The sequence below is a fragment of the Rhodococcus sp. IEGM 1381 genome (assembly GCF_030056795.1).
GTDB lineage: Bacteria > Actinomycetota > Actinomycetes > Mycobacteriales > Mycobacteriaceae > Rhodococcoides.
On record NZ_JASHKQ010000001.1, the window covers coordinates 1 to 461,373 of the forward strand.

The following is a 461,373-nucleotide window of genomic DNA, read 5'->3' on the forward strand; positions in this document are numbered from 1 at the left end:
ATTGCAAACATCCCTAATGATCAGGCACGTTGCAACCACCGCTCGAATCCGCCCGACCCCTGCTACGAAGTTCCGTTCACGTGCGGCGAAGCCGCTCTACATACGTCGCCGACCGGTCAGGGCACGCCCCAGCGTGAGTTCGTCGGCGAACTCGAGGTCTCCGCCCATCGGTAGGCCCGAGGCCAGACGGGTGATGGCGAGGCCGGGAAAGTCTCGCATCATGCGGACCAGATAGGTGGCGGTTGCTTCGCCCTCGGTGTTGGGGTCGGTGGCGATGATGACCTCGGTGACGTCGACACCATCGTCCTGAGTTCCCACGCGGGTCAACAACTCTCGGATGCGGAGCTGATCGGGGCCCACTCCGTTGAGTGGGTCGAGCGCTCCGCCGAGCACGTGGTAGCGACCCTTGAATTCTCGCGTACGTTCCACGGCCTGAACATCTTTGGGTTCTTCGACGACGCAGATCATCGATCTGTCTCGACGCGAATCCGCGCAGATTCGGCACAGTTCCTTGTCCGAGACCGTGCCGCAGACGATGCAGAACTGCACGCCGTCACGGATACGCTGCAGCGCGCGCATGAGCCGATCCACCTCGGGAGGTTCGACGCCCAAGAGGTGAAAAGCTATGCGCTGAGCGCTCTTCGGACCGACCCCGGGAAACTTGCCGAGTTCGTCGATCAGATCCTGTACCGGACCTTCGTACACTCTTCTGGCCTAGAAGCCGGGTAGTCCGAGCGAGCCGCCACCGAGACCACCGGCGAGGGGTCCGAGCTTTTCGCTCGCCACGTTCTGCGCCGCTTTCGACGCATCAGCGATCGCACCGATCACCAGGTCCTGCAACGTTTCGATGTCGTCCGGGTCGACGACCTTGGGGTCGATGGTCAGTCCGACCACCTCACCGGTCCCCTTGACGGTAGCGACGACGAGTCCACCGCCCGCCTGGCCGGTCACTTCGGTTTCCGCGATCTCGGCCTGGGCGGCCATCAGTTGCTGCTGCATCTGCTGGGCCTGCTGCAGGATCGATGCCATGTCGGGCTGCTCACCGGGTTGCACTGTGCCGTCCTCTCGCGTGGGTCGAAGCGAACAACAGCGTAGTCGCACGGTGCTGAGCGACGCTCAGCCGCACGACCCGATGCTGCGCCCCGCTGAGGATCCGTCAGTTCTGACCACCCGTAGCCTGTGGGGCATGACGCTGCCTGCGATTCCCTCCCCTCGCAAGCGTCGGGTAACTCCCGAGACCATGGCCGGGGCGGGCATTGCGCTGACTCTGCCCAAGGTGACGGTGAAGTCGGTGGCCGAGAGCCTGGGCGTCTCGATCGTCGCGATCTACAACAACATCGACGATCTATGTGCGCTCAAAGCCCTGGTGGCGGAGGAGATTCTGCGGCGGTGGTCGCCGCCGCTTCCCGGTGACGACGAACCGATGGACGACGCTCTGCTGACACTCGCCTCCGCGATGCGCGAGCTGGTTCACTCCAACCCGGGCATCGCGGAGTATCTGATCGGTCTGACTCCCAGTTCCATCGACGCGATTCGGATGGCCGACGTCGTGCAGACGCGCTACCGACGGCGCTACGACCTCACCCCCAAGCAGGCGACGTGGGCCGTCATCACCGTCGTCGAGCACGCGATTGCATTGGCAGAGATCGTCTACAACGATGCCCGACGCGATCGTGAGTACGACGACGCGATCGCCGCCCGCACCGACCTCGACACCCTGCCCGGGGCCTACGACACAATCGACCGCGGACCCGACGGGATGTTTCTGTGGTCGATGCGCACGGTGGTGGTCGGAACCCTGACGTTGATCGCAGCCCCGGATTTCGAGCAGGCTTAGGGCAGGAGTGGAGCCTGCGGAACGACCCAACTAGATCAACTCGCGACGCAGGTTTTCCAGCGTCGCGGCCTGGATCTTCTTCAGGCCGAGCGGCGCGAAGGTCTTCTCGAAGAACCCGCCGATTCCGCCCGCGCCCTTCCATTCCGTCGTCGTGGTGACCGCGGTACCGCCGCCGTCCGGGGCTACCGACCAGGTGGTGACCATGGTGGAGTTGGCGTCCCGTTCGGTGATGGTCGATCCGGCGACCGAGACCGTCGCGGCGACGTTGCGCACTCGCTTCTCGGTGGCCTGCAGGGTCCACTTCGCCACCGTTCCGTCTCCCTGACCACCCTGGACCACCTCGTAGTCACGGTATTGCTGGGGCAGGATGCGGGGGCGCACCGTCTCGTAGTCGGCGAGGGCGGCAAGCACCCGATCCGGTGTGGTTGCAATGGAGACGGAACTGGATGCACTGACCTGAGCCACGGAACGTTCTCCTTCGATAGCGAACGGGATGTGTAGTCATCCTGCCTCGCCGAGCGGTCACGTCCGGCATCGCGTCGAACAGCATGTGGCGTGCCTCACAAAGAAAATTCACGCCGGGCAAAACACATGCATGATGCAACCATTTTGTCTGAATTATGACGATTCATCGCCCTGTTTCGGCAACAGTTGCGTGAAGTTTCACTGCTCGGACGGCAACGCCGGTGGATACCAGGCGGTACGAGATATAGCGTCTATACGTGGCTTCAGTAGATGCTCTTCTCGGACGACGGCCAGAACCGAGGGAGAGCGGTTACGCAGCGCACCGGTCGGGTGTCGAGCAGTTGCTTCGCAGCTATCGAGCGATCCCCGCCGATGCGACGGTGCGTCTGGCGAAGAAGACGTCCAACCTGTTTCGGGCCAGGACGACATCGAACACCCTAGGACTCGACGTGTCCGGCCTGGGCAAAGTCATCACCGTCGATCCCGCCGCAGGCACCGCCGACGTCGCGGGCATGTGCACCTACGAGGATCTCGTCGACGCGACGCTTCCCTACGGTCTCGCCCCCCTCGTCGTCCCGCAGCTCAAAACGATCACCCTCGGCGGAGCCGTCACCGGCCTCGGCATCGAGTCGACGTCGTTTCGCAGCGGACTCCCGCACGAGTCGGTCCTCGAGATCGACGTCCTCACCGGCAGCGGCGAGATCGTCACCGCAACGCCCGAGGGCGAACACGCGGATCTCTACTGGGGCTTCCCCAATTCCTACGGGACCCTCGGCTACTCGACTCGGCTGAAGATCCAGCTCCAGCCCGTGCTGCCGTATGTCGCGTTGCGCCACTTACGATTCCACGACCTTCAGACCCTTCAGTCCACGATGGACACCATCGTCACCCACCGCGAATACGACGGCATCGAGGTCCAATACCTCGACGGCGTGGTCTTCAGCGCCGACGAAAGTTACCTCACGCTCGGCCTTCAGACCGACCAACCCGGTCCGGTCAGCGATTACACCGGTGCGGACATCTTCTACCGCTCGATCCAGCACGATTCGGACACACCGAAGATCGACCGGCTGACCATTCACGACTACCTGTGGCGCTGGGACACCGACTGGTTCTGGTGCTCTCGCGCATTCGGAACACAGAACCCGACGATTCGACGCTTCTGGCCGCGCAAGTATCGCCGCAGCAGCTTCTACTGGAAGCTGATCGGCCTCGACCGTAAGTACGACATCGCTGATCGACTCGAGAAGCGCAAGGGAAATCCGCCACGCGAACGCGTCGTGCAGGATGTCGAAGTTCCGATCGAACACACCGCAGGCTTCGTGGCATGGTTCCTCGACAACATCCCCATCGAGCCATTGTGGTTGTGCCCGTTGCGTCTTCGCGAGCCAGCGGCACCCGGGGCAAATCCGGCACGGCCGTGGCCGCTGTACCCGCTCGAGCCCAAGCGCACGTACGTCAACATCGGCTTCTGGTCGTCGGTACCGATCGTCGCCGGCGAACCCGAGGGTGCCGCGAACCGCGCCATCGAGAAGAAAGTCACCGACTTCGACGGGCATAAATCGCTGTACTCGGACGCTTACTACACCGAGGATGAATTCGCCGTACTGTACGGCGGCGACAGATACATCGAGCTGAAAAAGAAATATGATCCCGAAACCCGATTGTTGGATTTGTACTCGAAGGCGGTGCAACGCAAATGACGACGTTCAAGGACTCGAGTAGTCGAACGGTGAACAGCAGCCAGAAGCTCAAGATCTCGGAGATTCTGGAACTGATCTCCGACGGCAACATCCCACTGCGTTTCACCGCATACGACGGCAGTACCGCCGGACCCGAGGACGCAAAGATCGGCCTCAATCTCAAGAGCCAACGCGGAACCACTTATCTCGCAACCGCTCCCGGCGATCTCGGCATAGCGCGCGCCTACGTCTCGGGTGACCTCGAAGCCACCGGCGTCCATCCGGGCGACCCGTACGAGTTGATCGCGCTGATGGGCGACGAGATGCACTTCCGTCGACCTTCGGCGATGACGCTGACATCGATCGCCCGTTCGCTGGGATGGGATGTGTTGCGGCCCATCGCTCCCCCGCCCCAGGAAGCGATTCCGCGGTGGCGTCGCATCGCAGAAGGTCTGCGCCACTCCAAGACTCGCGATGCAGAAGCGATCCACCACCACTACGACGTGTCCAACGCCTTCTACGAGATGGTGCTCGGACCCTCGATGACGTACACGTGTGCGGCGTTCGAGGCCGTCGATCAGTCCCTGGAAGGTGCGCAGGAGAACAAGTATCGGCTGGTGTTCGACAAGCTCGGCCTGAGGCCGGGCGATCGTCTGCTCGACATCGGCTGCGGCTGGGGTTCCATGGTGCGCTACGCAGCCCGCCGCGGCGTCCAGGTGATCGGCGTGACGCTCTCCCAGGAGCAGGCCGCGTGGGCACAGAAGGCCATCGCCGAGGAGGGCCTCTCCGACCTCGCCGAGGTGCGCTTCTCCGATTACCGCGACGTACCCGAGACCAACTTCGACGCCATCTCGTCGATCGGGCTGACCGAGCACATCGGGGTGCACAACTACCCGTCGTACTTCTCGTTCATCCAGTCCAAGCTGAGGGACGGCGGTCGACTGCTCAACCACTCGATCACCCGGCCCGACAATCGCTCTCACGCCAAAGCGGGCAGCTTCATCGACCGCTATGTCTTCCCCGACGGGGAGCTCACCGGCTCCGGACGCATCATCACCGAAATCCAGGACGTCGGCCTCGAGGTCCGCCACGAGGAGAACCTGCGCGAGCACTACGCGCTGACCCTCGCCGGATGGTGCCAGAATCTCGTCGACAACTGGGACGCGTGTGTCGCCGAAGCCGGCGAGGGAACAGCCCGCGTGTGGGGCCTGTACATGGCCGGTTCCCGCTTGGGATTCGAGCGCAATGTGGTTCAGCTGCACCAGGTTCTGGCCGTCAAGCTCGGACCGAAGGGACAGGCGAACGTGCCACTGCGGCCTTGGTGGAACGGCTGACCGATGTGACTATCGGCCCGTCGCGCGCAGAATGACTCGAGCCGTCTCGACGGGCTGATCCCAGTGCGGAAAGTGTCCGCACTTGTCGAACCAGTGCAGGGTGGCGTCGGGGAATCGCTCCAACGCCACCTTTGCCTGGCTGGGCGTCGTCACCTTGTCCTGACGACCCCAACCGATGAGTAGCGACCCTTGCAACGACCCCTTCGGTGCACCGAGTTGCTTCGGCCCGTGGATCAAGGCCTTGCGTGCGGCGTCCAGTGACGGTGAAGTCTTGGCCGAGAAGCCCTTCAGCTCCCGTTCGACCAATCCACTCGGCAGTTTCCACGGCGCAGCCGAGAACTGCGCCAGCGCAGCCGTTCTCGTCACCGGATTGCCGGCCAGGAAGGGAACGAGCGGCTGCACGTTCTTCATCAGGGCCAGCGACGCGGTGATCGTGGCCCCGAAGATCTTCACCTGACGGTCGTTCCAGAACCCGCCGGGATCGAGTGCCACCATCGAGCCTCGGTGACCACGGCGGCCGAGCTCGACGACCATGCGTGCGCCCATCGAGCTGCCGACGAGATCGGCGTCGGACAGTCCCTCGTTGTCGAGGTACGTACGCAGCGCGTCCCTCAGGGTCGCGATCGAGACCTCGGGCAGCGGCGGAGTCTGCCCGAATCCGGGCAGGTCCAGGGCGATGACCTCTCGGTACGCGGCGAGAGCGGGGACGATCGGGTCCCAGTTACGATGCGAGGATCCGAGCCCGTGCACGAGGACAAGCGGCTTACCGCGTCCGGTTCTGACGTTGTACATACCCCGGCATGTACCCCGAGCCCGTCGAACTACACCTTCGGGCTGTAGTGCGTCGGATTCGAGCGACGCGCGACAGGTGGGAGATTACGAGCCGGCGTGTGCACCAGCGGTGATGTCGCCGAAGTTCGGCCGAGAGCGCGATCCCACCCGGCCCGGCCACGCGGGTGCAGTCGACGACGCGGAGGCACCAGCCCGAACGCCAGGTTCACCGCCCTCCCGAACAGCGCGAACCGCTGATCGTCCCGCGCAGACCAGCGAAAGCCGATGAGTTCGCGCACCGGCTCGTCGTAGAGCCCGACGGTGATCCAGACCATCAACGCGGCCACCGGACGCCGCAGCACCACCCAGACTCGATCCGGCAGCCAGGCCGCGTACGGCGGTGGTCCCAGTTTCGACAGATCCAGTACCCCGCGGGCGGCCATGTTGTCTTCCAACACGTGTGTGCACATGTGCTTCCAGTACTTCTCAAACTCGGGCCAGGTCGCGGGCACCGGACGCATGCTCATGCCGTAGAGGCGATACCACTGCACGTGCTCGTCGAACAGTTGCACTTTCTGTTCCTCGGTCAGCCCGCCCATGAAGTGGTCGGCGGTGAGCACCGTGCCCATGAAGAAGGTGGCGTGCGCCCAGTAGAACGTGTCGGGATCGAGGGCGTGGTACTTGCGGCCCTTGGCGTCGATTCCCTTGATGTTCGTGTGATATCCGCGGACCTGTCGCGCGGTCTCCTCGGCCCGATCGCCGTCGAACACCACCCCGCCGATGGGATACAGCGATCGGTACAGGCGCTGCCAGCGCTCGTCGAAGAACGTCGAATGCTGCTCCACACCGGCACCGAGGCCGGGGTGCATGTTCTGCATCGATCCTGCCCAGACGCCCTGCAACATCCCTCGCCAGTCGCCGAAGTACTTCCAGGTGAGCGAATCAGGACCGAGCGGGACCGGACGATCACTCTGACTACGCATGTTGTCAGACTAGGGTTGACAACATGCGTAGTCAACAGTTGGAGGAGCGTAGATCCAAGCGGTACGACGCATTGCTCGCCGCGGGGGTCGAGCTTCTCGGCTCGCCGGACGGTCCGGCGGTCAACGTGCGCGCCGTCTGCCGAACCGCCGGACTGACCGAGCGATACTTCTACGAGAGCTTCACCGACCGGGACACCTTCGTCCGGGCGGTGTACGCGTGGGTGGGATCGCGAGCGCAGACCGCTTTGCTCGACGCCGTCACGGCGGCGGCCACCCCCGAGGACACCATCGCCGCGCCGGTCCGAGCATTTGTCGAACTCATCATCGACGAACCGCGAACGGGGCGGGTGCTGCTGATCGCGCCGTTGTCGGAACCGGCGCTGAGCCGACGCGGTCTCGATCTGCTGCCCGGTTTCGTCGAGTTGGTGCAGTCGCAACTTCCCGACACCGAAGACCGACAGCTGATCGCCGTGGGAACCGTCGGGGCCCTGACCGCCCTGTTCATCGGCTACCTCGACGGCACCGTCACCGTCACCCGCGAAGCCCTCGTGGCGCACTGCATTCGGCTGATTTCCGATGCCTCCGTGCGAGGATGACACCACCTCTAACCGAAGGAGCTCTTTCATGTCCGATCTCGACCAGTCGTTCGCCGATGCGCAGGTAGACGTCAAGAAGCTCACGTCCAAGCCGAGCAACGACGATCTGCTGAGCCTGTACTCGCTCTACAAGCAGGGTTCGATCGGTGATGCGTCGGGTAAACGGCCCGGACGACTGGACATGGTGAACCGCGCGAAGTTCGATGCCTGGGCGAAGCTCGAAGGTACGAGCCAGGATTCGGCCAAGCAGCAGTACGTGGATCTGGTGACCAAGCTCCTCGCCGGCTGAGCCTACGGCTATGGTCGAGTGCGGGGGTAACGCAACGAAGGGACCCGCATGAGACGCACCGACAGCGACGTCGACGAGGCCGAGCTCGACATCGAGAAGCCGAAGACCCACGCGGCAGGGCCCGTCGCCGTCGCAGTGTCGATGAAGCGTGCGCTCGGGCACATGGGCCCCAAGCGCACCGCTCAGACGCTGCTCAAGCTCAACCAGGCCGAGGGTTTCGACTGCATGAGCTGCGCGTGGCCCGATCCCGATCCGGGCCATCGCCACGCGGCGGAATTCTGCGAGAACGGTGCGAAGGCCGTTTCCGAGGAAGCGACGACAACGCGGGCGACCCCGGAGTTCTTTGCGCAGTACAGCATTGCCGAGCTGGACTCCCACACCGAGCATTGGCTCGGCCAGCAAGGCCGGATCACGCACCCGATGATCAAGCTGCCCGGCGGCAGCCATTACGAGCCCATCGAATGGGACGACGCGTTCCGTTTGATCGGTGACGAGTTGAAGAGCCTGGCCAGTCCGGACGAGGCCATCTTCTACACCTCGGGTCGCGCCTCCAACGAGTCCGCGTTCACGTACCAGTTGTTCGCTCGGTCGTTCGGCACCAACAACATGCCCGACTGCTCCAACATGTGTCACGAGTCGACGTCCATCGCTCTGCAGGAATCCATCGGCATCGGCAAGGCCAGCGTCACGCTCGACGACGTCCACACTGCCGAACTGATCATCCTGGCCGGCCAGAATCCCGGCACCAATCACCCGCGCATGCTCTCGGCCCTCGAGATGGCCAAGCAGAACGGCGCAAAGATTCTGTCCATCAACCCACTTCGCGAAGCCGGTCTGCTCAACTTCAAGAACCCACAGACCCCGCGCGGCATGATCGGACCGGGAACGGATCTGTCGGATCTGCACCTGCCGATCAAAATCAACGGCGACCTCGCTCTCTTCCAGGCCATCGGCTCGCTGCTGGTGAAGTGGGATGCACTAGATCACGAGTTCCTCGACCAGTACACCGTCGGCTTCGACGCGTGGAAGGCGCACGTCGCGGAGGTCGACTGGAATCTCGTCACCGAGGTCACCGGACTGACGGTCGCTCAGATCACCGAGGCCGCCGAGATGCTGCGCGACTCCAAGGCCACCGTCTTCTGCTGGGCCATGGGCTTGACGCAGCACCGCAATGCCGTCGCGACAATCAAGGAAGTCACCAATCTCGCGCTCGCACAAGGCAACATCGGCAGGGCCGGCGCCGGCCTGCTGCCCGTGCGTGGCCACTCGAACGTGCAGGGCGACCGGACGATGGGCATCTGGGAGCGCCCGCCGGTGGCCTTCCTCGACGCCATGGCCGCGGAATTCGATTTCGAGCCGCCGCGCGAGAACGGCCTGGACACCGTCGATTCCATTCGGGCCATGCGCGACGGCAAAGCGCATTTCTTCCTCGGACTCGGCGGCAACTTCGTCCAGGCGACGCCGGACAGCGACGTGACGTTCCAGGCGCTGCGCAACATGCGGATGACGGTGCAGATCTCCACGAAGATCAACCGATCCCATCTCGTCTGCGGCGAGACGTCCCTGATTCTGCCGACCCTGGGACGCACCGAAAAAGACGTGCAAGCCAGTGGTGAGCAATGGATCTCGGTCGAGGATTCCACCTGCTCGGTGCACTCTTCTCGCGGGCCGCTCGAGCCGGCCAGCGAGTTCCTTCGTTCCGAGGTCGCGATCGTCAGCGGCATCGCCGAGGCGACACTCGGAGACCGATACGGGCTCGATTGGAAGGGTTTCCGCGACGACTACCGCAACATCCGCAAGCACATCTCTCGCGTCGTCGCCGGATGCGAGGGCTACGAGGTCAATGTTCGACGCCCCGGCGGCTTCGTCCTTCCGCACCCGCCGCGCGATAGCCGGACGTTCGAAACCAAGAGCGGCCGAGGCGAGTTCGCCGTCTCACCGATCGACGTGCTGCACGTTCCAACGGGCCATCTGATTCTGCAGACGCTGCGCAGCCACGATCAGTTCAACACCACCATCTACGGCCTCAGCGATCGGTACCGCGGTATCGAGAACGGCCGACGCGTCATTTTCGTTCACCGAGAAGACATTTCGGCGCTCGGCTACCGCAACGGCGACATGGTCGACCTCGTCACCAAGTGGGACGACGACGACGTGGAACGATGCGCACCGTCGTTCCGCATCGTCGAGTACGACACCCCGCGCGGGTCGGCCGCCGCGTACTACCCCGAGACCAATCCGCTGATCCCGCTGGATTCGACTGCGCTGCACAGCAACACCCCCACTTCGAAGTCGGTGATCATCTCGATGGTTCCGGCAGGAACGGGTATGCAGGGCACGGCGAACGGTCATCAGGACAACGAGGGATCGGACGAGGGCCACAAGTCGCACCCGCAGCCGCATCACCTGAGCTGACGGGTTCCGGAAGTGGGTCGTTCTAGCGAATGTCCCACTTCCGGAATTGACGGCGCATCACGTCGCTCGCCGCCTCGGCGTCGCGTCGCACGAAAGCCGCAATCAATTCTTCATGACTTCGCACCGCGTCCGCACCCCAGTTTTCGTTGGTTGCGTACAGCCGCGGCGTGTACCTGACTGCGCCGAGCAGGAACCACGCCAGTTTCATTCCGCCTGCGACCTTGTTGACGCATTTGTGGAACTCGAACTCGTAGTACTCCACCGATTCGGTATCGGCACCGGCGACGGCGTTGCGTAGACCTTCGTTGAGCGCGGTCAGTAATTCCAGGTGCTCGCTGGTGATGACGCTCGCCGCACGGCCGGCGAGTGTGCCCGCGATGGTGCCCTGCAGCCAAAAGATGTCGTCGACGTCCTGCGGCGACAATTCGTTCACTCGGTAGCCGCGGTGCGGCACCTGTTCCACCAGTCCCTCACCGCGCAATGCGACGAGCGCCTCCCGGACGGGAGTAGCGCTGACACCGAGCTCGGCCGCCGCCTCGTCGATCCGCACGAAGGAGCCGGGTTGCAGCACTCCCGTGACGATCTGTTGGCGAATGCTCCCGGCCACATCCTCGGACAACTGCGGCCGACGCGGAATCGAACGCTTCGACGACGCAGTGCGGTTGAGATCGAGGCTCATGAATTCGCTCCTGCTCCTGAGCGGCCGGGCGGCGGGGGTTGTAGCAACCGAGGGTGACGCATAGTGTGGCCTGGACAACATTGAATCACATCAAATATATGTGATGCGATCTGCTGGAGGACTGAAGCCGTGACGGACCAGATCGAACGAACGACCGTAAGCACCTTCGAAAGCCTCGACCCCCGAACAGGTGTCGCCCTCGCGACGTATCCGATTGCAGACGCCACCGAGGTCGAGGCAGTCGTCGCGCGCGCCCGGTCGGCCGCGCGCTGGTGGGACACTCAGGGCTTCGCCGGACGCAAGCGCTGGCTTTTGGAATTCAAGTCCGCCATCGCCCGCGACGCCGCGAGCCTCGCTGCCGTCATCGCCGCCGAAACGGGCAAGCCCGACGAGGACTCGTTGCTCGAGGTCATGTTGGGCGTCGAACACATCGATTGGGCGGCGCGCAATGCCGAGAAGACACTTCGGCAGCGCAAGGTCGGATCGGGCCTGCTCGCGGTCAACCAAAAGGCGTACGTGGGCTACCGCCCGTTCGGCGTCGTCGGGGTCATCGGACCGTGGAACTATCCGCTCTACACCCCGATGGGTTCGATCGCGTATGCACTCGCCGCCGGCAACACCGTCGTGTTCAAGCCCAGCGAACTCACTCCCGGCGTCGGAGTGTGGTTGGCCGAGAAGTGGGCTTCCCTTGCCGCTGCGCACCCCGTTTTCCAGACCGTGACCGGCGACGGTTCCACCGGCACCGCCCTGGTCGAATCCGGCGTCGACAAGATTGCGTTCACCGGATCCACCGCCACCGCCAAGAAGGTCATGGCCACGTGCGCGAAGTCGTTGACACCCCTGATCGCCGAATGCGGTGGCAAGGACGCGATGCTCATCGACTCGGACGCCGACATCGCTGCCGCGGTGGAATTCGCGACGTTCGGAGCCATGGGCAATGCGGGCCAGACCTGTGCGGGCGTCGAGCGCATCTACGTCGCGGCCCCGGTGTACGACCGGTTCGTCGCCGAATTCACCACCGCCGTCCGGGCATTGAAGCCCGGCGGAACGAAGACGTCGTCCTACGGTCCGATGACGCTGGGCAAGCAGAGCGAGATCGTGCGAGGCCAGATCGAGGACGCGTTGGCCAGGGGCGGCAAAGCCGTTGTCGGCGGACTCGAGTCGCTGCACGGGCCGTACATCGACCCGGTGATCCTGACCGATGTGCCCGAGGATTCGACTGCGATCACCGAGGAAACCTTCGGCCCGACCGTCGTGGTCAACAGGGTGCGCGATCTCGACGAGGCCATCGAGCGCGCCAATGCGTCGAAGTACGGACTGGGCACGTCGGTGTTCACCCAGGACGAGGCAGTGGGTCGACGCGCCGCCGAGAAGCTCGATTGCGGTGTCGTGACGGTCAATTCGGTTCTCGGGTTCGCCGGGGTTCCGGCGCTGCCGTTCGGCGGCACGGGCGATTCGGGATTCGGCCGAATCCATGGGGCCGACGGTCTGCGAGAGTTCAGCACCGTCAAGTCGATGACGGTGCAGAGCTTTGCAGCTCCGGTGAACCTATTGACGATGAAGCGCAAGGCACGAAACATGAAGCTCTCCGTTCTGGCACTGAAGCTTCGGCACGGACGGGGCTGACCCATGGAGATCACGCCGAAGCGGGGGCGCTTCGGCTGGCTCGCCCGCATCGAGGAACTCGACCCGGTGCGGGATTGCCAGACGATTCACCGCATCACCGCCGGGTACGAGTTCCCGTGGGACTACCAGCGCGCACTCGAATTCGCGTTGTTCCGTACCTATTGTGTGCCGACGATTTCCGCGTTGCTCGCCGAGACGGGTGAGTTCGAGAAGCGTCCACAGAAGCGGTACGACGACACCGCATTGCTGATGGCCGAGATGCTCGAGCACGGGTACGACTCCGAGCGGGGCCGCGAATCGCTTCGGGTGGTCAATCGGATGCACGCGCAGTACGACATCTCCAACGACGACATGCTGTATGTGCTGACGACGTTCATCTACGAGCCGATCGAGTGGATCGACACCTACGGCTGGCGTCGCCTGCATCCCAAGGAGCGGCTCGCGACCTTCCATTTCTACAGCGAAGTGGGTAAACGCATGGGAATCAAGGACATTCCCGAGTCGTACACCGAGTTCGCACAGTTCAAGCTCGATTACGAGGAACGCACGTTCCGGTTCAGCGAGGACAATCGACGCATCGGCACCTACACCCTCGATCTCTATTGCTCGTGGTTTCCCGCCGCACTCACGCCCGCGGTGAAGCAGGGAGTGTTCGCGCTGCTGGACGACCGGATGGCCCATGCTTTCGGATTCCCGGCGGGTTCGACGACCGTTGAACGAGTCGCCGTGCGGGCTCTGCGTGCCAGGGCCCGGGTAGAGCGGTTCTTCCCCAAGCGGACTCGGTCGCGGGTCACCGCCGATGCGACCAACAAGACTTATCCGGGATACCCCGTCGGCTATCAGCCGAGCGATCTGGGCACCCTGGCCTCACCTCGAGTTCGCAGTTGTGCGGGAAGAGCGCCGGCAATCTCGGTGTAACTGCGAACTCGACGAGTCAGAGTCCGTCCACCCACCTACCGAACGCATCGCGAAACTCCGACGAGAGCGGCAGCGGTGCAAGAGCGGTGTTCGGATCCGCGGGTAGCGGGCCGAGCTCGCCCAACATGTGCGAGCTGTTGGCGAAGTGCGCGAAGGCGAGGTCGGTGTGCCCCAAGGCCACTCGGACGTTCTCGACCTGGCCGCAGGAGACGTTGAGGTCCTTGTCCGAGCAGGTCAGGAACGAGGAGTACGAGTCCGGGAGTGCGGCAGCCAGATTCGCTGGGTCTGTCGCATCGGCTTCGCGCAGGAAGGTGGCGCTCTGCCGCAATCCCAGACCGTCGACGATCGGGTCGGGCTCGGCGGACAACGCCCGCCCCGCGCGAATATCGGCGACGGCCTGGGCGAAGCGATCCCGGGACGAGGAGGCCTGCTCCTCGGTGAACTGGCCCGTTGCCACGGCTTCGCCGATGTTGCGATCGATCTGAGCGGTCAGCAGGTCCAGGTAGCGGATCGATAACGGCTCGAGCAGGCCGACGTGGGCGAACGCCCCACTGTCGGCATCGGCCAGACGCAGTGCCGTCAGCGCACCCTCGCTGTGCCCGATCACCGTCGTGCGATCCGCCCCGACACCCGTCCGGTGCTGCAGGAATGCCAGTGCGTCCGCAGCATTGTCGACCTGCGCGTCGAAACCGGGAGGGTTGTTGGGATCCACACCGGCCAGTCCGGTACTGCCGCTACCGAGCTTGTCGAATCGCAGGCTCGCAATGCCGCGTCGGGACAGCTCGTCGGCAACGTATGCGGTGGTGTTCAGCTGCAGATCACCCGAGTTTCCGTCGCGATCGGTCGGCCCACTGCCCGGCAGTACCAATGCGACGCCGCGGGTTTCGCCGACGGGCATGCGAAGGCTGCCGTAGAAGGTGATGCCACCGGACTCGAAGCTCACTTCGGAGTCGAGTGCGTCGTCCGGCGACCACGGGACGTTGATCGGAGCAGCGGCCGCGGTACCCGCGCCGACGAGAAGGAGCATCGACGCGGCCAGTGCGGCGAGCAGTCGTCCGGTGTGCAGCATGCAGCCAGGGTAACAATCCGACCGCCCGTTCGGATACTGCACGACCACCGATGCACGGTCGCCGATTGCGCAACGCGAGAGGCAAGGTTCTCGAGGTCTCCCTCAGGAAGTCTTACGCCCCGGCAACGGTCTGACGACCCGATACGAGGCGTCGAACACCCGCTTTTGCGGGGTCCGGATGGGCCGAAGTGCTGGTCGGGGCACACCGCGAATCGGATAGGACGTAGCCTGGCTGGGAAGGTTCGGTGGCTCGACCGTGAATGACATCCGTGTTGTTCGGTTAGATTGGAAGAGCCACCAGGCACGATGCAAGAGGGTCGAGACCTGTCAACGAGCGACGGGTCACCACAATCGAGGAGAACAGGCCATGGCTTTACCAGTATTGACACCGGAACAGCGCACCGCGGCGCTGGCCAAGGCGGCCGAGGCACGCACTGCGCGGTCGAAGCTGCTCGCATCCGTCAAGTCCGGCGAACTCAGCGTCGCTGACGTTCTCGCCAAGGCGGAGAACGACGAGATCGTCAAGAAGACCAAGGTGTCCGCCCTGATCAAGGCCCTGCCGGGTGTTGGATCCGTGCGCGCCGCACAGCTGCTCGAGCAGCTGTCCATCGCCGATACCCGCCGTATCGGTGGCCTCGGTGCCAACCAGCGCGAAGCACTGCTGGCTGCCGTCGCATCCTGATTCGCAACTTGCGATAACGCGTTACCTGCAGGGCTAGCATTTCGACCATGAACGTCGAAGTGACCCTGCTGCCGGGAATCGGGGTGCGGAAAGATTTCGCCCTCGCTTCCGGGCGCCGCATAGGCGTCATCACCCGCAAGGACGGCGCGAACGAGTTGATCGTCTCGCGCAAGGACGACCCCGATGCGACGCAGGCATCGATCACGCTGAGCAATGAGGAAGCGGCGGCCCTGGGCAATCTGCTCGGGTCGCCGCAACTCATCGCTCAGCTCGGGGAAGAGCATCGCGACCTTCCCGGAATCAACACTCGCCAACTTCCCATTCGCGCGAATTCACGGTTCGTCAGCCGCACACTCGGCGACACCACCATGCGCACCAAAACCGGGGTATCGGTCGTCGCTGTCATGCGCGCCGGCCAGGTACAGCCCTCCCCCACCCCAGACTTCACGCTGGCCGCTGGTGACCTGCTGGTCGCCGTCGGTACTGCGGAGGGACTGGACGCAGCAGCCAAGTTACTCGGCAATGCCTGAGATCAGTCGGGGCTGAGCAGTGGCCGAGAGCGCCCTTGCCCTCACCGAGCTGGGCGCAGTGTTCTTCGTTCTCGGACTTCTCGCTCGTCTTGCGGGGCGAATCGGTGTCTCCCCCATCCCGTTCTATCTGCTCGGCGGTCTCGCATTCGGCAACGGCGGCATAATTGACCTCGGCGGCATCGGCGAGTTCAGTGAGATCGCCAGCGAAATCGGCGTCATCCTGTTGCTGCTTCTGCTCGGACTCGAATATACCGCCGCCGAACTCGTCACCGGGCTCCGTCGATCCTGGATGGCCGGGCTGGTGGACATCGCACTGAACTTCGCCCCTGGTGCAGTGGTCGCGTTGCTCCTCGGCTGGGGCGGAGTCGGAGCGCTCGTGATGGGCGGCGTCACCTACATCTCGTCGTCGGGCATCATCGCCAAAGTGCTCACCGATCTGGGCCGACTCGGAAACCGCGAAACTCCCGTCGTGCTGTCCATCCTGGTGTTCGAGGACCTGGCGATGGCCATCTACCTGCCGATCCTCACCGCAGTACTGAGCGGAGTGAGCTTCCTCGGCGGTCTGGAAGCCCTCGGAATCTCACTGTTGGTCATCACCTTCGTGCTCGTGGTCGCGCTGCGCTACGGCAGATTCGTCTCCGCCATCGTCGACAGTCCCGACCGCGAGGTCGTCCTGCTCAAAGTCCTCGGGTCGGCTCTGCTGGTCGCAGGCATCGCGTCGGAACTGCAGGTCTCCGCAGCTGTCGGTGCATTCCTGCTCGGCATCGCGATCTCCGGGTCGACGGCCGACAACGCCACCCGCATTCTCGAACCACTCCGCGACCTGTTCGCGGCGATGTTCTTCGTGGTGTTCGGGCTCGGCACCGACCCGGCAACCATTCCACCGGTACTGGGCTGGGCGGTCGTGCTCGCGGTCACGACGACAGCCACGAAGGTCGCGACCGGCTGGTGGGCGGCGGGGCGTCAGGGAATCGGGAGACCGGGCCGACTACGCGCGGGTGCGGCGCTGGTGGCGCGCGGAGAATTCTCCATCGTCATCGCCGGGCTCGCCGTGGCCGCAGGCGCGGTGGAGGGTGAACTGGCGGCTCTGGCGACGGCGTACGTGCTGCTGATGGCCATCCTGGGACCGATCGCCGCCCGCGTGGTGGAACCGGTCGCGAAGGTCCTGCTTCGCACCAAGCCCGCGGTGTGATTGGCTTTTCGACATGGCAGAGAAGCGGACGGCTCTGAGGCGACGGCCGCAGTTGTCCGAGGAGGTGGCCAGCCACGTCCGGCACCGAGTGATGTCCGGCGAAGTGAGCCCGGGAGACTTCATTCGACTCGACGAGACCGCCGCCGAACTCGGGGTGAGCGTCACCCCGGTTCGCGAAGCCCTACTGACGTTGCGGGGTGAGGGCATAGTCGAACTGGTTCCGCATCGGGGGTACGTGGTGTCGCCGCTGACACCGAACGACATCGTCGACATCTTCTGGTTGCAGGGACGGATCGCCGTCGAACTGGTGCGCCGGGCGGCACCGAAGATCACCGAGACCGAACTGGACCAGCTCGCGGAACTCACCGCAGCGCTGTCGACTGCCGTCGAGAACGGCCGGGCCGAGGACGTCGAGAACATCGAATTCGAGTTCCATCGTGTGCTGAACCGACTGGCCGACTCGGCCAAGCTGGCATGGTTTCTCAACAACGCCACCCGCTACACCCCCACCCGCCTGTACGCGACCGACCGCGAGTGGGGACGGGCAGCAGTGCGCAACCACGAGGAGCTCATCGAGGCTCTGGTTCGAAACGACATCGACGCCGCCTGCGAATTGATGAAGCAACAATTCACAGACGGCGCCGAGAGGTTGATCGCGCATCGCGGGTGAGCGCTACGCGCAGTGGTGTGATTAGGTGCCACCCACGGCGCTCAACCACACCACTGCCTTGGCACTACCGCAGCGACGCGGGAACCTGGAAGCGATCGCCGTACTTCTTGGCCAATTCGTCTGCACGAGTGACGAATCCGGCCTGTCCACCCGGGTAGCCGACGACGTACTGGTGCACGCCGCCCGTCCAAGCCGGGAAGCCGATGCCGAAGATCGAGCCGATGTTGGCGTCGGCGGTGGTGTTCAGGACACCCTCGTCGAAGCACTTCTGCGTCTCGATGGCCTCGATGAACAGCATGCGCTCCTTGAGGTCCTCGAACGGAATGTCCGCCGAACCCGACTTGAACGCGTCACGCAATCCGGGCCACAGGCCGGCGCGCTTGCCGTCGGAGTACTCGTAGAAGCCCGCGCCCTTGGCCTTCGACGGACGCTCGAACTCGTCGACCATCTTGTCGATGACCTCACCGGCCGGGTCCTCGGGCGGAGTTCCGCCTGCGGCCTTGACGGCATCGTAGGTTTCCTTGCGGATCTTCTGCATCAGGTTGAGCGTGAGCTCGTCCGAAAGCTGCAGTGGCGCAGCCGGGTAACCGGCCTGCAGACCGGCCTGCTCGATGGTCGACGGCTCGACGCCCTCGCCCAGCATCGCGATGGCCTCGTTGATGAACGTGCCGATGACGCGCGAGGTGAAGAAGCCGCGACTGTCGTTGACGACGATCGGGGTCTTCTTGATGATCTGCACCAGGTCGAATGCCTTGGCCAAGGCCGCATCCGACGTCTTCTCGCCGCGGATGATCTCCACCAGCGGCATCTTGTCGACGGGTGAGAAGAAGTGGATTCCGATGAAGTCTTCCTGACGCTTGATGCCCTGAGCCAAGCTCGTGATGGGCAGCGTCGAGGTGTTGGATCCGAGGAGCGCCGTCGGATCGACGAGATCCTCGATCTCCTGGAACACCTTCTGCTTCAACTCTTCCGACTCGAAGACGGCCTCGATGACGAGGTCAGCGCCTTCGACGTCCTTGGCATCGGCCGTCGGATGGATGCGTGCGAGCAGCGCGTCCGACTTCTCCTGGGTGGTCTTGCCACGCGAAAGTGCCTTGGCCTCGATGGCCTCGGAGTACGCCTTGCCCTTTTGTGCCGATTCGAGGGCAACGTCCTTGAGCACCACGTCGATTCCGGCCTTGGCGCACACGTAGGCAATGCCTGCACCCATCATGCCTGCGCCGAGGACCGCGACCTTGGTGAAGGTGGTCTTCTCGATGCCGTCGGGGCGAGACTTGCCGGCGTTGATGGCCTGCAGGTCGAAGAAGAACGCCTGAATCATGTTCTTGGACACCAGTCCGGTGACCAGTTCGGTGAAGTACCGCGACTCGATGGTGGACGCATTGTCGAAATCGACCTGTGCACCCTCGACGGCCGCGGCGAGAATGGCTCGCGGAGCCGGCATCGGTGCGCCCTTGATCTGCTTACGCAGGTTGGACGGGAACGCAGGCAGGATTTGAGCGAGCTTCGGATTCGACGGCGTACCGCCGGGAATCTTGTAGCCCTTGACGTCCCACGGTGCGACGCCACCCTCGGGGTTGGCCTTGATCCACGCCTTGGCGGAGGGCACCAATTCCTCGATGCTGCCGACCAATTCGTGAATCAGACCGATCTCGAGGGCCTTGTCCGGACGGAACCGGGTGCCCTGCGCGAGGACGGACATGAAGGCGGTCTGGATGCCGAGCAGTCGCGTCACACGAGTGACACCGCCGCCACCGGGGAGCAGTCCGAGCGAAACCTCGGGCAGACCGATCTGCACACCGGAGACGTTCGCCGCGATGCGGTGATGCGTCGCCAGTGCGATTTCGAGTCCGCCGCCGAGCGCCGCACCGTTGATGGCGGACACGACCGGCTTGCCGAGCTTCTCGATGCGCCGCAGCTGTCCCTTGACTTCCTGGACCTCGTCGAACACCCGCTGAGCGTCCTCGGGCTGGGCGGAGATGAGGGTGTGCAGATCGCCGCCGGCGAAGAACGTCTTCTTGGCGGAAGTGATCACGACGCCGGTGATGGACTCGACCTCGGCTTCGAGGCGGTCGACGGTGGCACCCATCGAGTCCTTGTACAGCTGGTTCATCGTGTTGGCGCCCTGGTTGGGGTCGTCCATCGTCAGAACGACGATACCGTCGGCGTCCTGGTCCCACTGGATCATGTTGTCAGACATCGTTATTCCTCAGACTCGCTCGATGATGGTTGCGACGCCCATGCCGCCGCCGATGCACAGGGTGATCAAGGCGTATCGGCCGCCGCGGCGCTCGAGCTCGTCGAGCACGGTGCCGGTGATCATCGCTCCGGTAGCGCCCAGCGGGTGGCCCATGGCGATGGCACCGCCGTTGACGTTGAGCTTCTCGTTCGGGATCTTCAGATCCTTCTGGAAACGCAGCACGACGGAAGCGAACGCCTCGTTGAGCTCGAACAGATCGATGTCGTCGACGGTCAGGCCCGCGGTCGCGAGGGCCTTCTTCGACGCCGGGGTCGGCCCGGTCAGCATGATGGTCGTATCGGCACCACTGGTCGCGGTCGCGACGACGCGTGCTCGCGGCACCATGTTCAGATCCTTGCCGGCCTGTTCGCTGCCGACGAGGACGAGAGCTGCGCCGTCGACGATGCCCGAGCTGTTACCGCCGGTGTGGACGTGCTCGATCTTCTCGATCCAGTGGTACTTCTGCAGCGCGACGTCGTCGAACCCGCCCATGGCCGCGATGCCGGTGAACGCCGGATTCAGCTTGCCGAGCGATTCGACGGTGCTGCCCGGACGCATGTGCTCGTCCTGATCGAGGATCAGCAGACCGTTCTGGTCGGTCACCGGAACGACGGACTTCGCGAAGTAGCCACCCGACCATGCTGCCGCGGCGCGCTCCTGAGACTGAGCGGCATACGCGTCGACGTCCTCGCGGCTGAAGCCCTCGATCGTCGCGATGAGGTCGGCACCGATGCCCTGCGGGGCGAAGTAGGTGTCGTAGTTGGTGGCGGGGTCCAAGGCCCACGCGCCGCCGTCACTGCCCATCGGTACACGCGACATCGACTCGACGCCGCCGGCGACGACCAGTTCGTCCCAGCCCGAGCGAACCTTCTGCGCAGCAAGGTTCACTGCTTCGAGACCTGACGCGCAGAAGCGGTTGAGCTGGAAGCCGCCGACGGTGTCGGGCATCTTCGCAGCGAGCACTGCCGCGCGCGCGATATCGCCACCCTGATCCCCGACGGGTGAGACCACTCCGAGGATGAGATCGGAGATTCGGTTCTCGTCCATGTCGGGGAAACGTCGACGGAGCTCGTCGATCAGGCCGGTCACCAGGGAAATCGGCTTCACCGAATGCAGGGAGCCGTTCTTTCCCTTGCCTCGGGGAGTCCTGATGGCCTCGTAAATGAATGCCTCTGTAGTCACAGCGCGCAGTTCCTTCCAGATACTCGATCTTCTCGCGGTCGCCGTCGCGGCCGACCGCATCGGTGCGAGGCCATGGAAGACCTCAGCTCATGCCACATTAGGGCCGCGAGAAGATCCGGCGTAAGGACCGAAACGAGCGTTGTGCATGACCCGACGCTCCGGTTCAGGTTTGAAAGACCTGTACGTGGGACACTCCAAAAGACCAGATCTACCGAACGTGGAAGAAGACCGACCATGGAAACCGACAACGAATTGACCGTGGGTTCGCGCGTCAAGGTACACATTCACACCCCCGGCACCGACGAGAACGCCGGGCGGGACGCCTACGAAACGGGTGCCATCGTCGAGGATTTCGGCGTACAGGCAGCCGACACCACATCGCGACAGTGGGCAGTGGCCAGGCGCTGGGCCGTGGCACTGGACAGCGGGCGACTGGTATTCGCCGACAACGACGAGCTCACAATCGGCTGACGTCAGATCTCTTTGAGCGGTACTGCTCCCAGTTCACTGACCAACAGTTCCATCGCCACCGTTTCCGGGTCACGGCGAATCGTCGGGTCCGCAGGCTCGGCCGCAGCCTTGAGCAGCTCTTCTTCGTCCTCCGGCGTCTCCGGTGGCGGTGGGCCTACCGGCTCCGGCTCGTCGGGATAATCCGGTGCCTCGGGTATCGGTATGTCGGCGTCGCCGGTCGATCCATCGCCCGCTGATCCGAAACCGTCCGACGTGGGACGGGAAGCCCCTGCCTGGCTCGGCCTCGAGAACTTCGGCAGCGACGCGGGTTTCGCTGCCGGATCATCTTTTTTTGCTGATGACTGTTCCGGTGGGGCCGCCGCCCCGACCAGACACACCACCGACCACTCCACCCCGAACACATCACGCAGGGCGTCGCGAATGACGTCGGCGTTGCGCGGTTCCTCGAGCCGTTTGGCCAGCGGTGCCGAATCGTGGCCGAGTGTGATGGTGCCGTTCTCGACGGTGCGCACCGAAGCGCCGGAGAGCATCACCTCGACGGTCCTGCTCCGGTCTCGCACCTTGGTGCGCACCTCGGACCACACCGCGCGCACCGCAGCCGCGTCGGGCTCGTTCGATGCAGCAGCAGGGGCCGCCGCAGGTTCCGGTTCCGACTCGAAGACGGCTTCCGGCTCGGGGCCGTAGTCGTCCTCCGGCTCCGGGGGAAAATCCTCGTGCGGCACGGAGGCAGCTGGACTGTCGTTCTGCTGCGCTGCAACGGAATCCGACGGCGTCGCCGAGGGCGCCGACTCCGGCTCCGCCGCAGGATTGGGTGTCGAATCAGGCTCGGGTGCTGCTGCCGGTTCGGGTGCTGCTGCCGGCTCGGGTTCCGCGACGGGCTCGGGGGTCGGAGCAGGCTCGGGTGTCGCGACAGGTTCCGGAGCGGGAGCGGCAGGCACCGGTTCCACAACGGGCTCGGGTGCCGCAACAGGGGTGGAGGTGGGAGCCGCCGGCGCCGGTGTCGGTGCCGACACGGGTGTCGGTGCCGAAACGGGTGTCGGTGCCGACACGGGTGTCGCTTCGGCAGCCGGAGGCCGTTGGGACGGTCGCTGGAACTTGCTCGCTGGGGCCGAACTCGGCGGGGTGACACTCGACGGTGCCGAGTTCGACTGCCCCGAAACGAACGCGGACGGCTCCTCGGCGGCGTGCACCTGCGGTCGGGTCGGATCCGCAGCTGCCTGCGCGACGGCTGCCTGCTCCCCTGCCGGGAGGGTGACATCGAGTCGACGTTCCACACGTTCGAGTCGTTGCAGCACAGCCGATTCCGCGTCGGAGGCCGAGGGCAGCAGCATCCGGGCGCACATCACTTCGAGTAGCAGACGCGGCGCTGTGGCACCGCGCATCTCACCGAGGCCCGAGTGCACGATCTCGGCGTAGCGAGTGAGCGTCGCCGAGCCGAGCAGATCTGCCTCGTCACGGAGTCGTTCGAGGACGTCGCCCGGCACGTCGACCAGCCCGCGCTCACCGGCGTCGGGCACGGCTTTCATCAGGATCAGATCTCGCATGCGATCGAGGAGGTCGATGGCGAAGCGACGTGGGTCGTGGCCCGCGTCCATCACCTTGTCGACGGTGCCGAACAGTGCGCCACCGTCTCCGGCGGCCAACGCGTCGACGGCCTCGTCGATGAGTGCAACATCGGTGACGCCGAGCAGCGAGAGTGCCCGCGGGTACGTGACGCCCTCGGGTCCGGCTCCGGCCAGCAGCTGATCCATGACGCTGAGCGAGTCACGGGGCGAGCCGCCGCCTGCGCGGATGACCAACGGATAGACCGCATCCTCGACCGGGACCTGTTCCTGGCCGCAGATCTTCTCCAGCAGAACGCGCATCGTCGACGGCGCGAGCAGCCGGAAGGGGTAATGGTGGGTACGCGAGCGGATGGTGGGGAGCACCTTCTCGGGCTCGGTGGTCGCGAAGATGAAGACCAGATGCTCCGGCGGTTCCTCGACGACCTTGAGCAGCGCGTTGAAGCCCGCCGGGGTCACCATGTGCGCCTCGTCGATGATGAAGATGACGTAGCGCGATTCGGCCGGGGCGTACACGGCTTTGTCGCGCAGATCTCGGGCATCGTCGACGCCACCGTGGCTGGCGGCGTCCATCTCGACGACGTCGAAGTTGCCGGGGCCACCGGGTGCGAGTGCAACGCAGGAGTTGCACACTCCGCACGGCGTCGACGTCGGCCCTTCCGCGCAGTTCAGCGATCGGGCAAGAATGCGCGCCGAGGAGGTCTTGCCGCAGCCACGCGGGCCGGAGAAGAGGTAGGCGTGGTTGATTCTGTTGGAATCGAGCGCCACACTGATCGGCTCGGTGACGTGCTCCTGACCGACGACTTCGGCGAACGTCGCAGGACGGTACTTCCGGTAGAGGGCCACGCCCGAAAGGGTACCGGCGACCACGGACACACTTGCATCGCGCGTCACCGTGGGCCGGTGGAGACCGCTCTGATGTTCATGATTGCGAAGCTCTCCCTGGTACCGGTGGAATCCGAGAGCGCGAAGAGCCAGTTGCCGTCCTGCAGGGCATCCGAGATCGCGTGCCGCACGATGGCACCCTTGGAGTTCTGGTAGTCGATGGAGACGCGTGTGCCACGAGCTGCGGCGTCGGTCAACACATCGAGCTCCCTCGGCAGCAATCGGCTGTGATGTTGCAGCGACGCTCGCACCCGGGCCTGGTCGACGCGGCCCGAGTCGCCGGTGCGCAACAGCCGTGCCAGCTCATGCGGATCGTGTCGATTCGGTGCAGAGTGGACGGCCTGATGCGTCGTCCGTTCGGTCGCCGCGCGCACCCGAGGTGCGCTGTCGAGTTCGAGCTTCCCGGTATCGGAGTGCCGCACCGGGAAGTATCCGTGCCTGCGAAGCACGGCGATCGTGTCGATCGGTGTCGCCGAACTGATCAGGACCGTAGGCGCGAGCCGATGGAACTCGAGCACCGCCAGGGCCTGGTCTTCCTCGATGGTGGTGAGCAGCACGACGTCCTCGGAGACGATGGCGCAGGGAATCCTGCGCACGGCGAGCGCGCCGAAAGTGCGCCAACAATCCTTGATCGTGTACGCCAGCGCTTGGGGGACGTCGCCCGCAGCCATCCTGGTCAAGGCCTCGATCAGCTCGTCACCGGTGCCGCCGGTGTCGAAGAAGCTGCGGATGGTCGCCGGAGTGAACCGCCAGACCGACGCCACTTCCCTCGATTCCGGCTGTGCGGCCGCGCCTAGTATCGACGCCACCTCTGTGCTCGGTGGTCCGGTGACCACTGCCGTCGAATCGGGCAGCAACCGCACCGAGAACGGCACCCGGTCGGCCATGTCCTGCAGTTGCTCGGTCAGAGCCGAGGCGATCTGGCGGCGATCGCCGTCCCGGCCGGCGGGAAACTCCGTGAGGATGCTGCACAGATCGGTCGGTGCGCCGCCGGCCAGTACCCCGAGTCGAGTGGCCTCGGTCCAGAGCGCGCGCAGATGACCTGCCCCGGCACTCGTCGAGACGACAGGGATGTGCCAGTCGAGGTAGCAGGCGAATTCGTCCGGACCGGGCAGCACGGTCGTCTGGGCGTCGGGGCCAGCGTGTCGCAGAAGAGCCGACAGTGCCGTCGCGCGGAGGTCTGCCGCCGCAGGATCGTCGAGCATCTTCTTGAGCACCGGCACGGTCTTCTGCGAGGCTCGCGGCACCCGGTGAGTGGGCGTGAACGGCGAACACCACCAGGCGGCCAGCAGCGCGGCCGCCTGCTCGGCTCGCACGCTGGTCGACCACGTTTCGTACGCCGAGGTCAATGCGATGCCGGTCTTCCCTCGTTCGGCGATCAATCCGGCCTCGCGCGCCAGCATCAGCATCAGCGCGGTGTCGTGCTCGTCGGCAAATCCCAGGCGCGTCGTCAGCGAACGAAGCTCTTTGGCGCTGACACCACCGGTCTTCATCATCGCCATGCCGTCGGTGTCGACGGCCGTCAGCAGCGCCTGCGTGTGCTCGCAGAGCTTTAGCAGCGCAATGGAACGCGTGCGCCGCATGTCGTCCTGCGAGAGCACGCTCGCAGCAAAACTAGGCGGAGCGAGTTCGATGGGCAGGCGCCACCCCTCCCCTCGCAGCGCGATGCTCACCTCCAGCGGCATCTCGACGCGATGCCCGTCCAGTCGATACAGCAGCCCCCGTTCGAAAGCGGCGGCACCTGCGGTCGGCGGCACATCGAAGATCAGCGACACCGGATGGCCATCTACGAAGCGAGACAACATCTCTCGCATCTCGACCGGGCCGTCGTCGTACAGGGCGCGGATTCGTTCCGGGGTCATTGCGGCTGCGACGGCGTCCGCGCGTGCACCCCGGTCGAGCGAAGGGTCGACGCCTTCTCGGGTCAGCACGGCAAACCGATCCTGTTCGACGGCGCAGCGCAGGAACAACTTTCGCTGCCGCAGAGCCAGTCCGAACGGATGCGAGAACACCCCGGACAGATCGACGGGACGGTATTCGACGGTGTCCGAGCCCGGGGCGGTGTGGGGCCGAATCAGACCGTAGGACATCAGTTCGGCCAGCGCGGCCTCGATGTGCGGTGCCTGGTTCGCCGTCCCCTCGCCGGTCCAATGACCGACCTCGGCTCTACTGAGATCGCCCATGAGGGCGAACAATTCGAGCAGATCCAGTGCACCGCGGTCGAGCTTTCTAGGCAGGGCCGCCACCCGCCACGGCGAGCCGAGCAACTGCGCGAGCAATCCGAACGAGCGCGGCGGGGGGTCGGTTGCCACATCCGGTCGACGGCGCAGCAGGCCGGTCAGCTCGTCGTCGTCGAGCGAGGCCAGCCACCCCTCGTACGTCCCGATACTCTCGGTCATTTCTTCCCCCCGGTGAAAGTTCTGCCGAAGGTACCGCCGGGCACCGACAGACTTATTTGTTCTTGGCTGCTGCTTTCGCCGCCTTCTTGAACTCGCGCACCTCGAGCAGCGATTTCTCGTCCACGACGTCGGCGATGGATCGACGCGCATCCTCGTCGCCGTAGGCGCCGGCAGCCTGTCGCCACCCGTCGGGTGTCACGCCCATCTGCTTGCCGAGCAGCGCGAGGAAGATGCGCGCCTTCTGATCGCCGTATCCGGGGAGCGCTTTGAGACGCTTCAGCACCTCGGCACCGTCGGGGTTCTCGCGGGTCCAGATCTCCTGCGGCTTCCCGTCGTAGTTCTCGACCAGAAACCCTGCGAGCCCCTGGATGCGCTTGGCCATCGAACCCGGGAACCGATGCACGGCCGGGGTCTGCGCACACAGTGCAGCGAATTCGTCCGGATCGGCGTCGGCAACGGTGTCGACTTTCAGATCACCGAGACGGTCGACGAGCTTCTTCGGGCCGGCGAACGCCGATTCCATCGGTACCTGCTGATCGAGCAACATGCCGATCAACAGCGCGAACGGATCCTCGGCGAGCAGTGCATCGGCCTCCGGATCGCCGACGAGGTGCAGAGTGCGAGACATGGCCACGATCCTGCCATGCACCGGCAACTGCGGATGACGATCGGCCCCAGGGAGACGGTGCGTGGGACTATCGGTTCGGCCGTGAACGGATGGGCGGGTCAAAGGCCATCGAACACTGCGCTGGTACCGGTTCTTCGATGATGAAAGGCTCGGCTCATGACTACGAACGAGATTTCGCAAAGCCAATTCGATTGGGCCGATGAGGATGACCGCTTCGACCTGGGCCTGTGTTTCACGCTCGTGCGCTCGACGGATCCCGAGGCTGTGCTCGCTCTGTTCGCGTCGGTGAATCCCACGAAATCTCGGAAGCCGGCCGACATGGATGTCGACGACTGGTCCGATTCCCTCCCCGACAGTGACATGGCAAGACGCTATGCCGGCGTGGCGGGCGATTGGGTCTGGGTCCTCGAAGAGTTCACCATCTCGGGCTTACTGTCCCCTGTTCCGGAGAAATTGTCCGACGCATTCGGCACCAGCATCACCGTGCAGTGGGATGTGAATGCGCTCTCCACCTTCGTATATGCGGTCGACGGCGTGATCGAGCGGCAGTTCGAGCTCGGCCGCGAAGCCGACCCCACCGACCGATCTGCTCCCGACGGATACCTCGACGAGGAGGACGGAATCGACTGGGAGCAATGGATGTCCGGTGGTCTCTGCCTGCAGGCGCGGCTTGCCGGAGTGGTAGCGCTGACAGCTGATCCGACCGATCCCGCCATCGTCGAAACATGCAGCGAAGGGTGAGCTGAACCGCGCACCAGAGGTCAGTCGGCTCTTCCTCGGGCAGCTCCACGGATTCGCACCCAGGAATATCGACGGGGTATTCGACAGGCTCACTGAGATAGCCCGATCCTGACTGCCCCATCGGTTGGTGGGTAAGTCCTGCGGCAACGACACCGTCGGTCCGCACACCACCACGCCGCACAGAGATTCGCACGGCCGCAGCCTAATGCGGCTCCGACTCGACCCGATCAGGTGATGGACACCAGTTGAGTGATGTCGTCGAAGGGCAACGGGCCGTCGACGACAGCTCCGACGACGGCGCTGTTGAGGATGATCGATCCGCCGTGGTTGTCCAGGAATGCGGTATCGGCGGCGTCCCGTCCGGTGGCGATACGGACCAAAGTCGATCGCGGCGCGAGGCAGGTCGCGTCCACCACTCGCCATTGGCCTTCGACGAATGCTTCTGCGACCGCGTGGAAGTCCATCGGATCGCAGCCCGGCGCGTACACCGCTACCAGGCGAGCGGGGACGTTGACCGCACGAAGCAAGGCCACCACGAGGTGGGTGTAATCGCGGCACACTCCGGCACCGGCGAGGAGAGTGTCCACCGCGCCGTCGATGGGGTCGCTGCTGCCCGGGACGTAGCTCAGCCGAGCCCCGACCCAGGACGAGACCTCGGCCAGCAACTTCTCAGACGGTGGGTAGGAGCCGAATTCGGTTGCTGCGAAGCCGAAGAACTTGTCCGCTTCGGCGTAGCGGCTCGGTCGCAGGTACAGCGAGAGATCGTAATCGGAAACCGGAGCGGGCTCGGTGTTGCCGTAGATGGTTGCCGAGTACGACGCCTCGAGCTTCCCGACTCCGGCGTACAGCTTGTGAATGCGGGTTCCGTGGGCACCGCTGATCTCCTGCGCTTCGACCGGTTGACCGTCGAGTGTGAACGAGAGCGCTTCCCACACTTCGGTTCCTGGATGCGGTGCGATCGCGATCTGGAACTCGAGGGTGCTGGCCTCGGTCACGTCGACATCGAGGTACGCGGAGACATCACGTTTCATCGTGCCGATCCTGCCATCTCCGAGCCGTTCGCGCAGATCATGACTCGTCCGTGAGACGTTCGCCCGTCACGAGGAATATGACCCTCTTGGCAACCTCGACCGTATGGTCGGAGTAGCGCTCGTAGAAACGACCGAGCAACGTGATGTCCACTGCGGCAGGCACGCCGTGCGGCCAGTCGGGTGCGGAGGTCAGCATGAACAGGCTGCGATGCAGTGCGTCCATTTCCTCATCCTGGATCCGCAGGTCGGCGGCGAGATCGGCGTCCCTGGTTTCGAGCACGCGTTGCGTCGTCTCGGCCTGCGCGACGGCAACTCGACCCATCTCTGCGAACACGCCCTCGACCTCCGGCGGCAGCACGTGCGCGGGATGGCGACGTCGGGCAAGTTCGGCGATGTGCACCGCGAGGCCGCCCATCCGCTGTAGATCGGCGACGATGTTGATTCCCGAGACGACGCGTCGCAGATCATGCGCAACCGGTGCCTGCAGGGCCAGGAAGCCGAATGCTCCGTGCTCCCATTCGACGGCGAGGATGTCGATCTCTTCGCGGTATTCGATGGTCTGCTCGGCCAGGACGATGTCGGCCGTCAGCAGGGCCCGGGTGGCGTCGACCATTGCTTTCTCAGCAATTCTCGACATTTCGGACAGGTCCGACGCCAATGTATCGAGAGTCTCGGTATATACGTCCCGCATGAAATTTCCAACCCCTACCGCTGTTGCCCTCGACGCGGGGCCCGTAGGAACTACCCCCAAGCGCATCCTTCTACACTCGCGCCGTTGTGTGGCAGCCTTCGGAACATGAACACTGTGAAGTCGGTCATGCTCTTCGGCGCCGCCGCCCTGTTCGAGATCGGCGGAGCATGGCTGGTGTGGCAGGGAATTCGCGAGCATCGGGGATGGCTGTGGGCCGGAGCCGGGGTGATCGCCCTCGGCGCCTACGGATTTGTCGCAACCTTGCAACCCGACGCCAACTTCGGCCGCATCCTCGCCGCGTACGGCGGTGTGTTCGTGGCGGGATCACTGCTTTGGGCGATGGTGCTCGACGGCTTTCGGCCCGATCGCTGGGACATCACCGGCGCGTCGATCGCATTGATCGGCGTCGCGGTGATCATGTACGGCCCGCGCTGACTCGCGCGGACCGTACTTCAGCAGATCAGCAGTTCGACGGTGCAGGCACTCCGTAGAACCGATCCTTGATCCAATTCTGCGCCTCGCCGAGACCCAAGATGTCTGGAATCAAGTGTCCTGCACCGGATCCCGGCACGATTGCCGGAACCTGCGCGGAACTCAGCTGCACGGTGGCACCTGTGCCGCACCAGTCACCGGCCAGACCGACGGCCTGTCCGTGGGGAACGATGTCGTCGGACGTACCGGACTGAATCAGCACCGGAGCGTTCGGCGTACGCTCGCCGATCTTGTTCTTGGCCAGGATCTCTTGAGCGACGGGCAACCTGTCCAGCACCACCGACAGCGGCTCACCGGTCTTGGTGTACTCGTTGGTGCGGTGCAGCCCGACGTTCAGAATCGTTTCTCCGACACACTGATTCGCGACCAAATTCAGCATGGCCTTGCCAGCGTCGTTGATGTTCTCGTCGACGATCGGCCGCAGACCGGGGTCGGAGTTCAACAGACCGTTGAGGGTGTAGCCGATCACGCCGGTCAGAATGGTGCCGTCGACCTGCTCGAGGGTCTGCTTCAAATCTGCCGGAGGCGCACCCGCGTAGGTGCCGACGAGGTTCATTTCGGGTGCGTAATCATCGGCGAGTTCCGCTGCGGCAGCGGCTGCGCCACCGCCCTGTGAGTAGCCGTAGGCAGCGACCGGACCGTCCCCGGAAATCTTGGTGCCCTGCAGTTTCTGGGCCGCGCGGGCCGCGTCGAGCACCGCGTGAGCTTCCGAGGCGCGGTTGACGTAGGTGTGGGCACCGGGCGTTCCGAGTCCCTCGTAGTCGGTGATGACAACGCCGTAACCCTGGGACAGCAGCGAATACGCCGCGAGCACCTCGTACTCGACCATGAATCCGAGCGGCGGGGTGTAGGTGATGAGGTTGTTGAGCATCTTCGAGGGCGCGCACTGATCACCCTGGCCCTGAGTTCCCGGAGCGAGCACCACCAGCGGACGCGGGCCCGGACCCGTCCATTCCGCGGCTGGATCGATGTAGGTACCGGTGACGGCATTGGCAGCGTCGTTGGAGTCGGTGCTGCGGTACATGATTCGAGTGGCGGCACCGGGCAGCGGGCCGCCGATTCCGGGTACCGACAGAGCGAGATGCGAAGGCTCCGAACGGATGACGTCACCCGGCGAGCCTGCGGGCAGCGGGCTCGGTGGAACGTAGAAATCGGATTCGACCGTGGAACCCGTGGACGGAGCTGCCGATACCGCCGGTGCCGTCACCCCGATGAGTACTGCTGCTACCGCCACTGCCGAACCGAACACGCGCGTACGACGCACCTTGTGAGACCCCCAAAGTCGATCACTTGTATTCAAGTGAGCACTACCCCGTGTAGCACTTATCGTGACGCACCCTACGTGATCCGTCACACAACGCATAGGTCTACTTCGGATTCCTCACCATCAGCGTCGACGACGATGCATCGCGGCTTTGGCCACGTCGACTTCTTCGGTGGTGAACGGGCGCCCCGGCAGTGTCGATCGAGGGACGCCGTCACCGCGAAGTCCGTCGAGCAACACGGTGAAGTAACGACGCCAGTTGGAGGCGTCGACGGCGGTCGAGAACTCGACACTTGCGCCGATCATGCCGAGCACCGGATAGAAGTCGTTGACGGCGACGTCGGGACGCAGCTGCCCGGACGCCAGCGCACGGTCGACGATCTGCTCGAAGAACGGATCGATGCGCGAGCGAACCTGAGCAATCCCGCGGCAGCCCTCGTCCGAGCCGAGTACTACGTCGCCGAGACCGCGATCGGCGGACATCCCCTCGCACACCTCGGCCAGGAATTTCACCAGACCCTCCCATGGATCCTGAGCCTCCAGCGCCCGCTGGGCGGTCGCGAGCATGTCCTCGAGGCGTTGCTCGAAGACACCGTCGATCAACTCTTCCTTGCACGAGAAGCGGCGATAAACGGTGCCGACACCTACCTTGGCATGCACGGCGACGTCGTCGAGGGTGATGTCGATTCCGCGGGAGGCGAAGAGTTCGCGGGCCGCGTCGACGATGCGTCGTCGATTGCGTTCGGCATCCGCCCGGAGGGGCTTCGATGCCGCTGTGTCCGCTCTCACACTCATTCGATGTCCGTTTCACCCGATAAGCGGAGGACATTCCTCCGCTTAGCTGTTACCTTGGCCTACAACCGGAGGGTACACCTCCGCATAGTCGAACCGAGGACACTATGACCACCCTTTCATCGGAGAACGTGGGCGACGCCACGTCGACCACAACGCCGGTCGACGAACGTGCGCATCGGAATCGTTGGCTGATTCTCGCGACGCTCGGACTGGCTCAGCTCATGGTCGTGCTCGACGCGACCATCGTGAACATTGCACTCCCCGCCGCCCAGCTCGACCTGGGCTTCGACAACGCCGACCGCTCCTGGGTCGTCACCGCGTACGCACTCGCGTTCGGCAGCCTGTTGCTGCTCGGAGGCCGCCTCAGCGACCTATTCGGACGACGCAACACCTTCCTCATCGGACTCGTCGGCTTCGCGCTGATGTCGGCGGTGGGCGGCGCAGCCGTCAACTTCGGCATGCTCGTTGCTGCACGCGCCGGTCAAGGCCTGTTCGGTGCACTACTGGCCCCCGCGGCTCTGTCACTGTTGGCCACCACCTTCACCGACACCAAGGAACGTGCCAAGGCATTCGGCATCTTCGGTGCCATCGCCGGCGGCGGCGGCGCACTCGGCCTGCTGCTCGGCGGCATGCTCACCGAATGGGCCAACTGGCGCTGGAGCCTGTACGTCAACCTGATCTTCGCCGCGCTCGCATTCGTCGGCGGCTTCCTGTTCCTGGCCAAGCACAAGGTCGACGTCCGACCCAAGCTCGACATCCCCGGCACGATCGCCGTCTCGGCCGCGCTGTTCTCGATCGTCTACGGTTTCGCCCACGCGGAGTCCGACGGGTGGAGCAATCCCGTCACCCTCGGATTCCTCGCTGCAGGTGTCGTACTGCTCGCGGTGTTCGTGACCATCCAGATGCGCGTCGAGCACCCGCTGCTGCCGTTGCGGATCGTCTTGAACCGCACCCGTGCGGGATCGTTCCTCGCTGTCTTCGTCACCGGCGCAGGCATGTTCGCGGTGTTCCTGTTCCTGACGTACTACCTGCAGAACACGCTGAAGTACACACCGATCACCACCGGGTTCGCGTTCATGCCGATGATCGCGTCGCTGATTCTCACGGCGACACTGTCCACGGCGTTGATCCTCCCCCGCTTCGGACCCCGCATCCTGATGACGACCGGCCTGATCGTGGCCTCCGTCGGAATGGGACTGCTGACGCAGATCGACATCGACAGCAGCTACGTCACGCACATCCTGCCCGGTCTGGTCATCATGGGCCTCGGACTCGGAGCCACCATGGCACCGGCCATGCAGGGCGCGATTTCGGGAGTCGACGCGGACGACTCCGGCGTCGCGTCGGCCACGGTGAACACGATGCAGCAGGTGGGCGGCTCGATCGGTACGGCGTTGCTGAGCACCGTGGCCGCCAATGCTGCCACCAGCTACGTCAGCTCCAACATCGCGACGGCGACCGATGCGGCTCTGCTGCAGGCCAATGCCGAGATCGCCAGCTACACCACCACGTTCTGGTGGGCGTCGGGAATCTTCCTGCTCGGCGCAGTGCTGTCGGCCACGCTTCTGAAGAAGGGACCGTTGCCCTCGGCTCCCGAAGGTGCGGTTGTCGTCGGGCACTGAGAGCGGCTGCGCCGCAGGTGAGCGGAACTTCGTGGCGGGCTACGAAGTTCCGCTCACAAGGGTTCAGCCTTCGAGCAGTTTCTCCGTCGCGGCCAGCAGCACACAGGTCGCGACACCGTCCATCGACTTCTCCAGCTCACCGAGCGAGGGGAAGCTCGGGGCGAGGCGAATGTTCTTGTCTTCCGGATCTTTTCCATAAGGGAAGGCCGAGCCGGCGGCCGTCAGAGCAATTCCGGCGTCCTTGGCCAACGCGATCGACCGCGCGGCCGTGCCCTCGAGCACGTCGAGACTGATGAAGTAACCGCCCTTGGGTTCGGTCCAGGACGCGATCTTCGACGCACCGAGCCGATCTTCGAGGATCTGCTGCACCAGAGCGAACTTCGGAGCCAGGATCTCGCGATGCTTGGCCATGTGGGCCCGCACCCCCTCAGCGTCACCGAAGAAACGCAGATGCCGAAGCTGGTTCAGCTTGTCCGGGCCGATGCTCTTCTTGCCGAGGTGCTTCTGATACCAGGCGAGGTTCTCCTCGGAGCTGCCGAAGAAGCTGACGCCCGCACCGGCGAACGTGACCTTCGACGTCGAGGCGAACACGAACGCACGATTGGGGAAACCTGCCTCGGCCGCCATGCCGATGACGTCGTAGGACGGCGCGAACTCCTCGGTCAGCGGGTGCACCGCATAGGCGTTGTCCCAGAACAGACGGAAGTCGGGTGCTGCAGCGGGCATGGTGGCCAGCGCGCGAACGACTTCTTCGGAGTAGACGGCACCGGTGGGATTGGAGTAGTTCGGCACCACCCACATGCCCTTGATCTGAGGATCCGACGCCACAAGCGTGGCGATCTCGTGCACGTCCGGGCCGTCGGGCCCCATCGGAACCGGGATCATCTCGATGCCGAAGCTCTCGGTGATCGCAAAGTGCCGGTCGTACCCGGGAGCCGGGCAGAGGAATTTGATGTTCGGCTCGGCCGACCAGGCGCGGGGCGAATCGGGCAGACCGTGCAGCAGGGCCCAGACAACCAAATCCTGCATGATCTCGAGGCTGGCGTTATTACCGGCCACCAGGTTCTTCACCGGGATGCCGAGCAGTTCACCGAAGATGGCACGCAATTCCGGCAGACCCGCGAGGCCGCCGTAGTTGCGGCAGTCGGTGCCGTTGCCATCCTTGAAATCCGCGCCGGGAAGCGTCAGCAGGTCCGCAGCGAGATCGAGCTGCTCGGGTGACGGCTTACCGCGAGTGAGATCCAGCTTCAGATCCTCGGCCTTGAGCTGCGTGTACTTCGCGCTCTGCCGCTCGTGCTCGGAGGCGAGCTCCTCATGGTTCATCAGACCCAACTGGGTTTGCGCTGGCATGCGGAGCGGCCTCTCGGTGACGGGTTCCCCGGACAGTGTCGATGTCACTGAATAAAGGGGACCCCGCGCACCCGGCAGAGCCCATTGACCCTTGCTGCCTTCCGGCCCTGGGGGAGTTCACAGGATGCGCGCCGCGCGGGATCCGTTAGGAAGTGTAGCCGTCCCGACGATGAGGTCGCATCAGGGCCCTTGTGCAGCCGTTTGGGAGATAGCCGGGGTTACCCGGTATGCTTCCGAACGGAGGATTCGCCTAGTGGCCTATGGCGCTCGCCTGGAACGCGGGTTGGGTTAACGCCCTCAGGGGTTCAAATCCCCTATCCTCCGCCAGAGAAGCCCCTGTGACTCGGTCACAGGGGCTTCTTGCTGTTCGAGGGTGTTGCCATTCGCCCGCTGGCCCGATCGCGTTTTCTTCAGCCGGTCCGCGCGCCCGCCCCGTTCGCGTCAATGGACCCTTGCACTGGTCAGACGTATGCAAAGGTCCATTCACTCGGCTGCCGGGTCTGCGTCAATGGACCGTTGCACTGCCCAGACGTGTGCAGTGGACCATTGACGCGGACGGGCGGCACCGAACCTAACGAGCCGACCAACCACCGTCCATCGTGTACGACGCTCCGGTGACCATGCCCGCGTTCTCGGAGGTCAACCACCCCACCAGTGAAGCGACTTCGGCGGGTTCGACGAGTCGCTTGATGGCGGCCTCGGTCAGCAGCACCTTTTCGAGTACTTCGTCTTCGGGGATGCCGTGTGCGACGGCTTGGTCGGCGATCTGTTTTTCCACCAACGGCGTTCGTACGTATCCCGGGTTGACGCAGTTGCTCGTCACTCCGTGGGCGGCGCCTTCGAGGGCCGTCACTTTCGACAGTCCCTCGAGTGCATGCTTGGCGGTGACGTAGGCGACCTTGAACTCCGACGCCCGCAGTCCGTGCACCGACGACAGGTTGATCACGCGACCGAAGCCGCGAGAGTACATGTGCGGCAATGCAGCTCGGATGAGCAGGAACGGGGCCTCGACCATCAGCGTCTGGATTCTGCGGAACGCGCCGGGATCGAAGTCGACGATCGGTGCGACGGTTTGGATACCCGCATTGTTGACGAGGATGTCGACGTCCACGCGAAGATCGTCCAGAGCGGTGGTGTCGAGCAGATCCACCGACCACACCTCACCGCCGATCTCCGACGCCAATTCCTTTGCGGCAACGTCGTTCACATCGGCGACGGTGACGCGTGCACCGCGGCCGGCGAGCTCGCGTGCACACGCGGCCCCGATGCCGGACGCTCCCCCGGTGATGAGGGCGGAGCGTCCGGTCAGGTCCGTCACCGCTGTGAATTCTGATCGAGCAGACCGACCTTCGCCAACTCGGCCTCGGTGGCCAGGTTCTTGGCGTCGGCGATGTCGATGCTTTCGAGCGCCAACCCCTTCGTCTCCCGAGCGACGACGACGGCAACCACGGTGATGGCGCAGGCCACGGCCAGGTACACCGCAATCGGGACGGACGAGCCGTAGATGTCGAGCAGCTTGACCGCGATGATCGGGGCCAGCGAACCGGCGACGATCGAGGTGACCTGGTAGCCAAGGGACACACCGGAGTACCGCATCCGCGTCGGGAACATCTCGGCCATGATGGCCGGCTGAGTGGCGTACATGAAAGCGTGGAACACCAGGCCGATGATGATGGCGAGCAGGATCACCACGTTGTGGCCGCTGTTCATCATCGGGAACGCGAAGAAGCCCCAGGTGGCCGCGGTGAGCGCACCGGCGAAGTACACCGGACGACGACCGATGCGGTCGGCGAGCCTGCCCACCAACGGAATTGTGCAGAAGTGGATCGCGTGGGCGATCAGCATCCACCACAGGATCGTGGTGGTGTCGGTGCCCACCTCGACCTTGAGGTACGTGATGGAGAAGGTGACGACGAGGTAGTACATGACGTTCTCACCGAAGCGCAGTCCCATCGCGGTGAAAACTCCACGCGGGTAACGCTTGACGACCTCGAAGACGCCATACGATGCGGCCTTGATGACCTCGGCCTGCTTGTGTGCCTCGAGGAAGATCGGGGCGTCGGAGACCTTGGTGCGGATGTAGTAGCCGACGAAAACGATGACGGCGGAGAGCCAGAACGCGACGCGCCAGCCCCAGCTGAGGAAGGCTTCGTCGGACAGGGTGGTCGTCAGGACCAGCAGCGCGACGGTGGCGAGCAGATTACCTGCGGGAACGCCGGCCTGTGGCCAGCTGGCCCAGAATCCGCGAGACTTGTTCGGGCTGTGTTCTGCCACAAGGAGAACCGCGCCTCCCCATTCGCCGCCGACGGCGAAGCCTTGAATGAAGCGCAGCGTCACCAGCAATGCCGGTGCCCAGTAGCCGATCGCCTCGAACGTCGGCAGGCAGCCCATGAGGAACGTGGCTCCGCCGACGAGGACGAGGCTGAACTGCAGCAACTTCTTTCGGCCGTACTTGTCGCCGTAGTGGCCGAATACGATGCCGCCCAACGGCCGGGCGACGAAGCCGACGGCGTAGGTGACGAAGGCCGCGAGGATCGCGTCGAGCTCACTGGTTCCGGCAGCGAAGAAGATCTTGCTGAACACCAGCGTTGCGGCGGTGCCATAGAGGAAGAATTCGTACCACTCGACGATGGTGCCTGCCATCGATGCTCCGACGACCTTCTTCAGGCCTGCGGGCGTGGCGTCGGGATCCGGTTCGGGTCGTTCGGTCAGCGGCTGATCGACGCTCATGTTTTCTCCTGTGTTGCTCGGCACTGCGTGCTCATATCTGTGACAGACCACACATGTAGCGGGGTTGCTCTGAGTATTGGTGCAGATCCATAACCACGCAAGAGCCATGAACGCAGGTGGGATCTGCAAAACTGCACACATGACACGCGGTGGTGCGAAGATCCCCAGTGCAGACGACCTGCTGGTGCTGCTCGCCGTCAGTCGGACCGGCCGCTACAGCTCCGCGGCCGACGACCTGGGCATCAACCACACGACCATTTCCCGACGCATCGCCGCACTCGAGGACACGCTCGGCGGCCGCGTCCTCACCCGTGGTGCCGGCGGCTGGGAGCTGACGCAACTGGGCCGCGGGGCGCTCGCCGCCGCCGAGGCCGTCGAGGATGCGCTGCGCACCCTCGTCTCGACCGATGCAGGCGCGCTGGAAGGCGTCGTCCGCATTTCGGCGACCGACGGATTCAGTGCCTACATCGCCGCCCCGGCCGCGGCGCGGGTGCAGCGCGCTCATCCGCGGGTGTCCGTTGAGATCGTCGCGGTCACCAGACGCGCGTCGCAGCAACGATCGGGACTGGACATCGAGATCGTCGTCGGGCAACCGCAGGTGCATCGCGCGGAGGCCATCCGGCTCGGGGACTATCTACTCGGTCTCTACGCCTCCGAGGCATATCTGAAGGAACACGGAACGCCGCAGGTGCCGGCCGACCTCTCTGCACACCCGTTCATCTATTTCATCGACTCGATGCTGCACGTCGACGATCTCGATCTGGCCCCCAACTTCACCCCCACGATGCGCGAATCGGTCACCTCCACCAACGTGTTCGTTCACGTCGAAGCAACCCGCGCATCGGCAGGAATCGGACTGCTGCCGTGCTTCATGGCCGACCGTCACCCCGACCTCCAACGAATCCTGCCCGACGCGATCGCGGTGAAACTGACCTACTGGCTCGTCACCCGCACCGAAACACTGCGACGACCGGAGGTCTCAGCAGTGGTCGACGCGATCCGCGCGGTCGTCACCGAGCAGCGCTCGGCTCTGTTGGGAGAGAGCTGACTGAAGGCCGCGTCATATTTGTGTCATGACTGAATTCCCAGGCGTAAAGGATCCGTAAGGATCGTCTTCGGGCCAGTTTCGACGGCGTAAACATATCGGTGACCGGAGGCTTAATGGGCCTCCGACCAGCGCTGACGATGCGTTGGACCGCACTATGTCGAAGAGGCTTGAACGTTCATGGCTGATTTGGGTTATCTCCTCGTCACGGCCGCGGGATTCGGTGTTTGTGCACTGATCCTGCGGGCGTTGGCGACCACTGCCACTACGAAGGCGAAGGCGAAGGCGAAATGACGCTCGACGGAACCATCAACGTCGTACTCGTGGTGATCGCCGCCGCGGTGGTCATCTATCTGTTCGTCGCTCTGCTCGACCCGGAGAGGTTCTGAGAACATGACTGCAGCTCTGGCAGCATCGCTCCAGATCCTCGTGGTCGTCGTCGTTCTGGCGATCGCGTACGTACCCCTCGGTGACTACATGGCGAAAGTCTTTGCCACCGAACATGATGTCGACACAAGAACAGAGAGCCTCGGTGCCGCAGGGAGTACAGCCACCCTGCAGCGCACCCGCGGCGGCACGACCGTGTGGGCAGATCTTCGCGTCGAAAAGCTGATCTACCGCCTCTGCCGAATCGACCCACGCTCCCAGCAGACCTGGGTCGGATACGCGCTCTCGCTACTCGGCTTCTCCGCTGCGAGCGTCCTCTTTCTCTATGTGCTGCAACGCGTTCAGGGTGTGCTCCCGCTGAACGGAGGACTGTCGGGAGTGAGCCCGTCGGTGGCGTTCAACACCGCGATCTCCTTCGTCTCCAACACCAACTGGCAGTCGTACACACCCGAGACGACGATGTCGAACCTGACGCAGCCCTTGGGCTTGGCGGTGCAGAACTTCGTTTCTGCCGCAGTCGGACTCGCTGTCGCCATCGCCGTCGTACGAGGTTTCGTACGTGTGCGGACCGGCGGTGAGATCGGCAACTTCTGGGTCGACCTGGTCCGCGGAATCCTCCGTATCCTGCTACCACTGTCGTTCGTCATCGCACTGATTCTGCTGACGCAGGGCGTAATTCAATCCTTCAGCACAGGTTTCGCCTCGACGGGGCTCGACGGGTCGTCGGTCTCGAATGCATTGGCTCCTGTCGCATCGCAGGAAGCGATCAAGGAACTGGGCACCAACGGTGGCGGAATCCTCGGCGCCAACTCCGCGCACCCGTTCGAGAACCCGACCCCCCTGACCAACGTCGTGCAGATCATCTCGATCCTGCTCATCCCGGTAGCCCTGACCCGCACGTTCGGCACCATGGTCGGTGACCGTCGTCAGGGCCTGACTCTGCTCGCGGTCATGACGGCCCTGTTCGCAGCGCTCCTCACGGTCACTGCCGTTGCAGAATCCGGTGCGCGCGGCGCCGCAGCGCAGGCAGCAGGTTCGATGATGGAGGGCAAGGAAGTTCGGTTCGGCATCCCCGGATCGAGCCTCTTCGCCGTCGCGACAACGGGAACTTCCACCGGCGCAGTCAATTCCGCGCACGACAGCATGTCCCCGCTCGGCGGAGGAGCCGTCCTGCTCAACATGCTCTTCGGCGAAATCGCTCCCGGTGGTGTCGGAACCGGTCTGTACGGACTGCTCGTGCTCGCGATCATTGCGGTGTTCGTGGGTGGACTCCTCGTCGGCCGTACGCCCGAGTACCTCGGCAAGAAGATCGGGCAGCGCCAGATCACCCTCGCCGCACTGTCGGTACTGGTGATGCCTGCCTTGGTTCTGATCGGCACCTCGATCACCGTGATCCTGTCCTCCACCACCGGCTTCCAGGGCAATTCGGGTGACCCGGGTACGCCAGGATCGATACACGGATTCACCGAGGTCCTCTACGCCTACGCCTCCGCCTCGAACAACAACGGCAGCGCGTTCGGCGGGTTGACCGTCACCAGCGACTGGTTCCAGACCTCCCTGGGCATCGCGATGCTGCTCGGACGCTTCCTGCCGATCATCTTCGTACTGGCACTGGCCGGTTCGCTCGCCACCTCCAAGCGCACCGCTCCGAACCCGGGCACTCTTCCCACGACCGGACCGCTGTTCACCGGACTGGTACTCGGAACCGCCGTTCTCGTTGCGGCACTGACATTCTTCCCGGCCCTGGCTTTGGGCCCGATCGCAGAGGCACTGCAATGACCGTCACCTCATCCAGGCTCGTAGACGACGAAACCGACGTCGACGACTCCCCCACCCCGGTCCGATCCGGTTACTTCAGCCCCCGGCAGATGTGGACGTCCCTGCCGTCCGCGTTCGCCAAACTCGACCCACGGCATCTTGCCCGCAACCCGGTCATGTTCGTCGTGCTCATCGGCTCCGTCGTCACCACCGTGCTCGCGGTCCTCGATCCTTCGGTGTTCTCCTGGCTCGTAGCGGCGTGGCTGTGGTTCACGTTGCTGTTCGCCAACCTTGCCGAGTCCGTGGCCGAGGGCCGTGGCAAGGCCCAGGCCGCGAGCCTGCGTGCGGTCAAGCGAGACACGGTCGCGCGCCGTCGGACATCGAACGGGACGATCGAAGAGGTTCCCGGTACCGAATTGAAGGTCGGTGACGAGGTCGTCGTCTCCGCCGGCGAGATCATTCCGGGAGACGGCGATGTCATCGAAGGCATTGCCAGCGTGGACGAGTCGGCCATCACCGGCGAATCTGCGCCGGTCGTCCGCGAATCGGGCGGTGACCGGTCAGCGGTGACCGGCGGCACCGGAGTGCTCTCCGACGAGATCGTCGTACGGATCACCGCCGCTCAGGGCGAGACCTTCGTCGACCGAATGATTGCCCTCGTCGAGGGTGCATCGCGCCAGAAGACCCCGAACGAGATCGCGCTGAACATCCTGTTGGCTTCGCTGACGATCATCTTCATGCTGGCCGTCGTCGCGATCGGACCAATGGGGGCGTACGGCGGCGAGGAACAAGACCCGATCAAACTGATCGCGCTGCTGGTATGTCTGATTCCGACGACTATCGGAGCGTTGTTGTCCGCCATCGGAATTGCCGGTATGGACCGACTGGTTCAGCGAAACGTTCTGGCGATGTCGGGCCGCGCCGTCGAGGCAGCGGGCGACATCGACACGCTCTTGATGGACAAGACCGGCACGATCACATTCGGCAACCGTCGCGCCACCGGGCTTCATCCCGCACCCGGCACGACGGCAGGCGAACTCGCCGCAGCAGCACGGTTGTCCTCACTCGCCGACGGCACACCCGAAGGCCGCAGCATCGTCGATCTGTGCGGAGTCGAATACTCGTTGCCCCTGCACGCCACGGACACCGAAAAGACCGGCGAGTTCATCGCCTTCACCGCCCAAACCCGCATGAGCGGAATCGATCTCGACGGCACCCAGGTCCGCAAGGGTGCCTCCGATTCGGTGCTGGCATGGGTCCGCGCCAACGGCGGTCCCTCGATCGCCCTGGAGATCGACGACATCTCGAACAGCATCGCCGAAATGGGCGGCACACCGCTGGTGGTCGCTACTACGCCCCAGGGCGGTCCCGCACGCGCACTGGGTGTCATCGAACTCTCCGACGTCGTCAAACCCCACATCGCGGAGCGATTCGCTCAATTGCGAGCCATGGGAATCAGGACCGTCATGGTCACCGGCGATAACCCGCGGACCGCGAAAGCCATTGCGGCCGAGGCAGGTGTCGACGACTTCCTCGCCGAGGCCACACCCGAGGACAAGCTTGCGTTGATCCGCAAGGAGCAGGAAGGCGGCCGACTGGTCGCGATGACGGGCGACGGCACCAACGACGCCCCCGCTCTGGCGCAGGCCGATGTCGGTGTCGCAATGAACACCGGTACGTCGGCCGCAAAAGAGGCCGGCAACATGGTGGATCTCGATTCCGATCCGACCAAGTTGATCGAGGTCGTCGAGATCGGCAAGCAGTTGTTGATCACCCGCGGAGCGTTGACGACGTTCTCGCTCGCCAACGACCTCGCGAAGTACTTCGCGATTCTGCCGGCGATGTTCAGCGTCGTCTACCCACAACTCGACGGCCTCAACATCATGCGGCTCGCCACTCCCGAATCGGCGATCCTGTCCGCGGTCATCTTCAACGCTCTTGTGATCATCGGGCTGATTCCGCTGGCGCTCAAAGGTGTTCGCTACGTCCCGTCGAGCGCTTCGACACTGCTGCGCCGCAATCTGCTGCTCTACGGAGTGGGCGGCGTCATCACCCCGTTCATCGGGATCTGGCTCATCGACCTCGTCGTTCGTTTCATCCCAGGGATAGGCTGACATGCGTTTCGTACAAAGATTTCTCGGTCAGATCGTGGCAGGACTGTCGGTGCTGCTCGCGCTCACGGTAATCCTCGGTATCGGGTATCCAGCGGCGGTATGGGCGGTGAGCCGCATCGGATCCAGCTCTGCCGAGGGGTCGCCGCTGCGTGACGCGAACGGGTGCGTCGTCGGTAGCAGTCTGATCGGGGTCGACCCGCAGGTCGAAGAGGGAGCGCCGGATCCGTTCTTCCACAACCGAGTTACCGGTTCCATCTCCGACGAGGATGCCTTTGCCGCGAGCGACCCGGCCGCGTCACTGCCGACCAACCAGGGCCCCAGTAGCGAAGCATTGGCGGCATTCATCGAGGAACGTCGTGCAGTCATCGCCGAGCGTGAAGGCGTCGACCCGGCCGCTGTGCCGGTGGACGCGGTCACCGGATCCGGCTCGGGTATCGATCCCGATATCAGCCCCGCCTACGCGGCGATTCAGATCCAACGCGTCGCGCAGGTCAACAACATGAGCGTCGACGCGGTGACGGCTCTGGTGGCCGAACACACCGACGGCAGGCAGCTCGGGTTCCTCGGCAACGAGACAGTGAACGTGCCGGAGCTCAATGTTGCTCTGGGACTGACGGCACCTGGGTGCGGAACGAGCTGAACCTCGACGGTCCAGGGCAGCAGGTAGACGACATGGGAAAAAAGACCGGCAAGCGGGGGTCCGGCGGACTCGATCGCGGTGAACTGCGCATCTATCTCGGGGCCGCGCCGGGGGTAGGTAAGACCTTCGCGATGCTCGGTGAAGCGCACCGCAGGCAAGAACGTGGATGCGATGTGGTCGCGGGCGTGGTGGAAACCCACGGCCGCGCCCGCACCGCCGCGTTACTGGACGGCATCGAACTGGTTCCTCCGCGGATAGTCCACTACCGCGGATCGATCGCTCAGGAACTCGATGTCGCAGCGATCATCGAGCGCGACCCTTCGCTGGTGCTCGTCGACGAACTCGCCCACACCAACACCCCGGGTAGCGCCCACGAGAAGCGCTGGCAGGACGTCGAGGAATTGCTGGCAGCGGGAATCGATGTGGTCTCGACCCTGAACGTGCAGCATCTGGAGAGTCTCAACGATGTCGTCGAGCAGATCACCGGTGTGCCGCAACGAGAAACCGTCCCCGATTCGGTGGTACGGGCAGCGGAACAGATCGAATTGGTCGACGTGGCTCCAGAAGCGCTGCGCCGCAGACTCTCCCACGGAAACATCTATGCAGCCGAGAAGGTCGACGCAGCACTGAGCAACTACTTCCGTCAAGGCAATCTGACTGCCCTGCGCGAACTGTCGTTGTTGTGGATTGCCGATCAGGTCGACGCTGCGTTGGCGAAATACCGCAGTACACATGACATCACCGACACGTGGGAAGCACGTGAGCGTGTTGTCGTCTCGGTGACCGGCGGACCGGAGTCCGAGACCCTGTTGCGTCGCGCAAGCCGGATCGCCTCGCGGTCCAGCGCGGAACTGATGGTGCTGCACGTGATCCGCGGTGACGGCCTCACCGGCGTCTCGGCACCGCAGATGGGAAAAGTCCGCGTACTCGCAGCGAGTCTCGGCGCAAGTATGCACAGTGTCGTCGGTGACGATGTGCCGACCACACTGCTCGACTTCGCACGGGGGGCCAACGCAACCCAGCTCGTCATCGGAACCTCGCGGCGGTCTCGTTGGGCGCGAATACTGGACGAGGGCATCGGCGCTGCGGTCATTCAGAACTCGGGCAAGATCGATGTGCACATGGTCACCCACAACCAGGTCAGTCGAGGTTTTCGGCTCGGTCGGCTGATTCCGCCCAACCCGAAGCACCGACGAATTCTGTCCTGGGTTGGCGCCGTGGTCGTACCCGTTGTCTCGGCCCTGGCGATGCTGCTGGTGGATCCGTATCTCGATCTCGGCGGCGAGAGCGCTCTGTTCTTCATGGTCGTACTCGCCGTTGCGCTCCTGGGCGGCGTTGCGCCCGCGGCACTGTCGGCGTTGATCGCAGGATTGTTGCTCAATTACTTCTTCGCCGACCCGCGGTACAGCTTCACCATCGCCGAACCCGACAATTTCGTCACCACCGTGGTGCTGCTCATCATGGCAGTGGCAGTGGCATTTCTCGTCGACGCGGCCGCCCGACGCACCCGCGAAGCTCGGCGAGCGTCTCAGGAAGCCGAGCTCCTGACCCTGTTCGCCGGAACGGTGCTGCGCGGCGGCGACATTCGAACGCTGTTGGAGCGAGTCCGCGAGACGTACTCCCAACGCGCGGTCTCGATCATCAGAGGTGCTGGTGTGATCGTCGAATCTGTCGGTGATTCTCCACCGGCTGTGCCCGATGACGCCGACACCGCGATCGACACCCCCGACGGTTCCTTCACACTGCTCCTGTCCGGCACCAAGACCGGTGCGCACGATCGACGTGTGCTCAGCGCCGTAGCCAACCAAGCCAGGGGCCTGATCAGGCAGACCGAACTCGCCCAGGAAGCCAGCGCCGCAGCAGGACTGAAGGAAGCCGACCGTCTTCGGCGGGCGCTGCTGTCTGCGGTCAGCCACGACCTGCGAACACCGCTCGCCGCGGTCAAGGCTGCGGCGTCGAGTCTGCGTGCGACCGATGTCGAGTTCTCCGCCGAGGACACCGCTGAGCTGTTGGCGACCATCGAGGAATCGACCGACCAGCTGACGGGTCTGGTGGGCAACCTGCTCGATTCATCGCGATTAGCGGCGGGGGTCATTCAGCCGAGCCGGTCCATCGTGTACGTCGAGGACGCTGTGGACGCAGCGCTCGTCGGAACGCACACTGGTCGCGAGCTCGTCATCGTCGATGTGGACGACGTCGCTGTCTCCGCCGACGCGGGTCTGCTCGAGCGCGTGCTGGCGAATCTGATCGACAATGGGCTGCGACACGCACCAGGATCGCCGGTGCGGGTCGGGGCCGCCTACATCGGCGACCGAGCGGTGATCACCGTTGCCGACAGCGGCCCTGGGATCGCTCCCGGAAGCGAAGAGGCTGTGTTCGAGTCCTTCCAACGATCGGGCGACCGCGACAACTCCACGGGCGTCGGGCTCGGACTCTCCGTTGTGCGTGGGTTCGTCGAAGCCATGGGAGGCTCGGTGACGGTGTCCGATACCGCAGGCGGCGGGGTGACCATGACCGTCGAATTGGACCGAGCGGAATCGACTGCCAGAGGCGACTTCTCCGAGCAGACCCATGGGTGAATCCCGTTCCGCGATCAAGGTTCTGGTTGTCGACGACGAACCGCAGATCGTGCGCGCACTGCGCATCAACCTCACCGCCCGCGGTTACAACGTCGTCACCGCGTCCACGGGTACGGGCGCGCTACGCGCCATTACGTCCGAGCACCCCGATGTCGTAATCCTCGATCTCGGACTGCCCGATATCGGCGGCCTGGACGTGCTCGCCGGCTTGCGAGGATGGAGCGAGATTCCGGTGATCGTGCTGTCCGCGCGCACCGACAGCGGCGACAAGATCGAAGCCCTCGACGCCGGTGCCGACGACTACATCACCAAACCGTTCGGGATCGACGAATTCCTGGCCCGGCTACGCGTCGCCGTTCGCAGACGAGCCATCAGGACGTCCCCCACGGACCCGCTGGTGACCACCTCGTCTTTCACCGTCGATCTGGCCTCCAAGAGGGTGACCAGGGACGGCGAGATCGTGCATCTGACGCGTACCGAATGGGGAGTCCTCGAGATGCTGGCCCGCAATGCAGGCAAGCTGGTGGGGCAGAAAGAACTACTCAGAACGGTGTGGGGCCCAGGGCACGATCACGGCTCCAACTATCTGAGGATCTACATGTCTCAACTTCGACGCAAGCTCGAAGTCGACCCGGGCAAGCCTCGGCATCTCATCACCGAGACCGGAATGGGGTATCGACTCGTGGAATGAACCGAACACGAGAAGGCATCTCGGGGAGCAGATCCAGATGGTGGGCTTGTCCGTCGGACAGTGTCAGGACGCTCGGGCAGTCGCCGGGACCGTCGGCGATCGCGAGTACATCACCGACCCGAACATCTGCCGGGAGCGACACTTCGGAGTCGATGACGCACCGGCGCAGAGGATCACTGCCGTCCGCGAGTACGAACAATTCCTCGACACCGAGGCTGTGGCGGTTGGCGATGACCGCCGCGGCCGGACCGGCCGGGGCGCAACCGGTTCCACCGTCGACTACCACGACGGCTCGTCGCGAATCCGTCCGGTCGATCGACCGGACACGGCACACCGTGACCATGGACGCGTCTGTGATCGACTCCCCGGTCTCGACGGCAAGCTGCGGACGCGGAAAGCGATGCCGAATGCAACCCTCGTCGACGGCGTCTTCGACGACGTCGGACAGGAGCGCAGTATCGAGTCCCGTCGGAGAATCGATCCGTAGATGCAGTCGATTACCGAGCACACCATGATCTCGGTAGGCCTGAGCCATCACCCCGAGCGACTCGACAATCCGTGCGAACACCCCGTCGAGAGTGGACGCGCTGCATTCGACACCGTCGAATATTGTTGCAGGGCAGTCGACAACCTGAGCGATGACATTCTCCGCGTATTCACGATTGCCATCGGTGCTTACCAGAGTCGACTGTGCGAGGGTTAAGGCACGGTCCGCATCCGAAATCCGGTGAAGACCTGCGGCGACGACGATTCGGCCCACTCGCTCACCCGCCGGAAGTGACAGAAAGTGATCTGCAGCCTGCGCGCTCTGCGCACGGCCGACGATGTGGGAGGGATCGACACCGAGCTGCCGGGCGGACGACAACCCTGCCATCGAGTCGACGACCAACGTCAAGTGCTGCTCCCCTATCCAGCGCGCGACAACCGGGGCCAGCACACTGCCTGGCCTGTAGAGCATTTCGGCTGTGAACGACTCGAGCGCGATGCGATTGCACCTACCGCGCAGGCTGGTTTCGTCGATCACGCACACCGGCGTCGAGTAACGATCGGCGATGTCGTCGAGGAACATACCTGCCACCGTCACTCGACCGTGTCGATAGTGCGTCGTACTCGGCCACACGGCATGATCCAACCGCGGCGACAGAGCGCCTCTGAGCGACGGCAGATAATCCAACAAAGTCATCGAACACATCTCCTCGTCGATACCCGACCGAGTGCGGGCCTCCAGTCGATCATCGTCCCGAATCGAGGCGAACAACCCTGCCTTGACGGAAAATTGACGCTGCAGACGAGGACCTTGACGCCGCGGTAACAGATGCGCCTCGACCATCTGCACCCCGTAAGAATCTCCGTACGTCGCGTCAAAACTCCGTCAACGAACCGCCCGAGTGGTTCACGCGGGCGTATATCTGAGTGCATGACACTCTCGCTCGAAGCTCCCGATTACCTCGAAGTTCCCGATTACACAGCACAACTGCACAATTCGATTCACCTCATGCGTCGGGTCATCCCAGGGGTCGGTTTCGGTGTCCGTGCGGCCGAGCTCGGCGACCAGGCTCTCGCAGCCTGGGTACGGAACTCCGGTGTCACCGTCCTCGCGCACGATGACGACGAGCTCGATCGTGTGCAGCTCAGCGGGATTCGACCGAACCAAATAGTGTTTCGATGCGGAGCCAGCACCGACGGTATCCGCAGTGCCGTGCACCGCGGGGTGTTCCGCTTCGTCGTCGGTAAAGTGCCGCAGATCGCTCGATTGACAGAGTGCGCGCAACGAACGAAATATGTCTACCTCGACAGCGACGCGCCGGCAGCACTCTGCGATCACCGAGTGCAGGTGGTCGGCCGCCACAGCGACGTCAGCAACTCCGGCGACGCGGACGAGTGGGCCTCGGCGGCCGACAGACTGCTGCGCCGAGCATCCGAGTCCACGACGTGCGGATCGCCGGTGCACCGGATCATTCTGAGCGGAGGATCGACCGAGGAGTGGATGAACTGCTCCGCCCCGTACCTGACGTCCGTCGTGCGCGCTGTGGACGCTGCACTTCGTGAGGGGTGCACCCGATGGAATCTGCCACGGCCTGCCGTCTCGGTGATACCGGCGCAGGCGGCGGCCCACTGACTCTCCGGGAGGTGGCGTATACCGTCGAGTGGACAGAACTTCCGTCCCGAGAAGGAGCGTCCACTCGATGGCCGATATCGATTTCTATTTCGATCCGGTGTGCCCGTTCGCCTGGATGACCAGCAAGTGGGTCCGCAAGGTCCAAGCCCAGCGCGACTACACCGTCGACTGGCGGTTCATCTCGCTGCGCCTGCTCAATTCGCACATCGACTACGACGCGCACTTTCCACCCGAGTACGAGGCCGGCCACACCGCGGGTCTGCGACTGTTGCGGGCCGCTGCCGCTATTCGTCGTGAGCACGGGTCGGCCGCGATCGGGCCGCTGTACGAGGCCCTCGGAACGCGCATCTTCGACACCGAGGTGGTGCCCGACGACGCTGCGAGCCACGGCTATCGCGGCACCGCGGAATTCCTCGGGCCGATCCTCGAAGAACTCGGGCTGCCCACCCATCACACTGCAGCACTCGATGATTCGTCACTCGACGACGAGATCCGGGCCGAAACCGATCATGCACTGTCGCTGACCGGCAAGGACGTCGGCACACCTATCATCGCCTTCGAGCCACCGGACGGCGTCGCGTTCTTCGGGCCGGTGATCAGCAGACTACCCAGCGACGAAGAGGCAGTAGAGCTGTGGGACAACGTGATCGGTCTCGCTCGATTCTCCGGCTTCGCCGAGATGAAGCGCAGCCTGCGTGAGCTCCCCCAGCTGAAGGCGCTGGGCGTTCAGGAGGACGAGGCGGGCGTGCAACAGGACTGGCACGCAGGTAGCCGACGACAGAAGAAGTGATGTGCCGGCCGGATCAGCCGCCTCGCACGTCGTCCATGTTGCCAACGTCCGGGGTTCCGGCGTCGAGGCCGTAACGCAGGTAGACGGTGCCCTTCCCGCCGACGGCCGGTGGCACGAGCAGCGTCAGGTTACTGGGCACGGTGCCGTCGGCAAACACTCTCTTCCCGACTCCGAGAACGATGGGATGCACCCATAGATCGAGTCGATCGAAGAGCTTCTCGCGCAACAGAGTCTGAACCAGATCGAGACTTCCGACGACCTTGATGTTGTCGTGTCTGTCTCGGATCTCACGCATCGCATCCACCAGATTCGGTCCGAGTTGGGTCGAACCGTCCCACCGCAGATCGGGTGTGCCACGCGAGGCCACGTATTTCGGGATCGTGTTGAACAACGTTGCAAACGAACCGTCTTGGTTCGGCCAGTACGCAGCGAAGATGTCGTAGGTGCGCCGTCCGAGCAGGAGCGCATCAGTGCCCTCGTATGCGGCGGCAACTTGCGCCCCGGAGACCTCGTCGAGCAGAGGAGCTTGCCAGCCACCGTAGGGAAAATTCTCGGGATCTTCCTCGGGGCTTCCGGGTGATTGTGCGACGAGATCTAGGGTGGCGAACAGTTCCAACGTGATGAGGCCCATGATGTCTCCTGGTTCGGTGGGGTCTTCTTCGGGAAAAACCTTGTTCAGCCCAATACTTTTCGCAGAGTCTCAGCAAATTCTGTCGGCTTTCCGGTCTGACCGAATTCGCCGCCGAGGAAGCCCGAGTGGCCGCCGGGAAATACGATCGGCTCTGATCCGAGGAGCGCCGCAGTCGAATGCGCTGCGCGAGCTGCGATGTGACCGTCCTCGGAACCGCCGGATTCTTCCCCTACTCCGATCACCACGGTGGTGGGTGCTGCGCGCAACGCATCGACGTCCGGTGCGAAGTCGACGCCTCCCCCGCGCATGTTGGACATCAGGGCGTCGTCGCGGGTTCCGTCGTCCTCGGCTGGGAGGCCGAACTGCGCCGGGTCCGGTGCCGGGCGAGCGAAGAACGCGTCGTCGATAGGCCCTGCGTGCATCAGCAGTGACATGAACTCGGCCATCGCCGGGCCGCGGCCGTGAGCGTCGTACGTGGTCACCATGTTCGCGCACACTGACGCAATGTTCTCGCGGTCCGGCAAAGTGCCTCCGGCGGGTGGTTCGTGGGCAACCAACGTCCGAACATCGGACGGGTATCTGCTGACGAGTACCAGCGCATTGACCGCACCCCCGCTCGAGGCGAACACATCGACAGGGCCATGACCGACGGCGGTGAGCACTGCATGCAGGTCGTCGGCATGTTCGCCGAAGGTGACCGCGGCGGTCGCGTCGTCTCGTCGACTACGTCCGACATTTCTCGGGTCGTACGTGACGACCACGCGGTCGCGGAAGTGCGATGCCAACGTCCCGAACCCGCTCGCATCCATCGGTGAGCCGATGAGCACCAAGGGCGTGACCCCGGGCTCGAGCTCGCCGATCACGTCGTAGGTCAGGGTCGCACCGGGCACGGAAACTGTCTCTGTCGTCATGCTCGTGTGACCTCGATCCGAGCGAAAACTCACCGGACGGTGCCGCCTAGTCGTAGAGAACCGCAGTGCCCGTCTGTCTCAACTTCTCGAGACCGTCTCGGAAACGCTGCAGGTATTCGGGCGAATGTCCGACCCAGTCGGTCGTCTCCTCGACGATGCGTACCGGTTCTGCGCTGCGATAGGAGCGCGTCGGGTTGCCGGGAAACTTCTTGTCCGTCACGTTCGGGTCGTCCTCCACACTGCCGGTCGGCTGCACGATGTAGACCCGCGGATTTCCCTCGCCGACGGCCATCTCCGCCGCGAGCACGGCACCGTCCAGCACCTTGGTCATGTAGATGTAGTTCGAGATGTGCTCGGGACGGTAATTCGAGCGATAGCCGGGGACCAAGAAGTCACCGGCCTCCAGATCGGCCTTGGTGCCATGAAAGTAGGAACCGGATTCGTGCACCCGAAATCGCTCCGGTGTATCGGCCATGTCTGCCATAGAAACTCCTCCGTGTCGGTAGCCGGAAGAGTGTGCATGCTCGACGGGGTCTTGCCGCAAGCCCCCACCCCGGCGATACACTGACGGTAAGCGGGCGAGCGCAGGATCATGCGTTGCTGAACGCGCCGATCAGCGCGGTGGCCACCTCGTCGAGGTACGCCGAATCCACCTCGACTCCACGCACGGCAAAGCGCCAATAGACAGTTCCTGCAAGAAGATCGAGCGCCAGCTCGAGATTGAACCCGGCCGCCATCTCCCGGCGGTCGATCGCTCGCTCGAACACTCTGATCGCACGCTCACGTCGTGGAATTCCGATCAGCTCCATGTGCAACTGTGCAAGCCTCGGAGTCCGTGCCGATTCTGCGACGAGATCAGGAAAAATCCGGGCGAATCTCGGATCCCCTATCCACTCCATCAGGTTGTCGAGCGTCGCGCGCAGGTCTCCGTACAGCGAGCCGGTGTCGGGAATCCGAGAAATGTCGACGCTGAACTCGGACAACACCGACACCACCATGTCAACTTTGGACGGCCAACGTCGGTACAGCGCACTCTTACCGACGCCCGCGCGCTTGGCGACGCCTTCCATCGACAGTCGCCCGAACCCGAGTTCGGCGAATTCATCGAGCACCGCTTCCGTGATCGCACGGGTCACATCCGGCTGAAACACCGCGGCACCCGTCGCCTTCCGTGGACTCATACGACCAACTCTAACAAATGGACGATACGGTACCGTCCAGTGTACCTTTGGATGAGACGCAACCGTATCGTCCACTGGAGGAGACCCATGAAGCCCACCGACGTCGTCCACACTGCGTTGCAGCACTTGCGGGCGCACGACATGAGTGCGTTCGCCGACCTGTGGGCGGTCGACGGCGTCATCGTCTTTCCTTTTGCAGCAGCGGGATACCCGCGCCGCGTGGAAGGTCGCGCCGCAATTCACGAATACATGCGTGGATATCCCGAAATTCTCGACATACGGAACATCACGTCGCCGACGATCCATGAAACCGCCGACGCGGAGGTAGTCGTGGTCGAGTTCGAGGCTGCCGGCGTCGTTCCTGCGACAGGTAAGCCGTACGAACTCGCATACATCGCTGTCATCACCGTGCGCGACGGCGCAATCACCACGTACAAGGACTATTGGAGTCCACTCGCCGCCGCGGAAGCCCTCGGTTCGGTCGACGACGTCACAGCGGCCTTCGCGGGTGACCGCGCATGAGCGACGTCCTGGTTCTCGGCTCGACGGGAACGACCGGAAGCCGGGTTACTCAGCTTCTCCACGAACGAGGGGCGCAGTATCGAGCGGCGTCTCGTACACCCACGTCCGCAGACCAGATCGAATTCGACTGGCTCGACCACGGTACCCATGCAGCTGCATTGGACGGCGTCCGAGCGGTCTATCTCGTTGCGCCTGTCGGTGTGGCCGATCCACTACCTCTCGTTCGACAATTCCTGAAACAGGCTCTGCAACAGGGTGTTCGACGCGTCGTCGCGCTGAGTTCGTCCGCACTCGATCGTGGTGCGCCCGGACTCGGCAAGATTCACGACGCGGTGGCGACCGATATACCCGAATGGGCAGTCCTTCGACCGAGCTGGTTCATGCAGAACTTCCGCGGCAGCAGCGCTCTCGCGGCAGGAGTCAGTGCGGGCGAGACCGTATCCGCAACCGGGGACGGGCGGATCGCCTTCGTCGATGCGGGCGACATCGCCGCCGTCGCCGTGCACGCACTGCTGGACGAGCAGTCGCACGACACCGACCACATCATCACTGGACCCGAGGCGCTCAGTTACTCCGACGCGGCGCGAATCATCGCCACCCACAGCGGAAAACCTCTGCGCCACAAATCGATCTCCGTCGACGAGTTGGCACAGCTACACATCGACGGCGGCCTCCCTCCCGAGTACGCGCCGATCCTGGCGGCCCTGGATGCGGCCATCGCAACGGGCTCCGAGGATCGCGTCACCGACGTCGTCGCACGCATCACCGGGAGAGCCCCGCGTAGCTTCGAGCACTTCGTCGCCGAAACGTTCCCACCCTTCGGCCGCAGCCCGGGTCGTCGGCCATGAGCACGGTCCGAGCTGTAGCGCAGCCTGCGTCAGCTACCCAGCTGAACGCAACGCAGGCGAGCGACGTTCATGAATTAGGCTCTGCGGGGCGGTAGCCGACAGTCCCGACGCGAACCTGGATATGGCCGCCGCGGACAGCGCGAGTCGACAGATCCCGCAGCAGTGGAGCCATTGCCGTCCACGGATGAGCCTCGATATCCGCCCCTCCGAGTCGGCAGGCAAGCTTCGCCAACGGGGTCCACACCGCCGCCCGTCCGACGGGCCGCTGCATGTCGACGACGGCCACGACGCCGCCCGTTCGCGTAGCCGAGATCATCGCGTCGAGAGCCGCCTGCCACGGCGTCATCAGCGAGAGCGCGTAGGTACTCAGGGCCGCATCGAACGGTGCGTGCTCGCCCAGATCCGCGAGAGTCAGCGTGGTGGCGTCGGCGGCGGCGAGGGTGACGTTGTCCCAGCCGGCCCGGTCAGCTCGCCGTCGGGCCTGTTCGAGCATCTGCGGGCTGGCGTCGATTCCGGTGATCGAGCCGGTGGGTCCGATCATCCGCTGCAGGCCGGCGAAGTTCAGGCCCGTGCCGCAGCCGAGGTCCAGAACATGGCTGCCCGCAGGCAGATTCAGTAGCTCGAACGCCGCCTCTCGACCGGCGCGATACACCGGCCATTCGAAGGAGATCACGTCGTACAGGCGCGCCGAGAGGGTGTACGGCGTCGGTCGTCTCATCTCGGTCTCTCCAAGGCGCGGGCATAGTGGGAGGTATGGGAATTCGTCGTTCGTCTTCCAGTGTGCCCGACAACCGTGCCGACGTGGTCGTGGTGGGCGGCGGCACCGCAGGCATCGTGGCAGCGAAGACCGCGGCCAGCTTCGGCATTCGCGTCGTGTTGATCGAGCGGGACCGCACCGGCGGCGACTGCCTGTGGACGGGATGCGTGCCGTCGAAAGCGCTGCTCGCGGCGGCTTCGGTGGCACAGACGGTTCGATCCGCGTCCCGGTTCGGCATCGTCACCCAGCCACCGAGCGTGGATTTCGCGCTCGTGATGCAGCATGTACACAGTGCGATCGCCGAGATCGCGCCGATCGATTCACCGGAGGCCCTGACCGAGGCCGGGGTCCATGTGATCCACGGCGACGCAGTCTTCTCCGGTCCGAACACCGTTTCCGTCGGTACGCGGACGCTCTGTTTCGGCCAGGCGATCGTGACCGCCGGAGCCCATCCGACGGTGCCGGCGATCGACGGCATCGAGCACGTGGACTACTTGACCAGCGACACCGTGTGGGATCTGAAGGACTTGCCGCAGCGACTGCTGATCGTCGGTGCCGGGTCGGCGGGTTGTGAAATGGCGCAGGCATTTTCGCGTCTCGGGTCGGATGTGACTCTGGTCGGGCGGTCGGCCACGATCCTGCCGCGCGAGGATGAAACGGCGACCTCGATTCTGACGCAGGCACTGACAGACGAGGGTGTGCGCGTCCTGACCTCCACCGCCGTCGTGCGCATCGAGGACGGCACGGCCGTGACCGACACGGGCGTAGACATCGCATTCGATCGGGTGCTCGTCGCCACCGGGCGGACTCCGCGTACCGCGTCCCTCTGCTTGGACACGGCCGGTGTGGAATTGGACGACAACGTGTTCGTTCAAGTCGACGAGCATCTGCGGACCACCAATCCCCGCATCTGGGCGGCCGGAGATCTCACCGGACATCCGCAGTTCACGCACACCGCCGGTGTGCACGGCAGTCTGGCCGCGAGCAACGCGGCACTCGGTCTGAACCGAAAGGTGAGTATGACGGGAACGCCACGGGTGACGTTCACCGATCCCGAGATCGCCTCGGCCGGAATCGATATGCGGACCGCGAGGGAGCGCGGTTTGCGGCTGCAGATGCTCGAGCACCATCACGTCGATCGTGCCGTCACCGAGGGGGCAACAAACGGATCGACGACGCTCGTGCTCGACGCCAAGCGGCGCATCGTCGGAGCCTGCGTGGTGGGACCGCGGGCCGGCGAGACGATCGGGGAGCTGATCATCGCCATCGAGCAGGGCCTGCGTACCCGAGATCTCGCCGGAGCCACGCATCCGTATCCGACGTACAACGACGGGCCATGGAACGCGGCGATAGCGGACGTGAAGTCGCAGTTGGGTTCTCCGGTGATTTCTCGAGCAACCGCCGCACTGGCGAAGGTGCGCGGTGCGTGGATCAGGAGAGCGCGCGATACCCGGCGATGATCCGTTGGGTGGAGCTCACCGCGACCACCGCCGCCCAGACCACCGCGATCTGCCATGAGATACCGGGCAGCAGCAGCCACAGACTGTGTACTGCAATGGTTTCGGCTCCCTCGGCCAGTCCTCCGAGGAAGGACAGCGAGCGGCCGTCGTCGATGGTGCGGCCGTTGCGTTCGGCGATGGAGGAGAACGCCAGAAACGCGGTGCCGTTGATGTAGTACGCCAACAGCACCAGCAGAAACGGCCACCACGGGGCGTCGTACGCGGCCGAGGCACCCACCGCGACGCCCACCACGGTGGTGCCGTACACCACGAAATCGGCGGTGATGTCGAAGAATCCGCCTGCCCCAGCGGTTGTCGACCGCCTGCGCGCCAGCGGCCCGTCCAGGCCGTCGGCGATGCGGGAGACGATCCACAACGCCAACGCGAGCAGCCAGAACTGCAGGCCGGCGGCCAGTGCGCTACCGAGGCCGAGCACCAGTCCAGCGGCGGTGATCCGGTCCGGGGTGATCGCGGGGCGGTCGAGGGCGCGAGCACAGCGATCGAGTGGAGCTTCGAGGTGGCGGCGCAGATAGCTGTCGATCATTCGGCAGCTCCGGTCAATCCGAGACGTCGCGCCAACAGAGCCGAGCCGGCCGCGATCGCCAGGACGGCGAGCAGTGCGATGGCGAAAGGCCACGACAGCGGAGACGTTCCGTACGCCCCGAGCGCGGTGTAGGCGACGGTCGCGGGCACGATGCCGATCATGGTGCCCACCACATAGTCACGTTGCCCCACGGCACTGACTCCGGCCGCGTAGTTGACCAAGGAGAACGGCAGCGGCACCAGACGCACGAGCAGTACCGACAGCAATCCGCGTCGTCCGAGCATGGCGTCGAGCCGGCGGAGCCTGTCCCATTCCGTTCGGGCCACCTGGCCGCGTCCCAGCGCCCGCGCTCCCCAATACCCGAGATAGGCCCCCATCGTGGCGGCGAACACCACGACGGTCGCGCCCACCGCCAATCCGAACAGCAGTCCCGACGCGATGGTCAACGTGCTGGCGGGGAACGGGGTGGCAGACAGGACGGCATAGAGCACGACGAACAGCGCGATGCCCCACGGCCCGGCCGACGCCACTCGGTCACGGATGAACGCCGGGTCGGGTAGGTCGACGGTACCGAGCACGATCACCACAGCGATGACGACCACGGCAGCCGCGAGCAATTTCAGGGTGGTGCCTCGGCGACTACGCGTCGGGCGGTCCTGCGTCACGGTGTGTGCCTCTCGTCCGGCGGTCAGGATCCATTGTGCACAAGTTCGTCCCCGAGTTCCCTGGGCGGGCGATCCGCACTCCGCCATTCGGCAGCAGCGCTTCGAGTGATGTGCAGTCGTCGGTCCCGTGGGGTGGGACAGCTCCTCGCAGCTCTCCGTTACATCTGGATGACCCAGATGTAGGCTCGAGCATTCGATTCTGGGACGGAAGTCGTTACGGCACTGAGAAACCCGTGTCCCGTCACCCGAGACGCGCAATACGTGAGAGCAGCCTGCGAATCCGGAAGGTATTCCGTCGGCGTCTGCTTGAATTCGTAGCTGTTTCTGGGCTCACACAACGTCAGCCCCGAAGCCCGTCGGAGCTCCTCGGCCCGTGCAGCCGAACTCGACTCGACTATCAAATACGCCGAAGAATCAGGAAACGAGCTGAACACCTCGGAGTACAAGATCGTGTCGTCATCTGTCAGGTCCAAACCGAGGTTCACTGCCATCGACGCAGCGGCCTGACGCTCCGACCGCTCGGATATCGAACGATAGAGCGGTGGAACGCAAAGCCCGAGAGCCACAACCACGACGACGACTGCCGCGAGGCTCCACATCCGCCGCGGACGTCCACGAAGCCAGGTCATAGCGATGATCCGATCACGGGGGCCGGACGGGCACTGACCGCACGATGGGTTGTCGCCGTGACGGCCACGTTCCAGTGCGAAAAGTAGCCATCATCTGCTGCTCGACAGCGCTTCGGTGAGTTCGGTCGTCCTGCCAGAGGGTGAAGAGGTCGCCAGCGGACGAGATCGTGCGGATACCAGGAAGCGTGGGATCGTTCGACGGCTCGTTGATGGGCCAGTTCTTCAACCAATTGGCGGCAAGTACCGGGTGCAGCAATCCGTCCACCGTCCGCGAACTGACCACGCGTGTGAGGACGTTGATCGCCGCCTGCCAGCGGTTGATCGACGGCAATCCCAGCGGCAGGAGCATGTCCCAGCGGCCTTGTTCCCGGGACTCTCGCGTGACGGTGCCTGCGACGTCGATCATGTGCCGACCGACTCTGTCGTCGAGTTCTCGCTCCCACACGGCGCGTTCCCGCTCGATCGCACTACGGAACACCTCCAACTCGACCAGTCCTGATCGGGGTCCGGCTTCTCCGAGCGGGTACGCACACAGGTCGATAAGCAGGTTGTCGCGCAGATCCCGCGCCACCGACCGATGCGCCGGCCGGGACTGGAGCTGTTGGGCCTCCGCTACCGTGACCACACCCGCGAGCAGGAACCAATCGATCTCTCTGGGTTCTCTGAGCATCACCGAAGCAGTCTCTCACCGAATCGGACAACGACCGGAAGCCCAACGCGAGGAACAACGCCATCCGCTCCGGGCTCCCGTCGTCGGCGGATGCCCTCTTCGACCGATTACGGTGGTGAACGCAGCGTCTTACGTCTGTTCCCGTGAACCAGGAGGCCGTCCGTTGAAGTTTCGCTCCTTACGGCGCGCAGTAACGATTGCGGCGAGCGCGGGGCTGCTGCTCACCTCCTGTGCTGCGCCGGATTCGGAAGCACCGATTGCCGAGGCGCAGTCCTGGAGCGAGATCCAACAGCAGGCGCAGGGGCAGACCGTCTCGCTGTGGATGTACGGCGGCGACGAGCAGGGCAATGCGTATGTCGACGACGTGCTCACACCTGCTGCCGCCGCGGAAGGCGTCACTCTGAGACGTGTGCCGGTCGAATCGACCACCGATGCCGTCAACCGCATCCTGTCCGAGCGACAGGCCGGGGTCACCGACGGCGAAGTGGACCTGGTGTGGGTCAACGGCGCGAACTTCGGCACCGGTAAGCAGGCCGGCGCGTGGCTGTGCGGCTGGACGCAGAATCTGCCGAACAGGGAATTGACCGATCCCGAGGATCCGCTGTTGCTCGACGACTTCGGCACCCCGGTCGAGAACTGCGAATCCCCCTGGTTCAAAGCACAATTCACGTTGGTCTACAACGCGGCGGCGATCCCGAACCCGCCGACCACCTTCGAGGGCGTCCTCGACTGGGCGAAGGCAAACCCCGGCCGCTTCACCTACCCCGCTCCCCCGGACTTCACCGGCTCGGTGTTCGTGCGTGAGGCGTTGATCAATGCCTCCGGCGGCGTCGACGAGGTTCCCGCGCAGTTCGATCAGGACTCCTACGACCGACTCGCCCCGGCATTGTTCGATCAGTTGAACGAACTCGCCCCATCACTGTGGCGCGAGGGAACGACGTATCCGCAGTCTTCCTCCGAGCTCGACGCCCTCTACGCCGGCGGTCAGGTCGACATGACCATGACGTACGGCCCCGCGACCCTCCCGAAACTCGTCGCCGACGGCACCTTCCGGCCGGAGACCCGCGTCCTGACTCTGGACGAGGGAACCGTCGGGAATGCGAGTTTCCTTGCCATTCCGTCGACGTCGGGGAAGTCGGCCGCGGCACAGGTGGTTGCCAATCTCGCGCTGTCGCCAGAGCAACAACTCGCGACGTCGACGCCGGACGTGTGGGGTCAGTTCACCGTGCTCGATCTCGACAAGGTGCCTGCCGATGTTCGGGCGCGATTCGACGGTCTGGCACCGTCGGATGTCGTCCCCTCCTACGACGAGCTGTCGGCCAATGCTCACCCCGAGCTCTCGGCCGACTGGGTGTCGCCACTCGACGAGGGTTGGCGACGAAGCGTGCTCGCCGGGCAGTGAGCGCGTCCACGAAGAGCTTTCGCGGCACTGCGGCGGTGCTCCCCGCCGTCGTCTTGGTCGTTCTGGTCGTCGGCGGCGGTCTGGGAACCGTGGTGCTGCAGAGCCTGGGTCTGATGCCATTGGTCGGAACCCCCGAATTGTCGGTCGACGCATACTCCGCGCTGGGCGGTGACCTGTGGCGCTCGGTAATGCTGACACTGTCGATTGCCATCGTCTCGACGGCGTTGGCCACGGTGATCGGGCTTGCCGCGGCGCTGACGGCCTTGTCTGGTGGACGCGCCGCGCTGGTCGCTGCAGGCTTGACGGTCACGGTGCCGCACCTGATCGGGGCCGCGGCGATGGCATTGCTATTGGCAGATTCAGGGATGCTGCCTCGTATTCTCGGCATGACCGACGGTGGCTGGCCGGAGTTGGTGGGTGGACGGTGGTGGATCGCCGTCGTCGCCGAATATGCCTGGAAGGAATCGGCTTTCGTGGCCGTCGTGGTGGCGGGAACACTCGCCACCCGAGTAGCCGCTTTCGACGAGACGGCCGCCACCCTGGGCGCAGGCCGGTGGGCTCGGCTGCGACTGGTCACGCTGCCGTTGGCTCGGCCCGCGCTGATCGCCTCGGCGGCCATCGCGTTCGCCTACACCGTCGGATCGTACGAGGTGGCCCGCATTCTGGGTCGACCGTATCCGGAGCCGTTGTCGGTGATGGCAATTCGTCTGTTCACCTCGATCGATCTCGAGACGCGACCACAGGCAGCAGCTGCCGCGACGATCGCCACCGCTCTGACGGTGGTCGTGGCCGCGGCGGCACTGCACTATCTGCGCAGATCGGCAGCGTGGAAATGAACAAGGTGGAAGTGAACAAGGTCCTTCCTGCCGTCGGCAGGTCCGTTCTGGTCCTGTGGTTCCTACTGCCGCTGATTCCGGTTGTCTTGTGGGCCCTCAGCAATCGCTGGTCGTTTCCCGGTTCGGTTCCCCAGGAATGGGGATTCGACGGCGTCCGCAGCGCCCTCGACGCCGGGGGTGCCGATGCGTTCGTGCGATCGACCATACTCGCTCTCGCCGTCGCCGCCATCGCAACACCATTGGGCGCGTTGGCCGCTCGCGCACTGGTGAACGGTACTGTGCGCTTCCCCGCTTTCGTAGCTGCGGTCCTCTTCGCTCCGCTGGCCCTGCCCCCGTTTGCCGTGGCCTTGGGGCTCGATGTCCTGGTGCTGCGCTCACGCATTCCGAGCACGGTGGCGGTGATCGCATTGCTGACCGTTGCGGCCATTCCATATACGACGTATCTGATGCGAGTGGCATTCGGCGCGTACGACATCGGCTACGAGCAAGAAGCGCGAACGCTCGGCGCGTCGAGTGCCATGGTTCTGCGGCGGATTCGCATTCCGCTGTTGGCTCCGGCGTTGGCGGGTGCGGCGTTGCTCGCGTTCCTCGTGGCGTGGAGCGACTATGTGATCACCCTGCTGATCGGTGGAGGCAGACTGGTCACCGTGCCCATTCTCGTCGCCTCGTTCGCTGCCGGGACCGGTAACGATTCGGTGGTGGCTGCATTGTCGGTCGCCGCCGTCGTACCGCCGTTGTTACTGGTGCTCATGCTGGCCCGGTTGCGTCGTAGGAGTGCCCGATGAGCGTCGAACTGTCCGTACACGGACTCACGAAAGTCCATGCCGGTCAATTGGTTGCGGCACTCGACTCACTGGGTCTCACCGTGCCGCCGGGGTCGTGCACGGCGATTCTCGGGCCGTCGGGCTCGGGCAAGAGCACTGCACTGCGGCTCATTGCCGGCCTCGATTCACCCACCGCCGGCACGGTGCGCATCGACGGCCGCGAGGTGAACGGTGTTGCGGCCGAGAACCGCGGGGTCGGGATGGTGTTCCAGCGTCCGATGTTGTTCCCGCACATGTCGGTACTCGACAACATTGGCTTCGCCTACCGCGCTGCCGGGGAGAGTCGCAAGCGGTCGCGCGAACGTGCCCGGGAGTACCTCGACCTGGTCCATCTCGGTGACATCGGGGGCCGAGCAGTGTCCGAAGTGTCGGGCGGGCAGGCGCAACGCGTGGCGTTGGCGCGCTCGCTTGCTGGTTCCCCGCGAGTGTTGTTGCTGGACGAGCCCTTCAGCGCCCTGGACCCGGTGTTGCGCACCGAGATGCACGATCTGGTGCGCGAATTGCGAGCCTCACTGGATCAGACTCTGCTGCTCGTCACCCACGACCAGCAGGAAGCGGCGGTGCTGGCCGATTCGGTGGCGGTGCTCATCGACGGCCGATTAGAGCATCACTCCGATATCGCGACGGCGTACACGCGACCGAGCACGCTGGCAGTGTCGCGACTGATGGGTGGGATGAACGAAATCGAGGGTCGGTGGGATGGGGTTGGGGTTCATCGCTCCGAGCTCGGGGAGCTGGAGGTCGAGGGGGTCACTGGAATTGCGGCGGGGCCAGCGGTGTTGCTGCTGCGACATGAGCTGATCAGTCTGAATGACAACGGGATTCGTGGGGTTGTGTCTGGTTTGCGGCCGACCGGATTTCGCAGCATCGCCGATGTCACCGTGGGATCGACAGTTCTGAAGGTGGAGCTGGCGGCGGGATCTGCGGTGCGGGTCGGGGACGCCGTGGGGTTTGAGATTCCGGATGGGGCGAGGTTTGTTGTCACGGGTTGAGGATGTGACTGTTCACAGTTCTCGCGCTCCGGGATCCGGCTGTAGTGCCCACATCACCCAACCTATTCAAACTGCAAATACCGCACCGTCAAGAGATCTTGACGCGAGTACTCGGTCGTCGACGCGGGTCTGGTTCGCGCCGCGAGGCCGTGAAGTCGATTGTTTGACGCTCAGGCGACGACCGTTCCACCGACCATGCCGGCGTCGCGTCGAACTTGAACCTTCTCACCAACGGTGCGCCCGGATTTCGTGTCAAGTCGAGTATCAGTCATGAGGTATCGAAACAGATCACTCACCCACGCGAGGTGTGTAAAGGAACTGAGAGGAATCCGTTGCCTACGCGACAGATCCGCTGCGTAACACCGAACGTTCCGACGTGACTGGCAGATCGTTCGGGGCTTCCCACTGTCCTCCGGCGGGAGAGGAGCGCGATCGCGGCGCACAGCAGTATTGACCAGCTCAGGCCACGCCCCCCGCCCGCGTCGAGGCAGTCATGCACACCGTGGTGCTCTTCAGGCACCTCGCAGCAATCTCACCGCCGACCCGGCCCCTATTCTCCTCCACTAACTTCCGAGCCCCCCGTGGGACCCGGACCCGAACCGACACCATGTGGATTGGAGTCCAGCGTCGTGTGGATCCAGTTGTGTCACCTTGTGTCATCGAGTCCCAGCCTGGGACCACCGTGAATCCATCTGTTCGACGACGTACTGCGGTGGATGAACTATTTCGATACGCATTGAGCCCGATCAAATCGCTCTTGATGGTGGGCAACCAGCACGCCCTATCGCATAGCCTCGTCCGTGACCCAATCAGCGATCAGCTGATTCGTTTTCGTGGTGAAGTGAACGCTTCCCGCGAACACGTAGCTCTGGTCAGCGCCTGAAGACACGAGCGTGGTGGAATCGCAATAGTCTTGGTCAACCTCCCGGCATGCGTCTTCGTTCACGCCGTGTTGGAAGCCATATCGGTCTTGATTATCGATAAGATTGTCGATGAACGCTCCGGTGTCCATCACCGACACACCCGTTAAGTTCTCCACCCGACTGGTGAGTTGCTTGTTGTAAGCATCGGTCAGAGTCCGAATATAAGTGCGAGCAGCTGCGGTCTTGAACCACGGTGCCTGATCGAGGTCGTACAGTTCGAATACCATGAGGTGTTTCGCGCCGTTGGCGATGATGGTCTCTGCTGTATCTGCAGCGTCGTCTGCTGCCGCTTCCACTCGGGTGATCTCCAGCCGCATCTGGTCTGAGTCTGGATCCTCGTCGGCTCGCAGTTGTTCGGCGAGTGGACTTTTGGACGGATCGTAATGGTAAGCGACGTCGTTGGTGCCGACGAACAAGGTCACCAGTTGATCGGGTGCGAATGACTTCCGTTGCGCTAGATAGTGATCGACCTGGACTGCGGTGGACCATGGCGCACCTTCGGGGTTGTTCGACACTGATGAGTACGGGGCGTTGGCCCGAGCTCCACCTTGCGCGTAGTTCAGGCCGCCGGGGCCCTCGAGCGGAGGAATTCCTTGGTAGACGGTGTCGATGTCATCGACATGAACGTTTGGACCCGTTGGCTGGCCGAGCCGCTCGGAAACGATCTGCGCCCAGCTGAGTCCAGGATTGGTCGTGAATCTGAATCCGTAGGTGCCGGCATCTGTCAGGCTGTCACCGAAGAACACTGCTTCACGAACCGTGGTCTGATCGCTGGCAGCGGTGGGTGCACTCTCGGTCGGTTTCGTGGTCCCACTGCATGCCGTGGCGGCAAACATCGCGGTAGCTATGAGCACAATGGATTTGAGCTTGATGGTCATTGTTGTTCCGATCTCTTGTGTCTGTGCGATCGCACCTCGGGTGCCGAACATCGAGATGCCTCTCTCCAGCGGTGCAGTTCGTTGTCGGTGCGCTGTGAAATTGGGCGAAGCGGTGGGGATGGCCTCTTCGTGTGGTGGCTACGTAACTGACCCAAATGCTGAGAACGCGGCCTTGTCTGCGAGGTGGATTGTGTTCGTCGAATAGTCGACAACTGCTACGGAGGCTGCACTCTCACCGCATTTTCGATGTGTACGGTCCAGTCGCATTCCTCGACGTGTACGGACCGTGTCAGTGCTCTGACTTCACAGACTCCGAGCATCGATCCTGCCTAGGGATGCGCGAATTCTTCGTTTGCCTCGCGTCGGCTGCTGAAGCGTGCATCAACGATCGGTCGCCTGTACGCGTGATGTCTGCGGCGGCGTCTGAGATTGGGGCGCGTTCACATCAGTGTCTGAGTTCGGCTGTGGCGATTTGCAAGTCGGTACCGGCAGAGTTGCTGCAGTTGTTCGAACAGTCTCTCCTCGAATCGTTCCGGTTCTTTGCCGAGGAGGGTGGACAACCGCTCGAAGTATGTCACCGGTGTGATACCGAAAGTGACGAAGATTTCTTCGTCGGGACCGCCACCGAAGTCGACCCAACGCCGTGCAAATCTCTCAATTGTGTCGTTCTGGTCCCGTTTGTCCATTCGCCTGTTCCCTTTCGTAGAGGGGAGGGCTGAGACCCGGTATGGATCTCAGCCCTCTGTCGACGTGGTTTCGTGCTCAGTGAGTTGCGGCGACGATGCTAGGAGCGACTCTCAACGCATTGGCTGCGATGGTCAGTGCCGGGTTGAGTGCGGCGGATGACGGGAAGAACGAGCCATCCACCATCCACAGGTTCTCGACATCGTGGCTGCGGCAGTTCGCGTCGAGGACGCTCCTCGATGGGTCATGGCCGGCAACTGCGGTGCCGCACATGTGGGAGTTGGTCTCGATTCCCATGCGTTGCGTGAGCACGATCGGGTAGCCGGCTTTGCGCACCGCTTTGGTCACGCGTTCGACGAGTTCGCGGTGTGGTTCGACGTTGTTCGGTCGCCAGTTGACGAAGATCTTGTCGCCCGAAACAGTTACCTGACTGTCCAGTCGTGGAAGATCTTCGGTGGTCAAATAGATGTCGAGGCTGCGTTGCGTGGCCATCTCGAGTGCCCACATGGGTGCCCATGATCGTGCACTCTTGATCATGGCTCCCTGCAGCTTACCGAGCATCTGCAGGTTTCCGAGCGGGTATTCGTTGTCGGGACCTGCGGCGTACCAGTCGTTGAGACCGAGGGTCTTCTGCCATGCTGTCGTGTTCTTACGGCGGGGATCGATCCCGATGAAAAACGTGCTGTTGTGCACCATGTAGTTCCGGCCCAAGAGCCCGGACGAGTTGCCCAGTCCGTCCGGATGCTGGTCTGTCGCCGACCGAAGCAACAGCGCGGCGGAGTTGACTGCCCCTGCCGACACGACGAATTGCTTGGCTTCGATGCGAATCGCCCGGCCGTGCAAGTCCGCCTCGGCGGCGACGATCGTTCTGCCGTCGGTGGATGTGAGCAACCGAGTGATCTTCGCTTCGATCAGCAGGCGGACATTCTTCGCTTCCAACGCCGGCCGGAGGACTCGATTCTCGGCCTCACTCTTGACATCGGATTCGGATGGAGTGCCATCGGAGGCGGTAGATGCTCGACGCTGTGCCTCGGTATCGAGATTCATTCCGTTCGGGGTGTGAAAAGGGTGCAGTCCCTGCTTCTTCAGCGAATCGGCGAATCTCTCGATCGTCGGCTCGTGCTCCAACGGTGGATGCGGGTACGGCTCCGAGTGCACCGGTTCCGTCGGATCTTCATCGGTAGTTCCGTGTACCTGGAACAGCTTCTCCGCTTGTACGTAGAACGGCTCGAGATCGTCGTAAGTGAACGGCCACGCCGGTGACGTGCCGTCATGATGGATGATCTCGCCGAAATCCTGACGGCGGAACCGCGGCAGGCTTGCACCGTAGAACTTGGTGTTGCCTCCGACCCAGTAATAGGTACCGGGGTGGAACGGCTCACCGGTGCGTGCATCGAACCACGGTTCCGCTGTTTTGTAGCGACCGTGAATGTGCATCTCTTCCGGCATCGAGTTCTCGGGTTCGCGCGGGAGGAACTTGCCGCGCTCGACGACGAGAACGTCGAGTCCCGATTCGCGAAGCGCGTAGGCCAGCGTCGATCCGCCCATCCCTGAACCGACAACGACGACATCGGCAGTGACCGTGTCGATTCCGGATGCGTCGACTACCGCACCGTCACGCAGCGGCGCATACCGGTCGATCGGTCGTGATGTGAGTGTCATGCTTTGCTTCACCTCTTCGATATGAAAATGAGCGGTTCGGGACTGTGCGGTTCTTCGATCAGAGGTGCTGTTCTTTCGCCCGGAATTCCTGGTATTCGCCCTGACGCTCGTCGTCGATGTAGGACGGGATCGGGAAGTCCCACCAGCCCGGGACCCACGGACCGGCTGCGTCGCGGTCGGTGGGTATTTCGATCAGTGCCGGAGCATTACTGTCGAACGCTTTCTGGTAGGTCGCTTCCAGATCGGCAGGACTTTCGACCTTGAACGATTCGAGCCCGAATGCCTGTCCGAGAGCTTTGAAGTCGGGGCTGTACGGCGTGCCATCTGGACGGTTGAACTCGGTGCCGATGTGGCGGCTGGTCTGCTTTCGCTGGCCACCGCGGATGGACATGAACCCGGAGTTGTCCTGCACGACGAACACGACCGGGATCTCGTGTGTCACGCAGATGCCGATTTCCTGTGCAGTCATCAGGAAGTCGCCGTCCCCGAGTACACAGGCGACCTGCCGGTCGGGAGCTGCGAGCTTGGCACCCATTGCGGCCGGAACTGCCCAGCCCATGGACGAGAAACCGCCCGAGGTCAGGTGCGTACGCGGCTGGTAGACGGGGAACGTCTGCTTGACGGCCCCCTGGGTGTTGCCCGATCCGGCGATGATGATTCCATCGCGGTCCATGACGTTGCGGAGTGCACCGAGGGGGCGCTGCGAGGTGAACGGGTAGCGATCGGAATCGCGACGCCCTGCGAGCTTGGCTTCCCATTCCTCTTTGAGCGATGCGAGCTCGGCGAGGTACTCACTGCGATCGGGCCGCGCAGACGGCAGCGAGGCGACGATACCGGCTACCGCGGGCTTGGCGTCGGCGACGATGCCGACCTCGGCCGGGTAGTTCTTGCCGATCTCGTGCGGATCGATGTCGATATGTACGAGCTTGGCCGGCGGGATCGAAAAGGTCACGCCCTGTGCGTAACTCGACGACGACCAGTCGGTGAAGCGACACCCGATCGAGATGACCACGTCGGCCTTGGAGGCAATTGCGTTGCCGACGATGGTTCCGGTCTGACCGACGCTGCCGGCGAACAGTTCGTGATCCTCGGGGAAGGCACCCTTGCCGTTCCAGGTCGTGACCACCGGGATGGACCAGTTCTCGGCGAGTGCAAGAACGTCGTCGAAGGCGTTCGAGGTGATCGCACCGCCACCGACGACGATGACGGGCCGGCGGGATTCGTTCAGAACCGATACGGCCTGCTCGATGGCCCGTGGGTCGGGGTGTGACACTCCCACCGGCAGTCGACGTTTCAGGTCGTGCAGCGAGACCTCGGCGGACTCGGCCTGTACGTCCATCGGGACTTCGATGTGGGCAGGACCGGGCCGTCCCGTGAGCATGGTGCTGAACGCGCGGTGCATGATGAACGGCAGTTCTTCGACACGGGTCGCGACCCAACTCCGCTTCGAGACGGCGTCGGTGACCTGTGGGAAGCCGTTGTCGGTGTGGCGATCGAGTTCCTGGAGCAGTCCGTGGCCGCGCATGTGGGTCGGCGGGCCGCCGGTGATGCACAGCAGGCTCGTGGAGTCGGCGTATGCCGTGGCCAGGCCCAGGATGGTGTTTGCTGCGCCTGCACCGATGGAGGTCACTGCCGCCATCGGCTTACCGGACGCACGGTAGTAGCCGTCGGCGAGGTGGACTGCGCTCTGCTCGTGGAAGACCTGGACGAACGGGATTTCGGAGCCCTTTTCGAGGAAGGCGTCGGTCAGCGACCAGATGCCGTGCCCGGGAATGCCGGCAACGTGTTCGACTCCGTACTGCTTGAGGACCTGAGCGACCACTTGGCCGCCTGTGAGTTTGGGCATCGACTTTCCTTTTCTTCGATGGCGAGCTACTTGAATATCGGCTTCGGGTCAGTGCGCGGAACGAGCGGCGTACTGGAGGCCTTGCTTGGTGAGAAGACGCACGTTCGGGTCCTGCAGGTTGCCGGGGTCGTGTCCGACCGAGTGGTAGAACACCCGGCCCTGTCCCCAATTGCGAACCCAGGCAACGGGACTGCGGTGTCCTTCGAGCCACGGTAGGTGTTCCCCGCTGAACGTCGTCTCGGCAAGCACGTGGTTGTTCGGGTTGACGTGCATGTAGTACTGCTCCGAGGCAACCTCGAAGTTCTCCACTCCTGCTGTAACCGGGTGCTCGCGATCGGTGATCGTCACCGTGTACGGCTGCGGATATGCCTCACCGGCGGGATGCTCGATGAAGTCGCCGCCAAGGAGAAAGTGGTATTTGAGACTCGCTCGGAAAGCGGCCGCCGCACCGTGCCAGGCCGCAATTCCAGTGCCCGACTCGACCGCCTTCAACAGGCTGTTCTCCTGAGCATCGCTGAGGTCCTCGGTAGTGAGCGCGTTGTTCCAACCGAGAACGATCAGGTCGTATCCGGTGAGATCCCCGTCGAGCTTGAAGATGTCCTGCGTCTCTTCGACGTCATAATCGAGTTCGTCGAACACACCCCGCGCCCACTCGGCGATCTCGTACGGGTAGTGGCCGGGCCATCCTCCGTAGAGGTACAGAACCTTGGTCATCGTGAGGCCTTCCGTGTGTCGTTGGCAGTGCTGAACTAGCGAGAGGTCAAAGTCTCGACAGCGGTTTCTTCGCGGCGCAGGTATTTGGGCGCGGTCTTCATCAGGGCGGGTCCGAACAACGCAACCAGCACGAGCAGAACCGCCGGTAGTACGGGTACGAAACCGATACCGAACTTGTCGACGATGACGGTGATCGCGGCCGGTCCGACAAGCATTCCGCCGTAGCCCAGGGCGTTCACCAAGCCGATGTTGCGTCCGGCATTGGCCGGGTCACGTCGACCCGCGGCGGACAGCATCAGCGGTGCCATGCATGCCAGCCCCAGCCCCAGCATCGCAAAGCCAACCAGCGCGACGGTTGTGTTGCCGGCCAGCATCGCCGTCAGCGCGCCTGCCGAGCCGAGGACACCGCTACCTGCCAGTACGGTTCGTGATCCCACGGCCTCGGCCAGACGGTCGCCGAACAAACGACCGACGAACTGCGAACCCGAATACACCGTTACGGCGGTGGCTGCCATCGCTGCGGTCGTATCTATGTGGCGACGAAAGAATTCCTGGCCCCAGTCGATGACGGCACCCTCCGAAAGCTGTGATCCCAAAAGTAGGACTCCGAAACCGACCATGATGGCGAGAGTTGCTGTCGTCTTGGGGCTGCCGCTGTGCTCGCTGTTGTTCGATGGCTGTTGTTCGGCTTCCGGGGGTAGCAATTCGTCCTGGCCGAGCATCCACTTTCCGAACGCGGCGCCGAGAACGGACATCACCACACCCGTCGAGATGTACAGCACCGCTGGGTTATCGATGTAGTGCCTGGCGAACGCACTTCCGACTAGGCCGAGCAGGAAGCCGCCGGCCGGGTAGGCGGCGTGGAACGCGGACATGATCGGCCGGCCGTAGTACCGCTCGACCTGGACGCCGTGGGCGTTGACTGCCGTGTCTCCGGCCCCACGCAGCAAACCTACGAGTACGCCGAAGATCATTGCTACGGCCAGTCCGTCGAGAAAGGCAAGCGGGATGTAGATCAGGGGGTACAAGACGAGCGTGAACGTGGTGGTCACTCGGGGGCCGTAGCGGTCGATGAAGGGGCCGATTGCAAAGCACCCGACAGTTGCGCCGATACCGATTGACAGAGCCAGCAGCCCGAAGTTGCTATCGCCGCCTTCCCCGCCCCAACCGAGATGCTCGCGCAGTGGTGACGTGGACGTCGACCAGACGAGAATCATTGCACCGAGCTGGAAGAATCCGAAAAACGTTGCCAACCGTGCTTTTCGCAGTCGGGTGAGCCGAAACCGGGATGCTGGTTGTGATTGTTCGACAGTCATGGTGGTCCTTCGACAGGCCCCGCGGGGCGGTTCGTGGGCACTGGGCGGAGTGTGGCGATCCGGCGACAATCGCACGGGCCGATTCCGCTCATATGCTGCAGGTCACGTTACGAAGCTATTGACGCAACCAACAGAAACAGACTGTGCATGATTTCGAGAATTAATACACGCCATGGGCAAGTTCGGTGAACGCCACGTGACGGAGAGCCGGTGTTGCCTGCTCCGCTTCAGAGCATTTCGCTCACGGTCCGAAACGCGAGGCCGGGTCGCTGCCGAGTAGGTCCAGACCTTTGACTGCGAGGAGCAGGCGCTGCCGGGTGGCTGGTTCGTCCAGCGATCGCCCGAGCTGCGATGAGATGCGTTCGAGTCGGTTGTAGAGGGTGCGACGCTGAACGAACAGCGCGGCAGCGGCGTCGCTCTTGCGACCATCGCTGTCGAGGAAGGCACGTAACGTCGGCATGAGTTTGTTCGCGGCAGATGCGTCGAACGCAAGGATCGGGCCCAGCTCGTCGCGAACGAAATTCGCCAGTTCCGGGCCTTGCCCCAGGGCGACCAGGATTCGCTCGACGCCGAGTTCGTCGAAACGGAGTACGGGGCGGTTCGATAGTGACCTGGCCACCGTCGCTGCGCTCTGCGCTTGTGTGACCGCTACCGATACATTTTCCACCGGAACAGCTCTGCTGATTCCTCCGCCTGCCTGCGTGTGCGTCATCAGAGCGCGAACTTCGGAGCTGCCGAGCGCATGCTCGGGTAGGACGATGAGCGAGTAGTCGCCGAGATGAGCCGAGATATACGGAAGGCCCGGCCGCTCGCCGGGATGTTGACCGTCGTGGTTGAGCACCAGAACGACGACATTGCCGATCGACAGTTTGTACCCGACTTGCCGGGCGCGATCAGCGAATTCGGCGCCGGTGAGATCGCCGAGCATGAGGCGGGTGATCAGCGCAGTGCTGCGTTGATCATCCCGAGCTTCTTTGGTTCGGTCGGTCAACAGTGAGACGGCGACCGTCGTCGCAGCTCGGTCTGCTGCGAACCGGTCGAGCTCGGTCGCTGTCCGATCTCCGTTGAACAGCAAGTGAATCCAGCCCCATGGCTGACCACGCATGGAGACCGTCCGGCGAAGGCAGAGATCGTCGTCGTCATGATGTAACTCGCGCGAGTGCAGTTCCCAGGAGTCCACCATGTGGTTGACGCCCTGAGATTTTCCCAGGTACGCCACCACTTGATGCACGATGTTCTCGAGCACGACCGATGCCCCCGTCACCCGAGCCAACTCACGCACTATGGCCAGATGGTCCGCACCCTGAAGAAGAAGCTCCGAGAACTCGGCCTCGATCTCGCGTTCGCGAGTAAGCGTGTGAACACGGATCTGGGTGAGGACCTCGTGCACTTTTGCCGATACCTGGGCAAAGGCGATCTCACGGGAGAGGGCGACGAGCGGGAGATCGAATTTTGCGGCTTCGTCGATCGCGGCGAGCGGAACGGACTCGAAAATCCTTCCAGATTCTTCGACGACCAGAGCTGCGGCACCGGCCGTAGCAATGTCTCGAATATATTGCCGCTGTGACTCGTCCGTCTCGCCGAGACCGGTGCCGGCAGTCAGCAGAAGTTCACCTCCGGACAAGTATCGAGCGATGTCGGTCAGTTCGGAGGCATGTACCCACCGCACCTCTCGGGAGAGGTGCCCCGCCCCCGTCAGAACGCGCACACCTGCACCGTCGAACGGCTCCAGGTCCAGCACGGAAGCCACGGTCAATATCATGGCTCGACCCTAGGGCATCTGCGTCCGGGCTGGAGTCGACGTGAAGGGCGGAGCACCCGCAGCGACACGCTACGACGTTGCCGTCGCCGGTAACGGCGGTATTCCATGGACGAGATTGGCCGGAGACAACACCGCAGTGAGCTGTTCCTCGGTGAGAAGGTCGTTCGCAAGAACGAGCTCTGTCACAGTCTTGCCGCTGGCCAATGCCTGCGCCGCAATGTCTGTCGCCGCCCGGTAGCCGATATAGGGGTTGAGAGCGGTCACGACGCCGATAGAAGCCTCGACCATCGCTCGCATTCTGTCGACGTCGGCTTCGATTCCGTCGATGCACTTCGAGGCAAGCACACGGCACGCACGGTCGAGCAGTTCGATGGACTCGAACAAGCAATGCGCGATCACTGGTTCGAAAGCGTTGAGCTGCAGCTGTCCACCCTCAGCGGCCATCGTCACCGTCAAGTCGTTACCGATGACCCGGAAGGCGACCTGGTTGACCATCTCCGGGATGACAGGATTGACTTTTCCGGGCATGATCGACGACCCGGCCTGCACACTCGGGAGCTTGATCTCGCCGAATCCTGCTCGCGGTCCTGAAGACAGCAACCTCAGGTCGTTGCAAATTTTGGACATCTTGACGGCGGTGCGCTTGAGGACTCCGGACAACTGGACGAAGACACCGACATCTTGGGTCGCTTCGACCAGATTGGATGCGGTCACCACGTCGAATCCGGTGATCTGCCTCAGGTGTGCGGTGACGGCCTCGGCGTACATCGGATGCGCGTTGAGTCCGGTTCCGATGGCGGTACCGCCGAGATTGATCTCCGAAATCAGCAGCGCAGACTCCGCCAGGCGGTCGATGTCCTCACCGAGCATCGAACTCCAGGCGCCGAACTCCTGGCCCAACGTCATCGGCACGGCGTCCTGTAACTGCGTGCGTCCGACCTTGAGCACGGTCGAGAACTCGTCCGACTTGACCGCGAGAGATTCGACGAGCTCAGTCAACCCTCCGCGAAGGCCCGCCATTGCGGCCTGCAAGCCCACCTTGATCGCCGTCGGGTACACGTCGTTGGTGCTCTGGCCGAGGTTGACGTGATCGATCGGCGACAGACGATCGTAGCGACCGCGCGGGAGATCGAGTAGTTCCAGTGCGCGATTCGCGATGACCTCGTTGGCGTTCATGTTCGTCGAAGTTCCTGCCCCGCCTTGAAGGACATCGACGACGAAATGGTCGTGAAACTTGCCGTCTCTAATCTCCGTGCAGGCCGAGTCGATCGCGCGTGCGATGTCATCGGGCATCAACGCCAGCTCGTGGTTCGCCCTGGCGGCAGCCTGCTTCACTGCCGCCAGCGCGTGTATCAGTTCCGGATGCACCGAGATCGGAATCCCGGTGATCGGAAAGTTTTCGATCGCACGCACGGTATGCACGCCGTAGAGAACATCGTCGGCCACGTCGCGATCGCCCAGTAGGTCGTGTTCGACTCGACTGATCATTCGGCAGCTGTGCGAACAGGCAGTGTCGCCCAATCGAGCGTGCCCCCACCGAATTTGGCTGCGCGGAGGTCGCCACTTCTGGCATGTCCCTCGAACTTCTCCAACCGGGACAGGCGAGCTGCGATTTCACCGATTTGTGCGCTGGCTGCAGGGTCGCGCACTTCCTGGTACGTGAGGGTCTTGAGAAATTTCCCGACCCACAGCCCGCCGGTGTAGCGTGCCGCCCCGAGCGTGGGCAGCACGTGGTTCGTTCCGATCACTTTGTCTCCGTAGGGAACACAGGTTCCTTCACCAAGAAAAAGTGCGCCGTAGTTGCGCATCGCGTCGAGAGCGCGCCGGGGTTCTTCGGTCAAGATCTGTACGTGCTCGGAGGCGAACCTGTCCGCGAGTGCGTACGCGTCCTCGATGGTGTCGGTGATATGCACCTGCCCGTGGTCGCGCCATGCGGGGCCGGCGATCGCGTTGGTCTGTAAGCCCGGAAGAAGATCCTCGATGTGCTCGAGCGCTGCTCTGCCGACCGATTCCGAGTTGGTGATCAATATGCAGGGCGAGTCCGGACCGTGCTCGGCCTGACTGAGTAGGTCGACGGCGATCGTGAACGGATCGGCCGAGTCGTCCGCGACGATCAGGGTTTCTGTCGGCCCGGCGAACAGATCGATGCCGACTTCGCCGAACAGCTGGCGCTTCGCCTCCGCCACATATGCGTTTCCGGGGCCGGTGAGAATGTCGACTGCATCGATCGTTTCGGTACCGAGGGCGAGCGCTGCCACAGCTTGCACTCCGCCGAGAACGTAGATCTCGTCAGCTCCGGCCAAATGCATGGCAGCAACACTGACTGGAGGCGGCGTGCCGTCGTTCGGTGGAGTAGTGGCGGCGACTCTCTCGACACCGGCGACCTTGGCCGTCAACACGGTCATGTGAGCCGATGCGGTCAGCGGGTAACGTCCACCGGGGACGTACGCGCCCGATGCGCTCACCGGGACATTGCGCTGCCCGAGGAAGACTCCGGGGATCGTCTCGACCTCGAAGTCCTGGATCGAATCACGCTGGTGGCGAGCGAAACCGCCGATCTGCTTCTGTGCGAACCGGATGTCGTCGAGAACCGTCTCCGGTACCGACGAGACGATATTTCTGATCTCGTCCTCGGACAGACGGAACGACGCTGGTCCCCATTTGTCGAACTTCTCGGAGTATCGGCTCACCGCATCGTCACCGTTGGCGCGGATGTCGGCGATAACTCCGGCAACGATGTCGACAACGGCCGGGTTGCTGGTGCGGCCGGCGGGTTCCCCCGTTGCAGCTTTCATGACTAACGACATCGACAGGCTCCTTCTTCGTAACTCTCCGACCCGGACCACTTGGAACCTCGGTGCGGAGTCGAGACGGGCCGGGCACCGGGGCTCTTGATCCGGAAGTGCAACCATCGTGTCAACTGAGCGATAGGGACCACAGATACAGAATGGGAACAGTCACCGCCTTATCCGCGACAGAACGTGTAGTTTTTGAGGTGCGGGTGATCTGAGGGGCGTCTGTAACCGCCGACATGCCGGAATCGACAGTCCGTTGTGGGGTGCGCACTCACCGAGGTGAGGAGTCGACAACGATGTCGGCATGAATCCACGGTCGGTCCAGGGCGAGGAAACGCTCCTCGGCGGTCAGCCACGAGCTGACGAACTCCGAGTCCTCCGGCTTGCCCGAGCTACTCCCGCGCGTGTTCAGACGCCGACGTGCGGTATCGGTATCGACCTCCACCCAGATACTGATGTCGATCAGATCAGCGAGTTCGGCGCGCGCAGTGCCCACGCCCTCGAGCAGCACCATCGAGGTGCCGGCCGGAACATCGATGGTGCCCGGCCGGTTGTGTTCGGCCCACGCGCTCGGTCGCCACGAGACCGGAGCCCCGAATTGGTGCAGCGGTTCGAGCAGGTTCGTTCTGGCCAGCTGTGCCCAGTCGAAGAACGACTGATTCCAGGCGATGTCGTCGGACGCGACGACGGCCACGTTTCGAGACAGGGCGGCCATGGTGGCGGCCAGGGTCGATTTGCCGGAACCGCTGCGTCCGTCGATGGCCACCAGGGCGGGGCGATTGCGAACGTGTGCGGTCAGGCGGCGCAGTACTTCGACAAGCAGGTGAGGTTGCTCTGCTTGTCGGTGGACTCGTTTCGGAATGTGTGTCCGGTTCTTCTCACTGTCTCCTGTCGACACCTTCAAGCCCCTCGCAGTCAGCTCGGACGTCGCCGAGTCGCCAGGGCACGAACCCTGGCGGCTGAGGCCGAGACAGTGCCTGCGAAGGCCTCGTCGACTGCCACTTCGGCTTCCAGACGCTCGGCGACCTGAGTCATCTCCTCGGGCCCGGACACCAACAGTAGGTCCACCCCGGCTCGGACCGCGGCGAGCGCTGTCTCCGGCACGGATCTACCCATCCTTGTGCCCGGTGCACCGAGATCGTCACCGATGATCACACCGTCGAACCCGAGCTCGGTGCGCAGCAGCGCGATCACCGCCCTGGACGTCGTGGCCGGCTCTGTGGCGTCTATGTCGAGAACCGGTACCGGACCCACCATCACCGCCGCAGTTCCTGCCGCGATGCAGTCGCGAAACGGTTCCAACGAGTCCGTCGTCCATTCGCCTTTCGGTACTTCGGCAAGGTCGAGGGCAGGATCGGCGGTGACGACGGGAAACCCTGGAAAATGCTTTACCGCTGTTGCAATCCCGGCTCGACGAGCCCCGGACACGAATGCCGCAGCGAGGGAACCGATCCGGTCGTAGTCGGCTGTCAGTGTTCGCCCGTTCAGCCACGGATTGTGTCCACTGAGCCGATCGAGGACCGGCGCGAGAAGCATTCCGACACCCAGTCGGTCGGCCTCCGTCGACATCTGGAAACTCTTGCGCTCGAATGTCGCCACGTCGTCACCGGGTGCGATGTCGAGCGCGGGCACCAGCGCGTGCAACCGTCGAATTCCCCACGGTTCCTGATCGACTGCAATGAGAACGTCACTCTCGCCCGCTGCGGCGCGGATGCTTCTGATCGTGTTCTTCAGACCGGTCCGGGTTTCGCTGCTGCGGCGTTCCTCGGACATGGTTCTGGCGACGTACTCCGAGCGGGACTCCCCCAGAATGACGGCCTGCACGCCAGAAGCTATGCCGTCACACAACCACTGCGGGGCATCGACGGAGTCGACGACGGGAAAGAGCAACGCGTAGACGTCTCGGGACGAGCCATTCATGGTGATCTCCATCTTCGGTGTGATCGACCGAGTTCGAGCCACGGTCGTTCGGGATCCGGGGTCGGTCGTTAGTGTGTGTCCGTGAACCAGCGGTGCGCAGTGCGGACGACATCGTCCTTGGCTCTCTGGCGCTGTGTGTCCGAGTCCTCGACGCGGTGGGACAGTTCACCCAGGGTGCGCGCGAGCGTCAAGTCTGCCGTCACCACTTCCGTACTCATTCCGAACGCTTCCGACAGGAGCGCGTACACCGGCGGGACGGCGTGATCACCATTCGGATTGGCCGTGCCGCAGCCGTATTCGTCACCGCGGCTCGACACGATCAACGCGGGCCGACCCGAGAGTGGACGGGTGATCCGGTCGTCGACAGGTGTTGTCACTCCGAGTACGTGCACGTAGTCGATCCACGCCTTCAACGTCGACGGTACCGACCAGTTGTACATGGGCACTGCCACCACCACCGCGTCGGCGGCGATCAACTCCTCGAGGAGTTCGTTCTGCAGCGCTACGACTTCAGGCTGCAATTGTGTTGTCGTATCGCGCATTTCTGGTGCCCAATGAAACGCGGGATGCGGCAGATGCGGTAGCTGGAGGGCATGGAGATCGCGGTATACCACCGCGAACGCTCCCTCACGTGCCCTCCACGACGACATAAACGCCTCGGTGAGCTCGCGTGAGACCGATGCTGCGGGATCTGCAGAAGAATCCAGAACCAGTACTGTCTTCACTTCATACCTCCAGCTCGAAAATGATTGTTCAGCAATGAAACCGATCGATCAAGAACACTTCCTGACGGTGAAATCGCCCAGGATTCGAGATCGAGTGATACGTTTCACTCAGCAAGTGAATCGTATCACTGGCACTCGGTTTTCACTCCGAGTCTCAGCAGGCGGCAGGTTCCGACACCAGTCGCCGCCCCCCCCCCCAACCCCCCCCAACCCTCGACTTCAGGAGCATTCATGGGACAGCTCGACGGAAAAGTAGCCTTCATCACCGGGCTTGCGCGCGGCCAGGGCAGGTCGCACGCGCAGACCCTCGCCCGCGAGGGGGCCGACATCATCGGCCTCGATCTCTGCAGCAAACCCTCGACCACCGCATACGACGGGTCCACCGACGATGACCTGCGCACCACCATCGGACTGATCGAGGAGGCCGGGCGTCGAGTACACGCCGAGATCGCGGACGTTCGAGACGCCCAGCGGGTGCAAGACGTGTTCGACCGCGGACTGGAAAAGTTCGGGCGGATCGACATCGTCCTACCCAACGCCGGAATTTGCTCCGGCAACAAGACATGGCTGATCGACCCCGAAGACTGGGCCGAGATGATCGACATCAATCTCAACGGTGTCTTCCACACCATCCGCGCTGCGGTTCCCACTCTGATCGAACAAGGGGATGGTGGCTGTGTCGTGTTCACCGGGTCCACCGAAGCACTCAAGGGTGCCGAGAACATTTCCTCCTACAGCGCCTCGAAGCATGGTGCGACCGGCCTGATGACCTCCCTGGCCCGAGAATTGGGGCAGTACGGGATCCGAGTCAACTCCGTCAACCCCACTTGCGTCGACACCCACATGATCAACAACGACTTCGTCTACGGCCTGTTTCGGCCGGATCTCGACAAGCCCACCCGAAGTGATGTCGAGGAGGCATTCACGGGGACACACATCCTTCCCGTGCCCTGGATCGAACCCAAGGATGTCAGCAACGCGATTCTGTATCTGGTGACCGAGCCGGGTCGGTACATCACCGCCACGGCATTGCCGATCGATGCGGGATTCATCGTCAAATCCTGAACTCCGACGTGTCTCGTTACTACTCGCCCAACGGACGTGGCGCGAGTAGTAGCGGGCCTCGGGGAGAATAGGGTAAGCGAGAGGCCGACATCTTGAAGGTGGAGGCGGCGGGCAACAGTCGAAAGCCGGGGGTCGTCATCGTCACCATGAGGGATGTGGCATCCGCCGCGGAGGTATCGCAGGCGGCGGTGTCGTACGCGTTCAGCTCATCCCCCAAAGTGTCACCGGCACAGCGAGATCGCATCCTCGACGTGGCGGCATCGCTTGGATATCGCGGCCCGCAGAGTGCAGCCAGTTCGCTTCGGCGTGGGCGAGTGGGGGTTGTCGGAGTGGTGGTCGCGGACGCACTTTCTTCGGCGCTCGACGACCCCTCCACGACGTCGCTGATGAAGGGGATTGTCGAAGTCGGTGAGCTGGCAGATGTCGCACTGACTCTGCTCTCCACCAACCGCAGCGAAACGAACAGATCATCCGGGGCGTCGGCAGCGCTTCGCGGCTTGGTCGACGGGGTCATACTTCACGACATACCGAACACCGACCCCATCGTTGCCGAGCTACTTCGACACGACATCCCGACGGTGGCAATCGACTCACCCGATATCGCAGGCATACCACTGGTGACCATCGACCATCGAGAGGCCGCACGAGAACAAATGCGTCACATCGTCGACCTTGGCCACCGACACATAGGCGTCGTCACGGACCGACTGTCTCCCCACCCGGGCACCGCACCATTTTCTCGATCTGACCTCGACAGCGCCTCCGACTCGTACATCAAGCAGCGATTGTCCGGATACTTCGACGTTGTCGGCGACACCCCAGGGGGTCACATGATCGTCGTCGAGGCCTTCGGAATAGATCGGGCCAACGGTATGGCCGCGACCGATCGGCTCCTTGCCCTGACGCGCCCCACTGCTATTGCCGCAACCTCCGACGTACACGCGGCAGCAGCGCTCGCTGCACTCCGTAATCGGCATATCGCCAGCCCAGGAGACATCTCGGTCATCGGCTTCGATGATGCACCGATCGCGGAAATGCTGGGTCTGACGACAATCCGGCAACCACTGGTCGACAAAGGTAAAACAGCCGCCAAGATGCTGCTCGACCGAATCGACGGCCAACGGAAGCGGCGAGTCACCAAGCGCACTCAATTAGTAGTTCGCTCGACCACGGGCCGCGTCAAGGAGTACTGAGCAGTAGGCGATCACGTGGTCGCTCGAACTTTCGAGACCGTTTGCACGCCGCCGGGTGTCGACGTCACCGGATCCATGCTCTGACTCTCCACTTGGCCGCGATCGACCGAGATTCAGAACAGTACTCGAGCTGTGCAGATTTCGTCAATTTGCGACACATAACGTGCATTGCTGTCCGTTGCTCGGCGCTGAAGTATTGGCGCTTTGGTGCAAAAGAAGGGGGCAACTTCCGCATGACAATGACCAGCACTCGTCCCTCTACTGCGACTCTGGGGCTGGCAGCCCTCGCGGTGGGGACTTTCGCCATCGGAACGAGCGAGTTCGTTGTGATGGGAATGCTCTCGCTGCTGTCGTCGTCGCTGAATGTAACTGTGTCTGCGGCAGGAGGAGTGATAACAGCGTATGCCCTGGGCGTCGCAGTCGGCGCGCCGTCGATGATCGTCTTGCTGAATCGAGTACCCCGACCTCGTGCACTTCTCATCCTTTTGTCGCTTTTTGTGGCTTCGCATCTCGCCGCGGCCGTCGCACCATCGTTCGAGTGGCTTCTGGTAGTCCGCTTCGTCGGCGGGTTGCCGCACGGTGCGTTTTTCGGACTTGCCGCAGTCGTCGGAACTTCGCTCGTAGATCCGTCTCGCCACGGTAGAGCGATCGCTGTGATCTTGGCCGGTCTGACCATCGCGAACGTGGTGGGGGTGCCGGCTGGTACGTGGCTGGCGCAAGTGCTGGGGTGGCGTTCGGCATTCGTTGCGATAGCAGTACTGGGTGCGATTGCGTTTGCTGCGGTTCGATTTGCGATTCCCGATGAGTTGGAGCTCGCGCGGCCATCGCTTCGCCAGGAGTTCCAGGGGTTACTCAACCGGCACAGCATGCTCACGGTTGCTACGGTCGCCATTGGGTTCGCGGGCTTGTTCACGGCGTACGCGTACATCGACCCTCTGATGGTGGAGCAAGCCGGTCTAGACAGCAAATACCTTCCTTGGGTCCTGGCCTTCGTCGGAGTCGGTTTCACACTGGGAACGTCTCTAGGCGGGTGGGCGGCAGACCGTAACGTCAAGGTGACGTTGATAGGGGGGCTTGTCGTATTCGGTTTGTTTCTAGCCCTGCTGCCGTCGGTCGCGAACAGCATAATCGGTATGGCACTTGCACTGTTTTTCGTCGGTGCGGCGGCGTTCGTTGCTGAACTTGCTATTCAGAAGCGCCTGATCGATCAAGCACCGCTTGCCCCGACCGTGGCGTCGGCAACCAGCCAATCGGCGTTCAATATCGCCAATGCACTCGGTGCTTCGGCCGGCTCCGTCGTAATTTCGTCTGGCTGGTCGATATCGATGCTGGGACCAGTGGGCGCTGCCTTTGTCCTTACAGGGGTGATCGTCGCTGCGTATTCCTTGTATATCGAACGTCAGGGAATCGCGAATAAGCATTGATCGAAATAAATTGGACATACCGACCAGATCGAAGGACACTTCAATGACGAAATCCAACAATCACGTGGGCCTGATGATACCGCGGGATCTGCCCATAGAGCTCTTCGTGGACTTCATCCACAAGGCGGAAGAAAATGGATTCGATCAACTGTGGTTAGCCGAAGACTGTTTCTACCGGGGTGGGTTTGCCCAGGCCGCAACAGTCTTGGCTAAAACCACATCCCTCACGGTCGGTATCGGAATACTTCCTGCTGCTCTGAGGAACCCCGTCGCCGTGGCACTGGAGACCTCGTTCCTGGCCGAGTTGTATCCAGGCCGAATCACCTTGGGTCTCGGCCACGGCATGCAGGGCTGGATGGAACAAGCCGGTGTGTGGCCCGAGAGTCCGCTTCAACTGCTGCGCGAGCAACTGTCCACCGTCCGGGCAATTCTCGCCAGTGACGGACCTACGGACTTCGCAGGTCGCCACGTGAAGCTGGCCGATGTCGTCCTGGAGAACCGGCTCGACTCGATTCCGATGGTCTTGGCTGGGGTCCGCGGACCGAAGTCGCTAGCCCTGTCGGGGCAGTTCGCAGACGGCACGATTCTCGCCGAGCCAGCGACCGAAGAGTATATTCAATCTGCGATCCGAGACATCGGGGCTACAACCCCACATCACATCGTGGCGTACAACGTCGCAGCTGTGGATTCCGACATCCAGACTGCACGCGAAAGAGTCCGGTGGTCGTTGAAAAACATCGCACGGCCTGAATCTCGTGCGCATATCCGACACCTGGCAATACATGATGAGATTTTGGAGCTCAAGGATCGGTGTGCGACGGAGTCCGACTTCGTGCGCGCGTTGCCGAATGAGTGGATCGATAAACTGGCAGTCGTCGGTACCGCGGAGGTGGTCGCGGCACGCATCAGCCGTTTGCACGACGCGTATGCGAACACCGTTGTTCTTGTGCCACCGTCCGGGCATCCCTATCTGGACTCTGTCGATGATCTCGGGCGTGCTCGCCGACTTGTCGCTGCAGACGGGCTAGACCACTCCTGACGGAAGACCCGTGGACGAGGAAGTAAGGGCAACAGTGGTATCGGAGATCACCGATCAGGACGCAACGGCACTTGTCGCTTTGATTCGTGCGGGGGACGTATCGCCTGTCGAGGTTGTGCGAGCACATCTCGACAGGATCGAAGCCAAGGATCCCGGTGTCAACGCAATCGTGACGCTTTCAGCTGATGCACTCGACCTGGCCAAGATCGCTGAGGACGCGGTCAGAACCGGTGAAGCAATCGGACCCCTTCACGGAGTGCCGTTTACCGTGAAGGACTCGATGGACACTGTCGGTTTGCTAACTCAGCGTGGCTCGCCGATCTTTCGCGGACGTATTCCCGACGTGGACGCCGTAGTGGTGAGCCGTATGAAGCGTGCGGGCGGAATTGTGCTTGTGAAGACGAACCTTCCGGAGTTCTCCTATGCGACAGAGACAAACAACCTTTTGTCCGGGCGCACCAACAACCCGTGGGACCTCGGCCGCACCCCCGGGGGTTCCAGTGGAGGCGAGTCGGCTGCCATCGCCGCTGGCATGTCCCCGATCGGCCTTGGTAGCGACGTTGCGATCTCGCTCCGAGGGCCCGCTGCGCACACTGGCATCGTGGCTCTCAAAGCGACACACGGACGCATTCCGATGACCGGGCTCTGGCCACGAGTGCCTCGACGATTTTGGCACGTAGGTCCCATGGCCCGCACGGTCCGTGATGTCGCTTCTGCATATCGGATTCTGGCCGGGCCAGATAGCGCTGATGGCTTTGCAGTGACCACCGCGGACCTGGGTCTCGGTGTCGGGGGTGGTGATGGCCGGCAGTCTCTGCGTGTCGGGTGGGTAGCATCGCCTGGTTTCGGTTGTATCGATCCCGACGTGCAGGCAACCGTTGAAGCGGCCGCTGTCGCCCTCGCCACTGCAGGAGCGCAGGTCCGGCATATCAACATTCCTGTGCTCGAACGTGTGGATCCGATCGAGCTGTTTTTCCGATTACAGGCGATGGAAATCAAACCGGCGTTTCATGCGGCTGCGGACGGGCACGAGTCGGACATTTACAGGTACGTACGGGGTGTGTACAACACACCTGACACAACCATGAGTGAGTTCATCAATGCTGAGCAGCAGGTCGAGAGCCTCCGCGACGGTTTCGCGGAGCTCTTTCGAGCGTGCGATCTGCTTCTCTGCCCTGTCACGCCTGTCCCTGCGCACGTCCACAATGCCAAGGAATTCGATATCCGAGGGAAGAAGGTCCCAGCCAGTCACATCATGCAGGCCACCGTCCCGTTCAACATCACGGGTTTGCCGGCTCTATCGATGCGATTCGGTACCAGTCGCGATGGATTGCCCGTCGGTGTCCAGCTAGTTGCCCCCTGGCTCTCGGAGTCAACCATCTTGCGTGCAGCGACGATATTGGAAGACCTTAGCCCAACCCGCAACATGCATCCCGTTCTCTGAGCGACAGGACCCCGGCCGGAACAAAAATGGTCGTCAGGGTGTCTCGAAACCGTCGACGAACCACCATCGGACACGAACGCCCTGACACGATATTCCGCACTCAGGGTCGGGACCCACGAGGAGCTGAAATGCCCACGCCCATATCGGCTGATCCCCGAGGTCGACTTCGCTCGGCGATGCCCATCCTGCGGCGACCGCTGCCAAGCAGAAGTCGCGCAGCGGGTGGTGACACCCGCCGACAGCATGACCAGCGTCTATGCAGCATGCATGTCGTGCCAGTGGGAGGGATATGCGGACAGGACCATTCGGTAGGGTCCGACCAATTACACGTATGAACGACAATTCACTCAGAGCAACGCGCAACTGCCAGCCTTCATCGTCTCACAACGGCGCGGCACGAAGGAGTGACCCACCCGTAACAGCAGAATCGGACCTTCCGTAGGCAATGCTGGACCGCGCGCTTCGGTGAGTTCCCAAAGGGTGGAGCAGCGCTTATACGTTCTCGGCAAGATCAGCACCTCTGGGCAATCTCGTGTGTGCTCGCCCGGCGCGCGTCGACACCGAAGCAGTAGTACGCGAATTGCAGCCCAGGCAAGACGCGGTCCGTACAACGACGGGCTGGACTGGGCCGCCCTTTCCTGTCGACCCGGCGAAGCGAAGGGGAGCCGGGGTATGGATGCGGCTGGGTTTGCCGATGACTCGCCCCATTCGTCGAGGGTGAAAGTGCGTCGAATTCCTCGGGCCGAGGTGCGTCACAGTCGAGATAATATCCACCAGGGACACTGCAGGACAACGAATCCGGGCCCAGCATCGTCAGACGCGGGGCCCGGTCCGGCACTATGGCCGAGAGCGTGGGATCAGTTCGCTGCGATAGCGTCGATTTCGATGGTGGAGTCGTTGAAGAGCGCGGCAACGCCGATCAACGTGCTTGCCGGAATATTGCGGGTGTCGATGATTTCATCACGGACTCGCCGGTACGTCTGTAGCTTCTCTTTGTCCAGTCCGGCGACGTAAATGTTCACTCGAACAAGGTCGGAGAAGGTGGCGAGCGTCCAACATTGAACGCCCCTGTGCCTGAGTGTGCTGACCGCGCGGCGGGCGAATTGACCGTTCTACGTCGGCGACCCCTGCACGTGGCGATGACTTCAGCCCAGCAGCCACCACAGTGTCGAGAGATGCATCGACTCGATCGGCGCGCCCGGCAATGAGGTGTTCGTGCGTAACGGAATTGAAATAAACGGGCCTTCGGGCCTGCAGACGCCATCGACCGCGGGCTCGTAGCGCATCGACGTTGGCCCGTTTGCAGAAACCTCAGCAATTCCAATTTCACGTCAGCGTTCGCCCTCCGAGCCCGCCGAATACTCGTATACGAGCTCGCGAAGCCGGAAACCGTCGAAGCTGTCCCCGTGACGAATGGACCAGCTCGACGTCCAGAGTGAGCAGTCGCCGCACGCTCATTGCGTAGTCACGGAGGTTGCTCCCAATCAGCCGCGCGAAGATCGCGGATGGGTCGTAAATGACACTGCCGGTCAGCAGGATTCGGTTCACCTCGTCGAGCAGGCCGATACTCCCCGCCGTGTGGCCAGGAAGGTGCGGCACCACAGTTACCGCACCTGGGGTTAGCGCGCCGCAGCACCTTCGAGCGCACGTACGATCAGGCGCGGTCGATGAATTCGGCTGCGCCGACGACGAGAACAGTTGCTGCGTGCAGCGTCAACGAGCTTCCAGTGAAGGCCTTACCGCGGCAGCAACCTATGGCCGAACCAGCGTGCCCACCGCCGCAGATGCCGGCATCGAGTTAGGTTGTCGTCATGATGTCGCGACGGGACGGTCTGTCTGCCGCTGCCGCGGCGGCGGGATCCGTCACCGGATGTTGGGCGGTGTTGGCCACGCCGCCGACCGATCTGCTGGTGGCCGAGCGCGACTCCTCCGTCTCGTCGGCTTTTCTGAACCCTGCGTGGGCGGGCGTTGTTGCGATCCTGGCGGCGCTCGCGGTGATCGGTGTTGCCGCGTGGTTCCCACGGCGAGGTGTCGTAGGCGTCACCGGCCTTCTCGGTTCCGCAGTTCTCGTATCGCCTGCCGTGGTCGATGTCTCGACCGCGCTGTCGGTGTCGGTGACCGGACTCGGTGCCGGTCTCCTGCTCGCCGCGTCGGCGCTGCTGGCGCGACAACAGCGCGGGATTTTCGTCGCGCTCGTTCTCGGCGCTGTAGCCGGCTACCGGTTCGTCGAGTGGGCAGCACAACGACCCACGGATGAATTTCGATGGTCGGTCGGCCTACCGGGAGACCCGTTCTACCCTGAACCGGTCGTGCCGGTGATCGTTCTGGTGGTGTGTGCGGTGCTGTTCGCCAGCGTGATCACGGTGACGCTCAGTGACGTCGAACAGCACGAACGGTCGTGGGGTATCGCGGCAGCGGCCTTGGCGGTGTGGGTCGCCTACTCCTTCCTCGGCGACTACACCGCGTCCGTCGGTCACTGGGCCGTCGCCGCCGGTCTCACAGTCGTCGTGATCGCCTGTGCCGCAGTTGTTTGCGGCCGCGATGGGGCGTTCGTGTGCGCCGGACTCGCTGTGGGGGCCACATCCGTCGGCTCGATGGCGTGGAATGCATGGTGGCTCGTTCCACTCGCAGCGCTCGGCCTCGCGGCAGGCGCCGTGTGCGCGTGGCGTGCGCCGTCAGTACCCGTGGGTTGCACAGTGCTGGCCGTAATATGCGCGTCCACCCTGGTGCCCTACTCGACATTCTCGACGATCACATATGCGGTGGTTCTTCCTGTTGCCATCGCCTACACGCTGCTCTCCTGCGCACCGACGAATCCCGCGGTCACCGCAGCGGGACTGCTACTTCCGACGATGCTGTGTGTGTTCAGCCTGTCCGCACCTCCCGCGCAGCCGTACACGTTCGGGTGGACATCGGCCACACCCGGCGACGAAGTGTCGGTATCCGACTTCGACCCCGGCGTGGTCGGCGCGTTCGCAGTCGCAGTCGCGGTCGCAACGTGCGCCGCCGTGCTCACCGCAGGTATCGCGGTTGTGTGTTCGAGGCGTGGCACGGCAACTGGTGGTCGCACCGCATCGTGAAGGGGGGCAAGCCCAGTACATCGAGCGACCTCTGATCGAACAGGCAACCGATACGACCATTGTCGAGATTCAGGACTGGATTCAGAGTCATCTCGCCGACGATCTCACATTGGATCGACTGGCCGAGCGGGCGCGGATGAGCCGCCGAAGCTTCATCCGACACTTCAAGATGTCGACCGGTACCAGCCCTGCCCGGTGGATTACGGACCGGAGCATTCACGAAAGCAGGACCTTGCTCGAATCCACCGATTTGGTCGATCGACGCCGTTGCGGCAGCCCGTGGCTTCGGCAGCGCCGTCACCTTTCGGCAGCGGTTCGCCTCCGCATTTGGAACGAGTCCCTCGCAATACCGACGACGGTTCGCCGGGTGACGTAGAAGGCGGTGCGACGTTCCAGACGGTCGACTCGATCACGTCGCACCGCACCATGTCAGGCCTTGCCCCAGAACGCGTCCTCCGCAGCACTGTTCGACGAAAACAGATGGACCGCAACGATTTTGCCACCGGCGACGCCGATCAGGTCGAGCCCGTCCGTGTTAATGGAACCGGATCACGAAGGGTTCGGCACCGGCGTTGGAGTACTTGCAACACGCCCGGGTACAGGGCACAGCGAGCACACGTTCTTCGCTCTCGACTCGTGCTCCCGTCGTGGGAGACCATCGGGGACCTGCCGGTGAGGTGTCGTTCGAGGCTCGTGGGATCTGGGCAATCCCATCGATTCCGGGGTGCTACTTCCCCCTGACTTATTGCCGCGCGAGGTAGGCGCTCGGCGCCGTACCGAAGCGGTCACGAAACGCGCGCCGAAAGGTGGATTCGTCACCGAACCCAGCGAGCACGCACGCGTCTTGCGTTGAAGCTCCGTCGACCAAAGACTGCGCCGCACGCTCCGCTCTGCACCGGCGGAGGTAGCGGGCCGGAGAGTCCCCATGCTCGGCGAAAAGGTTCTGCAACAGACGAATTGAGATGTTGTGCGTGTGCGCCGCCGAGGTCGGCGTGACGTGGGGGTCACATGAATGAAATGCCATGTAGTTCGAGATTCGCTTGAACAACGCGGTTCGGCCGGGGTCGGGAAGGGCGACGTCCTGGCCTGTGTATCGAACGGCGGACATCGAGACGTCGGGTCGGATGGAAGCATCGTCGATCGCGACGATCATCATCTTTACTCCGTCGAGTTCGACAGCACGCGTTGACCATTCGATGGCGAAAGTCGATCCATTTCGGCGGATGAGCCATTCCACGGCACCCTTGTCGCGAGGGCTGCCGTGATCGCAAGGACGCAGAAGCGGACACTTCGATTCGTCGTAGACCGTTCCGTCGATGTGTGAATGGTGGAACGTGCCGTGGCTGTTATGTCCCAGAACATCGTCGTCGGATCGATATCCGAGTGTCTTGAGTGCGGCAGGGTTGATCGCGTCGATGGTGCCCTGCGACCCGACGAGCCAGGTTGGTCGATCGATCGCCGCAATTACCCTGCGCACCACGCCCAGCTCTGGCAACACCCTCGGTCCTCTCTTTGGAACTGCCCGCTTTCTGGCCAATGTAGAGACTGCGTGTTACGTCAGCGGTTCCGTCTCATGCCCGCATTGTTTCGAGGTCGAGGTTCGGGCAGTTTGCGCACAGCTCCGTGCGCGTATCTCCTTCTCCGGGATCGAGATGGGTGATGGAATTGGAGGACCATGTTTTCGCCGTCGAAAGGGCCCGATATGTACAACACAGCTATGCAGAGTGCCGACCTCAATGCGGCCACGCCCGAGGTTCACGGTGCAATCAGCAAGCGCAGCGCAGAGCTCGATGGCGTAACTGTCACACAGGTGACGTTTGGCCCGGGGGCGAAATGGTCCAAGGATCTCAAGGACTACGCCGGGACCGATCTGTGTGAGCTCCCCCATGTGGCACTGGTGCTAGAAGGCACTGTGGCAGTCGAGATGACCGATGGCTCGTACGAGGAATTTTCCGAGGGGAACGTCATGCTCCTCCCTCCCGGGCACGACGCCTGGTCCGTCGGAGACAAGGCGTGCACGTTTGTCGAGTTCTCGCGTGGTAACGACTACTACGCCAGCGAGCCGGCCACGTGAACCCACCCTCGCTCCTGCCACCGCTGATCACCACCGTCCGTCTGGCCAAGAAGAAGCAGCAGTTGTCCTGGCAAGACATCGCCGACGCCTTGGGCAAACCGGCGCCGTGGACGGTATCGGCCCTTTACGGGCAACACCCACTCGACGACAGTCAAGTTTCGATTGTCTGCAATCTGTTGCAGTTGCCCGCTGAGTCCCTGAACGAGCTCACGTTGGCGCCGTATCGATGCTCGCTGAATATCGCGAACGACCCGACGGTGTATCGCTTCCACGAGGCGCTGGAGGTCTATGGTCCTGCACTCAAGGAATTGATCGCAGAGCAGTTTGGCGACGGCATCATGAGTGCTATCAACTTCACCGTCGACATCGAGCGGCGACCACACGAGGATGGAGATCGTATCGTCGTGACGTTCGACGGTAAGTTCCTCGATTACCGCTGGACCGTCTAGCTTTCGACTCGATGGGCGGGCGCACGGAAGCACCGTGCGCCCGTCTTGATCGGTAGGGCGCAGGACACAAGATGGGTGGTTCCCCGCGCCGATCTGACGCCGTCCTTTTGAGAAGAAAGCAGTTGGTCCCGGCCGAGACGTGTAGGGAGCGAACCGCTTCCAAAACTCAGCCGCGTTCGGCGGCAGCCTTGATTTTGGCCAACGTCTCTTTCATGCCTGCTTCGAGTTCGAGCTCGAAGTTGTCGTTACCGCCGAACGCCTTGTCCACCAGGAATGCCGAAAGGCCGGTGGTCTCACCGTCCGTGGCCACGCGGCGTTCGGTCAGCGTCACGCCGTCAGTGGACGGGGTGATCTCGAACCCCCACACCGTGTGATTCTCTGTGATCCGATAGGCGATCTCGCGATTGGGCTCGAAGGTTACGACTTTGCCGGTGGTGGGCCACACCAGCAGTCCGCGCTTGTTGATGTTGATCATCTTCGAGCCTGCGCGGACTGCTCCGCCGCGGATGATGACTTTGCGACACTGCGGGCTCCATTCGCCCATGCGGGTGAGGTCGGAGATGATCGACCACACCTCGTCGGGTCTCGCGTTGATGTCGGTGGATGCTTCGATCAGTGGTGTTGCCATTGCAAATCTCCTCGGGTGGGTGCGGTGTTGTGGTGGTTGAGAGCCGGCGACGTGCTCGCCCTGGACGGTTGCAGCATGGGTCGGGTCAGCGTGTCGCGGTCGCCCGATCGATTGGGACAGGAGTGGCACGCTGAATGTCTTGGTGCGCGTCGTTCACTCAGGTCGGTCGCAGACCTATTGTCGACGATCTGCCTAAGGCGCCCGCGATGTCGTCGAGTAGATCCTCGACGTCTTCGAGCCCCACGGAGATGCGCACCACGCCGTCTGTAATTCCCACTGCCGCTCGCCTTTCCGGGCCCAGGCTGCGGTGGGTGGTGGTAGCGGGATGCGTCGTCATCGACTTGGCGTCGCCGAGGTTGTTCGAGATGTCGATGATGCGCAGATTGTCGAGGAACTCGAACGCGCGTGCCTTGCCGCCCTCGACTTCGAACGTGACGACGGTGCCGCCGCCGCTCATCTGCGAGACCGCGAGGTCGTGCTGCGGATGTGACTGTAGATACGGGTATTTGACCCACTGCACACCGGACTGCGCCTCGAGAAACTCTGCCACTGCCAGTGCCGAGTCGTTCATGTGCCGCACGCGTAGCGGCATGGTCTCGAGGCCCTTGAGCAGGGTCCATGCGTTGAAGGGGCTGAGTGTAGGACCGGTGTGGCGCATCAGCGTTTGCACCGGGCCGTCGATGAACTCCTTGGACCCAAGGATCGCTCCCCCGAGTACACGACCTTGTCCATCCATATGTTTGGTTCCCGAGTACACCACGACGTCGGCACCGAGGTCGAAGCTGCGCTGCAGAACGGACGTCGCGAAGACATTGTCCATCAACACCTTTGAACCTGCGGCGTGCGCCAGCTCGGTCACACTCCGCACGTCGACGATGGACTGCATCGGGTTCGACGGTGTTTCGAAGAACGCGGCGGTAGTGGGCACGGACAGTGCCTGCTCCCATTGGTCGAGGTCGTGGCCGTCTACGAAGACGGTTTCGATTCCCCAGCGCGGCAGGATCTCGTTGCACACGACGAAGCACGATCCGAACAGGCTGCGCGACGCGACGAGTCGATCGCCGGACTTCAGCAACGCACCGAGCGCGGTGAAGACCGCGGACATCCCGCTGGACGTGGAGAAGGCGGCTTCTGCCCCATCGAGTAACCGCAGTCGTTCCTCGAACATTGCCACCGTGGGGTTGCCGAAGCGGGAGTACACGAAGTAGTCGATGTCGCCGGCGAACGCCTGCTCCGCGATCTCGGCGCTCTCGTAGACGAAACCCGAAGTGAGATACAGGGCCTCAGCGTTCTCCTCGAAAGCCGACCGGTTCACACCACCGCGGACAGCACGTGTGGACTGGCCGACCCCGGCGGGCAGGGGTTTGGAGAAACCGCCGCCAGTGGGATTCATTCGAGCCGCCAGGGAGATTCGGCGGAGCGAGAGCGGGAAACAACCGGATCCTCGTCGATGATCGACCAGACCTCCTCGGGCCTCGCTCTGATGTCGGTGGATGTTTCGGTCGGTGGTGGTGCCATTGCAGATCTCCTCGGATGGGGTGCGGTGTTTGCGGTGGGTTCGCGGTGCCGCCGCTCAGACGGTCAGTCGGGTGAGCAATACCGTTTGGCTCGACCGTCCCACCGACCCGGCCTCGTCGAAGAGGTCTGCGGCGGTGTAGCCGAACCCGCGCTTGCCGCGGACGAGTTGGGCGTCGACGCCGAACCAGTGGCCGGTCGGCGCACGGTGCAGGTGGATGGTGGTGTCGGTGTTCATCCATGTCCACTGGCGGGGCGAGAGGGTGCTGCCGAGTCCGTTGGCGATGTCGACCACGCAGGCGAATCGGGACAGCGGTGACGCGGTCTCACCCTCGACGAGATCGATTCGCGAGCGAAGCCACGTCAGGTTCGGCTGCGAAGATGCCGCGTCGGCACGGTGAAAACCGACCGAGGCGATGAATCCGGTTGTCGCCCAACCCATTGCGATCCAGTCCGGTAGTGCCCCACCGGCCATGTCGTCGGTGGGGACTTCGAACACCTCGGACGGTGTGACGAGCTCAGCGGTGTCCGTCGACGCGAGCAACCAGGCGGTCGCCCGTGCTGCGGTGCGGAATCGGCCGTCCGGCCCGAGTACGTCGAGCTCGGCCTGTATCTGCGAGATCTGCCGCCCGGGACGGATCACAATCGCGCGGGTCCGGTTCTGCGATAATCCGATCGCGCCGAGAATGTCGACGGTCACCCGAGAGATCGACATCCCTGGGGCCTGCGCCAGTCCCTCCAGGGCGCGGACGAGGAGCGCCGACGGGGGACCGCCGTGTTGCATGGTGTCGGTCCACACGCTCATCGTCGAATGGGTCGGGGTGAAGTGCTCGTATCCGTCGGTGACACCGAGCGGCAGGTAGTACGCCGCGTCGGAGGGCTCGGTCGAGCTCACGAGACGGGGTGATTCGCGGCGGGCAGGTTGATAGGAGCGTCCGAGCGATGTGAGCTGCTCATATCAGGCCGGAGGCCGATAGAGGGTTCCACTCGGACGTGCGCATGAGCTCATGCATCTGGCGCCGGCGGACACCGCTGTTACTACCTTCGATCACCGGGTATGCGAGTGCGTCTTCGAGGTAGCCCATGAGTGGCATCTGCGGGTTGTAGGACTCCACGCCGACTATCTTGATCAGATCGGTGATGACGTCCACCGCGGTCTCGGACCCGAAGATCTTTGCGTGCAGGGCCAGCTCCAACGCCGATGGATGTCGTGAGGCCGCGGCGTCGAGTGCTCGCCACGCGAGGAGACGGGTGGCTTCGATTTTGCCCTTGCAGTCGGTGAGTACGTCGGCGACGGCCTGGTGGTCGATGATCGGAACCGCCCCGCCCCGCTTCTCGCGGACGGCGAAGGCGTACGCGGCGGCAAACGCTTGGCGCATTGCTGCGACGGAGAAGGACGCGATGGATGCGCCGCTGGCGAGGAATGCATTGCGTGTCAGATCCGCGCCCTGCCCTTGTTCGCCGATCAGATTTCCCAGCGGAACGCGGACGTTGTCGAATTTCACTCGCGAGGTCAGGCATCCTTTCAACCCAGGAAGGTCGAGGTGTTCGAGGACGCTGAACCCGGTCGACAGGTGTTCGCGTTCGACGACGATGATCGATAGCCCTGTGATGTCCGGGCCGGCATCGTCCCAGCCGCCGAGGTGGGATGCCCACATCTTCTCGCCGTTCAGTACCCAGTGGTCGCCGTCGATCACGGCGGTGGTTCGTGTTCCCTCGGCTGTTGTCGCGGCGTCGAAATTCGCGCTACCACCGGGTTCGCTGTATGCCATTGCCGCAACCGGGCTTCCGGTATCGGCGAGGAACGGGGCAACGAACCGCTTGATCTGTTCCGGCGTGCCTGCCTCGATTACTGGGGCCAAGGCAAGCGTCGGACCTGCGAGACTGATGGTGAAGTCGGGGCTTGCGCAGGCGAATTCTTCGATGAAGATCGCTGTGTCGACACCATTGGTGGCCGAACCACCGAACGGCGCAGGAATGAGACCTTTCAGAAAGCCGGCTGCGACCGCCTTCTCGAATACCGGTCGCGCCAGCAATGCTCGCTCGAACGGGTCGGTGGCCTTCTTCACCGACTCTGCCAGCGGGTACAGGTGGTCGTCGGCGAACTGCCTGGCCGTGTCGCGCAGTTTCTGTTGTTCTGGGGACAACTCGAAAAACATGGTGGGGTTCCCTTGTTCGGGCCGGTTCGGCAGGTGCATGCGAGATCACTTACACATGGTTGTGCTTTGTATCGCCGGGGGATGGTGGGCAGACACCGGCCACGGCTCTTGTGCGAAGCCCCTCAGTACGAAGCCCTTCAGTGGGGATCCAGTGGGACGCCTCACCCCTCCAGCCTCGCGAGAATCGGCGTTCGACACGCGACGGAGTTGGCTCGCGCAAGGGCGAGGCGCGAGAGGCTGCTCCATCGACCGTCGCTGGTACCACCGGTCAGTGTCCGCCGGAAAGGTGCCTTGCCAGTCGCCTGCCCAACGCCATGCAGGTGATCGTGGGTGGCAGTCCCCATGGCTCGGGTATCACCGAAGCATCGCAGGCATACAGACCATCGATCGAGGTCTCGAGATTTGCGTTCACGGATTCGCCGAGCCTGACTGAGCCTCCCGGGTGTGCGGCGGAGATGCCTCCCCGGAAGGTCTCGGTGGCCCCGGCTTCACGAAGGATTCCCTCTGCGATTCCGCATCCGATTTCGAGTCGTTCCACGTCAGCTGCGGTGAGCTTTTTGGTGATGTCGTGTGCGCCGATCGACCCCTCGAGATCGTCCCTGATCTTCACCATGATCTGGAGAGTCGATTCGGGTGGATATCGTGATGGGTCAACTCCTGCGCCGGCAGCGAGCATCGCGAGGTTCTCGGGCGGAGTGCACAGATCCGTCAGCATGAACCCCTCATCGTCGAAGTGGGTTCCTGCCGACATGGGAATGTCAGGCGGGGCTGCTAAGCCCGGCACGACGCCGGAGACGATCACCAATGGGTCGTGGAAGAACGCCTCGCCTGCGCCGCGTACGCCACTGGCCTGAAGGATTCTTGCGGTCCCGATACCGCCGGCCGAGACGACGACGGTATCGGCATGCGCGACTTCTGTGCCGGAGCCCGCGTCGTAGACGACGCCTGTCGCGCGTCCATCTCGGTACTCGACCGCCGATACGAACGCCCCCGTTCTCAGCTCTGCTCCCAGGGCGACGGCCTCGTCGACCCACATCCGGGCGTTCCACTTCGCTTCATACGATGGTGCCGAGTAAAAGCCCATCGGCACGCTGGACTCGCAGCGGTCCTGGTAGATGAGCTTTTCCAGGGGACGCCAGTCGAGTCCGAGCCCCCGCGCGGCGGTCTGGATCTGCGTTGCTTTCGGGCCGATGAGGTCCGCTTGAAGCTCAGCCACTGGGAGCTCTCGGCGAACCGCTGCGACGTCCGATCGCAGATCGACCCCGTACCGATCGAAGAGGTCGAACGGAGGATTGGTCGCAGTTCCGTAGTAGTAGATCGAGCTACCGCCCACTGTCACGCCACGGAGGAGCATCACACCATCGACCGCGAACGCGCCTCGGCCCGGAGACATCAGCTGCTCCATCGTCTGCTCGAGCGTCCCTGTCACGGGCGCGTGATCTCCCCATTCGAGGATCAGTACCCGCTGACCGGCGGATGCGAGGTCTCGAGCGACGGTGGCGCCGGCGGGGCCCGTGCCGACAACGATGGCATCGAACTGCGTGGCACTCACTGCTGAGCCCCCACGCTCGAAGAAGCGATCACCCATTCTTCGGTGACTTCACTGCCCGCGGCTCGAAACAGTTTGCCGACTGGACAGAATTTGTTGACCAGCTTCTTGAGCTCGTCGATCTGCGCGGCGTCAGCATCGCTGAGTGCGCTGTAACGCAGATGCACCGACCGGAACGGCATCTCGACTTCCTCCTGGAGGTTCATTCCTCGGGGGTCGAGTTGTGCGACCACGTTCACTTCGACGAGGTCCACCGTGATCCCCAGCGCGTGCTTGGCGACGGCCTTCATCGTGATGCCCGAACAACCGGCGAGCGCCCCCAAGCTGGCCTCGACGGGATTCACACCGAGGTTTCCCCCTCCCACCGACGTGGGCTCATCAAGGAGATAGGAGTGCTCCCCTGTGGACACGGTCATGGCCAGAGGACCCGCAGTTGCGGCTCCGATGGTGACTTTCGCTGTGGGCATCACAAACTCCTCGTCGATTGACCGGCTGCGCTGCGTATTAGCGGCCGAGATCAACTGCCAGTGTGCGATACATCGGTGATCACCGGAAGTAAGCAGATGCGGCATACGTGATCGATATATACGATCACTAGATGGAGATCAGGCAGATCGAGGCGGTACTCGCCATCGCGGAAAACGGCAGCTTCCGAAAGGCCGCGCGCCAGCTCTATCTCGGACAGCCGACACTGTCGCACCACGTGCGCAGTCTCGAGGTCGAACTCGGCGTGGCACTCTTCGAGCGGTCTGCAACGGGCACCACCCTCACTCGTGCCGGCCAGCAACTGACACCGAGGTTCACGCGAATGCTCGCCACGATCGAACAACTCGGCCAGGACGCCGCGGAACTTGCGGCCGGTGGAGCCGGACGCGTACGAGTCGCTGCCGTGAGCGCGGCAATCGCACCCGCAGTGATCCCTGCGCTTCAACAGCTGCAGTCGACTCACCCACGACTGGGAATCACCCTCACCGAGCTCCTGCCGTCTGCGATCGAGGAAGCCGTACGCAGCGGTGTCGCCGACATCGGCGTCGTCGCCCGATCCGGCACCGCCACTCCTGTCGAGGAACACGAGGTGCTACAGACGGGCACGATCGGGCTCATCGTCTCGAGCGGCAGCACACTCGCCGCCGTCAGGTCGATCACACGGGATCAGCTCGTCGACGAGCAAGTGATCCTCCTTCCGCATGGCCACCTTCTCCGGAAGCTCGCAGACGGATACTTCTCGGACGGCATGCTGCGTAACGCCTATGAGGTGAGCCACCATTCGACCGTGGAGCACCTCGTCAGTGCCGGGCTCGGAATTGCTCTGGGTCCTTACCGAACACCGCGGCGTAACGATCCGACCGTCTACAGGCCAATTGCCGATGCCCAACTCGACTGGACCCTACTCATGACCACGCACCACACACCGAGCGCAGTTGCAGCAGTCGTTGCTTCAGCGATAAGCCAAAGCTTTCGGGATCTGACCGCTGCAGCGCAGGGTTGAGCCAAGCGTCAGGGCGACTGACCGGATACCGAACGTAGCCCCGTTGCAACGCTTCACACGTGGCGACTCGGTCAACCGGACCGGCATGGCGTCGCCGTCCGTCTGCTCGCTGACGTCGCCGCCCTCATCGATCTCGTGGACCGTCGCACCCGGGAGTGCCAGAGAATCGGTGACTGTGTTGGGAGCGATTCAGTCGTTCGCTCACTTCAGACGTCCACCGAACGCCTTGTCTCGTCCGCGGGACCGCATTCATTTGCCCCACCGTGGAGCAATTCCATGGCTGCAGCTTCCGCACTTGCGGATCTCACGGTGGCGCTCACGAGCTGGAGGCCCGACAGTGCGAGGTCAGCCCGGGCTGTCCTCCTGTCGGCCCAGGCTCCGAGCATACGGCGCTCCGGCCGAATCATTTCGCGCACAACAGAACCGCACACGGCGAGACTTGAACGGCCGACGTTGCAAGAACCCAAGCAGGGCAGGTTCAACCGATGCGTCCCCACTACGCGTGCACGGCCGCATCGCCAGTCGCCGCACCGTCCCCTGAAAATCGGGGCCGGTTTCAGGCACCGAACAAGAGATACAGCCCGAGGAATGTGTACAGCACCATGACAATCATCAGCGCCAATTCCCCCAACAGCGCATGCCGCTTCGGAATCAGCCGCAGTGCTGCGTCGTGGGCCAGCGTCACACCGACGACATGCCCGATTACCACGCTCAAGACGGTGATAGTCGCGACGACGGAGGGGTGGGACGACAGCGCGTAATTCACCGAGGCGTCCGCGACGCCGAGTGGGTTCCACCCACGATCGAACGGATCGAACAACGTGAAGATACTTTGCTGACCCTTCTCCACCAGATATGTCAGGTAATGGGCGAAGAAGTAGCCGACGACGACGGGGATCAGCGAATGCGCGAGAAGGCCCGGCAACTGTGCGCGTCGAGCCTTGCTCACCCCACCGGTTGCGCGAGCTGCGAGCTGGAAGAACCCACCCACGACAGCGACGCACATCAGGATCCCGAGCGTTCGTGCCACGACCGGATCACCGGCATCGCGCACGAAGTTCTTCCACGTCGGCGTCTGCGCCAACGAGTCGAAGGCCGTCGAGCCCAACAGCATCGCCAGGACCGTAACGGTTCCTCGCTGGACGGGCAGTGTCGCGGCACCGTCGAGCGGGTTGCGCACCACCACCCGACGCGTCTCGGGATCGCGTGCAAACACCGACAGGCGCGCGACGGTGTCGCTGAAAATCTCGAACGGGTCGGCCCGTGCGAACCATTCCTCACCGAACACCACCGCGCCGACCAGCATAACCACGACGTACAGCAGGCACCACACCTGCACGGCAGCGACGGAACCCGGGTCGCTCGCCGCCAGTTCCAGCCACACGAAAGCGAACAATCCTAGAACTGCGGGAAGCACACCCACGCCCTGCGGCAGCGGCCGGTGAGCACGGACCGGAAGCATCCGATACACAGCCCGGACCGGGGACACGATGCGCCAGACGGGTCCGAAAATCAGCGACGCAGGAACCAGACCCACCCACACAAGGACGTAGAACACCCCGAGCAGCGCGTTCGACGAATCCTGCGGTCCGATCACGGACGCGATGCCCACCCACACCGACAAGGCCACCGACACCGCGCCGACGGCCCCGCGGAATACCGGCGCATCGACGACGCGCTCCAGCGGTGTCGTCGTCCCGTACCGCCGGGGGTTCAGTCGCGGTGTTTTCCACGCCAACAACAGGATTGCGAACGATGCTGCCAGCGCCCACGCGCCACCGATGAGCGCATAGGTGACCGGAATGGGGAGATCGGACGAGCCGCCGAGGCCGTGCGCGAAAAGCGTCTCGCTCACGGACGAACGAGAACCGTGGCGACGGTGACCTCGGCCTCGTGCAACTCGACGTCGACAGAACCGGGTACGTCGACCGTGAAGCGGAACTCCTGGCCGTCACCCACCGCGACCGGGAAGCTGTGCTCGGGAACGGAATGCACGTGGATCTCGTCGACGGCATCGCTGTTCACCGTCACCACGATCTCCTGACCGACCTTCCCCTCGGCGCGCTGATCGACCGGCGTCACCCCACCGCCGGCGATCGTGACGTCGAGAGTTGTCGGGACGATCCGCGGTAGGCCTGACGCTGACGCCGAGGAGATCGGCGCTGACGAGACCTGCTGGACCGCCCTCTCCGTCTCGGTCACCGGTTCCGACTGCGAGCACCCCGCCAATGCCACGGCCGCCAACCAGACGACCACTACGCGCTTCACGCCGTGTCCTCCCTCTCGTTCGCATCCTTCAGTTCGTTCTCGGCGTTCTCGGCCCGCTCGGCCCGCCGGTCGCGGACAACGATGACGATCACCACGAGGGCGATCACAAACGCGGGGATGACGGCTGGAAGTGCCAGCACGACGGAGTGATCCGCCAGATAGATCACATTCGGGGCCGGTGTCATACGCGACTGCGCTCCTTGCTGCCCTTCGTCGCGGTGTTGCCCGGGGTGGCGAGGCTGACGCGCGCGGCACCCCAGGACAGTGACCAGATCAACGCGAGCGAGCAGGCCAGCACGACGAGGCATGCGACCGTGAAGAGCCATGCGGGGTGATCGAAGCTGCGCTCACGCTGGAGCAACTTGGTCTCGTACTGCAGCTCGCGTGTGAACTGCGACGTGGCCGGCACCTCCTCGGCTCCGATGCCCTGGTCGGCAGCCATGAAGACGGGTGCGCCTGCCATGGTGCGGCCGTCCTGCACGCGCAGGAACGTCTTCCATGTTCCGTCGACGGGCACCGAGCGCGTCGAACGGTACTCGCCGGGACCGGTCCGCTCAAGGTTGTCGACCACCAATCCGTGCAGCGAATCGCCTGCTCCCTGCCACGCCAGGATGGACACCCATTCGGGGTCGTCGGAGACCAGATCACTCGGGTCGATGCGCACGGTCGCGGTAACCATGCGGAAACCGTCGACGCGCGGTGCGTCGGCGAGCGAGACCGAAGCGGACGCTCCCTGCGGGACGTCGATCATCAGGCCGTTGGCGACGCTGCCGCCGAGCACCAGCACCATGGCCACGACGATGGAGCGTCGGACAGCCTGGCGCGGAATGCCGTCGCCGCTCAGTGCCTGAGCGAAAAGGCCGGCCGTCAGGCCGACGACGAGCCCGGCAGGGATAGTGGTGGTCAGGGCCTCCACCCACATGCTGCGCGGCCACGGGTACAGGAACACTGCGTCGACCCACAGTGACTCGAGGTAGAGGCCCACGGTGCCCACCGCAATGCCGGCGACTGCGCCGAACAGGATGCGGTGCTTGACCAGTCCGGTCAGCCCCAAGACCTCCACCACGACGGCCATGCCGAGGTAGAGAGCGAACACACTGTGCGGCTCGCCGAGGACGGGTCCGACGAGAAGTGCCGTGATCTCGCGGATGACAGCGGCGAACGCGACGGCGAAGATCGCGGAGCCGCGGCCGACCATCAGCCGGGCGGCGACGAGGGCGAACGCACCGGCGGCGGTCATCAGGAGCGGCTGGAACACCAAGCGGAACTGCTCGACGCCGAAGTCGTACTCGATCTGGAACACCGACAGACCGATGACCAGGCCACCGAACGCGGAGCTGCGCAGGAACCACGTGACGATCGACCGCTTGCGGGAGTCGACCGCCTGCGCGGGGTCCGGGCGGGTGCCGCCGTCGGGCTCGCCCGCGGTTTCCGCTGTGGTGACGGCGGACGCAGACATAGACACGCGACCCTCGTGCTCGAGCAGCAGAACACCGACGAGCGAGAGTCCCGCGCCGCCGATGAGCATCAGGTGGGTCGGTCCCCACAGTGTGACGTCCTGGCCGAACATGCGGTGCCAGATGTCGTCCAGTGGGAATCCGATGAGCGCGTACAGGCCGGCACCGGCGATGAGGAGTCCGCCGGTGGGGGCGTACCAGGTTCGGGTGATCTTGACCGCTGCTGGACCCGGCTTCTCGTCGCGCGGCAGGATGATGGCCAGCGCGCCGGTGATGAACAGGAAGAACAGTCCGACCAGGATGAAGTAGTGCGCCGGGTTGGCCAGCGGGCCCTCGTCGCGACCCCGCCCGATGTGCAGGCTGACATCCCAGATGAAGCCGAAGAACGCGGTGAGAATCGTCGAAATGAACAGGACGAGCGGTAGGGCGACCCAGCCGGGACGGTGTAGCTTCTCGCCCGCAAAATCCGCGAGCCGCTGCAGCCAGGTGATGCGTCTGGTCCGATGCATCACAGCGAGATACAGAAGGAAGAGGGAAATGACGCCTGCTGCCGCGGTCATGCCGAAGACCTGATCGAGCGCAGCGCCGCCACCGGCTTGCGCCTGAACGATCATGTGACCCGAAGTTACACCTACAGTGCTCATCGTTGGGATTATGTCCCTAAATGGACGTGAATACCAGAAAACATACAAACAGCAGTTCGTGGACAGGGTGGGGCGGATGCCTCAGTACAACCATGCGTGCGTCGGTCTTTACCTCATCGTTTCGGGTGGGCGGTGTGCATTCGGCCGCCGACGGGTCCGATCCGTTCGATGAGCAAGAACTCGGTGGCGTGGCGCGCAAGATCATCGACTGTCCGGGATGCGCAGCACCACCGCCCGATGGGCGGTGGCTCCTCATCAGCGGGTGGGAACGCGGGGCACGTTGGCCGCCGCCGCATCCACCGCCGCCTTCTGGTGCGGGAGCAATCCATGGCCGAGATCGATCCCGTTGTAGAGCTGGAAAGGATCCATGACGTCTGTGGGGATCTCGGACAGTTCCTCGAGGACTGCGAGACCGTAGAACGGCACGGTCCACCGCGAGTACCCACCTTCGTGCAGGAAGACGATCTTTCCTCCGCACAATTCATCGGCCAGCGCCATGAGCTTGCGCGTCAATCGCCGGTAATCCGCCGATGTCAACATCATTCGTCCCATTGGATCCATGTGGCCCGCGTCGCACAGGGCCTCTACCAGCAGTTATGGGCAATTTCTGGGGAAAAGTACACATAGTCGTTCGAGGGGCTACTGTTGCCTGGTCCGCGGGGGCGTCGGCATCATGCACTTCACCCGGACGAGAGGCACAGTCGCATATGTTCGACAAGAAATTCATCACCAAGGCCATCAGTAGCAGCTCAGAAAACGGTCTCGATCGCAGACGTTTCATGAGGGCAGCCGGTCTCACCGGTTTAGGCGCAGGGGCGGCAATGACTGTGGGCTCAGGCGTCGCATCTGCCTTCCCCTTCGGCTCCTCGGATGGCCCGCTGATCCCCGGAATGCCCGGCCAAGGCCCCTCCGATGCAGCGATCCTGAACTTCGCGCTCAACCTCGAGTACCTGGAAGCGGAGTTCTATCAACGGGCGGTGACCGGAAAGGGTCTACCGGACACTCTCGTGGGCGGCACCGGAACTCCCGGGCCCGTCACCGGAGGTCGGCAGGTGACGTTCGACAGTAAGTTGATCAAGGCGTATGCCGAGGAAATCGCGTTCGACGAACTCAATCACGTGGCGTTCCTGCGCGGAGCACTCGGAAACGCGGCAGTGGCGCGGCCGGCGATCGACCTCGACGCCAGCTTCAACGCGGCAGCCAAGGCAGCAGGACTGATCGGTGAGGGCGAGACCTTCGACGTCTACGCGAACGAGCAGAATTTCTTACTCGGCGCGTTCATCTTCGAGGACGTCGGCGTCACCGCGTACAAGGGCGCGGCACCGTTGGTGTCGAACAAGACGTATCTCGAAGCCGCCGCAGGCATTCTGGCAGCCGAGGCGTACCACGCGGGCATCATCCGTACGAGTTTGTTCTCTCTGGGCCTCGAGGCCCCCGCAAACGCCATCTCCGACGCAAGAGACAGCCTCGATGGGCCGGACGATCTGGATCAGGGAATCACTCTCAACGGTGCAGCCAATCTGGTTCCGTTGGACGCCAACGGAATCGCGTATTCACGCTCACCCGGCCAGGTGCTCAATATCGTGTACCTGAACCCGGCTCCGGTCACGTCCGGTGGATTCTTCCCCGCAGGCGTCAACGGCGAGCTCAACACCAGCGGCGGATAGCCGGAGGTTTCGCTTGGGTGGTGTCGCATGGCTCGACACCACCTGAGTACACCTCAGCTACAGCAACCAGTTGTTTTCGAGCCCGACACGAGCAGCGGAAGCAGCTTTCGCAGTTCCTCATTCTCCCCCGGATCCAACACCGAGTGCTGTACACAGGCCGGGACGAGTTCACCGGTTTCCGGGTGTGCCATCGAGTAGGTACACGCGGCCAGTCTCTCCTGCGTTTCGAGCAGCACCGGATCCGATGCGGTCTCACCGGACTGCATCATCTTCCAAGCGGGAGAAACGTCTTCCGCATCCATGAACCGATGAACGACGAACGTCATCGGACGAACCCGGCGGCGAGCGAACGCTACCGACAGCTCCCGGATGCCACCACATCGACGCACAGCGCTATGTGCCCACCGCACCGCCACCACAACACCGCGCGGATATCCAGCGAACACGCGCAGCACTTTGAGGAACAGCACCACCGGAGGAGTTCCGCCGAAGTTCACTCCGCCCAAGTGCCTGAAGAACTGTTCCCGGGCATCGACCTCGGCCGGGCGCGTCACGTCGAGGAACGGATGCCACCTCCGACCGACCATGAATCCCAAAGCTGTTCTGTTGCAACGAGGATCACCGAACTGAATCGCATGATGCGAAATCGGTTGCTGCATAGCGAGTTCGATCCGATCCCAAACCGTGCCGATATCGACATCCCGGTAGCCACCGGACCACCGCCGCGCGTCCCCGACGAATGCGGCGGGCTGAAACGACACCATCGAGTAGCCGCCCATCGCGACTACATTCTCGACGACGTCGGCCACTTCGTCGATGTTGTCCGGAGTGACGGTCATGTTGTGGGCCAGATACGAGCTCACCCCGTGCTCGCTCTTCAAGCGCGCGAACATCTCGGCGAACCGTCGGCGATACGGATGCAGCTCGGCCTCGGACGTCGGCCGCGGAATTCCGCGTCGGCCGCGCATCAGTTTGTCGAAATGCACTGCGTACGAGACACGTCCGAAGCGGGGACGGCCATCCTCACCGACGACAACGGCCTGTAGGTACTCGTAGTCGAAGTCACCGTGCGTGAACGACATCGGCTCGCGGCCGTACTCGCGCATGATCGTGAGTGCAGCCGCGTGAACGTCGGGAGCGAGCAGACTCACCTCTCCGCCGATCAGTTGCGCGTGCGCCCGCGGTCCGCGACGGGCGGCAAGGTGTCTCATCTGCGCCGCCACCTCACGCAGGGTGTGCTCGCCATCGATGCGAACCTTGTTGGCGTCCGCGCTGTGATAGCAGGGACTGCACGTCAGGTTGCATTTCGGGAAGACCCCGTGGGTGCCCTCGCATCCCACCGCGTGGCGGCCCAGTGTCTGCGACGGCGTCCGCACGCCGGCGGGCAATGCCGCCCACCGTTCGTCCAGCGCCGCGCGCGTTCGAGGATCCACCGGACGGGTGCTCGTCTCGACGCGCCGCAGTACTTCGCGAATCTTCGTCCAGCTCACTCGGGCCTCCCGTCGCCTCCACGGTACGCATCCGGTCACCGACCCGGCCGGCACCGAGCTCGCCGGCAGGAGTCCACTCGCGATGCAGAGAATGTCGATACGGTCGGGTGAGCCTCGTCGTTGCCCGAGGAAAAGAGAACCACCACAAGGAGCTCAGTTCGTGACCGATCCCGACAACCCGAACGAGTCGCCTGCGCTACGTCGACCACGTGTGATCATCTTCGACGTCAACGAAACGCTGTCCGACATGTCGCCACTGTCGGAGCGCTTCACCGACGTGGGAGCCCCCGCCGAACTCGCGTCGCTGTGGTTCGCGAGTGTCCTGCGTGACGGCTTTGCACTCACCGCGGCCGACGCGGCGCGGCCCTTCGCGGACGTCGCATCCGGGCTACTTGCAGTGATGCTGCCGCGTGAGGCCTTGAATCGAGAGATCGGCGACGCCGTCGAGCACATCATGGGCGGTTTCATGGGCCTGGACGTGCATCCCGACGTCGCGGACGGCATCAAAGCGCTTGCTGCCCTCGATATTCGGCTGATCACCCTGAGCAACGGTGCGGTCGGCGTCGCCCAAAAGCTGCTCGACGGCGCAGGAGTACTCGGGCAGATCGAGATGCTCCTGTCCGTCGAGGCCGCCGGGGCGTGGAAGCCCGCCGCACAGTCGTACCGATACGCGCTCGATCGGTGCGGCGTCGAACCCCACGAAGCCATGCTCGTCGCCGTCCACCCCTGGGACATCGACGGTGCCCACCGTGCCGGTCTGTCCACGGCATGGATCAACCGAACCGGCACCACCTACCCGCAGCACTTCACCGCACCGGACCTCGAGGCGACCTCACTGCTCCACCTCGAGAAGCTACTGCAGCACGCGACCTAGAGTTGTTCCCATGCCCGCCGGACGCTTCGCCCCCAGTCCCTCGGGCGATTTGCATCTCGGCAATCTACGAACTGCACTCCTGGCCTGGCTTTTCGCCCGCTCCACCGAACGACGGTTCGTCATGCGCGTCGAGGATCTCGATCGCGTGAAAACCGGATCCGAGCAGCGCCAACTCGAGGACCTCGCCGCCATCGGTATCGACTGGGACGGGCCGATCATGCGGCAATCCGAGCGTCGGGAAATCTACGACGCCACGATTCGCACGCTCACCGCAGCCGGGATGACGTACGAATGTTTCTGCACGCGTCGGGAAATCCTCCAGGCCGCATCCGCCCCACATGCTCCCGACAGCGCGTATCCCGGCACCTGCAGAAATCTGACCGCTGACGAGAAAGCGGCGAAGGACCGCCCACCGGCCATTCGATTGCGTTCACAGGTAACCGAATTCACCATCGTCGACCAGCTGCACGGCCTGTTTCGAGGCCAGGTCGACGACTTCGTCCTTCGCCGATCCGACGGTGTACCCGCCTACAACCTCGCCGTCGTCGTCGACGATGGCGCGCAAGGCGTCGACCAGATCGTGCGCGGCGACGACCTTCTCACCTCCGCCCCGCGGCAGGGCTACCTCGCTCAACTCCTGGGCCTGACCCCCGCGACGTACGTCCACGTGCCCCTCGCTCTGAACGTCGAAGGTAAGCGGCTGGCCAAACGGGACGGCGCGGTGACGCTGCGCGAACGACCCGATGCGTGGGCGCTCATCACCACTTCCCTCGGTGTGCCGAACGTAAAGAACGCCGAGGAACTGCTGGAGCGGTGGAAGCCGACGCAGGTGCCACGCGAACCGTGGGTGTTCGACCCCTCAAAAATCTGACCGTCCTATCGATCGAGATCACGTTGCAACGCGACGGGACCCAACTCGGGATCAATCGGACGTGCAGTGACCGCGACAACTCTTCCCGAGGGAGAAGGACGCAATGACCTCAGGCGGTTACGACCCCGACAAGGATCCACAGAACCCCGGTGGTTATCCCCCGCCGCAGGGCGGCTACCCACCCCCTGCGCAGGGCAACTACCCACCCCCCCCGGCAACTACCCACCCCCTGCGCAGGGCAATTACCCACCCCCCGGCAACTACCCGCCTCCTCCCGGCGACTATCCCCAGCAAGGCGGCTACCCACCTCCCCCACAGGGCAACTACCCGCCGCCTCCGTCGTTCGGTAACTCACCGATGCCGACGCAGCTGTCCGTGGGAACGGCCATCGGCTACGGCTTCGAGAAGTTCAAGCAGAACGCACTCGTCTGGATCGGCATAGTCCTGATCGCCGCGATCATCCAGGGCGTACTGAACTTCGTTCTGAGCTCCGACAGCATCGTCCTCAGTCTGGTCTTCAGCATCATCGTCGGAGTCGTCGCGCTCCTCATTCAAGCGGCACTCGTCCGCGGTGCTCTGCACGAGGTGGACGGGATCAAGCCCGCGTTCGGGTCCTTTTTCCAGTTCGGCAATGTTGCCGCCGTCGTCATCGCCGGAATCCTCGTCGGCATTGCAACCAGCATCGGCTTCGTCCTGCTGATCATCCCCGGCATCGTCATCACGTTCTTCACGTGGTGGACCTTCCAGTTCGTCATCGACCGCGGCGACGAACCCATCCCCGCCATCAAGGCCAGCGCGCAGGCGATCGCGTCCAACGGTGGGACGATCTTCGTGCTCGCGCTCGCCCTGTTCGGCCTCAATGTCGTCGGGTTCTTGCTCATCGGCATCGGCCTGCTGGTGACCATTCCGATCACGATCATCGCCGGTACCTACGCCTACCGCGTCACGGTGCGTGGCCACGTCGCCTGACCTGTAATCCGCCTCGATGGGCGCGCATCCCTCACCCGGGGATTCGCGCCCATCGTCGTCTCGGTGCTTGGATTCACAGGTGACTACTACCGAACACACCGCCGCCAACGGCGGCACCGAGTCTGGGCAGGCCACGTTCGCTCACATCAGCAAGGGCTACTACGCCCCCATCGTCGCGCTCTTCGTGGCGACGCTGCTGATCTCGAACGTGGCCGCCAGCAAAGGTGTCGCCTTCTTCGCCTCGTCCGACGTCATGCTCGGACCGTTCCAAATCCTGCCGATCAATACCGACGGCGCATTCTTTCTGTTCCCCCTCGCCTACATCCTCGGGGACGTGCTCAGCGAGGTCTACGGCTTCAAAGCCACGCGCCGCGCGATCTATCTCGGTTTCGGCTCCCTGCTGCTCACCTCCGTGTGCTTCTGGATCGCCATCGAACTTCCCGCCGCCTCGTTCTACGAGAACCAGGCCGCGCTCGAAAGCGTCGTCGGCGTCGTTCCCCGACTGGTCCTCGCCGGCCTCGCCGGCTACACCGTCGGGCAGCTCCTCAACTCCGTCGTGCTGGTCAAGATCAAGGAACGCACCAAGGAAAAGCACCTGTGGGCGCGACTGATCGGGTCGACCATAGTGGGCGAATTCTTCGACACCCTGATCTTCTGCTCCATAGCCGCCGGCGTCATCGGCATCAGCACGTGGACCGACTTCATCAACTACGTCATCGTCGGATTCCTGTGGAAGACACTGGCCGAGATCATCGTCATGCCGATCACGTACCGCGTCATCTCGTACATCAAGAAGCGCGAGCCGTCGTACCAGGATGGCTAGGACGCGACCCATTCCATACTGAGGTCGAAGTAACGCTCCCGGGCCGTCTCGAACGTGGCGACGGCCCGGGTGCCCGGCCAGTCGTTCGGCGTCATGGACGGCGGAAGACCAGGGTCGATGTAGGGAATGACGCGCCATTCGTCGAGCAACGGAACGAACGTGACAAACGCGTCGCGGGAATTCCGAGCCGGGGACCCGCCGTCGAAGGCGTCGAGAAATGCCCGATGACGATCGGCGATGCCGGCCAGATCCCACCACAGCGCCGCACTGTCACGCAGCGTGGCGGGAGTCGCGATCTCGGACGCGACGAACGTCGTGACGTACTTCGACAATTCCAACGCGTCGACGATGGCACCGGCCTCGTCCGCGAGGTATTCGGGTGCGATCCACAGACCAGGTGAGACTGTGCCGCAGCCTATTCCGGTGAGCCGACGCCGAAGTTGGTGTCGCGCTGCACGTTGCGTCTCGGGGATGGTGAACGAGATCAACCGAAACGGATCGCCATCGGCCATCCGCCGGAAACCGAAGATCCGGCCGTCCCCGCGCGCGAACATCGCGTCGGCCTGCTCGGTGATGCGATAGCCGGTGCGACCCGCACGATTACCGGATTCGACGACGCCCTTCTTCTTCAACCTGGCCACCGCAATGCGCGTGCTCTCCGGTGGCACCCCGAGCGCGTCCATCCACACGACAAAATCGGCGATGGCGAACCACCCTCCGAGCGGTCGAACGTAGGCCCCGAGCACTGTGCGCACGAGTGAGGTGGCGCTGCCCGGACGAGAGTCGAAGTCGTCGAGGATGGCCCCGGCGGTGCTAGGTGCGGAGTTCGTCACGGATCGCCACGATTCCCAGATACACCTCTCGGTACGAGGTGCTCAGTGGGCTCAATCCCAGGCGAATACCCTGAGGCGCGCGGTAATCCGGGATGACACCCTGCTCCCACAGACGAGCGGTGATCGCCTTGAACTCGGGATGGTCGATGGTGACGTGACCGCCGCGTCGATTCGGATCCTCCGGCGAGGCGATCTCGACCCCGAGCGGAACCAGCATCTCTCGGACGAGCTCGAGGGCGTATTCGGTCAGTGCAACGGACTTCGCACGTATCGCGTCCATCCCCACCTCGGCAATCATCTCGATGGTGTCCTGCATCGCGATCATGCCGAACACCGACGGCGTACCGCTGATGACGCGTCGAATACCCTGTGCCGGAACGTAACCCTGCGCCATCTCGAACGGATCGGCCCGGCCCATCCACCCCCAGATCGGTTGGACGAAATCGTCCAGAAGATCACCCCGCACATACGCGAAGGCCGGCGATCCCGGGCCTCCGTTGAGGTACTTGTAGGTGCACCCGACGGCCAGATCCACTCCCCAGGAATCGAATTCCATCGGCACCGACCCGACGGAGTGACACACATCCAGCAGCATCAGCGCGCCGGCCGCGTGCGCGATACGCGTCGCCTCGGCCACGTCGACGAGGAAGCCAGATCGGTAGGCGACGTGGGTGATCACCACCAAGGCGGTGTTCTCCCCCACCACCTCGGCGAGTTGTTCCGGTTCGATACCACCGCGGCGGTCCGTCTCGATCCATCGCAGAGTCATATTCGATTCGGCCGCAATGCCTTCGAGCAAGTATCGGTCGGTCGGAAAGTTGTCACGGTCGATGACGATCTCGGTGCGGCCAGGCCGCATGGCGATCGCTGCCCGTGCCAGCTTGTACAGCAGTACCGTCGTCGAATCGCCGATAGTGGTCTGGCCGGCCGCTGCCCCCAGGGTGGCGTCGGCCAGGGCGTCGCCGATGGTGACGGGGAGGTCGAACCACTGCTCGTCCCAGCCGCGGATGAGGCGTCCGCCCCAGGCCTGCGTCATGAAGGTGTTGATCCGTTCGACGCTCGCCTTGGTGGGCCGGCCCAGCGAGTTGCCGTCGAGATACGCGGTGATCGACGGGTCGTCACTACCGAGGAACTTGTCGCGATAGCTGCGGAGCGGGTCCTTGTTGTCGAGTTCGAGTGCACGTTCCATCATCGTCCGATTTCCGTTCTCACAGCGAGTAATTCGGGGAAGAAGGTGAGTTCGAGTGCCTTCTGCAGGAATCCGACGCCGCTCGACCCTCCGGTTCCGCTCTTCATTCCGATGGTTCGCAACACCGTGCGCATGTGGCGGAAGCGCCAGAGCTGGAAGTTCTCCTCCAAGTCAACGAGCTCCTCGAATGCCTCGTACACCGCCCAATGTTCGGTGTGGTTCTCGTAGACGAACTTGATCAGCGGCATCAAGTCCTCGTTGAACGTGTATGCCGTCGTGACGTCACGGTCGAGGGCCGATGCCGGTACGTCGTACCCCTGCCGCGCCAGAGACTGCCAGAAGGCGTCGTACAGGCTCGGCTCGTGCAGCAGGGTCGAAAGCAGCTCATGCGCAGCCGGATCCGACTCGAAGACCTTCAGCATGCCCGCATTCTTGTTTCCGAGTACGAACTCCACCGCCCGGTACTGGTACGACTGGAACCCCGACGAGTTGCCGAGGAAGTCGCGGAACTGCGAGTACTCCGTCGGGGTGAGTGTGGCCAGCACCGACCACTGCTCGGTCAGCGTCTTCTGAATGTGCTTGACCCGGGCCACGCATTTGAGCGCGGTGCCGATGTCGTCGGCATCGAGGGCCGCCCGCGCGGCCAGCGTCTCGTGCAGCACCAGCTTGAGCCACAGCTCGGTGGTCTGGTGCTGGATGATGAACAGCAGTTCGTCGCGATGCTCCGGGGTGCTCACCGGCTTTTGGGCGCTTAGCAACGTGTCGAGGTCCAGGTACGAGCCGTAGCTCATGCGGTCACTGAAGTCGGTGACGACAGTCTTCTCTATCGAGCGAGTATTCGCTTCGACGCTCATGGATCGTCCTCGAGGTGGTGGGCTGGTGCGGCCAGCGTATTACATAAATGTGCCGACCGCTAGATATCCGTAAGCTATCGAATGCCGCGGATCCGCACTGCGCCGATCAGTGCAGCGATACTGACCAGGGACACCGCGAGGATGTAGTAGCCCGGGGACACCGCTTGTCCTGTCGCGGCAACCAGAGCGGCCGCGATGGTCGGGGTGAATCCACCGAAGATCGCCGTGGTGACGTTGTATCCGAACGACAGTCCGGTGGCCCGCGAATGGACCGGGAACGCGTCGGACATCACCGACGGCAGCGCGCCGAAGTAGAGCGCCTTCAACAAACCCAGAATCGTCATGACGAGAGCGAGCGTGAGGAACGACGGCACCGCGATGAGCCACATGAACAGCGGAACGACGCTCACGCCGATCGCAATTGCCGACGGCAACATGATCTTGATGCGACCGACCTTGTCGGACAGCTGACCGACGAACGGCGTCACCACGGTCAGGATCACACCGGTGATCATCAGTGCGACGAACGAGAGCGAGTTGTTCAGTCCCAGTTGCTTGATGCCGAAGGTCGGCAGGTATTGCAGAATGAAGTTGAGCGCGGTGGACACCACCAGCACACCGCCGGCAATGAGGATGCCTCCCCATTGGTTCTTGAACAGATCGCGCACAGGCGATGTCGGCACGTCCGACGTGGCGACGACAGCCGGTGATTCGTCGACGTGCCGGCGAATGAACCATCCGACCGGGCCCACCATGAGCCCGAAGATGAAGGGGACGCGCCAGCCCCAATCGACCATGCTGGCCTCGGACAACACCGCGGTCAGTCCAGCTGCGAACGAGGCCGCCATCAGCGTTGCCAACCCCTGACTGGCGAACTGGAAGCTGCCGAAGAATCCGCGGCGCTTGCCGTTCTGTTCGACGAGAAATGATGTGGCCGCGCCGAATTCGCCGCCTGCAGCGAATCCCTGGATCAGGCGCGCCACGATGATTCCGATGGGGGCGAGGATGCCGATGTCGTCGTAGTTGGGCATGAAGGCAATCAACGCGGTTCCGAGCACCATCAGGCGAATGCTCATCACCAGGGCCTTCTTTCGCCCTTTCCGATCTGCGTAGGACCCGAGGATCAGTCCGCCGAGGGGGCGAATCAGATACGAGACTCCGAAGACTGCGAACGTCTGAACCAGTTGCACGCCGGGGTCGGCCGACGGAAAGAAGTTCTGTCCGATGTAGATGGCGAACAGCGCATAGATGGCGATGTCGAACCATTCGAGCGCGTTGCCGATGGTGGCGGCCGCGATGGCACGGACCGGATTCTTCACGGACACAACGGCTTCATCCGCGCCGTCGTCGCGATCGGGGGTTCGATGGACGTGTGCAGTGGACATGTCGGATTCTCCGGTGATGTTCAGGAGCGCGAGGCGCTGGCGGATTCGAGCGGTGCGTCATGACCACCGGCGACATTGCCGATGTCGTAAAACAGGCCGGCAGCCATCGCGAGACCTTCACGAGCGATGGAAGCGAGCATGTGCTCGTCGGGCGCGTGCTGACGGCATCCCGGGTAGGAGTGCGGCATCCAGACCGTCGGAATGCCGAGAGTGGCGGTGAACACGTGATTGGGCAGGGACCCACCGATGTTCGGCAGCACGGTCACCGGAGAACCGACGGTGCGCTCGACCGACTCCGCGACCGTGCGGACCCAGCCATCGTTCGGATTCGTTCGGCTCGCGGGAAACGAGATGCCGAGTTCGACGGCGACCATCGAGTAGCCGTGCGCATCGAGGTGGCGTCGTAGCCGCGCGTCGAGATCGTCGAGGTCGGTACCGACGACGTACCGCAGTTGCAGCCGTGCTCGCGCCTGGCCGGGGATCGCATTGACCGGTTCGACGATGTTGCCTGCGCTCATGGCGATCACTTCGAGGGTGTTCCACCCGAAAACCCGCTCGGCGGGCGACAATTCGGTGGCCGACCAACCGGAGTCGACAACCGGATCGCCCGGAGTGCGGCCGACCTCGACGCCTCGCAGGGCCTCGAGGATGGCCCCCGGAATCTGCTCTGGCACCAGGCTGTCCAACAGAATGCGGCCGTGGCCGTCGACGAGCGTCCCGATGGCACCGGCCAAGGTGGTCGCCGGGTTGCGGAGCAGTCCACCCCAGTTGCCCGAGTGGTAGCCGCGCTCACGCAGGTCGACGACAAGGTCGAAGTCCACTCCCCCGCGGGCACCGAGAAACAGTGTCGGCGTCTGGGCATCGAGACGTGGTCCGTCCGACGCGATCAGCACGTCGGCGGTGAGTTTTTCGCGGTGGTCGGAAACGAATTGTTCGAGTCCGGGCGATCCGATCTCCTCCCCCGTCTCGAACAGGAGGGTCAGATTGAACCCCAACGAGCCACGGGCGTCGAGGACGGTTCTGAGTGCGGCGAGGTTCACCAGATGCTGGCCCTTGTTGTCGGCGGTTCCTCGGCCGTAGAGCCGACCGTCCCGTTCGACGAGACTCCACGGCGACAAACCGTCCGACCAGTCCTCGGCCATGCCCAGAACCACATCGGCGTGGCCGTAACAGAGCACGGTCGGCAGATCGGGGCTCTCGTGACGGGTGGCGATCAGAAAGGGACCACCGTCCGCGGCCGGGTTGGAGTGTGTCTCGACCGCACAGCCGAGCGCCTCGAGCCGCGGCAGGAGAAGATCCTGCAGATATGCCGACAACGCAACCCGTCCGGCCGCCGACTGGCTCTCCGAGGGAACGGACACGAGCTCGGACAGTTCGCGGTAGAACTCACCCGAATCGTAGAAGTCCTGGGCCTTCGCGATCACATGCTCGCGTTTCATCGAATCTCCCTCGCCGTCGGCCCGGTGTTCGCCTGACAGTAGCGAGCCCGATACCGTCTACACCATTGCCGATTGATGCTCCCTGCGTTGCCTCACAAGCAACGCTCGGACCGACAGAGGCTCGGTGACGATCACGTGTCACCGCTGTGACCGCGCTGTAAAAGAAGGAGCGATCTCGTTGCATTTGATGCCCTCTGCGCTCACGTACTTCTGCGAAGTAGCGAGAACGGGGTCCGTCACCGAGGCGGCCGCGGCGCAACACTTGGCTCCGTCAGCGGTCAGTAGGCAGATCGCCAAGCTCGAACGCGACGTCGGAGTGCCGCTCTTCGCACGCCATGCCCGTGGAATGACGCTCACCGAAGCGGGCCATCGCCTCCTCGCCCACGCACGCCGACACGAAGTGGAGTCGTCGACCCTCATAGCCGAAATACGCAGCGCCGACGCCACCGAGCACGGCACCGTCACCGTTGCCTGCACCGAGGGATTCTCGCAGTCCGTGGTTCCACGGGCCATGGCGTCGGTCCACCGGACTCACCCCTCCGTCACGTTCACCTTGGACGTGGTGGGGCGAGAGGAGGCGAGCCGACGGGTGGTGGACGCCCGAGCAGACGTCGCGATCACCTTCTCGCTCGGTCGCCGCACCGACGTGACGGTCGAGCACTCCATCACGGTGCCCATCTGCGCCGTCGTCGCGCCCGGCCACCCCCTGACCGACCGAGACAGTGTCGATCTGACCGACATCTGCAACTTTCCCCTTGCGCTGTCGACCACCGGTTCGAGTCAACGCGAACTGTTCGACGCCGGCGTGCGACTGGAAGGACTGTCGCCGCACGTGGGCCTGCAGTGCGAGCGGCTGGCTCCGATCCTGGAGTTCGCACGATCGAGCGATGGCGTCGCACTCGTCAGTGACCTCGGCGGCGATCGCAAATCGGGCCTGACCTACATCCCGCTCTTACATCCGGTGTTCGCCCAACGTCGGGCCGAGATTCACACCATGCAGGGCCGACCGCCGTCACCACGCACGGTTGCCTTGATCGACGCGCTGACCGACATTCTCGAGGCCGCGAAATAGTGGAGGAACCTCGAACTGGCCTATCCTCGAAGTACCCGACTCGAGTGAGGAATCGCAGTGCGTAGAGCGTCCGGACAGTTGGAGGAGTCGATCCTCGAGTTGCTCGGCGAGCACACGGAATTGTCGGTGGCCCAGGCGCGTGAGCATCTCGGCTCGGATCTCGCTCACACGACGGTCATGACTGCACTGGTGCGGTTGCACGGCAAAGGCCTCGTCGATCGAGAGCGGCGAGGGCGTTCCTTCGTCTATACCCTCAACGCCCCGGTCGACGAGATCCCCGCACTTCGGGCCGCGATGCGGATGCGCACCGAACTCGGCGCGAGAGCCGAGCGTGCGGATGTGCTGGCGAGCTTCGTGGCCGCACTCGACCCCGAGGACGAGGCGACGCTGCGAGAACTGTTGGCCAAGTCGGACGCAGCGCAGCATCGATGACTCTGCTCCTGGTCGTGGCCGTGCTGCCGTGGGTGCTGTCGCTGCTGCTGGGATTCGGAGCCGACCACATCGACCGTCGACTCAACCCGTCGACCGCTGTCGTTCTGCTCCCCATCTTGTCGATGGTCACCGCATTTGCAGTCGCCGCGTCCCTGGCCGCGGTTGCCGCGGTACTACTGGCGTCAGGTGAGCTCGTCTGGCTATCGGTGGGAATCATCATCTCCGCGTGGATGTTCTGGCGCGTGGTCGAGGTCGCCCGCCATGTTCGGCGCGTTGTGGTCAGCACGTCCATCGCATCCGAATTCGGTGACGAGGCGCGGGCGACAGGCGGCATCGTCGTGGTCGACTCCGATGTGCCCGACGCCTTCGCCGTTCCCTCGGGCGGAGGTGCCGTCGTGATCACCACAGGTCTGGCGGAAGCGCTGTCGGACAACGAGTTACATGCGGTGATCGAACACGAGCGCTCACCTGCGGCACCGTCACAGCGTGTGGATCCAGATGTGCGAGATCGCAGCCCTGATCGATCCTATTCTCGGGCCGTTGACCGCCACGGTACGGCACGCGGCGGAGCGTCAAGCAGACGAGAGCGCGGCGGCGCTCGGCCGTCGAGATGCATTGTCTGCCATCGCCAGAACCGCTCTGCTTCGGGCCCACCTCGACCATGGAACCCGCACTCTCGCCAGTACCGGCGGCGACGTCGTGCGCCGCGTGCAGGCACTGAGCGAACCACCACGGCACCGTCCCGACCGCGGGATTCTCGCCGCCGGACTGGTCCTTGTCCTCGCGTTCACCGTCATCTCGGTGGCGTTGTTCGACGTCGTCCAAGATGTGGTGGCGCCCGAAACCGGAGAAGTCGCCACCTCGATTTTCCGCTGATCTCAAATACCCGCGACGCCCGCCAGTTGGCCGATCGCATAGGTGACGGCCATCGCGATCGCACCACCGATCACGATTCGAGTCACCGCCGGGCGACTCGGTGCTCCACCGAGGCGTGCGCTGATAGTTCCGGTCAACGCCAGAGCCAGCAGCACCACGACGAATGTGACCGGAATACGTTGCGAAGCAGGCAGAAGCAGGATAGAAAGCAACGGCAAGAGCGCACCACTGATGAACGACACCGCCGACGACGCGGCCGCCTGCCACGGATTGGTCAGCGCATCGGGGTCGATTCCCAATTCGACGTCCACATGTGCAGCGAACGGATCGTGTTCGGTGAGTTCGCGAGCGACGGTCTGCGCAGTGTCGGCCGACAGGCCCTTGGCCTCGTACATCGCCGCAAGCTCGGCCAGTTCCTGCTCAGGCTGCTCGTCGAGTTCTCGACGTTCCTTGATCAACAGCGAACGCTCGGCGTCACGCTGTGTGCTCACCGAGACGTACTCCCCGAGTGCCATCGATACCGCTCCCGCGACAAGGCCGGCAACGCCCGCGGTCAGCAGCGATCCACGATCGGTGGTGGCGGCCGCGACACCGACGACCAGACCGGCGGTGGATACGATGCCGTCGTTCGCCCCCAACACCCCGGCCCGCAGCCAGTTCAGCCGACCGGACAGATCTCCGTGCGGTTCGTGCTCGTGCAGGCTGGGCTCAGGCTCACTCATCGACGGCCGTTGCGGATACGTCGTCCCACGCGGCGCGAGCGCCGGACTCTCCGATTCTGTACACCTGGACGATTGTGGTCGCTCCGATCACTACTGCCAACACCACCACCGCAATGGACTGCCAACGGACGGGCGCGTTGCCCCGACGCTCACGCAGATGCAGGAACACCAGTGCCGCGGCGACGACGACCAGACCGACGGAGAAGTAGATCATCCAGTCGCCGATCTCGGTGTGTTGTTCGACGGCTGCAGTCTTGGGTACGCGCTTCTCGAGCCACTCCCCCGCGTCGGTCGTCAGCGGAGTCAACACCAGTGTGAACACCGCCAAGGCTGCGATGAGCCACACGAGCCTGCTGCGTACACCGGTCGAGATGCTGGCCGCAATGGCGAGCAGCGCGGTCAACGGAGCCAGCACCACGATGAAGTGAACGAGCAGAATATGGGCCGGTAGACCGTTGAAGGTGGACATGCGTTCTCCCGCTGGCTTCGAAGTCGCGTGCACCTCACGCACCGAACATGCTACACACCATGTAGTAGTTGTGCCGACGGTTCGACAGCAGTCAGATCTCGCCACGGCGAGCTGAGTTCTGCGACCATCGCATGCATGATGTACTCGAGTTGTCGCCCCAGGGCGACAACGGTATTCGGGTCGAGTAATGCTGTGGGATAGACGATATCGACCGCAGTCTCGGTAGCCTTACCTTCGCCGTCTCGATGTTCGGTGACGTGGAAGTGAAGGTCGCATTTGGCGATGTCGATCGGCCGCGGCGTGATGTCGAAGCGAACGTCCCCGACGTCGACGGTCGCGGCGCTGAAGACGTCCAGCGACAGCGCCACCTGAAAGATCGGATGCCGCCCATCCGTCGAGTCAGCAGCGAGATCGGCGACGACATCCTCGAACGGAACGGAGGCATGGTCGAAGGCCAGTAGTTCGCTCGCACGGGCCGACTGCACGACGTCCTCGACGGTCATGGCCGCGGCGATGTTCGTCCGGATGGCGACGGTGTTGGTGAAGGTTCCGACGAGTTGCTCGAGTCTCGGGTCGTCCCGACCGGCAACCGGGGTTCCGATGACGATGTCGGTGGATTCCGTCGTCTGGGCGAGCAGAATCAACAGTGCTGCACGCAGCACGGTGAATCGTCCTGTCCCGCAACGCTGTGCCAGATCAGTCATTCTCTCGGTGGTGTCTGTGTCGAACCGAAGCGACATGCGAGCGCCGGAGAAGTCCCAGTCCTGCGTACGAGTGCGGTCCAACGGCAAGCCCCTCGAGCTGGGTATGTCCGCCAATTCCGTGCGCCAGAAGTCGAGATCGGCCGATACGTCGCGGCCGGCGGCCCACACGCTGTAATCGGCGTATTGCAAGGGTAATTCGGGCCACGACGGTGCGGTGTCGGCAATCCTGGCGTGATACGCCACTACGAAATCCGACGCCAACAGCCCCAGCGACCAACCGTCCGCTGCACTGTGGTGGACGGCGCACGCGAGCACGTGGTGATCGGGCGCTACTGCGAACAGTCGAGCTCGGATCGGGAATTCGGTGCGCACGTCGAAGGGATGCTCGAGCGTCTGCACCACCGCGGCGTCATCGAAGTCGACAATGTCGAGGTTCGATACCGCACTCGCCGAATCCGGCTCGACGACCTGCACCGGCACCCCATCGACATCCGGGTACCGGGTCCGCAACGTGCTGTGTCGATCGATCAGATCGATCATCGCCTGCGAGGCTGCTGCTGAGTGGAACGCACCGGAAATCGTGACTGTGAACGGCAGGTTGTTCAGCGGAAGCCGTGCGCTTCGATCGATGTGGCGTTGCTGCGGCGCGAGGGGAACTACGACCCCGTCCGCCATACCGCGTTCGGGCCGCGAATTCTTCTCCCGCCCAACAAGAAGACGGTCGTCGATACATGCAGCCAAGGACTGCACAGACGGCGCACCGGCCAGGTCTCGCACCCCGATGCCCACCGATGCCTCGGCCCGCACCGATGCGACGACTATGGTCGCCGCCAGCGAGTCACCACCGAGATCGAAGAACGAAGCGGCGCAATCGATGCCGTCCCTTCCGAGCACGCGCGCGAACGCTGCCGCCACCATCTCCTCGGTGGCACCGGCCGGCTCGGTACGAGCGCCGGTCGTCGACGCGGTCGGGCTCGGAACAGGAAGCGCTCTACGATCGATTTTCCGGTTGATCGTCAGCGGAATCTCGTCGAGAATCGAGAGGGTCGCCGGCACCATGTGAGGAGGCAGTCGTTCCGCGAGATCCCGGCGGATGCGCTCGGTGTCGAGTGTGTGTTCGCTGCTCGCGGCAACGACGTACCCGTCGATACGCAGATCCCCAGTCCGACTGCGACGCAATGCCGATGATGCTGCCGCGACATCCGGATGCGCCCGCAATGCCGCGTCCACCTCACCCAGTTCGACGCGATTTCCCCGGATCTTGATTTGATCGTCGGTGCGGCCGATGAACTCGAGTGTGCCGTCGCTGCGTAGACGCGCCCGATCTCCGCTACGGAACATCCGACTCCCGCTGCTGCCGAACGGGTTCGCGACGAAGCGCGCCGCTGTATCCGCGGTGCGACCGAGATATCCCCGCGCGACGCCGGATGTCTCGATGTAGATTTCGCCCACTGCACCCGACGGAACGGGCCGCAGAGTGCGATCGAGAAGGTGAATCACCGCCCCCACCATGGCTCGACCGATTCCGTCCGCCCTGCCCGGGTTCAGTGGCTCGGTCATCGTGACACTGCAGGTCGTCTCCGTGGGGCCGTAGGCGTTGAGCAGTCGTCGACCCACCGACCAGCGGTCCACCGTATCCTGCGCCGCCGCCTCACCACCGATGATGATCGTCCGTACGTCCGTCAGTGCCGCGGGATCCAACGTCGCCAGAGCCGAGGGTGTGATCAGGAGATGTGTAATTGCCTGCTGAGCAATCAGATCCGACAGTTCAGCGCCCGCGTAACTACCTGCCGGCGCGATCACCACTGCTGCGCCTGCGGTTGCTGCGGCGAGTACTTCGACGATGGCGGTGTCGAATCCGGGCGAGGCGAGGTGACACACTCGTGACTCGACGTCGAGGTGGTAACTGCTCCTGATCTGTTGCACCAGAGCGGCGATGCCACCGTGTGTGACGACAACGCCTTTGGGAGTGCCGGTGGAGCCGGAGGTGTAGATGACGTACGCGGCTCGGTGCGGTGCCGTCGGCGCGGCTTCATCGTCCGGGCCGCCCTCCGCGAGAACGTCATCGAGGTTCAGCCACTCCACCTCACCGAACTCGCCGCCGCCCGTGCACAGGCCCAGCACCGCCCCGCTGTCACGCACCACGAACTGCGCTCTCTCGCGGGGGTGATTCGGGTCGACCGGAACGTACACCGCACCCACTCGTGCGATTGCCCAGAACGCGACGACCCCCTCGACGGATCGGCCGATGCGAACAGCGACCCGGTCCTCTGTGCCGATTCCGTGGGCACGCAATGTGGATGCAAGTGCGTCGACCCTCGCGGACAGCTCTGCGTAGGTCACCGACACATCAGCATCCTGGATCGCAATTCTGTTGCCGCGCTGCATGATTGCCGTCGAGAACACCTCATTCAACGCTCCACGCTCGACCACGGTCGCTCCCACCGACGCGGGTGTCGTTCGAGGCTCGTCCGGCAGGAACAGCTCGAGATCTGCCACGGCCGTATCACCACAATCGGATTCGGCGAAGCGGTCGAGAAAGTGCAGGAACCGTTCGTGGTGGCGGGCGAGGTCACTCGGCGTGTACTCGGCAGGGTTGGCCTCGAAGTCGATGCGCGGACGAGCTCCGCCTCGACCGGGATAGATGTTGACGGCAAGATCCGACACCGGGCCTGTGGTCAGAATGTTGATCTCGCCGTCGAAGTCCCCGACGGCCACGGCGTTCGCGAACATCATCACGTTGATCGTCGGACCGAAACGCCCCGCGTGCAGGGCATTCCCGCTCGTGGACACCGGCGGCCTGCTGCGCTGGTGTCGGAGAACGGCACCGATCGCCACCTCGGCCGACTTGACCACGTTGTTCACCGTCGCCGATCCGACGCCCGGCAGCCGTAGCGGCACCACATGCGACAACGAGGACCCGGCCCGGCGCAGCATCGCTGTCGGCCTCGCCGAGACCGGCAACGACAGATCCACGTCATCGGTGTCGTTCATACGCGCCATATACGCAGCGAACGCCGCGATTACCACGGTCGACGTGGCATGACCTCGAACGGTCGGAGAAAGCGACCGATCCTCCCCGACGACGATCGGCACCGACGCAGGCTGGGTGGTCGGGCCTAAAGGCGCGGCGTAAGCCAGGTCAGCGGACTCCCAGTGCAACCGATCGCGCCGCGCACGGGCAGATGCGTGGTAGCGCTGGCCCTCGGCGAGCAGTGTTGCAGGAGTCGTCGGATCGATCCGTGGTGGCTCGACTCCGTCCTGCACCGCGGCGTACAGAGCCGCCGCACGCTCGAGCACTTTCATCGAGGCATAACCGTCGAGCGCGATGTGGTGCGCTCTGGTGTACCAGAACACGCGATCGTCCCCGACGCGGAGGACGCGCAGTCGCACCAGCTGGCCGTACAGCGATAACGGCGTTCGACAGTCGTCGTTCATCCACTGTCGGGCCGCGTGTGCCGGACGGTCGTGTTCACGGAAGTCAAGAATCTCCACCGCCTCGGTCTCCGCGTCCTCGAATCGCTGCATCGGAGTGCCGTCGACCTCTGAAATCCGCATGGTCGACGACGAGAACTCGCGATGCGCTCTGCTGCCGCAGGCGGCCAAGGCGTCGACATCGACGGCACCGACGATGTCGACGTAATACGCAATGGTGAAGGGCACGTCGGGCATGAACTGCTGGGCCAGCCAGATGTCGGCCTGGGACGAACTCACAGGTATGGCGTCGTCGAACATAGTGGTCCCCCCACGGCAATCCAGTTACTACACACTCGGTAGTACCAGAGTACTCGCCGGTCCGGTGAGGTGCCGTCGCGAACGTCGTGCACCGCTGTGGGGCCGCGAAACGCACGGATTGCCCTAAGGTGGCACCCGTGCCGCAGAGCAACCACTATCACCATTTGATGTTCGGTCCTGCTGCGATTGCGCGGCAGAAGGTCGACGGCAGCTACACCGCCTACGGCTCACAGACCGAACGACCCGACGACGGCCCGACGCCTCTCGACACTCGCGAGAAGGCCATGATTCGCGCGGTGGATCAGTTCCAGATCGCCACCGTCGCCGAGACCGGCTGGCCCTACATTCAGTATCGAAGCGGCCCGAAGGGGTTCCTGCAGGTGCTCGACGACCGGACGTTGGGGTTCGCCGATTTCGCCGGCAACCATCAGTACGTCACGGCGGCCAATCTCGATCACGACGATCGCGTCGCCGTGTTCTTGGTCAATTACCCACTGCGCCAACGCCTCAAGCTTTACGGCCGGGCACGGACCGTCGGGGCCGCAGATGATCCCCAACTTCTCGAGCGTCTGAAGAACCTGGGCGACCGGACAATCGGGGCAACCTGCGAACGCAGCGTCGTCATCGACGTCGAGGCATTCGACTGGAACTGCACCCGCAGCATCATCCCCCGCTACGACGCGGCCTACCTCGCGGACCTGTCCGAGGTCTACCAGCGCAAAGCTGCAGAGCGGGAAAAGGAACTGCTACAGCGGATTTCGGAGCTCGAAGAGCAGCTCACGCAATCTTCGGCGCATAGAAACGACCCAGAAACTCCGTCTTGAATTCTGCGAAGCGCCCCTGCTCGATCGAGGCTCGGATGTCGTCCACCAGTTTGACCGTGAAGCGCTCGTTGTGGATGGTGCACAGCGTCGACGCGAGCATTTCCTTGGCCTTGAACAGGTGATGGATATAGGCCCTCGTGTAGTGCGCGCAGGTGTAGCAGTCGCAGTTCTCGTCGATCGGGGTGAAGTCGCGTCGATGCTTGGCGGTGTTGATGTTGAAGCGGCCCGTCGGCACGTAGATCGCCGCATTGCGTGCCACGCGTGATGGATTGACGCAATCGAAGGTATCGGCACCGTTCTCGATGGCGGTGAAGAAATCGTCCGGTTCACTGATCCCGAGCATGTGACGCGGCTTGTGTTCGGGCAGTTCCTCGTTCACCCACCGGGTGATGGTGCCGAGGTTCTGCTTCTCGAGCGCACCACCGATCCCGTAGCCGTCGAAGCCGCGGCCCGTTTCGCCGGTGATCGTCTCGAGATCGTGTGCGGCCTTACGTCGTAGATCCTCGTACTGCGCGCCCTGCACCACCCCGAACAGGGCCTGGTACGGCTTGTCGGCGCGCGCTACCGTGAGCCGTTCGTGTTCGAGGACGCATCGCTTTGCCCATGACTGGGTGCGGTCGACCGACATCTCCTGATAGCCGCGGGTATTCATCAGCGTGGTCAGCTCGTCGAACGCGAACATGATGTCGGCTCCGAGCCTGTGCTGAATCTGCATCGACACCTCGGGGGTGAAGCGATGCTTGGAGCCGTCGAGATGGGATTTGAACGTCACCCCGTCGTCGTCGACGTGGGCGAGGCGCTCCTTGCCCTCGGCGATGACGTCGTCGGACTGCACGCGCGTGGCGTCCATCGAGATGACCTTCTTGAACCCCACGCCGAGCGACATCACCTGGAATCCGCCGCTGTCGGTGAACGTCGGACCGTCCCAGTTCATGAACTTGCCCAGGCCACCCGCCTCGTCGACGATGTCCGAGCCCGGCTGCAGATACAGGTGATAGGCATTGGCGAGCACCGCCTGCGCGCCGAGTTCCTTCATCGCCTCCGGCAGCACCGCTTTGACGGTCGCCTTGGTGCCCACCGCGATGAACGCGGGGGTAGCGATGTCACCGTGCGGGGTGTGGATGGTGCCGGTGCGCCCGAGCGCCCCGTCGAGCCGGGTGCCGATATCGAAGCCGAAACTGGAGAAACTCACCGCGTCAGTATGCGGCTTCGCCGCTTGTGAGCGGAAATTCGTAGCCTGCTACGAATTTTCGTGCACCTGCGGCGAAGCAGTTCCAGCCGCATTCAGGCGGAAATACGCACCCCTGGCGTCGAGGAGTTCCTCGTGATTACCCTGCTCGACGATGCTGCCGTTCTCCATCACCACGATCGTGTCCGCGTCACGGATGGTCGAGAGGCGATGCGCAATAACAAAACTGGTGCGATCGCTGCGCAGTTTCGCGGTGGCCTTCTGAACCAGCAGCTCGGTTCGGGTGTCGACGGAGCTCGTGGCCTCGTCGAGGATGAGGATCAACGGCTTGGCCAGGAAGGCGCGGGCGATGGTGATGAGCTGCTTCTCACCGGCGCTGACGTTGTTGCCCTCCTCGTCGATGATCGTGTCGTAGCCGTCGGGCAGAGAGTGCACGAATCGGTCCACGTAGCTCACCCGCGCGGCCTCGAGGATTTCCTCTTCACTGGCACTCGGGTCGCCGTAGGCGATGTTGTCGCGAATGGTTCCGCCGAACAACCAGGTGTCCTGCAGCACCATGCCGGTGCGAGCGCGCAGTTCTTCGCGGGTCATCTTTCTGGTGTCGACGCCGTCGAGAGTGATGCGGCCCGAGTCGATCTCGTAGAACCGCATGATGAGGTTGACCAATGTGGTCTTTCCCGCACCGGTGGGACCGACGATCGCGACCAGGTGACCGGGATCGGCGACCAGCGAGAGGTTTTCGATCAGCGGGCGGTCGGCCGAGTAGCCGAAGGAGACGTTCTCGAATTCGACGCGTCCCCGTCGCTCGATGGGCCGCACCGCATCGGCCGGATCTGCGTCCTCTTCCTCGGCGTCGAGCACCTCGAAGATGCGCTCGGCGGAGGCGACACCGGACTGGATGAGGTTCACCATCGAACCGACCTGAGTGAGCGGCTGAGTGAACTGACGCGAGTACTGGATGAAGGCCTGCACTTCACCGAGACTGAGCGTGCCCGACGCCACCCGTAGCCCACCGACGACGGCGATGACCACGTAGTTGATGTTTCCGAGGAACATGATGACGGGCATGATCATGCCGGAGATGAACTGGGCTCGGAAGCTGGACTGGAAGAGCTTTTCGTTGCGATCGCCGAACTCGCGCTCCACCTCTTCCTGCCGACCGAAGGCCTTGACGATCTCGTGGCCGGTGTAGGTCTCCTCGATCTGGGCGTTCAGCTTTCCGGTGTGCTTCCACTGCGCGACGAAGTGTGGCTGCGAACGCTTGGCGATGACCGCGGTCACCGCGAATGACGCCGGAATGGTCAGCACCGCAACGAGAGCCAGCAGTGGCGAGATCCAGATCATCACACCGAGGATGCCGAGCACGGTGAGAATGCCGGTGATCAACTGACTGAGCGTCTGCTGCAAGCTCGTCGAGACGTTGTCGATGTCGTTGGTGACGCGGCTGAGCGTCTCACCGCGGGCATTGTTGTCGAAGTACTTCAGCGGCAGCCGATGGACCTTGGCCTCGACGCTGCCGCGCAGCAACAGGATTCGACGCTGTAGTGCGATGTTGAGGATGTAGCCCTGCGCCCAGGCCAGTAGCGACGAGAGCACATACAGAACCAGGACCCACATCAGGACGGTTCCGACCGCACCGAAATCGATACCTGCTCCAGGGGTGACATCCGTCCCGGACAGCAGGTCGGCGACGGAGTCGTTCCCCTCCGCCCGCAGCTGCTCGATCGCTTGGTCTTTCGTCTGACCCGGATCCAGCTCGCGGCCGACGACGCCGTTGAAGATCAGGTCGGTCGCGTGGCCGAGCACGGTCGGCGCGGCAACGGTGAGCACGGTGCTGGCGATACCGAAGGCCAACATCACCGACAGGAGCACCCTCTCGGGAGCGAGCAGGCCGACCAATCGCTTCAACGAACCCTTGAAATTGCGGGCCTTGGTCCCCGGCACCACAGCCTTCGCGACGGGTACGTCGTCCTTCTCTTCCGTCTTCTCCGCCTGCGCGGTCACAGTGCACCGGCCACGGCGCGCTGCGAATCGACGATCTCGGCGTAGGTGGGGCAATCGGCCATCAATTGATCGTGGGTACCCACACCTACCGGCTTTCCGTCGTCGAGTACGAGTATCTGATCGGCGTCGATGATGGTCGAAACGCGTTGAGCAACAACGATCATGCACGCATCTCGCGTCACCGGCCTCAGTGCCGCGCGCAGATTGGCATCGGTCGTGAGATCGAGCGCGGAGAACGAGTCGTCGAACAGGTAGATGCTCGGTTTGCGCACCAGCGCACGAGCGATCGCCAGACGTTGACGCTGACCACCGGAGACGGTGGTACCACCCTGCGCGACGGGCGTTTCCAATCCCTCGGGCATAGCGCGAACGAAGTCGGCACCCTGGGCGATCTCGAGTGCCTCCCACAGTTCGGCGTCGGTCGCGTCGGATTTGCCGTATCGCAGATTGCTGGCGATGGTGCCCGAGAACAGGTACGGCTTCTGTGGGATCAGGCCGATCTCGGAGCGCAACAGAGCAAGATCGAGTTCGCGGATGTCGACTCCCCCGACGCGTACCTCGCCGCCGGTAACGTCGATGAGTCGCGGAATCAGGTTGACGAGGGTGGACTTTCCCGAACCGGTACCGCCGATGATCGCGGTGACCTTGCCCGCCTCGGCCCTCAGGTTCACCCCGCACAGCACCGGATATTCGGCACCGGGGAAGGAGAATTCGGCGTTCACGAGCTCGACCGTCCCCGGCGAGGATGCGAACATCTTGGGCTCGTCCGGCAACACGACCGACGATTCGGTGGCGAGTACCTCGCTGATGCGATCGGCGCACACCGATGCGCGGGGCACCATCATGGCGATGAACGAGGCCATCATCACCGACATGAGAATGAGCATGATGTAGCTCAGAAGAGCTGTGAGAGAGCCGATCTGCATGGTGCCCTGATCGATGGCATGGCCACCGAACCAGATGACGGCGACGCTGGTGACGTTGCTGATGAGCATGACCGTCGGGAACATCAAGGCCATCAGCCGCCCGACGCGTAATGCGGTTTCGGTCAGTGCGGTGTTGGCCGCTCCGAACCGGTCGATCTCGAAGTCCTCCCGGACGAACGCCCGCACCACGCGAATTCCGGTGATCTGTTCACGCAGAACACGATTGACGGCGTCGATTCGCTTCTGCATCGAGCGAAAGGCCGGCACCATCTTGATGATGATCAGGCCCATGGAGATCGCCAGCCCCGGTACCGCGATCAACAGGATCCAGGACAGGCCGAGGTCCTCGCGCAGCGACATGACGATGCCACCGACGCACATGATCGGCGCCATCACCACGATGGTGAACCCCATGACGATCACCAACTGGACCTGCTGAACGTCGTTGGTGTTGCGGGTGATCAACGACGGCGCACCGAACTGGCCGACCTCACGAGCCGAGAACGTGCCGACGCGGTGCAGTATCGCACCGCGAAGGTCACGTCCGACGCCCATGGCCGCGCGAGCACCGATGAACACCGCGGCCACCGAGCTGATGATCTGTACTGCCGAGACCAGCAGCATCAGTCCGCCGGCGGAGAGGATGTAACCGGTGTCGCCGGTGGTGACGCCCTTGTCGATGATGTCGGCATTGAGGCTGGGCAGGTACAGCGCCGCCAGTGTGGCGACGAGTTGCAGCAGAACCAACGCGACTATCGGCATCTTGTACGGCGCCAGATAGGTGCGCAGCAGGGGAATCAGCATGATGGCCGAAGATTACTCGTACACATGGATGACATTCTCTCCGTTTTTCGAGTGTTGCGGGCAATCTTCGGCCGACCGGTCAGGACCTAAGCGGGTACAGATTCCTTCTCCGGAGCCGTCTTCAACTTGGCACCTTCGATGTCGACGTTGGGCAGGATCTTGTCCAGCCACTTCGGCAGCCACCAGGCCTTGTCGCCCAGTAGTGCCATCACCGACGGAATCAGCACCATGCGCACCACGAACGCGTCGAAGAACACGGCCGCAGCGAGCGCGAAGCCGATGGACTTGATGAACGAGTCCGGCTCGGCGATGAACGCGGCGAACACCGAGATCATGATGACTGCAGCCGAGGTGACCACGCGTGCGCCGTATTTGAATCCGTTGACGACGGCATCCTTGGCAGCGGCTCCGTGGACGAACTCCTCACGCATACGCGAGACGAGGAACACCTGGTAATCCATCGCGAGACCGAACACCACACCGATGAGGAAGATCGGCATGAAGCTGACGATCGGCTGCGGGTTGGAGATCAGGCCGAGCCCGCCCTCTTGGAAGATGAACACCGTCGCTCCGAAGGTGGCAAGCACGCTGAGCAGGAACCCGACTGTCGCGGTGAGCGGCACCAGAATCGAGCGGAACACCAGCATCAGCAGCACGAACGCCAGTCCGACAACCACAGCCAGGTACGGAATCAGCGCGCTCTGCAACCGCTCCGAGATATCGATCCCGATCGCGGTCTCGCCGGTCACCCCGTAGGTGACGCCCTCGGCCTGCTGCAATCCACTTTCGGCGTCGCGAAGGTTGGTCACCAGAGCCTTGGTCTGGTCACTGTTCGGTGTACTCGACGGCGTCACCAGTATCTGAGCCGTGTCACCCGCCGGGTTGACGGCGACGATCTGAGCATTCGTGACATCGGGTTGACCGGTGATCGTGTCGACCACCTTGCCGAAGGACGCGGTGCGATCGGCTTCTGCGACGCCGGACGCATCGGCGATGACGAGCAGCGGACCGTTACGTCCCGGCCCGAAGGCGTTTTCGGTGACGTCGTATGCCTGACGGGCAGGCGTGGACGGGTCCGAGGTTGCGATCGACGGGAGTGCGAGAGACAACCCAGTGGTCGGCCCTGCGATGACGCCGAGGAGCACGATGCCTCCGACGAGTCCGAGGATCGGCTTCTTGACCAGGAATCGAGCCCACCGGAGTCCGTTGGTCGGGGTGGCCTTCGGGTCCTCGGGGTCGGTGGTGTTGACGAACTTCAGCTTGCCCGCGAAGGCCTTGCCCTTGTAGACGCCGAGCATGGCGGGCAGGAACGTCAACGCGATCAAGACGGCGACCAGCACCGCGAAGCCTGCGGCCAGACCCATCTGGGACAGGAACGGGATGCCCACCACGCGGAGCGCGACGAGGGCGATGAGCACCGTCGCACCGGCGAAAACGACGGCCGAGCCAGCGGTTCCCACCGACCGTCCGACGGCTTCTTCGCGGTCGTCGGTGAGCGTGAGCTCGTGCCGGTATCTGGCCAGGATGAACAGGGAGTAGTCGATCGCGACCGCGAGGCCGATCATGATGGCAAGAACCGGAGTGAACGACGTCAGATCCGCGAACCCCGTTGCGGTTGTTATCGCGAGGCTCGAGATGCCGATGCCCACGATTGCGGTGATCAGCGGAAGGCTGGCCGCGGCGGCCGAGCCGAACATGATGAGCAGAACGACCGCTGCGACGGCCAGACCGACGAGCTCGGCGGTGCCTCCCGGTGCCGCGTTCTCCTGGGCGACGCTACCGCCGAGCAGAACGTTCAATCCCGCGTCGCGGGCCGGCTGCGCGGCGGCGTCGAGATCACTGCGAATCTGGTCGGTGACGTCGGCCAGATCGAGGTCGATCGGCGCGGTGACGGTACCGACGTTGCCGTCGGGGCTCAGCGGCGAGGTGGCCGCCGCATCGGCCGCTATCTGGTCGGCTGGAGTGCCCGCCTCGGTGGCTGCCTCGGTGTACTGCTCGATGACCGACTGATTGGCCGCGACCGGATTGGCTAGTGCGGGCGCACCTTCCGCCGTCTTGGCCGCATCGATCTTCTCGATCTCGGCGATGGTGGCGTCGATCGCCGAGGTGTACTGCGGGGTGTCGAGAGACTGGCCGTCCGGCGCCTGGAAGACGTACTCGGCATTGACCGCTTGCAGTGGGTCCTCGGCTCCGCCGAACCGCTCCTTCTGCAGATCGAGTGCGGCCTGGGCCGGCGTGCCGGGAATCGAGAAGGAATTGGCGGTCGGACCTGAGAGCGTTGCCGCGCCCACACCGGCGAGAATCAGAATCGCCAGCCACAGTCCGAGGACGATGCCCTTGCGTCGGTACGCGAATCTTCCGATTCGGTAGAGATAGGTGGCCACTGTCAAGCTCCTCGGTTGTGTTCGGACGAGTCGGGGTGGGGATGCGGTTCGGGAGTGGAGCCTGCGGAATGACCGTTGGGTTCGGGCAGTCCAGCGCGAAGTTGGTCGAAGGCGTCTTCGATGAGGGCCTTGGGTGTCGACGCACCTGCGGGGTCGGTGATCCAAATGTTCAGTGCGGATGTCACGGCACCACCGACGGCCATTTGCAGCAGGTTCGGGTACAGGTCGGTGTCGATATCCGTTCCGGTTCGCTCGGCGATGGCCTCGCCGAGTTTGCGGGTCAGCGAGTGGTGCATTTCGAGCTTGCGGGCCATCAATGCGGGGTTGGCCTCGATGAGGCGGGCCGCAGCGAAGGTATCCTCCAGGTCCCTGCCGGGATCTGCGACAAGGTTGATTGCTATGTGCCGCAATGAGTCCCAGATCGGCTCCGTCGACGGCCGCGCACGCAGCAGTTCGAACCATTCGAGGGCCGAGACCTCGATGTGGTGCAGAACCGCTTCTTCTTTGTTGGAGAAGTAGTTGTGGAACGTGCGGGTGGAGACTCCCGCCTCGTGCGCGATGGCGTCGGCGGTGACCGCGTCGAAGCCATGCAGCTTTCCCAGACGCACGGCCGCCAGACCGAGAGCGTCGCGGGTAGCGGCCTTCTTCAGATCACGAAGGCCCGTCGGAGAAGTCACGATTACCAACGTACGGAACTTGCACGGTTCTGCAAGTTTGCAGAGACGTGCAATTTTGTCGATCCTGCCACACCTGACCGTCGGTGTGACTCAGATCATCGACGAGCCCATGCCGTCGGCTCGCTGACCAGCTCTTTCACGAATCCCGGCAGATCGTCCTCGACGATATCCGCGAGCGACACCGCTTCGAGCACCGCGCGCAGATTGACCCGCACCGCCAGCCAGACCCGGGTGAGCGGCTCGGCCGGGCCGGCGTACTCCGCATCCTCGGGCCGTTGACCACGCACCGACGCCAGCGGCCCCTCGACGGCCCTGATCACGTCGGCAACAGAAATGTCCGACGCCTCCCGCGCCAACCAGTAGCCGCCGTCGGGCCCCCGCCGGCTGCAGACGAGGTCCGCGCGACGCAAATCCGAGAGCACCGACTCGAGAAACTTGTGCGGAATTCCTTGCGCGGCGGCGAGCGCCTCGGCTTTTGCGGGGCCCTGCCCGCCGACCGCTGCCAGTTCGATGAGCGTCCGCACTGCGTAGTCCGCCCTCGCCGTGATGTGCACCGTCAATTCCTATCATTTCGGTAGGAAATTAGCGAGCAGTCGGCCATGTCCATCGCATGTCAGGAACCTTCCGGTACCACCACGACCACCTCGTTGCGACGCAGTGGCGCCAAGGTCCAGGGCGGATCGTAGAACCAGGTCATCGGCTCACCCAGCATCTCGATGTCGTGTGCGCGCAGCGCTGCGGTCAACGCCGCCAGTTGCGGTTCGACGTCGTCCCGGCCGCGCCCACCGCTGAAACGCAGTACAGCCACCGTCTCTGCCGGAACCGACGTCAACGTCACGCGATCGTCGTCGGGCTTCGGCAGCGTGTCCATCGTCCACTTCGACGGCATGAAGAACCGGACGACCCAGCCGTCGCTGCCGGGCGTGCTCGACACCGGGGCCGTCATCGCGATCTTCTGCGAGCCTTTCGGCGACTGACTGACGGGAGCGGTCATCGCAACCTTCTGCTTGCCCCGGTTTCCACCGAAAATGTACCGGGCCAGGCGACGGAAACCCTCCTGACGTGCCTCTTCTTCATCTGCGTCGACGGTGGTCTGCGCCGCGATGCGTGGTTCGTAACGACGGATCTCCACCGCATCGGTCAGTCGTCGGCTCGTGTGCGGCGGCTCCTCGGTGCCGACCCGAATTCCGACGACACCCAACGCGGCCTCGCCCACCTGTCCGATCGTGGACGTGATTTTCTTCAACAAAGCCCCACTCCGCTCTCTCGGCCGATAGGTGCGCACATCCCACGGTACGAGCCGTGGGAAACCTGGACCGGCAGCGTTACACTTCCTCCGTTACTGTCACGCAATGGAGGTTCGATGGGCGAGTGGATCGGTTCGGCGTGGAATGCACTGCCGGAACCGCTGCGCGATCCCGTCGCGCTGGCCATCCCCGCGTTCGCGCTGCTACTGACGATCGAATGGATCGCGGCCGCGAAGCTCGAAGACGGTGAACGCGGCGGTTACTCCGGCAAGGACGCGCGGGCCAGCCTGAGCATGGGCTTGGTGTCCATCGCGACCACCACGGCGTGGAAGGCGCTGGCATTGGTCGGCTACACGGCCATCTACGTCTACGTCGCGCCGTGGCACCTTCCCGCAGACGCCTGGTACACGTGGGCGATTCTGATCCTGGGCGTCGACCTGCTGTTCTACGGCTACCACCGCATCGCGCATCGAACTCGACTCATCTGGGCGACGCATCAGGCACACCATTCGAGCGAGTACTTCAACTTCGCCGCGGCGCTACGACAGAAGTGGAACAACAGCGGCGAGGTCGTGATGTGGCTGCCGCTCCCCCTGTTGGGCATGCCGCCGTGGATGGTGTTCGTCGGATTCTCGATCAACCTCGTCTATCAGTTCTGGGTGCACACCGAGCGCATCGACCGGCTGCCGCGCCCGTTCGAGTTCGTCTTCAACACGCCTTCGCATCACCGCGTCCATCACGGCCGCGATCCGCAGTACCTCGACAAGAACTACGGCGGGATCTTGATCATCTGGGATCGACTGTTCGGAAGTTACGCCGAGGAGGTCGAGCGGCCGAACTACGGATTGACCAAGCCTGTCGAGACGTTCAACATCTGGACCCTCCAGACACACGAATACCGCAACATCGCACGGGATGTTGCGGCATCGCGGTCGTGGAAGGAACGCGTCGGATACCTCGTGGGACCGCCGGGATGGACGCCGCAGGCCCCACGAGAACGAGCTACTGCCGGCTCAGATTGATCAGGAAGTCGACGGTGCCCGAATCCTCGACGGTGACGAAACCGAGCGACGGCGGTTCGATTCCGTAATCGGCCCATGTGGTCGGAATGGCACCCGATGCGATGAGCGTGTCACCGGATTGCAATACCTGCATCTCCACCGAGATGGGACGCGTCTGGTCCTTGAGCGTCAATGTGCCTTCGGCCGTGACGGTTTCAGTGGTTCCGTCCTTGGGGAGGCCGGCCAGATCGATCGGCGAGTCGATCGTGAACGTCGCCGTCGGGTACGTCGCGGTGTCGAAGATGTTGCCGCGGAACTGGTTGTCTCGGCGATCACTGTCGGTGGTGATCGAATTCGTCTGCACCACAACCTCACCGGTGGTCAAGGAGTTGTCGGCGATGGTGACCGAGCCGCTGACCTCGGACGTCGACCCGACAACGGTCACGTCGGAGCCGTTGAGTACCTCGTCGACGGTGTAGCCCGCCGCGGTGGTGTTCGACGCGTCACCTGGGGTGACCGTCCATGTTCCGTTCAGATCCTCGGTCGTCGCGGCCTGCGCGCCCGAGGTGTCGACGGACGCCGCCGGGGCGGCGTCTTCTTGGAACGACGCGTAGATCTTGGGCCCGAAATACAGTCCGAGCGCCACGAGTACAACGACAACCACGCCTACGATCCACCATTTCTTGGTCATGACAGCCGATGATAGTTGCAGCTTCAAGCCGATGGGAGGTGAGAGAGCTGGCAAGTACCTGAGAGTTTTGTCCGTTTACCCCGTGCGCACGTGTCGGTACCGACAGGCACAATGGAACCCATGGATCCGGTGGACGCACTTCGAGAGATCGGGTACTGGCTCGAGCGCTCACGCTCGGACACCCACCGCGTCAAGGCGTACCGTCGAGCCGCCGATGTCGTCGAATCACTCGGTGCTGCAGAACGATCCGAGCACGAGAAGGCCGACAGCTGGTCCTCACTGGCCGGTATCGGAGCCAAGACCTCGCTGATCATTCGTCAGGCTCTGACGCAGGACGTTCCGGACTATCTGGCCGAGCAACGAAACGCTGCCGAACCCATCGGAAACAACGACCTCCGCGCCGCGCTCAAGGGTGATCTGCACACCCATTCCAACTGGTCCGACGGCGGTAGCCCCATCGAGGAGATGATGCGCACCGCTGCACGGCTCGGCCACGAGTACTGCGCGCTGACCGATCACTCCCCGCGCCTGAAGGTAGCGAACGGCCTCACCGCCGAGCGTCTGCGCGCCCAACTCGACATCATCGCCGAACTCAACGAACGGCTCGCACCGTTCCGCATCCTCACCGGAATAGAGGTCGACATCCTCGACGACGGGTCACTCGACCAGGACGAAGGCCTGCTCGCCGAACTGGACGTGGTGGTCGCGAGCGTGCATTCCAATCTGCGCGCCGATTCTGTGGCGATGACAAAGCGCATGGTCACCGCCATCGCGAACCCACACGTCGATGTCTTGGGCCACTGCACCGGACGGCTCGTCGAGGGCGGTCGCGGCACCAGGCCCGAATCGACGTTCGACGCACCCGTGGTCTTCGAGGGCTGCCGCCAATTCGGCACAGCAGTGGAGATCAACGCCCGACCCGAACGACAGGATCCACCCGAGCGCCTCATAGACATCGCCCTCGAACGCGAGTGCCTCTTCTCCATCGACACCGATGCGCACGCACCCGGCCAGCTCGACTGGCAGGGGTACGGCTGTATCCGCGCCGAGGCCCGCGGTGTGCCCGCGGAGCGAGTGATCAACACCTGGCCGCTGGACGGACTGCTCGATTGGACGGCTCGGCGCGCGTGAACCGTCGTCACTTCCTCTCCGGCCTGCTCGCTGTGACGCTGGTCGGCTGCAGCTCCACCGACACCGACTCCTCACCGAGTACGGCCGAGACGTATTCGGCTGCGCTGCAACCGGTCTCAGGCCCTACCGGCAACCCTGTCCGATTGAAGTACGGATACGAGCCGGACAACATCGGCGATCTCTACCTCCCCGACAACGACGCCGGCTCACTCCCGGTGGTGGTGATGATTCACGGCGGCGGGTGGCAGGAAGACCTCGACCTGTCGTACTTCCAGCAGATGTCGACGGCCATCGCCGATGAGGGCATCGCCGTCTGGAACGTCGAATATCGGCGTGGGCCCAACAACTGGGCCAACACTCTCTCCGATGTCGACGACGCCACCGAGGCACTTGCAACCGTCGTACAGGACGCGGCCGGCGGGAGGCTCGATCTCGATCGCGTCCACATCGCCGGACACTCGGCCGGCGGGCAGCTGGCCGCCTGGGTGGCCGCTCGACACCTGATGCCGGTCGATGCGCCGGGAGCAGAACCGAGAATCAAGCCGCGTAGCGCCACCATCATGGCCGGCGTGTTCGACATGAAGCGGGCGGCCACACTCGGAAACGACAAGTTCGTGCCGGTCTTCCTCGGCGGCATGCCGAACGAGGTACCCGGCCGCTACAAGATCGCATCGCCCATCGAATATCTCCCCCTCGATGTCCCGCTGACTGCGCTGCACGGTGATGCCGATCAGACGGTGTCGGTCAATCAGAGCCGCGTGTACGTCGATGCAGCGACCAAGGCGGGCAGCACCGACACCGAACTCGTCGTACTGCCCGGAGCCGGACACGGCGCGTTTCTCGACCCGAAGAACCGCGCCTGGTCGACGGCATTGAGCACCATCACCGGACGTGCGCAGACCCTGCTCTGAGCCGTAGGTGGTACACAGTTGCGATGAACGGAAAAATCGCGACCGGATTGCTCGGGCTGATCGTGGCCGTCTCGGTGGCCGGATGTAGCAACGACACGTCGAGCGAGGCCGCGTCGAGCACTCCGGCCGCTGCCAGCACGACGACGTCTGTCACCTCGACCACGGTGCCTGCCACCACCACGGTCGAGGCACCAGCGCCCGCCCCTGCCGACACTCCGGTTCCCGAAGCTCCGCCTGCCGCTGAACCCGAAGCCCCTACCTCGGGCGTCACCGGCGAAGCGCTGTACCAGCAGACCTGCACCCAATTTCTGCCGTCCATCGACGCACTCGAACAAACCGGAATCTCCGATCGCGCCAAGTCGGTCGAGGGTCTGCGCACCGAAATGACCACCGCGCCGAGTTGGAACACCGTGCCGCCGAGCGATCAGGAACAAATTCTGCGTGGACTCGACGCCGCCGGTACGGGGCAATGCTGAGCGTCTGAGTCGCTGCGTCGATTCGCCGGAGCCAAGTGCGCTCACTGTCCACTAACTTCCGCCTATGACGGGATTCCGCCTCGCGAGGCAAAATGTGGACACTGAGTGCACCCCGACCAGCGCAGCCCCACCCAGCACAAAAAACTCCCCACCCGACGGATCGGGTGGGGAGTTTTGGCGGTGGCGCAGGGATTTGAACCGCGTTGGGCAAGGACAAGATGCGCGTCGTGCCGGGCCTGCTGTCGAAGGGGATGTCGGTGGCCGGTCAGTACAGCCCGCGGTTCGGGACCGCTCCTATCGTGGGAGTTTCTACAAGAAGCTGGGCGGATCGTAGGTCTGGCGTCGCGTCGCGAGAAGTCGCAGCAGGAATCCAGGTACTCCCGCGGCGGTGATGTCGTCGGGGTACCGCCGCAGCACCGCTGCTGCGGACCTCAGCCGTGGGGCACCGGTGGTGACATTGCGGCTTGTCGAGTCGATGCCGTAGATCTCGGCGAAGAAACTCCGCCATGCGCCCCGAAGGATCCAGTTCGACGTTCACACGCGCGGATCGGCCGGGCACGCCCTCGTACCCGTGGACGACGCCCGCCGGTACCCGTGCCGACTCACCGGCCGTGAGTATGCGTCTGCGCGTGCCAACGCGAATCCGAATGACGCCGTCGATGACGGTGAACCGCTCGGCGGAGTGCGGGTGCACGTGCGCGGGCGGGGCGTGGTGAACCGGCTCGATCGCCAGTTCGGCTCGCAGCAACGGCGCGGCGTCGAACACCGTCAGGGTTTCCCCCGCCGCCACATTGCGGTGCACCCTCATGACGCCTGCCCTAGAAACCACTCGACCGTCGCGGCCGCAGCCTCGGGCAAGGGGGTCGACGTGAACGATCCGACCTCACGGCGGAAGCGACCGTCGTCGACGACGAACGGGGCGTCGAATTGATAACGCGTGCTGCGTAATTCGCGCAGTATTGGATGACCCAAGGCGAGCAACCGATGCAACCACGGCGGTAGGGCGGACATCCTCGCGCGGTCGTTCCCAGCTGCCCGAGCGAACGCGTCGGCCAACTCCCGTTGAGTGTGGGGCGGGCCGACCGGAAGATGGTAAGCGCGGCCCACCGGACCGTCTGCGAGCATCGCCAGTGCGCGGCCGACGTCCGGCAAGTAGCTCCAACTGTGGGGTATATCCGTCGCCCCGACCACGCGGACGACCGCTCCGGCGATCGCGGCCGGCACCATCTGCTCGCCGGCCGCACTGGTTGTGCCGCGCGGACCGAAGTAGTCACTGGCTCTACCGATCACGACGTCGAGGCGTCCATCGGCATGCCTGTCTTCCAGATCGTTCGCCATCGCCGTCCGGACACGACCCTTCGCGTCGGTCGCGGCAGCCGGCAGGTCCTCGGTCAGTGGCTTCGACACCGGCCCGTAGCCGTACAGGTTGTCGACGAACACCAACCGTTTCCCCTCCGAAGCGTCGGCCACCGCAGAGGTCAGTGACGGGAACTCCTGCACCCAGCGGTGGTAACTGGGTGCGGCGGCGTGCACCACGACGTCGGCCCCGTCGACTGCAGCACGAAGCCTGGCCGGGTCGCGCAGATCCGCGATGAAGGGCTCGACACCGTCCGGTAGCTCTACCGCAATCCGAGTGACGGCGCGGACCGATCGGCCTTGCGCCAGCAAGGCGTCGACCACATGCGACCCGATTCCCCCGGCCGCCCCCAACACGACGACGGTCATCGCGCATCGACTAGGGCGGGTGCCTGGCGGAGCAGTGCCACTCCGACGACACCGAGCCAGCAGAACCACGCCGCGTACGCGGTGAATCCCACCGTGCCGGCAACGCCGTCGGCCAAGGCCGGGTAGAACGGCCCGACGAGGAATGACAGGACCCACGCGGCGGTCAACACCAGACCTGCCACCGCCGTCACCGCGCTGACGACCCGCGCCCGGACGAGTAGCACAGCGATGCCGACCGCCCACAGCGCCTGAAACGACCAGCCGAGGTACTCGCCGAGCGCGCCGCCGGCGTAGCTATTGAGCAGGTCGTAGGACACCTCGGTCGCCGTGCGAACCTCGGGCGACGTGGCCGGGTCGAGCCAAGTGGCGGCGAGGCCGGGAACCGTCAGAGGCCAGCGAATCCAGCCCAGCGTCTGGGTGAGTCCGGCCAAGATGCCGAACACGGCAACGGTTAGCGGCCACAGCCGCGGCCCCTCACCCGATGCCCGGCTCACAAAGTGTTGGTGAAGTCCGATCGCGATCGGAACCAACGCCACGGACAGAATCGTTTGCAGCAGGAACCCGGCAACCACCGGGCCCTTCGCGGCAGCGAACGCCGGGAGCACGACAGCGGCCGGCTCATCGAGCACGGCGGGCCAGCCGAAGGCTGCGCCCAGAACCATCACCGCGACGAAATTCAGGGCGGTGAACGCAATCAGTAGGGCGGCGGTGGAGCGTCGATCAGTCATTGGAGCTTCCTCTCTGTAGTGAGAGCATCTGCTCTCTCGATAGAATCGTAGAGGACTCAGCGGGTCGAGACAAGAGCAACCGCTCTCGAATATGACATGATGTTCCAATGCCGCTCAAGCCGCGCCAGCGGGCACGCCAGATTGCCGTCGAGGACATCAAACAGATCGCCAGCCGACAGATCCTCGAGGGCGGCGCGGGCGCGCTGTCGCTACGGGAGATTGCCAAGGAGATGGGGCTGGTCAGCAGTGCGATCTACCGGTACGTCCCTTCGCGGGACGCTCTGCTCACCGACCTCATCTCCGACGCCTACAACCGGCTGGGCTCGGCGGCCGAGGCGGCGGATGCCGAGCTGCCCCGCGACGACCTGAGCGGCCGATGGCGTGCGTTGGCCGGGTCGTTACGGGACTGGGCGCGAGCGCATCCTGCCGACTACGGGCTGGTCTACGGCCCACCGCTGACCGGATACTTGGCCCCGCCGCAGACCTACGCCCCGGCCCAGCGATGGCTGGAGATCATGATCGACGTGCTCGCGCGGGCTGCATCCGACGCGCCCGACCCGATCGATCCGACGCTCTGCGCCCAACTCGACGTCCTACGCGAGAGACGAAGCCCGAGCAGCTCGATCGGGGCCATCGCGGCGGGTCTCGCAGCGTGGACGCAACTGCACGGGTTGGTCGCCATGGAAATTCACGGCCAGATCGCGTTCGTACTGCCCGATGATGGGGGCCATCTCTTCGGTCACTGCGTCGAGAAGCAGATACGAGAGCTTGGTTTGCTGAGCGCGGAGTAACCGGCGCAGGCGCCATCGGCGCAGTCATCTTCTGGTACGCGGACTCCCGGTCGATCGTTTGACCGACCGTACTTGGCAATCAGTGACGAGGCAGGGGTCAGGGGCGGAAGCGGGCGGAAGATCTCGCGCACAAAAAACTCCCCACCCGACGGATCGGGTGGGGAGTTCTTGGCGGTGGCGGAGGGATTTGAACCCTCGGAGGGGGTGAACCCTCACACGCTTTCGAGGCGTGCTCCTTAGGCCGCTCGGACACGCCACCGCAGAAGACTGTACCGGAATGCGGCCCTGAGGCTAAATCGCCTGCTCAGCGGATAAATCTAGTGTCCGGTGAGCTTGTCCTTGATGTTCGATGCCGCGTCCTTGACCTTTTCGACGCCGTCCTTGACTGCTGCCGAAGTCTGATCGCCCTTGCCCTCTGCTTCGAGGTCCTTGTCTCCGGTGGCCGAACCTGCGGCTTCTTTCGCCTTGCCGCCGAGGTCTTCGGTCTTGTTCGAGATCTTGTCGCCGAGTCCCATGAGTGTCTCCTTCACAAGTTCGGAGCGCAGCGTTGCGCTCTGTCCTCCACCCTCCACAATCTTGGACATCGGGGCCACCATGTGACGAGATCGTTATCTCTGGTGGGCGAAGAAACGAGTCAGCACTTCGGCGCATTCGGCTTCCAACACCCCGCCGCGAACCTGTGGCCTATGAGTGAGTCGACGATCCCGCACGACGTCCCACAGCGAGCCGACGGCTCCGGTTTTGGGTTCCCACGCGCCGAACACCACAGCTCCGACCCGGGCCAGCACCAGTGCCCCCGCGCACATCGTGCAGGGTTCCAACGTGACGGCCAGGGTGCAGCCTTCGAGTCGCCAACCGTCACCGTGCACCGCCGCTGCTCGACGCAATGCGATCACTTCCGCGTGTCCGGTCGGGTCGCCCGACGCCTCCCGCGCGTTGCAGGCCCGGGCGATCTCACGTCCCGACGCGTCGAACACAACTGCTCCGACGGGTACATCGGCGTCCGACGCCTCGGCCGCGGCCGAGAGCGCTGCGCGGATCATGTCCGCGTCGGACACCACCATCGGTCAGCGCCGCAGCTTGTTCACCGCTGCGGCGAACTCGTCCTCGAAGCCCAGGCGTTCGGCGATGGATTGCAGTTGCTCGTCGGGGTAGTCGTCGGTCTCGGCGACGATGATGCCCAGCACGGCCTCGGGTAGTCCAAGGTCGGCGAGCAGGGCGAGGTCGCCTTCTTCGTAGGGTTCGATGTCATCGAGTTCGTCGGGGTCCACGTCGGGGATCTCGATATTCAACGCATCGAGAACGTCCGCGGCGATTTCGTAGTCCACTGCGGCGACCGCGTCGGACAGCAGCAGGCGCGTGCCGTTCGGTGCCGGACGCAGGATCACGAAGAATTCCTCGTCCACGTCGAGCAGCCCGAACACTGCACCCGAGCTGCGAAGTTCACGCAGTTCGGTCTCTGCCGCCGACAGGCTGGTCAGTGCATCGTCGGACAGCGGTGTCACAGTCCACTTGCCGTCCTCTCGGACAACTGCAACGCCGAATCCCTCGAGGTCGTCGTACTCCGATGCGGATGCACGATTGTCTTTCGCGCGCTGTGCGGCCATGCGCGCAACGGTAGTCCGGTAGGGGTCGGTATTCGAAGTCCACCTCCCGCCTACGGCACCCACCTGTGCCAATCTGATCGGGTGACTTCTTCCTCGGTGTGCGTTCTCGGCCTCGGACTGATCGGCGGGTCGATTCTGCGCGCCGCACAGGGTGCCGGCCGTCAGGCGTGGGGGTGGAACCGATCGGCAGACGCGATCGCCGGTGCTACAGCCGACGGATACGACGTCGGTACCGACCTGATAGCTGCTTTGACCAGGGCATCCAGAGAAGATGCGCTGATCGTCATCGCCGTTCCGATGCCCGCTGTCGATTCCATTCTGGCCGCCGTTGCCGAGCACGCACCTTCAGCTCCGCTCACCGATGTGGTCAGCGTCAAGGCCGAGGTCGCTGCCGCTGTGATTGCCCGCGGACTGCAGGCGCGCTATGTCGGCGGGCATCCGATGGCGGGCACCAATCATTCGGGCTGGTCTGCCACCGACCCGACTCTGTTCGCCGACGCGGTGTGGGTGGTGTCCACGGACCCCGGGGTCGACGCCGACGTGTGGGTCCGCGTGGCCCGGCTCGCCCTGGACTGCGGTTCGGTGGTGGTTCCGGCGGAGAGCGTCGAGCACGATCGCGCCGTTGCCCGAATCTCTCACCTGCCGCATCTGCTGGCCGAGGCGCTGGCGATAGTGGGAGCGGCCGGCGGGCCGTTGGCATTGGGCCTGGCTGCGGGCTCGTTCCGCGACGGGACGCGGGTGGCGTCGTCGTCGCCGACTCTCGTCCGGGCGATGACCGAGGGCAACGCTGCCGCTCTGCGAACCGCGCTCGACGAGGCGCTGCATGCGCTCACCGCAGCGCACGAAGAACTGGACAAGAACTCGACGAAAACACTGGTCGACGCCGGAAACGCAGCACGGCTACAGTACGAGCAGCATCAGCGCTTCGAGATCACCGACATCACTCCGGGCGAGCCGGGGTGGCGCGAAAGACTGCAGGACGCGGGTCGACGCGGCGGCGTCGTGCGTCAGATCCGTTCGGCCAGTCCCGGGTAATCGAGAACGAATCCTTCGGCATCGACCGTGACGGACGACGTCGACACCGGAGAGATGACGTGGATGCCCTCGGAACCACTGCTGTAGGTCAGCGTTGCCTCTTGAATGCTGAGGTCGAGGAGATTGACGTACACCGTCGGCACTTCGAGGTCCTGGACCTGGGTGTGCAGACCGAATCGACGGATCGGCAAGGTGTTGAAGAACGGGCTGAGGACCATATCGACGTCGAGCGCGCCACCGTAGGTCGAGCGCTGATGACTGGCGCTGTTCTCCACCATCCAGTAGCCCTCGTCGTCTCGGCTCACGGACGCCTGCCGATCACCGGAGGCCAGCGAGGTGCGCACCGAGAGCCGCTTGGTGACGCCGTATTCGTCGGTCACCAGGTCGTAGGAGGCGCTGAAGGCGGGATGATCGGCGCACGCGGCACCGATGATGCGTCCAGCAGCCTTGATTCGGTTGCCGGAGAGCTGAACGCGCACGGACTCCATGCGGGGAACATCATGCGCTCGCCACGTCAGGATCGAGGGCCAGGCTTTCGCGTCGGTGGAGTCGGACGCGGGGACGGAGGCATGCTCGGCACCCGATGCTTGAGTGATCACCCATCTACGGTAGGCGACGAAGCCGGCCAAAGAACAAGCGGACGCAACTTTTACTTTTCACTCCAGGTCATTCCGCAGGCTCCACTCCCGCAGATTACTAAGGTGATCCCCGTGACGACAGAGAACGCAGGCGGCGGGCAGTTCGATTTCGCACATTCCGAACAGGCCGCGAAGAGTCGACAGGACAAGGCGACGGCACTGGCGCGCTACGTCTGGGATCGCGGTATCACTGGTTCCGAACTCCTCGACCTCACCGACGCCGTCCGCCGAAAACTTGCCCGCGCCGCCGACCTACACCCACCGAGCACGATGGAAACGTGGACCATCGTTGCCGAGCTGCTCGACCGCAAATCCGAATGGGCAGCCGAACACCCCGGTCACGACGGGGCAACGCCCCGGCACACCGACGAAAAGATCATGTGGGTCAAGCCGCCCATCACGCCTTGGACCTGATCAGCCGGTCACCAGGCCGATCTCACTGGCGATAGATCTCGACGTGCGCACCGGTAACCACACCGAGGGTCGACGTCGGCTGACCCCAGCTCGAACCGCAATTGCCCGACGCCTGACCTGTCGGCACGAAGTATCGGCTCGACGAGGTGTAGGGACCGACCGCCGGGATCGGAAAGCGATTGGGGACGAAGTGAAAACCCCAGCACTCGGTGATGAGTACATACTCTCTACCCGGAGGAGCACCGGTGTCATGACAGGACGCCGACGCGCCGAAGGCATCGTGGGCGATAGTGCAATCCTGAGTGTCAGCATGGGAAACGCCTGCGCCGATGATTGCTGTAAAGGCCAGACCTGAGACGACGACGGTGGCAACTCGTGTTGCCGCGACAAATGTTCTTCTCATACAGGTCATTTCGCCGGAGAGCCGCGCGGCGTTACGGAAATCAGACCAGTGAGTCTTCCCATGCCTCGTGCAGGTGCGCAAAGCGTCCCTGCCCCGCGATGAGGTCCTCGGGGGTGCCGTCCTCGACGATGTGACCGTCGGCCATGACGAGGACGCGATCGGCGATGGCCACCGTCGACAGGCGGTGCGCGATGATCAACGCCGTCCGTCCCTGCAGGATGGTCTCGAGAGCACGCTGCACCAGCCGCTCGCTCGGGATATCCAGACTCGATGTCGCCTCGTCGAGCACGATCACCGACGGCGCGGCGAGGAACACCCGCGCGAAGGCCACCAATTGCCGTTGACCCGAGGACAATCGGCCACCGCGCTTGCGTACGTCGGTATCGATGCCGTCGGGCAGCGACGCGATGAACTCCGTCAATCCGACGGCGTCCGCCGCAGCCCGGACCTCGGCATCGGTCGCCGTCGGGCGTCCGAGACGGATGTTGTCCGCCACCGAACCGGAGAACAGGAACGACTCCTGCGTCACCATGACGACGTTGCGGCGTAGGTCCTCGTCGCTGATCTCACGCATGTCGATGCCGTCGAGTCGCACGGCTCCGGCCGTCGGATCGTAGAAGCGCGCCAACAGCTTGGCCAGTGTCGACTTTCCGGCTCCGGTGGCCCCGACCATCGCGACCACCTGCCCTGCAGGCACGTGCAGCGAGAACTCGGGCAGCACGACGCGCTCGGATCCGTAGGAGAAGTGCACGTCGTCGAACGTGATGTCGCCCTTCACCGTTCCGATCTTCACCGGATTCTTCGGTGCGATCACCGACGGTTCCTCCTCGAGCACACCGGAGATCTTCTCCAGCGCAGCAGCAGCGGACTGGTAGGCGTTGAACACCATTGCCAGCTCGTCGAGCGGCCCGTAGAACCGTCGTAGGTACAGCACGTAGGCGGCAAGCACGCCGATGTCCATGTGGCCGTTGATCACTCGCCAGCTGCCGAACACCAGGATGATCGCGAGCGTGACGTTGCCGATCCAGCGCACGATGCCGGTGTAGCTCGCCATGCCGCGCAACGCCGCGGTAGTGGCGTCCCGATACTCCGAATCCTCGGTGCTCAGAATGGCGTCGTTGCGACCCTCACGCCGGAACACCTGTACCGCGCGGATACCGCCCATCGACTCCACGAAGTGGACCACGACGCGCGCGATCGCCACCCGTGTTCGACGGTATCCCTGACGTTGACGCCGCTGCGACCACCGAGTGACGAGAACAAGCGGAACGAAGCCGGCCAACACGATCATCGCCATCGGCACGTCGAGATACACCAGGATGATCGCGATCGACACCATCGACAGGATGGCCGTCAGTGCATCGTTGAGCGCACTTTCGAGCAGCGTCTGCAGAGACTCGACATCGCTGGTCAGTCGCGAGATCAACCGTCCCGAGGTGTATTTCTCGTGGAACGACAGGCTCAGCTTCTGTGCATGATCGAACACCCGGCCGCGGAGGTCGTACAGGATGTTCTGACTGAGCCGTCCCGAGACGGTGAGAAACGCATAGGTGGTGAACATTCCGAGCAGACCGAAGCCGGTGTAGCCGCCGACCGCCCACAGCAATGGACCCCAATTACCCTGCCCCGCAGCGCCGACGCCGTTGTCCAATGCATAGGCGATGAACAGTGGGCCCGCCACGTAGGTGATGTTGTCGACCAGGATGATCAGGAACGACAGCAGGGCCTGCTTCTTGTACGGGCGCACCAGCGATGCGAGTAGGCGACGAGAACGACCGGCCAGCACCAGATTTCCGGTGGCGTCGACCTCGGATTCCTCCCCGCCGACGCCCCGCCAGTCCTCGGTGCTGCTCTGATCACTCATGGACCGACCCCATCACCTCGCGGTACCGCGGCGACGACGCCAACAGTCCCTCGTGCGTTCCCTGCTCCACAATTCTTCCGTTCTCGAGATAGAGCACGCGGTCGGCCAACGCAGCGGTCGACGGCCGGTGTGCCACCAGCACTGTCGTCGAATGCGCCAACACGCGCCGCAGCTCCTTCTGTACTTTCGCTTCGGTGTCCACGTCGAGCGCAGACAGGGGGTCGTCGAGCACCAGCACCCGTGGCTTGCCCAGCACCGCACGCGCCAGCGCGAGCCGCTGCCGCTGTCCGCCGGACAGGCTCATGCCCTGCTCGCCGATGCGAGTGGCCAAACCCCACGGCAGCTGCTCGACGAAATCCGTTGCGTGCGCGATCTCCAACGCTTCGGCAATCTCGGCATCGGACGCCCCGGGAGAACCGAGTGCGATGTTCTCGCGCGCACTGGCCGAGAACAGCACCGGATCCTCGAAGGCCACCGACACGATGGAACGCAGGTCCGACAACCGCATCGAGGCCACGTCGATACCGTCGATCGTGATGGACCCCTCGGTGACGTCGAACAGCCGAGGAACCAGGTTGGTCAGTGCAGTCTTTCCGCTGCCGGTGTTACCGACGAGCGCGACGGTCTCCCCCGGCTCGATGACGAAACTGACATCCTCGAGCAGCGGCGAGGACGCGTCGGGAAAGGTGAATCCCACGCGGTCGAATTGCACTCGGCCACGGATTCTTTCGGGCAGTTCGACGGGATTGTCCGGATCGGTGACGGTTTCGGGAGTGTCCATGATTTCCCAGTACCGATCCGCTGCCGTACGTGCATTGTTCAGCTCGGCCAACAGGTAGCCGAACGACTCGATCGGCCACAACAGGAAGGTGACGATGGCGATGGCAGCGACGAGCGTGCCGACCGTCATCGTGCCCTGCACGATCGAGTACGTTCCCACGGCCAGAATCGCGCCGATGGTGATCGGTTGCAGCCCGACGATGACGGCCCAGATGATCGCGAGGTAGCGCACCTTCTTCAGCTCGGTCCCGCGCAGAGTGCGAGCCTGCCGAAGAAACTGCTTGCCCAGGTGCGCACTTCGACCGAAGGCCTTCAGGACGCGAATGCCTTGAATGGACTCCTCGACCGTCGTCGTGACATCGCCCGCCTGATCCTGAGCATCACGCGCTACGACGCGGTACAGCGTCTCGAACTTGGTGCAGGCGATCACCAGCGGCACCGACGTCACCAACATGATCAGCCCCAATTGCCAGGACTGGACCAGCAATACGCCGATACCCACAACGAGCGTGACGGCGTTGATGATGATGAACGGGCCGATGAACGCCATGAACCGGCGCAGTGAACCGAGATCGGCGATGGCGCGCGAGAGCAGCTGACCCGATTCCCAACTTTCGTGCGCCGCGACCGAGAGCCGCTGCAATTTGTCGAATACTGTTGCACGAGCCGTGATCTCGAATTGACTCGACGGCCTGGACACCAGGTAGCGCCGCACCCAGATTCCGGCCGCGTCAATGGTGCCCAACAGCAGGATCAGCGCTGCGGGCCACCACACCGCCGAGAAATTCCGGTCGGTGATCGGGCCGTCGATGACACGCTGTATCACCAGAGGAATGACCAGACCGGTCAGAGTCGCGATGAGCGAGACCACGATCGAGCCGATGTAGAACCACTTGTACGGGGCCAGAAACGGCGCGAAACGCTGCAGCGAGCTGGGTGCCTTCGCCGTGTCCGGGTATGGCTGATCCAGGGTTCGGGTTTCGGGATCGAGCACACCCGTAGACACAGTTCTTCTCCTTATTGCCGTGCTCGAATGATTTCATTGCACAGGCTCAGTTTCCAACCGATTTTTCGGCCCTCGCATTCCAGTGTGAAACCTCGAGCAAGGTCGAGGTCAAGTGCAACCGCGCTCGAGTACCGTAGGACCGTCGGGCGAGAGAAGGGCATACGTGAGCGCACGGTCGATGGTCGGGTTGTTCGCGGGAATCGGCGGGCTCGAGCTGGGGCTGGCCGAGGCGGGCTGGTCGACGCAGTTGCTGTGCGAGGTCGATCCCGGAGCCCAAGCCGTACTCACCGCCCGCATGCCCGATGTCCCCCTGCACAGCGATATCACCACACTGCGCAGCCTGCCCGCCGACACCGAACTGGTAGCAGCGGGCTTTCCGTGCCAGGACCTCTCCCAGGCAGGACGCACCGCGGGCATCACCGGTGCCCGATCCGGCCTGGTCGACGAAGTGTTCCGGCTGGTCACGCGGCGGCGCGGCCCGCGCTGGCTGCTGATCGAGAACGTGCCGTTCATGCTGCAACTCGGCCGCGGGGCCGCCATGCGGCACATCACCGACGCACTCGAGGACCTCGGTTACATGTGGGCCTACCGCGTCGTCGACGCCCGAGCGTTCGGATTGCCGCAGCGTCGGCAGCGAGTGGTGATGCTGGCCTCGCGCACCGACGATCCGCGCGAGGTCCTGTTCTCCCAGGATGCCGGCCCGTTGCCCGACGGCGATCCGAGCACCCAGCCGTGCGGGTTCTACTGGACCGAGGGAATCCGCGGACTGGGCTGGGCCGTCAACGCGGTCCCGACACTCAAGGGCGGGTCCTCGCTCGGCATCGCCAGTCCCCCGGCTGTGCGGTTGCGGTCCGGGGAAATCGTCACGCCCGGCATCATCGGGGCCGAACGTCTGCAGGGCTTCGATCCGGACTGGACGCTGCCTGCCGTCCAGCATCCCGGCGTCCGGAGTGGGCATCGCTGGAAGCTCGTCGGCAATGCCGTCAGTGTGCGGATGGCGTCATGGGCCGCGCAAGCCCTGGACGACCCGAAGCCGTACGACGCCTCGCATGATGTAGCTGTTCTGCCGGGCCAGGCCTGGCCGACGGCAGCATGGGGACGCGACCGGACGACGTTCAAGGTGACGATCTCGACCATGCCGGTACACGAGCCGTACGAGGACCTGGCCGGCTTTCTGGACGACTCGAAGCTGCTCTCTGCACGCGCGACCGCCGGATTTCTTAAGCGGGCCCGGGCCGGCAGCCTCCGTTTCGCTCCGGGATTCCTCGACGATCTCGACGCCCACCTCGAGCGCATGGGCGGATACGCCGAGCGGGTTTCGGTGTGAAAGCCGAACGCCCCGTCACCGACGCCAAGACCAGTGCTCGGCTGAGCAAGCAACGGCGCCGCGACACCAAACCCGAGGTAGCCCTACGGCAAGCACTGCACCGCCGAGGTCTGCGGTATTTCGTCGATCGTGCTCCGCTGAAGGGCATGCGGCGTCGAGCAGATCTGGTGTTTCCCAGGCGCAAGGTCGCGGTTTACGTCGACGGCTGCTTCTGGCACAGCTGCCCGGTTCACGCCACCAAGCCCCGCAACAACGCGCAGTGGTGGGCCGACAAATTGGCAGCCAACGTCGCCCGCGATCGCGACACCGACAGGCGATTGATCGACGAGGGCTGGCGCGTCGTACGAATCTGGGAACACGAGGACCCCGCCATCGCCGCCGACCGAGTCGAAGACGAACTACTAGGAGACTGAAACCCTTTCGAGCCCCCGCGCGTCCAACCCCATGATCGGTCGGTTCGAGTTCGGGGGAAAACAGTGCGCAGAAATTGGTTGCTCGCGGCGGTGGCGCTGACGATGTCGGTCTCGACGAGCGGATGCGCGGTGGTGTTGCTCGGCAGCGCGTTCCCCGCAGGCAGTTCGTCGCCCACCGGCAGTTTTTCGCCACAGGACACGTACGGATTCGAGATGTCGGAGGCCGACCGGTATCTGGCCGACACGGCAGAATTCGTACGCAGTCTCGATCCGTGTGGCTTTCTCACCGAGGACGATCTCGCTGCCCTCGGCACCGTGGTGCAGCTTCGCCCCGATGGCGAGTTGAGCACGTGCTCGGCCGGCCTGAACCCTGGGGGATCGAGCGCCACCGACTCCGTCTCGATCGATCTGAACGGATATCAACCGACGTCCGACGACCCGGACTACGAGCAGATCACCATCGGTGACGAACAGGTGTATCTCGACAACTCGTCGCAAGGGTCGTGCCGCATCGGCTTTCCGCTTCGCGACGAGTTCGACGGCACCACCCCGGGGGCCATGGACGGTTTCCTCACCGAATCCGGGCGCGGCTTCGCCACGATCGACGTCTATCGCGCCGACGCGGACGCGTGCTCTGCAGCAAAATCTATTACCGAGACCGCACTCGGTCTGTTGGACGATCCACCGCTGCGCGCCGATTCCAAGTACAACCTCCCGCTTGCCTCGAAAGATTTATGCGCCGTCTTGGAACACTTGCCCGAAACCTGGACGGTGGATCGCTGGAACCCTCCCTCCGACCCGTACCGTTGCCACTTCATGGCGTCCTCGGCAACATTCGAGGACAACCTCATGATGCTCGACGTCACGCTCGCCTACGTCGATACCGATCTGCGTTCGACGGACCGCACGACCGTCGAGCAGGGCGGCTACACCGTCGAAACACGAGGTTCCGATTCGGCATGCTTCGCGGACATCGTGTTGGGCAACCCCGTGCTCGGCATGCCCGAAAACGAGGACACTGCCGCGCGCTATGCCCGTACGGTTCCCACACTGTCCGTCTTGACCGATAGCTGCGAGTCCGCGGTCGCACTGGCCGTGGCAGCTGCCGATGTACTGACTGGCTAGCCTTGGTTCGTGCGTTCGAGAACTGAAGGCGTGGATATTCGCCGCGTCGTAGTGGCGGTCTGCTTGATCCTCGCCGGACTGCTGTACTCCGCGTGGGTGGCCGAATTCTTCCTGGACACCGGTCTCGACCCAACCACATCGTTCCTCAGCGAACTCGATGCCCGCGATCAGCCGTACCGCGAATTCTTCTCCACCGCAGACGTCGTCACGGGGTCACTGATGATCTTCGCTGCGGTCCTCGGCTTCCTCTCCACTGCGCGTCGACGGCTCGTCGTCACCGGCTGGGTGGCGTCGGGCATTTTCGGTATCGCAACCATCGCCGACGCGAAACTTCCGCTCGAGTGTGTGGCCGCCGACGATCCGAGCTGTCCGATCGAGCCCAGCGGATTGTTCCCGCAACTCCATCACCTGCACGCACTCACCAGCACCATCGCGGTGTTCGCGATCTTCACGGTCATGATCGCGTTCACGCTCGCTGCATTCCGTTATGCGGCCTATCCCCTGCTTCGGACGCTTGGTGTCGCGGTGCTGACGGTCACGACCCTGGCAACGGCGTGGCTGTTGATCGCCGACAATCTTTCCGGCGACCACGGCCTCGGTGTTGCCCAGCGGGTTCAGGTGGGCGGCATGTCGGCGTATCTGGTGGTGCTGGGGTGTGCGCTTAAACTCGGCGCATGTCTTTCACCGCGACCGAACTGAACGGGTCCAAGGTAGAGCAGTACCAGCAGCTCGCCGAGCAGGCCAAGGGCCTCGTATACGAAGAGTCGAACCTGATCGCCAACGCCGCCAATCTCTCCGCATTGGTCTATCACGCTCTGCCGGAGGTCAATTGGGTCGGCTTCTACCTGTTCGACGGCACCGAACTCGTCGTCGGTCCCTTTCAAGGTCAGCCCGCTTGTGTCCGCATCGCTCTGAGCAAAGGCGTCTGCGGCGCTGCCGCGACCACCCGCGAGACGCAGCGAGTAGCCGACGTTCATGCCTTCCCCGGCCACATCGCGTGTGATGCGAACACTCGCTCCGAGGTCGTCGTACCGCTGTACCAGGGCGAGACACTGATCGGTGTGTTCGACTTGGACAGCCCCGTCCCGAACCGCTTCGACGCCGACGATCAGGCCGGCCTCGAAGCGATCGCGGAGGTCTTTCTCAGTTCGCTGAGCTAGCTGCTGCCTCGAAGAACCAGGCGATGACGAGCGCACCGGGATCTACGACGCCTCGCGCGGCCTCACCGACATAGCTGGCGCGGCCGCGGTTGGCGGTGATGTCCTTGGTCGATTCGGCTCCGGTCTTCGCGGCGTCGGCTGCATTCTGCAGGGTGCCGCCGTCCTTTTCGAGCGCCTCGACGGCGGGGGCGATGGCGTCGACCATCGTCTTGTCGCCCACCCGTGCGCCACCGAGCTCGGTGATGCTGTCCAGTCCTGCCCGGGCGGCCTGCCCGATTGCCGCGAGATCCGGCTCCGATTCCAGCATCGTCCGGTAGAACTGCCGAAACCAGATACCGAACAGCGCGCCGGACGTACCGCCGGAGTGGCCCAGGTAGGCCTCGCTCACGGCCTCGAATACCGTTGCCGCCGAGTAGGATTCCTTAACCGCGTCCAAATCGAGTTGTTCGAGTGCGGCCACCATGTTGGTTCCGAAGTCGCCGTCGCCTGCCTTGCGGTCCAGCTCGGTCAAGGCCGGCTCCTCGTCGAGCACACGCTGCGCCCACGACCCGATCCACTTCGAAACGAATGCCGACTTCTCACCGGTGTCGGACGGTGAGAACGTCGGCCCGAATGCGCCGCGTTCGGCCACCGGCTTAGCGCCTCGACTCTGAGCGTTGGGCCAACCGGGCGCGTCCGTGGGGGCGTCCCACAACTCGAGCATCTCGTCGTCCGCACGAACGAGGGTGATCGAGGCTCCGCCCATGTTCAACGCAGTGACGAAGCTGCCGACGAGCGAGCGGGAGATCTCGATCCCTTTGCCGTGCAGGTACTCCGAGAGTTCACCGAACAGCAGATGCAGCTCCAGCGGGTGCGTTGCCCCGAGCCCGTTGACGATCGCGATCACCGACTCACCCGAGCTCAAACCGAGCGAGCCCACGATGGGCTCGGTCAGCTTCTCCACGATCTCCTGAGCAGGCAGCCGGGGCACGCGGTCGGTGCCGCGCTCTCCGTGGATACCGATGCCGAGTTCGATTTCCTCCTTGGGCAATTCGAACGACGGTTCGTCCGCTCCAGGCAATGTGGGCGGGTTCAGCGCGACCGCCATACTGCGCGCGTTCTCCGCTGTTCGACGCCCCAGTGCAACGACCGCCTGCAGGCTGTCGCCGCGTTCCGCCGCTGCACCGCATACCTTTTCGACGGCGATGGTCGCAGCTGTTCCGCGGCGACCCGGGCCGTCCTCGCTCTCACTGGCGACGTCGTCGTCGACGAGAATCACGTCGGCGACGATGCCGTCCTCCTGCAACAATTCTCTGGCGATCTTGAAGTTCATCACGTCGCCGGTGTAGTTCTTCACGATGTGCACCACGCCACCGCCGGAGTCCACGGCCTTGGACGCCTCGTGCACCTGAAGGGCATTCGGTGAGGTGAAGACCAAACCGGGGCACGCACCGGTGAGCATGCCGCGACCGATGAATCCGGCATGCATCGGCTCGTGGCCCGATCCCCCACCGGACAGGAGGGCAACCTGACCGTCGGAGATGCGATAACGACGGGTGAGAAATCCGGGATCGGAGTGCCAGGTGACGTCGTCGGTGGCGGCGACGAAGCCGCGGAGGGCGTCGGCAACGAATGTTCGAGGGGAGTTGGAGAACATGACTCCACCCTAACCACCTGCGCCGCGTCCCTTCCTCGGTTCTGCGGGACCGATACAGTCGGGGCATGACTACCGTGACCTGGACGCTCGACTCATCGGACGGTGGGCAGTTGGCCGTTCGGACGGATGTCACCGGACGGGCAGCCAAGATGGGCCATCGCCTCACGATTGCGGTGACCTCCTGGACCGCGACAGTCGAGTGGTCGGGGGACGCACCCACCGCGATCACCCTCGTCGCCGAGGTGAGTTCACTCGATGTGGTCCATGCCGAGGGCGGACTGACACCGTGGCTCGGGCCCGAGAAGATCGTGGCGAAAGCCAACGCGCTCAAGAGCTTCGACGCCGACCGATATCCATCGATTCGATTTCGTTCAGAGGAGATCACCGCCGGCGACTCCGGATTCAGGCTGGCAGGCACGTTGGAGATTCACGGTGTGTCCAGGAAGATCACCGTGGACGTGAACGTCACCGACCTCGGCGATCGATGGCACATCGTGTCCGAAAGTATTGTGCGTCAATCGGATTACAAGATCACTCCGTATTCGCAGATGTTCGGAGCCATGAAGGTGGTGGACGAGGTGACCGTGACGTTCGACGCCGAGTATCGCAAGCCCTGAGCCTTTCCCATTCGCCTGTCATAGTGGACACTACGGCGATGAGTCGAAATCGATGGATGATCGGATCGTGCGTATCGGCCCTGTTGCTGACCGTTGCCCTGACCGCGGGCTGCAGCAGCCCAGCGACTTCGTCCCCTGATGGACCTCCCGGAGTGAACGTCAATGGCGTGGGAGAAGTCCAAGGTGCACCGGACACGTTGACGACCCAGATCGGCGTTCAGGCCACAGCCGAGGACGTCACCGCAGCCATCGAACAGGCCAATTCTGCCGTCGGTGACGTCACGGACGCAGTGATTGCGGCCGGCGTCACCCGCGAGGACATCCAGACTCAACAGGTGTCGATCGATCCGCAGTACTCGGGCGCATTGCCGGGCGGCACCTCGAACATCTCCGGATATCAGGCCACCAACACCTTGCAGGTCACGGTTCGCGACCTGTCGAAGGCGTCGGCAGTCCTGGGCGAAGCCACATCGGCCGGCGGAAACGCGACCCGAATCTCCGGGGTCTCCTTCAGGATCGACGACGATTCCGAGCTGATCGCCGATGCTCGGTCCAGGGCATTCGCCGACGCACGCGATCGCGCCGAGCAGTACGCGACGCTCGCAGGCGGCGAACTCGGTGACGTTCTGTCGATCACCGAGTCGATCACCGGCCAGGAGCAGGCGAGAACCTTCGGCGATTCCGCGAGTTCGGCAGACATGGCGGTGCCCATCGAACCGGGACAGCAGACCGTCAGCGTGTCCGTTTCGGTGAAGTGGGCGTTGAACTAAGACCCGGCGGGCGGTGGCAGGCGATAGTTCACCGGGGTGGCCGAGAAGTCCAGAGGATTACGGACGCCGTCGGCCACTGAACCCGGCACCTGGACCCGCGGCTCGAGCCCGAGTGATTCCGCGAACGCAAAGGCCTCGTCGATGGAATTGACCGGCCCAGCGGGAACGTTGCGGGCCATCAGTTCTCGATACCATTCGTCCGCGGTCCGCGTCTGCAATGCCGAGTTCACGATGTCCACCAACTGATCTCGATGTTCGACGCGCGCCGAGTTGGACGAGAAGCGTTCGTCCGCAGCTAATTCCGGGATTCCCAGCACGTCCGTCAGCTCCGAGAACTGCCGGTCGTTGCCCACTGCCAACGCGAGCGGACGGTCGGCGGTCTCGAACACCTCGTACGGCACCAACGAGGGATGCTTGTTGCCCATCGGGACGGGCACGACCCCTGCCCCGAGGTAGGCCGCCGACTGATTGCTCAGTGCGGACAGTACCGACGCCATCAGCGAGGTGTGCACCTGCTGACCCTCACCGGTCTGCGATCGATGATGCAGTGCCGCAAGGATTCCGCTGAGTGCATGCAGGCCGGTGACGATATCGACCATCGCCACTCCCACTTTCGTGGGCGTCGACGCATCGGGGCCGGTGACGCTCATGAGCCCGCCGACGGCTTGGACCACCAGATCGTACCCAGGGAGCGCAGCTCCTCCGCCGGTGCCGAAGCCAGAGATCGAGCAGTAGATCAGGCCCGGGTTCGATTGCGACACAGCTGAATAACCCAGCCCGAGGCGATCCATCGTTCCGGCGCGGAAGTTCTCGATCACGATATCCGCGCCCGAGACGATCTCGCGCGCCTCGGCTACGCCGCTCTCGGACTGCAGGTCGATGAACCTCGACGTCTTGTTGCGATTCACCGAGTTGAAATAGGTTGCCGTACCGGCGGAGTCGTACGGGGGACCCCAGGATCGGGTGTCGTCGCCGGTTCCGGGTCGCTCGATCTTGATCACGTCTGCGCCCATGTCGCCGAGCATCATTGTCGCGTACGGTCCGGCGAGCACTCGGGAGAAGTCCGCGACGACGAGCCCCGCGAGTGGACCGGTGGCAGGTGTCATCGGTCCACTGTATGACCCAGCGCCTAGGCGACCGCGAAGGACCGCTTCGCCAACCCGAACTGGAAGCCGGTGATCGCCGTGGTCACCGGAGCTTCCGGGTTCTCGGCAGCACCGAGAGTGACGAACAGCGGGGTGAAATGTTCGACGGTGGGATGTGCGTACGGCATTCCCGGTGCGGCGTTGCGGAAGTCCGCCAGTGTTCCGACGTCACCGCGCGCCAACGCGTCGGCCGCCCAGAGATCGAAGTCCTCGGACCACGTCGGGACAGTGTTGGTGCTGAAGTTCTCCCGCGAGAGGAACGGCAACCCGTGCGTCATGAATCCGGATCCGATGACCAGAACACCCTCGGCCCGCAGCTCTTTGAGCGCTCCGCCGATGCCCATCAGCCGATCGGGTGCATGGGTCGGCAGGCTCAATTGCAGAACGGGAACATCGGCGTAGGGGTACATGACCTTCAGCGGAACCCAGGCACCGTGATCGAGGCCGCGAGAAGTGTGCCGGTGCAGGTTCTCCGACGCGGGGATCGCCGCGGCGACGCGCGCGGCCAACACCTCGGCGTCGGGCGTCCGGTATTCCATCGAGAAGTAACGCTGAGCGAAACCGCCGAAGTCGTAGACCAGCGGGGTCGCGGCCGCCGACGCAGACAGACTCAGCGGGGCCTCTTCCCAGTGCGCGCTGACGATGAGGATCGCCTTCGGCTTGGGCATCGACTGCGACCAGGTGAACAGCTGGTCCATCCAGAGTGCGTCGTCGAACACCGGGGGCGCGCCATGGCTGATGTACAGGGCGGGCATCGGCCCGTCGTTCGGGGTCCACATCTGCTGTGACCGGCTCGCGGGTGCGGTATCGGCGAGAAACGCATCGAACGCTGCTCCCGCGATCGGCGGGTTTACGACAGATGTCATGAGGGGTCCTTCGAGTGCTTAGTTGAACCTTCAACCTAGCACTGGATTCCATTTTGCACAAGGCACCTCACACGCCCCTCACCACCTACAGTGACCAGGTGCCCAAGGTGACCCTGTCGCAGTACCCCACGCCCCTGGAACCAGCTCCCCGGCTGGCTGCGGCTCTGGGGCTCGGTCCGAACGATCTGTGGATCAAACGCGACGACCTTCTCGGGCCGGGCGGCGGCGGAAACAAGGTGCGCAAGCTCGAATGGCTCTGCGGGGCGGCGATCGAGGCCGGGGCCACCGCACTCGTCACCAGCGGCGCGGCCCAGAGCAACCACGCCCGGCTCACCGCGGCCGCAGGTGCACGACTCGGCCTCGACGTCGTACTGGTCCTGGCCGGCGCACCCCAGGCCAACGAGAACGGAAACATCGTGCTCGACGGCCTGTTCGGGGCACAGATCGTCTGGGCGGGCACCGACTCGCTGGACGAACGAGCCGCCGAGACCGCCGCCGAACTGGGCGAGGGGGCATCGCTGATCCCATTCGGCGGTACCTCGCTGGACAGTGTCGAGGGCTACGTCTCGTGCGCCGACGAGGTCCTGGCCGAAATCCCCGCAGTGCACACGATCGTCACAGCGGTCGGATCAGGAGGAACGATGGCGGGGCTCGTCCGACGCCTCGGTGCCGAACGCGTCCTCGGCGTCGACTGCGGCGCCGTCTCGGATCCGGTGGATCGTGTACTCCATTTCGCCAATCGGCCGATCGATCGGGAGCAGTTGAGATTCCGGCACGATCTCGTCGGCGAGGGGTATGCGGTGCTGTCGGATTCAGTCGCCGAAGCAATGACGTTGGTCGCCCGCACCGAGGGGCTCGTGCTCGACCCTGTCTATTCCGGGCGCGCTGCTGCCGGACTCGTTGCTGCCGTGAGGGATTCGATGATCTAGGCAGGTGAGCGAACAGTCCTGTTGCACTCCGGCGGCCTACCAGGACTGTTCGGCCACCGCGGCGCAGTCGAATTGGGCCTACGCCAGGCCGGTTACCCGACGGAAACTCGAACTCCAGACTGAGGTTCACACGGCTACTCCACAACGACGCGGCCACCACCGGGCAGGTTGGGAGTGTCCGTGACTTCCCCTGCCTCGATCACCGTCGCAGTTGCCTCGACCGGCCCCGACCCGACGCTGACGCCGTGCTGAAAGAACAAGAACGCCTGCACGGGCCTGAGCTCCGTGGTGGGCGCGGCCGACGCGATACCCGCCGACCCCAGCGTCAGGGCTCCTGCAACCAACGGTGCCGCCACGAGGCGAGTGATTACTTTTCTCGAAAACACGATGCTCCCCATTCCGTTGAATTCGTCCGATGTCCGAGAACATCGCGCAACGGACCAGGTGGTGTGCAAACCCCTCGGGCCCTAGGCTCGGCGATATGCCTGGTGCTGTCTATCGCGCACCGATGCCGGACGGCGTCGAGCGTGCCCTCACCTACGGACTCTGCGGAATGTCGGCCGACGACGAACGATCGCTACGACGGGTCGAGCGCTTCGAGCAGGTTCCGGACGGCTCTTTCGTCTGGACGCGAACCGCGCGTGGCGAGTACTTCCTCGGCCGAATCTCCGGTCCACTGCGGGAAGATCACAGCGCCGACGCGGTGGCGTCGAACATGATGTTCGTACGGGACTGCGAGTGGACCGGCGAACCCGTTCCCGTGCACGAGGTGCCCGCCGCCACGCTCCGCACGTTTGCCCGCGGCGGGCGAAACTTTCAGCAGACACACGACCCGCAGGTCGCCGCGGAGTCGACTAGCGTGTGGCGAACGCGAGGTCGCTGACCTGGGGATCGATCTGCACAACCGAGTAGCCCTGGATCTCGAACTTGTTCTCGCCCTCGGGCGGTCCGAGCACGGCGCGAACTATCAGGGTGGCGACAGCGGCGACGAGTGCGATCGCGACCACCACCGCCGCGACGATCAGCAGGGTGCGGGGTCCGCCGAACAGGTTCTTCGAGCTCATGGGTCCATCATGGCCCACTCGGAACAGAGAACGAGCCGCGCGGTGGACTTCGACGCAGTAATTCGACCGCCTGGTTCTTGACTAGAGTTGGCCCGGATGCTCGCCCGCGCCCGACGAGTCGACCAGCAGCGAACGGGAGAACGTGCCGTACTACCATTCCGATCTCGACTCCGACGAGGTCATGTTCCAAGTCGACGGTGACAACGAGGCCCGCACCGGTATCGGCCTGGGACCGAACCGATGATCCCTCAGTTCTTCCGTCGACTGTGCGACGACGCCGCCGTCTTCCCACCTGGCAACGCGCCGCTCGATGTCGCTGTGCAGCAACATCTCGAGTACCGAGCCAGTACGTTCGCTGATCTGGTCGGTCTGCTCGTCGTACCCATCGATCGAGTGACCGAGCTCGAATTGGGCACTCGGATGCAGGTGTCGTTGACTGCTCCGCACGGTCCCGGCACTGTCGAGGCCGGCCTCCGCGCGGCCGACCGTACGGCCGGAGTGACGGTCGTGGCCATCGAAGTGGAAGTTCCCGACGGCACCGACATCGACGCACTGCGCGCCATCACCCAGGACATCGACATCTATGTCGAGATTCCCCGGGACTCTCGACGCGACCATGTCTTCGACGCCGTGGACGAGCGCGGGTACCGCGCGCTGTTCAGGACCGGCGGCGTCACCGCCGACATGCATCCGAGCGAGCACGAACTGGCGTCGGAGATATACGAGGCTGCCAAACGAGAGATTCACTTCAAGGCTATCGCCGGACTGCACCACGCGGCCCGAAACACCGACCTTCACAACGGTTTCGAGCAACACGGCTTTCTCAACGTGATACTTGCGGCCGAGGCCGCGCACAGCGGGGCTCGGGTCGGCGAGCTCGAAAAGATACTGGCGATCCGGGACGAGGAGGTCCTCGCCGGGATTGTGGCCGGTGTCGAAGGTGAACGCGCCTTCGCCTCGTTCGGAACGTCCAGTATCCGTGAGCCGCTCGACGACCTCGTTCGCCTGGGACTCGTGCCACCTCAGTGACGAAGAAGCGCGGTCGATAACTCACATCGCCATCTCCACCGATTCACGGCACAGTGCGGACAGCGATCATCACCACCTACCTCCCCGCTACGCACGCATGGCGTCACTGCAGCGTCAGGAAGGCTGCCCCAGCCGGTTGATTCCGCTCAGATCCCGAGCGACCCCGCCAGCGTCGGCCAACTCTTGGGCAGCTGGTCCACCCAGTACGGCCACGAGTGGGTTCCGGTCTCGGTGAAGTCGAATGTCGCCGGGATGTTCAACTGACCGAGTCGGTCCGCAAGTCGGTGGGTGCAGTAGTTCGCGCCCACCTCGATGAGGCCGCCGACCACTACGACATCCAATGCTGCTGCACTGTCGAAACTTTCGTGGGGTCCCGGCGCTCCGGTTCCCACCGACACGTACACGTCCGTGCCGCGCAGACTCTCTGCATTGACGACCGAATCGTGCTCCGCCCAAGCAGGATCGAGAGGTCCGCCCCACATGTTGTCGGCATTTCCACCGAAGGCTCCGACGATCGCCCGAATGCTCGCCTGGCCCAACGGCTCCGAGGACGCGAAGCACCCACTGTACGACGCCACCCCGGAGTAGACATCCGGGTTACGTGCGGCCAGCATCATGGCCGACTGCGCGCCCATCGACAGTCCCGCAATTGCGTTGCGTCCGTTGCCGTCCAGCGCCGCGTCGATCAGGGGTGGCAGTTCCTCGGTGAGGAACGTTTCCCATTGATATCGGCCGAGTTTCGGATCGTCGCGCTGCCAGTCGGTGTAGAAGCTGCCGGGGCCGGCGAGCGGCAGCACGACGTTGACGTTCTTGTCTGCGAAGAACTCGGCTGCGCCACCTTTGCGCAGCCACATGCTGTTGTGCGGATCCTCTTCACCGATACCGCTGAGCATGTACAGCGTCGGCCTCGGCCCAGTGTTCACCGCCGGAGTCAACACCTGCACCTCGACGATTGCGCCCATGGCGGGCGATTCCACACTCAGCGTCCGCAGGGTGTCGGACGCGATCGCGGTGTCGACGATGCGCGCAGCAGAGTCGACCGGATCGGCGGCAGCCACGCCGATCGAGGACAACGACATCGCCGCGACGACGACGAACGGGGTGAAGACGCGTCGACGACGCATGGCGATCCTCCGGAAAATCTCGAGGGAAACAGCGAATCGACACGGAGCATCGCACAAGTTCGGACGGGATAGAACGTCGAACGCGAAGTCCATCGAATTCACAGACCGGGACCCTGCCGATGCATCCAGATTAAATCAGTCTCCCTGTTTTGCAGCACTTTTCGGGCGCAGCACTCGATTTCGAGCAAACAGTTAGTGCACGAACCATTCGTGCACTAACTGATCTGCTAACCTGGTCGTCGTGACCACCACCGACGACCCACTCGCACTCGATCGGCAAGTCTGCTTCGCGCTCGCCGTCGCCAACCGTGCTGTGCTGTCGGTGTATCGGCCACTGCTCGAGCCGATGGGGCTGACACATCCGCAGTATCTGGTGATGCTGGCACTGTGGGGCGAGTCGCCGATGTCGGTCAAAGCCATCGGATCAGCGTTGCAGCTCGACTCGCCCACGCTCTCGCCGCTCCTCAAGCGTCTGGAATCGATGGGGCTACTGTCCCGCAAGCGAAGCCCGGAGGACGAACGCGTCCTGCTGGTCGCGCTCACCCCGGCTGGGACCGCACTGAGAACGAGGGCCGAGAAGATCCCGCCCGCCGTCGTGGAGAAGCTCGGCGCGTCACTGGCCGAACTCGACGATCTTCGACGGGTCCTCACCCGTGTCAACGACGCGGCCATCGCAGCAGGAGCACTGTCATGAACACGAACCGCAACCGTCCGTCCTTCGGTCAGTGGCTGGGCTACGCCGTCCTCGCCCGCAAACTACCCGATTCCCTGCAGGATTGGGTTCGATGCGACCTCGTCGGGCCGGGTGCGACGCCGCGTCACATCCTGCGGTCGATGATTCCGTTCCTGCCCATCTTCGTCGGGTTCTTCGTCCTCTTCCCCGGAGCGATCTGGCTACGCGCCTCGATGGTGCTGCTCAGTTTGCTGCTCGCGCTGTTCTACACCGCCGCCTACATGGACCAGAACCGCGCCCGTCGCCTCGAAATCCACGGGCTACCAGCTGATTTGAAGAGTGTCAAGAAGATGGCCGAAATGCAACGCGAGCGCGAGAACTATCGCCGCAATCACTGACCCTCGCGGCTGAGCCCAGCGGTGAAGTCGTCGGCAATCATAATTGCCAGGTCGCGGGTTTTGCGGTTCGAGTTCTGCGACAGCTCGGTCAGTTGGGTGAAGGCAGCGTCAGCGTCGATTCGGTACACCGACATCAGGATTCCCACGGCACGGCCGATTGCTGCGCGGGTGTCGAGGGCGCTGCGTAGTGTCGCGGCCTGGTTGTCGCTTTCTTCGAGCAATTGCTCACGCATACGGGACAGTTCGAGGTGCACCCGAATTCGAGCGACCAGCTCGCGGTCGTGGAACGGTTTGACGATGTAGTCGTCGGCACCGCGCCCGAGGCCGTCGAGCACGAAGTCGGTTCCCGCTCGTGCAGTCACCAGGATCACCGGTACTCGCTGCAGCGCGTCATCGCGGCGGATGTCGTCCACCAGGTCCAGTCCGCTGCGTCCGGGCAGCATGACGTCGGTGAGCACCAGTCCCGGTGTCGTCGAGCGCGCACGATCGAGCGCGGTCTCGACATCACCTGCGGTCGTGATGGTCCAGCCTTCGTGGGTGAGCAGCCGGACGAGATAGTTGCGCATGTCGATGTTGTCTTCGACGAGCAGTATGTCTGCGCGGTCGGTGGTGACCGTTGCCGGTTCTTGCGGTGCGAAGATCGCGGACACCGAATCCACAACCGGGATCGGTCTCTCGACGCCCACGGTGGACTCGACGGGCAGTCGAGGTACGACCACGGTGAAGGTACTGCCCACGCCCACCTGGCTGTCGACGTCGATCCGTCCGTCCAGGACCGTGACCAGATCCGACACGAGCGCGAGTCCGATCCCGGACCCTTCGATGCTGTGAGCACCGGACCGTTCGACCCGGTGGAACCGATCGAATATTCGGGGCAGATCGTCTTCGGGAATGCCGAGGCCGGTGTCTGCGACGACCAACCGAATCGCGTCCGCGCCGGTGACGAGGCGGACGGAGATGCGGCCGGCCGGGGTGTATTTGACGGCGTTCGCGACCAGGTTGAAGACGACCTTCGCCCACATCTCGCCGTCGGTGAGAACGACCACGTCCTCGGCCGCGTCGACAACGAGCTCCAGGCCCTGATCCGACACGACCGCCGCGAACATCGACGCGCAGTCCCATATCACCGCAGCCAAGTCGGTGGGCTCGAGGCGAGCGCGCAGCTGACCGGCGTCGGCACTGACCGCGTCGAGCAGGTCGTCGACGAGACGTCGAAGCCGAGTCGACGCGCGATGGACGACGTCGAGCGAGTCGCGGTCGACGTCGGTCAGCGTCGACGTGGTGCTCTCGCGCACGGAGTCCAGCGGGCCGGCGAGCAGGGTGAGCGGAGTTCGAAACTCGTGGCCTACGTTTTCGAGCAGTCGAGTCTTGGCCTCGTCGGCCTCGGCCAGCGCCGCAACGCGACGCCGCTCCATCTCGAAAGCATGCGAGGCGGTCAATGCCGTGGACACTCGCTCGGCCACTGCGACGAGGAACGAGGTGGCGGAATCGTCGCGGGCCCGAAATACATCGACTCCGACCAGCAAAGCACCGATGGGTCGAGCATGTCCGGCCAGCGTCAGCGGAACGATCACCGCATTCGTGACCGTTCCGTCCACGTCGACGGTCGCGCGGGTGACCCGACCGTCCGAGACCTCGACAACGTCGGCGAGGTCCCAGGTAGCGGCCTCGCAGCCGAGGGCGCCTGCGGTCGCGATGTGCTCGAGTTCCCCGTCGTCGGCAAGATCGCGTCGCAGGTACGCCGCCACCAACGGAAATTCACGTGCTTCGTTGCCCAGCGCATCGATTGCCGCGCGGCAGATGCCGACCGGGCCACCGGTATCGTCGCCGGTCAGCGATCCGAGGGCGAGGAGCGCGTGCATGCGGCGCTCGCCGAGCACCTGCATCGTCACCTCCGTCGTGGCAACGAACACACCCAGCACCGTGCCGCCCGGTCCGAAGATCGGGCTGTACGAGAAGGTCCAGTACGTCTCCTCGGGGTAGCCGTACCGCTCCATGACGAACAGCTGGCGAACACCGTGCACTGGCTCGCGGCCGTCCACCACCTGCGCACACAGCCCCCCGACGTAGTCCCACATCTCGGACCAGCTTTCGCTGGCCCGCTGACCTGCAGCCCGCGGAAACTTGTCGCCGAGAAAGTTCGTGTAGGAGTGGTTGAAGATCTGCACCAGGTGCGGACCCCACCAGATCAGCATCGGGATTGTCGACGGCAGGACGGTGCGCACGGCCGTCACCAGCTCGTCCGGCCAACTCTCCACCGGTCCCACGTCGGTGGACGCCCAATCCAGCTCGCGAAATCTGGCGTCGGTGGGGTTGTCGCCCGGAAATAGTTCGTCCAACCGGGCCGAACCATCGTCGGGTCGTGCGGAGTTCATCGCCTCGTCCTTCTCGACCAGCGTTCCGCGGGAGTTCGGCGGTCGCATTCTCGGCATCGACAGTAGCCGAGCGCCCGGTACGCAGGCGTTTCGCTCATCCCCCGTGGGGGTACTGGGGCGAGCATGCCCTCCTCATCAAGTCTCCCGTACCCCCTGGGCGTCTCGCGTCTGTCGAACGACGGTGCCAACCTTGCCGTCTACTCCGAAACAGCGGACTCGGTGTCCGTGGTCGTACTGAACGACGACGGGACAGAACGCAGCACGACACCGTTGACGCTTCGCACCGGTCATGTCTTCCACGATCTCGTGCCCGACGTCACGCCGGGAGCCCGCTACGGTCTCCGAGTCGACGGCCCATGGGACCCGGCATCAGGATTGCGGCACAATGCGGCGAAGTTGCTACTCGATCCGTATGCCACCGCCATCACCGGCCAGGTCGACTGGAACGAGTCGGTCTTCTCGCATCTACACGACGAGCCGGAGACCCGCAACGACGAGGACTCGGCTCCGTTCATGCCGTATTCCGTTGCGGTGCAGTCGAATTTCGATTGGTCCGGCGACGAGTCGCCGCGCACACCACTGGACAAGACGGTCGTCTACGAGGTGCATGTCAAGGGATTCACCGCCACCAATCCTGATGTACCCGAGGACATTCGGGGGACGTACGCCGGACTGGCGCACCCCGCCGCTATTGCTCATCTGAAGCGCATCGGGGTCACGGCAGTGGAGCTGCTGCCGATCCACCAGTTCGTCCAGGATTCGCATCTCCTGGAAGAGGGTCGACGCAATTACTGGGGATACAACTCCATCGGCTTCTTCGCCCCGCACAACGAATACAGCAGCAGCGGCGACACCGGCGGCCAGGTGGACGAGTTCAAGGCACTGGTCAAAGCCATGCACGACAACGACATCGAGGTCATTCTCGACGTCGTCTACAACCACACCGCCGAGGGCAACCACCTCGGACCGACCCTCTCGCTCAAGGGGATCGACAACGGCTCGCACTACCGACTGGTCGACGACGACCGAAGCGCGTACTACGACATCACCGGCACCGGCAACAGCCTCAACGTCGGCCACCCCGCCGCCCTGGCGCTGATCCTGGACTCGCTGCGGTACTGGGTGACGGAAATGCACGTCGACGGCTTCCGGTTCGACCTCGCGAGCACACTGACCCGTCAGGACTCGGACCTCGACGTGCACAGCGCTTTCCTGAGCATCGTGCATCAGGATCCGACGCTCGCTCCGGTCAAACTCATCGCCGAGCCGTGGGACACCCAGGGCTACCAGGTGGGCGGCTTCCCGGCTCGGTGGTCGGAGTGGAACGGCAAGTTCCGCGACGACGTTCGAGACTTCTGGCGCGGCGAGAGCGGCGCACTCCCGGCACTGGCGCAACGCGTCACCGGCAGCCCCGATGTCTACGAAAGCACCCGGCGCCCCACGTTGGCGAGCGTCAACTTCATCACCGCCCACGACGGTTTCACGCTGGCGGACCTGAACTCCTACGACGACAAGCACAACGAGGAAAACGGCGAAGACAGTCAGGACGGCGAATCCGACAATCGCTCGTGGGGTTGCGGCGCCGAGGGACCGACCGACGACGAGGGCGTCAATGCACTGCGCGCCCGCCAGCAGCGCAATCACCTGGCGACGCTGTTGCTCTCGGCCGGAGTACCGATGATCCTCGGCGGCGACGAGCTGGGCAGGACGCAGAACGGCAACAACAATGCCTACTGCCAGGACAACGAGGTCTCCTGGTTCGATTGGAGCGCAGCCGATCAGGAGCTCATCGACTTCACGACCCATCTGATTGCGCTTCGTGACGAGCACCCGGCACTACGCCCCACATGGTTCCGACACGACAGTGATTCGGAGGAAGAGGGAGCCGGGCCGGACACCGTCGACTTCTACCGCGCCGACGGCGAGAAGCTCTCCGACGAGGATTGGTCCGACGGCAATGCGCACAGCATCCTGGTGCTCATGCGCGCCGGCGAGGGCGATGCGTCGTTCGCGTGGATGGTCAATGCCTCACCCGGAACCGTCGACTTCACGTTGCCGAAGGGCACATGGACACAGTCGATTTCGAGTGATCCCGATCAGGCATACGAGGCGGGCGGTCCGTCGATCCTGATTCGTGAGCACTCGTTCACGTTGCTGCAGGGCTGACCGGTCCATCGGTCGAGAACCTTTTGCCACTCCTCCGATTCGGAGCGTCCGGCCCACGCGATGTAGCCGTCGGGCCGGACGAGGATGGCCGGGCCGTCATCGCTCCGGTGAGCAATATCCGTTCTTGGGCAGTCTTTCTCACCGATCAGAAGAAAGTCGTGCGCACGCAGCTCGTCGGTGACCGTGCCCTGGGCCAACGGGATTCGTACCGCGCGGGTCCCCACCAGGGCGTGCTCACCGCGCTTGTGCACATACGAGATCCCTACCCCCGAGAACATTCCCGCGATCTTGCCCACCGCGCGCTTGTTGCGGAGCATTCGAGCGGACACCACGTTACGTAGTGCCTGTGCGATCATCGAGCGCAGCAACAACATTCGGATGGTTACGCCACTACTGCGCAGCACCAGCTTTCCTACCGGATGCCGTTCGTCGTGGTAGGTGTCGAGGATCTTCTCGTCGGCACCGCCGAGGACGGCGGCAAGCTTCCAGCCGAGGTTCATCGCGTCCTGGATTCCGGTGTTCATGCCTTGCCCTCCTGCAGGCGAATGCACGTGTGCCGCATCGCCTGCCAGAAGCACCCGACCCACCCGGTAGCGTCGAACCTGCCGTTCGTCGCAGGAGAAGCGCGAACTCCATCGCACGTCGGTCCAGCCGTAGTCGGTTCCGACCGCGCGCCGCAGCACCTCACGAAGCCGAGACACGTCGAGCGGTGCATTCTCGTCCGCGTCGTCGGTGCCGTCCCATGCGATCACACGGAACCATCCGTCGCCGAAGGGAGCGACGAAGGCGAAGCAGTCCTTGCCTGCGTCGACGTTGATCAGACCGTTGGGCGGGTCGGTCAGCCGCACGTCCGCGAGCATGATCGACCGCAACAATTCCTTGCCGGGGAAGTCGAGTCCCATCGACGCGCGGACGACACTGTGCACCCCGTCGGTTCCGGCTACATACGACGCCGTCCATTCCTGCGCGCTGCCGTCGGCCGCGCTCCCACTCACCACGACTCCGTCTGCGTCCTGCTCGACACCGGTGACAGTCACCCCACGCAGAATCCGCGCACCGGATGCCCGCGCGTACTCCTCGAGTCGCCGGTCCACGTTGCACTGCGGTGTGATCAGCAGATACGGAAACTGCGACGGTAGTACTCCGAGGTCAAGGGACAGCCCGTTCCAGAGTTTCAATCCCGACGCATGCACTCCGGTGGTGAGCAGGTCCTCAGCCAGACCACGACTGTCGAGAACCTCCAGCGTGCGGGCATGCACTCCGAAAGCCCGCGACAGCGGTGACGGTGCATCGTGCTTCTCGAGCACGGTCACCGTCCGGCCGGCACGCGCGAGTTCCCCGGCCAGCATGCAGCCCGCGGGACCTGCACCGACGACGATCACGTCCGAATGGTTCATGACGGGCTCCCACTGTGAGTCAAGCTTGGTCAACGCTTGTTGACTTCTGACGATAGACCCACCGACAGCCGTGGTCAACGGCCGTTGACTTAGGCTGTCCAGATGGCCGAACGACAACCTCGATCCGCAGCCGCAACTCGAGCACGCATTCTCGACGCCGCCCGCGCTCAATTCGCTACCGACGGCTACGACCGCACCACCATGCGATCCGTCGCCGGCACTGCGGGCGTCGACGCAGCCATGGTCGTGCGGTACTTCGGGACCAAGGAGGCACTGTTCGTCGAAGCCGCCACGTTCGTGGTCGACATTCCGGACCTCAGCGGTGTTGCGTCCGAAGATCTCGCAGAAGTGTTGATGACCAGATTCTTTCAGATCTGGGAGGAGGACGGTACCTTCCTCGCCCTGCTCCGAGCCGCCGCCACCAACGCCGCAGCCGCAGCGGCGATGCAACAGGTGTTCGCGACCCAGGTTGCGCCCGCCCTGGCCGCCGTCACGGTCGACCGGCATGCGGAACGCGCTGCGCTCGTCGGAACCCAGGTACTCGGCCTGGCATTCGCTCGCTACATCCTTCAGGTTCCGCCACTGGCGGGGATGAGCCAGGAGCAGTTGGTTCGGTGGGTAGGGCCGACGCTGCGGCGCTACCTCACCGAACCACTCGACTGACTGCTCAGCTCACCCCGGCACGCACGTCCGGTGCCCCGAGTCGGGCTGCATCGGCAGTGTCGTCATCAGGCTGCTGCTGCGAATCCCGTTCTGCCAGAACACGAAGCCGATAGTGCTCGATCTCCTCGGCAACGTGCTGGTCGTCCCATCCCAGGATAGGTGCCACCAGCCGGGCCACCTCGTCGGCGGCCGCTTCACCACGATCGGGAACCTCGATGGAGATGCGGGTACGACGCGTCAGAATATCTTCGAGGTGCCGCGCGCCTTCATGACTCGCGGCATAGACGGCCTCGGCTTTCAGGTACTCCGGTGCACTCTCGAGAGGTTTGCCGAGCTCGGGATCGGCGTCGATGAGATCCAACAACTCACCCATCAGAGTGCCGTACCGACCCAGCAGATGCTCGACGCGTGAGACGCGCATCCCCGTGCGTTCGGCCGTGAGAGCACGGGAGTTGAACGCCCCGAGGTAACCGTCGGCACCGACGAGGGGAATGTCCTCGGTGACGCACTTCGGTACCGTCCGCTCGAGCCCGTGCACCGCGGCATCGACTGCATCCTTGGCCATCACGCGGTAGGTGGTGTACTTGCCACCCGCGATGACGGTCAGTCCGCGGACTGGGCTCGACACCGCATGCTCCCGGGAAAGGGTGCTGGTGGAATCGGATTCGCCGAACAACAACGGACGCAGACCTGCGTAGACCCCGACGACGTCGGTCCGGTCCAGCGGATCGGCCAGCAGCTTGTTCACATGTCCGAGGATGTAGTCGATGTCGCTCTGGCTCGCGGCCGGGTGAGCCAGATCGAGCTTCCAGTCGGTATCGGTGGTACCGATGATCCAGTGACTGCCCCACGGGATGACGAACAGCAGGCTCTTCTCGGTACGCGTGATGATTCCGGTGGCACTGTTGATGCGATTGCGTGGCACCACCAGGTGCACACCCTTGGACGCGCGAACCTGGAATTGTCCACGCCCACCGACCATCTGCTGAATCTCGTCGGTCCAGACACCCGCAGCATTGATGACCTGCTTGGCCCGCACCTCGAAGGAGCGGCCCGTTTCGAGGTCGCTCGCCACGACGCCGACAACCTTGTCGTCCTCTCTGAGGAACCCCGTGACGCGAGTGCTGTTGGCGCACAATGCACCATAGGCTGCCGCGGTGCGAGCGAGCATCATCGTGTGCCGTGCGTCGTCGACCTGACCCTCGTAGAACTTCACCGACCCGCGAATAGCCGAGCGCTTGCCGGACGGGAAGGACTCGAGAGTCTTCTTCTTGCCGAGATGCTTGTGGTGGCTCGGAACACCGCGTCCGGCACCCATGACGTCGTACACGCCGATGCCGAGCCCTACGTACGGACGGTCGATCACCTTCTCCAGCGGATAGATGAACGGCACCGGACGAGCGAGGTGCGGGCACAGCTTGTTCAGTACCAGCGAACGCTCCTTCAGCGCCTCGAACACCAACGCGAAGTTGAACTGTTCGAGATAGCGAAGACCGCCGTGGAAGAGCTTGCTGGAGCGGCTTGACGTACCGGCCGCGTAGTCACGCGCTTCGAGCAGGCCCACCTTCAACCCGCGGGTCACTGCGTCCAACGCTGTTCCCGCGCCGACGACGCCGCCGCCGATCACCAGGATGTCGAGCTCTTCCGACTCCATCCTCGCCAGCGCATCCGTGCGCGACTGCGGACTCAAAGCCGTTGTGGTGGAACTCATTCTTCATCAACCCAATCGAGAGTACGTGTTACTGCCTTCTTCCAGCCGGCGTACAACTTCGCCCGCTGGTCTTCGTCCATGGACGGGGTCCATGTCTTGTCCTCGGCCCAGTTCTGGCGAATATCGTCTTCGCTCTCCCAATAGCCTACGGCCAGCCCGGCGGCGTAAGCCGCTCCGAGAGCAGTGGTTTCGGCCACGACGGGCCGCACCACATCGACGTTAAGGATGTCGGACTGGAACTGCATCAGCAGCTCGTTGACGACCATTCCGCCGTCGACCTTGAGTACTTCGAGATCGACACCGGAGTCGGCGTTCATCGCCTCGATCACCTCACGCGTCTGATATGCGGTGGCTTCGAGGACGGCACGGGCCAGGTGGCCCTTGTTGACGAACCGCGTCAATCCCACGATGGCACCGCGGGCATCCGAGCGCCAGTGCGGAGCGAAGAGTCCGGAGAACGCGGGCACGAAGTACGCGCCGCCGTTGTCGTCCACCGAACGTGCGTCGGTCTCGATGTCCGCGGCGGAGGAGATCATTCCCAGGTTGTCGCGCAGCCACTGCACGAGCGAGCCCGTCACGGCGATGGAACCTTCGAGCGCGTACACCGTCGGCTGGTCGCCGATCTTGTAGCAGACCGTGGTCAGCAGGCCGTTCTTGCTCATGACCTTTTCGGTGCCGGTGTTGAGCAGCACGAAATTGCCTGTGCCGTAGGTGTTCTTGGCCTCACCTGGAGACAGGCAGGCCTGTCCGAAGGTGGCTGCCTGCTGATCGCCCAGGATGCCGGAGATCGGCACTCCACTGAACGGTCCGCGCTCACGACCGGTGCCGTACACCTCGGAGCTCGAGCGGATCTCGGGCATCATCGACATCGGGATGTCCATGTCGGCGCAAATGCTCTCGTCCCACTGCAGGGTGTCCAGGTCCATCAGCAGGGTGCGCGAGGCATTGGTCGGATCGGTGTAGTGCAACCCGCCGTCGACACCGCCGGTCATGTTCCACAGCACCCAGGTGTCCATGTTGCCGAAACACAGTTCTCCCGCTTCGGCTTTCGCCCGAGCACCGTCGACGTTGTCGAGGATCCACTTGATCTTCGGGCCGGAGAAGTAGGTGGCCAAGGGCAGTCCGGTCTTGGCGGTGTACTTGTTGGCGTCGCCGCCGCCCAGCGCCGTGGCGATGCGATCGGTACGGGTGTCCTGCCAGACGATGGCGTTGTAGATGGGCTTGCCCGTCTCGCGTTCCCACACGAGCGCCGTCTCACGCTGGTTGGTGATACCGACTGCGGCGATGTCCTCGCGCGTCAGGTCCGCTGCGGCCATGGCACCGGCCGCGACGGCGCGCACGTTGTCCCAGATCTCCGACGCGTCGTGCTCGACCCAGCCGGCCTGAGGAAAGATCTGCTTGTGTTCCTTCTGATCGACGGCGACGACGGTGCCCGCGTGATCGAAGATCATGCAGCGTGAAGACGTGGTTCCCTGATCGATCGCGGCGACGTACTTTCCTGCGAACTCGCTCATGGCTTTTCTCCTGTGGTCTGGGTGTCGGCTGGGAGTCGAGATGCTGTCTCGGGCGTCGAGCCCTCTTGTTTACGTAGGTTCTTCCCGATGAGCAGGTCGTACAGGAGTACTCCTATCGGTCCGCCTACGAGAGGTCCGACAATCGGGACCCAGAAGTAGAGGCCGCCGTATTGGTCTCGCCATGCTCCACCGTATCCGGTGATGTACGACGCCAGGCGAGGTCCGAAATCTCGGGCCGGATTGATCGCGTAGCCGGCATTGGTCGCCCAGGCGAAGCCGATGGCGACGACGATGAGGCCCACGATCAGCGGTGCCATATTGGCCATCGGTGCGGTTCCCATCGAATCGGTCACGGCCACAATGAGGAACAGCAGGATCGCAGTGCCGATGATCTGGTCGATCAGGGCCGAGGACACGCTGACCGGCAGAGTTCCGTTACCGGGAAGCGTGGAGAAGATGGTCTGGGTCGCCGTGGTGTGCCCTGGGTCCACCGCGTTGATCATGTCGTTGTAGTTCCAGCGCACCAGCAGCGCGGCCACGAAGGCACCTGCGGTCTGCGCGAGAATGTACGGGGCAACCATCTTCCAGCTGAATCCACGGAAGAGTGCGAACGTGATCGTGACCGCGGGGTTGAGGTGCGCGCCGGTTATGCGACCCGCGACGTAGATGCCGAACATCACGCCCAGCCCCCATGCCCAGGCAATCGAATCGTGGTCACCGAGACTTCCCGATTCACCCCCCGACACGACCTGCGCGACGACGCCGACGCCGAACAGAATGAGAATCATGGTTCCGGCGAACTCGGCAGCCATGTGCGCCGGCAGTCCCCATTCCGGTTCCTTACGAGCCATTGTGTAGCCTCCGCAAAGTTGGTGATGCACGCCACATTGCGTGCTGTTTGCCACGCTAGACGTCCTGCACTGCGTTGCACAGCTGATGCACATACGTGCAATTCGGTCGTACACTGGTGCCGGTGACGGACCCCGACATCACTCCCGAATCCGACCTGCGGACCGGCCACGCCACCCAGGCCGCCCGGCTGTATTACTTCCAGGACATGACGATGGCGGCGATCGGCCGTGAGCTGGGTGTCTCTCGTTCGACAGTCTCACGGCTGATCACCTTCGCGCGGGCGTCGGGACTGGTGGAAATCAAGATCTCGACACCGCTCGGGCAGGCACCGCGGATCGAGCGGGCGTTCGCCGATCTGTACGACATCCGTGCACACGTCGTCCCCGTCTCGGAGACGGTGGACGAATTGCAGCGCCTCGATCGTGTCGCCACGTTCGCCGGTCGACTGCTGACATCGTTCTTCGAGTCCGACATGGTGATGGGCGTTGCCTGGGGAACCACCGTCAGCGCCGTCAGCCGCAAGCTGGCACCCAAGAGAACCCACAACTCGACCGTCGTACAGCTCAACGGGGCAGCAAACACCCGCACCACCGGAGTCTCCTACGCAACCGACATCATCAAAACCTTCGCCGACGCCTACGGCGCTGTGGCACAGGGTTTTCCGGTTCCGGCATTCTTCGATTACCCCGAGACCCGCCGACACCTGTGGCGTGAACGCAGCATCAAGCGAGTACTCGAGCTGCAGGATCGGATGAACCTGGCCGTGTTCAGCATCGGCGTCATGAGCGGAGCCGTGCCGAGCCACGTGTACAGCGCCGGCTACCTCGAACCCGAGGACGGTGCCGAACTCCGACGTGACGGCGTCGTCGGCGACATCGCCACCGTGTTCCTACGCTCCGACGGCAGTTACGACCGCATAGCGTTGAACGACAGGTCCAGCGGGCCGAGCCTCGACCGACTCAAAGCCGTTCCGCGCCGGGTCGCGATCGTGGCCGGGGAATCCAAACTCGACGCTCTCACAGCGGCCCTGCGCGGTGGTCTGATCACCGATCTGGTGATCGACGACATCAGCGCCGCGAACCTGGTATTGCGCTCACGAATCTGAGGTCCTTCCAGCCGGATCGGAGAACCGATCACCCCTGCTGTCGGGTGCGCGCATCTGATCCGACCTGAATACGGGCACGCACTCGACAACACGGGCGCGCCCCGAACTGTGATCCACGCCTCACCTCCAAGCGCTCTGATAGGTGCATCTCGAATTGAGTCTCGGATCAGTAAGTGTGACGCGATGTACCACTAAAGTTCGCGGCATGGTTGACGCTCTCGATCCGTGCTTCCCGTGACCGGCACCCCCTTGCCGATGCAGAACCGGCTTCTCGGAATTGCACTCGTGGTCCTCATCGTCGTGTTCGTCGGGTGGAGCGTCACGTCGTACAACAAGACGTTCGAGGACGTCGTGACCGTCTCCCTGGAGACCGACAGCGTCGGCAACGCCCTCCCCCGCAATGCCGACGTCAAGGTGCGCGGCATGATCGTCGGCGAGGTCCGATCGGCGACGACAACCGATGGCGTCGTGACTTCCGAGTTGGCGATCCAGCCGGACATGGCCGAGATGATTCCGTCGAACGCCACCGCGCGGCTTCTCCCCAAGACACTGTTCGGCGAGCGGTACGTGTCGCTGATACTCCCGGACGGCGCACCGGCCTCGCCGATCGGTGAGGGCACTGTCCTCGAGCAAGATCGCAGCGGCAATGCCATCGAGGTGGGGCAGCTGCTCGACGGCCTGTTGCCGTTGCTCCAAGCCGTGCCGCCGCAGGACCTGTCGAACACTCTCGGTGCGTTGGCGCAGGGTCTGAGCGGTCGCGGCGAGGAACTCGGTCTCACCATCGACCGCCTGCAGAACATCTTCGCCGGGCTCAACACCGAACTTCCCGCGATCCAGCAGGATCTGCGCGGTCTCGCAGACTTCTCACAGACTTACTCCGATGCGGCCCCCGAGTTGATCAACGCGCTGGACAATCTGCGGACCACCGGCAACACCGTCGTCGAGAAGCGCCCGGCCCTCGAGACGCTCTACTCCTCGGTCACCTCGGCCGCGGGCACCACCGCAGATTTCCTCGACGCCAACTCCGCCGACGTCATCGGACTGGCCGCGAATTCGCGCGAGGCGCTCGAGGTGTTCGCCGAATTCTCGCCTGCTCTCGGCTGCACCGTCTCACAGTTCGCCGAGGGTGCCAGGCGCGGCAAGGTCCTGCTCGGCGACGGTGACGAGTATCCCGGCATCAACGTTTCGATGCCGCTGGTCAATCCGAAGGGGCGCTACCTGCCCAACCAGGACGAACCGAGACTGTTCGAGCAAAACCGAGGCCCGAGCTGCTACTCGTCCCTCGATCGCTATGCCGGCGAGTACTTCCCCCAGTATCCGGGCGGTTCACCCAACGACGGCTCGTACCAGGTGCCGACGAGGAACCCCGGCGAGCAGAACATTCCCGTCCTCCCAGCACCACAACTCTCCCCCGTGCCCGCCTCCTATGCAGGCTCGGTCACCGAGCAGCAGACCTTGGCGGTCATCTACGGCGGAGCCACAGGAATCGAGCCCGATGCTGTGCCGTCCTGGACGACGACGGTCGGAGCTCCCGCACTCAGAGGAACGCAGGTCACCTTCCAGTAGTCCCTACTGATTGAATGGTGCGCAACCCCGTCGACGAGCGCGGCGGGTAACGATTCAGGAGTACATATGTCTGCCGATACGAACGCCGGGTTCTCGATTCAATCCAGCAACGATGGCCGAGTAGCCGTCGTTGCGGTGTCCGGCGAACTCGATATCACCACCGCACCGGCTCTCGCCACCGCCATCCAAGGGCAGATCGAGTCCACGCCCTCGGCCTTGATCATCGATCTGTCCGCCGTCTCGTTCCTGGCCTCGGCCGCGATGACCGTGCTGGCAACGACGCAGCAAGATCACGGAGACACAGTGGCATTCTCGGTCGTCGCCGACGGACCGACCACCAGCCGTCCGATCAAACTGATGGGCCTGGACCAGGAATTCGCACTGCATGCCGACCTAGCGTCAGCGCGCGCTGCTCTCGACTGACGAGACTCCCAATGCCATGACCGCCGCGTCGTCGACCAGACCGTCGCCGAAGCTGTCGAGCAGTTTCCGCAAATGGTCGATCAGAACGGCCGGCGCTGCGGGAGCATGCTCGGACGCGAAATCCAGCAGTGCGCCGTCGTCGTCGTAACGACCTGTGTCCACCCGGGCCTCGGTGAGGCCGTCTGTGTAGAGCATCAGGGTGTCGCCGGGATCCAGCGTCACTGTGGCCGATACGAAGCGCGCGTTGCGGAGAATTCCCACCAGCTGGCCGCCGGTCATGAGTACGTAGTGCGCGCTGCCATCGGCCCGAATCACCAACGGCGGCGGATGGCCGCCACTGGCCATGCACACCTCGAATCCCTCGGCGCAGCGGCTGAGAACACCGAACACCGCCGTACAGAACTGCGCGTTGCTCTCGCGAAATTCTTGACGCAGAACCGAATCCAGGTTGTGCAGCACTGCCACCGGATCGTGGTCGTATACCGCAGCTGCGCGCAACGTGTACCGCGTCAGCGATGTGACGGCTGCGGCCGACGCGCCTTTTCCGCACACGTCGCCGAGGAAGAATCCCCACCGGTCGTCCGAGAGCGGAAACAGATCGTAGAAATCGCCGCCCACCTCGTCGCTCGACGCCGCATGGTAGTGAGCAGCTGCGGTCATTCCCGACGGCGGTAGCAGACTCGGCGGCAACAGCGACCGCTGCAGTGTTTTCGCGAGTAGTTCTGCCCGCGTGCGGGATTCGAGCAGTTCCCGCTCGTAGGTGCGTCGATCCCTGGCATCGAGCGCAGTGATACGGATCAGCACCGGCGTGCCGGACTCGTCGGTCTTGACGTTCGCGGTCATGAACACCGGTAGCCGACGACGATCCGACGTCACGAAATCCAACGCGATGCCGTCGAGCTGGCCGTACATCCGCAGAATGGGGCCGAAGTGCGTCTCGTAGTGAATGCGTCCACCAGCGGTGAGCAGCTCGGTGAAATCCATGCCGATCAACGCGTCGACGTCGAAACCGAGCCAACCCGCCAGCGTCGCGTTGAGTCTCGCGATCCGCATGTCGGGATAGACCGACAGGTAACCGCACGGCGCGTTCTCGTAGAGATCCTCTATGTCGAGTTCGTTGATCACGACGATCTCACGAAAGTCGCAATCGCCTCGGCGGTCTGCTCGGGTTCGGTGACGTGCGGGCAGTGGCCGCTCGCGTCGAGAGTCTTCAGGGTGCTGCCGGCAATGTGTTCGTGGACGTACCTGCCGACCTGAGGCGGGGCCAGCGAATCCCTGGCGCAGTCGACGATCATCGTGGGCAGGTTCACGCCTGCCAGATCAGCGCGATTGTCGGACAGGAAGGTGGTCCGGGCGAACACCCGTGCACACGCCGGGTCTGTTCGGCAGAAGCTCGCGGTCCACATGTTCTCCAGATCCGGCCGATCCGGTGCGTTCACCACGATCGGCGCCATCGCCGCGGACCAACCCAGATAGTTGCTGTCCAACGATTCGAGCAATTCATCGATGTCCTCGCGGCTGAACCCGCCACGGTAGTCACCATCGTCGATATAGCGCGGTGACGGCGTCAGGAGAAAGAGCTTGGAAAACCGCTCGGGAGCCGCCTGAACCGCAAGAACACCCATCATCGACGCCACCGAGTGACCGACGAACGTGACGTTGCGGAGGTCGAGTTCTTCGACGATCTCGACGATGTCCTGGGCGTAGGCGTCCAACGGCACGTACTTTTCAGCATCCCAGGCGGCCGAGTCCGACGCTCCTGACCCGACGTGATCGAAGAGCACGACACAAAAGTGTGCCGCCAGGATGTCGGTCACCGAACGCCACAGCGTCTGGTCGCAGCCGAACCCGTGAGCCAGCATCACCACGGGACCGTCGGCAGCCCCGACGACCCTGACGTTGTTCCTGGTTCGTGCGTTCACCCGCACAGTCTGTCATCTGTCGCCGACAGCGGGGAGTGAGACTGCTCCGACCGGGTATCGCATGTACCTACAGAAACGAGATTCATCATGCGAGTACTGGTCACCGGCGCAACCGGATACATCGGGTCTCGGCTGATCCCCGTGCTCCTCGAGCAGGGCCACGAGGTCCACGCAGCCATGCGTGACCCCGCGAAGAAGTCGCGCTTCGCATGGGGTGCCCAGGTCACCGCCGTACATTTCGACCTCGACGAGCACGAGACCTTCGACACCGCGACGGCAAATGTCGACGCCGTCGTCTACCTGGTGCACTCGATGGACGAGGGAGACTTCGTCGAGAAAGATCGCCACGCGGCACAGTCCATGGCCGCCGCAGCCGAACGCAACGGCCTGCAGCGGATCGTCTACCTCTCCGGTCTCATCCCCGACGACGACTCACCGTTGTCGGATCATCTGCGCTCACGACTACAGGTCGAGGAAACGTTCCTCGACAGCTCCGTCGACGCAACCGTGCTGCGCGCGGCCATCATCCTCGGCTCCGGATCGACGTCCTTCGAGTTGGTTCGACGCATGACCGAGCGACTGCCGCTCACTCCGATACCGACGTGGATGCGTAGGCAGGTGCAGCCCATCGCCGTCGTCGATGTGGTTGCCATCATCGCTCGCGCCCTCGGCGACACCGCCCGTCCCGGTTCCTTCGACATCGGGGGCACCGAAACGATGAGCTACCCGGAACTGCTGCAGGCGTACGGCAGCGTCGCCGGTCTGCGCCGCGCCCAGATTCCGGTCCCGCTGCTGCCGACCGGATTGGTGGGCCGCGCCGTCGCGATCATCACCGGTATGCCTCCGGGTACGGTGATCTCGTTGGTGGACAGCCTCACTCACGACATGGTGGTACGTCGGGGCAACGCCGCTACGGAGGTGTTCGCCGAACCCGATACGACGCCGATGAGCGTCCGAGAAGCCTTGCAGCGTTCCATCACAGTGGTAGCCGACGAGGGTACCGACGCCCACGCCGATCCCCAGGCGGCCGCCGACACCGATCCCGAGTGGGCCGGTGGCGTCGTCGACATCGTCGATGGGCAGGTGCGGCAACGGCCGTCGGGAATTTTGGGCAAGGCCCAATTGGGAGCGACTCGCTAGTCGAGGGCTTCGTAACGATGCGCCCAGGGTGCTGCACGTTCGATTTGCCCAGCAAGTTGGACGAGCAGCCCTTCTCCACCCAGAGGTGCGGTGAAGTGCGCGCCCATCGGGAGACCGTCCGGTGTCCAGTGCACGGGAAGCGAGAGCGCCGGACGTCCGGTGACGTTCGCCAACTGGGTGTACGGAATCCACGAGATGTTGTCGTCGATCATCTGATCGACGACTCCGGTGTACTTGAGGATCCCGGCGGTCTTGCTGCGCAACAACAACTCCGACGCCAATTGCAGCGGCTTCGCGAGCTCGAATGCGCCGATCTTCGGAGGTAGTTCCGCGAGAGTAGGTGTGAGCAGGAGATCGTAGGTCTCGAAGTACGTCGCCAGCGCACGAACGTGGACATGGCGGCCTTCCACCGCCTCCAGGTAGTCGACACCGCTGGCGGATCTGCCCAGCGCGGCCATGATTCGGGTATCACGCTCGAATGTGTCGTCGCCGCAACCGGTTCTGCGCTTGACTTCGTCCATCTCCCAGGCCAGGTAGGTAAACCAGGCCAGCAGAAATTCGCGATTGAGGCTCGTGTCGTCGTACGGCGAGGTGCCCAGAAGTTCGACGGTGTGGCCGAGGTCGGTCAAGATCGTCGCCGCCTGTTCCATCGCGGCAACAGCCTGCGCGTCCGGTGCTGGATTCACCGACGTGACCGAATACATGCCGATACGTAAAGGCTTGGGGTCCTTGTGCGTTCGAGACAGAAACGTGCCGTCCGGACGCGCAGGCAAATAACCGGACGTCGCCTCGCCGCCCGCCAGCACGTCGAGCATCGCTGCGGTGTCTCGTACCGACCGCGACACGACGCCCTGTACCGCGGCCCCGTGCATCGGCTCGCCAAACGTGGGGCCCGACGGTACTAGTCCGCGTCCCGGCTTGAGCCCGACGAGCCCACAGCACGACGCCGGAATCCGGATCGACCCGCCACCGTCGTTCGCTCCCGCTACCGGGACGATTCCGGCCGCGACCGCCGCGGCGGATCCACCCGACGAACCACCGGGAGTTCGGCTGTGGTCCCACGGATTTCGGGCCGGACCGAACACCGTCGGCTCGGTGATCCCCTTCGCGCCGAATTCTGGAGTGTTGGTCTTTCCGAAGATGACGAGGCCGGCATCGAGCCAGCGCTGCACCACTGTCGCGTGCTCGGGCATCGGCAGGTCCGTCAACGCACGCGATCCACTCGATGTGGGCAGCCCGGCATAATCCTGCGAGAGATCCTTGATCAGGAACGGCACTCCGGCGAACGGGCCTGCCAATGTCCCGGACGCCCGTCGCTCGGCTTCCTCACGCATCGGACGAACGATCGCGTTGAGAGCCGGGTTCACCGACTTCGCGTGTGTCGATGCGCAATCGAGTAGTTCACGGGGCGTGACCTCGCCGTTGGCCACCAATTCTGCCAGGCCCAGCCCGTCGTACTTCCGATACTCGTCGGTGCGCATACCGGCCACAGTATCCGAGAACACCTGCGCCGCGACTGCGAATTCAGTGTCGAGAGTTCGAACCCGGGAGTGGTCGCAGCGCTCCCATCACGAGCAGCGAACATGCGAGAAGACCCGCGACGACGAGCAACGCGTGGAGCACATCACCATGACCGCCGAGGAAACCGATCAGGGGCGGGCCACCCAGGAAGGCGAAGTACCCGATGGAGGCCACCACACTCACGCGCGCGGCCGCGGCTGCCGGTTCGTCGGCCGCCGCGCTCATTGCGACAGGGAAACCGAGCGACACGCCCGATCCCCACAGGAATGCGCCCAGAAAAGCCAGCGGCACAACAGGACTGAGCACGAACAGCAGCACTCCGACCACCGAGACGCCTGCCAAGCCTCGGAGTACCACGACTCGGCCGTAGCGATCGAGTAGTCCGTTACCGAACCACCGCACAGCGGTCATGGCGACCAGAAACGTGGTGAACGCGAGGGTTCCAGCCACGGCCGACGCGTCGTATCCGTCGATCAATGCGATGTTGAGCCAATCATTTCCGCTGCCCTCGGCAAACGCGAACGACAAGGCAACGACGCCGATCAGCAGGGTGCGCGGCTCCTTCCACCGAGCAAGGGCGTGCGGCCGCGTGGTACCAGGGGTCAGCTGTTCGGGTTCGGCATCGGATTCGTTCAGGAACTGGCGCACTCCCCAGGGAATGGTGCCGGCGATCAAGGCTGCGACCGTCAGCAGATGCACCGTGACCGAGATGTTCAGCGCCACCATCGCAGTGCCGATCAGCGCTCCCACCACAGTGCCGGCGCTGAAACCCGCGTGGAATCGCGGCATGATCGAGCGCCCGAGCCGACGTTCGGCCACCGCACCGTGGACGTTCATGGCGACATCCCATGCACCGTTCGCGAATCCGAGCACGAACAGTCCGATGAGCAACGGCACTACACCCACGAGATAGCCGGTGGCGATGATCGTAAGACCGACCGCGAGAACGAGAGACATCACGGTAACCGTGAGTCGAGACCCGAAGCGGTTGATGATGATTCCGGACATCGGCAGCGCGAGGAGGGATCCGACTGCGATGGCGAGCAACACGATTCCGAGTTGAGATGAGGTGAGTTCGAGGCGATCGCGCACCTGTGGGATCCGAGAAGCCCAACTGGCGAAGGCGAAGCCGGCACCGATGAACGCGATATAGGTCGCCCGCACCGCCACGGCCGTGCGCGCCGAGGCGGCGTCGATGTCAGACACTGTGAATTACCCTGTTCTCTCGCTGTTCTTCAAGGGTAACGAACGACAGGGTCGATGCCGCGGTGGCCGCCGAACTCGAAGTTATGGATGGATTCCGGGCAGATTCCGTCCATAACTTCGAGTTCGGCAGCGAAGTGTGTCAGAGCCCGATCGGCAGTCCGGCATAGTTCTCCGCCAGTCCCATGGCACTCGCCCTGACCGTGACCGTGACCGTGACCGTGACCGAGTCTGGTGCCCAACACGTCCCAGATTCGGTCGTCGGACCACGCATCGATCTCCGCGAGCACGCCGAGCCAGGAATACGGATACACCCGCTCCCAGGTGTTCCGGACGGCGTCGGGCATCGCAGCGCGACGCGGCCGCGAAAGTGACGTAGGGTTCGTCGGATTCGACGTCGTGCAAGGCCGTGTCGGAGAGGTCGTAGTAGATCTGCTTGCCGGCCTTCTCGCGTGCCGCCGCGAGATCCTTCGTTACCTCCGTTTGCCCGTACACCCACACAGTTTCGACAGCCGCCTACCGACGACGTAGCGGCCGTCCTCGGCGCGGACCAACGCACCCCACTCCACCAGTTCAAGAACCAGTCGATGCGCTGTAGCGATGGGCAGCTCTGCACCGTCGGCCAGTTCGGTCAACGTCAGCGCAGAGGCCTTCTCGTCGAACACGCCGACCAGGGCCAGCAGTCGCGCGGCCACAGAGACACCGGGATCCCGAGCGTTTCCTGCCACCGGAACGACGATAGTGTCCCCACAGGAGAGAGGGTGAGACCACGCCGATGAACGACGACGACACCGCCGCGTTCGAGCTGGCACGCCCGCGGCTGTTCGGGATCGCCTATCGCATGCTGGGTTGCGCCGCCGAGGCCGAGGATGTAGTGCAGGACGTGTGGCTGAAGTGGCACGCCACCGACCGGACAGCCGTCCGCAATTCGCTCGCTTTTCTCACCACCGTCACCACGCGCTCGGCCATCAACGTCACGCAGTCGGCGCGGGTACGGCGAGAGTCGTACATCGGCCCGTGGTTGCCCGAGCCGATCGATACCCGAGCGGATCCGGCGATGGGTGCAGCCAGTGATGCCGCCGTCGAGCTGGCTGTTCTGGTTGTCCTGGAACGACTTCCGGCGCGCGAGCGGGCCGCGTACGTTCTACGGGAGGCATTCGACTACCCATACGGCCAGATCGCCGACATAGTCGAGACAACCGAAACCAACGCGCGGCAACTGGTGACGCGTGCCCGCAGACATCTGGCCGATGCACGTCCGACACCTGTCGACTCCGACCACCATCATCGACTTCTCGACGCCTTCCTCGCTGCAGCCAAGGAGGGCGACCTGGCTGCTCTGGAGAAGATTCTAGCGCAGGACGTGGTCAGCCTTTCCGACGGCGGCGGCAAGGTCAACGCCGCTGCTCGCATCCCGGTCGCCGGACGCTCCCGCGTCGCGACATTCATCGCAGCGTTCTCTTCGCATTTCTGGACGGGTGCGACGACAACGTTCGCCGAGGTCAACGGCCGTGCAGCCGTCCTGATCACACGGGATGCGGCACTGTCGACGCTGCTGACGATCGATGCCTTCGAGGACGGAATCGGGACCGTCCTGCGGGTGATGAATCCGGAGAAGCTGAACGCGCTGTCGCGCTAGGTGTCACAGATCGGAACGCTGTCCTGTCAACACTCTGACCGGCGGCCGACAGAGGCGACCGGTTTGCTCCGTAGGTGCCCACCCTGCGGCGAAGAGAGGCTTCTCGTGAAGATCGTTGTCATCGGCGGAACCGGCCTCATCGGCTCCAAGGTCGTGGAGACTCTGACCGACCACGGCCACGAGGCGATTGCCGCGTCACCCAACTCAGGTGTGGACACACTGACCGGTGAAGGCCTGGCCGACGTCCTCGTCGGTGCCGACGTCGTGGTCGACGTGTCGAATTCACCGTCGTTCGAGGATGCGGCGGTGCTGGACTTCTTCATCCGTGCCACCACCAACATTCTCGCAGCCGAAGCGAGTGCGAGCGTGCAGCACCACGTCGCACTGTCGGTGGTCGGCACCGACCGACTTCCCGCCAGCGGTTACATGCGCGCAAAGGTGTCTCAGGAGAACTTGATTCGCGCATCGTCGATTCCGTACACCCTCGTGCACGCAACGCAGTTCTTCGAGTTCTTCTCCGCCATCGCACAGGGCGCAACGACGGGAGACGAAGTCCGGTTGAGCCCAGCCCTCGTCCAACCGATAGCAGCACAAGACGTATCGGCTGTAGTCGCTCGCGTCGCGATCGAGCCACCACGAAACGGAATGCTCGAAATCGGTGGCCCGGAAGCGTTCGGGCTCAACGAGTTCGTCGAACGCGGGCTGAAGGCGCGCGGCGACAGCAGAAGTGTCGTCCCAGATGAGCAGGCTCCGTACTTCGGCGCGCTGCTGCACGGCAGCGAGCTGGTACCCGGCGAGGGCGCGGAGCTCTCGAGTACCACCTTTGCCGCCTGGTTGGAGTCCTGATTCTCGCCGAACTCGAAGTTATGGATGGATTCCGGGCAGATTCCGTCCATAACTTCGAGTTCGGCGGCTGTCAGACTGTGGCGGCTCGGTCGACAGCTAGCTCGAGTCGAACACGTGCCCTGTCCCGATCGCTCAGCCGTCGATCGCCGAGGACCGTCAAACCCGCGGTCACCACGGCAATGACGACAAGGCTCAGCCGCTCGGTGGTCCCAGACCAGATCGCGATTCCGGCGACGGTGTGTCCGACCAAGGCACCGCCTACTACCGCGAGGGTGTGCCGCTGCGTCCATACCGTCGACTGTGCGCAATAGCGCAGTGCCGCAACCGCAACCGCTAGGACGGCCACAGCAGCCGTCATGGGGATCAGCACCTGTGCGCCATGGGTATGGGCCGGCTGCGACGATCCAAAGGTTCGGAAGGTCAGCCACATCACGGCGAGAGCGGTGGCGCAGGAGCCCAAATAGAACCACGGAAGTGCAACGAGCGGACGGTGCCACGATCGAGAAGCCCGTTTCGGAAGAATTCTCAGCGCAACGAACCCCAGGATCGATATGGCGACACCACAGCCCACTACGAAACCGATCGGGGCCTGATACCCGGGGTCCTGCGAGGGCGGCACGGTGAAGCGCAGTGCTGCAACACTTGCCACTACGGCCGAGGCGATCACCGCAGTCCCCCGAACACCGAGGTATGGGCGGCCGCGATGTTCGGGGAAGACCAATTCGGCCAAGACGATGGGCACCGCGACCGTGAAGACAGCGTGATACAGCACATTGGCTTCCCAGTACGTGACGTTGACTCCGAGGAATCGAACGCCCCAGTCTGCCGCCCCGTAGAGGTGCGGACTGGTGAGGGCTTGCAATCCGATTCCGTCTTCGGCGATCTCGAAAGCGATGCCGAGTAGCAGCACACTCGGCCACCCGCGTCCGGACCGAACGACCAGCTCGCGGATCAGCAGAACGCCGCACCCGTAGAACGGGGTCCACAGAACGATCAACCACGCCAACGTGATCGGGGTGGAACCGAAAGCCAGTTCGGCGACCACCGGGGTCGCTACAGCCAATAACAGCGCGGCCTTGGGATGCCCGGTTGCAACTTTTTTCTTGTAGCCGAACAGTTCCCGCACACTGGGGCGAATAGAGACGAAGAACGTCGCGACAACGGCGACCGCCTGCACCAGGTACAGCACGCACAACCACGTCGGATAGTCTCCGCCGACCGTGAGCCATCCGACCGAAAGCAGTTGAAGCACAGCAATGATCAACACACGGCGATAGCTTCGTCGTCGACCGGACCTCAAGCGTCGCACCAACAGTGGGAACAGCACAGCAATACCTGCAGCGGGCCCGGGGCGCGACCACAGCGTTGTCGAGAGGGTGTCGCGCATCGCGGCATAGCCGGCACCGGTCGGGTTCACACCGGCGAGCTGATAGGACAGGATCCGATCGTGAAAGATCCACGTGCACACCGCGGCGATCAGCCCGATCGCCATGTTGACGAACATGATTCGGACGAGTCGGTCGAGGGCAGGTGAGCTGCCTCTCGGTATGGTGTTCTCCGGGCGTTCGGGCATCGAGGATCAGCCTTTCGTGGCACGGCGGAAGGTCGCCACCAGTTCGTCGGCATAGTGCTCCAGGTCCAGGTCCGGATGCGTCCGCAGCAGAAAGGCGATGCCGTCGAGTGAGCGCTGAATGGTGGCGGCCATGATCGACGTATCGAACTCGGTGAACTCGCCGGCGTTCTGACCATCGGTCAGAATCTGCTGGATCGGCGACATCGCGGCCGACTCCTCGGCGGGTCCGTAGGAGGCCCACCCGCCTTCCGGGTGATGCTCGAGAAAGATGCTCATCAGCGCCTGCATGGACGATCCGTGTGCAGAGTTCAGAGCCACCGTAGCTCTGATGGCGCTCTCCAGAGCGTCGCCGGCCGAGTCGAACGGGCCTGCCGACCTACCGGACATGAAGCTTCGGACGGTCGCCAAGACACTGTCGACCACTGCCTCGATGAGCTCGTCGCGACCGGCGAAGTGGTAGGAGATGGTCCTCGTCGACTTGATCCCTGCGCGTAAGGCTATGGCGTGGAACGTGGCTGCGCGATACCCCTCGGAGGCGATCACCTCGATGGTGGCGGAGACGATCTGTTCGCGTCGCGCCCGGTTGGTGACCGTCTGCTGCTCCGATGGTACTTGCATGAGTAATAAAGTACTCGTGCAAGTACATATGTCAATGCATCTCTTGCACTCGGGTTGCGTCACCGCCGCTGATCGACTTCTCCGATCGCAGTCCGGCACGCTCGAGAATTTCGTCCCAGTGGATCTCGGCCTCGGCCTCACCCATGCCGGTGGCCGCGATTCGCTCGTAGTCGTCGCCTAACTACTCCTCGCGGTGGTCACCGCTGACCAGCAATGGCACGATGCTGCGGTGCGCGAAAACGAGCAAGTCGTCGTACGTCTCGAGGGCAGCGCCGGCAGCAGGCGTCAACAGAATCGAATGCACGACGCGGACAACAACTTCCGGGGCATCGGGTATTGCGAAGCGCTCCAAGTCCACTTCTCCTCGAGCGATATGCGCGGCCGCGTCTATCGCGGACGCGAGCAAAGTCGACGCATTGGTCGTCAACTGTTCGAGCACCAACGCACTCTCGGAATCGAACATCTTGAGCAGAATGGGGTTGGTTCGCACCGAATCGATTGTCGTCGCGAATCCGTGCGCGGCTCGATCCGCCCGTGACGACTGTTCGGCAGCCGCTGCCGCCACCGCAACGAACAGCCTCGTCGATTCACGCGCCATGACCGCCCGCACTAGCTCGTCCTTGGAGCCGTCGCAGGACTGGAATCGTTCTCGGGCTCGGTGTTCCATTCCGCGAACTGGGACCAAGACTATTGCGTGAAGGGTCGACGCCTCGCCATCATCGGCACCGGTGCATCGGCGGTGCAGTTCGTCCCGCGTCTGGCCCCCGAGGCCGGGCATCTCACGTTGTTCCAGCGGACACCGACATGGATTCTTCCGCATCCAGACAGGCCCATCTCCGAATCCGGCAGATCCGTGTTCGAGAAGTTCCCACCGGCTCAGCGCGCCATGCGTCGCATTTTCGATTTGTTCCAGGAAGCATTGCTGCCGGGATTGATTCGGCACCGTTCTCTGTTGGCCCCACTGACCGCACTCGGGCGCGCGCACCTGCGTCGTCAGGTGAAGGATCCGATTCTTCGCGAGAAGCTCACGCCCTCCTATGCATTCGGTTGCAAACGGCCGACCTTCTCCAATAAGTTCTACCCCGCTCTGTGCCGGGAGAACGTCACTGTCGAGACCACTGGCATCGACGCGATCGTGCCCGAGGGAATCGTCACGACCGACGGAACGGTGCACGAGGTAGATGCGATCGTTCTCGGAACCGGCTTCACCGTCGCCGGCCACTCGGGCTTTCGACGCATCGTCGGGCGAGGCGGAACGTCGTTGGCGGACACATGGAAGGGCGGCGAGATGTCGTCCTATCGCGGGACCACGGTGCACGGTTTTCCGAACTTCTTCATGCTGCTCGGACCCAATTCGGTGGTGTACACCTCGCAGGTCGTCACCATCGAAGCACAGGTGAACTACATCCTGGCGGCCCTGCACGCCATGGACTCTCAAGCGATTTGGGTACTCGAAGTGAGTAAGCGAGCGCAGACCGAATTCGCCGATCACACCGACGCGCAACTGGCAGGGTCGGTGTGGAACTCGGGCGGATGCAGCAGCTACTACCTGAGCCCCTCGGGCCGAAACGTCACCTACTGGCCGGGTTCGGTCCGCAACTTTTCTCGGCGGATGTCGACCATCGAACTCGGTCACTATCACTGCCGAAGTGCGGCTGTCGACGCCACGAAGGAGTCTGTATGAACAACCGTATGGACCTCACCGACAAGGTCGCATTGGTGACGGGTGGGGCACGCGGCATCGGAGCTGCGACCGTGGCGGCACTGCTGTCCGCGGGAGTCCGAGTAGCGTTGGTGGATCGAGACTTTCCACCCGGGACGGCCGGTTCCGAGCGTGCACTCCAGCTCACCGGCGACGTCACCGATCCGGCAGCGATGGTGGACTGCGTCGCGGCAACGATCGAAAAGTTCGGACGCCTCGACATCGTGATCGCCAATGCCGGAATCACGCCGCCGCCTGCCACCATCAGGACCATCGACCGTGCGGTCTTCGACTCGGTGCTGGCCGTGAACTTCGGCGGCGTCCTCAACATCGTGCGGGCCGCTGCCGACGAGATCGTGGCGAGCGGCGGCCACATACTGCTCGTATCGTCCTGTGCTGCATTCACTCCCGGCATGGGCGGGTCTGCATACATGGCGAGCAAGGCTGCCGTGGAACAGCTGGGACGCGCTCTGCGTATCGAATTCGCTGCCGTCGGCGCGTCCGCCGGTCTCGCGTACTTCGGAGTGGTGGACACCGACCTGGCGCGTCACACCCTCGACGACGACCCGATCGGTCAGCGAATCGGCGGTTTGCTTCCGTGGCCACTCAGCCGATGCATTACATCTCGGCGCGCCGCGGAGTTGCTCGTGCGCGCGGCCCGCACCCGTCGGGCGCGACTCATCGCCCCTGCTGTGTGGACGCCGTACTTCTGGTTCCGCGGAATACTCAACCCGATTCTGGAACGTCGGCTCGTCCGCGACCGCCCAGATGATCCGTGATCTGGAATCGACTTGCGCACACTGACATTCGTTCGATAGTGCGCTATTCGGTCTCGTCCCCCACGCTCGGGACATCACTCATCGGCGGCAGCGGGCGCGAGCACAGGTCCTGAGCGTCGCCGTCGGACACTCCCAGCGCGAGCAGCACGGTGTACGCCATCCGGTCCACGGCCTCGGAGTCGTCACGGTCGGGTTGCTCGAGCAGTAGCTGGCCAAGACCGAGCAGAGCACCTGCCACCAAAGCCAGGGACAGCTGTATGTCCTCGACTCGGAAATACCCTGCATCGATTCCGGCCACGATGTCTCTCGCCGCACGTGGACCCAGGCCGTGCTGCGACGTGATCAACTCGGGACCGGAGTGGATGAGTACCCGGCTCAGTTCCGGTTGCAGCCGAAAGATTCGGCCGGAAATTCGGAACGATCGAGTGAATGCCTCGGCGGGATCTGCCTCGGCGTCGGTCAACGAGTCCAGGTAGCGTCCCAGCTGTTCCAAAGCACCGTCGACCGCCGACTGGAACAGCTGCTCGCGGCTGACGAAGTGGTTGTAGAAGGAACCCATCCCCACGTCGGCTGCCTGGGTGATCTCCGCGATCGGAGCATTCAGCTCGCCCCGAGCGATGAAGCCTTGCGCCGCCGCAATCAGCGCGCCACGGGTGCGCGCCTTCCGCCGCTCGAGGCGATTCTGGGTCTCCACCATGTTCCCTACCTCTGTCTACGCTGATCTACCCGCTGACCCTTCCTCACCGTTGACGAATTTGTCAACACTCTTGACTGACCCTGTAGTCATAGGTGACGATAGTGTCAACAACGAGGGAGGGCTGATGGGACACGACGTCGACGGCCACAAGAACATGCATGTGGATCAGGGCGCGCTACCAGGCGAACACCCGGGGAAAGCCGCCGACCCGATCATCAAGGTGCGCGACATCGCCTGGCTCGAGTTCCGCAAACCCGATCTCGCCAAGGCCGAGGCGTTCGCCGTGGCGTTCGGATTCACCGTCTCACTGCGCACGTCCGAGGAGATTCACCTCCGCGGCACCCACATCGGCTCACCGTGCGTGATCATCCGACGCGGTAAGCGGACGCGTTTCGTCGGTGCAGCGTTTGCTGCCGCCCAGGATGCCGACGTCGTGCGGCTCGCCGAGGCCACTGGGCAGCGCGTCCACCGACTGCCCGACACCCTTGGCGGTATCGCCGTCACTCTGACCGATCCGGGCCGCCAGCCCGTTCAGGTCGTCTCGGGATACACCGAACACCCGGAGCTTCCGGGCCAGGACGCACACACCTACAACTTCGGCGATCCCCGCAACCGGGTGAACGCCACTCAGCGTCCACCGCATCAGCCGGCACGAGTACAACGACTCGGGCATGTGGTGCTGCAGCGAGTGGACTACCTGGAGAACCTGAACTGGTATCTGCATCACCTGGGACTGATCGTCAGCGATTTCCTCTACTACGACGGCCAACGCGACCGAGGCCCGGTGATGAGCTTCATCCGCTGCGATCGCGGCGGCATCCCGTCCGATCACCACACCCTGGCCATGACTCTCGGCCCGTCGGATCGATACGTGCACTCGGCGTATCAGGTGACCGACATCGACGCCATCGCCGCCGGTGGCGAATTCCTCACCGAGCGTGGGTACAAGCATTCCTGGGGGATCGGCAGACACATCCAGGGCAGCCAGATCTTCGACTACTGGCGTGATCCCGACGGTTTCCTGGTGGAGCATTTCAGCGACGGCGACATGTTCGACAGTTCGCTCGAACCCGGCTGGGCACCGATGACGGCGTCGGGCCTCGCACAGTGGGGCCCGCCCGCGTCCAAGGACTTTCTCGGAATCGCCCCGAGCAAAGCGTCTCTGCACGAACTGAAATCGATCCTCTCCTCGCTACGCAACGACAACGAATTCGACACCGAACGCCTTCGCGGCCTTATGAAAGTGGCTTCCTCATGAGCATCGCTGTACTTCGCACCGCCGACGCCTGGTGGGTCGAGATCCCGAACGGAGCGTCGCGCATCGACACTTCGGCAACCACCACTGCCGAGCTTCTCGCCGATCGCGCGGCCGTGGACGCAGCGCGCGCCGGCACCGATGTCGTTGCGGTGGAGACACTGTCGCTACTCTCCCCGGTCACAGCGCCGTGCCGCGTGATGGCGAACATGACCAATTTCGTCTCGCACGTCAAGGATTCGGGCATGAACCCCGAGACGGTGCCGCTGACGTTCTTCCGGAAGACCTCGGGTTCCATCAGCGGCCCCACCGACGACGTCGTCAAGCCGCCGCACGTGAAGCTTCTCGACTACGAAATCGAGATCGGTCTGGTGTTCGGCAAGACTCTGACCGTCGGCACCAAGATCGATGCCACCAATGTGGCCGAGTACGTTGCCGGACTCGTACTCACCAACGACGTCTCGGCGCGTGACGTGCAGCTGCCGAAAACCCAGTTCTACGAGGGCAAGTCGTATCCTACGTTCACGCCGGTAGGTCCACGATTGGTACTGCTCGAGCAGGGCGAGTTCGATCGATTCGGCGAGCTGGCCATGACGCTTCGAGTCAACGGCACTGTCCGACAGAATAGTACGGTCGCAGACATGATCTTCCGGCCGGTCGAATCGCTGGCAGCGTTGAGCAAGTTCCAGCGCATCGATCCCGGCGACCTGCTGCTCACCGGCACGCCCGGCGGTACCGCCCTCAAGGCCCCCGCCAAGCCGATCGAGATGATCGGGGCTCTGATTCCGCCGTCGGTCAAATGGAAGGTCTTCTTCAAGAAGCAGGCCAAGAATCCCGACTTCCTGCAGGACGGCGACGTCCTCGAACTGACGAGCTCGACTCCCGACGGAGCCCTGGATCTGGGGGTTCAGCGCACCCGGGTCTCCTACCGATGAGCGAACACGAGCCCGACGGCGCGCACCATCGGGTGGTGATCGTCGGCGCTGGGCCGACGGGGATGACCGCCGCGCTCCAGCTGGCCCGGTACGGCGTACCCACGCTCGTCCTCGACCGCTGGGCAGATGTCTATCCCCAGCCGCGCGCGGTCCACCTCGATGACGAGGTGTACCGCATTCTCGGCGACCTGGGACTGGGCGAGGACTTTGCAGCCATATCCCGTCCCGGACGCGGATTGCGGTTGTGCACCAGGGACATCAAGACCCTTGCCGAGTTCGAGCGCGATCCGGATGCTCGACCACACGGCTATCCGCAGGCCAACATGTTCGATCAACCCGAACTCGAGCGTCTGATGCGTTCTCACATCGCTCGCTACGACGGCATTGCGATGCGCGGCGGATGCGAGATCACCGATGTGCAGAATCTGAAAGACAGCGTCCGGGTTTCGTACACGTCCACCGAGGACGGAACGCCGCATTGGGTGACCGCCGACTACGTTCTCGGGTGCGACGGCGCCAACAGTATGGTGCGCAGGTCCATCGGCTCGAAGATGGAGGATCTCGGTTTCGAGCAGCGCTGGCTGGTCGTCGATATCGAGACCGATGTCGACCTCGATCAGTGGGACGGTGTGCACCAGGTGTGCGATTCCCAGAGATCGGCGACGTACATGCGCATCGGAACCACGCGCTACCGCTGGGAGTTCCAGATGCTCGATGGCGAAACCCTCGATGAGTTCACCGACCTCTCGGCCATCCACCCACTGATCGCACCGTGGTTCGTTGCGGCGGAGATCCCGGAGATGAAGCTGATTCGCAGTGCCGAGTACACCTTCAAGGCACAGATTGCCGATCGGTGGCGTGATCGGCGGGTCTTCGTCCTGGGCGACGCCGCTCATCTGACGCCGCCGTTCATCGGTCAGGGAATGGGAGCAGGCGTGCGCGACGCCCGCAACCTGGTGTGGAAGTTGGTCGGCGCACTCGACGGACACGTGCTCCAGTCCGCGCTGGACAGCTACGAGATCGAACGAAAGACGCACGCCAAGGCCATGATCAGGCTGGCCGTGATGATGGGGCGGGCCATGACCGGCGGGAGCAAGCTCACCGGCGTAATGCGGGCCAACATCGCGCCCGTCCTCGGACATCTTCCGATCATCGGCGACAAGGTCACCGCGAGCACCACGCCCTCGCTCGTCGGGTCGCACTACGTCCTGCGGTCGCCGATGCAGCCTCGCTCACTCGCCGGACAACTCTGCCCGAACAGCCTGTTGGACAATGGGATGCGGCTCGATGATTGCGCACCGGGGCAGTTCCTGTTTCTGGCGTCGACACCCCTGACCGTCGAGCAGCGACGCGAAGTCCAGCGGCGCGGTGCCGCAGTGGTGGAGGTGGCGGCCTCCTCCGAGCTCGGCCTGTGGCTGCGACGCGGCCGGGCGGTGGCGGCGATCGTGCGACCGGACCGCACCGTCATGGCGTCGGGCAAGTCGGTACCGGCCTTGCACACCCGAGTTCCGAGCACGACGCTCCGGCGCGCCGACCGACCGACACCGCCGGCTCCAGTCACTGCCCCGAAGACCAGAAGCATTGCAACCAAGAGGCGTAGATGAATACTGCAATTGTCACCGGAGCGACGTCCGGAATCGGCGAGGCCATCGCCGAGACTCTCATCGCTCGCGGCTTTCGCGTCATCGGGACGAGCCGCAACAGCTCGGCCGTGGTCGACCCCATTCCGGGCGTCGACTACCGCGATCTCGATCTGACGGATCCGGCATCGATTCGCGCATTCGTGAACGGTATCGGCGACACACCGATCGATGTGCTGATCAACAATGCCGGCGAAAGCCAGTGCGGACCGATCGAAGAACTCCCCATCGAGGCGATCACCCGGCTGTTCCAGCTCAACGTCTTCGGCGCGATCGAGCTGACCCAGGCCGTACTACCGGCGATGCGCGAGCGTGGACGCGGCAGAATAATCAACATCGGGTCGATGCTCGCCAGTTTTCCCCTGGCCTACCGTTCTTCGTACGCCGCGACCAAGGCTGCGATCAAGGGGTTCGCCACGGCGGCGCGGTTCGAGCTCGAGCCGTACGGAATCGACATCACAACAGTCGAACCCGGCTCGATTGCCACCGGACTCTCGGCGCGTCGCACCAAGTACTGCGGACCTCACTCACCGTATCTACGCGATTTCACCACGGTGATCGCACGGCTCGACGGCAAAGAGGCACAGGGCATTTCGGCCGAGACGGTCGCGAAAACTGTGCTGAGGGCGGTCGAGGACAAGAAGACCCTCCCGATCTACGCCGTCGGCAGCAATGCGCCCGCAGTATTTCTCGCCCAACGATTGCTGCCGCGCACCGTGCTCGAAAAGTTCACGGCCCGGGCATACGGCCTGCCCAGCAAGCGAGCGGTGAACTAGCGAAACAACTGTGCGACAAACGGAATCGTGTCGGCCTGAGATCGTACGAGCGCTCCGCTGTGGTCGGCGTCGTACGTCCGAAACGTCACCGGCTGGGCGTTCGCGGTGAGTCTGGCGACGTAGGCGGCGGTGGTCGGGAACGGGACATCGGTATCGCGCAGACCGTGGCCCATGAAGAACGGCTTGTCGAAACCTGCCTCGGGCATGGCCATGTAGTCGTCGAGCACTGCGGTGAATCCCGGCAGGCTGGTCAGCGGCGCGGTGAAGAAATCGCCGATCTTCACGCCGTCGAGTTGCTCCTCGAGATCGGCCACACACGCCGTCTCGGCCAGAGCCGCGTACTGCTTTCCGGCGGGGGTGAGGATACCGTCCAAGCCCAGCTCGGGGTGCGAATAGCGAAGAGCAGCAACGATGTACGCGACGTACGCGGTCAGACCTGCCGGCAGTGCAACCGGCGGCATACCCGGTCCACCGATCGAGACGAGCTTCTCGATGTACGCGGGGGTTCCGGTGCCGACTGCGCCCCGGTAGTCGAGATCCGGTCCACCGAATTCGGTGGCGTACCGAGCGGTGTAGATCGCTGCGCCGCCGCCCTGCGATTGACCGACCGCCACCCAGGATTTCGAGAGCTCACCCGAGTAGTTGCGGCCCGCCTTGACCATGTCGACAACGTTGTGTGCAGTGGTCCGCCCGTCCAGATATGCCTGCAGACCAGGCGTTCCGAGGCCTGCGTAATCACTGGCTACAACGGCGTATCCCTGCGCGATCCAGTTCGCGAGGTACGGCAGATCTCGTTCCGCCAACGCAGGTCCCGCGACGGACGGTGCGCACGAGTCACCGAGTCCGGACGTGCCGTGGGCCCACGAGATCACCGGCCAGCCGCCATCGGGGGCAGTGCCCTGCGGGAGGAAGACGGTGCCGGTGCTGAGCGCCTTCTCGCCGAACGTGTCGGTGGTGACGTAGGTGAGCACTTCGGCGGAGGACGAACCGGGAATCCAGAAGTCCTGTGGCAGCTCACGACTGGAGACGACGGAGCCGATGTCCTGAGTGATCGTCGGTGCTGCGTAAGCCGGGGACGCGAGCAGTGTCGAACTCGCCATGCTGCAGGCGAGCGCTACGACGACTGCGAGGCCACCGATCCGACGACGAGCAATCACTGGGTCTCCGTTGCATTCGAGTGTGCGAGCGCGCCACCGCGTTCGTCGATGCGCGCCACCTTGTAATACACGACCGCGCCGATCCAGACAACGAAGAACGTGCCGACGACGAGTTGGCCGGCGAGGTTGAGGTCGATGACGGCCAGTGCGTCCCACAGTCCACCGGTCAGCTCGAACTGCTCGGCAAGCAGGGTCAGCAGCTGCACCGTCCCGATCACCAGGGCTACGAAGACCGAGAGGCCCGTCATCGTCATGTTGTAGTAGATCTTGCGGACCGGGGTGACGAACGCCCAGCCGTACGCCTTGGACATGAAGATGCCGTCGATCGTGTCCATCGTGGTCATACCCGCGGCGAACAGGACCGGCAGCGCGATGATCGCCATCGGTGGGAGTCCGCCGGCGATAGCGGTCGTGCCGGCGATGGCGAGCAGGCCGACCTGAGTGGCGGTATCGAAACCGAGACCGAACAACAGCCCGAGCGGGTACATCTGCCACGAGTGGTTGATCATCTTGTCGTAGCGGCCCCGGAACAGTCGATTCATCAAGCCCCGCTTGGCCAGCAGCTCGTCGAGCCCGGCCTCGGTGAACTCACCGCGTTTCGCGCGCTGCCAGACTCCGACGATTCCAGCGAGGACCGCGATGTTCAGCGCGGCGATGAGATAGAGGAAAGTTCCGGACACCAACGTGCCGATGATGCCGCCGACCCCGGCGAAGGCATCCTGGAATGCCGTCGCCTGCGAGGCGACGAAGGCAATCGCGGCGACGAACACGAAGACGACGGTCGAGTGCCCGAGCGAGAAGAACAGCCCGACGGCCAACGGCCGCTTGCCCTTCTGCAGTAGAAAGCGGGTGGTGTCGTCGATGGCGGCAATGTGATCGGCGTCGAACGCGTGCCGCAGACCGAGGGTGTACGCCAGCACGCCCGCTCCGGCGTAGACGAGGGTGCCGTCGGCACCGGTCAGGCCGTGAATACTCGGAATGGAGTCGTAGTGGGTGAACAGCCCCCACCCGATCACATGCAGGGCGGCAATGAAGCCGGCCATCGCCAGCAGCCGAGGAACCTCGTCGAGAGTGAATCGACTCTGCCGTCTGCCGAGTTCGACACGCGATAGCTCAATCGTCATGTCGATCATTGTCTCCGATAACGACGATTTGCTCTTCCCTACAGCGCGCAGGTGACCTCAGCGCCCACTATTTCGGTCCGCAGGCGGGATCGCGATCGGTGAAGCGAATTGTGGGCGCTGAGGTCAGTGCGACACCCCCAGGGCCCCCAGCGTCATTGCCCGCAGTACCGGACGAGCATTTCGTGACGGACTGCGTCCCGCGCTGTAGGGCGTCGAGTTGATCAGGCCGAAGACCGCGTGCGCTGTGGTGCGCGCATCGGCCTCGTTCAACTCCGGGTCGACGGCACACAGCACCTCGACCCACAGTTCCACGTATTCGCGCTGCATTCGGCGCACCTTGCGACGCGCTCCCTCGGGCAGGCTTTGCAGGTCACGATCCTGAATGCGAATGAATGCGGGTGTCTCGAAAGCGAAATCGAGGTGGAAATCGACCAAGGCCGACACTGTGCCCGCGGCGACGGCCTCTCGGCCGACCACCTCGCGCCCGCCGTCGAGCAGATACTCCGAGATTCCGACCATCAATTCGACGAGCACCGCCTCCTTGTTCGGAAAATGGCGATAGACGGCCGGACCACTGATTCCGACTGCCGCACCCAGATCCTCGAGCCGCACGGAGGTGAACCCGCGATCGGCGAACAGCGATGCCGCGGCGTCGAGCAATTGCTGCCGACGCTCGGCCTTGCGTTGCTCGCGCACGGTCGTCGGCTTTTCCAACTCCTGCACCCCCTCGACCCTGGACACTCAGTTAATCGTAGTTTACTATCATGTCAGTTATCAACCATTAACTGAACTCCTGCGACACCGACGTCCGACCCCTAAGGCGTGCACCTCATGGCGATCGATACCGCTGCCAACCGCGCAGATCACGAGCTTCTCACCAGCGAACTCGCCGAACGGCTCGCCGCCGCAGCCCTCGGCGGCAACGAGAAGTCCCGGCAGCGGCACATCGCCCGCGGCAAGCTGCTCCCCCGCGACCGCGTCGACGAGCTGCTGGACCCGGGCAGCCCCTTCCTCGAAATCGCCCCACTGGCCGCCAACGGTCTGTACGACGACGAATGCCCCGGTGCCGGTGTCATCGCCGGCATCGGCCGCGTCTCCGGACGCGAGTGCGTGATCATCGCCAACGACGCCACCGTCAAGGGCGGCACCTACTACCCGATGACGGTCAAGAAGCATCTGCGCGCTCAGGAAATCGCGCTGCAGAACACCCTCCCGTGCATCTACCTCGTCGACTCCGGCGGCGCATTCCTGCCGCGCCAGGACGAGGTGTTTCCCGATCGCGACCACTTCGGCCGCATCTTCTTCAATCAGGCGACCATGAGCGCCAAAGGAATTGCACAAATTGCCGCCGTCATGGGCTCCTGCACCGCGGGCGGTGCCTACGTGCCTGCGATGAGCGACGAAGCGATCATCGTCAAGAACCAGGGCACGATCTTCCTCGGCGGCCCGCCACTGGTGAAGGCCGCGACCGGCGAGGTCGTCACGGCCGAAGAACTCGGCGGTGGTGATCTGCACTCGAAGATCTCTGGCGTCACCGACCATCTGGCCGACGACGATCGAGACGCACTGCGACGCGTGCGCCGCATCGTCTCCACCCTCGGGCCCCGCACCCCACGGCCATGGGACGTCGTCACCACCCGCGAGCCCGTCGCCGATCAGAGCGAGATCTACGACGTCGTCCCCACCGATCCTCGCACCCCGTACGACGTGCGTGAAGTGATCACCCGGGTGGTCGATGCAGGCGAATTCGACGAGTTCAAGGCCGAATACGGCAAGACGCTCGTCACCGGATTCGCCCACCTCCACGGCCATCCCGTGGGGATTATCGCCAACAACGGCGTCCTGTTCGCCGAATCTGCCATGAAGGGCGCACATTTCATCGAGCTGTGCGACAAGCGCAGTATCCCGCTGGTCTTCCTGCAGAACATCACTGGCTTCATGGTCGGCCGCGACTACGAGGCAGGCGGCATCGCCAAGCACGGCGCGAAGATGGTGACGGCCGTGGCCTGCGCCCGCGTCCCGAAGATCACCGTCGTCATCGGCGGCTCCTACGGCGCGGGCAATTACTCCATGTGCGGCAGAGCATATTCGCCCCGCTTCCTGTTCATGTGGCCGAACGCGCGTATCTCGGTGATGGGCGGTGAGCAGGCCGCATCGGTGCTCGCCACGGTGCGCAGCGACCAGCTCGATGCAGCGGGCAAGCCCTGGGGCGACGAAGACCAGGAAGCGTTCAAAGCTCCGATCCGGGATCAGTACGAGAGTCAGGGCAACCCCTACTACTCGACGGCCCGGCTCTGGGACGACGGCATCATCGACCCGGCCGATACCAGGCAGGTTCTCGGACTGGCTCTCTCGGCGTGCGCGAATGCGCCACTCGAGCCGGTCTCCTACGGCGTTTTCAGGATGTGAGAGACACATGACCACGATAGACACCATTCTGATCGCCAACCGAGGCGAGATCGCCGTCCGAGTGGCACGCACGCTGCGTCGCATGGGGATTCGCACCGTCGCCGTCTACAGCGATGCGGACGCCGACGCCCGGCACGTCCGCGAAGCCGATACCGCAGTACGACTCGGCCCCGCCAGCGCTCGCGAGAGCTACCTCGACATCGACAAGGTGATCGCTGCCGCGAAAGCCACCGGCGCGCAGGGAATTCATCCGGGATACGGCTTCCTGTCCGAGAACTCGGAGTTCGCAACGGCCTGTGCCGCTGCCGGAATCGCCTTCCTCGGGCCGCCGGCCAAGGCCATCGAAGTGATGGGCGACAAGATCGCCGCCAAGGCCGCCGTCAGCGCCTTCGGCGTCCCCGTCGTACCCGGAATTTCCCGACCGGGCCTGACTGACGAGGACCTCATCGCCGGCGCACCCGACGTCGGATTCCCCGTCCTGGTCAAGCCGTCCGCAGGTGGCGGTGGCAAGGGTATGCGTCTGGTCGAACGCGCTGAGGACCTCCCCGCGGCTTTGATCAGCGCTCGCCGTGAAGCGGCCTCCTCGTTCGGTGACGACACCCTCTTCCTCGAACGATTCGTGTTGCGGCCGCGGCACATCGAGGTGCAGATCCTCGCCGACGGACACGGCAACGTCATCCATCTCGGCGAGCGGGAATGCAGCCTGCAGCGGCGGCATCAGAAGGTCATCGAAGAGGCACCGTCACCGCTACTCGACGAACAGACCCGGGCGCGTATCGGCGAGGCCGCCTGCAACACCGCTCGCAGCGTCGACTACTCCGGTGCCGGCACAGTGGAATTCATCGTCTCGGCCGACAGCCCGGACGAGTTCTTCTTCATGGAGATGAACACCCGCCTGCAGGTCGAGCACCCGGTCACTGAGATGGTCACCGGACTCGACCTCGTCGAATGGCAGGTCCGGGTAGCTGCCGGTGAAGCGCTCACTCTGAGCCAGAACGACATTCAGCTGACCGGCCACGCTATCGAGGCCCGCGTCTACGCCGAGGATCCCGGCCGTGGATTCCTCCCCACCGGCGGCACCGTCGTCGGATTGCGAGAACCAACCGGCCCAGGCATCCGCGTCGACTCCGGCCTCGCCGTCGGAACCGAGGTGGGCAGCAACTACGACCCGATGCTCTCGAAGGTCGTCGCGTACGGCCCCGACCGCAGCACGGCGCTACGTAGCTTGGATCGGGCGCTCGCCGACACCGCCGTGCTCGGAGTCGTCACGAACATCGAGTTCGCGCGATTCCTGCTCGCCGACAACGACGTCCGAGCCGGCAACCTCGACACCGGGCTTCTCGACCGCCGAGTCGAGGATTTCGTCGCCGCAGAGGCAAGCGACGAGGCGCTGATCGCCGCGGCAGCCATCGCCTGGCTCGATGTGTGGCAGGCGGCAGGCCAGGACATCTGGGGTACGCCGTCGGGATGGCGAGTGGGAGCGCACGCTCCGTTTCACTGCCGTCTGGCATCCGGAGGGCGCACAGCTCACGTGTCCATCAACGGGACCCTCGATGCGGCGACGGTCGTAGTCGACGACGGAATGCCGCGCACCCTGCGCGCAGTGGCCACCGAAAATTCCGTGGATGTGGTGCTCGATGATCGACGCGAGACGATGACGTTCGCCCGAAGCGGTTCGGCCACCTGGGTTTCCAATCCTCGTGGCACCTGGCGTGTCGATCGGATTGCCGAGCCCAGTGTGCGCGAGAACGAAGCGCACTCCGGGGACGCCGAGATCCTCTCACCGATGCCGGGTTCGATCATCGCGATCGGAACCACCACCGGCAGTGCTGTCACCGCAGGCTCGGCCATCGTCGTCGTCGAGGCGATGAAGATGGAACACACTCTCACTACCCCGATCGACGGCACCGTCGAACTCACTGTTGCAGTGGGGGACCAGGTCCGCGTAGACCAGATCCTCGCCCGAATCGTTCCCACCGACCCCGAACAGGACCAGCCATGACCGATCATCTGTCTTCGTCGAATCTGCCCGACGAGTACCAGCAACTGGTGAAGTCCGTTGCCGACTTCACTCGAACGGTCGTCACGCCGGTCTCGGCGAAGCATGATGCCGAGCACTCGTTCCCGTACGAGGTCGTCGCCGGGATGGCCGAGATGGGCCTGTTCGGTCTGCCGTTCCCCGAGGAGTACGGCGGTATGGGCGGCGACTACTTCGCCCTGTGCCTGGCACTCGAAGAGCTCGGCAAGGTCGATCAGAGCGTCGCGATGACGCTCGAAGCCGGCGTCTCGCTCGGTGCCATGCCGGTGTATCGCTTCGGCAACGACGCCCAGAAGGAGCAGTGGCTACCCAAGCTCACCGCGGGTGAAGCCTTGGCCGCGTTCGGCCTCACCGAGCCCGGTGCCGGTAGTGACGCGGGCGGCACCAAGACCACCGCCAAGCGTGACGGCGGCGACTGGATCATCAACGGCAGCAAGCAGTTCATCACCAACTCCGGCACCGACATCACCGAACTCGTCACCGTCACCGCGGTGACCGGCGTCGACGAGACAACCGGACGCAAGCAGATCTCCTCGATCCTCGTCCCCACCGACACCCCCGGGTTCGTGGCCGAGGCTCCGTACAACAAGGTCGGCTGGAACGCGTCGGACACGCACCCGCTCAGCTTCACCGATGTGCGAGTGCCCCAGGAGAATCTGCTCGGCCAGGAAGGCCGCGGGTACGCGAACTTCCTGCACATCCTCGACGAAGGCCGCATTGCGATCGCCGCGGTATCGGTCGGAGCCGCGCAGGGCTGCGTCGACGAGAGCGTCAAGTACGCCAAGGAACGTGAAGCGTTCGGTCAACCTATCGGCCGCAACCAGGCGATCTCGTTCAAGATCGCTCGTATGGAGGCCCGCGCCCACACCGCGCGGACGGCGTACTACGACGCAGCGGCATTGATGTTGGCGGGCAAGCCGTTCAAGAAGGCAGCGTCCATCGCCAAGCTTGTCGCCTCCGAGGCTGCCATGGACAACGCGCGCGATGCCACGCAGATCCACGGCGGCTACGGTTTCATGAACGAGTACGTCGTCGCCCGTCACTACCGCGACAGCAAGATCCTCGAAATCGGCGAGGGTACAACCGAGGTTCAGCTGATGCTGATCGCCCGGAGCCTGGGACTGTGAGCGACAAGCGCATTCGGCAACGCGGCCTGTGGTTCGAGGAGATGGAGCTCGGCACCGTCTACGAACACCGTCCGGGACGGACCATCACCGAGGCCGACAACACGCTGTTCACCACGCAGACGATGAACACCCAAGCATTACACCTCGACGCAGCCTACAGCGAGACAACACCTTTCGGCCAGCGACTGGTGAACTCGATGTTCACGGTCTCGACCCTGGTCGGGTTGTCGGTGACGCAGTTGACCCAGGGCACCATCGTCGCCAATCTCGGCTTCTCCGAGGTCTCCTTTCCCAAGCCGCTGTTCCACGGCGACACGCTGTACGCGGAGACGGTGATCTCGGACAAGCGCGAGTCGAAGTCTCGCCCCGGCGAAGGCATCGTGACGTTCACCCACACCGGTCGAAATCAGCACGGGGACGTCGTCGCCATCGCGGTCCGCAAGACGCTGGTACGTATGCAACCTTCGGAGGACCCTTCGTGACCTGGGTTTCGACGGGGCCGGCATGGCTGTTCTGCCCGGCAGATCGGCCCGAGCGATACGAAAAGGCCGCAGCCCGAGCAGATGTGGTCATCCTCGATCTCGAAGACGCTGTCGGTTCCGCGGACAAGGCCGGAGCTCGCGAGTCCGTGGTGTCGACCGTTCTGGACCCATCGCGCACCATCGTCCGCATCAATGCGCACGGCACCGACGATCAGGCCGCGGATCTCCAGGCGTTGAAGCAGACCGAGTACACGACCGTCATGCTGCCCAAATGTGAATCGTCCGAACACATTTTCGCTCTGGCTCCGCTGAACGTCGTCGCGTTGATCGAATCTCCACTCGGTGCAATGACGGTGTTCGACGCACTCGCTGCCGACAACGCCATCGGTGCCATGTGGGGTGCCGAGGATCTGGTGGCCTCCATGGGTGGCAACTCGAGCAGGCTTTCCAACGGCCAGTATCGTGCTGTGGCGCAGCATGTTCGGTCGCAGACGCTACTGGCCGCGAAGGCGCGCGGGGTGTTCGCGCTCGATTCGGTGTTCCTCGATATCCCCGATCTCGACGGGGTCCGCGTGGAGGCCGACGACGCCGTGGCCGTCGGCTTCGACGGCAAGGTGGCCATTCACCCGAGCCACATCCCCGTCATTCGCCAGGCCTATGCGCCCACTGCCAAGGAAATCGACTGGGCCACCGCCGTACTCGACGCCGTCTCACACAATCGCGGCGTCTTCACCTTCCGTGGCCAGATGGTCGATGCCCCGGTGCTCGCGCATGCTCGACGCATCATCGCGCGTAGGCCGCCGAACTGAACACGGACTTCGGTTAGGCACGTGTACTGACCCACAGCATCACTACTGTGTAGCTCACCTCCAGCAGGGCTACCCCTATCGACAGCTCCATCGAAGACGTCGTGTAGGTCCGGCTCTGGACAGTGGCACCGTTCAAGTGATGCATCGAATGTATCGATCCCATCGCAGACAGGTGCACCGCCGACATCACGGTCGCCATCGTGGCGGATCGGGCCCACGCCCGCGGAGTGGGTCTGTGCACCAGGTGCCACCCGCACCACGCGCATCCTATGGCCAGGAGCGCGACGGCCACCTGCTGAACGGGGGTGAATGCACCGATCGACAAATATGAAGTGCCAGAACGACTACAGAGATTGCGAGGGCAATCGCACCGCGCACGCTGACCGGTTGCTCCGGACGCCGCCAGGACCCGACGGGCGCCCCGACCGCGTACGTCATTCGCGGTGACGCCCCATCTCTGCGTACAGGCGCGGTGAGCTCGACCGCAATCGGGTCGAGGCCATCACGCCGAGCACAGCGAAGACCAACAGAAGACTCGGCAGGATCCAGACCAACGCACCGCCGGATGCGATGAGAAGGCCGAAATTCGCAACCGCGTACGCCAGGATCGCGGTCAATGCCAACCCAGCGACGAGTGGAGCAACGAAGGTGCGCAGTATATTTCGATCCAGTTCTCGATTCTTGGCAAAGAAGGCGACGATCGCGAATGAGCACAGCGCCATCAGTGAGATCACGCCGAGAGTGCCGAGATTGGTCAGCCAGGTGAACATAGCGAGCACTGGGTCCTGAGAAGTGCTCGCGAACAGTGCGACGACGACGAGCGCAAGTGCCGACTGCAAGTGTTGTGCTGCAACGGTACCCGCATTTCCTACGTTTGTAGTAAATACTGGGCGTACTGTGTTGCCCGCATATTTCTGCTGGGTAAAACGCTGTGTAAATCTGGGGCAGGTAGGACGCGCGGAGGTGTCCGCGATTGAATGGACAGCACTGGAGGTGGTGCACGGATGCCCAAAAAAGTCGACCACGACGAGCGCCGGAGAGAAATTGTCGGCGCGGTGTGGCGGGTGCTGGCCGATCGCGGACTGTCGGCGCTGAGCATGCGCGCGATCGCCGATGAGGCCGGCTACGCCAACGGAGTGCTCGCCTACTATTTCGCGAACAAGAACGAGGTCCTACAGGTCGCGTACGAGCACGTCTACCACGCCACCAACGAGCGCGTCGACGCCGCGGCAGGCGATGCCCGCGGAGTCGATGCACTGCGCATTCTGTGCCGCGAGATCCTCCCGCTCACGGAGGAAAGCCTCCTGGAGGCCCGAATCGCCACGAGCTTGTGGCAGCGAGCGATGTACGACCCCGTGATAGGTCGAATCAACATCGACGCTTGGGCGGACTGGCGGATACGGATCACGGACTGTCTCCAGCAAGCCCTCGACGACGGACACATCCGCGAGACCGATGTCGTCGTGGCCGCGGACCGAGTGCTGTCCATGCTCATGGGCGTGCAAGTCATGGCCGTCCTCGATCCGGAGGCCATGACGTCCTCGCACCAGATGGGCATGCTCGAAGATTCCATCGGTGATCTCCTGCCGAAGTGAGGTGAACGATTCGCCGGGGTGGGTCGGCTGATTCCCACCCACCCCGGCGGATCGACGATTGCCGATTCATCCGAACGGCGATGGTGTGAGCGTGTACTTGGTCTGCAGGTATTCGTGGATTCCTTCGGCTCCGCCCTCGCGGCCGAGACCGGACATCTTCCATCCACCGAACGGTGCAGCCGCATTGGACACGACTCCGACGTTGAGACCCATCATTCCCGTGTGCAGACGCTCGATCATTCGTTGGCCGCGGGCGAAGTCCTCGGTGTAGACGTAGGACACCAATCCGTACTCGGTGTCGTTCGCACGCGCCACCGCCTCGTCCTCCGAGGCGAAGCTCGAGATGGCGAGAACGGGCCCGAATATCTCCTCGCGCATGATGTCGCTGCCGGGTTCCACATCGGTCAACACAGTCGGAGCGTAGAAGGTGCCCGCGCGCTCCACAGCGATTCCGCCCGTGGCGACGGTCGCGCCGCGCTGTACTGCATCGCGGACCAACTCGCCGGCTTTCCGAACGCCTCCTGCATCGATGAGAGGGCCGATCGTGACGCCGTCCTCGGTGCCGCGTCCGATCGTGAAGCTTTCGACCTTCTCGGTGACCCGACGGGTGAACTCCTGCACTACGGACTCGTGCACGATGAATCGATTGGCTGCCGTGCACGCCTGACCGATATTGCGAAATTTGGCGGCGATTGCGCCGTCGACCGCTTTGTCGAGATCGGCGTCGCCGAACACGACGAACGGAGCATTTCCGCCCAGCTCCATCGATGTCCGCAGCACCCCGGTTGCGGCCTGACGCATCAAGTTCTGACCTACCGGCGTCGAGCCGGTGAAGGAGAGCTTGCGCAGTCGTGGGTCGGCGATGATCGGCTCCGACAATGCCGACGACGAGGACGTGGTGACCACGTTGACCACACCATCGGGAAGTCCGGCTTGCCGGAGAACCTCGACGAGCAGCAACGTCGTCAAAGGAGTCAGCGCAGCCGGCTTCACCACGACTGTGCAACCCGCGGCCAGGGCGGGCGCGATCTTTCGAGTGGCCATGGCCAACGGGAAGTTCCACGGCGTGATCAGAAAGCACGGCCCGACCGGATGCTGGGTGACGTACATCCGGCCGGTGTTCTCCGGATTCGGGCCGTACCGTCCTTGAACGCGGTTGGTCTCCTCACTGAACCAACGCAGAAATTCACCTCCGTACGCCACCTCTCCCCTGGCTTCGGCAAGGGGCTTACCCATCTCGATAGTCATGAGCAGCGCAAAATCCTCCCGCCGCTCCTGCAACAGATCGAACGCCCGACGTAGAATCTCGGCGCGTCGACGGGCAGGAGTGTCCGCCCACGACGCGGCTGCTGCGACGGCAGCGTCCAGGGCCGCCATGCCGTCCTCCGGAGTAGCATCGGCGATCTCGCGGATGACCTCACCGGTTGCCGGATCATGCACGCGGAGAGTGGTATTCGATTCCGACGGGCGCCACTTGCCGGCGATAAACAAGCCATTGGGGACCGAGGCCAATAGTTCGTTCTCGATATCGGTCATACCAGTTCCTTTGCGACGGTTGCGTTCTGCGCCAGCATGTTCTCACCGAAGAAAGCGGCCAGTTCGGCGGTGGCATCGAGTGGGAGTATCTGCGCTACGTACTGGTCCGGCCTGACCACTACAATTGCCCCGTTTCGGTCTATTCCGCGCTCCTCGAATATGTCGACGACCGGATCCACGGCGTAGACCTTCTCGTAATCGACGAGCCCGAACGGACCTCCCACGGGAAGAAAGATCGACTGCACTGCGCCGAGATCGACCGCAGTGTGGACCTGCTGATAGACGACTTTGATGTCGAAACGACTGTCGATGTCGGCCCCGATCGGGGTGTAACGGACAACCGGCGATTCCGGTGCCGTCGACAACCAGTGCGCCAACGCGTCCAGCGTCCGACTGGATGAATGGATACCCGCAGCAACAGAGTCGGCGAAAACGTATATCCGCCAACGCCCATCGGCGCGGTGGTGGTGACCCAGATGCACCGGATTGGCGTCGCACACACGCACGACCGGTACCGACTTGAACCGCTTTCCGACCGAAAAGCCCGTGGCCAGATGTTGATTCGCGGTATCGCCGACGATCATCGAGCGGTCGTACTCGGTCATGAATCCGGCCGGGAACTCAGCTGTCTTGACGTAGAACTCTTCGAGTTCCGAAGGGTTTTCGAAGTCCTCGGGCCGCTTCGCCATCATCGTCGACCATTCCTTGTCGAAGTCGATCAGGTTCTGTGCGATGACCTGCCGCTCCGCGTTGTACGTCGAGAGCAGACGCTCCGGGCTGCGCCCTTCGAGTACGTGGCCGAGCTTCCAGGCAAGGTTGAATCCGTCCTGCATGGATACGTTCATGCCCTGCCCGGCCTTGGCGCTGTGCGTATGACATGCGTCTCCGGTGATGAACACGTGTGGCGTTCGGGTACCCACCTGCTCTGCCGGTACGTCGTCGAACCGGTCCGTGACACGATGGCCTACCTCGTAAACACTGTGCCACGCAACATCTTTTACATCGAGCGTATACGGATGCATGATCTCGTTCGCCTGAGCGATGATGTCCTCGATACTCGTATTACGCACACTGCGGTTGTCGTTCTCGGCGACCTCACCGAGATCGACGTACATGCGGAACAGGTGCCCTCCCTCGCGTGGGATGTGCAGGATGCTGCCACCGGAACCGGACTGGATCGCACACTTGGTCCTGATGTCGGGGAAATCTGTGACGGCAAGGACGTCCATGACTCCCCAGGCATGAAATGCTTTGTTCCCCAATGGAGTGCACCCGATGGTGTCGCGTACGGCGCTGCGCGCACCATCGGACCCCACGACATATTTGGCGCGCACGGTACGCAGGCGACCCGCCGAATCGCCGCCGTTCTGCTTCAGGGTCACAGTGACCGGATATTCTCCGTCGCCAACCTCAAGAGTGCAGAACTCGTATCCGAAATCCGGCTTCATTCGCGTAGGAGCATTGGCCATGACCTCGGCGAAGTAGTCGAGAACCCGGGCTTGGTTGACGATCAGATGCGGAAACTCGCTGATCCCGGTTGCATCGTCGGGCGTTCGCGCGGCACGCACGATCTTGCTCGGGTCGTTCGGATCCGGCTTCCAGAACGCCATTTCGGTGATGCGGTATGCCTCGGCGGTGATTCGGTCCGCAAACCCGAAGGCCTGGAACGTCTCGACGCTGCGCGCCTGAATGCCGTCCGCCTGCCCGATGGCAAGTCGGCCCGTCCGCTTCTCGACGATTCGTGTTGTCACCGTGGGAAATTGCGAGAGCTGTGCGGCGGTGATCATCCCGGCAGGTCCGGTACCGACGATGAGTACATCGACCTCGTCGGGAAGATCGTCGGGTCGGTTGACTCCGGTTCCCGCAGCAGTCGCGATCCGCGGGTCACCCGAGACATAACCGTGGTGGTGAAATTGCATTGTCAGACCTTCGCCAATCTTCTGATAGGGCTTACCGATTGTTCGCTTTCGTGATCCGGTCCCAGAGGAATTCCGCTGCGGTCGCGCAGCAGGAGCGTGGCCACCAGACTTAACAGGACCATGATCACGAGATATACGGTGACGGCGGTTGTCGTTCCGGTTGCACGCACGAGGGCTGCAGCGATGGTCGGAGCGAAGGCTCCGCCGATGATGGCTCCGATCGCATAGGAAATCGACACTCCCGAGAATCGAACCGACGCAGGGAACAACTCCGCATACAGCGCCGCCTGCGGACCGTAGGTGAATCCGAGGCCGACTGTGGTGAACACCAGACCCAGCAACAAAATCCAGACGCTACCGGTGTTCACCAGAGTGAACAGTGGAATCAGCGCAGCAAGTAGCAGAATCCAGCCGATCACATACGTGGACCGACGGCCGATGCGATCGCTCACCCAGGCGCCTACCCAGGTGAAGATCAGCCAACTCAGCGCCGATCCCGCTACCGCCCACAGCACCGGACCGCGATCGAGGCCCACCGGGCCGGCGGGGTTGGTCGCGTAGTTCTGGATGTAGCCACCGGTGGTCATGTACCCCACCGCACTGTTGCCCGCGAACACCAGCGCCGCAACGATGACCAGCCTCCAATGATTGCGGAAGAGCTCGACGATGGGTGTTTTCGTCTGCTCCTTGCGCTGGGCGATCTCGAGGAAGACCGGGCTCTCCTCGACGCGTCGACGAATGTAATGCCCGATCAGAATCAGTACGACGGAAAACAGGAACGGCACTCGCCAACCCCACTGCTCGAAGGCCTCACCGGGAGCGATGATCGTCATCAGCGCCATCACGCCGGAAGCGAGCAACAGACCCAACGGAACTCCTACCTGCGGGGAGGCCCCGTAGACGCCACGCTTGTGGTCGGGGGCATGTTCGACGGCCATCAGAACCGCGCCGCCCCACTCACCACCGGCTGAAATGCCCTGCAGGATACGAAGAACGATGAGCAGGATTGGTGCGGAGACACCGATTGCGCTGTACGTCGGCAGCAGTCCGACCAAGCTGGTCGCGACACCCATCATCACCAGCGTGACCATCAGCACGACTCGGCGGCCGTAGCGGTCTCCATAGTGCCCGGCCAGGAATGCACCGAGTGGACGGAATAGAAAGCTGATGCCGACCGTCAGAAACGACAGGATCGTCGCGACTCCGTTGCCTGCTGGTCCGAAGAACAGGTTGCCGAATACGAGGCCGGCCGCGGCTGCGTAGATGAAGAAGTCGTACCACTCGACAGTTGTTCCCACCACGGCTGCGAAAACAACGCGTCGACGTTCGCGCTCGGTGATGGGGCTGCCGTGGTCCAACGGTTGCCGGGGCGGGTTGATCATGGCTACTCCTCGATTGAGTGTGCGCACGTGTCAGGGGACACGGTGGGAGGTCATTGCGACTTAGATCACTCATCGTATACGATCTGAGATATGATGCAAGAGTCGCTATCGAGGAGGACCATGACGACGCACAGCCACTCTGCAGCCGAACAAACCACACCGGGCGCGCTGTCCAGACCCGGCAAAATCGTTGCGGTACACCTGAGTTACGCCTCACGCGCAGATCAGCGTGGGCGTCGACCGGAGAACCCCTCGTACTTCTTCAAGCCGTCGAGTTCCGTGGGATCCACCGGTGGAACGATAGAAAAGCCCTTGGGTACGGAGCTACTGGCTTTCGAGGGCGAGATTGCGTTGGTGATCGGAACGGCTGCACGCACGGTGTCGATCGACGCGGCCTGGAGTCATATCGCGGGGGTCACCGCGGCCAACGACTTCGGACTGTACGACCTCCGCGCACCCGACAAAGGGTCCAACGTCAGGTCGAAGGGCCGTGACGGGTACACACCGCTCGGCCCCGGCGTCATCGACGCCACCTCGGTCAGCCCCACCGAGCTTCGATTGCGCACTTGGGTCAACGGCGAGCTCGTCCAGGACGACACCACCGCAGATCTCATCTTTTCCCTCCCTCGGCTCGTTGCAGACCTGTCTCAGCACTTCACGTTGGAACCGGGCGACATCATTCTCACCGGTACCCCTGCGGGCTCCTCTGTGGTCTCCACCGGCGACGTCGTGGAGGTCGAAGTCGATGCCCCCGGAGGCCATACGTCCGGCCGGCTCGTCACGACAGTCGTTGCGGGCACCACCGAATTCGACAGCACTCTCGGATCCACCCCTTCGGTGGACGATGCCCAGCGCGCCGACGCGTGGGGTTCACCCGAAGCTGCGGGGCTGAAGTCGGCGGCACGCCCTGGCCTGGCTACAGAGTTGCGCGAGAAGCTCACTCGCGTACCGGTTGCGGGCCTGTCCGCACAGCTACGCAAGCGCGGTCTGAACAACGTGTCGATCGATGGAGTTCACGCTCTGACGCCGGGCACGAAGATCGTCGGCGTGGCCCGCACGCTGCGGTTCGTGCCCAACCGCGAGGACCTGTTCGTCTCACACGGCGGCGGCTACAACGCACAGAAGCAAGCGTTCGACGCGGTGTCCGACGGTGAGATCATCGTGATCGAGGCTCGCGGAGAGCTCGGCTCGGGAACACTCGGCGACATCCTCGCGCTGCGCGCACAGTCGCGCGGTGCAGCCGGCGTCGTTACCGACGGTGGAGTACGCGATCGTGATGCAGTTGCAGATATCGGCTTGCCGGTATTCGCGGCGACGGCCCACCCCGCAGTTCTGGGCCGACGCCACGTGCCCTGGGACCACGACCTGACCATCGGCTGCGGTGGCGCAACGGTCCAACCCGGCGACATCATCGTCGGTGACGGCGACGGCGTCATCGTGATTCCCCCGGCACTGGCTGCCGAAGTCGCCGACGCCGCCCTCGCCCAGGAGGAACAAGACGCATGGGTGGCCGATCAGGTCGCTGCCGGGCATGCACTCGACGGACTGTTTCCGCCCAATGAAGAGTGGAAGCAGAAGTACGAGACCTGGCGGCAGAACCAAGGAGCGCAACAGTGACCCAGAGCAAATCGCAGATTGCGTATCACTACGTCAAAGAGCGGATCTCACTCCAGGAGTACACACCGGGCTACCGGTTGGTACTCGGCTCCATAGCCAAGGAACTCGAGATGAGCGTCGTGCCCGTCCGCGAAGCGATCAGGCAGCTCGAAGCCGAGGGCATGGTGACGTTCGAGCGCAATGTCGGTGCGCATGTCGCGATGGTCGATGACACCCAATACCGCTACAGCATGCAAAGTTTGAGCATTCTGGAAGGCGCAGCCACCGCGTTGGCTGCGCGACGACTCTCCGAGGACGACCTACGCCGGGCCCGATCGGTGAACGATCGGATGATCGAGTCCTTGCAACATTTCGACCCCAAGCAGTTCACTTTGCTCAATCAGGAGTTTCACAAGATCTTGTACGCGAAGTGCGTCAATCCCCGAATGTTGACGCTCGTCGAAGCCGAATGGGGACGTCTCGGTCATCTGCGAGCGTCGACCTTCGCGTTCGTTCCTGGCCGGGCCAACGAATCGGTCAACGAACACGAGAACATCGTCCGTCTCATAGAGATCGGGGCCCCGCTGGGAGAGATCGAGAAGGCCGCCCGCCGACATCGATCCGCAACCCTGGACGCCTACCTGATCCACGAGCACCCCGACGAGACACTCGGCCTTCCTGCCTACTGACTACGACACCTGGAGAATCCATGACCAATACCGTTGCCGCACAATCACAACACCACGTCCCCGCCGACCTGCCCGAGAAAATTCAGCACTACATCGGAGGTAAATTCGTCGACTCTATCGACGGCGCCACCTTCGAGGTATCGGATCCCGTCTCGAACGAGACATACGTTCGGGCCGCGGCAGGCAAGAAAGCCGACATCGACCACGCCGTGAACGCCGCAGCCCAGGCATTCGAGCAAGGTCCATGGCCGCGCATGCTGCCACGGGAACGTTCTCGGGTCCTGCACCGCATAGCCGACATCGTCGAGTCACACGACGCTCGCCTCGCCGAATTGGAATCGTTCGATTCCGGTCTGCCCATCACCCAGGCCCTCGGCCAAGCACGCCGTGCCGCCGAGAACTTCCGCTTCTTCGCAGACCTGATCGTGGCGCAATCCGACGATACCTACAAGGTGCCCGGCAGGCAGATCAACTACGTCAACCGAACACCTATCGGCGTCGCAGGACTGATCACGCCGTGGAACACCCCCTTCATGCTCGAGTCCTGGAAACTCGGTCCTGCCTTGGCAACCGGCAACACCGTCGTACTCAAGCCGGCCGAATTCACCCCGCTGTCCGCATCGCTGTGGGCCGGTATCTTCGAGGAAGCCGGACTGCCCGAGGGTGTGTTCAACCTCGTCAACGGACTCGGCGAAGAGGCCGGCGACGCGTTGGTCAAGCATCCCGACGTCCCACTGATCTCCTTCACCGGCGAATCGAGCACCGGACAGTTGATCTTCGCCAACGCAGCGCCGCACCTGAAGGGGCTGTCGATGGAACTCGGCGGCAAGAGCCCAGCAGTGGTGTTCGCCGACGCCGATCTCGACGCAGCCATCGATGCCACGATTTTCGGGGTCTTCTCCCTCAACGGTGAGCGCTGCACCGCAGGCAGTCGCATTCTCGTCGAGCGACCGATCTACGACGAGTTCATCGAACGCTATGCAGCACAGGCGAAGCGCGTCCGCGTCGGCTACCCCCACGACCCCTCGACCGAGGTCGGCGCACTGGTGCACACCGAGCACTACGACAAGGTCATGAGCTACATCGAGATCGGCAAGACCGAGGCCAGGCTCGTCGCCGGCGGTGGCCGCGCCGACGGCTTCGAGGTGGGCAACTTCGTCACACCGACCGTGTTCGCCGACGTGAAGCCCGACGCACGCATCTTCCAGGAGGAGATATTCGGACCGGTCGTCGCGATCACCCCGTTCGACAGCGACTCGGAGGCATTGGAATTGGCGAACGGTGTTCGCTACGGACTCGCTGCGTACATCTGGACCAACGATCTCAAGCGGGCCCACAACTTCTCACAATCGGTCCAGGCCGGCATGGTCTGGTTGAACTCCAACAATGTTCGCGATCTGCGTACGCCGTTCGGAGGAGTCAAGGCGTCCGGGCTCGGCCATGAGGGTGGCTACCGCTCCATCGACTTCTACACCCAGCAGCAAGCAGTGCACATCACTCTGGGGGAAGTTCACAACCCGACCTTCGGCAAAGCCGACTCCCAGCAGCACTGACTCAGCTCTCACCCACCAAGGACCACTACCGACATGACAATCACGCCCAACTCACCGGAGCCTGTTGTGACACAGACCAATCCGATTTGTCCGAAAAACGCTCTCGACACTCCCGCAGCCACTCCCCCGGACGTGCTCCGGTGCGCGTACATGGAACTCGTCGTCACCGACCTCGATCGTTCACGCAAGTTCTATGTGGACGTACTCGACCTCGTGGTCACAGAAGAAAGCGAGGATGCCGTCTACCTCCGCTCCTTCGAGGAGTTCATCCACCACAACCTGGTGCTACGCGAGGGACCGGTGGCCGGCGTTGCCGCATTTTCCTACCGCGTTCGCAGCCCGGAGGATCTCGACAGAGCGGTAGCTTTCTACACAGAGCTCGGATGCCGCGTCGAGCGTCGCGCAGACGGCTTCACCAAGGGCATCGGCGACTCCGTTCGAGTGGAAGACCCACTGGGCTTTCCGTACGAGTTCTTCCACGAGGTCGAACATGTCGAGCGCCTGGCCTGGCACTATCACCTGTACACCCCTGGCGCTCTGGTACGTCTCGACCACTTCAACCAGGTGACCCCGGACGTCCCACGCGCGGTCGCCTACATGGAGGATCTCGGGTTCCGCGTCACCGAAGACATTCAGGACGAGGCCGGCACGACGTACGCCGCGTGGATGCGTCGTAAGTCGACAGTCCACGACACTGCCATGACGGGCGGGGATGGGCCTCGAATGCACCACGTGGCCTTCGCAACTCACGAAAAGCACAACATCATCGCGATCTGCGACAAGCTCGGATCCCTGCGTATGTCCGATCACATCGAACGCGGCCCCGGCCGCCACGGGGTCTCGAACGCGTTCTACCTGTACCTGCGCGATCCCGACGGCCACCGAATCGAGATCTACACCCAGGACTACTACACCGGCGATCCCGACAACCCCGTCGTCACGTGGGACGTGCACGACAACCAGCGCCGAGACTGGTGGGGCACACCGGTCGTGCCGAGTTGGTACACCGATGCATCCATCGTCCTCGACCTCGACGGCAATCCCCGGCCGGTCATCGCGCGCACAGACGACTCCGAGATGGCGGTGACGATCGGAGCCGACGGGTTCTCGTACACCCGCAAGGAGGACACCGACGCGATGACGACGCGGAAGCAAGGCGAGTACAAACTCGGAAACCAGCTCTGAACCGGACCGAACACTCACAGGGACAGGATATTCGATGCTTCCAGCGCAGACTATCGCTGACATCGCCGATGAACTCGCCGCAGCCGAACGCACACGTTCGATGGTGCCGCGACTGACCGCGCGGTACCCCGAGATGACCGTCGAAGACTCGTATGCGGTGCAGAACGAGTGGCATCGACGGGGCATCGAAGCCGGGCGCAAGCATGTCGGACGCAAGATCGGCTTGACGAGCAAGGTGATGCAGGTTGCGACTGGCATCACCGAACCCGATTACGGTGCGATCTTCGACGATCAGGTGTACGAGAACGGATCGGTCATCGAGCACGATCGCTTCTCCAACGTGCGCATCGAAGTCGAGCTCGCATTCGTTCTGGGACAGGCGATAGACGGTCCATCGGCAACCATCTTCGACGTGCTGAAGGCAACCGACTACGTATTGCCGGCGCTGGAGATTCTCAGCTCCCGCATCGAAATGCCGGGCCGCACGATCGTCGACACCATCAGCGACAACGCCGCACTGGGCGCAATAGTGTACGGCGGCAACCCCGTTGCGCCATCCAGTGTGGACCTGCGATGGATCTCCGCGCTGCTGTATCGCAACGAGACGATCGAAGAATCCGGAGTAGCAGCGGCGGTGCTCAACCATCCCGCGACCGGGGTGGCGTGGTTGGCGAACAAGCTCGCCCAACACGGAGACCGTCTCGAAGCCGGCGAAATAGTGCTGGCCGGCTCGTTCACGCGGCCGATGTGGGTATACAAGGGCGACAGCGTCCTCGCGGACTACGGACCGATGGGAACCATCACATGTCGATTCTCCTGAAACCGACTTTCCGAGAAGCTATTCGGTCGGCGACCCGGACACTCTACGGTGGCTGGATCACGACCGGATCACCCGTAGCTGCGGAGATCATGGCCGGTTCTGGACTGGACTGGGTCCTGATCGACATGGAGCATGCACCCAACGGCCTCGAATCGGTTCTGGCACAGCTCTATGCGGTGTCTGCCTACGATGTCACCCCGGTGGTCCGGGTTCCGTTCGGCGACGGCGTGATCATCAAACAGGTGCTCGATCTCGGCGTCCAGAACATTCTCGTACCGATGATCTCGACGGCAGATCAGGCCGGTCGGGTGACCGAGGCCGCACAGTATCCACCGCTGGGCCGGCGCGGAGTCGGAAGTGCGCTTGCTCGCTCGGCGCGGTGGAACAGAGTCGAGAACTACCTCGACGATGCCGCCCGACATGTCTCTGTTTTCGTTCAGATCGAAAGCGTCGAGGCGGTGGACAATGCACGATCGATCGCCCAGACGGAAGGGGTCGACGGCATCTTCGTCGGACCGAGCGATCTCGCTGCATCCATGGGGCTACTTGGTCGGCAGAGCCACCCCGATGTGGTTGCGGCCGTGAAGGAAACCTTCGCACAGGTCGCACAATGCGAAAAGCCCTTCGGCGTCAATGCATTCGACCCGGTCCAGGCCGACGACTACGTTCGCAGCGGTGCCGAGTTCGCCCTGGTCGGTGCGGACGCAGCGCTGCTTGCACGCGGTTCCGAAGAACTCGCACAACGTTTCATCACCTCTCCCGGCCAGCCAGCACCCGACAGCTATTGAGCCCCGGAGTCCATGTCCCCGAGCCTGAGGATCGATCATGACTATCACCTACGCCACTCTTCTCTCCGAGATCACGACACCCGACGGTCGCGATATTTTCGACCCCGCAACCGGTGAACTCGTCGGAAAGGCACCGTTCCGCTCCGTGGAGGTGCTCGACGCAGCTGTCGCCCGAGCCAAAGCGGCGCAGCCGTCCTGGGCCGCGCGCACCGATGAGGAGCGGCAATCGTTGCTCGTCCGGGCGGCCGACGCGATCGACGCTGCCACCGAACCCCTCGCGGAGCTGCTTTCTCGCGAACAGGGCAAGCCGCTCAACGGCCCCAATGCTCGCTTCGAGGTCGGCGCCTGCGCAAACTGGCTTCGGGCCACTGCGGCAACCGATCTCCCGGGCCGGACCTTGATCGACGATGGCGAGACACATGCCGAGATCCACTACCGTCCGTTGGGCGTCGTGGGCGCGATCGGGCCGTGGAATTGGCCGATGATGATCTCGATCTGGCAGATCGCGCCCTCGCTGAGGATGGGCAACACCGTTGTGGTGAAGCCCTCGGAGTACACGCCGCTGAGCGTTCTCGCCCTCGCACACGTTCTGGGAACGGTGCTGCCGGATGATGTCGTCAATGTCGTTGCCGGAGAGGGTGATCTTGGCGCTCGCCTGTCGAGCCATCCCGATATCGCAAAGTTGATGTTCACCGGGTCCACCCGTACCGGTCAGGCGATCATCAAGAGCTCGGCCGAGACCGTCAAGCGTTTGACCCTGGAGTTGGGCGGCAACGACGCCGGCATCGTGCTCGCCGACGTGGACCCGAAAGCCATTGCGCAGGATCTATTCTGGGGCGCATTTATCAACACCGGGCAGACGTGCGCAGCGCTCAAGCGGTTGTACGTGCACGCGGATGTCTACGAGGACGTCTGCCGGGAACTTGTCGAGGTTGCGAAGACGACCCCGATGGGTCGTGGTCTGGACGAGGACAACGTACTCGGGCCGCTGCAGAACAAGGCTCAGTTCGACATTGTTGCGGGGCTGGTGGCCGAGGCCAAGAGTTCCGGCGCAACGATTCTCACCGGAGGTACACCCGAAGCCGACGCTCCGGGATATTTCTACCCGACGACGCTGGTGTCGGACATCGACAACTCCAACCCATTGGTGACCCAGGAGCAGTTCGGGCCTGCGCTTCCGATCGTTCGCTTCGAGACGGTGGACGAGGCCGTCGACATGGCCAACGGCATCGACGTCGGACTCGGTGCCTCGGTGTGGAGCGCCGATCTCGATACGGCGCGCACCGTCGCGGCACGCATCCAAGCCGGCACCGTGTGGATCAATTCACACGGCGGAGTGCACCCGATGATCCCCTTCGGCGGAGTCAAGAAGTCCGGATACGGACTCGAATTCGGAATTGAGGGCCTCGCGGCCGTGTCGGCACCTCAGGTCATCAACGGCTGAAGCGCACAACGTTTCGCCTCCTCCATCCCTTCGAAAGGAACAGCCATGCCCATCACCACCCGCACCTCTGTCATTCGCCAGGCTCCTGGAAAGTACGAAACGATCGAGGTGGAACTGGACGACCCACGCCAGAACGAGGTGACGGTCAAACTGGTCGCTGCCGGCCTGTGCCATTCGGACGATCACAACGCCACCGGCGATGTCCCTGTCGGTGTCTATCCCTACGCAGGCGGGCACGAGGGCTCGGGAATCATCGAAGCCGTCGGACCCGATACCCCGGGATTCGAGGTCGGCGATCACATCGTCTTCTCCTTCCTCCCCGCGTGTGGCCGGTGTGAGTTCTGTGCTCGCGGATTGTCCAATCTGTGCGATCTCGGCGCGTCACTGCTGACAGGTGCGCGCGCCGAGGACCCCACGAGCTTCCGGATGCACCACAACGGCGAGCCGGTGGGGCAACAGTGCGGCATTTCGACGTTCAGCGAGTACACGACGGCATCGGTCTCCTCGGTGGTGAAGGTGGACAAGTCCCTGCCGCTCAAACCAGCCGCGTTGCTCAGTTGCGGGGTACCGACCGGCTGGGGTTCAGCAGTCAATTCCGCTGCCGTACGACCGGGTGACACGGTCATCGTCATGGGCATCGGCGGAATCGGTGCCAACGCGGTGCAAGGTGCAGTACACGCCGGTGCGACGAATGTGATTGCGGTCGATCCGGTTCCGTTCAAGCTGAAGAAGGCGCGAGAATTCGGTGCCACGGATACCTTCGAGACCATCGAAGATGCAACCGAATTCGCGCGCTCGCTGACCAACGGTCAAGGTGCTGATGCCACGATCATCACCATCGGAATCATCAACGGTGATCACGTCGCGCAGGCACTCGATTCCATTCGCAAGGCCGGCACCGTCGTACTCACCGGCCTCGGCGACATCACCCAGGCCGGTGCCCCGATTCTTCTCGGCGACCTCACCTTGATGCAGAAGCGACTGCAGGGATCGCTGTTCGGGGAGGCAAATCCGAGACGCGATATCCCCAACCTCGCGCGAATGTACCAGCGCGGTCAGCTCAAGCTCGACGAGCTCATCACCAAGGAGTACACACTCGACCAGGTGGCCGAGGCGTACGAGGACATGCATGCGGGAAGGAACATTCGCGGCATCATCGTTTTCGACTGATGTGATCGACAGGTCGAACTGATCACGAGTCGGGCAACGGTGCGTCGGCCGAGTCGATCTTCTGTTCGCGCAATGCTTCCCAAAATACGGTCGGAACTTTCTCGGTCCACGCAGCGATGTCCTCGGCGGTGCGGCTGGGTCGCGTTGCGCCGGGGATCACTGCTGCCACGGCCGAGTGATCGAGAAGCGTGTAACGGCCGGCGAGCAGGAAGGCGTCGGGCTGCGGCTCGTCGAGATCGAGTGTCATCTCGAGCGGTTCGACGCGGTTCGACGCGGTTCGACGCGGTTGACGCCGATGCCCCACCCATCGATGACGCCTTCGTCGCGCAGTGGTGCGAGCACGCGGAACGCGCCGGTGCGCGCGCTCTCGTACACGTGCACCCACTCGTAACCGTAGAAGTCCTGGCCGTGTCGTGTACCCATACGATGTCGAGTCGGTCGGTCGTCGATCGATCGAGACTGTCGTCGATGGACCGCATCGTGGCGTCGGCGCTGAGGTGCCCTGGTCCCACGCCGCGCCCGCTGCCTCTGCGGCTTCGTCGGGGATGGCACGGAACATGTTTCCGAGCGGTGCGCGGTACCGAAACCGAGGGCGGAGGGCAGTTAGTGGGAGATCGTCATCAGGTGCGTCCCATCTTGTGAGCCCGAGCGGGTAAAAATAGTTGTAGACGCCGATTATTTGCAAGCGCGGTATGGTGGTTGGTCACGAGTACAGGTATCGAGAGGCACGACACATGAGCGCACACGACCCCGCCCTGACTGCCCTTGCGCAGAATTGGCTTGCGCTTGCGGTTTTGCACGGACGCATCGAAAGCCGCATCGAGCGTGCGCTGCAGACCAACCACAACCTCAGCGCGCGCGAGTATTGGCTGCTCGACGTCCTTGGCAGGCAGCACGACGGGGTCGGCGGCCACCTCCAGATGAAGCAGGTGGCCGACGCCGTCGTGCTGAGCCAGAGCGCGACGACTCGCCTGGTCACTCGACTCGAGGATCGGGGGCTGCTCACGCGGTACTTGTGCCCCACCGATCGCCGAGGTATCTACACCGACGTCAGCGAAGAAGGCCTGACCCTGCTCGAGGCCGCGCGGCCGACCAACGATGCGGCGTTGCGCGAGGCTCTCGACGAAGCATCCGACGAGCCGGATCTCGTTCCATTGGTCGACGCCGTACGACGCGCCGAGGGCTGATTCACTCCACCTGTTCCACGGCCGCTCTGGTCGCGTCGGCCACCAAGGGGTTCATCGCCGGCGAGTCTTCCACCCCCGACGTCGTCGCACTGAGCACGACCAGCAGGATCCTCTGCCCGTCCGGTCCGAACAGCAGTCCGGCATCGTTGGAGACGCCGTAGCTTCCGGTGCCGGTCTTGTCGGCCGAAGTCCATTGCGGCGCAATGCCCGCCCGGAACCGGGCGGTGGACGTCGCGGTGTCGCCCATCCACTCGAGCAGTTGCTTGCGCGAGGCCTCGGTCAGAACATCGCCGTCGAGCAGGGTTCGGTAGCCGGCAGCCAACGAGTTGGGTGTCGTGGTGTCTCGTGGATCACCCGGGATTGCCGTGTTCAATTCCGGCTCGGTGCGATCGAGGCGAAATTCGGTGTCACCGAGTGATCGCGCGAAGTCGGTGAGCGACGCGGTCCCGCCTGCCTCGCGAATCAGCAGATTGCCGGATGTGTTGTCGCTCTTGGTCAGTGCGGCCGCTGCCAAGTCTGCGATCGTGACAACCGACCCTGCGTCCCAATCGACCGCCGATTCGGGCACCTTGTCCTCGGCGGTGATCGTTCTGGTGTCGGTGAGCTGTAACGTGCCGGCATCGACGGCAGCGAGTACGGCACCGACGGCATACACCTTGAAGGTGGAGCAGAACGCGAAACGTTCGTCGCCGCGGTAGCTCCGAGTGGAACCGGTCGCGAGATCGAGCACGCTGACGCCGAGCCGCGCAGTGTCCCTGGCCTCGAGTTCGAGATATACCTTTTCGGCACTGGACTCTTCGCTCGCGGACTGAGACACACTCGTGTCGGGCTGCGGTGGTTCGGCGGTGGCCGTCGAGGAACAGGCAACTCCGGCGGTCAGCGCCGCCGCTGCGATCACGGTGATCAATCGGGTGGATGTCGAGGTACGCATGGGGTCATGCGATCACACCCGCTCGCCTCCGAGCCAAGTCCCGAGGCACTGCAGCGTCATTCCTCTTCGGTATCGCGGCAGGTCGACGTGTTTCAATAGGTCGGTGGATCTTGTTCGCCATCTCGAGTATTTCGTCGCCGTCGCCGAGGAACGCCACTTCGGCCGCGCAGCGGCCACTCTGGGCGTGACGCAGCCACCCGTGTCTCGGGCGATCAAGGCCTTGGAGAAGCACCTCGGTCTCGTACTCGTGGAGCGGACACCCGACGGTGCCGCCATCACCGAACATGGGGCTGCGCTGCTGCCACGGGCTCGCTTGATCGTCGACGACGCACGCCGATTGACCACCACGGCAGAGTCACTCACCGCGTCCAAGACGGTCCGCATCGGCCTCATCCCCCAACTGGACGATGCTTTGGCCGCCCGCATCGCCGCGTCCGTCGGAGTCCAAGTGCGGGTGGAGACCGGCGGAGCAGTGTCCTTGCTGGACCGTGTGCGATCACACGAACTCGACGTTGCAGTGATCGATCACCCGGTGGTACTCGATCGATTGGTGGCCGGACCAGTCATCGCGTTACCCCGGCGGGTCAGCGTTCCTGTCGGTCACAGGTCGGCCCGAGCAGAGCGGCCGCGACTGACCATGTTGTCCGACCTCGCCCTCGCCACCACGCCGCGGGCTGCGAATCCACCTGCACACGACCTGCTGCTCGATGCGTTTCGCCGCCACGCCCTCGATCCAGAGGTGTTCTTTGCGAACACCTTTCGCGCCGTCACGATCAGCGTTGCGTCAGGTCGATGTTTCGGGCTCGTACCTGCCACGAGTCCGGTACTGCCAGGCACCGATCATCTCGATCTCTCTTCCGACGACGTTGCTCTGCGAGTGCGTATCGTGCGCCGCAACGAGGAGGAAGAGTCTCTGGTGAATCTCATCGATCGAATCCTGTTGCAGGCCGACAAGTGAATACGATCGACGAACAGCTGCGCGCCGTATTCGCCGACGCAGGCTGTCGCGGTTGGGCACGCGCCGAACGGATCGACGGCACCGGCACGGTCGTCGACTACGAGGGAGACGACGCCGTCGTCGCCGCGTCGGTGTGGAAGATGGTTCTGCTCGTTGCCGCGGCGCGCGAATTCGACGAGGGATCCTTGACTGCAACAGATTCGGTGCGGCTCGTTCCGGGGCAGTGCAGTCCCGGGCCGACGGGCATCGCAAGCTACGCGGATCCGGTGACCATGAGTTGGCGAGACATCGCTCGATCGATGATCACAGTCTCCGACAATGCCGCTGCCGACGCACTTCTCGGCGCAGTGGGGCTCGATGCACTCGCCCGGGTGATTGACGATCTCGGGCTCGAACACACGCGCATCGTAGGTGGCACGAAACAACTGGGTGATCAGATCGTCCGGGATACCGGCCGGTTGAACGCGGACGAAGCAGTGGGCTTACTGGCCAGCAACTACACAGTGGTCGACAGCTCGGGCTTCGATCCGGCGTACACCTCGTGCACCACCCCCCGTGACAGCAACACCGTTCTGCGCTCGATCTGGCTGGGCACCGCGGCATCGCCGGCGCAGTGCCGGTATATGAAAGAGGTTCTGTCTCAGCAAGTATGGCCGCACAGAATCCGTAGCGGAATCCCGTACCCGGATGTGCAGGTCGCGGGCAAGACCGGCACCATCGGCCCCATTCGCAACGAGGTTGCCGTGGTGTCGTTTCCAGGCGAGAAGCCCGTCGCAGTGTCGGTGTTCACCAGGGCAGCGCGGATGGACCTGTACCTCCCGCTGGTCGATCAGGCCATCGGCCATGCGGCCAGGATCGCAGTGACGGCGGTACGTCAGGCACCGCACTCGGGAACGCCATGACCGGATCGGCACCACGTGTTCACCCCAGGAGCGTCGCCCAGATCGTAGGTCATCAACACACGGGTGTCGTTGTACCCGATACTCGGCGAGGCCTCGAATCGTTTGCCCTCGTACAGCGTTCCGCCCAGTCCGTCACCGGCCAGGAACGTGCGTTCCAGCAGCGTGACGACCACGCCGTCTTCCTTGTCGTCACCGATCGGCGTGTAGGTGGCCGTCCAGGTTTCGACGTCGCAGCAACTCGCTCCGGTGGTGAACGTGCTGCTCGCCGGGTCAGGATCCAGATGAAGAATGCTTGCGTGCCGCTGCCAATCCCCCATGATCGTCGACACGAGGTCATCACCATCGGGGGTCGATGCGGGAGGAATCTCCGGCTGCACCGGATCCTGAACGGGCGGCTCGACCGCTATGGGCTGAGCAGAGGGCTGAACAACGGTCGGCGGCGGAACCGACGCGTCGATAGGTCCTGACCCATCGCTGGCATCCGGTTCATCGGCCACCGGACTCTCCCATGGCGTGTTCTCCACCGGAGCCGCTGGTTGGGCACCGACCCCCTGGGTGGACGTCGTAACTGCCTGCGGCGCGGGCCCAGCATCATGGTCGCCGCATGCCGTCAGGGCGGCGATGGCCACCACCGTCAACAGGGCGGATCCGATCGAAGAACGCACTCTCATGACGACTCCCCACTCGCGACGAACATCGTGCCCGGTCTATCGCCTCGGGCTCGACTCCGTTACTTGCGCTAAGCAGATCACGCTTAGGTAACAGTGTTCTTCAGCGCCGTCTCGCGCTGTCAGCATCCGGCAAGACTTCACGGCACTGACATCTGCCGCACGCGTTCATAGTTCGAGCAGCAGTGCCCGGTGATCGGATACTTCCGGTTGCTGTACTACTTCGAAGTGCCGCACAGCGTCCAACCGAGAGACCAAGAAGTAGCTGGCACTGCGAATCGGCTTACCGTAAAGCGACGTTCGAGTATCGGATTCGCCCACCAGGTCGATCATTCCGTGCCGACCCAACAGCTGGAAGGTGGCACTCGTCGGCAGCAGGTTCAAGTCGCCGCACAGCGCCACGATGTCGCTCGTCGAGTGCATCTGTTCGACGATGGCCGACAGTCGACGAGCTTGATCTGCACGAGCGGGAGTGTCGTGCTTACCCGCCGGATCACGGAGCCCGTGAAGCTGGACAACCGATACGGTTCGATTGCTCGACGGGTCTCGCACAGTAACGGTGAGCGCCGCCCGAGGACGGTCCTCGACAGTCCAATCGACGTGGTTCACGAACTCCGAATGAACGAAACGCGCATCGAGACCCACAATCGGGAAGTCGTCGCGCACCCACGTCGCGATACCGAAGTCCTGACGCCACCGCGTTCCGTCGAGATCGGTGACCGGCCCGGCGTCGTGGGCTATGAAATGCGATCTGTGTCCCTTCAGCACCGATGAGATGTCGTCGAACAGATTCAACCGCTGCGGCAACGTACGTTCCCCATCCGAAAAGGTCGCCCAGCCCGACCCGCCCGGAGTGCGCGTCACCTCCTGGACACAGAGAACGTCTGCATCGACTCCCCTGACCCATGGGATCAGGACGTCATGTTCGGCACCGCCCCAGGCGTTGATCGATATCACCTTCACCGCGCGAGCGTATCGGCCACTCAACACCTGCGCCACTGAATATCATTCCTGTGCATACAGATTCACGAGCGGGTTGCGAGCCCAACGTCGTGTACAGAGCAAACGATCGAGGCCATAGTGGTCGCCGGCGTCAGTACACCCCGGCAATGTACGCGATCTCGACCGCACTGAGAGGTGCCGCCGAGCGTGCTGCGACTACAACAGTTCCCTGATGGCGTTCTCGAACCCGGTGACGTGTTCGAGGGTCAGTTCGGCAGCCGTGTCGGCGTCACCGTCGATGATGGCCTGCAGCAACGCGACATGCTCACGAACATGGCCGGCGACGTTCGGTAGTCGGTCGAGGAACAGGCACCAGATGCGGGTGGCGTGGGCGTCGAGACTGACCAGGATGTCCTCGAGGTGCGGATTTCCCGAGGCCCGGTAGATCTCCCGATGCACCGCAACATCTTTCCGCAGCACCTCGCGCGAATCGTCGGTGTCGTCGATGCTCGCGATCGAGGACGCGAGCTCTGCCAGCCGATCGCGCGACGCACGCGTGGCCGTACGCGCCGCACGCGCCGAGGCTGCAGGCTCGAGCTGCTTACGAATCTCGGAGATGTTGGCCAGGTCGGTCATGTCGACGGCGGTCGCGAAGGTTCCGCGGCGGGGGTACGCAACAACGAGTCGCTCGCGTTCGAGTCGTTTGAGACCCTCACGGATCGGCGTACGTCCCAACCCCAACTGCTCGGCCAGGCGATCGTCGTTGATGGGTTCGCCCGGACGAATTTCCAGCATGATCAGCTGCTCACGCACTATTTCGTACGCTCGATCGGCGTTGGTACCGGTGGACTGCACTGCATCGATCACCGGTGGAATTCCGATTGTCATCTGCTCTGCTCACTCCCGGTCGATGCCCCGCCCTTGACGGCCCTGCTTCGTGATCTTACTCTATTGGCATCTTGATATATCAGTTCTAGATCATTGATCTCCCAGAAGGGTGGTCACCTTGACGCAGAACTACGCGCCCGACCTGACGGAAGGCTACCGATGACCGCACCCACACCGGGCGCACATCTGCCCGATCACCCGGACTTCCTGTGGCGCAACCCCGAACCGAAGAAGTCGTACGACGTCGTGATCATCGGCGGCGGCGGGCACGGCCTGGCCACCGCGCACTATCTCGCCAAAAACCACGGCATCACCAATGTCGCTGTGCTGGAGAAGGGTTGGCTCGCCGGGGGAAACATGGCGCGCAACACCACCCTGATCCGCTCCAACTATCTGTGGGACGAGAGCGCGCGCATCTACGAGCACTCACTGAAACTGTGGGAGGGACTCGCCGACGATCTCGACTACCCCATCCTGTTCAGCCAGCGCGGCGTCCTCAACCTCGCGCACAGCCTGCAGGACGTGCGAGACAGCGTGCGACGCGTCGAGGCCAACCGACTCAACGGCATCGACGCGCAGTGGGTCGACCCCGACGAGGTCAAGAAGCTGTGCCCGATCGTCAACATCTCCAGCGACATTCGCTATCCGGTACTCGGCGCGACATACCAACCGCGCGCCGGCATCGCCAAGCACGACTACGTCGCCTGGGGATTTGCCCGACGCGCCGACGCGGCCGGTATCGACATCATCCAGAACTGTGAGGTCACCGGTTTCACCACCGACGGCAACCGCGTCACCGGGGTGAAGACGACGCGCGGCGACATCGCCACCGGCCAGGTCGCTCTCTGCGCGGCCGGTCACACCTCGACGTTGACGGACATGCTCGGCATCAAGACTCCCTTGCAGAGTCACCCACTGCAGGCCCTGGTCTCGGAGCTGCTCGAGCCGGTCCACCCCACGGTGGTCATGTCGAATGCCGTGCACGTCTATGTCTCCCAGGCACACAAGGGCGAACTGGTGATGGGCGCAGGCGTCGACTCCTACAACGGTTACGGCCAGCGCGGGGCGTTCCACATCATCGAACGACAGATGGCAGCTGCGGTCGAGTTGTTCCCCATCTTCGCCCGCGCGCATCTGCTGCGCACCTGGGCCGGCATCGTGGACGTGTGTCCCGACGCCTCACCCATCGTCGGGCGCACGCCGTTCGACAACGTGTTCCTCAATTGTGGCTGGGGCACAGGTGGATTCAAGGCCACCCCCGGTGCCGGTTGGTGCCTGGCCGACACCATCGCCAACGACGAGGTGCACGAGTACATCGCACCGTTCAGTCTGGACCGATTCGTCACCGGCGCGCTGGTGGACGAGCACGGCGCAGCGGGCGTTGCTCACTAGGCTCGCCGCCCCGGCACACGCAGCACCCGAACGAGAAATCCTGGAGTGGCAATGCAATTGATCGAATGCCCGTGGTGCGGGAGTCGAGAAGAAACCGAGTTCCACTACGGCGGCCAGGCGCACATCGCCTACCCCGAGAATCCCTCCGCCCTCACCGACGAACAGTGGGCGCACTTCGTGTTCTTCCGCGACAACCCCAAAGGGCTCTTTGCAGAACGGTGGAGCCACAGCGCGGGCTGCAGGCGGTGGTTCAACGCCGTCCGGGACACAGCCACCTACCGAATCCACAGTGTCTATCGCCTCGACGACCCGAAGCCGGTGAACCCATGACCGCATTCCGCACCGCATCCGGCGGCCGCATCGACCGCACGAGCACCTTCGACTTCACGTTCGGCGGCTCGGCTCTGCAGGGACATCCCGGCGACACCCTGGCATCTGCGTTGCTCGCCAACGGCATTCATCAGGTCACCACCAGCATCAAGCTCGGCAGGCCCCGTGGATTCACCGCAGCATGGGCCGAGGACACCGGCGGACTCGTACAGATCGAGGAGCCGTTCCCCGAGCCCATGCTGCTCGCCACCACGATCGAGCTGTACGACGGTCTGGTCGCCCGCGGCATCCCCGGACAAGGGCGTCTCCCCGAGATCTCCGACTCCGCCAAGTACGACGCCATGCACGCCCACGCCGATCTGTTGGTCGTCGGTGCCGGCCCGGCCGGTCTGACGGCCGCCCTGGTCGCTGCACGCAGTAGCGCACGGGTCGTCATCGTCGACGATCAGAGCGAGTTCGGTGGTTCGCTGCTCGGCTCCGATGACGTCATCGACGGCCGGCCCGCACTGGACTGGGTAGTCGACGCGGTGACCGAGTTGTCGACCTTCCCCGACGTGACATTGCTGCGCCGCACCACCGCGTTCGGATCCTACGATGACGGCTTCGTCCTCGCGCTCGAGCGTCGCACCGATCACCTGGGACTGGAAGCACCTGCCGCACTGAGCCGTCAGCGCGTCTGGCGCATTCGCTCCCGCCACGTCCTGGTGGCCACCGGCGCCCACGAACGTCCGGTCGTCTTCACCGACAACGACCGCCCCGGAATCATGCTGGCGCACAGCGCACGTACGTTCTTGCATCGCTACGGCGTCACGGTGGGCACCGAGGCCGTCGTTTTCACCACCAACGACAGCGCATACAAGGCAGCCGTCGATCTGCACGACGCAGGGGTCCGCATCGCGAGCATCGTCGACGCCCGCGACAGTGCGCCCGAGTACTGGCTCGGCCTGTGCCGCGAGCGCGGCATCGAGGTACGCCCCGGGAGCGTCGTGTCCGGCACCCGCGGCGACACCCGCGTCACCCATGCACTGGTGACCGGCGCCGACGGTGCCACCGACACGGTGGGCTGCGACGTACTGCTCGTCAGTGGTGGCTGGAACCCCGCGGTGCACCTGTTCAGCCAGGCCCGCGGAAAACTGCGCTACGACGGCGAACTCGGCGCATTCGTGCCCGCGGACGACGTCGAGGGCATCAGTGTCGCCGGATCGTCATCGGGGGTCTTCGATCTGGCCGAATGCCTACGCGACGGCACCTCGGCCGCGGCAGGCGCGCTGAACCGGCTCGGCTTCGATGTGCCCGAAACCCCGCTTCCTGTAGTCGATTCCGTGCCCAGCAGCGAGTCGCTGGTGCTGTGGCGGGTGCGCGACGACGCGGGTGCCGACAGCCAGTTCGTCGACGTACAGCGCGACGCGACCGTGGCCGATCTGGTCCGCGCAGTCGGTGCCGGCATGTCGTCGATGGAACACATCAAGCGCTACACCACGATCGGTACCGCGCACGATCAGGGCAAGACCTCCGGTGTGGTGTCCTCGGGCATCGTGGCGGAACTGCTCGACAAGCCGGTGGAGAACCTGGGCACCACCACGTTCCGACCGCCATACACACCGGTGGCATTCGCGGCGTTGGCCGGACGCAATCGCGGCATGGCGTTCGACCCGGAACGGGTTACCGCAGTGCATGATTGGAACGTCGAGCGCGGCGCGATCTTCGAGGACGTCGGACAGTGGAAGCGGCCACGCTACTACCCACTTCCCGGCGAGGAGATGCACGACGCCGTGCTACGCGAGTGTGCGGCCGTGCGTTCGAGCGTCGGCATGCTCGACGGTTCGACGCTCGGCAAGATAGACGTACAGGGCCCCGATGCGGGCGTGGTGCTGGACATGTTCTACACGAACATGATGAGCACGTTGAAGGTCGGCATGGTTCGGTACGGCGTGATGTGCGGTGCCGACGGCATGGTGATCGACGACGGCACCGTGATGCGCCTGGCGAACAACCGATTCCAGGTGTTCACCACCACCGGCGGGGCAGCAGGGATGCTCGACTGGATGGAGGAGTGGCTGCAGACCGAGTGGCCGCACCTGGCGGTTCGGCTGACGTCGGTGACCGAGCAGTGGGCCACGTTCCCCGTCGTCGGACCGCGATCTCGCGATCTCGTCGGCGAGATCTTTCCCGAACTCGACGTGTCCAACGAGGCGTTCCCGTTCATGGCCTGGCGAGATGCCGCGGTCGACGGTGTGCCGGTACGTGTGGCGCGAATCAGCTTCTCCGGTGAACTCGCCTTCGAGGTGAACATCGATTCCTGGCACGCCCACGCACTGTGGTCGCGGCTGATCGACGCGGGCGAGAAGTACCACATCACCCCGTACGGCACCGAAACCATGCACGTGCTTCGGGCGGAGAAGGGCTACCCGATCGTCGGCCAGGACACTGACGGCACCGTCACCCCGCAGGACCTCGGCATGAGCTGGGCGGTGTCGAAGAAGAAGCTCGACTTCATCGGAAAGCGCTCGTTCGACCGCGCCGAGAACCGAAACCCGTTGCGCAAGCAATTCGTCGGCCTACTGCCGGTCGACCGCGAAACCGTCCTCCCGGAGGGGTCACAGATCATCGAGCACTCCGACAGCGGTGTTCTACCCGAACTTCCGGTGCCGATGCTAGGTCACGTCACGTCGAGTTACGCCAGCGCAGAATTGGGCCGCCCGTTCGGATTGGCCCTGCTCGAAGCCGGACGTGACCGACTCGGCGACATCCTGCACGTCCCGGTGGGCGACACCCTGATCGCCGTCGAAGTCACCGGCTCCGTACTCGTCGACCCGGAAGGTAACCGCCGTGATGGCTGACCGACTCGCTGCCAGAAGCCCACTCGCAGAGACTCTTCTGCCGGACTCACCTGCTGTCCGCATCGTGGAGGAGCCGTTCCTCGCCGCAGTCGACCTGTGGGTCGATCCGAACGGGCCGGGCGGTGCCGCGGCCTCGGCAGAGCTCGGCACCGAGCTCCCCGGCCCCGGCCGCGTGGCCGAGGGGACGAACACCACCTCGATCTGGTTGGGACCCGAGGAGTGGCTGGTGATCGGAGCCGGGGTCGATCCGGTCGAACTCGAACACCGTCTCGGCTCGGCCGTTCGCGCGCACCGTGGCGCGGCAACCGACGTGTCCGGTCAGCGAACCAGTTTGCGGCTGAGCGGTTCTCGGGCCCGAGATGTATTGGCGAAGGGATGCTCGATCGATCTGCACCCACGTGCCTTCCCGGCAGGGTCGACGGCGCAGACGATGCTGGCGATGGCAGGGATGATCCTCATTGCCCGCGACGACACCGGAACGGACTTTTCCATCCTCGTGCGCTCGTCGTTCGCACGCTATCTCGCAGCCTGGCTGACCGACGCGGCCGAGGAATACACCGACGGCGGCTGAATCCGACCGCTGGACACCCGGTGCCGGTGGACGTCGTGGAGTGGCCGGATCGGAACCTCACACGCCTTTTCGAGGGTGCGCGCCCGTTCTAGGAGGCTGGAACCAGCGCGCACTCTGCAGAAAGGGTGTGAGGTCCTCTCTTTTCAGCTGAAGATGACCGTCCGGTGTCCGTGCAGCAGAACGCGATTCTCGCAGTGCCAGCGGACCGCCCGCGAGAGTGCGAGTGCCTCGGCGTCCTGTCCGACGGTGGCCAGACGAAACGGGTCGTGAGTGTGATCGATGCGAATGACCTGCTGCTCGATGATCGGACCCTCGTCCAGATCGGGAGTGACGTAGTGCGCCGTCGCACCGACCTGTTTGACGCCCCGGTCGAAGGCCTGGTGGTACGGCTTCGCGCCCTTGAAGCCGGGCAGGAAGGAGTGGTGAATGTTGATTGCTTTGCCGTGCAGTGCTCGACACGTCTTGTCGGAGAGCACCTGCATATAGCGCGCCAGCACCACCAGATCCACCTCGTACTCGGCGACAAGGTCCAGCAGACGCTGTTCGGCCTCGGCCTTGGTACCCGGAGTGACGGGAACATGGACGAACGGCAGCCCGGCCGCCTCGGCCATCGGCCTCAGCACCTCGTGATTGCTGACCACGGCCACCAGTTCCCCACCGAGATTCTGTGAGCGCCAACGGAAGATCAGGTCGTTGAGGCAGTGCCCCATCTTGGACACCATGACGAGCACCCGCGGCTGACTGCACCCGTTGAATGTGTACGACATCGCGAATCGGTCGGCCAACTCACGGAAGCTCTCGGTCAACTGCTCGATGTCTGTGGTACCACTGGCCACGAAAGACGTACGAAGAAAGAACGAGCCGTCCATCGAGTCGTCGAACTGTTGATGTTCGGCGATGTCGCAGTCGTTGTCGAAGAGGAACGCACTGACGGCCCGGACGATGCCCGGCCGCCGGCCGCAGCTGAGCGTGAGGGTGAAGTTCTCGGTCATCGAATCTCCTGATACTGGTGGGTCGTCAGCTGCGGATCTTGGCCATCTCGGGGTCGACGAGAGGCTCGGCCACGACCGTGGCGGATACGAGCCGATCGAAGTATCGAATCTGTACTGCTGCGCCGGTTTCTGCACTACTGGCGGGCACCCAGGCGTAGGCGATCGGCGCACCCACGGTATGTCCGAACGAGGCGCTGGTGACGTAGCCGGCAGGTTCGCCGTCCACCAGGACCGGCTCGTGTCCGAGTACAACCGACGATCCGTCGTCGATCTGCAGGCAGACAAGCTTCCTCGAAACGGTGTCGTCGGACATCTCGAGGACGGCGTCTCGGCCCCGGAATTCGCCCTTCTGCGGGCGCACTGCGAAGCCGAGGCCGGCCTCGTATGGGTTGTGTTCGGTGGTCATGTCCGAGCCCCACGAGCGGTAGCCCTTCTCCATCCGCAGGCTGTTGAACGCGGCGCGTCCACCGGCGATGATGCCGAACTCGGAACCGCTCTGCCACAACATGTCCCAGAGTCGCTGACCGTAGTCGGCGGTGGTGTACAGCTCCCACCCGAGCTCGCCCACGTACGACAGCCGCATCGCGGTGACGGGCACTCCTCCGATCCGAACCTGCTTGCAGCGGAAGTATTTGAAGTTCTCGTTCGAAAAGTCGTCCTGGGTCAGCTTCTCGACGACCTCTCGGGCGTGCGGGCCCCACAGACCGATGCAGCACGTGGAGCCGGTGATGTCGTCGACGGTGACGCTGCCGTCGCTGGGCGCTTCGCGGCGCAGGTAGTCGAAGTCGAGATTGCCGTTGGCACCGACCTGGAATTCGTCGGCCGACAACCGCGCAACGGTGAGATCGCTTCGGATGCCGCCCTTCTCGTCCAGAGCGAGTGTGTACGTGACGGCCCCGATGGACTTGTCCATCTTTCCGGTCGTCAGCCCTTCCAGGAAGGTGAGGGCTCCCGAGCCCCGCACACGCAGCCGCTTCAGTGGAGTCATGTCGTACATGGCGACGGACGTGCGGGTCTTCCACGCCTCGGCCGCAGCGATGGTCGAATGGAACATCGAGGCCCACTCGTCACGCTTCGGCGGCTGCCATTCAGTGGGAAGCTGTTGCACCAGATCGGCATTGGCCTCGTACCAGTGCGGGCGTTCCCACCCGACGCCTTCGAGGAACACGGCACCGAGTTGGTGCTGCCGCGCATTGAAAGGGCTGACCCGAACATCACGCGGGGACAACCGCGGTTGCGAGGGATGCAGGACGTCGTAGATCTCGACGAAGTTCTGCTGCGAGGTTTCGCTGACGTATGCCGGATCGAGCTGGAAATCCTCGAATCGGTTGACGTCGCACCCGTGCAATTCGACCTCGGATCGGCCGTCGACCAACAGCTGGGCGATGGCCCTGCCGACTCCGGCCGAGTGGGTGACCCACACGGCCTCGGCGATCCAGAAGCCCTTGACGTCCGGGGATTCCCCGAGCAATGGTCCGCCGTCCGGGGTGAACGAGAAGACTCCGTTGAAGCCGTGGTCGATCTTGGCAGTCTCGAGGCATGGCAGCAGCAGCTTGGACTGCTCCCACGATGGCGCGAAATCCTCCTGCGTGAAATCGAGCATGGACGGCATTGCCTCGTCGGACACACCGTCGCCGCCGGGCAGGGATTTGGTGTCGACGGGCATCGGGCGGTGGGCGTAGGAGCCGATGCCGAGGCGGTCGACGTGCTCGCGGAAGTACAGGTCCTGATCCTGGTGCCGGAGGATAGGGAGGCCGGCCTCGGCCACTTCGGTGTTGCGTCCCACCAGTTCCGGGATCTGGTCGGTCTTGGCGTACTGGTGCGCCAGAGGCAGCAGCGGCACTTTCATGCCTACCAGCTCGCCCACGTCCGCGCCCCAGAAGCCGGCGCAAGAGACCACGATGTCGGCCTCGATCACGCCCTGGTCGGTCGCCACACCGGTTACTCGTCCACCCGTCTGTTCGATTCCGACTACCTTCGTGGAACCACGGAAGACGGCTCCACGCGATTCTGCGCGGCGGGTGAGGGCCACGACAGCGCGGGACGCCTTCGCGAGACCGTCGGTCTCGACGTACAGACCGCCGAGAACACGCGAACGATCGAGCAGCGGATGCAGTTTGGCGCATTCGGACGGGTCGATGACCGATCCTTCGATGCCCCAGGACGTGGCCCACCCCTGTTTGCGATGCAGATCGGCCAGCCGCTCCTCGGTGGTCGCCACTTCGAGGCCACCGAGCTGGTTGAAGCACCACTGCCCGTCCACTTCGAGGCCCATGAACTTCTCGACCGTATACCGGGCGAGTTCGGTCATGGTCTTGGATGCATTGGTCTGAAACACCAAACCCGGTGCGTGCGAGGTGGATCCACCCGTGAGAGGTAGCGGCCCCTGATCGAGGACGGTGACGCGATCCCAACCGCGCGCGGTGAGCTCGTCGGCCACGTTGGTACCGACGATGCCGGCACCGATGATGACAACTCTCGGTGAACCCATGGTGGTCCTTCCGTATCGGGGTGGAGAGATCGAGCTCGACCGAGACGACGAACGGCCTGCACGACAACTAACCATAGATTGATATATCAACAGTATGGTCTCGGTTGGGCATGGTCAACCCGCAACGGCGACCTCGACTCCGTGCGCGGGGGTTCTCCGTCCCCTGCCCGCGTCGCCTACCGGAGCGACCTCACACTGAGCGACAGTTCGTTGTACGTGCTTATCACCTGTTCAGCGTGCACCAGGTGCGGTGTGTCCGAATCTCGTTACATCGTGTTTCGCAGGGGTGAAAACTGCCGTCTCCTATTGACACGCTCTCGTGGCGATGTCCACACTGTTGTTGCGGTGAGTAGAACGTGTTCCGCATGGCAATACAGAAGGGATCCGAATGCTCGAGGTGTGTCCCTTGGCCGACCTCCCCGGCGGCGAAGCCGTGCGCGTCGGCACCACCCCTCCGGTGGCGGTGTTCCACACCGAGGACGGCCAGCTCTTCGCGATCGACGACACCTGTACGCATCAGGACGCGTCGCTCGCCGATGGGTGGCTGGAGGGATGCGCGGTCGAATGTCCGCTGCACGCGTCCACGTTCGACCTGCGCACCGGTGCCGTCGACGCTCCCCCCGCGAAGTTGCCGGTTCGTACGCACACCGTCGTCGTCGACAACGGGGTGATCTACATCGAGCTGAGTACCGCAACCCCCAATCTTCCGCCCGACGTTCGTGGCCGTTTGGCCGCCGAGAGGCATTCGTGAAAAGCGTGACCATCGTCGGGGCCTCCCTGGCGGGCCTGTGCTCGGCGCGCGCCTTGCGGGCGGCCGGGTTCGACGGCTCGGTCACCGTCGTCGGTGCCGAGAACCACCGACCCTACGATCGCCCACCGCTGTCGAAGGAATACCTGGCCGGCGATGTCGACGCGAGCACCCTCGCGCTCGAACCCGAGGACGAGAACCTCGATGCCACCTGGATTCTCGGCCGTACGGCCACCGCACTCGACGGCTCGCGTCGCACCGTCACCCTCGACAACGGTGCCGAACTCACGTCCGACGGCGTCATCCTGGCCACCGGCTCGCGCGCGCGATCGCTTCGCGGCACCGACCATCTCTCCGGTGTGCACGTTCTACGAACTATCGACGATGCCGATCGGCTGCGTGCAGAACTCGCGCCGGGCGCGCGTCTGGTCGTCATCGGCGCAGGCTTCATAGGAGCCGAAGTAGCCTCCACCGCAAGGAAACTGGGACTCGACGTCACCGTCGTCGAAGCCGCACCGTCGCCGCTCACCGGGCCTCTCGGTGCACGATTGGGCAGTGCCGTGGGCAATCTGCACCGCGACAACGGCACCACACTGATCTGCGGGATCGCCGTCGACGGGCTGAGCGGCACCGACGGAGTGACGGGCGTACGACTCGCCGATGGACGACTCCTCGAAGCCGACGTCGTGGTCGTCGGCATCGGCGGAATCCCCAACATCGACTGGCTCCGTACCAGCGGGCTGGCACTCGGTAACGGGATACTGTGCGACGGCGGCGGCGCGACCGCCCTGCCGGGGGTGGTGGCAGTCGGCGACTGCGCCGCATGGCTCGATCCGAGCGGTACCCATCGGCGCGTCGAACATTGGGCCGGCGCGGCCGAAAGACCCACCGTCGCAGTAGCCACATTGCTCGCCGGCAGCTACGGCGGCCAGCACGTCAAGCCCCCGTACTTCTGGTCCGACCAGTACGGGTCTCGCATTCAGTTCGCTGGAACGGCAGGACCGGACAGCGAATGCACGATCGAGGAGGGTTCACCCGAACTCGGCAGCTTCCTCGCCGTGTATCGATCCGACGGACTTCCGGTCGGCGTACTCGGTGTCAATCAGGTTCGGTTGTTCACCCGCTGGCGTCGACAACTCTCGGCTCCGGCTCGAGCGGTCTGACATCCACCACAGACTCCAAGAGCCGACCGTCGTAATCACCATCCCAGTTGACGTCTCGTCACCGATCCGCCAAGATCGGCCACGTACGGAGGACCGAAGTGACCACCATCCCCGACACCACGCCGCCCGCAACTTCTCTTCCCCTGCCCGAGAGTCTGATCTCCACCCTCCCCGGTCGCTACTACACCGATCCGGCCATCTTCGAGCTCGAGCAGGAGAAGATTTTCGAGGAGCTGTGGATCTGCGCGGTCCGTGCTGCGGATCTGGACAAGCCCGGTGCCTTCCGTACCGTGCAGATCGGCCGCGAAAGCGTCATCGTCACGCGTACGCGCACCGGCGCGATCAAGGCCTACCTCAATGTCTGTGCGCACCGCGGTGCGCGAATCTGTATGGAGGACAAGGGCGAGGTCAAGCGATCGTTCCAGTGTCCGTACCACGCCTGGACGTACGACCTCGACGGAAAGCTCATCGCTGCACCGAATCTCACCAAGATGCCCGATATCGACCGGGTTCGCTACGGCCTGTCGTCGGTGTCCGTCGAGGAGTGGCTCGGCTACGTCTGGGTCAACCTCAGCGACAACCCGGCGTCTTTCGATACGACTGTGGTGCAGGACATCCGCGACCGACTCGGTGACGTCGAGTCGATCGATCGCTACAAGATCGAAGATCTGGGCCTGGGCCGGCGCGTGAGCTACAACGTCAATGCCAACTGGAAGCTCATCATCGAGAACTTCATGGAGTGCTACCACTGCGCCACCATCCACCCGGAGCTCACCGAGGTGCTTCCGGAATTCGCCGACGGCTATGCCGCCCAGTACTACGTGGGTCACGGAGCCGAATTCGGGGAGTCGGTCAAGGGATTCACGCTCGACGGTTCCGAGGGACACGACTCGATTCCTGGCATCGCGCCCGAACAGGACAGGCGCTACTACGCCATCACCGTCAGGCCGCAGGTGTTCGTCAACCTCGTCCCTGATCACGTGATCATCCATCGGATGTATCCGCTCGCCGCCGATCGCACTCTGGTGGAATGCGATTGGCTGTACCTGCCCGGCGTCGTTGCCTCGGGACGGGATCTGCAGAAATCGGTAGAACTGTTCCATCGAGTGAACCTGCAGGACTTCGAGGCGTGCGAACGATGCCAGCCCGCCATGAGCTCCCGCAAGTACCGCGACGGCGGAGTCCTCGTCGGCAGCGAGCACCACATCGGCGTCTTCCACGAATGGCTGAAGAACCGCATCGAGGGCTGATCGAGGTCGAGGTCTCGATAGGATCGACAACTATGAGTGTCGAGGTCGTATCGTCTGGCCCTCCCGAATCTTCGGGGGTACCCGTCGATCCGGGGGCGACCATGGCGGACATCGCCTATGCGGCGATTCGCGACAAACTGGTGATGTTGACGATCAAGCCTGGCGACGCCGTCGTCGAATCGGCCTTGTCCGCCGAACTCGGAGTCGGTCGCACCCCGGTCCGCGAGGCGCTCAAGAGGCTCGAGTACGAGCGACTTGTCGTTTCACACGCCCGGCGAGGCACCTTTGCAACCTCTGTCGACGTCGCCGATCTGGGCGACATCTCCGAGATTCGCCGACGGCTCGAGCCGCTGGCGGCAGCGAAGGCCGCCGTCGCCGCCTCTGCGACGCAACGTCAGCTTCTCTTGGGGATGGCCGACCGCACCGACAAGTTCGAGGCTGCGCCGCCGAGCCGATACGACCTGATCGAGTGGGACGCGGAGGTGCATCGCACGGTGTACCGGCTCACATCGAACCCCATTCTCGAAGATGCATTGATTCGGTACAACAATCTCGCCACCCGCATCTTCTGGTTGTTGCTCGATCGACTGCCCCCGCTGGCCGATCACGTGGGTACTCACGCCGCAATGCTTCGGGCGATCGCGGCCGGGGACGCCGAGGACGCGGCAGCGATCGCCCGAGCCCATGTGACCGAGTTCGACGAGGCCGTTCGAGCCGTCATCTAGTCCCCCCTCGAGTGCTGCAGTCCGCGGGGGGACACCGCTGGTGACAAGCTGTTACGTATAGTCACGGGAGTGGCCAGCGACGATTCGACCCGTGCCCCGGAGGGTGGCGTCCAATCCGTCGACCGCGCATTTCGGGTGCTCGAGGTCGTGGCGCGGCTCGGGGAGGCGGGTGTCAGCGCCATCGCCACCGAGATCGGTGTGCACAAGTCCACTGTGTCGAGGCTGCTGGCGTCGCTGGAAGAACACGACATGGTGATGCAAACACACAATCGCGGCAAGTATCGGCTCAGCCTCGGGGTTCTCCGGCTTGCCGCCGCCGTGCCCGAGCGCTTGGAGATCACCGAATACGGCCACGCCGTGTGCGAACGCCTCGCCGGAAAGCTCGGGGAGACAGTGAATATCGCTGTGCTGCGGGCTGATACAGCCGTGCACCTGGATCAGGCTCGCGGTCCCAGTTCGGTCGGAACCCACAACTGGATCGGGGAACAGACTCCCCTGCACGCCACCGCAAGCGGCAAGGTACTGCTCGCCGCGCTGGATGCCGACACCCGTAGGAACCTCGTCGATTCGCTCGACCTGCGCCGCTACACCGAGCACACACTCACCACCAAGGCCGGTCTGACGGCCGAACTCGAGGCCGCGGTGTCCCTCGGGTACGCAGTCGTCGTCGAAGAATACGAGACCGGACTCAATGCCATCGCTGCTCCGGTTCTCGACTACACCGGCAAGACGACTGCGGCACTGAGCGTCTCCGGTCCGGTATATCGCTTCGACGAAACCCGCATGCGGGCCATCGTCCCGGATGTGTTGGCCGCGACAGCCGAGATCAGCGAGAACATGGGCTACCGCGAATCGTTCATTCCCTCCGCCTGATCGCGATCTGCTCGATGGTGCGGCCGGTCACCGATACGGGAGGCTCGTCAGGTGCGAAGTACGACGACGAGGCCGTGTTCGGAGGCAGTGTGAATCGGATACCCGTTGTCGGGCTGCGTCGGGTCGAGGTGCGCGTTCGGGTATGCACGCAAGAAAGCTGCGACGAACGTAGCGACCATCGACGTAGCGAACGATCTTCCCGGACACGACCTCGGTCCCTTACCGAACGGCAGCACCGACGGTGCGGTGTCCTCGGCCGAATGTGTCAGCAGCCGAGCAGGATCGAACGTCGGCCCACCGAGCGCATGTATGGCATGGATGTTAGGCATTATCAACGTGTTTCGATGAAGCCGTATCTCTCGGTCGCCGACGCTCAGGTCGAAGTCCTCGATGACCCGACCGTTGAAGACCGACCCAGGGGTATCGACGCGCATCGCCTCCATCACACATGCGCGGACAACCGCAGACGCATCCACAGCGTCGGAATCGACCGCAGCGATGCGCGCCTTCCAACTCGTGTTCACTGGAGCCAGAACATGTTTCAGCGTCGCGAGAATGGAGGTACGAGTGGTGTCCACCGCCGCGACGAACGATGTCGCGGTGTCGTCACGGATGATGCCCGGGGAGAATCCGGAGGCCCGGTGCAGAAGTTCCAGGCGGCCGGCAATCGTAGAGTCCGGCGACCGATTCGACATCCGCGACATGTGCTGCCGCAGTGCGCGTGTATTCAACCGCATCAGGCGCTGCTCACGCGTGAATGCGATGTGCTGGAGCCTCGGCTCCACCCTCATCGCGTAGGTATTCGCGAACTTACGCAACCGCAGAAAGTTCTCGTAGAGTGCCTCGGCGAACGGGAGGCTGCGCGTCTGTCCGTCCCGGTCGACGTACCGCACCGGCGTCGAAGCGGCTTCACCCCACATCGCGTCGGCGACGGCCTCCCGAACGCAGACCGTGACGAGTGGACGCAGGTCGAGACCGGCCAAATCATCGACTGCAGGCAGATGGCGGTCCATTGCACGCTGAGTTGCCTCCAGCGCGGACGTCGAACCGGTCGCCACCACGAGGTTTCTCTTGCGCTCCTTGAAGTCGGCTCGCCTTCCCGAGGCAAAAGTGATGGCATCGGGGCTCAGCTGGCCGAACGAATGGCGAGCGGCAGTGTCGCGATCGATGCGAACGCCTGCGACCTTGGGATTGACTATCACGTCGATCGCCCGACGGGACACCGCATACAACTGCACGCGACTGCCACGCCACGTCCCGATGAAATCCGACTCGCCGTCGCCGATGAAGAGATGATCTCGCGCCAGTTTGAGGTCGAAAGCTCCGGACACCGTGCGTTCGGACGACAGCGGTAGGAGCCCACCCATGAAGTGGATACCCTGCTCTTCGTAGCTGGAGCGCATCGCGAACACCGATCTCATGTCATCACGGCTCCTCGAGATTCCTCTGTGCGCCCACTGCTCACGCAAGCGTAATCCCACTTCGGATCACGCAAGGTAATTACACATACTGTGCTTCAGGACCACCGGAATCACGGCGCTGAATCTGGACCATCCCCGACGGATCGTGTCTGCTCGGAGTCACCGTGTACGACATCGGCTTCTGGTGGGTCATGTCGACGACTGTTGCCCTGTGCATTCTGCACGAACTTCTGTGGGCCCTGTTGAACCGCACCACGTCTCCCGAGAGCTGACACAAAAAGCCCCGAACCGCATTGCTGCAGTTCGGGGCTCCATCTCGTGCGGCCTTAGGTGACCTTGTCTTTCTTGCGTCGAGGTGGCGGAGTAAGAATCATCGGATCGTTGCTGAGGTCCCGGTACAGCGAGACGCACAGACCGATCATGACGACCACGAAAGGTGCTGCGGCGATGATGGTCATCGTTTGCAGCCCGTTGAGTGCGTCGGAACCGCCGGTCCACAGGATGATCGCCGCGGTTGCGCCCGTCAGCGTGCCCCAGAACACGACGACCCACTTGCTCGGCTCGAGCGTTCCGCGCTGCGACAGTGATCCCATCACCATCGACGCCGCATCCGCACCGGAGACGAAGAAGATGCCGACGAGCACCATGACGAGAACGGTCGAAATGCCGAACAGGGGCAGGTTTTCGAGCATTCCGAACAGCTGTGACTCAGTGCTGTCGCGGGTCGCGAGGTCGATTCCGTCCTGCTGTTCACCGATACCGGCACCGCCGAAGATTGCGAACCACACCAACGACACCGCACTCGGGATCAGGATGACACCGACGATGAATTCACGGATGGTGCGGCCACGGCTGATGCGCGCCAGGAACATTCCGACGAACGGGGTCCAGGAGATCCACCACGCCCAGTAGAAGATGGTCCAGGACGAGAGCCACGAGGCCGTCTCGGGATCCGAGTTCGCTGCGGACCGGGCGGACATGTCGAACAGTTGAGACGCGTAGTCGCCGATACTGGTCGGAATAATGTTGAGGATGAACACCGTCGGGCCGACGACGAACACGAAGATGGCGAGGACCAGCGCAAGCACCATGTTGGTGTTGGAGAGCCACTGGATGCCTTTGGAGACACCGGAGACCGCCGACGCAACGAACGCCAGCGTCAACAACGCGACGATGGCGACGAGCAACAGGGTGCCGCTCTCACCGATCCAGCCGACCACCTCGAAGCCGGAACCGATCTGCAGCGCACCGAGTCCCAGTGATGCCGCAGTTCCGAACAGCGTCGCAAAGATGGCCAAGATGTCGATGACCTTGCCGATCGGGCCCTCGGCGCGGCGACCTATCAAGGGAATGAACGCGGAGCTGATGAGCTGCTTGCGCCCACGGCGGTACGTGCCGTAGGCGATTGCCAGGCCCATCACCGCGTAGATGGACCACGGATGCAGGCTCCAGTGGAACATGGTGGTGGCCATCGCTGTTCCGACACCACCGTCCGTTCCCGGAGGCGGTGTGACGAAGTGTGTCAGTGGCTCGGAGACGCCGTAGAACATCAGGCCGATGCCCATCCCGGCACTGAACATCATGGCGATCCAGCTGACGGTTTTGAATTCCGGCTTCTCGCCGTCTGCTCCGAGCGGGATACGTCCGAACTTGGATACGGCCAGGTACAGCGAGAAGATCACGAAACCGGTGGCGGCGAGGATGAAGAGCCAGCCGAGGTTGGTCACGAGCCAGTTCAGCGTCGACGACGTGACGGACTCGAGGTTGTCGGGTTTCGCCAGTCCCCACGCGATGATGGCAACCACGACCGCGGCTGCGACACCGAAAACTACTCTGTCGAGTCGAGGTGGGCGGACAGACGACGTCCCGCTTTGCCCGGCGTCGACCTCGTGACGGTCGGGGTCGGGTGAATCGACCGGTATGTGCGTTCGGGAAGTCATAGACATCTTAGATAACGCCGTATTTGCCCTGTTGGCAACTCCAACCCCTGGCCCCGCCTCGGATACGACCTGGAATTCGAGCCGGACCGTCGACCGAAGTCTTCGCTGTTCCGACCCCTGACCTCACCGGATCGACTCCACACCATCAACGGGCCACCGTGACTCCACACAGACCCCTGATCTGCGGTTTCGCGGCTCGCGAAGGCACAGCAATTCGGGTGGAATCACGCAGAACGACGCCGCAGCATCGATCGGTTCGGGTGGCCTCGATCGTGAGGAGCGCTGAGGTTCACAACAGCGCGGCTTTGGGTTGCGTTTCACTTCCGGCCGCACACGTCGGTCCGACCGCGCATGTTGCATCACTGCCACCGCCCGGCTATAGGTCACTACTATGAAGTCGTCGTCGGCTTCCCGCGAAAACAAGCCGGAACAGTGCTGGTGCACTCGATAGGAGATGTGATGATGCGCAAGTCCGCTCCTCAGTCGATGTTTCGCGACGGGGCTGGAAGCCTGGCGTTGGTGGCAGGCATCGTGGCGGTCATTTGCGCATTCGTGCCGTTCGTCGGAGACTTCGTGACCATCCCGACCGGACTCGTCGCCGTGATCAGTGGCTGGATCGGTCTCGGCCGCGCGGTCGATGGCGACGCGTCCAACGGTCGTGAAGCTGTGATCGGTGCGGCGCTCGGGGGTGCCGGGTTGTTCATCGTGTTTCTGACATTCGCGGCCTCGTCCATGTGATCGAACGACCATCGGTGCCGGCGCTGACTTCAGTAAGTCCAGCGAAGGCCGAGTGTCATCGCGAGGTCGGTCACTTGCCGGGCCAACGGTCCGCGGTATACGACTTCGCCGTCCCGCGCGTCGCCAGAATTCAATGTGCAACGAAAAAGCCCCGAACCGCATCTCTGCAGTTCGGGGCTTCTTTTCCTGTGCGCCCGAAGGGATTCGAACCCCTAACCTCCTGGTAGTAACTCACACGGTTTCGCGGACCGGTTTGGATCCGTGTACACCCCCCTGAGCTGCCGATTCAGGAGTTAAAGTGTCCGCCCAAGTTCAGGTGGGACCATCCGAACCGAGATCAAAGTGTTGAGTAAGTGTTGAGCGAGTTCCGGGGTCGAGCGTCTTCCGAAGTCTGACGGAGTCCATCGACGTCGGCCCGGTAGACAAAGACCGTTGTCACCTGGGCTGGGCGGTTCCGACTGGTCGCTGCAGCGACGAGCACGCAGGTCCGACCATGGAGCAGGTGACTGCAAAGATCAACACCTTTGTCGACGTGCGAACACGAAGTCCTCTGGCACGCCCGACGTAAACGTCAGTTTCCGCACCTGGCCTCGTAGGCTCGGCCGACCCTGATCCAGCTGTGACATGTGGCGGCGAAGACCGGGGGCAGTTTCGTTTCACAACGGTCGGCAGCTGTCGATGGGCCGACCGGTCAACGCTGCCCCGGTTGTACCGCCCACGACGATAGGCAGTGATTCCCCTGCCTTCGGCTAGTCAGACATTCGGAAGTGCGCTTTTACGTGCGCATCGTTGCCGGGGCACCGCGCCCGGCCGTCCATCCGCACAACGTCAGCGGGATCATCACCGCGAGAAGCACGACGAGCGGTGTGGTCCACGAACCGGTGGCGCCGTGTATCGCGCCCGCGGTGATCGGCCCCAGAGCCGCAACGAGGTAGCCGATCGATTGGGCCATGGTCGACAGGCTCGTCGCCGTCGACGTGTCCGGGGCCCGAAGGTTGATCAGTGTCAGGGCCAGCGAAAGCTGGCCTCCCTGCCCGAGTCCGAGCAGGATCGCCCACACCACCGCCAGACCCACTCCCCCGCCGAGAACGCCGATCAATCCCGCGACGGACAACGCGACGACGGCCACCGCGAGCCCACGTTGTCGACGGAACCGAGCTGCGACCACGGGGACGGTGAGCGCTGTGGCGATACTCGAAACCGATAGCACAGTCAGCAACAAACCAGCACTTTCCGCTGTCTGGCCGCGGTCTCGGTAGATCGTGGGGAGCCACGCGATCATCGAATAGGCCAACAGAGATTGCAGTCCCATGAAACCGGTGACCGCCCATGCCGTCGGCGACCGCAGCACGCCGCCCTCCCACCCAGGAGCGGAAGGCCGTGGCGTGGAAGGGCGGGCCGTGGAAGGCGGAGCCGTGACCGCCGCCTCGTGGTCGGCGCCGCGGTGATACCGCCACGCCACCAACGCCATCGCCGCGACCGCGAACACGGACGGGACCGCCCAGGCCACGAGTGTTATTCGCCAGCTGTGGAACACGGACGTGTCGAGCGGGATCGTCACACCGGACGCAATGCCCGCACTTGCACTGACCAGTGCCGTGAACAACCCCGTCATCACTCCGAGCCGGTGCGGGAAGAGCAGGCGAATCAGAATTGGGCCGAGAACGTTCGCCACCGCGATACCCACCCCGGCCAGCAGCGTCCCGAACACGAGGACCGGCCATCCCGCAACGCCCCGCAGAGCCGTACCAACGAGCACCAGCATCAGGCACCCCGTCAACACTGCAGGAACGGACCATCTGCGGACCGCACGAGTCGCGGCGACAGCGAACACGCCGAGGCACACGACCGGACCGGTGGTCAGCAGCGCGGCAGATCCGGCGCCGAGGCCATACGCACCACGGATCTCGACGATCATCGCCGACGCGCTACCGAAGACCAGACGAAGATTCAGGCCCAGCAACACGATCGCCACCACCGCGGCTCCCACACCCACGACCGACAAGGGTGTTCTCGCTTGTACTGCCGGGGGTTCACCGAGCGGTCGTTGCGCGTCGATATCGGTCACTTCTACTCCGTCCCTGATCGCCACCGGATCCATGTTCGGGCCGGCGACGTTCGTATCGTTCGTGGGCACACCGAATAGCTTGTCCCGAAACGACCATCGCAGTAGGCCGGAAAGAAAACAACCCCATGGGCAATATTGATGACCCATGGGGCAAACTCCCGGATTCTTCTTGGGTAAAGTTCGTGCCATGTCCGCCCACCCCACCGACGAGAACTGGATCGGACGCCGGATCGCGAGCCTTCGACGCGAACGAGGCTGGACCCTCGCAGTCGTGGGTCAGAGGGTCGGCTTGTCGACCACGCAGCTCTCTCGGATCGAGTCGGGTGGTCGACAGTCATCGGTGGGCACACTCATCGAGCTCGCGCGCGTGTTTGAGATGTCGTTGAGTGAACTCGTTGCCCAAGAGCCGGCTCAGACGTTTCATCTGGTGCGCGCCGGAGATCACGCGCCCTACGACTCCGCCAACGGTGCGATGACGCCCCTGTCCGGACACTATCCGGGAATCAGTGCAGTCCTGTTGACCATCCAGCCGTCCTCGGACGCCCCCACCGCTCACCACTCCGGAGAAGAATGGCTCTACATTCTCCACGGCTCGGTCGAGGTGAGCATCGGGAATGAGCGCGTCCACCTCGAATCGGGTGATGCCCTGCACTTCCCATCGGCGCACGCCCATTCCGTCCGCGGACTCGGTGACGGACCCACACGTGCCCTGCTCGTGTCCACCGCCTCAAATCTGCAAGAGGCAAGTACTCACCTACCGCCCGCAAACCCGGACGCTTCGCGTTCCTGACAGAGCCCATCGCCACGTCGATCGCGGTTCGCCGAAAATCGGCGAGGAGATTCGAAGCTAGTCCGCCGACCTCGGATCAGCGCTCAGCGATCAGCGCCGAGTCGGTCCGTGTCGGGAATCCCAGTGGAGTGGTGATCCCTCTCGGTTTCGAGTTCGGCGTCGACCGCTTTCGGTGTTGGCAGGAATGCAACGGCGACCACGCCGAGCACCATCAGCGCTGCTGCGGCGAGTACGGCGACTCGGTCACCGCCTGCGGCATCGGCGATGTGGGTTCCGGACGCGGCCGAGATGGCCACGAGCACGGCGAGTCCGATGGCGTTGCCGATGTTGAGCGCCGTGGACGCCAGCCCGTTGGAGACACCTTGCTGGTCCGGTGCGACGCCGGTCGCTGCGACAATCCACATCGCGGTCCACACGATTCCCTGTCCGAACCCGGAGATGACCAGCCCGGGAACGATGGCCCAGTAGGACGCGCCCTGGGAGAAGCCGAGCGCGAGAACGATCGTTCCGGGTAGGCCGATGGCGAAGCCGATCAGGAGTGTTGCGCGCCCTCCGGCGCGGTTGACGAGGCGCTCGCCGACCTGGGTGCCCGTCGCGATGGCAATGGACGGCACGAGGAATGCTAAACCTGTTTGCAGGGCGGAGAATTGGTGCACGTTCTGTAGCAGCACGGTGAGGAAGTACGGCAGTGCGCCGAAGGTGCCCATGTAGACGAAGGTGACGAGCACGCCGACGGCGACGTTGCGGTTGCCGAGCAGTTTCGGTGGCATCAGCGGATCCGCCGTGCGGTTCTCGATGACGACGAATGCGACAGCCGAGGCGACCGCGACGAGCAACGCTGCCACGATGGTTGCCGAGCCCCACCCGTCCGACGGCCCTTGAACGAGGGCGTAGACGAATAGTGTGGCTGCGATGGTCACCGTGAGAGCGCCGGGGAGGTCGAACTTGCGGCGCTCTGTTGAGGGAATGTCTTTGGGTAGGAGGATGAACGCGGCAACGGCGGCGACGCCGGCGAGGAGCACGTTGACGTAGAACACCGCCGGCCATCCGAAGGCTTGGGTCAGGACACCACCGAGGAGAGCCCCCAAGGTGAGGCCGCTGGCGCCGGCGCCGCCCCAGATGGCCAAGGCGCGGTTGCGAACCGGTCCTTCGGCGAACAGGTTTCCGATCAGGGCGAGGGTCGACGGGAGCAGCAGTGCGCCGCCGATACCTTGGACCGCTCGTGCGCCGACGAGCAGGATCGGTTCCGTCGCAAGGCCTCCCACCAAGGAGGAGACGGCGTAGATGGCGAGTGCGGTGATGAAGATGCGGCGGCGCCCGAGTAGGTCGGCGGCGCGGCCACCGAAGAGGAGGAACCCGCCCGCGAACACGGTGTAGGCGCTCACGACCCACTGCTGTGTTTGTCCGTCGAAGCCCAGTGAGGCGCCGATGTCGGGCAGTGCGACGTACACGATGTTGATGTCGAGCGAGAAGATCAGTTGCGCGAACGCGAGCAAGGCCAGGGACCAGCCCAGACGGCGCGTTGGTGTCGGTGCACTCATGGAACCTCCTACTAATTAGGGGACGTTTGTACGTCAACAGTAGTCCTATTTGAGTGGACGGCAACCTGTGGCCGGGGCGGATCAGCTGGGTCAGGCCGAGAGGAACGGCGGCAGTGCGTCGAGGTAGTCGCCGATAGAGGCTCGGAGCGATGGGTCTTCTGCCATGGCCTGTGTCACGGAGGTGAGAAATCCGGGGAACCGCGCGTCGAGGTCGTCGGTGCGCAGCGAGAGTAGGTTCTCGCGGCCGGACGGCTCTTGGAAGATCACCCCGGCGTCGCGCAATACCCGCCAGTGATGGGTCAGGGTCGACTTCGACACCCCGGAGACGATGGAACCGCATCGGTGCTGATCACCGTCGGTGAGAGCGGCGACGATCGCCAGGCGCACCGGGTGTCCGAGGGCGCTCAGGACCTCTTCGAGCTGAATCTGGTCTCGATTCGGCAGCAACATACTCTCGACTCTACTGGCCTACGATACTCGAACAGTAGTTCTATGCGCAGGCTCATGGACAGTGGGTGTTGAACGCGTTGACGCCACGAATACGGTTGCGGCGCATGGGTGGGGGCTGACCATCGAGTTAGAGCGGGCGGGGGAACACGGGCGTTACTGTGTCGGCGGACCGACACTTCGCCATCCATTGTCTGCCGGTCCGCCCGGTGGCACGAGACGAGGAGCTCAGATGATCACATGCGTTGTGGAGTACACAGTCGATGCCGAACAGATTACCGAGTTCGAACGATTCGCTCGCGCGTGGATTGCCCTGGTGAACACCCACGACGGAACCCATCACGGATACTTCCTCCCCAGCGAGGGTGCCAGCGATCGCGCGCTGGCGCTGTTCTCGTTCCCCTCCCTCGCCGACTACGAGACGTACCGGAAGCTGTTCGACTCCGATCCAGAGTTCCTTGCCGCGAACGCAATTCGCGATGAATCGAAGTGCGTCCTGCGATACGAGCGGACGTTCATGCGACCCATTCTCTCGGCGGACAGCGAGCACAACTGAGCCCTTCACTGCTGGCGCCGTAGTTTCCGTACCGTGAGCCGTTTGGTATTGGGTAAGGATCTGACGGGCGGAGCGGCAATCAGGCTCGGTTCACGCATCTCGTCCGCGCTATCGCTCGTCACCCCGTGCCCGACTGTAGCGGTCGACGTACTTCTGCCCTGGTCTGCTCGGCGATGGATGCCGTCAATTCGTCTGTCGCACAACGAGCGACTTTGTCATCGGCTGCGGCAGACAAAGCCAAGCCGGACGTGTCAAACTCGCACCATGCAGATCCTCAGGCCCGACGGCGCACCCAGCTGGCGAGCAGCGACGTCCGACCCACTCGGGCTTGCCGTCCTGCTCTACATCCGCGACAAGCTAGTTATTCAGCACACCGCCGCACCGGTGCTCCCGCCCGTCTATCCGACCGTTCAGGACAAAGATTCGACCCCCGCCGGCAGTCGACTGACCGAACAATGGAACCAACGGTGGGCAGAAGCCACCGGCCCCGGAGGAAATGCCGACCTCGGGATGGAATCGCCGACCTCGCCGTTCTTCGACAGCACGCCCGAACTGCGCGCCGCCTACGAACAGCACCTCGAACCCGCAGCACGATGGTTCGCACCTTTGGGGCGCGAACGCGCTGAGCAATTTATGGACGAGCGCGCGCAAGGGCTGCACGATCCAGTGAGCGAGATCGTCCGCGACTGGCAACACATGTCAGGCCGCGAACCCGCACCGTTCACACTGACACTCCATTTCGCACCCGTCGAGGGTCACGGCACCTGGCGGACCGGCGATTTCAAGTACATCGTGGCCCAGAACCTTCCGCGCAATCGAGGAACATTCATCGAGTGGCTCCGACCGATCATCGCCAGCGCCGCGTCCGGTCAGCTTGACTAGACAACTACAGAAGCTGAACGACGCCGTTGGTTTGAACCCGATTGCACAAATCCATGCGACGCAACTGCTTCTGCAACTTCACTTGTGGAATCCGGCGACCGAACACAACTACGAGCGGTAAACCCGTCCAGAACGACAGATATTGGGGGGGTGCAGTTTTCGCACCTGAAATCGCAAGTTCGGCGGACCCTGATCCAGTTGGCATGCGATAGCGAGAACCGGGTAGCGGGGTTCCCAGGTGCGCCAAGATCCGTCCGTGACGTTGACGCACCCTCTCGCGCACGGGCAGACTCGGTTCATGGATTTGTCGACGTACATCGTGCACGAAAGATCCGAAGTCATCGGTACAGGCGTCGTCACCATCGACGCATCCGGCGCCGCCCACCTCGCACCGAACACACCGTTCCCGGACCCGCGAAATGTGTCACGAAAGGTCCCCTTGCGCTACAGCGTCTTCGGCCAGGACTGGGACGGGGTGTGGGTCACGCTTACCGGACGCTGGGTAGACGGAGGTGTCGATGTCTCATCGGTGGACAGAATCGTCAGACCCACATTTCCGAGCAAAACGACCGTCCGTGTCATGAACCCGAACGGCAAGGGGTGGACACTCGCCGACGAGGTTGCTGCCACGGAACACAGCGACTTTCATTCGACGGATGATTCGATTTTCGGTTCAGGTTCTCAGCGCGAGGACGACGGCAGTGATACTCTGACCATCGATTGTTTGTATATCGACAGCTCCTTCGCAGAATGGCTCGGCCGCACCCACCCCGGTGACATCGAGGTCCGGAGCACGCTCGTCCCGCACTGAACTCTCTGACACCGGAACTGAGGTTCTCGACCGACGACTCTGACAACTGGAGGCGCGCCGATGTCGGAGGCGACGCATCAGTTTCCGCACCAATCGCTTTGCGGGCGCGGCGTTGCAGGACAGTACCCGCAGTAATGTGTCGGGTGCTTGTCTAGCCGTCGCAGCACTGGCGGGTGCCCGAACGTTACGGTCCTGCGAGTTTGATCAGTCTGTTCACTGCATCGGCGATCAGAGTCGGGTCGAGGGCCAGCGACGCCTCCCCGAAAGAGCATTCGATCGAGCAATGCGCTGGGTTGGGACTCGTACGGATTCGCAGACCCAACCTGGGCCCACCTTCGTCGACGAGTTGCCGATGCGCGTGCAGGGCCGCGGCTGGTCCGATGGGCAGATGAAGGTGGAACATCGCCGTATGTGGCGGGTTCGGTCGGACCGTGGCCGGCGTGCGTTCCGTGATCGCGGCGGCGACGGCCTGCGCGTGCGCCATGTACGCAGGCATCGCAGACGCCGCCCGTTCCATTCCGTCGAGAGCGAGCAGTGCGAGAGGCCACGCTTCGTCGATGGTCCCGCCCAGGCGGTGCCTCCACCTGCGGGCACCAGCGATGAAGTTTTCGTCGCCGACCAAGACCGCTCCTCTCGGCGCTTCGAGGTCCTTATAGAGCGAGACGTACACCGAATCGAAACCGGCGCAGATCTCGTCGAGAGGCCGGTCGTAGAAGGGCGGGGTCTGCCACACCCTCGCCCCGTCGAGATGCGTGGCAACACCCGCCGCGCCGGCCGTCGCGAGTTGGGTCTGCAAATCGGTCCATGAGGGCAGTTCCCCGCCGAGTTCACGTTGCGGCAGCTCCCACATCACCGCGGCCACATCCGCGCCGATGCCGGCGCGCAGGTTGTCGGCGGTCATCAGCTCGTTCCGGTCGCCCACCAGCCGTGCGTGCATCTCGTGCAGCACCGCATAGTTCTCGTCCTCCCACAAAGACAGATGATTAGTGGGGTGCCCGACGAATGCTCGCCCGCCCTCGGCCTGGTCCGCGTGCACGCGCAACGCGATCTGCTGAGCCATCTTGCCTGTCGGCATGAACAGCGCTGCTTGCTTTCCCAGCGTCACGCAGACACTTTCCTCCAACAGTGTCGTGGCCGCACGTGGATCGGTAGCCACCTCGGGATGTCGCTCCACAGCCTGGGACAACCGAACAAGTTCGGCCCGCGGTGTACGTCGGTCGGTTTCGTGAACGGACAGGATCGGCGTTCCCGTCACTGATGTAGCGTCCATGAGCAGTGAGAGTAGGGAGGTTCCGTGGACACGTTCAACAGTGACGTTCTCGAACGGATCGCCGTAGCAGTGGACCTCGCGAACGCCCACGCCGCCGGGTCCCTATCTGGTGGCGTGCACGCCCGTCCCGAGTGGATCTTCGAGACCCACCACTACGCAACCCCCGAGAACGCCGACGATTGGACCAGCGTCGCGCAACTGGCGGAGCAACTCGACAATCTGCTGCGCCGGGTCGCCGCCGGTGATCACGACACGGTCATCGAACTGGTCAACAACTACCTTGCCGAGTCGAGTGTCACCCCGTACATCGAGAACGGTCCAAACGGCTACGTACTTCACTTTCACACGCGCGCAACATCATTCGCGGACGGCTGGGCTGGAGGAATTTACACCGCCCTGGCAGTGGCCTACAGCACAGGTCAGGCATCCCGCATCGGTCGTTGCGCCAGTCGCTCGTGCGAACGACTGTTCCTCGACCGCGGGCGGAATCAGCAGCGACGGTTTTGCAGCCTTCAGTGCCAGAACCGCGAGAAGTCGGCGGCTTACCGACGCGTACGGACCCGCGCCTGAGTCGTTCGATAGAAAACGTTGTCGCTCAACAGTTTCCGCACCCGCGTGAGTGCGCGCCTACAACCTCGGCCAGGTCGTGGCCTCAGCAGAGAAAGGTTCAGCCGAGGCATCTAAGAACCAACGGGGGCATCTCGGGTCACGCTGCGCTCGTTCGTGTCGTCGGCTTCCAGTGCAAGAAGCGACAGGGCCCGTTCGCCAATGTCGTCGATCGGTGAGTGCGTGAGCAGTCGTTGCCCGGTGGAATCCGCTGCGTGGAGCACCTCGAAGGACACATCGAACCGACCCGCGATCGGGTGGTCGAGTTCCTTGAACCCATCCGTACACCGCCGCACGGTGTGTTCTGCCCATATCCTCGCGAAATCGTCACTGCGGACGCACATCTCACCGACCGGCAATTCCTGAATGAGTGCACTGCCGGCCAGTTTCCGCACCTCTTCCGGCCGCTCGTATCGACCGTCGTGGTTACCGGTGATGTTGGTGCTGAACTTCGAAATTTTTGGCCTTCCTGTTACGACCGTGACGCAACCAGAAGCGCAGCGCCACAACAGCAGGCGATAGTAACGAACGCCGTGAGCAGTCCGACGTGGTCAGCCAGAAATCCCACCACCGGCGGCCCACCGAGGTACGCGCTGTACCCGACGGCGCTCACACGCGCGGTAGCGACAGCAGCACCCCCGCTGGTGCGGTCGGCGGCGTCGGTGATCGCGAGAGGAAACAACGGACCCAACACCAACCCCGCGACACCGAGAGCTACCACCACCGGCCACGGACCGCTCTGCGCCACAAACCCCGCCGCGACGGCAGCCGTCAACACCACCGCCGAACACCGCACGGTCACAACCGACCCCAACCGATCGACGACCACGTCACCGAACGACCGCGAGAGGAACATCGCAGAACTGAACACGACCACCGCCACCGCGCCGACAGTGGCGCCGCCGCCGAAATCGCGGGCCACCACCAGAGCCGACCAGTCAGTTACCATCCCCTCCGCCAACAGCGCAGCCACAGCAATCACGCCCACCGACACCGGTATGGCCAGCCACCGCGCCCACCTGTTCTCGGTGGAACCATTCACGACTTTGCCGATCATCGGCCCGGTCGGGCCCTCGGAGTCGACGGCGTCAGTGGGTAGGAACACCGATGACGCAACGACGAGCACGACGAGACCGAGAGACATCGTCGAGAAGTGCTCGACCACGGTGACGCCGAGGTACGAGGCGAGCGCACCGGACGCGGCGCCGACGAGAACGCCCAGGCTGTACCCACCGTGCAGACGCGAGAGAACCCGCCGCCCCACAGCGTCCTGATACCTGATGGCGGCGGTGTTCATCGCGACGTCCAGACACCCGCTGGCAGCGCCGAGCCCGGCCAACACGACCCCGAGCCACCACCCGTTGGGCGCCACCCCGATCCCAGGCAAGGCAGCAGCGAACACGAATGCGGCCACCGCGCAACAGGTTCGAGCAGATACATGCTCCAACAACCGTGCGGTGCCGAACAGTGCCGGTACCGAGCCGGCGGCGATGCCGAGAAGGGCCCACCCCAGCTGGCCATCGGTGAGCACGAGCTCGGACTTCACCTGCGGAATGCGCGGCGCCCAACTCGCCAGGACGGCGCCGTTGACGAAGAACACGATCCACAGGGCAATCGTCGATCGACGAACAGAATTCACAGAACTGGACACGACGGCCTCACGGTCGCCCTATCGATGACGGGTGCCTACACCCCCGGACGGTCAGGAGCGCTACGGCGACGAACTGTGACCTTCGAAGAACATCACGCCGACCGAGGCACGTCAAGCGCCGGACAACTCGTGCGGACCGCCGCGAAGCAGTTTCCGCACCGTCAAGACATATTGACATCTACAGGCAATTACGCCGATGGTCGGTGCAGTCCTGGACATTGCAAAGCTCCCGCGTCTGGCGAATTTAAGCCATCTCTTGGGTGTGCGGGATTCTCTGAACGCGGGCCGTACGTTGTTTCAGCCACCATGACGTTGTACAGATCGATCAAGGGGTTCTCGGCTCGGCCCGTAAAGTCGTACCTGCTTCTGCTTTCCTTTCAGGTCGATCTCTGGGCGCTCTGACCAGTAGTCGTCCGGTTCATGGAGTAGTCGGAACGTCGCCTCGGTGATCAGGACATCGTCGCCAGTCGTTTTTGTTGCTGACTCGACGCGCGACGCAGTGTTGACGGTGTCACCGATAACGGTGAAGTCGAGTCGTCCCCCGCCTCCTATGGTTCCTGCAACAACTGGACCCGAATTGATGCCGACACCGACGCGAAGTTTCTCACCGTAATTTGACTCCACGAGAGCGACTATTTCCAGCGCCGCGGCGACTGCGCATTCTGCGTGATCGTTGACCCGCTCGGGAGCACCGAACACCGCTAACAGTCCGTCGCCGATGAACTTGTTGGCGTGCCCTCGGTGGCGAAGGAGAACTGGCACGACATGGCCGTACAGATCGTTGAGTCGGGCGACGACTTGTTGAGGTGTGGCATCTTCGGCGTACGAGGTGAAGTTGCGAACGTCCATGAAAAGTACCGTCAGGTTTATCTCTTCGCCCGATAGGTTAAGACCTTCGTTTATTACCCGTTCGGCGAGTGACGGGTCGACGTACACCCCCAGGGCTTCATGAAGCTGCTCTCGTTCCGAGAGACCACGCGTCATTCTGTTGAACCCGGCTTGAAGGAACCCCGCTTCGGTGGCGTCGTCGACAGGCACGCGCGCCGAAAAGTCCCCGTCTTCCACTCTGGCGAGTGCATCGCGCAGCGCCCGAAGAGGTGCCGAAACAGTGGCCCCTGCGAGCGCTACCGAGGCCAGGCCGACCGAAAGACCGGTCAGAGCCAAGAACAACACTGCCACCAGGATACGGCCGGTATCAACGCCGCTGATAAGAGCGGCCGCCGACAGAACGACAATCCCAGCAAGGGGGATGCCCGTCGTGAGAACCCACGCCAACACCAGCCTGCTACGTACACCGGGGTAATCGCGGCGAGTCGGCAGGCTGCCGGCCAATGTCAGGGCGGCTATGGGTCTGAGCGCTTTTTCGACCAGAACGTATTGAAGTGAGCACGCAGTCAACGCACCCAGCACTATGACAATGCCGCCTCCCACCGCGGCGAACGCATTCTCGGAAGAATTGAGGGCTGTGAAGAAGGCTGCGCCTCCCGCCCAAATCCAGAAAGCATCCGTAGCCCAGCGCCGCGGATAGCTCAACACCGACAGGCGGTCGGCGTCGGTTGGTGGCTTCACGGCGATCACCCAACGTTCGATCGGCGCAATTGCGCGTCGGTAGAGAAAATGCCCGAGCGGCAGGGCGAACAGGAGATACAGTGCAAACGCAGGAAGAGTGCGGGTTGTGATCGAGTTCAGTTCGGCTGTCGCAATGCTGGGCGCAAGCCACAGCATCGAGATGGTGACGACCGTGGCTCCGAAACCGTTGGCCAGGTAGCCAATCCGAACCAGTTGGCGGCGCGAGCGTTTGACGAAGTCGTAGTCCACTGCCTGCACCGCCCAATCGTCGCACGGTGCAGTGTTGAACGAAGGAATGTAGCTGTGATGGCGCCGTCGAAAACGTCGCTTGTCGTAAGACCCGAAGATCAGGGGGCGACTCCGCGGCTGATCAGATCCAGCGTCTGCTGATAGATGAATTTCCAGTGCGCCTGGCCGCCAGGAGGCCCGCTGCCGTCGAGTTCGAGGCTCACCGCGCCGTGAACGCAGGCCCAGATCTGCAGGGTGAGGTCGAACGGCTCACCCGACCGAATGGTCCCCGCCGCCTGGCCATAACGAATGATTTCGGTGAGGGAACCGAGCGCAGCGGCAGCGATATCGCCCTCCGGCTTGCTCACACCAGAAAACATCACCCGGTAAAGCATGGGTGAGCGCAGCGCGAAGGCACGATAGGCCACTCCCGCTCGTTGGAGTCGAATGTGAGGGTCGGTGTCGACGACGCCACCGATGTCGGCTTGGAGCTGGGTGAAACCCTCTGTCACCAATGCGGTCATCAACCCGGTTTTGCTCTCGAAATGGTTGTAGACGCCCATGGGGGCAACGCCGGCCTCGGTGGCCACAGCCCGCACAGTCAGGCCCTTTTCGCCACTTCCGTCGAGAACTTTCAGAGCCGCCGCCAGCAGCAGCCCACGCACATTGCCGGCGGGCGTCCGCGTCACTGCCATGTTCGCGATTCTCCCATGAACCGAAAACCCCCCTTGACATCTGTTGAGTACATTGTTCTTCTTATAGAACAACGTTCTACATATTAAGAACATCATGTCAATCTCCATCTGGGTGAGCTACTTACTCGACCAAGGGGACAACCGATGAACGATTCAGAGCACGCTGCCCCGCCGACGCGAGCGGCGAATGCCAGAAGCTGGTGGGCCCTGGTGGCGCTGTGTGGTGCGGTGCTGCTGGTGATGGTCGACAACACAATCGTCAATGTCGCATTACCGACCATCAGTCGCGATCTCGGTGCGAGCAACTCTGGACTGCAGTGGGTCGTGGACGCGTACACCCTGACGTTCGCCGGCTTGCTGCTCACTGCCGGTCACTTCGCAGACCGCTTCGGGCGACGCAGGTTGCTGGTAATCGGTGTCGTCGGCTTCGCCGGTGTCTCGGTGTTGGCGGCGGAATCATCCACCCTCGCGCAATTGATTGCCACCCGTGCGGGCCTGGGACTCTTTGCCGCCATGGTCTTTCCGGCGACCCTGGCAATCTTGATCGGGCTCTTTCCTGATCTGAAGGAACGGGCGATCGCTGTCGGCATCTGGGCGGGTACGTCCGGCATCGCGGTTGCTATCGGCCCGGTGCTCGGCGGCTGGCTTCTCGAGCATTACTCGTGGTCGGCGGTGTTCTGGATTAACCTTCCCATTGCCGCTGCCGTCCTCGCAGGTATCGCCGCGGTGGTGCCCAGCGGCGGCATGGCGCAGCCCGGGCCGTTCGACCTTGCCGGTGCGGTGACGTCGATCGCGGGTGTCGCACTGCTGGTCTACACCTTGATCGAAGGCCCGAACCACGGCTGGGGTTCGCTGCAGACCATTGCCGGGTTCATCGGCGCGGCAACGATTCTCGCGCTGTTCGTACTCCGAGAGCTCCGTACGGGCCACCCAATCCTGAACGTCCGATTGTTCACGAACCGCGCATTCTCGGTGGCGTCGGGTCTGATCGCGGTTGCGTTCTTCAGCCTGTTTGGTTTCATCTTCCTGATCACCCAGTATTTCCAGGCGGTGAAGGGCTACGGGCCGCTGGAAGCGGGCTTGCACACGCTCCCGTTCGCAGTGGTGATGGCCGTGTCCTCGCCGTTGGCGATGATGCTCGCGCGGGTTCTCGGACCCGGCCGGGTGGCAGCACTCGGATCGGCAATCATGGCCTCGGGTTTCGCTCTGGTGCTGCTCGCAGACCGGGACGCCTCGTACTGGGGGCTGATTGTTTGGTCGATGAGTCTGATGGCGATGGGACTCGCCTTCGTGCAAGGTCCGGCCACCAACATCATCATGAACTCCCTGTCGCCACAACAGACCGGTGCCGGCTCGGCGGTCAACGACGTGACCAGAGAACTCGGCGGCACCTTGGGCGTGGCGGTGCTCGGATCGGTGCTCTCGTCGGTTTACACCACCCAGCTCGGCAACCAACTGGACGGCAGTGGCCTGCCGGTCGAGGCTGTCGAAGCATCGAAGGCCTCCGTGATGGCCGGAGTCCAGGTGGCAAATGCGATTCCGGGGCCCGGCGGCGCTCAGTTTCTGGCCACCATCCAGGATGCTTTTGTCGCCGGACTACACAGCTCCGTCATCGTGGCAGTGGTCGCGGCAGGTCTGGTCGCACCGGTCGCCTGGTTCACTCTGCGAGGCAAGCAACTCGGGGACTCGGTCGTCGCGGAGCCCGGGCCTGAGGACGTCCTGGCCAAAGCCTGACAAGGGGACCCCATGTGTGAACGCGAGTAGATCTACCTTCGGCCCTTACAAGCCGGATGCTGTTGTAGAACTGTGTTCCAGAGCAGCGTCGTTGCTTCCACGTTGACCCCACAGGTCGACCATGACGAAAGGGGCAACCAATGCCTACCCTTCCTTGGACAGCGGGGCCGGCCGCGCCGGAGTTGACCGACAGTGAATCGGTAGTCATGGCCTCGCGCTTCGAGTTGACCACATTCCGCCAGGTGCCGGCGTTTTTTGTTGCAGCTCTACGCGTGTACCGGCAGGTGCGGCGAGCTGACGGCGCAATAGGTGTCACCTTGACCGCCCACCCACTACGCCGCGAATTCTTTACGCTGAGCTCCTGGCGAGACCGCGCCGCCATCGACGCGATGGTCCGCACCGAACCACACCTGTCGGTCATGAACGGATTCCGCGACTACACCGCCGACGCCTCGTTCGTGTTCTGGACCATTACTGCCACCTCGCGGCCCACCTGGAAAGAGGCCCACCAACGGCTCGCCGATCAATCGGAGTAGGAAGGCGCAGGCCGTACGCGTCGTGAACACCTCATCACGACTCCCGAGGCGGTGATCGCAGCGGGCGCGCCCGCGTCGCGGGCAGAGCTCGGTGGACTGGTGTCGGTTATCGATCGCCTGTTACCGCACCGTCAAGATATCTTGACGATGGCCGGTCGAGCCGTCCAAAGAAGCTGGCCGGCTTCCTCCGTCGATTCTTGATATTGGTCGGTCACTGGCGTCGAAAGATGGGGAACTGGTCGAGAATTTGAGCGGCTCGCGTTGGGCAATTGGAGCACCGCCTCCGATACGAACGTGGGAGACCCCGCGCCGGGAGCCTGGCACGTCAATGTCTGCGTTACCCTCGACCGTTCGATTGGGCGCCGCGGATGCGGTCCCAGGCTCGTTGCAACCAGGTAGTTGGGGCCGACGGAGTCGGCAATTGGGAGTGCGCTGCTCTATCGCGGGCGGTGGCGGACTGAGTGGCCTTCGCCGAGATGGGCCGCAACCAGGCGATACTGTTGTTGTGGACGTAGTAATGAGATCGGCACGCTAGCTGTCCATTGCCGATCGATGGACGCAGCGAGACGGTGCCGTCGAAGGTGATGGACCAATCTTTAGGTCCAAATGGGGTGACGACCTTGTTCTCGCACCCACATGCGCAGAGGTGGACTGCTGTCTCGTACTGCATTGAGATGTAAAGGCTGCCCGGTTCCGGGTTCGCTGGGATGGAGTCGAGGAAGATAGGGCTCAAGGTTCGAGATTTCATGCCGCATCCTCGGCGTGTGAGTTCACGACGGACCCAGTGCTGTCCTGGTGGTCACTGTTGCCGTAACGGTGATGTAGGTCGCCACCGTCGACGACGTACACCGAGTGGCGTTCATCCTCGACGTCGGCATAAAAGCCAAGGAGTTTTTTGTACCGGAGGACGGCCAGGTTCGCGGCGAGGGCATTGAGTTCGTCGACTTGAAGATTGGTGTCGTACTCCGCGTCCTCGCCTACGAAATACGAGATGAGGCCGTCTTTCGCGATGTGGTTGCTGCGGCCGGGGGTAGAGGTGGTGATGCGGAGCTGACCGTTTATGCCGTTGGCGTCTTTGCTCAGGCCGACGCCGGTGTCGATGAAGGGAATGTTGTTGACAGTGAGAGTCTCTACGATGGTCCTCTTGTCCGGACCGGTGTCCATGGCGAGGAACACGAAACTGGCGTTGAGAAGCTCGTGAATATTCTCGGCAGTTACGTAGACGGGGTGCGGGATAACGCCGCGTCGCATCACCGAGTACATCGCGGTGTAATAGTCGACTTTCATCGTGCTGGAGGCGACATCCTCGAAGCTGGCGGCACCGGGAGCGCGGAATGCGTTGTGGCTACGGAAAAAGTCGCCGTCGTAGAGGTGGATTGCGAGGGCTGGCGTCTTGGCGAGGGCATCGAGGATGTGTGCACCGGTGCCACCGAGACCGATGATAACTACCTTGTCGACCGCGAGTCGGTTGTTCAGCTCTGTAATGCCCGCACGGCTGGAAAAGGTGTCGACGTACTTGAAGACTCCGTCGTCCTCGTCAGTCTGTAATGGCTTGAAGGAGTACGGGTTTGCGGCTGGATCCACAGCCTCAGCAGGCCCGGCGATCATGGCGGCATAGTATGTGACTTTTCCGTAGAAGTCTGGATACCCACCGTCGGGCTTTTGCGAGAACCCGCAGCTGGCAGTTAGTTCCGGAGTAGCGGACCACTTTTCGACGCCTTCGTTGACTAGCCCGTCTATGGCATGGCCGTTCTTGTCGTGCGGGACGCCACCGACAAAGCACATGACGTGGGTGCTGGGCGCGGTGGTGCTGTTGCCCGCCAGGTCCAGAGGACAGAGGAGAGAACCCCAGTGGACTTGAGCGGCAGCGTCGACGTAAGGCACGTCGTCCACGACGAGGAAACCGTTGATTATGCGAACGGCAAAGCCATCCTGTACGAGTCGGGCCAGGTCAGTACTACTACGAACGAGTTGTGAGGCGAACATTGAATGTCGTGCCCTTCTTCTTGACTGTCACGGACTCGCCTGCCACCAAGGTGCCGTTTGCTTTGCCTCCATGGGACGGGTCGGCATGCCGGTAGGTAACGGTGAACATGGCCGCTGCGTCATGGCCGGGGTAGGCGAGTTCGCCTAGCTCTTCGTAAGAGACAGTCTTGTCGCGCAGTTGAGTTTCGGTGCCGTTGATGACTACCTCAACGTCCTTGTCCTTCTTTTTGCTCAACTCTTCGGTGCTAGCGGTCATGACGGGCTCCTTCATTCGTAAGTAGGGCAGGAATGATGCTCTGGTAAAATCGTACCATGCTCATCACCCTTAGGGTGATGAGCCAATGTTCGGAGTCAAATTCGGCGCGTTGAGGCGCGCCAGGACCTGCCGCGCCCGTAATGTGAGCGGCGCAGCCATCCACTAGTCCCATCATCCGATGGGTGATGGAGAATAGACGCGTGGACCGGGAGTTTTTGGACGAGGATCTTCGCCGCCTCGCGACCGATCCGGGTTTTCGGCCGGCGGGCTGGGATGACCGGGAGGTTCGGGAATTTCATCGCCTCGTGCAATGCGCTCGGGCCGCTCATCATGAAGATGAACTGCGAAACATGCGTGTGCTGAGGATCGAAACGCATAGCAGCGATGACCCCGGTCGGGCGCAGGCGACGTTGAGTTCAGGTCGCGTTATCGATTTCAACTTCAAGAACTCTGGAAGCCACGGAACTGTGGTCTTCGGCGTCCTCTTATCTGCAGAGATGGAACCCCAGCGATGAGCAACACGTCACATGATCCTCTACCCATCGATCAGACGCCTGTTGGTGAACTCTTGGGTGAGGAACTTGAGGCCCGCAACTGGTCTCAAGCTGATTTCGCTGCGATAATCGGTCGCCCCACTCAGTTCGTGTCCGAAATCGTGACTGGCAAGAAGGAGATTACCAGGGAGTCGGCCGCTCAGATCGGAGCCGCGCTCTCCCATTCGGCTGAATACTGGCTAAAATTGCAGGACCAGTACCTTCTCGCCGAGCAGGCCAAAAGCTCCGTGACACAAAACAAACTCAGCGAGGTCCGCCGCCGCGCGCGACTAAATAAACTTGCACCCATACAACTCCTGCGCAAGCGAAAAATCCTCACCGGATCGTCTTTGGATGAGCTGGAAGCTGAGATAATGGAGCTATTCGACTTAGATTCGATCGAAGGCCGGCCGCAGTTTGTGGGAGCAGCTGCAGCGAAGCGCTCCAACCATGGCGACGACATGAGCATGCTCCAGCAAGCCTGGGTCGCCTGTGTTCGCAAACAAGCCAGGAAGCGTCCTCCGACTGGGATGTACTCACCGGAGGGGCTCGTCAGAGTCGCAGAATCCCTTTCGCGGTCTGTACATAGGGCTGAGGACTTTGCAAAGCTGCCTGATCAATTCAGCGATGTTGGCGTCAGGCTCGTATACGTCGAATCATTACCGGGCGCGAAGATCGACGGATGTGCAATGTTCGTTGACGGCCACCCAGTCATTGGTTTGTCAGGACGTGGTAAACGGCTCGATAAAGTTCTATTCACATTGCTCCACGAGATCGCTCACATCCTTCGGGGACATGTGGATGCCGACCGACTCATTGTCGAAGATCTCGACGACGGACATACACAGGAGTCAGTACGCGAGATTGAGGTGAACGACGACGCCGTCGATTGGATCTTCCCAACCGGATACCCGTCGGTTCCTGCACGAATAAGCGCTCCTTGGGTTGATCAAACGGCATCCGAACTCGGCCTTTCACGCATTGTTCTTATTGGTCAATTACAAAAACGAGGGCGCTTGGATTGGCGGACGACACTGGCAAAGAATGCACCGTCGGTGAGCGAGGTCCTTCCGCTCTGGACTTAGAGCGCAAATTCCGTGGGGTCTACATTTGGCCCCGACCCTGTGGCGAGTCACGTGCTACCCCAACCTCCCTTTTCCCTTGTTAGAGACCTATGTCGACGACTGCGTTGCCGAGGAGCGGAGCGTGTTCGCGGCGGTACACCTCGACGGAGTCGAGGCTGGCGTGTCCGGTCTGCCGGGCGATGGCGGAGCCGTCGGCCCCGTTGCGAGCGCCTTGGGTGACGAAGCCGGCTCGCAGTGAGTGTCCGCCTAGCTTGGTGACGGCAGTGGGGTCGTAGCCTGCGTGTTCTGCGCGGCGGCGGATGGTCTGGTGGATCGCGGCTCCGGACAGTGCCGTTGAGCCAAGGTTGCCGTTCTTGGCCACCGCGCGAAGCAGTGGTGCGCGGGCGGCGGTGCGGGGTACTCCCCCGCGGCACACGTGCTCGGTGAACGCTTCAGGCTTTCGGAGTAGGCGGATGACGGATGACCTGCCGCCAGCGTCGAACGCAGCCACGACCTGGATCCATCGGACGTACGCGCAGGGCGGGCAGGTCTGATGGGAGTCGTTGTACGGCAGCGCCTTCACCGCTCCCCTGCCCTCTTGGTCGGTCTTCGACTTCCGCAGCCGGACATGAAGTCCGTCGTGACGATGCACGGTGACGTCTCCGCACACCATCTCTGACAACTCACTTCGTCGGTAGGCACCAGCGAATCCAAGCAGAAGGATGGCCGAGTCGCGGCGTTCCAAGACGTCGTCGGCCCAGCCTCGGCACCGGTCTCGGGCGGTTTTTACAAGCAGCTTGATGTCCTCGACGAGGAGGGGATCGCGTGGAGTACGGGCCGGTCCCCCGCAGTTGCGTACTCGCGCCGGATGCCGGACAGGGTGGCAGTGACGAGTTCGTGCGCTGACGGCGAAAGGTAGCCGCTAGTTCGGTGCTGGTGGTTGATCGCGGCGATCCATGTGCCGAAGGTGGCGGCCGCGTAAGCCCGCTCCCCTGTTTCGGTGCGGGTGTCGGCGGCGTCGACGAGGTAGGCGGCAACAGTGACCGGGTGCGCCGGCAACGTCACGTGACCATTCGACTCGCACCAGTTGGTGAAGCGTCTCCACGCCGCGGCGTAGGTCTTGCGGGTTCCCTCGGACCGGGAGGAGTGCACTGCGCTCGCGATCCGCTTCGCGACGGCGGGTGGGATCTCCGGCTCGACCGCGACCGACCTGCCAGCCTCGGCAGTGCCCGCAACGGTGGTCACGGCAGGTGTTCGGCCTGATCGGAAGTCCATATCGGCAGCGTAGCGCAGGTCACCGACACGCCTGCAGCGCAAAACTGTGCTGAACTGGTGTTTCGCCATAGACGGTGCGGAAAATGGAATTAACCGCGGCGACATCTCAGCGACGATTTCAGTCGCTGTTCGACGCCCACGTCGCTACGGAATGCGGTTGTCGACACTTACGTTCCGAAGTTGGAAACCCACACAGAGTTCGCTGGGAACGTACGAACGCCTCTGGACAGTCGAATCCGGTTGTGGAGGCGAAGCGCACCCACACGGGGTAATCCGTCGATCGGCCACCGACGTTCACACAAGTCCACATCACTCAACACTTTCGACGCAGTGCAGATCGTTTGTGTTGAGTTGGAGACACATCCAACACATTCAAAGAGCCCCTGGGCTACGAATATTCGCAGCTCAGGGGCTCTCTTCTGTGCGCCCGAAGGGATTCGAACCCCTAACCTCCTGATCCGTAGTCAGGTGCTCTATCCGTTGAGCTACGGGCGCATGTTCAGTTGTCGTACTGGTGGAACTGAACAGTAGTTGTCCTACTGTCCGTGGCGGAGGCGAGAGGATTTGAACCTCCGGTCCCGGTGAAAGGACAAGTCATTAGCAGTGACTCCCATTCGGCCGCTCTGGCACGCCTCCTAGGCTGCCGGCCCTCTCGGACCGCCGAGGAAAGAGATTACCCACAGCGGAGGCCAGAAGGCAAAACGGCTGGTCTACGCCTCTGGTTCGCACGGCGTTCGCGTAAAAGATGCTTGTTGCTCGTCAACGCAAGAAGCTGTCGAACCAATCGAAGATTCGAGTCTGCGCGTCGACCAGAGCGGCCTCGGCCGGGTCGATGTGGTCGCTGCTGCCCGGTTGCTCCTTGGGATGGTCGGCCCGATGCTGCACACCCGAATAGCTGACGATGTTCGTGGCCACTGAGGCGCGCGTGGCAGCGTCGCGAAGGGCTTCGATGTGATCCGGTGGGGTGTGCGGGTCGTCCTCGCCGTAGAGACCGAGCCAGGGTGCCTGCAGCTTGGGTGCAGCCTCGACCAACGCGACCGCGTCGGAGTTGAGCGGTTCGACGATGCCCGCTGCGGCAACACTGACCGCCGCTCCGACCGGACGGCTGGTTGCCACGATCAGCGCTGCCGTTCCTGCATCGTCGAATCCGATGACCCCGACACAATCGGGATAGACCCCACGCTGAACCAGCCAGTCGGAGGTCGCGTCGAAGTCTGCGAAGAGGTCGTCGCCGAAGACTTCCTTGTCGTCACCGTGACCTCGGTGAAAGAGGTTCGGGGCGACGGCGAGCCAGCCTTCCATCGCCAGTGCGCGGAGCAGGTCGAGCAGAGATTGCGGAATTTCTCGAGCCTCGTGCAGCACGACGATTCCGCCGCGCGGTGTGCCCTCCGGCTCGATGGCCGTCAGAGGCACCTTCTCTCGTGGCGGAGATTCGTGCGCGGACGTATCCACCTCGTCGTCCGCGCCGACTGTGGGCGGGGTGGCGGACCGAAGGACTGCGACGTCGCTGAAGATTCCCGACATACTTATCGAAGATAGGACGATCGGTCCGGTCGTGCACAGCAATAACACGGACGCGTAGAAGTCAACCCCGAACCTGAGCGCATAATGGCAACCGTGACCGCGCACATCCGCCCCGACCTCGACGCAATCCCCGCTTACATTCCCGGCCGTAGCTTTCCGGGGGCAATCAAGCTGGCGAGCAACGAGACAACGCAGGGCCCGCTGCCCAGCGTGCATGCCGCTATTTCCGAGGCCGTCGGTGGCGTCAACCGCTACCCCGACATCCGGGCGACGGCACTCGTCGAATCCTTGGCAAAGAAGCTCGGAGTTGCGACCGAAAATGTAGCCGCAGGTAACGGTTCGGTTGCACTGTGCCAAGAGGTCGTTCAGATCACGTGTGGCCCCGGCGACGAGGTGCTGTTCGCATGGCGCGCGTTCGAGGCGTACCCGATCATCACGCGTGTTGCCGGTGCGACGCCCGTGCAGGTTCCACTGACCGCAGACCACGTGCACGATCTCGACGCGATGCTCGCAGCCATCACCGACCGCACCCGTCTGATCTTCGTGTGCAACCCCAACAACCCGACCGGAACCGTCGTCCGGCGCGCCGAGCTCGAGGCGTTCCTGGACGCGGTGCCGTCGAACATCCTCGTCGTACTCGACGAGGCCTACTTCGAATACACCCGTCCCGCCGCTGACGGCGATCACGTCGACGGCGTCGAACTCGCGCGTGGACGGCGCAACGTGATCGTGCTGCGTACCTTCTCGAAGGCGTACGGTCTCGCCGGCTTGCGGGTGGGCTACGCGGTAGCCGACCCGGACGTGATCACCGCGTTGTCGAAGGTGCGCATCGCCTTCGCGGTCAGCACGATCGCGCAGCAGGCAGCGCTGTCGTCGCTCGAGGCCTCGGCGGAACTACTGGCCCGCACCGACGCCCTCATCGTCGAACGCGACCGTGTGCGCGACGCTCTCGTCGCGGGCGGTTTCGACGTGGGTACGTCTCAGTCCAACTTCGTGTGGCTGCCGTTGGCCGAGAGGTCCGGTGAATTCGCTTCTGCTGCAGCCGAACAGGGCCTGCTGCTGCGCGCCTATGGAAACGACGGCGTGCGGGTCACCATCGGCGACCCGCACGAGAACGACGCTTTCCTGAAGTTCGCCCTACAGACCTAGCGCGCGTTCGAGCGTCGGCCAGGATTCACGCAGGTCGTCCTGCCAGTACGGCCAGCCGTGAATTCCGTAGGGGCGATAGACGGTTGTCGCAGGAATGTCCAACGCGCGCAGTCTCGTATCGAACACTGTCGTGCAATACAGCGCGGCGGCCTCGAGCGGCCCGCCCATGAGCGCACTCTCCGGTCCGCTACCGCCGGGACCGAGTTCGTACGGGCCGGGCAACCCGGTACCGACGGAGATGTAGACGTCTTTGCCGCGGAGGGCCTCGGCGTTGGCGGACGGGTCGTGCTGCACCCACAGAGGATCGGTGTTCTCGCCCCACATGTTGGACGCGTTTCCGCCGTTGGTCGCGACGGTAGCGCGTACCGCATCCTTGAAGTTGGTCTGCGAATTGTCGTAGCAACCACTCAGGCCGGCGACGCCGTTGTAGAGCTTGGGATGACGCGTGATCAGATCCATCGCGGCCTGCGCGCCCATCGAGACACCCGCGATCGCGTTGGTGCCGTTACCGGAGAAGCGCGCATCGATCAGCGGCGGCAGTTCCGATGTCAGGAACGTCTCCCACTTGTTCACACCGAGCACTGGATCCGGAACACTCCAGTCGGTGTAGTAGCTGCTCGACCCACCGACCGGGAGCACGACATTGACCTGCTTGTCCGCGAAGAAATCGACGATGTCGGTCTTCTGCGTCCAGGTGCTTTCCTTGTAATCGGATTCTTTGCCTGCACTCACACCGTCGAGCATGTAGAGCGTCGGGCGGGACACGGCCTGCGCGGCAGGAAGGAGAACCTGGACCTGGATGGCGCGGCCCATGGAGGGCGAGTCGACCCACACCGCAGCGCGGCGGTCGGTCAACATGTCGACACGATCGATTCGCGCCGACGCCAGAGGTTGAGACTGAGCTTCGATGCCGGGAATTGCGCCGCCACCATCGGAACTGCCGGTACCGGGTAGCGGCTGCGCCCCGGCGAGACCCGACCCCAGCAGGGAAACTGCCAGCGCAGTTCCCGCTACTGCCAACACACGACGGTGCATCTGATCTGCCATCCTCCCCAGGCGCACCCTCACGGGCGCAACACAAACAACATCCGTTACACAAGGTACCCACGAATGCGCAGACACGCCGAAGCCTGTGGGTCCGCTCACAGTAGCCGCGAAACGACACGTACAAAAGTCTGCGTGATCCTTTGTTACATGTACCGAAGATGTAACGGTCTACCTGGTCCGATGTACCGAATCTCGCCGGGGTTCGGAGGGCACTCGATGTGACATTCGGTGGACTTTTCGGGGGTCGATGTCACATCGAGTGGACTTCCTTGTCGTCGACTCAGCCGCGGCCGGTCTCGCCCTGCAACTTGTCGATCATCTCCGACGCCTGAGCCTTGTTCAGATCGTCGGGAACTTCCTGCCCGGCTTCCTGAGCGAGGGTGCTCAAGTAGCTCTTCTGCGGCCCTGTCATCGGCTCGTCGCCGGTGACCCAATCATCGGGATCCTTCTCGGGGTTCTGGTTGACCTGCTCGTTTTCGCTCATACGTTCGTAAATACGCCGAATCGGCGGATTCCAAACACGCACAAGAGGCCGGGCCTCGGGTAAACGTCAGGCGTAGATCATGCGAATGACTTGATTGACAGTTCAATAATCGACCGGCAATGATCCAGATCACACCCCCCTCGATTGGAACCCCATGAAGACGAAGAACCTGCTGGTCAAGATCGGCATCTCCAGCGTCATTGCAGCGGCCGCCGTGGTCGCCGCCCCTGTTGTCGCCTCTGCCGACCCGATCACCGATTTCCTGTGCGGAGCCGGCTCGGCTCAGTTCTGCATCCTGCCGCCGCCTTCCGCCTTCGCACCCCCTCCTCCACCGCAGGGCGCACCCGCGCCGCAGCAGCAGGGCGCGCCCGCCCCCGCACCTCGGCCCAGCGGATTCCAGTACAAGAACTGCGACGCCGCACGTGACGCCGGTGCCGCTCCCGTCTACCGAGACGAGTACGGCTACGGCCCCCACCTCGACCGCGACAACGATGGCATCGGCTGCGAGTAGCGAATTCGAACTTATGCGGGCAGATCATCGTGAAATGCCTGCATAAGTGCAATCTCGGCGGGCGGATACGCTCACTCGGTGAGACGACGCCAGCAACCTCCCCTGGCGAAGCGACACGGCCTGGACCCCGCGCGCATCCGCATGCCCGAGGACGGCACATGGCGCACCGTCCGTGACTTCCTGACAGCGACCGAGCTACGAATTCCTCCACACCGGATCGACGCGATGTTCGACGCCGGCGAGATCGTCGACATGGCCGGTCCCATCTCATCCGACGCGCCGTACGTGGCCGGCGAGGCCGTCTGGTTCCACCGCGACCTTCCGACGGAAACCGTTGTGCCGTTCGATATCTCGATCGTGCACCGCGACGACGCGCTGCTGGTGATCGACAAGCCGCACTTTCTGCCGACCATCCCCCGCGGCGGACACATCCTGCAGACCGCGCTGGTGCGATTGCGTCTCGAACTCGATCTGCCGCAACTGGTGCCCGCTCACCGACTCGACCGCGTCACCGCGGGTCTGGTCTTGTTCGTCGTCGATCCAACACTTCGTGGCGCGTATCAGACGTTGTTCCAGGATCGAAAGGTTCACAAGGAGTACGAGGCGATCGCTTCGCATGACCCCACGCTGACCCTGCCCACCATCGTCCGCAGTCGAATCGTCTCGAAGACAGGACAATTCACCGCTCACGAGGTGCCCGGAGAACCCAACGCGCACACCACCGTCGATCTCCTGGACCACCGCGACGGACTCGGCCGCTATCGGCTGACACCGTTGACCGGCCGCACCCATCAACTGCGACTCCACATGAATTCACTCGGCGTGCCGATCCTCGGTGACGACCTCTACCCGACGGCTACCAACCGGGCCGTCGACGATTTCACCGATCCACTCCAATTACTCGCCAGTGCAATCGAATTCATCGACCCGATCTCGAAATCGACACGACGCTTCGAGACCGGATTGAGCCTGGAACGTTGGGAGTCGGATGTCGGGCCGTGACTTCCGACTCCGCTCCACTAGTCGGAATTTCGGTCACGCTCGGACTGCACGAGCTCCTTCGTGCGCACCAAGCGCAGCGCGGTGACCAACACGACGCCCCCCATGATGTTGAACAGCACCGTATATCCGAACCATTCGATCCAGGCCACATAGCTCACGTCGGCACCCGCGTGGATGGCCCCGAAGATCAGCAGGGAATCGAGAATAGAGTGGAACAACTGCAATCCGGCCAGAAGGAAACCAGCCGCCATCGCGGCGATGATCCGTGCGACGTCGGATGTTGTTCCCTGCTGCATGCGGGTCAGCAGCGTCATCGTGCTGCCACCGAGAACAGCCAGGCAGATCGACTGAAGATTCAGTGGCGCGTCGACGAAATGATGCGCGGACTCGGACAACACCTCGAGCCATTGCGGAAACGCGTGCGCGATCAACCACATCACGAACCAGCCGCCCAGCAAGTTCGCCAGTAGCGTCCCCACCCACAGCCTCGCCAGCTGCAACGGTGTTCCGTTGCGGGCCACCACCGCTGCAATCGGCATCAGGAAGTCCTCGGTGAACAACTCACCGTGGGCTAGATAAATAGCCACCAATCCGATGCCGAACGCCAGGCCCGCCAACAGATGACTGTCGGTCTCGTCCAATACTGCGAGATACGCCATCACACCCAGAGCAACTTCGAGCCCGCCGAAGAATCCGGTGATCAGCACGGTGCGCACGGTACGGTGCAATCGCTCGCCACCTTCGGAGACGACAGCGTCGAAACTCTCCTCGAGTTCCTCTTCCAGAGGTCCCTCGTTGTCGCCGTCGTTGCGCCGCGCTTCTTCGCTCATCTGCAGGTAGTACCCACAAAAGCGGTATCGATACCAGCCCGTCGGCAATCCTGTGTCAGACCTCTTACCGGCCCGACGAGTGCTTATGGACGATCGGCGCTGACGAAGACCGCGCCTGCCAGATTTCGATCGAGTAGGACTCGACAGGTTCGTCGCCGTCCACAACCAAGTCGTAGTTCGAGCTTCTTCCGGTGGCACTCACCCGAACCCGATGCAGCGCCGGCCCACGAGGAGTCAGGCCTTCGCGGCCTCCGGGGATCCAGTTCTTGAACTCCATACCCGCCGACAGGCGAATGCCGCCGGCCCTGGTCACGAGGTCGCCCTCGTCGATGTCTTCCCACGAGTGCAGATCCAGCCCAGGTTCACCTTCGAGCATTCGCAGCTCGACGCTCACGAAGCCACCTGAAATCCCTGTGCTGATCAGCGCTCCCCCGTCACCGATGTACACAAAGCCCGGGACACCCTCAGGAGGCCAGATCAAGTCCAGGGATACTTGCTGAGCCAATTGCATCTGGCCGTCCGAGACTCGAACTGTCTCACTATGTCTCACCGATCGATTGTCCCATCCATCGGCTGCACGCGAGGGTTGTGGCGCATCCCCGGGGAAAGCGACATGGATGCCACGCACCGACCAGGGCAGACGAAACCGGCCCACCCTTGCGGGTGGGCCGGAGTTCGAGAACGAACATGTGGCGGAAGCGGAGGGATTTGAACCCCCGGACGCTTTTACACGTCTCTCGCTTTCAAGGCGAGTGCATTGGGCCGCTCTGCCACGCTTCCGTGTGCGATCTTAAACGGCTGGGCGGCCCGAGTCCCAATCGCCCCTCATCGTCGCGATGCGGCGGCCGAGGTGTCCATCGCAGCGTCGACCTTTTCGAAGATGTCGCCGAGCACTTCGAGTTCCTCTAGAGAAAGCAGATCGACGAGATGTCGGCGCACACTGCGCACATGAGTGGGTGCCGCCTCCGCCAATCGTCGACGGCCTTCCTCGGTGATCACCGCGAGCACACCTCGGCCGTCGTCGACGCAGGTGCTGCGAGTGACCATGTCCTGAACTTCCATTCGCCTGATCTGATGCGTCAGGCGACTTCTCGAAGACAGGACGCCGTCGGCCAGCTCGCTCATTCGAATGGAGCCGTCGACCGATTCGGACAACATCACCAGAATGCGGTACTCCGCCATCGACAGATCGTGGCCATCCTGCAGATCCTTGTTCAATACCCCCATCAATCGTTGCCCGCCGTCGACATAGGCGCGCCATGCTCTCATTTCCGCAGTGTCGAGCCACTGCGGGTCCCCCCCGGAACCAATGGCTAGTTCGGCCGTCACCCGTGACATCCTAGGCAAGAAATCTACCGACGAGTAGCTTGCCGTGGTTGAATGTTCGATTCGAGTCCGAGACCTATGGTCGAGTTATGACAGATCCCAACATCGAACCGCCGTACGTAGCCGCAGCCGACAGATACGAGTCCATGCACTTCCGGCAAGTGGGGTCACGCGGGCCGAAGCTCCCGGCGATCTCGCTGGGACTGTGGCACAACTTCGGCGACGACGTTCCACTGATGAACCAGCGCGCGATCCTGCGTCGCGCCTTCGATCTGGGGATCACGCACTTCGATCTGGCCAACAATTACGGCCCGCCCTACGGCAGCGCGGAGAAGAATTTCGGCCGCATCTTCTCGGAGGATTTCGCCGGCTATCGCGACGAGCTGATCATTTCGAGCAAAGCGGGCTGGGACATGTGGCCAGGCCCGTACGGGTTCGGTGGTTCCAGGAAGTACTTGCTCTCTTCGCTGGACCAATCGTTGACGCGCATGCGCCTGGACCACGTCGACATCTTCTACAGCCACCGACCCGACCACGACACCCCGATCGAGGAAACTGCTGGCGCGCTGATCAGCGCCGTTCAGCAGGGCAAGGCCCTGTACGCGGGCATCAGCTCCTACAAGCCCGAGGGGACGCAGAAAATAGCGGACCTGCTCGCCGACGCGGGTGTTCCCCTACTGATTCACCAGCCCAGCTACTCGATGGTCAATCGCTGGATCGAGCCCGAACTACTGGGCACACTCGACGCTATCGGCGCAGGCGTCATTGCGTTCTCTCCTTTGGCCCAGGGCATGCTCACCGATAGGTACCTCGACGGTATTCCTGCGGATTCGAGAGCAGCACAAGGTAAGTCGTTGAACCCGGACTGGCTGACCGACGACCACATCGGACACCTTCGGGCATTGAACGACATCGCCGACGCCCGCGGCCAATCCCTCGCACAACTCGCGCTGAGCTGGGCCCTGCGCGACCCTCGGGTGACGTCGGTCCTGATCGGCGCATCGAGCGTCGAACAGCTGGAGAACAACGTGGCGGCGCTGGACAACCTCGACTTCACCGACGACGAGCTCGCCCAGATCGACCAGCACGCCGAGGACTTCGGGATCAACCTCTGGGACCTGTAGGAGTGCTTGCGGCAGTGGTGCGGGCGAGTTCCCCCTGGGGCACTCAACCGCGCCACTGCTCATCTGGGTCGTTCCGTAGGCTCCACTCCTGCCGCCGGAGGCGCACTATGGAGACATGCGTGCCATCACACTGAAAGAATTCGGCGACCCCGACGTCATGGAATGGACCGAGGTTCCAGGTCCACGTCCGAGCCGCGGGCAGGTGATCGTCGATGTCTCGGCCACTGCGATCAACCGCGCCGATCTGATGCAGCGGCAGGGTTCCTACCCACCGCCGCCGGGTGCCAGCGACATCCTCGGCCTCGAATGCTCGGGCATCATCTCCGAACTGGGCGCAGGCGTCAGCGGTTGGAACGTGGGCGACCGAGTCTGCGCACTGCTGGCCGGCGGGGGCTATGCGGAGCAGGTCGCCGTGCCCGCCACTCAGCTGTTTCCGATTCCGCAGGGGCTCGATCTGCATGTGGCGGCGGCACTTCCGGAAGTCGCATCCACAGTGTGGTCCAACCTGGTGATGGACGCGCACATGCGCTCGGGCCAGGTATTGCTCATCCACGGCGGCGGTAGCGGAATCGGTACGCACGCAATCCAAGTGGCCAAGCAGATGGGCGTCACCGTCGCGGTCACCGCCGGCTCGAAGTACAAGCTGGACATGTGCGCCGATCTCGGAGCCGACATCCTCATCGACTATAAGAGCCAAGACTTCGCCACCGAGATTCGTTCACAGACAAAGGATCACGGAGCAGACCTGATCCTGGACAACATGGGCGCGAAGTACCTCGACCGAAATCTCGACGCCCTGGCCATGGACGGCACCGTCGTCACCATCGGGATGCAGGGCGGGGTGAAGGGAGAGCTGAACTTCGGCAAACTCCTCGCCAAACGCGGATCGGTTCACGCAGCCGGGTTGCGCGGACGCCCCGAAACCGGACCGTCGAGCAAGGCAAACATCGTCGCGGACATGACGGAGCACCTGTGGCCGCTGATCTCCGAGGGACGCGTCACCGCCGTCGTACACGCCGAAATTCCGATAACCGAAGCGGCGCAGGGACATCGAATGCTCGACGAGGCCGAGACCATCGGCAAAGTGATCCTGCGAGTCCAATAAATGTGCGTCTGAGGTCGTGCACGGAACTTCGTAGTGGGCGACGAAGTTTCGTGCACGTGCGGCGAAGCCGCTCAAAGCGCGAGCGAAGCGAGCGCTTTGACGAGCTGATCGATTTCGTAGCGGGTGGTGTACGTGGCCAGACCGATGGAGACGGCACCACCCTCGTCGTTGACTCCGAGTGCGTCGAGCAGACGACTGCCGCCGTGGACTCCGCTGACACTGCCGATTCCTGCCTGCGCGAGTTGCTCGGACACCTTCACCGCAGGCACACCCTCGACCGTGAAACTCACGGTGGGGACACGCGTTGGTGCATTGCCCAGCACCATGACGTGATCGAGCGAATCAAGTGCCTTCATCAAGTAGTCGAAGAGCCCGTCGTGGTAGTGCTGCAACGATCCGATCGAGAGCTCGAGACGCTCACGACGGGTTCCTGTGGCGGCGTCGTCGAGATTGGCCAGGTAGTCGATGGAGGCCACCACACCGGCCAACAACGCGTACTGGTGACTGCTGACCTCGAGCCGCTCGGGCCCCTTGGCCGACGGGTTGAGCGACATCGACGGAAGTTGTTCCAGCAGCGTCGGATCGCGGAAGATCAGCGCGCCGACGGACGGGCCACCCCACGCCGCAGCATCGATCGCAACGACGTCGGCTCCGAGTTCCTTGATGTCGACGTGCGCGTAGGGAGCAGCTCCGGCTGCATCGACGACGATCAGTCCGCCCACCTCGTGCACCAGATCTGCTGCAACCCTGACATCGGGTGCGCTCCCGACGATCGGCGACGCCGCAGTGACCGCGACGAGCCTGGTGGTGGAGGTGATGAGGTCGTCGAACTGCCACGTGGGCAGCTCACAGGTATCGATTTCGACTTCGGCCCATTTGACGTGGGCGCCGGTTCGGCTGGCCACCCGCAGCCACGGCGCAACATTCGCTTCCTCGTCCAAACGCGAGAGCACCAGCCCGGTTCCCAGACCGAGCCGTGAGCTCATCGACTCGGCGAGCCACGACAGCAGAGTCGCGCGGTCCGGTCCGATGACGACCCCGGACGGATACGCACCCACCAGATCAGCAATCGCCACACGCGCGGATTCGAGTAGACCTGCACTCCGCTTGGCTGCGGTATTTCCGGCCGAGTGGTTGGATGCGCTGTGCCGAAACGCCGTGGACACCGAGGTGGACACACGATCCGGAATCAACATCCCCAGCTGAGGGTCCAGATGAATCCACCCGTCGCCGAGGGAGGGAATGGACCCTCTTACCCGCGCGACGTCGTACCCCATGTCGGACACTCTAAGCGCCGACCGGTGAAGCATGTGTTCCACGTCCCGTATCGCCAGGGAACGGTTGCCCACTTCGCACGCTCGACCCCTCCCTGCTTTCACATTTTTCCGACGAGCCCCTGTTGTTTCTCGACGAACTACTGTTCCCGACGACCGAACCAGGATAATCGCCCCGGACGATCGCGCAACGACGAGCGACGCGTAAAGATGGATACATGACCCAATCCGAGTCGAACAGTGCGCCCGATGACCACGTCGTTGTGATCGGCCCCAATGGAGAACCGCTCGCCCTGAGCCGCGAGGAAGCGACGGCCGCGGCAGCCCGCGCCGCCGGATCGTCGGCGAACGAGGATTCGAACGACGGGTCGGGCCTGTCGGAGATGGTCGAGCAGCCCGCGAAGGTGATGCGCATCGGCACGATGATCAAGCAACTGCTCGAGGAAGTGCGCGCCGCTCCTCTCGACGACGCCAGCCAGACGCGTCTCAAGGAAATCCACAAGTCGTCGATCCACGAACTCGAACAGGGACTCGCCCCGGAACTGCGCGACGAGCTCGAGCGTCTGGTGCTGCCCTTCGGCGACGACGTCATCCCCACCGACGCGGAACTGCGGATCGCGCAGGCGCAGCTCGTCGGCTGGCTCGAAGGACTGTTCCATGGCATCCAGACGGCACTGTTTGCGCAGCAGATGGCCGCCCGAGCCCAACTGGAACAGATGCGGCAGGGCGCGTTGCCTCCTGGTGTGATGCCCGCACCGGGTGCCGGCCACGGCGGCAGCGGTACCGGCCAGTATCTCTGAGCAGGCGCGAGTGGAGCCCGCGGAATGAGCCAGGGCGTTTCGACGGGTAGTGTCGACCGTCGTGTCGGCACCAGCGAAGGATCCCGAGAGCGAGGCAGGAGAACAGATGCCTGCTCCGGTTTCGGACTCACAGACTTATCGGCGCGCGTTCGGCGATCTGCGAACCGGTTTCAATCAGCGCGAACTGTGGCTGCATCTCGGCTGGCAGGACATCAAGCAGCGTTATCGACGGTCGGTGATAGGTCCGTTCTGGATCACCATCGCCACCGGCGTGCAGGCCATCGCCATGGGTCTGCTGTATTCGGTTCTGCTGGACATCGACCTGCGCTCGTTCCTGCCGCACGTCACCGTCGGACTGATCGTCTGGAACCTCATCAGTGCCGCGATCCTCGAAGGCGGAGACGTCTTCGTCGCGAACGAGGGCCTGATCAAGCAGCTGCCCAGTGCGCTCAGCGTGCACGTCTATCGGCTGGTGTGGCGTCAACTGCTGCTGCTCGGCCACAACCTGCTGATCTACGTGATCATCATCGCGATCTTCTGGCCGCCCGGCGGGCTGCACTGGACTGTGGTCTTCGCGATCCCGGCGCTGGTGCTGATTCTGCTGAACGCCGTGTGGGTGTCCATTCTGTTCGGCATCATCGCCACCCGCTACCGCGACATCGCCCCGATCCTCGGCAGCTTCGTCACGCTGATGTTCTTCATGACACCGATCGTGTGGACCACATCGGGACTCGAGTCGATGGGCGGTGAGGCCGCGAACCGCGCCAAGCTCGTCGAGATCAACCCGCTGTTCCACTACCTCGACATCATCCGGGCCCCCCTGATCGGCGAAGATCAGCAGGCGTACCACTGGTACATCGTGCTCGGCTTTACCGTCGTCGGCTGGGCGTTGGCCATTCTCGCTCTCAAGAAGTACCGGGCCCGCGTGCCCTACTGGGTTTAGGGGTCAGCAGTTGTCCATCAGCATCAGTACCCATGACGCATGCGTCGACTTTCCGATCTTCGACGCCAAGACGCGATCGTTGAAGAAGGCGTTCCTCGGTAAAGCCGGTGGTGCCATCGACCGAAACTCCTCCGACGTCGTCGTCGTCGAAGCACTCAAGAACATCACCATGAACCTGAAGGACGGCGATCGCGTCGGACTGGTGGGTCACAACGGCGCGGGCAAATCGACGCTGCTGCGTCTGCTCTCGGGCATCTACGAGCCGACGCGAGGCAGCGCCACCATCCGCGGCCGCGTCGCGCCGGTGTTCGATCTGGGCGTCGGCATGGACCCGGAGATCTCCGGCTACGAGAACATCATCATTCGTGGCCTGTTCCTCGGCCAGACGCGCAAGCAGATGCTCGCGAAGATGGACGAGATCGCCGACTTCACCGAACTCGGCGACTACCTCGACATGCCGCTGCGCACCTACTCGACGGGTATGCGGGTGCGGGTCGCGATGGGCGTAGTCACCAGCATCGACCCGGAGATTCTTCTGCTCGACGAGGGCATCGGAGCCGTCGACGCGGATTTCATGAAGAAGGCTCGGCTTCGACTGCAGGAGTTGGTGAAGCGATCGGGCATCCTGGTGTTCGCCAGCCACTCCAACGAATTCCTGGCTCAGCTGTGCGATACCGCGATGTGGATCGATCACGGACAAGTTCGACAGCAAGGCGGCATCGAGGACGTGGTGCGGGCCTACGAGGGCAACGACGCGGGCGATCACGTCGCGCAGATCTTGAAGGAAATCGAGCGGGAAGACGCAGGAGTGGAGCCTGCGGAACGACCAGAGGACACAGCCGGTGCCTGATCGGATCATCGGGGTCATCGTCACGCACAAGCGTCGTGAATTGCTGGCTCTGTCATTGGACGTGATCAGTGCGCAAACGCGTCCGCTCGATCATCTGGTCGTCGTCGACAATGCCGACGAGCCCACAGTGCGGGAGTTGGTCGAGTCGACGGCCCTGCCGACGACGTACCTCGGCTCGCAGCACAACCTCGGCGGCGCGGGCGGGTTTGCCCTCGGCATTCTGTACGCGCTCTCGCTCGGTGCGGATTGGGTGTTTCTCGCCGACGACGACGGCCGCCCCGAGGGCCCGAAGGTACTCGAGACGCTGTACGACTGCGCCCTCACCCACGGCCTCGACGAGGTCTCCCCCGTCGTGTGCGACATCGAGGATCCGGATCGGCTGGCGTTTCCGCTGCGACGCGGCACCTCGTGGCGTCGGCTTCGGTCGGAGTTGATCGACCCGGATAATCCCGACGACGATCTGCTGGAAGGCATTGCGTCGCTGTTCAATGGAGCCCTGTTCAAAGCGTCGACGATCGATGCGGTGGGCGTGCCCGATCTACGCCTGTTCGTTCGCGGCGACGAGGTGGAAGTGCATCGTCGGCTGCAACGCTCGGGCCTGAAGTTCGGCACGTGCCTCACTGCCGCCTACGTCCACCCCAACGGGGCCGAGGAGTTCAAGCCGATCCTCGGTGGACGGATGCACACGCAGTACCCGGAGGACGCGACCAAGCGCTACTTCACGTACCGCAATCGCGGCTACCTGATGTCGCAGCCCGCCATGCGAAAGCTGTTGCCGCAAGAGTGGATTCGGTTCACCTGGTTCTTCCTGATCACCACCCGCAACCCGAAGGGACTGGCCGAGTGGTTCCGGCTGCGCGGGCTGGGGCGTCGGGAACACTTCCGTAGGCCCTAGCCCCGGCAAACATCGATACAGCGCAGTCCGGCAAGGGGTGCGCGGACCCGCGTAATACCGCTACCGTGTGCCCATGACGGAACCTCGGAAGCTCGCGGATCGCATCAAGTCGTCGGCACGGGAGAAGCTGCAGCGGGCAATCGGCGAGGTTTTGGAGCAGCAGACGGCGCAGCTGGCCGAGCAGACGAGTGACCAGCAGGCGAAATTGCTCGACGTCCTCGAACGTCAACGTCGTGAGATCGACGACCTGCACGCATTCATCCGCGGTCTCGAGATGCGCATGCGCCGCGACATTCCCTATGCCTCCGACGTCGAAGCTGCCGCGCAGAGCGCCGAGTTCGCCGAAGAGATGATGCCGCAAGCACCGACCTTCCTGCGGCCGCACGCGACGCTGCGATTCGCGCTCAGCGAGGTCTCCATCCGCGGCATGGCACTCGAGTTCGGCGTTGCCAGCGGCACGACCCTCGAGATCATCGCCGAGGAGTTGGCACCGCGCAAAGACATCACCGCCGTCGCCGGATTCGATGTGTTCTCGGGCTTACCCGAGACGTGGCGTACCGGTTTTCCGAAGGGATTGTTCGAGCAGGAGAGCATTCCCGAAGTGCCGGGGGCGCAGATAGTCCCCGGATTGTTCGAGGATTCTCTGCCGGGCTTCCTGAAGGGCCACCGCGAGAAGCTGGCCTTCCTGCACCTAGATGCCGACCTGTACTCCTCGACGGTCACCGTGCTGGATCTGGTGGCCGATCGACTCGCAGTGGGCACCGTCATCGTGTTCGACGAGTACTTCAATTTCCCCGGCTGGCGTAACCACGAGTACCGGGCGTGGACGGAATTCGTCGCACGCACCGGCACCGAATTCGACTACCTCGGCTACACCGCCGACAACGAACAGGTTGTCGTACGGATTCGCACGGCACCCAAGGTCCGGTCGAACTAGCTACTGCCCGTAGAGGCGTGCCCAGTTCTCGCGGCTCGTCAGTTCGGGGACCGCGGCGCGGAATCGAGCCTGAACGTCAGGTCCCTCCGCCCTGAGCCGACGCAGGACCGTTGCCGTGCGGTTGGCAACCTCGCGCGCGGCCAGTTTGTCTCTTCGCCGAACCCGCACTCCGGACTGCGACGCATCGGCCACCACCGCACTGTCGAAAAGCGATACATGCCACCAATGCGCGTCCGATGCCGAGATGAACGCCAGTTCTCGTCGCAAACGGCCTTGAAACTGGTTCTTGATTCGCTTCGCCAGAACCAGATCGATGAGCTTGTTCTTCGGTGCAAAGCCTGCGGGAATCGTCAGTAGGTCGGATGACCGTACATCCGGGATCGCAGACGCAGGATGCTTGACCGTTTCAGGATGCCGACTCCGAAGTTCTCGAATCTCACCCAGCACAGCCCGCCCACCGTCCTCCAAGATCGACGGTCCCGACAGGAAGTCCTCGATGCCCTTGAGTGCCGTGTGCGCCAACCCGTATTGCATCGAAACAGCAAATTGCGTGATCTCGCGCCCGAGCATGATGCTGAGCGATTTCACATCGAAATCACTGTGGAGCGCGGCAGTGATCAGCGAGTTTCGTACGCTGAAGTATCGCGACCAGTCATCGCGATCCTTCCAGTGAAAATCGGCGTGCCAGACTCCGGCATTGGGAAGCGTGGCCGTTGCAAATCCGTTGGCCCGGGCGCGAATGCCGAACTCGATGTCGTCCCATTGAAAGAACATGGGCAAAGGCAGACCGATCGCCGATATGACTTCGGCAGGTATGAGGCATGACCACCAAGCGTTGTAGCCCGCGTCCACTCGACGATTCTGGCGCTTCTTCGTCAGATCGGCGTCGTGAATCGAATTGGCAGACCAACGACCGGCTTTCAGCTTCGACAGGTCGGCTTCCTCGCCGCTCACGTGCAAGTTTTGCGGGTTCATCAGGTACAACATCTGTGCCCCGACCAACGTCGGTTCGGCCGTCACGTTGGCGAATGCATTCATCCGCAGAATGCTCTCGGGCTCGCACAGTATGTCGTCGTCCATCAAGATGACGTTGGCATGCTCGTTTATCGCGGTGACCTCGAACATGCCGCGCGTGAAGCCGCCTGCGCCGCCCAAATTGCTCTGGCGGATGTATACGAGTTTGTCGCCGAGGATTTCACGCACGTCCGCGAAAAGGCTTCGACTCGACACCGGATCAGTACCCTGGTCCACCACGAAGATGGCGTCCAGCCCAGCAAGAAGTCCCTCGTCCCCCGCCAGCGCACTGAGGGTCTCGGCGCAGTCGTCGGCCCGATTGAACGTGCAAATTGCAACTGCTGCCGGTCGAATCACAGCGGGGGCGACGACAGTCCACTCGACATTCGAGACGGTGAGACTGTCGTCGACTGCTGCGATCTCGATCCACAGGAAACCACCGTCGAGAAAGGTATCGACGGTCGATGCCAGAGACTGACGGCCAGATCCGGACACTCGCACGGTCGACACCGTCCGTTCGTTACCACCCGAGTCCGACGCGCGGAGACGGACCTCGCCGCCGCCGTCGTGATCGAAGGCCACCTCGACGGTCTCGACGGTCGTCCACCTTTGGAAGTAGCTGGCTGCAAAACGGCCGAAGTACGTGTCCGTATTCACCGTCGCACCTTGCGCCAGGGTGACGTCGAAGCGCCGACGATGTACATCACCGGTTTCGATCGACGCGTACAGATCGTCGGACACGCGCGGAGACGGACCCGCGAATGTTCCACGCTGGACTACGAAACGAGCGGGAGCAGTGTGCTCGACGAGCCTGTCGCGGATCGCGGCGAGGTCGGGTGCCTCGGTCTTGGCATCGACGAAATCACTCATTGGTCTCCTACGGGTTCGCGATGTGGCGTCACACCGCGCTTGTCATGCACGATTGCACGACGCGCATCACGATATCAACCGAAGTCGACCGCCCGGTTCAAGCGCGCTTTGGCGCGGCGACGACTCAGTAGGACGCTGACCATCGAGATCGCAAGAATCACAACAAACGCTCCAGCAGCGGCCACGCGGCCTACAGCCAGTCCCGGCGACGCGTAGTGCACTTCGAGGACTCCACCACCGGCACCGACCTCGACACCCAGAAGGCCGGCCGGCCCTTGTCTGACTGGCACAGGCGTTCCATCGACCGTAGCCGTGTATCCCGGCCATGCGAGGCGTGCGAAGTAGATACTGCCGGGCACGGAGCCCTCGAAACGAACTCGCTCGACAGCCGCGGTACTACTGGCCGTCTCGACCTCCAACCCGGGCGACCACCACGTAGCGTGGCCTGAACCTTCCCCGAATGGGTCTTCACGCACCCAGATGACCCTCGCCTCATCCGAGGCAGCTATGACCCAGCCGGAAGGTGGTTGAACAGCTGTTTCCTCCGGCAAGAGGGACCGCTGCAAGACGAGTGTGGAGACACCCATAACGTCGATCAACGGGGCAACGACCGACGCCGATGCCGGTGCGAACAGACGGTCATAGGCATCCGAGCAGACGGCACCTCTGTAGTCCATGCAGAGAGCGTCTGCGAAGGCGTCGAATCCCATCCCCGTGTAGCTGGCCACCGTCTGCGCACCGGATGCGCGCGGAACATTACCGAAAAGGAGCTTGCCGGTTCGGGTGTCCTCCGTGGTGACTGTGCTCCGCTCCGCCAATTGCAGGACTGTGCCTCGATAAGCCTGCGAGCCCTGGCGAAGTTCGGAAAGCAGGAACGCCGGTGCTCCACCATTCGGCGGCGATGCAGGTGCGGGTTCTGCCGACGGCAGCGGGCTTGCGGCAGACGGAAAGACCGAAGTCTGAAGAAACAAGATAGATAAGGTCCCGATCAGACCAACGCCTGCCAATGCCGCCAGTCCCCGACGGTGGCATGCAGTTACCGCCGCAGCCAACAGTACGAGGGTAACGATCACAGCGAGCAGGTGCGTCGACGATAGGTCCGGACGCACCGCCCACGCCAGATAACCGCCGAACAGGACGATACCGAGCGTCAGTAGGCTCCGACGACGGATTCGGTCGCGTGCAATGCCACGGGACAAGGCCACCGCGAATGCGACGGCCACCGCCAAGTACAGGTATTCGACCAATCGAAAGGGCCACCGGAACAACCACACATTCGAGGGAGCAAGGCAAGCAATCAAATAGAACGAACCCACGACGAACAAACTCGAAGCGCCGACAAATCGTCGTCGCAGCGCCCCCCACCTCAACCACGGTAGAAGCGGCAAAAAGAACCAAGCGAAGTATGTCGATGGAACACTTTCGAGTCGCTCCCCACCCCAGTTGCTCATCGAGGGAAGGTAGGTGGCCGAGCTGCCCGCGACGATGTCACCCAGGTCAGGAACCAGAAATGTGTCATTGGCTATGGCAGCGAGAGTCTGTCGGTTGGTGACTGAGCTGGACCCCAGCAGCGGCAGAAAGACCATCAACGCGACCGCACCGACGCACATTCCCATCACGACGAGCAAGACGAGTCGTTCGTATCGACGCCGAACCAGCAGTTCGATGCCCAGTGCGCCGAGCACGACCACCAGTCCCACCGGCGCGTAGGGGTTGCCTGCCGTCATCGCCAGGAAGCCGAATACGAACGGGAGTATCGCCGTAGATCGACCCCGGGCGAACCTGCGTGAAGACCACCAGAAATGCGTGACCCACGTGAAAGCCGCGAGTCCAGCCGGCCACCCTGCCGCCTCGTACCACAACGTCAGTCCGGAAACCGGCAGAGCAACCGCGACCAGAAAGGCAGGGGCACGGCTGGCTCCATAGGACCGCGCGAGGAGGTAGACGCCGGTCCCCAGAATGGCAATCATTTCGGCGGCTACGACAAATGCTGCGAGCGAGAGGTTGTCGAAGAACGAGACAACGACGAAGTTCGCCAGATTGACCGGGTTCCAAATACCCAGTAGCGCTTCAGCCGCGTAGTTGCCGCCCATCCAACCTGCGGGGTCCATCGAAATCCAACTACCGCCGCGCAATTGGGTTCCGAAGACGTGCCACAAGGGCGCGAACTGCTCGTACTGATCGCCGACGTAATAGAACAGCGTACCGCGCCATTGCGGAACTACTGCCAACGCGAGAACGGTGACGAACACCGTCGCCACCATTATCGCGTCTGGGACTCGTCTACCACTGCGAACCGGACTGCTGCTGATCGCTCTCGTCGACAGGTGAGTGGTTGTCATCGGACTTTTGCAGTGTCAGTCGGGCGCTCACGCGTAAGAATTTTTTTCGACAACACGAATGTGAAAGGAATTGCAGCAACCGCAGCTACGAGTGGTGCCACACGCTCGTCCATGTTCAACCCGCCCACGAGCAGAACGACTCCGACCGTGGTGATCACATAGTTGGTCAGATTACCAAGCGGGAACATGAAAAACTTTCGCCAGGTAGGAGGCGTTTTAAAGGTCCAGTAGCAGTTGAGGAAGAATGAACCGATCATGGCGATAACTATTGCGATCAAGTGCGCGGCAAGGTAGGGAACGACCAACCGGAGCATTAGATAACTGCCGTAATAGACAGAGGTATTCGCGACTCCCACAACCGCAAACCTTACCAAGTGGCGCAGTTGTGAAGACCTGTCGGGTTTTGGCTTGTTCATCGGTTCGGTCACGAGAAATCACCGCCACTCTGAGGGCGGGCTCGATGCTTCTGATCCCGTGTGCGGTTGACTGTGCGCGCTGGACCGCGATCGCTTTCCGTTTCGGCAACGAGGAAGTGGGGGCGTTGCTTGGTCTCGTAGTAGATTCGGCCCACGTACTCACCGATCACCCCGAGGAACATCAACTGCAGCCCCCCGAGGCCAATGATCGCGGCAACCAGGGTGACATAACCGGGCACGACTACGCCCGCGACGATTGCCGCGATCACAAGGAAAAGCACATAAGCCAAACCGAGAGTCATCACTGCGGCACCGATGTAAATAGCCAGTCTCACTGGCGCGTTGTTGAACGACATGATCCCGTCGATCCCGTAGTTCACCAATCTACGAAGAGACCATTTGCTGGCACCGCCGCCTTGACGTGAGACATTCTCATAATCGATCGTCGCACTCGGAAAGCCGATCCACGAAAACAGCCCCTTCGAGAATCGGTTGTATTCGCCCAGCTGCAGCAGCGCGTCGACAGCACGACGACTCAACAAGCGGAAGTCTCCAGCGCCGTCCTGCATGTCAACATCGACCAACCGGTTGACCGCCCGGTAGTACATCTTCGCCGCGAAGGTCCGGCCCATTGAGTCACCCGTTCGGGTTCGCCGAGCTACAACCTGGTCATAGCCGTCCTCATGGAGGCGCAACATATCCAAGATGAGCTCGGGCGGGTGTTGCAGATCCGCATCCATGATCACGACGGCATCACCAGTTGCATAGACGAGGCCAGCCAGCATCGCAGATTCTTTGCCGAAGTTGCGGCTGAACGAGACATAACGGATGCGATCGTTCTGTGCGCTCAAGCGCCGCATGATCGAGACCGTTGTGTCGCTGCTGCCGTCGTTGACGAGAACGACCTCGAGCTCAGGTCCCTCGTCGCCGAGTACCGTGAACAGCTTCTCGGCAAGATCGGACAGGACGTCTTCCTCGTTGTAACACGGGACCACGACGGACAACAGCACAGTCACTCCAAATCGACGCGGACTTCGGCGACCGCGTGCAGGTATAGGCCGCCCAGCGGCTGAACCCATTCAGTTTCGCACAGCGAACCCAACTCGCCGCATCGCTCCGCCCGACATCCGAGATCGAGCTAAATCACGCTTTCTCCGCCAGCCGCGTAGACGGCTTCAGTGGCATCTTTCTGCGGTCGCCACCACTGTTCGTTGTCGCGGTACCAGTCGACGGTTGCCTTCAACCCGGCACGGAAGTCGACATAGGTTGGTGTCCAACCCAATTCGGTGCGTAGCTTGGTCGAGTCGATGGCGTAGCGCAGGTCGTGGCCGGGGCGGTCGGTGACGAAGTCGAAGGCGTCGGGTGCGTTTCCGGTTTCTTCGAGGATCGCTTCGAGGACGGTGCGGTTGTTCGCTTCGCCGTCGGCTCCGATGAGGTAGGTCTCGCCAATGCGGCCGCCGTCGATGATGGCCCAGACAGCAGTGTTGTGATCGTCGACGTGGATCCAGTCGCGCACGTTCTGCCCGGCGCCGTAGAGCTTGGGCCGTGATCCGCTGAGGATGTTGGTTATCTGACGGGGAATGAACTTCTCCACGTGCTGGTACGGGCCGTAGTTGTTGGAGCAGTTGGAGATGGTGGAGCGGACGCCGAACGAGCGGGTCCAGGCACGCACCAGCAGGTCACTGGAGGCTTTGGTGGAGGAGTACGGGCTCGACGGGTTGTACGGGGTCGATTCGGTGAACCTGGCCGGGTCGTCGAGTTCGAGGTCGCCGTAGACCTCGTCGGTGGAGATGTGGTGGTAGCGGACGTCGTGTTCGCGGACCGCGTTGAGCAACGTGGTGGTGCCGATGACGTTGGTGTGCACGAATGGCCACGGGTCGGTCAACGAGTTGTCGTTGTGGGATTCGGCGGCGAAGTGGACGACCAGATCGGTCTCGCGAACGAGGCGGTCGACGAGGTCGGCGTCGGCGATGTCGCCGTGCACGAAGTCGATGCGATCAGCCACCGGCTCGAGGGATGCTTTGTTGCCGGCGTAGGTGAGCTTGTCGAGCACGGTGACCTGGGATTCGGGGCGCTGCGCGAGGGTCTGATGTACGAAGTTCGCGCCGATGAACCCGGCTCCACCCGTGACAAGAATTCTCATGTACAGGGACTTTACCGGTGGAGGCTCATGCGAGCCGAGCTTGTCGGGCGCGCGTGCTAGCTTCTGTTCGACTTCGGGGGGAGTGACGATGCGTCTTCGATACATACTGCTGCGTCTCGCGGCATCGGTGGCACTGCTGTTCGGATTGATGTGGGCCATTCCGCAGCTGGCACCGGAAGTGCCGGAACCATACAAGGGCGTACAGGCCCTGCCACCGGTCTCGCCGGAACCCACGGGCTCGACCACGGCCCCACCACCCCTGCCGCCGGGGTTTCCGTCGATGAATCGGCCGCCACCGAAAATCGACGTGCCCGACGGCCAGCCGCAGCCCATCGCCACGAAATTCGGCTGGACCTACGACATTCCTGCGGACTGGGAGAATTGGAATGACGGATTCTCGGAGTGGGTCGGTGAGGACGGGTCGACCGCAACATACGGCGCAATGGGTCTCCACGGTCGATTCGATTGCGAAGGCGGTGAGTTCGAGTCTTCGGCGATCAGCGGAATGACCGGTCGTCGTGCCGGGGACTTGACGGTACTCGCCTATCAAGAGGCGCAGAAAGCGTCGATGATCTTCACCAACCAAGACGGGTCACTGGCACCCACTGTTCAGATCAGCGAGCCCGAGTATCTACAGGTCGACGGAGTCCCGGCTGTCCGCTACACAGCCCTGGTGGAAGACATACCGGATTCGCCGTACTGCCCTCCTCCCCGCGCCACATTCGACGTTGTCACCACTACCGGTTTCGCCACGGCAGAGGTCGCGGTCTTCGTCGTGCTTGCCGACCGTGATGTCGAGAACGCACTCTCCGATGAGGACGTCGACGGCCTCGTCTCGTCACTGAGAAGGACCGCGACGCAATGACCGAACCGCTGATCGCCAGATCCTCGGAAATAGCCGGCCTCGGAAATCTTCTCGATCGCATCGGCGTCGATACTCTGGCCAGTCATCGCTATCTGATCGACAATGCGGGCCTGAGCGAGAACGTGGTCGGGCAGATTCTGCAGCGACTCCAGCCGTATCTCGCCGGCTTCCAGGAGATGACACGTACTCGGCAGGTTCACCTGTCCGCCAATTGTGGCGAGATGGGTGTCGAACTCAACAAGGCTGCGTGGCTGTACGCCGATCAAGATCAGCGAAACTACGACCTGTTGAACACTCACACGACACTTCCACCGCTGCCGGGCATCGACCGCGGCAGTTCGGATCACGCCGCGGCCGGGCATGTAGACGAATTCGACGGTGCCGCCGACTACGGTCATCCTCACGGAATCGACTATCCTCCAACCAATCCTGCTATCGACGACCTCCGCGACGTGCTCGCCGATGCCTCCGAGTGGCTCGGCGAGATCGACCGCACGATCTTCGAACTCTCCGGGTGGAGTCCGCTACGCGAAGCGACCATCCCCGTCACCGGAAACTGGAACGAAATTCGCCGAATCGGTCAGGCGTACCAGATAGCGGGTGACGCTATGGAAGCTGGCGCGGAGTCGTTCGCGGCAGGGGCGCGCCGCGTGGACGGCTACTGGAACGGTGCTGCCGCTAGGGCATTCACCGACTATGCCGACCGACAACTGGCCGCAATTCGATGGGAAGGTCCAGCCGGACGAACGATCTCTGCGATCTGTGCGGCAATCTCCGACCAGCTTCGCGAAGCCGCCTTGGCAGTGGTGCGCAAAATCGTCGAGTTACTGGAGTCCGAAGTGGCCGTCGACAACGCCCGCGGTGCGTTGAAGGTCATGCTCAAGAAAGTGCCGGTGGTCGGCACTGCATGGCAGTTGGAGAGCATCGTCGAAATATGCTGGACAGCAATGGATCTGACCAAAGAACTCATCGTGAAGATCGAAAAGCTGGTCGACGACTTCGGCGCATTCCTCGACGCGCTCGGCGACCCCGAAGGCCAGGTGGGTAAGAAGATCGACGACACACTGCGGCCGCTGAACGACTTCCTCGACTACGGCAAGCAGGCCGTCGAAGCGGGCAAGACAGCGGACATCCGACCAGTACTCGACACACCGGACGAGGACTTCTCCGTCGGCACCGGCGACGAACCATGGCGGGACGCATGATCGAGTCCCTGCCTCCGCACGCCCGAGCCGCATACGACCGTCTGATGGCATCCTGCGGTGAGCTCGAGGCCGCGCGCACGCGAGCCCTGAGCACGGACCTGAAGGCTCCTGCGGGATCCCGCAGGGTCACCGCGGAACTACTGGCCCGCCTGGCGTCGTCACCGCAAGCGTCGGCCGAGCTGATACACCACGCACGCCGCGTCGCGTCGGGTGAGTGCAGCTGGGAACGAATCGAGGTGGACGCAGATCCGGTGCCTCCGGAGGTCGAGGAGCTCAAAGCCGATCCGCAGATCGTGTGGCCGTCGGAGTGGCCGTCATCGACCGAAGAGTCCGACGTCGGATCCCAGCCCTACCGAATCCCGTGGGAATGAACGCCGACACAACCGAGCGGCTGATCGGCGGGTCTGGAAGACTTCGGGTTCATGCGGGGAATCATTCTGGCGGGCGGCACGGGCTCGCGACTTCATCCGATCACGATGGGCGTCAGCAAACAGCTGGTCCCGGTCTACGACAAACCGATGATCTACTACCCGCTCTCGACACTGATCCTCGCCGGGATCCGCGAGATCCTCATCATCACCACCCCCCAGGACGCCGACCAATTCACGCGCCTCCTCGGTGACGGCTCCCAATTCGGCATCAACCTCACCTACAAAGTCCAACACGAGCCCAACGGCCTCGCCCAAGCCTTCGTCCTCGGAGCCGACCACATCGGCACCGACAGTGCAGCATTGGTGTTGGGCGACAACATCTTCTACGGCCCCGGCCTCGGTACTCAACTGTCCCGCTTCGAGACCATCGACGGCGGAGCCGTCTTCGCCTACGAAGTCTCCGACCCCACCGCCTACGGCGTCATCGAATTCGACGACAACCGCAAAGCGATCTCCCTCGAAGAAAAACCGGCCGCCCCGAAATCGAACTATGCCGTCCCCGGCCTGTACTTCTACGACAACGACGTCATCGCCATCGCCCGCGACCTCGAACCCTCCGCCCGCGGGGAATACGAGATTACCGACGTCAACCGGCATTACTTGGAGGCCGGCCGCCTGCAGGTCGAGGTCCTGCCCCGCGGCACCGCCTGGCTCGACACCGGCACCTTCGACTCCCTCCTCGACGCCTCCAACTACGTGCGCACCATCGAACAACGTCAAGGATTGAAAATCGGATCCCCGGAAGAAGTCGCGTGGCGACGCGGATTCATCACCGACGACGAACTGCGCGTGCGCGCGGAGAAGCTCGTCAAATCCGGCTACGGCACCTACCTGCTCGATCTGATCGACCGAGGACACCGACCATGACCTTTCGTGAACTGACCATCGCCGGTGCCTACGAATACACCCCACGCCAGTTCGGCGACGACCGCGGCGTGTTCTTCGAATGGTTCAAAGCCAGCCTCTTCGAGGACACCACCGGGCGGTCGTTGGATCTCAAGCAGGCGAACTGCTCGGTCTCCGCCGCCGGAGTCCTGCGCGGGATCCACTTCACCACCAACCCGCCCGGGCAAGCGAAATATGTCACCTGCGCCCGCGGAGCGTTCCTCGACGTCATCGTCGACCTGCGGGTCGGCTCCCCCACGTTCGGGCAGTGGGACAGCGTGCTGATCGACGACGTCGACCGCAAAGCGGTGTTCCTCTCCGAAGGACTCGGCCACGCCATCCTTTCGTTGGAAGACAATTCCACCGTCATGTACCTGTGCAGCCTCGAATACACCCCGGCACTGGACCGCGACATCAACCCCCTCGACCCAGCCCTGGCCATCGACTGGCCAACCACCGCCCGCGACGGATCGCCTTTGACCTACGAGCTCTCCGACAAGGACAAGGCCGCCCCCACCCTGGCCGAAGCCCTCGAAGCAGGGAACCTCCCGACCTTCTAGCTACCGGATCTTGAAGATCACGAATCGCTGGACCAGGAAGTTGATGACCGTCGCGGTCCCCTGCGCGACGACGAAGGCCACGTTCGCGTACCAGAAGCCGTCAGGAAGGGCCTGGTAGAGCCAGGTGTAGATGCCGACCTGGACGGCAAAGGTGACGCCGTACAGGGCAACGACCGCGAAGAACCGGGCCCTCGACGGTGCGGCGTTGAACGTCCAGCGTCGGTTGATCAGGTACGCCGTGGTGGTACCGAGTACGAAGCCGATCGCTTTGGCCAGCGTCACTCCGACGCCGAACACGAAATGCAACAGCAGGTTGACGCCCTGATCGACAATTGCCGACAACACACCCGTCGCCAAGAACCGCAGCACCTGCGTCTTGAGATCGAGGGCCGCGTCGGCGATGTTCTCGGTCAGCGGCAGCTCGACGGGCAGCGGAACGTGATGCTGCAACTCGTCGTCCTCGGGCGACCAGTCGTCGCCCGTGGAGCCTTCTTCTGCGGAGCGGTCGGGGGTGGACACGAGGACTGACACTAGCCGCTGCCGCGATGCGGGTACCCTCTTGAGCGATGTCCACGACAGCCGACGACGCACTCTTCCCCCTGGAACCACAGACCGGGAACACTGCGCCGCTACCCACGCAGACCCGCACGATCTCCGGATTCGGCCGCACCGCGCGATCGACCGGAGAGGTGCTCGCCACCTCCGACCCCGAGCTCATCGCGAACGCGGTCAAGCAGGTCGCCGAGCAGAACGACTCCAAGCCTTCGTACCTGCGACGAGGCGTCATTCCACGTGGCCTCGGCCGCTCCTACGGTGACAATGCGCAGAACTCCGGCGGGCTCGTCATCGACATGACAGCGCTCAACCGCATCTACAGCATCGACACCGCGACGCGGATCGTCGATCTGGACGGCGGCGTCAGCCTCGACCAGCTGATGCGCGCTGCGCTGCCGTTCGGCCTGTGGGTTCCGGTGCTGCCGGGTACGCGTCAGGTCACCATCGGTGGAGCCATCGGCTGCGACATCCACGGCAAGAACCATCACAGCGCGGGCAGCTTCGGCAACCACGTCCGCTCGATGGAACTGCTCACTGCGGACGGTCAGATCCGCCACCTGGCACCGACCGGCAAGAACGCCAAGCTGTTCTGGGCCACGGTCGGCGGCAACGGCCTGACCGGCATCATCCTGCGCGCCACCATCGAGATGACTCCGACGGAAACGGCGTACTTCAAAAACGACGGCCTTCGCACCGAGAGCCTCGACGAGACCGTCGCTGCGCACCAGGACGGCACCGAGGACAACTACACGTACTCGAGCGCATGGTTCGACGTCATGAGCGCGCCGCCGAAGCTCGGGCGCGCGACGATCACCCGCGGCTCGCTGGCCAAATTCGACGAACTTCCCGCGAAACTGCAGAAGGACCCGCTGAAGTTCGACGCGCCACAGCTGCTGACGGTGCCGGATATCTTCCCGATCAGCGGACTGAACAAGCTGTCGATGTCCATGATCGGCGAGGCCTACTACCGCATGGGCGGCAACTACACCGGCAAGGTGCAGAACCTGACGCAGTTCTACCACCCACTCGACCTCGTCGGTGAGTGGAACAGAGGCTACGGGCCCAAGGGATTCCTGCAGTACCAGTTCCTCGTTCCGACCGAGGCGCTCGAGGAGTTCAAGGACATCATCCGGTTCATTCAGCGCTCCGGTCAGTACTCGGCACTGAACGTCTTCAAGCTGTTCGGCCCGGGAAACAAAGCGCCACTGAGCTTTCCAATGGCCGGCTGGAACGTCGCGATGGACTTCCCGATCAAGGCGGGCCTGAACGAGATGGTGCGCGAACTCGACAAGCGCGTGCTCGAATTCGGTGGTCGTCTCTACACCGCGAAGGATTCGCGCACCGACGCCGAGACGTTCCATTCGATGTACCCGCGGATCGACGAGTGGATCAAGGTCCGTCGATCTGTAGACCCCACAGGCGTTTTCGCCTCCGATATGGCTAGAAGGCTGGAACTGCTGTGACGATAGACGCCGTAGGCAACCCCCAGACGATTCTTGTTCTGGGTGGCACCAGCGAGATCGGTCTCGCGATCACCGAGGAGTACCTGTCGAAGTCTCCGGCACGTGTCATCCTCGCCGCGCTGCCGAACGACCCGCTGCGCGAAAGTGCCGTCGCACAACTGACCGCCAAGGGCGCGAAGTCCGTCGACGTCATCGACTTCGATGCACTCGACACCGCGTCGCACCCGAAGGTCATCGACGCCGCCTGGGCCAAGGGTGACGTCGATGTCGCCATCGTCGCCTTCGCCGTCGACTTCGATGCCGAGCAGCTCTGGCAGGACCAACGCAAGGCCGTCCTCGCCGCGAACATCAACTACACCGCTTCGGTGTCGGTCGGTGTGCTGCTGGGCGAGAAGATGAAGGCCCAGGCGTACGGCCGCATCATCGTCATGTCCTCGGTGGCAGGCGAGCGGGTTCGGCGCTCGAACTTCGTATACGGCTCCACCAAGGCCGGACTCGACGGGTTCTACCTCGGACTCGGAGAAGCGTTGCGCGAGTTCGGGCCCCGCGTCACCGTCGTTCGCCCGGGCATGGTGCGCACCAAGTTCAGCGCGCACGTCAAGGAAGCGCCGATGACCGTCAACAAGGAGGTCATCGCGAAGCTCGCGGTGAACGCGTCGCGCAAGGGCACTCCGCTCATCTGGACTCCCGCGCCGTGGCGTCTGGTGATGATGGTGCTGCGGCACGTACCGCGGCCGATCTTCCGCAAGCTGCCCATTTAACTGCATGACTGTCGGGGTTGCACCGGCCCGCAGAACTGCTTCTGCCGTCGGAGAAATCGTTCTCGGTGTGATCGTTGCTGTCGTGGTGGCGACGGTCGGGTTGTATGCCTTCTCACTGGTTCAATGGCCGGCGTTCAACTCGTCCAACGTCACTCGCGCCCTGACAACCCTGGGCCAGGTAGTAGCTGCGGCACTGTTCGCCACGTCGACATACCTGTATCGAATCCGCAAGTGGCCGTGGATCGCTCGACTTGCGGCGTGGGTCGGTCTGTCCGGATTCGTCACCGTCACCCTCGGCATGCCCTTGGCGGCAACCAAGCTGTACCTGTTCGGTATCTCGGTCGACCAGGAATTCCGTACCGAATACCTGACGCGCCTGACCGATTCGGCGTCGTTGCGCGACATGACGTACACCGACATCCCGCCGTTCTACCCCGCCGGGTGGTTCTGGCTCGGCGGACGGGTCGGCAACGTGTTGGGCATGGACGGGTGGGAAGTATTCAAGCCCTACGCAATCGGGCTGCTCGCCGTCACATCGGTGGTCGCATTCGTGCTGTGGAAGGCACTGATTCGCAGCGACTGGGCCGTCGCCGTCAGTGCCGTCACCACTGCACTCGTCGTCGCCTACGCCTCCCCCGAGGCATACAGCGCCGTCATCGTGTTGCTGTTCGCCCCTGCTCTTTTGCTGGCATGGGGTGCGTTGCACAGAAAAGCGGCCGGCGGGTGGGGCGCGGCGGCAGGCACCGGCCTCTTCCTCGGAGTGGCCGCGACGTTTTACACCCTGTACCTGGGTCTGGCCGCGTTCACCGTGGTGCTCATGGCCCTGTTTGCCGCCGTTCTCTCGTATCGCGAGCGCAAGACCTGGAACGTACTGGTGCCCATCGCGATCAAGGTCGCCGCGATCGCCGCCATTTCCGGCGTCATCGCCGCGACCGTGTGGCTGCCGTACCTGATCGACTTCCTGCGCGGCGCGCCGTCGACGTCGGGCACAGCCCTGCACTACCTGCCCGAAGCCGGTGCGACACTTCCCTTCCCGATGTTCGAGTTCTCGATGTCGGGTGCGCTGTGCCTGATCGGCACGGTATGGCTGGCAGTGCGCTTCTCCTCCTCGCGCCGAGCGCAGGCACTCGGCGTCGGCGTCGTCTCGATCTACCTGTGGACACTGCTGTCCATGGCCGCCACGGCCGCAGGCACCACGTTGCTTTCCTTCCGACTCGAAGCGGTCTTGATCGTATTACTGGGCAGCGCAGGCGTTTTCGGCTTTCTCGAAGGTAGTCACGCGATCTACCAGGCCATCAACGAGCCGCCCAAGTTCCGTATCGCCGCCGTCGCAGTGGCGATCATCGGTGCCATGGCCTTCGCGCAGAACATCCCCCAGGTACTGCAAAGCGAGATCACCGTCGCCTACTCCGACACCGACGGTGACGGCAACCGCGCCGACATGCGCCCACCGAGCGCGGTCTCGTACTACCGCGAGGTCGACGACGCCCTCACCGAGCAGACCGGTCGACCGCGCGACGACACCGTCGTACTGACGGCGGACACCTCGTTCCTCAGCTACTACCCGTACTTCGGTTTCCAAGGACTGACCTCGCACTACGCCAACCCGTTGGCGCAATTCGATCAGCGAGCCGCCGCCATCGAGCAGTGGACCGAGCTCGAGACACCCGATCAATTGGTCGACGCACTGGACACCAGCCAGTGGCGCGCACCGGACGCCTTCCTGTTCCGACGCGGTGCCGACGGCTACACCCTGCGCCTGGCCGAGGACGTCTACCCCAACGACCCCAACGTGCGCCGCTACACCGTGACCTTCCCCGAAGCACTGTTCGAGGATCCACGCTTCACCGTGACCGACATCGGACCCTTCGCGCTGGTGGTACGCACTGCTTGACGTGTGACCCAGGTCGTTCTAGTTTTCGCCTACCGTGATCTTTCTGTAACCTCGACGCGATGACCACCCACGACCAGAGCGTTCTCGAGCGGCAGCCGACCACGGCACCCTCGCGGCACGCAGGCGTCGGGCGTGGTGACGTCGTGGCGGCAGTCGGATTTCTCGTCGCCGCCGTGTACGTCCTGCAGGGTCAGTGGCGCAATCTTTCGGGCGGCTACCTGTACAACAGCGGCCAGGACCAGACGATGTGGGAGTGGTTCTTCTCCGTTGCCGCCCATGCCGTCGCGCATCTGGACAACCCACTGTCGAGTGACCTGCAGAATTACCCACTCGGAGTGAATCTGATGGCGAACACGGCGATGTTCGGCATTTCGATTCCGCTGGCCCCGATCACGTTGCTCTTCGGACCGACCGTCACCTGGGCAATCGCCCTCACCGCCGGCCTCGCCGGAACCTCTTTCGCCTGGTACTGGCTGTTCTCGCGTCAGCTGAACGCCTCCAAGGGCGCGGCCGCGATCGGCGGTGCGCTGTGCGGCTTCGCGCCCGGTGCAATCTCCCACGCCAATGGCCACCCCAACTTCGTGGTGCTGTTCTTGCTCCCCGTCATCGCGATGCTGGTCACGCGCATCGCCCACGGCGGCGGAACCACCAAGAACACCGTCGGACTCGGCTTGATCGTCGCGCTGCAGATCCTGCTCGGCGAGGAGCCGCTGCTGATCTTTGCGATGTCGTTCGCCATCTTCGCCGTCGTCTACTACGTGTCCCGGCCCCGTTTGCTGTGGCCGGCTGTTCGCAATGCCGTGCCCCGGCTCGCTGTCTCCGCGAGTATCGCGCTGGCGATCGTTGCGCTTCCGCTGTGGTGGCAGTTCTTCGGACCGCAGTCGTACTCCTTCCTCGAACACGGACCGATGGGCAACGACGCCAAGGCCCTGTTCCAGTTCCCGACGCAGTCGATAGGTGGCGTCGCGACTCCGGGGCAGAACGTTCGCATCAACGCCACCGAGGAGAACGCGTACTTCGGTTGGCCGCTGCTGGTGCTGTGCCTGGTGGCGGCGTTGTGGATGTGGCGCGTCGCCTGCGCCCGTGCCGCCGCGGCGACCGCCGTCGTCATGAGTGTGCTCTCGCTCGGTGCGACGCTGATGATCGGTAAGAACGACACCGGCGTCACCCTGCCGTGGACGAAGCTCGCCGAGTATCCACTCGTCGAATCCGTCCTCGAGACCCGGTTCGCATTGGGCGCGGTACCTGCGCTGGCATTACTGCTCGTGCTGGCCACCGATCGGACCTTCCGTAACGGGCTGCGCCCATTACCTGCGTTCTGGATAGCCGGACTCGCCCTCGCACTCGTTCCGCTGATCCCGACGCCGCTGGTCGCCGTCGACAAGTCTCCGACGCCGGAGTTCTTCGCCGACGGAGAGTGGCAGAACTACGTCGACGACGGTTCCGTTGTCACCGTCCCCTTGCCACGGCCCGAGGACGCGCGTCCGCTGCGCTGGCAGATGGACGCCGACATGGGCTTCAAGCTGGCCGCCGGATACTTCGTCGGACCGAGCGATCAAGAGGAGAAGATTGCCAAGTACGGAGCCGTCGACCGGCCGACGGCCCTGTTGCTGGGCTCGGTGTACGACCAAGGCACTGTCCCGGAGATAACCGACGATCAACGCGCGCAGGCCGTCGAGGATCTGACGTTCTGGGAGGCGGACGTCGTCGTACTGCCGCCCAGCACGCGAACCGTTGCACTGCGCACCACCGTCACCGAACTGCTCGGTGTCCAGCCGAAGTACACCGGCGACGTGTGGGTGTGGGATGTGCGGACGCTCGTCCAATAGCATGTCCGGCGTGCCCGACACCGCTCCGAACCTCAAGACCTCCCGGCTGATAGCGATCGTCACCGGCATCATCGGTGCGGTTCTGGCCATCGCGACTCCCCTGCTGCCGGTTCAGCAGGACGTCGCCACCCTCTCGTGGCCGCAGAGCTCGTTCGGCAGCGTCAACGCCCCGCTGGTGAGCTACTCGCCCGTCGACCTCGAGGCAACCGTTCCGTGCAGCGCGGCCACTGCTCTCACCGACGGCGGCACGCTGGTCTCCACCGCACCCATCGCGGCGGCAAAAACCGAGCAGAAGGCACTGATCGTTCGGGTCGACGACGGCCTACTGCAGGTGCTGCTGCGCGATCGAGTTCTCGCCGAGGCACCCATCGACGAGCTGAGCGGTAACTGCGCGCTGACAGTGTCGTCGAACGCCACCCGCACGGTCGTCGACCTCGACGGCGAAGCGAACACCGTGGACGGGGACATCCGGCCGCAGGTCGTCGGCGTCTTCACCGATCTCACGGCACCGGTCGAAGGCCTGAACGTGCGCGTGGACATCGACTCGCGCTATTCCTCCGCTCCGACGACGTTCAAGTTGCTGGCGATGATCGTCGGCGCACTCGCTGTCATCGCCTCCCTGTTCGCGCTGCATCGGCTCGACGGCATGGACGGACGACGCCACCGACGATTCCTTCCCTCGCGCTGGAAGTCCGTTACCGGCGTCGACACAGTCGTGGTGGGTGTTCTGGTGCTGTGGCACTTCATCGGGGCGAACACCTCCGACGACGGCTACCTGCTCAACATGGCCCGCGTCTCCGAACATGCCGGCTACATGGCCAACTACTTCCGCTGGTTCGGCGTCCCTGAAGCGCCGTTCGGCATGCCGTACTACGACATGCTCGCTGCTCTCGCCAAGGTCAGCACCGCCAGCATCTGGATGCGCCTGCCCGCCACCATCGCAGCGCTGCTGTGCTGGCTGGTCATCAGCCGAGAAGTGATCCCTCGCCTCGGTCGCGCGGTGATGACCAACCGCGTCGCGCTGTGGACCGCGGGGCTGGTGTTCCTCGCCTTCTGGCTGCCCTACGACAACGGACTGCGCCCGGAACCGATCATCGCTCTCGGCGCACTGCTCACGTGGTGCTCGATCGAACGCGCCATCGCCACCGGACGACTGCTGCCCGCCGCCATCGGCACCCTGATCGCCGCGTTCTCGCTCGCCGCCGGACCCACGGGATTGATCGCCGTCGCTGCTCTGCTCGCCGGGCTGCGCCCATTGGTGATTATCGTGGTCAAGCGAGCGCGTGAGGTGGGCCTGCTCGCCGTTCTCGCGCCGCTGATGGCGTCGGGACTGGCGGTGGTGATCGCGATCTTCGCCGACCAGACGCTGAGCACCGTGCTCGAAGCGACCCGAGTGCGCTCGGCCATCGGACCGAACGTGCCGTGGTTCGAAGAACGCGTGCGCTGGGACGCATTGATGACCATCTCACCCGACGGCTCGCTCGCCCGACGGTTCGGCATGTTCGCGATGCTGCTGTGCATCGTCGTGTGCATCGCGGTGATGCTCCGCAAGAACGGACGCATCCCCGGCACGGCCACCGGGCCGTCGCGTCGGATACTCGGAATCATCTTGGGCGCATTGGCTTTGATGATGTTCACTCCCACCAAGTGGACCCACCACTTCGGTGTCTACGCCGGCCTCGCGGCGTCGCTGGCCGCATTGGCGGCAGTGGCCGTCACCTCAGCGACCGTGCGATCTCCGCGCAACAGAACCCTGTTCACTGCCGCGGTTCTGTTCATGACGGCGGTGGCGTTCACCAGCTCCAACGGTTGGTGGTACGTGTCGAGTTACGGAATTCCGTGGTTCGACAAGCCGCCGTCCATTGCCGGCAAGGGCTTTTCGACGATCCTGCTCGGCCTGACGGTTCTGACGCTGCTCTACGCCGCCTACCAACACGTCCGAATGCCCTATCGCAGAACAGAACCCACCACTCGACGCCGATTCGCGGCGTCCGCTCTGACCGTCGTCGCCGGCGTCGTCGTCGCCTTCGAGGTGCTCTCCTTCGCCAAAGGTGCTGTGGCGCAATACCCGGCGTACTCCACCGCCCGCTCGAACTTCTCGGCGCTCGCCGGTAACTCGTGCGGACTCGCCGGCGACGTGCAGGTGGAAACCGACGTCAACGGCTCGGTGCTACAACCGATCGATCCCGCGGCGGACGCACTCGGAGCGGGCGGTAGTACCGGATTCACGCCCGGCGGCGTCGCCCAAGATCTGACCGCAGACTCCGAGGACACGGCGCAGGGCAGCGCCAACTCCATCCGGCCCGAGGACTCCGAACAGAGCGCGGCGGCAACGTCGTCGAACTCTGCGGGCACCTCCGGCGGTACCAACGAGAACGTCGGAATCAACGGCAGCGCAGTCGCCCTGCCCTTCGGCTTGAATCCTGCGACCACTCCGGTGCTGGGTAGCTTCGGTGCCACCGAGCCTGCATCACTGACCTCCGGTTGGTACCAGCTCTCCGACACCGACCGCGGCGACCTGATCGGCATCGCCGCCGCAGGCCGAATCCGATCGGTGGACAAGGACGGCATCGTCACCCCCGGCCAACGCGTCGAACTCGAATACGGCCGCCGCGACAGTAGCGACGTGCAGGCACTGGGCCGCGTGACGCCTCTCGATATCGGCCCGTCGCCGTCGTGGCGCAATCTCCGGGTCCCGATGAGCGATCTACCGGCCGAGGCAGACGTGGTTCGCATCGTCGCCGAGGACAACGATCTGGCCGGAGATCAGTGGCTTGCCGTCACCCCGCCGCGCGTCCCGAAGACACAGACGCTGAACTCGCTAGTCGGATCGACCGATCCGGTGTTGCTGGACTGGGCCGTCGGACTGGCGTTCCCGTGCCAGCGACCGTTCGATCATCGGGACGGCGTCGCCGAGGTGCCGAAGTACCGGATTCTGCCCGACCGCACAGGGGCCGAATCCACCAACGCCTGGCAGGACTCGATCGGCGGTGGCCCACTCGGCTGGACCGAACTGCTCCTCGGGGCGCAGACGCTGCCGTCGTATCTTGCCGACGATTACGCCCGAGACTGGGGATCGATCGAGAGATACATGCCACTCGATCCTGACGCGGCGACGGCCGAGATCGCCGTCGAGCAGCAGCCTCGGTCGGGAGCGGCCAGCGACGGACCGATGAAAACAGACTGAGGTCCCGTTTTTTGGAGGGTTACGGGGACGGTGCCTGTGTGACCTCTTCGTCACGCTCGCATAACATCGACTCTCGTGCCCGACGTCGTGACAGATTCATCAGCTGGTCCCCCTGTCCCCGCTCCTCTGCGAGCCTCGGACGAACTTCGTGCTCAGGTACGAATTCCCCGGCTGATCGCCATGGTGGCCGGCGTGCTCGGTGTTTTGTTCGCACTGATTACCCCGTTCGCGCCTGTCACGCAGACCACAGCCACCATCGCGTGGCCGCAGAACGGGCTCCTGCAGGACGTGGACGCCCCGCTGGTGTCTCAGGCACCGGTGAGCCTCACTGCGACCCTGCCGTGCTCTGCTGTTGCCGCACTCCCCGCGTCGGGTGGGCTGCTGTTGGCGACGGCGCCCCCGCAGGGTGAGGGCGCTGCACTGAACAGTTTGTTCGTGCGCGTCGGCGAATCGAACGTCGACGTCCTCGATCGCAACGTCGTGGTCGCGACGGCACCTCGCGCCGACGTCCAGAGCACTCGCTGCGCGGCTATCGAAATCACCTCGAACGATCAGTACACCTCGGCAGCCTTCACCGGATTGACCGACGATGAGGGCCAGCCTCTGCAAGGCCGGCTCGACGGCGATTTGCGCCCCCAGGTCGTCGGCATCTTCAGCGATCTGAGCGGCGCGGCGCCCGCGGACATGTCCGTCACCGTCGACGTCGACTCCCGCTTCTCGTCGTCGCCGACCTTGCTCAAGTCGCTGATCATGATCCTGGCGATCGCCTGCACCGCGCTGGCCATCGGTGCACTCGGACGACTCGACGGCACCGATCGCCGCGCACACCGCCGCTTCTTTCCGTCCCACTGGTGGAAGTTCACCGGTGTCGACGTCACCGTCCTCGGTGTTCTGGTGGGGTGGCATTTCGTCGGTGCCAACACCTCCGACGACGGCTACCTGCTCACGATGGCCCGCGCAGCCGACCACTCCGGGTACATGGCCAACTACTTCCGCTGGTTCGGCGTACCCGAAGCACCGTTCGGCTGGTACTACGACGTGCTCGCCGTCTTCGCCAAGATCTCGACAGCAAGCCCGTGGATGCGACTGCCCGCCCTCATTGCCGGCGTTCTGTGCTGGATGGTGATCAGCCGCGAGGTGGTTCCGCGCCTCGGGCGCGCAGTACGCAAGTCCAACGTCGCGCTGTGGACCGGCGGATTGGTGTTCCTCGCCTTCTGGCTCCCGTACAACAACGGACTGCGCCCCGAACCGATCGTCGCCCTCGGCGCACTGCTCACCTGGTGCTCGGTGGAGCGTTCCATCGCCACCGGCCGGTTACTGCCCGCCGCCGCAGCATGTCTCATCGGAGCCTTCACCCTTGCCGCCGCTCCCACCGGATTGATGTGTGTGGCAGCACTTCTCGCCGGTGCCCGGCCCATTGCGCGGATCGTCGTCCGACGCCACCGTCAGGTCGGCACCCTCGCCCTGCTGGCACCGTTGGCCGCGGCCGGTGTGCTCGTCCTCGTCGTGGTCTTCGCCGACCAGACGTACGCAACAGTCATCGAGTCCACCCGAGTTCGGACCATCATCGGCCCCAACGAGGCCTGGTACCAGGACTTCCTGCGGTACTACTACCTTTTCGTCCAGACCGTCGACGGCTCCGTCGCACGCCGCTTCGCGTTCCTGACGATGCTCCTGTGCCTGTTCACGACGCTGTTCGTGCTGCTGCGACGTCGCCGCATCCCCGGCATTGCGAACGGCCCGGCCTGGCGTCTGCTCGGCGTCGTGCTCGGCACCATCTTCTTCATGATGTTCAACCCCACCAAGTGGACTCACCACTTCGGTTCCTACGCCGGAATCGCCGGTGGGCTCGCCGCCCTGACAGCCGTGGCCGTCTCGGCCAGCGCCCTGCGTTCGCGGCGCAACCGCTCACTGTTCGCAGCGGGGCTGATGTTCGTTCTCGCACTGTCGTTCTCGGGCATCAACGGCTACTGGTACGTCTCGAGCTACGGCGTGCCGTGGTTCGACAAGACGGTGTCACTGGGTGGCAACGAATCGGGCACCCTCTTCCTGATCCTCTTCGGACTGGTCCTTGCCGTTGCGGCCTTCCAGTACCTGCGCGAGGGATACGCTCCGCCACAGCCGAAGCCGACGTCGGCGCGCGGAAAACGCATCCGAAAGTTCGCTGCCGCACCACTGACCGTCATTGCCGGAATCATGGTGCTGTTCGAGGTGCTCTCGCTCGTCAAGGGTGCCGTCTCGCAGTACCCCGCCTACTCGCTCGCACGCTCGAATGTGCAATCGGTCCTGGGTAATTCGTGCGGCCTCGCCAACGATGTGCTCGTCGAGTCCAACCCCAACGCAGGCATGCTCAGCCCGTTGCCGGGCGAGTTCGATGCCGTCGCAGGCCCGCTCGGCGGATCGAGCTCCACCCTGCGCAACTTCACGGCCAACGGTATTCCCAGTGACCTCAGCGCCGATGCTGTGGAAGTCAAACCAGGACAGGGTAATACCGACCAACAGGCCGTCGGACCCGCCTTCGAGGAAGGCCAGAGTTCCGGTACCGCAGGTGGCACCGGCGTCGTCGGCGTCAACGGCTCGAACGCAGCGCTGCCCTTCGGCCTCGACCCCGCCACCACCCCGGTACTCGGCTCGTACCAGGAGGGCATCCAGGAACCCGCGTCGGCCACGTCGAGCTGGTACCAACTGCCCGCTCGTAGCGACGACGCGCCTCTGGTCGTCTTCTCCGCAGCCGGACGCATCTGGTCGTACGACGACACCGGAGCCCTCACCTACGGACAGTCACTGCTGCTCGAATACGGCAAGCGTCAGCCCGACGGAACCGTCCAGGCCGAGGGCACCTTCCTCCCCCGCGACATCGGACCGGCACCCTCGTGGCGCAACCTCCGAATCCCGTTGGCGGACATCGCACCTGACGCCGACGCCGTCCGCATCGTCGCCAACGACCCCAACCTCACCGGCGACCAATGGCTCGCATTCACCCCGCCGCGAGTTCCGGTGATGGACAACCTGAACACCATGATCGGCAGCGAGCAGCCCGTTCTGCTCGACTGGGCCGTCGGACTTCAGTTCCCGTGCCAGCGACCCTTCGACCACCGATACGGCGTCGCCGAGGTGCCCGGATACCGCATCCTCCCCGACCGCCCACTCGCCGTCAGCTCCACCGACACCTGGCAATCGGGCGAGAACGGCGGACCACTGGGCTGGTCCGAACTGCTCGCCAAGCCCATCACCGTCCCCACCTACCTGAAAAACGACTGGGCCAGGGACTGGGGATCACTCGAACGCTACGAGCAGTACTACCCGAGCGCTGTGCCCGCCGACGTCGACACCGCCGACGTCACCCGATCGGGTTGGTACAAGGACGGCGAACTGCGAGTTTTCGAGGACTGACCGCCCGCCCCCCCGCTCCGCGTCAATGGACCCCTGCACACGTCTCGACCGTGCAGGGGTCCATTCACGTTCGGCCCGTCGTGGGTCAATGGACCGTTGCATACGTCTGAGCGCGTCAATGGTCCATTCACCCTCCGGTGGGGCAACGACTGCAAACGCTCGCCTACCCTTCGCGAGGCCGCCTTAGCATCCAACTCCGACAGCGACGTCCGGCTCGCGACCGGTAGCAGCCGATCCATCCACAGACTCGTCGGCTATCCACAGACACCCGGCGACAGCGTCGAAACGCGACGAACGTGTCGTTGCCGAATTCCATTCTTCGGGCATGAGAAGACGATTGTGGAACACAGCTTCATTGTTCGACCTGAGCTCGACCGGCATCGTGACGCGCCGGCAGCTTCGCGAAGCGGGCGTGAGTGACGCAGCGATCGACGGCAGATGCGCGGCCGGCGGTCCGTGGCAGCGGTTGCTGCCGGGTGTCGTACTGCTGCGCAACGGCCATCCGTCGACGCTCGAGCGGTCAGCGGCGGCGCTTGCATACGGCGGACCGAAGAGCATGATCACCGGCTGCGTCGGACTCGATTCGTTCGGATACGGCACCAACGGATCCGCCGGGGAGGTTCATCTACTGCTACCCGCGGAGATGCGTCGGGCATCGGTGTCTTTTGTCCGAGTAGAGCGGACGTGGCGGCTTCCCGAGCCGATCACCAAGGGCAGCATCCGAGTTGCTCCTCTGGTGCGTTCATTGGTCGACGCCACACGGGCCGCGAAATCCGAGGCGCGATGCGTTGCTCTGCTGACCGAGGTGCTCCAGAGAGGCGGCGTATCCATCGACGAGATCGCCGCCGAATTGGCCGAAGGGCCACGTCGCTACAGCGCGCTCACCCGCCGAGTACTCCGCGAGTTGCGGGACAACGCGCACTCGGTGGCGGAACTCGAGGACCAGCGACTCTACCGAACCAGCGGGCTGCCTGCGATGACACACAACTGCGACATCTACGCCCGGAGCGGCGAGTTCATCGCCAACACCGACGGGTGGATCGACGCCGTGGCATTGGCACGAGAAATCGATTCCATCGCGCATCATCTGTCACCGGCCGACTACCAGCGGACACAAGCCCGACGCAACCGAATGCAGGCCCACGGACTGATCGTCGTATCCCATTCACCGCAAGACATCCGCGATCGGCCAGACCAGGTGCTCGACGAACTACGGATGAACTATCAGCACGCCCTTGCCAGACCTCGACCGGATGTGGTCATGGTTCCGCGCGAATCGACCGCGTGAATGGACCATCGAACACGTCTGACAGGTGCGGTGGCTCATTGACGCCGGACAAGCGGATGCGTGAATGGACCTTTGCATACGTCTGACCGGTGCAGTGGTCCATTGACGCGAACGGGAGCGGAGCGACCGCCGATGGACGACGGCCCCAGCTTCAGTGTGGCTAGATCGGGAGCAACGAGTGCTTACGCGGACTCTTGACCACTTCTTTGTCCCGGAGAATGTGCAGGGCCTTGCGGATTTCGAGGCGCGTGCTCGACGGCTCGATGACGGCGTCGATGTAGCCACGCTCGGCCGCGATCCAGGGGGTTGCGACATGCTCGTTGTAGAAGTTGATCAGCTGCTTGCGCAGGGCCGGTGCATTTTCTCCGGCCTCGGCGAGTTGCTTGCGACTCATGATGTTTATGGCACCCTCGGCACCCATGACGGCGATACGGGCAGTCGGCCAGGCGAAGTTGATGTCGGCCCCGAGCTGCTTCGAGCCCATCACCGCGTATCCACCGCCGTAGGACTTGCGAATCACCACGGTCACCTTCGGGACTGTCGCTTCGACGAAGGAGTAAATGAAGCGTCCACCACGATGAATCACACCCTGCTTTTCCTGATCCACTCCGGGGAGGAATCCTGGTGTGTCGACGAGAAAGATGATGGGGATGTTGTACGCATCGCTGAGTCGGATGAAGCGGGCGGCCTTGTCGGCTGCTTTGGCGTCGAGCGCTCCGGACAGGTGCATCGGCTGATTGGCGACGACTGCCACCGGTCGCCCGTCGACGCGAGAAAAGCCGGTGATGACATTCGACGCAGTCTGTCCGGCGATCTCATGAAATTCGCCGTCGTCGAAGATCCGCATGATGATGTCGCGCATGTCGTAACCGGCGTTGTCGGCGTCGGGCATGAAGGTGTCGAGCTTGCGATCGGAGTCGGTTATCTCGGGCTCGAGACCCGAGTTGATCACCGGAGACTCTTCCTGACAGCTCGACGGCAGGTAGCTCAAGTAGTTTCGGATCCACTCGAAGGCCGCCTTCTCGTCGGCTGCCACGTGGTGAACGTTTCCGTTGCCCGCCTGCACCCGTGCGCTGCCGAGATCGCCGAGGCTGACGTCCTCGCCCGTGACGGACTTGATGACGTCCGGTCCGGTGACGAACATGTACGCCTCTTCGGTGGCGACGACGATGTCGGTGTTGATGGGTGCGTACACGGCACCGCCGGCACACTTGCCGAGGATCAGCGAGATCTGCGGGCTCAGTCCGGACAACGCTTCGTGGCGTCGACCCAGCTCGGCATACCAGGCCAGAGACGTGACCGCGTCCTGAACACGAGCTCCACCGGAGTCGTTGATGCCGACGACCGGGCAACCCATCTTGATCGCGAAGTCCATGATGCCGGCGACCTTGCGGCCGAACATCTCGCCGACGGTTCCGCCGAACACCGTCTGATCGTGCGAGAACACTGCGATCGGGCGGCCGTCGACGGTTCCGTGACCGGTGACGACGCCGTCGCTGTAGAGGGCACCGGGATCGTTGGGGGCCTTCACCAGTGCGCCGATCTCGACGAAACTACCGGGATCGAGCAACGAGTTGACGCGATCGCGAGCGCTGGGTATGCCCTTTTTCGCGCGCTTCGCTATCCCGATCTCGCCGGCCGGTTCTTTGGCCAGTTCGAGCCTCGCCCGTAGTTCGGCCAGCTTCTCCGCAGTGGTGCCACTCAAGATCTACGCTCCGGTTCTTGCAGACTCGATGTTCTCGAGCGTCTTCGACAGATGGGCCGCAATTTTTCCAATGTACGGCTCGTCGACGACAGCGAGGTGATCGCCTCCGACGTACACGATCTCGAGGTCTTCCACCACCGGTCCCCAACCACCGTGCTCTTCGCGGGTGGCAAACGCGGGTTCGAGGGCGATTGCATCGTCGTGGTACTTGTCTGCCAGATACAGCGTCACGTGCCCGCCGTACGGCTTGAGTTCGGCCGTCTGGATCGCGCGGTTGTCGAGCCACGATGTGCGCTGGTGCTCGATGATGCCGCCGGGGATCTTTGCGCCGCTGAGCTTGACCAGATCGGTGATGATGCGGATCTGCCCCTCGTCGTCCGCCTCGACCAGCTTGTCGTAGGGAATCGGGTAGTCGACGTTGTAGGCCTTCTTCGCGAACGCGGCGTACCGCTCCCAGCGCTTGCGCACCTCGTCCTTGGTCTCCGGGATCTCCTCGCCGGCCATGACGGTGTCGAGCAGCCCGACGTAGGCGACCTCGATGCCTTCCTCTTCCATCTGACGCGCCACCTCGTAAGCGAGGATGCCGCCGAGCGACCATCCGACGAACACGTACGGTCCCTCGGGCTGGATTGCCTTGATCAGCGGCACGTACTCTGCGGCTCGCACGGCGATGGGTCCTTCGACACGCTCGAGTCCGTACATCGGGGTGCCTGCGGGCAACTTCCGCAGCAGCGGCTCGTAGGCGACGGTGGAGCTACCGGCCGAGTGGAACGCGAATACCGGTGTGACAGTGGATCCTTCGGGTCGGGCACGCAAATTCCGTACGACGCCGTCGATCTCACCGCCCTCGAGGTGCGGGCGAACCCTGTCTGCCAGCTGCTCGATTGTCTCCGAGTCCAGGACGTCGTCCAAGGTGATCTCGCCGCCCGCCCGTTCGGTCAGACGAGCAGCCAACTTCTCGGCCGTCTCGTCGTCGAGGATCGGCAGGGTGTTGAAGATGCCCTTCGCCGATTCCTTCGTCACCACTGCCCACGTTGCGAACGTCATCCGCTCGGCGTTGTCCCGCGGCGGTACGTCGGACCCGGCCGCTTCGGCGAACGCTTCCTTGCCGCCCAGGTCGGTCTGGGCTGCAGCGGGAGCCGGCGCGGCGACGGCTGCCTCGGGCACCTCCACCACAGGAGCCGACTCGGCAACCCGTGTCGGCTCGACGGCAGCCTGTTCGGCCGCCTTCTCTGCTGCCTGCTTGTCGGCCAGTGCCTGCACCTCGTCGCGATTGTCGATTGCGTAACGCAAGTACTTCTCGACCTCGAGCAGGTTCGCGTCGCGCACGGCCTGCAATTGCACTGTGGGAATGTCGAATTCGTATTCCACGCGGTTCTTGATGCGGACGGCACTGAGCGAATCGAGCCCCAGTTCGATCAGCGGAACCTCGGGCGGGAGATCCTCGGGCGCGTAGCCCATGGACTCGGCGACGATGATCGCCAATCGGTCTTCGAGCTTCTGATTGCCGTTCGGATCCCAACGGTCACCGAACGTCTCGACGACCTCCGGCAATTCTTCCATCGGCGACGAGCTCTGTTGTTCGACGGCGACAACAGGTTCCGGACGCACGTCACCCGAGGTGACGACGGCCTCGTGGAGCAGGGTGAACGCCGAGCCCTCGTGTGCGTGCACCTGAACCGACGCGCCACCGAGGTGCGAGGTCAACGTGGTGACGACCGTGCCCACCTTCGGCACCGCAGCATGGGAGACCGAAACACCAAGGGCCACATCGGAGAACACCTGCGACGCAGCAGCCGTGACGAGTGCATCGAATCCGGTGACAGCCGAGGCCTGAACTTCCCAGACGTGGCGGCCGTCGGGCAGTGCGACGCGTGCGCCGGGCACCCGCGTGTTGCCACTGGAGCTGACCTGCGAGTTGAGCCAGAACTCCTTGCGCAGGTACGCAGTACGCGGGATGGCTGCGTACGGGCCGGACTCGAACAGTGTCGCCAACTCCAGCGCGTGCCCGTGGACGTACAGCTGCGCCAGCGCGGCCAGGAACGTCTCTGCCTCGTCTTCTTTGCGCTTGAGTGTCGGGATCAGCGTCGAGTCTGCGACACCCGCAGCCCACGCGGTCGCGGCCACGGACATCAACGCCACCGGGTTGGGCGCAAGCTCGATGAACGTTGTATGTCCATCTCCCACAGCGACATTGACGGCCTGCGTGAACCAGACCGGATGACGCATTCCCTTGGTCCAGTAGTCGACGCCATGGATCGCCGCATGCCCGACGCGATAGTGCGCCTCACGATCGACCGAGGAGTAGACCCCGGCGGTGAGCGTGCTCGGTTCGATTCCGGCCAGTTCGGCGGCCAGCTCACCGAGCAGCGCGTCGACGGCCGCGGTATGACCGGCCCCCTTGACGTCGAGCAGGCGAGCCATTTTGCCTGCGGCCTCGGCCATCTCGACGAGAGCCTCGACCTCGGCGCGCGGACCGCCGACCGTGGTGTGCGTCGGTGCGGCGTAGACGCATGGTTCCACATGCGGGAACTGATCGGTGAGGGTCTTGACCTCGTCGGGGGTGTACTCCACGAGTGCCATGGCACCCTGCGAGGCAGCGCCGAGACCGTCCTGGCCCTCGGCCAGCAGACGCGAGCGGGCGTAGATGATGCGGACGGCGTCTTCGAGGTTCAGCCCACCGGCGACGTATCCGGCCGCGACCTCACCCATCGAGTGTCCGATGACTGCGGCCGGCTCGGCTCCGTGCGCGCGAAGTGTTGCGGCCAAGGCGATCTGGATGACGAAGATCGCAACCTGGGAGTTCTCGAACTCGTAGGTCTGCGAGTCGTCCAGGATGATCTCGCGGATGGAGTAGCCGGCTTCGTCGACGAGAAGTTCGTCCACCTTGTCCACCTCGGCGGCGAACACGGCATTGGTTCGGTACAGCCGCGATGCCATCTTGCGGTGCTGCGAGCCGAAGCCGGAGAAAACCCACACCGCGCCGTTGGACGCGGGTGAATCCGCGGAGAACACGCCCGGGCCCGGCTTACCGGCTGCTATGGCGCGAAGCCCGGCGATGGCCTCGGCCGTGGTGGATGCGAGAACCACTGCGCGCGAACGCCCGTGGTTGCGGCGAGCCAACGTGCGGCCCACGTCGACGAGAGACGTCGTGCTGCCCTCTTCGGTCTCGAGCCAGTCGGCCAGCTCCGATGCAGCCCGCTTACGGCGCGACGGCAGAGCGGCAGACACAGCGAGAATCACTGTCTCCGAGCCCAATTCGGTTTCCGCCAGGATGGTCTCGGCCTCGGCTACCGGATCGGTCGTCTCGACCGCGGACACGATCGGCTCCGACACGACGGGCTCTGGATCGGCAACGATCGGCAGTTCCTCACCAGCGACATCGGTGACACCCTCGACGAGAGCGGCCTCCGGGTCCACGGCCGAGGCGTCGAACACGCCGTCGGTCTCACCCGGGACGTACTCGCGCACGACGACGTGCGCGTTGGTACCGCCGAAGCCGAAGCCGGAGACGCCTGCGACGGCCTTGCCGGTGTAGCGCGGCCAGTCGGTGGCCTCCGGGATGACCTTCAGGTGCGCCTTGTCGAAGTCGATGTACGGGTTGGGGCCCACGTAGTTCAGCGACGCGGGCAGCTTGTTCGCCTGCATCGCTAGCACCACCTTGATCAATCCTGCTGCGCCTGCGGCAGATTCGAGGTGCCCGAAGTTGGTCTTCGCCGATCCCAGCAGGGCCGGCTTGTCGGCGTCGCGGCCACGGCCGACCACTCGTCCCAAAGCGTCCGCCTCGATGGGATCGCCGAGGATCGTTCCGGTGCCGTGCGCTTCGATGTAATCCACGCCCGACGGGTTGATGCCGGCGTCGCGGTAGGCGAAGCGCAGTGCGTCGGCCTGCGCGTCCGGGTTCGGTGCCAGCAGACCGTTGGAGCGGCCGTCCTGGTTGATCGCAGATCCGGCGATGACGGCGAGTACCTGATCACCGTCCCGTTCGGCGTCTTCGAGTCGCTTGAGGACGACGAGTCCGCCACCTTCGGAGCGGATCATGCCGTTCGCGTCGGACGAGAACGCCTTGATCTTGCCGTCGGGTGCCAACACGCCCGTCTGGCCGAATCCGACGGTGATCGGCGGCGCGAGCAGCATGTTGACGCCGCCCGCCACGGCGAGATCGGATTCGCCGGTACGCAAGCTGCGCACCGCCTGGTGCACGGCAACCAGGGAGGACGAGCAGGCGGTGTCGACGGCGATCGACGGCCCGCGGAAGTCGTAGAAGTACGACACCCGGTTGGCCACGATGGCCGTGGACGTACCGGTGAGCGCATACGGGTGCACGGCCGGGTCACTCACGGCAATGAGCTGATAGTCGTTCGACGAGCTGCCGATGAAGACACCCACCTGGCGGCCCTTGATCGAGCTGGCCGGAATGTGCGCGTGCTCGAGCGCTTCCCACGTCAGTTCCAGCGCGAGCCGCTGCTGCGGATCGACGTTGACGACCTCGTTGGGCGACATCGCGAAGAACTCGGCGTCGAAGGTCTTCACGTCGTCGAGGTAACCGCCCTTGGTCACCGTCGCGGCCACGGCGGCGGCGATGACGGGATCGGAGGTGAATTCCTGCCAGCGGCCGTCGGGCAGATCGGTGATGCCGTCGCGGCCCTCGATGAGCAGCGACCACATCTCCTCCGGAGTGTGTCCGGTGCCGGGGAAGCGGGACGACAGGCCGACGATCGCGACGTCGTGTGCGTCGCCGGACTGCCCGCCGCTGGTATAGAAAGCATCGTCGACGGTGCCGACCGGCTCGTCCGGTTCGCCCTCGATGATGATCTTGGCCAGCGAGGCGATGGTGGGGTGCTGGTAGACGACGGTGGCGGTCAAGGTGACCCCCACCAGCTCTTCGATCTCTCCGCTCAGTGCGACGGCATCGCGAGAGGACAGACCGAATTCCTCCATCGGACGGTCGTCGGAGATGGCCGACGCCGGTTGCCCAGTCGCGTCCGCAACCCAGTTGCGTAGCCAGTCCCGCAGCTGGGCGACCGTGAGGTCCGTCCCGTCCGCACTCTGAATCTTGTCTGTCTCTTGTTCAGCCATTACTCACCAAGCTATGTATCGAAGGAACGGGACGCCCAGAGATCAGTCGGGCAGTTCGGCGTCCGGGAACGCCGTCTGCTGATAGCCGCCGCGGAGCGTGCCCTCGATGTACGCGGCCTTGCATGCGCGTCGAGCGATTTTTCCGCTCGACGTACGCGGAATGGAACCGGCCGGGACCAGGAGGACGTCGCGCACCGTGACGCCGTGCCGTGCCGATACTGCGGCACGCACCTCGTCGGCGATCGGAGCCGGGTCTGCCTTGCCGGAGCCGGGTGCGCGCTCGGCGACGATGACGAGCTGCTCGGAACTGTCGTCGGAGTCCTTGGTCAGGGCCGCGCCACTGAACTCGAACACGATGTCGGGGAGCTGGTTGAGCGGGACGGCGAAGGCCGCCACGAAGCCGGGACGCAATGCCTTGCTGGCTTCCTGGGCCGAGAACTCGAGGTCCTGCGGGTAGTGATTGCGGCCGTCGACGATGACGAGGTCCTTGACGCGACCGGTGATGTAGAGCTCGCCGTCGTGATAGACACCGAAGTCACCGGTACGCATCCAGTTGCCACCCTCGGGAGCACCGTCTGCGTGCGAGCCCTCGAGGTTGCGGTGTACGAGCTTGTTGTGGAAGGTCTCGGTGGTCTCGGTCTCGCGACCCCAGTAGCCCTGACCGATATTCTCACCGTGCAACCAGATCTCGCCGACGTGCTCGTCTGCAACCTCGGAGGCGGTCTCGGAATCGACGATGGCTGCCCACTGGCTGCGGGCGACCGTTCCCGTGGAAACCTGTGGGATTGCACCGGGTGCATCGGGGGCGACGACCACGAAGTTGCCTGCATTGAGCTCCGTGCGGTCGACGTAGACGACCTTGGCCTCGTCGGCGTGCTTGCTGGTGGAGACGAACAGCGTGGCCTCGGCCATGCCGTAGGACGGCTTGATGGCGGACTTCGGCAGGCCGTAGGGGCCGAACGCGTCGTTGAACTTCTTCATCGACGACGTCGTGACGGGCTCGCTGCCGTTGATCAGACCGATGACGTTCGACAGGTCCAGGCTCTCGCCGTTCTTCGGCAGACCACGCTGGGCGGCGTGCTCGAACGCGAAGTTCGGTGCCGCCGCGAACGTGCCTGCGCCGTCGGAGACGGCTGCGAGTTCCTTGATCCAGCGCCACGGCCGCTGTACGAACGCGCGCGGGCTCATGATGGTGATGTATTTGCCACCGAGCGCCGGGAGGATGACGGTGAGCAGACCCATGTCGTGGAACATCGGCAGCCAGGTGACGCCACGCGAATCGTGGTTGATCTCCATGCTGTCGACCATCTGCAGCGCGTTGACGCCGACCGCGCGGTGGGTGATCTCCACGCCGGCCGGGGTTCGCGTCGAGCCGGACGTGTACTGCAGGTAGGCGATGTCGTCGAGCGTTGCCGTCGGCTCCACCCACGTCTCGCCCACGCTGTCCGGGACGGCGTCGACGGCGATGATCCGCGGACGCTCCGCGGCGGGCAGCGCACGGAAGAACGCGCGCACACCCGCGGCCGAGCTACTTGCGGTGAGGATGGCGCTGGGCTTGCAATCACCGAGGACGGCGTGCAGGCGGTCGGTGTGTCCGGGCTCGTCGGGATCGAACAGGGGCACCGCGATGGTTCCCGCGTAGATCGCGCCGAAGAAGGCGACAACGTACTCGAGACCCTGCGGTGCCAGGATGGCCACTCGATCGCCCGGCTGGGTGACCTGCTGGAGGCGGGCCGCAACCGCCTTGAGTCGTGTTCCGAACTCGGCCCAGGTCAGCTCGTGCGCCTCGCCGTCACGCTCGCGGGAATAGTCGACGAAGCGGTACGCCAGCGTGTCGGAATTCTCTTGAACGTTCACCTCGACGTGGCGGACGAGCGTTTGCCCTTCACCGATGGTGATGTGGCCGTTCTCATCGATGAAATCATCGAAATTATGGCTCATTTACTTCAATCTCCTCCGACACGAATCCGCTGCCGTACCGCCTGCGTGAACCGAACCCGCACGCCGGACTGCACGAGCACGGACACCGAACAGCTTTGTATGTTACTGACTAGTAGCTCTACCGGTGTCGGTTTGGCACCTGGCTTCGAGGCCAGCTACATGGTACCGACACGCGCCTTCGTCACTCGCCTTTCAGCAAGTCGACAACCGGCGCGAATGCTTCCATTTGAGTAGGGAAAACCCCGACGTAAGACATCGTCGTTCGCGCGCGAACGTTACGGATTTGATCGGCGATCTCCTCGTACGTACCGAATGCGAGGTACGGAGACGACAGGATGTCCTCCACGGTCAACTTGACGTCGACGTCCACGTTCGGTGGGTAGCCGTTGTCGAGTGCGGCCAACGCCATGTCGGCCATCTGCTCTCGATCGTCGGTCACGACGATGGTGGTGATCGCCCAGTTCAGTTCGATGTCGTCGAACCGGTCCCCGGCGGCGGCGCGAATCAACTCGACGCGCTCGAGGGTCTTCTCGATGGTCATGCCCGACAGCAGCAGCTTGCCTTCCTTCGAGGTGCTCGGCACCACGGAGATGATGTCTGCATGCTTGGCCGCCAACGCGAGCATCTTCGGTCCGCCGCCACCGATGCAGATCGGGGGACGCGGCCCCTGCCGGGGCCGAGGGCTGCCCTTCAGTCCGGAGATCGTGTAGTGCTTGCCCGCAAAATTGCATTCCTGACCGCGCAGCAGCACGTCGAGTATTTCGAGGGTCTCCTCGAGCTTCTCGATGCGCACTCCCGGACGGTCGTAGGTGATGCCTGCCTTGTCGTACTCCTCGCGCATCCACCCCGCACCGAGACCGAGCTCGAGTCGCCCGCCCGAGAGAACATCGATGGTCGCCGCATCCTTGGCCAGCACCGCGGGATGCCGAAAGCCGTTTGCCAACACTGCCGTGCCGAGCCGGATCTTGTCGGTGGCCACGGCAAGTGCCCCGAGCGCTGCGATGGGACCGACCTGATTACCCAGGTGATCGGGAATCATGAAGCTGTCGTAGCCCAGTTCCTCGGCCTGTTGCGCCAGCTTGATGAATTTCCGAGCCCCGCCCTCCTCGGCGTTTCCCTCTCCGCCCGCAGCGAATCGGAATTTGCGCGGCCCGGCGGTCGCGGCCTCGGCGGAACTCATCTAATGCTCTCCTCGGGGGTCTTCGAGCGTTCGGCGGTCTGAAAGCAGCTGGTCGATAGGGCTATGGACGCAGCCGGCCGGAGCCGATCTGCGCAGGTCCAAGGCGTCACTCTAGCCGCTCGCCGACATGGATCACACCGGCTGGGGGTCGCCGGGCTCAGGTTTGTGCGCGGCAATAGTTCGCGACACGCCGCGTTGTGATGTGTCCGTTATAACGGCACGTACTCACGAATGAGCGGGTGTCGGGGCATTCTCGATCAGCCCGGCAGCCCACGCCGCCGTCCACTGCGTGGCCGTCGTGCCGGAGCCGTCGACGACGAAGCTGTTGTAGGACGCGTGCACGGGATTGCCTGCAGCGCCGATCAGAATCTGGATGCTCTGCGGAATGTTGCGCAGCGACAATCCATCCGACGGCGAGGAACAGATCAAGTCCCCGGGTGCGCAGATCTGGTTGGTCCGGTCGTCGAGTGCACCGAACCCGCCGTCCCGACGCCCCGTCATGGTGATGCCGGGCAGGTCGAGTCCCCCGAGTGCCACCTCGGCACCGACGCCGTCGAGCGGGCCGGGGATGTCGGTACCCGAGACTCCGTCGCGTCGACCGTCGGCGATGAGGGTGACGCCGAGAACCCGATCGGCGGAGATGGGTCCGTTGCCCGCTCCGATGTCGGACGCGATATCGCCGGAGATGACCGCACCCTGGGAGAAGCCCGCGAGCACGAAGTTGGTGAGCGGGCACCGTGCGCTCACATCGGTCATCTTCTGTACGGCCACAGCTTTACCCTCGGTGCGGCTGTTGTTGTAGGACTGCTGACCATCCGGCGGCAGAGCGATGGGATTCGAGAACTGAGCCACGTACGGCACGGTGTAGACATCGGCGCGCGATCCGGGGAACTGCTCCTGTAACGGACGCGTGACGTTGAGCATCAGCGACAGCGGGTTGGCGGTCGGGTTGTACGGATCATCGGTGGACAAGGACTCCCAGGTGCCAGGAATGGCGATGACCTGCACATCGGGGCAGTCCGCCGGCTGTGACGTCGGCTCTTCCGGGCCCGGCGGTGGCACCGGAGTATCCGGGCCCTTCGGCAACCGTCCGGCAAGTAGGTACCAGAGGGCGACGATGATCAAACCGACGATCACCGCAACGGCGATCACCGGGAGAATTCTGCGCTTACGCTTGGCCATCGGCGTGCATCTCCATCAGCGTGGATCTATGGCCTGCAATACGTCGCCTGCGCGGCGGCGATGTAGGTCTGGGCAGCTTGCTGAGCCTGTGTCTCGTTCATCTGCGTTCCGGCCGCACTGGCTTCGACGCCGACGTTCGCGGTGACGAAGGTCGAGATCTCTTCCGCTGTGACGCCCTGTGCCTGTGCGGCACAGATGTAATTGGCCGTCGACACCGCGATGTCGCCGTTTCCGGCCGGCGTGATGCCCTGCTTCTTCAACTCGTCCAGAAAGCTCTGACCGCGGTTGTCGATCTGACTCTCCGTGGGCCCTGGGAAGTCGTCCGGGACGGGCTGCGGCTGCTCCGGCGGCGCGGTGGCCGCCTCACCCGGGCTCGTCGTCGGGGCGACAGTGGTGCTCTCCGCCGCCGACGTCGTCGAACTCGTCTCGGTTGTCGTCGCGGCTGCCGTGGTGGTGGTGCTCGTCGGGGCCCCGGTGGCCGTCGAGTCGTCGCTTCCACACGCCACCAGCATCGAGCTCGCTGCCACGGCGAGTACACCGAGGGACAGAGTTCTGGCCAGAGAGTTACGCGTCATCGATCGAAAATCCTTCGGTCGTCGGGTCGCAGGCGAGCGTACAGCCACGCTCTGAGAGAACTCTGAAGCCGTGGACGACTCCCAAGCACACTGACGGTCACGGCGCGATCGTCGCCACGCCGTCCTTGACAGTGATGATGCCGAACTGGAAGTTCTGCTGCTTGCCGCCACCGTCGATGTCGAACTGATCGCTGGTGGGGTAGCCGAGGCGGCCGCCCTCGTAGCCCACCGATCCCCAGGCGTCGAAGATCGGGCCGTACGGGGTGGACCAGGCTCCGCTGACCGGGCTCCAGTAGATGTTGCCGGTCTCGAACTGGTTGAACCGTCCGCCGTCTCGGATCGGGCCGATCTCGTTGGACTTGGGGAACCCGAGAGGTCCGCTCTCCCAACCCAATTCACCGTACTTGCCGAGAATCATGCCCTGCACCGAGTGCACTCCTGCATCGGGCGAGGTGTAGATCGCACCGATCTCGAATCCCTGAACCGAGCCGGGCTTGTTCGGAGTCACGACCTCGTCGAGCACCGGGTAGCCCAGGGGCCCACCCTCGTAGCCCTGGGCTGCCCACTCGTCGAGCACAGCTCCCTTGACCACGTGAGCGCCGGTCTGCGGCGTGAAGTAGACCATGCCGTTCTGGAAGGCGTTGAACCGTCCACGACCGTCGGGGGTACCGATCTCGCCGGTCTTCGGGAACCCGAGCGCACCCTCGGGGCCCTTGTTGCCCTGGTAGATGCCACCGATCGCTCCGGCAACCACCTGCGCGCCGGTGTCAGGGGTGAAGAAGACTCGGCCGAACGTGAAGTCCTGAGCTCGTCCACCTGCGACGTTGTATTCCTCGGTCAGGCACGGGCCGAGCCACGAGTTGGCACCGCTGGCGTTGCCGATCAGTCCGGCAGCACTGCATGCGGGCTTGTCCACCTCGACACCGAGCGCGGTGGCGAGCTGCGGCCACAGCTGGTGCAGCTCGAACTGCCAGTACGGCCACGAGTGCGTGCCCGACGGCCGGTAGTTGACCTGAGCCGGGATACCGAGCTGATTGAGCTTGGTGGCGAAGGTCTGCGAGGTCAACCGCGACAGGATCTCGAGGCCCATGCCGGCGTAGTTGGTGCTCACACCTGGGATGGGCGACGGCTGATCGTACGGTCCGGTGGAGCCGTTGCCACTGGAGATGTAGAGGCTGACGCCCTTCAGCTTGTCGGCGAGCAGGTACGGATCATGTTGCGCCCACAGAGAATTGGACGGCGCTCCCCACATGGCGCTGGAGTTGTAGCCGCCGGCGTCGGTCATCGCGTACTGAATGGCCTGTGGCATTCCGAGCGAGGTGGTGGTCAGGATGCCCGAGAGTGAGCCGGCGAACTTGAAGAAGCCGGGGTTGCGCGCTGCGAGGAACATCGCCGAGGTGCCACCCATCGACAGTCCCACGACGCCGCGGGTGTCGGTGCTGCGCCAGTCCTTGGCCAGGATCGGCGGGAGCTCCTTGGTCAGGAACGTCTCCCACTGGTAGTTCTTGCCGTTGTCCTGATCGACCCAGTCGGAATAGAAGCTGGACTGGCCACCGATGGGGAGGACCACGTTGACGTTCTTGTCGGCGAAGTACGACTCCGCGTCGGTCTCGGCCGTCCAGCCGTTCTCGGTATCGGTCGCGCGCAGGCCGTCGAGCATGTAGACCTGCGGGAACGTCGCCTGCGGGTTGATGTTCCAGTCACGGGCGAGCAGCAGCTGAACCTGGATGGGCGTGCCCATCGAGGGCGACTGGATCCACAGCGCGACGCGGCGATCGGAAAGCCAGTCCACGGACGTCACCGTGGCACCGGAGGTCTGGGTGTAGGCGGGTCCGGCGTGAGCGATCGGGGCCGCCTGAGCAATCGGAGCTGCTGCCGCCACCGTCGACGTCGCGAAAGGAATCATCAGCGAGGATGCGACGGCCAGTGCTGCTGCCGCTCGCCCGGCCCGTGTGCCGGCCGATGGGATTCGACCGAACCGAACAAGCCCAGTGCGCATGATGGTGACTCTCTTTCGACGTGAACTCTCGAAGGTCTCGTGAGGAGACATGCTTCGTATGTCTTTCTACACGTGCCGGATGGCGACGGACAGCAGACGCGCTGTGACGGATGGTGCAATTGTGAACAGAGGTGCTGGATTCGATCCCGCCGAAACCAGAAAATGCCGCCCGGCGCGCAAACGCAGGGCGGCATCTTCGGAGCATCGACTACCCGTCGAGATCAGGCGTTGAGTGCGTCCAGGATCTGGGTGCGTGCCTTCCACAGCTCGGCTCCCCAGTACGGCCAGGCGTGAATGCCGTTGGCCGGGAAGCTGTAGGTGGCCGGGATGCCCAGCGTGCCCATGCGGATCTGGAATGCACGAGTGTTGGCGAGCGAGAGCGCCTCGAGGGCCATGCCGTTGGCGGTGTTGTAGAAATCGATCGGCGCAGCCGGGCGATCGAACTGTCCGGGCAGGCCACTGGCTGCCGAGATGTACAGCGACAGTCCTTGCAGACGCGGCGCGAAAACGAACGGGTCGTTACGCAACCACGCCGGGTTCCACGGCGGTCCCCACATGGAGTCGACGTTGAAGCGGCCTGCGTCGAGCATCGCAACGCGGATGGCCTCGCGCATACCGGGTGCGGAGATGTTCAGGTAGCCCGAGAGCGAGCCGGCGAACTTGAACTGATCACGGTGGTACGCCGCGAGCGTCAGAGCCGCGGAACCACCCATGGACAGTCCGAGGACACCGTTGTTGCTGCGCGAGACACCGTAGTTCTCGAGGAACGCCGGGAGCTCCTGCGTAAGGAACGTCTCCCACTTGTAGGTGACTTCCTGGCCGTTGAAGTTCGACGAGGTGTACCAGTCGCTGTAGAAGCTGGACTGACCGCCGACAGGCATGACGAGGGTCACGTCGTCGTTGGCGAACTGGTCCTGCGCGTTGGTCTCGAACGTCCACGCGTTGCGGTCGTCGCGGGCGCGCAGGCCGTCGAGCAAGTAGAGAGCAGCATTTCCACCGCGGGCCGCCCACTGGACCTGGACCTTGATGGGGCCCATCTCGGACGGAACGATCAGGTCCTCGCGGCCACCGGCCGGAGTCTGGTGTACGACGGACGCGGGTGCCGCGACAGCGACGGCCCCACCGACGACACCGGCTGCGATGGGCAGCACGAGCACTGCTGCGCCGACGCCGAGCAGGCGCTGACGCCAGCGTGATGAGGCCTTCGGTGTGCTGCTGAGGCCGGCAAATCGCATGAAGTGGTGCTCTCTCTCTCATCTACGCGGTCTCCGCTGTCGTAGCGGCCTCCGGCAATCGAACAGGGCGAACTGGTGGCCCCGCGAGGCCGAGGTGAAGCTGTGGATGCTGACAAGACCGGAGCCTCGAGAAGCTGAGGTTCTGCTGAGAACAGGAGAACCGCTCGATGGAGGTTATTCCATCGAGCGGTTCCAAGGCAAAACTGTGATCAGCGTCGCAGTTTCACTCGCCGTTTCCCCGAAACAGGAGACTATCCTGCGTCGTCCCCGCTGAACAGCCCTGAAAAGTCGTGAGTTGTCACTAAGGGCCGAAAAACGGGCGAAACGACCGATACAGGACGTGACCGGGTCAGCTACCCGATGTTGGCGCTGAGGTCCGGAGTCATGACGCGAATCTGCTCGCCCCAGTAGCCCCACTGGTGCGTCCCCACGCCCGGGAACGCGTAGGTCACGTTGTTGGCACCGATGCTCGCCATGCGCAACTGGAAGGCACGGCTGTTCGCCAGCGCGATTGCTTCGAGGCCCATGCCGTTGGCGGTGTTGTAGTAGTCGATGAAGCTCTGCGGGCGATCGAGTCCGCCGGGCAGGCCACTGCCTGCGAAGACCCACACGCGCGTTCCGTTGTCACGCAGGCGAGGCGCGAAGACGAACGGGTCGTTGCGCAGCCATGCCGGATCCCACGGCGGTCCCCACATGGCGTCGATGTTGTAGCGGCCGGAGTCCAGCAGCGCCAAACGCATTGCCTCGCGCATGCCGGGAGCCGAGATGTTCAGGTAGCCGGACAGCGAGCCCGCGTAGCTGAACTGGTCCGGGTGGTACGCGGCCAGAGTCAGAGCAGCCGAGCCGCCCATGGAGATACCGATGACACCGTTGCGATTGGGGTTGAACCCGAGTCTCGCCTGCAGGTTCTGGCGCAGGTTCTGCGTCAGGAAGGTTTCCCACTTGTACGTGGTGGTCTGGCCGTTGAAGTTCGAGGGTGCGTACCAATCGGAGTAGAAACTCGACTGGCCGCCGACCGGCTCGACGACGTTGATGTTCGCGGCAGCCAGAACTGCGCCCGCATCGGTCTCGTGCTCCCAGCCGGAGATGTCGGTGGTGGCCCGCAGCCCGTCGAGGAGGTAGACGACGCGGTCGGTGTTACCGTCCTGAGCCCGCCAGATACGGCTCTTGATGGGCCCCATGCTGGAGTCCGTCCAGAAGTCCTGAGCATTGACGTCGAAGGCCGCGTTGGCAGTTGCGCCACCGCCCGCTACTGCCAATCCCAGTGGCAGGACCACCGCCATCAGCATGGACGTGGCGGCGCGACGTCCCCATGACCCCGCTCGCTTGTCCTCGGACCGGCTCTTCCATCTACCCAGCATGCACTTGACCTCTCAGCTGCTTCATCGTCACATCGGTTACGCAATCAACGCTTGTTCTCGCAAGTTCATCATGTCTGTCGATCGGCCGTACAGGTCGTTCGCATACACATCCTTCGCACATATCGCGCGAAGGACGACCTCCGTTACACGATTGAGATAGCTCATCTTGGCGTCGAGATCTATTCGGCGCAACCCGGTGACTCTTTCGTGTCCTGGCATCTAATTATCGGCTTTCAATATCGGAGCCGGAAGATCACATCTCTGTATTTCGTACTTCGGCACCCGATCGAATCGATATCCGGCATAGAAGAACGAGCGTTCGAGATTCCGGACGAACAATTGTTTCGTCAACGGCGCTCGATACGACGCCATCAATTCCTCGGTATCGGGGCAGGTCAGCGCCACCTGAGCTTCGGTGACCCAGTCCTCGTCCATGTACCAGGGGAGGTACGGGTGGATCGCGACGAGTCCGAGGTCGGCCACCACCCAATCCGGATACAGGTTCTTGTCGTGCCCGATCCGGCCGTTCTCGAGCCGCTCGGTGTGCGACGCCAGCGGGTACGCCAGTCCCATCTGGTCGATGACCCGCACGTCGAGGCCGACGTTCATGCTGGTCATTCCGAGGTTGAGGAAGTACACGGTGTGACCGAAACCACCCTCGGGGATGGGCAGTGGTGGTGGAACGACGTCCCAGTAGGTGAACTGCGCCGACGGCAGCAGCAGGCCGCCGTCCGGGGTGTCCTCGATCGCCTCGACCATCGCGCGCATCCGCGGGTAGTCGAGATAGTCCGAGGCCAGAATCGGATGGGCGTGCCCGGTGTTGAGCGAGTAGAAGGCACGTTCGTCGACGATGCCGCTTCGGCCGACGATCGAGCCCTGCGGCATCCCCGTCGTATTCGCGGCCGCGACGGCCCAGGCGACGATGCCGACCCACACGAGAACATCGGCGACGAATATCGCCGTCGCCCGGTCGGCAGACCAACGTTTCGGTAGGGCAACGGGCAACACCGAAATCGGCAACAACAGCGTGAACAATGCCGGTAACAACGTTCGCCCGTGCATGAAATCTCCGCCGACGCGAATGGCGTACACGGCAAGGATGAAACCACTGATCAATGCGAACACGACAACGGCTGTGGGCGTCCTCAGCGCTGCGAGCCAACCACGGAGCGACCGTGGCACCGACAGCCGAACTCGCGACACCGACAGCGCCGCGCCGACTACGAGAAGTACGAGCGGCAACCACAGCAGGTACGGCCCCACCAGGTTGGACAGGTACGCGAACCCCTGAGACCACTTGGCTCCGCCTGCATCCTTCGAAACCGCGGTGTTGGGGTACGGCAGGCCGTAGTACCCCATACGCCAGATCTGGTAGAGCACCGGAACTGCTCCGGCGACAGCGAACACCCGAAACCTGGACAGCCCGCTCTGCGGAGCCAGGAAGATCATCGCCAGCGCGAACACGGCCACGATGGACAGTTCCGGACGCACCAGCGGGCCGAGACCGGCGAAGAAAGCAAGCAAGAGCAGTTCGATACCACCGCCGCGGCGCTGGCCCCACCGAACCATCAGCAACCACAGCGTCGCCAGCCAGAAGATGACCAAGCAGGTCTCGAGCCCGGACGTGGCGAAGTCGCGGGCGGGCGGAACCGCGATGTAGACCAGGACGCCTGCGGGGAGGAACAGAGTTCGCTTCGCGGTGCGACCACGAAGCGCGAACGTGCCGATCATCGCGATGACGACGGCGGCAGTGGACAGCACCAGAGCGATCGTCAGAACCACGTACTCGAGGCGTCCGTCGCTCAGCCAACTGCCCGCGTACACGAGGTAGGTCCAGATGGTGCTGGTGTTGGTCTCGACCCGCTCGCCTGCGTTGAATACCGGGCCGTTGCCGGCCAGCAGGTTGCGGACGGTGCGCAGCACGATCAAGCCGTCGTCGGCGATCCAGCGGCGCTCCCACGCACCCCAGAGGAACAACGCACCGGTGACCACGGCCCCGACCCAGAAGACGGGCCTGGTGATCGATCCCCGAGCGGAGTCCTCCTCCCGCGTATCTCGCTGGTCAGGCGAGGTAGACAGCGACACCAACCACTCCGATCCACGCTATGGCGAGTAGCTGCAGAACCCTGTCTCCCAACGCGATCTCTTCGGGTTCGCCTGCCTCGCCGCCATCGACATCCACTGCGTATCGCAGGATTGCGATGGTAAACGGAATCATCGAGATGGCGAACCAGTTGGCACCCGTGCCCGCATCCTCCTGGAACGCCCACAGGCCGTAACAGATGACAACGGCCGTCGCCGACAGCGTCCAGACGAATCGCAGGTAAGTGGTGGTGTAGTTCTCGAGCGATTTGCGGATCTTCGCCCCGGTACGTTCGGCGAGCTGCAGCTCGGCGTACCGCTTACCGGCCGCCATGAACAGCGAACCGAACGCCATGATCAGCAGGAACCACTGCGAGAGCGGGATCGACGCGGCGACCCCACCGGCGATGGCGCGCAGCAGGAATCCCGAAGAGACGATGCAGATATCGAGCACGGCCTGGTGCTTGAGGCCGAAGCAATACGCCAGCTGGATCACGATGTAGACGCCGATGACCAGCGCCAGCTTCCAGTTCGCGAAGAACGAGAGGCCGATGGCCAGACCGAGGGCGACGACGGCCATCGCGTACGCGAGCTTGACGGGAAGGACGCCGGCAGCGATCGGCCGGAATCGCTTGGTGGGGTGCGCGCGGTCGGCCTCGACGTCCATGGCGTCGTTGACGAGGTAGACGCCGGACGCGGCGAAGCAGAACACGACGAACGCGAGCGCGACGGAAAGCAGCACGTCGCGATCGGTGACCGAGCCGGCCGCCAGCGGCGCCGCCAGTACCAGGACGTTCTTGACCCACTGACGCGGACGAAGCGCCTTGACGATGCCGTCCGCCAGATTCTTCGGCGGTGCGCCTACGGGTGCGGCATCCTCGCTCATTTGTCTCCTTCGAACTTCACGACGGCCGCAGCCGTCAACGCGCCGAGTGCAGATCCGGCCAGCACATCGGTGGGGTAATGGACTCCGAGCACCAAGCGCGAGAGCAGCATGGGTGGGACGAGGACCGCCGGTAACGGTAGCCCGGTCACCCGGCCGAGGAGAACCGCGGCTGCTGTGGTCGATGTCGCATGCGAGGACGGAAAGCTCAGCTTGCTGGGCGTCGAGACGTTGATGCGGACGGCCGGATCGTTCGGACGCGGTCGTCGCACGATCCGCTTGATGACGATCGACGCGGCGTGCGAGCCGACGGCGCCGACGGCCACTCCGGCCCACTGACGTCGGCGCGGCTTGTCCAAAGCAGCACCGATGCCTGCGATCGCGACCCAGCCGAGCGCGTGTTCGCCGAAATGCGACATGCCACGCGCGACGGCGATCGCGCCGGGCGCACTGCCGACAGTGCTCTGCACCTTCTCGAGGATTCGGACTTCGGTCGGCACCTCGGTCTGGCCCTTACGCCTGGTAACGAAAGACACGTTCCCACGTTTCCTTACTGGTCAGGTGCGGCACGGCATCACGGTATCGGGCTTTGAGTGCGGGGAATTCGGCTGCCAACTGCTTGCGCAACGACAGCGCTTCCTTGAGCAACGCCGCGGCCTGCGCACGGTCGCGCTTGCGGTAGACGACGCCCCGGCCGTCGGCGGTGGTGACGGTGACTCCGTCGACCTGGGAGAGCAGGAACCAGCGCGCGTCGAGAGTCGGAACGTTGAGCTGCGGACGCTCGTGGTGCTGCTCGTGCGCAGGCTTGACGTTGTGCAGCAAGCCCTTTGCCAGACGACGGACCTTGGAGATCGGGTTGGTCGGCAGGCCGACGGCTCCGACTTCCTCTCCGGATGCGAGCGGCAACTCCGTGGAACTGCCGACGACGACGGCGTCCGGGAATTCCTTACGCAGTGCGTGCACAGTCGGCAGTGCTGTAGGCAGGATCTCGAGGATGTGCTCGGGACCGGCCAGGAAGTCGCGGATCGCGAGGTTCTGGATGGCGACCGTCGAGTACTCGAGGCACAGCAGGTGCTTGATCGTGGCCTTGATGGTGTCGAGCACCAGGCCTTTGCCGTCGCCGGGCATGTGCAGTGACGCGACCACGAGCCGGTTGCGTAGGTGGAAGTACGCCTGCCAGTCGATGGCGTCGTCCTTGTCGCTCCACGCCATGTGCCAGATCGCCGCACCCGGCAGGGTCACCGTCGGGTAGCCGGCATCGCGTGCGCGCAAGCCGTATTCGGCGTCGTCCCACTTGATGAACAGGGGCAGCGGCTGCCCGAGTTCCTCGGCGACAACGCGCGGAATCATGCACATCCACCAGCCGTTGTAATCGACGTCGATGCGGCGGTGCAGCAGCTTGCTGGTGCGCAGCGGGTCCTCGGAGAAGTCGTGGTCATATTCGACGTTCTGCGCGCCGGTCCACATGAAGTTGCTGCGGTCGATCACTTCACCCATGACGTGCAGGTGACTGCGCGCCTGCAGGTTCAGCATTTGGCCGCCGACGAGCGTGGGCACCTTGGCGAAACGCGACATCGCGAGCGCCCGCAGAATCGAGTCGGGTTCGATCTCGATGTCGTCGTCCATGAACAGAATGTGTTGGCATGCAGTGTTGTTCAGCGCCTCGTACATGATTCGGCTGTAGCCGCCGGACCCGCCGAGGTTGGCTTGGTCATGGATGGCGAGTCTCCCACCGAGGGCCGCTGCGGCCTCGTCGAACCCGGGCTCGTCCTTGGCCTTGCGGGTGCCCTGATCCGGCATGATGACGGCCTGGATCACATCCAGCACCAACGGATCCGAGCCAAGGGCCACAAGGGCTTTGACGGCATCGGTCGGGCGGTTGAACGTGGGAATGCCGACAGCGACGGTCGCTTCACCGGGAGCCTCGATCGGCGCGTACCAGCCCGCGCTCTCGAGAACCACCTCGGAATCGGAGGTGATGTCGAACCAGATCCAGCCGCCGTCCTCGAACGGACCGAGGTCGATCAGAAACTCTTGCGCCGCGTCGCCGTCCACAGCTTCACGGCCCTCGACGTGGATGCGCGAGCTGTCGGCCTTGGACCGGTAGACGTCGATTCGGCAGTGGCCGGAGACCTCCACGCGCAGCACCACGGACTTCAGAATGCTGTAGCGCCGCCAGTAGCTCGCCGGGAACGCATTGAAGTAGGTACAGAACGACACCTCGGACTCGGCACCGATCGTGACCGAGGTCCGCGACAGCGAGTGAGCGCGTTTGGCATTGGTGAGCGCCTCTTCGAGGTACAGCGTGCGCACGTCGAGCGGCTCACCCGATCGCGGCAGCAGCACTCGCTGCAGCAGCGATTTACCGAGAACCGGCGCGACGTCGGCCACACCGTCGGCGAGAAGATGCTTGGCGGTCACTTGTCGCCTGCCAGGGGTGCGCCGGTCTCGAAGTGCGGGGCCAGAGTGTTCTCGTACATGTTCAGTGCGCTGGCGATTGCCATGTGCATGTCCAGGTACTGGTAGGTGCCGAGGCGACCACCGAAGACCACGCCGCTGGAGGCTGCTTCGGCCTTGGCTCGGTCGCGGTATGCCTCGAGCTTGCTCCGATCGTCGGGAGTGTTGATCGGGTAATACGGCTCGTCGCCGCTCTTCGCGAAGCGGGAGAACTCGCGCATGATGACCGTCTTGTCGGTCGGGTAATCGCGCTCGGGGTGGAAGTGACGGAACTCGTGAATTCGAATGAACGGCACGTCGCCATCGTTGTAGTTCATCACCGGTGTGCCCTGGAAGTCACCGGTCGGCAGCACCTCGGTCTCGAAGTCGATTGTGCGCCAGCCCAATTCGCCCTCGGAGTAGTCGAAGTAGCGGTCCAACGGGCCGGTGTACACGATCGGGGCGTTCGGGCTCTCGGCCACGAGCTCGGCCTTGACGTCGAACCAGTCCGTGTTCAACCGGACCTCGATCTTCTCGTCGGCGGCCATCTTCTCGAGCCACGACGTGTAGCCGTCGACCGGCAGCCCCTCGTAGGTGTCGTTGAAGTAGCGGTTGTCGAACGTGTAGCGCACCGGCAACCGGGTGATGTTGCCCGCGGGCAGGTTCTTCGGATCGGTCTGCCACTGCTTGGCGGTGTAGTCCTTGATGAACGCCTCGTACAGCGGACGGCCGATCAACGAGATCGCCTTCTCCTCGAAGTTCTGCGCGTCCTTGGAGTCGAACTCATTGGACTGCTCTTCGATGAGAGCCCGCGCCTCGGCCGGCGAGAAGTACTTGCCGAAGAACTGCGAGATCAGGCCGAGGCCCATCGGGAACTGATACGACTGGCCCTTGTGCAGAGCGAAGACGCGGTGCTGGTAGCTCGTGAAGTCGGTGAACTGGTTGACGTACTCCCAGACCCGCTTGTTCGAGGTGTGGAACAGATGCGCGCCGTACTTGTGGATTTCGATACCCGTCTCGGGCTCGGCCTCGGAGTACGCGTTGCCACCCAGGTGATGCCGACGATCCAGCACCAGAACACGCTTGCCCAGCTGGGACGCCGCCCGTTCGGCCACGGTCAGTCCGAAGAACCCGGATCCGACGACGATCAAGTCGTATCGGCCGGTCGCGGAGGCGTCGGAAGAGGTGGTCTCGGAGCTCACAGCAGTCACGGGCAACCAGGGTATCCGACGATCGTGACCGCTCTACCCCACCAGGCGTCGGTCTGCGGGCCCGGTGTCATTCGGTCGGGCGTCGGAGCAGGTAGGTATCCATCACCCAGCCGTGCGTCGCCTTGACCTCGTCGCGGGCGCGGCGGATATCGGCGAGCACGTCGTCGAGGGGACCCGCCACCAGCTTCTCGTCGACCGTGCCGAGGTTCGCTCCCCAATGAATGCCCCACCCCGCGCCGGTCAGCGCGCTGCAGGCCAGGTTGCCGTCGAGCATGACCACCAGGTTGTCCAGCCCGGCAGCGACGTCGCCCGCCAGGTTGCGGCCGGTGGTGATGACGATCGGTCCGCCGATGCGATTGAGCACGAGCCGGTGACTCGCCGCCAGCATCGACACACTGGAGATGCCCGGTGTGACATCGAACTCGATGTCGCCGCGCAGTGCGGCCAACCGCTCGACGACGCGGATCGTGCTGTCGTAGAGCGCCGGGTCGCCCCAGACGAGGAACCCGACGACGGTGCCCTCCCCGAGACCGTCGAGCACATCGGCGTAGGCCCGGGCGCGAGCATCGTGCCAGTCGAGGACCGCAGTCTCGTACTGCCGGGGCGAGCGGTCGCGTGGGGGGTCGGGTACCTCGATCACCCGGTAGCTGCCGCCGTGGTGGCGCTCGAGGATCGCCTGCCTGGCTGCGCCGAGATCGCCGACGGACGCGCCCTTGTCGGCCACGATGAACACGTCCACGGCCCGCAGTTTCTCGATCGCCTGGACGGTCACCTGATCCGGATGTCCGCCGCCGATGCCGATCAGATGGACCTTCACGTGCGGTCCCGACAGGCGTCGTACAGATGCGATTCGGCGACGACGCGTCGAGCGAGGGCGGGTCCCACCAGGATGACTGCAGCCTGACGCAGCCCCGCGTCCTCGACCTGATCGGCGATATCGGCCAGGGTGCCGCGCAGGATCAGCTCGTCCGGCTTACTGGCGTGGAAGACGACAACCACGGGGCAATCCGGACCGTAGAACTCGGTCAGCTCGTCGGCGATGAGTCGGGTGCGGGTGATCGCCAGGTGCAACGCGAGCGTCGCGCGGGTGGCGGCGAAGTTCTTCAGCGCCTCGGTGTCGGGCATCGCCGTCGAGCGAGCCTGCGCGCGGGTGAGCACCACCGATTGCGTCACCTCGGGGACCGTCAGCTCGACGCCCAGTGACGCGGCAGCAGCGGCGTAGGCCGGCACGCCGGGGGTGACGTCCCAGGGCACGCCTGCGGAGTCGAGTCGGGCGGACTGCTCGGCCAACGCGGAGTAGAGGGAGGGATCGCCCGAGCACAGGCGGGCCACGTCCTCGCCGCGCTCGTGAGCAGCGACGAGTTCGGCGGTGATGGCGTCGAGGTCCAGCTTCGCAGTGTCGACCAGGCGGGTACCGGCCGAGCAGTGTTCGAGGATCGCGTCGTCGATGTAGGTACCGGCGTAGACGCAGACCGGGCTGGATCGTAGAAACTCGACAGCCCGCAGCGTGAGTAGGTCCGCAGCGCCGGGTCCGGCTCCGATGAAGTGCACAGTCACAGCTGGAAAGCGTAGGTGGGCCGGAGTGGAGCCTGCGGAATGACCCGTGTGAAATGCCCGACGCGCCGCGCCACTGGAACTTCCCGGCTGTGGCTAACTGTCAAGCTAAGGTTTAGCCTTGTGTCTGATGGGACTCATGTTGGTGATGTGATTCATGTTGTTCAGCAATCGAGATCCTACGACGCGTACCTACCAACAACCAGGGAGTACCGCCTTGCCGAACCGTCGAACGAAGCCGTCGATCGTTCTCGGTGCTGTCGCACTACTCGCCGTCGCGACCCCTTTTGCGGTCGCCGGCCTCACCGACAGCACGACAACCGGTGTTCGACCGGCCAACGAGACAACCCCGGTCACCGTGCCGACCACGATCGTCGAGACCGCACTCAGTGCAGCACCGGACATCGTGATTCCGCTGCAGGAGCTCACCGGCCTGCCGCTGCCCGATCTGCGGCTTTCCGATCTAAAGTACCTGCCGCTGCCGGATTCCATCGTCATCCCGCCGATCCAGATCCCCGACATTCCGGGCCTGACCACGCCCGCGCCGGGGAATGCGACAGCGCAGGCACCGGTTCCGAGGGTGGACGCATCGGCACCGATCAACCCTGAAGCTGCCGATCCCACCGGCCCGCCACTCGGAGCGGCAGTGAAGGAAATCTCGCAGGACACCCCGTTCAGCATGGTGGCGTTGACCTCCGAGCAGCTGAACGGTGCGTCTGCACAGGTTCGCCGGCAGCTCGAGGACGGATCTTGGGGTCCGTGGCTGCAGACCGCGCCGGTGGACAGCACTGCCGACGACTCCGTTCCCGCTGCGGGAAAGCAAGGTACCGAACCGATCTTCGTCGGACTGACCAAGGCCGTGCAGGTACTGCTGACGCCTCTGACGAGCAGTGCCGCTCCCGAAAGCTTTGCGAGTGCGCCTGTTCCCGAGGTTCCTGTCGTCGAACTGCCCGCTGCTGACGCGCCGGCCGATGCTCCTGTTGCAGAGGCTCCCGCTCCCGCCGCCGCGGAACAGCCCCTCGGCTACACCCCGGCGTCGTCGAGCAAGCTACTGCGCCAGCAGGATCCGGCTCCCGTGGACCCCGCGGTACCGATCGAGCCTGCTCAGCCCGAAGCCACACCGGAGGTATCGGCAGACCAGTTGGCCTCGGCAGTGAACGACATCAGCGCCGTGCTCATCACTCCCGGCACGTCCCCGGCCGACTCCGCACTCAGTGACCTCGCCACTCCGGTGGCAGGCGATGCAGGCCCCAACGTCATCACCCGCGCCCAGTGGGGTGCCGACGAGTCGATCCGTTGTGCCACACCGACAATCGACGACTTCATCGGCGGTGCCACCGTGCACCACACCGCGGGCAGCAACGATTACTCCAAGTCCGAATCGGCCGAAATCGTCCGCGCCATCTACGCGTACCACGCGCAGACGCTCGGCTGGTGCGACATCGGCTACAACGCCCTCGTCGACAAGTACGGTCAGATCTTCGAGGGCCGCGCCGGTGGCCTGGACAAGCCGGTTCAGGGTGCCCATGCGGGCGGGTTCAACGAGAACACCGTGGGTGTCGCCATGATGGGCGACTACTCCACCGAGGATCCCTCGCAGGAGACCATCGACTCGGTCGGCAAGTTCCTCGGCTGGCGACTCGGCAAGGCCGGTCTGGATCCGAAGGGAACCACGACGATGACTTCCGAGGGAACGGATTTCACGTTCGTCGGCAAGGGCAAGACCGTCGACCTGCCGGTGATCTTCGGGCACCGCGACGTCGGCAACACCGAATGCCCCGGTGACGCCGGGTACGCCCGGCTCGGCGAGATCCGCGACATCGCGGCAGCCAATCTCGGCGGCGGCGGCGATGCCACACCGGCGTCACCCGATACGACCGGTACCGCTCCCGACACCGCGGTGACCGACCCGGCTCCGTCACGCCCGGGCACCGACGCCAGTTCCACTCTGGGCGACAACATCCCGGCGCTGGTCGCCGAGTTGCAGCGTCTGGCGTCGACCAGCCCGGTTGCTCAGAAGTGGTTGTCCTCGGGCGGCGAAACCGGCGCTCTGGGCGTACCGGTCAGCGGCCTGGTTCAGGTGAGCGGCGGCCGTGAGAAGGCGCAGTTCCAGAACGGCGAGATCATCACCAACATGGCAGGTCAGGCTGTGGCCGTCATCGGCAAGATATTCCAGCAGTACCTGCAGCAGGGTGGCGTCGACGGCGTCCTCGGCCTACCCATCACCGACGAGTTCACGGTGCCGGAGGGCTTCCGGACGGACTTCGAGAACGGTTCGTTGATCTTCAACGAGCTCACCGGAATCGTCACCACGGTGATCAAGACGTACAACGACACCTACAACGCGGAAATGCAGAACCCCGTCGCAGCACCGGTGGAGCCGGCACCCGTGCCGGAGCCTGCACCCGCGGGCTGACATTCCCACGACAGGGCCGAGTCACGGAAGGTGACTCGGCCCTTTCGCGCTCGCTGGGGAGTGTGGGCGGGCGGATCAGCGCGTCACCACCAGCGTTCGAGAACCTGCGCCACTCCGTCTTCCGCGTTGGTGACGGTCACTTCGTTGGCGGCCGCGACGGCAGCGGGATGCGCGTTGCCCATCGCAACGCCGAGTCCGACCATCGACAGCATCGGCACGTCGTTCGGCATGTCACCGAAGGCGACGATGTCCGATACGTCGACCGACAGCGTCTCGGCCACCTTGGCCAGTCCCGACGCCTTGGTGACCCCCGGGGCCGACAGCTCGATGAGTCCGTTGTCGGTGGAGAACGTCATGTCGGCGCGACCGGAGATCAGCGGCGAGAGAATGTCGGCCATGTGGCCGCTGGTGGATCCCGAGAGCCGGATCAGCAGCTTCACCGCGGGGACGTCGACGACGTCGTCCTCGGTCATCTCGACGTTGTCGGGGTTGAGCCACGCATGCTCGTAGCCGGGCGAACTGACGAACTGCGGTGTGGCCGAGTCGTGTGCGGTCTGCCCCACTCGCTCGGCGGCCAGACCGCAGCCGGGCAACGCGCGGTAGGCGACGTCGGCCAACCACTGCAGCGTCTCGACCGACAACGTCTCGGCGCTGAGCACGCGATCGGTGGCCGCGTCGTAGATCACCGCACCGTTGGCGCACACCGACATCGGTGCGTATCCCAACTGGTCGACGACGGGGTGGATCCACCGCGGTGGCCTGCCGGTGGACAGCACGAAGGGGACGCCGTCGGCCACCACGGCCGAGACGGCACGCTTGGTGCGGTCGGTGACGCGTTCATGCTGGTCGAGCAAGGTGCCGTCGACGTCGCTGGCAACGAGTCGGGGGGCGAGGCGGGTGGTGTTCGGCGCGTTGGTCATCGTGACGTCATTCTGCCCTAGTGTCGAAGAGAACTGTCTTCGACGTGGAAGGAACGGTAGATGACAACTGTGAACCGTCAGATCCGACTGGCTCAGCGCCCGGTGGGACGTCCCGACGACTCGACGTGGAATCTCACCGAGGAGCCGATTCCCACCCCGGGCGACGGCGAGTTCGTCGTCACCGTCGACTACGTCTCTCTCGACCCGGCGATGCGCGGCTGGCTCAACGACGCGCGCTCGTACGTGCCGCCCGTCGGGATCGGCGAGGTGATGCGGGCCCACGCCGTGGGACGGGTGCTGGAGTCGAGGAATCCTGATTATGCTGTCGGAGAGATCGTTTCGGGCTCGTTCGGCGTCACCGAGCATGCACTGTCGGACGGCACGGGGGTGCAGAAGGTCGACGAATCCATCGCACCGGCACCCACGTGGCTCGGAGCGCTCGGCTTCCCCGGGCTGACGGCGTACTTCGGCCTGATGGACGTCGGCAAGCTCACCGAGGGCGACACCGTGGTGATCTCAGGAGCCGCCGGTGCCGTGGGCAGCATCGCGGGTCAGATCGCGAAAGCCAAGGGAGCCAAAGTGATCGGCATTGCCGGTGGACCCGAGAAGTGCGCGTGGCTCACCGAAGAACTGGGCTTCGACGCGGCGATCGACTACAAGAACGAGTCGGTCTACAAGGGCCTGAAGGCCGCTGCTCCGAAGGGCATCGACGTGTACTTCGACAACGTCGGCGGCGAGATTCTGGACGCGGCCCTGTCGCGTCTACGCAAGGGCGCGCGAGTGGTGTTGTGCGGAGCCATCTCCGGCTACAACGCGACGGATCCGCAGCCCGGCCCGGCGCACTACCTGTCCCTGCTCATCAATCGTGCGTCGATGACCGGGTTCATCATCTTCGACTACCTCGATAGGTACCAGGAAGGTATCGATGCCCTGTCCGAACTGCTCAGCAGCGGCAAGATGACCGCACGCGAGCAGATAGAGATCGGCGGCGTCGCCGCCTTCGGATCGACACTGAACCTGTTGTTCGACGGAGCCAACACCGGCAAACTGGTTCTCGAGGTCGGCGAACGCCCCCACGACTCGGAATTATGACGGCCGCTCGTTCGTTGGAACCCATGTAACGATCGATAGAGCAAAAGGAGTAACGATGTCTGCAGCCACCGAAACCGCCATCCTCGCCGGAGGGTGCTTCTGGGGAGCCGAGGAGCTCGTCCGCAAGCTTCCGGGAGTGGTCTCCACCCGCGTCGGATACACCGGCGGTGAGGTTCCCAACGCCACGTACCGCAACCACGGCAACCATGCCGAGGGCCTCGAGGTCGTGTACGACCCCACCCAGACGACGTACCGGGATCTGCTGGAGTTCTTCTTCCAGATTCACGACCCCAGCACGAAGAACCGCCAGGGCAACGACATCGGTGCCAGCTACCGGTCCGCGATCTTCTACCTCAACGACGAGCAGAAGCGCGTCGCCGAGGACACGATCGCCGACGTCGACGCGTCGGGGCTGTGGCCGGGCAAGGTCGTCACCGAGGTAACCCCGGCAGGAGACTTCTGGGAGGCCGAGCCCGAGCACCAGGACTACCTGCAGAAGTACCCCGAGGGATACACCTGCCACTGGGTGCGTCCGGACTGGAAGCTGCCGCGTCGGGCAACCGCCTAATCAGTCTCACTTTCTGCTCCACTCCTCGCTTCCGTCAGCGGAATCCCGTTGATCGGGGTGTCGAGTGGAGCAGAAAGTGCGCTACACCCCCACCCGTTAGCAAGATCTTGCGACACTGATCCGGTGACCTCCGACAGAACTCCTCGGTCGATGGCCGACGTCCTTCGTTCGCCGCGCTTCTGGCTCGCTCCGATCCTCGTCGTCTCGGCGTTGATGTCGTTCCTCGCGGCCCTGTATCTGGGCGGCGTTCTCGATCCGCGGGGCAACTTGCACGACCTGCCCATCGCGATCGTCAACCAGGACGAGGGCGACACCCTGGCGGGCGAGCAACGCAATATCGGCAACGACATCGTCGACGGATTGATCCAGAACGTCGACTCCGAGAAGGTCGCTTTCCGCGAGGTCGGCCCGGCGCAGGCCGAGTCGCTGCTGTCCACGGCCGAGGTCTACGGCTCCATCGTCATCCCCAGTGATTTCACCAAGAGAATGGGAATCCTGGCGCAGGCGAGTGTGATTCCCGGTGATGTCGAGAAGCCGGTCATCACGGTGTACACCAATCCGCGGGCGGGCAGCTTCGGGATGTCGCTCGTGACCGGAGTGGCCACTCCGGCATTCGAATCGGTGAATCAGACCGTGGGCGAACAGATCACCGATCAAGTTCGCCGGCAACTCGGCGACACTCCGCTGGCGGGCGCAAGCGCACTGACGTTGGCGCAGCCGATCAATGTGATTGTTGCCCAGCACGATCCACTGCCCGACGGTACCGGCGGTGGCCTGTCTGCGTTCTACTACGCGCTACTGCTCGTCTTGGCGGGATTCACCGGTGCGACCATCGTCAGCACCCTCGTCGACGGCCTACTGGGGTTCACCCCCACCGAGATCGGCCCGAAGTACATTCACCGCGGACCCACCCAGATCAGCCGGTTCCAGACCCTCCTGGTCAAGTGGCTCGTGATGTTCGTACTCGCCATGCTCGTGTCCGGCCTGTACCTACTGATCAGCCATCTGCTCGGCATGCCCATAACCCATGCATGGACCCTGTGGATGTACGGCGCGTTCGCGATCACCGCCGTCGGCTTCACGGCGCTGGCGGTGATGTCTGCATTCGGCACAGCGGGGTTGCTGATCAATCTCATTGTCTTCATCATCCTGGCACTGCCGTCGTCGGGCGGCACGATTCCCCTCGAGGCGAGCCCGCCGATCTTCACGTGGCTGGCGCAATTCGAGCCGATGCATCAAATCTTCCTCGGTACCCGATCGATCCTGTATTTCAACGCCTCGCCCGACGCCGGCCTGCTGCATTCGGTGGGTATGACGTCTCTCGGCCTGCTCATCGGGCTCGTGTTCGGCCTGGCGTTCACCCTTCTCTACGACCGAAAGGGCCTCGACAGGAGCCTCGATTCTCCGGGTGTTATCAGCTGACGCCGGTACACTCGATCCAATGCTTGCTGTTGATCCGGCCGGGAGCGTGGCACCCCGACGTGCCGTCCGCGCTTACTTCGACGTCGCCATCGTCGTTCTCGTACTCGTCGGCACCAACCTCATCGCGCACTTCACCACGGCGTGGGCCAGTATCGCGACGGTTCCTATCGCCGCAGTTCTGTTGGTCGTTCTCTCGAAGCGCCGTGGCCTGGGCTGGGCCGAATTGGGCCTGTCACCGAAACAGTGGAAGACGGGTTCGCTGTACGCGCTGGGAGCCGTCGGAATCGTCCTCGCGGTTGTCGCGATCGGCGCGCTGCTGCCACTGACCCGCCCGTTCTTCATGGCCGATCGGTACGCGACCGTCTCGGCCGCTGTGATCGCGTCGATGATCGTCATTCCACTGCAGACCGTGATCCCGGAGGAGCTCGCGTTCCGCGGGGTTCTGCACGGAACGCTGGGCCGCATCTACGGTGCACGGGGCGTGTTCGCGGCAGGGTCACTGCTGTTCGGGCTGTGGCACATCGCGTCCTCCCTCGGCCTGACGGCAGGCAATGTCGGACTCAGTGGGTTCCTCGGCGGTGGGCTGTTCGGACAGATCGTCGGAATCGGGCTGGCCGTCATTGCCACGGCCGCGGCCGGCGTGGTCTTCACCTGGCTACGCAGCCGCAGCGGAAGTCTCATCGCACCCATTGCCCTGCACTGGTCGCTCAACGGACTCGGCGCACTGGCCGCCGCCCTCGTATGGCACGCATCGATGAGCTGAAACCGATGAAAGACGATCTGCACCAGTATCTGCGCATCGCACGCAAGAACATGCTGTGGAAACTCGACGGCCTGACCGAGTACCAGAAGCGTCGGCCGATGACCCCCACCGGCACCAATCTGTTGGGCATGATCAAGCACCTGGCGATCGTCGAATATGGTTACTTCGGAACCACTTTCGGACGGGAGTTTCCAGCTCGTTTCGCGGAACTGGAGGCATCGGCCATGGCCCGGCTGAATTCCGACATGTGGGCCACTGCCGATGAGTCATCCGAATCCATAGTCGCCTTGTACCGCGAGGCCTGGACGCATGCCGACGAGACCATCGATTCACTCGACCTGGACTCAGTCGGACGCGTCCTGCACTGGCCGGTGGAGAAGCAAGAGGTCACGTTGCATCGCGTACTGGTGCACATGTGTATCGAAACGAATCGACATGCCGGGCACGCAGACATACTGCGCGAATTGATCGACAATTCCGTTGGACTGCGCCTCGGCAACGAGAACATGGCCGACGGCGACGCAGCGTGGTGGGCGCAATACCGATCCGAGCTGGAAACCGTTGCGCGACAAGCTGATGAAGTTCATCCGACGACATGACGGATTGACCTACCAGTTCGTTCGAGACAGAGACTCCCATGGATTCCAGTCGTACCGAAGAATCGATGCGGACATCTTCTGCCGACGGCTCCCCGGCTACGGCTGGGTGGTGTGTGATGCAGCAGAGTCCGAGATCTGGAGCAGACCGTTCGACAACGCAGGCTTCGGCGATCGACCGCCGGAAGGCGTGTGGGTAAGCCGTAAGGGAGATAAATCGTACGTGTACGACTGCGTGGCGGGTTGATACCACAGGGCACCGACAGGTTGCCGATCGCGAATCCTTATGCAGGGCAATAGTTTTCGATTCGACTATCATTGTGTATCGAACGCAAGTTCGATACACTTACACCCATGACCACAGAGATCTGGCAACTGAGCGAGACAGAACTCCTCGCCGACGCTGCTGATGTCTCCCACCAAATACAGTTGATGGAAGCCCGGCGTATCGCCCTCGTCGCCGACATCGACACCCGCATCTCCCGCGAGAAACTCGGCTTCCCCGGCCCCGCCGGGTGGCTGACCTCCACCACCCTGCTCAGCCCCGGCAAAGCCGCCAAGATCGTCGCCCTCGGGCGCGGACTGAAGAACTTCCCCGACATCGCCGACGCCGTCAACACCGGCGTCATGACCGTCGACCACGCCGCCCTGATCCTCACCTTCGCCGAAACACCACCGAAAAACCTCCCCCAAGAAGGCCAAGACATCGCCCGCGCCGCCATGATCACCGCTGCGACCGGACCACAAGCGCGCACCGGCCGCATCCGCGAAGCGATCACCAAACTCGAAGACACCTACGGTGGCAAGAAACCACCACCCGAAGACACCGACCGCAACGAACTCTTCGCCTCGAAAACCCTGAACGGGCGGTTGGCGTTGAAAGGTGACTTCGATGCCATCACCGGAGAAAAACTCCTCACCGCACTCTCACCCCTGACCGAACCCCACCCCGCCGTCGACGGCACCGAGACACCCAGAACCGGAGACGACCGCAGCCCCGCCCTACGCAGAGCCGAGGCGTTCGGGCAGATCATCGACCACTACCTCGCTACGAAAGACCGCCCCACCGAAGGCGGCGAAAAACCCCACCTCAACCTGCACATCCGATTGCAGGACCTCACCAACCTCCGCAACACTGCAGCAGGCGCAGGCGTGGACAACAACGAGAATGGCAGCACCGCAAACGAATCCGGAAACGAGACCCATGCAGCCACCGCCGATCGCGGCGCGTATCGGGACTTGTTCGGCGACGGCACCACTGTCGGCTGGCTGCCCTGGATGGGACCGCTCTCCCGCAACTCGTCCCGGCAGTTGGCGTGTGATTGCATCCTCACCGCGATCGTCATGGACGAGAACGGATCCCCGATCAATTTGGCCCGTACCGCCCGCACCGTCACCGCCAAACAGAAACGCGCCCTCACCGCCCGCGACCACGGCTGCGCCTTCCCCGGGTGCGGGAAACCCGCCGCCTGGACGGAGGGGCATCATATTTGGCACTGGACCGACGGCGGCCCGACCGACATGAACAACCTGGTTCTGCTCTGCGGCTTCCACCACCGACTCATTCACCACAGTGACTGGGAAGTGTTCATCGGCACCGACAACCACCCCTGGTTCATTCCACCTGCCACCGTCGACCCATACCGAGAACCCCGACAATCCCACGCCCGAGCCGGCCCACACATCGCATAACCCGGCCACCTGCCACCCGCGCAAACCGAGACCAGCCCCGCACCGAGAACACGGTGCGGGGCTGGAAGAGATTGGGCTCAGGAACCCGAGGGAGCTGCCGGCGGTGCGGGAGGAGTCGCACCATCAGCGGGAGCCGGCGGTGCAGGCGGAGTCGCGCCATCAGCCGGAGCCGGCGGTGCAGGCGGAGTCGCACCGTCTTCCGGTGCACACACTGCACCACCCGGGCCACCTGCGCCCGGTCCACCCTTACCCGGACCGCCCTCAGCTGGGCCGCCCTTTCCCGGGCCTCCCGCGGGCGGTGCCGGTGGCGTTGCCCCGTCACCCGGTGCCGGCGGCGTCGGAACCGCGGGGGCCGTCGAACCGTCACCGGAATCCGGAGCTGAAGGAGTCGCAGGTACCTCGGATGCATCCAAGCCGCCACCACCGTCGGTTCGCTGCCCGAGGGCGGACGACGACGCGACCGTGGACACGCCAGGCGAGACGTCGGGCCCGGTGGCGGCGAACACTGCTGCCGTCACCAGGGCTCCGACGGCAAGACCCGCTGCTGCGGTCGCGGCCAGCGGTACCCGTCCCTTCCAACGCTTCGGCTTGTTCTCCCGAACTGCGCCGACCTCGGCACTCGGGGCGGGCTCGGGGTTCGATGCGGCGGGAATCGGCTGGGTCTGATCGTTCACGTTCACTCCTTGTTCGGACTGTCTCGTTCGTTTCGTTCTGTCACCGACATTGCCGCCGCTAGCTGAAGTCACCCTGAAGCTGGGCGCATCTTCAGGATCACTTCAGCTGGTGGGTGACAATCGAGGCATGACATACAGTTCCGCTCCCCGGGTGATGGTGGTGGAGGACTCCTTGCCCATTCGGGAAGCGCTGGTGGCCGCGTTCGAGGACTCGGGATTCACCGCCGCATCCCTGCCCGACGGCGACGACTTCGAGACCACGATGGCAGGCTTCCGGCCCGATGTGGTGATCCTCGACGTGATGCTGCCCGGTGCGCGAGACGGTTTCGTACTCATCGATGTAGTCCGGCAGAGCACCGATGCAGGCATCATCATGGTCACCGCCAAAGATCAGCTGTCCGACCGACTGCGCGGACTCGGTGACGGTGCCGACGACTACGTGGTCAAGCCATTTCAGCTCGACGAGGTGGTTGCCCGCGCAAAATCCGTGTTGCGCCGCCGCGGTCGGTCTTCCGACGCAGTCCAGGTCGGCGATCTACTGGTCGACGAGCCCGCCGGAGTGGTCACTCGCGCAGGTCAGGTACTCGATCTGACGGCGACAGAGCTTCGCCTGGCCACGTTCTTGGTCGCACAGCGCGGACGCACGGTCTCCAAGACGTCCATCCTCGAATCGGTCTGGGGCTACGGCGCGTACGACGGCAACCTGGTGGAAGTTCACATCAGTGCGTTGCGTCGCAAGATGGAAGCCCATGGGCCGCGGTTGATCCATACAGTCCGCGGCCTCGGTTATGCATTGCGGGCTCCGCAGTGACGCGGACGCCTACCCCATCGCTTCGGATGCGGGTGGTCGCCACCGTTGTCGTGTTGTTCGCGGTGTTGCTGGTGATCGTCGGATCCTCGGTGGATGTTGTTCTCGGCCAACAGCTTCGGCGTGATTTGGAAGCACGGTTGTCGGACAGATCAACCCGTGCCGTCGAGCTCGTGGAGAGCGGCGTCGGACCCGAGGATCTGGTGCAGGCCCTTCAGGGTGACGCCATCAGAGTTCGCGTCACCGCTGCGGACGGCACGGTGTACGGCGCTCCCGGCAGCGGACCACCCGAGCCGAATGCCCGGCCGGCTACCCCAGCTCCGCCTGCCGGACAGTCGAAGGCTCCCGGCCCTCCCGGACCACCCGATCCTCCAGCGCCCCCGTCTGATTCGTTCGAGATCACCGAACCTCTGCCCGATGGTTCGACGCTGTCGCTCCTCGGTGATACCACCGCGATCGCCGACGTTCGGCGTCAACTTCGCATCCTGATGCTGGGGGCGGGAGCCGTGACGCTGCTGTTGGCCGCGGCTGCTTTGATCTTTGCCGTGCGACGAGCACTGTCCCCGCTGGACTCCATGACCTCGGTAGCGCGTCGAATCACCAACGGCGACAGGGGTAGACGTCTGATTCCCACAAAACCGAACACCGACCTCGGCCGCACGGCATCGGCCGTGGACGAGATGCTCGACGCCCTCGAGAACGCCGAACGACGCGAGGCCTCGGCCGCACGCACAGCCAAGCTCGCCGAGGAGGACATGCGCCGGTTCCTGGCCGATGCCGCACACGAGCTGCGCACTCCGGTCGCCGGCATCTCGGCGTTGGCGCAGTCGCTGCAGCGCGATGCCGAGCAACGCCCCGATCGAGTCGCACGCTGGAGCGAGTTACTGGTCGGCGAATCCGCCAGAGCATCACGACTCGTATCCGACATGCTCGATTCCGTTCGCGCAGAAAGCACTTCGGACCTCGAGCTGACCGATTCCGACCTCGCCGACGTCACCCGCCGCACGGTAGAGAGAGCAGCTCTGCTCAGCCCACACATTCGGTTCGATATCGATGCGGCGCAACCAGTTCCGGTTCGAGTGGACGTAGGCCGCATCGAGCAGATTCTGTCGAACGTGCTCGACAACGCCGCTCGATTCACGCCGTCCAACGGCACAATTCGGGTAGCGGTCGGCATGGATTCACAGGCGGTCGTCACCGTCGACGACGAAGGGCCCGGTGTCCCAGAAGCAGACCGTGAGCGCATCTTCGAGCGGCTCGTCAGACTGAACTCCGCACGCGACCGCTCCTCCGGCGGCGTCGGGCTCGGGCTCTCGATCGCACGGACGCTCGCTCGCGCCCATGGCGGTGAACTGGTTTGTGTCGCAGGGCCTACAGGTGCCAGATTCCGCCTGTCACTTCCTAGCCTCACGGGTCGTTCCGCGGGCTCCACTCTGACGAACGGCCGATAGCTACTCGACGATCAGGTCCATCAGCAGACTGTCGTGCCAGCCATCGGGGCCCTTCTCGTACTTGCGCATGATGCCGACCGGCTCGAAACCGACTGCGCTGTAACAGGCTATCGCTACCGCGTTGTCGGCAGCCGGGTCGATCACCAAGCGGTGGTGCCCCAGATCGACTGTCAGGTAACGCACGAGCGTACCGACGGCGTCCTTTCCGACGCCGCGGCCGTGCACAGCCGGATCCAAGAAGATGTCGATCGACGCATGCCGGTACATCGGATCCGGTTCTTCGAAGTACTGGATCAATCCTCCTGCGGCACCGTCGAGTTCGACAATCATCCGGACCGCCTCCGGGTCGTCGAACGGCCAGTTCTCGTCGGCGTCCTCGTCGCCCCACCGCGTGTACACCTCGGGGGTGTGCAGAATTCGGCGTAGCTCCGGCACATCCTCGGCGGCGACGGGCCGTAGCACTACCCGTTCACCGCGGAGCTTCATCGCACAGTTCTACTCGGCGCGCTTGGCCGCACGTGCCGCCAAGTCCTGGGCGTCGAGCTTGTCGGCTTCCTCCAGAGTTGGGGCACTACCGCCGAGTCGGGCCGGCACCCAGTACGCGCCGGGCTCGTGGTGGTAGTTCTCTTGCAGTTCGAGCAGCATCTTCTGCATCACCGCGCGTAGCTTGTCGGTCAGTTCGTTCGGCGGCCCGACCGGCGGAATCGGCTCACCCACAGCAATGGAGATCGGAGTGTTGGTGCGGCCCAATCGCTTCGGAAAGCCCTTGGTCCACACGCGCTGCGCGCCCCAGATGACCGTCGGAATGATGGGGACGCCGGCTTCGATAGCCATGCGCGCTGCACCGGACTTGAATTCCTTGATCTCGAAGCTTCGGCTGATGGTGGCTTCGGGATACACGCCCACGAGTTCGCCGTTGCGCAGTCTCTCCACGGCAGACTTGTAGGACTCGGCACCCGCGCCACGATCGACGGGGATGTGCCGTAGCGCACGCATGACGGGGCCGGAGATCTTGTTGTCGAAGACTTCCTTCTTGGCCATGAAGCGGATATAGCGCTTCACTCGCCGCGGTGGTAGTCCGGCGTAGGTGAAGTCCATGTATCCGGTGTGGTTGACGGCGATGACCGCTCCACCGGTAGCAGGGATGTGTTCCTCGCCCTCGACCTCGAACTTCAGGCCCTCGAACGCGAACACGGTGCGAGCGATGCCGATGACTGATCGGTAGACGGGTTCCACAGTCGGTTAGCGTAGTCGGTGGACGAGGCCGGAGAAAAGGTCCACCGAAAGTGCGGTCGGGTCGTGCGCAGTTCGGTGAAAGAGCTACGGGGGAGAGAAACACGTGAAGAACAGAGCGGCACCACCGCGGCGCAGCCGAGTCGGCCGAACCGCGCTGCCGCTGATCGCGACGATCGCGCTGGTCGGTGCCTGCGATTCCGCGGTCGGGATCCCATCCGATCAGGCCGCCTCGCCGAGCAGCACCGTCGAGTCCACAGTCGAGTCCACAGACGACGAGTCGGCCGCCCAGCTATCGGCGTCGACCACAGCCACCACCCCGGCACCCCCGCCCATCCCACCGGGGCCACCCGTCGGCGAAGCCCCCGGCAATCCCCAGGCCGCGGCGGCGCTGCGCCCGTTCGTCAACGATCTCACCGGCGGCGGCATCGGTGTCGTCACGGCAAAGTGCTGGACCGTCCCGCCCACCGACATCCCGACGATGTATTTCGACACCGACGCCATCCTCGGTGCTGTGGCTGCTCCCGCCGTCGACGGTCAGTACGCGGTGACGTGGACCGGGCCCACTGCAATGGTCGCCATCAAGCGCAGCGAGATCGCGTCCGGCTACGCCTGCCCTGCCGTCTACCCCACCGGCACCGCCCCGGTGTTCGACGCGGCGGACGCGGCGTACACCGTCGATCGCTATCTGGGACGCATCGCCGGCATTCCGGTCAACCGGGACGACGTGGAGGAGCGCTACCCACTCGTGTGCGAGAGCCGCGGCACGTGGGATCCGAACGGCACCGGGTCACCTACTGCCCCACCGCTGGCCCAGAACCCGGCGATTCTGCCGAGCATCACCTCGTTCGATCCCGACAGCGTGTTCGTCACGGCTCAGAACGGCATCTACACGCAGGTCAATGCCGACATCATCGATGCCTCGGGGGCGTACCAGAACCGCACGTTCGTCTTGACCGTCGGCGGCGAGGGCTACTGCATCGGCGACATCGCCTGAACCTGCACTGCTACTTCAGGACGTCGGTCCCGACGAAAGGCACGAGGGCTTCCGGCACCCGGACGGTGCCGTCGGCCTGCTGATGGTTCTCCAGGATTGCCACGATCCAACGCGTGGTGGCGAGGGTGCCGTTGAGGGTCGCGGCGATCTGAGGCTTGCCGTTCTCGTCGCGGTACCGCACGCCGAGGCGTCGGGCCTGGAAGGTGGTGCAGTTCGAGGTCGAGGTCAGTTCTCGGTATGCCTTCTGGGTAGGAACCCATGCTTCGCAGTCGAATTTGCGCGCGGCCGACGATCCGAGGTCTCCGCCGGCGGTGTCGATGACGCGATACGGCAACTCGACCGCGGCGAGCATTTCCTTCTGGTACTCGAGCAGCTTCTGGTGCTCGGCGGCCGCGTCCTCGGGCTTGATGTACGAGAACATCTCGATCTTGTCGAACTGGTGGACGCGCATGATGCCGCGGGTGTCCTTGCCGTAGCTGCCCGCTTCACGGCGGAAGCACGACGACCAGCCGGCGTAGCGCTTGGGTCCGTCGGCGAGGTCGATGATCTCACCCGAGTGGTAGCCCGCGAGAGCAACTTCCGAGGTTCCGACGAGGTAGAGATCGTCGGCTTCGAGGCGGTAGATCTCGTCGGCGTGTGCACCGAGGAAGCCGGTTCCCGACATGATCTCCGGCCGCACGAGCACCGGCGGGATCATCATGGTGAACCCGTTCTTGACGGCCTTCTGCGCGGCGAGCTGCAGCAGACCCTGCTGCAGCAGCGCACCGTAGCCGGTCATGAAGTAGAAGCGCGAGCCCGAGACCTTGGCGCCGCGTTCCATGTCGATCAAGTTCAGCGACTCACCGAGCTCGAGGTGGTCCTTGGGCTCGAAATCGAATTCCGGGATTTCGCCGACCGTCTCGAGCAGTACGAAATCGTCCTCGCCGCCTGCGGGAGTGCCGTCCTGAACGATGTTGGAGATCGCGCGGTGTGCCGTGTCGAGAGCTGCGTCGGCCTCGGCCTCGGCGGCCTGCGCGGCCTTGACCTTGGCGGCGAGTTCCGATGCCCCGGCGAGCAGCGCGGGACGATCCTCGGCCGATGCCTTTCCGACCTTCTTGCCCAGCGCTTTCTGCTCGGCGCGCAGCTGATCTCCGGCGAGCACGGCGGCCCGGCGGGACGCGTCGGCACCGAGAAGCACGTCGACGAGAGCGGGGTCCTCACCTCGGGTGCGCTGCGAGGCGCGCACGGCGTCAGGATTTTCGCGAAGGAATTTCAGGTCGATCACGAGAGGGAACCTTACTTGCCGAGCAACCCCAGGTAGTCCTCGCGTCCGAACATCGCGGCGGCATCGATGGCCGAAGGGTGACCCCCGTGCGGATCGGCTGCTCCGTCGACGAGCACCTGCACCACCGCGTCCTCACCCTTGAACACCGCGCCTGCCAGCGGCGTCTGGCCCTTGTCGTTCGGCTTGTTCACGTCGGCACCGCGGTCGACCAGCACGCGCACCGCATCGGCATGCCCGTGATATGCGGCAAGCATGACCAATGTGTCTCCGGACTCGTTGCGCAGATTCACCGGAACGCCCGCGTCCACGTAGCTCGCCAAACCGGCTGCATCGCCGGTGCGCGCCATCGTGAACAGTCGGCCGGCCAGCTCGCTGAGGTCGTCGTCACCTGTCGGGTCGCTCATGAGGACCGAACATACTCGGGCATGATGGAGGCGATGTCCGAGAACGAAACAGACCCCCCAGAGAGCCGGAATCGGCGAACTCTCTCCGCAGCGACCGCCCGACGTGGGCTTGCCATGGTTGCGGTCGGTGCAGTGCTGGCCGCGGGTGCGACGGCATTCCTATCCGACGGGTTCTCGGCCCCCGAGAAGATCACCACCCATTCGGTGGCCAGCGGTCCGGTGACCGCCGGACCCGTATCGGCATCCTCGTTCGGTGCAGCCGATCCTGGTACGTGCCTGCAATGGACGCCCACCGACGATCCGGAGACCGACCGACAGGATCTCGCCGAAGTGTCGTGCGCCGATCCTCATCGCTTCGAGGTCGCTCGCGACATCGACATGAGCGTCTACCCCGGGGTCGAGTTCGGTCCCGGTTCGCAATACCCCGGATCCATTCGGTTCGGTCAGTTGCGTGACGAACACTGCACGTCCGCCGTCGACGACTACGTCGGTGCCAAGTTCGATCCCAACGGACTCTTCGGTGTCGGGCTGATGTTCCCCAGCCAGGCCGGGTGGGCAAAGGGCGAGCGGACCCTGCGCTGCGGAGTGCAGATGCCGTCGAACACCGGAGCTCTGCTGGAGATGACCGGTTCGATCCTCGACCAGGACCAGTCCAAGGTCTGGCCCACAGGCACCTGCATCGGCATCAATCAGAACGTGCCTGCCGATCCGGTGGATTGCTCGGCACCGCACGCCTTCGAGGTCGCCTCGGTGATCAACCTGACTCAGCAGTTCCCCGGCGGACACCCGTCCGAGGGCGATCAGGACGCGTACCTGGAAGGCACCTGCACCGACGCCGTCAACGGCTATCTCGGCTCGGACACGGCCCTGCGCGACAAGACGCTGACCCTGTTCTGGGACACCATCGACGTCGCGAGCTGGCTCGCCGGCAGCCGTCAGGTTACGTGTTCGGTGGGCAAGGAACTCGATTCCGGCGGCTTCGCGACCATCGTCGGCAGTGCCAAGGGCGACATTCTCATCAACGGTGCAGCGCCTGTCCCACCGCCATCGGCTCCCGACGGCCGCGCGCTGCCCACTCCGCTGCCCGGTGCTGCTCCGATCACCACCGGAGGCTGACATCCCCACCCACATGACCCGCGTCGACTTCGAAGAAGCCGTGTCCGACGCCCTCGACACCCTGCCGCGCGAGCTCACCGACTTCATGAACAACGTGGTCGTTCTCGTCGAGGAGGAACACCCCACCGAAGATATCCTCGGGCTGTACGAGGGCATCGCGCTGACCGAGCGTTACGAGTACAGCGGTCACCTGCCGGACGTCATCACGATCTACCGCAAGCCGATCCTCGAGATGGTCGACGACGAAACCGAGGCTCGACGCGAAATCGCCATCACCGTGGCCCACGAAATCGGACATCACTTCGGTATCGACGACGAACGTCTGCATCAACTCGGATTCGGCTGAGCGCACTCGCTCACCCCGACCGCGTGTCCCTGCTCGCGCTCACCTCGATCACACCCCCGGAACGCGTGAATGGACCATTGCATGCGTCTGAGCGATGCAATGGTCCATTCACCCGGACCGACCAGGGCCACCCGCACCGCGTCAATGGCACTTTGCACACGTCTCGGCGGTGCAATGGTCCATTGACGCGGACGCTGGGCTACGCCGCAACTGCCTCTCGGCGAACAGGTCGGACTGCGCGGTCGGTGAGGAACGCGAAGCCCAATCCCAGGGCCAGCCACAGGGTTGCCTGCGTAGCCAGTGACGACAGACGGAATTCCCACAGCAGGGTTGCCGGGAAGTCCGATCCCACCTCGTTGATTCCGGGCAACGGTGCATAACCGATGCCGACGATCACCAGGAACGCCACGATCGGTGCGCCTACGCGGGCCGCCACCGAATGCTGCGATGCCACGACCTTCGCGACGTAGATTCCAACTCCAACGGCCAACAGACCGAGAATCACCGACGCCAGCCACAGCCAGGTGCGCTGGGAGATGGTCTCCGGATCTCCGACGGCCGGCGGATTGGCCGGGTACTTGAAGAACGGCACTGCTTCGATGGCCAACCACCCGGCACCGGCACCGACGAGCGCGAGAACCGAGCCCGGGAGGGAGCTGAAGCGTCGGGCATAGTGCAGTGCCGACGCGAAGATCGCGCCCAATGCCAGGCCTGCGAGTCCGGTGGCGAGGAACAGTCCGACGCGTTGTCCGTCGCGACTGACGAGCGCCTCCTCGCCGTGCGAGTGCGCGGCCGGCGTGTCGGAGTCGGCGTGATGTGCCTCGCCTGCTGCCTCCTCGATGGAGATGGCCGAATCGATGTGCGGTTCACCGACGACGAAGGCGACGGCTCCGGCGAGCAGGCCCGCGACGAGACCGGCGAGCAGACCTCGCAGCAACAGCTGGACGAACGTTCCCTGCAGCGTCGGGCCGGGTGTGGTGTCGCTCAGTGGCATGGCAGGCCCAGCAGGTGGCGGCCGTCGTGCATCAGTTCGTGCATGTACATCCCACTGCGGGAGATTGCGCCCTGATCGAATCCGACGAGGTAGAGCACGACGAAGGCGAGCAGAATCGTTGCGGCGACGATGACGGCGAGTGCGGCCGACTCCGTCGTATTACTGGGTGCGTGAATGATTGCCATGGTGTCCTCCTGGGATATGCGTCCCGTAGTCCCTTCCGAAGAGAAGGGACGGCCATGCGATGTACGAGTTTTCTGGCTTTCGAATTCGGACATATGCCCGACGTCGATCACAGTGGCGCAACCGTTCCGGATTTTCACCGGATTACCTGCGTACATCGCGTCTAACCTGCGAACTGTGGCACCGAACGCGACGCTGTGTCAATCGCTGTCGTGACCGACCTCAGCTCGATGCCAGAATGACCACTGCGTCACGATGACACCAGGCTGCGCCACAATGACACGGTGCCTGCGCCCGTGACCCGACTGATGTTGGTGAGCCACGCCAGGACCGCCGCGATGCGCACCGGTCGATTCCCCGGCGACGAGCCATTGGACGACGCGGGAGTTCGAGACCTTGCTGCGGTGACCGACATTCCCCGAGCCGACCGCGTCCTGTCCGGCCCGGAATCTCGATCGATGTCCACAGCGCAGGTTTTCGGCACCGACATCTCGGTCGAGCCCGCGTTGGCCGACATCGCCTACGGCCGGTGGTCCGGACTCGAGATGACCGATCTACCCGACGCCGACGCGATGGCGTGGCTGAGCGATGCGGCGTTCGTGCCGCCGGGCGGCGAGTCTCTGGTCGCGTTGTTCGCTCGCGTGCAGAGATGGCTCGACGATGTCGGTACGACGCCCGGGCGCACGCTGGCGGTGACCTCCCCCGCTGTGATTCGGGCCGTCGTGGTGTTGGTGTTGGAGGCTCCGGTTCGGTCGTTCTGGCGGGTCGACGTGTCGCCGCTCAGCCGCACATCCGTCAGTCGTCGTGGCGGCGCGTGGACGATCGGTGCGGTGGCCGAGAAGTCGATCTGAATATTTCTCGCGTCGATGGAACCAAACCGAGCACGGTGGCGTCCTACCTACCGACAGTGGAAGTTCTTCGATCAGGGGGCGTGGCTCATGACCGTCATCAAGGTGGATCCGGTGGCACTGCAGCTCGCTGCTTCGGAGCTCGATGCGGTCGCCGCCAGGTTGCAGGCCGCCGTCACCGCAACGGCGATCCCCGTGCGGCCACTACCGCCGGGCACCGACGAGGTCTCTCTGCTCACCGAACGATTCTTCGGTACCGCAGCAGATACCTTCGGACCTGCCGCAGCACAAGGTATTTCAGAGCTGCACCGCGCCGCCGAGGAACTACGGAAGCAGGCCGCGGACTACGTGGCCACCGACGACGACACAGCAGGCGGCCTACCCGGCCTACCCGGCATCTGACGCTCGTACCGAACTCGACCGCACTACAACTCGACCGCATCACAACAAGACGACGCAGGGCTCGAACATCATGGGGGCTAGAGGATGACGCTCGGAGTGACAGGTGTGGTGTGGCTGCCGCGCACGGCAACGGGAAATTCGACCCGACTGCTCGGACCGGGTCCGGTGCCGTTGCATGTCGCCGGCGGCGCGTGGGGTTCGGTTGCTGCGGCGTTCACGGAGGCGTCGGCCAGTATCGCCGCTGTCACTGCGGCGTTGACCGCCGGGTGGGAGGGCGATTCGGCCCTCCTCGCTCAGGCCGCGCTCGCACGTTTCGCAACGTGGACCGGCGTAACGGCGCTGAAAGCGGTCGCGCTGTCGGTCGAGGCCCCAGCCGCGGGGACCACCTATGGCGTGGCGCTGGCGACCATGCCGTCACTGGTGGAAATCGGTGTCGTGCAGGCCGCCAAGGTCACCGCAGCCTCGACGGGCGGCGCGCTGAACGGCAGCTACGAGGCAGCCGAGGTGGCAGACCGGTTGCTCGACATCCGGGCAGCCCTGGTGATGGAGGGTTTCGAGCTGGTCAACTCGCACCGCATCGTCAAGACCACCTTCGATCATCCGCCCGCGATCGTGTCCGATTCCGGTAGCGGCCTCGGAAAATTCGCCAACGGTGCGGTGATGACCTCACCCGTTCAGGCTGCGATCGGCGGCCTGATGGCGGCAACACAGAATCCCGGAGTGGCCGCGGCCGCCGGACAGATCGGTAGCGCTGCCACCTCCATCGCCAGCACCGGTGTGTCCACCGTGGCCACTGCAGCGTCCAACATCGGGTCGACGGCACTGTCCGGCGGATCCGGGGTGGGCGGCGGTCACGGATTCGCGCCCGGCGGTTCGGCGTCTGTCGCGGTCGGCCCGGCTTCCACGCGTCCGGTCTCGTTCGGGGCCGGAGGTGCCGGCCTCGGGGGCGTCGGCGGTGCCGGAATGCCCGGGTCTGCGTTGGGTCCTGCCGGTGGTGGTGCGGCCGGTAGTGGTTCGGCGCTCTCCGGTGCAGGCCAGGGCGGCCCTGCCAACGCGTTCGGCGCACCCACCGCAGCCGACGGCCTCGCACAGCGTGGAACCGGCGGGGCGGGCGCTCCGGCGTCGGGCACGCGCGGGCAGGCCGAGGACGACGAACACGAGACCCCGGACTATCTCAAGCAGTTCGAGCACTTCGCCGACGGCCGTACCGTCGCACCGTCCGTCATCGGTGCGGATCCGGCCCTGCCTGTACCCGATACCACCGGAAACGGCCGTTGATCGACTTGGGAACCGTGCCGGTGGGCCACACACTGCCGAACGCCGCGCTCGGTGTGGACGAGATGGACTTCCTGGTCGACGAGCTGTCCATCGCCGAACTACCCGTCGTCCTCGACGTGTTTCCGCGCTTCGACGACGTCGCTGCCCGCGATCGCGCCCTCGGTCGTGGCCGCGCCGCACTGGACAACGTCGGCCTGATCACCGGCGGCCGTGTTCACGAGGATCTGCAGCAGTGGATGCGGGTACTCGAACAACCGCACTGGTACGTCTCGGCGCGCGTGTTCGACGTCGAAAACGACGAGCCCGCTCCCACCACCCGGATCTGCGTTGCGTCCGACGACCGGATCACGGTGTCCGCGGTGCGGCGAGAGAGCGTCGTCACCATCCGCGTCATCCACGGCGACCCGGCCCGAGACCTCGCTGCGACGATCGGCTCCGCCACGCCGTTCGACCCTGGCCACATCAACGCTCCCACCGCATTGTTGGCCGAGGCCCTCGATGCCGCACCGAGCGATGTCGGGTCAACCGCATCCCGCCTCGGCCGCGTCGGAATAGCCGACGATCGCGCGTCGGCCCTTGCATCGGCAATGGCCACGTGCGCCGGGAGAACAGAGATCACGGCTGTGGCACCCAGACACGGCACCCGGCACGTGGCCGGTAGACCCGTCGCCCTGTTCGACACCCGAGCCGGACGCATCGTCGCCACCTCCACCCTGGCCGCCGACGGCACGTCCTGGAGCTCAATGACCGGTGCCACGGACCGCAAGGTGACGGCGTCGCTGACCGAGTTGATCGAGTCGGCTCGGGAACACCGGGTTTGACGAGCTCAGAGTCTGACGAGCTCAGAGTCTGACCGGCTCAGCTGATCGGGTTGTCGGCCTTCTCGCTGCCCTGGCCCTCGAACGGCGGCAGGAATGTTCCCCACCTTCCGCAGGCCCAACCCCCGTCGGGCAGCGGCAACAGCTCCACGGTCTGGGTGTTGTCCAAATGATTGTCGGCCGCGAACGTGCCGTCGACGCCGGCCAGTACGGCCGCGACCAATCTGATGGCGGCACCGTGGCTCACGACGACGACATCGCCGGCCGTGTCGTCGCCGAGGTACTGCGCGCGCAGCGCGTCGAGCACCGGCACATAACGCGCCAGCACCGAGTGCCCGCTGTCTCCGCCCGACACCGCCGCCGCCAGATCGCCGGTGTGCCAGCGATGGAAGACCTCGGTGAACTCCCGATGGGCATCGGGGTCGTCTCGATCTTCGAGATCTCCGGCGTAGGTCTCCTGAATTCCTTCGGTCACCACGAGGGGAACCCCGGTCGCCCGCTCGATGTAACCGGCAGTTTGCTTCGCGCGCAACGCAACCGAGGACACCAGCACGGCAGGTGGGTGCCCCACCCAAGTCCGGGCATAGCTCTCGGCTTGCTGGTGACCCAGCTCGGTCAACTCGGCTCCGGGCGGCGCGGTATCGAGCACCTTCGCGACGTTGGCTTTCGTCTGACCGTGTCGCACCAGAATCAGCTTGCCCATCACAGATCACCGCGTCCGGCGCGAATATCGCTGAGCCACTGCACGTGCTCGTCGATCGGCGGCGGCACCGATCCACCCGTTCCCGTTGCGATGGGCCACGATCCGAGGAAACGCAGCGGCATCTTGCGATGGAAGGCCGTCAGCGCCTCGGCCACGAGCGAGTCCTCTATGTGGCCCGCGCAATCGATGAAGAATCGATACGTGCCGAATTGCGAACGCGTAGGACGTGATTCGATGAACGTCAGGTCGATGTTGCGAATCCCGAACTCGGCCAACGCCGCAGGCAGGGTGCCCGGGTCGTTGGGCGGCTCGAGCACCACGGCGGTGCGGTCTGCACCGGTGCGGGGAGCAACCGGCCGAGGCGGTGTCACCAGCACGAAGCGGGTTCGCGCACCCTCGACGTCGATGATGCCGTCGGCCAAGGTCGGTAGCGACAGGCGCTCACCGGCCAACCGGGTGGATACCGCGGCGTCGACCATTCCGGCGGCAACGTCCTCTGCTGCACCGGCATTCGACGAGGCCGACTGCACTGCCGCGCCGGGCATGGTGGCCTGCAACCACTGTCGCACCTGATTGAGAGCGATGGGGTAGGCGCTGATCGTGCGGGCCGAATCGAGGGTGACACCGGGGCCCCCGAGAATGGTGAAGGCCACCTCGATCTCGGTCTCGGCGACGATCTGCAAACGGCGACCCTCGGACAAAGCGTCGAGGGTCGGCGGTACCGCGCCCTCGATCGAGCTCTCGATGGGGACAACGGCTGCGTCGGCCGTACCCGAACGCACGGCCTCGAGTGCAGCGGGCGGGCTCGCCGCCGTCACGCGCTCGACGGCACCGTCCAGACCAACGGCGGCGATGGTCCCGAGCTTTTCGAACTGCGCCAGCGCCATCTCCGTGAACGTTCCGGATGGGCCGAAATAAGCGATGCGAGGCACGTCTCGAGGTTACGTTGTCGACGTCCACGAAGCGATCAAACCGACCTCGACGAGCCGTGCGCGGGCAGCGACGGCGTCGGCGATCTCGATTCCGAGCAGCACCTCACGCACCGCCTCGGCGGCCTCGGGAATCAGTGCCCGCAGCGCGGCGACATTCGGGGCGGCCAGAGCAGCGCTGATGTCGTCTCCGCGCAGCGATGCCACCGTCGCAGCGAGGATCGCCAGGACGTCGTCGCCGGTGTCTGCGCGGGCGACCAGGCCCACGTCTGCGTGCGAGACCACAGCGAGCACGTCGGCGATGCGGCGCGGGGTGTCGGCGACGCTGATGCCCGGAGTCCGGTGCGCGAAGACGACGGCCTCCGCGGTCTCGGCCACGTCGATGGCGTCGAACACCGGGAAGACGACCAGCGGCGAGGGCAACCGCAGCGCGAGCGCATCGGCGAGATGTTCCGCGGGGGCGTCCACGTCGAATCGAACTACCTCGTAGCCACCGGTCCGACTCGCGCGGAGTTCGTCCGGGTCGATGTCGAGGTGCACCACGATGCGTCCGAGATCGGCCGTGTCCGTCGTCGCGAGCAGAGTCGACGCTCGGACGACGGGCGGGCCGTACTCGGCCCCTCGCGGGGCGGCGTTCAGCTCGACGGAATCGGAGCAGATCGGCAGCAGCAACCCGTGCACAAGTGCGTTCGGGTCGGGTCGGTGTGGCACACCGAGGGTCAACGGAATCGGCACGCCCTCACCGTAGTCCCGGGATGCTCTTGCGATCCTCGCCACACCCGTATAACTTAGGGACACATTACTTAGGTATGCCTCACCTACTCGTCAGCCCGATCGCATCGGAGGAGCCCATGCTCGGCGCAACCACCACCACCGGACCGTCCACTGCCGAACGCGTACGCAGTGCCTGCATGCGCGCCGATGGTGCCGCCCTGGCCATCGACGGCAGCGACCCGGTCATCACAACCCTGCACCACCTGCGACCCAACGGCGAGATGATCCTGGCCGTCCGAACCGACTCTCTCGACGGTGCGGACACCTGGCAATCCTCGCGGGCCGGCACTCCTGCCGTCCTCGAACTCACCGATCACGCGCCACTCGCTCTGCGCGAACCGGTGCGTTCGCTGGTGTGGCTGCGCGGCGATCTGCGTCCGGTTCCGGAATCGCTGATGCGTCCCATGGCCGGAGCCGTGGCCGCCGAACACCCGCACCCGGCCCTGCTCGACGTCGGCCACACCACCTCGCTGATGCGGCTGATCGTGGGCTCAGCAGTGGTTGCAGACAGTACCGGCGCGGAACCCGTCGACGTCGAATCGCTGCTGGCGGCCGAACCCGATCCGTTCTGGGAGATGGAGACCAGATGGCTCGAGCACCTCGATTCCGACCATCCCGATCTGCTCGCCCAACTGTCCCGACGCCTCCCGCCGTCCCTGCGGCAGGGTCGAATCCGTCCGCTGGGTATCGATCGCTACGGAATTCGGCTACGCATAGAAGGCGACTGCGGTGACAACGACGTCCGCCTGGGATTCTCCGAGCCCGTCGACGACGTCCTCTCGCTCAGTCGCGCACTGCGCGTGCTGGCCGGTTGCCCGTTCCTCAACGGCCTACGCGCTCGCGGCTGACCCTCGTTTCGAGAAACAAGGCAGACTCGTGCGGTGATCGACTTCAAGAGCTGGTTGACGCCACCGCCGCCGGAACGCACAGCTCCTCTGCCCGACGCACGCGAGCGCACGACCATCAAGGTCGAGATCGCGATCGTGCTGCTGGTGACGTTCGGCCTCAGCGGAATGAGCAGCATCCTCTCGCTCGTCGAGGACGCCCTGCAGACCGCCGCCCTGTCCGATCAGACCGTGGCACTGAACTCGTCGCGATCGAGCTTCAGCCTGATCGATCTGTTGTTCCAACTGCTCAGCATTCTGCGGTTGTGCGCCTGGGGCGGGCTGGGTTTGTACCTGCTCTGGCGAGCGGACCTGGCACCGCGGGCGATCGGACTGGCCAGACCGCGCCTGAAGATCGACCTCGGTCACGGCGTCGGACTGGCGGCGCTGATCGGGCTGCCCGGCCTGGCGCTGTATCTCGTCGGCAATGCGCTCGGCTTCAATCTGAACGTCGTTCCCAGCGCCCTCGACGACCACTGGTGGCGCGTGCCGGCACTGATCCTCTACGCGCTGGCCAATTCCGGTGCCGAGGAGATCATCGTCGTCGCGTACCTCATCTCCCGGCTGCGCAGACTCGGGCTCAGTGAAAACGCGTCGCTGCTGTGTTCGGCGCTGCTGCGCGGGAGTTACCACCTCTATCAGGGGGTGGGCGGAGGCGTCGGAAACTTCCTGATGGGCCTGGTCTTCGGCCGCTACTGGCAGCGCACCGGCAGGCTCTGGCCGCTACTGATCGCGCATGCTCTGATCGATATCGTCGCCTTCGTCGGCTACGCCCTCCTACGTGAACATCTGTCATGGCTCCCTTGAATGCGTGCGCGAGGAACGATGTGGTTTCCGCGCCGCCAGCTACAGTCGATCCGTGAACGACGACGATCGCTACGGACGGCACGGCACGCCGGACCGGCGCACGCCGCCTCCCGGTCGTACCCCGCCGCCAGGTCAGACGCCGCCGGGTCAGACGCCACCCGACCGATCGATGCCGAGTCGTCACGGCCGACCCGATCCAGCAGCCCAGCCTGGTCCAGCAGCTCGACCCGGACCAGCAGCCCAGCCCGGTCCAGCACCTCAGCCCGGTCCAGCACCTCAGCCTCGTCGCGCCGGTGGGCGACCTCCGCAGCAGCCACCCCGCCGGCAGCCACCCGAACAGCAGCGCCCCAACCAACAGTCCCCCGGCCATCAACCACCCAGCCAGCGGCCCTCCCGACAGCCGTCCGCCCAGCAGCCGCCACCTCCTCGCGGGTATCGCCCCGGCCAGCCGCCACCCGAGCGTGGGCCGCGCCCGTACAACCCGGAGCCTCCGCGTCGTCCGGGACCGATGTCACAGCGTCCGGGACCACCGCCCGAGCGTCCGGCACGCGACGTCCCCCTCCCACCGGGGCAGGTACCGGAGGGCACCGAGTTCATTCGGCGCGACGGCCGGCCCGTCGCCGGTCCGCCCCGCTCGGCCGCCGCCCAGCAGGCGTGGTCGCAGGCTCCGGAACCCGGTTCGGCACAGTCTCGTACACCCCAGTCGAATACACCCGATGCATCCAATTCGACGCGTCAGTACTCACGGACTACGGACGAGCAGCAGGGCCGCACCGGGTACGCCCCGCGCCAGCAGCCGGAGCCGTTCACCGAGGAGCGCAAGCAACCCGCAGCGCCTGGACAGCGCCGGCCGGAACCCGCCAGACCACAACCGGCTCGACCACAACGAGATTCGCGTCCACCCAAGGTCGCGAAGCCGCGCAAGCGCAGACGCTGGGGTCGACGTTTCCTGATCGTGTTGCTCGTTCTCGTGCTGGGAATCGGCGGCGTCGTCTACTACGTCGACAGCTCATTGACGCGAGTCGACGCCCTTACCTCGTACCCCGGTCGCGTCGGAGACACTCCGGGCACCAATTGGCTTCTCGTCGGGTCGGATTCACGGGCCGGCCTGACGCCGGAACAGGAGGCCACGCTGGCCACCGGCGGCGAGGTGGGCCCGAGCCGCACCGACACGATCATTCTGATCCACATCCCCGAGGGTGGCGGCGCGACCACGATGGTCAGCCTGCCTCGCGATTCGTACGTCTCGATTCCGGGTAACGGCGAAGACAAGCTCAACGCGGCCTACGCATTCGGTGGACCGCCACTGTTGGTACAGACGGTCGAAGGCGCGACCGGGGTACACATCGATCACTACGCCGAGATCGGCTTCGGCGGCTTCGCCGGGATAGTCGACGCGGTCGGCGGAGTGAACGTGTGCGTGCAGAACGCAATCGACGATCCGTTGGCTGGCATCAATATTCCCGCCGGCTGCCAGGATCTCACCGGGTCCGAGGCGCTCGGGTTCGTGCGGTCCCGCGCAACCGCGCTGGCCGATCTGGACCGGATGAACAACCAGCGGGCATTCATGTCGGCACTGCTCGAAAAGGCCACGAGCGCATCGACTTTCCTCAACCCACTGAAGCTGTGGCCGCTGGTGTCCGATACCGCGTCGTCGTTGAGCGTCGACGAGGGAGATCACATCTGGAACCTGGCCGCGCTGGCCTGGGCGATGCGCGGAGGTCCGGTGACCACGACGGTGCCGGTCGGCGGATTCCAGGACTCCGACGTCGGAAACGTGCTGCTGTGGGACGACACTCGCGCACCGGCCTTCTTCGACGCCATTGCACAGGATCGCGAAATTCCACCGGATCTGCTGACCGGCGGCCCCTGAGCGGCCGAATCGGTCGTTCCTGCAGGCTCCACTCCCACCGGTTACATCGGTCGTTCCTGCAGGCTCCACTCCCACCCGAGACCGGTAGGTTGTGGACCATGACATCGCCGTCTGCCCAGCCCACCGCGACGCCCGGTGCGTCGTTCCACGATCTCCTGCGCGCCCAGGTGCGGCATGAGTTCACCGCATCGCAGCAGTACGTCGCGATCGCGGTGTGGTTCGACCGAAACGATCTACCGCAACTAGCCACGCGTTTCTACGCGCAGTCCGCCGAAGAGCGTCGGCACGCCATGATGATGATCCGGTTCCTCATCGACAATCGACTCGATGTCGACGCGTCGAGCATCGGCGACGTGGCGACGGCGTTCCATTCGGTCATCGAACCTGTCGAGTTGGCTTTCCAGCAGGAGTCGACGGTGACCGAACAGATCACTGCGCTCGCGCGCGCTGCCCGGGCCGAGGGCGACTACATCGGCGAGCAGTTCACCCACTGGTTCCTCACCGAGCAGGTCGAAGAGGTGGCGGCGATGCAGAGTCTGCTCAACATCGTCCGGCGGGCAGAATCCAACCTGTTCGACATCGAGCAGTACGTCGCCCGCGAAATCGGCGGATCGGTGATCCGCGCCACCAACGCCCCGAAAGAGGCCGGGAGCGCGTAGCTTGCGCCCTGCTCAGAGCGGACATTTAGGATCCACTGTATTAGGCTACGTTCGCCTCAATAAGGTTCGACTTGGATGACAATGCCCCTGACCAGGCATATCGTCCTCGTCATGAGCGTCGATATCAAAGAGACCAGCCACACCAAGTTCCACGCACTTCTTCGCGACCAGATTCGCAACGAGTTCAACGCCTCACAGCAGTACATCGCCACCGCTGTCTACTTCGCGAATGTCGACCTGCCCCAGCTGGCCAAGCACTTCTACGCGCAGTCGGTCGAAGAGCGCAACCACGCGATGATGATCGTGCAGTACTTCCTCGATCGCGACATCACGGTCGAGCTGACCGGCGTCGACGCGTCGAAGTCCGTCTTCACCGATCCTCGTGAGGCCATCGCCCTGGCGCTGGCACAGGAAGAGACCGTCACCGAGCAGATCATCGCTCTGGCGAGCACCGCACGCGAAGAGGGCGACTACCTCGGCGAGCAGTTCATGCAGTGGTTCCTCAAGGAGCAGGTCGAGGAAGTTGCCAGCATGAAGACCCTGCTCAACATCGCAGATCGCGCGGGCCACAACCTGTTCGACCTCGAGCAGTTCGTTGCGCGCGAGATGAACACCAGCGTGGTCGCCGACGCAGGCGCACCCACCGTTGCCGGCGGATCGCTGTAGATACCGCTGCAACTGAAGGCCGAGTAGCGCGCTCATGCGGGTGGCCGCCCGAACAAGGTTTCTTGTTCGGGCGGCCACCCGTTGTGCGTTTCTCTGTAGTTCTTCTCGGCCGCGTTTCCCGGCCGGGTTCCGTCAGCGCAACGTGACCTGACGACCGCGCAGGCCATCACGTGAGCGCAGCTGCGCTGCAGTGAGCGGCGCGTCGACGGCGAGAGCTTCACTCAGCTTCTCTCCGAATTCCTTTGTGGGCGCGGCCCATTCGGTGGGGTGCATCTCGGGATCGAGATCGAACACCGGCACCAGCAATCCGTGTGTACGGAACGAACCGGCGTAGCGCGATCCCTCGCCCAGGTGCAGATCGCCCGCAGCGTGCAGCCGCGCGAGAGCGAGCATCACATCGTCTTCGCTCTCCGGTCGAACCCACCGGATGTGCGCCTTGTCGCCCGCATCCACCCACCAGGCCGCGACGACGCCGTCCGCTTCGATCCGTGCCGACGGCATGATCGCCTGATTCGCACGTTCCACGGTGGCAATCACATCGGCTGCAGGAGTGGCACTTTCGGGGATCCACCAGTTGAAGTCCTGATGGACGGTGATCTCGAGCAGCGCGGACGCGTCGAGCACATCGGTCAACGCGGGCGTGTTCTCGTCCACCTTCGCGGCTTCCAAGGACTCACCGGCGGGGGCCGTCGAGACCCAGCGCAGAGCGCTACTGATATCTGCGGCAACGTCTTTCGACTGCGTCTGTACCTGCAGGCCGACAAATCCCTCGACGGTGCCCGCTTCTTCGCGCACCAGCGCGGCGACGGCTCCGGGGAGCACCGTCGCCAGCGTGATCGTGCGGCCGTCCACGGTGATAGGCGCGGTGGCCGTCGCCGACGGCACGAACTCCCGCAGGGCTACCAGGTCGCATTCAGCGGCCAGGCCCTCGAACGGGCGAGTCGGTGCCGATTCGATGCTCGCGCGTTCTGCCTCGCGCTGCGCCAGCTTCGCCGCTCGGTTGCTGTCCTGCTTCGGTCCACTGTTTCTCTTGCTCTTACCCACGCCCGAAAACCTACACGTTCTTCGATTCGAGCCAGGCTCGCGTTCGGCCGGGGTGGTTGGTGGCGATCCATCCGACACCGAGTCTGCGGCACAGGTCCACGTCCTCTTTCTCGTCGACGGTCCACACGTAACTCGCCCGGCCCGACGCGGCGGCGCGGTCGATGATGCTCGGGTGCTCGCGCAGCGCACGAATGGACGGCCCGACCGCGGTGGCACCGACGGTCGTCGCCGCTCCTCCGCCGAGGTAGTGCGAGCTGTCGCCCAGCAGCACCGTCGGGAGCATCGGGGCAGAGCGCCGCACACGCCAGACCGCCGACGGCGCGAACGACATGATGACCGCTCGCGAGTGGTCTGCCGATGCGGGCGCACCGATGCCGAACTTGTGCAGCTCCTCGAGTACCGCGCTCTCGATCAGCGAGCCGTAGCGCACTGGATGCTTGGTTTCGATGAACAGCTTGACCGGCTTGCTGCTCCAATCCAGCACGAGAGCGATGAGATCGTGCAGCGTCAAGAGTTCGGCGGGTTCGTCGGGTTCGCCGTAGTCGAGCGCGGCGAGGTCGGCGAAATTCATCTCGCTGACGATCCCGGTGCCGTTCGAGGTTCTGTCGACACGACGATCGTGCACGCACACGATATGACCGTCCTTGGTCAGCCGTACATCGCACTCGACACCGTCTGCTCCCTCACGCAGCGCCAGGTCGTACGCCGCGAGGGTGTGTTCCTTCTTGGCCGCCGAAGCACCGCGATGTGCGACGACGAGCGGGCCGCGGCGATCGGGACTCACGACGCCGTCACTGCATCGGGCTCGCGATCGGCAGGCTCGTCCTTCGGGCTCGCGGTGCCGGTGGCCATGACCCATCGGGTAGGTCGTGCCAGGGCCGATCCGCGCAGCGTGCGGCCCTCGAATCGTCGCATCACCGCCAGGGTGAGCACGGCCGAACCCGCAGCTACTGCCGCGACGACCGCCGCCAGGAGAACTCCATCGGCCCGGGCTTGCAGGCTGCCCTGCAGATTCCACAACAGTTGGACGACCACCAGTGCGTTGCTCGCGGCCCAGACACCCCACCAGATGCGCACCAGAGACAGCTCGCGGTGCACGTCGGCCTCGGTGTCACCGCGCAGTCGGGCCAGCTCGGTCAGGTACACACCGGGCATGACGATGCGCACGAGCGGCAGCATCGACAACAGCAGCATCCACCGCACCGATCGCGGATCGGTCGCGCCAGCGGCGGCGAAAGCGAGTCGACGTTGCCGGATCAACCAGCAAGACGACCCGACGAGAGCGAACAGGCCGACGACGAGCGAACCCACCTGAGCGAAATACACCAACGCGTCGGATACGGCCAGGGTGATCGGCGAGAGAAGTCGGGTGCGGTTGTACAGCAGAATTCCGTAGCGAAACGCCTCGGCGAACGCGCCGAGAGCCAGCAGCAGCGCGGTGACGACGACGAGCAATTGCGCGTTCGCGGCGTACTGCTCGACGCGTCCCACCGGCCGGTTCGCCGCCGGATCGCGCGGGATGTCACGCAAGCCCCAGGGAGGCGTCGAATCATAGTGCGGCGTCGGCGTCGGGGCTGCGGTTCGAGTCTTGCGAGTGGATGTCGAGCGCGACGTCGCTGGGCGTGCGACCCAGCGGAAGTTTCGTCGGCCCTGCGCAGGTGCCTGGGTCGATACCGGCGAGAGCAGGACGCCATGGCAGCGCGGGCACCACGTGCCCGGCCGTGCACCGACCGCCCAGCGAGTGCTGCAGCGGGCACAGACCTGGAACGCCTGTGCGCGTCCCCGCGGTGCCGTCATCTAGATGATTCTCGGTTCGTGGGAGTTGTCGTCGCGCTCGATCGGTCGACCTGCGGCCTGCCAGGCGAGCATCCCACCGTCGACGTTGATCGCCTCGAAACCCACTCGATTCAGGTATTCGACGACGCGGGCCGACCGAGCACCGGCTTTGCAGACGACGTAGACCTCGGATTGATTGTCGATCTCACCGGTGCGAGACGGGATGTCGCTCATCGGGATGTGGACGGCTTCAGGCGCGTGTCCGGCCTGCCACTCCTCGGGTTCACGTACGTCGAGCAGTAGTGCCGTCTCGGGAAACGGCACCGGGAGTCGGTCGACGGTGACGGCGGGCGGCTGCTCGGGGTGAGACACTCCTCGATCTTGTCACGGCTTCGCGCGGGGCTGCCACCCGTGTCCCGACCACTCGACTGACGTGACGCTATGACCTGCGTCACTCACGTCACAGAAGTTATCCACAGTATCCACAGGTTGATGCACAGAATCGGGGCCTGTGCCGGTTTCTATCCACAGGTCAGAGCGCCGAGCCGGTCTCGCGGTGTACCGAATACCAACGCAGGTTGTGGATCGATGGTGATTTGACACAGCGACCGTCTGCGCCCCGTGTGTTCGCTGTTTAGGCTGGCGAACATGACTTCCGTAGAACTGCGCATCTTCACCGAACCGCAACAAGGTGCCACGTACGACGACCTTCTCCGCGTTGCGAAGGCAGCCGAGGAATTCGGCTACGGCGCATTCTTCCGATCCGACCACTACCTCGCGATGAGCGGCGACGGCGGTCCCGGGCCCACCGACGCCTGGATCACGCTGGCAGGCCTGGCCCGCGAGACGTCGACCATTCGGCTCGGCACACTCGTCACCTCGGCCACCTTCCGCTACCCGGGACCACTGGCCATCAGCGTCGCGCAGGTCGACGCCATGAGCGGCGGCCGCGTCGACCTCGGCCTCGGTGCCGGCTGGTTCGAGGACGAGCACAAGGCCTACGGCATCCCGTTCCCGCCGCTCGGTGAGCGTTTCGACCGGCTCGAAGAGCAACTCGCCGTCATCACCGGACTCTGGGACACCCCCGTCGGCAAAACGTTCTCGTACGACGGGAAGCACTACCCCGTCACGGGCTCCCCCGCGCTCCCGAAGCCGGTGCAGACCCCGCACCCGCCCATCGTCATCGGTGGCGGCGGAAAGAAGCGCACTCCGGCACTCGCTGCGAAGTACGCCGACGAATTCAACATCCCCTTCGCCTCGCTGGCCGACACCGAGACCCAGTTCGGTCGCGTCCGCGCGGCCTGCGCAGCCGCCGACCGCGATCCGGACTCCCTCGTCTACTCCAATGCCCTCGTACTGTGCTGCGGCCGCACCGAAGAAGACATCGCTCGACGCGCCGCTGCCATCGGCCGTGAGGTATCGGAGTTACGCGAGAACGGTGCCGCAGGTAGCCCCGCCGAACTGGTCGACAAGATCGGCAGCTTCGGAGCCGTCGGAGCCACCCGGGTGTACCTGCAGACCATGGACCTCACCGATCTCGATCACCTCGAACTCGTCGCCTCCGAGGTTCTCCCGCAGCTGTAGCCCGCCCCGATCGCCCCACCCGGAGTCCACTCGACGTGACATCGACCCCCGAAAAGGTCACTAGATGTCACATTGAGTACCCAGGGGGCGTCGGGTCAGGCTGCGGATCGAGCACGGAGGCGTGCGTAGGTCGAGCTGATGTGTCGAGCCGCGGGCAGTTCGATCCAGCGGTACATGATTTCGGCGAGTACCGCCGTGCCGGCGAGGAAGGCCAGCACGGCGGCGCTGGGGCCCAGGTGCGGTTCGACGGTGGCGTAGATGCGGTAGAGCACAAGAGTGTGGATCAGATAGATCGCGTAGCTACGCGTGCCGATCCAGTGGACGACGGGCCAGCGGGTGACGGGGCCGTCGTATCGGGCCAGGATCAGGACGGTTCCGGTGATGACCAGCAGGGTCCACAGGTAGGTGTCGCCCATCCAGAAGGTGTGGACGTCGATGGAGAGTCTGATGACTTCGATCTGCGCGATGACACCGAGGACCACCCATCGCCAGTCGACCAGTTTCGCCCAGCCGAGATAGATGATCTGGCCGAGGAAGAGGGTCGGTAGTACGCCCGCGACCTTCGTCAGGAACGGGATTGTGTAGGGCTGCGGCAGGTAGAGGTTGTAGGCGATGACCACGGCGCACAGTGCGGCTCCGACCAGCGGCACCACGATGGGCCGGGTGCGCAGCGGCCCGCGCATGGCAACGCAGTAGAGGTAGAACACTATTTGCACGACGAGCGTCCAGGTGACCCCGAGGACGGCGACTTCGGGTCGAAGAAAGAAGCCGCCGAGGAAAAAGCTGAGCACAGCCTCGCCGTTGGTGATTCCGGGTTGACCGCTGAACATCCCGTTGAGGCCGAGCTTGACGAGGATGACCGCCAGTGCGACGGCGAACCAGAGTGCAGGGATCAAGCGGGCGAGACGCGCGACCATGAAGTCCCGACGCGAGTGCCGCATCGCCGATCGGGTGATCAGCAGGCCGGTGAGCAGCATGAACATACTGACGCCGACGAAGGACAGGTGCAGGTTCAGTCCCGCGTTCTCGATGAGGATGGTGTTGACCAGGTCGATCACCCACCAGCCACCGCCGATGTCGTCGATCAGATAGAACGAAATGTGTGAGTACAGGACTGCGAAAACGGCGATGACGCGAAGGAGGTCGGCACCGTTCATCTGAACTCGAGGGGCGGTAACCGGCTCTACGACGGCGGAGTCCTCGACCGTATTTCGGCTCGGTCGGTCCCCTTCCACACCCGCGAGTTTAGGTTCCGTTCAACTTCAGGACCAATCCAGACCCGCTCCGCAACTGTTTCGTGATATTCGGAGCGAATTCGCAGCCCCGAATTCCGTTGTCTTGTTCACGTGAATTTATTCCGAGAAAAGCATCTCGGTTACAACGGTTGCACAAGGGGTACGAATGAGATTGGGTTGAACCCTACGAAAGATCCGCAGTAGGACGAACGTGCCCGCATCACGCGATGGGTACGGCGTCGCTAGAGAAGGGAACCACGTGTCCGAGTACACCTTGCCCGACCTTGATTTCGATTACTCCGCCCTCGAGCCGCACATCTCGGGCGAGATCAACGAGCTGCACCATTCCAAGCACCACGCCACCTATGTAGCGGGCGCGAACACCGCGGTCGAGAAGCTCGCCGCAGCGCGCGACAACGACGACCACGCAGCCATCTTCCTGCACGAGAAGAACCTCGCATTCCACCTCGGTGGCCACGTCAACCACTCCATCTGGTGGAAGAACCTTTCGCCCAACGGTGGCGACAAGCCCGAGGGTGAGCTCGGTGCCGCGATCGACGACCAGTTCGGTTCGTTCGACAAGTTCCGCGCACAGTTCACCGCTGCCGCAAACGGCCTGCAGGGCTCCGGCTGGGCCGTGCTGGGCTACGACTCGCTGGGCAAGAAGCTCCTCACCTTCCAGCTCTACGATCAGCAGGCCAACGTGCCGCTCGGCATCATCCCGCTGCTCCAGGTCGACATGTGGGAGCATGCCTTCTACCTGCAGTACAAGAACGTCAAGGCCGATTACGTGAAGGCGTTCTGGAACGTCGTCAACTGGGCCGACGTCCAGGCTCGTTTCGAGGCCGCCACGTCGAAGACCCCGGGTCTGATCTTCCCGTAGTCATCTCGTCACGAGAGGGCCGGTGCGTAACTGTGCACCGGCCCTCTCGCGTTTCGAAATCCGGCTGGCACTCTCCCCATCCTGTGTGCCAGCCGTTTTCGGGTCATCCTTCTCCTTACCCAACGTCGTGTACCCGGCTTCTGCCTCGTACCTGTCTGGGAGGGATGCGCAATGGACGATCGAAATCTCATCGGAGTCTCGCCTTTTCACGCCGCCGGTCTGCTACGCGGGTTCGTGATCTCCGGCCGTTGGCCGGACACCACCAAGGAGTGGGCCCAGTTTCTGGCGCTGGCCGTTCGGGTTGCGTCGATGCCGGGTCTGTTGGCGACGTCGACGGTGTTCGGGGTGCGGGAGGAGTTGCCCGAAGATCCCGAGCCAGGGACGGTCGGCCTGGTGGTCGCCGAGGGGCCCGTTATCGGCGATTTCGCGCTGGCTCCCGGACGGTTCTCGGCCCGTCAGCCGGCCGCATTGCTGATGCTGCATCCGCCGTCGGAGACGACGCCCTCACTGCCGGAGTGTGCCGGCGCTGCGTCCGGTTGCGTTCTGCTGCCGGGTCTTCCGCATCTCGGCCTCGATCACCGGGCTGCGTGGGTGGAAGCCGAATCCGACGGCACCGTGACGTCGATGGTCAGTCGGGTCGGCCTCGATCCGATCAGCGATCCCGACACCGCAGTTTTGGCCATGCTTCTCGCCTCCTGACCGCTCCCCGCACACCATTTTTCGGGTGCCCAAACTTATTGGCGCATTGGACAATTCGCGAAACGGCACTTAGAGTCGTCGGCAGCGAAGGGGAGTAGCCCCCAATCAACGTGTCGACATACTGGTCGTAAAACTGCGACCCGGCACCTGAACCGGTACCCCCGGTGGGCGAGACCTTCGGTCCGTTCGACGACCGAGGAGTCTGCTGTGCTGTCCGCACTGTTGTTGAGTTTCGCTGTCATTTTTGTGGCCGAGCTGGGTGACAAATCCCAGCTCATGGCCATGACATTCGCCCTGCGCTACAAGTGGTACGTCGTCATCGGCGGTATCACGGTCGCTACCACCGTCGTGCACCTCGGGTCCGTCGCGGTCGGCCACTTCCTCGGAGTGTCGATCCCCACCGAGGCGATATCGATCGTCGGCGGCATCGCATTCGTCATCTTCGGACTCTGGACACTGCGCGGTGACACGTTGTCCGACGACGAAGGCGCGAAGGCCTCCCGCGTAACCAAGTCCGCCTTCCTGGCGATCGCGTCGGCCTTCTTCCTCGCCGAGCTGGGCGACAAGACGATGCTGGCGACCGTCACCCTCGCTGCCGACAACGACTGGGTCGGCGTCTGGATCGGCTCGACGATCGGCATGGTCGCGGCCGATGCGCTTGCCATCGTGGTCGGTGCGGTTCTCGGAAAGCACCTGCCGGAGCGCATGATTCAGTACGGGGCAGCGATCCTGTTCTTCGTCTTCGGTGCCGTCCTGTTCTTCGAGGGCCTGATGCCGGGTACATCCGCGCCGTACATCGCAGCAGCAGTCGTCGTGGCGATCTCCGCCGTCATCGTCGCGGTGCTTCGCGCCAGGGCGTCCCGCACCGAGTCCTCCGGCTCCGGCGGGTCGCACGAGATCGAGCAGCAGACCACCACCGAAGACGCCTGACCTTGGTTTACACTCCTCCCTCGGAGGGGTGAAATGGACGACGAGCAGCAGGTGGCCGGTGCCGACGCGGCGCATCGTTCGACGGATCGACTGATCAGAATCTTCGGCCGTTTCGTCGGTACCGGCTATCTCATCTATCTGCTGCTGTTGATTCCCGATATCGGGCGCAGTAGCGAAGTAGTTCCCGGTTGGTGGACCCCGGTCACCGTGGTGGTCGTGTTCGGCAGCGGTTTCGCGTTCGGAGCCTCCACCTTTCATCCCAGCATCACTGTTATCAGGATCGCCGGTTCGGTTGCGGCGTCGGCATTCCCGATCATGGCCCTCCTGTGGTGGTTCGCCTGGGACGGCATCGCCTTCGATCAGGCCGGGACATTTCTCGCGGCGTTCCCCGGCCTTGCCGCGCTCGCCGCTGCCACAGTGTGGCGTCCCGTTCCGGCGTTCGTCCACATGACGGTCGGCGTCGTTCTCGTTCAGCTCACCAATCAGGCGCTGCGAGAACCATTCCCCCGCAGCAACATCGTCGCGGAGATCTTCTTCGCGATGATGTTCTGCACGGTGTTCGTGGCGGCCACACTCGCCGCGGTACGCACCGGACGCATTCTCGACGCCACCATCTCCGAAGCACACAACGACGCGGCGCGGGCAGCAGCGGCCTCCGCGCGCGAGGTCGAGCGTGAGCGGTTCGACGCGTTGATCCACGACGAGGTCATGTCCTCGCTGCTCGCCGTCGCGCGCCATGGCCGCACCCCGAGTCTGGCCCGCCAGGCCCGATCGGCGCTTGCCCATCTGGACGATCTGACCACCGGTACCGTCACCGACAGTTTCTCGGCGGACGAGGCTCTCGCTCAGCTTCGTTCCGCCGCAACGACGGTCGACGAGTCGATCGAATTCACCGTGCACGCGGAAGAGCTCGAACGATCGGAGGACTACCCCGCCGACGTCGTCCGATCCATCGCTGCAGCTCTTGCAGAGGCGCTGCGCAACAGTCGAATTCATGCTCGTTCGTCGAACCGATCGATCATTGCCCGCGTGGGCCCGTCGTCTCTGCAGGTCACCGTTCGTGACGACGGTGTTGGTTTCGATCGACGCTCGGTGCCGCCGCACCGACTGGGCGTCGCCGTCAGTATCGAAGGCAGGATGCGTCAGCTCGACGGCGGATCGGCCGACATCCAATCCTCAGCCGCCGGCACCACCGTCCAACTGAGGTGGACACGATGAACGGTCAGGACATTCGCGACCTGCTGTCGATGAAGTCGACGGCCGCATATGCCGTCGCGGTATTCTTCGTTCTCGCGTGTGCCGTGTGCGCCGGCGCGACGCTCGACGGCGTGTCCTCGGTGTGGCCACCGTGTGCGGCGGTTCTCCTGTTCGCGGGCGCCGTCACCCTGCTGCTCGGCGCTCCGGGCGATCCATTGGGGGTTCGCTCGACAGCATTGCTGACCGCATCGGGTCCGGTCGCCGCGACCTTCGTCTTCTCGGTACTGCCGGTACCACTGACCGGAAGCCTGCAGACCTGGCCGTTGGGGATGTCCGTGGTGATCTACACCTTCATGTGCGTCCGCGGTCGCACACTGGCCGCGTGGCTCGGGCTGGTGCTGACCATGTCCGTGGCCATCGGGTGGGCGGCCTTGACGGGCCAGGGGGCGCTGTACGGGCTCTCGTTCAGCGCGATCAACGCCGCGCCGCTGCTGATGTCGACGTTCTTCGCCTTCACTATCCGACCCTTGGCCGCAGCCATCTTCGAGTTGCGCACGCAGTCCACGGTGCGCATCGCGTCCCAGGCCGCCGCGGCCGCCGTCCTCGAGGAACGAGACGCGCGTCTGGCCAGTCTCGACGCGTTGGCCCGTCCGCTGCTTCAGCGCATCGCCGACGGTCCCGATCCCACCGACGAGGAGATCCTCGCGTGCGTGTTGCTCGAGGCCGAACTCCGCGACTCCCTGCGCGCCCGCGGTCTGATGCGATCGAACCTCGCTCGCGCCGCGAGATCTGCCCGAGCCCGAGGGGTCGAGGTGATGATGCTCGACGACCGAGCACCGGCTGCGCTGGACGACGACGCCCGCGACCGCATCGTGGCCGCCGCGTCGAACAGCCTCGACGGTGCCGAGGCCGGGTCCGTGACGGTCCGGCTCCTGCCTCCAGGACGCCCGGTCGCGGCCACCGTTCTGCTCGACGACCTCGGCGACAACGCACAGCGAATCGAGTACGACGAGACCGGTCGAATCAGCAGCTGAACGCCGGGTTTGGACCGAGACGGTGGTGGTTATTCTTCGGCGAACCAGTAGGTCTGTACAGCCGCCGAATGGAGCCCGCCATGCCTCTCGATCGTCGATCGTTCCTGATCGGATCCGGTGCCGCCGCGGTGCCGCTGCTGTTGGCCGGGTGCGGCTTCGTCAAGTCCAGCCCGTCGCAGCAGGCCGAGGGCACGCTGACGTTCACCACGTGGGGCACCGACGCCGAGCTGGCCGGCTTCCGAGCCTCGATCAGCGCATTCGAAGCGGCCAATCCCGGGTCGACGATCACCCTCAACGCGGTGCCGTACGAGCAGATGTTCACCAACATCGACGCCCAGCTGCAGGCGGGCAATCCGCCCGACATCTTCCGCGTCCCGTACTACACGTTCGGCGCATATGCCGGCCGCGGCCAACTGCTGGATCTGTCGCCGCTGTTGGCGTCGGACACGCGGGATCAGTTCACGCCGACGGCATGGGCTGCGGTACAGAACGGCGGAATTCCCTACGGCCTGCCGCACCACACCGACACGTCGGCGATTCTGGTCAACCGTAACCTGTTGTCGCAGGCCGGTATCGACTCGGTTCCGACAACTCTGGACGATGCCTGGACGTGGGACGAGCTGTCATCGATCGGGGATCGACTGCGTTCCTCGCTGCCGGCCGACAAGTATCCGTGGGCCTACAACTGGCAGGGCAACGGTGTCACCCGCTGGCTGAGTCTGCTGTTCCAGGCCGGCGGATCGTTCCTGGCAGAGGACCAGAAGACGCCGCTGATCGACTCCGACGAGGCTCGTCGGGCCGTCGAATTCTCGTCGTCCTTCTTCTCGAAGGGCTACGTGCCGGCCAACAACACCATCGCGTCGTCGAGTTACGCCAGCGAAGCGTGGTTCTCGCAGTCGGTGGCGATGGTGTGGTCGGGTGCGTTCCAATTGCCCGACGCCGATGCCACGGCCAGTTTCGATTGGACGGCTACCTTCGCACCACGAGATCGCCGGGGCGGCAGCGACTTCGGCGGCAACGCACTCGTCGCGACGTCGCAGACCTCACAGCCCGAGCTGGCGGCGTCGTTCCTCGAGTTCGTCACCCAGCAAGAGCAGATGCGTAATTTCTGCAAGGCCGCGTCGCTGCTGCCGACACGCACCGATCTGCTCAACTCCGACCTCGAATTCGATATCCGCTCGGAGCTGGCCCCGATCTTCGCGGCGCAGGCGACCACTGTGCAGCCGCAGGATGCGGCCCAGGTGGCATCACCGTCGATGTCGGGCATCATCCCGGTTCTGAAGGAGCAGCTCGATCTCGCGTTCGCGGGCTCGCAAGATGCCGCAGCCACGGTGTCGGCATTGCAGAGTGAGATCGCCGGGGTAACCGGCGCATGACGGTCGCATCGAGCACCAAAGCCGCGGAAACCAAGACAAAGCGCGCCGGGGCCAGGAAAGAGGCGTTCGCGGCCGCGGGATTTCTGGCCCCCAGCTACGCGCTGCTGGCCGTCTTCGTGCTCGTTCCTCTCGTTGCCGCGTTCGTGGTCAGCCTGCAGCAGACGGACGGATTCGGTGCCGGGGAATTCGTCGGTGCAGCCAATTACGCACGGCTGGTGGATGATCCGCTGTTCTGGCGGGCATTGATAAACACGCTGCTGTTCACCGCGCTGGTCACCCCGCTGTCGATGCTGTTCGGTCTGATCGCCGCGGTACTGCTCAATTCCGCGTTGCCTGCCCGTCCGCTGTGGCGCTCGCTGGTGATCCTGCCGATGGCTGTCTCGGGCGTGGCGACCGGACTGATCGGCATTCTGGTGTTCGACCAGAACTCGGGCGTACTCAACAATCTGATCGGTTTCCTCGGGCTGCCTGCCATCGATTGGCAGTCCTCTCCGGGGCCGGCTTTCGCGTCGATCGTCATCGCCACGGTGTGGTGGCGCACCGGGTTGAACATGCTGATCTATCTGGCCGGGCTCCAAGGTCTCGGGCCGGATCTGTACGAGGCCGCCCGGCTGGACGGCGCGAACGCATTCCAACGCTTCCGCAACGTGACGGTGCCGCTGCTGGGTCCCACCTCGTTCTTCCTACTGGTGCTCAACGTCATCTACTCGTTCCAGGTGTTCGATCTGGTCTTCGTCCTCACCGGCGGCGGACCGGGCGGGGCGACGTCGGTGCTGGTCACGTACGCCTACGAGACGGGCTTCGTCACCCGCGATCAGGGTTACGCCGCGTCGATCGGCATGGTGCTCTTCCTGTTCGCACTCACCTTCGCCGCCGCCCAGTGGCGCGCGAGCCGAACGAAGGATCTGGTCGAATGAGCGGGCCGAGAAACGCGTCCGCTCGCCGGGCACTGGTGCTCCGCACCGTGATCATCGCCGTCATCGGCCTGATCACCGTCGCGCCGCTGTACTGGATGCTCGCCGTAGCGTTCTCGACCCGCGGCGAGTTGTTGGGCGGCGGCGAGCTCCGGTTGTGGCCCCGGCAGGTGACGTGGGAGAACTTCACCCGCGTCTTCGACTCGTTCCCGGTCGCGACGTGGCTCGGCAACTCGATCGCCATTGCCGTCGTGGTCACGATCATCACCGTGGTCACGAGTCTGCTGGCGGGATATGCGTTCGCGCACTTGAAGTTCCGATTCTCTACGCCGTTGTTCTTCATCGCGCTGGCTACCTTGGTGCTGCCGGTGCAGGTGATCATGGTGGCGCTGTTCCGCATCGTCGTCGGGCTCGGCCTGTACGGCACGTACTGGGCGGTGATCCTGCCGAGTTCGGCCTCGGCGTTCGGGCTGTTCCTCGCGCGCCAGTTCATGCTCGGCATTCCGCGTGAGCTGCTCGAGGCGGCTCGCCTGGACGGTGCCGGGCACTGGCAGATCTTCCGACGCGTCGTGCTGCCCTTGTCGGGGCCCTTGATCGCCGTCCTCGCCTTCATGAGCCTGCTGCAATCGTGGAACGACTTCGCGTGGCCGCTGATCGCGCTGCGGGAGAACGGGCTGTTCACGCTGCCGATCGGCCTGCTGTACCTGCAGGGCCAGGCGAACAGCGACTACGGTGCCACGATGGCGTTCGCGCTGATCAACGTCGTGCCGATGGCGCTCCTGTTCCTGTTCTTCCAGAAGTACTTCATCGCCGGATTCGCGCGCAGCGGGATCAAGTAGGCCCCCTTCAGGGTGCCTGAGGGTGGGTGAGGTGACCCGCCGGTTATGGTGCAAGCGACTACGAGGTCGCAGCCTGTGCCGTGGCCCGCCACCGTGAGCGAAGGGGATCGTACGACGTGGAGATTTCAGGAACAGCAGCAGTTGTCACCGGTGGGGCGTCCGGCCTCGGAGCGGCAACGGCCGCACGTCTGGCCGCCGCGGGGGTCACCGTGTTCGGCCTCGACCTGCCGCAGTCCATCGAGCGCGCCGGAGACAGCGTCCCGGCCGGGGTGACCCTGCTGCCCGCGGACGTCACCAGCGAAGCCGAGGTCGAGGCCGCACTGGACACCATCGTCGAATCCGGTGTGCCGCTGCGCATCGTCGTCAACTGCGCGGGCGTCGGCTGGGCCGGTCGCATCCTGTCCAAGAAGGGACCGCACGACCTCGAGCTGTTCCGCACCGTCATCACCATCAACCTGCTCGGCACGTTCAACGTGATGCGGCTGGCCGCGAACCGGATGCAGTCGCAGTCGACCGTGGACGAGGCAGGCCAGCGCGGCGTCGTCATCAACACCGCATCGGTGGCCGCGTTCGAGGGCCAGATCGGCCAGATCGCCTACACCGCCTCGAAGGGTGGCGTGCACGCGATGACCATCACCGCGGCCCGCGACCTGGCCCAGGTCGGCATCCGCGTCAACACCATCGCGCCCGGCATCGTCGACACGCCGATGCTGGCCGGCGTTACCGAGGAATACCGTCAGGGTCTCGAGGCGTCGGTGCCGTTCCCGTCGCGCCTGGCTCAGCCCAGCGAGTACGCCCAGCTCGTCCAGATGATCGCCGAGCACGACTACCTCAACGGCGAGACCATCCGTATGGACGGCGCAATCCGCATGGCACCGCGTTAATCACTGCCCCTCCGCGTGGCCCCGCTTCTCCAGGCGGGGTCACGCTCGGGCGCGTAGGTCCGCCACGGTGGGGATTTCCTGCTCGGCGCGGTCGGTCATCCACTCGCGCAACACTTTTGTCGCCAGCACGTCGTCTTCGTTGTAGACGAGTAGCCGCTCGCGTTGGGTGTGATCGGGCTCCGCGTCATAGCCGACGGCTTCTCGGTACCACCCCATCGACGCCTCCCCGCCGGCCTCGTCGTCGCGCCACGCGAACCCCGCCACGGGCGCAATCTTCTTCAGTCCCTTGCCGTTCGGGCAGATGAATTGATCGCTCACGGCCTGATAGACGTCCACCCACTGCTCACTGTCGATGAATTCGCGAATCTGCGCCTCGGTGGGCACCCCGGGGACGTCCGCGAATCGACGGGCCGAATCGAGTAACCACTTGTCCTCGGCTTGACGCGAATAGCAATACGCCGCAAACGTTTTACCGCGTGCAGCCGCATCCGCCCGCGTCGCCATCAACCAGTTCCAGAACACCGCGAACGAGCGGCCCTCGTCGACCGTAGGTAGCGGATCCCAGGTGACGAAGCCCCGATACGTCGGCGGCGGGCCGCCCGCTTCGGTGAGCAACGTGCCCCACAGGTACGCGCCGTGTTCCTGGTAGCTCTCCATGTCGACGTCCACCTCGACGTCGGCGCGGTGCACCGAGACGGTCTCGGAGCGCCGCAACAGGGGTACGTCGGCTCGCCAGGCCAGCGCCGCGGACACCGCGTCGTCGAAGTTTCCGAACGGCCACTCCTCGGGAGCCGGACCGGTCCACTGCGCCAACTCGTCGATGGTGCGCACACCCGCAGCGCGAAGCACGTCTGCCCGCGAACCCGACGCGACGAGTGAGACGTCACGAACGGCGACCAACTGCGGCTTGCAGTCGAACCACCAAGCACACGAACGACATTCACTCACCTGCGAGGGAACGGTGAACGCACTACCCCGGGCCACGGCGAGCCGGTCTGCGAAGCGCGTGTCGTATTCGCCGAGCACCGTTGTCAGATCGTGGACCAGCATGCAGTCGCCGCGGTAGCCCACTGCGCCGCCGACGGGCGCGTTCGTTTCCAATCCCTCGTGGGCCAGCATGCGGTACAGGTGGGCGAGCCGAAGCTGGTCGCGCAACTGGCTGCGCACCTTCCGGGTCTCGTCGACGGCCGGGGCCCAGTGCGTCAGCGGTGTGGTTCGGGCGCCGCGTCCCGGATCGGTGACCTTGTGGTTGACGACGATCACCGGGATGTATCCGCCCGCCGCGTCGCGCACCAGGAGTTCGCTACGGCCACGCCGACCGGTATCGCGCTCGAGAGGCAGCACCGCGTTCCATATCCGCTCGACTCCGGCCCGGCAGGCCGCGACTGTGGCCTCGGCCGCAGCACGAGCCGTCGGCTCGTCGATTTCGGTCCACTCCATCGGATCTTCCACGGCCAACTGCGTGCGGGTGTTCTCGCGGTGCGCCTGCGCTGCTTCCCGGCGCTGGCGGACGCCCGGATTCTCGGGCTCGCCGCGCAGCAACGATCCGTAGGCGGTATCGAGATAGAGCCGATGACGGCAACGCGTCAACGATCCGGCGTCGAGCAGCACAGGAGATGACAGCTCGAGAGATGACACCGAGGCACCTCGTTGACCGTTCACACTTCAAGACACTAGGTCAGCCCTCCGACAGCCTGCACAGATCAGCGCCCGTTAGGCAGGAGTGGAGCCTGCGGAATGACCCGATAGGCTGTGTGAAACGCACCGTTTCCGCCGAGCAGTACATGTCAGGAGCCTTGTCGATGGGTTTGTTCCGTAAGCGTAAGGGTCGTGCCACTCGCAAGGCAGAGGCCAAGGCTCTCAAGCACAAGGCCACTCTGGAAGCGAAGCTCGGCGCGAAGAACGAGCGCAAGCAGTTGAAGTCGATCGCCAAGGCGCAGAGCAAGCTCAGCGCAGTGGAGGCGAAGTCGCAGAAGAATGTCGAGAAGGCGCAGGTGTCGGCGCTACGGGCACAGCAGAAGGCTGCCGCTCAGGGCACGCTGAATGTGGCGCAGATCCGTAAATACCTCGGCATCGCTCGGCTGCTGTTGCCGGTGCTCGCGCCGATCGCCTACCGCGCGGCCACCGTCGTCCGGGGGCAGCTGGACAGCCGCAAGGCGCAACAGATGGGTGTCGCGCCGGATCAGCTCAGTGAGTACACCGGCCACGGTGGCAAGCTCAGTGCCCGCATCGCCGGGGCGGAGAAGTCGCTGAGCACCATCGGTGCGCGCCACTCCGATCCCGAGACCAAGAGTTTCGGGGCCGCCATCAGCGAGCGCCTGGACGATCTGACCACCGCTGTGCGTGCGTCGGAGCAGATGCCGCCCGCTCGCCGCAAGACCGCCCACGCGGCCATCTCCGCAGAGCTCGACGGCATCGAAGCCGATCTTCTGGCCCGCCTCGGCGTGCGCTGACCCCTGACAACCGATGACCGACAGCTCTGCCGCCCCGCTTCGTGGCGGAGCTGTCGGTAGCGTCACCGCGGCGCTCGCGGTGGCCGCGCACGGCATCGCCGGCGGCGGTTATCCCGACGGAGCCGCCCTCGCTATGCTGGTCGTCGTCAGCATCGGTGTCGGTGCCATGACGGCAGTACCGAGACGGTCGACGGTACTGCTCCCGGCCTTGATGGGCGGCCAACTTCTCGCCCACATGGCACTGAGCCTGCGCGACATGTCCGGCATGTCGGGTGGTCCGCTGCACAGCCACTCGCTACTACCCAGCACAGCGATGATTGCCTTCCACGCGGCCGCGTCGGTGGTCGCCGCACTGTTGATCGCCGCCGCCGAACGCCTCTACGGACCGATCACATCCATCGTCCGCGCCGTTCTCGCACTCCTCACTCCCCTGCCCGACGGTTCCGCCGTCGGTCGCGTCCGATTCTCCGTGGCGATGCCGTCGGTGCACGGCACCGCAGTGGACTGGGCCATTTCTCGTCGCGGGCCCCCGATGTCGATCTACTCGTTCCGCGGGCTCCACTCGCGGTCGGCGTACTGACCGACATCCCTTTCCGCACTTCTCTACACAGAAATGACCCAATACCCATGAAGAGCTCTCTTTCCCGTGCCCTGTTCGTCTCCGGGGCCACCGTCGGTGCGTTGCTGATCGGCGCAGGCGCAGCATCGGCACACGTCGTCGTCTCCGCTCCCGACGCCGAGCAGGGCGGCTACTCGGTTCTGACGTTCCGTGTTCCCACCGAGTCCGACACCGCCTCGACCAGTTCGGTCAAGGTCACCCTGCCGGGCCTCAATTCTGCTCGTACGCAGCCCATCCCGGGTTGGACGTCCACCGTCGAGAAGGACTCGGCCGATCTCGCGGTGTCGGTGACGTGGACGGCGAACCCCGGCGCCGAGGTCGGCCCCGGCCAGTTCCAGCAGTTCCTGCTCTCGGCGGGCCCCCTGCCCGAGGAGGAGACCGTCTCGTTCCCGGCCACGCAGACCTACACCGACGGTGAGGTCGTCGAGTGGAACGAGCCCATGGCGCAGGACGGCAGCGAACCCGAATTGCCGGCGCCCACTCTGACTCTCGCCGCGGCCAGCGGCGAAGCGCACGGTGGCGCCGAGTCGGCGACCACCCAGACCGCCGAGGCGTCGACGCAGGCGTCTTCTTCGGACAACACGGCCCGCTGGCTCGCCGGCGTCGGTCTGGTGCTCGGGGCCGTCGGCGCAGGCCTCGGCATCGGCGCAACGATCCGGGCCCGGCGCTCGTGAGGGCGCTGGTCTTTTCTGCGAAGGCACTGGTCTTTTCTGCGAGGGCATTGGTCGTGGCGCTGTTGATGCTGCTGATCGCCGCCCCCATTGCGTCGGCGCACTCGCAGGTCACCGGATACAGCCCGGCCGACGGCTCGTCCCTCGATTCGTCTCCGGCCACGGCCGCGGTGACGTTCAACGAGGTACCGCAGTCGCAGTTCGCCACGCTCAACGTCGTCGGACCCGACGGCAACATCTGGTCGAAGGGCGACGCCCGCATCGAGGGCCAGAGTGTCGTCGTCGATGTCGGCGAGCTGGGACCGACCGGCGATTACACCCTGGCCTATCGCATCACCTCGGCCGACGGTCATCCGGTGAGCGGCACTGCGACGTTCACGCTGACTCAGGAGGGTTCGGGAACGCCCGGGGCACCGGCCGACGCGTCGGGCACCTCGGGAGAGTCCGAGGACGGGTTCCTCGGCGGCTACGGGCACATCGTGCTCATCGTCGTTGCGGTTCTGGCCTTCGCAGGCGCGTTGGGGTTCGCCCTGCGTAAGCCGAAGACCAGGAAGTAGGACCGACGTGGCTGCGGTGAGCGAGAGAAGCGTTCGGCTCGTGCTCGCCGCCGCAGCCGCGTCGTTGGTGGGGGTCGCGGCCGCGTTCGCGTTGGCGTACCCCACCTTTCCCGGCGGGTCGTCGTGGCTGCGGGTGGTCGCGGTGGCTTCGGGTTCGGTGGTGTTGGGGTTCGGCGTTCTCGCTGTCATGGACGGCAATTCCGATTCCCGACGCCCCGCCGTGGACTCGCTGGTGATGTGGCGTGCGATCGGCTACCTGTCGGGCCTGTGGGCGGTTGCCGAGTTCGTTCTGCTCATCGCAGCCGCTGCAGATTCTGCCGGTCGCACTCCGTTGACGTTGTCGCCGAGCGCATTCACCTCGTTCGCGGCCGAGATCTCCGTCGGTCGACTGGGAACGGCGACGGTGCTTCTTGCGCTCGCCCTGTGCGCCATCGGAGTGGCCGGCTATCGACGCGAGGCAGACTGGTCTCCGATTCCGGTGATCGTGTTGGCGTCCCTCGCCCTGGTCGCGCGCCCGATCACCGGCCACATGTCTCAGTTTGCGTTCGGCTCCGTTGCCGTTGCGGTGCATGTGTTGTTCGCATCGGTGTGGCTCGGCGTTCTCGGTGCGATGGCGCTGAGTCTGCGGAGCAAGTCCGCCTGGGCGACGCTGCTGCCGGTCTACTCCAGGATTGCCTTCTGGTGCGTACTCGCAGTCGCCGGCACCGGCGTGCTGGACGCGGTCCTCAAGCTGGACAACATCGCCGCAGCGGTCGAGACCGGTTACGGCCGAATCGTTCTCGCCAAGGTTTTGATCACCGCGATCCTCGTCGCGGTGGCCCACCGAATCCGCCGGACGTGGTTGCCCAGCGCCGCCGCGCACCGATCCACCGCGGAGCACTCACTGGGCCGGGCAGCATCGCATGTGTGCCTGCTGGCGGTTGCATTCGGCTTGGCTGCGGCGCTGGCAACAACGGCATAAGCAAGTCTGTCGGGGGTCTGTACTAGCCTGAGTGCATGCCGAAGTTGACTGTGGTGCCGAGTGGTTCTTCGGCGTCCTCGGTCGACGGTATCCCCACGGTCGCAGAGTTCTTCGCCGGCATCGGTCTCGTCCGAATGGGCCTGGAGCAGGCCGGCTTCGAGGTGTCGTGGGCCAACGACATCGAGCGTGACAAGCACCAGATGTATCGCCAGCACTTCGGTGACGATGCGGGCCATTTTCAGCTCGGTGATGTCGCTGCCACTCGCGGTCACGATCTGCCCGAGGGCTTGTCGTTGGCATGGGCATCGTTTCCGTGCACGGATCTGTCGCTGGCCGGTGGCCGGGCCGGTCTCGCGGGCAAGAACTCGTCGACCTTCCGACATTTCACCCGGGTGCTCGGTGAGCTCGGTGACGCGCGCCCGGAGGTGGTCGCGCTCGAGAACGTCGTCGGCTTGGCCACCAGTCACGGAGGAGACGATCTGGCTGCGGCAGTCCGGGAGCTCAACGAACTCGGTTACTCGGTGGATGTGTTGACCATCGATGCTCGACGCTTCGTCCCGCAGTCACGTCCGCGCCTGTTCTTGATCGGTGCGCAGAATCCGCCCGAGGATGCCCGCGATCCCAACAGTGAACTGCGGCCCGATTGGCTGCAGGCGGTGTACGGCGATTCGACGTTGCTGACGCATCGAGCACCGCTACCGAGTCCACCGATTCCGTTGACCAGTGGTCTCGGTGATGTGGTCGAGCGTATGGACTACCGAGACTCGCGGTGGTGGGATGCCGCCCGCACTGCAGCGTTCGTGCAGTCGTTGTCGCCGATTCAGTTGCAGCGCGTCGACATTCTGAAGAAGGCCCGCAAGGTCAGTTACCGCACCGCCTACCGTCGTACTCGTAACGGCGTTGCGGTGTGGGAGGCGCGACCCGACGACATCTCCGGCTGCTTGCGTACCGCCCGCGGCGGCTCCTCGAAGCAGGCCGTCGTCAAGATGGGGAACGGCCGCTTGCAGGTGCGTTGGATGACGCCGGTGGAGTACGCCCGCCTGATGGGTGCCGGCGACTACACGCTCGATGGCCTGCGAAACAATCAGGCGCTCTTCGGTTTCGGCGACGCGGTGTGCGTTCCCGTGGTCGCGTGGCTCGCCGAGCACTACCTGATGCCGCTTGTTACCGGATCTCTTGTGAGCTCGACTGCCCTGAATTCTGCTGCGGTACATGTCCAGTCACGGTAAGTCCTCACTGCGCGCGTCGGCCGTCGCGCCACGAAAGAGCACCCTGCCCGCGGACGACGTGCAGTCCTTTCGCACCGCTCTGCGAGAAGTGCTGAGCGAGAGGGACGATCAGGGTCGAGTGTGGTCGGCAGCCAAGTGGGGCGTGTACGCGTTCTACGATTACGACGGCGAACCGATCTATGTGGGACAGACCAAAGAGAAGCTCAGTGTCCGAGTGCAACGACATCTGACCAACCAGCGAACCGACGCCGTCGCGATGCGGGTGCTCGATGTGTTCGAGGTCGCGGAGATCGAGATCTGGCCACTGTGGCAGTACGAGGACCTCAAGAAGTCCGATGGCGCAGAGCAATTCCGCGCTGCGGAGCAAGATCTCAATGCCCACGAGTACACGGCCTACCTCGAGGCCATCGACAGATCGCGACACAAAGCAATCCTCAACGAGAAGATTCCGCCGGTCTCGCAGCCCATCGCACTCCCCGCGTCGCTGCGCCGGTCGTTGATCTCCGAACAGACGCGTCGCGAGCGCGGGCACCCCGACATCCGTATCGCGCGCCGCGCCGAGACCATTTCACGCTTGGCCGCCGTCACTCGTGAACGTGGAGAGGTCTCCGAGGGCCTGCGACGCGTCCTCGTCGTGCAGGCGGTGCGGCTGGCGTACCTGTCGGCCGAGCGACTCGCCTTCGTCGAGGGCCATCCGATCCCCGATCCCGCAGCCATCGACGTCACCGCGCTGGTGGGCTCGGTGCTGCACGAGCGTAGCGATCCTGACGACCCCGAGGACACAGTAGAGATAGAGGACACCACCGAACCCGACGGCGAGCTGGACCTGTTCAGCGAGTACTGACGAAAGTAGGCTCGCCCTGTGCCGCTTCCCCCTCACGTTGCCGATCTCACCAGCATCGATCTGTTGCTGTCGGTGGCCGAGCTCGGCAGTATCGGGCGAGCGGGTCGAGCTCACGGCATGTCGCAGCCGGCGGCCAGTTCCCGCATCCGTGCGCTGGAGCGTCGTGTCGGCGCGCCATTACTGAAACGGGGCGCACGCGGAACGGTGCTGACCGAGTTCGGCGAGCTCGTCGCAAGTTGGGCAGCGCCGGTCGTCCGGTCGGCAGAAGACTTGGCGACGGCGATCGCCGCGCTGCATGCCGAACGCATCGGCCACGTGCAGATCGCTGCGAGTCAGACTGTCGCTGAATATCTTCTGCCACGCTGGCTGGTCACGCTGCATGCGCGTCTGCCGCACATCGTGCCGACGCTGAGTTCGGGTAACTCCACGGTGGTCGCCGAGAAGGTGTTGGCGGGCGACGCGAGCATCGGTTTCATCGAAAGCCCCAGCATCCCAACATCTTTGGATCATATGACCGTGGCCACCGACGAGTTGGTACTCGTAGTGCCGCCGGGTCACGCGTGGGTCGGGGCCCCACCGTCGGCCGCTGAGATCGTCGCCACCGCACTCGTCACCCGAGAGACGGGCTCGGGCACGCGCTCGGCCTACGAAAATGCCTTGGCAGCAGCGGGACTCGGACAACCGACGGCGCCGCTCCTCGAGGTCTCGTCGACGACGGCGATCAAGTCGGCCGTTGCCGCGGGAATCGGCGGTGCCGTTCTCAGCTCACTGGCTGTTGCACCCGAGCTGGCCGCCGGCACCCTGATCCAGGTGCCGATCCCAGGGCTGACGCTGCGCCGAGAGCTGATGGCCATCTGGCCGTCCGGTCGTATCCCGACCGGACCGGCCGCAGAGTTGCTCACCGTGGCGGCGAAGACTCACCTGCAGCCATAGCTCTGGGTTATGGCTGCCGGCCGAACTGCTGCCTACCGAGCGGGCACGGCACCGCGCAGGCTGAAGACATGACCGTGACCGTCCCCTCCGCTATCTCGACCGAGCACCTTCCGCATCGCCGAAACTTCGAGCACATCACCCCCAACTGGTTCGCCGCAGTGATGGGGACCGGCATCGTGGCCACCGCTGCCGCGACGTTGCCGGTGCAGTTCCTGGCTCTGCACATCTTCGCGGTCACTGTCTGGGTCTGCGCCGCTGCAGCGCTGGTCGTCATCGGCGGGGCCTTCGCGCTGCACTGGATCGGGCATCGCGACCGGGCCGTCGAGTACGCGCGACACCCGGTGATGGTGCAGTTCTACGGAGCACCGCCCATGGCACTGCTGACCGTCGGTGCAGGCGCCGGTCTCCTCGGAGCGGATGTGCTCGGACCCACCGCGTCGACCGCGCTGTTCGCCCTCCTGTGGATCACGGGAACGCTCGCGGGTCTGTTCACCAGCGTCGCCGTTCCGTATCGAATGATCACCACATCCGACCACCGCGACGTCGCCGCCCTCCCGGCATGGCTGATGCCCGTCGTCCCGCCGATGGTGTCGGCGTCGACCGGGGCCTTGCTGCTCCCCCACGTACCCGAAGGCCAGTGGCGGCTGGCGCTGCTGTGCGCCTGCTACGCGATGTTCGGGCTGTCGCTGATCGTCGGGATGCTCACCATGACGCTGATCTACGGACGCTTGCTACACGGCGGCCTGCCACCCGTCGACGCAGCTCCCACCGTGTGGATCACGCTGGGACTGATCGGTCAATCGATTACTGCGGCAAACCTACTCGGCACCGATGCGTCGATGGTGTTCACCGGTTCACAGGCGTCGATCGCCGTCGGATTACACGTGTTCGGCATCGGCTACGGGCTGATCATGGGCGGCTTCGGCGCGCTGATGTTCGCGCTCGCTGCTGCTCTCACCGTGTACGCGGCGCGCAGAAACATGGGATTCTCCCTGACGTGGTGGTCGTTCACGTTTCCCCTCGGCACCTGCGTCACCGGAGCGACTGCCCTCGGTAATGCCCTCGATTTCGGCGCCGTCCATGCCCTCGCCGTACTGCTGTACGTCGTACTGGTTGCGGCCTGGTTCATCGTCGCCACCCGCACCGTTCGAGGTGTGCTACGAGGAACTTCGCTGCACCCCAACTGATCTCACATGTGTGCGAGCACGTTCACCACATTGCCGCCCGCATCGCGGAAGAAGAATCGACGCACGCCCCATTCCTCGTTGGTGATCTCGTAGACGATTTCGAGGTCTGCATCGACTGCAGCACGATAGGCCGAGTCCACATCGTCCACCTCGATCGACGCCGACGGGTTCACCGGCCCGGTGGGATCGGTCGTGATCAGACTCAGCTGCGCCGAGCTGTCCCCTGACGGTGCGAGCGTCGCGATCCAACCGTGGTTCATCACGACCTCCATCCCGGTGACCTGGACGTACGCGTCCAGCGTCGCATCGAGATCGGTGACCGTGAGCAGGGGCATCGCGCGCACAACGTTCATGTTCGGACTGTATCGCCGAAAGCGTCCCCGCGGGGGCGTCGGTTCTCCCGCACCGTCACACCGACCCAACTGTGTCGTTCACCCCCGCGACACGTGCGGTTCCCACAACACACGCCTGCGTGTCGATTCCGGTCGGAAGCATGAGCAGCTTCCGTGCTCGATATTTCTCAGGAGAAGTCTGAAGTGAACATCGTTTCTCGCGTCACCGCCGGTGGAATCCTCGGTCTCGCAGCCGCTCTCACCCTTGCCTCCTGCTCCGAACCGGCGGCCCCCGACAGCAGCGGCGGTACGAGCGGCACCCTGACGGTCTACACCTCGGAGCCGCAGGCCAAGATCGATGCGCTCAACGCCGAGTTCACCGCCGAGAATCCGGGCATCGACGTGCAGGTGTTCCGTGCAGGCACCGGCGATCTCAACGCGCGCATCGCCTCCGAACGGCAGACCGGTTCCATCGGTGCCGATGTTCTGCTCGCCGCAGACGCTCCGACGTTCGAGAAGTACAAGGCCGACGACCTGCTGTTGCAGTACACCCCGGCCGACGTCGACGCACTCGATAAGAACGTCGTCGATCCCGACGGTTACTACGTGGGTACCCGCATCATCCCGACGGTCATCGCGTACAACACCGGTGCGCTCTCGCAGCCTCCGACGTCGTGGAAAGAACTGGCCGATCCCCAGTACAAGGGCAAGATCACGCTACCCAATCCCGACGTGTCCGGCGCGGCCGCCTTCAACACCGCGGTCTGGCTCGGCCAGCCCGACCTCGGCCTTCCCTGGCTCACCGACCTCGTCGCCAACGAGCCCGTCGTCGCCGAGAGCAACGGCCCGGTCGCTCAGGCCGTCGCGGCCGGCACTGCGCCGGTCGGGATAGTCGTCGATTACCTGGTGCGTGAGCTGGCCGAGAAGGGCTCGCCGATCGCCGCGTCGTACCCCACCGACGGCGTCCCCTACATCTCCGAGCCTGCCGGAATCTTCAAGGACTCCGCCAACCAGGAGGCCGCGCAGAAGTACGTGGACTTCCTGGTCAGCAAGCGCGGTCAGGAGATCGCCGTCGAGCAGCAGTACCTGCCGGTCCGGTCCGATGTCGGCACGCCGGAGGGCGCACCCGCACTCGCCGACATCGAACTGCTGAACCCGGACCTCGATACGATCACTGCCTCGCAGCCCGATGCCGTCCGTACGTTCAACGATCTTCTTGGCTGACCGCGTCACCTGGGTACGCGTCGGCCTGTGGCTGGCCGTCCTGGCTCTGATCGGCGCACCGCTGGCCGCCGTCGTCTCGATCGGCCTGGGCGGCAACCATATTCAGGAATTGGTCGACGGCGGGATCGCCTCTGCCGCCGCGAACAGCGTCGTGTCGGCGGGTGTGTCTGCGGTCGCCGCGGTGGCGCTGGCTACGGTGATGGCCCTCGTATTGGATCGAACCGATCTGCCGGGCCGCTCGGTGTTGCGTCTGATTCTGCTCAGCCCGTTGCTGATTCCGCCGTTCGTCGGCGCGATTGCCTGGACGGGCCTGCTCGGACCGAGCGGAATGCTCAACTCGTACTGGAACGATGCATTCGGCAACGGGCCGTTGTGGAACATCTACGGCGGCGACGGCGTCATCTTCCTGCTCACCGTGCACTCGTATCCGCTTGCCTACCTGATTATTTCGGCGGGACTGCGACGTGTTCCCGGTGATCTGGAACAGGCGGCCCGCATTGCCGGAGCGTCTCCGTGGCGCGCCATGCGCGATGTGACCCTGCCGTTGCTGCGGCCGGCCCTACTGGCCTCACTGACACTGACGGCAGTATCGAATCTTGCCGATTTCGGTATCCCCGCTCTGGTCGGGTTGCCCGAGCGCTACGTCACGCTGTCCACCATGGTGTACCGATACATTCAGTCCGGCACTGTGGAGCGCCCCCTCGAAGTGGTCTCGACCATCGGTATCGGACTCCTCGCACTGGCTGTCGTCGCCGTCGTAATCGACCGGGTTCTGGGCCGTCGCTCCGTTCAGCTCGACGGCGCGGTCACGGCGCAGCAGTTACTTCCGTTGGGGCGCAGTCGAATTGCCGCAGGATTCACTGCATGGGTCCTCGGCCTCGTCCTCACGGTACTGCCGATCCTGGCACTGGCAACGCAGGCGTTGCTTCCGGCCCCCGGTGTTCCGCTCACCTGGGACAACCTCACCCTGGCGAGCATCGAGAGTGCCGTCACCGCACCGGGCACCCTGGTGGGCATTGCGAATTCGGTGACGCTGGCGCTCGGGGCGGCTCTCGTCTGCGGGTTCCTCGGCCTGGCCATCGGGGTACTGACCACGCGCACCCGATCCCGCGACAACGTCGGCCTCGATCTGGCAGCAATGCTGCCGCAGGCGATTCCTGGCCTTGTCATTGCAGTGGGTTGGCTGATCATCGGCCGCTACACCGGTCTGTTCGACACCACATGGGTCATCCTGTGCGCATACGTCATGGCGTTCCTCGCGATCGTCGTGCAAGCAGTGCGAGCGCCACTGAGCTCCACCCCGACAGCCCTCGAAGAAGTCGCCAGGTCCTCCGGTGCGTCACATCTTCGATCGCTGTGGGACGTGCCGTGGAAGATGGCGATCCCCGCCGCAGTCACCGGAGCCGTACTCGTTGCCCTCACTGCAGTGCGGGAGCTGACCATGTCGGTGCTCCTCGTCGCTCCGGGCACGCAGACTCTCGGCGTCTCCATCTTCAACCTGCAGCAGGCCGGCGACTACAACGCCGCCTCCGCCCTGTCCCTACTCGTTGCGCTCGTCGGATTCGCGGGCCTCGGCCTCGTGGCTTCCACCCGAGTCGGACGCTGAGAAAAAGGTACCTGATGTCTGCCATCACGATCGAGCATCTCGGCCTCCGATACCCCGACGGCACTGTCGGTTTGGACGGTATAGACCTCGCCGTCGCCGACGGAGAGTTCGTTGCACTCGTCGGGCCTTCGGGATCGGGGAAGACCACGCTGCTGCGTACCGTCGCCGGTTTCCTGAAACCGACGTCCGGTTCGATCTCGATCGGCGCAGACGTGGTCGCGAGCGAACGGCTCTCGACGCCACCCGAGTCCCGCAAGCTCGGGATGGTGTTTCAGCAACACGCACTGTGGCCGCATCGCACCGTCGGCAGGAACGTCTCCTATCCGCTCGAATTGGCCAAGGTCTCCAAGGCGGAACGCGCGACGAAAGTCGCCGACGTGCTAGACCTCGTCGGGCTTCCGGGGCTCGAAAAACGAGACCCGGCCACTCTCTCCGGCGGCCAGCGGCAACGCGTCGCGCTCGCTCGCGCTCTGGTCTCGTCACCGCGGGCACTGCTACTCGACGAAGCACTCTCGGCATTGGACGAGCCTCTACGCGATCGCCTTCGCCTCGAACTCCGATCTCTCACGCGCGCAGCAGGATTGACCGTCGTACATGTGACGCACGATCGCACCGAGGCCCTCGCTCTCGCAGACCGGGTGGTCGTCCTCGATCAGGGCACCATCGCGCAGATCGGTACACCCGAGGACGTGGTGCGCGCCCCGAAGTCGGCGTTCGTCGCCCGCTTCCTGTCCGACGCCACCCTCGTCGACGGCACCGTCGCGCACGGGACTTTCACCTCAGGCTCTCTCACAGTGGCGTCCGACAGCTCCGGACCCGGGACGCTCGCGGTCCTGCCGACCGATATCGAGATCGTGCCCGACGGCGACATCAGCGGCACCGTGACCTCCTCGCTGTTCGGCCGCGACGCCAGTGATGTCCTGGTGCGCAGCGGCGATGTCGACTTCCGTTGCTCGGTTCGCGGACCGCGTCCCCAAGTGGGCGATGCGGTCACCCTGACCGTTCGCCGGTCGTTCTTCTACGCGCACTAGCTCCCCTGGACCGCGGATCGGCTCCCCAGTTTCGGATTTGTGACTGCGATCGGAGGCACAAATCCATATCCGGGGAGCTGATCCCCCGTTTGGATCTCCCCCGAGCCCCAGCAGTCCCGTCACTGTGACCCACCAGACAGGAATATTATTTGCTTAGCGCATGTATGTATATATATGGTTGCAGACAGCAAGTAAATCGAACCCAGTGTTGGAGTACTCATGGCAGTTCAATCCACGACAGCGGAGTCGCTGGTCGAAGAGGTCTTCCTCTTCGGGCGCACGCTGAAGCGGGCCGTGACCACCGGAGTCGAGGATTCACCGTTGCCGCCTGCGCTGACCGGAGTTCTGGCCATCCTCGCGACCGAAGGTGAATGCAGACAGACCGACCTCGCCAACAGGCTCTGCGTCAGCCAGTCTGCCCTCAGCCGGCAGATCGCGGACCTCGTCGACCTCGGCTACATCGATCGGCATCCCGATCCGGACGACCGAAGGGCGTCCCGGGTCTGCGTGTCGGACGAGGGTCAGGCTCGACTGAAACATATTTGGGACAGGCGAGCACGACGCCTGGCAGAGATGTTGAGCGAGTGGAGTGAAACCGAGGCACTCGATGCCCTCGATTCGATCCGCAAGCTCAACGACACATTCACCGAAGACGCCCACGCCCAGCACCAGGACGTGGCCCGCATTGAATTGATTGCGAGATAAGACATGACAACAGCAGCGGAAAATCCGCCCAATCAGGCAGTCGCCGATCCCGATGCGATGTCGCATCGCCAGATCCTCGAAGCCCTCACCGGTCTGCTGGCCGCGCTGTTCACCGCGCTGCTGAGCACCACCATCGTTTCGACGGCACTGCCGACCATCATCGGTGACCTCAAGGGCTCGCAGACGGCGTACGCCTGGGTCATCACCACCGCCCTGCTGGCCAACGCCGCGTCGACGCCCATCTGGGGCAAGCTCGCCGACCTGTTCAACAAGAAGGTCCTGGTCCAGAGCGCGATCGTCATCTTCGTCGCAGGCTCGCTGATCGCCGGCTTCGCGCACAACGTTCCGCTGCTGCTCGCCGCGCGTGTGGTGCAGGGCATCGGTATGGGCGGTTTGACGGCACTCGTCATCGCCATCATCGGCACCATCGTCTCCCCGCGTGATCGCGGTCGCTACTCGGGCTACACCGGCGCTGTCATGGCCGTGTCGATGTCCGGTGGCCCCATCCTGGGCGGCGTCATCGTGGACAGCCCCCTCGGCTGGCGCTGGTGCTTCTTCGTCTGCGTGCCGCTGGCTGTCATCGCCCTCGGTCTGCTGCAGAAAACGCTGCACATCAAGACCGTCCGCAAGGACAACGTCTCCATCGACTGGCTCGGCGCACTGCTGCTCACCGCAGGCGTTTCCGTTCTCCTCGTGTGGGTTTCGTTCGCAGGCAAGGCGGACTACTACGACTGGATCTCCCGTGAGACCGCTTACCTGGTCGGCGGCGGAGTCCTGCTGCTCGCCGCGACGATCATCGTCGAGGCTCGTCACAAGTCGCCGATCATCCCGCTCAAGATCGTCACCGAGCGCACCACCGGCCTGGCCATCGTCGCGTCCATCGCCGTCGGCGTCGGCCTCTTCGGAGCCACCACCTTCCTCGGCCAGTACTTCCAGACTGCTCGCGGCTACACCCCCACCGAAGCCGGATTGCTCTCCATCCCACTGGTGTTCGGCATGCTCGTCGCCTCCGTGGGTTCCGGTCAGCTCATCACCAAGTTCGGTAAGTGGAAGCCGTTCATCGTTACCGGCTCCGTTCTTCTGGTCGTCGGGTTCCTGCTCCTGGGCACGATCGATCACGCCACCAGCCTGGTCACGGTCGGCATCTTCATCACCATCGTCGGTCTCGGTACCGGCATGCTGATGCAGAATCTCGTTCTCGCAGTGCAGAACACGGTCAGCGTGCAGAACGTCGGCGCAGCATCGTCGACGGTTGCCTTCTTCCGCACCTTCGGCGGCGCGATCGGCGTCTCGGTTCTCGGTTCGCTACTCGCAACCCGGGTCGCCGAGAAGTCGGCCAGCGGTTTGGCGCAGCTCGGCGTGGACGGCTCGGCCAGTGGTGGCGGATCGCTCGACCTGACCTCGCTGCCCGAACCGATCGTCAATGTCATCCGCACCGCCTACGGTGATGCGACCGGACGCATCTTCATGATCGCCGGCTTCGTTGCGATCATCACGCTGATCGCAGTGATCTTCATCCCGAATCGCCCACTGCGCCAGACGATCGACATTGCCTCGACTCCCGCAACAGGACCGGTGGACGAGACGAAGGATCAGTTCGCCGAGATCCCGTCCTTCGGTGCGACTCAGGAGTACGTCTCGACCGACTACGAGACCGAGTACGAAACCGATCGCCGCATCGAGAATCGCCGCATCGAGGGTCGGCACGAGGCCCAGCCGGGCCAGCGCCCCTTCGAGGGCCTGAGCACCGACGCACGTGATCGACTGCTCGCCCTGCTGCTGCCCGAGCCCAAGGACACGTTGGCCGCACTCGACGAGGCCGAGACAATTCGCGCCGAAGTTGTTGCACTGCAGCAGGAACTGGACGCGAAGATGATCGATTTCGACGCAGTGTGCGAGCGGCTTCGTCGCCTCGGACTCAGCGAGGAGCAGATTGCTCGGGTGTTGGGAGACAACCACATTCCCGACAGTCGCAATCACTACGCGAATGCCGGACTGAACGGCCACAGCGTCAACTAGGCCCGACACGACGAAGGATTCCCCGCACCCCCATCGGGAGTGCGGGGAATTTTCGTTCTCTATGCTGGCAGAACAGACCGCCCACCTTTTCCCGGGAGCACCTTCCATGACACGTCGTTCCCAGTCGTCCGCCGCCGCGGTGCTCCTGGCAGCAACAATCGCCTGCGCGGCGTGCGCGGCCGAGAAACAGCCGCCTCCGGCCGGCACCCCGGTCGACGGTGCCACCGGCGCGGCACCCGGTCTGGGATGGACCCTGTCGCCCTCGGACCTCGACGTGTCGGACGGGCAATTCCGCGATCCCGTGCGAGGCAGCGAGACCGACTCGATGGAGTCCGGTTCCATCACCGACGGGTCGACGGTCGTCACGCTCATCGGCCGTCCGGACGGACGGGAGTACCTCGACGCCGCCCTAGTTGGTCTCGATATCGCCGACGGGGCGGTGCGCTGGCGTGTTCCCGCGGACGACATCGTCGGTTGCGGCAAGGAGTTCGTCGACGAACAGATCGTCTGCTATCGCGGAGAAGGCTCGGGTTCCGAAATCCTCACTGTCGACGGTGAATCCGGCGAGTCGACCACTCTGGACGCAACATTCTCCATCACGAATCTGACGACGTCCGGCGGCCACGTCTACACCTCGCATGCGGCAGATGATGATGATGCCGAGCCGACGGTATCGCGCGGCACCGCGGACGCTCTCGACGCAGACTGGTCGGTGCAGTTCGATTCGACGAACCCGCAGTCGGCCTCCACCCTGCACACGGAGAACGGAATCGGACTGTTCGACGACGATCAGGGTCTGTTCGCCTTCGACCTCGACACCGGCGACAACCTCTGGTCCAGAACAGCTCCCGATTGCGCGCGCTCCGGCGCTGCCTCGCTCGATGGCAGAGTTCGGGTGGTACGGACGGACTGCTCCGACCCCAGCACCGTCACGGGTTCGGAGGTCGTCGATACCGATGGATCCGTCCTCGCGGCAACGGATTCCGTCACCGTGCAGCAACCCACATTCGATTCACCGTCGGAGGCCGGCCCCGTGCTACTCGGCACCGGCGGCTACCAGCCGCCCTATCCCGATCCGGTGTGGACCAATGACGTTCTGGTCTGGGCTGTTCCAGCAGATATCTCCGAACCCGCCGCGAAGTTCTTGGCAACGAACGGTCTCGCCTACGCCGTCGCGGGTTCGGTGGCGCTGCTCCGCAACAACGACACAGCCACCGAATCCGCAATCGACCTCGACACCGGAGCCACGTTGTGGAGTCGCGAGTCGGGCGAATTCGCCGAGGTCGGCGCACTGGACGGCGGTGTCGCCACTCTCTTCGGCCCCGAGGTACTACGAGGCATCGACGTCAGAACCGGAAACATCGTCTGGGACATACCCACGACCGCACTCGACGACGAGGGAATCGATCTGCAGTCGTGGCCAGTGTTCGACCGAGTCGATGCTGACTCGATCTACACCGACTCCATTTACACCAGGGCACTGAGCATCTCGGTCCTACGAGCGATGTAGAACCTCCCCCGCCTTCGGCGCTACGAGCCTGTCTACCGACCCGGGATGTACTTCAGCGCCTTGACGAACGGCGGCATGATCTTCGCCCACAACTTCGGCGGAAGTCCGCGCGGTCCACCGAGATTGAGCAGACGCGTCGTGGCGATCGTCTGCGATTCCGTGTACTTGAGCAAACCCTCGGTGCCGTGCCTGCGGCCCATCCCGGACACGCCCATGCCGCCCATCGGCGCACCGGTGGTTCCCCACGTCGGCGCGTAGCCCTCGTCGACGTTCACGGTGCCCGAATGCAGCCGCGCCGCAATGGCTTCGCCCTGCGCCTTGGTCTTCGCCCACACACTGGCGTTGAGTCCGTACTCGGTGTCGTTGGCCTTCTCGATGGCCTCGTCGACGTCGGTGACGGGGTAGATCGAGACCAGCGGGCCGAAGGTCTCCGTTGCCGCGCACTCCATATCCTCGGTCACGTTCGCCAGTAAGGTCGGCTCGTAGAACAGCGGGCCGATGTCGGGGCGGGCTTTACCGCCTGCGATCACGGTAGCGCCCTTGACCTTTGCATCGTCGACGTGAGCCGAGACGGTCTTGATCTGGTCCTCGGAGATGAGGCTGCCCATTTCGACGCCGAATTCGTAGTCGGCTCCGAGGGTCATGTTGCGCACCCGCTGACCGAATTTTTCGGTGAACTCTGTGGCGATCGACTTCTCGACGTAGATACGTTCGATGGAGATACAGAGCTGGCCGGAGTTGGAGAAGCAGGCCCGGACGGCCGCGTCGGACACTTCCCGCAAGTTGGCGCCCTTGGCGACGATCATCGCGTTCTTGCCACCGAGCTCGGCCGAGAACCCGATGAGACGACGCCCCGCCTGCTCGGCCAGCAGCTGACCGGTGGCGGTGGAGCCGGTGAACATGACGTACTCGGTGTTCTCCACCAATGCGGTTCCCACCACCGAACCCGGACCCGGCACCACGGCGAACAGGTCGCGGGGCAGGCCCGCCTTGTAGAGCAGTTCGACACATGCGAGGGCGCAGTACGGCGTCTGGCTGTCGGGCTTGAGTACCACTCCGTTGCCCGCCAGCAGGGCCGGAATAGCGTCCGACACTGCGAGTGTCATCGGGTAGTTCCATGGGGAGATGATCCCGACGATTCCCTTGGGCTGATACCGGACTCGCGTCTTGGTCAGCACCGGCAGCATGCCGGTGACCTTCTTGGGTGCCAGCAGCTTCGCGGCGGTGCGCGCGTAGTGCCGCGAGGTCATCGCGATGTCGAGAACTTCCTCGAGAGCCGCGGCGCGGGACTTGCCGGTCTCGGCCTGCGCCATGTCCATCAGCTCGCCGCGGTGGGCGAGCACCAGGTCTCGGTAGCGGTGGAAGATCTCCGCCCGCTCGGACACCGGGCGCTTGGCCCATGCCGCCTGAGCTGCGCGAGCGCGTGCAATCGCTGCCGTCGCATCGGCAGCGGTACCGACCGGGATGGTCGCCATCTCCTTGCCGGTGAACACCTCGGTGATCGTTTTCGTCGGCCGCGATTCGGCGTCGGGAATGGCGATGAGATCAGCGAGCCGGGAGAAGGTCGAGGCGGACGGTGCAGGCATTTCGATGTCCCTACTGGTGAGTAGTGTTCGGAGTAACAGACAACCTACCTGGTCTTCGGCTCAGTTCACAGGGTCGAAGTCGGCCCATCCTGTGGCACGATGGGCAGTGGTCTGCCGGACGTCGGGGCGTACGGAGCTACTGGGGTGGGAATTACATGCGCAAGGCATTCGTTTTGGCCGGAGCTGCAGCATTGATGTTGTCGTTCGCAGGGTCGGCTCAAGCAGATCCTCTTCAGGACTTCATCTCGCCGCCGAGCGATCCCGCTGCGTACCTCCCCACCTCACTCGGTGATCCCTGGTTCGATCCGCCTGCCGGCTACGAGAATCTCCAGCCCGGCGCTGTCCTCAACCGACGAGATGTCGCGGTGACACCCGGGGCGTCGTCGGTGCAGTTGCTCTTCCGCTCGACCGACTCCAAGAACCGGCCCATCGCGGCGGCGACGACTGTTCTGACTCCCAACGCGCCGTGGACCGGAGGCGGTGACCGTCCCGTCATCGCGTACAACGAGGCAACGGACTCGCTCGGAAACGAGTGCGCGCCGTCGTACACACTCCCCCGCGGCAACAACAAAGAGATCGATCAGGTAAGGATTCTGCTCGACCGGGGCTACACCGTGGTCGTCACCGACTATCAGGGTCCACGGCAGGCCTACTCGGCCGGCCTCGTCTCCGGACACACCGTGCTCGACGGCCTCCGAGCCTCCCAGAGCGCAGGAGTGGGCGCGGATGCACCGATCGGCATCACCGGCTACTCCGGCGGTGCCATCGCCTCGGGTTGGGCAGCGCAGTTGGCCCCCGAATACGCACCGGAGTTGAACATCGCCGGCGTCGCGTTCGGCGGTCCGCCGACCGACTACAAGATTCTGCAGACCTCGTTGAACGGTCAGATCGGATCGGGCTTGTTCACTGCGGCGACGATCGGATTGTCCCGGGAGTACCCCGAGATGCGGCAGCTCGCCAACGACAACGGCAAGCGGCTGGCTCTGGCGCAGAAGGATCAATGCGTAGATGTGTTGTCCTACACGGGACTACTGCTGTTGGACCAGCGAAACCTCTCCAACGTCCCTGATGTCTTCGAGCATCCGATCACCAAGGCCATCGTCGAGGAAAACCGGATGGGCCAGAAGAAGCCGGACGCGCCGGTGTACATCTACCAGGGCCTGCAGGACTTCCTCATCCCCAAGGAAGGGCCCGAGGCCGTGCAGGACCAGTGGTGCGCCGCAGGCGCTTCGGTCCATCTCGAAGAGGTCCCGGGAGATCACACACTCGCCCAGTCCAACGGCCGTCCCGGCGCATACGATTGGCTCGCGCAACGCCTCGCCGGCGTGCCGACCTCCGGTTGCGAACGCGTCATCAGGTAGGAGTGGAGCCTGCGGAACGACCCGGGAGGCTAGGAGTGGAGCCTGCGGAACGACCCTGGAGGCTCGCAACTTGACCCTCACGCCACGGGAGGCAGCACAGTGTCCTTCGTGAGTGATTCGTCCGCGAACGGTTCGGCAGGTATGCAGGTCGGCGCGGTCTCGAAGTTGGTGGGTGTCAGCGTCAGAACGCTGCATCATTACGACGAGATCGCGTTGGTGGTGCCGTCTGGGAGAACCCCCAAGGGCTATCGGACGTATTCGTCGGTCGATGTCGAACGGCTGCATCAGGTACTGACCTACCGCGAACTCGGGTTTCCGCTCGAGGTCATTGCAGCGTTGCTCGACGATCCGGCGGTCGACGCGATGGCGCATCTACGTCGGCAACGCGACCTGCTCAGCGAGCGGATCGATCACTTGCACGCAATGGCTGCGGCCGTGGACAAGATGATGGAGGCGAAGAAGATGGGTATGCAACTGACTCCCGAGGAGCAGCGCGAAATTTTCGGCGACAACTGGCCCGGCGAGGAGTACGCCGAGGAAGCCGAGCAACGCTGGGGCGAGACCGACGAGTGGAAGCAGTCGCAGCAGCGAACGGCGTCGTTCACCAAGGACGATTGGAAGGCCGTCAAGGCCGAAACGGATCTTCTCGAGGCGGATCTCGCGGCCGCGATGCAGCGGGGTGTGTCGCCCGATTCCGCCGAGGCCGGGTTACTGGCCGAGCGTCATCGGGCTTCCATCGAGCGGTACTACGACTGCGGTTACGAGATGCAGGTGAACCTGGCGGAGATGTATATCGCCGACGAGCGATTTGCCAAGCATTACAACGATATTGCTGCCGGACTTGCGCAGTACCTTCGCGACGTCATTGTCGCGAACGCTGCTCGTCAGGGTTGACGCCAGCCATCGCGGACCGCTCGTGTGCGGTCGATCCACCCCAGACTCCATGCCTTTCGTCCGTGTCGAGTGCGTGTTGCAGACAACGCACGATCACAGGGCATCGACTGCACACGAGCTTGGCCTGTCGCTCCAGGTTTCTCAGCGAGTATCCCCGCAGCCCCAGGGGTGGGTAGAACATCGAAACCGGCATCGAGCGGCAGGCGGCATTCATCTGCCAATCCCAGTGTTCGGAGATCGTTTGCAGTGCTTGCGCTTTCATCGGCACAATCCACCTCTTCCGGATCAGAGATCGAGCAGTCGGCGGGCGTTGCCGGAGGTGGCCGCGCGCCAGTTCTCGAGTCCGCCGTTCGCGGCACCGGCGTCGAGGGATCGCAGTTGCTCCTGCACGCCGGAGATCGGCGTGAAGCAGTAGTCACTGCCGTACACCAGCCGATCGGGTCCGACGGTGGACAACAGCGCGGGCAGCTGCCGCGGGACCGGCGTGCCGGCGAGGTCGAACCACAAGCGCTGCAGTACATCCGGCGTCGTCGGCGCCCCAAGCCGACCTGTGTCCGAAAGAAGTCGACCCGATCCGCCAGTAGCGGCAGTACCCCGCCTCCGTGAGTGAACACCCAACGGATGTTCGGGAATCGGTCGACCACACCCAACAGAATCAGGTCGACGACGGTTCGTGCTGTGTCGAAGAGGAATTCGATCATCGGTGCCGGGCGCCCGAGAGAGACTGCAGCAGAATTCGGCGGCGACGTCGGATGCACGAACACGACTGCCGATCGCGCATCCAACGCGGCGAGCAGCGGCGTCAGCACGGCGTTGCCCAGGTACATTCCGCCGGCGTTCGACATCACCGTCACTCCGTCGGCACCGAGCTGATCGAGCGCACGGATGGCCTCGACCGTCGAGTCGACGACGTTCGGCAGCGGTAGCGATGCGAAAAGTCCGAGGCGTGGCTGACCCTCGACCACCCCGGCCCCGAAGTCGTTGACGCGTCGTGCAAGGTCGGCAGCCTTGCCGTCGTTGCCGAAATGCACTCCGGGCGACGAGACGGACAAGATCGCACTGTCGATGCCGCAGCCGTCCATCATCTGCAGGTGTTCGCCCACCGACCAGCTCGGCCACTTCGGCATGCCGTCGGGAAACGCGATGCCCGACGCAAGGGCCTCCCTCAGGTAGAAGTCGGGAACCATATGAGAATGGACGTCGATCACCCAGCCGGTGCCTGGAGTGGGCGTTGCCGATGCCGTTGCTGACGTCATCGCTGAGAGGGCGGCACCCGAGATCGTTGCGGCACCGAGCGCTCCGAGCAGGGTTCTGCGATCGATCACAGTCGAAGTCCTTCTGTCGGCATCCGTAACTGACGCTATCGTCACATATGAGATAAACCGCAGTCAACGGTGACTTCTACCAACTCCGGTGGGACTAGCATTGCGCGATGACCACCGAACGCACGACGCCCACCCCCCTGCAGTTTCTGGGCTATTCGTTCGGACGCACCCTGCCCGAGTCGATGCAGGACTGGGTTCGCAAGGATCTCGTGGGCAACGGTGCCCAGGTCCGCTACATCGCCCGATTCATCGTGCCGATCATTCCGCTACTGCTGCTCTTCCTGCTGATTCCGGGTCCGCTGTGGATGTCGCTCGCGATGATGTCGCTGCTGTTCATCCCGCTGGTGTACTTCTCGATTGCCCTGATGAACGTCTATCGGCGGCATCGTCTGCTGATCCACGGCCTCGACCCGCAGTTGATCAACGCCAAGGCGCAGAGCCGCGTCGACCGCACTCGCGACGACTACGAACGGCGTCACGGCCGGGGCTGATGAGCGAGCGATAGTCTGTGCCGCATGACTTCACCTGTGGAATTCAAGGCAACAGCTGATCTGGCCGACGAGATCGGTCCCGAGATCCGCAGCTGCGACACCCAGTTCATCCAGTTCGGCAATCACACCGAGTTCGCGGGACCGATCACCACCATCCGCTGCTTCCAGGACAACCTACTGGTCAAGCAGACGCTCGGCGAGCCCGGCAACGGTGGCGTCCTGGTGGTCGACGGCGATGCCAGCGTTCACACCGCCCTCGTCGGCGACATCATCGCCGGCCGCGGCGTCACCAACGGTTGGGCGGGCGTCATCGTCAACGGTGCGGTGCGCGACTCCGCGATCCTGCGCACACTCGAGATCGGTGTCAAAGCGCTGGGGACCAACCCGCGCAAGAGCACGCAAACCGGCTCGGGTGAGAAGAACGTACCCGTGAGCTTCGGCGGCATCACATTCAACCCGGGAGAGATCGTCTACAGCGACCACGACGGCGTAGTCGCGGTCTAGGCCGACGCGAAAGGGACGGCGGGCGCGCCGTCCCTTCCTGCGGTGTCGGTCCTACTTCACGAACGCGAGCAGCGCGTCGTTCACTTCCTGGAAGTGCGTCCACAGCAGTCCATGCGGTGCGCCCTCGACCTCGACGTACTTCGCCTCGGGGAACGCCTCATGGAACGGACGGCCCGTCGAATCGATCGGCAGAATGTTGTCCGCGGTTCCGTGCAGGATCAGCGTGGGCTTGCCGGATTCACGTACCTTCGCGACATCTGCGCGGAAGTCCTCGAGCCAGGTGGGTACCACGGCGTACGCCGCGACAGGTGCGCTGGTGGTGGCAGTGTTCCAGCTGGCGCGCACGGTGGCCTCGCTGATGCGGGTACCGAGGTTTTCGTCGAGGTTGTAGAAGTCCTTGTAGAAATTGTCGAACCAGGTGAACCTGTCTTCGCGGGCTGCGGTCTCGATGCCGTCGAACACCGACTGCGGGACGCCGGTGGGGTTGTCGTCGGTCTGCAGCAGGAACGGCTCGAGGGATGCGAGAAACGCGAACTTCGCGACGCGATCCGTGCCGTACTTCGCGGCGTATCGAGCCAGTTCACCTGTGCCCATGGAGAATCCGACCAGAATGACATCGTTGAGATCCAGCTCGGTGAGCACCTTGTCCAGGTCTGCGGCGAAGGTGTCGTAGTCGTACCCGACGGTGGGCTTACTCGACTGCCCGAACCCACGACGGTCGTAGGTGATGACGCGGTACCCGGCGTCGAGCAGCGCGCGCGACTGACGTTCCCAGGAGTTGCCGTCGAGTGGATAGCCGTGGATGAGCACGACGGGTTGGCCGGTGCCGTGATCCTCGTAGTAGACCTCGACGGGGGTGGAGTTCTCGGTTCCGACGTTGATGTACGCCATGATCCTGCCTTCCTGTGTCCTGAACATCGAGCGGGAGAACGGTCGTTCTCTCCACATGTGGACTACTGTAGAGAACGTTGGTTCTCTCGGCAAGGGGTAAGCGATGACCAGTACGGAAATCGGACGGGCACAGGTGGTGAACGCCGCGGACGAACTGTTCTATGCGCGCGGCATCCAGGCGGTGGGTATGGACGAGTTGCGTGCCAAAGCCGGCATCTCCCTCAAGCGTCTGTACACGCTCTTTCCCTCGAAAACCGCCATCGTCGCCGAGGTTCTTCGTGGTCGCACCCAGCAGTGGAACGACGGCATCCACGCCGAGGCCGCCGCACACGAATCCCCTCGGGAGAAACTGCTGTCGATCTTCGACTTCTTGGACCACTGGTTTCGCCAGGACGACTTCCGCGGGTGCGCCTTCATCAACTCGTTCGGCGAACTCGGCGCAACCATGCCCGAGGTCGCCGACGCCGCGCATCAGCACAAGAAGAGTTTCATCGAGTACGTCACTCGATTGGCCGTCGAAGCCGGATGCGAGCCGACCGTCGGGCTGCAGATCGCTTTGCTTGCCGAAGGTGCGCAGACCACCGCAGCCATCACCGAACTGGCCGAATCTGCTTCTGCAGCAAAGGCTGCGGCCGAGGTCCTGTTGAATTCGACCGCCGAGTAAAGCGGCCCTGGTGCGGACTGCCCTGAACATGTCACACTCGATGCCATGAAGGCATTTGGCCCAGCCGTTCCGATTCTGCGCATTTTCGACGATGTCGAAGCGCGCGCGTTCTATCTGGACTATCTGGGCTTTTCGGTCGAATGGGAACATCGATTCGAGCCGGATCTGCCGCTGTACATTCGCATTTCACGCGGCGAGTGCATCCTGGATCTGTCCCAGCACTACGGAGACGGCACCCCGGGATCGTCCGTCTGGATACCGATCGTGGATGTCGTGTCCTTCAATGCCGAACTGCTGCAGAAGAACAACCCACGCAGCCGACCCGGAATCGATCACACTGCGCCGGGTGGGCCGACCATGACAGTGATAGACCCGTTCTCGAATCATCTCAGCTTCTGCCAGGTCGATCGCTGACGGCCCTTGCCAGCTGTCACACTAGCGTTGTACCGTCGAATCCATGATGCACCTGCAGCCATTGACGACGACGCCGGTTTTCTTCCGGCGTCCGAACTAGGCCTGTACCGCCCCTGTTTCGACGAACCCCGGGAGTTGTTGCCCCGGGGTTCTTGCATATCTGGGCACTTCTTCTGGGCCACAGCAGAAGTGGAGTACCCATGAAGTCCGACCACAGCCAGCTCGGTCGCGAGTTGGATTTGTTTGCAACCAGCCCGGCCATCGGTGCCGGTCTACCCGTTTGGCTCCCTGACGGCGCAATCATCCGAGCGGAACTCGAGAGACTGGCGGTCGAGGAATCAGCGCGCTCGGGCTGTCTCGGCGTGTACACGCCGGTTCTGGCGAAACGCTCGCTGTTCGAGAGGTCTGGCCACTGGGACAAATTTTCAGCCGATATGTTCCCACCGATGCGCATCGGTGGTGAGGAATTCGTTCTACGACCGGCCAATTGCCCACACCACACCCAGGTTTTCGATGCCCGTGGGCGCAGCTTTCGCGACCTTCCGTTTCGAATATCGGAGCTGGGGTCGATGTTCCGAAGTGAACTATCCGGTGTGCTGGGCGGATTGACCCGAGTTCGGCAGATCTCACTCGACGACGCGCATGTGTTCTGCACCCCGGATCAGGTTGGAGACGAAGTTCGACTGGCTCTCGCCTCCATCGAAAGATGTTACCACGTACTAGGACTCGTTCCGTTGTTCAGACTGTCGGTCCGGGGCAGGACTGGACGCTACCTGGGTGACACCGCGCAGTGGAGTGCCGCCGAGTGGCAGCTACGCGCGGCACTGGGTGATCGTGAGTTCACCGTCGGCGAGGGAGATGCCGCCTTCTACGGACCGAAGATAGATGTACAGGTCGCCGGTCATCAGGAGACTGTGTCGACCGTGCAGATCGATTTCAATCAGCCCGAGCGGTTCGGCCTCGAATACACCGGGTCCGACGGTGAGAAGCACCGACCGGTGATGATTCACCGCGGGGTTCTCGGGTCGATGGAACGACTTACCGCCATGCTGATAGACCGTCATGCAGGTCGGATGCCACCGTGGCTCGCTCCGCGGCAGGTGGCCGTCATCTCCGTGGGTAGTTCGCATTCGCGGGCGGCGCGGGACCTGGTCGCCCGACTGCACGATGCATCGGTTCGCGCCCAGATTCTCGAGGAGGGTTCACTGGGCGGACGTATTCGGAGTGCGAGACTTCATCGCGACCCGTACATCGCGGTCATCGGTGATCGCGAGCGAGACAGCAACTCCGTTGCAGTGTCGTACAGTGCGCTGAACGCGAAAGCCGTACTGGACACAGACGTGTTCATCGAAGCCGTGCAACGCGATATACACACTCGTGCTCTGCTTCCCGCTATCCCGGACAGGGAGAATCACTGACATTTGACACTGAAATTCTCGGTTGCACGGCGATAGCGTCGAAGACATGAGCAAGCTACGAGTCCTCGCCGCCCTCACCGTCTCGACGTCCCTGCTGTTCAGTGGATGCACATCGTCCGACGAGCCATCGGCCGTCCAGGCGACCACTACGACGACGTCGAGCGGGAACATCAGAACCGACTACGTGCAGGCTGCCCTGGACGCGCTGGTCGATACTGGATCCGTCGCCGCTGTTGCGCAGGTACGCGACGGCGAGAATTCGTGGTCGGGAGCCGCCGGCCTCGTCGAGCGCGACGGTACCGAGGCTGCGTCCGCAGATGACCCGGTCCGAATCGCCAGCATCACCAAGTCGATGGTTGCTGCCGTGTTGCTTCAACTTGTGGACGAGGGGAAGCTTCAGCTCGATCAGCAGGTCGACGAGCTGCTACCCGGCCTGCTGCCCAAGCCGGTCACCGTCCGTCAGTTGCTCGATCACACCAGCGGCATACCCGATTACCTGGTCGGCTTCGACTCTGCGGAGCAGATTGCCGCACGCTCCGCCGATTCGGTTACCGACGACGAATTGATCTCCCAGGCCCTGGCCATGCCCTGGACGACTGAGCCCGGTCAGGAGTTCAGCTACTCGAACACGAACTACGTTCTACTCGGCCGCATCATCGTCGAGGTGGACAGCAAGTCCATCGGACAATCGTTGCGGGACAGAGTGTTCGATCCGCTGCAGATGAACGACACCACCTACCCCACCGATGCCGCCATCGCCGACGACGCCCTGCACGGATACGTTGCCGAGAACGGAACCTACACCGACGTCACCGATTTCGACGCCGGCATCTGGTCCTCGGGTGCCGCCGTGGTCTCGACCGTCGGAGACATGAATACTTTCTTCCGAGCACTCTTCGACGGCACTTTGCTCCCGCAGAATCTGATCGACGAGATGCAAGTCGTCACACCGACCGGCTACGGACTCGGCCTGCTGCTTGGCGGTGACGCGTGCAACCCGGGATCGGGCGAGCTCGTGTTCGGCCAGCGCGGCAATGGGTTCGGCTACCGCACCTTCGCATTCTCGAGCCCCGACGGACAGCGTCAGGTATCGCTGGCCTGGACCGCGGCAGCTCCGAATCCGGCCGTCGATCCACTCGAACAGCCGGCCACTGAAGCACTGATCGCCGGACTCACCTCGACCTGCCCCGCGTAGCGGTTACAACACGCTCACCCAGCCGTGTACCTCGTCGTTGGTGAGCGCGGCCTGGTGACGCTTACGGAGAGTCGACGTCACTGGACCGTGCTCCTTGGTTCCTATTGCTCGACCGTCGATTTCGTATACCGGGGCAACCCCAGCCGACGTGCCGCACACGAAGACCTCGTCGGCGATGTACAGCTCGGTGAGGTCGACGGTGCGCTCCTGAACCGTCAGTCCTTCTTCGCGCGCAAGGGTCAGGATGGTTCGGCGGTTGATGCCGTCGAGAATGTCGCTGGTGACATCGGGGGTGACGAGCATGCCGTTCCGGACGAGGAAGATGTTCGCGGCACTCAACTCGCAGACGTGGCCGTTGATGTCGAGGAAGATGCAGTCGTCGAAGCCGCTGTCGATCGCATCCTGTTTCGCCAGAACAGAATTGACGTATGCGCCGTTCACCTTGGCGCGTGACGGAATGGCGTAGTCCGGGATTCGCCGCCACACACTCGTCTTCAATCGCATCCCATCCTGCGGGACAATGGGATTAGCGTCGTACAGGAAGATGGACACCGTGGTGTGCAGCCCACGCACCCGCGTTCCTGGGATCGATTCGTCGACGTGAACGGTGGCTCGAACGTAGACCTCGGTCGTCGGGTCATTGGCGGCAACCACGTCCCGTGTCGCCTGTACGAATCGCTCGAACGTCCACTGCGAGGCAAACGTGTCGATACCGATGATCTTGCAGGATTCGACGAGCCGCTGGTAGTGATCGAGTAGCCGGAAGGCGGTACGCCGATCACCGTCCACCTGCACGGGGAACACCGTGTAGACACTGAGCCCGTACAGAACTGCCGAGGTGGCGACCCCCAGCGTCGCGTCCTGCGCGTCCACCAAGCGATCGCCGAAATACACCTTCGAGTGCGGAAGAGCCATGCGGCGATGCTAGTCGCCCGGTGAGTTCGAGCGACAATGCTTTTACCGTCGTATGGTCGAGTGCATGAACGCACGGACGACACGAACCCTGTGGAACGACGGCCCAGAGGTGGGTGCCATCGGCTTGGGCTGCATGGGAATGACCTGGGCATACAAGGCCGACGATCAGACACAGTCCCCCGACCACGTCATCGGGCACGCCTTGGACCTGGGTGTGAATTTCATCGACACGGCCGATGTGTACGGACCGTTCACCAACGAGGAGGTCGTCGGTGCGGCCATCGGTAGCCGACGCGACGAGGTGATCCTCGCGACCAAGGGCGGTCTCGTCTCCCACGTTGGCGACGCCGGAGAGCCGGTCATTTCGGGCCCCAACGGCAAGCCGGAGCATCTACGTTCGGCAATCGACGATTCGCTGCGCCGCCTGGGCGTCGACCACATCGATCTGTACTACCTGCACCGTCCCGATCCTGAGGTAAACGTCGAAGACAGCATCGGCGCGATGGCCGAGGCCGTGCAGGCCGGAAAGGTTCGCGCACTGGGCGTTTCGGAGTTCACCGTCGAGCAGCTCGATCGGGCCCAGCAGGTGCATCCGATCTCGGCCGTGCAGTCGGAGTTGTCGCTGTGGACGCGCGACCACCTCGCCACGTCGCTGAAGTGGACGCAGGACAACGGTGCGGCATTCGTGCCGTTCTCGCCACTGGGCCGCGGCTTCCTGACCGGCAACTTCCGCGGAACTGCGCCCGCCGCAGACGATTTTCGAGCTCGGCTGCCACGCTTCAGCCAGGACAACCTCGATGCGAACCTCGTGATCGTCGACGCTATCGCAGCCGTCGCCGACGAGCTCGGTGCGACACCGGCGCAGGTGGCCTTGGCGTGGGTTCTGGCGCAGGGTGAGCACGTGGTCCCGATTCCCGGTACCAGACGCACCTCGCGTCTGGACGAGAACGCGGGTGCAGCCTCGCTGGTGTTGAGCGGGGAGCAGCTCGCCGCACTCGATGCCCTACCGGCACCCGCCGGTGGTCGCTATTGAGATCGTTCGCGTCGACCCCGTCGCAGATCGGCCCCTCGCCGGGCAGATTCTCGCAGTGCAGAAAAGCTCGTATGCAGTCGAAGCGAGACTTATAGGCGACGACCGAATCCCGCTGCTGCACGAGTCGGTGAACGATCTGTGTGCTGCACAGGTCCACTGGCTCGTCGCGTGCGCAGACGACGAAATCCTAGGTGCCGCAGCGTGGTCCGGTTCCGAGATCGACCGTCTGGTGGTGTCTCCGCACGCACATCGCCAGGGCATCGGACGGGCGTTGGTCGAGGTGATGATCGATTCGATTGTGGGACAACGCATACAGGTGGCTACCGGGCGAGACAATGCGCCGGCTCGTCGACTGTACGAATCCCTCGGCTTCGTGCACACCGAGAATCAACAGGTTCTGCCGGGGCTGTGGCTGGCCCGCTACGAACTCGTGCGCTGATGGGTATCGGAGTCTCGTGGACGAGCGACGAACCAGATCAGCGCACCGGAAATCGGCATGAACAGGACGAGCACGTCCAAAGGAGACGGTTTAACGTGCACCGAAACAAAGGGTAGCCTATCCCAATGCCATCTCGAATTATGTCGTCCACAACGCTCGACCGCCGTGGGTTCTTCCTGGCTGCCGGGGCGGTTGCACTCGCTGCGGCCTGCTCGCCTCGGGGCCAGGACACGGCGGCCGCGACCTCGCAGACAGTGCGGATAACGGGCGACGGATTCGATGTCACCGTTCCCGCACGCCCTACCCGGGCTATCGTGATGGAGGGACGGGGAGATCTCGAATTCGCTTTGCTCGCTCAATATCCCGTCATCGCAACCGGGAATACTTTTGCTCCCGGAACACGGCCCGCGGGGCAGTTCGAGGGATTACTCGACGCGCAGACCCATGTCATCGGTGGACCCGACGGTCCGACGGCAGAAGAGATCGCTGCGCTGTCGCCCGATCTCATCGTGATGCGTGCCAACGGATGGCGACTCGACTGGTACGGAAACGACCAACTCACCAAGATTGCGCCGGTCCTCCCCGTCGAGGTGAACGAACCCGATTTCGAGCAGTACACCGTCGACCAGTTCTCGGCCATCGGTCTACTCGATACAGTCCGACCGCGTCTGGACGAGTACCACCAGATCATCGACGACGCGGCCGCGGTCACGAGCGGGCGCACGATCGCATTGATCACCAGCGAACCGGTTGCGAAGGGATACGTGATCGTGTGGACCAATTACCTCGGTAATGCGGTAGCCGCGGACATGGGATTCACTGTGTTGCACAACAACCCCGAGGACGAGGAGGGGAACTATCGCCTGTCGGTCGAGAATCTGAACCAGATCGCGGACGCGGAGTTCATCTTCCATCAGACCACCGATCCCCGCCAGATCGACGGTATCGAAGCCTGGCGGAACCTCCCCGCTGTGGCCGCGGGTCGCAGTGCGGTGCTGGATCCTCAACTGAACAACGGATTGGTCATCACCGCAACCAGTTTCGCGAACAGGCTGATCGAGGTGGTCCGCAGCGCGGAGTGAGGTAGCTTCCCAAGCATGACCTCTGCCGGCGGCGTGATTGCCCTAGCTTTGTTCGCTATGGCGCTGCTATCGATCCTCCGTGATCCCAGTACAGGGTTAGTGACCAAGCTGGCGTGGGCATTCGTCGCGTTCATTCTGCCGATCGTCGGGCCGATCCTCTGGTTCGCCGTCGGTAAGCGATATCTCTACGGACCCAGCGGCGGCAACAGATGACAGTTCAAAATTCGATCGCGTTGCGCAGGTCGGTGTTCACCAGATGGCTCACTTGGTCGCGCAGCCACTCGACGGCCTGCTGATCGGGTGCCGGCGTGTGGGCCAACAGCGTCCAGCGCAGACGAGTTTCCGGAGTCAGGTCGAACTGCAACAGGATGTCGGGGAGACTCGGCCACGGCGAGCTCCAGACGACGCGGTCGAACTCGCTGCTCTCGACGATTCGAGGCAGAGCGGCACCCTCGAACATCACCGGCCAGGCGAACCCCTGATTCTTCGGATGCACTTCTGGGCGCATGAGTGCCTTCCAGACGAAGAAGACCGGCGGCGACAACACCGCAGTCCTGCTCGCGAGAACCATCATCCGATTACCGTACGCAGTAGCGACTCGGGAGCTCTACTAATTTTCGGGCTTGACCTGTGTGGGCGGCGTCCGACGCGGAATTGCCCGACCTGATCGCTGCGATCGGCACCGACGGGGTGCAGGGCAGCGGAGTTCGAATCGCGTACGCCCGCAGGGTGGCCCGGTCCTCCGCGCGCCGCTGGTCCGTCCCTGGGCAACGGAGAAGGCCCGCCCCCGGTGTGTCGGGGTGCGGGCCTTGTCGGGTTCTGCGGGCTGTGAGTGTCAGGTCAGGTCGGCGGGTGGGGTGGTCGGGCGCCCTTCGGCGGTGTCACGAAGCCATTGCGGTACCTCGCGGCCGGTCCGTTCGCGGAGCGCGATCGAGGCGCGGGCCGCTGCGGCGGCGACTCGGGGACGCTCGGCCGGGCGGTCGGTGCGCTTTTCGGTCGTAGTCATCGTGGGTCCTCCTGCTCGTTCTGGTTGTCAGTGTCCTCGGTTCGGTCCTGGTCCGCCAGTGCGCGTCGGGCTGCAGCTCGATCGGAGACCGCGACCAGGACGTCTTGCTCGGTTCGGGTGATCAGGGCGGAGTCGATGACGGTGGCGTAGATGTCCCATCCGAGTTCGGCTTCGGTGTCGCTGTCGCTGGTGGTGCGTTCGAGGCACCAGGTGATCCGTTGCCAGGCTTGGGCGCGTTTGTCGGCCACGGTGCGTTGGCGGACTGTCAGGGCGACGCCGACGACGGCGAGTACGCCGACGATCAGAGTGACCCATGCTTGAGCGGACATCAGGGGCGGTCCTTCCAGGTGGTGCCCCGTGCCGTCAAGCACCGGGTCGGGTGGCTACCGGCGTAAAGTTCCGCGGACGATGTCGCCTTGGATATAGCTGAATCCGTCTCCGCGGCCGTCGCGGAGCGGCTGCCATGTACCGACGACAGGCAGGGCTGTGCCCTGACGCTGGTGCAGGTCGTCATGCGGGTTGTCGCGGTTCCTCGTCCCCGGTGTCGCCGGTGTCGTGGTGGTGGTCGGGTGGGTAGAGGACTTCTTCGGGGTGGTGTGCGTGATTGATGAGCCCGCGGCGCCTGGGGTCCATTCCTGTGGGTGGGTGCCACAGCGTGCGGCCCGGATATCGATGTCCTGCTCCGGTTTTGGTCGTCGCCCACTTGCCGGGCCCGGTGCCGACGAGTGCGTGGTGCATGTCGCAGCCGAAGGTCAGGGAGTCGATGTCGGTGGGTCCGCCCTCGACCCAGTCGTCGAGGTGATGGGCTTGGCACCAGGTCGCCGGGCGGGTGCACGAGGGGAAGCTGCAGCCGCGGTCGCGGGCGATGAGCACGATGCGTTGGTCGGCGGAGGCGATGCGTTTGGATCGGCCCAGGTACAGGGCTCTGCCGTCGTCGTCGAAGATCGTCAGGTAATGGTGGGCGTGCGAAGCCATGCGGATGGCGTCGCGAATCGAGACGCGGGATCCGGTGGCGGTCATCGCGTAACCGCAGCCGGCGTCGAGATCTTTCAGGGTCATGGTGACGATCGCGGTGACGGGTAGGCCGCGATGGGTGCCGAGGGTGCCCGAGGCAAGGGTGTGCCGGAGTGCCATTTTGAGCGCGTCGTGATGGCGTTCGCGTTGAGGGCGTCGATCACGAGCAGCGGCGGCGTCGCGCGCCGCGGTGTCCGGTGCGTCATCGTCGACGGTGGTGTCGGATCCGGGGTGGGCGCCGGGTCCAGTAGCGTTGTCGGAGCCTGCAGCGTCGTCGGAACCGTCGGAACCGTCGGTGTTATCGGAGCCAGCGGTGCCCTCTAGCTCTGTGCCGCAACCACACTCGTCACCGCACCCGCCGTCACCGCACCCGTCGTCACCGCACCGGTCGTCATCGTCTCTGCCGTCACCGGAGCCCCGTAACCCGGCATCACTCGACCCGCCACCATCGCCAGTGGGCTCGGGCTGCGGTCCGCCGTCGCCGCTGGTCTCATCGCTCCGTTCATCCTCGCGGACGACCGACGTCGGGTCGGCAGGATTGTTCACCCCCGGCTTCGCGGCTTTGGAGAACAACGCTTCGAGGTAGGCCCGCAGTTCGGGGTCGACGCAGAAGTTGCCTTCCGACATTCCGTCGGCACCTTGCTCCCCGAGGTAGAAGAACGCATCCCGCCGCTTGGGCGGCTTCGGCTTCCCGTCCTCGTCTTCGTCGTCGTCCTCGTCGTGATCGCCGTCGGGGTTGAGGATCGAGTCCAGGTGCGCCACCAACGGAGCGAAGTCGTCGGGCCGTCTGGTCGACGCGTACCCCACCAACTGCACTTCGGCGAGATCCCGCGTCTGCGGATCGACACTCGAGGGCAGATGGCGGAAGAACTCGCGGATCATCTGTACATGCTTGTCATCGAGCAACCCCGCCCGCAACGCGTCCGCGGTCCTCGGCAACAGGGGCGGCAGGACCTCGCCGGAGAACGCGGTGCGATCCCCCAACTCCTCAGCCAGACGCACCCGAGCCCCGGCCGATCGTGGGGTGATCCGCAACATCCACGCCACCGACGACGGCACCGACCCCGGATACACGTCGAGGCCGTGCTGAGCGATCAATTCGTTGAGCCTGGTGTGCGAATAGGCCGTCACGGACCTGGTGAGAGCGTCCATCCGCTGAATCACCGCCCGCCGGTCGGCATTCGTCCACGACACCGACGCCTGTTCGGCCAGCTCGGCGACGGCGGACTCGACACGATCCACCAGCACCGACAATTCTGGATCGGACACCTCAGGGGGAGGCGGCACCGTCTCGATGCCGTCCACCCCTGATCCGCCGTCCCCCGAAAGCATCAACAGAACCTATCGCGACCCACCGGCAAGTTTTCGAACACACATACGACAACGCAATGACGACCATTCCGGCTCCCGACCCGAAATCTACCCAACAACACTGGTGGAGAATGAAAGTATGCCGACCCTTCCGAATCGCACGAGCGGAGTTCGTCGCTGGGTGATCGTGGCGGGAACACTTCCCCTCGCCTGGTGGTGCATCAGCTTGACTGCGGGCGCACTGGGTATCGGCTATGACGCCATCGGCGACGTCGTGAGCACCTGGAATATCACTACGGCAGCAGGATTGGTCATTCTCATTCCAGCAGCCTTCTTCTCCGTAAGCGGAGGCTTCGAGCTCGCCTCACCCGACAGTCCCCGTCACGGCCGTTGGTATGCGACCGTTGGATTGACTTTGACGATGGCCTTCTACCTGTTGATGGTGCTGAAATCGGTCGTTGCCATCTTTGGCGGTTCAGTCCTTCGCGACCCGGACACCTGGAGTCCCGAATTGTCGTCACTGGAACAGTGGGCGGTTGCGGCACCGTACGCAGCGTTCCTGATCCCGACCGGCGCGACGTTGGCAGCGCTGTGGCGTGGGCGAAGCAGGCAGGCAGGATCCGTCACCTAACCATTCTTCGCCTGCGGTATGGGTCGACCAACCCACACCGGATGTCGGTAGCGTCTGGTCTATGGAATCGCGAACCGATCAGGCGGAATGGTCGGATAACGATCTGCAGCAGGATGTCTCGGAGGCGCAGTGGGTGGAGGACAACCTCGACGGCGTCGCGACGACCACGGTGGGCTCGCTTGTCCCCACTGTGTTCGACGCCTATGTACGCATCCTGTATCCCGTACGTGCCAGCACACCCAATCCGACTCCGGCGAAACCTGTTGCACCCTGGCGTGATCAGCTCACAGCCGTTCTCGAAGTGCTCACTCGAACTACGACAACACCGAATGACTGCTGGTTCGCCGTCTGGGAAGGCAACACCGCGCTCGACGACGTTCGCGATACGGCACCTACCGCGGACATCGCCGGTTACAACTATTTCCTGCTGAGGGGACCGGTCTCGCGCGCGGCCGACACGCTCGAGGGACTGTCGCCGAATCTGTGGTGGCCCGCCGACCACGCGTGGTGCATGGCTCAGCACTTCGACTTCCCCCGTGCTTACCTCGGAGGCAGCACGGAGACCGTTGCCGGCATCCTGGCGCTCACCGAGATCGAATCGCGGCCGGTCCGCGTCGACCAGGTGGTGACGACCGATAACTACCACCTGAACCGGCCGACCCACTAGCTGCCCGGCGCGACGGTCTCGACGAGGAGCACGTTCCACTGCACACCGAAGTTCATTGGCAATGAGCCGTGTTCGCGATACTCCATTCGGCCGTACGGCGTCACGCTGAACATGCCAGGGTGACGCGTCGGCGACAGTTCCTCGTGCTGTGCGAGGAATCCCGCCCGATCCAGGACGCGGACGCTACCCTGCGGTCTTGTCTTGAAGTCCAACCACAGGTACCTGTCCCACACCAGGCAGCCGTGCAATATCACGTCACCCACCACGCTGCCGTCGCCCATCATGGTGGTGAAACCGTTGCCGAGATGCGCTACCCACTCCGTTCGCCCGTCCACAGTGACGGCCTCGACCCGAGCGGGCACATCGCTGCACACCTCGGCCGGCAGGTCCATCGAGTCAGGTGACGCCCACAAGGTCGTGGGTGTGCACACCGCGCCCACCGCGGGCTCGTCAGGCCACGGTTCCATATCCTCGAGCATCCACAGTTGCGACATCTCGAGCGAAGTCGATCAGAACTGCGCCCGAGGAGCTCCCATTCCAGGGTCGATTTGGAACGGACCGCTGGCAGAAGGCGCTATCGGAAAGTCGAAGATCGCAGTGGGGATGTACACCGTGGCACAGGAGTTCGGGATGTCGACCACCCCGGACAGGCGTCCTTCGATCGGGGCCGATCCCAACAGCAGGTACGCCTGCTCGGGGCTGTAGCCGAACTTGGTGAGGTAGTCGATCGCGTGCATACATGCGTTCTGGTACGACAGATCGGAGTCCAGATACTTCTGCTCACCGTCGACGGTCACCGAAATACCCGAGAAGGCAATCCATTCGGAGTACTGCGGTGCGGTGTTGCCGGGCATGAAGATCGCGTTTTCGCTCACCCCGTAGGTCTCCATGCCACCCTTGATCAGGTCGACGTGCAGGTCCATGAAGCCGCCCATTTCGATGGCCCCACAGAACGTGATCTCTCCGTCTCCCTGCGAGAAGTGCAAGTCGCCGAACGACAACTTCGCCCCCGGCACGAACACCGGATAGAAAACACGGGTGCCCTTGGTGAGGTTCTTGATGTCCTGATTTCCGCCGTTCTCGCGGGGCGGTGCCGTGCGCGCGGCTTCACCTGCAACGCGGGAGAATTCGTCACCGCTCAGTGAACCGAGGATGGCACCGTCGAGTTCGGGCGCCAGAGCCAGCGGCGGGACACGGTTCGGATCGGTGGCGATCAGCGCACCTTCACGAGCGTTCCACTTTGCCAACAACTGGGCCGACGGCGCAGTCCCCATCAGGCCGGGATGGGTGATTCCCGTGTACTTCACGTGCGGGACGTGGCGAGAGGTGGTGGTCTGACCGGAAAAATCCCAGATTGCCTTGTACGCATCGGGGAATCGATCGGTGAGGAACCCGCCACCGTTCTGCTTGGCGAAGATGCCCGTGTAACCCCAGCCCTGACCGGCCAGCGGACCCGAGTCCTCCTGCGGGATCGGACCGACGTCGAGAATATCGACGATCAACAGGTCACCGGGCTCGGCTCCCTCGATGTGGAACGGTCCGGACAGCGTGTGCACGTTGTTGAGCGGCGCATTCAGAATGTCCTCGGCGGAATCGTCGTTGTGGATGGCCCCGTCGAACCATTCGCGACAGTGCGCCCGAAACGACGTGCCGGGTTTGACTGTGACCGCCGCCGGGATATCGGGATGCCATCGGTTGTGGCCGACGATCTCCTGTTCGGTGAAACTCTTCGTCGAGTCGAGCGGAAACAGCAGTTCGGGCACGAGGCACCTCCGGTTGCGCGGATTCTCCTGCCTCGATCATTGCACCGTTCTGGCGCATCCGGCCGATTCTGACGTGTAAATCTTGTATGACGTTGTGCTGGAACGTTGCTGATGCGCCGCATCGCGCTACTCTCGGATGCGTGCCCACCTACAGCTTCCGCTGCGCACAGCGTTGCGCACCCGTCGAGCAGCGTTTCGCCATGGCCGACGTTCCCGGCGAGGTGTCGTGCCCGGAGTGCGGCGAGGCAGCTGCACGACAGATCTCTTCTCCTGCCCTCGGCAGAGGAAACAGTGTTGCAATGAAGGCACACGACGCCTCTCGCGCCACCGCGGCCACGCCTGCAGTTGTCTCATCTCTGCCGGCCGCGGGCCGATCCGCAACCAGGACGACATCGAACCCGCTCCACCGCCGCCTGCCCCGCCCCTGACAGCTGCGTTTCCCTTCCGGGCCGACGGGGAAGTCCGACGGCATGTCCGAGCTACCTCCTCCCCCGTCCATTGCCGACGGCTTCACCACCGACGACGTCGTCGCCTGGGTTGCTGAGCATCTGGGTGATCTGACCCTCGAGGGGGCGGACGACATCACCCCAGGTGGCATCCGTGGTGGGCAGTCGGCTGCCGACATGGCACTGGCCGGGCTGGACATCACTGGCTACGCCCGCGACCGCAGCACCGTTCTCCCGGTGAATCGCCGCGGCGCAAGCCGCATGTCGCCGTACATCCGCCACGGACTGCTGACGCTTCGAGAAGTCTGGGACGCAGTAGCCGACGCTCCCTCTCGCGACCGTTCCCGGTACCGCGACGAGCTCATGTGGCAGGAGTACGCACGCCACCTCTACGCCCGAGTCGGCACAAGCCTCGGGCAATCTCTGCGACGTGAGCAACCGCGGCCGCAGAACTGGACGGCGCAGCCCTGGGCCGAGGAAATGAACTGCATGTCCTCGGTCGTGGGTGAATTGCAGGACGACGGCTGGCTCGTCAACCAAACTCGCATGTGGCTGGCCTCCCAGTGGGCAGTCCGCGCCGGAGCGACGTGGCGCGACGGTGAGGACGAGATGTTCGCCCACTTACTCGACGGCTCGCGCGCTGCCAACCGCCTCGGCTGGCAGTGGACCGTCGGCACGGGAAGTGGGAAGGTCTACGGCTTCAGTCGATGGCAGGTGACCAAGCGTGCCCCGTCGCTGTGCCGCAACTGTGCGCTGAAAGATGCGTGCCCCATCGAGAATTGGCCCGACGACGATCTCGGCCCAGCGGTCGACGGCCCAGATCTCAACAAGGCCCCGGTACCCGCAGGCCCCGCTCACGTGGAAGGCGATGGTGCAGAACAGGTCTGGCTGACCGCCGAATCGCTCGGCACCGCAGACCCCGCCATGGCTGCGGATACCGATCGACCTGCTGTCTTCGTGTTCGACGAGCCACTCCTCCGGAAACTGAAGCTCTCCGGCAAGCGCCTGGTCTTCCTCGCCGAGACGCTCGGCGAGATCGCGTCGACCCGGCCGTTGGAGGTACGTCGCGGCCGAGTCTCGGATGAGCTCTCCGGACGGTCTTTGGCCGCCACCTGGGCACCGGTACCCGGCTTCTCCCGCATCGCCGACGCCATCAACCCGGTCGAGTTGCATCCGTGGCCTTGGCTGACGCGTCCCACCACATCCTCGGTCCGTTCGTTCAGTGCGTGGCGCCGCAGTCACTGAGGCGCTCTACCGTGGCCGCACCGTGATCTGCCCTTCCTCGCTGTGGGCGGACAACGTCTTCGGCGATCTCGGGTCGTTGATGACGTCGACGGAGACGTCACCCTTCTCGGATGCCGCGTCCACGGCGTAGGCGTCGGCGGGTGGGAGACCGATCGTCGTGTCACCGATCACGTTGCGTGTCTTCACCGATTTCGGCGCAGTTCGAGATTCGACGGTGATCTCGCCGAAGGTCGTACTCACCTCGACAGCGGTGGCCGTGGCATCGCTGATCTTCACGTCTCCGAAACGCGTGTCGATGCGCAGCGTTCCGGCCGATCCACGAGCGAACACCGATCCCGACGCTGTCGAGATGTCCACGTCAGCAGCGACATCGGACAACATGACGTCACCGTTTGCACCGTCGACCGTCACGGTCAGATCCGCCGGTATCTGAATTTCGACGTCGGCGTCGCATGATCCGTATTTGTCGTACGAACATTCCACCGCGACGGTCGATCCGTCCGCACCGATATCGATGGTGGGACTGTCTCCTCGATAGATGCCGTGAGCTCGAACATGCAGCGAATCATCAGGACTGGGTACGAACGTCAGATGGGCGAAGCCGGTCGACACGGCCAATTGCGAGCCGTCGACCGCGTGGTCGGCCGAGTAGTCGTAGTCCTGAGTCTTCGGAAGGGAGAAGCCGAGCGCGATCGCGGCTGTCGTTCCCGCGCCGGCCAGGCCGATCACCACCGCCGCGGTGGTGATCGCCACAACGTTGCGTAACAATGGAATTCGATTCATCGAATTGCTCCCAGGTATCGTAGTACGGCCATGACCCGGCGGTGATCAGCACTGTCACCGAGCAAACCGAGTTTGGCGAAGATGTTTCCGATGTGCTTCTCGACGGCCGCTTGACCGACGACAAGGGTGGCCGCGATGCCGGCATTGGACTTGCCTTCGGCCATGGCCGTCAACACGTCTCGCTCTCGGGGTGTCAACGAATCCAGTGGATCGGATCGTGGTGCGCGCGCCAAGATCTGCTGTACCACTTCGGGATCGATGACCGTTCCCCCGTCGGCGACGGTTCGTACCGCGTCGGCGAATTCGTCGACATCGGCAACACGATCCTTGAGCAGATATCCGACGCCGTCCGTGCTCTGCCGGATCAGTTCGGCCGCATACGTTTCCTCGACGTACTGCGAGAGCACCAGTACCCCGACGTCGGGCCATCGCTCACGAATGACAAGTGCTGCTCGCAGGCCTTCGTCGAGAAATGTGGGAGGCATCCGAACGTCGATAACGCAGACGTCGGGCAGGGGGTCGGTGGCCGACATCAGCGTCAGGAGCTGACCCGCGTCGCCTACTTTGCCGATCACCTCGGCACCGGTGTCGACCAACAGCCGCGCAACACCCTCACGCAGCAGCACCGAGTCGTCGGCGATGATCACTCGCACGGGATGGTCACCTCCACTCGTGTCGGTCCACCGGACGGCGAGGTCAGCGTCAGCGTTCCGTCGATTCCACTGAGCCTGTCGGCCAGTCCGGCCAGTCCACCGCCGGGCTCGAGATGCGCACCGCCACAGCCGTCGTCGACCACAGTCACTGCGATGGACGATTCACCGCGGACGACGTCCACCTGCACGTGGCTCGCGCCGGCGTGTTTGCCGACATTGGTCAAGGCCTCGGATACGACGAAATACACCGTTGATTCGGCAGTGGCGTCGAGACGCCGCTCGCCGGTGAGGGTCGGATCGATCTCGATGGTCACCGGCACTGTGCACAAGGCCGCGACCGACGACAGTGCCGCATCGAGTCCACGATCGGTCAGAATCGGGGGATGCAGTCCGCGCGTCAAGGTCCGTATTTCCCCGATCGCGTTCTTCGCTTCTCTGTGTGCATCGTCGAGCAAGCCTTTCAATACCACGTCATCGGTGGCGGATACACGAGACTTCGCTTGACCCAATGACATTGCCACCGAGACCAGCCGCTGCTGGGCTCCGTCGTGCAGGTTTCGTTCGATGCGTCGCCGCTCGGCATCGGCCGCGTCGACGACGCGAGCGCGACTGACCGTCAATTCGTCCACCCGCTTGCTCGACTCGGACTGCCCGAGAAGCGCTGCTGCGCTCCACCAATCGAGCTTTGCGAGCAGCGTTGTCAGAGGAGGAACGCCGGCAACGAGCACCACCAGAGCTGCTGCACCTGCCAACGCAACCAACGGGAAGTCCACCCGTTCGGCGATCTCCAATCCGGTGCCCTCGGGATCGGTGACCAACCACGCGACCGGTGCCGCCGCCAGAATGGGAAGGGCCAGGAACAACGCCGGCAGCAAGAACAGCAGAGCGGCCGAGATCGGAATGCGAATGATCCAGTAGACCAGCGACTTCCACAACCCGATGTCGCGGACGCACCACACCAACTTCTGCCAGCTGGTCGGATAGACAATGGCCGCAGGTCTCGTGATCTCGAAGCCACTGGTGACGCCGATGCCGGCCCGCGCCGCGATGTCCAGCCACCGGAGGACCACGATCGTGAACACGAACACGAGCACACCACTGAGGGCGAACGGCAATGCGAACACCGCAAGGACGAGCAGACCGACGATCAGCCAACCGCCCAGGCCGGCCAAGGTTGTCGCGAGCAGCGAGGCCATGGCCAGCCACCACTGTCGAGAAATCCATGCTCTGAGCGGATTCAGGGGAATCGATAATGCCTGGTTCATGCGATTGAGCGTAAGTGGGCAGTTGCCGGGGCGTCCCCACTGTGAACCCACGAGGTGAGGTAGGGCCAGCCCTACCATGAGGACCGGGGGTCGCCCCAGCTCAGGCGTCGAACACGCTGGTCTTCTCCCGAACTTGTCGGAGCCCGGTGATATCAAGGATGTAGGAGAAACGACAGAAGGGAATTCGCGTGTCCACCAGCTTCGATACTTGCCACGGCACACTCGTGATCCACGCGGTCGGCGGTGCGGAGTGTACGGAGCCGGACTGCGTGGACCTCGAGTACGTCCGTCACTTCCTGGTGCTCGAGTGCGAAGAGGTCACCGGCGGCTGCCAGTGCACCGCACTCGTCGAGCTCGCTCAGGCGTCCTGACGTCGGACCACCGGCTGCTGGAGTTCGGTGACCCAGTTCTCCTGCGGCTGTGGCTCCGACACCAGGTAGAACTCCCGGCAGACGCCCGAGAGCTCGTAGCCGTTGGTCTCGATCCACGCCATCAACTGCTCCCACGTTTCACCGATCGTGGCCATCGACCCGTGGTGCACGGTCGTCGCAGCCAGATCGACCGGCGGCAGTTCTCGAACTTCGTACCCCTCTGCTGTGGTGACGGTCGGTCCCACCTCGAACGCGGCGTGCACGGTGATGCCCGTGCCGTCTCCATCGTCGACGGCCTCGTACATGGCGATCGACGAAGGGCCGAAGTCGACGCCGTGCCGTCCGAGAGACTGTGCGAGTTGGGCATACATCGGGCCGATGACCGGGCCGATGTTCTGCGGGCCGTAACCGGCGGCGGTCTCGGTGACGGCAGCAACGCGAGTGGCCGGCAACGATTTGGTGTCCACGGTGATCATCGAAATCCCTTCGGTGTGGGAGAGTCGCGCATCGATGCGACGCAGGCGAGCGGCGTCGAGATCGAGTCGACGGGCGACATCATCTCGTTTGGCCTCGAGCATCTCGCGTAGACGGCCGTCGCTGACCTCAGCGTGCACGACCTGCGTCACCTCGTCGAGCCGGAACCCGAGGTCCTTGAACATGAGAATGCGTCCCAGAACCTCGAACTGCGAGCCGTCGTACGAGCGGTAACCGGTGATTGGATCGACCCGTGCAGGAGTCAACAACCCGATCTCGTCGTAATGCCGAAGCATGCGAACCGAGACCCGGCCGATGGATGCGAACTCTCCGATACTGAACATGACCCTGACAAGAATCCTCTCTCACACTGTGTGAGGGTCAAGCGAACGGATCCCGCTCACTTCCACACCGTGAACTGGTTGTCCCATGACCTGGTCATGTGGCCGGCCGCCGTGGACACCACCACCCGAGCCGGGTCGACACCCTCGGGTTGTGGGATCGACCATCCGATCTCACCGGTGCGGGCGTCGATGGAATGCGTGCCCTGATAGTCACCGAAGACGAAGCTCTTCCCGTCGGTCAGTCCCCCGCGCACCCAGTACGCGTCCTCCCACGGCGTCACCCAACGCTCCGTGCCGTCGTCGATGTCGAGACCGGTGAGCGTCTTCGCCTCCGGATCGGTGACGATGACAACGCGGCCGATCACCGCGGCGACAGCCGACTGTGTCCCGCTGAACTCCGACTGCACCATCGCTGGATTCCGCCAGAACTCGTCGCCATTGTTCGGGTCGTAGGCACCGTCTCCCAGGAACATCGGCGGCCGATTCAGTGGGCTGCTCGGATACATCGACGTTCCGTACGACGGACGCGGGATCGCTCGGATCACCGAGCCGTCTGCCGCCAGGAGATTCTGAGTGCCGACCGTTCCCGATTCGCTTCCGATGCTGGAGAGGAACAGGCCGTTCCCGACGCTCTGCACCGAGTCGCCCTCGTAGGTGAATCTCTCTGCGCCACTGTCGAGATCAAAGATGCTGTAGATGTATTGCGGGGTGCCGTCACCCCTGGACGTCGATATCACCGACTTTCGATCCGGAGTGACGTACACCGAGGAGAAGTCGCCGAACCGCTCGAACGTGCGACGGAAGTCGGACTCGATTGCAGTCGGAGTCCCTTTCGTCAACACCGGCGTTCCGTCCAGATTCCCAGAGACGAAGACGGTCTGGTCCACGATTCGCGCACCGTTCACATCGAAATCCGTTCCGACGTCCGCGACCAGCGCCCCATCGGACGTGTCGATGGACACCACGCGCCGATCACCCCAGCACGCAAGCAACACCGATTCCAGTTCCGACGCACACTGACTCACCCGCCCAATGGGCGTCTTCCACAGTGGCGCACCGTTGGCGGGGTTCATACCGACGAGGGTGACGGCTCCTACCTCTGTGCCGCTCGATGGATCTGCACTGGGAAGCGGATACCCGGTCGCACCGATCATCACGTCGTCTCCGCTGAGGAATCCTCCGTAGCCGTAGTACTGGCCGAGGCCGGTCGGCATGGCCAACAACACGTCGCCGCCGTTGTCCGACAACGTGCGGACGTCCGCCGTCCACGCCGGCTCAGGTGGGGTGTCGAGGGACCCAGCGACCACGGCCTGCTCGGCACCCGGCGCGGGCGTATCCGGTTCGTCCGACGCCACCCGCACAGCGATGAACGCCGCCCCCACGACCAACGCCGAACCGAGCGCGATCAACTTCCACCGCTCGTTACGAGTGAGCTTCACCGGCAGACGGTAGCACCGGTGTCAGGAAATACCCGTCGGATAGTGCAGCGGCAATCCCGTCTCTCCGACCCCGAGTTCGAAGATCGCCCATTGCCGTGGGTCGATCGCCAGAAGGCCGTGGTTGGAGACGATCAACGAGGTTCCCCGGAACGCGACCGACGCGGGGGTCGAGTACGGAATCGAGCGGGCCACGCGATCCACCACGGTCGGTAGCTCTGCCACCATCGACCCGTTGTTCGGGTCCACTACCTGAATCGAATTGATGAGCGGGTTCGAGATCGGCAGGTAGATGCGACCGCTCGTTCCGATGGCCAAGCCGTCACCCTGCGCGACGACCGCTACGCGCTCCAAGGGACCGGGTGAACCGTTGGAGTCGAGCGCAATTCGGTAGACGACACCCCGGCCGATCGTGCTGATGTCCGGGGTCAGCGACATGGTCACCACGAAGTTCAGCCGACCCGATGCGTCGAACTGCATACCGTTGACACTGTAGATCGACGCGAAATCGGCATTCTGATACCAGATTTCGGCTGCCCCACCACCCGCAGGTACCTTCCAGATGGTGGCCTGGTTCAGGTCGCCTACGTACATGGTTCCGTCGGGGGCAAAAGTGGCCCAGTTCGGCCACGCGGGCCGGTCGACGGGAGACGGCTCGCACGCAGTGCTCACGGTCCCCGCACAGATCGGCAGATTCGCGAATGTCGCGTAGACCGATTGCGTACCGGTCGCGGGATCGATCCTTACGGCCCGTGCACCCGAGTAGTCGAGGGCGTACACCCGACCGTCCCCGTCGAGAGTGATCCCGTTGACGCCGTGCTCGGCAGGTTCGTGATCCATCAAGGAGTACGTAGAGAGCAGTCGACCCTCCGAATCCCAATGCCACACGTCCGCAGACGAATTCGGGCGATTCGATCCCGACCAGATGCTGCCGTCCACAGGATCGACTGCCATCCCTTCGGGCTGCCCCGGCAGCGGAACCCCCGCGATGTCTCTCGTCTGCCCGTATCCGAGGGGCTCTGGTGTGGGGCCAGGCTCGGCTACTGCCTCGGGTACACCGGAGAAACAGATCGCGAGCACCGCCACAACGAGAATCCAGGGTCGACGCTGCGTCATCGCGGAGCGATGGAACCGAGGAAGGATGTGGTCCAGATTGCCGAATTCGCAGACCCCGCCGCGTCGTTCGTCGGAACCAGGCCGTTCAGCGTCACCTGCCCGCCGGTCAAGCCGCGGCCGAGCTGCGGTGGCAGAGTGAAGCCACAGGACTGCTGCACGGTATCTGCTCCGACAGCCAGATCGGTACGACGGCATTGCCCGGTCGAGGTTGCCGTGAGCGCAGGTGTGACGCCGAAGCTCGTGATACTCAGCGACGCGCCGAAGTCCGGAGTCGACGGGTTCTGATAGCAGATCGACGCGTTCGCGGCGACATCCTCGGACGGCTCGGTCGATGCCGCTCCGGTGGCCGGGTCCACCGAGACCGAGTGGATCTCCGTAGTGCGCACTCCACCCGGGCATGCAGGGGTGGAGCCGGTCGAGACCGAATTGACCTCGCGGCCGACGCTGTACTTCACCGAACCTGTCGGCTGCGGAGTTCCCGGCACGGGCTCTGCCACCGGAGCAGTTCCCTCGCCCAGCGTGTACAGAGTCCACAACGACCCGGTTCGACCGTCCGGCAACCGAAGCGGATTGGCGACCGAGTTGCTGGTCGCGACCCCGTCGGTGACCCCGGAATCGTTGGGCTGCACTCGCAGAACACAATCGACGGCGCCGCGCCCTGGCGATCCGATCATGAACTCGAGCCCGCAGGGACCGTTCATCGACAACCTGCCGAGACCCGGGGCCGTCAGCACCCCCCACTGGTCGAGAAACGCCTGCCCGTCAACGGTCGGGCCGTCGCACACGTAGATCGGTCCGACGTTCTGAGCGGTGGGATCGAGCAGGAAGCCCGTCGACGGATCGTTGGTGAAGGTGTACATCCGCGCGTCGAGCCGCTCGACCACGGTCAGTGAGCGCGGGGATCCGAAGTAGTCGTTGCACGCGGAATTGTCGGCTTCGGCGGGTCGCTGCCCGCTGTCGACAGTGCGATAGACACTGAAGCTACCGGGTCCGTTGTCGATCGAGCCAAGGATCGTGGCGGGGGCCGGTGCCGGGCCTGGCGCAGCGTTCGCCGCGATCGTCGGGCACATGGCCACGACCGCCGCCGTCACTACAGCAACCTGTACTCCACGACTCTTCACGACATATCCCCCGGAAAATTCGGACCAGGCTTTATGCCCGGTCTACGGCAACCCCAGCGGTGACAGTAGCGCAACAGAAGTTGAGAAACCACCCTTCGGTACTGGTAGTCAAACTTTTCACGACCCTGGGAAAAGATTGTTTCAGCGGCTATCGTTCGTGCCTGTAACCTCCCTCGACCCAGAAGGGCACCACATGAAGAGACGTTGGCTCGCGTATTCCATTGCAGCACTAGCGATTTCCGCATCAGCGGTAGTACTTCCCGCCGGCGTGGCTTCTGCTGCACCATGTTCGGACGTCGATATCTCCTTCGCCCGCGGGACCGGCGAGCTCCCTGGACTCGGCATCACCGGCACACCGTTCGTCAACAGCCTGAAATCTCAGCTGTCGGACCGCTCGGTGAGCACCTACGCCGTCAACTACGCCGCAGACTTCACCCAGGCAAGCGCAGGCCCCGGATCCCGTGACCTCGTCGCGCACCTGAATTCCGTTGCTGCATCGTGCCCTTCGACGACATTCGTGATCGGTGGATATTCGCAAGGAGCCACCGTCGTGACCAACGCCGTCGGACTACGCACCCCCAGCAGCTTCAGCGGTGCCGTCATCCCGGCCGCCATAGCCTCCCGGATCGAGGCAGTCGTGGTGTTCGGCAACCCATTCGGCCTGTCCGGACAGAAGATCGAAACATCCAGCAGCACATACGGTTCACGTGCGACGAGCTTCTGCAACTTCGGCGATCCGGTATGCCAGATCGGTGGATTCAACGCCTTCGCACACCTTCAGTACGGTACGAACGGCACCACCACGCAAGGCGCACAGTTCGCCGCCACAAAAGTCCGTACCTGATTTCAGCTCAGGGGCGCAGATTCAATCCCGTCTTCGTCGAGAAGTAGTGCACTGTCTCGGCGCGCGGGGCGATTCGAATGACGTCCCCCTGGGAGGGGGTCGCGATGTCGGGGATCCGGGCGATGATCTGCGCCCCCAGCGTGCCGAGATTCGACGCGTCCTCGACGGTGCGGCCGTAGATGTAGGCATCTGCGCCGAGTTCCTCGACAACGTCGACGACGATGTCGGTACCGGAATCGGAGAGCGTCCACGCTTCCGGGCGCACGCCCATCGTCACGCGGCTGCCGTCGATGCGGTCGGATATCGACCGCTCGATCGGCACCGTCAGCGTTCCGAGTTTCGCGGCACCGGCGACGACGTCCACCTCGAACAGGTTCATCGCGGGCGATCCGATGAAGCCGGCAACGAAGGCATTGACCGGGCGCTCGTACAGCTCCTTCGGGCTGGCGCACTGCTGCAGCACACCGGCTTTCATGATCGCCACCCGATCGCCCATGGTCATGGCCTCGACCTGATCGTGGGTGACGTACGCCGTGGTGGTGCCGAGCCTGCGCTGCAGCAAGGAGATCTGCGTGCGGGTCTGCACGCGAAGCTTGGCGTCGAGGTTCGAGAGCGGCTCGTCCATGAGAAACACCTGCGGGTTCCGCACGATTGCACGGCCCATCGCAACGCGCTGACGCTGACCACCGGAGAGCGCCTTGGGTTTACGGCCGAGGTAGTCGGTCAGGTCCAGAATCTTCGCCGCTTCCTCGACGCGTCGGCCCACCTCTGCCTTGTCCATACCGGCGATCTGCAACGCGAAGCCCATGTTCTTCGCGACGGTCATGTGCGGGTACAGCGCGTAGTTCTGGAACACCATCGCGATGTCACGTTCCTTGGGTGCCAGCGAAGTGACGTCGCGGTCACCGATCTTGATGGCACCGTAGTCGACGTCCTCCAGCCCGGCGAGCATGCGCAGGGAGGTGGACTTTCCGCAGCCGGACGGACCGACGAGAACGAGAAATTCGCCGTCCTCGATGGCAAGGTCCAACGATTCGACCGCCGCGACGTCCGATCCCGGGTAGAGCTTGGTGGCCCCTTCGTACGTGACCTGTGCCATGGGAATGCTCCTTTGTAGAGGTTAGAAGAATCGATGCGCGGAGCCGGCGGGCTCGGCGCGGAGAAATGTGGGCTGTGGCAATCCGGCTCGTGCTGCGCTGGAGTCGATTTCGACCACCACCGCCTCGACGATGTCCGACGGCACCAAAGCAATCGCCGATCCGCCGAACCCTCCACCGGTCATGCGAGCCCCGTGCGCACCTGCGCGAAGCGCTGTGTCCACGACACTGTCCAGTTCCGGCGAGCTGACCTCGTAATCGTCTCGCAACGACATGTGCGAGGCCGTCATCAACTCACCGAGTTCGGAGCCTGCGGCACCGCGGTCGAGTAGCTCGGATGCCTGCTCCACCCGCCCAATCTCACCGATGACGTGGCGAACTCGGGCGACAAGAGTGTCGTCGACGAGGCGCGAGACCGTTTGTTCGAGATCGAGGCCGCGCAGCGTCGTGACCCCCAACTCGGCGTACGCGGTGTCGAGCGACTTCCGACGCGCTCCGTACTGACCGTCGACCAGCCGATGCGGGGCGTTGGTGTCGATCACCAGCAGCCTGGTTCCCGACGCGTCGAGATCGAGGGGGATCTGACGCGTCGACCCGTCGAGACAATCGAGCAACAGCGCGTGTCCCGGCTGAGCCGACATCGCAATGTTCTGATCCATGCCGCCTGTCGACGCACCGGCGATCTCGTTCTCGGCTCGAATGCTGGCTTCGATCAGGACGTTTCGATCGACCTGCAGATCGAACAGCTCGCTGAGCGCCAGGGCGAACGAGCACTCGAGGGCTGCGGAGCTCGACAGACCCGAGCCCACCGGCACCGACGAGTGCACCGCAACATCGACTCCGCCTATCCCGTGCTCCTGCAGCGCCCAGGCCACGCCTGCCACGTAGGCCGACCAGCCTGCGGGTGCACCCGGGCCGATCTCCGCGAGCTCACCCGTCCACGACTCGTCGGTGTGTGTCGACACGGCGCGCATCACCGTGTCCTCGCGGCGACGTACTGCAACCGCAGTGGCGTACGGCAACGCGAACGGCAGGACCAGTCCGCCCGCGTAATCGATGTGCTCACCGATGAGGTTGACCCGTCCCGGTGCGATCCAGACGCCGTCGGGTTCACCGCCGAACGCGCTGCGAAACAGCGCTGCGGCCCCGTCGGCGAGATCTTCCTCGGCGACGACGTCGAGCCACTTCATCCGAGTACCTCGCGCAGTCGATCTGCAATCCGTTCCGGCGTGGTGTCGTTGACCCACGCACCCATCGCCGATTCGGATCCGGCCAAAAACTTCATCCGACCCGGTGATCGCATCATCGAAAACAGTTGCAGGTGCAGCCTTCCCAGTTCACGGTCGGCTCCCACGGGGGCTTGGTGCCACGCCGAGATGTACGGCACCTCGTCGACGCCCTCGAAGAACGCATCGACTCCGCGCAGCAGATCTCGGTAGACCCCGGCCAGTTCGTCACGCTCGGCATCGTTCAACTCGACAAGGTCCGCCACATCGCGGCGAGGGGCGAGGTGAACCTCGACCGGCCACCGCGACGCCGCCGGGACGTAGGCGACCCAGTGCTCGGCGTCGACGACGATGCGTCGACCCGAACGCAGCTCGGCAGCGAGGACATCAGCCAGCAGTACTCGTCCGGTGCTCTCGAAGTGCTTGCGAGACTGCCGCATCAGCGCGTCGGTGCGGGGCGGGAGGTAGGGGTAGGCGTAGATCTGACCGTGCGGGTGCGTCAGCGTGACGCCGATTTCCTTGCCGCGGTTCTCGAAGCAGAAGACCTGCTGCACGCCGGGAATCGCGGAGAGCGCGGCGGTGCGGTCGGCCCAGACGTCGATGATGGTGCGAACCCGAGAGAGCTCGAGGGAGACGAAGGAAGCGTCGGGATCGCTCGCGAAACAGATCACCTCGCAGCGTCCGGTGCCGGGCGCGAGAGGCCACAGCGACTCTCCGTCCACTTCTGTCGGAAGTGTCTGTTGTGCAGCAGTTTCGGACAGTGACGGGAATCGGTTCTCGAACACCACCACGTCGTAATCCGCAGCCGGAATCTCCGTCGCCGGCCTGTCGGGACGACTCGGAGCCAGCGGCGACGCATCGGCCGGCGGCAGGAACGTTCGGTCCATCCGCTGAGCGGCGATGACGATCCATTCGCCGGTGAGAACGTCGAATCGCATCTGCGACTGCGACATCGACGGCGAGAGAGCGCGGGTGTCGACCAGGTCGCGGGTGGCTCCACCGGAGACGTAGGGCTCGGTGTCGTCGTAGTAGATCAGCTCGCGGCCGTCGGCCAACGTGGTCGACGTCTTGCGCAGTGCGTGTGTCGTGGCGTCATGCGCGGTCATCGAGTACTCGTTCCTCGTTCGTGTCGACAGGTTCTCCGGCGATCACCACGTCGTCGACCACCTCGGACAACGCATCCTGAAGGCCCGGATCGAGTCCGGCATCGGTGACGAACACGTCGACGCGAGAGAGCGCGATGGTGTTGGCGAGCGCACGGACACCCCACTTGGTGTGGTCGGCCAGCACGATGACGCGTCGGGACGACGCCACCAGTGCCTGATTGGTCTGCGCCTCCATGAGATTGGGGCAGGTGAGCCCCGATTCGATGTCCACCCCATGCGTTCCGAGGAACAGCATGTCCAGGTGGATGCTCTGCAACGCGCTGACCGTGAGCGGCCCGACCAGCGCGTAAGAAGGTGTGCGTTGCCCGCCGGTGAGCAACACGGTCTGATCCGTCCGGCCGCCGGTGTGAAAGACCTCGGCAACGGGGAGTGAGTTGGTGACGACGGTGATGTCCGGGACGTCGAGCAGTTCCTGAGCCAGCGCGTGCGTTGTAGTGCCGCCCGAGATACCGATGGATGTCCCCGGCCGCACGAAACGCGCTGCGGCCCGGGCAATGGCAGCCTTGGCATCTCGGTCCAGTTCGGACTTGGCCGAGAACCCCGGCTCGAAGACACTCGCCGATCGTGGGAGCGTGACGCCGCCGTGTACTCGTTCGACGAGACCGCGGGCGACGAGTTCGTTGATGTCGCGTCGAATGGTCATGTCCGACACCGACAGCGCAGCACCCAGATCGGCGACCTTGACTGCGCCCGAGGCCGTCACCTGGTCGAGAATCTTCTGCTGACGCTGATGGGCGAGCATCAGCGGGTCTCGGCGATCACTGCACTACCGCCTGCAGCCACGATCAGCTCACCGTCGACCTGTGCTCCGCCGACCAGGTCGGTACCTGTGGCCGGCACGCTGACCTTGTCGCTACCGTGGTTGAGTACGAAGAGCCAGGACTGCTCCCCCGCCGATCGGCGCACGATCTCCACATCGGATCCGAGGTCACGCCGAGCGTCGATACCGGCTGCAGCGCAGAGCTTGTCGGCCAGCGCGTCCCAGCCCGTCGCGTCGGGAACGGTTGCCGCGTACCAGGCTGCACCGGAGCCGACTGCGCGCTTGGTCAGCGCGGGAACTCCGCGCAGATGACCCTGGGTGTGCCGCGCCAGTACGTCGACATCGTCGGACGCGGTGAGGTATTCGCTCCAGATCTCGCCGAGGGTCTCGTCGTCGAGGGAGAGTTTCTCGCCGTCCGCGAGCGGAAAGAACTCCTCGACGCGGACCCCGAGCATCTCGCGGAAGGCACCCGGATACCCGCCGAGTCGCACGTGATCGTCCTCGTCGGCGATTCCCGAGAAGGCAGTGACGAGAACCTGCGCACCTGCTTCGGCAGCCTCGGCTATCCGGGCGGCAGTCTCGTCGCTGCACAGGTAGAGAGCCGGAACGACGATCACGTCGTACCCGTTCAGGTCCGTCGACGACGGAATCACGTCGCAGGTCACGCCCGCGGAGGTGAATCCGCGATGTGCACGTCGAGCAATCTCCATGGGCTGCATTGCCATCGATGGGTGGCCCTCCTGCTCGCAGGCCCACTGCGAGGCCCAGTCGAAGAGCACGGCAACCCGAGCATCGACGGTGCTGCCTGCCACCGGTGCCATGCGACGCAGAGCAGCACCGAGCTCGACGACCTCACGCCAGCGCGCGGAGTCCTCGCCTGCGTGCGGAACCAGAGCCGAATGGAACTTCTCTGCGCCCGCCTTGGAGGCACGGAACTGGAAGTAGGCGATGCCGTCTGCTCCACGTGCCATGTGCGCCAGTGAGTTACGCATCATCTCGCCGGGAACCTTGGCGCGGTTGATGTGCTGCCAGTTGACGGCGCTGGTGGAATGCTCCATCAACAACCAGGGTCGACGGCCTGCCACGCCGCGAGTGAGATCGGCCGAGAACGAGAGCTTGTGATGTGCTGCGCCGTCGCCGGTTTCGGGTCCGACGAGGTAGTGGTCGGTGGAGACGATGTCCTGCTCGGGGGCCCACGACGCGTAGTCCATGTTGCCGGCCAGCGCGGCACCCTGGCCCATACCCACCATGAAGTTCGTGGTCACGGGAACGTCGGGGGTGATGCGATTGAGCACGGCCTTCTCGGCGCGGTACTGCTCGAGCAGTGCGTCGGAGCAGAAGCGTCGCCAGTCGAGCTGGTGGGTGGGGTTACCGAATGTGGTACTCACCGATGGAGGAACGATCTCGTCCCAGTCGCTGTACCGCTGGCTCCAGAAGTCGGTGCCCCAGGCGGTATTGAGGGTCTCGAGGTCGATGTACCTGGCACTGAGCCATTCCCGGAACGCATGGGCACTGTCATCGGAGTAGCACAGGGCGTTGTGGCAGCCGAGTTCGTTGGAGACATGCCACATCGCCAGCGCGGGGTGCTCACCGTAGCGGTGCGCCATCTTCTCCACGAGCTCGAGTGAATGTTCCCGATAGACAGCCGAACTGGGGCTCCATGTCTGACGACTACCGATGGCGTAGCGGTAGCCGCGCTCGTCGACCGGACGCATCAGCGGGTAGGCCGTGGCCAACCAGGGCGGGGGCGACGCGGTAGCCGTGGCCAGGTCGACTCGGATCTCACCCTGATGCATCAGATCCATGACGCGATCGAGCCACTCGAAGTCCCACGCCGTGGCAGTCGGCTGGAGGCGCGCCCAGGAGAAGACACCGACGGTCACGAAGTCGACGCCGGCCTCGTGCATCAGCTCGACGTCGCGATGCCACACGTCCTCGGGCCACTGCTCGGGGTTGTAATCGCCCCCGAAAGAAATTCCCCGGGTCGGCCAGGTGCTGCGTCGCGCTGTGTCCATCCTCACAATATGAACGAGCAGTTCTCAGATGTCAACATGAATGAACATTTTCCTACTAATGCAGGTGGAAGGTCCACTTAGAGCTTGACAGACGCTGTCGAGTCATGTTTCTGTAACCTGCATCACCCCGAACGGTCAGCAAACGCACATCGTTGGACATCGTCAATGTTCACTTCTGATCGTTATCGATACTTTCCGGCGAAGGATTCTCATGAACCCACACGAGTGGCCGCGTACGTGGCAGCCGTCTCGGCGCGACTTTCTTAGGTCAGCGCTCGTCGCAGCGGGCGCAGTGACCGCCGGTGGCGTGCTGTCGTCGTGCTCGAGCAGTCTCGATCCCAATACGGTCACGCTCGGCTCGCGGCTGTCGGACAAGAACTCCAAGGTCGGCGTCGAGGACTTCGTTGCCATGTATCGGCAACAGACCGGCGGCGACATCCGCGTCAACACCGTCGATTCGACGTCGTTCCAGGAGAACGTCAACAACTACCTCCAGGGGACGCCCGACGACGTGTTCACCTGGATGGGCGGCTACCGAATGAAGTACTTCGCAGACAAGGGTCTGGTGGAGGACGTCTCGAACGTGTGGGCCAGCAACGGCGGCGGATACAGCGACAGCTTCAAGGAGAACTCGACCGGATCCGACGGCAACCAATATCTGATTCCGTTCTTCTACTACCCCTGGGCCGTGTTCTACCGGCCGAGCCTGTGGGCCGAGCGCGGATACGAACCACCCAAGACGTACGACCAGTGGGTCGCGTTGAACAAGCAGATGCAGGCCGACAACATCACTCCGATCGGCTTCGGTGCCCGCGACGGCTGGCCACCGATGGGGACGTTCGACTATCTGAACCTGCGCCTCAACGGTGTCGACTTCCACCGCACCCTGTTGGCCGGTGATGTCAGCTGGACCGACAATCGCGTCCGCACCGTGTTCGATACCTGGCGCGAGATTCTGCCGTTCCATCAACCGCAGCCACTGGGCCGCAAGATCGCCGATGCGCAGACGGCGTTGCTCAACAAGAGCGTCGGGTCCCTGGTCGCCGGCATGTTCGTCGCACAGAGCTTCCCCGCCGGGCCCGAACGCGACGACCTCGATTTCTTCCCTTTCCCCGAACTCGATTCCGCCATCGGCAGTTCCGCGGTCGAGGCGCCGATGGACGGCTTCATGATGCGCGCCGATCCGCGCAACCGTCCCGCTGCCGAGAAGCTGCTGACCTTCCTCACCGGCCCCGAGCCTGCCGTCGCCTACGCAAAGCAGGATCCCCAGGCCATCCCCGCACACCGTGACGCCGACCTGTCGGATTTCCCTGCGCTGGTGCGTAAATCGGCAGAGCTCGTGCAGAACGCCGGAGAGATCACGCAGTTCTTCGACCGCGACACGCGACCCGACTTCGCGTCGATCGTCATGATCCCGGCCCTGCAACAGTTCATCGGCAACCCGAACGATGTCGACGGATTGGTCCGCAGCATCGAACGCCAGAAGTCGGCGGTGTTCGGAACATGATCGTGCGCAGTGTGATTCGACCCTCATCATTCACTCGACCTCGAGATCAGGTAATGCCATGACCGCACCCGAACGGGTCAAGTCGCCGAAGATTCGGCGCAGTGTTCGCGAGAAGTGGACCATCGCGCTGATGCTCGGCGTTCCCGCGATGATCGTCATCGGTCTCGTCTGGATTCCCACCGTGTTCACGGTGATCCTCTCGTTCGCACGCTGGGACGGAATCGGCGGCACGTCGAGCATCGAGTGGATCGGTACTCAGAACTACGTCGACGCGGTCCAGGCATATCCGCCGTTCCAGCAAGCACTGCAGAACAACGTGCTGTGGCTCGTCTTCCTGTTCCTCGTCCCCACCGTCATCGGCATCCTGCTCGCGATTCTGCTGGACAAGAATCTCAAGGGATCTCGGCTATACCAGAGCATCTTCTACATCCCCGTGGTGCTGTCGATGGCCCTCATCGGGTTCATCTGGCAGCTCATCTACTCCACCGAGGGCGGCGTCCTCAACAGCCTGCTCGGCACGGACGTCGACTGGCTCGGCGATCCCGACATCAACATCTGGGCCGTCATGGTCGCGGCAGGTTGGCGTCACACCGGCTACATCATGCTGTTGTACTTGGCCGGCCTCAAGGCCATCGACCCGTCCGTCCGCGAGGCTGCGGTGATGGACGGTGCCGGACCGATTCGTACGTTCTTCAGCGTCATCTTCCCGCTGATGAAGAACACCAACCTGCTGATCATCGTCATCACCGTCATCGAGGCGCTACGCGCTTTCGACCTGGTGTGGGTGATCAACAAGGGCCGCAACGGACTCGAGCTGATCTCGGCTCTCGTGACGGCCAACGTCGTCGGTGAGGCGAGCCGGATCGGATTCGGTTCTGCGCTGGCCACCATCATGCTCGGCATCTCGCTCGTCTTCATCGCCCTGTACCTCGCCATCGTTCTTCGGAGCAAAGACTGATGACCACTTCACTCACGCGCACAGCGCCTCCCGAGCGCGATCCGCTGACCCGCAACCGCGCGGCCGTCGCCAATCGTCGACGCGCGGGCACCGCACAGATCGCGATCTACGTGCTGCTGACAGTCATGGCGCTGGCCTGGCTGTTCCCACTGGTGTGGGCGGTGTACAACTCGTTCCGCGACTACGACTACGTGCTGCTCAACGGGTACCTGTCGGTGGGCGGATTCACGTTCGACAACTACATCGACTCGTGGCAGATCGGCGGCATCCCGCACTACTTCCTCAACTCGATGATCATCACCATTCCCTCGGTGCTGCTCATCCTGTTCTTCGGCTCGATGGCGGCGTTCATCCTGGCGCGGTTCAGCTGGAAGTTCAACATCTTCATGCTGGCGGTGTTCATCGCCGGCAACCTGCTGCCGCAGCAGACTCTGCTGACCCCATTGTTCCGGCTGTACAACGCAATTCCGGTTCCGTACTGGATGAGCTCGTCGGGCTCGCTGTACGACAGCTACTGGGGCCTGATCATCGTGCACGTCGCGTTTCAGACGGGCTTCTGCGTCTTCGTGCTCAGCAACTACATGAAGACCGTGCCGTTCGAATTGCTCGAGGCCGCGACCGTCGACGGAGCCGGGTTGTTCCGGCAGTATTGGCAGGTCGTCATGCCGCTGTGCCGGCCCGCGCTGGCCGCACTCGCCACCCTCATGGTGACGTGGATCTACAACGACTTCTTCTGGGCTCTGGCCCTGATGGTCAGCGGTGACAAGCTTCCGGTGACAACGGCGCTGCAGAATCTGCAGGGCAGCTTCTTCACCGACACCAACCTGCTGGCCGCGGGCTCGGTACTGGTCGCACTACCGACGGTCTTGGTATTCATTGCGCTGCAACGCCATTTCGTCTCCGGACTGACGATGGGTGCGAACAAGTGAGTTTCGTAGTCCTGCGCCGTGACGGCGTCATGGTGATCCTCGCACCGTCGTCCACCGCCGTTCCGGCCGTGCTGCACTGGGGTACCGATCTCGGTGAGCTCACCGACCACGATCTCGCCGAACTGCGTAGGGCCGCAATACCGGCGGTTCCGCACTCGAGTGTGGATGTGCCGCGGTGGCTCACCCTCGCACCGGGCGGCGACGACGCCTGGCAGGGCACCCCGGCTCTGTCCCTGCATCGTGACGGTTCGGTGCAATACCCGCGGTGGGCGGACGTGAACATCTCCGCTACCGAATTCGGTTGCACTGTGCACGCTTCCGATAGCGAGCTGGGCATCTCATGGTTGATCGAGATGTCGCTCGAGGTCGGTGGATCACTGCGAGTTCGGCAGGGTGTTCGGAACGTGCACGGCGGACCCTTGACCGTCGACGGCGTCGTGACCCTGATGCCGTTGCCGGATACCGCAACCGAACTCCTCGATCTGACGGGCCGTCATTGCCGCGAGCGCACCCCGCAGCGTCGACGGTTCGACCATGGCTCGTCCGTCCGCGCTTCACGCCGCGGAAGAACGGGGCATGACGCCACCCTGGTTCTCACCGCAGGCAGCGAGGGCTTCGGCTTCCGCAGCGGCGAGGTGTGGGGTACCCACGTCGCGTGGAGCGGAGATCACCTGCACCTGGCCGAGCGGCTTCCCGAGCGGGCCGGTCAGGCCTCCGGCGTTCTGGGCGGTGGTGAACTGCTCGCGCCCGGTGAGGTGGTGCTGCAGACCGGCGAGACCTACTCGACGCCGTGGGTGCATTTCGTGTACTCCCGGGCTGGACTGGATGGTTCGGCGCAGTCGTTGCACCGCTGGATGCGCTCCCGCCCGACGCATCCTTCGTCGCCGCGGCCGGTGGTGCTCAACGTGTGGGAGGGCGTCTACTTCGACCACGATCTCACCCGGCTTCGCGGCATCGCGGATGTCGCCGCGCGCGTGGGCGTCGAGAGATTTGTGCTCGACGACGGCTGGTTCCGCCACCGACGTGACGACCGCGCCGGCCTGGGCGACTGGCAGGTGGACGAGGGGGTCTGGCCCGATGGCCTGGCCCCGCTCTTCGATCACGTCCGAGCGCTCGGCATGAGCCCCGGCCTGTGGTTCGAGCCCGAGATGGTCAACCTGGACTCCGATATTGCTCGGGCACATCCCGATTGGCTGCTCGCAGCACCGGGGCGTGTCCCGCTGGAATGGCGTCACCAGCACGTACTGGATCTGACCCGCGACGACGTATTCGACTACCTCCTCTCGGCCATCGATGCGGTGTTGGCCAACGAGCGGCCGGACTACGTGAAGTGGGATCACAACCGAGACCTGATGCTGGCGGTCGATTCCGACGGACGCGCTGCGGTGCATGAGCAGACAGCGGCGTACTACCGATTGCTCGACGCCTTGCGATCCCGACATCCACGGGTCGAGTTCGAGTCCTGTGCATCGGGCGGTGCCCGCATCGATCTGGAGGTGCTCGAACACACCGACCGCGTCTGGGCGTCGGACACCAACGATCCGCTCGAACGTCAACGGCTGCAGCGGTGGACCACCCAGCTGCTGCCGCCCGAGCTGATCGGCTCGCACGTCGGTCCGCAGATCGCGCATACGTCCGGCCGGTGGTCCACTCTCCAGTTCCGTTGCCTGACATCACTGTTCGGTCACGCCGGGTTGGAGATGGACGTCACCGAACTCTCGTCCGAGGACCACGAATACCTGACGTCGTGGACCGGGCTGTACAAGGAACTGCGCGGGCTGTTGCACTCCGGCGATGTTGTGCGCGCCGACCATCCCGACCCGAGCGTCTGGGTACACGGAGTCGTGGCAGCGGATCTCTCGGTGGCCGCGTATTCGGTGGTGCGGATGGATACCTCACCCGAGGACCGCACCGATCGGGTCCGCCTCCCTGGTCTGGATCCACATGTTCGGTACCGCGTCGAGTTCGTTCGGGAGCTCAGCGACCTGGGCAACGGCATCGAATTACCGCCATGGATTGCCGACGGCGGAATCGTCGAGCTGTCCGGGGCGATGTTGGCGCAGGCGGGCGTGGCACTGCCGGTGCTGTTCCCACAGACCGGAGTGTTGCTGCGGGTGCGGGCCGTCTGAACTGCGGCTTCAGGCCCACTCGACCTGGGCCGCCATGCTCAGCAGCTTTGCTCGACGCGTCTCGTTCGTCTCGCCGATCCGGGCGATGCGTCCGTAGATATGTGCTCGAAAGTCGTTGTGGTCGTGCCGATTCTGCTCGGCTGGGCCCGTACTGATGCAGTTGTGCAGCAGTGCCCTGAGATTGTCGTATTCCTCTCGGGGCACTGCCGGCCACGAGTTGACGACGAGCCCGGTCAGCTGTTGCCGCTGATGAGCGCGTCGAACCCTGGTCTTGTCGGGATGAATCGTGAAGCCTTCGTCGTGGGCTATCTGGGAAATCAGCCACAGCAGTCTGTCGACGTCGATGTCTGCACCACCGGAGAACGCCAGATCGTCGGCGTATCGGCTGTAGCGGGCACCGACGGACCGGGCCAGACCTGCGGCCCGGATATCGAGTTGTCGCGCAGCCAGATTCGCCAAGGCCGGTGATGTGGGCGCACCCTGCGGCAAGTGGGTAGCGCGAAGCCGCGCCGCAGTGGGCCGGTCCACGCCGACCAATTCACCTGCCGAGGTGACCGTCGTGCACAACGCGGCGAGATTCGCCGCGACCCTCCTGGGGTAGCCGACCGCCTCGAAGATCGCGACGACTCGATCGAACCCGATGGACGGAAAGAAGCGGCGGAGATCCACCGAGATCACCACGTCGCGTTCGGAATGCGGCATCGCGAAGGTACGCGGACTGCGCGCCCTGCGAAAGCCGTGCGCGGCCGGATGGGCCGGAATTCGATCGAGTATGCGGCGCAGTATCTTTCGCTGGATCTCACGCAAGCGCGGTTTCGGCACCTCCAGCAGTCGGATGCCCTGACGCTTGTCGAGTCGCGCAGATCGATAGTGCTGCAACGGGAACGGTGCAGTACGCAGCCTGCCCTGCAGGTCGGCGAACCATTCGAGTTCGGAAATCGTCAGGTCGAGAGATCGAGCCAACTGACCGGTCGTTTCGTACCGTGGCACCTCGAATCGCCAGGGCTTGAAGGCGGAACTCGTCTTCGGCCGCTGCGAGGATACCGAGGGCTCCGGGATGAACGGAAGATCGCGCAACAGAACGAAAATCGATGCCTCGTCGAACGGCGGGCTGGAATACAGATTGATTATTCGGTCTGCGAGCCCGGACGCTCTTTCGGGCATGAGCCGGGCGAACGCCACCTCGAGCCCCGACCGCGTCCACTCGGCATCGGCGGCCAACCGCGCCAATGTCGCGGCGGCCGGTGGAGTCAATTCGCGTTCGGTCACAGGCGGCTAACACTCAGGTGCGGCGCTGTGACATGCAACGCTGTGACATGCAACGGCACGGGGCGACCGAAATCTTTCGTCCTCGGAGCAGTCAAGCACGCGGAGCGTGCACAGCTGCTTCGGACGCAGTGCTCGATTCTCGTGATGTACCCAGGGGTTACCCCTGAGACCGGTCCCGTGGACCAACTCTCGCCCACGTGCCGCTGCATTCCTCCACCATGCCAAATCGAGGCCGATCTGTCAGCGCGTTGCCCGCGGGACGGTCACGGAAGGATCGATTCGAGTGCGCCCATCACGATGGTCGTCAACGACAGCCCGCCGGTTCCGAAAGCCGCGGCGACGACGATGCCGACGAGGGCGTCCTCGCGGGACGGTGTCGGCGGTTCGATCGTCTTGTTCACCATTGTGAAAGGCAGCGACCACAACACATCGACACCTCCAGCGAAAACGCGAGTCAACACCCCGAATTCGTTGTCGCCCCGATCCGACGAACCATCCAGCAGCACACTGTCTTCCAAGTTCTTGGCGCGCAGCGTCAGAGTACGTCCGCCGTACTGGATACCGATGCGGTAGGACCGCTTGAAGAGCCTCGCGCGGCCGGGATCGAGAACGATGTCGCGGCCGTCGATGCTCGCCTGCAGGTGCGCGGCGGTGCGCGTACCGATCGGTGCCGTGTCCGAGGTCCGAGGCCCCGTGCGAGAAATCGTGACGGTCATGGGTACGCCCTCGCGAAACGAACCGCAGATCTCGTCGTCCCGGTAGATCAGATCCAGTTCCCCATAGATGCCCGTCTCGACCAGCACAGACGTGGAGTTCTCGAAACGGCCCGAGTTGCCGTCGTCGCAATCCTGCACGTCCGCCAGCCTGTCACAGATTCTGCGACTCCCGAGTTGCAGACACTCGGGAACCGGCGCGGGTTGTGCTGCGTCCAAGAACGTAGGTGTTCTCGAGGAACGGACAAGAGCAATGCGCAGGGCACGTCGATGGATCCCGATGATGGCAACACTTCTGCTGATCCCGGGCTGCTCGAGCACCACCGAGGGTGCCGCGTCGCCGGGAACGAAGACCAGCACCACCGTCGCGGCCCCAACTACGCCATGGGACCCCTGCACCATCCCCGACGAGGCCGTCGAGCGAGCGGGATTGAACGTAGCCACCAAGGAGTCGGGGATCTTCGGCCGCGATCAATACGGATTCAAGATCTGTGGGTGGGAAGATCGACCGCCGAACAACAAGTACTACTTTTCGATATTCGTAGGGCTCGAAGGCATCGACTACCTCGACGATCCCGCTACCTTCGACCGGCTTCAGGCTGTGCGGGTGGGCACTCGCGACGCAACCCAGTATCAGCAGGTCGGTGCCGACGCATCTCTGAACTGCGGCATTGCCTTCACCGAGGGCATCCAATTGATCAGGGCGACAATCATCACTGATGCTACGGTCCGCAACCCTCCTTACGACCCGTGTATGGAGTTGAATTCCCTGGTCGCAGGGCTCGACTCAGAACTACCCAGCTAAATCCATCGACTGAGAGATGCAGAAACCGTGACCGAGACCAGGCCGGACCTCATCGCACATTGGCAAGAGCTCAACGCCCAAGCCGACGCCGGCACCATCACTATTCCTATCGAAGTCGCTGCCAAGTGCGATGCAGCCTGCGTCGTCTACATCGCACATCTCAACGACATGAAACGTAAGGCCATTCGGCTGGGCGAATTTCAGGAGTGGGGCGACTTGAAGTCTGCGCAAGACTTGCAAGCCCGGTTCGGTCGCCTCGCCACCGGCACCGATCGGTCTCTCGACGTCATTCTGCAGCAGCACATCGACGTCATCGAATCCATGCGGATGCTCTTTCGTCGGTACTTCGACGAGACGGCCGATACCGATGATCTGACGTCGTCGAACATCACGGCGCTCATTCCGGAGAACTGATAGGCCGCAGTGCTTTCCGACGGCGCTCGACCTCTCGCTCGTCGTCGTTCAGACGCAGCTCCGACGGCTCCGCGACCTAGCCAGCCCCACAATCGACGCCCTCCGTCGTCATTCACACCCCGTAGACGCGGTGTGGATCTCCACGAGGGGCGTGGATCCCTGCATCGGGGCACTTACGTGACACCTGGTCCGTAATTGCACGTGACAGTTGTCAACAGTTCGCCATGACGGCGAAAACGACCTTGCAATTGGCGTTGACCTGCGCTTTCTCCGAGGTGGAGAGTCTGATGTGTCGCCGAGGAACACGGCTGAAGATCTACTGACGAAAGAGCGAAGGGAATTGCAGATGATCACGCAGAGTTCAACTCGCGCCGAGGCGGTGGGTACCGAGACTGCACTCGCGGTACACGCCACCGGTGTCCACAAGTCGTTCAGCGACTCCACGGGTTCGAAGTTTCGCGCCGTTCGCGAGTTGAACCTCTCGATTCCCCGCGGGCAGGTTGTGGCATTTCTCGGACCGAACGGCGCAGGCAAGAGCACGACGATCGACATGATCCTCGGACTCACCGAACCGGACGGCGGCACCATCGAGGTGCTCGGCACCGATCCGCTGACCGCCGCGTCGACAGGACGCAGCGCCGCGGTACTGCAGTCCGGTGGACTGTTGCCGGACGTCACCGTCGGCGCACTCGTCGCGATGATGGGCTCGCTGTACATCGGGGCCGATCCTGCCGCTGCGATCACCCGCGCCGGACTCGGCGATCTGGTGAATCGACGCGTATCGAAGTGCTCTGGCGGCGAACAGCAGAAGGTGCGGTTCGCCCTCGCGCTGCTCTCCAACCCCGAACTGCTGCTGCTCGACGAGCCGACCGCCGGCATGGATGTCACAGCCCGCAAACACTTCTGGCAGGCGATGCGCGCGCAGGCAGCCGACGGCACCACCGTCATGTTCGCGACCCACTACCTCGAAGAGGCACAGGACTTCGCCGATCGAATCGTCGTCATCGTCGACGGTGCCCTCGTCGCCGACGGCACGGTGGCTCAGATCAAGGCCACCGTCTCCAATCGGACCGTCGACGCCAACTTGCCACGCAGTGAAGCCGAAGCGGTTGCAGCGCAGACCAGCTCGCGATTGCAGGAACTCGCCAACGGCCGGTTCCGCTTCGTGTGCACCGACACCGACCCCGTGGTGCGCGCATTGAGCACGTCGACCTCTGCGACCGATATCGCGATCGTATCGGCCTCACTCGACGAAGCATTCTCCGCGCTGACCGACCGCACACACCAGAACTGAGGACATCCGATGACCACTACAACCTCACTACGCCCGCGCCGCGGACTGCACCCCACCTTCGTGCTGCATGACATCCGCAGGCAGATCACCCCACAGAACCTGATCTTCACCGTCGCGCTGCCCGCCGTGCTCTACCTCGCCCTGTTCCGCGTCGTGGAACCCAGCGCCGGAGTCGATCTGCCGCACGGCAACTTTCAGGCCTGGATGATGATCGGTATCGCCGTCTACGGCGCGTCGATCGGCACCATCTCGCGGGCCGCGGGCATCTCGAACGAGAAGGCCAACGGCTGGCTGCGGACAATTCGCCTCTCGCCCTTGGGCGCCGGCGGCTACGTCGCATCGCGCATCATCGCCTGCCAGGTGTACTCGGCCATCCCGGTCATCGTGGTCGGCATCCTGGGAGCACTCACCGGTGCCCGCGCCGACGCGATCGTCTGGATCACCGGCCTCGTCGTAGCGTGGATCGGATCTGCCATCTTCTCCGCTCTCGGCCTTGTGCTGGGCATGCTGCTGCCACCCGAGGTGGTCACCCACGTTCCCGGCGTCGTCATGACCGGCCTCGCTTTCCTGGGCAACATCTTCATCCCGCTGTCCGGCGGCATGCTCGCGATCGCACAGGTGACGCCCCTCTACGGCGTCGCAACGTTGGCCCGCTACGCACTGACCGACGGATACAACCTCGACGGATCCCATGCCTCGCTCGCAGGTGCACTCATCAACGTCGCCGCCTGGTTCTTCGGGTTCTCGTTCGCCGCCGTCCGCCGATTCGCTGGGGCAACCGGCCGACAGTGACTCGCGTGCACTTCCCCTCCTCTCTCCACAGCACCCGACGCATCGGCCACACCGGCTGCCGCGCGAGAAAGCATGCCCCGAACCTACGAGCACGAGGACCACCATGATCACCCTTCTCGCCCCCGGACAGGGAGCACAGACGCCACGGATGCTCGCACCGTGGCTCAAGGACCCCGAACGACATCGACTGGTAGAGAATTGGTCTCAGCGCGCCGACATCGACTTGATCGCGCTGGGCACCACAGCAAGCAAAGACGAGATCGCCCGAACCGAGAACGCACAGCCCCTCCTCGTCACCGCCGCACTCCTTGCCGGCCTTCCGGTGATCGACGCACTGGCAGACGCCGGCCAGGCCCACGCCGCAGTGGCAGGACATTCGGTCGGAGAACTGGCCGCAGCAGCGTTGGCCGGAGCACTCGCCCCTGCGGACGCCGTGCACCTGGCGGCAGTGCGAGGCCGCGCGATGGCCGCAGCCTGCGCGACTACCCATGGATCGATGGCGGCCGTCCTCGGCGGAAATCTCGAACACGTCACTGCGGCAATCGAATCGGCCGGGCTGACCGTCGCCAATCACAACGGGCCTGGCCAGCTGGTGGCCGCCGGACCCATCCAGGCGATCGAGGTCTTCGTCGCCGCGCCGCCCGCCGGAACCGCAGTACGCCGCCTGCAAGTGGCGGGCGCATTTCACAGCGCCGCGATGCAGTCGGCCACCGATATCTTCGCCGAGGCTATCTCCTCGGTTGCCATGCTCGACGCCGAGGTCCCCATCGTGTCCAACGCCGACGGCGCATTCGTCAGGAGCGCAACATCCCTGTGCGAGCGACTCGTTGGACAAATCACCGCACCTGTCCGTTGGGATCTCTGCCTCGAGACCTTCCGCGCAGCCGACATCACCACTGCGATCTGCCTGCCACCGGCCGACACTCTGGCCGGAATCGCCTCGCGCACATTGCCATCGGTCAACGTCCTGCGCATCACCTCGCCGCGCGACATCGATCGCCTGTCGTCCAAGACGAAGGGCCGATCCGATGCTGCTGCCTGAACTCCTCGACCAGGGTCGGGAAACCGACATTGCCATCGTCGACGGCAATACCGAGCTCACCTACGGGTCGCTGCGGGGACGCGTTCGGCGCGCGACGGCGTGGTTGATCGACAACGGCATCAGGCCCGGCGATCGCGTCGTACATCACGGCCGGTCCAGTGCAGCATTCGTCGAGCTACTGTTCGGAACCATCTGTGCAGGAGCAGTGTTCGTACCGATCAACAACGAACTCACTGCGAGCCAGGCGGCACACATAGTCCGCGACAGTGGCTGCCGACTCGTCGTCACCGATCACCCCGAGCGTCACGAGAACAGTCCAGTACGGGTTCTCACGGTCGACACCGTCGCCGCCGCCCTGGAAAACTCGCCATCCACCACACCGATCACCGCACCCGTTCGTCCCGATGACATCGCACTGCTGATCTACACCTCGGGAACCACCGGTAGCCCCAAGGGTGTCGTGTGCCCGCACGGAGCGGTCGCTGCGGCCGTCGCCGCCATCGGTAACGGCCTGGGCTACCGTCGCGACGACGTCGTGCTCTGCCGACTTCCGCTGTCGTTCGATTATGGTCTGTACCAGGTCTTTCTTGCCTTCGCGGTCGGAGCGTCGGTCGTCGTTGCCGAAGGGATCCAGGATCTGCGCATCCTCGACCTCGTAGTACGCCGGTGCGTGACCGTCGTCCCCCTGGTGCCTGCGCTCGCTCAGATCCTGCGAATCGTGGCTCGCCGAACATCCGCGATCGGCACAGTTCGTCTCTTCACCAACACCGGAGCCCGGCTGGCACCCGAACTCGCTCGAACTTTGCTCCAGCTCTTCCCAGGATCCCGCTACGCCTCGATGTACGGCATGACCGAATGCAAACGTATCTCCATTCTGCCGCCCGAGGAGTTCGTCGAGTACCCGGATTCGGTCGGGTACCCCATTGCCGGAGACGACATCCGCATCGTCGCAAGTGACGGAACGCCAGTTTCGGCAGGAACTCCCGGTGAGATCGTCGTCTCCGGCGGGACGGTCATGGCGGGGTACTGGAACGTACCCATGAATGCACAGAACAGATTTCGTCCAGGACCCGATGGTCTCGAGTTGCACACCGGCGACCGCGGCTACCTGGACGACAGCGGGCGGCTCTACTTCTTGGGACGCGACGACGACGTCATCAAGCGCAACGGTGTACGCATCTCACTCGTCGAAATCGAATCGTGTGCAGAGTCCTTCGACTCCGTGGACGAGGCGGTTGCCGTTCTCACCGAAGACGGAGCCCTGCGTCTGATCGTCACCGGGTCAGCGGACCCGCGCTGGGTGCATCAGCAGCTGCGCGCCGCGCTCGATCCTGTCCGGCATCCCAACGCCGTGGTCCACCGCCCCCGCATCCCCCTCACCGCAAACGGAAAGCCCGACCGGCGCGCCCTGCGCGCCGAACTCGACACCACCACCTCGAAACTTTCAGGAGACCACCATGCAGCGCTCGCAGTTTGATTCCGTTCTCGCCGCTCTCGCCCCCGAGTCGGTCGTGGCACCCGACCGTCCGTTCTCGCAGTCGTCGATCGATTCCCTCGGCGTGGTCAACATCCTGGTTGCCATCGAGGATGCATTCGGAGTCGAGTTCGACGAGCAATCACTCACTGCAGGTGCGGCTCTGAGCCCAGACGTCCTGTTCGACACCGTATCGAATCTCGCTGCGGCATAGCTGCAGGAGTTCTTCGCACCCGACTCTTCGAGGACGGATCTCACATGCTCACCACTGCACTCCCACCGACACGGCCCACTCGGTCGTCGTTACCACGACTGTTCGATACCGTAGCCGACACCATCAACCTCGCCGGCGGATTGCCGGATCCCAAGCTGTTTCCCTCCAGCGACATCAGCGATGCAATGCGCAGCATGCTGCGACTCGGCGGGCGAACTCTGTTGCAGTACTCCACTTATCGCATGCCCGACGCCTTGGCCGCCGCTATCACCGGGGCCATGGAGTTCCGCGGAGCCCCGGTGAACGCGGCAGATCTCATCCCGACCGCCGGCTCGCAGAACGGATTGCTCACCGTGGCGTTGGCATTCGCCGGCAGCGGAGCCACTGTGCTGTGCGAGACACCTATCTACCCGGGCGCGGCCGCGGCGTTTCGTACCGCCGGCCTACACACCGTCGCAGTCGAATCGGACTGCGAAGGACCCACTCCGGAGTCCATCCGAACAGTCGCTGCCGACGTTCGCCGCACGGGCGGTCACCCGGTGCTGCTCTACACCAATCCGACGTTCCACAACCCGACCGGGCGATCGTTGTCCGCGGACCGACGCGGGGGCATCGTCGAGGCGGCAGCATCCGCCGAGTTGACGGTGATCGAGGACGATCCCTATGCGTTGCTGAGCTTTCCGGGCGTGACGATCGACAACCGCACCGCCCCGACACTGCGCAGTCTCGATCCGCAGCGGGTGATTCACCTCGGAACGTTCTCGAAGATCCTCGCGCCCGGCCTGCGCTGCGGCTGGATCGAATCGCCCGCCGCGCTCGCCGACGAGCTACGCACCGTAGCCGAGATCACCACCCTCTCCCCCGCGCCGCTGGCCCAAGCAACCGTCGGCCGCTATTACGCCAAGCACGGCTGGCTCGATCTGGTGGACGCCTTCCGCACCGTCTATGCGCGTCGTGCAGCGCTGATGGACGCGCAGCTCGCCGAACGTCTCGATCCGGGCGAGTGGGAATGGCAATCCCCTCGTGGCGGCTTCTACATCTGGTTGCGTCGTCGCGACGGCTACCCGACGGCATCGGTCGTCGACCATGCTGCAGCTCAGGGCGTTTCCACGGTCGGCGGCAGCCACTTCTCGCTCTCCGACGAACACGCCGACGGAATTCGTCTCAGCTTCTCCCACGTTCCCGACGGTTCCGTGGTCGAAGCGGTCACCCGGTTCGCCGCGGGCGTGACTGCTGCGCGAGCGGACGAGACCGAGAGGGCAGCGTCGTGACCGCCGTCGAACTTCCGCGCACCACCGGGCATGCCGCGCTGACCGACCCGCCCTTCGCCCGCACCCTCGCCCTCGGCAACACCGACTGGAACCTGTGGCGAACAGCCAATCTGCGCAGCGCAGGCTTCTCTGCCGACGGCCTCGACGTCTTCGGTGGGCCGTCCGTCACCACCGAGGCGGAGTTCACCGCTTCCCGCGACGACGAGGAAGCTCGTCTGACGGCCCTGGTAGAGCGCGAGGATTTCGTCACCGCACTGGTGTGGCAGAACCGCGGTGCCTGGCGCCAAATTGCTAGTCCGTTCTGTGGATCGCCGTCCAAGCGTCGACAGCGTCTGCGATCACTTGCCCTGTACTGGCAGCGTTATTGCGGAAAAGCGGAAACCATCGGCTATTTCGGCCCCGGAGCGTGGGTGGAGCTGGGTGAGAGCACCGACGGAGAGTTCGAGCACGGCCCGCAGCTGATCCACGAGCGCCGCACCTTCCTCGAGGCCTGGGCTGCCGCGGCCATCGGCGCAGCGTGGTCCCGAGACGAGCAGATCCGACGCTGGCTCCCGCCGTACCTGCGCCCAGATGTCGCAGTCGATACGGATCGGTCACAGGCCCGATCGGGATCGCGCCGCATCCGGCTCGCCGAGGACGACCTCCGCATCGTGCTCCGCTGTGACGGGCACGCCACCATCGACCGGATAGCCGACGAACTCGCACTCGACGCCACGGCAGTGGAGACGGCAGTGCGCAAGCTCGTTCGGCGCAAGGTACTGAACTGGGACGCCAGAATTCCGACCACCGCCGACGCTCACCGCATCCTCGAGTCCCGCGTATTCCGCATCGCCGACGCCTCCGTGGCGGCCCGCTGCCTTCGCGATCTCGCGGACATCGACGGTGGGCTGCGGGCGGTCTCGGAGGCAGGCACGCCGGATGCTCTCGACGCTGCTCTCACCGCACTTTCGGCCGACTTCGAGCGAATCACCGAGGTGAAAGCACATCGCGCCGAGGCGAAGTCGTACGCAGCCCGCAGCGTCTGCTTCGAGGACGCGGCCCGCGATGTGACCATGACCATCGGTACCGCTGCGCTGGCCCCGCATGCCGACGCTCTTGCACTCATCGCCGACGCCGCGCGGTGGTTCACCGATCGCCTCGCCTACTACGTCGTCGCCGAGATCGACGAGATCATCGACCGCGCGGCCCGCGGCGATCTGACATCGATCACTCTTGCCGAGGTATGGCCCCGCACCATGACGGTGTTCTGGGGCGAGGGCGCGGGCATCGACCGCGCTCGCCGTGAACTCGCCGACCGGTGGTCGCAGTCGATCGGCCTCGAACCGGGCGAGCTGGATGGTGCTGTCATCCAGCGCAGCGCGGCCGAACTGACGGCACGGGCCGCATTCACCGATCTCACCGGTACCGCGGTGGATCTGCCGCACAGCCCTGATCTTCAGTTCGTCGCCGAGAACGCCGATCGGCTACTGGCCGGTGACTCCACTGCGATTCTCGGCGAGATGCACGCCGCCCTGGTCTCGCTGGACGTGCCGGTGTTCACGTGGAACCTGGGAGCCGCAGACGACTTCCGCGACACCATCAACGCCGTCTCGAGGGTCCGCAGGCTGGTCCCGCTGCTGCCATCGACGTGGGAACGCAACACCGGCCGGTTCGTACCTACCACGTGCGGCCACGACGAGACGTCGATCGGCTTCACCAATGCCGCTGCGCGCGAGCCTCGGTCGGTGGTGGCGGCGTCGGACATTCGCTTCGACCGAACCGAGGGGCACACGTTCGTGGTGCTGCCCGACGGACGCCGATTCACCCTCGCCGAAGCCTTCGCCGTACCACTGTCGATCGTCGCAGCCGACGGCTTCAAGGTTGGGCTGCACGGACAGAAGACTCCCCGGCTCGAGGTCGATCGTACGGTGGTGTTCCGGCAGACCTGGCGCAGTCCGTTCGCCGAACTCGCTCTGCCCACCAAAACGGTTGCGTGGCAGGACTTCGCGGCCGTCACCCGTTGGCGACGCCAGCTGGGACTACCCAACCGGGTGTACGCGAAGGTGCCGGGCGAGACCAAGCCGCTCTATCTCGACCTCGACAGCCCGACACTGGTGGCGGCGTTCGTCCATCAGGTCCGGCGCCAGCAGCACCGACTCGATCCGATCGTCGTCACCGAATGCTTGCCCGAACCGGGCAATTCTTGGCTCGCCGATGCAGTCGGGCACCGCTACGTCAGCGAGATTCGCCTGCAGATGCTGCCGGCGACATCTCCCCCGAGAACCGGAGGTGCATCATGACCGTAATTCTGGACGGCACAGCAACCCGACATCCGATCAGCCCCGTGCACGACGGCATCGTCGCTGCGATCGGCTCGACCCCCATGGTCCGACTGGACCGACTGTTTCGCACCGTGTCCGCCAGCGTTCTCGCCAAGGTCGAACGCGCCAATCCCGGTGGTAGCACCAAGGATCGACCGGCGCGTGAAATGGTCGAGGCAGCCCTGGCAGAGGGACGTGCTGTTCCCGGCGTCACCACGATCGTCGAATCCAGTTCGGGCAACCTCGGTGTCGCGCTCGCGCTGGTGTGCGCCTATCACCGCCTCGGTCTGCACGTGGTGACCGATCCGAAGGCATCGCACACCAACCTCGCGATCATGCGGGCACTGGGCGCACAGGTGGAGATCGTCACCGAACGCGACCGCGCCACCGGCGAGTTCCTACCTACCAGGCTGCTCCGGGTCCAGGAGCTGCTGGCGTCCACGCCCGGCGCACTGTGCCTCGACCAATACAACAATCCCAGCGGAGCGGCCGCGCACAGGAGAACAGCACGCGAAATCGTCGATGCAACAGGGGAACCCGATGTGTTGTTCGTGGCGGCCGGATCCTGCGGTTCGCTCCGCGGCATCGCAGATCACCTTCGCAGCAGCGGAGCCCACACGCGCATCGTGGCTGTCGATGCCTGCGGCAGCGCCATCTTCGGTTCGGTGGCACCGCCCGCCCCGGACTACGGGCGCACCCTCCCGGGACATGGATCCACCATGGTGCCCGGTCATTTCCGAGACGATCTGGCCGACGACGTGGTATTCGTCACCGACGCCGAGTGCGTGGCCGCGTGCCGCCTGCTCGCCGAGCGAGAGGCGATCCTCGCCGGTGGCTCGTCCGGTGCGGTGATCGCGGCCATCGCCGCATACCTGCCTCGACTACCGGCAGGCAGCACCGTCGTGACAATCCTGCCCGATGGCGGTGACCGATACCTGCACTCGATCTACGACGACGCGTGGGTCCAGAACCACATCGGAATACCGGCGGTACTCGCCGCATCCACCCGACTCGAGGAGTTGCTTCGACGATGAAACTGATGACCGCAGACGATGTGCACCGCGCACTGGCGGACTCCGAGATGGCAGTACTGCATGCCGTCCAATCTGCTTACATCGCCCATGATCTGGGTCAATCCGACCTGCCGTTCTCGGCATTCGTACGGCCGATCGACCAACCTGGCACACGCTTCATCGCTCTGCCCGCCTATCTCGGTGGGGACCAGCCCCTCGCAGGTGTCAAATGGGTGTCGTCGTTTCCGCACAATGTGGACACCGGCCGTCAGCGGGCCTCGTCCCTGGTGCTCCTGTCGGGTCTCGACACCGGCTACCCACGCGCAATCGTGGAAGGCAGCAGAATCAACGCCTGGCGTACCGCGGCCTCAGCGGCGCTGGCCAGTATGACGCTGCGAGCCGGACAACCCGTCACGACGATCGGAGTGATCGGCTGCGGAACCATTGCACTCGAACAGGTTCGGTTCCTTCGCGTCGCTCATCCCGAGGCACACACGGCCCTGCTGTTCGACCACGACCCCCACCGGGCCCGGCAATTCGGGGACGTCATCGGTCGCGAATTCCCTCAGTTGACACCCATCGTCGTCGACCGCGCCGAGCAGGTGATCCAGCGCGGTGACACAGTGGCCGTCACCACGACCGCGCCCGCCCCCTGGCTCACCCTCACTGCGTCGGCCAGGCCGACTGGCCAGGTGCTGCTGCACGTCTCGCTGCGAGATCTTACGGTCGCGTCGATTCTGTCCTCGCACAACGTGGTCGACGACATCGAACACGTCAATCGGGAAAACACCTCGATTGCGTTGGCGGCGCAGCAGCAACCGGACCTGTCTTTCGTGCAGGGAACGCTCGGTTCGATCCTGCGCACAGGCACCTACCGGCCGGATCCAGCGGGAGTTGTGTTTTCTCCGTTCGGCCTCGGCATCCTCGACCTCGCCGTCGCGGCGCTGGTTCTCGAGCGATCGAGTCGCCTCGGTCTGGGGACCGAGGTTCCCGGCTTCGACCCGCCCGAACACATCGTGGCGGGAACCATCAATTCGACAGGAGCACGCTCATGACCGACACCCCCGTGGCCGACCGCCCGCCCGTCGCACTCGTGACGGGAGGATCGCGCGGCATCGGAGCCGCCGTGGCGATCGGACTCGCCGAAGCAGGATGCGACGTGATCATCAACTACCGCAGCAGTTCCGAGGACGCCGAGAAGGTCGCCGAGTCCGTCCGTGAGCGCGGACGCGAAGCCACCACCATCGCCGCCGACGTATCCGACGAGACCGCCGTGATCGCGATGTTCCGCGAGATCCGTTCCCGCTTCGGTAGACTCGACGTCGCGGTCCTCAATTCCGGCATCACCGCCGACGGCCACTTCGCGACGATGAGTGCCCGCAAGTGGGACTCCGTCATCGCCACCAACCTGACCGGCACATTCCTCACCGCCCGCGAGACCACGAAGCTCATGTTCTCCACCGGCGGCGCGATCGTGATGATCAGCTCCACGAGTGGCGTCGCCGGCAGGGCCGGTCAGGGCAACTACGCCGCCAGCAAGGGCGGCATCATCTCGATGGCGAAGTCCCTCGCTGCCGAGGTAGCCGGACGCGGGATTCGCGTGAACGTCGTCGCCCCCGGATTCATCGAGACCGACATGGTCCGCGCGGTGCCCAAGGCCATGCGCGAGAACGCCCGAAACGCAATCCCGCTGCAGCGCTTCGGTACTGCCGCTGAAGTCGCCCAGGCAGTCGTCTTTCTCGGCATGCCGACCTCGTCCTACATCACCGGCAAGGTCCTCACCGTCGACGGCGGCATGATCGCCGCCTGACCCAACTACCCCCCATCGATCCACGAAGTTCGACCCAACCATCCGGAAGGAACCACCATGACCACCGCAACCCGCTCCTCCACTCGCGCCGCAGCCACCGAGCGCCTCGCCCTGAACAACCGGCTCAAGGAACTCATCATCGACCGCCTGGGTCTGCAGACCTCGCCGGAACTGGTGTCGGACAACCAGCCTCTGTTCGGCCGCGGTATCGAGCTCGACTCGTTGGACACTCTCGAGCTCGTCGTGGCCGTGGCCGCCGAGTTCGAGGTGGACATCACCGACGACGACACCAAGGCGTTCGGCTCCATCAACGCCATGGTCGATCACATCGTCGATCGGACGCAGTGATGAGCGCTCCCACAATCGATTCCACCGCGCAGCGTTCTTCGACGCAGAAGACCCGGACACTGAGTTTCGGAATCGACGACATCCAACGGATGCTGCCGCATCGGTGGCCGATGTTGATGATCGACCGGGCCTATGACGTCGTACCGGGGAAGTCCGGCCGCGGCATCAAGGCCGTCTCGGTCAACGAGCCCTACTTCGCCGGCCACTACCCCGGGCACTCGATCATGCCGGGCGTCATGATCGTCGAGGCCATGGCCCAGCTGGTGGCCGTCGTGTATGTGGCCGAGAGTCTGGAGAAGTCCATCGGCGACGAGAACCCGGCCGACGGCGTCGGCTATCTCGGTTCGATCCGGGCCATGAAGTTCAATCGCCTGGTCGTGCCAGGAGACATGCTCGAACTCGGTGCTCGCCTCGGTGCCAAGCTCGGTGGGTTGCGTTCCGTCGATGTCACGGCGTCGGTGGACGGCAAGCCGGTTGCGGCAGGCTCTCTCGTGGTGACCGAGGGGCGGGGGTGACATGAGCACCGGGTCGCACACCTCCATCAGACCGTTCACCCCCGACGACGCAGATCGCGTTGCCACCCTGCTCACCGCACGAGCGGATTCACCCAATCGCGTCACCGGGGGAATCACCGGCACAGATGTTCTTCGCGAACTCGAATTGCGCCGAACAGTAGCGTTTTTCGTGGCAGAGGACACCTCGGGTGACAGAACCGAGCTGTACGGCACCCTCGGTCTGTTTCGCACGTCGGGTCGACGCACCACCGCACCCCGCGAGGTCATAGCCGACATGTTCTACCTCGCACCGGGTCGGCGCGGCGGGACGGCCACCGGCCGACTCTTCGCGGCTGCCCTGGAGGCGGTGTTCGACGCCGGCTACGACGTCCTACGGCTGACGGTCAATCCCGCCAATACGACAGCGTTCTCGCTCTACCGCCGCGTCGGCAGCGTCTGCCTGCGGCACACTGTCGCAGGGGCCGACGGAAACGTCGAACTCGTCAACCACGTCCCGCTCGTCCTGCGTACCATTGCACCCCATCTCGACGACACCGCGCGGGCGGCGCTGCGAGCGATCACCTCGTTCGGATCGGTGACTGCCCCGCGCGGCACCGATCTCGGTCAGGATCTCGAGACGGTCGACGAAATGTCCTTCGTGCGATACCGGCTGCGGTTCGGCGGGTATACGGTCGACGCAATCGTGGATCCACTGCACAACGTAGTCGATCGAGCGGTCGTGACCGACCCGGGCGGGTCCGAACACGTTCTGAACCTGCCGATCGTGCCGCGGCCGAAAATGATCGAGTCCACGTCCGTCGAAGTGACGGCCGGGTCGATCAGGGCAACGGTCGATACCCGCGACGGGCTATTTCGGATGTTCGACGACCGAGCCGGCATCACCGGCCCACTGCTGACCTCGACCCTGCCGAATCTGCACGACGATCATCTCTCTGGGTGGCGTGACTCTCAGCCACGCATCCTCGATGTGCAGGCTATCGGGCACACCATCGTAGTGCAGGAACGCAGTGAGAACATCACGTTACGAGCCGAATTCGAGGTCTCCCCCGACGGAGTGCGCCGCACGTACACACTGGGCTGCGTCGGCGATTCTCGGTCCGAGTGGCAGGCAGAGCTGTTCGATACAGTCGGCCTCCGGCATGGCACCGTAGATGTCGGCGACGGTCCGGCTCTGATCGCATCCGGTGTCGAGCTGCGGGATTCCTCCGAGATACCCTCGGCTGCAGTAAAACTCGATCCGGACGTGGACCTGATCTGGCAGGACTCTTCCCGCGGGGTCGTATTGCGCTGCAACGGAATCCGCGGCGGCGGATTGGTAACGGGCACGCTACTAGCCCATCGAGTGGAACTGGGCACGCAGACACTCGCCGTCACAGTGGAGGCCTCGGTCCCGAGGCCCACGGCGCTGCTTCCGGCCTCATCGCTCGTCGAGGCCGCGTTGCCGGTCGAGGCGGTTCCGAACACGACGATCGCACTGGACGTCGAACGCGGCGTACTGGCACGGTGGCGGCGGGACGGCAGCCGAGTGTTGTCCACCCCGTGGCCCCGCACGTCCGCGATCGGACCCAATCCTGCCCGCTCGGGTGGTCTCTGGATTACCGTTGAACCGGGTCGCACAGATCGAGATCATGGAATAGGCTGGGGTGCAGCACAATCCACGCGATGGACTCGGCGCGGACAGTGGCTCGAAGGCCACGAAGGCCTGCTCCGATGGTCTGCTCGCCACCACACCGACTCCATTCACGATCTTCTCGCAGTCGAAGCCGACGTTCACGGATCGGGAGACGTTGTCGTCTGGTCGACACCGACCGTCGCTCGTGGAGCGTGCATCGGAGTCCGCGACGGATCTGGCCCCGAGAACCTGCTCGATGTCGACCGTCGGTTCGAGATCTGGACCGACGAGCTCTCGGTTCCCACCGCAGCAGGCGTCACTCTGCGAATCAGGAACATCACCGGCCACGACCCGGAAATTCTCGTTCGTGCCACCTCGTCCGGACTCCTCGTCGGATGCGTCACCGCCGCGTCGGAACTTCCCGCATTGTGGGAATTCGACTGCACGGCAACAGCCTCGACCTTCTCCCTCGCCGGCTAGACAGCACTACCAACCCATTCACAGCAACGAAAGGCCTACGACCATGAGCACCAACGACTACCGCATCGTCCGCGAAGCTGCCGGCGTGTACCCGATCGCCGCTCCGTTGATTCACCTCGAAGGCGACGAGCGTCTTGCCCTGCTCGACACCTTCCTGTCCAAGTCCTCCGACTTCGCCGATCCGGACACCACTCGCGAAGCACTCGCCCTGCGCGCCGACGGCTCACCGTTCGCCCTCGTCTTGCAGGTGGAGGGCGACGAGGACACGTGGCTGATTCCGCGCACCCCCATCACCGCCGCGGAGGTGACCGAGTACGTCGGCGCACTCGAGGTCCCCGAGGGCGTCAGCGTCACCGTGGCCCCCGAGGGCTGGTCGGCCATCGCGGTCGAGGGCCCGCTCGCACCCCGCGTCGCCGAGAACTTCGTCGACGGCGACATCGAGGATTTGCTCTTGCACTCGGTGGTCGACGTCGAGCGTGAGTCCGGTGACGGGCAGGGCCGGCTCGCCCGAGTCGGTACGACAGGCGAGTACGGCTATCTGCTACTCACCACCGACGGCGAAGCCGATCTGGCACAGTTCGTGGAACTGGCCACGGCGGTCGACGGGGGCGCGGTCGGTCCGGACGGGCTGGCGCGAGTTCGAGCCGAGGCCGGAATGCCCTACTACGACCACGGATTCGCGACCCTGAGCGTTGCCGAAGCAGATCTGTCGTGGATCGTCGACTGGGAGCGCATCGGCGAATTCCTCGGTTCGGACGAGCTCGTTCGCCCGGCGGCCGACTCGCCCAAACTGACCCCGGTCGTCACTGCCCCCGGTATCCGGATCGCCGCAGGAGCGCCGGTCATCGCCGACGGCGAGCGTATCGGCACGATCGTCTGGACTGCAGCGGCAGGCAACGACACCGAGGAGCTCGCGTTCGCACTGCTCGACGACCCGTTCGTCGTTCCAGCGCTGGACGTGACGATCGACGAGGTCTCCGCAGTCACCGTCACCCTGCCCCGTGTGCTCTCGCGCTCCAGCGCAGGCGCATCGGCCTGATCACCGAGATCGCCGAACCTATTGAAGGAGATGACATGACACATCAGGAGATCGCCGTCACCGGCGTCGGGCTCATCACGGCCGCAGGTGCCACCACCGAGGAATGCTGGGATGCCATCTCCAACGGCCGGTCCGGTATCCGCATCAACACCATTTTCGACACATCTCAACTACGTACCGAATGGGCTGGCATGGTCGAAGCGCCATTGCGCGAGGACCTGGACCGGTGCTACGCCCTGGCCGAACGTGCGATCCGCGAGGCGTTCGCCGGCGCCGACTTCGACCCGGCGCGATCGGATCGACGCGTCGCCGTGGTCGTCGGCAGCAGTCTGGGGGCCATGCCTACCCTCGAGGCCGAGCACCGACGTTTCGTGGAGACGTCCGGTTTCGATCATGTGGCCGTGGCGAATTCGCAGCTGCACTGTGTCGCCGACTGGATCGCGGGAGAGTTCGGTATCTCGGGCCCCCGCATCGTGACGTCCAATGCCTGCGCTGCCAGTGCCGTTGCCGTCGGCTACGCTGCCGAACTGTTGTGGAACGACGAGGTGGACGTGGTGCTCTGCGGCGGCGTCGACCCTCTCGCGTCCCTGTCGGCCCACGGGTTCACGTGCCTGGGTGCTCTGGACCCTCAACCGTGCTCTCCGATGGCGGCGTCCACCGGAATCTCGCTCGGCGAGGGCGCGGGGTTCATGATTCTCGAACGCACCGACGAGGCCCGTGACCGCGGGGCTCGGGTCATCGCCGAGGTCGCCGGCTACGGACTCACGCTCGACGGTTACCACCAGACGGCACCCGACCCCACCGGCGAGGGCGCTGCTCGGTCGATCACCGAGGCGCTCCGCACAGCGGGACTCCACGCCGACGACATCGACTACGTCAACCTGCACGGCACCGGCACACCGACAAACGACGTGGTGGAGCCCAAAGCGATTCGGGCCGTGTTCGGCAAGGATGCGCCACCCGCCAGCACCACGAAGTCGATGATCGGACACACCCTCGGCGCAGCCGGAGCCGTCGAGGCGGTGTGCTGCATCCTGGCCATCGCCACCGATCTTCAACCACCCACCGTCAACACCCGCGGACTCGAGGGAGCAACGGGCCTCGACATCGTCCCCGATATCGGACGGTCAGCGAAGACCGATGTGGTGCTGTCCAATTCGTTCGCCTTCGGCGGCAACAACGCCTCGCTCGTCATCACCCGCGCCGGACAGACACGCAACGAGCACATCGCCCCGCGCCGCGTCCGCACCACCGCGGTCATCACGGGGATGTCTGCCATCGCCGGTACCGCCACGTCCACCGAGGAGACGGTGGCCGCGGTGGCGTCGGGAACGGCGTTGTTCGGGGTCGAGACGATCGGTTCGGAGGGAAAGTCGATGTTGTTCGGCAAAGCGAATATTCGCGGTTTGTCGAAGGGCATCAATCCCGCGAAGCTACGTCGGATGGATCCGCTCAGTGTCTTGGCGGCGGCCGCTACCAACGACCTACTGAAGAAGTTCGGCAAGCTCACGCGCGCCGAGGCCGAGGAAACCGGCGTGATCTTCGCGACCGGATACGGCCCGACGACGGCTGTGTCGGATTTCCACCGCGGCATCGTCGAACACGGCGCGGCCGGGGCGAATGCTCTGGTGTTCCCCAACACCGTCGTCAACGCCGCAGCCGGACATCTGGCCATGCTCAATCGCTTTCGCGGTTACACGGCCACCATTTCGACGGGTGGAACGAGTGCGATCGCGGCCCTGCACCTGGCCAACCGAGTCATCGAACGCGGGGCCGCCAAGCGCATCCTCGTCGTCGTCGCAGACGAGTTCCCCGAGATGGCTGCTCGCACCGTGGCCGGGTTCCCCGGATATCGCGGCGTCGAGGAGGCAGAGACCGGCGACGGCATGGTGCTCAGCGAGGGATGCGCCGCATTTCTCGTCGAGTCCGAGGACGCCGCTACGGCGCGCGGAGTGTCTCCGGTGGCGGCGCTCCAGGGATTCGGATCGGCCGGCGACACCGACGGCGTCGGACGAATAGACCCGAACGGTGCCCACTGGAGCTCGGCGATGTCGACCGCGTTGCAGCAGGCCGGAATCGACGCTACCGACGTCGATGCCGTAGTTCCCTCGGCGGTCGGAAGTGATCTACTGTCCCGTGCGGAGCACTCTGCTTTTGCTGCAACGGGACTCGCCGACTCGGCTCGGCATCTGTTCAAGAACACCACGGGCGAGACGTTCGGTTCCTCGTCCGCCATCGGTCTGGTGACCGCGCTGTCGATGCCCGAGGGCCCTTCCCGAGTACTGGTGTCGGCGCAGGCATACGGCGGCAGCTACGCCGCATTGGTCGCCCGGAGGCTCTCGTGAGGACCTCTGCCGTCATCGACGTGATCTCCTCTCGCCGAGGCTCTCTGCCACGCGATCGCGCAGGCTATCCGGTCCGACTGCACGGTCGTGGTCTGATCGCTACGGCCGTGCAGTGCCGCGACGGCGTGGCGCCGGACCGGCGATCGATACGTGCGGATGCATTGCGGCGCTGGACCGTTGCCGATCATGGCCTGCATGCCTCGGTGGCGCACTGTGGTGCCGATGCCGTCGTGGCTCTGCACCCGAGCGCCCCGGTGGGGGTGGACCTGCAGGATTCGCGCCCTCGGCCGTTGGCGTTGGCGTGGTTGGGCGAGCTGGTCGGACTACGCGGTCCGTGCACCATCGCCCAGTTCGCCGAATGCGAGGCGCTCATCAAGGCCTCGCATCTGACAAAGGAGACGTTTCACGGAGTGCGCCTGCCCGACGCAGCCCCCGGCTGGCGGCTCATGCACGACGGCTACTGGGTCCACACCGACGTCAGGCCCGACGGCAGCGCCGTGGCAGTTGTCACCTCCGAACCACTACCGCTGCGCTGCAGCGTGATCGACGGTTCGCCCAGATTCGAGGAGGCAGCATGAGCGCCGCAGCAGTACTCGACCACCGGTATCGTCGACGGCTCTCGCGGGTGGAACGCACCTACGTCAACGCCCGCACCCTCGGCGCTAATACACTCATTCGCCTTGTGGTGGACGGCACCGGATCGATCGACCCGGCGGAATTCGACGCGGCAGTCGCGGCGGCGTTCGCCCTCGCCCCCGGACTGTCGGTGCGTCGGCGCGGCGCCACCTGGCACGGCGGCGGTCCTCTACCGGTGGTCACCCATCTGCCGATCGATCGATTGCACTCCGGCGCAACGTTCTTTCACGATCCGATCGACATCACCGAGGGCCCGGTGGTGCGCATCGCCGTCGGGCATTCCGATCCAGCTGTGGCCACGGACGCGCGCACCCGCATCGCAGCCGTGGTCGATCATGCGGTCACCGACGGGCACGGCTTCACCGCCTGGCTCGCCGATGTGTTTCGGGAGCTACGAGGCGAAGAGGCCCAGGGCTTTCCGTCGGAGGACGCCGATATCGACGTTGCGCGTCGAGCACCGACGTTCGGCAAGCGCAGTACGCCCTCGCCGGCACCGCAGTCACGGCCTTCACCGCTTCGTCGGAGCGGCAGCAGCGACGAGACCACAGCCCGCTGGTATCGAGCCGAACTGCCACCGGTCACCGAGCCGGTAGTCGGACACATCGTGGCAGCAGTGGCGAAATCGCTGCGATCGGATGCGGGCACCGTGTCGATTCCCGTCGATCTGCGACGGCACAGCCCCGGCATCCGGTCCACCGCCAACCTGTCGTCTCCCATCGCGATTCCGATCACCGGCGACACCGACGCTCGGGCAGCCCAGGGCGCAGTGTTGATGGCCCTGATGCGCGGCCGAGAACTCGACCCGTACCGCAGCGACTATCGCGCCTCCAACGGCTTCGCCCGATCCCTCGACTCCGCTCTGGGCACTGACTCCCCTGGTGGGCATCCCGTCACGGCGATCATCTCCGACCACGGCTGCATCGACGAGAGTCTTTTCAGTACAGCTTCTTTCGACCCGATGACGATCAGTACACTGCCGATGGTCGTGCCGCACGCGTCGATGTTCGTCAGTGCCGTCACGACGTCGAGGTCGACGGTACTGACCCTCGGCTGCCGGCGCGACGACGACCCAGAGCTGTGCCTGACCCTGCTGAACTCCGCATCCGTTGCCCTCGGAGGTGCCGCGAACGCCGCGGCTCTGCCGGGCAGCGACTCCGCCGACCCAGGAAGTATCCGATGACAATCCGCACCGTCGAACTCGAATCCGACACGGCCGCAGCCGCGCCCGCCGAGGCCGCGCCCTCACGCAGAGCCCGCGTCACCATCGCCTGCGCCCTGGCCGGAACCTTGCTGGCGACCCTGGACACCACCGTCGTCAACGTCGCGCTGCATTCGGTGACCGAACGGTTCGGCACCATCGACAAGGTCCAATGGATCGTCACCGGGTATCTCTTGGCGTTGGTCGCCGCGATGCCGCTGGCCGGTTGGCTCGCCGCCCGCGTCGGTGCCGGACGGGCATATCTCGGCGCAATCACGTTGTTCGGCATCGGCTCTGCGCTCTGCGCGCTCAGTCCATCCCTCGAACTACTCGTCGCTTCGCGCGTACTCTCCGGTGCCGCAGCAGGAATCATCATCCCCCTGGCCACCGTTCTGGTCGCGCGGGATGTCTCCCGTGAGCAATTCGCTCGCGTGCAGGCTCTCAACGGCAGCATCCAACTCATCGGTCCTCTGCTGGGACCGACGGTGGGCGGTTTGCTCATCGAGGTCGGCGGCTGGCCCGCCGTGTTCTGGCTCAATGTCCCGGTGTGCATCGGCATCGCCTGCATCGGAGCCTTCGTCGTCGGACCGAGGCCCACTGGACGCCCTCGACCCCTCGATGTCCTCGGGCTGGTGACCGGTGCTATCGCGACGGTCTGCGCCGTCTCCGCCATCTCCGCTCTGTCGCAGGACGATTCGCTGCGTTGGATCCGGGTTACCGGGCTCGCGGTGATCAGTGCAGTGGCGTTGATGCTGTTCGTGTTGCGGGAGAACCGAATCGAACACCCGTTGCTCGACCTGAGCCTCATGCGTCATCGTATCTTCGCTCGTGCCTCGGTGAACGTCTTTCTCCTCGGCTTTCTGCTCTACGCCCCGATGGTCGTCATTCCGCTGTATTTCTCGGCTGCCCGCGGTGAATCCAGTGTCACCACCGGACTGTTGCTCTCCACCGCGGGTCTCGGCGTGGTGATCTCGGGGAGTCTGTGCCCGCGTCTGATGCGGCGGTGGGGCGCGGGCCGCACGATGATCGTGGGTATCGTCGCCACCTTCGTCGCGACCGTCCCGCTCGTCACCCTGTCCGACGACACGTCCTATCCGCTGCTGTGCGGACTGCTCGTCGTCCGAGGGGCGGGCATCGGCCTTGCGGTTGTCGCGGTGATGACCAGGGCGTACCAGTCGAGCCCCGCCGAGTCGATCGCCGATGCCGCAGCTCAGCTCAATTTGCTGCAACGGATAGGCGGCGCCCTGGCGGCCGCGATCGTCTCGCTCGTACTCTCACGGGCCGCGACCGAGCACGGCGGATTGGTCGCCGGGGCGTTTGCGCAGACCAGCTGGTGGCTCGTCGGTGCCGCTGCCGTGACGCTCGTGCCCGCCCTCGCGCTGGCCAGGGCCGAGGTCCGCACCGAGTCCTGATACCGACCACCTGGCCCTGTTGCTGTTGCGAAACTCGTCTGCACAGGTAACGATGACCGCATGGGGGTCGACTGGGGGTTCTTCGCACTGGGGCACGAGCACTTCTTCGCGCCGCCCTGGGCGGAGAACTCGCCCTGGTTGCGGGGTCTTTTTCCCGATCCCGCGGTGCCCCCGCAGTGGACTTCGAGCAACAGCGGGCCGTGGCGGTCACACAGCCCGCAGTCACAATCGACTACGCGCCCGTTGCCGCACTGCGGGTGGAAGGTCCACATCTCCGCACATCCTGATCACGCGGCGAGAGCGATCGCACTCGCCGCTCGCGTGTGCGTCGATCACGGTGTCGAGTTCAAGCACCTCCGCTCGTCCGGACTCGTGCACGCGCTGCAGATGAAGTTCGCGCCCACGGCCCACAGCGGCAAGGTCGTGGTGTGTTATCCCGAGCTGGACGCACTGGAGGATCTGTGCCTGGCACTGGTGGACGCGCTCGACGGTATCGAGGGGCCGGCCATCGTCGGTGAACCCAGAATCGGGACCTCGACGGTGCACCTGCGCTTCGGCGCGTTCGTCGGCGAGTGGCTGGCTACCGGGGACGGCGTGGTTCCGGCCATGCGTCGCGGTGGGGAGCTCGAGCACGACCGTCGGGGCTCGGCCAGCGAGTCGCCCCCGCACCCGTTCGCCGATGCAGTGGCGGCCGAGCATCGCCGGACCCTGACCGCGGCAACTCTGCCGCTGCGGGACGCGCGGCTGATTCATCGCACCAATGCGGGTGGCGTCTACCGCGGTACGTGGGACGACGGACGCGCCGTCGTCGTCAAAGAAGCTCGTCATCGCGCCGGCCTCGATCTCGACGGGATTGCATCGCCCATCCGGCTGGCGCAGGAACATTCTGCACTGCAACGACTCTCAGGGAGAGGTGTTGCGCCCAAGCCGATCTGGTACGGATCCATCGGGCCCAGCGACTTCCTCGTGATGCAGGACGTAGGGGTCGGCACGCTCGTTTATCACGAAGCACGCCGTCATCCCGCCGTCATTCCCGGTATCGACGTCGAGGCCTCGGGGTACGTCGCGTGGATCGACGACGTTCTCGCCGCCGTGCGCCGGGCACTCGACATCGTGCACGCCGCAGGTGTCGCGCACGGAGACGTGCATCCGGCCAATGTGTTTATGCAGGAGAATGGTTCGGCGACGCTGATCGATTTCGAATCGTGTGCGATCGACGGCGTCTCGTGCTCTCGCGGAATCGCGGCGGCTGGCTACTCGTCCGGAGGACCTCCCACTCCGCGGGGCGATCTCGCTGCCGTAGCCAACATCGCCGATGCGCTGGTGCATCCTGCTGCGGCGAACGCGACATCGACGGCGGTGCGCGCCGACATGCTGGCCGGAGCCCGGGCCGATCTCGGCCTTGCCGCGCATCGTGACAGACTGCCGGTGCCGACTATTACGGAACTGGTTTCCGGAATATGCAGCGCTGCAACATTCGACGCCCGGGATTCGCTGTTTCCCGTCGACCATCGACGATTCCACGTACTCGGTGCGGGCTTGTCTTTGCTGTGGGGGACGGCTGGGGTACTCGTCGAACTGCAACGCTGCGGAGCGGACCGCGCGTTTCTCGACGCCGCGGTGGAGTGGCTGGCGAAAGCGGCACACGCGGTGCCGCAGCTGGCCTCCGGATTCGGTGACGGTGGACACGGAATTGCCTGGGCGCTTTGTGAACTCGGGAACACCTCGGCTGCCGAGTGCGTACTCGCCCGCTTGGACGACGGCCGACCCGAACCCTCTGGGCCGTGGTGGCGCAACGGTAGCTCCGGTATTGCTCTCGCCTACGCCCGTATCGCCCGGGCGACAGGACGCGACGATCTCCGAGACAGAGCGCTCGAGCTCACCGAGTCCCTACCGACGTCGGGCAGTCGGCCCGTCGACCACATCCCTGGAATCGGATTCGGTGGCGCGGGAGTCGCCTGTGCAGCAAACACTCTCGGTAGATTGCTGGACGGCGATACCGGAGCTACCTCTGCGGCAGCGCTGGACTGGGACCTGCGCACGTGCGAGCAGCGAGCCAGCGGTTTGTACGGTCGACAGGACAGCGTGCTGCTGCCGTACCTGGGACGCGGCAGCGGAGGGGTGGCGGTGGCCGCCCGAATGTGCGGCATCGAGATGGACGCCGACACGGTGGCCGGACTCTCGGCAGCAGCGGCGACCCCGATCGTGGCGTTCGGCGGACTGTACGAGGGCCGAGCAGGATTGGCCGTCGCCGCACACGCGATATCGACGGGCGAGCATCCGTACTTGCCCGAGCTCACTCGACGGCTCTGCTGGTCCGTAGGCAACGTCGACGGCAATATCATGTTCAAGGGTGACCAGAATGCGAGGTACACAACGGATCTCGCAACCGGAGCCGCCGGCGCACTGATAGCTCTCGCACACGATCCGGTAGCCGCATTCGCGTCGAGCTGCGGGTTCTCGACATGACGGGTGTCATGTTCGCGGTACTCAACGCGTCATACGGAACACGTGATGGCAGGTACTGCCGCTCAGAGGGTTCACTTCGGCAATATTTTCGGTGTCACATCCACACGAACGAGGGGTCCGATCATGAACATCGCCGAACTGCACGAGCTCACCGTCGACAAGTCCGCCGACTCCATCGACATCGTCGCCGCCATGAGCGGGGTTTCGGTCAACGGTTGGTGCGTCTGACCGACCTGCTCTCCTGCGCCGATAGGGTTGGCCCGGTGATCGATAGTGCGAGTCGATTCCCGAGAAAGCAGCCACCGTGACAGCGCAGATCGGCAGTACCCGCTCCCGCGACAGATACCCCAGCGAATCCGTCGCTTTCGCTGCGACGTGGCTCGTCGTCGTGCTCATTTCATTCCTGGGGCTCACCAACATCGTCGATCGTCGCGTCGACACCGGGGTACCGGTCGCTGTGGTGGCGGCTGCGATCGTCGTGTTCGTCGGCACCATCCTGGCCCTGGCGCAGTACGCACTCGCTCACAACTACGTCGGGCCGAGGTTGAGGATTGCAGGGTGGGTCGCAATTCCGCTCGGCATCATCAACATCCCGCTGTCGGAAACGTGGGAGACCTGCTGCATTTCGGTTGCTATCGCCGCAACTCTGGTCCGGGGACGGTGGGCGGGGCTCGCCATCGGAGGCGTATTTGCGCTCGTCACAGCAGCCACCGTTTATGCCGATCGCGACGACGAGCTCGAGGCGTTCGGAATCTTGCTGGGGACCGTCGGATTGGCCGTGGTCCTGATCGCCTTCTCCGAACTCGCTCGATCACTCATCGCACTTCATGCCTCACGAGAGGAGGTTGCCAGATTGCAAGTGGACGCCGAACGGCACCGAATTTCGCGGGATCTGCACGACGTCATCGGCCGGACTCTCGTGACCGCCCTGCTTCGAAATCAAGCCGCGATCCAATTGTTCAGCGTCGACCCCGAACGTGCGCGCGAGCAACTGGATCACGTGCATCAGGTACTCAGCGCCGGTCAGGCGGATCTCCGGCGGCTGACGACTGGGCCAATCCTGGCCGACCTGGCCTCCGAACTCGCGACGGTCGAAGCCATGTGCGCCCGACTGGACATCGTATGCCATGCAGAGGTCGAGCCGCCGGAGGACGAGGACGTCGATCGGGTGTTCGCGGCGATCGTGCGGGAGGTGTCGACCAACATGCTCAAGCATGCGCATCCGCGTCGTTGCTCGGTGCGCGTAGCGGTGGAGTCCGAGTCGCATGTCTTGCAATTCGCCAACGACGGCGTCACCCATGGAGAGATCAGCAGTTCGGGAACGGGAATTGCAGATCTGACAGATCAGGTCGCCCAACTCGGGGGGCAACTCACCGCGGACTCCAGCTCTGGCGGAGAATTCGTCGTGCTGGCTCGAATACCGCTGAGCAAGGGAGAGTAAGTGGCAATCAGGCTGTTGCTGGCCGAGGACGTGGCACTGCTCGCCGAAGCCTTCGAGGTATTGCTCTCCACCGACCCCGACATCGAGGTGGTCGGACGAGTGGCCCGCGGCGACGAAGTACGCGGTGCCGCTGCCGAGCTGAATCCCGACATCATCCTGATGGACATCGACATGCCGGGGATGACCGGTATCGAGGCCACCGCCGACCTGCGTGGAGCAGGGGTCGCAATTCCGGTTCTGCTGCTGACCGCGCTACCCGGTAGCGGACATGTGCATGACGCTCTCGCTGCCGGCGCGAATGGCTATCTACTCAAGTCCACCGATGCACTGCATCTGCTCGACGGCATCAAAGCCGTCGTCGCCAAACACACTGTGATCGATCCAGCCCTGGCCGCCGAGGCACTGCGCGCCGGACCGAATCCGTTGCGCGACCGCGAACTCGACGTACTGCGTTTGGTCGACGCGGGATTGTCTACCAAATCCATTGCTGAGCGCTTGTTTCTCAGCCCCGGCACCGTGCGCAACTACCTTTCCAGTGCCATCACCAAGCTGGGCTCGACCAGTCGACTCGAGGCCATCCGTACCGCACGCGAAAACGGGTGGCTGTAGCCGAACCTGATTGTTCACGATCGTTGCCCGTGTGCGGGAAGCCGCCGATCGGATGTGATCGCGAACCCTCAGGTCCGCTGAACGATCAGCCTCCGTGTGCCTCGACGGCCACGGGCTGCCATTCGCGCCAGTTGGCCAGTCGCGACTCGTAGTCCTTCGTGGCGATCTGCAGCGGTGCATCGCCGAAAAAGACTCGCAGTGGCGGCTTTTCGGCGTCGATCACCTTGAGCAGTGCCGACCGTGTTGCACTCGGATCGCCAGGAGTTGCCTGCCGGGCGCTGCGCAGTTTCGCAGCCTTGTCCCGAATCGGGTCGTACGCGGCGATGTCGGTGGACTTCTTGGCAGACGGCCCGGACCAGTCGGTGGAGAACCCACCCGGCTCGATCAGCGTCACGTGGATACCGAAG

The 461,373-nt window shown here is 64.0% G+C and carries 434 protein-coding genes, 5 tRNA genes, 1 other RNA gene and 8 pseudogenes (1 of these 448 only partly in view); 237 read left to right on the top strand and 211 right to left on the bottom strand.

All coding sequences use genetic code 11. The features are described from left to right. Positions 1-96 precede the first annotated feature (96 nt). Together recR and QM797_RS00010 are read right to left on the bottom strand one after the other, a co-directional pair. Positions 97-705, bottom strand: a complete 609-nt coding sequence (recR, locus tag QM797_RS00005; RefSeq protein ID WP_032379989.1) for a recombination mediator RecR — start codon at positions 703-705, stop codon at positions 97-99. 9 nt (positions 706-714) lie between these two features. Continuing rightward, positions 715-1,053 (bottom strand): YbaB/EbfC family nucleoid-associated protein, encoded by a 339-nt coding sequence (locus tag QM797_RS00010; protein ID WP_317805430.1) that lies wholly within the window; start codon positions 1,051-1,053, stop codon positions 715-717. A 133-nt stretch (positions 1,054-1,186) separates the two neighbouring features. Between QM797_RS00010 and QM797_RS00015 the strand changes: the two genes are divergently transcribed. Next, the gene (locus tag QM797_RS00015) at positions 1,187-1,837 is read left to right on the top strand and encodes a hypothetical protein (protein ID WP_283273090.1); all 651 of its coding nucleotides are present in this window, start codon (positions 1,187-1,189) and stop codon (positions 1,835-1,837) included. Between the two features lie 30 nt (positions 1,838-1,867). On the opposite strand, the gene QM797_RS00020 is transcribed toward QM797_RS00015, so the two are convergent. Further along, the gene (locus tag QM797_RS00020; protein ID WP_283273091.1) at positions 1,868-2,302 is read right to left on the bottom strand and encodes an SRPBCC family protein; all 435 of its coding nucleotides are present in this window, start codon (positions 2,300-2,302) and stop codon (positions 1,868-1,870) included. Between the two features lie 257 nt (positions 2,303-2,559). Here QM797_RS00020 and QM797_RS00025 point away from each other — a divergent pair, with 257 nt between their 5' ends. Next, entirely contained in the window at positions 2,560-4,005 is a 1,446-nt protein-coding gene (locus QM797_RS00025) for an FAD-binding oxidoreductase (RefSeq protein ID WP_283273092.1), read from the top strand. Beyond that, positions 4,002-5,318 (top strand): class I SAM-dependent methyltransferase, encoded by a 1,317-nt coding sequence (locus QM797_RS00030; protein ID WP_283273093.1) that lies wholly within the window; start codon positions 4,002-4,004, stop codon positions 5,316-5,318. The genes QM797_RS00025 and QM797_RS00030 overlap by 4 nt, the downstream gene beginning before the upstream one ends. A 9-nt stretch (positions 5,319-5,327) precedes the next feature. Here QM797_RS00030 and QM797_RS00035 read toward each other — a convergent pair whose 3' ends face one another. Beyond that, positions 5,328-6,110, bottom strand: coding sequence for an alpha/beta fold hydrolase (locus tag QM797_RS00035; RefSeq protein WP_283273094.1), 783 nt, complete (start codon positions 6,108-6,110; stop codon positions 5,328-5,330). Between the two features lie 29 nt (positions 6,111-6,139). Next, the gene (locus QM797_RS00040) at positions 6,140-7,072 is read right to left on the bottom strand and encodes an oxygenase MpaB family protein (protein ID WP_283273095.1); all 933 of its coding nucleotides are present in this window, start codon (positions 7,070-7,072) and stop codon (positions 6,140-6,142) included. Between the two features lie 23 nt (positions 7,073-7,095). On the opposite strand from QM797_RS00040, the gene QM797_RS00045 reads away from it, so the two are divergent. Genes QM797_RS00045 through QM797_RS00055 form a run of 3 tightly spaced genes read left to right on the top strand, consistent with a single transcriptional unit; the run spans position 7,096 to position 10,372 of the window. Beyond that, entirely contained in the window at positions 7,096-7,668 is a 573-nt protein-coding gene (locus tag QM797_RS00045; protein ID WP_283273096.1) for a TetR/AcrR family transcriptional regulator, read from the top strand. Between the two features lie 28 nt (positions 7,669-7,696). Next, positions 7,697-7,957: an acyl-CoA-binding protein gene (locus QM797_RS00050; RefSeq protein WP_032379982.1), complete on the top strand. Its 261-nt coding sequence runs from the start codon at positions 7,697-7,699 to the stop codon at positions 7,955-7,957. Between the two features lie 48 nt (positions 7,958-8,005). Beyond that, entirely contained in the window at positions 8,006-10,372 is a 2,367-nt protein-coding gene (locus QM797_RS00055; RefSeq protein WP_283273097.1) for an FdhF/YdeP family oxidoreductase, read from the top strand. Positions 10,373-10,394: 22 nt separating this feature from the next. Here QM797_RS00055 and QM797_RS00060 read toward each other — a convergent pair whose 3' ends face one another. Then, positions 10,395-11,051 (bottom strand): GntR family transcriptional regulator, encoded by a 657-nt coding sequence (locus QM797_RS00060; protein WP_283273098.1) that lies wholly within the window; start codon positions 11,049-11,051, stop codon positions 10,395-10,397. Between the two features lie 129 nt (positions 11,052-11,180). Between QM797_RS00060 and QM797_RS00065 the strand changes: the two genes are divergently transcribed. Continuing rightward, on the top strand, positions 11,181-12,677 hold the full coding sequence (locus QM797_RS00065) for an aldehyde dehydrogenase family protein (RefSeq protein ID WP_283273099.1): 1,497 nt from the start codon (positions 11,181-11,183) through the stop codon (positions 12,675-12,677). 3 nt (positions 12,678-12,680) lie between these two features. Continuing rightward, positions 12,681-13,595, top strand: a complete 915-nt coding sequence (locus QM797_RS00070; RefSeq protein ID WP_283273100.1) for an oxygenase MpaB family protein — start codon at positions 12,681-12,683, stop codon at positions 13,593-13,595. 16 nt (positions 13,596-13,611) lie between these two features. On the opposite strand, the gene QM797_RS00075 is transcribed toward QM797_RS00070, so the two are convergent. After that, positions 13,612-14,664: an alpha/beta hydrolase gene (locus tag QM797_RS00075; RefSeq protein WP_283273101.1), complete on the bottom strand. Its 1,053-nt coding sequence runs from the start codon at positions 14,662-14,664 to the stop codon at positions 13,612-13,614. A gap of 367 nt (positions 14,665-15,031) precedes the next feature. On the opposite strand from QM797_RS00075, the gene mihF reads away from it, so the two are divergent. From mihF to QM797_RS00095, 4 genes are read left to right on the top strand one after another with little or no spacing between them, the layout of a single operon-like run. Continuing rightward, entirely contained in the window at positions 15,032-15,346 is a 315-nt protein-coding gene (gene mihF, locus QM797_RS00080) for an integration host factor, actinobacterial type (protein WP_008712632.1), read from the top strand. Positions 15,347-15,393: 47 nt separating this feature from the next. After that, a complete protein-coding gene (locus QM797_RS00085) occupies positions 15,394-15,876 on the top strand; it encodes a cation:proton antiporter regulatory subunit (protein ID WP_283273102.1) in 483 nt (160 codons plus the stop codon). 19 nt (positions 15,877-15,895) lie between these two features. Next, complete coding sequence (locus QM797_RS00090; RefSeq protein WP_283273103.1) at positions 15,896-17,068, top strand: cation:proton antiporter; 1,173 nt, start codon at positions 15,896-15,898, stop codon at positions 17,066-17,068. Positions 17,069-17,081: 13 nt separating this feature from the next. Then, positions 17,082-17,738, top strand: a complete 657-nt coding sequence (locus tag QM797_RS00095) for a GntR family transcriptional regulator (protein WP_283273104.1) — start codon at positions 17,082-17,084, stop codon at positions 17,736-17,738. A 64-nt stretch (positions 17,739-17,802) separates the two neighbouring features. Here the strand turns inward: QM797_RS00095 and QM797_RS00100 are convergent, their stop codons facing one another. Then, positions 17,803-19,938 carry a 3-hydroxyacyl-CoA dehydrogenase NAD-binding domain-containing protein gene (locus QM797_RS00100; protein ID WP_283273105.1) on the bottom strand — a complete coding sequence of 712 codons (2,136 nt, stop codon included), beginning with the start codon at positions 19,936-19,938 and terminating at the stop codon, positions 17,803-17,805. A 9-nt stretch (positions 19,939-19,947) separates the two neighbouring features. After that, the gene (locus QM797_RS00105) at positions 19,948-21,159 is read right to left on the bottom strand and encodes an acetyl-CoA C-acetyltransferase (RefSeq protein ID WP_283273106.1); all 1,212 of its coding nucleotides are present in this window, start codon (positions 21,157-21,159) and stop codon (positions 19,948-19,950) included. Between the two features lie 234 nt (positions 21,160-21,393). Here QM797_RS00105 and QM797_RS00110 point away from each other — a divergent pair, with 234 nt between their 5' ends. After that, the gene (locus tag QM797_RS00110; RefSeq protein ID WP_283273107.1) at positions 21,394-21,630 is read left to right on the top strand and encodes a hypothetical protein; all 237 of its coding nucleotides are present in this window, start codon (positions 21,394-21,396) and stop codon (positions 21,628-21,630) included. A gap of 2 nt (positions 21,631-21,632) precedes the next feature. Here QM797_RS00110 and QM797_RS00115 read toward each other — a convergent pair whose 3' ends face one another. Genes QM797_RS00115 through QM797_RS00125 form a run of 3 tightly spaced genes read right to left on the bottom strand, consistent with a single transcriptional unit; the run spans position 21,633 to position 27,104 of the window. Beyond that, positions 21,633-24,038, bottom strand: coding sequence for a DNA polymerase III subunit gamma and tau (locus tag QM797_RS00115; RefSeq protein WP_283273108.1), 2,406 nt, complete (start codon positions 24,036-24,038; stop codon positions 21,633-21,635). Positions 24,039-24,082: 44 nt separating this feature from the next. Then, a complete protein-coding gene (locus QM797_RS00120) occupies positions 24,083-26,476 on the bottom strand; it encodes a helicase-associated domain-containing protein (protein WP_283273109.1) in 2,394 nt (797 codons plus the stop codon). A gap of 52 nt (positions 26,477-26,528) precedes the next feature. Beyond that, the gene (locus QM797_RS00125) at positions 26,529-27,104 is read right to left on the bottom strand and encodes an HhH-GPD-type base excision DNA repair protein (RefSeq protein ID WP_283273110.1); all 576 of its coding nucleotides are present in this window, start codon (positions 27,102-27,104) and stop codon (positions 26,529-26,531) included. A 156-nt stretch (positions 27,105-27,260) separates the two neighbouring features. Between QM797_RS00125 and QM797_RS00130 the strand changes: the two genes are divergently transcribed. Continuing rightward, positions 27,261-27,845, top strand: a complete 585-nt coding sequence (locus tag QM797_RS00130) for a DUF6461 domain-containing protein (protein WP_283273111.1) — start codon at positions 27,261-27,263, stop codon at positions 27,843-27,845. Between the two features lie 227 nt (positions 27,846-28,072). Here the strand turns inward: QM797_RS00130 and QM797_RS00135 are convergent, their stop codons facing one another. Further along, positions 28,073-28,876, bottom strand: coding sequence for a transglutaminase-like domain-containing protein (locus QM797_RS00135; protein ID WP_057477193.1), 804 nt, complete (start codon positions 28,874-28,876; stop codon positions 28,073-28,075). A gap of 37 nt (positions 28,877-28,913) precedes the next feature. Next, complete coding sequence (gene phoU, locus QM797_RS00140; protein WP_283273112.1) at positions 28,914-29,567, bottom strand: phosphate signaling complex protein PhoU; 654 nt, start codon at positions 29,565-29,567, stop codon at positions 28,914-28,916. 105 nt (positions 29,568-29,672) lie between these two features. Here phoU and QM797_RS00145 point away from each other — a divergent pair, with 105 nt between their 5' ends. Further along, positions 29,673-30,002, top strand: a complete 330-nt coding sequence (locus tag QM797_RS00145; RefSeq protein WP_283273113.1) for a YnfA family protein — start codon at positions 29,673-29,675, stop codon at positions 30,000-30,002. A 25-nt stretch (positions 30,003-30,027) separates the two neighbouring features. Here QM797_RS00145 and QM797_RS00150 read toward each other — a convergent pair whose 3' ends face one another. Together QM797_RS00150 and QM797_RS00155 are read right to left on the bottom strand one after the other, a co-directional pair. Next, entirely contained in the window at positions 30,028-31,308 is a 1,281-nt protein-coding gene (locus QM797_RS00150; RefSeq protein WP_283273114.1) for a lipase family protein, read from the bottom strand. A 138-nt stretch (positions 31,309-31,446) separates the two neighbouring features. Then, positions 31,447-32,118 carry a TetR/AcrR family transcriptional regulator gene (locus QM797_RS00155; RefSeq protein ID WP_283273115.1) on the bottom strand — a complete coding sequence of 224 codons (672 nt, stop codon included), beginning with the start codon at positions 32,116-32,118 and terminating at the stop codon, positions 31,447-31,449. A 104-nt stretch (positions 32,119-32,222) separates the two neighbouring features. Between QM797_RS00155 and QM797_RS00160 the strand changes: the two genes are divergently transcribed. Then, the gene (locus QM797_RS00160; protein WP_283273116.1) at positions 32,223-33,740 is read left to right on the top strand and encodes a DHA2 family efflux MFS transporter permease subunit; all 1,518 of its coding nucleotides are present in this window, start codon (positions 32,223-32,225) and stop codon (positions 33,738-33,740) included. 63 nt (positions 33,741-33,803) lie between these two features. Here QM797_RS00160 and QM797_RS00165 read toward each other — a convergent pair whose 3' ends face one another. Both QM797_RS00165 and ffs read right to left on the bottom strand, forming a co-directional pair. Continuing rightward, entirely contained in the window at positions 33,804-35,090 is a 1,287-nt protein-coding gene (locus QM797_RS00165; RefSeq protein WP_283273117.1) for an aspartate aminotransferase type Ic, read from the bottom strand. A 52-nt stretch (positions 35,091-35,142) separates the two neighbouring features. Continuing rightward, an RNA gene (ffs, locus tag QM797_RS00170) (signal recognition particle sRNA small type) lies at positions 35,143-35,237 on the bottom strand. Between the two features lie 92 nt (positions 35,238-35,329). Between ffs and QM797_RS00175 the strand changes: the two genes are divergently transcribed. Further along, positions 35,330-35,417 (top strand) — tRNA-Ser (locus QM797_RS00175). 244 nt (positions 35,418-35,661) lie between these two features. Here QM797_RS00175 and QM797_RS00180 read toward each other — a convergent pair. Together QM797_RS00180 and QM797_RS00185 are read right to left on the bottom strand one after the other, a co-directional pair. Next, positions 35,662-36,408 carry a 3-hydroxybutyrate dehydrogenase gene (locus QM797_RS00180; protein WP_283273118.1) on the bottom strand — a complete coding sequence of 249 codons (747 nt, stop codon included), beginning with the start codon at positions 36,406-36,408 and terminating at the stop codon, positions 35,662-35,664. Further along, entirely contained in the window at positions 36,405-37,820 is a 1,416-nt protein-coding gene (locus tag QM797_RS00185; protein WP_283273119.1) for an MFS transporter, read from the bottom strand. Before QM797_RS00185 ends, QM797_RS00180 begins: the two co-directional genes overlap by 4 nt. A 139-nt stretch (positions 37,821-37,959) precedes the next feature. Between QM797_RS00185 and QM797_RS00190 the strand changes: the two genes are divergently transcribed. From QM797_RS00190 to QM797_RS00220, 7 genes are all read left to right on the top strand, one after another. Further along, positions 37,960-38,868 (top strand): LysR family transcriptional regulator, encoded by a 909-nt coding sequence (locus QM797_RS00190; protein ID WP_283273120.1) that lies wholly within the window; start codon positions 37,960-37,962, stop codon positions 38,866-38,868. A gap of 287 nt (positions 38,869-39,155) precedes the next feature. Next, positions 39,156-39,254 carry a K(+)-transporting ATPase subunit F gene (gene kdpF / locus QM797_RS00195; RefSeq protein ID WP_080734555.1) on the top strand — a complete coding sequence of 33 codons (99 nt, stop codon included), beginning with the start codon at positions 39,156-39,158 and terminating at the stop codon, positions 39,252-39,254. A gap of 4 nt (positions 39,255-39,258) precedes the next feature. Next, a complete protein-coding gene (kdpA, locus tag QM797_RS00200) occupies positions 39,259-41,031 on the top strand; it encodes a potassium-transporting ATPase subunit KdpA (RefSeq protein WP_283273121.1) in 1,773 nt (590 codons plus the stop codon). Then, positions 41,028-43,124, top strand: a complete 2,097-nt coding sequence (gene kdpB, locus QM797_RS00205) for a potassium-transporting ATPase subunit KdpB (protein ID WP_283273122.1) — start codon at positions 41,028-41,030, stop codon at positions 43,122-43,124. Before kdpA ends, kdpB begins: the two co-directional genes overlap by 4 nt. A gap of 1 nt (position 43,125) precedes the next feature. Next, the gene (locus QM797_RS00210) at positions 43,126-43,764 is read left to right on the top strand and encodes a potassium-transporting ATPase subunit C (protein WP_283273123.1); all 639 of its coding nucleotides are present in this window, start codon (positions 43,126-43,128) and stop codon (positions 43,762-43,764) included. A gap of 32 nt (positions 43,765-43,796) precedes the next feature. Continuing rightward, positions 43,797-46,343 carry a sensor histidine kinase gene (locus QM797_RS00215; RefSeq protein ID WP_283273124.1) on the top strand — a complete coding sequence of 849 codons (2,547 nt, stop codon included), beginning with the start codon at positions 43,797-43,799 and terminating at the stop codon, positions 46,341-46,343. After that, positions 46,336-47,034 carry a response regulator gene (locus QM797_RS00220; protein WP_283273125.1) on the top strand — a complete coding sequence of 233 codons (699 nt, stop codon included), beginning with the start codon at positions 46,336-46,338 and terminating at the stop codon, positions 47,032-47,034. The genes QM797_RS00215 and QM797_RS00220 overlap by 8 nt, the downstream gene beginning before the upstream one ends. On the opposite strand, the gene QM797_RS00225 is transcribed toward QM797_RS00220, so the two are convergent. Further along, positions 46,997-48,217, bottom strand: a complete 1,221-nt coding sequence (locus QM797_RS00225) for a type III PLP-dependent enzyme domain-containing protein (RefSeq protein ID WP_283273126.1) — start codon at positions 48,215-48,217, stop codon at positions 46,997-46,999. The two genes, QM797_RS00220 and QM797_RS00225, sit on opposite strands and share 38 nt — an antisense overlap. Before the next feature lie 234 nt (positions 48,218-48,451). On the opposite strand from QM797_RS00225, the gene QM797_RS00230 reads away from it, so the two are divergent. Further along, a complete protein-coding gene (locus QM797_RS00230) occupies positions 48,452-49,153 on the top strand; it encodes a type III PLP-dependent enzyme domain-containing protein (RefSeq protein WP_283273127.1) in 702 nt (233 codons plus the stop codon). A 67-nt stretch (positions 49,154-49,220) separates the two neighbouring features. After that, complete coding sequence (locus QM797_RS00235) at positions 49,221-49,943, top strand: mycothiol-dependent nitroreductase Rv2466c family protein (protein WP_283273128.1); 723 nt, start codon at positions 49,221-49,223, stop codon at positions 49,941-49,943. A 13-nt stretch (positions 49,944-49,956) separates the two neighbouring features. On the opposite strand, the gene QM797_RS00240 is transcribed toward QM797_RS00235, so the two are convergent. From QM797_RS00240 to QM797_RS00255, 4 genes are all read right to left on the bottom strand, one after another. Beyond that, positions 49,957-50,574, bottom strand: coding sequence for a dihydrofolate reductase family protein (locus tag QM797_RS00240; protein ID WP_283273129.1), 618 nt, complete (start codon positions 50,572-50,574; stop codon positions 49,957-49,959). A 44-nt stretch (positions 50,575-50,618) separates the two neighbouring features. Continuing rightward, positions 50,619-51,485 carry an alpha/beta fold hydrolase gene (locus QM797_RS00245; RefSeq protein WP_283273130.1) on the bottom strand — a complete coding sequence of 289 codons (867 nt, stop codon included), beginning with the start codon at positions 51,483-51,485 and terminating at the stop codon, positions 50,619-50,621. A gap of 46 nt (positions 51,486-51,531) precedes the next feature. After that, the gene (gene arr / locus QM797_RS00250; RefSeq protein ID WP_283275213.1) at positions 51,532-51,960 is read right to left on the bottom strand and encodes an NAD(+)--rifampin ADP-ribosyltransferase; all 429 of its coding nucleotides are present in this window, start codon (positions 51,958-51,960) and stop codon (positions 51,532-51,534) included. A gap of 115 nt (positions 51,961-52,075) precedes the next feature. After that, positions 52,076-52,666, bottom strand: coding sequence for a TetR/AcrR family transcriptional regulator (locus QM797_RS00255; protein ID WP_283273131.1), 591 nt, complete (start codon positions 52,664-52,666; stop codon positions 52,076-52,078). An 87-nt stretch (positions 52,667-52,753) separates the two neighbouring features. On the opposite strand from QM797_RS00255, the gene QM797_RS00260 reads away from it, so the two are divergent. Then, positions 52,754-53,188 carry a nuclear transport factor 2 family protein gene (locus QM797_RS00260; protein ID WP_283273132.1) on the top strand — a complete coding sequence of 145 codons (435 nt, stop codon included), beginning with the start codon at positions 52,754-52,756 and terminating at the stop codon, positions 53,186-53,188. Continuing rightward, positions 53,185-54,036 carry an NAD(P)H-binding protein gene (locus QM797_RS00265; RefSeq protein ID WP_283273133.1) on the top strand — a complete coding sequence of 284 codons (852 nt, stop codon included), beginning with the start codon at positions 53,185-53,187 and terminating at the stop codon, positions 54,034-54,036. The genes QM797_RS00260 and QM797_RS00265 overlap by 4 nt, the downstream gene beginning before the upstream one ends. A 67-nt stretch (positions 54,037-54,103) precedes the next feature. Here the strand turns inward: QM797_RS00265 and QM797_RS00270 are convergent, their stop codons facing one another. Further along, entirely contained in the window at positions 54,104-54,754 is a 651-nt protein-coding gene (locus tag QM797_RS00270) for a class I SAM-dependent methyltransferase (RefSeq protein ID WP_283273134.1), read from the bottom strand. A gap of 35 nt (positions 54,755-54,789) precedes the next feature. Between QM797_RS00270 and QM797_RS00275 the strand changes: the two genes are divergently transcribed. Beyond that, positions 54,790-56,253: a dihydrolipoyl dehydrogenase family protein gene (locus tag QM797_RS00275; RefSeq protein ID WP_283273135.1), complete on the top strand. Its 1,464-nt coding sequence runs from the start codon at positions 54,790-54,792 to the stop codon at positions 56,251-56,253. On the opposite strand, the gene QM797_RS00280 is transcribed toward QM797_RS00275, so the two are convergent. The 4 genes from QM797_RS00280 to QM797_RS00295 all read right to left on the bottom strand — a co-directional run bounded on the left by QM797_RS00280 (position 56,225) and on the right by QM797_RS00295 (position 58,803). Further along, a complete protein-coding gene (locus QM797_RS00280; protein WP_283273136.1) occupies positions 56,225-56,836 on the bottom strand; it encodes a CDP-alcohol phosphatidyltransferase family protein in 612 nt (203 codons plus the stop codon). The two genes, QM797_RS00275 and QM797_RS00280, sit on opposite strands and share 29 nt — an antisense overlap. Next, the gene (locus QM797_RS00285) at positions 56,833-57,501 is read right to left on the bottom strand and encodes a TVP38/TMEM64 family protein (RefSeq protein ID WP_283273137.1); all 669 of its coding nucleotides are present in this window, start codon (positions 57,499-57,501) and stop codon (positions 56,833-56,835) included. Before QM797_RS00285 ends, QM797_RS00280 begins: the two co-directional genes overlap by 4 nt. Before the next feature lie 158 nt (positions 57,502-57,659). Then, complete coding sequence (locus QM797_RS00290) at positions 57,660-58,130, bottom strand: hypothetical protein (protein WP_283273138.1); 471 nt, start codon at positions 58,128-58,130, stop codon at positions 57,660-57,662. A 13-nt stretch (positions 58,131-58,143) separates the two neighbouring features. Continuing rightward, positions 58,144-58,803 carry a hypothetical protein gene (locus QM797_RS00295; protein ID WP_283273139.1) on the bottom strand — a complete coding sequence of 220 codons (660 nt, stop codon included), beginning with the start codon at positions 58,801-58,803 and terminating at the stop codon, positions 58,144-58,146. A 160-nt stretch (positions 58,804-58,963) separates the two neighbouring features. Between QM797_RS00295 and QM797_RS00300 the strand changes: the two genes are divergently transcribed. From QM797_RS00300 to QM797_RS00315, 4 genes are read left to right on the top strand one after another with little or no spacing between them, the layout of a single operon-like run. Continuing rightward, complete coding sequence (locus QM797_RS00300; RefSeq protein WP_283273140.1) at positions 58,964-60,202, top strand: ABC transporter substrate-binding protein; 1,239 nt, start codon at positions 58,964-58,966, stop codon at positions 60,200-60,202. Continuing rightward, a complete protein-coding gene (locus QM797_RS00305; protein ID WP_283273141.1) occupies positions 60,199-61,038 on the top strand; it encodes an ABC transporter permease in 840 nt (279 codons plus the stop codon). Before QM797_RS00300 ends, QM797_RS00305 begins: the two co-directional genes overlap by 4 nt. After that, positions 61,035-61,823, top strand: a complete 789-nt coding sequence (locus QM797_RS00310) for an ABC transporter permease (RefSeq protein WP_283273142.1) — start codon at positions 61,035-61,037, stop codon at positions 61,821-61,823. The genes QM797_RS00305 and QM797_RS00310 overlap by 4 nt, the downstream gene beginning before the upstream one ends. Continuing rightward, positions 61,820-62,854 (top strand): ABC transporter ATP-binding protein, encoded by a 1,035-nt coding sequence (locus QM797_RS00315; RefSeq protein ID WP_283273143.1) that lies wholly within the window; start codon positions 61,820-61,822, stop codon positions 62,852-62,854. Before QM797_RS00310 ends, QM797_RS00315 begins: the two co-directional genes overlap by 4 nt. Before the next feature lie 781 nt (positions 62,855-63,635). Here QM797_RS00315 and QM797_RS00320 read toward each other — a convergent pair. The 12 genes from QM797_RS00320 to QM797_RS00375 form a co-directional block, all read right to left on the bottom strand. After that, on the bottom strand, positions 63,636-64,655 hold the full coding sequence (locus QM797_RS00320) for an SGNH/GDSL hydrolase family protein (RefSeq protein ID WP_283273144.1): 1,020 nt from the start codon (positions 64,653-64,655) through the stop codon (positions 63,636-63,638). A 440-nt stretch (positions 64,656-65,095) separates the two neighbouring features. Next, complete coding sequence (locus QM797_RS00325) at positions 65,096-65,341, bottom strand: DUF3263 domain-containing protein (protein WP_283273145.1); 246 nt, start codon at positions 65,339-65,341, stop codon at positions 65,096-65,098. 76 nt (positions 65,342-65,417) lie between these two features. Beyond that, positions 65,418-67,001, bottom strand: coding sequence for a GMC oxidoreductase (locus tag QM797_RS00330; RefSeq protein ID WP_283273146.1), 1,584 nt, complete (start codon positions 66,999-67,001; stop codon positions 65,418-65,420). 58 nt (positions 67,002-67,059) lie between these two features. Next, positions 67,060-68,847 (bottom strand): thiamine pyrophosphate-binding protein, encoded by a 1,788-nt coding sequence (locus QM797_RS00335; protein ID WP_283273147.1) that lies wholly within the window; start codon positions 68,845-68,847, stop codon positions 67,060-67,062. A 48-nt stretch (positions 68,848-68,895) separates the two neighbouring features. Continuing rightward, positions 68,896-69,561, bottom strand: a complete 666-nt coding sequence (locus tag QM797_RS00340) for a ThuA domain-containing protein (protein WP_283273148.1) — start codon at positions 69,559-69,561, stop codon at positions 68,896-68,898. 35 nt (positions 69,562-69,596) lie between these two features. Then, complete coding sequence (locus QM797_RS00345) at positions 69,597-70,952, bottom strand: MFS transporter (RefSeq protein ID WP_349307174.1); 1,356 nt, start codon at positions 70,950-70,952, stop codon at positions 69,597-69,599. Between the two features lie 166 nt (positions 70,953-71,118). Then, positions 71,119-72,639 (bottom strand): PucR family transcriptional regulator, encoded by a 1,521-nt coding sequence (locus QM797_RS00350; RefSeq protein ID WP_283273150.1) that lies wholly within the window; start codon positions 72,637-72,639, stop codon positions 71,119-71,121. A 69-nt stretch (positions 72,640-72,708) separates the two neighbouring features. Beyond that, positions 72,709-74,124 (bottom strand): aspartate ammonia-lyase, encoded by a 1,416-nt coding sequence (locus tag QM797_RS00355; protein ID WP_283275215.1) that lies wholly within the window; start codon positions 74,122-74,124, stop codon positions 72,709-72,711. Continuing rightward, positions 74,124-75,446: a histidinol dehydrogenase gene (hisD, locus tag QM797_RS00360; protein ID WP_283273151.1), complete on the bottom strand. Its 1,323-nt coding sequence runs from the start codon at positions 75,444-75,446 to the stop codon at positions 74,124-74,126. The genes QM797_RS00355 and hisD overlap by 1 nt, the downstream gene beginning before the upstream one ends. A 259-nt stretch (positions 75,447-75,705) precedes the next feature. Beyond that, positions 75,706-76,332 carry a uridine kinase family protein gene (locus QM797_RS00365; RefSeq protein ID WP_283273152.1) on the bottom strand — a complete coding sequence of 209 codons (627 nt, stop codon included), beginning with the start codon at positions 76,330-76,332 and terminating at the stop codon, positions 75,706-75,708. A 17-nt stretch (positions 76,333-76,349) separates the two neighbouring features. Further along, complete coding sequence (locus QM797_RS00370; protein ID WP_283273153.1) at positions 76,350-77,354, bottom strand: glycoside hydrolase family 3 N-terminal domain-containing protein; 1,005 nt, start codon at positions 77,352-77,354, stop codon at positions 76,350-76,352. A gap of 68 nt (positions 77,355-77,422) precedes the next feature. Then, the gene (locus tag QM797_RS00375; RefSeq protein ID WP_283273154.1) at positions 77,423-78,079 is read right to left on the bottom strand and encodes an FMN-dependent NADH-azoreductase; all 657 of its coding nucleotides are present in this window, start codon (positions 78,077-78,079) and stop codon (positions 77,423-77,425) included. Positions 78,080-78,310: 231 nt separating this feature from the next. On the opposite strand from QM797_RS00375, the gene QM797_RS00380 reads away from it, so the two are divergent. The 5 genes from QM797_RS00380 (at position 78,311) to QM797_RS00400 (ending at position 84,244) form a co-directional block, all read left to right on the top strand. Beyond that, complete coding sequence (locus QM797_RS00380) at positions 78,311-79,144, top strand: mycofactocin-coupled SDR family oxidoreductase (RefSeq protein ID WP_283273155.1); 834 nt, start codon at positions 78,311-78,313, stop codon at positions 79,142-79,144. A 146-nt stretch (positions 79,145-79,290) separates the two neighbouring features. Beyond that, complete coding sequence (locus QM797_RS00385; protein WP_283275217.1) at positions 79,291-80,337, top strand: LacI family DNA-binding transcriptional regulator; 1,047 nt, start codon at positions 79,291-79,293, stop codon at positions 80,335-80,337. Positions 80,338-80,429: 92 nt separating this feature from the next. Next, positions 80,430-81,761, top strand: coding sequence for an MFS transporter (locus QM797_RS00390; RefSeq protein WP_283273156.1), 1,332 nt, complete (start codon positions 80,430-80,432; stop codon positions 81,759-81,761). A gap of 43 nt (positions 81,762-81,804) precedes the next feature. Further along, positions 81,805-82,800: an LLM class flavin-dependent oxidoreductase gene (locus QM797_RS00395; protein WP_283273157.1), complete on the top strand. Its 996-nt coding sequence runs from the start codon at positions 81,805-81,807 to the stop codon at positions 82,798-82,800. 10 nt (positions 82,801-82,810) lie between these two features. After that, on the top strand, positions 82,811-84,244 hold the full coding sequence (locus QM797_RS00400; protein ID WP_283273158.1) for an amidase: 1,434 nt from the start codon (positions 82,811-82,813) through the stop codon (positions 84,242-84,244). An 857-nt stretch (positions 84,245-85,101) separates the two neighbouring features. On the opposite strand, the pseudogene QM797_RS00405 reads toward QM797_RS00400, so the two are convergent. Then, positions 85,102-85,278 (bottom strand): annotated as a pseudogene (locus tag QM797_RS00405) (RidA family protein); the annotation flags it as partial. A 292-nt stretch (positions 85,279-85,570) separates the two neighbouring features. Next, complete coding sequence (locus QM797_RS26275; protein ID WP_502942236.1) at positions 85,571-85,846, bottom strand: MBL fold metallo-hydrolase; 276 nt, start codon at positions 85,844-85,846, stop codon at positions 85,571-85,573. Positions 85,847-86,055: 209 nt separating this feature from the next. On the opposite strand from QM797_RS26275, the gene QM797_RS26200 reads away from it, so the two are divergent. The 3 genes and pseudogenes from QM797_RS26200 to QM797_RS26210 all read left to right on the top strand — a co-directional run bounded on the left by QM797_RS26200 (position 86,056) and on the right by QM797_RS26210 (position 87,695). After that, the gene (locus QM797_RS26200; RefSeq protein WP_349307175.1) at positions 86,056-87,324 is read left to right on the top strand and encodes a hypothetical protein; all 1,269 of its coding nucleotides are present in this window, start codon (positions 86,056-86,058) and stop codon (positions 87,322-87,324) included. Positions 87,325-87,460: 136 nt separating this feature from the next. Beyond that, positions 87,461-87,514: pseudogene (locus tag QM797_RS26205) on the top strand (hypothetical protein); the annotation flags it as partial. Between the two features lie 67 nt (positions 87,515-87,581). Then, positions 87,582-87,695, top strand: a complete 114-nt coding sequence (locus tag QM797_RS26210; protein WP_349307188.1) for a hypothetical protein — start codon at positions 87,582-87,584, stop codon at positions 87,693-87,695. A gap of 371 nt (positions 87,696-88,066) precedes the next feature. Here QM797_RS26210 and QM797_RS00415 read toward each other — a convergent pair whose 3' ends face one another. After that, positions 88,067-88,822, bottom strand: coding sequence for a helix-turn-helix domain-containing protein (locus tag QM797_RS00415; RefSeq protein ID WP_283273159.1), 756 nt, complete (start codon positions 88,820-88,822; stop codon positions 88,067-88,069). 204 nt (positions 88,823-89,026) lie between these two features. Here QM797_RS00415 and QM797_RS00420 point away from each other — a divergent pair, with 204 nt between their 5' ends. Next, positions 89,027-89,398 (top strand): cupin domain-containing protein, encoded by a 372-nt coding sequence (locus tag QM797_RS00420; RefSeq protein ID WP_283273160.1) that lies wholly within the window; start codon positions 89,027-89,029, stop codon positions 89,396-89,398. Beyond that, the gene (gene cynS / locus QM797_RS00425; protein ID WP_283273162.1) at positions 89,395-89,847 is read left to right on the top strand and encodes a cyanase; all 453 of its coding nucleotides are present in this window, start codon (positions 89,395-89,397) and stop codon (positions 89,845-89,847) included. Before QM797_RS00420 ends, cynS begins: the two co-directional genes overlap by 4 nt. Positions 89,848-90,013: 166 nt before the next feature. Here cynS and QM797_RS00430 read toward each other — a convergent pair whose 3' ends face one another. The 7 genes from QM797_RS00430 to QM797_RS00460 form a co-directional block, all read right to left on the bottom strand. Continuing rightward, a complete protein-coding gene (locus QM797_RS00430; RefSeq protein WP_283273163.1) occupies positions 90,014-90,475 on the bottom strand; it encodes an SRPBCC family protein in 462 nt (153 codons plus the stop codon). A gap of 157 nt (positions 90,476-90,632) precedes the next feature. Beyond that, on the bottom strand, positions 90,633-91,868 hold the full coding sequence (locus tag QM797_RS00435; RefSeq protein ID WP_283273164.1) for an O-succinylhomoserine sulfhydrylase: 1,236 nt from the start codon (positions 91,866-91,868) through the stop codon (positions 90,633-90,635). Next, the gene (locus tag QM797_RS00440; protein WP_283273165.1) at positions 91,865-91,993 is read right to left on the bottom strand and encodes a hypothetical protein; all 129 of its coding nucleotides are present in this window, start codon (positions 91,991-91,993) and stop codon (positions 91,865-91,867) included. Before QM797_RS00440 ends, QM797_RS00435 begins: the two co-directional genes overlap by 4 nt. Positions 91,994-92,048: 55 nt before the next feature. Next, positions 92,049-92,885: a thioesterase family protein gene (locus QM797_RS00445; RefSeq protein ID WP_283273166.1), complete on the bottom strand. Its 837-nt coding sequence runs from the start codon at positions 92,883-92,885 to the stop codon at positions 92,049-92,051. A gap of 58 nt (positions 92,886-92,943) precedes the next feature. Further along, positions 92,944-94,149 carry an acyl-CoA dehydrogenase family protein gene (locus QM797_RS00450; protein ID WP_283273167.1) on the bottom strand — a complete coding sequence of 402 codons (1,206 nt, stop codon included), beginning with the start codon at positions 94,147-94,149 and terminating at the stop codon, positions 92,944-92,946. Positions 94,150-94,417: 268 nt separating this feature from the next. After that, on the bottom strand, positions 94,418-95,701 hold the full coding sequence (locus QM797_RS00455; protein ID WP_283273168.1) for a GMC family oxidoreductase N-terminal domain-containing protein: 1,284 nt from the start codon (positions 95,699-95,701) through the stop codon (positions 94,418-94,420). After that, complete coding sequence (locus tag QM797_RS00460) at positions 95,698-96,165, bottom strand: OsmC family protein (RefSeq protein WP_283273169.1); 468 nt, start codon at positions 96,163-96,165, stop codon at positions 95,698-95,700. The genes QM797_RS00455 and QM797_RS00460 overlap by 4 nt, the downstream gene beginning before the upstream one ends. A 131-nt stretch (positions 96,166-96,296) precedes the next feature. Between QM797_RS00460 and QM797_RS00465 the strand changes: the two genes are divergently transcribed. Then, on the top strand, positions 96,297-97,187 hold the full coding sequence (locus QM797_RS00465; protein ID WP_283273170.1) for a LysR family transcriptional regulator: 891 nt from the start codon (positions 96,297-96,299) through the stop codon (positions 97,185-97,187). 556 nt (positions 97,188-97,743) lie between these two features. Here the strand turns inward: QM797_RS00465 and QM797_RS00470 are convergent. The 5 genes from QM797_RS00470 to QM797_RS00490 all read right to left on the bottom strand — a co-directional run bounded on the left by QM797_RS00470 (position 97,744) and on the right by QM797_RS00490 (position 102,150). Further along, positions 97,744-99,042, bottom strand: coding sequence for a hypothetical protein (locus tag QM797_RS00470; RefSeq protein WP_283273171.1), 1,299 nt, complete (start codon positions 99,040-99,042; stop codon positions 97,744-97,746). After that, positions 99,039-99,455, bottom strand: a complete 417-nt coding sequence (locus QM797_RS00475) for a hypothetical protein (RefSeq protein WP_283273172.1) — start codon at positions 99,453-99,455, stop codon at positions 99,039-99,041. The genes QM797_RS00470 and QM797_RS00475 overlap by 4 nt, the downstream gene beginning before the upstream one ends. Continuing rightward, complete coding sequence (locus tag QM797_RS00480) at positions 99,452-99,640, bottom strand: hypothetical protein (protein ID WP_283273173.1); 189 nt, start codon at positions 99,638-99,640, stop codon at positions 99,452-99,454. The genes QM797_RS00475 and QM797_RS00480 overlap by 4 nt, the downstream gene beginning before the upstream one ends. Continuing rightward, complete coding sequence (locus QM797_RS00485; RefSeq protein WP_283273174.1) at positions 99,637-101,556, bottom strand: hypothetical protein; 1,920 nt, start codon at positions 101,554-101,556, stop codon at positions 99,637-99,639. Before QM797_RS00485 ends, QM797_RS00480 begins: the two co-directional genes overlap by 4 nt. 255 nt (positions 101,557-101,811) lie before the next feature. Beyond that, positions 101,812-102,150 (bottom strand): arginase family protein, encoded by a 339-nt coding sequence (locus QM797_RS00490; RefSeq protein WP_349307189.1) that lies wholly within the window; start codon positions 102,148-102,150, stop codon positions 101,812-101,814. A gap of 227 nt (positions 102,151-102,377) precedes the next feature. On the opposite strand from QM797_RS00490, the gene QM797_RS00495 reads away from it, so the two are divergent. Further along, entirely contained in the window at positions 102,378-103,223 is an 846-nt protein-coding gene (locus tag QM797_RS00495; protein WP_283273175.1) for a ferritin-like domain-containing protein, read from the top strand. A gap of 53 nt (positions 103,224-103,276) precedes the next feature. On the opposite strand, the gene QM797_RS00500 is transcribed toward QM797_RS00495, so the two are convergent. Beyond that, positions 103,277-104,713, bottom strand: a complete 1,437-nt coding sequence (locus tag QM797_RS00500; protein WP_283273176.1) for a radical SAM domain-containing protein — start codon at positions 104,711-104,713, stop codon at positions 103,277-103,279. A 160-nt stretch (positions 104,714-104,873) separates the two neighbouring features. On the opposite strand from QM797_RS00500, the gene QM797_RS00505 reads away from it, so the two are divergent. The 4 genes and pseudogenes from QM797_RS00505 to QM797_RS00525 all read left to right on the top strand — a co-directional run bounded on the left by QM797_RS00505 (position 104,874) and on the right by QM797_RS00525 (position 108,250). Next, positions 104,874-105,587: a haloacid dehalogenase type II gene (locus QM797_RS00505; protein WP_283273177.1), complete on the top strand. Its 714-nt coding sequence runs from the start codon at positions 104,874-104,876 to the stop codon at positions 105,585-105,587. 10 nt (positions 105,588-105,597) lie between these two features. Beyond that, positions 105,598-106,458 (top strand): tRNA glutamyl-Q(34) synthetase GluQRS, encoded by an 861-nt coding sequence (gene gluQRS / locus QM797_RS00510; protein ID WP_283273178.1) that lies wholly within the window; start codon positions 105,598-105,600, stop codon positions 106,456-106,458. Between the two features lie 103 nt (positions 106,459-106,561). Next, positions 106,562-107,427: pseudogene (locus tag QM797_RS00520) on the top strand (DUF2189 domain-containing protein). Between the two features lie 79 nt (positions 107,428-107,506). Continuing rightward, complete coding sequence (locus QM797_RS00525; protein WP_283273179.1) at positions 107,507-108,250, top strand: queuosine precursor transporter; 744 nt, start codon at positions 107,507-107,509, stop codon at positions 108,248-108,250. On the opposite strand, the gene QM797_RS00530 is transcribed toward QM797_RS00525, so the two are convergent. From QM797_RS00530 to QM797_RS00550, 5 genes are all read right to left on the bottom strand, one after another. Continuing rightward, positions 108,247-109,083, bottom strand: coding sequence for a PaaX family transcriptional regulator (locus QM797_RS00530; RefSeq protein ID WP_283273180.1), 837 nt, complete (start codon positions 109,081-109,083; stop codon positions 108,247-108,249). The two genes, QM797_RS00525 and QM797_RS00530, sit on opposite strands and share 4 nt — an antisense overlap. Beyond that, on the bottom strand, positions 109,064-110,272 hold the full coding sequence (locus QM797_RS00535) for a kynureninase (RefSeq protein ID WP_283275221.1): 1,209 nt from the start codon (positions 110,270-110,272) through the stop codon (positions 109,064-109,066). Before QM797_RS00535 ends, QM797_RS00530 begins: the two co-directional genes overlap by 20 nt. Then, positions 110,272-111,126, bottom strand: a complete 855-nt coding sequence (locus QM797_RS00540) for a tryptophan 2,3-dioxygenase (protein WP_283273182.1) — start codon at positions 111,124-111,126, stop codon at positions 110,272-110,274. The genes QM797_RS00535 and QM797_RS00540 overlap by 1 nt, the downstream gene beginning before the upstream one ends. A gap of 74 nt (positions 111,127-111,200) precedes the next feature. Then, positions 111,201-112,511: an MFS transporter gene (locus QM797_RS00545; protein WP_283273184.1), complete on the bottom strand. Its 1,311-nt coding sequence runs from the start codon at positions 112,509-112,511 to the stop codon at positions 111,201-111,203. A gap of 20 nt (positions 112,512-112,531) precedes the next feature. Further along, positions 112,532-113,950: a M20 family metallopeptidase gene (locus QM797_RS00550; RefSeq protein ID WP_283273185.1), complete on the bottom strand. Its 1,419-nt coding sequence runs from the start codon at positions 113,948-113,950 to the stop codon at positions 112,532-112,534. A 187-nt stretch (positions 113,951-114,137) separates the two neighbouring features. Here QM797_RS00550 and QM797_RS00555 point away from each other — a divergent pair, with 187 nt between their 5' ends. The 4 genes and pseudogenes from QM797_RS00555 (at position 114,138) to QM797_RS00570 (ending at position 116,330) form a co-directional block, all read left to right on the top strand. Continuing rightward, positions 114,138-115,022, top strand: coding sequence for a LysR family transcriptional regulator (locus QM797_RS00555; RefSeq protein ID WP_283275223.1), 885 nt, complete (start codon positions 114,138-114,140; stop codon positions 115,020-115,022). Between the two features lie 57 nt (positions 115,023-115,079). Further along, the gene (locus QM797_RS00560) at positions 115,080-115,454 is read left to right on the top strand and encodes a BlaI/MecI/CopY family transcriptional regulator (protein ID WP_283273186.1); all 375 of its coding nucleotides are present in this window, start codon (positions 115,080-115,082) and stop codon (positions 115,452-115,454) included. A 230-nt stretch (positions 115,455-115,684) separates the two neighbouring features. Continuing rightward, positions 115,685-115,861: pseudogene (locus tag QM797_RS00565) on the top strand (M56 family metallopeptidase); the annotation flags it as partial. 79 nt (positions 115,862-115,940) lie between these two features. Then, positions 115,941-116,330, top strand: a complete 390-nt coding sequence (locus QM797_RS00570) for a hypothetical protein (protein ID WP_283273187.1) — start codon at positions 115,941-115,943, stop codon at positions 116,328-116,330. Positions 116,331-116,332: 2 nt separating this feature from the next. Here the strand turns inward: QM797_RS00570 and QM797_RS00575 are convergent, their stop codons facing one another. From QM797_RS00575 to QM797_RS00585, 3 genes are read right to left on the bottom strand one after another with little or no spacing between them, the layout of a single operon-like run. Continuing rightward, complete coding sequence (locus QM797_RS00575; protein WP_283273189.1) at positions 116,333-117,052, bottom strand: VIT1/CCC1 transporter family protein; 720 nt, start codon at positions 117,050-117,052, stop codon at positions 116,333-116,335. Further along, positions 117,045-117,521: a DUF2231 domain-containing protein gene (locus QM797_RS00580; protein ID WP_283273191.1), complete on the bottom strand. Its 477-nt coding sequence runs from the start codon at positions 117,519-117,521 to the stop codon at positions 117,045-117,047. Before QM797_RS00580 ends, QM797_RS00575 begins: the two co-directional genes overlap by 8 nt. A 50-nt stretch (positions 117,522-117,571) precedes the next feature. Then, positions 117,572-121,939 carry a non-ribosomal peptide synthetase gene (locus QM797_RS00585; RefSeq protein WP_283273192.1) on the bottom strand — a complete coding sequence of 1,456 codons (4,368 nt, stop codon included), beginning with the start codon at positions 121,937-121,939 and terminating at the stop codon, positions 117,572-117,574. 188 nt (positions 121,940-122,127) lie between these two features. Between QM797_RS00585 and QM797_RS00590 the strand changes: the two genes are divergently transcribed. After that, positions 122,128-122,784 (top strand): pyridoxamine 5'-phosphate oxidase family protein, encoded by a 657-nt coding sequence (locus QM797_RS00590; RefSeq protein ID WP_502942283.1) that lies wholly within the window; start codon positions 122,128-122,130, stop codon positions 122,782-122,784. On the opposite strand, the gene tgt is transcribed toward QM797_RS00590, so the two are convergent. From tgt to QM797_RS00625, 7 genes are all read right to left on the bottom strand, one after another. After that, positions 122,738-123,976, bottom strand: coding sequence for a tRNA guanosine(34) transglycosylase Tgt (tgt, locus tag QM797_RS00595; RefSeq protein ID WP_283273195.1), 1,239 nt, complete (start codon positions 123,974-123,976; stop codon positions 122,738-122,740). The two genes, QM797_RS00590 and tgt, sit on opposite strands and share 47 nt — an antisense overlap. 48 nt (positions 123,977-124,024) lie before the next feature. Further along, positions 124,025-125,977 carry an ABC transporter ATP-binding protein gene (locus QM797_RS00600; RefSeq protein ID WP_502942237.1) on the bottom strand — a complete coding sequence of 651 codons (1,953 nt, stop codon included), beginning with the start codon at positions 125,975-125,977 and terminating at the stop codon, positions 124,025-124,027. Next, complete coding sequence (locus QM797_RS00605; RefSeq protein WP_283273196.1) at positions 125,974-127,707, bottom strand: ABC transporter ATP-binding protein; 1,734 nt, start codon at positions 127,705-127,707, stop codon at positions 125,974-125,976. The genes QM797_RS00600 and QM797_RS00605 overlap by 4 nt, the downstream gene beginning before the upstream one ends. 86 nt (positions 127,708-127,793) lie before the next feature. Then, positions 127,794-130,091, bottom strand: a complete 2,298-nt coding sequence (locus QM797_RS00610; RefSeq protein WP_283273197.1) for an MMPL family transporter — start codon at positions 130,089-130,091, stop codon at positions 127,794-127,796. Between the two features lie 2 nt (positions 130,092-130,093). Then, positions 130,094-130,777, bottom strand: a complete 684-nt coding sequence (locus QM797_RS00615) for an acyl-CoA-like ligand-binding transcription factor (protein WP_283273198.1) — start codon at positions 130,775-130,777, stop codon at positions 130,094-130,096. A gap of 86 nt (positions 130,778-130,863) precedes the next feature. After that, entirely contained in the window at positions 130,864-131,322 is a 459-nt protein-coding gene (locus QM797_RS00620) for an RrF2 family transcriptional regulator (RefSeq protein ID WP_032379935.1), read from the bottom strand. 59 nt (positions 131,323-131,381) lie between these two features. After that, positions 131,382-132,017 (bottom strand): SOUL family heme-binding protein, encoded by a 636-nt coding sequence (locus tag QM797_RS00625; RefSeq protein ID WP_283273199.1) that lies wholly within the window; start codon positions 132,015-132,017, stop codon positions 131,382-131,384. A 114-nt stretch (positions 132,018-132,131) separates the two neighbouring features. On the opposite strand from QM797_RS00625, the gene QM797_RS00630 reads away from it, so the two are divergent. Further along, positions 132,132-133,037: a sterol desaturase family protein gene (locus QM797_RS00630; protein ID WP_283273200.1), complete on the top strand. Its 906-nt coding sequence runs from the start codon at positions 132,132-132,134 to the stop codon at positions 133,035-133,037. On the opposite strand, the gene QM797_RS00635 is transcribed toward QM797_RS00630, so the two are convergent. Then, positions 133,018-133,707 (bottom strand): YceI family protein, encoded by a 690-nt coding sequence (locus tag QM797_RS00635; RefSeq protein ID WP_283273201.1) that lies wholly within the window; start codon positions 133,705-133,707, stop codon positions 133,018-133,020. The genes QM797_RS00630 and QM797_RS00635 overlap by 20 nt on opposite strands. A 120-nt stretch (positions 133,708-133,827) precedes the next feature. Between QM797_RS00635 and QM797_RS00640 the strand changes: the two genes are divergently transcribed. The 4 genes and pseudogenes from QM797_RS00640 to QM797_RS00655 all read left to right on the top strand — a co-directional run. Continuing rightward, complete coding sequence (locus QM797_RS00640; RefSeq protein ID WP_283273202.1) at positions 133,828-134,838, top strand: PHP domain-containing protein; 1,011 nt, start codon at positions 133,828-133,830, stop codon at positions 134,836-134,838. Then, positions 134,835-135,749 carry an alpha/beta hydrolase family protein gene (locus QM797_RS00645; RefSeq protein WP_283273203.1) on the top strand — a complete coding sequence of 305 codons (915 nt, stop codon included), beginning with the start codon at positions 134,835-134,837 and terminating at the stop codon, positions 135,747-135,749. Before QM797_RS00640 ends, QM797_RS00645 begins: the two co-directional genes overlap by 4 nt. A 23-nt stretch (positions 135,750-135,772) precedes the next feature. After that, positions 135,773-136,225 (top strand): hypothetical protein, encoded by a 453-nt coding sequence (locus QM797_RS00650; RefSeq protein ID WP_283273205.1) that lies wholly within the window; start codon positions 135,773-135,775, stop codon positions 136,223-136,225. Between the two features lie 200 nt (positions 136,226-136,425). Further along, positions 136,426-136,559 (top strand): annotated as a pseudogene (locus QM797_RS00655) (short-chain dehydrogenase); the annotation flags it as partial. A gap of 240 nt (positions 136,560-136,799) precedes the next feature. Here the strand turns inward: QM797_RS00655 and QM797_RS00660 are convergent. From QM797_RS00660 to QM797_RS00670, 3 genes and pseudogenes are all read right to left on the bottom strand, one after another. After that, positions 136,800-137,033: pseudogene (locus QM797_RS00660) on the bottom strand (cupin domain-containing protein); the annotation flags it as partial. Continuing rightward, positions 137,030-137,950 (bottom strand): NAD-dependent epimerase/dehydratase family protein, encoded by a 921-nt coding sequence (locus tag QM797_RS00665; RefSeq protein WP_283273206.1) that lies wholly within the window; start codon positions 137,948-137,950, stop codon positions 137,030-137,032. The pseudogene QM797_RS00660 and the gene QM797_RS00665, both read right to left, overlap by 4 nt. Further along, entirely contained in the window at positions 137,947-138,678 is a 732-nt protein-coding gene (locus QM797_RS00670; protein WP_283273207.1) for a DUF4386 family protein, read from the bottom strand. Before QM797_RS00670 ends, QM797_RS00665 begins: the two co-directional genes overlap by 4 nt. A 107-nt stretch (positions 138,679-138,785) precedes the next feature. Here QM797_RS00670 and QM797_RS00675 point away from each other — a divergent pair, with 107 nt between their 5' ends. Further along, complete coding sequence (locus QM797_RS00675; RefSeq protein WP_283273208.1) at positions 138,786-139,469, top strand: TetR/AcrR family transcriptional regulator; 684 nt, start codon at positions 138,786-138,788, stop codon at positions 139,467-139,469. A gap of 169 nt (positions 139,470-139,638) precedes the next feature. Here the strand turns inward: QM797_RS00675 and QM797_RS00680 are convergent. From QM797_RS00680 to QM797_RS00695, 4 genes are all read right to left on the bottom strand, one after another. Then, positions 139,639-139,728, bottom strand: a tRNA-Ser gene (locus tag QM797_RS00680). Positions 139,729-139,786: 58 nt separating this feature from the next. Beyond that, complete coding sequence (locus tag QM797_RS00685; protein WP_283275227.1) at positions 139,787-139,984, bottom strand: CsbD family protein; 198 nt, start codon at positions 139,982-139,984, stop codon at positions 139,787-139,789. Positions 139,985-140,077: 93 nt separating this feature from the next. After that, entirely contained in the window at positions 140,078-140,533 is a 456-nt protein-coding gene (locus QM797_RS00690; RefSeq protein WP_283273209.1) for a nucleoside deaminase, read from the bottom strand. Between the two features lie 3 nt (positions 140,534-140,536). Continuing rightward, positions 140,537-141,076, bottom strand: coding sequence for a tRNA adenosine deaminase-associated protein (locus QM797_RS00695; RefSeq protein ID WP_008712456.1), 540 nt, complete (start codon positions 141,074-141,076; stop codon positions 140,537-140,539). A gap of 63 nt (positions 141,077-141,139) precedes the next feature. Between QM797_RS00695 and QM797_RS00700 the strand changes: the two genes are divergently transcribed. Continuing rightward, positions 141,140-142,111, top strand: coding sequence for a prephenate dehydrogenase (locus QM797_RS00700; RefSeq protein ID WP_502942284.1), 972 nt, complete (start codon positions 141,140-141,142; stop codon positions 142,109-142,111). Here the strand turns inward: QM797_RS00700 and QM797_RS00705 are convergent. Next, positions 142,084-142,599, bottom strand: a complete 516-nt coding sequence (locus QM797_RS00705) for a putative glycolipid-binding domain-containing protein (RefSeq protein ID WP_283275228.1) — start codon at positions 142,597-142,599, stop codon at positions 142,084-142,086. The genes QM797_RS00700 and QM797_RS00705 overlap by 28 nt on opposite strands. Before the next feature lie 222 nt (positions 142,600-142,821). Between QM797_RS00705 and QM797_RS00710 the strand changes: the two genes are divergently transcribed. Continuing rightward, positions 142,822-143,163: a hypothetical protein gene (locus tag QM797_RS00710; RefSeq protein WP_283273211.1), complete on the top strand. Its 342-nt coding sequence runs from the start codon at positions 142,822-142,824 to the stop codon at positions 143,161-143,163. Positions 143,164-143,185: 22 nt separating this feature from the next. Here QM797_RS00710 and QM797_RS00715 read toward each other — a convergent pair whose 3' ends face one another. The 3 genes from QM797_RS00715 to QM797_RS00725 are packed head-to-tail and all read right to left on the bottom strand — an operon-like array spanning position 143,186 to position 147,216. Next, entirely contained in the window at positions 143,186-143,566 is a 381-nt protein-coding gene (locus QM797_RS00715) for a hypothetical protein (protein ID WP_283273212.1), read from the bottom strand. Positions 143,567-143,606: 40 nt separating this feature from the next. Further along, positions 143,607-145,430 carry an ABC transporter ATP-binding protein gene (locus QM797_RS00720; protein ID WP_283273213.1) on the bottom strand — a complete coding sequence of 608 codons (1,824 nt, stop codon included), beginning with the start codon at positions 145,428-145,430 and terminating at the stop codon, positions 143,607-143,609. Beyond that, positions 145,423-147,216, bottom strand: a complete 1,794-nt coding sequence (locus tag QM797_RS00725) for an ABC transporter ATP-binding protein (RefSeq protein WP_283273214.1) — start codon at positions 147,214-147,216, stop codon at positions 145,423-145,425. Before QM797_RS00725 ends, QM797_RS00720 begins: the two co-directional genes overlap by 8 nt. Positions 147,217-147,394: 178 nt before the next feature. Between QM797_RS00725 and QM797_RS00730 the strand changes: the two genes are divergently transcribed. The 5 genes from QM797_RS00730 (at position 147,395) to msrC (ending at position 151,241) form a co-directional block, all read left to right on the top strand. Further along, positions 147,395-148,543, top strand: a complete 1,149-nt coding sequence (locus QM797_RS00730) for a DNA cytosine methyltransferase (RefSeq protein ID WP_283275229.1) — start codon at positions 147,395-147,397, stop codon at positions 148,541-148,543. Further along, entirely contained in the window at positions 148,540-148,956 is a 417-nt protein-coding gene (locus QM797_RS00735) for a very short patch repair endonuclease (RefSeq protein WP_283273216.1), read from the top strand. Before QM797_RS00730 ends, QM797_RS00735 begins: the two co-directional genes overlap by 4 nt. 63 nt (positions 148,957-149,019) lie before the next feature. Beyond that, entirely contained in the window at positions 149,020-150,081 is a 1,062-nt protein-coding gene (locus tag QM797_RS00740; protein WP_283273218.1) for a hypothetical protein, read from the top strand. Between the two features lie 9 nt (positions 150,082-150,090). Continuing rightward, positions 150,091-150,780: a DUF998 domain-containing protein gene (locus tag QM797_RS00745; RefSeq protein WP_283273219.1), complete on the top strand. Its 690-nt coding sequence runs from the start codon at positions 150,091-150,093 to the stop codon at positions 150,778-150,780. After that, positions 150,756-151,241 carry a free L-methionine (R)-S-oxide reductase MsrC gene (msrC, locus tag QM797_RS00750; RefSeq protein WP_283273220.1) on the top strand — a complete coding sequence of 162 codons (486 nt, stop codon included), beginning with the start codon at positions 150,756-150,758 and terminating at the stop codon, positions 151,239-151,241. The genes QM797_RS00745 and msrC overlap by 25 nt, the downstream gene beginning before the upstream one ends. On the opposite strand, the gene dhaL is transcribed toward msrC, so the two are convergent. After that, positions 151,225-152,877: a dihydroxyacetone kinase subunit DhaL gene (dhaL, locus tag QM797_RS00755; protein WP_283273221.1), complete on the bottom strand. Its 1,653-nt coding sequence runs from the start codon at positions 152,875-152,877 to the stop codon at positions 151,225-151,227. The two genes, msrC and dhaL, sit on opposite strands and share 17 nt — an antisense overlap. A 65-nt stretch (positions 152,878-152,942) precedes the next feature. On the opposite strand from dhaL, the gene QM797_RS00760 reads away from it, so the two are divergent. Beyond that, on the top strand, positions 152,943-153,494 hold the full coding sequence (locus QM797_RS00760) for a YceI family protein (protein WP_283273222.1): 552 nt from the start codon (positions 152,943-152,945) through the stop codon (positions 153,492-153,494). Positions 153,495-153,532: 38 nt separating this feature from the next. Further along, entirely contained in the window at positions 153,533-154,264 is a 732-nt protein-coding gene (locus tag QM797_RS00765) for an SIMPL domain-containing protein (protein WP_283273224.1), read from the top strand. On the opposite strand, the gene QM797_RS00770 is transcribed toward QM797_RS00765, so the two are convergent. After that, the gene (locus tag QM797_RS00770) at positions 154,261-155,370 is read right to left on the bottom strand and encodes a CaiB/BaiF CoA transferase family protein (protein WP_283273226.1); all 1,110 of its coding nucleotides are present in this window, start codon (positions 155,368-155,370) and stop codon (positions 154,261-154,263) included. The genes QM797_RS00765 and QM797_RS00770 overlap by 4 nt on opposite strands. A gap of 23 nt (positions 155,371-155,393) precedes the next feature. Further along, entirely contained in the window at positions 155,394-156,275 is an 882-nt protein-coding gene (locus QM797_RS00775; RefSeq protein WP_283273227.1) for a dioxygenase family protein, read from the bottom strand. Positions 156,276-156,373: 98 nt separating this feature from the next. Here QM797_RS00775 and QM797_RS00780 point away from each other — a divergent pair, with 98 nt between their 5' ends. After that, complete coding sequence (locus QM797_RS00780; protein WP_283273228.1) at positions 156,374-157,204, top strand: pyridoxal-phosphate dependent enzyme; 831 nt, start codon at positions 156,374-156,376, stop codon at positions 157,202-157,204. Between the two features lie 134 nt (positions 157,205-157,338). On the opposite strand, the gene QM797_RS00785 is transcribed toward QM797_RS00780, so the two are convergent. Next, positions 157,339-157,560, bottom strand: a complete 222-nt coding sequence (locus tag QM797_RS00785; protein WP_283273229.1) for a hypothetical protein — start codon at positions 157,558-157,560, stop codon at positions 157,339-157,341. A gap of 125 nt (positions 157,561-157,685) precedes the next feature. Between QM797_RS00785 and QM797_RS00790 the strand changes: the two genes are divergently transcribed. Beyond that, positions 157,686-158,087, top strand: a complete 402-nt coding sequence (locus QM797_RS00790; RefSeq protein ID WP_283273230.1) for a GAF domain-containing protein — start codon at positions 157,686-157,688, stop codon at positions 158,085-158,087. On the opposite strand, the gene QM797_RS00795 is transcribed toward QM797_RS00790, so the two are convergent. Then, a complete protein-coding gene (locus QM797_RS00795; RefSeq protein ID WP_283273231.1) occupies positions 158,059-158,268 on the bottom strand; it encodes a hypothetical protein in 210 nt (69 codons plus the stop codon). The genes QM797_RS00790 and QM797_RS00795 overlap by 29 nt on opposite strands. Positions 158,269-158,508: 240 nt before the next feature. On the opposite strand from QM797_RS00795, the gene QM797_RS00800 reads away from it, so the two are divergent. Beyond that, positions 158,509-159,297 (top strand): hypothetical protein, encoded by a 789-nt coding sequence (locus tag QM797_RS00800; RefSeq protein WP_283273232.1) that lies wholly within the window; start codon positions 158,509-158,511, stop codon positions 159,295-159,297. Positions 159,298-159,443: 146 nt separating this feature from the next. On the opposite strand, the gene QM797_RS00805 is transcribed toward QM797_RS00800, so the two are convergent. Beyond that, positions 159,444-160,421 (bottom strand): alpha/beta hydrolase, encoded by a 978-nt coding sequence (locus QM797_RS00805; RefSeq protein WP_283273234.1) that lies wholly within the window; start codon positions 160,419-160,421, stop codon positions 159,444-159,446. A gap of 241 nt (positions 160,422-160,662) precedes the next feature. Here QM797_RS00805 and QM797_RS00810 point away from each other — a divergent pair, with 241 nt between their 5' ends. Together QM797_RS00810 and QM797_RS00815 are read left to right on the top strand one after the other, a co-directional pair. Further along, positions 160,663-161,115 carry a MarR family winged helix-turn-helix transcriptional regulator gene (locus tag QM797_RS00810; protein ID WP_283273236.1) on the top strand — a complete coding sequence of 151 codons (453 nt, stop codon included), beginning with the start codon at positions 160,663-160,665 and terminating at the stop codon, positions 161,113-161,115. Next, on the top strand, positions 161,112-161,492 hold the full coding sequence (locus QM797_RS00815; protein ID WP_283273237.1) for a DUF5313 family protein: 381 nt from the start codon (positions 161,112-161,114) through the stop codon (positions 161,490-161,492). Before QM797_RS00810 ends, QM797_RS00815 begins: the two co-directional genes overlap by 4 nt. Here QM797_RS00815 and QM797_RS00820 read toward each other — a convergent pair. Further along, positions 161,486-163,924: an ATP-binding protein gene (locus tag QM797_RS00820; RefSeq protein ID WP_283273238.1), complete on the bottom strand. Its 2,439-nt coding sequence runs from the start codon at positions 163,922-163,924 to the stop codon at positions 161,486-161,488. The two genes, QM797_RS00815 and QM797_RS00820, sit on opposite strands and share 7 nt — an antisense overlap. Before the next feature lie 66 nt (positions 163,925-163,990). On the opposite strand from QM797_RS00820, the gene glgX reads away from it, so the two are divergent. Continuing rightward, on the top strand, positions 163,991-166,033 hold the full coding sequence (gene glgX, locus QM797_RS00825; RefSeq protein WP_283273239.1) for a glycogen debranching protein GlgX: 2,043 nt from the start codon (positions 163,991-163,993) through the stop codon (positions 166,031-166,033). Here glgX and QM797_RS00830 read toward each other — a convergent pair. Further along, a complete protein-coding gene (locus tag QM797_RS00830; RefSeq protein ID WP_283273240.1) occupies positions 165,964-167,430 on the bottom strand; it encodes an FAD-dependent oxidoreductase in 1,467 nt (488 codons plus the stop codon). The two genes, glgX and QM797_RS00830, sit on opposite strands and share 70 nt — an antisense overlap. Before the next feature lie 102 nt (positions 167,431-167,532). On the opposite strand from QM797_RS00830, the gene QM797_RS00835 reads away from it, so the two are divergent. Beyond that, positions 167,533-168,093 (top strand): TetR/AcrR family transcriptional regulator, encoded by a 561-nt coding sequence (locus tag QM797_RS00835; RefSeq protein WP_283273241.1) that lies wholly within the window; start codon positions 167,533-167,535, stop codon positions 168,091-168,093. A 4-nt stretch (positions 168,094-168,097) separates the two neighbouring features. Here QM797_RS00835 and QM797_RS00840 read toward each other — a convergent pair whose 3' ends face one another. From QM797_RS00840 to QM797_RS00850, 3 genes are read right to left on the bottom strand one after another with little or no spacing between them, the layout of a single operon-like run. Further along, entirely contained in the window at positions 168,098-169,804 is a 1,707-nt protein-coding gene (locus QM797_RS00840; protein WP_283273242.1) for a glycerol-3-phosphate dehydrogenase/oxidase, read from the bottom strand. Next, positions 169,801-171,318, bottom strand: a complete 1,518-nt coding sequence (glpK, locus tag QM797_RS00845) for a glycerol kinase GlpK (protein WP_283273243.1) — start codon at positions 171,316-171,318, stop codon at positions 169,801-169,803. Before glpK ends, QM797_RS00840 begins: the two co-directional genes overlap by 4 nt. Beyond that, positions 171,315-172,169, bottom strand: coding sequence for an MIP/aquaporin family protein (locus tag QM797_RS00850; protein WP_283273245.1), 855 nt, complete (start codon positions 172,167-172,169; stop codon positions 171,315-171,317). The genes glpK and QM797_RS00850 overlap by 4 nt, the downstream gene beginning before the upstream one ends. A gap of 122 nt (positions 172,170-172,291) precedes the next feature. Between QM797_RS00850 and QM797_RS00855 the strand changes: the two genes are divergently transcribed. The 3 genes from QM797_RS00855 (at position 172,292) to QM797_RS00865 (ending at position 175,264) form a co-directional block, all read left to right on the top strand. After that, on the top strand, positions 172,292-173,275 hold the full coding sequence (locus tag QM797_RS00855; protein ID WP_283273246.1) for a sugar-binding transcriptional regulator: 984 nt from the start codon (positions 172,292-172,294) through the stop codon (positions 173,273-173,275). Between the two features lie 234 nt (positions 173,276-173,509). Continuing rightward, positions 173,510-174,841 carry an MCE family protein gene (locus tag QM797_RS00860; protein ID WP_502942239.1) on the top strand — a complete coding sequence of 444 codons (1,332 nt, stop codon included), beginning with the start codon at positions 173,510-173,512 and terminating at the stop codon, positions 174,839-174,841. 66 nt (positions 174,842-174,907) lie between these two features. Next, positions 174,908-175,264 carry an STAS domain-containing protein gene (locus QM797_RS00865; RefSeq protein WP_283273247.1) on the top strand — a complete coding sequence of 119 codons (357 nt, stop codon included), beginning with the start codon at positions 174,908-174,910 and terminating at the stop codon, positions 175,262-175,264. Here QM797_RS00865 and QM797_RS00870 read toward each other — a convergent pair. Both QM797_RS00870 and QM797_RS00875 read right to left on the bottom strand, forming a co-directional pair. Further along, on the bottom strand, positions 175,241-176,389 hold the full coding sequence (locus QM797_RS00870; protein ID WP_283273248.1) for a PP2C family protein-serine/threonine phosphatase: 1,149 nt from the start codon (positions 176,387-176,389) through the stop codon (positions 175,241-175,243). The genes QM797_RS00865 and QM797_RS00870 overlap by 24 nt on opposite strands. Then, positions 176,386-177,186 (bottom strand): alpha/beta fold hydrolase, encoded by an 801-nt coding sequence (locus QM797_RS00875; RefSeq protein WP_283273249.1) that lies wholly within the window; start codon positions 177,184-177,186, stop codon positions 176,386-176,388. Before QM797_RS00875 ends, QM797_RS00870 begins: the two co-directional genes overlap by 4 nt. An 87-nt stretch (positions 177,187-177,273) precedes the next feature. Here QM797_RS00875 and QM797_RS00880 point away from each other — a divergent pair, with 87 nt between their 5' ends. Further along, complete coding sequence (locus tag QM797_RS00880; RefSeq protein ID WP_283273250.1) at positions 177,274-178,326, top strand: NAD(P)H-binding protein; 1,053 nt, start codon at positions 177,274-177,276, stop codon at positions 178,324-178,326. Here the strand turns inward: QM797_RS00880 and QM797_RS00885 are convergent. The 4 genes from QM797_RS00885 to QM797_RS00900 form a co-directional block, all read right to left on the bottom strand. Beyond that, positions 178,323-179,807, bottom strand: coding sequence for an amidase (locus QM797_RS00885; RefSeq protein ID WP_283273252.1), 1,485 nt, complete (start codon positions 179,805-179,807; stop codon positions 178,323-178,325). The genes QM797_RS00880 and QM797_RS00885 overlap by 4 nt on opposite strands. Before the next feature lie 43 nt (positions 179,808-179,850). Then, positions 179,851-181,053: an MFS transporter gene (locus tag QM797_RS00890; protein WP_283273253.1), complete on the bottom strand. Its 1,203-nt coding sequence runs from the start codon at positions 181,051-181,053 to the stop codon at positions 179,851-179,853. A 29-nt stretch (positions 181,054-181,082) separates the two neighbouring features. Next, positions 181,083-181,397 (bottom strand): hypothetical protein, encoded by a 315-nt coding sequence (locus QM797_RS00895; RefSeq protein ID WP_283273254.1) that lies wholly within the window; start codon positions 181,395-181,397, stop codon positions 181,083-181,085. A 126-nt stretch (positions 181,398-181,523) separates the two neighbouring features. After that, positions 181,524-181,778 carry a helix-turn-helix domain-containing protein gene (locus QM797_RS00900; RefSeq protein WP_283273255.1) on the bottom strand — a complete coding sequence of 85 codons (255 nt, stop codon included), beginning with the start codon at positions 181,776-181,778 and terminating at the stop codon, positions 181,524-181,526. Positions 181,779-181,825: 47 nt separating this feature from the next. On the opposite strand from QM797_RS00900, the gene QM797_RS00905 reads away from it, so the two are divergent. Together QM797_RS00905 and QM797_RS00910 are read left to right on the top strand one after the other, a co-directional pair. Then, the gene (locus tag QM797_RS00905) at positions 181,826-182,689 is read left to right on the top strand and encodes an RNA polymerase sigma-70 factor (protein WP_283273256.1); all 864 of its coding nucleotides are present in this window, start codon (positions 181,826-181,828) and stop codon (positions 182,687-182,689) included. A gap of 105 nt (positions 182,690-182,794) precedes the next feature. Then, positions 182,795-183,535, top strand: a complete 741-nt coding sequence (locus tag QM797_RS00910; RefSeq protein WP_283273258.1) for an SDR family oxidoreductase — start codon at positions 182,795-182,797, stop codon at positions 183,533-183,535. A gap of 70 nt (positions 183,536-183,605) precedes the next feature. Here the strand turns inward: QM797_RS00910 and QM797_RS00915 are convergent, their stop codons facing one another. The 3 genes from QM797_RS00915 to QM797_RS00925 form a co-directional block, all read right to left on the bottom strand. Further along, a complete protein-coding gene (locus tag QM797_RS00915; RefSeq protein WP_283273259.1) occupies positions 183,606-185,108 on the bottom strand; it encodes an AF_0692 family protein in 1,503 nt (500 codons plus the stop codon). Between the two features lie 6 nt (positions 185,109-185,114). Next, a complete protein-coding gene (locus QM797_RS00920) occupies positions 185,115-185,726 on the bottom strand; it encodes a TetR/AcrR family transcriptional regulator (protein ID WP_283273260.1) in 612 nt (203 codons plus the stop codon). 181 nt (positions 185,727-185,907) lie between these two features. Beyond that, on the bottom strand, positions 185,908-186,393 hold the full coding sequence (locus QM797_RS00925) for a TetR/AcrR family transcriptional regulator (RefSeq protein ID WP_283273261.1): 486 nt from the start codon (positions 186,391-186,393) through the stop codon (positions 185,908-185,910). Between QM797_RS00925 and QM797_RS00930 the strand changes: the two genes are divergently transcribed. After that, positions 186,385-187,410, top strand: a complete 1,026-nt coding sequence (locus QM797_RS00930; protein WP_283273262.1) for a flavin-containing monooxygenase — start codon at positions 186,385-186,387, stop codon at positions 187,408-187,410. The two genes, QM797_RS00925 and QM797_RS00930, sit on opposite strands and share 9 nt — an antisense overlap. Further along, entirely contained in the window at positions 187,407-188,207 is an 801-nt protein-coding gene (locus QM797_RS00935) for an SDR family NAD(P)-dependent oxidoreductase (RefSeq protein WP_283273263.1), read from the top strand. The genes QM797_RS00930 and QM797_RS00935 overlap by 4 nt, the downstream gene beginning before the upstream one ends. A gap of 43 nt (positions 188,208-188,250) precedes the next feature. Here QM797_RS00935 and QM797_RS00940 read toward each other — a convergent pair whose 3' ends face one another. After that, positions 188,251-188,904 carry a TetR/AcrR family transcriptional regulator gene (locus QM797_RS00940; protein ID WP_283273264.1) on the bottom strand — a complete coding sequence of 218 codons (654 nt, stop codon included), beginning with the start codon at positions 188,902-188,904 and terminating at the stop codon, positions 188,251-188,253. Positions 188,905-189,028: 124 nt separating this feature from the next. Here QM797_RS00940 and QM797_RS00945 point away from each other — a divergent pair, with 124 nt between their 5' ends. From QM797_RS00945 to QM797_RS00960, 4 genes are read left to right on the top strand one after another with little or no spacing between them, the layout of a single operon-like run. Further along, positions 189,029-190,162 (top strand): VOC family protein, encoded by a 1,134-nt coding sequence (locus tag QM797_RS00945; protein ID WP_283273265.1) that lies wholly within the window; start codon positions 189,029-189,031, stop codon positions 190,160-190,162. After that, the gene (locus tag QM797_RS00950; protein WP_283273267.1) at positions 190,159-191,094 is read left to right on the top strand and encodes a fumarylacetoacetate hydrolase family protein; all 936 of its coding nucleotides are present in this window, start codon (positions 190,159-190,161) and stop codon (positions 191,092-191,094) included. Before QM797_RS00945 ends, QM797_RS00950 begins: the two co-directional genes overlap by 4 nt. After that, on the top strand, positions 191,091-192,698 hold the full coding sequence (gene mhpA, locus QM797_RS00955) for a bifunctional 3-(3-hydroxy-phenyl)propionate/3-hydroxycinnamic acid hydroxylase MhpA (RefSeq protein WP_283273268.1): 1,608 nt from the start codon (positions 191,091-191,093) through the stop codon (positions 192,696-192,698). The genes QM797_RS00950 and mhpA overlap by 4 nt, the downstream gene beginning before the upstream one ends. Further along, entirely contained in the window at positions 192,695-193,510 is an 816-nt protein-coding gene (locus QM797_RS00960; protein WP_283273269.1) for an SDR family oxidoreductase, read from the top strand. The genes mhpA and QM797_RS00960 overlap by 4 nt, the downstream gene beginning before the upstream one ends. On the opposite strand, the gene QM797_RS00965 is transcribed toward QM797_RS00960, so the two are convergent. The 3 genes from QM797_RS00965 to QM797_RS00975 all read right to left on the bottom strand — a co-directional run bounded on the left by QM797_RS00965 (position 193,507) and on the right by QM797_RS00975 (position 196,532). Next, entirely contained in the window at positions 193,507-194,610 is a 1,104-nt protein-coding gene (locus QM797_RS00965) for a lipase family protein (protein ID WP_502942285.1), read from the bottom strand. The genes QM797_RS00960 and QM797_RS00965 overlap by 4 nt on opposite strands. Before the next feature lie 53 nt (positions 194,611-194,663). Beyond that, positions 194,664-195,791 (bottom strand): Nickel transporter NicT, encoded by a 1,128-nt coding sequence (gene nicT / locus QM797_RS00970; protein WP_283273271.1) that lies wholly within the window; start codon positions 195,789-195,791, stop codon positions 194,664-194,666. Positions 195,792-195,914: 123 nt separating this feature from the next. Then, positions 195,915-196,532 (bottom strand): SACE_7040 family transcriptional regulator, encoded by a 618-nt coding sequence (locus QM797_RS00975; protein ID WP_283273272.1) that lies wholly within the window; start codon positions 196,530-196,532, stop codon positions 195,915-195,917. Positions 196,533-196,622: 90 nt separating this feature from the next. On the opposite strand from QM797_RS00975, the gene QM797_RS00980 reads away from it, so the two are divergent. From QM797_RS00980 to QM797_RS01000, 5 genes are read left to right on the top strand one after another with little or no spacing between them, the layout of a single operon-like run. Then, positions 196,623-198,200 (top strand): carboxyl transferase domain-containing protein, encoded by a 1,578-nt coding sequence (locus QM797_RS00980; protein ID WP_283273273.1) that lies wholly within the window; start codon positions 196,623-196,625, stop codon positions 198,198-198,200. A gap of 7 nt (positions 198,201-198,207) precedes the next feature. Then, a complete protein-coding gene (locus QM797_RS00985) occupies positions 198,208-200,202 on the top strand; it encodes an acetyl/propionyl/methylcrotonyl-CoA carboxylase subunit alpha (protein WP_283273274.1) in 1,995 nt (664 codons plus the stop codon). Next, entirely contained in the window at positions 200,199-201,365 is a 1,167-nt protein-coding gene (locus QM797_RS00990) for an acyl-CoA dehydrogenase family protein (protein ID WP_283273275.1), read from the top strand. The genes QM797_RS00985 and QM797_RS00990 overlap by 4 nt, the downstream gene beginning before the upstream one ends. Beyond that, positions 201,362-201,847: a MaoC family dehydratase gene (locus QM797_RS00995; RefSeq protein WP_032377683.1), complete on the top strand. Its 486-nt coding sequence runs from the start codon at positions 201,362-201,364 to the stop codon at positions 201,845-201,847. Before QM797_RS00990 ends, QM797_RS00995 begins: the two co-directional genes overlap by 4 nt. Further along, on the top strand, positions 201,844-202,656 hold the full coding sequence (locus tag QM797_RS01000) for an HpcH/HpaI aldolase/citrate lyase family protein (RefSeq protein WP_283273276.1): 813 nt from the start codon (positions 201,844-201,846) through the stop codon (positions 202,654-202,656). Before QM797_RS00995 ends, QM797_RS01000 begins: the two co-directional genes overlap by 4 nt. A gap of 434 nt (positions 202,657-203,090) precedes the next feature. On the opposite strand, the gene QM797_RS01005 is transcribed toward QM797_RS01000, so the two are convergent. Then, complete coding sequence (locus QM797_RS01005) at positions 203,091-203,495, bottom strand: hypothetical protein (RefSeq protein WP_283273277.1); 405 nt, start codon at positions 203,493-203,495, stop codon at positions 203,091-203,093. 165 nt (positions 203,496-203,660) lie between these two features. Between QM797_RS01005 and QM797_RS01010 the strand changes: the two genes are divergently transcribed. Continuing rightward, positions 203,661-204,251, top strand: a complete 591-nt coding sequence (locus QM797_RS01010) for a TetR/AcrR family transcriptional regulator (RefSeq protein ID WP_283273278.1) — start codon at positions 203,661-203,663, stop codon at positions 204,249-204,251. Between the two features lie 66 nt (positions 204,252-204,317). Here the strand turns inward: QM797_RS01010 and QM797_RS01015 are convergent, their stop codons facing one another. From QM797_RS01015 to QM797_RS01025, 3 genes are read right to left on the bottom strand one after another with little or no spacing between them, the layout of a single operon-like run. Next, complete coding sequence (locus QM797_RS01015) at positions 204,318-205,787, bottom strand: NAD-dependent succinate-semialdehyde dehydrogenase (RefSeq protein ID WP_283273279.1); 1,470 nt, start codon at positions 205,785-205,787, stop codon at positions 204,318-204,320. After that, positions 205,784-207,706: an FAD-binding monooxygenase gene (locus tag QM797_RS01020; RefSeq protein ID WP_283273280.1), complete on the bottom strand. Its 1,923-nt coding sequence runs from the start codon at positions 207,704-207,706 to the stop codon at positions 205,784-205,786. Before QM797_RS01020 ends, QM797_RS01015 begins: the two co-directional genes overlap by 4 nt. A gap of 2 nt (positions 207,707-207,708) precedes the next feature. Beyond that, positions 207,709-209,088 carry an MFS transporter gene (locus QM797_RS01025; RefSeq protein WP_283273281.1) on the bottom strand — a complete coding sequence of 460 codons (1,380 nt, stop codon included), beginning with the start codon at positions 209,086-209,088 and terminating at the stop codon, positions 207,709-207,711. Positions 209,089-209,208: 120 nt separating this feature from the next. Here QM797_RS01025 and QM797_RS01030 point away from each other — a divergent pair, with 120 nt between their 5' ends. From QM797_RS01030 to QM797_RS01065, 8 genes are read left to right on the top strand one after another with little or no spacing between them, the layout of a single operon-like run. Then, complete coding sequence (locus tag QM797_RS01030; protein WP_283273282.1) at positions 209,209-210,705, top strand: fumarylacetoacetate hydrolase family protein; 1,497 nt, start codon at positions 209,209-209,211, stop codon at positions 210,703-210,705. After that, positions 210,702-211,373: a GntR family transcriptional regulator gene (locus QM797_RS01035; RefSeq protein ID WP_283273283.1), complete on the top strand. Its 672-nt coding sequence runs from the start codon at positions 210,702-210,704 to the stop codon at positions 211,371-211,373. The genes QM797_RS01030 and QM797_RS01035 overlap by 4 nt, the downstream gene beginning before the upstream one ends. 20 nt (positions 211,374-211,393) lie before the next feature. Continuing rightward, on the top strand, positions 211,394-212,926 hold the full coding sequence (gene hpaE, locus QM797_RS01040; protein WP_283273284.1) for a 5-carboxymethyl-2-hydroxymuconate semialdehyde dehydrogenase: 1,533 nt from the start codon (positions 211,394-211,396) through the stop codon (positions 212,924-212,926). Positions 212,927-212,959: 33 nt separating this feature from the next. Continuing rightward, positions 212,960-214,111, top strand: a complete 1,152-nt coding sequence (gene hpaD, locus QM797_RS01045; protein ID WP_283273285.1) for a 3,4-dihydroxyphenylacetate 2,3-dioxygenase — start codon at positions 212,960-212,962, stop codon at positions 214,109-214,111. Positions 214,112-214,145: 34 nt separating this feature from the next. Then, positions 214,146-214,931 carry a 2-oxo-hept-4-ene-1,7-dioate hydratase gene (hpaH, locus tag QM797_RS01050; protein ID WP_283273286.1) on the top strand — a complete coding sequence of 262 codons (786 nt, stop codon included), beginning with the start codon at positions 214,146-214,148 and terminating at the stop codon, positions 214,929-214,931. Beyond that, a complete protein-coding gene (locus QM797_RS01055) occupies positions 214,916-215,719 on the top strand; it encodes an HpcH/HpaI aldolase family protein (RefSeq protein WP_283273287.1) in 804 nt (267 codons plus the stop codon). Before hpaH ends, QM797_RS01055 begins: the two co-directional genes overlap by 16 nt. 37 nt (positions 215,720-215,756) lie before the next feature. Continuing rightward, positions 215,757-217,163, top strand: a complete 1,407-nt coding sequence (locus QM797_RS01060) for an aldehyde dehydrogenase family protein (protein ID WP_283273288.1) — start codon at positions 215,757-215,759, stop codon at positions 217,161-217,163. 51 nt (positions 217,164-217,214) lie between these two features. Beyond that, positions 217,215-218,333, top strand: coding sequence for an NDMA-dependent alcohol dehydrogenase (locus QM797_RS01065; RefSeq protein WP_283275231.1), 1,119 nt, complete (start codon positions 217,215-217,217; stop codon positions 218,331-218,333). A gap of 22 nt (positions 218,334-218,355) precedes the next feature. Here the strand turns inward: QM797_RS01065 and QM797_RS01070 are convergent, their stop codons facing one another. Both QM797_RS01070 and QM797_RS01075 read right to left on the bottom strand, forming a co-directional pair. Next, positions 218,356-218,580 (bottom strand): hypothetical protein, encoded by a 225-nt coding sequence (locus tag QM797_RS01070; RefSeq protein WP_283273289.1) that lies wholly within the window; start codon positions 218,578-218,580, stop codon positions 218,356-218,358. Then, the gene (locus QM797_RS01075) at positions 218,577-218,756 is read right to left on the bottom strand and encodes a hypothetical protein (RefSeq protein WP_283273290.1); all 180 of its coding nucleotides are present in this window, start codon (positions 218,754-218,756) and stop codon (positions 218,577-218,579) included. The genes QM797_RS01070 and QM797_RS01075 overlap by 4 nt, the downstream gene beginning before the upstream one ends. A 311-nt stretch (positions 218,757-219,067) precedes the next feature. Between QM797_RS01075 and QM797_RS01080 the strand changes: the two genes are divergently transcribed. After that, positions 219,068-219,520: a MarR family winged helix-turn-helix transcriptional regulator gene (locus QM797_RS01080; protein WP_283273291.1), complete on the top strand. Its 453-nt coding sequence runs from the start codon at positions 219,068-219,070 to the stop codon at positions 219,518-219,520. A gap of 1 nt (position 219,521) precedes the next feature. Here QM797_RS01080 and bla read toward each other — a convergent pair whose 3' ends face one another. After that, positions 219,522-220,451 carry a class A beta-lactamase gene (bla, locus tag QM797_RS01085; RefSeq protein ID WP_283273292.1) on the bottom strand — a complete coding sequence of 310 codons (930 nt, stop codon included), beginning with the start codon at positions 220,449-220,451 and terminating at the stop codon, positions 219,522-219,524. Positions 220,452-220,554: 103 nt separating this feature from the next. On the opposite strand from bla, the gene QM797_RS01090 reads away from it, so the two are divergent. Next, entirely contained in the window at positions 220,555-221,409 is an 855-nt protein-coding gene (locus tag QM797_RS01090; RefSeq protein WP_283273293.1) for a LysR family transcriptional regulator, read from the top strand. Beyond that, positions 221,406-222,311: a serine hydrolase gene (locus tag QM797_RS01095; protein ID WP_283273294.1), complete on the top strand. Its 906-nt coding sequence runs from the start codon at positions 221,406-221,408 to the stop codon at positions 222,309-222,311. The genes QM797_RS01090 and QM797_RS01095 overlap by 4 nt, the downstream gene beginning before the upstream one ends. On the opposite strand, the gene QM797_RS01100 is transcribed toward QM797_RS01095, so the two are convergent. The 3 genes from QM797_RS01100 to QM797_RS01110 all read right to left on the bottom strand — a co-directional run bounded on the left by QM797_RS01100 (position 222,284) and on the right by QM797_RS01110 (position 224,809). Further along, entirely contained in the window at positions 222,284-222,982 is a 699-nt protein-coding gene (locus tag QM797_RS01100; protein WP_283273295.1) for a hypothetical protein, read from the bottom strand. The two genes, QM797_RS01095 and QM797_RS01100, sit on opposite strands and share 28 nt — an antisense overlap. A gap of 165 nt (positions 222,983-223,147) precedes the next feature. Beyond that, the gene (locus QM797_RS01105) at positions 223,148-223,942 is read right to left on the bottom strand and encodes an endonuclease/exonuclease/phosphatase family protein (protein ID WP_283273296.1); all 795 of its coding nucleotides are present in this window, start codon (positions 223,940-223,942) and stop codon (positions 223,148-223,150) included. Positions 223,943-224,137: 195 nt separating this feature from the next. Continuing rightward, positions 224,138-224,809: a GntR family transcriptional regulator gene (locus tag QM797_RS01110; RefSeq protein WP_283273297.1), complete on the bottom strand. Its 672-nt coding sequence runs from the start codon at positions 224,807-224,809 to the stop codon at positions 224,138-224,140. Between the two features lie 159 nt (positions 224,810-224,968). Between QM797_RS01110 and QM797_RS01115 the strand changes: the two genes are divergently transcribed. Genes QM797_RS01115 through QM797_RS01130 form a run of 4 tightly spaced genes read left to right on the top strand, consistent with a single transcriptional unit; the run spans position 224,969 to position 229,942 of the window. Beyond that, positions 224,969-226,201: a sarcosine oxidase subunit beta family protein gene (locus QM797_RS01115; protein WP_283273298.1), complete on the top strand. Its 1,233-nt coding sequence runs from the start codon at positions 224,969-224,971 to the stop codon at positions 226,199-226,201. Positions 226,202-226,252: 51 nt separating this feature from the next. Continuing rightward, on the top strand, positions 226,253-226,531 hold the full coding sequence (locus QM797_RS01120) for a sarcosine oxidase subunit delta (protein WP_283273299.1): 279 nt from the start codon (positions 226,253-226,255) through the stop codon (positions 226,529-226,531). Then, positions 226,528-229,371: a 2Fe-2S iron-sulfur cluster-binding protein gene (locus tag QM797_RS01125; protein WP_283273300.1), complete on the top strand. Its 2,844-nt coding sequence runs from the start codon at positions 226,528-226,530 to the stop codon at positions 229,369-229,371. Before QM797_RS01120 ends, QM797_RS01125 begins: the two co-directional genes overlap by 4 nt. Beyond that, positions 229,364-229,942, top strand: coding sequence for a sarcosine oxidase subunit gamma (locus QM797_RS01130; RefSeq protein ID WP_283273301.1), 579 nt, complete (start codon positions 229,364-229,366; stop codon positions 229,940-229,942). Before QM797_RS01125 ends, QM797_RS01130 begins: the two co-directional genes overlap by 8 nt. A 143-nt stretch (positions 229,943-230,085) precedes the next feature. Here QM797_RS01130 and purU read toward each other — a convergent pair whose 3' ends face one another. Together purU and QM797_RS01140 are read right to left on the bottom strand one after the other, a co-directional pair. After that, the gene (gene purU, locus QM797_RS01135) at positions 230,086-230,934 is read right to left on the bottom strand and encodes a formyltetrahydrofolate deformylase (RefSeq protein WP_283273302.1); all 849 of its coding nucleotides are present in this window, start codon (positions 230,932-230,934) and stop codon (positions 230,086-230,088) included. 25 nt (positions 230,935-230,959) lie between these two features. Then, on the bottom strand, positions 230,960-233,425 hold the full coding sequence (locus tag QM797_RS01140) for a GcvT family protein (RefSeq protein WP_283273303.1): 2,466 nt from the start codon (positions 233,423-233,425) through the stop codon (positions 230,960-230,962). A gap of 388 nt (positions 233,426-233,813) precedes the next feature. Here QM797_RS01140 and QM797_RS01145 point away from each other — a divergent pair, with 388 nt between their 5' ends. The 5 genes from QM797_RS01145 to QM797_RS01165 all read left to right on the top strand — a co-directional run bounded on the left by QM797_RS01145 (position 233,814) and on the right by QM797_RS01165 (position 238,184). Continuing rightward, positions 233,814-234,176: a bifunctional 3-phenylpropionate/cinnamic acid dioxygenase ferredoxin subunit gene (locus QM797_RS01145; protein WP_283273304.1), complete on the top strand. Its 363-nt coding sequence runs from the start codon at positions 233,814-233,816 to the stop codon at positions 234,174-234,176. Continuing rightward, positions 234,173-235,336 carry an NAD(P)/FAD-dependent oxidoreductase gene (locus QM797_RS01150; protein ID WP_283273305.1) on the top strand — a complete coding sequence of 388 codons (1,164 nt, stop codon included), beginning with the start codon at positions 234,173-234,175 and terminating at the stop codon, positions 235,334-235,336. The genes QM797_RS01145 and QM797_RS01150 overlap by 4 nt, the downstream gene beginning before the upstream one ends. 98 nt (positions 235,337-235,434) lie before the next feature. Continuing rightward, a complete protein-coding gene (locus QM797_RS01155) occupies positions 235,435-236,586 on the top strand; it encodes an aromatic ring-hydroxylating oxygenase subunit alpha (protein WP_283273306.1) in 1,152 nt (383 codons plus the stop codon). A 32-nt stretch (positions 236,587-236,618) separates the two neighbouring features. Continuing rightward, positions 236,619-237,311, top strand: a complete 693-nt coding sequence (locus QM797_RS01160; RefSeq protein ID WP_283273307.1) for a GntR family transcriptional regulator — start codon at positions 236,619-236,621, stop codon at positions 237,309-237,311. A 69-nt stretch (positions 237,312-237,380) separates the two neighbouring features. After that, entirely contained in the window at positions 237,381-238,184 is an 804-nt protein-coding gene (locus tag QM797_RS01165) for an IclR family transcriptional regulator (RefSeq protein WP_283273308.1), read from the top strand. A 47-nt stretch (positions 238,185-238,231) separates the two neighbouring features. Here the strand turns inward: QM797_RS01165 and QM797_RS01170 are convergent, their stop codons facing one another. Then, positions 238,232-239,605, bottom strand: coding sequence for a cytochrome P450 (locus tag QM797_RS01170; RefSeq protein ID WP_283273309.1), 1,374 nt, complete (start codon positions 239,603-239,605; stop codon positions 238,232-238,234). A 326-nt stretch (positions 239,606-239,931) separates the two neighbouring features. Next, positions 239,932-241,545, bottom strand: coding sequence for a BCCT family transporter (locus tag QM797_RS01175; RefSeq protein ID WP_283273310.1), 1,614 nt, complete (start codon positions 241,543-241,545; stop codon positions 239,932-239,934). A 459-nt stretch (positions 241,546-242,004) separates the two neighbouring features. Between QM797_RS01175 and QM797_RS01180 the strand changes: the two genes are divergently transcribed. Continuing rightward, positions 242,005-242,283 carry a hypothetical protein gene (locus QM797_RS01180; RefSeq protein WP_283273311.1) on the top strand — a complete coding sequence of 93 codons (279 nt, stop codon included), beginning with the start codon at positions 242,005-242,007 and terminating at the stop codon, positions 242,281-242,283. A gap of 775 nt (positions 242,284-243,058) precedes the next feature. Here the strand turns inward: QM797_RS01180 and QM797_RS01185 are convergent. Beyond that, positions 243,059-244,420: an MFS transporter gene (locus tag QM797_RS01185; RefSeq protein WP_283273312.1), complete on the bottom strand. Its 1,362-nt coding sequence runs from the start codon at positions 244,418-244,420 to the stop codon at positions 243,059-243,061. 118 nt (positions 244,421-244,538) lie between these two features. Here QM797_RS01185 and QM797_RS01190 point away from each other — a divergent pair, with 118 nt between their 5' ends. Continuing rightward, positions 244,539-245,141 (top strand): helix-turn-helix domain-containing protein, encoded by a 603-nt coding sequence (locus tag QM797_RS01190; protein ID WP_283273313.1) that lies wholly within the window; start codon positions 244,539-244,541, stop codon positions 245,139-245,141. 83 nt (positions 245,142-245,224) lie between these two features. Here the strand turns inward: QM797_RS01190 and QM797_RS01195 are convergent, their stop codons facing one another. Continuing rightward, positions 245,225-246,682, bottom strand: coding sequence for an MFS transporter (locus QM797_RS01195; RefSeq protein WP_283273314.1), 1,458 nt, complete (start codon positions 246,680-246,682; stop codon positions 245,225-245,227). 90 nt (positions 246,683-246,772) lie between these two features. Continuing rightward, the gene (locus tag QM797_RS01200; RefSeq protein WP_283273315.1) at positions 246,773-247,132 is read right to left on the bottom strand and encodes an ArsR/SmtB family transcription factor; all 360 of its coding nucleotides are present in this window, start codon (positions 247,130-247,132) and stop codon (positions 246,773-246,775) included. Positions 247,133-247,361: 229 nt separating this feature from the next. Between QM797_RS01200 and QM797_RS01205 the strand changes: the two genes are divergently transcribed. The 3 genes from QM797_RS01205 to QM797_RS01215 all read left to right on the top strand — a co-directional run bounded on the left by QM797_RS01205 (position 247,362) and on the right by QM797_RS01215 (position 249,378). Further along, entirely contained in the window at positions 247,362-247,685 is a 324-nt protein-coding gene (locus QM797_RS01205; RefSeq protein WP_283273316.1) for an NIPSNAP family protein, read from the top strand. 264 nt (positions 247,686-247,949) lie between these two features. Then, positions 247,950-248,567 carry a hypothetical protein gene (locus tag QM797_RS01210; RefSeq protein WP_283273317.1) on the top strand — a complete coding sequence of 206 codons (618 nt, stop codon included), beginning with the start codon at positions 247,950-247,952 and terminating at the stop codon, positions 248,565-248,567. Between the two features lie 298 nt (positions 248,568-248,865). Beyond that, a complete protein-coding gene (locus QM797_RS01215; RefSeq protein WP_283273318.1) occupies positions 248,866-249,378 on the top strand; it encodes a hypothetical protein in 513 nt (170 codons plus the stop codon). 184 nt (positions 249,379-249,562) lie between these two features. Here the strand turns inward: QM797_RS01215 and QM797_RS01220 are convergent, their stop codons facing one another. Then, positions 249,563-250,648 (bottom strand): threonine aldolase family protein, encoded by a 1,086-nt coding sequence (locus QM797_RS01220; RefSeq protein ID WP_283273319.1) that lies wholly within the window; start codon positions 250,646-250,648, stop codon positions 249,563-249,565. Between the two features lie 24 nt (positions 250,649-250,672). Between QM797_RS01220 and QM797_RS01225 the strand changes: the two genes are divergently transcribed. After that, the gene (locus tag QM797_RS01225; RefSeq protein ID WP_283273320.1) at positions 250,673-251,218 is read left to right on the top strand and encodes a CGNR zinc finger domain-containing protein; all 546 of its coding nucleotides are present in this window, start codon (positions 250,673-250,675) and stop codon (positions 251,216-251,218) included. A gap of 110 nt (positions 251,219-251,328) precedes the next feature. Here QM797_RS01225 and QM797_RS26280 read toward each other — a convergent pair whose 3' ends face one another. The 4 genes from QM797_RS26280 to QM797_RS01240 all read right to left on the bottom strand — a co-directional run bounded on the left by QM797_RS26280 (position 251,329) and on the right by QM797_RS01240 (position 255,397). Next, a complete protein-coding gene (locus QM797_RS26280; RefSeq protein WP_502942286.1) occupies positions 251,329-251,598 on the bottom strand; it encodes an MmyB family transcriptional regulator in 270 nt (89 codons plus the stop codon). Positions 251,599-251,726: 128 nt separating this feature from the next. Beyond that, the gene (locus tag QM797_RS01230; RefSeq protein ID WP_283273321.1) at positions 251,727-252,905 is read right to left on the bottom strand and encodes an MFS transporter; all 1,179 of its coding nucleotides are present in this window, start codon (positions 252,903-252,905) and stop codon (positions 251,727-251,729) included. 297 nt (positions 252,906-253,202) lie between these two features. Continuing rightward, on the bottom strand, positions 253,203-254,732 hold the full coding sequence (locus QM797_RS01235; protein ID WP_283273322.1) for an adenylate/guanylate cyclase domain-containing protein: 1,530 nt from the start codon (positions 254,730-254,732) through the stop codon (positions 253,203-253,205). Between the two features lie 89 nt (positions 254,733-254,821). Next, positions 254,822-255,397 carry a TetR/AcrR family transcriptional regulator gene (locus tag QM797_RS01240; protein WP_283273323.1) on the bottom strand — a complete coding sequence of 192 codons (576 nt, stop codon included), beginning with the start codon at positions 255,395-255,397 and terminating at the stop codon, positions 254,822-254,824. 144 nt (positions 255,398-255,541) lie between these two features. Between QM797_RS01240 and QM797_RS01245 the strand changes: the two genes are divergently transcribed. Next, positions 255,542-257,131 (top strand): DHA2 family efflux MFS transporter permease subunit, encoded by a 1,590-nt coding sequence (locus QM797_RS01245; RefSeq protein ID WP_283273324.1) that lies wholly within the window; start codon positions 255,542-255,544, stop codon positions 257,129-257,131. 140 nt (positions 257,132-257,271) lie between these two features. Beyond that, positions 257,272-257,667 carry a DUF3291 domain-containing protein gene (locus QM797_RS01250; RefSeq protein ID WP_283273325.1) on the top strand — a complete coding sequence of 132 codons (396 nt, stop codon included), beginning with the start codon at positions 257,272-257,274 and terminating at the stop codon, positions 257,665-257,667. 337 nt (positions 257,668-258,004) lie between these two features. On the opposite strand, the gene QM797_RS26215 is transcribed toward QM797_RS01250, so the two are convergent. The 3 genes from QM797_RS26215 to QM797_RS01260 are packed head-to-tail and all read right to left on the bottom strand — an operon-like array spanning position 258,005 to position 259,909. Further along, the gene (locus tag QM797_RS26215; protein WP_349307176.1) at positions 258,005-258,415 is read right to left on the bottom strand and encodes a ubiquitination-like system serine protease family protein; all 411 of its coding nucleotides are present in this window, start codon (positions 258,413-258,415) and stop codon (positions 258,005-258,007) included. After that, positions 258,412-259,653: a ThiF family adenylyltransferase gene (locus tag QM797_RS01255; protein ID WP_283273326.1), complete on the bottom strand. Its 1,242-nt coding sequence runs from the start codon at positions 259,651-259,653 to the stop codon at positions 258,412-258,414. Before QM797_RS01255 ends, QM797_RS26215 begins: the two co-directional genes overlap by 4 nt. After that, positions 259,628-259,909 (bottom strand): multiubiquitin domain-containing protein, encoded by a 282-nt coding sequence (locus QM797_RS01260; RefSeq protein ID WP_283273327.1) that lies wholly within the window; start codon positions 259,907-259,909, stop codon positions 259,628-259,630. The genes QM797_RS01255 and QM797_RS01260 overlap by 26 nt, the downstream gene beginning before the upstream one ends. A 200-nt stretch (positions 259,910-260,109) precedes the next feature. Between QM797_RS01260 and QM797_RS01265 the strand changes: the two genes are divergently transcribed. Then, positions 260,110-260,424 carry a hypothetical protein gene (locus tag QM797_RS01265; RefSeq protein ID WP_283273328.1) on the top strand — a complete coding sequence of 105 codons (315 nt, stop codon included), beginning with the start codon at positions 260,110-260,112 and terminating at the stop codon, positions 260,422-260,424. Further along, positions 260,421-261,527: a transcriptional regulator gene (locus QM797_RS01270; protein WP_283273329.1), complete on the top strand. Its 1,107-nt coding sequence runs from the start codon at positions 260,421-260,423 to the stop codon at positions 261,525-261,527. Before QM797_RS01265 ends, QM797_RS01270 begins: the two co-directional genes overlap by 4 nt. Positions 261,528-261,606: 79 nt before the next feature. On the opposite strand, the pseudogene QM797_RS01275 reads toward QM797_RS01270, so the two are convergent. From QM797_RS01275 to QM797_RS01290, 4 genes and pseudogenes are all read right to left on the bottom strand, one after another. Then, positions 261,607-262,781: pseudogene (locus tag QM797_RS01275) on the bottom strand (site-specific integrase). A 422-nt stretch (positions 262,782-263,203) separates the two neighbouring features. Further along, a tRNA-Arg gene (locus QM797_RS01280) sits at positions 263,204-263,276 on the bottom strand. A gap of 51 nt (positions 263,277-263,327) precedes the next feature. Continuing rightward, positions 263,328-263,417: transfer RNA gene (locus QM797_RS01285), tRNA-Ser, on the bottom strand. Positions 263,418-263,540: 123 nt separating this feature from the next. Next, positions 263,541-264,305 carry a dienelactone hydrolase family protein gene (locus QM797_RS01290; RefSeq protein WP_283273330.1) on the bottom strand — a complete coding sequence of 255 codons (765 nt, stop codon included), beginning with the start codon at positions 264,303-264,305 and terminating at the stop codon, positions 263,541-263,543. Between the two features lie 93 nt (positions 264,306-264,398). On the opposite strand from QM797_RS01290, the gene hisC reads away from it, so the two are divergent. Further along, complete coding sequence (gene hisC, locus QM797_RS01295; RefSeq protein WP_283273331.1) at positions 264,399-265,454, top strand: histidinol-phosphate transaminase; 1,056 nt, start codon at positions 264,399-264,401, stop codon at positions 265,452-265,454. Here hisC and QM797_RS01300 read toward each other — a convergent pair. Next, positions 265,443-266,489, bottom strand: a complete 1,047-nt coding sequence (locus QM797_RS01300; RefSeq protein ID WP_283275232.1) for an alpha/beta hydrolase — start codon at positions 266,487-266,489, stop codon at positions 265,443-265,445. The two genes, hisC and QM797_RS01300, sit on opposite strands and share 12 nt — an antisense overlap. A gap of 292 nt (positions 266,490-266,781) precedes the next feature. After that, positions 266,782-266,985 (bottom strand): DUF3072 domain-containing protein, encoded by a 204-nt coding sequence (locus QM797_RS01305; protein WP_032381115.1) that lies wholly within the window; start codon positions 266,983-266,985, stop codon positions 266,782-266,784. A 154-nt stretch (positions 266,986-267,139) separates the two neighbouring features. On the opposite strand from QM797_RS01305, the gene QM797_RS01310 reads away from it, so the two are divergent. Beyond that, positions 267,140-267,496, top strand: a complete 357-nt coding sequence (locus QM797_RS01310; protein ID WP_283273332.1) for an excalibur calcium-binding domain-containing protein — start codon at positions 267,140-267,142, stop codon at positions 267,494-267,496. A 78-nt stretch (positions 267,497-267,574) separates the two neighbouring features. Continuing rightward, positions 267,575-268,498, top strand: coding sequence for a pseudouridine synthase (locus QM797_RS01315; RefSeq protein ID WP_283273333.1), 924 nt, complete (start codon positions 267,575-267,577; stop codon positions 268,496-268,498). Positions 268,499-268,515: 17 nt separating this feature from the next. Here the strand turns inward: QM797_RS01315 and QM797_RS01320 are convergent, their stop codons facing one another. The 4 genes from QM797_RS01320 to QM797_RS01335 all read right to left on the bottom strand — a co-directional run bounded on the left by QM797_RS01320 (position 268,516) and on the right by QM797_RS01335 (position 270,666). Beyond that, on the bottom strand, positions 268,516-269,328 hold the full coding sequence (locus QM797_RS01320; RefSeq protein ID WP_283273334.1) for a formate/nitrite transporter family protein: 813 nt from the start codon (positions 269,326-269,328) through the stop codon (positions 268,516-268,518). Between the two features lie 64 nt (positions 269,329-269,392). Then, positions 269,393-269,722 carry a hypothetical protein gene (locus QM797_RS01325; protein ID WP_283273335.1) on the bottom strand — a complete coding sequence of 110 codons (330 nt, stop codon included), beginning with the start codon at positions 269,720-269,722 and terminating at the stop codon, positions 269,393-269,395. A 296-nt stretch (positions 269,723-270,018) separates the two neighbouring features. Beyond that, positions 270,019-270,108, bottom strand: a tRNA-Ser gene (locus tag QM797_RS01330). 45 nt (positions 270,109-270,153) lie between these two features. Next, positions 270,154-270,666, bottom strand: a complete 513-nt coding sequence (locus QM797_RS01335; protein ID WP_502942241.1) for a MarR family winged helix-turn-helix transcriptional regulator — start codon at positions 270,664-270,666, stop codon at positions 270,154-270,156. Positions 270,667-270,743: 77 nt separating this feature from the next. Here QM797_RS01335 and mgrA point away from each other — a divergent pair, with 77 nt between their 5' ends. After that, on the top strand, positions 270,744-271,778 hold the full coding sequence (gene mgrA, locus QM797_RS01340) for an L-glyceraldehyde 3-phosphate reductase (RefSeq protein WP_283273337.1): 1,035 nt from the start codon (positions 270,744-270,746) through the stop codon (positions 271,776-271,778). Positions 271,779-271,893: 115 nt separating this feature from the next. Then, a complete protein-coding gene (locus QM797_RS01345) occupies positions 271,894-272,883 on the top strand; it encodes an NAD(P)H-quinone oxidoreductase (RefSeq protein WP_283273338.1) in 990 nt (329 codons plus the stop codon). 71 nt (positions 272,884-272,954) lie between these two features. Here QM797_RS01345 and QM797_RS01350 read toward each other — a convergent pair whose 3' ends face one another. Further along, positions 272,955-274,160, bottom strand: a complete 1,206-nt coding sequence (locus QM797_RS01350) for a cysteine desulfurase-like protein (protein ID WP_283273339.1) — start codon at positions 274,158-274,160, stop codon at positions 272,955-272,957. 215 nt (positions 274,161-274,375) lie between these two features. On the opposite strand from QM797_RS01350, the gene QM797_RS01355 reads away from it, so the two are divergent. From QM797_RS01355 to QM797_RS01375, 5 genes are all read left to right on the top strand, one after another. After that, positions 274,376-274,957, top strand: a complete 582-nt coding sequence (locus QM797_RS01355) for a bacterial proteasome activator family protein (RefSeq protein WP_283273340.1) — start codon at positions 274,376-274,378, stop codon at positions 274,955-274,957. A 61-nt stretch (positions 274,958-275,018) separates the two neighbouring features. Then, positions 275,019-275,900, top strand: coding sequence for a galactan export ABC transporter permease subunit Wzm/RfbD (gene wzm, locus QM797_RS01360; protein WP_442978150.1), 882 nt, complete (start codon positions 275,019-275,021; stop codon positions 275,898-275,900). Between the two features lie 10 nt (positions 275,901-275,910). Further along, positions 275,911-276,750 carry a galactan export ABC transporter ATP-binding subunit Wzt/RfbE gene (gene wzt, locus QM797_RS01365; protein WP_283273341.1) on the top strand — a complete coding sequence of 280 codons (840 nt, stop codon included), beginning with the start codon at positions 275,911-275,913 and terminating at the stop codon, positions 276,748-276,750. Continuing rightward, complete coding sequence (gene glfT1, locus QM797_RS01370) at positions 276,743-277,645, top strand: galactofuranosyltransferase GlfT1 (protein ID WP_283273342.1); 903 nt, start codon at positions 276,743-276,745, stop codon at positions 277,643-277,645. Before wzt ends, glfT1 begins: the two co-directional genes overlap by 8 nt. A gap of 73 nt (positions 277,646-277,718) precedes the next feature. After that, entirely contained in the window at positions 277,719-278,582 is an 864-nt protein-coding gene (locus tag QM797_RS01375) for a TylF/MycF/NovP-related O-methyltransferase (protein WP_283273343.1), read from the top strand. Here the strand turns inward: QM797_RS01375 and QM797_RS01380 are convergent, their stop codons facing one another. From QM797_RS01380 to rfbB, 5 genes are all read right to left on the bottom strand, one after another. After that, positions 278,583-280,466 (bottom strand): glycosyltransferase, encoded by a 1,884-nt coding sequence (locus QM797_RS01380; protein WP_283273344.1) that lies wholly within the window; start codon positions 280,464-280,466, stop codon positions 278,583-278,585. Between the two features lie 74 nt (positions 280,467-280,540). After that, a complete protein-coding gene (locus QM797_RS01385; RefSeq protein WP_283273345.1) occupies positions 280,541-282,808 on the bottom strand; it encodes a hypothetical protein in 2,268 nt (755 codons plus the stop codon). Continuing rightward, the gene (locus QM797_RS01390; protein ID WP_283273346.1) at positions 282,805-283,236 is read right to left on the bottom strand and encodes a GtrA family protein; all 432 of its coding nucleotides are present in this window, start codon (positions 283,234-283,236) and stop codon (positions 282,805-282,807) included. The genes QM797_RS01385 and QM797_RS01390 overlap by 4 nt, the downstream gene beginning before the upstream one ends. After that, positions 283,233-284,234, bottom strand: coding sequence for a glycosyltransferase family 2 protein (locus QM797_RS01395; RefSeq protein ID WP_283273347.1), 1,002 nt, complete (start codon positions 284,232-284,234; stop codon positions 283,233-283,235). The genes QM797_RS01390 and QM797_RS01395 overlap by 4 nt, the downstream gene beginning before the upstream one ends. A 128-nt stretch (positions 284,235-284,362) precedes the next feature. Continuing rightward, complete coding sequence (gene rfbB, locus QM797_RS01400) at positions 284,363-285,367, bottom strand: dTDP-glucose 4,6-dehydratase (RefSeq protein ID WP_283273348.1); 1,005 nt, start codon at positions 285,365-285,367, stop codon at positions 284,363-284,365. A gap of 88 nt (positions 285,368-285,455) precedes the next feature. Between rfbB and QM797_RS01405 the strand changes: the two genes are divergently transcribed. Genes QM797_RS01405 through QM797_RS01425 form a run of 5 tightly spaced genes read left to right on the top strand, consistent with a single transcriptional unit; the run spans position 285,456 to position 289,313 of the window. Next, positions 285,456-286,232 (top strand): DUF8017 domain-containing protein, encoded by a 777-nt coding sequence (locus tag QM797_RS01405; RefSeq protein ID WP_283273349.1) that lies wholly within the window; start codon positions 285,456-285,458, stop codon positions 286,230-286,232. Continuing rightward, entirely contained in the window at positions 286,229-287,437 is a 1,209-nt protein-coding gene (locus tag QM797_RS01410) for a hypothetical protein (protein ID WP_283273350.1), read from the top strand. Before QM797_RS01405 ends, QM797_RS01410 begins: the two co-directional genes overlap by 4 nt. Next, positions 287,434-287,808, top strand: coding sequence for a hypothetical protein (locus tag QM797_RS01415; RefSeq protein WP_283273351.1), 375 nt, complete (start codon positions 287,434-287,436; stop codon positions 287,806-287,808). Before QM797_RS01410 ends, QM797_RS01415 begins: the two co-directional genes overlap by 4 nt. Before the next feature lie 51 nt (positions 287,809-287,859). Further along, entirely contained in the window at positions 287,860-288,735 is an 876-nt protein-coding gene (gene rfbA / locus QM797_RS01420) for a glucose-1-phosphate thymidylyltransferase RfbA (RefSeq protein ID WP_283273352.1), read from the top strand. Further along, the gene (locus QM797_RS01425) at positions 288,732-289,313 is read left to right on the top strand and encodes a dTDP-4-dehydrorhamnose 3,5-epimerase family protein (protein ID WP_283273353.1); all 582 of its coding nucleotides are present in this window, start codon (positions 288,732-288,734) and stop codon (positions 289,311-289,313) included. The genes rfbA and QM797_RS01425 overlap by 4 nt, the downstream gene beginning before the upstream one ends. Here QM797_RS01425 and QM797_RS01430 read toward each other — a convergent pair whose 3' ends face one another. Then, positions 289,314-289,832 (bottom strand): GtrA family protein, encoded by a 519-nt coding sequence (locus tag QM797_RS01430; protein ID WP_420030290.1) that lies wholly within the window; start codon positions 289,830-289,832, stop codon positions 289,314-289,316. A gap of 47 nt (positions 289,833-289,879) precedes the next feature. Here QM797_RS01430 and dprE1 point away from each other — a divergent pair, with 47 nt between their 5' ends. The 7 genes from dprE1 to QM797_RS01465 all read left to right on the top strand — a co-directional run bounded on the left by dprE1 (position 289,880) and on the right by QM797_RS01465 (position 303,683). Then, positions 289,880-291,331 carry a decaprenylphosphoryl-beta-D-ribose oxidase gene (dprE1, locus tag QM797_RS01435; RefSeq protein ID WP_283273354.1) on the top strand — a complete coding sequence of 484 codons (1,452 nt, stop codon included), beginning with the start codon at positions 289,880-289,882 and terminating at the stop codon, positions 291,329-291,331. After that, complete coding sequence (dprE2, locus tag QM797_RS01440) at positions 291,328-292,092, top strand: decaprenylphospho-beta-D-erythro-pentofuranosid-2-ulose 2-reductase (RefSeq protein ID WP_283273355.1); 765 nt, start codon at positions 291,328-291,330, stop codon at positions 292,090-292,092. The genes dprE1 and dprE2 overlap by 4 nt, the downstream gene beginning before the upstream one ends. A 4-nt stretch (positions 292,093-292,096) precedes the next feature. Beyond that, positions 292,097-293,986: a galactan 5-O-arabinofuranosyltransferase gene (locus tag QM797_RS01445; RefSeq protein ID WP_283273356.1), complete on the top strand. Its 1,890-nt coding sequence runs from the start codon at positions 292,097-292,099 to the stop codon at positions 293,984-293,986. A gap of 59 nt (positions 293,987-294,045) precedes the next feature. Continuing rightward, positions 294,046-295,815 (top strand): glycosyltransferase family protein, encoded by a 1,770-nt coding sequence (locus tag QM797_RS01450; protein WP_283273357.1) that lies wholly within the window; start codon positions 294,046-294,048, stop codon positions 295,813-295,815. 1 nt (position 295,816) lies between these two features. Further along, entirely contained in the window at positions 295,817-299,002 is a 3,186-nt protein-coding gene (locus QM797_RS01455; RefSeq protein WP_502942242.1) for an arabinosyltransferase domain-containing protein, read from the top strand. Positions 299,003-299,077: 75 nt separating this feature from the next. Continuing rightward, positions 299,078-302,395: an arabinosyltransferase domain-containing protein gene (locus tag QM797_RS01460; RefSeq protein ID WP_502942243.1), complete on the top strand. Its 3,318-nt coding sequence runs from the start codon at positions 299,078-299,080 to the stop codon at positions 302,393-302,395. 325 nt (positions 302,396-302,720) lie between these two features. Then, complete coding sequence (locus tag QM797_RS01465; RefSeq protein ID WP_283273359.1) at positions 302,721-303,683, top strand: hypothetical protein; 963 nt, start codon at positions 302,721-302,723, stop codon at positions 303,681-303,683. A 160-nt stretch (positions 303,684-303,843) separates the two neighbouring features. Here the strand turns inward: QM797_RS01465 and QM797_RS01470 are convergent, their stop codons facing one another. From QM797_RS01470 to cobM, 16 genes are all read right to left on the bottom strand, one after another. After that, positions 303,844-305,388, bottom strand: coding sequence for an acyl-CoA carboxylase subunit beta (locus tag QM797_RS01470; protein ID WP_283273360.1), 1,545 nt, complete (start codon positions 305,386-305,388; stop codon positions 303,844-303,846). A 3-nt stretch (positions 305,389-305,391) separates the two neighbouring features. Then, positions 305,392-310,467: a polyketide synthase Pks13 gene (gene pks13 / locus QM797_RS01475; protein WP_283273361.1), complete on the bottom strand. Its 5,076-nt coding sequence runs from the start codon at positions 310,465-310,467 to the stop codon at positions 305,392-305,394. A 42-nt stretch (positions 310,468-310,509) separates the two neighbouring features. Next, a complete protein-coding gene (gene fadD32, locus QM797_RS01480) occupies positions 310,510-312,408 on the bottom strand; it encodes a long-chain-fatty-acid--AMP ligase FadD32 (RefSeq protein WP_283273362.1) in 1,899 nt (632 codons plus the stop codon). 181 nt (positions 312,409-312,589) lie between these two features. Beyond that, positions 312,590-313,588 (bottom strand): LLM class F420-dependent oxidoreductase, encoded by a 999-nt coding sequence (locus tag QM797_RS01485; RefSeq protein WP_283273363.1) that lies wholly within the window; start codon positions 313,586-313,588, stop codon positions 312,590-312,592. Between the two features lie 225 nt (positions 313,589-313,813). Further along, positions 313,814-314,770: a cutinase family protein gene (locus tag QM797_RS01490; RefSeq protein ID WP_283273364.1), complete on the bottom strand. Its 957-nt coding sequence runs from the start codon at positions 314,768-314,770 to the stop codon at positions 313,814-313,816. 26 nt (positions 314,771-314,796) lie between these two features. After that, a complete protein-coding gene (locus QM797_RS01495; protein ID WP_283273365.1) occupies positions 314,797-315,345 on the bottom strand; it encodes a DUF732 domain-containing protein in 549 nt (182 codons plus the stop codon). A gap of 97 nt (positions 315,346-315,442) precedes the next feature. Continuing rightward, complete coding sequence (locus tag QM797_RS01500; protein WP_502942244.1) at positions 315,443-317,344, bottom strand: alpha/beta hydrolase-fold protein; 1,902 nt, start codon at positions 317,342-317,344, stop codon at positions 315,443-315,445. Between the two features lie 221 nt (positions 317,345-317,565). Further along, entirely contained in the window at positions 317,566-318,579 is a 1,014-nt protein-coding gene (locus tag QM797_RS01505) for an alpha/beta hydrolase (RefSeq protein ID WP_283273366.1), read from the bottom strand. Positions 318,580-318,932: 353 nt separating this feature from the next. Beyond that, positions 318,933-319,940 (bottom strand): alpha/beta hydrolase, encoded by a 1,008-nt coding sequence (locus tag QM797_RS01510; protein WP_283273367.1) that lies wholly within the window; start codon positions 319,938-319,940, stop codon positions 318,933-318,935. 219 nt (positions 319,941-320,159) lie between these two features. Then, entirely contained in the window at positions 320,160-322,025 is a 1,866-nt protein-coding gene (locus QM797_RS01515; RefSeq protein ID WP_283273368.1) for an arabinofuranosyltransferase AftB family protein, read from the bottom strand. Next, positions 322,003-322,908, bottom strand: coding sequence for a decaprenyl-phosphate phosphoribosyltransferase (locus QM797_RS01520; protein WP_283273369.1), 906 nt, complete (start codon positions 322,906-322,908; stop codon positions 322,003-322,005). Before QM797_RS01520 ends, QM797_RS01515 begins: the two co-directional genes overlap by 23 nt. Continuing rightward, on the bottom strand, positions 322,905-323,441 hold the full coding sequence (locus tag QM797_RS01525) for a phosphatase PAP2 family protein (protein ID WP_283273370.1): 537 nt from the start codon (positions 323,439-323,441) through the stop codon (positions 322,905-322,907). The genes QM797_RS01520 and QM797_RS01525 overlap by 4 nt, the downstream gene beginning before the upstream one ends. Beyond that, complete coding sequence (locus QM797_RS01530) at positions 323,419-325,326, bottom strand: glycosyltransferase (RefSeq protein WP_283273371.1); 1,908 nt, start codon at positions 325,324-325,326, stop codon at positions 323,419-323,421. The genes QM797_RS01525 and QM797_RS01530 overlap by 23 nt, the downstream gene beginning before the upstream one ends. Next, positions 325,323-326,552, bottom strand: a complete 1,230-nt coding sequence (glf, locus tag QM797_RS01535; protein WP_283273372.1) for a UDP-galactopyranose mutase — start codon at positions 326,550-326,552, stop codon at positions 325,323-325,325. The genes QM797_RS01530 and glf overlap by 4 nt, the downstream gene beginning before the upstream one ends. A gap of 67 nt (positions 326,553-326,619) precedes the next feature. Then, the gene (cobF, locus tag QM797_RS01540) at positions 326,620-327,369 is read right to left on the bottom strand and encodes a precorrin-6A synthase (deacetylating) (protein WP_283273373.1); all 750 of its coding nucleotides are present in this window, start codon (positions 327,367-327,369) and stop codon (positions 326,620-326,622) included. Beyond that, positions 327,366-328,109: a precorrin-4 C(11)-methyltransferase gene (cobM, locus tag QM797_RS01545; RefSeq protein ID WP_283273374.1), complete on the bottom strand. Its 744-nt coding sequence runs from the start codon at positions 328,107-328,109 to the stop codon at positions 327,366-327,368. Before cobM ends, cobF begins: the two co-directional genes overlap by 4 nt. Before the next feature lie 214 nt (positions 328,110-328,323). Between cobM and QM797_RS01550 the strand changes: the two genes are divergently transcribed. Then, entirely contained in the window at positions 328,324-330,522 is a 2,199-nt protein-coding gene (locus QM797_RS01550) for an N-acetylmuramoyl-L-alanine amidase (RefSeq protein ID WP_283273375.1), read from the top strand. Between the two features lie 83 nt (positions 330,523-330,605). On the opposite strand, the gene QM797_RS01555 is transcribed toward QM797_RS01550, so the two are convergent. Beyond that, positions 330,606-331,442, bottom strand: coding sequence for an HAD family hydrolase (locus QM797_RS01555; protein WP_283273376.1), 837 nt, complete (start codon positions 331,440-331,442; stop codon positions 330,606-330,608). A 60-nt stretch (positions 331,443-331,502) separates the two neighbouring features. Here QM797_RS01555 and QM797_RS01560 point away from each other — a divergent pair, with 60 nt between their 5' ends. The 6 genes from QM797_RS01560 to QM797_RS01585 all read left to right on the top strand — a co-directional run bounded on the left by QM797_RS01560 (position 331,503) and on the right by QM797_RS01585 (position 337,575). Further along, a complete protein-coding gene (locus tag QM797_RS01560) occupies positions 331,503-332,534 on the top strand; it encodes an NADP-dependent oxidoreductase (RefSeq protein WP_283273377.1) in 1,032 nt (343 codons plus the stop codon). A gap of 55 nt (positions 332,535-332,589) precedes the next feature. Further along, positions 332,590-333,102, top strand: coding sequence for a peptide-methionine (S)-S-oxide reductase MsrA (msrA, locus tag QM797_RS01565; RefSeq protein WP_283273378.1), 513 nt, complete (start codon positions 332,590-332,592; stop codon positions 333,100-333,102). A gap of 123 nt (positions 333,103-333,225) precedes the next feature. Further along, on the top strand, positions 333,226-334,524 hold the full coding sequence (locus tag QM797_RS01570) for a YhgE/Pip domain-containing protein (protein WP_502942246.1): 1,299 nt from the start codon (positions 333,226-333,228) through the stop codon (positions 334,522-334,524). A 19-nt stretch (positions 334,525-334,543) separates the two neighbouring features. After that, a complete protein-coding gene (locus tag QM797_RS01575) occupies positions 334,544-335,287 on the top strand; it encodes a CPBP family intramembrane glutamic endopeptidase (RefSeq protein ID WP_283273379.1) in 744 nt (247 codons plus the stop codon). A 5-nt stretch (positions 335,288-335,292) separates the two neighbouring features. After that, entirely contained in the window at positions 335,293-335,886 is a 594-nt protein-coding gene (locus tag QM797_RS01580; protein ID WP_283273380.1) for a DinB family protein, read from the top strand. A gap of 351 nt (positions 335,887-336,237) precedes the next feature. After that, positions 336,238-337,575 (top strand): HNH endonuclease signature motif containing protein, encoded by a 1,338-nt coding sequence (locus tag QM797_RS01585; protein ID WP_283273381.1) that lies wholly within the window; start codon positions 336,238-336,240, stop codon positions 337,573-337,575. Positions 337,576-337,652: 77 nt separating this feature from the next. Here the strand turns inward: QM797_RS01585 and QM797_RS01590 are convergent, their stop codons facing one another. Then, positions 337,653-338,249, bottom strand: a complete 597-nt coding sequence (locus QM797_RS01590; RefSeq protein ID WP_283273382.1) for a hypothetical protein — start codon at positions 338,247-338,249, stop codon at positions 337,653-337,655. A 127-nt stretch (positions 338,250-338,376) separates the two neighbouring features. Here QM797_RS01590 and QM797_RS01595 point away from each other — a divergent pair, with 127 nt between their 5' ends. After that, a complete protein-coding gene (locus tag QM797_RS01595; RefSeq protein WP_283273383.1) occupies positions 338,377-339,060 on the top strand; it encodes a response regulator transcription factor in 684 nt (227 codons plus the stop codon). A gap of 26 nt (positions 339,061-339,086) precedes the next feature. Continuing rightward, on the top strand, positions 339,087-340,508 hold the full coding sequence (locus tag QM797_RS01600) for a sensor histidine kinase (RefSeq protein ID WP_283273384.1): 1,422 nt from the start codon (positions 339,087-339,089) through the stop codon (positions 340,506-340,508). On the opposite strand, the gene QM797_RS01605 is transcribed toward QM797_RS01600, so the two are convergent. After that, positions 340,509-340,994: a GNAT family N-acetyltransferase gene (locus QM797_RS01605; RefSeq protein ID WP_283273385.1), complete on the bottom strand. Its 486-nt coding sequence runs from the start codon at positions 340,992-340,994 to the stop codon at positions 340,509-340,511. It lies immediately after the preceding gene. A 9-nt stretch (positions 340,995-341,003) separates the two neighbouring features. After that, positions 341,004-341,744, bottom strand: coding sequence for a lysophospholipid acyltransferase family protein (locus tag QM797_RS01610; RefSeq protein WP_283273386.1), 741 nt, complete (start codon positions 341,742-341,744; stop codon positions 341,004-341,006). 103 nt (positions 341,745-341,847) lie between these two features. Here QM797_RS01610 and QM797_RS01615 point away from each other — a divergent pair, with 103 nt between their 5' ends. Further along, on the top strand, positions 341,848-342,738 hold the full coding sequence (locus tag QM797_RS01615) for a hypothetical protein (protein WP_283273387.1): 891 nt from the start codon (positions 341,848-341,850) through the stop codon (positions 342,736-342,738). A 10-nt stretch (positions 342,739-342,748) separates the two neighbouring features. On the opposite strand, the gene serS is transcribed toward QM797_RS01615, so the two are convergent. Then, a complete protein-coding gene (gene serS / locus QM797_RS01620; RefSeq protein ID WP_283273388.1) occupies positions 342,749-344,002 on the bottom strand; it encodes a serine--tRNA ligase in 1,254 nt (417 codons plus the stop codon). Between the two features lie 11 nt (positions 344,003-344,013). Continuing rightward, positions 344,014-344,406: an ankyrin repeat domain-containing protein gene (locus QM797_RS01625; RefSeq protein WP_283273389.1), complete on the bottom strand. Its 393-nt coding sequence runs from the start codon at positions 344,404-344,406 to the stop codon at positions 344,014-344,016. Between the two features lie 24 nt (positions 344,407-344,430). On the opposite strand from QM797_RS01625, the gene QM797_RS01630 reads away from it, so the two are divergent. Then, entirely contained in the window at positions 344,431-345,522 is a 1,092-nt protein-coding gene (locus tag QM797_RS01630; RefSeq protein ID WP_283275237.1) for a septum formation family protein, read from the top strand. 13 nt (positions 345,523-345,535) lie between these two features. After that, positions 345,536-345,868 carry a metallopeptidase family protein gene (locus tag QM797_RS01635; RefSeq protein WP_080734486.1) on the top strand — a complete coding sequence of 111 codons (333 nt, stop codon included), beginning with the start codon at positions 345,536-345,538 and terminating at the stop codon, positions 345,866-345,868. A gap of 199 nt (positions 345,869-346,067) precedes the next feature. On the opposite strand, the gene QM797_RS01640 is transcribed toward QM797_RS01635, so the two are convergent. Together QM797_RS01640 and QM797_RS01645 are read right to left on the bottom strand one after the other, a co-directional pair. Then, positions 346,068-346,862, bottom strand: a complete 795-nt coding sequence (locus QM797_RS01640; RefSeq protein WP_283273390.1) for a CbtA family protein — start codon at positions 346,860-346,862, stop codon at positions 346,068-346,070. After that, complete coding sequence (locus QM797_RS01645; RefSeq protein ID WP_032396459.1) at positions 346,853-347,047, bottom strand: CbtB domain-containing protein; 195 nt, start codon at positions 347,045-347,047, stop codon at positions 346,853-346,855. Before QM797_RS01645 ends, QM797_RS01640 begins: the two co-directional genes overlap by 10 nt. 282 nt (positions 347,048-347,329) lie before the next feature. Here QM797_RS01645 and QM797_RS01650 point away from each other — a divergent pair, with 282 nt between their 5' ends. From QM797_RS01650 to QM797_RS01665, 4 genes are all read left to right on the top strand, one after another. After that, positions 347,330-347,896 (top strand): histidine phosphatase family protein, encoded by a 567-nt coding sequence (locus QM797_RS01650; RefSeq protein WP_283273391.1) that lies wholly within the window; start codon positions 347,330-347,332, stop codon positions 347,894-347,896. A gap of 87 nt (positions 347,897-347,983) precedes the next feature. Then, a complete protein-coding gene (locus tag QM797_RS01655) occupies positions 347,984-348,295 on the top strand; it encodes a PE family protein (protein ID WP_032381057.1) in 312 nt (103 codons plus the stop codon). Positions 348,296-348,379: 84 nt separating this feature from the next. Then, positions 348,380-349,573: a PPE domain-containing protein gene (locus QM797_RS01660; RefSeq protein ID WP_283273392.1), complete on the top strand. Its 1,194-nt coding sequence runs from the start codon at positions 348,380-348,382 to the stop codon at positions 349,571-349,573. Next, entirely contained in the window at positions 349,570-350,394 is an 825-nt protein-coding gene (locus QM797_RS01665; RefSeq protein WP_283273393.1) for an ESX secretion-associated protein EspG, read from the top strand. Before QM797_RS01660 ends, QM797_RS01665 begins: the two co-directional genes overlap by 4 nt. Before the next feature lie 37 nt (positions 350,395-350,431). On the opposite strand, the gene QM797_RS01670 is transcribed toward QM797_RS01665, so the two are convergent. From QM797_RS01670 to QM797_RS01680, 3 genes are read right to left on the bottom strand one after another with little or no spacing between them, the layout of a single operon-like run. Then, positions 350,432-351,097 carry a histidine phosphatase family protein gene (locus QM797_RS01670; protein ID WP_283273394.1) on the bottom strand — a complete coding sequence of 222 codons (666 nt, stop codon included), beginning with the start codon at positions 351,095-351,097 and terminating at the stop codon, positions 350,432-350,434. Next, on the bottom strand, positions 351,094-352,026 hold the full coding sequence (gene pheA, locus QM797_RS01675; RefSeq protein WP_283273395.1) for a prephenate dehydratase: 933 nt from the start codon (positions 352,024-352,026) through the stop codon (positions 351,094-351,096). The genes QM797_RS01670 and pheA overlap by 4 nt, the downstream gene beginning before the upstream one ends. Before the next feature lie 9 nt (positions 352,027-352,035). Continuing rightward, positions 352,036-352,758, bottom strand: coding sequence for a hypothetical protein (locus QM797_RS01680; protein WP_283273396.1), 723 nt, complete (start codon positions 352,756-352,758; stop codon positions 352,036-352,038). Between the two features lie 116 nt (positions 352,759-352,874). Here QM797_RS01680 and QM797_RS01685 point away from each other — a divergent pair, with 116 nt between their 5' ends. The 5 genes from QM797_RS01685 (at position 352,875) to QM797_RS01705 (ending at position 357,686) form a co-directional block, all read left to right on the top strand. Beyond that, on the top strand, positions 352,875-353,645 hold the full coding sequence (locus QM797_RS01685) for a DUF2470 domain-containing protein (protein ID WP_283275238.1): 771 nt from the start codon (positions 352,875-352,877) through the stop codon (positions 353,643-353,645). A gap of 33 nt (positions 353,646-353,678) precedes the next feature. Continuing rightward, positions 353,679-354,488: a CPBP family intramembrane glutamic endopeptidase gene (locus tag QM797_RS01690; protein ID WP_502942247.1), complete on the top strand. Its 810-nt coding sequence runs from the start codon at positions 353,679-353,681 to the stop codon at positions 354,486-354,488. A gap of 508 nt (positions 354,489-354,996) precedes the next feature. Further along, positions 354,997-356,361: an LCP family protein gene (locus QM797_RS01695; protein ID WP_502942248.1), complete on the top strand. Its 1,365-nt coding sequence runs from the start codon at positions 354,997-354,999 to the stop codon at positions 356,359-356,361. Positions 356,362-356,459: 98 nt separating this feature from the next. Beyond that, positions 356,460-357,020, top strand: coding sequence for a ferritin (locus QM797_RS01700; RefSeq protein ID WP_283273397.1), 561 nt, complete (start codon positions 356,460-356,462; stop codon positions 357,018-357,020). 111 nt (positions 357,021-357,131) lie between these two features. Then, positions 357,132-357,686: a ferritin gene (locus tag QM797_RS01705; protein ID WP_269601673.1), complete on the top strand. Its 555-nt coding sequence runs from the start codon at positions 357,132-357,134 to the stop codon at positions 357,684-357,686. Positions 357,687-357,818: 132 nt separating this feature from the next. Here the strand turns inward: QM797_RS01705 and QM797_RS01710 are convergent, their stop codons facing one another. Genes QM797_RS01710 through QM797_RS01725 form a run of 4 tightly spaced genes read right to left on the bottom strand, consistent with a single transcriptional unit; the run spans position 357,819 to position 360,878 of the window. Then, on the bottom strand, positions 357,819-358,730 hold the full coding sequence (locus QM797_RS01710; protein WP_283273398.1) for a DUF5926 family protein: 912 nt from the start codon (positions 358,728-358,730) through the stop codon (positions 357,819-357,821). 10 nt (positions 358,731-358,740) lie between these two features. Beyond that, positions 358,741-359,514, bottom strand: coding sequence for a glycerophosphodiester phosphodiesterase (locus QM797_RS01715; RefSeq protein ID WP_283273399.1), 774 nt, complete (start codon positions 359,512-359,514; stop codon positions 358,741-358,743). Continuing rightward, a complete protein-coding gene (locus tag QM797_RS01720; RefSeq protein ID WP_283273400.1) occupies positions 359,511-360,527 on the bottom strand; it encodes a DUF4328 domain-containing protein in 1,017 nt (338 codons plus the stop codon). The genes QM797_RS01715 and QM797_RS01720 overlap by 4 nt, the downstream gene beginning before the upstream one ends. Beyond that, positions 360,528-360,878 carry a rhodanese-like domain-containing protein gene (locus QM797_RS01725; RefSeq protein WP_502942249.1) on the bottom strand — a complete coding sequence of 117 codons (351 nt, stop codon included), beginning with the start codon at positions 360,876-360,878 and terminating at the stop codon, positions 360,528-360,530. It lies immediately after the preceding gene. Between the two features lie 276 nt (positions 360,879-361,154). Between QM797_RS01725 and QM797_RS01730 the strand changes: the two genes are divergently transcribed. After that, positions 361,155-362,090 (top strand): LLM class F420-dependent oxidoreductase, encoded by a 936-nt coding sequence (locus QM797_RS01730; protein ID WP_283273401.1) that lies wholly within the window; start codon positions 361,155-361,157, stop codon positions 362,088-362,090. 95 nt (positions 362,091-362,185) lie between these two features. Here QM797_RS01730 and QM797_RS01735 read toward each other — a convergent pair whose 3' ends face one another. Further along, positions 362,186-363,247 (bottom strand): acyltransferase family protein, encoded by a 1,062-nt coding sequence (locus QM797_RS01735; RefSeq protein WP_283273402.1) that lies wholly within the window; start codon positions 363,245-363,247, stop codon positions 362,186-362,188. A gap of 337 nt (positions 363,248-363,584) precedes the next feature. On the opposite strand from QM797_RS01735, the gene QM797_RS01740 reads away from it, so the two are divergent. From QM797_RS01740 to QM797_RS01780, 9 genes are all read left to right on the top strand, one after another. After that, positions 363,585-364,208 (top strand): superoxide dismutase, encoded by a 624-nt coding sequence (locus tag QM797_RS01740; protein WP_283273403.1) that lies wholly within the window; start codon positions 363,585-363,587, stop codon positions 364,206-364,208. A 171-nt stretch (positions 364,209-364,379) separates the two neighbouring features. Next, the gene (locus tag QM797_RS01745; RefSeq protein ID WP_032380926.1) at positions 364,380-364,907 is read left to right on the top strand and encodes a hypothetical protein; all 528 of its coding nucleotides are present in this window, start codon (positions 364,380-364,382) and stop codon (positions 364,905-364,907) included. A 207-nt stretch (positions 364,908-365,114) separates the two neighbouring features. Next, a complete protein-coding gene (locus QM797_RS01750) occupies positions 365,115-365,837 on the top strand; it encodes a TMEM165/GDT1 family protein (protein WP_283273404.1) in 723 nt (240 codons plus the stop codon). Between the two features lie 33 nt (positions 365,838-365,870). Then, entirely contained in the window at positions 365,871-367,055 is a 1,185-nt protein-coding gene (locus QM797_RS01755; protein ID WP_283273405.1) for a sensor histidine kinase, read from the top strand. Further along, complete coding sequence (locus tag QM797_RS01760; RefSeq protein ID WP_283273406.1) at positions 367,052-368,068, top strand: DUF8320 family protein; 1,017 nt, start codon at positions 367,052-367,054, stop codon at positions 368,066-368,068. Before QM797_RS01755 ends, QM797_RS01760 begins: the two co-directional genes overlap by 4 nt. 80 nt (positions 368,069-368,148) lie before the next feature. Next, positions 368,149-369,444: an ABC transporter substrate-binding protein gene (locus QM797_RS01765; RefSeq protein ID WP_283273407.1), complete on the top strand. Its 1,296-nt coding sequence runs from the start codon at positions 368,149-368,151 to the stop codon at positions 369,442-369,444. After that, positions 369,441-370,361 carry a carbohydrate ABC transporter permease gene (locus tag QM797_RS01770; protein WP_283273408.1) on the top strand — a complete coding sequence of 307 codons (921 nt, stop codon included), beginning with the start codon at positions 369,441-369,443 and terminating at the stop codon, positions 370,359-370,361. Before QM797_RS01765 ends, QM797_RS01770 begins: the two co-directional genes overlap by 4 nt. After that, entirely contained in the window at positions 370,358-371,197 is an 840-nt protein-coding gene (locus QM797_RS01775; RefSeq protein ID WP_283273409.1) for a carbohydrate ABC transporter permease, read from the top strand. Before QM797_RS01770 ends, QM797_RS01775 begins: the two co-directional genes overlap by 4 nt. Before the next feature lie 116 nt (positions 371,198-371,313). Further along, complete coding sequence (locus tag QM797_RS01780) at positions 371,314-372,081, top strand: SDR family NAD(P)-dependent oxidoreductase (RefSeq protein ID WP_283273410.1); 768 nt, start codon at positions 371,314-371,316, stop codon at positions 372,079-372,081. 39 nt (positions 372,082-372,120) lie between these two features. Here QM797_RS01780 and QM797_RS01785 read toward each other — a convergent pair whose 3' ends face one another. Beyond that, a complete protein-coding gene (locus tag QM797_RS01785; protein ID WP_283275242.1) occupies positions 372,121-373,689 on the bottom strand; it encodes a TM0106 family RecB-like putative nuclease in 1,569 nt (522 codons plus the stop codon). Between the two features lie 194 nt (positions 373,690-373,883). Here QM797_RS01785 and QM797_RS01790 point away from each other — a divergent pair, with 194 nt between their 5' ends. The 9 genes from QM797_RS01790 to QM797_RS01830 all read left to right on the top strand — a co-directional run bounded on the left by QM797_RS01790 (position 373,884) and on the right by QM797_RS01830 (position 381,535). Continuing rightward, entirely contained in the window at positions 373,884-374,534 is a 651-nt protein-coding gene (locus tag QM797_RS01790) for a DUF6474 family protein (protein ID WP_269601689.1), read from the top strand. A gap of 13 nt (positions 374,535-374,547) precedes the next feature. Further along, on the top strand, positions 374,548-375,114 hold the full coding sequence (locus tag QM797_RS01795) for a hypothetical protein (protein WP_283273411.1): 567 nt from the start codon (positions 374,548-374,550) through the stop codon (positions 375,112-375,114). A 47-nt stretch (positions 375,115-375,161) separates the two neighbouring features. Further along, positions 375,162-375,827: a YcnI family copper-binding membrane protein gene (locus QM797_RS01800; RefSeq protein WP_283273412.1), complete on the top strand. Its 666-nt coding sequence runs from the start codon at positions 375,162-375,164 to the stop codon at positions 375,825-375,827. A gap of 65 nt (positions 375,828-375,892) precedes the next feature. Then, positions 375,893-376,381, top strand: coding sequence for a copper resistance CopC family protein (locus tag QM797_RS01805; protein WP_283275243.1), 489 nt, complete (start codon positions 375,893-375,895; stop codon positions 376,379-376,381). A gap of 16 nt (positions 376,382-376,397) precedes the next feature. Beyond that, the gene (locus QM797_RS01810; protein ID WP_283273413.1) at positions 376,398-377,342 is read left to right on the top strand and encodes a CopD family protein; all 945 of its coding nucleotides are present in this window, start codon (positions 376,398-376,400) and stop codon (positions 377,340-377,342) included. A gap of 35 nt (positions 377,343-377,377) precedes the next feature. Beyond that, positions 377,378-378,571 carry a DNA cytosine methyltransferase gene (locus QM797_RS01815; protein ID WP_283273414.1) on the top strand — a complete coding sequence of 398 codons (1,194 nt, stop codon included), beginning with the start codon at positions 377,378-377,380 and terminating at the stop codon, positions 378,569-378,571. Beyond that, positions 378,555-379,415, top strand: a complete 861-nt coding sequence (locus QM797_RS01820) for a GIY-YIG nuclease family protein (RefSeq protein WP_283273415.1) — start codon at positions 378,555-378,557, stop codon at positions 379,413-379,415. The genes QM797_RS01815 and QM797_RS01820 overlap by 17 nt, the downstream gene beginning before the upstream one ends. An 18-nt stretch (positions 379,416-379,433) precedes the next feature. Further along, entirely contained in the window at positions 379,434-380,348 is a 915-nt protein-coding gene (locus tag QM797_RS01825; RefSeq protein ID WP_283273416.1) for a LysR family transcriptional regulator, read from the top strand. 68 nt (positions 380,349-380,416) lie between these two features. Beyond that, positions 380,417-381,535 carry a TDT family transporter gene (locus QM797_RS01830; RefSeq protein WP_283273417.1) on the top strand — a complete coding sequence of 373 codons (1,119 nt, stop codon included), beginning with the start codon at positions 380,417-380,419 and terminating at the stop codon, positions 381,533-381,535. A 2-nt stretch (positions 381,536-381,537) separates the two neighbouring features. Here the strand turns inward: QM797_RS01830 and QM797_RS01835 are convergent, their stop codons facing one another. Beyond that, on the bottom strand, positions 381,538-381,888 hold the full coding sequence (locus tag QM797_RS01835; protein WP_283273418.1) for a VOC family protein: 351 nt from the start codon (positions 381,886-381,888) through the stop codon (positions 381,538-381,540). A gap of 183 nt (positions 381,889-382,071) precedes the next feature. On the opposite strand from QM797_RS01835, the gene QM797_RS01840 reads away from it, so the two are divergent. From QM797_RS01840 to QM797_RS01865, 6 genes are all read left to right on the top strand, one after another. After that, complete coding sequence (locus QM797_RS01840; RefSeq protein ID WP_283273419.1) at positions 382,072-383,091, top strand: ABC transporter substrate-binding protein; 1,020 nt, start codon at positions 382,072-382,074, stop codon at positions 383,089-383,091. Beyond that, the gene (locus tag QM797_RS01845) at positions 383,057-384,697 is read left to right on the top strand and encodes an ABC transporter permease (RefSeq protein WP_502942250.1); all 1,641 of its coding nucleotides are present in this window, start codon (positions 383,057-383,059) and stop codon (positions 384,695-384,697) included. Before QM797_RS01840 ends, QM797_RS01845 begins: the two co-directional genes overlap by 35 nt. 14 nt (positions 384,698-384,711) lie before the next feature. Next, positions 384,712-385,728 carry an ABC transporter ATP-binding protein gene (locus QM797_RS01850; protein ID WP_283273422.1) on the top strand — a complete coding sequence of 339 codons (1,017 nt, stop codon included), beginning with the start codon at positions 384,712-384,714 and terminating at the stop codon, positions 385,726-385,728. 219 nt (positions 385,729-385,947) lie between these two features. Further along, a complete protein-coding gene (locus QM797_RS01855; RefSeq protein WP_283273423.1) occupies positions 385,948-386,433 on the top strand; it encodes a MarR family winged helix-turn-helix transcriptional regulator in 486 nt (161 codons plus the stop codon). Between the two features lie 57 nt (positions 386,434-386,490). Further along, positions 386,491-388,452: an MDR family MFS transporter gene (locus tag QM797_RS01860; RefSeq protein WP_502942287.1), complete on the top strand. Its 1,962-nt coding sequence runs from the start codon at positions 386,491-386,493 to the stop codon at positions 388,450-388,452. Between the two features lie 106 nt (positions 388,453-388,558). Continuing rightward, positions 388,559-389,962 carry an outer membrane protein assembly factor BamB family protein gene (locus QM797_RS01865; RefSeq protein WP_283273425.1) on the top strand — a complete coding sequence of 468 codons (1,404 nt, stop codon included), beginning with the start codon at positions 388,559-388,561 and terminating at the stop codon, positions 389,960-389,962. Between the two features lie 32 nt (positions 389,963-389,994). Here QM797_RS01865 and QM797_RS01870 read toward each other — a convergent pair whose 3' ends face one another. Next, the gene (locus QM797_RS01870; RefSeq protein WP_283273426.1) at positions 389,995-391,548 is read right to left on the bottom strand and encodes a succinic semialdehyde dehydrogenase; all 1,554 of its coding nucleotides are present in this window, start codon (positions 391,546-391,548) and stop codon (positions 389,995-389,997) included. Positions 391,549-391,703: 155 nt separating this feature from the next. On the opposite strand from QM797_RS01870, the gene QM797_RS01875 reads away from it, so the two are divergent. Further along, positions 391,704-392,909 (top strand): lipase family protein, encoded by a 1,206-nt coding sequence (locus QM797_RS01875; RefSeq protein ID WP_283273427.1) that lies wholly within the window; start codon positions 391,704-391,706, stop codon positions 392,907-392,909. A 141-nt stretch (positions 392,910-393,050) separates the two neighbouring features. After that, positions 393,051-393,803: a MerR family transcriptional regulator gene (locus QM797_RS01880; RefSeq protein ID WP_283275244.1), complete on the top strand. Its 753-nt coding sequence runs from the start codon at positions 393,051-393,053 to the stop codon at positions 393,801-393,803. Here QM797_RS01880 and QM797_RS01885 read toward each other — a convergent pair. Further along, a complete protein-coding gene (locus QM797_RS01885) occupies positions 393,772-394,065 on the bottom strand; it encodes a WhiB family transcriptional regulator (protein ID WP_349307190.1) in 294 nt (97 codons plus the stop codon). The two genes, QM797_RS01880 and QM797_RS01885, sit on opposite strands and share 32 nt — an antisense overlap. 298 nt (positions 394,066-394,363) lie before the next feature. After that, positions 394,364-395,059: pseudogene (locus tag QM797_RS01890) on the bottom strand (amidohydrolase family protein); the annotation flags it as partial. A 176-nt stretch (positions 395,060-395,235) separates the two neighbouring features. Here QM797_RS01890 and QM797_RS01895 point away from each other — a divergent pair. Then, a complete protein-coding gene (locus QM797_RS01895; RefSeq protein WP_032401464.1) occupies positions 395,236-395,619 on the top strand; it encodes a DUF5313 family protein in 384 nt (127 codons plus the stop codon). 24 nt (positions 395,620-395,643) lie between these two features. Then, positions 395,644-396,123: a ribonuclease E activity regulator RraA gene (gene rraA, locus QM797_RS01900; RefSeq protein ID WP_283273430.1), complete on the top strand. Its 480-nt coding sequence runs from the start codon at positions 395,644-395,646 to the stop codon at positions 396,121-396,123. Positions 396,124-396,174: 51 nt separating this feature from the next. On the opposite strand, the gene QM797_RS01905 is transcribed toward rraA, so the two are convergent. Next, positions 396,175-397,014 (bottom strand): alpha/beta fold hydrolase, encoded by an 840-nt coding sequence (locus QM797_RS01905; protein WP_283275245.1) that lies wholly within the window; start codon positions 397,012-397,014, stop codon positions 396,175-396,177. Between the two features lie 103 nt (positions 397,015-397,117). On the opposite strand from QM797_RS01905, the gene QM797_RS01910 reads away from it, so the two are divergent. From QM797_RS01910 to QM797_RS01925, 4 genes are all read left to right on the top strand, one after another. Next, a complete protein-coding gene (locus QM797_RS01910) occupies positions 397,118-397,678 on the top strand; it encodes a TetR/AcrR family transcriptional regulator (protein ID WP_283273431.1) in 561 nt (186 codons plus the stop codon). Positions 397,679-397,723: 45 nt separating this feature from the next. Then, a complete protein-coding gene (locus tag QM797_RS01915; protein WP_283273432.1) occupies positions 397,724-398,092 on the top strand; it encodes a glyoxalase superfamily protein in 369 nt (122 codons plus the stop codon). A gap of 200 nt (positions 398,093-398,292) precedes the next feature. Then, positions 398,293-399,510, top strand: a complete 1,218-nt coding sequence (gene thrS / locus QM797_RS01920) for a threonine--tRNA ligase (protein ID WP_283273433.1) — start codon at positions 398,293-398,295, stop codon at positions 399,508-399,510. 46 nt (positions 399,511-399,556) lie between these two features. Beyond that, positions 399,557-400,705, top strand: a complete 1,149-nt coding sequence (locus tag QM797_RS01925; protein WP_283273434.1) for a serine hydrolase domain-containing protein — start codon at positions 399,557-399,559, stop codon at positions 400,703-400,705. Between the two features lie 3 nt (positions 400,706-400,708). On the opposite strand, the gene QM797_RS01930 is transcribed toward QM797_RS01925, so the two are convergent. Then, positions 400,709-401,620 (bottom strand): aminotransferase class IV, encoded by a 912-nt coding sequence (locus QM797_RS01930; protein ID WP_283273436.1) that lies wholly within the window; start codon positions 401,618-401,620, stop codon positions 400,709-400,711. Positions 401,621-401,684: 64 nt separating this feature from the next. Here QM797_RS01930 and QM797_RS01935 point away from each other — a divergent pair, with 64 nt between their 5' ends. From QM797_RS01935 to QM797_RS01950, 4 genes are all read left to right on the top strand, one after another. Next, entirely contained in the window at positions 401,685-402,653 is a 969-nt protein-coding gene (locus tag QM797_RS01935; protein WP_283273437.1) for an aldo/keto reductase, read from the top strand. Further along, positions 402,640-403,092: a GNAT family N-acetyltransferase gene (locus QM797_RS01940; protein ID WP_283273438.1), complete on the top strand. Its 453-nt coding sequence runs from the start codon at positions 402,640-402,642 to the stop codon at positions 403,090-403,092. Before QM797_RS01935 ends, QM797_RS01940 begins: the two co-directional genes overlap by 14 nt. Positions 403,093-403,217: 125 nt before the next feature. Next, positions 403,218-404,174: an ABC transporter substrate-binding protein gene (locus tag QM797_RS01945; RefSeq protein WP_283273439.1), complete on the top strand. Its 957-nt coding sequence runs from the start codon at positions 403,218-403,220 to the stop codon at positions 404,172-404,174. A gap of 15 nt (positions 404,175-404,189) precedes the next feature. Further along, positions 404,190-404,387, top strand: coding sequence for a PLD nuclease N-terminal domain-containing protein (locus QM797_RS01950; RefSeq protein ID WP_283273440.1), 198 nt, complete (start codon positions 404,190-404,192; stop codon positions 404,385-404,387). A 4-nt stretch (positions 404,388-404,391) separates the two neighbouring features. On the opposite strand, the gene QM797_RS01955 is transcribed toward QM797_RS01950, so the two are convergent. The 4 genes from QM797_RS01955 to QM797_RS01970 all read right to left on the bottom strand — a co-directional run bounded on the left by QM797_RS01955 (position 404,392) and on the right by QM797_RS01970 (position 407,526). Then, on the bottom strand, positions 404,392-404,748 hold the full coding sequence (locus QM797_RS01955) for a hypothetical protein (RefSeq protein WP_283273441.1): 357 nt from the start codon (positions 404,746-404,748) through the stop codon (positions 404,392-404,394). A gap of 261 nt (positions 404,749-405,009) precedes the next feature. Next, the gene (locus QM797_RS01960) at positions 405,010-405,180 is read right to left on the bottom strand and encodes a hypothetical protein (RefSeq protein ID WP_283273442.1); all 171 of its coding nucleotides are present in this window, start codon (positions 405,178-405,180) and stop codon (positions 405,010-405,012) included. Continuing rightward, positions 405,177-405,509, bottom strand: coding sequence for a hypothetical protein (locus tag QM797_RS01965; RefSeq protein ID WP_283273443.1), 333 nt, complete (start codon positions 405,507-405,509; stop codon positions 405,177-405,179). The genes QM797_RS01960 and QM797_RS01965 overlap by 4 nt, the downstream gene beginning before the upstream one ends. Before the next feature lie 181 nt (positions 405,510-405,690). Continuing rightward, complete coding sequence (locus QM797_RS01970; protein WP_283273444.1) at positions 405,691-407,526, bottom strand: HNH endonuclease signature motif containing protein; 1,836 nt, start codon at positions 407,524-407,526, stop codon at positions 405,691-405,693. 118 nt (positions 407,527-407,644) lie between these two features. Here QM797_RS01970 and QM797_RS01975 point away from each other — a divergent pair, with 118 nt between their 5' ends. Next, positions 407,645-408,136 (top strand): hypothetical protein, encoded by a 492-nt coding sequence (locus tag QM797_RS01975; protein WP_283273445.1) that lies wholly within the window; start codon positions 407,645-407,647, stop codon positions 408,134-408,136. Between the two features lie 61 nt (positions 408,137-408,197). Continuing rightward, positions 408,198-408,803, top strand: coding sequence for a hypothetical protein (locus tag QM797_RS01980; RefSeq protein ID WP_283273446.1), 606 nt, complete (start codon positions 408,198-408,200; stop codon positions 408,801-408,803). On the opposite strand, the gene QM797_RS01985 is transcribed toward QM797_RS01980, so the two are convergent. Together QM797_RS01985 and fmdA are read right to left on the bottom strand one after the other, a co-directional pair. Continuing rightward, entirely contained in the window at positions 408,800-409,270 is a 471-nt protein-coding gene (locus QM797_RS01985; protein ID WP_283273447.1) for a hypothetical protein, read from the bottom strand. The genes QM797_RS01980 and QM797_RS01985 overlap by 4 nt on opposite strands. Before the next feature lie 42 nt (positions 409,271-409,312). Continuing rightward, positions 409,313-410,566 carry a formamidase gene (gene fmdA, locus QM797_RS01990; protein ID WP_269601724.1) on the bottom strand — a complete coding sequence of 418 codons (1,254 nt, stop codon included), beginning with the start codon at positions 410,564-410,566 and terminating at the stop codon, positions 409,313-409,315. Positions 410,567-410,706: 140 nt separating this feature from the next. Between fmdA and QM797_RS01995 the strand changes: the two genes are divergently transcribed. Both QM797_RS01995 and QM797_RS02000 read left to right on the top strand, forming a co-directional pair. Beyond that, positions 410,707-410,994 (top strand): FmdB family zinc ribbon protein, encoded by a 288-nt coding sequence (locus tag QM797_RS01995; protein WP_283273448.1) that lies wholly within the window; start codon positions 410,707-410,709, stop codon positions 410,992-410,994. A 42-nt stretch (positions 410,995-411,036) separates the two neighbouring features. Continuing rightward, positions 411,037-412,257 carry an FAD-binding domain-containing protein gene (locus tag QM797_RS02000; protein ID WP_283273449.1) on the top strand — a complete coding sequence of 407 codons (1,221 nt, stop codon included), beginning with the start codon at positions 411,037-411,039 and terminating at the stop codon, positions 412,255-412,257. A gap of 6 nt (positions 412,258-412,263) precedes the next feature. On the opposite strand, the gene QM797_RS02005 is transcribed toward QM797_RS02000, so the two are convergent. From QM797_RS02005 to QM797_RS02015, 3 genes are read right to left on the bottom strand one after another with little or no spacing between them, the layout of a single operon-like run. Then, positions 412,264-413,040, bottom strand: coding sequence for a DUF4097 family beta strand repeat-containing protein (locus QM797_RS02005; RefSeq protein ID WP_283273450.1), 777 nt, complete (start codon positions 413,038-413,040; stop codon positions 412,264-412,266). Next, entirely contained in the window at positions 413,037-413,693 is a 657-nt protein-coding gene (locus QM797_RS02010; protein ID WP_283273451.1) for a response regulator transcription factor, read from the bottom strand. Before QM797_RS02010 ends, QM797_RS02005 begins: the two co-directional genes overlap by 4 nt. After that, positions 413,684-414,958 (bottom strand): sensor histidine kinase, encoded by a 1,275-nt coding sequence (locus QM797_RS02015; RefSeq protein ID WP_283273452.1) that lies wholly within the window; start codon positions 414,956-414,958, stop codon positions 413,684-413,686. The genes QM797_RS02010 and QM797_RS02015 overlap by 10 nt, the downstream gene beginning before the upstream one ends. A 188-nt stretch (positions 414,959-415,146) precedes the next feature. Between QM797_RS02015 and QM797_RS02020 the strand changes: the two genes are divergently transcribed. After that, the gene (locus QM797_RS02020; protein ID WP_230592311.1) at positions 415,147-415,329 is read left to right on the top strand and encodes a hypothetical protein; all 183 of its coding nucleotides are present in this window, start codon (positions 415,147-415,149) and stop codon (positions 415,327-415,329) included. On the opposite strand, the gene QM797_RS02025 is transcribed toward QM797_RS02020, so the two are convergent. Genes QM797_RS02025 through QM797_RS02040 form a run of 4 tightly spaced genes read right to left on the bottom strand, consistent with a single transcriptional unit; the run spans position 415,317 to position 419,820 of the window. Next, positions 415,317-416,147, bottom strand: a complete 831-nt coding sequence (locus tag QM797_RS02025; RefSeq protein WP_283273453.1) for a MerR family transcriptional regulator — start codon at positions 416,145-416,147, stop codon at positions 415,317-415,319. The two genes, QM797_RS02020 and QM797_RS02025, sit on opposite strands and share 13 nt — an antisense overlap. A gap of 56 nt (positions 416,148-416,203) precedes the next feature. Next, on the bottom strand, positions 416,204-417,586 hold the full coding sequence (locus QM797_RS02030) for a PQQ-binding-like beta-propeller repeat protein (RefSeq protein ID WP_283273454.1): 1,383 nt from the start codon (positions 417,584-417,586) through the stop codon (positions 416,204-416,206). A gap of 21 nt (positions 417,587-417,607) precedes the next feature. Then, positions 417,608-418,699: an SMP-30/gluconolactonase/LRE family protein gene (locus tag QM797_RS02035; RefSeq protein ID WP_283273455.1), complete on the bottom strand. Its 1,092-nt coding sequence runs from the start codon at positions 418,697-418,699 to the stop codon at positions 417,608-417,610. Next, positions 418,696-419,820 (bottom strand): hypothetical protein, encoded by a 1,125-nt coding sequence (locus tag QM797_RS02040; RefSeq protein ID WP_283273456.1) that lies wholly within the window; start codon positions 419,818-419,820, stop codon positions 418,696-418,698. Before QM797_RS02040 ends, QM797_RS02035 begins: the two co-directional genes overlap by 4 nt. 193 nt (positions 419,821-420,013) lie before the next feature. On the opposite strand from QM797_RS02040, the gene QM797_RS02045 reads away from it, so the two are divergent. Continuing rightward, a complete protein-coding gene (locus QM797_RS02045; protein WP_283273457.1) occupies positions 420,014-420,664 on the top strand; it encodes a cutinase family protein in 651 nt (216 codons plus the stop codon). A gap of 7 nt (positions 420,665-420,671) precedes the next feature. Here QM797_RS02045 and QM797_RS02050 read toward each other — a convergent pair whose 3' ends face one another. The 5 genes from QM797_RS02050 to QM797_RS02070 are packed head-to-tail and all read right to left on the bottom strand — an operon-like array spanning position 420,672 to position 426,928. Beyond that, positions 420,672-421,763: an ABC transporter ATP-binding protein gene (locus QM797_RS02050; protein ID WP_283273458.1), complete on the bottom strand. Its 1,092-nt coding sequence runs from the start codon at positions 421,761-421,763 to the stop codon at positions 420,672-420,674. Positions 421,764-421,784: 21 nt separating this feature from the next. Next, positions 421,785-422,951 (bottom strand): galactokinase, encoded by a 1,167-nt coding sequence (galK, locus tag QM797_RS02055; protein WP_283273459.1) that lies wholly within the window; start codon positions 422,949-422,951, stop codon positions 421,785-421,787. Then, a complete protein-coding gene (galT, locus tag QM797_RS02060) occupies positions 422,948-424,093 on the bottom strand; it encodes a galactose-1-phosphate uridylyltransferase (protein ID WP_283273460.1) in 1,146 nt (381 codons plus the stop codon). Before galT ends, galK begins: the two co-directional genes overlap by 4 nt. Beyond that, a complete protein-coding gene (locus QM797_RS02065) occupies positions 424,080-424,895 on the bottom strand; it encodes a DeoR/GlpR family DNA-binding transcription regulator (RefSeq protein ID WP_283273461.1) in 816 nt (271 codons plus the stop codon). Before QM797_RS02065 ends, galT begins: the two co-directional genes overlap by 14 nt. Beyond that, the gene (locus QM797_RS02070; RefSeq protein ID WP_283273462.1) at positions 424,895-426,928 is read right to left on the bottom strand and encodes a beta-galactosidase; all 2,034 of its coding nucleotides are present in this window, start codon (positions 426,926-426,928) and stop codon (positions 424,895-424,897) included. The genes QM797_RS02065 and QM797_RS02070 overlap by 1 nt, the downstream gene beginning before the upstream one ends. Positions 426,929-427,139: 211 nt before the next feature. On the opposite strand from QM797_RS02070, the gene QM797_RS02075 reads away from it, so the two are divergent. The 4 genes from QM797_RS02075 to QM797_RS02090 are packed head-to-tail and all read left to right on the top strand — an operon-like array spanning position 427,140 to position 432,451. Next, positions 427,140-428,435 (top strand): ABC transporter substrate-binding protein, encoded by a 1,296-nt coding sequence (locus QM797_RS02075; protein WP_283273463.1) that lies wholly within the window; start codon positions 427,140-427,142, stop codon positions 428,433-428,435. Between the two features lie 58 nt (positions 428,436-428,493). After that, a complete protein-coding gene (locus tag QM797_RS02080) occupies positions 428,494-429,393 on the top strand; it encodes a carbohydrate ABC transporter permease (RefSeq protein WP_032378859.1) in 900 nt (299 codons plus the stop codon). Further along, complete coding sequence (locus tag QM797_RS02085) at positions 429,393-430,322, top strand: carbohydrate ABC transporter permease (RefSeq protein ID WP_283273464.1); 930 nt, start codon at positions 429,393-429,395, stop codon at positions 430,320-430,322. Before QM797_RS02080 ends, QM797_RS02085 begins: the two co-directional genes overlap by 1 nt. Next, a complete protein-coding gene (locus QM797_RS02090; protein ID WP_283273465.1) occupies positions 430,319-432,451 on the top strand; it encodes an alpha-galactosidase in 2,133 nt (710 codons plus the stop codon). Before QM797_RS02085 ends, QM797_RS02090 begins: the two co-directional genes overlap by 4 nt. Positions 432,452-432,460: 9 nt before the next feature. Here QM797_RS02090 and QM797_RS02095 read toward each other — a convergent pair whose 3' ends face one another. Beyond that, on the bottom strand, positions 432,461-433,720 hold the full coding sequence (locus QM797_RS02095) for a reverse transcriptase family protein (protein WP_283273466.1): 1,260 nt from the start codon (positions 433,718-433,720) through the stop codon (positions 432,461-432,463). 263 nt (positions 433,721-433,983) lie between these two features. After that, on the bottom strand, positions 433,984-434,574 hold the full coding sequence (locus QM797_RS02100) for a hypothetical protein (protein WP_283273467.1): 591 nt from the start codon (positions 434,572-434,574) through the stop codon (positions 433,984-433,986). Between the two features lie 142 nt (positions 434,575-434,716). On the opposite strand from QM797_RS02100, the gene QM797_RS02105 reads away from it, so the two are divergent. The 23 genes from QM797_RS02105 (at position 434,717) to QM797_RS02215 (ending at position 460,966) form a co-directional block, all read left to right on the top strand. After that, positions 434,717-435,238: a DUF3558 family protein gene (locus tag QM797_RS02105; RefSeq protein WP_283273468.1), complete on the top strand. Its 522-nt coding sequence runs from the start codon at positions 434,717-434,719 to the stop codon at positions 435,236-435,238. A gap of 27 nt (positions 435,239-435,265) precedes the next feature. Next, positions 435,266-435,652, top strand: coding sequence for a hypothetical protein (locus tag QM797_RS02110; protein ID WP_283273469.1), 387 nt, complete (start codon positions 435,266-435,268; stop codon positions 435,650-435,652). A gap of 346 nt (positions 435,653-435,998) precedes the next feature. Next, the gene (locus QM797_RS02115; protein ID WP_283273470.1) at positions 435,999-436,946 is read left to right on the top strand and encodes an ABC transporter ATP-binding protein; all 948 of its coding nucleotides are present in this window, start codon (positions 435,999-436,001) and stop codon (positions 436,944-436,946) included. A 9-nt stretch (positions 436,947-436,955) separates the two neighbouring features. Then, positions 436,956-437,738, top strand: coding sequence for an ABC transporter permease (locus QM797_RS02120; RefSeq protein WP_283273471.1), 783 nt, complete (start codon positions 436,956-436,958; stop codon positions 437,736-437,738). 103 nt (positions 437,739-437,841) lie between these two features. After that, complete coding sequence (locus QM797_RS02125; RefSeq protein ID WP_283273472.1) at positions 437,842-438,780, top strand: ACP S-malonyltransferase; 939 nt, start codon at positions 437,842-437,844, stop codon at positions 438,778-438,780. Further along, positions 438,767-440,257 carry a class I adenylate-forming enzyme family protein gene (locus QM797_RS02130; RefSeq protein WP_283273473.1) on the top strand — a complete coding sequence of 497 codons (1,491 nt, stop codon included), beginning with the start codon at positions 438,767-438,769 and terminating at the stop codon, positions 440,255-440,257. Before QM797_RS02125 ends, QM797_RS02130 begins: the two co-directional genes overlap by 14 nt. Further along, positions 440,238-440,468 (top strand): phosphopantetheine-binding protein, encoded by a 231-nt coding sequence (locus tag QM797_RS02135; RefSeq protein ID WP_269601757.1) that lies wholly within the window; start codon positions 440,238-440,240, stop codon positions 440,466-440,468. The genes QM797_RS02130 and QM797_RS02135 overlap by 20 nt, the downstream gene beginning before the upstream one ends. A gap of 44 nt (positions 440,469-440,512) precedes the next feature. Beyond that, on the top strand, positions 440,513-441,739 hold the full coding sequence (locus tag QM797_RS02140) for an aminotransferase-like domain-containing protein (protein WP_283273474.1): 1,227 nt from the start codon (positions 440,513-440,515) through the stop codon (positions 441,737-441,739). Next, the gene (locus tag QM797_RS02145) at positions 441,736-444,018 is read left to right on the top strand and encodes a lantibiotic dehydratase (protein WP_283273475.1); all 2,283 of its coding nucleotides are present in this window, start codon (positions 441,736-441,738) and stop codon (positions 444,016-444,018) included. Before QM797_RS02140 ends, QM797_RS02145 begins: the two co-directional genes overlap by 4 nt. Beyond that, positions 444,015-445,073, top strand: coding sequence for a 2,3-diaminopropionate biosynthesis protein SbnA (sbnA, locus tag QM797_RS02150; RefSeq protein WP_283273476.1), 1,059 nt, complete (start codon positions 444,015-444,017; stop codon positions 445,071-445,073). Before QM797_RS02145 ends, sbnA begins: the two co-directional genes overlap by 4 nt. Before the next feature lie 5 nt (positions 445,074-445,078). Beyond that, complete coding sequence (locus QM797_RS02155; RefSeq protein ID WP_283273477.1) at positions 445,079-446,107, top strand: hypothetical protein; 1,029 nt, start codon at positions 445,079-445,081, stop codon at positions 446,105-446,107. Then, entirely contained in the window at positions 446,104-446,862 is a 759-nt protein-coding gene (fabG, locus tag QM797_RS02160; protein WP_283273478.1) for a 3-oxoacyl-ACP reductase FabG, read from the top strand. The genes QM797_RS02155 and fabG overlap by 4 nt, the downstream gene beginning before the upstream one ends. A gap of 57 nt (positions 446,863-446,919) precedes the next feature. Continuing rightward, positions 446,920-447,210 (top strand): acyl carrier protein, encoded by a 291-nt coding sequence (locus QM797_RS02165; RefSeq protein ID WP_032378844.1) that lies wholly within the window; start codon positions 446,920-446,922, stop codon positions 447,208-447,210. Further along, entirely contained in the window at positions 447,210-447,725 is a 516-nt protein-coding gene (gene fabZ, locus QM797_RS02170) for a 3-hydroxyacyl-ACP dehydratase FabZ (protein ID WP_283273480.1), read from the top strand. The genes QM797_RS02165 and fabZ overlap by 1 nt, the downstream gene beginning before the upstream one ends. A 1-nt stretch (position 447,726) precedes the next feature. Continuing rightward, positions 447,727-449,817 carry a GNAT family N-acetyltransferase gene (locus QM797_RS02175; protein ID WP_283273481.1) on the top strand — a complete coding sequence of 697 codons (2,091 nt, stop codon included), beginning with the start codon at positions 447,727-447,729 and terminating at the stop codon, positions 449,815-449,817. Positions 449,818-449,860: 43 nt separating this feature from the next. Next, complete coding sequence (locus QM797_RS02180; RefSeq protein WP_349307177.1) at positions 449,861-450,856, top strand: hypothetical protein; 996 nt, start codon at positions 449,861-449,863, stop codon at positions 450,854-450,856. A 35-nt stretch (positions 450,857-450,891) separates the two neighbouring features. Continuing rightward, on the top strand, positions 450,892-453,201 hold the full coding sequence (locus QM797_RS02185) for a beta-ketoacyl-[acyl-carrier-protein] synthase family protein (RefSeq protein WP_283273483.1): 2,310 nt from the start codon (positions 450,892-450,894) through the stop codon (positions 453,199-453,201). Then, positions 453,198-453,779, top strand: coding sequence for a 4'-phosphopantetheinyl transferase family protein (locus QM797_RS02190; RefSeq protein ID WP_283273484.1), 582 nt, complete (start codon positions 453,198-453,200; stop codon positions 453,777-453,779). Before QM797_RS02185 ends, QM797_RS02190 begins: the two co-directional genes overlap by 4 nt. Then, on the top strand, positions 453,776-455,017 hold the full coding sequence (locus QM797_RS02195; RefSeq protein ID WP_283273485.1) for a hypothetical protein: 1,242 nt from the start codon (positions 453,776-453,778) through the stop codon (positions 455,015-455,017). Before QM797_RS02190 ends, QM797_RS02195 begins: the two co-directional genes overlap by 4 nt. Further along, positions 455,014-456,447, top strand: a complete 1,434-nt coding sequence (locus tag QM797_RS02200; protein ID WP_283273486.1) for a DHA2 family efflux MFS transporter permease subunit — start codon at positions 455,014-455,016, stop codon at positions 456,445-456,447. The genes QM797_RS02195 and QM797_RS02200 overlap by 4 nt, the downstream gene beginning before the upstream one ends. A gap of 60 nt (positions 456,448-456,507) precedes the next feature. Further along, entirely contained in the window at positions 456,508-458,916 is a 2,409-nt protein-coding gene (locus QM797_RS02205; protein ID WP_283273487.1) for a class III lanthionine synthetase LanKC N-terminal domain-containing protein, read from the top strand. Positions 458,917-459,220: 304 nt separating this feature from the next. After that, positions 459,221-460,357, top strand: coding sequence for a sensor histidine kinase (locus tag QM797_RS02210; RefSeq protein ID WP_283273488.1), 1,137 nt, complete (start codon positions 459,221-459,223; stop codon positions 460,355-460,357). Then, positions 460,358-460,966, top strand: a complete 609-nt coding sequence (locus tag QM797_RS02215; RefSeq protein ID WP_283273489.1) for a response regulator — start codon at positions 460,358-460,360, stop codon at positions 460,964-460,966. An 85-nt stretch (positions 460,967-461,051) separates the two neighbouring features. Here QM797_RS02215 and QM797_RS02220 read toward each other — a convergent pair whose 3' ends face one another. Beyond that, positions 461,052-461,373: the final stretch of an SDR family oxidoreductase gene (locus QM797_RS02220; protein WP_283273490.1), read on the bottom strand. 506 nt of this gene lie beyond the right edge of the window; 322 of the gene's 828 nt are visible here — the last part of the coding sequence; the start codon falls outside the window, past its right edge; it ends in the stop codon at positions 461,052-461,054.

Excerpts from the sequence above, each read along its gene's own strand:
- QM797_RS00015 (WP_283273090.1), top strand. The coding sequence starts at position 1,187 with ATGACGCTGCCTGCGATTCCCTCCCCTCGCAAGCGTCGGGTAACTCCC.
- QM797_RS00030 (WP_283273093.1), top strand. The coding sequence starts at position 4,002 with ATGACGACGTTCAAGGACTCGAGTAGTCGAACGGTGAACAGCAGCCAG.
- QM797_RS00035 (WP_283273094.1), bottom strand. The coding sequence starts at position 6,110 with ATGTACAACGTCAGAACCGGACGCGGTAAGCCGCTTGTCCTCGTGCAC.
- QM797_RS00040 (WP_283273095.1), bottom strand. The coding sequence starts at position 7,072 with ATGCGTAGTCAGAGTGATCGTCCGGTCCCGCTCGGTCCTGATTCGCTC.
- QM797_RS00045 (WP_283273096.1), top strand. The coding sequence starts at position 7,096 with ATGCGTAGTCAACAGTTGGAGGAGCGTAGATCCAAGCGGTACGACGCA.
- QM797_RS00050 (WP_032379982.1), top strand. The coding sequence starts at position 7,697 with ATGTCCGATCTCGACCAGTCGTTCGCCGATGCGCAGGTAGACGTCAAG.
- QM797_RS00055 (WP_283273097.1), top strand. The coding sequence starts at position 8,006 with ATGAGACGCACCGACAGCGACGTCGACGAGGCCGAGCTCGACATCGAG.
- QM797_RS00060 (WP_283273098.1), bottom strand. The coding sequence starts at position 11,051 with ATGAGCCTCGATCTCAACCGCACTGCGTCGTCGAAGCGTTCGATTCCG.
- QM797_RS00070 (WP_283273100.1), top strand. The coding sequence starts at position 12,681 with ATGGAGATCACGCCGAAGCGGGGGCGCTTCGGCTGGCTCGCCCGCATC.
- QM797_RS00075 (WP_283273101.1), bottom strand. The coding sequence starts at position 14,664 with ATGCTGCACACCGGACGACTGCTCGCCGCACTGGCCGCGTCGATGCTC.
- mihF (WP_008712632.1), top strand. The coding sequence starts at position 15,032 with ATGGCTTTACCAGTATTGACACCGGAACAGCGCACCGCGGCGCTGGCC.
- QM797_RS00085 (WP_283273102.1), top strand. The coding sequence starts at position 15,394 with ATGAACGTCGAAGTGACCCTGCTGCCGGGAATCGGGGTGCGGAAAGAT.
- QM797_RS00095 (WP_283273104.1), top strand. The coding sequence starts at position 17,082 with ATGGCAGAGAAGCGGACGGCTCTGAGGCGACGGCCGCAGTTGTCCGAG.
- QM797_RS00100 (WP_283273105.1), bottom strand. The coding sequence starts at position 19,938 with ATGTCTGACAACATGATCCAGTGGGACCAGGACGCCGACGGTATCGTC.
- QM797_RS00110 (WP_283273107.1), top strand. The coding sequence starts at position 21,394 with ATGGAAACCGACAACGAATTGACCGTGGGTTCGCGCGTCAAGGTACAC.
- QM797_RS00120 (WP_283273109.1), bottom strand. The coding sequence starts at position 26,476 with ATGACCGAGAGTATCGGGACGTACGAGGGGTGGCTGGCCTCGCTCGAC.
- QM797_RS00125 (WP_283273110.1), bottom strand. The coding sequence starts at position 27,104 with ATGTCTCGCACTCTGCACCTCGTCGGCGATCCGGAGGCCGATGCACTG.
- QM797_RS00130 (WP_283273111.1), top strand. The coding sequence starts at position 27,261 with ATGACTACGAACGAGATTTCGCAAAGCCAATTCGATTGGGCCGATGAG.
- QM797_RS00135 (WP_057477193.1), bottom strand. The coding sequence starts at position 28,876 with ATGAAACGTGATGTCTCCGCGTACCTCGATGTCGACGTGACCGAGGCC.
- phoU (WP_283273112.1), bottom strand. The coding sequence starts at position 29,567 with ATGCGGGACGTATATACCGAGACTCTCGATACATTGGCGTCGGACCTG.
- QM797_RS00145 (WP_283273113.1), top strand. The coding sequence starts at position 29,673 with ATGAACACTGTGAAGTCGGTCATGCTCTTCGGCGCCGCCGCCCTGTTC.
- QM797_RS00155 (WP_283273115.1), bottom strand. The coding sequence starts at position 32,118 with ATGAGTGTGAGAGCGGACACAGCGGCATCGAAGCCCCTCCGGGCGGAT.
- QM797_RS00160 (WP_283273116.1), top strand. The coding sequence starts at position 32,223 with ATGACCACCCTTTCATCGGAGAACGTGGGCGACGCCACGTCGACCACA.
- QM797_RS00165 (WP_283273117.1), bottom strand. The coding sequence starts at position 35,090 with ATGCCAGCGCAAACCCAGTTGGGTCTGATGAACCATGAGGAGCTCGCC.
- QM797_RS00185 (WP_283273119.1), bottom strand. The coding sequence starts at position 37,820 with ATGAGCGTCGATCAGCCGCTGACCGAACGACCCGAACCGGATCCCGAC.
- QM797_RS00190 (WP_283273120.1), top strand. The coding sequence starts at position 37,960 with ATGACACGCGGTGGTGCGAAGATCCCCAGTGCAGACGACCTGCTGGTG.
- kdpF (WP_080734555.1), top strand. The coding sequence starts at position 39,156 with ATGACGCTCGACGGAACCATCAACGTCGTACTCGTGGTGATCGCCGCC.
- kdpA (WP_283273121.1), top strand. The coding sequence starts at position 39,259 with ATGACTGCAGCTCTGGCAGCATCGCTCCAGATCCTCGTGGTCGTCGTC.
- kdpB (WP_283273122.1), top strand. The coding sequence starts at position 41,028 with ATGACCGTCACCTCATCCAGGCTCGTAGACGACGAAACCGACGTCGAC.
- QM797_RS00210 (WP_283273123.1), top strand. The coding sequence starts at position 43,126 with ATGCGTTTCGTACAAAGATTTCTCGGTCAGATCGTGGCAGGACTGTCG.
- QM797_RS00215 (WP_283273124.1), top strand. The coding sequence starts at position 43,797 with ATGGGAAAAAAGACCGGCAAGCGGGGGTCCGGCGGACTCGATCGCGGT.
- QM797_RS00220 (WP_283273125.1), top strand. The coding sequence starts at position 46,336 with ATGGGTGAATCCCGTTCCGCGATCAAGGTTCTGGTTGTCGACGACGAA.
- QM797_RS00225 (WP_283273126.1), bottom strand. The coding sequence starts at position 48,217 with ATGACTTTGTTGGATTATCTGCCGTCGCTCAGAGGCGCTCTGTCGCCG.
- QM797_RS00230 (WP_283273127.1), top strand. The coding sequence starts at position 48,452 with ATGACACTCTCGCTCGAAGCTCCCGATTACCTCGAAGTTCCCGATTAC.
- QM797_RS00235 (WP_283273128.1), top strand. The coding sequence starts at position 49,221 with ATGGCCGATATCGATTTCTATTTCGATCCGGTGTGCCCGTTCGCCTGG.
- QM797_RS00240 (WP_283273129.1), bottom strand. The coding sequence starts at position 50,574 with ATGGGCCTCATCACGTTGGAACTGTTCGCCACCCTAGATCTCGTCGCA.
- QM797_RS00245 (WP_283273130.1), bottom strand. The coding sequence starts at position 51,485 with ATGACGACAGAGACAGTTTCCGTGCCCGGTGCGACCCTGACCTACGAC.
- arr (WP_283275213.1), bottom strand. The coding sequence starts at position 51,960 with ATGGCCGATACACCGGAGCGATTTCGGGTGCACGAATCCGGTTCCTAC.
- QM797_RS00255 (WP_283273131.1), bottom strand. The coding sequence starts at position 52,666 with ATGAGTCCACGGAAGGCGACGGGTGCCGCGGTGTTTCAGCCGGATGTG.
- QM797_RS00260 (WP_283273132.1), top strand. The coding sequence starts at position 52,754 with ATGAAGCCCACCGACGTCGTCCACACTGCGTTGCAGCACTTGCGGGCG.
- QM797_RS00265 (WP_283273133.1), top strand. The coding sequence starts at position 53,185 with ATGAGCGACGTCCTGGTTCTCGGCTCGACGGGAACGACCGGAAGCCGG.
- QM797_RS00270 (WP_283273134.1), bottom strand. The coding sequence starts at position 54,754 with ATGAGACGACCGACGCCGTACACCCTCTCGGCGCGCCTGTACGACGTG.
- QM797_RS00275 (WP_283273135.1), top strand. The coding sequence starts at position 54,790 with ATGGGAATTCGTCGTTCGTCTTCCAGTGTGCCCGACAACCGTGCCGAC.
- QM797_RS00280 (WP_283273136.1), bottom strand. The coding sequence starts at position 56,836 with ATGATCGACAGCTATCTGCGCCGCCACCTCGAAGCTCCACTCGATCGC.
- QM797_RS00290 (WP_283273138.1), bottom strand. The coding sequence starts at position 58,130 with ATGACCTGGCTTCGTGGACGTCCGCGGCGGATGTGGAGCCTCGCGGCA.
- QM797_RS00310 (WP_283273142.1), top strand. The coding sequence starts at position 61,035 with ATGAACAAGGTGGAAGTGAACAAGGTCCTTCCTGCCGTCGGCAGGTCC.
- QM797_RS00315 (WP_283273143.1), top strand. The coding sequence starts at position 61,820 with ATGAGCGTCGAACTGTCCGTACACGGACTCACGAAAGTCCATGCCGGT.
- QM797_RS00320 (WP_283273144.1), bottom strand. The coding sequence starts at position 64,655 with ATGACCATCAAGCTCAAATCCATTGTGCTCATAGCTACCGCGATGTTT.
- QM797_RS00325 (WP_283273145.1), bottom strand. The coding sequence starts at position 65,341 with ATGGACAAACGGGACCAGAACGACACAATTGAGAGATTTGCACGGCGT.
- QM797_RS00330 (WP_283273146.1), bottom strand. The coding sequence starts at position 67,001 with ATGACACTCACATCACGACCGATCGACCGGTATGCGCCGCTGCGTGAC.
- QM797_RS00335 (WP_283273147.1), bottom strand. The coding sequence starts at position 68,847 with ATGCCCAAACTCACAGGCGGCCAAGTGGTCGCTCAGGTCCTCAAGCAG.
- QM797_RS00340 (WP_283273148.1), bottom strand. The coding sequence starts at position 69,561 with ATGACCAAGGTTCTGTACCTCTACGGAGGATGGCCCGGCCACTACCCG.
- QM797_RS00350 (WP_283273150.1), bottom strand. The coding sequence starts at position 72,639 with ATGATATTGACCGTGGCTTCCGTGCTGGACCTGGAGCCGTTCGACGGT.
- hisD (WP_283273151.1), bottom strand. The coding sequence starts at position 75,446 with ATGTCGTTAGTCATGAAAGCTGCAACGGGGGAACCCGCCGGCCGCACC.
- QM797_RS00370 (WP_283273153.1), bottom strand. The coding sequence starts at position 77,354 with ATGAATGGCTCGTCCCGAGACGTCTACGCGTTGCTCTTTCCCGTCGTC.
- QM797_RS00380 (WP_283273155.1), top strand. The coding sequence starts at position 78,311 with ATGGGACAGCTCGACGGAAAAGTAGCCTTCATCACCGGGCTTGCGCGC.
- QM797_RS00385 (WP_283275217.1), top strand. The coding sequence starts at position 79,291 with ATGAGGGATGTGGCATCCGCCGCGGAGGTATCGCAGGCGGCGGTGTCG.
- QM797_RS00395 (WP_283273157.1), top strand. The coding sequence starts at position 81,805 with ATGACGAAATCCAACAATCACGTGGGCCTGATGATACCGCGGGATCTG.
- QM797_RS26200 (WP_349307175.1), top strand. The coding sequence starts at position 86,056 with ATGATGTCGCGACGGGACGGTCTGTCTGCCGCTGCCGCGGCGGCGGGA.
- QM797_RS00420 (WP_283273160.1), top strand. The coding sequence starts at position 89,027 with ATGTACAACACAGCTATGCAGAGTGCCGACCTCAATGCGGCCACGCCC.
- QM797_RS00430 (WP_283273163.1), bottom strand. The coding sequence starts at position 90,475 with ATGGCAACACCACTGATCGAAGCATCCACCGACATCAACGCGAGACCC.
- QM797_RS00435 (WP_283273164.1), bottom strand. The coding sequence starts at position 91,868 with ATGAATCCCACTGGCGGCGGTTTCTCCAAACCCCTGCCCGCCGGGGTC.
- QM797_RS00440 (WP_283273165.1), bottom strand. The coding sequence starts at position 91,993 with ATGGCACCACCACCGACCGAAACATCCACCGACATCAGAGCGAGGCCC.
- QM797_RS00450 (WP_283273167.1), bottom strand. The coding sequence starts at position 94,149 with ATGTTTTTCGAGTTGTCCCCAGAACAACAGAAACTGCGCGACACGGCC.
- QM797_RS00460 (WP_283273169.1), bottom strand. The coding sequence starts at position 96,165 with ATGCCCACAGCGAAAGTCACCATCGGAGCCGCAACTGCGGGTCCTCTG.
- QM797_RS00465 (WP_283273170.1), top strand. The coding sequence starts at position 96,297 with ATGGAGATCAGGCAGATCGAGGCGGTACTCGCCATCGCGGAAAACGGC.
- QM797_RS00480 (WP_283273173.1), bottom strand. The coding sequence starts at position 99,640 with ATGACACCGGCCCCGAATGTGATCTATCTGGCGGATCACTCCGTCGTG.
- QM797_RS00485 (WP_283273174.1), bottom strand. The coding sequence starts at position 101,556 with ATGAGCACTGTAGGTGTAACTTCGGGTCACATGATCGTTCAGGCGCAA.
- QM797_RS00495 (WP_283273175.1), top strand. The coding sequence starts at position 102,378 with ATGACTGTGGGCTCAGGCGTCGCATCTGCCTTCCCCTTCGGCTCCTCG.
- gluQRS (WP_283273178.1), top strand. The coding sequence starts at position 105,598 with ATGCCCGCCGGACGCTTCGCCCCCAGTCCCTCGGGCGATTTGCATCTC.
- QM797_RS00535 (WP_283275221.1), bottom strand. The coding sequence starts at position 110,272 with ATGGAACGTGCACTCGAACTCGACAACAAGGACCCGCTCCGCAGCTAT.
- QM797_RS00540 (WP_283273182.1), bottom strand. The coding sequence starts at position 111,126 with ATGAGCGTCGAAGCGAATACTCGCTCGATAGAGAAGACTGTCGTCACC.
- QM797_RS00545 (WP_283273184.1), bottom strand. The coding sequence starts at position 112,511 with ATGTCCACTGCACACGTCCATCGAACCCCCGATCGCGACGACGGCGCG.
- QM797_RS00550 (WP_283273185.1), bottom strand. The coding sequence starts at position 113,950 with ATGAAACGCGAGCATGTGATCGCGAAGGCCCAGGACTTCTACGATTCG.
- QM797_RS00555 (WP_283275223.1), top strand. The coding sequence starts at position 114,138 with ATGCCCTCTGCGCTCACGTACTTCTGCGAAGTAGCGAGAACGGGGTCC.
- QM797_RS00575 (WP_283273189.1), bottom strand. The coding sequence starts at position 117,052 with ATGAGTGAGCCTGAGCCCAGCCTGCACGAGCACGAACCGCACGGAGAT.
- QM797_RS00580 (WP_283273191.1), bottom strand. The coding sequence starts at position 117,521 with ATGTCCACCTTCAACGGTCTACCGGCCCATATTCTGCTCGTTCACTTC.
- QM797_RS00590 (WP_502942283.1), top strand. The coding sequence starts at position 122,128 with ATGTTCGGTCCTGCTGCGATTGCGCGGCAGAAGGTCGACGGCAGCTAC.
- QM797_RS00605 (WP_283273196.1), bottom strand. The coding sequence starts at position 127,707 with ATGCTGATTCCCCTGCTGCGCACCTATCTGGCGCCGTACAAGATGCCG.
- QM797_RS00630 (WP_283273200.1), top strand. The coding sequence starts at position 132,132 with ATGGGCGAGTGGATCGGTTCGGCGTGGAATGCACTGCCGGAACCGCTG.
- QM797_RS00635 (WP_283273201.1), bottom strand. The coding sequence starts at position 133,707 with ATGACCAAGAAATGGTGGATCGTAGGCGTGGTTGTCGTTGTACTCGTG.
- QM797_RS00640 (WP_283273202.1), top strand. The coding sequence starts at position 133,828 with ATGGATCCGGTGGACGCACTTCGAGAGATCGGGTACTGGCTCGAGCGC.
- QM797_RS00650 (WP_283273205.1), top strand. The coding sequence starts at position 135,773 with ATGAACGGAAAAATCGCGACCGGATTGCTCGGGCTGATCGTGGCCGTC.
- QM797_RS00665 (WP_283273206.1), bottom strand. The coding sequence starts at position 137,950 with ATGACCGTCGTCGTGTTGGGGGCGGCCGGGGGAATCGGGTCGCATGTG.
- QM797_RS00670 (WP_283273207.1), bottom strand. The coding sequence starts at position 138,678 with ATGACTGATCGACGCTCCACCGCCGCCCTACTGATTGCGTTCACCGCC.
- QM797_RS00675 (WP_283273208.1), top strand. The coding sequence starts at position 138,786 with ATGCCGCTCAAGCCGCGCCAGCGGGCACGCCAGATTGCCGTCGAGGAC.
- QM797_RS00685 (WP_283275227.1), bottom strand. The coding sequence starts at position 139,984 with ATGGGACTCGGCGACAAGATCTCGAACAAGACCGAAGACCTCGGCGGC.
- QM797_RS00690 (WP_283273209.1), bottom strand. The coding sequence starts at position 140,533 with ATGGTGGTGTCCGACGCGGACATGATCCGCGCAGCGCTCTCGGCCGCG.
- QM797_RS00695 (WP_008712456.1), bottom strand. The coding sequence starts at position 141,076 with ATGGCCGCACAGCGCGCGAAAGACAATCGTGCATCCGCATCGGAGTAC.
- QM797_RS00705 (WP_283275228.1), bottom strand. The coding sequence starts at position 142,599 with ATGGAGTCCGTGCGCGTTCAGCTCTCCGGCAACCGAATCAAGGCTGCT.
- QM797_RS00715 (WP_283273212.1), bottom strand. The coding sequence starts at position 143,566 with ATGAGAAGAACATTTGTCGCGGCAACACGAGTTGCCACCGTCGTCGTC.
- QM797_RS00720 (WP_283273213.1), bottom strand. The coding sequence starts at position 145,430 with ATGAGTGATCAGAGCAGCACCGAGGACTGGCGGGGCGTCGGCGGGGAG.
- QM797_RS00730 (WP_283275229.1), top strand. The coding sequence starts at position 147,395 with ATGGTCGGGTTGTTCGCGGGAATCGGCGGGCTCGAGCTGGGGCTGGCC.
- msrC (WP_283273220.1), top strand. The coding sequence starts at position 150,756 with ATGTCTTTCACCGCGACCGAACTGAACGGGTCCAAGGTAGAGCAGTAC.
- dhaL (WP_283273221.1), bottom strand. The coding sequence starts at position 152,877 with ATGTTCTCCAACTCCCCTCGAACATTCGTTGCCGACGCCCTCCGCGGC.
- QM797_RS00760 (WP_283273222.1), top strand. The coding sequence starts at position 152,943 with ATGACTACCGTGACCTGGACGCTCGACTCATCGGACGGTGGGCAGTTG.
- QM797_RS00765 (WP_283273224.1), top strand. The coding sequence starts at position 153,533 with ATGAGTCGAAATCGATGGATGATCGGATCGTGCGTATCGGCCCTGTTG.
- QM797_RS00770 (WP_283273226.1), bottom strand. The coding sequence starts at position 155,370 with ATGACACCTGCCACCGGTCCACTCGCGGGGCTCGTCGTCGCGGACTTC.
- QM797_RS00775 (WP_283273227.1), bottom strand. The coding sequence starts at position 156,275 with ATGACATCTGTCGTAAACCCGCCGATCGCGGGAGCAGCGTTCGATGCG.
- QM797_RS00790 (WP_283273230.1), top strand. The coding sequence starts at position 157,686 with ATGCCTGGTGCTGTCTATCGCGCACCGATGCCGGACGGCGTCGAGCGT.
- QM797_RS00795 (WP_283273231.1), bottom strand. The coding sequence starts at position 158,268 with ATGAGCTCGAAGAACCTGTTCGGCGGACCCCGCACCCTGCTGATCGTC.
- QM797_RS00800 (WP_283273232.1), top strand. The coding sequence starts at position 158,509 with ATGATCCCTCAGTTCTTCCGTCGACTGTGCGACGACGCCGCCGTCTTC.
- QM797_RS00805 (WP_283273234.1), bottom strand. The coding sequence starts at position 160,421 with ATGCGTCGTCGACGCGTCTTCACCCCGTTCGTCGTCGTCGCGGCGATG.
- QM797_RS00815 (WP_283273237.1), top strand. The coding sequence starts at position 161,112 with ATGAACACGAACCGCAACCGTCCGTCCTTCGGTCAGTGGCTGGGCTAC.
- QM797_RS00820 (WP_283273238.1), bottom strand. The coding sequence starts at position 163,924 with ATGCCGAGAATGCGACCGCCGAACTCCCGCGGAACGCTGGTCGAGAAG.
- glgX (WP_283273239.1), top strand. The coding sequence starts at position 163,991 with ATGCCCTCCTCATCAAGTCTCCCGTACCCCCTGGGCGTCTCGCGTCTG.
- QM797_RS00830 (WP_283273240.1), bottom strand. The coding sequence starts at position 167,430 with ATGAACCATTCGGACGTGATCGTCGTCGGTGCAGGTCCCGCGGGCTGC.
- QM797_RS00835 (WP_283273241.1), top strand. The coding sequence starts at position 167,533 with ATGGCCGAACGACAACCTCGATCCGCAGCCGCAACTCGAGCACGCATT.
- QM797_RS00840 (WP_283273242.1), bottom strand. The coding sequence starts at position 169,804 with ATGAGTTCCACCACAACGGCTTTGAGTCCGCAGTCGCGCACGGATGCG.
- glpK (WP_283273243.1), bottom strand. The coding sequence starts at position 171,318 with ATGAGCGAGTTCGCAGGAAAGTACGTCGCCGCGATCGATCAGGGAACC.
- QM797_RS00850 (WP_283273245.1), bottom strand. The coding sequence starts at position 172,169 with ATGGCTCGTAAGGAACCGGAATGGGGACTGCCGGCGCACATGGCTGCC.
- QM797_RS00865 (WP_283273247.1), top strand. The coding sequence starts at position 174,908 with ATGTCTGCCGATACGAACGCCGGGTTCTCGATTCAATCCAGCAACGAT.
- QM797_RS00880 (WP_283273250.1), top strand. The coding sequence starts at position 177,274 with ATGCGAGTACTGGTCACCGGCGCAACCGGATACATCGGGTCTCGGCTG.
- QM797_RS00885 (WP_283273252.1), bottom strand. The coding sequence starts at position 179,807 with ATGCGCACCGACGAGTATCGGAAGTACGACGGGCTGGGCCTGGCAGAA.
- QM797_RS00895 (WP_283273254.1), bottom strand. The coding sequence starts at position 181,397 with ATGCCCGACGCCGTCCGGAACACCTGGGAGCGGGTGTATCCGTATTCC.
- QM797_RS00905 (WP_283273256.1), top strand. The coding sequence starts at position 181,826 with ATGAACGACGACGACACCGCCGCGTTCGAGCTGGCACGCCCGCGGCTG.
- QM797_RS00915 (WP_283273259.1), bottom strand. The coding sequence starts at position 185,108 with ATGCCCGAACGCCCGGAGAACACCATACCGAGAGGCAGCTCACCTGCC.
- QM797_RS00920 (WP_283273260.1), bottom strand. The coding sequence starts at position 185,726 with ATGCAAGTACCATCGGAGCAGCAGACGGTCACCAACCGGGCGCGACGC.
- QM797_RS00925 (WP_283273261.1), bottom strand. The coding sequence starts at position 186,393 with ATGGAACACCGAGCCCGAGAACGATTCCAGTCCTGCGACGGCTCCAAG.
- QM797_RS00935 (WP_283273263.1), top strand. The coding sequence starts at position 187,407 with ATGAACAACCGTATGGACCTCACCGACAAGGTCGCATTGGTGACGGGT.
- QM797_RS00940 (WP_283273264.1), bottom strand. The coding sequence starts at position 188,904 with ATGGTGGAGACCCAGAATCGCCTCGAGCGGCGGAAGGCGCGCACCCGT.
- QM797_RS00945 (WP_283273265.1), top strand. The coding sequence starts at position 189,029 with ATGGGACACGACGTCGACGGCCACAAGAACATGCATGTGGATCAGGGC.
- QM797_RS00950 (WP_283273267.1), top strand. The coding sequence starts at position 190,159 with ATGAGCATCGCTGTACTTCGCACCGCCGACGCCTGGTGGGTCGAGATC.
- mhpA (WP_283273268.1), top strand. The coding sequence starts at position 191,091 with ATGAGCGAACACGAGCCCGACGGCGCGCACCATCGGGTGGTGATCGTC.
- QM797_RS00960 (WP_283273269.1), top strand. The coding sequence starts at position 192,695 with ATGAATACTGCAATTGTCACCGGAGCGACGTCCGGAATCGGCGAGGCC.
- QM797_RS00965 (WP_502942285.1), bottom strand. The coding sequence starts at position 194,610 with ATGGCGAGTTCGACACTGCTCGCGTCCCCGGCTTACGCAGCACCGACG.
- nicT (WP_283273271.1), bottom strand. The coding sequence starts at position 195,791 with ATGACGATTGAGCTATCGCGTGTCGAACTCGGCAGACGGCAGAGTCGA.
- QM797_RS00980 (WP_283273273.1), top strand. The coding sequence starts at position 196,623 with ATGGCGATCGATACCGCTGCCAACCGCGCAGATCACGAGCTTCTCACC.
- QM797_RS00985 (WP_283273274.1), top strand. The coding sequence starts at position 198,208 with ATGACCACGATAGACACCATTCTGATCGCCAACCGAGGCGAGATCGCC.
- QM797_RS00990 (WP_283273275.1), top strand. The coding sequence starts at position 200,199 with ATGACCGATCATCTGTCTTCGTCGAATCTGCCCGACGAGTACCAGCAA.
- QM797_RS01010 (WP_283273278.1), top strand. The coding sequence starts at position 203,661 with ATGCCCAAAAAAGTCGACCACGACGAGCGCCGGAGAGAAATTGTCGGC.
- QM797_RS01015 (WP_283273279.1), bottom strand. The coding sequence starts at position 205,787 with ATGACCGATATCGAGAACGAACTATTGGCCTCGGTCCCCAATGGCTTG.
- QM797_RS01020 (WP_283273280.1), bottom strand. The coding sequence starts at position 207,706 with ATGCAATTTCACCACCACGGTTATGTCTCGGGTGACCCGCGGATCGCG.
- QM797_RS01025 (WP_283273281.1), bottom strand. The coding sequence starts at position 209,088 with ATGATCAACCCGCCCCGGCAACCGTTGGACCACGGCAGCCCCATCACC.
- QM797_RS01030 (WP_283273282.1), top strand. The coding sequence starts at position 209,209 with ATGACGACGCACAGCCACTCTGCAGCCGAACAAACCACACCGGGCGCG.
- hpaE (WP_283273284.1), top strand. The coding sequence starts at position 211,394 with ATGACCAATACCGTTGCCGCACAATCACAACACCACGTCCCCGCCGAC.
- hpaD (WP_283273285.1), top strand. The coding sequence starts at position 212,960 with ATGACAATCACGCCCAACTCACCGGAGCCTGTTGTGACACAGACCAAT.
- hpaH (WP_283273286.1), top strand. The coding sequence starts at position 214,146 with ATGCTTCCAGCGCAGACTATCGCTGACATCGCCGATGAACTCGCCGCA.
- QM797_RS01055 (WP_283273287.1), top strand. The coding sequence starts at position 214,916 with ATGTCGATTCTCCTGAAACCGACTTTCCGAGAAGCTATTCGGTCGGCG.
- QM797_RS01060 (WP_283273288.1), top strand. The coding sequence starts at position 215,757 with ATGACTATCACCTACGCCACTCTTCTCTCCGAGATCACGACACCCGAC.
- QM797_RS01070 (WP_283273289.1), bottom strand. The coding sequence starts at position 218,580 with ATGACACTCGATCTCGACGAGCCGCAGCCCGACGCCTTCCTGCTCGCC.
- QM797_RS01075 (WP_283273290.1), bottom strand. The coding sequence starts at position 218,756 with ATGGGTACACGACACGGCCAGGACTTCTACGGTTACGAGTGGGTGCAC.
- QM797_RS01080 (WP_283273291.1), top strand. The coding sequence starts at position 219,068 with ATGAGCGCACACGACCCCGCCCTGACTGCCCTTGCGCAGAATTGGCTT.
- bla (WP_283273292.1), bottom strand. The coding sequence starts at position 220,451 with ATGCGTACCTCGACATCCACCCGATTGATCACCGTGATCGCAGCGGCG.
- QM797_RS01100 (WP_283273295.1), bottom strand. The coding sequence starts at position 222,982 with ATGAGAGTGCGTTCTTCGATCGGATCCGCCCTGTTGACGGTGGTGGCC.
- QM797_RS01110 (WP_283273297.1), bottom strand. The coding sequence starts at position 224,809 with ATGACAATCGGAATTCCACCGGTGATCGATGCAGTGCAGTCCACCGGT.
- QM797_RS01115 (WP_283273298.1), top strand. The coding sequence starts at position 224,969 with ATGACCGCACCCACACCGGGCGCACATCTGCCCGATCACCCGGACTTC.
- QM797_RS01120 (WP_283273299.1), top strand. The coding sequence starts at position 226,253 with ATGCAATTGATCGAATGCCCGTGGTGCGGGAGTCGAGAAGAAACCGAG.
- QM797_RS01125 (WP_283273300.1), top strand. The coding sequence starts at position 226,528 with ATGACCGCATTCCGCACCGCATCCGGCGGCCGCATCGACCGCACGAGC.
- QM797_RS01130 (WP_283273301.1), top strand. The coding sequence starts at position 229,364 with ATGGCTGACCGACTCGCTGCCAGAAGCCCACTCGCAGAGACTCTTCTG.
- purU (WP_283273302.1), bottom strand. The coding sequence starts at position 230,934 with ATGACCGAGAACTTCACCCTCACGCTCAGCTGCGGCCGGCGGCCGGGC.
- QM797_RS01140 (WP_283273303.1), bottom strand. The coding sequence starts at position 233,425 with ATGGGTTCACCGAGAGTTGTCATCATCGGTGCCGGCATCGTCGGTACC.
- QM797_RS01145 (WP_283273304.1), top strand. The coding sequence starts at position 233,814 with ATGCTCGAGGTGTGTCCCTTGGCCGACCTCCCCGGCGGCGAAGCCGTG.
- QM797_RS01160 (WP_283273307.1), top strand. The coding sequence starts at position 236,619 with ATGAGTGTCGAGGTCGTATCGTCTGGCCCTCCCGAATCTTCGGGGGTA.
- QM797_RS01170 (WP_283273309.1), bottom strand. The coding sequence starts at position 239,605 with ATGAGATCGGTGTTCGCGATGCGCTCCAGCTACGAAGAGCAGGGTATC.
- QM797_RS01175 (WP_283273310.1), bottom strand. The coding sequence starts at position 241,545 with ATGACTTCCCGAACGCACATACCGGTCGATTCACCCGACCCCGACCGT.
- QM797_RS01180 (WP_283273311.1), top strand. The coding sequence starts at position 242,005 with ATGATGCGCAAGTCCGCTCCTCAGTCGATGTTTCGCGACGGGGCTGGA.
- QM797_RS01190 (WP_283273313.1), top strand. The coding sequence starts at position 244,539 with ATGTCCGCCCACCCCACCGACGAGAACTGGATCGGACGCCGGATCGCG.
- QM797_RS01195 (WP_283273314.1), bottom strand. The coding sequence starts at position 246,682 with ATGAGTGCACCGACACCAACGCGCCGTCTGGGCTGGTCCCTGGCCTTG.
- QM797_RS01200 (WP_283273315.1), bottom strand. The coding sequence starts at position 247,132 with ATGTTGCTGCCGAATCGAGACCAGATTCAGCTCGAAGAGGTCCTGAGC.
- QM797_RS01205 (WP_283273316.1), top strand. The coding sequence starts at position 247,362 with ATGATCACATGCGTTGTGGAGTACACAGTCGATGCCGAACAGATTACC.
- QM797_RS01210 (WP_283273317.1), top strand. The coding sequence starts at position 247,950 with ATGCAGATCCTCAGGCCCGACGGCGCACCCAGCTGGCGAGCAGCGACG.
- QM797_RS01215 (WP_283273318.1), top strand. The coding sequence starts at position 248,866 with ATGGATTTGTCGACGTACATCGTGCACGAAAGATCCGAAGTCATCGGT.
- QM797_RS01220 (WP_283273319.1), bottom strand. The coding sequence starts at position 250,648 with ATGGACGCTACATCAGTGACGGGAACGCCGATCCTGTCCGTTCACGAA.
- QM797_RS26280 (WP_502942286.1), bottom strand. The coding sequence starts at position 251,598 with ATGTGCGTCCGCAGTGACGATTTCGCGAGGATATGGGCAGAACACACC.
- QM797_RS01240 (WP_283273323.1), bottom strand. The coding sequence starts at position 255,397 with ATGGCAGTGACGCGGACGCCCGCCGGCAATGTGCGTGGGCTGCTGCTG.
- QM797_RS01245 (WP_283273324.1), top strand. The coding sequence starts at position 255,542 with ATGAACGATTCAGAGCACGCTGCCCCGCCGACGCGAGCGGCGAATGCC.
- QM797_RS01250 (WP_283273325.1), top strand. The coding sequence starts at position 257,272 with ATGCCTACCCTTCCTTGGACAGCGGGGCCGGCCGCGCCGGAGTTGACC.
- QM797_RS26215 (WP_349307176.1), bottom strand. The coding sequence starts at position 258,415 with ATGAAATCTCGAACCTTGAGCCCTATCTTCCTCGACTCCATCCCAGCG.
- QM797_RS01255 (WP_283273326.1), bottom strand. The coding sequence starts at position 259,653 with ATGTTCGCCTCACAACTCGTTCGTAGTAGTACTGACCTGGCCCGACTC.
- QM797_RS01260 (WP_283273327.1), bottom strand. The coding sequence starts at position 259,909 with ATGACCGCTAGCACCGAAGAGTTGAGCAAAAAGAAGGACAAGGACGTT.
- QM797_RS01270 (WP_283273329.1), top strand. The coding sequence starts at position 260,421 with ATGAGCAACACGTCACATGATCCTCTACCCATCGATCAGACGCCTGTT.
- QM797_RS01290 (WP_283273330.1), bottom strand. The coding sequence starts at position 264,305 with ATGTCGGGAATCTTCAGCGACGTCGCAGTCCTTCGGTCCGCCACCCCG.
- QM797_RS01300 (WP_283275232.1), bottom strand. The coding sequence starts at position 266,489 with ATGCACCGTCGTGTGTTGGCAGTAGCGGGAACTGCGCTGGCAGTTTCC.
- QM797_RS01305 (WP_032381115.1), bottom strand. The coding sequence starts at position 266,985 with ATGAGCGAAAACGAGCAGGTCAACCAGAACCCCGAGAAGGATCCCGAT.
- QM797_RS01310 (WP_283273332.1), top strand. The coding sequence starts at position 267,140 with ATGAAGACGAAGAACCTGCTGGTCAAGATCGGCATCTCCAGCGTCATT.
- QM797_RS01320 (WP_283273334.1), bottom strand. The coding sequence starts at position 269,328 with ATGAGCGAAGAAGCGCGGCGCAACGACGGCGACAACGAGGGACCTCTG.
- QM797_RS01335 (WP_502942241.1), bottom strand. The coding sequence starts at position 270,666 with ATGTCACGGGTGACGGCCGAACTAGCCATTGGTTCCGGGGGGGACCCG.
- mgrA (WP_283273337.1), top strand. The coding sequence starts at position 270,744 with ATGACAGATCCCAACATCGAACCGCCGTACGTAGCCGCAGCCGACAGA.
- QM797_RS01345 (WP_283273338.1), top strand. The coding sequence starts at position 271,894 with ATGCGTGCCATCACACTGAAAGAATTCGGCGACCCCGACGTCATGGAA.
- QM797_RS01350 (WP_283273339.1), bottom strand. The coding sequence starts at position 274,160 with ATGGGGTACGACGTCGCGCGGGTAAGAGGGTCCATTCCCTCCCTCGGC.
- QM797_RS01355 (WP_283273340.1), top strand. The coding sequence starts at position 274,376 with ATGACCCAATCCGAGTCGAACAGTGCGCCCGATGACCACGTCGTTGTG.
- QM797_RS01375 (WP_283273343.1), top strand. The coding sequence starts at position 277,719 with ATGACGGAACCTCGGAAGCTCGCGGATCGCATCAAGTCGTCGGCACGG.
- QM797_RS01380 (WP_283273344.1), bottom strand. The coding sequence starts at position 280,466 with ATGAGTGATTTCGTCGATGCCAAGACCGAGGCACCCGACCTCGCCGCG.
- QM797_RS01385 (WP_283273345.1), bottom strand. The coding sequence starts at position 282,808 with ATGACAACCACTCACCTGTCGACGAGAGCGATCAGCAGCAGTCCGGTT.
- rfbB (WP_283273348.1), bottom strand. The coding sequence starts at position 285,367 with ATGAGAATTCTTGTCACGGGTGGAGCCGGGTTCATCGGCGCGAACTTC.
- QM797_RS01405 (WP_283273349.1), top strand. The coding sequence starts at position 285,456 with ATGCGTCTTCGATACATACTGCTGCGTCTCGCGGCATCGGTGGCACTG.
- QM797_RS01410 (WP_283273350.1), top strand. The coding sequence starts at position 286,229 with ATGACCGAACCGCTGATCGCCAGATCCTCGGAAATAGCCGGCCTCGGA.
- QM797_RS01415 (WP_283273351.1), top strand. The coding sequence starts at position 287,434 with ATGATCGAGTCCCTGCCTCCGCACGCCCGAGCCGCATACGACCGTCTG.
- rfbA (WP_283273352.1), top strand. The coding sequence starts at position 287,860 with ATGCGGGGAATCATTCTGGCGGGCGGCACGGGCTCGCGACTTCATCCG.
- QM797_RS01425 (WP_283273353.1), top strand. The coding sequence starts at position 288,732 with ATGACCTTTCGTGAACTGACCATCGCCGGTGCCTACGAATACACCCCA.
- dprE1 (WP_283273354.1), top strand. The coding sequence starts at position 289,880 with ATGTCCACGACAGCCGACGACGCACTCTTCCCCCTGGAACCACAGACC.
- QM797_RS01445 (WP_283273356.1), top strand. The coding sequence starts at position 292,097 with ATGACTGTCGGGGTTGCACCGGCCCGCAGAACTGCTTCTGCCGTCGGA.
- QM797_RS01450 (WP_283273357.1), top strand. The coding sequence starts at position 294,046 with ATGACCACCCACGACCAGAGCGTTCTCGAGCGGCAGCCGACCACGGCA.
- QM797_RS01455 (WP_502942242.1), top strand. The coding sequence starts at position 295,817 with ATGTCCGGCGTGCCCGACACCGCTCCGAACCTCAAGACCTCCCGGCTG.
- QM797_RS01465 (WP_283273359.1), top strand. The coding sequence starts at position 302,721 with ATGAGAAGACGATTGTGGAACACAGCTTCATTGTTCGACCTGAGCTCG.
- pks13 (WP_283273361.1), bottom strand. The coding sequence starts at position 310,467 with ATGGCTGAACAAGAGACAGACAAGATTCAGAGTGCGGACGGGACGGAC.
- fadD32 (WP_283273362.1), bottom strand. The coding sequence starts at position 312,408 with ATGAGCCATAATTTCGATGATTTCATCGATGAGAACGGCCACATCACC.
- QM797_RS01485 (WP_283273363.1), bottom strand. The coding sequence starts at position 313,588 with ATGAGTTCCGCCGAGGCCGCGACCGCCGGGCCGCGCAAATTCCGATTC.
- QM797_RS01490 (WP_283273364.1), bottom strand. The coding sequence starts at position 314,770 with ATGGCCAAGCGTAAGCGCAGAATTCTCCCGGTGATCGCCGTTGCGGTG.
- QM797_RS01495 (WP_283273365.1), bottom strand. The coding sequence starts at position 315,345 with ATGACGCGTAACTCTCTGGCCAGAACTCTGTCCCTCGGTGTACTCGCC.
- QM797_RS01500 (WP_502942244.1), bottom strand. The coding sequence starts at position 317,344 with ATGCGCACTGGGCTTGTTCGGTTCGGTCGAATCCCATCGGCCGGCACA.
- QM797_RS01505 (WP_283273366.1), bottom strand. The coding sequence starts at position 318,579 with ATGCGATTTGCCGGCCTCAGCAGCACACCGAAGGCCTCATCACGCTGG.
- QM797_RS01510 (WP_283273367.1), bottom strand. The coding sequence starts at position 319,940 with ATGCTGGGTAGATGGAAGAGCCGGTCCGAGGACAAGCGAGCGGGGTCA.
- QM797_RS01520 (WP_283273369.1), bottom strand. The coding sequence starts at position 322,908 with ATGAGCGAGGATGCCGCACCCGTAGGCGCACCGCCGAAGAATCTGGCG.
- QM797_RS01555 (WP_283273376.1), bottom strand. The coding sequence starts at position 331,442 with ATGACCAACGCGCCGAACACCACCCGCCTCGCCCCCCGACTCGTTGCC.
- QM797_RS01560 (WP_283273377.1), top strand. The coding sequence starts at position 331,503 with ATGACAACTGTGAACCGTCAGATCCGACTGGCTCAGCGCCCGGTGGGA.
- msrA (WP_283273378.1), top strand. The coding sequence starts at position 332,590 with ATGTCTGCAGCCACCGAAACCGCCATCCTCGCCGGAGGGTGCTTCTGG.
- QM797_RS01575 (WP_283273379.1), top strand. The coding sequence starts at position 334,544 with ATGCTTGCTGTTGATCCGGCCGGGAGCGTGGCACCCCGACGTGCCGTC.
- QM797_RS01580 (WP_283273380.1), top strand. The coding sequence starts at position 335,293 with ATGAAAGACGATCTGCACCAGTATCTGCGCATCGCACGCAAGAACATG.
- QM797_RS01585 (WP_283273381.1), top strand. The coding sequence starts at position 336,238 with ATGACCACAGAGATCTGGCAACTGAGCGAGACAGAACTCCTCGCCGAC.
- QM797_RS01595 (WP_283273383.1), top strand. The coding sequence starts at position 338,377 with ATGACATACAGTTCCGCTCCCCGGGTGATGGTGGTGGAGGACTCCTTG.
- QM797_RS01600 (WP_283273384.1), top strand. The coding sequence starts at position 339,087 with ATGCGGGTGGTCGCCACCGTTGTCGTGTTGTTCGCGGTGTTGCTGGTG.
- QM797_RS01605 (WP_283273385.1), bottom strand. The coding sequence starts at position 340,994 with ATGAAGCTCCGCGGTGAACGGGTAGTGCTACGGCCCGTCGCCGCCGAG.
- QM797_RS01625 (WP_283273389.1), bottom strand. The coding sequence starts at position 344,406 with ATGAGCGACCCGACAGGTGACGACGACCTCAGCGAGCTGGCCGGCCGA.
- QM797_RS01630 (WP_283275237.1), top strand. The coding sequence starts at position 344,431 with ATGGAGGCGATGTCCGAGAACGAAACAGACCCCCCAGAGAGCCGGAAT.
- QM797_RS01635 (WP_080734486.1), top strand. The coding sequence starts at position 345,536 with ATGACCCGCGTCGACTTCGAAGAAGCCGTGTCCGACGCCCTCGACACC.
- QM797_RS01640 (WP_283273390.1), bottom strand. The coding sequence starts at position 346,862 with ATGCCACTGAGCGACACCACACCCGGCCCGACGCTGCAGGGAACGTTC.
- QM797_RS01645 (WP_032396459.1), bottom strand. The coding sequence starts at position 347,047 with ATGGCAATCATTCACGCACCCAGTAATACGACGGAGTCGGCCGCACTC.
- QM797_RS01655 (WP_032381057.1), top strand. The coding sequence starts at position 347,984 with ATGACCGTCATCAAGGTGGATCCGGTGGCACTGCAGCTCGCTGCTTCG.
- QM797_RS01660 (WP_283273392.1), top strand. The coding sequence starts at position 348,380 with ATGACGCTCGGAGTGACAGGTGTGGTGTGGCTGCCGCGCACGGCAACG.
- QM797_RS01685 (WP_283275238.1), top strand. The coding sequence starts at position 352,875 with ATGCTCGGCGCAACCACCACCACCGGACCGTCCACTGCCGAACGCGTA.
- QM797_RS01695 (WP_502942248.1), top strand. The coding sequence starts at position 354,997 with ATGTCACAGCGTCCGGGACCACCGCCCGAGCGTCCGGCACGCGACGTC.
- QM797_RS01700 (WP_283273397.1), top strand. The coding sequence starts at position 356,460 with ATGACATCGCCGTCTGCCCAGCCCACCGCGACGCCCGGTGCGTCGTTC.
- QM797_RS01705 (WP_269601673.1), top strand. The coding sequence starts at position 357,132 with ATGAGCGTCGATATCAAAGAGACCAGCCACACCAAGTTCCACGCACTT.
- QM797_RS01720 (WP_283273400.1), bottom strand. The coding sequence starts at position 360,527 with ATGACGGCACCGCGGGGACGCGCACAGGCGTTCCAGGTCTGTGCCCGC.
- QM797_RS01730 (WP_283273401.1), top strand. The coding sequence starts at position 361,155 with ATGACTTCCGTAGAACTGCGCATCTTCACCGAACCGCAACAAGGTGCC.
- QM797_RS01735 (WP_283273402.1), bottom strand. The coding sequence starts at position 363,247 with ATGAACGGTGCCGACCTCCTTCGCGTCATCGCCGTTTTCGCAGTCCTG.
- QM797_RS01745 (WP_032380926.1), top strand. The coding sequence starts at position 364,380 with ATGGACGATCGAAATCTCATCGGAGTCTCGCCTTTTCACGCCGCCGGT.
- QM797_RS01755 (WP_283273405.1), top strand. The coding sequence starts at position 365,871 with ATGGACGACGAGCAGCAGGTGGCCGGTGCCGACGCGGCGCATCGTTCG.
- QM797_RS01760 (WP_283273406.1), top strand. The coding sequence starts at position 367,052 with ATGAACGGTCAGGACATTCGCGACCTGCTGTCGATGAAGTCGACGGCC.
- QM797_RS01765 (WP_283273407.1), top strand. The coding sequence starts at position 368,149 with ATGCCTCTCGATCGTCGATCGTTCCTGATCGGATCCGGTGCCGCCGCG.
- QM797_RS01770 (WP_283273408.1), top strand. The coding sequence starts at position 369,441 with ATGACGGTCGCATCGAGCACCAAAGCCGCGGAAACCAAGACAAAGCGC.
- QM797_RS01775 (WP_283273409.1), top strand. The coding sequence starts at position 370,358 with ATGAGCGGGCCGAGAAACGCGTCCGCTCGCCGGGCACTGGTGCTCCGC.
- QM797_RS01790 (WP_269601689.1), top strand. The coding sequence starts at position 373,884 with ATGGGTTTGTTCCGTAAGCGTAAGGGTCGTGCCACTCGCAAGGCAGAG.
- QM797_RS01795 (WP_283273411.1), top strand. The coding sequence starts at position 374,548 with ATGACCGACAGCTCTGCCGCCCCGCTTCGTGGCGGAGCTGTCGGTAGC.
- QM797_RS01800 (WP_283273412.1), top strand. The coding sequence starts at position 375,162 with ATGAAGAGCTCTCTTTCCCGTGCCCTGTTCGTCTCCGGGGCCACCGTC.
- QM797_RS01805 (WP_283275243.1), top strand. The coding sequence starts at position 375,893 with ATGCTGCTGATCGCCGCCCCCATTGCGTCGGCGCACTCGCAGGTCACC.
- QM797_RS01815 (WP_283273414.1), top strand. The coding sequence starts at position 377,378 with ATGCCGAAGTTGACTGTGGTGCCGAGTGGTTCTTCGGCGTCCTCGGTC.
- QM797_RS01820 (WP_283273415.1), top strand. The coding sequence starts at position 378,555 with ATGTCCAGTCACGGTAAGTCCTCACTGCGCGCGTCGGCCGTCGCGCCA.
- QM797_RS01830 (WP_283273417.1), top strand. The coding sequence starts at position 380,417 with ATGACCGTGACCGTCCCCTCCGCTATCTCGACCGAGCACCTTCCGCAT.
- QM797_RS01835 (WP_283273418.1), bottom strand. The coding sequence starts at position 381,888 with ATGAACGTTGTGCGCGCGATGCCCCTGCTCACGGTCACCGATCTCGAT.
- QM797_RS01845 (WP_502942250.1), top strand. The coding sequence starts at position 383,057 with ATGCCGTCCGTACGTTCAACGATCTTCTTGGCTGACCGCGTCACCTGG.
- QM797_RS01850 (WP_283273422.1), top strand. The coding sequence starts at position 384,712 with ATGTCTGCCATCACGATCGAGCATCTCGGCCTCCGATACCCCGACGGC.
- QM797_RS01855 (WP_283273423.1), top strand. The coding sequence starts at position 385,948 with ATGGCAGTTCAATCCACGACAGCGGAGTCGCTGGTCGAAGAGGTCTTC.
- QM797_RS01860 (WP_502942287.1), top strand. The coding sequence starts at position 386,491 with ATGTCGCATCGCCAGATCCTCGAAGCCCTCACCGGTCTGCTGGCCGCG.
- QM797_RS01865 (WP_283273425.1), top strand. The coding sequence starts at position 388,559 with ATGACACGTCGTTCCCAGTCGTCCGCCGCCGCGGTGCTCCTGGCAGCA.
- QM797_RS01870 (WP_283273426.1), bottom strand. The coding sequence starts at position 391,548 with ATGCCTGCACCGTCCGCCTCGACCTTCTCCCGGCTCGCTGATCTCATC.
- QM797_RS01875 (WP_283273427.1), top strand. The coding sequence starts at position 391,704 with ATGCGCAAGGCATTCGTTTTGGCCGGAGCTGCAGCATTGATGTTGTCG.
- QM797_RS01880 (WP_283275244.1), top strand. The coding sequence starts at position 393,051 with ATGCAGGTCGGCGCGGTCTCGAAGTTGGTGGGTGTCAGCGTCAGAACG.
- QM797_RS01885 (WP_349307190.1), bottom strand. The coding sequence starts at position 394,065 with ATGAAAGCGCAAGCACTGCAAACGATCTCCGAACACTGGGATTGGCAG.
- QM797_RS01895 (WP_032401464.1), top strand. The coding sequence starts at position 395,236 with ATGACCACCGAACGCACGACGCCCACCCCCCTGCAGTTTCTGGGCTAT.
- rraA (WP_283273430.1), top strand. The coding sequence starts at position 395,644 with ATGACTTCACCTGTGGAATTCAAGGCAACAGCTGATCTGGCCGACGAG.
- QM797_RS01905 (WP_283275245.1), bottom strand. The coding sequence starts at position 397,014 with ATGGCGTACATCAACGTCGGAACCGAGAACTCCACCCCCGTCGAGGTC.
- QM797_RS01910 (WP_283273431.1), top strand. The coding sequence starts at position 397,118 with ATGACCAGTACGGAAATCGGACGGGCACAGGTGGTGAACGCCGCGGAC.
- QM797_RS01915 (WP_283273432.1), top strand. The coding sequence starts at position 397,724 with ATGAAGGCATTTGGCCCAGCCGTTCCGATTCTGCGCATTTTCGACGAT.
- thrS (WP_283273433.1), top strand. The coding sequence starts at position 398,293 with ATGAAGTCCGACCACAGCCAGCTCGGTCGCGAGTTGGATTTGTTTGCA.
- QM797_RS01925 (WP_283273434.1), top strand. The coding sequence starts at position 399,557 with ATGAGCAAGCTACGAGTCCTCGCCGCCCTCACCGTCTCGACGTCCCTG.
- QM797_RS01930 (WP_283273436.1), bottom strand. The coding sequence starts at position 401,620 with ATGGCTCTTCCGCACTCGAAGGTGTATTTCGGCGATCGCTTGGTGGAC.
- QM797_RS01935 (WP_283273437.1), top strand. The coding sequence starts at position 401,685 with ATGAACGCACGGACGACACGAACCCTGTGGAACGACGGCCCAGAGGTG.
- QM797_RS01945 (WP_283273439.1), top strand. The coding sequence starts at position 403,218 with ATGCCATCTCGAATTATGTCGTCCACAACGCTCGACCGCCGTGGGTTC.
- QM797_RS01950 (WP_283273440.1), top strand. The coding sequence starts at position 404,190 with ATGACCTCTGCCGGCGGCGTGATTGCCCTAGCTTTGTTCGCTATGGCG.
- QM797_RS01955 (WP_283273441.1), bottom strand. The coding sequence starts at position 404,748 with ATGATGGTTCTCGCGAGCAGGACTGCGGTGTTGTCGCCGCCGGTCTTC.
- QM797_RS01960 (WP_283273442.1), bottom strand. The coding sequence starts at position 405,180 with ATGACTACGACCGAAAAGCGCACCGACCGCCCGGCCGAGCGTCCCCGA.
- QM797_RS01965 (WP_283273443.1), bottom strand. The coding sequence starts at position 405,509 with ATGTCCGCTCAAGCATGGGTCACTCTGATCGTCGGCGTACTCGCCGTC.
- QM797_RS01970 (WP_283273444.1), bottom strand. The coding sequence starts at position 407,526 with ATGCTTTCGGGGGACGGCGGATCAGGGGTGGACGGCATCGAGACGGTG.
- QM797_RS01975 (WP_283273445.1), top strand. The coding sequence starts at position 407,645 with ATGCCGACCCTTCCGAATCGCACGAGCGGAGTTCGTCGCTGGGTGATC.
- QM797_RS01980 (WP_283273446.1), top strand. The coding sequence starts at position 408,198 with ATGGAATCGCGAACCGATCAGGCGGAATGGTCGGATAACGATCTGCAG.
- QM797_RS01985 (WP_283273447.1), bottom strand. The coding sequence starts at position 409,270 with ATGGAACCGTGGCCTGACGAGCCCGCGGTGGGCGCGGTGTGCACACCC.
- QM797_RS02000 (WP_283273449.1), top strand. The coding sequence starts at position 411,037 with ATGTCCGAGCTACCTCCTCCCCCGTCCATTGCCGACGGCTTCACCACC.
- QM797_RS02005 (WP_283273450.1), bottom strand. The coding sequence starts at position 413,040 with ATGAATCGAATTCCATTGTTACGCAACGTTGTGGCGATCACCACCGCG.
- QM797_RS02015 (WP_283273452.1), bottom strand. The coding sequence starts at position 414,958 with ATGAACCAGGCATTATCGATTCCCCTGAATCCGCTCAGAGCATGGATT.
- QM797_RS02025 (WP_283273453.1), bottom strand. The coding sequence starts at position 416,147 with ATGTTCAGTATCGGAGAGTTCGCATCCATCGGCCGGGTCTCGGTTCGC.
- QM797_RS02035 (WP_283273455.1), bottom strand. The coding sequence starts at position 418,699 with ATGACGCAGCGTCGACCCTGGATTCTCGTTGTGGCGGTGCTCGCGATC.
- QM797_RS02045 (WP_283273457.1), top strand. The coding sequence starts at position 420,014 with ATGAAGAGACGTTGGCTCGCGTATTCCATTGCAGCACTAGCGATTTCC.
- QM797_RS02050 (WP_283273458.1), bottom strand. The coding sequence starts at position 421,763 with ATGGCACAGGTCACGTACGAAGGGGCCACCAAGCTCTACCCGGGATCG.
- galK (WP_283273459.1), bottom strand. The coding sequence starts at position 422,951 with ATGAAGTGGCTCGACGTCGTCGCCGAGGAAGATCTCGCCGACGGGGCC.
- galT (WP_283273460.1), bottom strand. The coding sequence starts at position 424,093 with ATGACCGCGCATGACGCCACGACACACGCACTGCGCAAGACGTCGACC.
- QM797_RS02065 (WP_283273461.1), bottom strand. The coding sequence starts at position 424,895 with ATGCTCGCCCATCAGCGTCAGCAGAAGATTCTCGACCAGGTGACGGCC.
- QM797_RS02070 (WP_283273462.1), bottom strand. The coding sequence starts at position 426,928 with ATGGACACAGCGCGACGCAGCACCTGGCCGACCCGGGGAATTTCTTTC.
- QM797_RS02075 (WP_283273463.1), top strand. The coding sequence starts at position 427,140 with ATGAACCCACACGAGTGGCCGCGTACGTGGCAGCCGTCTCGGCGCGAC.
- QM797_RS02080 (WP_032378859.1), top strand. The coding sequence starts at position 428,494 with ATGACCGCACCCGAACGGGTCAAGTCGCCGAAGATTCGGCGCAGTGTT.
- QM797_RS02085 (WP_283273464.1), top strand. The coding sequence starts at position 429,393 with ATGACCACTTCACTCACGCGCACAGCGCCTCCCGAGCGCGATCCGCTG.
- QM797_RS02105 (WP_283273468.1), top strand. The coding sequence starts at position 434,717 with ATGGCAACACTTCTGCTGATCCCGGGCTGCTCGAGCACCACCGAGGGT.
- QM797_RS02115 (WP_283273470.1), top strand. The coding sequence starts at position 435,999 with ATGATCACGCAGAGTTCAACTCGCGCCGAGGCGGTGGGTACCGAGACT.
- QM797_RS02120 (WP_283273471.1), top strand. The coding sequence starts at position 436,956 with ATGACCACTACAACCTCACTACGCCCGCGCCGCGGACTGCACCCCACC.
- QM797_RS02125 (WP_283273472.1), top strand. The coding sequence starts at position 437,842 with ATGATCACCCTTCTCGCCCCCGGACAGGGAGCACAGACGCCACGGATG.
- QM797_RS02130 (WP_283273473.1), top strand. The coding sequence starts at position 438,767 with ATGCTGCTGCCTGAACTCCTCGACCAGGGTCGGGAAACCGACATTGCC.
- QM797_RS02135 (WP_269601757.1), top strand. The coding sequence starts at position 440,238 with ATGCAGCGCTCGCAGTTTGATTCCGTTCTCGCCGCTCTCGCCCCCGAG.
- QM797_RS02140 (WP_283273474.1), top strand. The coding sequence starts at position 440,513 with ATGCTCACCACTGCACTCCCACCGACACGGCCCACTCGGTCGTCGTTA.
- sbnA (WP_283273476.1), top strand. The coding sequence starts at position 444,015 with ATGACCGTAATTCTGGACGGCACAGCAACCCGACATCCGATCAGCCCC.
- QM797_RS02155 (WP_283273477.1), top strand. The coding sequence starts at position 445,079 with ATGACCGCAGACGATGTGCACCGCGCACTGGCGGACTCCGAGATGGCA.
- fabG (WP_283273478.1), top strand. The coding sequence starts at position 446,104 with ATGACCGACACCCCCGTGGCCGACCGCCCGCCCGTCGCACTCGTGACG.
- QM797_RS02165 (WP_032378844.1), top strand. The coding sequence starts at position 446,920 with ATGACCACCGCAACCCGCTCCTCCACTCGCGCCGCAGCCACCGAGCGC.
- fabZ (WP_283273480.1), top strand. The coding sequence starts at position 447,210 with ATGAGCGCTCCCACAATCGATTCCACCGCGCAGCGTTCTTCGACGCAG.
- QM797_RS02175 (WP_283273481.1), top strand. The coding sequence starts at position 447,727 with ATGAGCACCGGGTCGCACACCTCCATCAGACCGTTCACCCCCGACGAC.
- QM797_RS02180 (WP_349307177.1), top strand. The coding sequence starts at position 449,861 with ATGAGCACCAACGACTACCGCATCGTCCGCGAAGCTGCCGGCGTGTAC.
- QM797_RS02185 (WP_283273483.1), top strand. The coding sequence starts at position 450,892 with ATGACACATCAGGAGATCGCCGTCACCGGCGTCGGGCTCATCACGGCC.
- QM797_RS02195 (WP_283273485.1), top strand. The coding sequence starts at position 453,776 with ATGAGCGCCGCAGCAGTACTCGACCACCGGTATCGTCGACGGCTCTCG.
- QM797_RS02200 (WP_283273486.1), top strand. The coding sequence starts at position 455,014 with ATGACAATCCGCACCGTCGAACTCGAATCCGACACGGCCGCAGCCGCG.
- QM797_RS02205 (WP_283273487.1), top strand. The coding sequence starts at position 456,508 with ATGGGGGTCGACTGGGGGTTCTTCGCACTGGGGCACGAGCACTTCTTC.